Source organism: Citrobacter sp. Cf087 (genome assembly GCF_030334285.1).
Taxonomy (GTDB): domain Bacteria; phylum Pseudomonadota; class Gammaproteobacteria; order Enterobacterales; family Enterobacteriaceae; genus Citrobacter; species Citrobacter freundii.
The window spans coordinates 230,687-589,515 of the sequence record NZ_JAOWED010000030.1 but is presented as its reverse complement, the minus strand read 5'-3'; the positions used below and the strand labels follow the sequence as shown (position 1 = coordinate 589,515).

Annotated in this window: 332 protein-coding genes, 2 tRNA genes, 1 other RNA gene, 5 pseudogenes and 1 other annotated feature (1 of these 341 cut by a window edge); of the genes and pseudogenes, 192 read left to right on the top strand and 148 right to left on the bottom strand. The window is 51.5% G+C overall.

Features of this window, described 5'->3' with window-relative positions:
- Together OGV57_RS16645 and OGV57_RS16640 are read left to right on the top strand one after the other, a co-directional pair.
- On the top strand, nucleotides 1-2,383 hold a 2,383-nt coding region (locus OGV57_RS16645; protein WP_213751866.1), incomplete at its 5' end, for a toxin C-terminal domain-containing protein.
- A 3-nt stretch (nucleotides 2,384-2,386) separates the two neighbouring features.
- Nucleotides 2,387-2,833, top strand: coding sequence for a hypothetical protein (locus tag OGV57_RS16640; protein ID WP_054528086.1), 447 nt, complete (start codon nucleotides 2,387-2,389; stop codon nucleotides 2,831-2,833).
- Nucleotides 2,834-2,908: 75 nt separating this feature from the next.
- Here OGV57_RS16640 and OGV57_RS16635 read toward each other — a convergent pair whose 3' ends face one another.
- A complete protein-coding gene (locus OGV57_RS16635; protein WP_054528087.1) occupies nucleotides 2,909-3,220 on the bottom strand; it encodes a SymE family type I addiction module toxin in 312 nt (103 codons plus the stop codon).
- Between the two features lie 54 nt (nucleotides 3,221-3,274).
- Between OGV57_RS16635 and OGV57_RS16630 the strand changes: the two genes are divergently transcribed.
- Complete coding sequence (locus tag OGV57_RS16630) at nucleotides 3,275-3,925, top strand: RHS repeat domain-containing protein (RefSeq protein WP_081011293.1); 651 nt, start codon at nucleotides 3,275-3,277, stop codon at nucleotides 3,923-3,925.
- A gap of 100 nt (nucleotides 3,926-4,025) precedes the next feature.
- On the top strand, nucleotides 4,026-4,829 hold the full coding sequence (gene dkgB / locus OGV57_RS16625) for a 2,5-didehydrogluconate reductase DkgB (RefSeq protein ID WP_054528089.1): 804 nt from the start codon (nucleotides 4,026-4,028) through the stop codon (nucleotides 4,827-4,829).
- A gap of 21 nt (nucleotides 4,830-4,850) precedes the next feature.
- Here the strand turns inward: dkgB and yafC are convergent, their stop codons facing one another.
- Nucleotides 4,851-5,765, bottom strand: a complete 915-nt coding sequence (yafC, locus tag OGV57_RS16620) for a DNA-binding transcriptional regulator YafC (RefSeq protein ID WP_003843865.1) — start codon at nucleotides 5,763-5,765, stop codon at nucleotides 4,851-4,853.
- A gap of 104 nt (nucleotides 5,766-5,869) precedes the next feature.
- Between yafC and OGV57_RS16615 the strand changes: the two genes are divergently transcribed.
- From OGV57_RS16615 to OGV57_RS16605, 3 genes are all read left to right on the top strand, one after another.
- On the top strand, nucleotides 5,870-7,045 hold the full coding sequence (locus tag OGV57_RS16615) for an MFS transporter (RefSeq protein WP_054528668.1): 1,176 nt from the start codon (nucleotides 5,870-5,872) through the stop codon (nucleotides 7,043-7,045).
- A 131-nt stretch (nucleotides 7,046-7,176) separates the two neighbouring features.
- A complete protein-coding gene (locus tag OGV57_RS16610; RefSeq protein ID WP_054528090.1) occupies nucleotides 7,177-7,977 on the top strand; it encodes an endonuclease/exonuclease/phosphatase family protein in 801 nt (266 codons plus the stop codon).
- A gap of 76 nt (nucleotides 7,978-8,053) precedes the next feature.
- Nucleotides 8,054-8,824 carry a class I SAM-dependent methyltransferase gene (locus OGV57_RS16605; protein ID WP_048216822.1) on the top strand — a complete coding sequence of 257 codons (771 nt, stop codon included), beginning with the start codon at nucleotides 8,054-8,056 and terminating at the stop codon, nucleotides 8,822-8,824.
- A 49-nt stretch (nucleotides 8,825-8,873) separates the two neighbouring features.
- Here the strand turns inward: OGV57_RS16605 and mltD are convergent, their stop codons facing one another.
- Both mltD and gloB read right to left on the bottom strand, forming a co-directional pair.
- Complete coding sequence (gene mltD / locus OGV57_RS16600) at nucleotides 8,874-10,232, bottom strand: murein transglycosylase D (RefSeq protein ID WP_003031421.1); 1,359 nt, start codon at nucleotides 10,230-10,232, stop codon at nucleotides 8,874-8,876.
- A gap of 71 nt (nucleotides 10,233-10,303) precedes the next feature.
- Nucleotides 10,304-11,059, bottom strand: a complete 756-nt coding sequence (gene gloB, locus OGV57_RS16595; protein WP_286531431.1) for a hydroxyacylglutathione hydrolase — start codon at nucleotides 11,057-11,059, stop codon at nucleotides 10,304-10,306.
- A 33-nt stretch (nucleotides 11,060-11,092) separates the two neighbouring features.
- Between gloB and OGV57_RS16590 the strand changes: the two genes are divergently transcribed.
- Nucleotides 11,093-11,815: a class I SAM-dependent methyltransferase gene (locus OGV57_RS16590; RefSeq protein WP_054528092.1), complete on the top strand. Its 723-nt coding sequence runs from the start codon at nucleotides 11,093-11,095 to the stop codon at nucleotides 11,813-11,815.
- On the opposite strand, the gene rnhA is transcribed toward OGV57_RS16590, so the two are convergent.
- Nucleotides 11,812-12,279: a ribonuclease HI gene (rnhA, locus tag OGV57_RS16585; RefSeq protein ID WP_003838896.1), complete on the bottom strand. Its 468-nt coding sequence runs from the start codon at nucleotides 12,277-12,279 to the stop codon at nucleotides 11,812-11,814. The two genes, OGV57_RS16590 and rnhA, sit on opposite strands and share 4 nt — an antisense overlap.
- A gap of 64 nt (nucleotides 12,280-12,343) precedes the next feature.
- Between rnhA and dnaQ the strand changes: the two genes are divergently transcribed.
- Together dnaQ and OGV57_RS16575 are read left to right on the top strand one after the other, a co-directional pair.
- Nucleotides 12,344-13,072 (top strand): DNA polymerase III subunit epsilon, encoded by a 729-nt coding sequence (gene dnaQ, locus OGV57_RS16580; RefSeq protein WP_003031410.1) that lies wholly within the window; start codon nucleotides 12,344-12,346, stop codon nucleotides 13,070-13,072.
- A 134-nt stretch (nucleotides 13,073-13,206) separates the two neighbouring features.
- Nucleotides 13,207-13,283: transfer RNA gene (locus OGV57_RS16575), tRNA-Asp, on the top strand.
- Nucleotides 13,284-13,332: 49 nt separating this feature from the next.
- Here OGV57_RS16575 and OGV57_RS16570 read toward each other — a convergent pair.
- The 9 genes and pseudogenes from OGV57_RS16570 to fadE form a co-directional block, all read right to left on the bottom strand.
- Nucleotides 13,333-14,283, bottom strand: coding sequence for a phosphoglycerate dehydrogenase (locus OGV57_RS16570; RefSeq protein ID WP_054528093.1), 951 nt, complete (start codon nucleotides 14,281-14,283; stop codon nucleotides 13,333-13,335).
- 73 nt (nucleotides 14,284-14,356) lie between these two features.
- Complete coding sequence (locus tag OGV57_RS16565) at nucleotides 14,357-14,953, bottom strand: KpsF/GutQ family sugar-phosphate isomerase (RefSeq protein ID WP_032937066.1); 597 nt, start codon at nucleotides 14,951-14,953, stop codon at nucleotides 14,357-14,359.
- The gene (locus OGV57_RS16560; protein WP_016149588.1) at nucleotides 14,946-16,130 is read right to left on the bottom strand and encodes a MalY/PatB family protein; all 1,185 of its coding nucleotides are present in this window, start codon (nucleotides 16,128-16,130) and stop codon (nucleotides 14,946-14,948) included. Before OGV57_RS16560 ends, OGV57_RS16565 begins: the two co-directional genes overlap by 8 nt.
- On the bottom strand, nucleotides 16,130-16,444 hold the full coding sequence (locus OGV57_RS23825; RefSeq protein WP_372703404.1) for a PTS sugar transporter subunit IIB: 315 nt from the start codon (nucleotides 16,442-16,444) through the stop codon (nucleotides 16,130-16,132). Before OGV57_RS23825 ends, OGV57_RS16560 begins: the two co-directional genes overlap by 1 nt.
- A pseudogene (locus OGV57_RS16555) lies at nucleotides 16,444-17,716 on the bottom strand (PTS transporter subunit EIIC); the annotation flags it as partial. The gene OGV57_RS23825 and the pseudogene OGV57_RS16555, both read right to left, overlap by 1 nt.
- A gap of 31 nt (nucleotides 17,717-17,747) precedes the next feature.
- Nucleotides 17,748-18,572 (bottom strand): PRD domain-containing protein, encoded by an 825-nt coding sequence (locus OGV57_RS16550; protein WP_032937063.1) that lies wholly within the window; start codon nucleotides 18,570-18,572, stop codon nucleotides 17,748-17,750.
- 288 nt (nucleotides 18,573-18,860) lie between these two features.
- The gene (locus tag OGV57_RS16545; protein ID WP_003838871.1) at nucleotides 18,861-19,271 is read right to left on the bottom strand and encodes a Spy/CpxP family protein refolding chaperone; all 411 of its coding nucleotides are present in this window, start codon (nucleotides 19,269-19,271) and stop codon (nucleotides 18,861-18,863) included.
- Nucleotides 19,272-19,450: 179 nt separating this feature from the next.
- Nucleotides 19,451-20,218: an amidohydrolase gene (locus tag OGV57_RS16540; protein ID WP_054528094.1), complete on the bottom strand. Its 768-nt coding sequence runs from the start codon at nucleotides 20,216-20,218 to the stop codon at nucleotides 19,451-19,453.
- 110 nt (nucleotides 20,219-20,328) lie between these two features.
- Complete coding sequence (gene fadE / locus OGV57_RS16535) at nucleotides 20,329-22,773, bottom strand: acyl-CoA dehydrogenase FadE (protein WP_003031392.1); 2,445 nt, start codon at nucleotides 22,771-22,773, stop codon at nucleotides 20,329-20,331.
- 239 nt (nucleotides 22,774-23,012) lie between these two features.
- Here fadE and lpcA point away from each other — a divergent pair, with 239 nt between their 5' ends.
- Nucleotides 23,013-23,594 (top strand): D-sedoheptulose 7-phosphate isomerase, encoded by a 582-nt coding sequence (gene lpcA / locus OGV57_RS16530; RefSeq protein ID WP_003031390.1) that lies wholly within the window; start codon nucleotides 23,013-23,015, stop codon nucleotides 23,592-23,594.
- Between the two features lie 111 nt (nucleotides 23,595-23,705).
- Nucleotides 23,706-24,473: a class II glutamine amidotransferase gene (locus OGV57_RS16525; protein ID WP_003031388.1), complete on the top strand. Its 768-nt coding sequence runs from the start codon at nucleotides 23,706-23,708 to the stop codon at nucleotides 24,471-24,473.
- Here OGV57_RS16525 and dpaA read toward each other — a convergent pair.
- Complete coding sequence (gene dpaA / locus OGV57_RS16520) at nucleotides 24,444-25,184, bottom strand: peptidoglycan meso-diaminopimelic acid protein amidase (RefSeq protein WP_054528095.1); 741 nt, start codon at nucleotides 25,182-25,184, stop codon at nucleotides 24,444-24,446. The genes OGV57_RS16525 and dpaA overlap by 30 nt on opposite strands.
- A 349-nt stretch (nucleotides 25,185-25,533) precedes the next feature.
- Here dpaA and OGV57_RS16515 point away from each other — a divergent pair, with 349 nt between their 5' ends.
- Nucleotides 25,534-26,295, top strand: coding sequence for a C40 family peptidase (locus OGV57_RS16515; protein WP_049016133.1), 762 nt, complete (start codon nucleotides 25,534-25,536; stop codon nucleotides 26,293-26,295).
- Nucleotides 26,296-26,332: 37 nt separating this feature from the next.
- Here the strand turns inward: OGV57_RS16515 and flhA are convergent, their stop codons facing one another.
- The 7 genes and pseudogenes from flhA to OGV57_RS16480 all read right to left on the bottom strand — a co-directional run bounded on the left by flhA (nucleotide 26,333) and on the right by OGV57_RS16480 (nucleotide 32,590).
- The gene (flhA, locus tag OGV57_RS16510; RefSeq protein WP_003838865.1) at nucleotides 26,333-28,426 is read right to left on the bottom strand and encodes a flagellar biosynthesis protein FlhA; all 2,094 of its coding nucleotides are present in this window, start codon (nucleotides 28,424-28,426) and stop codon (nucleotides 26,333-26,335) included.
- Nucleotides 28,410-29,549, bottom strand: a pseudogene (gene flhB / locus OGV57_RS16505) (flagellar biosynthesis protein FlhB). Before flhB ends, flhA begins: the two are co-directional and overlap by 17 nt.
- Nucleotides 29,539-30,321, bottom strand: a complete 783-nt coding sequence (fliR, locus tag OGV57_RS16500) for a flagellar biosynthetic protein FliR (protein WP_003843839.1) — start codon at nucleotides 30,319-30,321, stop codon at nucleotides 29,539-29,541. The pseudogene flhB and the gene fliR overlap by 11 nt, the downstream one beginning before the upstream one ends.
- 1 nt (nucleotide 30,322) lies before the next feature.
- Nucleotides 30,323-30,595 (bottom strand): flagellar biosynthetic protein FliQ, encoded by a 273-nt coding sequence (locus OGV57_RS16495; protein WP_003838859.1) that lies wholly within the window; start codon nucleotides 30,593-30,595, stop codon nucleotides 30,323-30,325.
- A 12-nt stretch (nucleotides 30,596-30,607) separates the two neighbouring features.
- Nucleotides 30,608-31,366: a flagellar type III secretion system pore protein FliP gene (gene fliP, locus OGV57_RS16490; protein WP_003843837.1), complete on the bottom strand. Its 759-nt coding sequence runs from the start codon at nucleotides 31,364-31,366 to the stop codon at nucleotides 30,608-30,610.
- On the bottom strand, nucleotides 31,363-31,734 hold the full coding sequence (locus OGV57_RS16485) for a FliM/FliN family flagellar motor switch protein (RefSeq protein WP_003838856.1): 372 nt from the start codon (nucleotides 31,732-31,734) through the stop codon (nucleotides 31,363-31,365). The genes fliP and OGV57_RS16485 overlap by 4 nt, the downstream gene beginning before the upstream one ends.
- Nucleotides 31,727-32,590 (bottom strand): FliM/FliN family flagellar motor switch protein, encoded by an 864-nt coding sequence (locus OGV57_RS16480; protein WP_003838855.1) that lies wholly within the window; start codon nucleotides 32,588-32,590, stop codon nucleotides 31,727-31,729. The genes OGV57_RS16485 and OGV57_RS16480 overlap by 8 nt, the downstream gene beginning before the upstream one ends.
- A 594-nt stretch (nucleotides 32,591-33,184) precedes the next feature.
- Here OGV57_RS16480 and OGV57_RS16475 point away from each other — a divergent pair.
- Genes OGV57_RS16475 through OGV57_RS16435 form a run of 9 tightly spaced genes read left to right on the top strand, consistent with a single transcriptional unit; the run spans nucleotide 33,185 to nucleotide 40,894 of the window.
- Nucleotides 33,185-34,171: a sigma-54 interaction domain-containing protein gene (locus OGV57_RS16475; protein ID WP_003838853.1), complete on the top strand. Its 987-nt coding sequence runs from the start codon at nucleotides 33,185-33,187 to the stop codon at nucleotides 34,169-34,171.
- A gap of 47 nt (nucleotides 34,172-34,218) precedes the next feature.
- On the top strand, nucleotides 34,219-34,581 hold the full coding sequence (fliE, locus tag OGV57_RS16470) for a flagellar hook-basal body complex protein FliE (protein ID WP_032939102.1): 363 nt from the start codon (nucleotides 34,219-34,221) through the stop codon (nucleotides 34,579-34,581).
- A gap of 4 nt (nucleotides 34,582-34,585) precedes the next feature.
- Complete coding sequence (fliF, locus tag OGV57_RS16465) at nucleotides 34,586-36,265, top strand: flagellar basal-body MS-ring/collar protein FliF (RefSeq protein WP_054528097.1); 1,680 nt, start codon at nucleotides 34,586-34,588, stop codon at nucleotides 36,263-36,265.
- On the top strand, nucleotides 36,243-37,259 hold the full coding sequence (locus tag OGV57_RS16460; protein WP_003838846.1) for a flagellar motor switch protein FliG: 1,017 nt from the start codon (nucleotides 36,243-36,245) through the stop codon (nucleotides 37,257-37,259). The genes fliF and OGV57_RS16460 overlap by 23 nt, the downstream gene beginning before the upstream one ends.
- 3 nt (nucleotides 37,260-37,262) lie before the next feature.
- Nucleotides 37,263-37,973 (top strand): flagellar assembly protein FliH, encoded by a 711-nt coding sequence (fliH, locus tag OGV57_RS16455; protein ID WP_054528098.1) that lies wholly within the window; start codon nucleotides 37,263-37,265, stop codon nucleotides 37,971-37,973.
- A complete protein-coding gene (gene fliI, locus OGV57_RS16450; protein WP_054528099.1) occupies nucleotides 37,966-39,306 on the top strand; it encodes a flagellar protein export ATPase FliI in 1,341 nt (446 codons plus the stop codon). The genes fliH and fliI overlap by 8 nt, the downstream gene beginning before the upstream one ends.
- A gap of 2 nt (nucleotides 39,307-39,308) precedes the next feature.
- Nucleotides 39,309-39,743, top strand: coding sequence for a flagellar export protein FliJ (fliJ, locus tag OGV57_RS16445; protein ID WP_016149602.1), 435 nt, complete (start codon nucleotides 39,309-39,311; stop codon nucleotides 39,741-39,743).
- Nucleotides 39,744-39,780: 37 nt separating this feature from the next.
- Nucleotides 39,781-40,461, top strand: a complete 681-nt coding sequence (locus tag OGV57_RS16440) for a class I SAM-dependent methyltransferase (protein WP_016149603.1) — start codon at nucleotides 39,781-39,783, stop codon at nucleotides 40,459-40,461.
- Between the two features lie 40 nt (nucleotides 40,462-40,501).
- Entirely contained in the window at nucleotides 40,502-40,894 is a 393-nt protein-coding gene (locus OGV57_RS16435) for an FAD synthase family protein (RefSeq protein ID WP_016149604.1), read from the top strand.
- 72 nt (nucleotides 40,895-40,966) lie between these two features.
- On the opposite strand, the gene OGV57_RS16430 is transcribed toward OGV57_RS16435, so the two are convergent.
- From OGV57_RS16430 to flgA, 7 genes are all read right to left on the bottom strand, one after another.
- A complete protein-coding gene (locus OGV57_RS16430; RefSeq protein WP_016149605.1) occupies nucleotides 40,967-42,136 on the bottom strand; it encodes a polysialyltransferase family glycosyltransferase in 1,170 nt (389 codons plus the stop codon).
- 52 nt (nucleotides 42,137-42,188) lie between these two features.
- Entirely contained in the window at nucleotides 42,189-43,385 is a 1,197-nt protein-coding gene (locus tag OGV57_RS16425) for a CDP-glycerol glycerophosphotransferase family protein (protein WP_016149606.1), read from the bottom strand.
- A gap of 28 nt (nucleotides 43,386-43,413) precedes the next feature.
- The gene (locus tag OGV57_RS16420) at nucleotides 43,414-45,975 is read right to left on the bottom strand and encodes a glycosyltransferase (RefSeq protein ID WP_054528100.1); all 2,562 of its coding nucleotides are present in this window, start codon (nucleotides 45,973-45,975) and stop codon (nucleotides 43,414-43,416) included.
- Between the two features lie 56 nt (nucleotides 45,976-46,031).
- Nucleotides 46,032-46,976: a hypothetical protein gene (locus tag OGV57_RS16415; RefSeq protein WP_054528101.1), complete on the bottom strand. Its 945-nt coding sequence runs from the start codon at nucleotides 46,974-46,976 to the stop codon at nucleotides 46,032-46,034.
- Nucleotides 46,977-47,109: 133 nt separating this feature from the next.
- Nucleotides 47,110-47,538 (bottom strand): flagellar protein FlgN, encoded by a 429-nt coding sequence (gene flgN / locus OGV57_RS16410; protein WP_003838829.1) that lies wholly within the window; start codon nucleotides 47,536-47,538, stop codon nucleotides 47,110-47,112.
- A gap of 12 nt (nucleotides 47,539-47,550) precedes the next feature.
- Nucleotides 47,551-47,838, bottom strand: coding sequence for a flagellar biosynthesis anti-sigma factor FlgM (gene flgM / locus OGV57_RS16405; protein ID WP_003838827.1), 288 nt, complete (start codon nucleotides 47,836-47,838; stop codon nucleotides 47,551-47,553).
- A gap of 96 nt (nucleotides 47,839-47,934) precedes the next feature.
- Nucleotides 47,935-48,705, bottom strand: coding sequence for a flagellar basal body P-ring formation chaperone FlgA (flgA, locus tag OGV57_RS16400; protein WP_016149609.1), 771 nt, complete (start codon nucleotides 48,703-48,705; stop codon nucleotides 47,935-47,937).
- Between the two features lie 82 nt (nucleotides 48,706-48,787).
- On the opposite strand from flgA, the gene flgB reads away from it, so the two are divergent.
- The 12 genes from flgB to OGV57_RS16340 all read left to right on the top strand — a co-directional run bounded on the left by flgB (nucleotide 48,788) and on the right by OGV57_RS16340 (nucleotide 58,845).
- Nucleotides 48,788-49,135, top strand: a complete 348-nt coding sequence (gene flgB / locus OGV57_RS16395; RefSeq protein ID WP_003838822.1) for a flagellar basal body rod protein FlgB — start codon at nucleotides 48,788-48,790, stop codon at nucleotides 49,133-49,135.
- Between the two features lie 2 nt (nucleotides 49,136-49,137).
- Nucleotides 49,138-49,569: a flagellar basal body rod protein FlgC gene (gene flgC / locus OGV57_RS16390; protein WP_003843812.1), complete on the top strand. Its 432-nt coding sequence runs from the start codon at nucleotides 49,138-49,140 to the stop codon at nucleotides 49,567-49,569.
- Nucleotides 49,569-50,435, top strand: coding sequence for a flagellar hook capping FlgD N-terminal domain-containing protein (locus tag OGV57_RS16385; RefSeq protein WP_003843811.1), 867 nt, complete (start codon nucleotides 49,569-49,571; stop codon nucleotides 50,433-50,435). The genes flgC and OGV57_RS16385 overlap by 1 nt, the downstream gene beginning before the upstream one ends.
- A 26-nt stretch (nucleotides 50,436-50,461) precedes the next feature.
- Nucleotides 50,462-51,664: a flagellar hook protein FlgE gene (gene flgE, locus OGV57_RS16380; protein ID WP_003838817.1), complete on the top strand. Its 1,203-nt coding sequence runs from the start codon at nucleotides 50,462-50,464 to the stop codon at nucleotides 51,662-51,664.
- A 9-nt stretch (nucleotides 51,665-51,673) separates the two neighbouring features.
- Entirely contained in the window at nucleotides 51,674-52,411 is a 738-nt protein-coding gene (locus tag OGV57_RS16375; RefSeq protein ID WP_003838815.1) for a flagellar basal body rod protein FlgF, read from the top strand.
- Between the two features lie 30 nt (nucleotides 52,412-52,441).
- On the top strand, nucleotides 52,442-53,227 hold the full coding sequence (gene flgG / locus OGV57_RS16370) for a flagellar basal-body rod protein FlgG (protein ID WP_003838810.1): 786 nt from the start codon (nucleotides 52,442-52,444) through the stop codon (nucleotides 53,225-53,227).
- 56 nt (nucleotides 53,228-53,283) lie between these two features.
- Entirely contained in the window at nucleotides 53,284-53,949 is a 666-nt protein-coding gene (gene flgH, locus OGV57_RS16365) for a flagellar basal body L-ring protein FlgH (RefSeq protein WP_003838808.1), read from the top strand.
- A gap of 14 nt (nucleotides 53,950-53,963) precedes the next feature.
- Complete coding sequence (locus OGV57_RS16360) at nucleotides 53,964-55,085, top strand: flagellar basal body P-ring protein FlgI (RefSeq protein ID WP_044714336.1); 1,122 nt, start codon at nucleotides 53,964-53,966, stop codon at nucleotides 55,083-55,085.
- 8 nt (nucleotides 55,086-55,093) lie between these two features.
- The gene (locus OGV57_RS16355; protein WP_029139422.1) at nucleotides 55,094-55,396 is read left to right on the top strand and encodes a rod-binding protein; all 303 of its coding nucleotides are present in this window, start codon (nucleotides 55,094-55,096) and stop codon (nucleotides 55,394-55,396) included.
- 98 nt (nucleotides 55,397-55,494) lie between these two features.
- Nucleotides 55,495-56,871 carry a flagellar hook-associated protein FlgK gene (gene flgK, locus OGV57_RS16350; RefSeq protein WP_003838802.1) on the top strand — a complete coding sequence of 459 codons (1,377 nt, stop codon included), beginning with the start codon at nucleotides 55,495-55,497 and terminating at the stop codon, nucleotides 56,869-56,871.
- Between the two features lie 17 nt (nucleotides 56,872-56,888).
- Complete coding sequence (flgL, locus tag OGV57_RS16345; protein WP_054528669.1) at nucleotides 56,889-57,818, top strand: flagellar hook-associated protein FlgL; 930 nt, start codon at nucleotides 56,889-56,891, stop codon at nucleotides 57,816-57,818.
- A 25-nt stretch (nucleotides 57,819-57,843) separates the two neighbouring features.
- On the top strand, nucleotides 57,844-58,845 hold the full coding sequence (locus OGV57_RS16340; RefSeq protein WP_016149614.1) for a hypothetical protein: 1,002 nt from the start codon (nucleotides 57,844-57,846) through the stop codon (nucleotides 58,843-58,845).
- 2 nt (nucleotides 58,846-58,847) lie between these two features.
- Here OGV57_RS16340 and OGV57_RS16335 read toward each other — a convergent pair whose 3' ends face one another.
- Complete coding sequence (locus OGV57_RS16335) at nucleotides 58,848-59,327, bottom strand: hypothetical protein (protein WP_054528104.1); 480 nt, start codon at nucleotides 59,325-59,327, stop codon at nucleotides 58,848-58,850.
- On the bottom strand, nucleotides 59,305-60,255 hold the full coding sequence (locus tag OGV57_RS16330) for a transcriptional regulator (protein WP_054528105.1): 951 nt from the start codon (nucleotides 60,253-60,255) through the stop codon (nucleotides 59,305-59,307). Before OGV57_RS16330 ends, OGV57_RS16335 begins: the two co-directional genes overlap by 23 nt.
- Nucleotides 60,256-60,826: 571 nt before the next feature.
- Here OGV57_RS16330 and lafA point away from each other — a divergent pair.
- The 11 genes from lafA to dinB all read left to right on the top strand — a co-directional run bounded on the left by lafA (nucleotide 60,827) and on the right by dinB (nucleotide 70,090).
- The gene (gene lafA / locus OGV57_RS16325; protein ID WP_003838793.1) at nucleotides 60,827-61,729 is read left to right on the top strand and encodes a lateral flagellin LafA; all 903 of its coding nucleotides are present in this window, start codon (nucleotides 60,827-60,829) and stop codon (nucleotides 61,727-61,729) included.
- Between the two features lie 201 nt (nucleotides 61,730-61,930).
- The gene (fliD, locus tag OGV57_RS16320; protein ID WP_046669757.1) at nucleotides 61,931-63,244 is read left to right on the top strand and encodes a flagellar filament capping protein FliD; all 1,314 of its coding nucleotides are present in this window, start codon (nucleotides 61,931-61,933) and stop codon (nucleotides 63,242-63,244) included.
- A 33-nt stretch (nucleotides 63,245-63,277) separates the two neighbouring features.
- Complete coding sequence (fliS, locus tag OGV57_RS16315) at nucleotides 63,278-63,670, top strand: flagellar export chaperone FliS (RefSeq protein ID WP_046669758.1); 393 nt, start codon at nucleotides 63,278-63,280, stop codon at nucleotides 63,668-63,670.
- 4 nt (nucleotides 63,671-63,674) lie between these two features.
- On the top strand, nucleotides 63,675-63,992 hold the full coding sequence (locus OGV57_RS16310; RefSeq protein WP_046669759.1) for a hypothetical protein: 318 nt from the start codon (nucleotides 63,675-63,677) through the stop codon (nucleotides 63,990-63,992).
- On the top strand, nucleotides 63,989-65,161 hold the full coding sequence (locus OGV57_RS16305) for a flagellar hook-length control protein FliK (RefSeq protein WP_054528106.1): 1,173 nt from the start codon (nucleotides 63,989-63,991) through the stop codon (nucleotides 65,159-65,161). The genes OGV57_RS16310 and OGV57_RS16305 overlap by 4 nt, the downstream gene beginning before the upstream one ends.
- A 7-nt stretch (nucleotides 65,162-65,168) precedes the next feature.
- A complete protein-coding gene (locus OGV57_RS16300; protein ID WP_003843790.1) occupies nucleotides 65,169-65,639 on the top strand; it encodes a flagellar basal body-associated FliL family protein in 471 nt (156 codons plus the stop codon).
- Nucleotides 65,640-65,659: 20 nt separating this feature from the next.
- A complete protein-coding gene (locus OGV57_RS16295; RefSeq protein ID WP_016149617.1) occupies nucleotides 65,660-66,376 on the top strand; it encodes a FliA/WhiG family RNA polymerase sigma factor in 717 nt (238 codons plus the stop codon).
- Between the two features lie 29 nt (nucleotides 66,377-66,405).
- The gene (gene motA, locus OGV57_RS16290) at nucleotides 66,406-67,269 is read left to right on the top strand and encodes a flagellar motor stator protein MotA (RefSeq protein WP_003843786.1); all 864 of its coding nucleotides are present in this window, start codon (nucleotides 66,406-66,408) and stop codon (nucleotides 67,267-67,269) included.
- Nucleotides 67,270-67,271: 2 nt separating this feature from the next.
- Nucleotides 67,272-68,270: a putative lateral flagellar export/assembly protein LafU gene (gene lafU / locus OGV57_RS16285; RefSeq protein WP_049001966.1), complete on the top strand. Its 999-nt coding sequence runs from the start codon at nucleotides 67,272-67,274 to the stop codon at nucleotides 68,268-68,270.
- Between the two features lie 56 nt (nucleotides 68,271-68,326).
- On the top strand, nucleotides 68,327-68,968 hold the full coding sequence (locus OGV57_RS16280; RefSeq protein WP_003838789.1) for a hypothetical protein: 642 nt from the start codon (nucleotides 68,327-68,329) through the stop codon (nucleotides 68,966-68,968).
- Nucleotides 68,969-69,034: 66 nt separating this feature from the next.
- Nucleotides 69,035-70,090, top strand: a complete 1,056-nt coding sequence (gene dinB / locus OGV57_RS16275; protein WP_003031382.1) for a DNA polymerase IV — start codon at nucleotides 69,035-69,037, stop codon at nucleotides 70,088-70,090.
- A 100-nt stretch (nucleotides 70,091-70,190) separates the two neighbouring features.
- Here the strand turns inward: dinB and pepD are convergent, their stop codons facing one another.
- Nucleotides 70,191-71,648 (bottom strand): cytosol nonspecific dipeptidase, encoded by a 1,458-nt coding sequence (pepD, locus tag OGV57_RS16270; RefSeq protein WP_003031381.1) that lies wholly within the window; start codon nucleotides 71,646-71,648, stop codon nucleotides 70,191-70,193.
- 261 nt (nucleotides 71,649-71,909) lie between these two features.
- Between pepD and gpt the strand changes: the two genes are divergently transcribed.
- The 3 genes from gpt to crl all read left to right on the top strand — a co-directional run bounded on the left by gpt (nucleotide 71,910) and on the right by crl (nucleotide 74,172).
- Nucleotides 71,910-72,368, top strand: a complete 459-nt coding sequence (gene gpt / locus OGV57_RS16265; protein WP_003031380.1) for a xanthine phosphoribosyltransferase — start codon at nucleotides 71,910-71,912, stop codon at nucleotides 72,366-72,368.
- A gap of 100 nt (nucleotides 72,369-72,468) precedes the next feature.
- On the top strand, nucleotides 72,469-73,713 hold the full coding sequence (frsA, locus tag OGV57_RS16260) for an esterase FrsA (protein WP_003031378.1): 1,245 nt from the start codon (nucleotides 72,469-72,471) through the stop codon (nucleotides 73,711-73,713).
- Between the two features lie 57 nt (nucleotides 73,714-73,770).
- Complete coding sequence (crl, locus tag OGV57_RS16255; RefSeq protein WP_003031376.1) at nucleotides 73,771-74,172, top strand: sigma factor-binding protein Crl; 402 nt, start codon at nucleotides 73,771-73,773, stop codon at nucleotides 74,170-74,172.
- 56 nt (nucleotides 74,173-74,228) lie between these two features.
- Here the strand turns inward: crl and phoE are convergent, their stop codons facing one another.
- Nucleotides 74,229-75,284, bottom strand: a complete 1,056-nt coding sequence (gene phoE / locus OGV57_RS16250; protein ID WP_003031375.1) for a phosphoporin PhoE — start codon at nucleotides 75,282-75,284, stop codon at nucleotides 74,229-74,231.
- Between the two features lie 290 nt (nucleotides 75,285-75,574).
- On the opposite strand from phoE, the gene proB reads away from it, so the two are divergent.
- The 18 genes from proB (at nucleotide 75,575) to OGV57_RS16160 (ending at nucleotide 93,439) form a co-directional block, all read left to right on the top strand.
- Entirely contained in the window at nucleotides 75,575-76,678 is a 1,104-nt protein-coding gene (proB, locus tag OGV57_RS16245; RefSeq protein ID WP_003031373.1) for a glutamate 5-kinase, read from the top strand.
- An 11-nt stretch (nucleotides 76,679-76,689) separates the two neighbouring features.
- On the top strand, nucleotides 76,690-77,943 hold the full coding sequence (gene proA, locus OGV57_RS16240; RefSeq protein WP_003031370.1) for a glutamate-5-semialdehyde dehydrogenase: 1,254 nt from the start codon (nucleotides 76,690-76,692) through the stop codon (nucleotides 77,941-77,943).
- Nucleotides 77,944-78,213: 270 nt separating this feature from the next.
- Nucleotides 78,214-78,933 (top strand): Crp/Fnr family transcriptional regulator, encoded by a 720-nt coding sequence (locus tag OGV57_RS16235; protein ID WP_016149621.1) that lies wholly within the window; start codon nucleotides 78,214-78,216, stop codon nucleotides 78,931-78,933.
- A gap of 595 nt (nucleotides 78,934-79,528) precedes the next feature.
- On the top strand, nucleotides 79,529-80,116 hold the full coding sequence (gene ecpA / locus OGV57_RS16230) for a common pilus major fimbrillin subunit EcpA (RefSeq protein ID WP_003031365.1): 588 nt from the start codon (nucleotides 79,529-79,531) through the stop codon (nucleotides 80,114-80,116).
- Nucleotides 80,117-80,168: 52 nt separating this feature from the next.
- Complete coding sequence (locus OGV57_RS16225; protein WP_003031363.1) at nucleotides 80,169-80,846, top strand: EcpB family pilus assembly chaperone; 678 nt, start codon at nucleotides 80,169-80,171, stop codon at nucleotides 80,844-80,846.
- A gap of 58 nt (nucleotides 80,847-80,904) precedes the next feature.
- Nucleotides 80,905-83,397 (top strand): CS1-pili formation C-terminal domain-containing protein, encoded by a 2,493-nt coding sequence (locus OGV57_RS16220; RefSeq protein ID WP_054528107.1) that lies wholly within the window; start codon nucleotides 80,905-80,907, stop codon nucleotides 83,395-83,397.
- Nucleotides 83,398-83,401: 4 nt separating this feature from the next.
- On the top strand, nucleotides 83,402-85,018 hold the full coding sequence (locus OGV57_RS16215; protein WP_054528108.1) for a fimbrial adhesin EcpD family protein: 1,617 nt from the start codon (nucleotides 83,402-83,404) through the stop codon (nucleotides 85,016-85,018).
- Nucleotides 85,015-85,710 (top strand): fimbrial biogenesis chaperone, encoded by a 696-nt coding sequence (locus OGV57_RS16210; protein ID WP_003031358.1) that lies wholly within the window; start codon nucleotides 85,015-85,017, stop codon nucleotides 85,708-85,710. The genes OGV57_RS16215 and OGV57_RS16210 overlap by 4 nt, the downstream gene beginning before the upstream one ends.
- A gap of 144 nt (nucleotides 85,711-85,854) precedes the next feature.
- Nucleotides 85,855-86,586 carry a winged helix-turn-helix domain-containing protein gene (locus OGV57_RS16205; RefSeq protein WP_054528109.1) on the top strand — a complete coding sequence of 244 codons (732 nt, stop codon included), beginning with the start codon at nucleotides 85,855-85,857 and terminating at the stop codon, nucleotides 86,584-86,586.
- Nucleotides 86,561-87,034 (top strand): FidL-like protein, encoded by a 474-nt coding sequence (locus tag OGV57_RS16200; protein WP_044702484.1) that lies wholly within the window; start codon nucleotides 86,561-86,563, stop codon nucleotides 87,032-87,034. The genes OGV57_RS16205 and OGV57_RS16200 overlap by 26 nt, the downstream gene beginning before the upstream one ends.
- A 341-nt stretch (nucleotides 87,035-87,375) precedes the next feature.
- Nucleotides 87,376-88,824 (top strand): EAL domain-containing protein, encoded by a 1,449-nt coding sequence (locus OGV57_RS16195; protein WP_003838773.1) that lies wholly within the window; start codon nucleotides 87,376-87,378, stop codon nucleotides 88,822-88,824.
- A 191-nt stretch (nucleotides 88,825-89,015) separates the two neighbouring features.
- A complete protein-coding gene (locus OGV57_RS16190) occupies nucleotides 89,016-89,480 on the top strand; it encodes a methyltransferase family protein (RefSeq protein WP_048216807.1) in 465 nt (154 codons plus the stop codon).
- A 164-nt stretch (nucleotides 89,481-89,644) separates the two neighbouring features.
- Nucleotides 89,645-89,720 (top strand) — tRNA-Thr (locus OGV57_RS16185).
- Between the two features lie 162 nt (nucleotides 89,721-89,882).
- On the top strand, nucleotides 89,883-91,067 hold the full coding sequence (locus tag OGV57_RS16180) for a tyrosine-type recombinase/integrase (RefSeq protein WP_054528110.1): 1,185 nt from the start codon (nucleotides 89,883-89,885) through the stop codon (nucleotides 91,065-91,067).
- Nucleotides 91,060-92,142, top strand: a complete 1,083-nt coding sequence (locus tag OGV57_RS16175) for an RNA-directed DNA polymerase (protein ID WP_226791565.1) — start codon at nucleotides 91,060-91,062, stop codon at nucleotides 92,140-92,142. Before OGV57_RS16180 ends, OGV57_RS16175 begins: the two co-directional genes overlap by 8 nt.
- 104 nt (nucleotides 92,143-92,246) lie before the next feature.
- Nucleotides 92,247-92,702 carry a hypothetical protein gene (locus tag OGV57_RS16170; RefSeq protein WP_226791567.1) on the top strand — a complete coding sequence of 152 codons (456 nt, stop codon included), beginning with the start codon at nucleotides 92,247-92,249 and terminating at the stop codon, nucleotides 92,700-92,702.
- The gene (locus OGV57_RS16165; RefSeq protein WP_226791569.1) at nucleotides 92,699-92,956 is read left to right on the top strand and encodes a hypothetical protein; all 258 of its coding nucleotides are present in this window, start codon (nucleotides 92,699-92,701) and stop codon (nucleotides 92,954-92,956) included. Before OGV57_RS16170 ends, OGV57_RS16165 begins: the two co-directional genes overlap by 4 nt.
- Nucleotides 92,957-93,085: 129 nt before the next feature.
- Nucleotides 93,086-93,439, top strand: coding sequence for a hypothetical protein (locus tag OGV57_RS16160; RefSeq protein ID WP_226791571.1), 354 nt, complete (start codon nucleotides 93,086-93,088; stop codon nucleotides 93,437-93,439).
- Between the two features lie 109 nt (nucleotides 93,440-93,548).
- Here OGV57_RS16160 and OGV57_RS16155 read toward each other — a convergent pair whose 3' ends face one another.
- The 4 genes and pseudogenes from OGV57_RS16155 to OGV57_RS16140 form a co-directional block, all read right to left on the bottom strand.
- Nucleotides 93,549-93,713 (bottom strand): hypothetical protein, encoded by a 165-nt coding sequence (locus OGV57_RS16155; protein ID WP_157844749.1) that lies wholly within the window; start codon nucleotides 93,711-93,713, stop codon nucleotides 93,549-93,551.
- A 16-nt stretch (nucleotides 93,714-93,729) separates the two neighbouring features.
- On the bottom strand, nucleotides 93,730-93,972 hold the full coding sequence (locus tag OGV57_RS16150) for an ogr/Delta-like zinc finger family protein (RefSeq protein WP_071684521.1): 243 nt from the start codon (nucleotides 93,970-93,972) through the stop codon (nucleotides 93,730-93,732).
- Between the two features lie 220 nt (nucleotides 93,973-94,192).
- Nucleotides 94,193-94,507, bottom strand: a pseudogene (locus tag OGV57_RS16145) (LacI family DNA-binding transcriptional regulator); the annotation flags it as partial.
- A gap of 167 nt (nucleotides 94,508-94,674) precedes the next feature.
- Nucleotides 94,675-95,124 (bottom strand): GNAT family N-acetyltransferase, encoded by a 450-nt coding sequence (locus tag OGV57_RS16140; protein ID WP_003838738.1) that lies wholly within the window; start codon nucleotides 95,122-95,124, stop codon nucleotides 94,675-94,677.
- Between the two features lie 123 nt (nucleotides 95,125-95,247).
- Between OGV57_RS16140 and pdxR the strand changes: the two genes are divergently transcribed.
- Nucleotides 95,248-96,717, top strand: coding sequence for a MocR-like pyridoxine biosynthesis transcription factor PdxR (pdxR, locus tag OGV57_RS16135; protein ID WP_054528111.1), 1,470 nt, complete (start codon nucleotides 95,248-95,250; stop codon nucleotides 96,715-96,717).
- Nucleotides 96,718-96,909: 192 nt separating this feature from the next.
- Nucleotides 96,910-97,623, top strand: a complete 714-nt coding sequence (locus tag OGV57_RS16130; RefSeq protein ID WP_048219582.1) for a GNAT family N-acetyltransferase — start codon at nucleotides 96,910-96,912, stop codon at nucleotides 97,621-97,623.
- A 52-nt stretch (nucleotides 97,624-97,675) separates the two neighbouring features.
- Here OGV57_RS16130 and cbdX read toward each other — a convergent pair whose 3' ends face one another.
- The 14 genes from cbdX to puuD all read right to left on the bottom strand — a co-directional run bounded on the left by cbdX (nucleotide 97,676) and on the right by puuD (nucleotide 112,555).
- Nucleotides 97,676-97,765: a cytochrome bd-II oxidase subunit CbdX gene (cbdX, locus tag OGV57_RS16125; protein ID WP_003838732.1), complete on the bottom strand. Its 90-nt coding sequence runs from the start codon at nucleotides 97,763-97,765 to the stop codon at nucleotides 97,676-97,678.
- 13 nt (nucleotides 97,766-97,778) lie between these two features.
- On the bottom strand, nucleotides 97,779-98,915 hold the full coding sequence (gene appB, locus OGV57_RS16120) for a cytochrome d ubiquinol oxidase subunit II (protein WP_003838730.1): 1,137 nt from the start codon (nucleotides 98,913-98,915) through the stop codon (nucleotides 97,779-97,781).
- 11 nt (nucleotides 98,916-98,926) lie between these two features.
- Complete coding sequence (gene appC / locus OGV57_RS16115) at nucleotides 98,927-100,471, bottom strand: cytochrome bd-II oxidase subunit 1 (protein WP_008321019.1); 1,545 nt, start codon at nucleotides 100,469-100,471, stop codon at nucleotides 98,927-98,929.
- Nucleotides 100,472-100,559: 88 nt separating this feature from the next.
- Nucleotides 100,560-101,417: a hydrogenase expression/formation protein gene (locus OGV57_RS16110; protein ID WP_054528112.1), complete on the bottom strand. Its 858-nt coding sequence runs from the start codon at nucleotides 101,415-101,417 to the stop codon at nucleotides 100,560-100,562.
- Entirely contained in the window at nucleotides 101,414-101,818 is a 405-nt protein-coding gene (gene hyaE / locus OGV57_RS16105; RefSeq protein WP_048216796.1) for a hydrogenase-1 operon protein HyaE, read from the bottom strand. The genes OGV57_RS16110 and hyaE overlap by 4 nt, the downstream gene beginning before the upstream one ends.
- A gap of 5 nt (nucleotides 101,819-101,823) precedes the next feature.
- Entirely contained in the window at nucleotides 101,824-102,405 is a 582-nt protein-coding gene (gene hyaD / locus OGV57_RS16100) for a hydrogenase 1 maturation protease (RefSeq protein WP_032948613.1), read from the bottom strand.
- Nucleotides 102,402-103,136 (bottom strand): Ni/Fe-hydrogenase b-type cytochrome subunit, encoded by a 735-nt coding sequence (gene hyaC, locus OGV57_RS16095; protein ID WP_054528113.1) that lies wholly within the window; start codon nucleotides 103,134-103,136, stop codon nucleotides 102,402-102,404. Before hyaC ends, hyaD begins: the two co-directional genes overlap by 4 nt.
- A gap of 18 nt (nucleotides 103,137-103,154) precedes the next feature.
- Entirely contained in the window at nucleotides 103,155-104,948 is a 1,794-nt protein-coding gene (gene hyaB, locus OGV57_RS16090; RefSeq protein WP_008321012.1) for a Ni/Fe-hydrogenase large subunit, read from the bottom strand.
- Nucleotides 104,945-106,066, bottom strand: a complete 1,122-nt coding sequence (hyaA, locus tag OGV57_RS16085; RefSeq protein ID WP_054528670.1) for a hydrogenase 1 small subunit — start codon at nucleotides 106,064-106,066, stop codon at nucleotides 104,945-104,947. The genes hyaB and hyaA overlap by 4 nt, the downstream gene beginning before the upstream one ends.
- Nucleotides 106,067-106,357: 291 nt before the next feature.
- On the bottom strand, nucleotides 106,358-108,043 hold the full coding sequence (locus tag OGV57_RS16080) for a DUF262 domain-containing protein (RefSeq protein ID WP_046669775.1): 1,686 nt from the start codon (nucleotides 108,041-108,043) through the stop codon (nucleotides 106,358-106,360).
- A 255-nt stretch (nucleotides 108,044-108,298) separates the two neighbouring features.
- Nucleotides 108,299-109,579: an NAD(P)/FAD-dependent oxidoreductase gene (locus tag OGV57_RS16075; protein ID WP_048233116.1), complete on the bottom strand. Its 1,281-nt coding sequence runs from the start codon at nucleotides 109,577-109,579 to the stop codon at nucleotides 108,299-108,301.
- Nucleotides 109,580-109,581: 2 nt separating this feature from the next.
- Complete coding sequence (puuC, locus tag OGV57_RS16070; protein WP_054528114.1) at nucleotides 109,582-111,069, bottom strand: aldehyde dehydrogenase PuuC; 1,488 nt, start codon at nucleotides 111,067-111,069, stop codon at nucleotides 109,582-109,584.
- A 138-nt stretch (nucleotides 111,070-111,207) separates the two neighbouring features.
- Complete coding sequence (puuR, locus tag OGV57_RS16065) at nucleotides 111,208-111,765, bottom strand: HTH-type transcriptional regulator PuuR (RefSeq protein ID WP_003830877.1); 558 nt, start codon at nucleotides 111,763-111,765, stop codon at nucleotides 111,208-111,210.
- A 25-nt stretch (nucleotides 111,766-111,790) separates the two neighbouring features.
- Nucleotides 111,791-112,555, bottom strand: a complete 765-nt coding sequence (gene puuD / locus OGV57_RS16060; protein ID WP_032937033.1) for a gamma-glutamyl-gamma-aminobutyrate hydrolase — start codon at nucleotides 112,553-112,555, stop codon at nucleotides 111,791-111,793.
- A 212-nt stretch (nucleotides 112,556-112,767) separates the two neighbouring features.
- Here puuD and OGV57_RS16055 point away from each other — a divergent pair, with 212 nt between their 5' ends.
- Nucleotides 112,768-114,186, top strand: coding sequence for a glutamine synthetase family protein (locus tag OGV57_RS16055; protein ID WP_032937032.1), 1,419 nt, complete (start codon nucleotides 112,768-112,770; stop codon nucleotides 114,184-114,186).
- Between the two features lie 343 nt (nucleotides 114,187-114,529).
- Entirely contained in the window at nucleotides 114,530-115,918 is a 1,389-nt protein-coding gene (locus OGV57_RS16050) for an APC family permease (protein WP_003838705.1), read from the top strand.
- Between the two features lie 159 nt (nucleotides 115,919-116,077).
- Here OGV57_RS16050 and OGV57_RS16045 read toward each other — a convergent pair whose 3' ends face one another.
- The 4 genes from OGV57_RS16045 to OGV57_RS16030 form a co-directional block, all read right to left on the bottom strand.
- Complete coding sequence (locus OGV57_RS16045; protein WP_044699269.1) at nucleotides 116,078-120,406, bottom strand: AAA family ATPase; 4,329 nt, start codon at nucleotides 120,404-120,406, stop codon at nucleotides 116,078-116,080.
- A 6-nt stretch (nucleotides 120,407-120,412) separates the two neighbouring features.
- Nucleotides 120,413-121,969 (bottom strand): hypothetical protein, encoded by a 1,557-nt coding sequence (locus OGV57_RS16040; RefSeq protein ID WP_032937030.1) that lies wholly within the window; start codon nucleotides 121,967-121,969, stop codon nucleotides 120,413-120,415.
- Between the two features lie 536 nt (nucleotides 121,970-122,505).
- Nucleotides 122,506-124,728 carry an EAL domain-containing protein gene (locus OGV57_RS16035; protein WP_054528115.1) on the bottom strand — a complete coding sequence of 741 codons (2,223 nt, stop codon included), beginning with the start codon at nucleotides 124,726-124,728 and terminating at the stop codon, nucleotides 122,506-122,508.
- 503 nt (nucleotides 124,729-125,231) lie between these two features.
- The gene (locus OGV57_RS16030) at nucleotides 125,232-126,344 is read right to left on the bottom strand and encodes an agmatine deiminase family protein (RefSeq protein WP_046669780.1); all 1,113 of its coding nucleotides are present in this window, start codon (nucleotides 126,342-126,344) and stop codon (nucleotides 125,232-125,234) included.
- Nucleotides 126,345-126,747: 403 nt separating this feature from the next.
- Here OGV57_RS16030 and OGV57_RS16025 point away from each other — a divergent pair, with 403 nt between their 5' ends.
- On the top strand, nucleotides 126,748-127,311 hold the full coding sequence (locus OGV57_RS16025; RefSeq protein WP_003830885.1) for a DJ-1/PfpI family protein: 564 nt from the start codon (nucleotides 126,748-126,750) through the stop codon (nucleotides 127,309-127,311).
- A 55-nt stretch (nucleotides 127,312-127,366) separates the two neighbouring features.
- On the opposite strand, the gene OGV57_RS16020 is transcribed toward OGV57_RS16025, so the two are convergent.
- Nucleotides 127,367-128,113, bottom strand: coding sequence for an SAM-dependent methyltransferase (locus OGV57_RS16020; RefSeq protein WP_054528116.1), 747 nt, complete (start codon nucleotides 128,111-128,113; stop codon nucleotides 127,367-127,369).
- 10 nt (nucleotides 128,114-128,123) lie between these two features.
- Entirely contained in the window at nucleotides 128,124-128,381 is a 258-nt protein-coding gene (locus tag OGV57_RS16015; RefSeq protein WP_003021255.1) for a YjhX family toxin, read from the bottom strand.
- Nucleotides 128,382-129,698: 1,317 nt separating this feature from the next.
- Here OGV57_RS16015 and pepT point away from each other — a divergent pair.
- From pepT to OGV57_RS15995, 4 genes are all read left to right on the top strand, one after another.
- Nucleotides 129,699-130,955, top strand: a complete 1,257-nt coding sequence (gene pepT / locus OGV57_RS16010; RefSeq protein ID WP_003021259.1) for a peptidase T — start codon at nucleotides 129,699-129,701, stop codon at nucleotides 130,953-130,955.
- Complete coding sequence (gene dcuC, locus OGV57_RS16005) at nucleotides 130,952-132,313, top strand: C4-dicarboxylate transporter DcuC (protein ID WP_003830889.1); 1,362 nt, start codon at nucleotides 130,952-130,954, stop codon at nucleotides 132,311-132,313. Before pepT ends, dcuC begins: the two co-directional genes overlap by 4 nt.
- Nucleotides 132,314-132,635: 322 nt before the next feature.
- On the top strand, nucleotides 132,636-133,265 hold the full coding sequence (locus OGV57_RS16000) for a DUF2913 family protein (protein WP_054528117.1): 630 nt from the start codon (nucleotides 132,636-132,638) through the stop codon (nucleotides 133,263-133,265).
- A gap of 96 nt (nucleotides 133,266-133,361) precedes the next feature.
- On the top strand, nucleotides 133,362-133,598 hold the full coding sequence (locus OGV57_RS15995; RefSeq protein ID WP_054528118.1) for a hypothetical protein: 237 nt from the start codon (nucleotides 133,362-133,364) through the stop codon (nucleotides 133,596-133,598).
- A 101-nt stretch (nucleotides 133,599-133,699) separates the two neighbouring features.
- Here OGV57_RS15995 and OGV57_RS15990 read toward each other — a convergent pair whose 3' ends face one another.
- Nucleotides 133,700-134,329, bottom strand: a complete 630-nt coding sequence (locus tag OGV57_RS15990) for a LysE family translocator (protein ID WP_054528119.1) — start codon at nucleotides 134,327-134,329, stop codon at nucleotides 133,700-133,702.
- Nucleotides 134,330-134,438: 109 nt separating this feature from the next.
- Here OGV57_RS15990 and OGV57_RS15985 point away from each other — a divergent pair, with 109 nt between their 5' ends.
- The 3 genes from OGV57_RS15985 to foxA all read left to right on the top strand — a co-directional run bounded on the left by OGV57_RS15985 (nucleotide 134,439) and on the right by foxA (nucleotide 138,682).
- Nucleotides 134,439-135,344 carry a LysR substrate-binding domain-containing protein gene (locus tag OGV57_RS15985; RefSeq protein WP_054528120.1) on the top strand — a complete coding sequence of 302 codons (906 nt, stop codon included), beginning with the start codon at nucleotides 134,439-134,441 and terminating at the stop codon, nucleotides 135,342-135,344.
- 124 nt (nucleotides 135,345-135,468) lie between these two features.
- Nucleotides 135,469-136,452, top strand: coding sequence for a helix-turn-helix transcriptional regulator (locus tag OGV57_RS15980; protein ID WP_044714399.1), 984 nt, complete (start codon nucleotides 135,469-135,471; stop codon nucleotides 136,450-136,452).
- A gap of 121 nt (nucleotides 136,453-136,573) precedes the next feature.
- The gene (foxA, locus tag OGV57_RS15975; RefSeq protein ID WP_114070816.1) at nucleotides 136,574-138,682 is read left to right on the top strand and encodes a ferrioxamine B receptor FoxA; all 2,109 of its coding nucleotides are present in this window, start codon (nucleotides 136,574-136,576) and stop codon (nucleotides 138,680-138,682) included.
- A 99-nt stretch (nucleotides 138,683-138,781) separates the two neighbouring features.
- Here the strand turns inward: foxA and OGV57_RS15970 are convergent, their stop codons facing one another.
- Both OGV57_RS15970 and OGV57_RS15965 read right to left on the bottom strand, forming a co-directional pair.
- The gene (locus OGV57_RS15970; protein ID WP_003021281.1) at nucleotides 138,782-139,291 is read right to left on the bottom strand and encodes a hypothetical protein; all 510 of its coding nucleotides are present in this window, start codon (nucleotides 139,289-139,291) and stop codon (nucleotides 138,782-138,784) included.
- Nucleotides 139,292-139,468: 177 nt separating this feature from the next.
- Entirely contained in the window at nucleotides 139,469-141,631 is a 2,163-nt protein-coding gene (locus tag OGV57_RS15965; RefSeq protein ID WP_054528122.1) for a TonB-dependent siderophore receptor, read from the bottom strand.
- Between the two features lie 446 nt (nucleotides 141,632-142,077).
- On the opposite strand from OGV57_RS15965, the gene OGV57_RS15960 reads away from it, so the two are divergent.
- The 5 genes from OGV57_RS15960 to OGV57_RS15940 are packed head-to-tail and all read left to right on the top strand — an operon-like array spanning nucleotide 142,078 to nucleotide 146,823.
- Nucleotides 142,078-142,905, top strand: a complete 828-nt coding sequence (locus OGV57_RS15960; protein ID WP_046669788.1) for an ABC transporter ATP-binding protein — start codon at nucleotides 142,078-142,080, stop codon at nucleotides 142,903-142,905.
- A complete protein-coding gene (locus tag OGV57_RS15955) occupies nucleotides 142,902-143,915 on the top strand; it encodes a FecCD family ABC transporter permease (RefSeq protein WP_054528123.1) in 1,014 nt (337 codons plus the stop codon). Before OGV57_RS15960 ends, OGV57_RS15955 begins: the two co-directional genes overlap by 4 nt.
- Nucleotides 143,912-144,964, top strand: coding sequence for a FecCD family ABC transporter permease (locus tag OGV57_RS15950; RefSeq protein ID WP_054528124.1), 1,053 nt, complete (start codon nucleotides 143,912-143,914; stop codon nucleotides 144,962-144,964). Before OGV57_RS15955 ends, OGV57_RS15950 begins: the two co-directional genes overlap by 4 nt.
- A 15-nt stretch (nucleotides 144,965-144,979) precedes the next feature.
- Nucleotides 144,980-145,927 carry an ABC transporter substrate-binding protein gene (locus OGV57_RS15945; RefSeq protein ID WP_048233129.1) on the top strand — a complete coding sequence of 316 codons (948 nt, stop codon included), beginning with the start codon at nucleotides 144,980-144,982 and terminating at the stop codon, nucleotides 145,925-145,927.
- 2 nt (nucleotides 145,928-145,929) lie between these two features.
- Nucleotides 145,930-146,823 (top strand): MurR/RpiR family transcriptional regulator, encoded by an 894-nt coding sequence (locus tag OGV57_RS15940; protein WP_003021298.1) that lies wholly within the window; start codon nucleotides 145,930-145,932, stop codon nucleotides 146,821-146,823.
- Nucleotides 146,824-146,896: 73 nt separating this feature from the next.
- Here OGV57_RS15940 and OGV57_RS15935 read toward each other — a convergent pair whose 3' ends face one another.
- The 3 genes from OGV57_RS15935 to OGV57_RS15925 all read right to left on the bottom strand — a co-directional run bounded on the left by OGV57_RS15935 (nucleotide 146,897) and on the right by OGV57_RS15925 (nucleotide 150,323).
- A complete protein-coding gene (locus OGV57_RS15935; protein WP_048233130.1) occupies nucleotides 146,897-148,003 on the bottom strand; it encodes a 4Fe-4S binding protein in 1,107 nt (368 codons plus the stop codon).
- Nucleotides 148,004-148,222: 219 nt separating this feature from the next.
- The gene (locus OGV57_RS15930) at nucleotides 148,223-149,611 is read right to left on the bottom strand and encodes a diguanylate cyclase (protein WP_003847680.1); all 1,389 of its coding nucleotides are present in this window, start codon (nucleotides 149,609-149,611) and stop codon (nucleotides 148,223-148,225) included.
- Nucleotides 149,612-149,690: 79 nt separating this feature from the next.
- Nucleotides 149,691-150,323 (bottom strand): LysE family transporter, encoded by a 633-nt coding sequence (locus OGV57_RS15925; RefSeq protein ID WP_003838673.1) that lies wholly within the window; start codon nucleotides 150,321-150,323, stop codon nucleotides 149,691-149,693.
- 273 nt (nucleotides 150,324-150,596) lie between these two features.
- Here OGV57_RS15925 and yahO point away from each other — a divergent pair, with 273 nt between their 5' ends.
- Nucleotides 150,597-150,872 (top strand): DUF1471 family periplasmic protein YahO, encoded by a 276-nt coding sequence (gene yahO / locus OGV57_RS15920; protein ID WP_003021310.1) that lies wholly within the window; start codon nucleotides 150,597-150,599, stop codon nucleotides 150,870-150,872.
- Nucleotides 150,873-150,904: 32 nt separating this feature from the next.
- Here the strand turns inward: yahO and prpR are convergent, their stop codons facing one another.
- On the bottom strand, nucleotides 150,905-152,515 hold the full coding sequence (prpR, locus tag OGV57_RS15915; protein WP_048219553.1) for a propionate catabolism operon regulatory protein PrpR: 1,611 nt from the start codon (nucleotides 152,513-152,515) through the stop codon (nucleotides 150,905-150,907).
- A gap of 252 nt (nucleotides 152,516-152,767) precedes the next feature.
- Between prpR and prpB the strand changes: the two genes are divergently transcribed.
- The 4 genes from prpB to prpE all read left to right on the top strand — a co-directional run bounded on the left by prpB (nucleotide 152,768) and on the right by prpE (nucleotide 158,318).
- Nucleotides 152,768-153,649, top strand: a complete 882-nt coding sequence (prpB, locus tag OGV57_RS15910; protein ID WP_003021316.1) for a methylisocitrate lyase — start codon at nucleotides 152,768-152,770, stop codon at nucleotides 153,647-153,649.
- A gap of 80 nt (nucleotides 153,650-153,729) precedes the next feature.
- Nucleotides 153,730-154,899, top strand: a complete 1,170-nt coding sequence (prpC, locus tag OGV57_RS15905) for a bifunctional 2-methylcitrate synthase/citrate synthase (RefSeq protein ID WP_054528125.1) — start codon at nucleotides 153,730-153,732, stop codon at nucleotides 154,897-154,899.
- Between the two features lie 40 nt (nucleotides 154,900-154,939).
- Entirely contained in the window at nucleotides 154,940-156,391 is a 1,452-nt protein-coding gene (locus tag OGV57_RS15900; protein WP_016149668.1) for a bifunctional 2-methylcitrate dehydratase/aconitate hydratase, read from the top strand.
- A 40-nt stretch (nucleotides 156,392-156,431) separates the two neighbouring features.
- Nucleotides 156,432-158,318, top strand: a complete 1,887-nt coding sequence (gene prpE / locus OGV57_RS15895) for a propionate--CoA ligase (RefSeq protein ID WP_048233139.1) — start codon at nucleotides 156,432-156,434, stop codon at nucleotides 158,316-158,318.
- A gap of 44 nt (nucleotides 158,319-158,362) precedes the next feature.
- On the opposite strand, the gene OGV57_RS15890 is transcribed toward prpE, so the two are convergent.
- The 4 genes from OGV57_RS15890 to OGV57_RS15875 form a co-directional block, all read right to left on the bottom strand.
- Nucleotides 158,363-158,635: a YceK/YidQ family lipoprotein gene (locus OGV57_RS15890; RefSeq protein WP_044714406.1), complete on the bottom strand. Its 273-nt coding sequence runs from the start codon at nucleotides 158,633-158,635 to the stop codon at nucleotides 158,363-158,365.
- A 154-nt stretch (nucleotides 158,636-158,789) separates the two neighbouring features.
- Nucleotides 158,790-160,043, bottom strand: a complete 1,254-nt coding sequence (locus tag OGV57_RS15885) for an MFS transporter (protein ID WP_044714407.1) — start codon at nucleotides 160,041-160,043, stop codon at nucleotides 158,790-158,792.
- A 51-nt stretch (nucleotides 160,044-160,094) separates the two neighbouring features.
- A complete protein-coding gene (locus OGV57_RS15880) occupies nucleotides 160,095-163,178 on the bottom strand; it encodes a beta-galactosidase (protein ID WP_054528126.1) in 3,084 nt (1,027 codons plus the stop codon).
- A 121-nt stretch (nucleotides 163,179-163,299) separates the two neighbouring features.
- A complete protein-coding gene (locus OGV57_RS15875) occupies nucleotides 163,300-164,382 on the bottom strand; it encodes a LacI family DNA-binding transcriptional regulator (RefSeq protein ID WP_054528127.1) in 1,083 nt (360 codons plus the stop codon).
- Between the two features lie 110 nt (nucleotides 164,383-164,492).
- Here OGV57_RS15875 and OGV57_RS15870 point away from each other — a divergent pair, with 110 nt between their 5' ends.
- Nucleotides 164,493-165,155 carry a class I SAM-dependent DNA methyltransferase gene (locus OGV57_RS15870; protein ID WP_003847664.1) on the top strand — a complete coding sequence of 221 codons (663 nt, stop codon included), beginning with the start codon at nucleotides 164,493-164,495 and terminating at the stop codon, nucleotides 165,153-165,155.
- Here the strand turns inward: OGV57_RS15870 and OGV57_RS15865 are convergent.
- Together OGV57_RS15865 and OGV57_RS15860 are read right to left on the bottom strand one after the other, a co-directional pair.
- Nucleotides 165,152-166,102: a GlxA family transcriptional regulator gene (locus tag OGV57_RS15865; protein WP_046669795.1), complete on the bottom strand. Its 951-nt coding sequence runs from the start codon at nucleotides 166,100-166,102 to the stop codon at nucleotides 165,152-165,154. The genes OGV57_RS15870 and OGV57_RS15865 overlap by 4 nt on opposite strands.
- A gap of 18 nt (nucleotides 166,103-166,120) precedes the next feature.
- A complete protein-coding gene (locus tag OGV57_RS15860) occupies nucleotides 166,121-166,897 on the bottom strand; it encodes an MBL fold metallo-hydrolase (protein WP_046669796.1) in 777 nt (258 codons plus the stop codon).
- Nucleotides 166,898-167,274: 377 nt separating this feature from the next.
- Between OGV57_RS15860 and OGV57_RS15855 the strand changes: the two genes are divergently transcribed.
- Both OGV57_RS15855 and OGV57_RS15850 read left to right on the top strand, forming a co-directional pair.
- Nucleotides 167,275-167,520, top strand: coding sequence for a YmjA family protein (locus OGV57_RS15855; RefSeq protein WP_003021350.1), 246 nt, complete (start codon nucleotides 167,275-167,277; stop codon nucleotides 167,518-167,520).
- Between the two features lie 86 nt (nucleotides 167,521-167,606).
- A complete protein-coding gene (locus OGV57_RS15850; RefSeq protein ID WP_003838649.1) occupies nucleotides 167,607-168,083 on the top strand; it encodes a cold-shock protein in 477 nt (158 codons plus the stop codon).
- 136 nt (nucleotides 168,084-168,219) lie between these two features.
- Here OGV57_RS15850 and OGV57_RS15845 read toward each other — a convergent pair whose 3' ends face one another.
- On the bottom strand, nucleotides 168,220-168,561 hold the full coding sequence (locus OGV57_RS15845) for a hypothetical protein (protein ID WP_054528128.1): 342 nt from the start codon (nucleotides 168,559-168,561) through the stop codon (nucleotides 168,220-168,222).
- A gap of 418 nt (nucleotides 168,562-168,979) precedes the next feature.
- Here OGV57_RS15845 and OGV57_RS15840 point away from each other — a divergent pair, with 418 nt between their 5' ends.
- Together OGV57_RS15840 and OGV57_RS15835 are read left to right on the top strand one after the other, a co-directional pair.
- Nucleotides 168,980-169,702, top strand: a complete 723-nt coding sequence (locus OGV57_RS15840) for a hypothetical protein (RefSeq protein WP_032948651.1) — start codon at nucleotides 168,980-168,982, stop codon at nucleotides 169,700-169,702.
- A gap of 77 nt (nucleotides 169,703-169,779) precedes the next feature.
- The gene (locus tag OGV57_RS15835) at nucleotides 169,780-170,796 is read left to right on the top strand and encodes a hypothetical protein (RefSeq protein ID WP_071684509.1); all 1,017 of its coding nucleotides are present in this window, start codon (nucleotides 169,780-169,782) and stop codon (nucleotides 170,794-170,796) included.
- A 165-nt stretch (nucleotides 170,797-170,961) separates the two neighbouring features.
- On the opposite strand, the gene OGV57_RS15830 is transcribed toward OGV57_RS15835, so the two are convergent.
- Nucleotides 170,962-171,774, bottom strand: a complete 813-nt coding sequence (locus OGV57_RS15830) for a DNA-binding transcriptional regulator (RefSeq protein WP_054528671.1) — start codon at nucleotides 171,772-171,774, stop codon at nucleotides 170,962-170,964.
- A gap of 191 nt (nucleotides 171,775-171,965) precedes the next feature.
- On the opposite strand from OGV57_RS15830, the gene OGV57_RS15825 reads away from it, so the two are divergent.
- The 9 genes from OGV57_RS15825 to mmuM all read left to right on the top strand — a co-directional run bounded on the left by OGV57_RS15825 (nucleotide 171,966) and on the right by mmuM (nucleotide 182,130).
- Nucleotides 171,966-173,630 (top strand): bifunctional 3-(3-hydroxy-phenyl)propionate/3-hydroxycinnamic acid hydroxylase, encoded by a 1,665-nt coding sequence (locus OGV57_RS15825; protein ID WP_054528130.1) that lies wholly within the window; start codon nucleotides 171,966-171,968, stop codon nucleotides 173,628-173,630.
- A 1-nt stretch (nucleotide 173,631) separates the two neighbouring features.
- Nucleotides 173,632-174,576, top strand: coding sequence for a 2,3-dihydroxyphenylpropionate/2,3-dihydroxicinnamic acid 1,2-dioxygenase (gene mhpB, locus OGV57_RS15820; RefSeq protein ID WP_016149675.1), 945 nt, complete (start codon nucleotides 173,632-173,634; stop codon nucleotides 174,574-174,576).
- Nucleotides 174,577-174,604: 28 nt separating this feature from the next.
- Nucleotides 174,605-175,471: a 2-hydroxy-6-oxonona-2,4-dienedioate hydrolase gene (gene mhpC, locus OGV57_RS15815; RefSeq protein ID WP_016149676.1), complete on the top strand. Its 867-nt coding sequence runs from the start codon at nucleotides 174,605-174,607 to the stop codon at nucleotides 175,469-175,471.
- 9 nt (nucleotides 175,472-175,480) lie between these two features.
- Nucleotides 175,481-176,290, top strand: coding sequence for a 2-keto-4-pentenoate hydratase (gene mhpD / locus OGV57_RS15810; protein ID WP_003847652.1), 810 nt, complete (start codon nucleotides 175,481-175,483; stop codon nucleotides 176,288-176,290).
- Nucleotides 176,287-177,237, top strand: a complete 951-nt coding sequence (gene mhpF, locus OGV57_RS15805; RefSeq protein ID WP_003838629.1) for an acetaldehyde dehydrogenase — start codon at nucleotides 176,287-176,289, stop codon at nucleotides 177,235-177,237. The genes mhpD and mhpF overlap by 4 nt, the downstream gene beginning before the upstream one ends.
- Nucleotides 177,234-178,247: a 4-hydroxy-2-oxovalerate aldolase gene (gene mhpE, locus OGV57_RS15800; protein WP_003021379.1), complete on the top strand. Its 1,014-nt coding sequence runs from the start codon at nucleotides 177,234-177,236 to the stop codon at nucleotides 178,245-178,247. The genes mhpF and mhpE overlap by 4 nt, the downstream gene beginning before the upstream one ends.
- 68 nt (nucleotides 178,248-178,315) lie before the next feature.
- Complete coding sequence (mhpT, locus tag OGV57_RS15795) at nucleotides 178,316-179,530, top strand: 3-(3-hydroxy-phenyl)propionate transporter MhpT (RefSeq protein ID WP_008320943.1); 1,215 nt, start codon at nucleotides 178,316-178,318, stop codon at nucleotides 179,528-179,530.
- Between the two features lie 274 nt (nucleotides 179,531-179,804).
- A complete protein-coding gene (gene mmuP, locus OGV57_RS15790; protein WP_046669946.1) occupies nucleotides 179,805-181,208 on the top strand; it encodes an S-methylmethionine permease in 1,404 nt (467 codons plus the stop codon).
- Nucleotides 181,195-182,130 carry a homocysteine S-methyltransferase gene (gene mmuM / locus OGV57_RS15785; RefSeq protein ID WP_003838620.1) on the top strand — a complete coding sequence of 312 codons (936 nt, stop codon included), beginning with the start codon at nucleotides 181,195-181,197 and terminating at the stop codon, nucleotides 182,128-182,130. The genes mmuP and mmuM overlap by 14 nt, the downstream gene beginning before the upstream one ends.
- Before the next feature lie 108 nt (nucleotides 182,131-182,238).
- Here mmuM and fbpC read toward each other — a convergent pair whose 3' ends face one another.
- The 6 genes from fbpC to OGV57_RS15755 all read right to left on the bottom strand — a co-directional run bounded on the left by fbpC (nucleotide 182,239) and on the right by OGV57_RS15755 (nucleotide 190,033).
- Nucleotides 182,239-183,285 (bottom strand): ferric ABC transporter ATP-binding protein, encoded by a 1,047-nt coding sequence (fbpC, locus tag OGV57_RS15780; protein WP_046669801.1) that lies wholly within the window; start codon nucleotides 183,283-183,285, stop codon nucleotides 182,239-182,241.
- Nucleotides 183,286-183,296: 11 nt separating this feature from the next.
- Nucleotides 183,297-185,375, bottom strand: a complete 2,079-nt coding sequence (locus tag OGV57_RS15775; protein WP_054528131.1) for an ABC transporter permease — start codon at nucleotides 185,373-185,375, stop codon at nucleotides 183,297-183,299.
- A gap of 69 nt (nucleotides 185,376-185,444) precedes the next feature.
- Complete coding sequence (locus tag OGV57_RS15770) at nucleotides 185,445-186,476, bottom strand: ABC transporter substrate-binding protein (RefSeq protein WP_003021397.1); 1,032 nt, start codon at nucleotides 186,474-186,476, stop codon at nucleotides 185,445-185,447.
- Nucleotides 186,473-187,777 carry an MFS transporter family glucose-6-phosphate receptor UhpC gene (gene uhpC, locus OGV57_RS15765; protein WP_054528132.1) on the bottom strand — a complete coding sequence of 435 codons (1,305 nt, stop codon included), beginning with the start codon at nucleotides 187,775-187,777 and terminating at the stop codon, nucleotides 186,473-186,475. The genes OGV57_RS15770 and uhpC overlap by 4 nt, the downstream gene beginning before the upstream one ends.
- Before the next feature lie 85 nt (nucleotides 187,778-187,862).
- Complete coding sequence (locus tag OGV57_RS15760; protein WP_054528133.1) at nucleotides 187,863-189,404, bottom strand: MASE1 domain-containing sensor histidine kinase; 1,542 nt, start codon at nucleotides 189,402-189,404, stop codon at nucleotides 187,863-187,865.
- The gene (locus OGV57_RS15755; RefSeq protein ID WP_003021406.1) at nucleotides 189,404-190,033 is read right to left on the bottom strand and encodes a response regulator transcription factor; all 630 of its coding nucleotides are present in this window, start codon (nucleotides 190,031-190,033) and stop codon (nucleotides 189,404-189,406) included. The genes OGV57_RS15760 and OGV57_RS15755 overlap by 1 nt, the downstream gene beginning before the upstream one ends.
- A 303-nt stretch (nucleotides 190,034-190,336) precedes the next feature.
- On the opposite strand from OGV57_RS15755, the gene tauA reads away from it, so the two are divergent.
- From tauA to tauD, 4 genes are read left to right on the top strand one after another with little or no spacing between them, the layout of a single operon-like run.
- On the top strand, nucleotides 190,337-191,299 hold the full coding sequence (gene tauA / locus OGV57_RS15750) for a taurine ABC transporter substrate-binding protein (RefSeq protein ID WP_054528134.1): 963 nt from the start codon (nucleotides 190,337-190,339) through the stop codon (nucleotides 191,297-191,299).
- A gap of 14 nt (nucleotides 191,300-191,313) precedes the next feature.
- The gene (gene tauB / locus OGV57_RS15745; RefSeq protein ID WP_003838608.1) at nucleotides 191,314-192,081 is read left to right on the top strand and encodes a taurine ABC transporter ATP-binding subunit; all 768 of its coding nucleotides are present in this window, start codon (nucleotides 191,314-191,316) and stop codon (nucleotides 192,079-192,081) included.
- Nucleotides 192,078-192,908, top strand: coding sequence for a taurine ABC transporter permease TauC (gene tauC / locus OGV57_RS15740; protein WP_003021414.1), 831 nt, complete (start codon nucleotides 192,078-192,080; stop codon nucleotides 192,906-192,908). The genes tauB and tauC overlap by 4 nt, the downstream gene beginning before the upstream one ends.
- Nucleotides 192,905-193,753, top strand: a complete 849-nt coding sequence (gene tauD, locus OGV57_RS15735; RefSeq protein ID WP_054528135.1) for a taurine dioxygenase — start codon at nucleotides 192,905-192,907, stop codon at nucleotides 193,751-193,753. Before tauC ends, tauD begins: the two co-directional genes overlap by 4 nt.
- A 59-nt stretch (nucleotides 193,754-193,812) precedes the next feature.
- Here the strand turns inward: tauD and hemB are convergent, their stop codons facing one another.
- A complete protein-coding gene (hemB, locus tag OGV57_RS15730) occupies nucleotides 193,813-194,787 on the bottom strand; it encodes a porphobilinogen synthase (RefSeq protein WP_054528136.1) in 975 nt (324 codons plus the stop codon).
- A 508-nt stretch (nucleotides 194,788-195,295) separates the two neighbouring features.
- Here hemB and ehaB point away from each other — a divergent pair.
- A complete protein-coding gene (ehaB, locus tag OGV57_RS15725; protein ID WP_048233156.1) occupies nucleotides 195,296-198,220 on the top strand; it encodes an autotransporter adhesin EhaB in 2,925 nt (974 codons plus the stop codon).
- A gap of 89 nt (nucleotides 198,221-198,309) precedes the next feature.
- Nucleotides 198,310-198,933 (top strand): hydrogen peroxide resistance inhibitor IprA, encoded by a 624-nt coding sequence (iprA, locus tag OGV57_RS15720; RefSeq protein ID WP_003847633.1) that lies wholly within the window; start codon nucleotides 198,310-198,312, stop codon nucleotides 198,931-198,933.
- Nucleotide 198,934: 1 nt separating this feature from the next.
- On the opposite strand, the gene ampH is transcribed toward iprA, so the two are convergent.
- Nucleotides 198,935-200,092: a D-alanyl-D-alanine-carboxypeptidase/endopeptidase AmpH gene (ampH, locus tag OGV57_RS15715; protein WP_003021428.1), complete on the bottom strand. Its 1,158-nt coding sequence runs from the start codon at nucleotides 200,090-200,092 to the stop codon at nucleotides 198,935-198,937.
- 384 nt (nucleotides 200,093-200,476) lie between these two features.
- Here ampH and sbmA point away from each other — a divergent pair, with 384 nt between their 5' ends.
- The gene (sbmA, locus tag OGV57_RS15710; protein ID WP_044699333.1) at nucleotides 200,477-201,697 is read left to right on the top strand and encodes a peptide antibiotic transporter SbmA; all 1,221 of its coding nucleotides are present in this window, start codon (nucleotides 200,477-200,479) and stop codon (nucleotides 201,695-201,697) included.
- A 16-nt stretch (nucleotides 201,698-201,713) separates the two neighbouring features.
- The gene (locus OGV57_RS15705) at nucleotides 201,714-202,817 is read left to right on the top strand and encodes a DUF1615 domain-containing protein (RefSeq protein ID WP_003847631.1); all 1,104 of its coding nucleotides are present in this window, start codon (nucleotides 201,714-201,716) and stop codon (nucleotides 202,815-202,817) included.
- On the opposite strand, the gene OGV57_RS15700 is transcribed toward OGV57_RS15705, so the two are convergent.
- A complete protein-coding gene (locus tag OGV57_RS15700) occupies nucleotides 202,802-203,125 on the bottom strand; it encodes a DUF2755 family protein (protein WP_054528137.1) in 324 nt (107 codons plus the stop codon). The genes OGV57_RS15705 and OGV57_RS15700 overlap by 16 nt on opposite strands.
- Nucleotides 203,126-203,388: 263 nt before the next feature.
- Between OGV57_RS15700 and OGV57_RS15695 the strand changes: the two genes are divergently transcribed.
- Complete coding sequence (locus tag OGV57_RS15695) at nucleotides 203,389-203,607, top strand: DUF2754 domain-containing protein (RefSeq protein ID WP_003021440.1); 219 nt, start codon at nucleotides 203,389-203,391, stop codon at nucleotides 203,605-203,607.
- A gap of 23 nt (nucleotides 203,608-203,630) precedes the next feature.
- Here OGV57_RS15695 and ddlA read toward each other — a convergent pair whose 3' ends face one another.
- A complete protein-coding gene (gene ddlA / locus OGV57_RS15690) occupies nucleotides 203,631-204,725 on the bottom strand; it encodes a D-alanine--D-alanine ligase (RefSeq protein ID WP_003021442.1) in 1,095 nt (364 codons plus the stop codon).
- Nucleotides 204,726-205,026: 301 nt separating this feature from the next.
- On the opposite strand from ddlA, the gene OGV57_RS15685 reads away from it, so the two are divergent.
- The 5 genes from OGV57_RS15685 (at nucleotide 205,027) to adrA (ending at nucleotide 209,859) form a co-directional block, all read left to right on the top strand.
- Entirely contained in the window at nucleotides 205,027-206,223 is a 1,197-nt protein-coding gene (locus tag OGV57_RS15685; RefSeq protein WP_003021445.1) for a multidrug efflux MFS transporter, read from the top strand.
- Between the two features lie 248 nt (nucleotides 206,224-206,471).
- Nucleotides 206,472-206,714, top strand: a complete 243-nt coding sequence (locus OGV57_RS15680) for a sigma-S stabilization anti-adapter protein IraP (RefSeq protein WP_049015728.1) — start codon at nucleotides 206,472-206,474, stop codon at nucleotides 206,712-206,714.
- Nucleotides 206,715-206,818: 104 nt separating this feature from the next.
- Complete coding sequence (gene phoA, locus OGV57_RS15675) at nucleotides 206,819-208,234, top strand: alkaline phosphatase (RefSeq protein ID WP_054528138.1); 1,416 nt, start codon at nucleotides 206,819-206,821, stop codon at nucleotides 208,232-208,234.
- A 97-nt stretch (nucleotides 208,235-208,331) separates the two neighbouring features.
- The gene (gene psiF, locus OGV57_RS15670; protein WP_054528139.1) at nucleotides 208,332-208,652 is read left to right on the top strand and encodes a phosphate starvation-inducible protein PsiF; all 321 of its coding nucleotides are present in this window, start codon (nucleotides 208,332-208,334) and stop codon (nucleotides 208,650-208,652) included.
- Nucleotides 208,653-208,743: 91 nt separating this feature from the next.
- Nucleotides 208,744-209,859 carry a diguanylate cyclase AdrA gene (gene adrA, locus OGV57_RS15665; protein WP_085954043.1) on the top strand — a complete coding sequence of 372 codons (1,116 nt, stop codon included), beginning with the start codon at nucleotides 208,744-208,746 and terminating at the stop codon, nucleotides 209,857-209,859.
- A gap of 17 nt (nucleotides 209,860-209,876) precedes the next feature.
- Here the strand turns inward: adrA and proC are convergent, their stop codons facing one another.
- On the bottom strand, nucleotides 209,877-210,686 hold the full coding sequence (gene proC / locus OGV57_RS15660) for a pyrroline-5-carboxylate reductase (RefSeq protein ID WP_003021462.1): 810 nt from the start codon (nucleotides 210,684-210,686) through the stop codon (nucleotides 209,877-209,879).
- 189 nt (nucleotides 210,687-210,875) lie between these two features.
- On the opposite strand from proC, the gene OGV57_RS15655 reads away from it, so the two are divergent.
- The 5 genes from OGV57_RS15655 to ppnP all read left to right on the top strand — a co-directional run bounded on the left by OGV57_RS15655 (nucleotide 210,876) and on the right by ppnP (nucleotide 213,561).
- Nucleotides 210,876-211,331 carry a YaiI/YqxD family protein gene (locus OGV57_RS15655; protein WP_003021467.1) on the top strand — a complete coding sequence of 152 codons (456 nt, stop codon included), beginning with the start codon at nucleotides 210,876-210,878 and terminating at the stop codon, nucleotides 211,329-211,331.
- A 186-nt stretch (nucleotides 211,332-211,517) separates the two neighbouring features.
- Entirely contained in the window at nucleotides 211,518-212,063 is a 546-nt protein-coding gene (aroL, locus tag OGV57_RS15650) for a shikimate kinase AroL (RefSeq protein WP_003836009.1), read from the top strand.
- 26 nt (nucleotides 212,064-212,089) lie between these two features.
- Entirely contained in the window at nucleotides 212,090-212,281 is a 192-nt protein-coding gene (gene yaiA / locus OGV57_RS15645) for a protein YaiA (RefSeq protein ID WP_003021472.1), read from the top strand.
- A 246-nt stretch (nucleotides 212,282-212,527) separates the two neighbouring features.
- The gene (locus tag OGV57_RS15640) at nucleotides 212,528-213,205 is read left to right on the top strand and encodes an AroM family protein (protein ID WP_003830963.1); all 678 of its coding nucleotides are present in this window, start codon (nucleotides 212,528-212,530) and stop codon (nucleotides 213,203-213,205) included.
- A 71-nt stretch (nucleotides 213,206-213,276) separates the two neighbouring features.
- Nucleotides 213,277-213,561 (top strand): pyrimidine/purine nucleoside phosphorylase, encoded by a 285-nt coding sequence (gene ppnP / locus OGV57_RS15635; RefSeq protein ID WP_003021477.1) that lies wholly within the window; start codon nucleotides 213,277-213,279, stop codon nucleotides 213,559-213,561.
- A gap of 49 nt (nucleotides 213,562-213,610) precedes the next feature.
- Here the strand turns inward: ppnP and rdgC are convergent, their stop codons facing one another.
- Nucleotides 213,611-214,522 (bottom strand): recombination-associated protein RdgC, encoded by a 912-nt coding sequence (gene rdgC, locus OGV57_RS15630; RefSeq protein ID WP_003021479.1) that lies wholly within the window; start codon nucleotides 214,520-214,522, stop codon nucleotides 213,611-213,613.
- 91 nt (nucleotides 214,523-214,613) lie between these two features.
- Here rdgC and mak point away from each other — a divergent pair, with 91 nt between their 5' ends.
- Nucleotides 214,614-215,522 (top strand): fructokinase, encoded by a 909-nt coding sequence (gene mak, locus OGV57_RS15625; RefSeq protein ID WP_054528140.1) that lies wholly within the window; start codon nucleotides 214,614-214,616, stop codon nucleotides 215,520-215,522.
- 7 nt (nucleotides 215,523-215,529) lie between these two features.
- On the opposite strand, the gene araJ is transcribed toward mak, so the two are convergent.
- The 3 genes from araJ to sbcD all read right to left on the bottom strand — a co-directional run bounded on the left by araJ (nucleotide 215,530) and on the right by sbcD (nucleotide 221,237).
- Complete coding sequence (gene araJ, locus OGV57_RS15620; protein ID WP_054528673.1) at nucleotides 215,530-216,702, bottom strand: MFS transporter AraJ; 1,173 nt, start codon at nucleotides 216,700-216,702, stop codon at nucleotides 215,530-215,532.
- A gap of 192 nt (nucleotides 216,703-216,894) precedes the next feature.
- A complete protein-coding gene (sbcC, locus tag OGV57_RS15615; RefSeq protein ID WP_054528141.1) occupies nucleotides 216,895-220,038 on the bottom strand; it encodes an exonuclease subunit SbcC in 3,144 nt (1,047 codons plus the stop codon).
- Entirely contained in the window at nucleotides 220,035-221,237 is a 1,203-nt protein-coding gene (gene sbcD / locus OGV57_RS15610; RefSeq protein WP_016149691.1) for an exonuclease subunit SbcD, read from the bottom strand. Before sbcD ends, sbcC begins: the two co-directional genes overlap by 4 nt.
- Nucleotides 221,238-221,427: 190 nt before the next feature.
- Here sbcD and phoB point away from each other — a divergent pair, with 190 nt between their 5' ends.
- The 5 genes from phoB (at nucleotide 221,428) to malZ (ending at nucleotide 228,599) form a co-directional block, all read left to right on the top strand.
- Nucleotides 221,428-222,117: a phosphate response regulator transcription factor PhoB gene (gene phoB / locus OGV57_RS15605; RefSeq protein WP_003021496.1), complete on the top strand. Its 690-nt coding sequence runs from the start codon at nucleotides 221,428-221,430 to the stop codon at nucleotides 222,115-222,117.
- A 50-nt stretch (nucleotides 222,118-222,167) separates the two neighbouring features.
- Nucleotides 222,168-223,463 (top strand): phosphate regulon sensor histidine kinase PhoR, encoded by a 1,296-nt coding sequence (gene phoR, locus OGV57_RS15600; protein WP_003021498.1) that lies wholly within the window; start codon nucleotides 222,168-222,170, stop codon nucleotides 223,461-223,463.
- A 405-nt stretch (nucleotides 223,464-223,868) separates the two neighbouring features.
- A complete protein-coding gene (gene brnQ, locus OGV57_RS15595) occupies nucleotides 223,869-225,188 on the top strand; it encodes a branched-chain amino acid transporter carrier protein BrnQ (RefSeq protein ID WP_003021501.1) in 1,320 nt (439 codons plus the stop codon).
- Between the two features lie 81 nt (nucleotides 225,189-225,269).
- Nucleotides 225,270-226,643 (top strand): proline-specific permease ProY, encoded by a 1,374-nt coding sequence (gene proY / locus OGV57_RS15590; protein ID WP_054528142.1) that lies wholly within the window; start codon nucleotides 225,270-225,272, stop codon nucleotides 226,641-226,643.
- A 138-nt stretch (nucleotides 226,644-226,781) separates the two neighbouring features.
- Complete coding sequence (malZ, locus tag OGV57_RS15585; RefSeq protein WP_054528143.1) at nucleotides 226,782-228,599, top strand: maltodextrin glucosidase; 1,818 nt, start codon at nucleotides 226,782-226,784, stop codon at nucleotides 228,597-228,599.
- On the opposite strand, the gene OGV57_RS15580 is transcribed toward malZ, so the two are convergent.
- Entirely contained in the window at nucleotides 228,593-229,495 is a 903-nt protein-coding gene (locus OGV57_RS15580; RefSeq protein WP_049002390.1) for a LysR family transcriptional regulator, read from the bottom strand. The genes malZ and OGV57_RS15580 overlap by 7 nt on opposite strands.
- A gap of 273 nt (nucleotides 229,496-229,768) precedes the next feature.
- Here OGV57_RS15580 and OGV57_RS15575 point away from each other — a divergent pair, with 273 nt between their 5' ends.
- The 5 genes from OGV57_RS15575 to OGV57_RS15555 all read left to right on the top strand — a co-directional run bounded on the left by OGV57_RS15575 (nucleotide 229,769) and on the right by OGV57_RS15555 (nucleotide 235,438).
- Nucleotides 229,769-230,410, top strand: a complete 642-nt coding sequence (locus OGV57_RS15575) for a hydrolase (protein ID WP_054528144.1) — start codon at nucleotides 229,769-229,771, stop codon at nucleotides 230,408-230,410.
- Between the two features lie 173 nt (nucleotides 230,411-230,583).
- Complete coding sequence (locus OGV57_RS15570; RefSeq protein ID WP_003835991.1) at nucleotides 230,584-231,129, top strand: antibiotic biosynthesis monooxygenase; 546 nt, start codon at nucleotides 230,584-230,586, stop codon at nucleotides 231,127-231,129.
- A gap of 21 nt (nucleotides 231,130-231,150) precedes the next feature.
- Complete coding sequence (locus OGV57_RS15565; RefSeq protein WP_230132419.1) at nucleotides 231,151-233,019, top strand: amidohydrolase; 1,869 nt, start codon at nucleotides 231,151-231,153, stop codon at nucleotides 233,017-233,019.
- Nucleotides 233,020-233,573: 554 nt separating this feature from the next.
- Complete coding sequence (locus OGV57_RS15560) at nucleotides 233,574-234,410, top strand: hypothetical protein (RefSeq protein ID WP_044712861.1); 837 nt, start codon at nucleotides 233,574-233,576, stop codon at nucleotides 234,408-234,410.
- 53 nt (nucleotides 234,411-234,463) lie between these two features.
- On the top strand, nucleotides 234,464-235,438 hold the full coding sequence (locus tag OGV57_RS15555) for an SEL1-like repeat protein (protein WP_048233177.1): 975 nt from the start codon (nucleotides 234,464-234,466) through the stop codon (nucleotides 235,436-235,438).
- 165 nt (nucleotides 235,439-235,603) lie between these two features.
- Here the strand turns inward: OGV57_RS15555 and OGV57_RS15550 are convergent, their stop codons facing one another.
- Both OGV57_RS15550 and acpH read right to left on the bottom strand, forming a co-directional pair.
- On the bottom strand, nucleotides 235,604-236,206 hold the full coding sequence (locus OGV57_RS15550; RefSeq protein ID WP_003021524.1) for a peroxiredoxin: 603 nt from the start codon (nucleotides 236,204-236,206) through the stop codon (nucleotides 235,604-235,606).
- A 168-nt stretch (nucleotides 236,207-236,374) separates the two neighbouring features.
- The gene (acpH, locus tag OGV57_RS15545; RefSeq protein WP_054528146.1) at nucleotides 236,375-236,956 is read right to left on the bottom strand and encodes an ACP phosphodiesterase; all 582 of its coding nucleotides are present in this window, start codon (nucleotides 236,954-236,956) and stop codon (nucleotides 236,375-236,377) included.
- A gap of 90 nt (nucleotides 236,957-237,046) precedes the next feature.
- Between acpH and queA the strand changes: the two genes are divergently transcribed.
- The 7 genes from queA (at nucleotide 237,047) to OGV57_RS15510 (ending at nucleotide 243,762) form a co-directional block, all read left to right on the top strand.
- On the top strand, nucleotides 237,047-238,117 hold the full coding sequence (gene queA, locus OGV57_RS15540; protein WP_003021529.1) for a tRNA preQ1(34) S-adenosylmethionine ribosyltransferase-isomerase QueA: 1,071 nt from the start codon (nucleotides 237,047-237,049) through the stop codon (nucleotides 238,115-238,117).
- Nucleotides 238,118-238,172: 55 nt separating this feature from the next.
- The gene (tgt, locus tag OGV57_RS15535; RefSeq protein WP_003021535.1) at nucleotides 238,173-239,300 is read left to right on the top strand and encodes a tRNA guanosine(34) transglycosylase Tgt; all 1,128 of its coding nucleotides are present in this window, start codon (nucleotides 238,173-238,175) and stop codon (nucleotides 239,298-239,300) included.
- A gap of 22 nt (nucleotides 239,301-239,322) precedes the next feature.
- Nucleotides 239,323-239,655, top strand: a complete 333-nt coding sequence (yajC, locus tag OGV57_RS15530) for a preprotein translocase subunit YajC (RefSeq protein ID WP_003021544.1) — start codon at nucleotides 239,323-239,325, stop codon at nucleotides 239,653-239,655.
- A gap of 27 nt (nucleotides 239,656-239,682) precedes the next feature.
- Nucleotides 239,683-241,530, top strand: a complete 1,848-nt coding sequence (gene secD / locus OGV57_RS15525; RefSeq protein ID WP_003021547.1) for a protein translocase subunit SecD — start codon at nucleotides 239,683-239,685, stop codon at nucleotides 241,528-241,530.
- A gap of 10 nt (nucleotides 241,531-241,540) precedes the next feature.
- A complete protein-coding gene (gene secF, locus OGV57_RS15520; protein ID WP_003021550.1) occupies nucleotides 241,541-242,512 on the top strand; it encodes a protein translocase subunit SecF in 972 nt (323 codons plus the stop codon).
- Nucleotides 242,513-242,680: 168 nt separating this feature from the next.
- Nucleotides 242,681-243,046 (top strand): VOC family protein, encoded by a 366-nt coding sequence (locus OGV57_RS15515; protein WP_054528147.1) that lies wholly within the window; start codon nucleotides 242,681-242,683, stop codon nucleotides 243,044-243,046.
- Nucleotides 243,047-243,069: 23 nt separating this feature from the next.
- Nucleotides 243,070-243,762 carry a helix-turn-helix transcriptional regulator gene (locus tag OGV57_RS15510; protein WP_003835974.1) on the top strand — a complete coding sequence of 231 codons (693 nt, stop codon included), beginning with the start codon at nucleotides 243,070-243,072 and terminating at the stop codon, nucleotides 243,760-243,762.
- A gap of 45 nt (nucleotides 243,763-243,807) precedes the next feature.
- Here the strand turns inward: OGV57_RS15510 and OGV57_RS15505 are convergent, their stop codons facing one another.
- Complete coding sequence (locus OGV57_RS15505) at nucleotides 243,808-244,671, bottom strand: nucleoside-specific channel-forming protein Tsx (protein ID WP_003021561.1); 864 nt, start codon at nucleotides 244,669-244,671, stop codon at nucleotides 243,808-243,810.
- Nucleotides 244,672-244,969: 298 nt separating this feature from the next.
- Entirely contained in the window at nucleotides 244,970-245,509 is a 540-nt protein-coding gene (locus tag OGV57_RS15500; RefSeq protein ID WP_054528674.1) for a SadB/YajI family lipoprotein, read from the bottom strand.
- Between the two features lie 153 nt (nucleotides 245,510-245,662).
- Here OGV57_RS15500 and nrdR point away from each other — a divergent pair, with 153 nt between their 5' ends.
- The 6 genes from nrdR to pgpA all read left to right on the top strand — a co-directional run bounded on the left by nrdR (nucleotide 245,663) and on the right by pgpA (nucleotide 249,770).
- Nucleotides 245,663-246,112 (top strand): transcriptional regulator NrdR, encoded by a 450-nt coding sequence (gene nrdR / locus OGV57_RS15495; protein WP_003021571.1) that lies wholly within the window; start codon nucleotides 245,663-245,665, stop codon nucleotides 246,110-246,112.
- 3 nt (nucleotides 246,113-246,115) lie between these two features.
- Nucleotides 246,116-247,219, top strand: coding sequence for a bifunctional diaminohydroxyphosphoribosylaminopyrimidine deaminase/5-amino-6-(5-phosphoribosylamino)uracil reductase RibD (gene ribD, locus OGV57_RS15490; protein ID WP_054528148.1), 1,104 nt, complete (start codon nucleotides 246,116-246,118; stop codon nucleotides 247,217-247,219).
- Nucleotides 247,220-247,309: 90 nt separating this feature from the next.
- Nucleotides 247,310-247,780, top strand: coding sequence for a 6,7-dimethyl-8-ribityllumazine synthase (gene ribH / locus OGV57_RS15485; RefSeq protein WP_003021575.1), 471 nt, complete (start codon nucleotides 247,310-247,312; stop codon nucleotides 247,778-247,780).
- A 19-nt stretch (nucleotides 247,781-247,799) separates the two neighbouring features.
- Nucleotides 247,800-248,219 carry a transcription antitermination factor NusB gene (nusB, locus tag OGV57_RS15480; protein WP_000801129.1) on the top strand — a complete coding sequence of 140 codons (420 nt, stop codon included), beginning with the start codon at nucleotides 247,800-247,802 and terminating at the stop codon, nucleotides 248,217-248,219.
- Between the two features lie 77 nt (nucleotides 248,220-248,296).
- Nucleotides 248,297-249,274, top strand: a complete 978-nt coding sequence (gene thiL / locus OGV57_RS15475; protein ID WP_003835968.1) for a thiamine-phosphate kinase — start codon at nucleotides 248,297-248,299, stop codon at nucleotides 249,272-249,274.
- Nucleotides 249,252-249,770, top strand: coding sequence for a phosphatidylglycerophosphatase A (pgpA, locus tag OGV57_RS15470; protein ID WP_003021578.1), 519 nt, complete (start codon nucleotides 249,252-249,254; stop codon nucleotides 249,768-249,770). Before thiL ends, pgpA begins: the two co-directional genes overlap by 23 nt.
- 105 nt (nucleotides 249,771-249,875) lie before the next feature.
- Here pgpA and yajO read toward each other — a convergent pair whose 3' ends face one another.
- The 4 genes from yajO to xseB are packed head-to-tail and all read right to left on the bottom strand — an operon-like array spanning nucleotide 249,876 to nucleotide 253,936.
- The gene (gene yajO / locus OGV57_RS15465; protein WP_003835964.1) at nucleotides 249,876-250,850 is read right to left on the bottom strand and encodes a 1-deoxyxylulose-5-phosphate synthase YajO; all 975 of its coding nucleotides are present in this window, start codon (nucleotides 250,848-250,850) and stop codon (nucleotides 249,876-249,878) included.
- 56 nt (nucleotides 250,851-250,906) lie between these two features.
- Entirely contained in the window at nucleotides 250,907-252,769 is a 1,863-nt protein-coding gene (dxs, locus tag OGV57_RS15460) for a 1-deoxy-D-xylulose-5-phosphate synthase (protein WP_032936978.1), read from the bottom strand.
- Between the two features lie 24 nt (nucleotides 252,770-252,793).
- On the bottom strand, nucleotides 252,794-253,693 hold the full coding sequence (gene ispA / locus OGV57_RS15455) for a (2E,6E)-farnesyl diphosphate synthase (protein ID WP_003021584.1): 900 nt from the start codon (nucleotides 253,691-253,693) through the stop codon (nucleotides 252,794-252,796).
- Nucleotides 253,694-253,936: an exodeoxyribonuclease VII small subunit gene (xseB, locus tag OGV57_RS15450; protein WP_003021586.1), complete on the bottom strand. Its 243-nt coding sequence runs from the start codon at nucleotides 253,934-253,936 to the stop codon at nucleotides 253,694-253,696. It abuts the gene before it with no gap.
- 196 nt (nucleotides 253,937-254,132) lie between these two features.
- On the opposite strand from xseB, the gene thiI reads away from it, so the two are divergent.
- Complete coding sequence (thiI, locus tag OGV57_RS15445) at nucleotides 254,133-255,581, top strand: tRNA uracil 4-sulfurtransferase ThiI (RefSeq protein ID WP_003835961.1); 1,449 nt, start codon at nucleotides 254,133-254,135, stop codon at nucleotides 255,579-255,581.
- Between the two features lie 65 nt (nucleotides 255,582-255,646).
- Here the strand turns inward: thiI and OGV57_RS15440 are convergent, their stop codons facing one another.
- From OGV57_RS15440 to panE, 3 genes are read right to left on the bottom strand one after another with little or no spacing between them, the layout of a single operon-like run.
- On the bottom strand, nucleotides 255,647-256,729 hold the full coding sequence (locus OGV57_RS15440; RefSeq protein WP_032941217.1) for a hypothetical protein: 1,083 nt from the start codon (nucleotides 256,727-256,729) through the stop codon (nucleotides 255,647-255,649).
- 32 nt (nucleotides 256,730-256,761) lie between these two features.
- Entirely contained in the window at nucleotides 256,762-257,352 is a 591-nt protein-coding gene (gene yajL, locus OGV57_RS15435; protein ID WP_003847587.1) for a protein deglycase YajL, read from the bottom strand.
- Entirely contained in the window at nucleotides 257,315-258,226 is a 912-nt protein-coding gene (gene panE, locus OGV57_RS15430; RefSeq protein ID WP_003021593.1) for a 2-dehydropantoate 2-reductase, read from the bottom strand. Before panE ends, yajL begins: the two co-directional genes overlap by 38 nt.
- A 174-nt stretch (nucleotides 258,227-258,400) precedes the next feature.
- Here panE and OGV57_RS15425 point away from each other — a divergent pair, with 174 nt between their 5' ends.
- Nucleotides 258,401-258,892: a YajQ family cyclic di-GMP-binding protein gene (locus OGV57_RS15425; protein ID WP_003831002.1), complete on the top strand. Its 492-nt coding sequence runs from the start codon at nucleotides 258,401-258,403 to the stop codon at nucleotides 258,890-258,892.
- 80 nt (nucleotides 258,893-258,972) lie between these two features.
- On the opposite strand, the gene OGV57_RS15420 is transcribed toward OGV57_RS15425, so the two are convergent.
- The 8 genes from OGV57_RS15420 to OGV57_RS15385 all read right to left on the bottom strand — a co-directional run bounded on the left by OGV57_RS15420 (nucleotide 258,973) and on the right by OGV57_RS15385 (nucleotide 267,909).
- On the bottom strand, nucleotides 258,973-260,337 hold the full coding sequence (locus OGV57_RS15420) for an MFS transporter (RefSeq protein ID WP_003847585.1): 1,365 nt from the start codon (nucleotides 260,335-260,337) through the stop codon (nucleotides 258,973-258,975).
- A gap of 221 nt (nucleotides 260,338-260,558) precedes the next feature.
- A complete protein-coding gene (cyoE, locus tag OGV57_RS15415) occupies nucleotides 260,559-261,449 on the bottom strand; it encodes a heme o synthase (protein ID WP_003835956.1) in 891 nt (296 codons plus the stop codon).
- 11 nt (nucleotides 261,450-261,460) lie between these two features.
- The gene (locus tag OGV57_RS15410; protein ID WP_003021607.1) at nucleotides 261,461-261,790 is read right to left on the bottom strand and encodes a cytochrome o ubiquinol oxidase subunit IV; all 330 of its coding nucleotides are present in this window, start codon (nucleotides 261,788-261,790) and stop codon (nucleotides 261,461-261,463) included.
- Nucleotides 261,790-262,404: a cytochrome o ubiquinol oxidase subunit III gene (locus OGV57_RS15405; protein WP_003831007.1), complete on the bottom strand. Its 615-nt coding sequence runs from the start codon at nucleotides 262,402-262,404 to the stop codon at nucleotides 261,790-261,792. Before OGV57_RS15405 ends, OGV57_RS15410 begins: the two co-directional genes overlap by 1 nt.
- The gene (gene cyoB, locus OGV57_RS15400; RefSeq protein ID WP_003021610.1) at nucleotides 262,394-264,385 is read right to left on the bottom strand and encodes a cytochrome o ubiquinol oxidase subunit I; all 1,992 of its coding nucleotides are present in this window, start codon (nucleotides 264,383-264,385) and stop codon (nucleotides 262,394-262,396) included. Before cyoB ends, OGV57_RS15405 begins: the two co-directional genes overlap by 11 nt.
- Nucleotides 264,386-264,404: 19 nt before the next feature.
- A complete protein-coding gene (cyoA, locus tag OGV57_RS15395; protein ID WP_003021613.1) occupies nucleotides 264,405-265,352 on the bottom strand; it encodes a cytochrome o ubiquinol oxidase subunit II in 948 nt (315 codons plus the stop codon).
- A gap of 458 nt (nucleotides 265,353-265,810) precedes the next feature.
- A complete protein-coding gene (gene ampG / locus OGV57_RS15390) occupies nucleotides 265,811-267,286 on the bottom strand; it encodes a muropeptide MFS transporter AmpG (RefSeq protein WP_016149701.1) in 1,476 nt (491 codons plus the stop codon).
- A 44-nt stretch (nucleotides 267,287-267,330) separates the two neighbouring features.
- On the bottom strand, nucleotides 267,331-267,909 hold the full coding sequence (locus OGV57_RS15385; RefSeq protein ID WP_003021617.1) for a lipoprotein: 579 nt from the start codon (nucleotides 267,907-267,909) through the stop codon (nucleotides 267,331-267,333).
- Nucleotides 267,910-268,214: 305 nt separating this feature from the next.
- Between OGV57_RS15385 and bolA the strand changes: the two genes are divergently transcribed.
- The 9 genes from bolA (at nucleotide 268,215) to fadM (ending at nucleotide 278,630) form a co-directional block, all read left to right on the top strand.
- The gene (gene bolA, locus OGV57_RS15380) at nucleotides 268,215-268,532 is read left to right on the top strand and encodes a transcriptional regulator BolA (RefSeq protein ID WP_003021619.1); all 318 of its coding nucleotides are present in this window, start codon (nucleotides 268,215-268,217) and stop codon (nucleotides 268,530-268,532) included.
- Nucleotides 268,533-268,875: 343 nt separating this feature from the next.
- Nucleotides 268,876-270,174, top strand: coding sequence for a trigger factor (gene tig / locus OGV57_RS15375; protein WP_003021622.1), 1,299 nt, complete (start codon nucleotides 268,876-268,878; stop codon nucleotides 270,172-270,174).
- A 247-nt stretch (nucleotides 270,175-270,421) separates the two neighbouring features.
- Nucleotides 270,422-271,045 (top strand): ATP-dependent Clp endopeptidase proteolytic subunit ClpP, encoded by a 624-nt coding sequence (gene clpP, locus OGV57_RS15370; RefSeq protein ID WP_003021624.1) that lies wholly within the window; start codon nucleotides 270,422-270,424, stop codon nucleotides 271,043-271,045.
- A 126-nt stretch (nucleotides 271,046-271,171) separates the two neighbouring features.
- Nucleotides 271,172-272,446 carry an ATP-dependent protease ATP-binding subunit ClpX gene (gene clpX, locus OGV57_RS15365; RefSeq protein ID WP_003831013.1) on the top strand — a complete coding sequence of 425 codons (1,275 nt, stop codon included), beginning with the start codon at nucleotides 271,172-271,174 and terminating at the stop codon, nucleotides 272,444-272,446.
- 184 nt (nucleotides 272,447-272,630) lie between these two features.
- Complete coding sequence (gene lon, locus OGV57_RS15360) at nucleotides 272,631-274,985, top strand: endopeptidase La (RefSeq protein ID WP_003021627.1); 2,355 nt, start codon at nucleotides 272,631-272,633, stop codon at nucleotides 274,983-274,985.
- A gap of 190 nt (nucleotides 274,986-275,175) precedes the next feature.
- Entirely contained in the window at nucleotides 275,176-275,466 is a 291-nt protein-coding gene (gene hupB, locus OGV57_RS15355; RefSeq protein WP_219352570.1) for a nucleoid-associated protein HU-beta, read from the top strand.
- Between the two features lie 267 nt (nucleotides 275,467-275,733).
- A complete protein-coding gene (gene ppiD / locus OGV57_RS15350) occupies nucleotides 275,734-277,608 on the top strand; it encodes a peptidylprolyl isomerase (protein ID WP_054528150.1) in 1,875 nt (624 codons plus the stop codon).
- A gap of 146 nt (nucleotides 277,609-277,754) precedes the next feature.
- Nucleotides 277,755-278,129: a helix-hairpin-helix domain-containing protein gene (locus tag OGV57_RS15345; RefSeq protein ID WP_003835951.1), complete on the top strand. Its 375-nt coding sequence runs from the start codon at nucleotides 277,755-277,757 to the stop codon at nucleotides 278,127-278,129.
- Nucleotides 278,130-278,231: 102 nt separating this feature from the next.
- A complete protein-coding gene (gene fadM / locus OGV57_RS15340; protein ID WP_003021636.1) occupies nucleotides 278,232-278,630 on the top strand; it encodes a long-chain acyl-CoA thioesterase FadM in 399 nt (132 codons plus the stop codon).
- 117 nt (nucleotides 278,631-278,747) lie between these two features.
- Here fadM and queC read toward each other — a convergent pair whose 3' ends face one another.
- On the bottom strand, nucleotides 278,748-279,443 hold the full coding sequence (gene queC / locus OGV57_RS15335) for a 7-cyano-7-deazaguanine synthase QueC (RefSeq protein WP_003835948.1): 696 nt from the start codon (nucleotides 279,441-279,443) through the stop codon (nucleotides 278,748-278,750).
- Between the two features lie 65 nt (nucleotides 279,444-279,508).
- Nucleotides 279,509-281,209, bottom strand: coding sequence for an SgrR family transcriptional regulator (locus OGV57_RS15330; protein ID WP_054528675.1), 1,701 nt, complete (start codon nucleotides 281,207-281,209; stop codon nucleotides 279,509-279,511).
- Between the two features lie 226 nt (nucleotides 281,210-281,435).
- On the opposite strand from OGV57_RS15330, the gene cof reads away from it, so the two are divergent.
- Nucleotides 281,436-282,254, top strand: a complete 819-nt coding sequence (cof, locus tag OGV57_RS15325; RefSeq protein WP_054528151.1) for an HMP-PP phosphatase — start codon at nucleotides 281,436-281,438, stop codon at nucleotides 282,252-282,254.
- Nucleotides 282,255-282,304: 50 nt separating this feature from the next.
- Here cof and OGV57_RS15320 read toward each other — a convergent pair whose 3' ends face one another.
- Nucleotides 282,305-283,360 (bottom strand): PLP-dependent cysteine synthase family protein, encoded by a 1,056-nt coding sequence (locus tag OGV57_RS15320; protein WP_016149704.1) that lies wholly within the window; start codon nucleotides 283,358-283,360, stop codon nucleotides 282,305-282,307.
- 116 nt (nucleotides 283,361-283,476) lie between these two features.
- Here OGV57_RS15320 and OGV57_RS15315 point away from each other — a divergent pair, with 116 nt between their 5' ends.
- The 5 genes from OGV57_RS15315 (at nucleotide 283,477) to amtB (ending at nucleotide 289,436) form a co-directional block, all read left to right on the top strand.
- Nucleotides 283,477-283,935 carry an Lrp/AsnC family transcriptional regulator gene (locus OGV57_RS15315; protein ID WP_003021649.1) on the top strand — a complete coding sequence of 153 codons (459 nt, stop codon included), beginning with the start codon at nucleotides 283,477-283,479 and terminating at the stop codon, nucleotides 283,933-283,935.
- Nucleotides 283,936-283,979: 44 nt separating this feature from the next.
- The gene (locus OGV57_RS15310; protein ID WP_054528152.1) at nucleotides 283,980-285,752 is read left to right on the top strand and encodes a SmdA family multidrug ABC transporter permease/ATP-binding protein; all 1,773 of its coding nucleotides are present in this window, start codon (nucleotides 283,980-283,982) and stop codon (nucleotides 285,750-285,752) included.
- Nucleotides 285,745-287,523, top strand: coding sequence for a SmdB family multidrug efflux ABC transporter permease/ATP-binding protein (locus OGV57_RS15305; RefSeq protein ID WP_032936971.1), 1,779 nt, complete (start codon nucleotides 285,745-285,747; stop codon nucleotides 287,521-287,523). The genes OGV57_RS15310 and OGV57_RS15305 overlap by 8 nt, the downstream gene beginning before the upstream one ends.
- Before the next feature lie 256 nt (nucleotides 287,524-287,779).
- Entirely contained in the window at nucleotides 287,780-288,118 is a 339-nt protein-coding gene (glnK, locus tag OGV57_RS15300) for a P-II family nitrogen regulator (protein WP_003021657.1), read from the top strand.
- Between the two features lie 31 nt (nucleotides 288,119-288,149).
- Complete coding sequence (gene amtB / locus OGV57_RS15295) at nucleotides 288,150-289,436, top strand: ammonium transporter AmtB (RefSeq protein ID WP_003835936.1); 1,287 nt, start codon at nucleotides 288,150-288,152, stop codon at nucleotides 289,434-289,436.
- Nucleotides 289,437-289,486: 50 nt separating this feature from the next.
- Here the strand turns inward: amtB and tesB are convergent, their stop codons facing one another.
- Entirely contained in the window at nucleotides 289,487-290,347 is an 861-nt protein-coding gene (gene tesB / locus OGV57_RS15290; RefSeq protein WP_003835934.1) for an acyl-CoA thioesterase II, read from the bottom strand.
- Nucleotides 290,348-290,559: 212 nt separating this feature from the next.
- On the opposite strand from tesB, the gene OGV57_RS15285 reads away from it, so the two are divergent.
- A complete protein-coding gene (locus OGV57_RS15285; protein WP_003021666.1) occupies nucleotides 290,560-291,129 on the top strand; it encodes a YbaY family lipoprotein in 570 nt (189 codons plus the stop codon).
- Nucleotides 291,130-291,160: 31 nt separating this feature from the next.
- Here OGV57_RS15285 and OGV57_RS15280 read toward each other — a convergent pair.
- A pseudogene (locus OGV57_RS15280) lies at nucleotides 291,161-291,550 on the bottom strand (MGMT family protein).
- A gap of 84 nt (nucleotides 291,551-291,634) precedes the next feature.
- Here OGV57_RS15280 and ffs point away from each other — a divergent pair.
- The 3 genes from ffs (at nucleotide 291,635) to OGV57_RS15265 (ending at nucleotide 292,397) form a co-directional block, all read left to right on the top strand.
- Nucleotides 291,635-291,731, top strand: an RNA gene (gene ffs, locus OGV57_RS15275) — signal recognition particle sRNA small type.
- A gap of 199 nt (nucleotides 291,732-291,930) precedes the next feature.
- Entirely contained in the window at nucleotides 291,931-292,182 is a 252-nt protein-coding gene (locus OGV57_RS15270) for a hypothetical protein (protein WP_003021699.1), read from the top strand.
- Complete coding sequence (locus OGV57_RS15265) at nucleotides 292,179-292,397, top strand: hypothetical protein (RefSeq protein WP_003021701.1); 219 nt, start codon at nucleotides 292,179-292,181, stop codon at nucleotides 292,395-292,397. Before OGV57_RS15270 ends, OGV57_RS15265 begins: the two co-directional genes overlap by 4 nt.
- Before the next feature lie 59 nt (nucleotides 292,398-292,456).
- On the opposite strand, the gene yczR is transcribed toward OGV57_RS15265, so the two are convergent.
- Nucleotides 292,457-293,884 carry a MocR-like transcription factor YczR gene (gene yczR, locus OGV57_RS15260; protein ID WP_054528153.1) on the bottom strand — a complete coding sequence of 476 codons (1,428 nt, stop codon included), beginning with the start codon at nucleotides 293,882-293,884 and terminating at the stop codon, nucleotides 292,457-292,459.
- A gap of 87 nt (nucleotides 293,885-293,971) precedes the next feature.
- On the opposite strand from yczR, the gene yczE reads away from it, so the two are divergent.
- Nucleotides 293,972-294,601 (top strand): membrane protein YczE, encoded by a 630-nt coding sequence (gene yczE, locus OGV57_RS15255; protein WP_054528154.1) that lies wholly within the window; start codon nucleotides 293,972-293,974, stop codon nucleotides 294,599-294,601.
- Between the two features lie 64 nt (nucleotides 294,602-294,665).
- Entirely contained in the window at nucleotides 294,666-295,019 is a 354-nt protein-coding gene (locus OGV57_RS15250; RefSeq protein WP_003831033.1) for a DUF1428 domain-containing protein, read from the top strand.
- A gap of 51 nt (nucleotides 295,020-295,070) precedes the next feature.
- Here OGV57_RS15250 and pdeB read toward each other — a convergent pair whose 3' ends face one another.
- Nucleotides 295,071-296,624: a cyclic di-3',5'-guanosine monophosphate phosphodiesterase PdeB gene (pdeB, locus tag OGV57_RS15245; protein WP_054528155.1), complete on the bottom strand. Its 1,554-nt coding sequence runs from the start codon at nucleotides 296,622-296,624 to the stop codon at nucleotides 295,071-295,073.
- 188 nt (nucleotides 296,625-296,812) lie between these two features.
- On the opposite strand from pdeB, the gene OGV57_RS15240 reads away from it, so the two are divergent.
- Both OGV57_RS15240 and ykgO read left to right on the top strand, forming a co-directional pair.
- Nucleotides 296,813-297,073 (top strand): type B 50S ribosomal protein L31, encoded by a 261-nt coding sequence (locus OGV57_RS15240; RefSeq protein ID WP_003021719.1) that lies wholly within the window; start codon nucleotides 296,813-296,815, stop codon nucleotides 297,071-297,073.
- Nucleotide 297,074: 1 nt separating this feature from the next.
- The gene (gene ykgO, locus OGV57_RS15235) at nucleotides 297,075-297,215 is read left to right on the top strand and encodes a type B 50S ribosomal protein L36 (protein ID WP_005125190.1); all 141 of its coding nucleotides are present in this window, start codon (nucleotides 297,075-297,077) and stop codon (nucleotides 297,213-297,215) included.
- A gap of 78 nt (nucleotides 297,216-297,293) precedes the next feature.
- Here ykgO and OGV57_RS15230 read toward each other — a convergent pair whose 3' ends face one another.
- From OGV57_RS15230 to acrA, 6 genes are all read right to left on the bottom strand, one after another.
- Entirely contained in the window at nucleotides 297,294-297,764 is a 471-nt protein-coding gene (locus OGV57_RS15230) for a YlaC family protein (RefSeq protein WP_003021724.1), read from the bottom strand.
- A 116-nt stretch (nucleotides 297,765-297,880) separates the two neighbouring features.
- Nucleotides 297,881-298,432, bottom strand: a complete 552-nt coding sequence (maa, locus tag OGV57_RS15225) for a maltose O-acetyltransferase (protein ID WP_003021728.1) — start codon at nucleotides 298,430-298,432, stop codon at nucleotides 297,881-297,883.
- A 181-nt stretch (nucleotides 298,433-298,613) separates the two neighbouring features.
- Entirely contained in the window at nucleotides 298,614-298,832 is a 219-nt protein-coding gene (gene hha / locus OGV57_RS15220) for a hemolysin expression-modulating protein Hha (protein WP_002892050.1), read from the bottom strand.
- Nucleotides 298,833-298,859: 27 nt separating this feature from the next.
- Nucleotides 298,860-299,234 carry an Hha toxicity modulator TomB gene (gene tomB / locus OGV57_RS15215; RefSeq protein ID WP_003021733.1) on the bottom strand — a complete coding sequence of 125 codons (375 nt, stop codon included), beginning with the start codon at nucleotides 299,232-299,234 and terminating at the stop codon, nucleotides 298,860-298,862.
- Between the two features lie 488 nt (nucleotides 299,235-299,722).
- Complete coding sequence (gene acrB, locus OGV57_RS15210; RefSeq protein WP_003021736.1) at nucleotides 299,723-302,872, bottom strand: efflux RND transporter permease AcrB; 3,150 nt, start codon at nucleotides 302,870-302,872, stop codon at nucleotides 299,723-299,725.
- Nucleotides 302,873-302,894: 22 nt separating this feature from the next.
- Nucleotides 302,895-304,088 (bottom strand): multidrug efflux RND transporter periplasmic adaptor subunit AcrA, encoded by a 1,194-nt coding sequence (acrA, locus tag OGV57_RS15205; RefSeq protein WP_003835922.1) that lies wholly within the window; start codon nucleotides 304,086-304,088, stop codon nucleotides 302,895-302,897.
- A gap of 141 nt (nucleotides 304,089-304,229) precedes the next feature.
- Between acrA and acrR the strand changes: the two genes are divergently transcribed.
- Both acrR and mscK read left to right on the top strand, forming a co-directional pair.
- Nucleotides 304,230-304,880, top strand: a complete 651-nt coding sequence (gene acrR, locus OGV57_RS15200; RefSeq protein ID WP_003021744.1) for a multidrug efflux transporter transcriptional repressor AcrR — start codon at nucleotides 304,230-304,232, stop codon at nucleotides 304,878-304,880.
- A 126-nt stretch (nucleotides 304,881-305,006) separates the two neighbouring features.
- Complete coding sequence (mscK, locus tag OGV57_RS15195; RefSeq protein ID WP_003835917.1) at nucleotides 305,007-308,372, top strand: mechanosensitive channel MscK; 3,366 nt, start codon at nucleotides 305,007-305,009, stop codon at nucleotides 308,370-308,372.
- Nucleotides 308,373-308,447: 75 nt separating this feature from the next.
- Here the strand turns inward: mscK and rsmS are convergent, their stop codons facing one another.
- A complete protein-coding gene (gene rsmS, locus OGV57_RS15190) occupies nucleotides 308,448-308,609 on the bottom strand; it encodes a pleiotropic regulatory protein RsmS (protein WP_003021750.1) in 162 nt (53 codons plus the stop codon).
- Between the two features lie 14 nt (nucleotides 308,610-308,623).
- A complete protein-coding gene (gene priC, locus OGV57_RS15185) occupies nucleotides 308,624-309,151 on the bottom strand; it encodes a primosomal replication protein N'' (protein WP_003021753.1) in 528 nt (175 codons plus the stop codon).
- Nucleotides 309,152-309,220: 69 nt separating this feature from the next.
- Between priC and OGV57_RS15180 the strand changes: the two genes are divergently transcribed.
- From OGV57_RS15180 to hemH, 8 genes are all read left to right on the top strand, one after another.
- Nucleotides 309,221-309,598 (top strand): DUF454 family protein, encoded by a 378-nt coding sequence (locus OGV57_RS15180; RefSeq protein WP_003847534.1) that lies wholly within the window; start codon nucleotides 309,221-309,223, stop codon nucleotides 309,596-309,598.
- 193 nt (nucleotides 309,599-309,791) lie between these two features.
- A complete protein-coding gene (gene apt / locus OGV57_RS15175) occupies nucleotides 309,792-310,343 on the top strand; it encodes an adenine phosphoribosyltransferase (protein WP_003021759.1) in 552 nt (183 codons plus the stop codon).
- Between the two features lie 210 nt (nucleotides 310,344-310,553).
- On the top strand, nucleotides 310,554-312,485 hold the full coding sequence (gene dnaX, locus OGV57_RS15170; protein ID WP_003021761.1) for a DNA polymerase III subunit gamma/tau: 1,932 nt from the start codon (nucleotides 310,554-310,556) through the stop codon (nucleotides 312,483-312,485).
- Nucleotides 311,818-311,882, top strand: a sequence feature (DnaX frameshifting element). (Overlaps the previous gene by 65 nt.)
- 57 nt (nucleotides 312,486-312,542) lie before the next feature.
- Nucleotides 312,543-312,872 carry a YbaB/EbfC family nucleoid-associated protein gene (locus tag OGV57_RS15165; RefSeq protein ID WP_003021764.1) on the top strand — a complete coding sequence of 110 codons (330 nt, stop codon included), beginning with the start codon at nucleotides 312,543-312,545 and terminating at the stop codon, nucleotides 312,870-312,872.
- Nucleotides 312,872-313,477 (top strand): recombination mediator RecR, encoded by a 606-nt coding sequence (recR, locus tag OGV57_RS15160; protein ID WP_003021767.1) that lies wholly within the window; start codon nucleotides 312,872-312,874, stop codon nucleotides 313,475-313,477. The genes OGV57_RS15165 and recR overlap by 1 nt, the downstream gene beginning before the upstream one ends.
- A 110-nt stretch (nucleotides 313,478-313,587) precedes the next feature.
- Nucleotides 313,588-315,462, top strand: a complete 1,875-nt coding sequence (gene htpG, locus OGV57_RS15155; protein ID WP_003021770.1) for a molecular chaperone HtpG — start codon at nucleotides 313,588-313,590, stop codon at nucleotides 315,460-315,462.
- Nucleotides 315,463-315,694: 232 nt separating this feature from the next.
- A complete protein-coding gene (gene adk / locus OGV57_RS15150; RefSeq protein ID WP_003021773.1) occupies nucleotides 315,695-316,339 on the top strand; it encodes an adenylate kinase in 645 nt (214 codons plus the stop codon).
- A gap of 164 nt (nucleotides 316,340-316,503) precedes the next feature.
- A complete protein-coding gene (hemH, locus tag OGV57_RS15145; RefSeq protein WP_003021775.1) occupies nucleotides 316,504-317,466 on the top strand; it encodes a ferrochelatase in 963 nt (320 codons plus the stop codon).
- Here hemH and aes read toward each other — a convergent pair.
- Nucleotides 317,463-318,422: an acetyl esterase gene (gene aes, locus OGV57_RS15140; protein ID WP_003835907.1), complete on the bottom strand. Its 960-nt coding sequence runs from the start codon at nucleotides 318,420-318,422 to the stop codon at nucleotides 317,463-317,465. The genes hemH and aes overlap by 4 nt on opposite strands.
- A 152-nt stretch (nucleotides 318,423-318,574) precedes the next feature.
- On the opposite strand from aes, the gene gsk reads away from it, so the two are divergent.
- The gene (gene gsk / locus OGV57_RS15135) at nucleotides 318,575-319,879 is read left to right on the top strand and encodes an inosine/guanosine kinase (RefSeq protein WP_003021781.1); all 1,305 of its coding nucleotides are present in this window, start codon (nucleotides 318,575-318,577) and stop codon (nucleotides 319,877-319,879) included.
- A gap of 91 nt (nucleotides 319,880-319,970) precedes the next feature.
- Here the strand turns inward: gsk and ybaL are convergent, their stop codons facing one another.
- Both ybaL and fsr read right to left on the bottom strand, forming a co-directional pair.
- On the bottom strand, nucleotides 319,971-321,650 hold the full coding sequence (ybaL, locus tag OGV57_RS15130; RefSeq protein WP_003835904.1) for a YbaL family putative K(+) efflux transporter: 1,680 nt from the start codon (nucleotides 321,648-321,650) through the stop codon (nucleotides 319,971-319,973).
- 225 nt (nucleotides 321,651-321,875) lie between these two features.
- Nucleotides 321,876-323,096 carry a fosmidomycin MFS transporter gene (gene fsr, locus OGV57_RS15125; RefSeq protein ID WP_003021788.1) on the bottom strand — a complete coding sequence of 407 codons (1,221 nt, stop codon included), beginning with the start codon at nucleotides 323,094-323,096 and terminating at the stop codon, nucleotides 321,876-321,878.
- Between the two features lie 174 nt (nucleotides 323,097-323,270).
- Between fsr and ushA the strand changes: the two genes are divergently transcribed.
- A complete protein-coding gene (gene ushA, locus OGV57_RS15120; protein ID WP_016149719.1) occupies nucleotides 323,271-324,923 on the top strand; it encodes a bifunctional UDP-sugar hydrolase/5'-nucleotidase UshA in 1,653 nt (550 codons plus the stop codon).
- Between the two features lie 107 nt (nucleotides 324,924-325,030).
- Here ushA and ybaK read toward each other — a convergent pair whose 3' ends face one another.
- From ybaK to OGV57_RS15070, 10 genes and pseudogenes are all read right to left on the bottom strand, one after another.
- On the bottom strand, nucleotides 325,031-325,510 hold the full coding sequence (gene ybaK / locus OGV57_RS15115) for a Cys-tRNA(Pro)/Cys-tRNA(Cys) deacylase YbaK (protein WP_003021794.1): 480 nt from the start codon (nucleotides 325,508-325,510) through the stop codon (nucleotides 325,031-325,033).
- A 201-nt stretch (nucleotides 325,511-325,711) separates the two neighbouring features.
- Nucleotides 325,712-326,506, bottom strand: a complete 795-nt coding sequence (locus tag OGV57_RS15110) for a TraB/GumN family protein (RefSeq protein ID WP_003847525.1) — start codon at nucleotides 326,504-326,506, stop codon at nucleotides 325,712-325,714.
- Between the two features lie 100 nt (nucleotides 326,507-326,606).
- A complete protein-coding gene (gene copA, locus OGV57_RS15105; protein WP_054528156.1) occupies nucleotides 326,607-329,108 on the bottom strand; it encodes a copper-exporting P-type ATPase CopA in 2,502 nt (833 codons plus the stop codon).
- A gap of 148 nt (nucleotides 329,109-329,256) precedes the next feature.
- A pseudogene (locus tag OGV57_RS15100) lies at nucleotides 329,257-330,027 on the bottom strand (heme ABC transporter ATP-binding protein).
- Nucleotides 330,024-331,016 carry a FecCD family ABC transporter permease gene (locus OGV57_RS15095; RefSeq protein ID WP_003021806.1) on the bottom strand — a complete coding sequence of 331 codons (993 nt, stop codon included), beginning with the start codon at nucleotides 331,014-331,016 and terminating at the stop codon, nucleotides 330,024-330,026. The pseudogene OGV57_RS15100 and the gene OGV57_RS15095 overlap by 4 nt, the downstream one beginning before the upstream one ends.
- A 51-nt stretch (nucleotides 331,017-331,067) precedes the next feature.
- Entirely contained in the window at nucleotides 331,068-331,691 is a 624-nt protein-coding gene (chuY, locus tag OGV57_RS15090; protein ID WP_003021809.1) for an anaerobilin reductase, read from the bottom strand.
- Complete coding sequence (gene hutX / locus OGV57_RS15085) at nucleotides 331,691-332,185, bottom strand: heme utilization cystosolic carrier protein HutX (protein WP_003021812.1); 495 nt, start codon at nucleotides 332,183-332,185, stop codon at nucleotides 331,691-331,693. Before hutX ends, chuY begins: the two co-directional genes overlap by 1 nt.
- Before the next feature lie 12 nt (nucleotides 332,186-332,197).
- Complete coding sequence (gene hutW, locus OGV57_RS15080; RefSeq protein ID WP_032948719.1) at nucleotides 332,198-333,535, bottom strand: heme anaerobic degradation radical SAM methyltransferase ChuW/HutW; 1,338 nt, start codon at nucleotides 333,533-333,535, stop codon at nucleotides 332,198-332,200.
- 18 nt (nucleotides 333,536-333,553) lie between these two features.
- Complete coding sequence (locus OGV57_RS15075) at nucleotides 333,554-334,378, bottom strand: heme/hemin ABC transporter substrate-binding protein (protein ID WP_054528158.1); 825 nt, start codon at nucleotides 334,376-334,378, stop codon at nucleotides 333,554-333,556.
- Nucleotides 334,379-334,380: 2 nt separating this feature from the next.
- A complete protein-coding gene (locus OGV57_RS15070) occupies nucleotides 334,381-336,525 on the bottom strand; it encodes a TonB-dependent receptor plug domain-containing protein (RefSeq protein ID WP_003847512.1) in 2,145 nt (714 codons plus the stop codon).
- Nucleotides 336,526-336,814: 289 nt separating this feature from the next.
- Between OGV57_RS15070 and cueR the strand changes: the two genes are divergently transcribed.
- Nucleotides 336,815-337,225, top strand: coding sequence for a Cu(I)-responsive transcriptional regulator (cueR, locus tag OGV57_RS15065; RefSeq protein ID WP_003021822.1), 411 nt, complete (start codon nucleotides 336,815-336,817; stop codon nucleotides 337,223-337,225).
- On the opposite strand, the gene OGV57_RS15060 is transcribed toward cueR, so the two are convergent.
- The 4 genes from OGV57_RS15060 to OGV57_RS15045 are packed head-to-tail and all read right to left on the bottom strand — an operon-like array spanning nucleotide 337,222 to nucleotide 341,444.
- Nucleotides 337,222-337,938, bottom strand: coding sequence for a DUF3142 domain-containing protein (locus OGV57_RS15060; RefSeq protein ID WP_003835804.1), 717 nt, complete (start codon nucleotides 337,936-337,938; stop codon nucleotides 337,222-337,224). The genes cueR and OGV57_RS15060 overlap by 4 nt on opposite strands.
- Entirely contained in the window at nucleotides 337,908-340,052 is a 2,145-nt protein-coding gene (locus OGV57_RS15055) for a PA5441 family protein (RefSeq protein ID WP_054528159.1), read from the bottom strand. The genes OGV57_RS15060 and OGV57_RS15055 overlap by 31 nt, the downstream gene beginning before the upstream one ends.
- 19 nt (nucleotides 340,053-340,071) lie before the next feature.
- Nucleotides 340,072-340,530: an NfeD family protein gene (locus OGV57_RS15050; protein WP_048233207.1), complete on the bottom strand. Its 459-nt coding sequence runs from the start codon at nucleotides 340,528-340,530 to the stop codon at nucleotides 340,072-340,074.
- A complete protein-coding gene (locus OGV57_RS15045) occupies nucleotides 340,527-341,444 on the bottom strand; it encodes an SPFH domain-containing protein (protein WP_003021835.1) in 918 nt (305 codons plus the stop codon). Before OGV57_RS15045 ends, OGV57_RS15050 begins: the two co-directional genes overlap by 4 nt.
- Nucleotides 341,445-341,578: 134 nt before the next feature.
- Between OGV57_RS15045 and fetA the strand changes: the two genes are divergently transcribed.
- Together fetA and fetB are read left to right on the top strand one after the other, a co-directional pair.
- Complete coding sequence (fetA, locus tag OGV57_RS15040) at nucleotides 341,579-342,256, top strand: iron efflux ABC transporter ATP-binding subunit FetA (RefSeq protein ID WP_003021838.1); 678 nt, start codon at nucleotides 341,579-341,581, stop codon at nucleotides 342,254-342,256.
- Nucleotides 342,243-343,022 carry an iron efflux ABC transporter permease subunit FetB gene (fetB, locus tag OGV57_RS15035; protein WP_054528160.1) on the top strand — a complete coding sequence of 260 codons (780 nt, stop codon included), beginning with the start codon at nucleotides 342,243-342,245 and terminating at the stop codon, nucleotides 343,020-343,022. Before fetA ends, fetB begins: the two co-directional genes overlap by 14 nt.
- Before the next feature lie 78 nt (nucleotides 343,023-343,100).
- On the opposite strand, the gene OGV57_RS15030 is transcribed toward fetB, so the two are convergent.
- From OGV57_RS15030 to tesA, 3 genes are read right to left on the bottom strand one after another with little or no spacing between them, the layout of a single operon-like run.
- Nucleotides 343,101-343,955, bottom strand: a complete 855-nt coding sequence (locus OGV57_RS15030) for a co-chaperone YbbN (protein WP_054528161.1) — start codon at nucleotides 343,953-343,955, stop codon at nucleotides 343,101-343,103.
- Nucleotides 343,956-344,013: 58 nt separating this feature from the next.
- Entirely contained in the window at nucleotides 344,014-344,784 is a 771-nt protein-coding gene (locus OGV57_RS15025) for an SDR family oxidoreductase (protein WP_003021847.1), read from the bottom strand.
- Between the two features lie 28 nt (nucleotides 344,785-344,812).
- A complete protein-coding gene (tesA, locus tag OGV57_RS15020; protein WP_032932667.1) occupies nucleotides 344,813-345,436 on the bottom strand; it encodes a multifunctional acyl-CoA thioesterase I/protease I/lysophospholipase L1 in 624 nt (207 codons plus the stop codon).
- Here tesA and ybbA point away from each other — a divergent pair.
- The 6 genes from ybbA (at nucleotide 345,407) to OGV57_RS14990 (ending at nucleotide 352,664) form a co-directional block, all read left to right on the top strand.
- On the top strand, nucleotides 345,407-346,093 hold the full coding sequence (gene ybbA / locus OGV57_RS15015) for a putative ABC transporter ATP-binding protein YbbA (RefSeq protein ID WP_044699413.1): 687 nt from the start codon (nucleotides 345,407-345,409) through the stop codon (nucleotides 346,091-346,093). The genes tesA and ybbA overlap by 30 nt on opposite strands.
- Nucleotides 346,090-348,504 carry a putative ABC transporter permease subunit YbbP gene (gene ybbP, locus OGV57_RS15010; RefSeq protein ID WP_016149727.1) on the top strand — a complete coding sequence of 805 codons (2,415 nt, stop codon included), beginning with the start codon at nucleotides 346,090-346,092 and terminating at the stop codon, nucleotides 348,502-348,504. The genes ybbA and ybbP overlap by 4 nt, the downstream gene beginning before the upstream one ends.
- 188 nt (nucleotides 348,505-348,692) lie before the next feature.
- Nucleotides 348,693-349,826 (top strand): porin, encoded by a 1,134-nt coding sequence (locus OGV57_RS15005; protein WP_003021860.1) that lies wholly within the window; start codon nucleotides 348,693-348,695, stop codon nucleotides 349,824-349,826.
- A 275-nt stretch (nucleotides 349,827-350,101) separates the two neighbouring features.
- On the top strand, nucleotides 350,102-350,932 hold the full coding sequence (locus OGV57_RS15000; protein WP_003835785.1) for a MetQ/NlpA family ABC transporter substrate-binding protein: 831 nt from the start codon (nucleotides 350,102-350,104) through the stop codon (nucleotides 350,930-350,932).
- Nucleotides 350,933-350,995: 63 nt separating this feature from the next.
- Entirely contained in the window at nucleotides 350,996-352,012 is a 1,017-nt protein-coding gene (gene sfbB, locus OGV57_RS14995) for a virulence-associated ABC transporter ATP-binding protein SfbB (RefSeq protein WP_003835783.1), read from the top strand.
- Nucleotides 352,005-352,664 (top strand): methionine ABC transporter permease, encoded by a 660-nt coding sequence (locus OGV57_RS14990; protein ID WP_003021866.1) that lies wholly within the window; start codon nucleotides 352,005-352,007, stop codon nucleotides 352,662-352,664. Before sfbB ends, OGV57_RS14990 begins: the two co-directional genes overlap by 8 nt.
- Here OGV57_RS14990 and mnmH read toward each other — a convergent pair whose 3' ends face one another.
- The 5 genes from mnmH to ppiB all read right to left on the bottom strand — a co-directional run bounded on the left by mnmH (nucleotide 352,665) and on the right by ppiB (nucleotide 356,878).
- A complete protein-coding gene (gene mnmH / locus OGV57_RS14985; RefSeq protein ID WP_054528162.1) occupies nucleotides 352,665-353,750 on the bottom strand; it encodes a tRNA 2-selenouridine(34) synthase MnmH in 1,086 nt (361 codons plus the stop codon).
- Between the two features lie 96 nt (nucleotides 353,751-353,846).
- Nucleotides 353,847-354,914 carry a 5-(carboxyamino)imidazole ribonucleotide synthase gene (purK, locus tag OGV57_RS14980; protein ID WP_003835757.1) on the bottom strand — a complete coding sequence of 356 codons (1,068 nt, stop codon included), beginning with the start codon at nucleotides 354,912-354,914 and terminating at the stop codon, nucleotides 353,847-353,849.
- Nucleotides 354,911-355,420 carry a 5-(carboxyamino)imidazole ribonucleotide mutase gene (purE, locus tag OGV57_RS14975; protein WP_003021871.1) on the bottom strand — a complete coding sequence of 170 codons (510 nt, stop codon included), beginning with the start codon at nucleotides 355,418-355,420 and terminating at the stop codon, nucleotides 354,911-354,913. Before purE ends, purK begins: the two co-directional genes overlap by 4 nt.
- A 238-nt stretch (nucleotides 355,421-355,658) precedes the next feature.
- Nucleotides 355,659-356,381: a UDP-2,3-diacylglucosamine diphosphatase gene (lpxH, locus tag OGV57_RS14970; RefSeq protein WP_048216735.1), complete on the bottom strand. Its 723-nt coding sequence runs from the start codon at nucleotides 356,379-356,381 to the stop codon at nucleotides 355,659-355,661.
- Nucleotides 356,382-356,383: 2 nt separating this feature from the next.
- Nucleotides 356,384-356,878, bottom strand: a complete 495-nt coding sequence (ppiB, locus tag OGV57_RS14965) for a peptidylprolyl isomerase B (protein ID WP_003021875.1) — start codon at nucleotides 356,876-356,878, stop codon at nucleotides 356,384-356,386.
- A gap of 173 nt (nucleotides 356,879-357,051) precedes the next feature.
- On the opposite strand from ppiB, the gene cysS reads away from it, so the two are divergent.
- Complete coding sequence (gene cysS / locus OGV57_RS14960; RefSeq protein ID WP_003831109.1) at nucleotides 357,052-358,437, top strand: cysteine--tRNA ligase; 1,386 nt, start codon at nucleotides 357,052-357,054, stop codon at nucleotides 358,435-358,437.
- A 91-nt stretch (nucleotides 358,438-358,528) separates the two neighbouring features.
- On the opposite strand, the gene OGV57_RS14955 is transcribed toward cysS, so the two are convergent.
- Nucleotides 358,529-358,829: the 3' portion of a metal-dependent hydrolase gene (locus OGV57_RS14955; RefSeq protein ID WP_003021883.1), read on the bottom strand. 224 nt of this gene lie beyond the right edge of the window; the window shows 301 of its 525 coding nt (coding positions 225-525); its start codon lies off the right edge, out of view — the gene reads right to left on this strand; its stop codon occupies nucleotides 358,529-358,531.

Sequence of the window (358,829 nt, the reverse complement as noted above, 5' to 3'; positions counted from 1 at the left end):
TACCCGCTGGCACGAAGAGCGGGCGCTGCCTGCACAAGTCACCGGGCCTGACGGGAGCACGTATCAGTATTTTTATGATGAGCATTTTGGGCTATGCGCGGTGATTGATGCGCTGGGACAGTGCTGTTACTACCAGCGTGATGCCTGGGGACAGGTTACGGCGTTCACGGATGAGAAAGGCGGTGTGCAACGGTTGACTTATAATGCACGCGGGCAGGTCAGCAGTGCGCAGGACTGTTCAGGTAAAACGACGCAGTACCGCTATGATGAGGCTTACCGACTGGCGGAAGAGACGGATGCCGCGGGAGAGAGTACGCATTATGAATACAGCCCGGCCGGGCGACTGGTGAAGGTACTCCGCGCTGAAGGCCATGTAACCAGCCTGAGCTGGACGCCACAGGGGCAACCAGAAATTTACCGAGAGGGGTTCAGCAATCCGGTTCGCTGGCAGTATGACCGTTGCGGGCGTCTGAGCGTGGTAACCGATCCGCTGGGCCATACTGTCCGGCGTGAATACGATGAACGTAACTGGCTGACACGCTTGTATAACGAAAATGGCGAAATGTACCGGTTTATCCGGGGCGTGAATGATCGTCTGTACGAAGAGCAAGGGCTGGATGGTGTCATCACCCGCTACGAATACGATGAGTGTGATCGTGTTATCAGCAAAACCTGGGCAGCCGGAACACCGGATGCGCTGGTGCATTCCTGGCAGTATGATCCTGCGGGGAACGTGACGGAGAAACGGACACAGGATGGACGCACGGTATACCATTATTCGACCACGGGTAACCTGACAGAGGTACTGTTTTATCCGGCAGGTCATGATGAGTCAGGGGAAGCACAGCCCCCCCGAAAGGTGAAACTGAGTTATGACCGGCTGGGGCGACTGACGGCAGAAGAAAACAACACAGGGCGGGTAAGCTACGAACTGGATGCACTGGGCAATCGCACCGTGGTGCAGCTACCGGATGGCCGCCATCTGAAGACGTTGTACTATGGCAGCGGACATGCACTGAGTATCAGCCTGGACGACAGGCTGCTCACTGAATTCAGTCGTGATAACCTGCACCGTGAAATCAGCCGCACGCAGGGAGGGAGCCTGACGATGCGGACCCGGTATGACAGGCTGGGGCGACCGGAACGCCGGGAAATTTACCGCCAGGAAGAGTCGATGCGCCCGGCAGAAGCGTGGCACTGGCAATACGACAGCCGCCATAATCTGCTGAGTGAAACGCAAATCTGCGATTACCGCTATCAGGGTTACAGTTATGATGAGGCAGACCATATTCTGCGGCAGGACACCAGTTTCAGGGGGAGCAGTCACTGGCAGTATGACGCGGCGGGGAACCAACTGGAGACCTCGCAGTCAGGGCAGGCGCTGAAGCATAATCAGCAGCATCAGCTCCGGCAGAAAGCCTGCGTTTATGATGTTTACGGTCGTCTGATCCAGAAGCCGGGGCCGGGCGGGATATGGTATTACAGATACGACAGCGAACACCGGATGACGGAAGCGGTGATGGAAGCCCCCACGGCGACGGGAACGGGCAGTACGCGGCATGAAGTGAATTTCAGCTATGACCCGCTGGGAAGGCGTACGGAAAAGCGCAGCGTGGTGAAGGTGTATGAGAAAGGAGAGGGATGCGTAAAGGCAACGCAGCAGGAAACGCGGTTTGTGTGGGAAGGGCTGCGGCTGCTGGCGGAGGAGCGAAACGGATTGCCGCTGGTGTATGTGTATGAAGATGCAGGCAGCTATACGCCGCTGGCGAGGATATACGGGAGCGGAGAAAAGCAGCGAGTGGATTATTACCGCTGCGGGCAGAACGGAATGCCGCAGGCACTGACGGATGAAGAGGGGCAACTGCACTGGTGTCTGGAAGCGGACGTATGGGGAGAAACGCGGGCGGAATATGCCGATGAAAGCGGTCATCGGTGGAGCGGGAAATGGAGCCATTCCCCGGAAGAGAACTTGCGGTTTGCGGGACAGTATCTGGACAGGGAAACGGGGCTTCACTACAATACGTTCAGGTATTATGCGCCTGATATGGGAAGGTTTATCACACCGGACCCGATAGGGCTGGCGGGGGGACTGAATCTTTATCAGTATGCGCCCAATCCGCTGACATGGATCGATCCTTTAGGGCTGAGTTGTGGACATACTGCTAAAGCAAAAGAACTCGGTTATAAAAAAGTCAATGAACGTTCTCACGGGCAGCCTGTCTTCGTAAATAATAAGGCACCTAATAAGACCAAATATATTACTCCTGATGTTGACCAACATAATGGTGGGTTTTGGAAAGCTGCTGATAGCGTGAGAAATTTAGGAAGCAGGCGAACAAGATCAGGAACTTATGATGCTGATCTTAATCGAATAGGTGATTAATGAATGAAATATTCATATAGAATAACTAAATATACTCAAACTGATGAGTTGGGGAGAGGGTATTCATCTCCAAATGAATGGACTAGCTTTTATGATATAGGCAATAAGGTAACAGAGAGTGAATATAAAGAAGTTGAACAGAAATATATAAATTATATTTTTGAAGCATGTAATTGCCTTGGTGTAAAGTCATTAGAAATTAAGGGATTGGAACTGAATGTTGATAAATATAAGTATGCAGAAGGTAGCATTATACAGCTTGGTGAGCTTAAAGATGTAGTTCAATCAATATTAAGAGAGTATATATGGTGTAAGCTTATATCTAATGAATGTGAGTTTCATTTTGGTTATGATTTCTATATGTATTTTTTATGTAATGCTTGCTCTGAAAAATGTATAGATCAAATAAAAACGGATCTTACTGTTCAAAGATATAAATCCCCATACTAATAATAAGATAAGAGCCGGGAAACTCCCTCAAACCTTCCCGGCTTATTTTTTATTTACCTGCCGTCGTTCACCCCACTAAACAACCGCCTCTTTAATCCCCTTCACCACCTGCCGCATCTGATAAAGCTGCTCGCCCAGCTCCTGCACCTCGTCGCAGTCGGCGATCAGCACAATGCACCCCTGCGAAATCCGCACCGTCACGCCGCGCCCGGTGTCAAAATCCGCCTCAGCCAGCCAGTTGCCTTTAAGGTGGATGCCGGGGCTATGGGAGTAATGGGTGGGGACTTTGGTTTTACGGTTGGTGTGGCAGATGCCGACAGCGCCGATTTTTACCCGGCGCTGGGTTTTGGAAAGAGTCACTTCTGGCGTAGAATCGCGTTCAGCCATGATTAACTCCCTAATAGCTAGTTGTGGTGAGCGGCGTTGGTGTGCTCGTAACACATCAGCGCCGCGTTCATTTTAATCCTTCTCTTTAGCTGCGTTTTTACCCGCTGGCACGAAGAGCGGGCGCTGCCTGCACAAGTCACCGGGCCTGACGGGAGCACGTATCAGTATTTTTATGATGAGCATTTTGGGCTATGCGCGGTGATTGATGCGCTGGGACAGTGCTGTTACTACCAGCGTGATGCCTGGGGACAGGTTACGGCGTTCACGGATGAGAAAGGCGGTGTGCAACGGTTGACTTATAATGCACGCGGGCAGGTCAGCAGTGCGCAGGACTGTTCAGGTAAAACGACGCAGTACCGCTATGATGAGGCTTACCGACTGGCGGAAGAGACGGATGCCGCGGGAGAGAGTACGCATTATGAATACAGCCCGGCCGGGCGACTGGTGAAGGTACTCCGCGCTGAAGGCCATGTAACCAGCCTGAGCTGGACGCCACAGGGGCAACCAGAAAGTTACCGGGAGGGGTTCAGCAATCCGGTTCACTGGCAGTATGACGCGGCGGGGAACCAACTGGAGGCCTCGCAGTCAGGGCAGGCGCTGAAGCATAATCAGCAGCATCAGCTCCGGCAGAAAGCCTGCGTTTATGATGTTTACGGTCGTCTGATCCAAGGGCTTTTTCTTTGCCTGCAATTTTATTATTGCTGAATCCGCAAAAATTCTCTGCATTTATCACTATTTTTCTATAAAGAGCTGGAAGTCATAATCCTCTTAGTTGATGAACATAGTGATTAAAAAGAGGAATTCTATGGCTATCCCTGCATTTGGTTTGGGTACTTTCCGCCTGAAAGACGACGTGGTTATCGCTTCTGTTAAAACGGCGCTTGAGCTGGGCTACCGTGCTGTCGACACTGCGCAAATCTATGATAATGAAGCGGCTGTTGGTCAGGCGATTGCCGAAAGCGGCGTACCGCGTAACGAACTGTACATCACAACCAAGATCTGGATTGAAAATCTCAGCAAAGAAAAATTGATCCCAAGTCTGAAAGAAAGCCTGAAGAAACTGCGTACAGATTATGTTGATTTGGTGCTGATCCACTGGCCATCTCCAGGAGATGCTGTATCTGTTGAGGAATTCATGCTGGCGCTGCTCGAAGCAAAACAGCAGGGACTGACTCGTGAAATTGGTATCTCAAACTTCACCATTGCGCTGATGGAAAAAGCCATTGCCACAGTAGGCGCAGACAATATTGCGACCAACCAGATTGAGCTTTCTCCGTATCTTCAGAGCCGTAAGGTGGTTGACTGGGCGAAAGCACACGGTATCCACATCACCTCTTACATGACGCTGGCTTACGGTAACGCGCTGAAAGATGAAGTGATTGCGCACATTGCCGCTAAACATAACGCGACCCCGGCGCAGGTTATTCTGGCATGGGCAATGGGGGAAGGTTACTCCGTAATTCCTTCTTCTACCAAACGTGAAAACCTGGCAAGCAACCTGCTGGCGCTGGAACTGCATCTGGATGGCGAAGATAAAAAAATGATCGCGGCACTGGACTGCAACGATCGTCTGGTCAGCCCGGAAGGTCTGGCTCCTGCCTGGGATTAATTGCCCGATCCTGTGTATCCCTTACCCCTCTTTTACAGCTCCTTCGGGAGCTGTTCTTATATATTCACTTAAAAAGTCTATAAATGCACGAATACGTGTACTGACCGCACGATCGCTGTAATAAACGGCGCTGAAAGGCATTTTTACCGGCAGACGTTTATCGGCCAGCAGTTCCACTAGCTCTCCCTGCGCGATCTCTTTATCTATCATATAATCTGAAAGACAGGCGATGCCGTTGCCGTTCAGGCAAAGCTGTTTTAGCGTTTCCCCACTGTTGGAAGAAATTCCACACTCGACCTCATGCAGCTGTCCGTCGCTACAGGCAATTGGCCAGGTATTGAGCGAAACCGGTTCGGAAAACCCCAGACACAGATGCTGTTTTAACTCCTCGACGGTCTCTGGTCTACCAAAACGGGCAATGTACTCCGGTGAGGCAATAATCTTGCGATAGCTGGTAAATAACGGACGCGCACGTAGACTCGAGTCAGTCAGTGTACCCGCTCGTATAGCAACATCCACTTTTCGTTCAATAAGATTGATGAATGTTTCCGAGGAGACGAGAGACAACGTCATCTCGGGATACCGCTCCCGGAACGGTTTGATTAGCGGCATCAGGAAATGCAACATCACCGGTGTTGCTGCGTCGATGCGCAGCAGGCCGCGCGGAGTATTACGCGACTCCATGATTTCTGTTTCTGCTGCAGCCATCTCTTGCAGTATCTGCTGCACCCGCCTGAAGTAGCGCTCTCCTTCCTCAGTGAGACTTAGCTGTCGGGTCGTTCGATTAAGCAAACTGACGCCCAGTTTCATCTCCAGCTTTTTTACTGCCCGACTGACCGCGGAATTGGCTTGTCCAAGCTGTTCTGCCGCCCGGCTAAAGCTACCGCTTTCCACTACCGCTACAAAAATCGCAAGTTCTTCAGAGGTTGCTTTCATTTTTGCACCTGACGCAAAATTATATTGAGATTTTGAATATTTTTGTCATTAAAACATCCAGGCATACTGCGTGTCATCTGATTACTGATGTTACGGAGTTATTTATGCCTCTCGCTTTATTTGCACTAACAATTAGTGCCTTCGCTATAGGCACTACTGAGTTTGTGATTGTTGGTCTGGTGCCGACCATCGCTCAACAACTGGCGATCTCGTTACCTTCCGCCGGGATGCTGGTTTCCATCTATGCGCTGGGTGTGGCGATTGGCGCACCGGTACTGACCGCTTTGACCGGACGCCTGCCACGTAAACAGTTACTGGTTGCGCTGATGGTTCTGTTTACGGCGGGGAATTTGCTGGCATGGCAGGCTCCCGGGTATATGACACTCATTGTCGCTCGTCTGCTGACTGGGCTGGCACACGGCGTATTCTTCTCGATTGGTTCTACCATCGCGACAAGTCTGGTGCCGAAAGAGAAAGCGGCCTCCGCCATCGCTATTATGTTTGGTGGCTTAACGGTGGCGCTGGTAACCGGCGTGCCGCTGGGAACGTTTATTGGTCAACACTTTGGCTGGCGCGAGACTTTCCTTGCGGTATCAATGTTAGGCGTGATTGCACTGATCAGTAGCCAGTTGTTGATCCCCGCCAACATTCCCGGTCGTGCAGCCGCCAGCATTCGCGACCAGGTGAAAGTGCTGACTCATCCCCGTCTGTTGTTGATTTATGCCGTTACGGCACTGGGCTACGGCGGTGTATTCACGGCATTCACCTTCCTGGCACCGATGATGCAGGATCTGGCGGGATTCTCTCCGGCAGCAGTAAGCTGGATCTTACTGGGTTACGGTGTTTCAGTGGCTATCGGTAATATCTGGGGTGGTAAGCTGGCGGATAAGCATGGTGCCGTTCCTGCGCTGAAATTCATTTTCGCCGCGCTGTTTGTTCTGCTGATGGTTTTCCAACTGACGGCTTCTACGCAGTATGCCGCGCTGGCTACCATCCTGGTAATGGGGATCTTTGCCTTTGGTAACGTACCGGGGTTGCAGGTCTACGTGGTACAGAAAGCGGAACAATTTACGCCTAATGCTGTAGATGTGGCGTCAGGGTTGAACATTGCGGCGTTTAACATTGGCATTGCACTGGGTTCAGTGATTGGTGGACAAACGGTCGAGCATTATGGTCTGGCGCAGACGCCGTGGATTGGCGCACTTATTGTCCTGGTTGCTTTCCTGCTGATGGGACTCAGCGGTCGTCTTGATAAGCCCGTGCGCGTTGCTTTGGGGTAAATCATTGATGTAAGCGCCCACTTACAAAACAAACTGCAATTGTTCGTTGAAAGTGAGTGCTAAAATCCCTATAACAGAAGAACCAGTCCGGCTGCGGACTGGTTGACGTTACAGAGGTTTGAAAGTCTAAAGTGCGAAAAAACACCTATGCCATGCGTTATGTTGCCGGACAACCCGCCGAGCGGATTTTACCGCCGGGGGCGTTTGCGCATATTGGCCAGGCATTACCCGCAGGCGTTCCGTTAAGCAGTGAAGATCGCATTCGCGTGCTGGTATGGAATATTTTTAAACAGCAGCGCGCAGAATGGCAGTCGGTGCTGAAGAATTTTGGCAAAGATGCGCATCTGGTGTTATTGCAGGAAGCACAAACCACGCCAGAACTGGTGCAGTTTGCGACCGCTAACTATCTTGCTGCCGATCAGGTTCCGGCCTTTGTGCTGCCTCAGCATCCCTCTGGCGTCATGACGCTCTCTGCTGCTCATCCTGTTTACTGCTGTCCATTGCGCGAGCGTGAGCCTATTTTACGGCTGGCGAAATCGGCGCTGGTGACGGTGTACCCGTTGCCTGACACTCGGCTGTTAATGGTGGTGAATATCCACGCGGTTAACTTTAGCCTTGGCGTTGATGTCTATAGTAAGCAGTTACTTCCTATTGGCGATCAGATTGCTCATCACAGCGGTCCGGTGATCATGGCCGGCGATTTTAATGCCTGGAGCCGTCGACGGATGAATGCGCTGTACCGCTTTGCGCGTGAAATGTCGCTGCGCCAGGTTCGCTTTACTGACGATCAGCGCCGCCGTGCGTTTGGTCGCCCTCTCGATTTTGTGTTCTATCGCGGTCTGAACGTGAGTGAAGCCTCTGTGCTGGTCACCCGTGCATCCGATCACAACCCGCTACTCGTTGAATTCAGTCCCGGCAAACCTGAACAATAACGGTGTGTCAGGTCTGCCATAGGGCAGGCCTGTGATGGTTGCCCTTCATATTTCTCAACAACCGAAGGACAACACAATGACAACACGCTCTCACCATGACAACGTCGAAAAACAGTTTGGCTCTCAGGCTAATGCCTATTTAACCAGTACGGTGCACGCCTCTGGCCGTGACTTGCAACGTCTGGGGGAAAGGTTGTCGGCATTTCCACAGGCTCGCGTATTGGATATGGGATGCGGAGCAGGGCACGCCAGCTTTGTGGCCGCGCAACACGTAAAGCAGGTCGTGGCTTATGATTTATCGTCGCAGATGCTTGAAGTGGTTGCTAAGGCGGCAAAAGACCGAGGTCTGGATAATATCGCCACACGGCAGGGGTATGCTGAAAGCCTGCCATTTGAAGATAACGTATTTGATGTGGTGATTAGCCGCTATTCCGCGCATCACTGGCATGATGTCGGGCGCGCGCTGCGGGAAGTGAACCGCGTTCTGAAGCCCGGTGGTGTACTGATTGTGATGGATGTGATGTCGCCTGGCCACCCAGTACGTGATATCTGGTTGCAAACCGTGGAGGCGTTACGCGATACCTCACACGTACGCAACTATTCCAGCGGAGAGTGGTTGTTGTTAATCAATGACGCCAATCTGATTGCCGATACCTTGTTAACCGATCGTCTGGCGCTGGAATTCAGTTCGTGGGTGGCGCGGATGCGTACGCCTGCAGCGTTGAGCGACGCGATTCGTGCCTACCAACAAAGTGCTTCTGCACAAGTGAAAGACTACTTTGCGTTACAGGAAGATGGCTCGTTTACCAGCGACACGATAATGGTTGAGGCACATAAAGCGGGATAAATAAAAAAGGCACTGGGGGGAAACCAGTGCCTTCATTTCTACAATGCTATCAGGAGTCCGGCATGTCGTTGTTTTTCACAAACAACGTTAGCTGATCGCCTGGCTGTAGATTATTCGTATCGCTGTTCCAGCGCATCACATCCTTGATGTTAACCCCGTGGCGTTTGGCAATACTCGAGAGCGAGTCGCCTTTACGCACACGATAGGTGATGCTATCGCTGTTGTTCGCCAGTCGCTGTGCGCTGCTACCAGCGCCCACCGTCAGATTCTGGCCTACTTTCAGCGACGACCCGCGCAGATTATTCCACTGCTTAAGGTCATTGATGCTCACGCCAAGACGTGAAGCAACGCCAGAAAGCGTATCGCCAGAGCGAACTTTGTAGCTACGGCTGTTCAGCGGCGTGTTATCCGCGACCAGCGTTGACTGCACGGCTGCAATTTCGCCTGAAGCCAGAGACTCACGCAGCTTCTCAGCATGCTTCTTTGGCACCATCACATATTGCGGGCCGCTGGCACCCAACGTGGAACCTTTCACGCCTGCATTGAAGGTCTTCAGCTTGCTGACGGAAATACCCGCCATATCGGCAACCTGAGCCATCTCAACCGGGCTACTCAGGCGAACACGTGCCAACGCGCGGCTTTCGTCTGTTGTTGGCAGACGTACGCCATAGCGTTTGCTGTTTTTGAGTATATCGCTCAATGCCAGCATTTTGGGCACGTATAGCTTCGTTTCCTGAGGCAATGGCAACGACCAGAAGTCAGTGGGTTTACCACGAGCTTTGTTCGTTTTGATTGCCTTCATGACACGACCTTCACCGCTATTATAAGCAGCAACGGTCAGCAGCCAGTCGCCATCAAACATCTTGTTCAGACGCTGCATCATGTCCAGCGCGGCGGTGGTGGAAGCCACAACGTCGCGACGTGCATCATAACTGCGGGTCTGTTTTAAACCATAATTGCGCCCCGTGCTCGGAATGATCTGCCAAATACCTGCGGCATTGGCGCCAGACGTTGCGTGAGGATCAAAAGCGCTCTCCACTATGGGTAGTAGTACCAGTTCCATAGGCATGTTACGTTTCTTAACTTGCCCGGCTATCCAGTACATATACGGCTCTGCCCGTAAAGTTACATCGTGGAGATAGCTCTTATTGCGTAAATACTTCTGTTTCTGTTCGCGAATCCGGCTGTTTTCCGGAATTCCCATCTTTAGCTCGTCACCAATGAAAGCCCACAAATCTTGATCAGCAGCGATAGATGTTCCGTCGTCCATCCATCGCGCCTGACTTGTAAACTTTCCTGCTTCCCCTTGACCAGCTGCAGAAAGGCTCTGTGCGTGTTGTTGGACGTTACCAGTATTCTGGCACCCAACAAGCAGGACAGAGGCGAGTAATATCGCTTTTGCCTTCATGTGTGTGTCAATAGTTGCTTAAAAGACGACCGATCATAACGGCGAAGTTTTCAAAAGGCAACCCGGAATTGTCAGAACGTATCTTTCTTTGACCTTAACCAGGCAAAACGCTCTTCAGGTTGTTGCAATATTGTTTCTTTGTTAATTTCATTAATTAAATCAACATCTTCCGTTCTCAAAAAAAGATTAATTCGTCGCTCATTTTTCAGAATTACGGGTAGTGTCATTTGTTTTTTTACGCGTAACTCATTAACTTTACGATAATATTCATTTATGAACGAATCGTGCGGCAGAATGCTTAAAGCAAACTTCATATTTGCTAATGTGTATTCATGTGCGCAACAAATCAATGTGTCGTCAGGAAGTGAGTTTAGTTTTTTAACTGATTGATACATTTGGGTTGCGGTGCCTTCAAAAAGTCGACCGCAACCGCCAGAAAAGAGTGTGTCATCACAAAATAAGTAAGGATGGCTAAAGTAACAGATATGTCCTAAAGTGTGACCCGGAGTAGCAATTACCCTAAATTCATGCCCCAAAACGAGTGCAATATCGCCATCTTCGACTATGTGTGTCGTTCCCTTATCTTGCGTTTCAGCCGGTCCGTATACCACTATTTGTGGGAAATGCTGCAGAAGTTCTTTCACTCCGCCCACGTGATCCTGATGATGATGGGTTAGCAGAATGGCTTCAGGCACCCAGTTATGCTCTGCAATGGCTTTCAGAACAGGAGCCGCTTCACCCGGGTCCACAATCAGACAATGCTGGTCATTATTTGACAAGACCCAGATGTAATTGTCCTGAAATGCAGGAATACTGTTAAGATTCATATATTACCTCTAAATGCGTAACGGAAGGTTGTGATGAAACCGGCAAGGATCCCTCAAACTGTCGTAGCGCCCGTTAGCTGGGATGATCTGCCCTGGGGCGAACACTATCGTGAGGCGCTGGAGTATCAGCTTAACCCGTGGTTCGCAAAAATGTACGGTTTTCATCTGCTTAAGGTTGGTAATTTAAGCGCAGAAATCGATTCCGAAGCGTGCGCGGTTTCTCATCAGGTAAATGTTTCTTTGCAGGGTTCTCCCATGCAGGTGACGGCCGATCCTTTGCATCTTCCCTTTGCCAATAAGTCCGTGGATGTCTGTTTATTGGCCCATACGTTACCGTGGTGTTCCGATCCGCATCGCCTACTGCGTGAAGCCGATCGCGTGTTGATTGATGACGGTTGGTTGATTTTGAGCGGTTTTAACCCGGTAAGCCTGATGGGTTTGCGTAAACTGGTGCCCGTATTGCGTAAGACATCGCCCTATAACAGTCGGATGTTTACCCTCATGCGTCAATTGGACTGGCTATCATTACTGAATTTTGAAGTGCTGCACTATAGTCGTTTTCATGTTCTGCCCTGGAATAAGAAGGGCGGGAAAATGTTAAGCACCCATATCCCCGCGCTGGGCTGTTTACAGCTGGTGGTTGCGCGCAAGCGAACCATTCCGCTTACACTCAACCCGATGAAACAAAATAAAAGCAAAACGCCTATCCGTCATGCCGTTGGCGCGACCCGGCAATACCGTAAACCGGACGCTTAAGCCTCAGTCTGATACCCAATATCATCCTGAGTCGGGCTCATGGCCGCGGTGCGCGCAAGCTCATCGCAGCGTTCGTTTTCCGGATGGCCCGCATGGCCTTTAACCCATTCCCATTTGATTTGATGAGGGCCTAAAGCGGCATCGAGACGCTTCCACAGATCGACGTTCTTCACTGGTTTTTTATCTGCTGTTTTCCAGCCACGCTTCTTCCAGTTGTGGATCCACTGCGTAATGCCCTGGCGCACATACTGGCTGTCCGTGCTGAGTATCACTTCACACTGTTCTTTCAGGGCTTCCAGCGCAACGATTGCTGCCATCAGCTCCATGCGATTATTAGTTGTAAGGTTGTAGCCTTCGCTAAAGGTTTTTTCGCGCCCGCGATAGCGTAAAATCGCCCCATAACCACCCGGTCCGGGATTTCCCAGGCAAGAACCATCGGTGAAAATTTCTACCTGTTTAAGCATCTCTGGTAGACTTCCTGTTTTAGCAAATCGAAATCAAACGATAAGTCTGACATAAATGACCGTTATGAGCACTGGAATTACACGACAGATCGTCCTCGATACCGAAACCACCGGTATGAACCAGATTGGCGCCCACTATGAAGGCCACAAGATCATTGAGATCGGTGCGGTTGAAGTGGTGAACCGCCGCCTGACCGGCAATAACTTCCATGTTTACCTGAAGCCGGATCGGCTGGTGGACCCGGAAGCGTTCGGCGTACACGGAATCGCAGACGAATTCCTGCTTGATAAACCCACGTTTGCTGATGTAGCCGACGAATTTCTCGACTACATTCGTGGCGCGGAGCTGGTCATCCATAACGCATCGTTCGATATCGGTTTTATGGATTACGAATTCGCGAAGCTCAAGCGGGATATTCCGAAGACGAACGAATTCTGCAAAATAACCGATAGCCTGGCGCTGGCGAGGAAAATGTTTCCTGGCAAGCGAAACAGCCTTGATGCGTTGTGCTCGCGCTATGAGATAGACAACAGTAAACGAACCCTGCACGGCGCATTGCTTGATGCCCAGATTCTGGCCGACGTTTATCTGATGATGACCGGCGGGCAGACCACGATGGCGTTCTCAATGGAAGGCGACAGCCAGCAGAGGAATGACACGGGGATCCAGCGTATTGTGCGCCAGTCCAGCAAACTACGTGTTGTTTTCGCCACTGATGAAGAGTTAGCGGCCCATGAGTCACGCCTTGACCTGGTGCAGAAGAAAGGCGGAAGTTGCCTCTGGCGGGCATAGTTTGTACATTTACCGTATGAAAATGGCCATTCGGGTGATTTTTGCAGCAAACGATTAAAAAACGTGAGAAAAAGCGTTGACGAGGTGCGAGGCAATCCGTAATATTCGCTTCGTTCCCAAGCGGAACACAACGCGGAGTGGTAGTTCAGTTGGTTAGAATACCTGCCTGTCACGCAGGGGGTCGCGGGTTCGAGTCCCGTCCATTCCGCCACTATTCAGAAAGCCTGAATCAGAAATGATTCAGGCTTTCGTCGTTTTAATCACTGCAAAATATTATCTATCGTTTTACCATCAAAAAAATCAATAACTGACCGCGCGGTATGGATACCTGTCTGGTGGTAAGATTCAACCGTCGCAGCGGCGATGTGTGGGGTCGTGATAATATTTCTGGAATGTAGCAGAGGGCTGAATTGTGGCAAAGGTTCATGCTGAAATACGTCGAGGGCGGAAAACACATTCCTTTCATCAATCACCTGCAACAAAGCGCGTTCATCGATTAATTTCGCACGAGCCGCATTGATGAGCAGGGCACCATTTCTCATCATAGAAAGGTATTTGTGACTGATAAAATTCTCTAAGGATGATGTATAAGGGAGAAGCACGACAATGACGTTGGACTGCATGAAGATGTCGTCAACCGAAACAAACTTAACAGCCATTTTTTCAGCTATCTCATGATCCGGTTTTTTGTCGTACGCGAGAATTTCAATCTCGAAGCCGGACAACCTCTTAACCAACGTTTTGGCAATATTCCCAAAACCTAATAATCCTACCCGTTTACCATTTAATTCATTTCCCAGCGAGTATCCCCAATAGCCGTTTTGCATGTCCATATGATTACCGGGAATATTTCTCAGACCAGAAAATATAAGGCCAATGATAAATTCGGCGACAGCGTTGGCATTGATGCCTCGTGCATTATTAACCACAATGCCTGATTTTTTTGCCGCGTCAGTATCTATATTATCAACGCCAGTACCAAATCTTGAGATGATTTTCAGTTTTGGTAGAAGAGAAAACACACTGGCGTCATAGCAATCCGTTCCGGCAATGACAGCATCAATAGATGCCCTCAACTTATCTGATTCTGATGCGATAAGATGATTCACACTGTTCTTGAAAATGAGATTATATTGGTTATCGCGCAATAATTTGCAACCGGTTACACAACGAGCCGAAAAACTGGAAACGGTGATTAATACATTTTTCATATCTGTTACCTCGTACCTGAGAACGCCATCAGGTTGTGATGGCGTAGACCGGTTACAATAAAAATGACACAAGTTATGAATTTACTTTAACGCCGAGAGCACCTCCTGGATGAAATAAACCAAAATCGGTTCGGGTAAACTGCTTGAGTTCTGACAGCGTGAGGGCTACCGCATCTCCCACGACAAGAACAGCCGTAGAAGAGCAGGATGGAGCAAGACCTAAGGTGTCGGCTTCACTCTTTACGGGTATTTCAATCGATAAATCACAGCAGATAGCCAGCGACGAATTGTGGCTTCGGGTAAATGAGACCAGAAAATTTTTCATTTTTTTCAGACTTGGCAGCGTAGCTAACAGTTCTGCTGTCTCACCACTATTGGATATCAAAATAACAACATCTTCACTGGTAACCATCCCCAAATCGCCATGAACCGCTTCTGTTCCATGAATAAAAAAAGAGGGGGTACCGGTGCTGGCAAATGTCGCTGCCAATTTTTTTGCAATAATTCCTGATTTTCCTACGCCGATAAAGACAACTTTCCCGCTACAGGATTGCAGTATTTTTACAAGAGTTGCGGTTTCTGAAAGCGGTGCATTAATAATTTCCTCAACTGCTTTTTGCTCATTTCGCATAAATCCTTTAATGAGTGAGATGACCTCAGTATTATTCATGTCTGTTTTCCTGATTAATTTTATCAATAACGTAAGCCACCCGAGATAAGCCCTGGTATAGTTTTTCCCTGCTGCAAGCCAGATTTAACCGTAAATAGTTTTCCCCACCTGGTCCATATACGTTGCCTGCCATGATCCCCACTTTTCCTTCATGAATTAACATGGCGTAGAATTTTTCGAATGAACAACTGATGTGTGAACAGTCTATCCATGCAAAATAGCAACCTTCAGATTCTCTGAGTTTCAGAGGTGAAAGATTTTCTTGAACATAATGAACAGCAAAATCAATGTTTGACTGAAGGTGTGACTTCAACTGTTGTAACCATACATCACACTCATTGTAGGCAACGATAGTGGCAATGATATTCAATACCGAAGGTGAATTCACAAAATCCCGATAACGAGTTATCACCCTGAATTTTTCATTAAAGATAATGTCAGGTGCGATAAGATACGAGCCCGTTAGAGCAGGGACATTAAATGTTTTTGAGATAGAGTTAAAAACAACCGTTTTATCGTAGTGCAATTTAAGTGCAGACGTAAATTTATGGCTAAAAGCGAAATCACTGTGGATCTCATCGGATAACAGCCAACAGTTATTTTTTATACATATCTCTGAAATTTTAATTAACTCATGCTCAGACCATACTTTTCCTGTTGGATTATGTGGATTGCACAATAAAATTACCTTTGCATGTTTTGCTCTGGCATTGAAGTCGTTCCAGTCTATGCCATACCGGCCATCATCATTTTTAATCAATGTTGAAGTGAGTAATTTTCTTCCACTATTTTTGATAACATCAAAGAATGCATTATATGCTGGAGTGAAAGTCAGAATGCTATCTTCAGGTACAGTTAATAATTCTAGCGCTTTGGCGATTGAGTACATCACACTCGGACTATAAGTAATCCAGTTAGCATCAATGACCGTATCATATTTCTGACCATACCAATGGCATATCGCGTTGAGATATTCGCTATGTTGCCAGCGACTATACCCGAGGACAGGATGTTCCAGTCTTTTCTGTAGCGCTTTGGTAATTGCTTGTGGTATGGGTAGATCCATATCAGATATGGAAAAAGGAATAATATCGTGTACACCAAATCTGTCTTCGCAGAAGTCCCACTGCGTGCAGTAAGTTCCTTTTCGCGAAATAGGCGTGTTAAAAATATCCATCAACATAACCCCATACATTTATCCATATCTTTACGCAAGGCGATGACTTTTGTACCAATAATGACCTGTAAGGTATTTTTATCGAGTTTGACAATTGCGATCCCTCCCTGCTTTTTAATGGCAGCTTCATCAATTGCTTCTATATCTTTGATTGTTAGCCGTAAACGTGTAACACAGTTATCCAGAGAGATAATGTTTTCTTTTCCTCCGAGAGCCGTAATCATATTCTCAGCGGTGCTGGCGTCTGTATTTCTATTTGCCACTGGTTGGACAGTCGGTGTTATCACATCAGCTGTTGTTGCAGATGGAACCATGTCACTGTCTTCTCTGCCAACAGTCATTAAGTTGTATTTTAGAATGGCCCATTTAAATACCATGTAATAAATGAAAAAGTAGGCGATTTCTACACAAACAGCCACTGGCCATCCAGTTCTTGCACCCCGTAATACGCCAAAGCTTATAAACTGAATCAAATCGCCGGTGAATCCCATTTTCACGCCGAGATACGGTAAAAACATATTTGCGAAGCCATTCATAAAGGCATGGAATACAAATAAGACAGGACTGACAAACAGGAATAAAAATTCAATCGGTTCGCTAACACCGCCAATAATCACAGTCAGCACCGCAGAGATTAATAATGCTTTAATAGCCTTGCGATTTTGTACATGAGCAGTCTGATACATAGCAAGAGCCGCACCTGCTAAACCATACTGGATCATGAGCTTACCTTGTTCCATTTTTCCGGCAAGGTCTAAGGGAATGACGGCGTTTTCTTTGACGTAGGCCATAAACATATTGAGAGTGCCGTAGTACTCCTCGCCGTTGATGATTGCTGATCCGCCAATCGGCGTAAATCTGAATACAGATGTGACTAAATGATTTAGCCCGAAGGGAATCGTTACGCGCTCTGCAACGGCATAGAAGAAATAACCTACCGGACCAGAGGTGGATATCCAATGGCCGATTAACATAAACATGTTAAAGAAAGGAGGCCAGACAAAAGGGATTATGATGCCGAAAACACTCATGACAACTAACGTAATGATAGGAACAAGGCGTGGGCCACTATAGAATCCCAACGACTCTGGGATACGCAGATTGACGATCCGTTTGTACATGGCGAATACCATCAACCCTGCAACGATTCCCCCCAATACGCTGGTATTGTATGACTGAATTCCCAGAATAATAGTTTGTCCATGTGTGGACATCTGATCTGTGGGGACGAGCAGACCGTGACTTTTAAGATAAAAATTTGTTCCCAAATGCATTGCCATAAACCCGACCAGACCGGAAAATGCGCCATATGCTTTATCTTCTTTTTCTTTCAACAGACCCAGTGGGATGGCGATTGCAAATAATACCGGTAAATTAACAAAAGCGAATAAACCCAGGCTAACAATAAAATCTAAAAATGATTTAACAACAGGGTATCCTAATACAGGAATTAATTTGGCCATTTCCTCGCTGGCTAATCCACTACCCAGGCCTAACATCATGCCGCATACGCTTAGCAGAGCGATTGGATACATAAATGCCTTACCCAGGCTCTGAAAAAAACTCCAGGCTTTTTTCTGTTTCATATTAACTGTCTCGTGATAAGGTGAAATATAATCAGTCCATCAATACCTTAATGCGAATTGAAAGATACAACTTTTCTTCCATCGCCAGTTCATAGTTAAACTCTGATTTTAAATACTCTTCTATTTTTATAATAGAATGTTGCAAGATTAAATCTTTCTCCAGAAAATGTTCATAGATATCACCGATATCTTTATTCTTTATCTTTTCGTTGCATAGCACCCGACAGGAGAAATATTTTAAATGGGTCATGAAACGTGAGTAGTTGAATGCGTTGCGATCTACTCTTTTCTCGTAAACCTTTTCAATAATATCTGTGATTTTTTGTGAGAACTCTATAGTCCTGAGAGATTCATAATTGGAGGTGTTTTCATAGTTATTCAAAATATGCAGGGCGATGAAACCAATCTCATCATCCGGAAGTCGGATGTTAAAATACTCATTGACGATGGATAAAGCATCCCGACTAATAGCATACTCTGACTTGTATAATGCTTTTATCTCATCAAGGAATATATTATTGATTTGGATGCCAGCAGCGCATCGAGAGACTGCATTCGAAATGTGATCGGCAAGAATGAGTAAAAGCGATGGGTTCAACTTTTTGTCAAGATTTATCTCCGCATAACGGACTATTTTTTCAGATACAAAAATATAATCAATATCTACTCTCTCTATCAGTTTGTATAATTTTCCTTTTTCTTCATTTCTGACATAAAAAAATCGATTAGCAGGATGTGGTGGAACAGACATGCCATTTTTTCTGTTGTAACCTACGCCAGGGCCAGAAATGATGACTTCCTGACCATTCATCGATGCCAGCACACAATTATTGTTCATGACTTTTTCGATGATCATTTCATGGCTCCAAAAAAAAAGGCAAGACAAGTAAGAAGTAATAATCACTTCAAACGTTGTCTTGCCTGATTTAACAGTTACAAGATTACTCACTGATGTGTATACCCTACACAGGATTATCTTAAATAAATGAGATGCATGTCCTGTTTTGGGATTAGCATGACAAATTTAAGATGCCAGCCACACATACAACACACTAATAATTCATGTGGTGAATTCATGGGTGGGATATATAATATTTTCCTATGTATAGTGTTGTTCGTCCTTCCTTCAGCAGTGTGTAGGCAATTACTCGCTTAGCGTCTGTGCGATGTCTTTTTGCACCTGCTGGCGCTGTTCTGGAGTCAGCACTTTGTTCAGGTCAAAATAGTATTTCACGCGATAATAACGCGCCTGCTGTTCGATGTTGCTGAATGCCGAAAGCTGTTTTTTGACGGCTGTTTCATCCCACTTCCCGGACTTGATGACGTCAATCAACGCGCCGTCTTTAACATCCTTCACCGAAATCTGGCTTACGTTGGTTTCAAGCTGCTGGTGCAGTTTTTTAATCTGCGCAATCTGGTCAGTGCTCAACTTAAGATGTTGTACTATCGGATCCTGGGCTGGAGCCGGAACATTAGATGTGGTTGCTGCAAGCGTGCTAAAAGAAGCGCCAGCCACGGTAACTGCCAGCAAAGTCATGCGTAAGAAGTTCTTCATGTCGAGATCCTGATAAGGGAATTATTAACATTGTCAGTCACTCGCTGGTTACGAGTGATTATCTTTTGCAGGATACGATGCCCACCGCATGTCGCCACGCGAATTTGTTTTGCGGTTGGTTACGGAGTGAAACAATCCCGCCACGGAAAAACGTTATGCAGCGGGAGTGAAGGCGATAGTTATAGCGTGAACGGGTCGGCATCCTGCCAGGCGGGAAATTTCTCGCGATATTCACGCAGCGCTGAGAGAGACAGTTCTGCGTCAATGCGTGTGGCCTGATGCGGCTCGGCGGTGGCAATAATCTCACCCTGCGGATTAATCACCCGGCTGTCACCGCGATAATGATGCCCGTTACCGTCAGTGCCCACGCGGTTACATCCTGCTACATAAGCCTGGTTCTCAATCGCCCGTGCGGCAAGCAGAACCTGCCAGTGCAGAGAACGCGGCGCAGGCCAATTGGCAACATACAACGCAAGGTCGTAATCGTTGCGATTGCGCGACCATACCGGAAAACGCAGGTCATAACAGACCAACGGCAGAATGCGCCAGCCGCGCCATTCAACAATAACGCGCGCGTCACCCGCCTGGTAATGCTGGTGCTCATCCGCCATGCGGAACAGATGGCGCTTGTCGTAGAAATGCACATTACCTTCGGGTTCAACCAGCAAAAAACGATTCACCGGCCCCCGTTCAGACTGTATCGCCGCGCTACCTGCTATCAGGGCATTTGTCTGCTGCGCTTTGCTACGCATCCAGCTTACAACTTCTTCTTGCGACAACGATTTATTTGCCGCTTCCATGGCAAATCCGCTGGTAAACATCTCAGGCAATACAATGACATCACGTCCGGCGACGGTTTCCAGTTGTCGGTCAAAATGGCGCAGGTTGGCCGGGCCATCCATCCAGATCAATGGTTGTTGCAGCAGAGTAATTTTCAAACCAGGCACGATCGAGGCTCCTCGTTGAACAACATTTTGACACTGTAGCATGAGCATTAATGAAAATGTGGCAATAAAAAGCCCCGCATTAAGCGGGGCTAAACGTCGTGCGAGTGTCGTTATGCGGCTTCGACTTTACGCACTTTCTCTGGCAGCTTTACCGGCTGAGTCGCCAGCTCCTCGGGTTCAAAGTCATCCACGTTGATACTGCGCAGGCGGCTCGCTTCGGCTTTCACCAGAATCGCGGCTTCATCTTTATCAATCAGCCCTTTCGCCAGCGCATTGTGCGCCAGTTCGTCGAGACGGGTAAATGGCAGGTTTTTACCCAACTCTTTACAGATCCGCTGGTGGATTGGGTCGGCTGCAATCACGTCCAGCAGCGCCTCTTCCAGCAAACCAACCGGGTTATGCTCGCTTGGCGTCAGATATTGACCGCGACCAATACGAGAACGAGTAGCGCTCGGAACCTGCAAAATCTTCGCGACTTTATGATCCAATTTGTCAGACGGTGCATGGTAGTGGCGACCGGTAGGGAAGATAACCACATTCAGCAAGCCCGCGACCAGACGGTTCGGGAAGTTCTTCAGCAGATCGTCCATCGCCTGTTCCGCTTTGTACAACGCATCCTGAACGCCCCAGTGAACCAACGGCAGGTCCGCTTCATGACGGCCTTCGTCGTCATAACGCTTCAGCACCGCGGAGGCCAGATACAGCTGACTTAACACATCGCCCAGACGTGCGGAGATACGTTCACGACGCTTCAGACTACCGCCCAGTACAGCCATCGACACATCTGAAAGCAGGGCCAGGTTGGCGCTCAGACGGTTCAGGTGCTGGTAGTAACGTTTGGTCGCATCGCCAGTTGGCGTGCTGCTGGTTAAACCACGCGTCAGGCCAAGCCAGAAGCTACGCACTTTGTTACTGCCGACGTGACCGATGTGTTTGAACAGCAGCTTGTCGAACGCATTCACATCGTTACTCTGTGCCGCAGCCATCTCTTCCAGAACATACGGATGGCAGCGAATCGCACCCTGACCGAAGATCATCATGCTACGGGTCAGAATGTTGGCACCTTCAACGGTAATAGCGATTGGCGCACCTTGATAAGCACGGGCGAGGAAGTTGCTTTCGCCAAGCATAATGCCTTTACCGCCAGTGATATCCATCGCATCGATGATTGACTGCTGCCCGCGGTGGGTACAGTGATATTTCACGATGGCCGACAACACCGCCGGTTTTTCACCCAGCATAATGCCGTAGGTAATCAGTGATGCCGCAGCGTCCATCACGTAGGCGTTACCGGCAATACGTGCCAACGGCTCTTCAATACCTTCCATCTTGCCGATAGAGATTTTGAACTGGCGACGAATGTGCGCATACGCGCCGGTGGCCATCGCGACCGATTTCACGCCGCCCGTCGAGTTAGATGGCAGGGTAATACCACGTCCCACAGACAGGCATTCCACCAGCATGCGCCAGCCCTGACCGGCCATTTTCGGACCACCGATGATGTAATCAATTGGTACAAACACATCTTTGCCCAGTGTCGGACCGTTCTGGAACGGCACGTTCAGCGGGAAGTGACGACGCCCAATTTGTACACCTGGCGTTGAGGTTGGGATCAGCGCACAGGTAATGCCAAGATCTTCTTCGCCACCCAGCAGTTTTTCCGGGTCGGAGAGTTTAAATGCCAGACCCAGCACGGTAGCGATAGGCGCCAGCGTGATATAGCGTTTGTTCCAGGTCAGGCGCATACCCAGCACCTGCTGGCCCTGCCAGTCGCCCATACAAACTACGCCGGTATCAGGGATCGCGCCTGCGTCGGAGCCGGCTTCCGGGCTGGTCAGAGCAAAGCATGGGATCTCCTGACCGCGAGCCAGACGCGGCAGGTAATGATTTTTCTGCTCTTCGGTGCCGTAATGTTGCAGCAGTTCGCCTGGGCCTAATGAGTTAGGCACGCCAACGGTGATCGCCAGGATCCCAGAAACGCCGGAGAGTTTCTGTAGAACGCGAGCCTGAGCATATGCTGAGAATTCCAGCCCGCCGTACTCTTTCTTAATGATCATCGCGAAGAAGCGGTGTTCTTTCAGATATGCCCACAGTTCCGGCGGCAGATCCGCGAGTTCGTGAGTGATCTGGAAGTCGTTCGCCATGCGGCACGCTTCTTCCACGGGACCATCAATAAACGCTTGCTCTTCAGCAGTCAGATGCGGCTGAGGATAGTTATGCAGTTTTTTCCAGTCAGGCTTGCCCTGGAACAGATCTCCTTCCCACCAGGTCGTACCGGCATCAATCGCTTCTTTCTCAGTACGCGACATCGGCGGCATGACTTTACGGAAACCGCGGAACACCGGTGCAGAGATCATAGATTTGCGCATCGGCGTAAAGTTAAACGGTACGAGAATAATGGCCAGAGGAACCAGCAGCCAGACTGACCACAGGCCAGCCACGCCAAGCGCGGCCGTCCAGGCGAGCAAAATTAAGCTGCTGAGGAATAAGCTCACGCGGTGATAAAACAGAACGCTGAGCAGAACAACCGTAGCGATAATACTCAAAATCATCATAACGAAAAGCTCCCTTGCTTGTAGGAGGTCTGACCACTTGTGATGATATGGTTGTAGTGGATGTAAATTCTTTTAGCAATGTGTTTACAAAATAATTACAACAAAGCTCACATTGTTGCTGTTTTAACCGGCACAAAAAATCAAAAGCCGTAGCCATTCCTGTGGCTTGTACTTCTCGCTGGTAGCGCTATCCGGTACACTGCACCTTGTCATTTACATTCATGCTGAAGGATATCCTCATGTACCAGGATCTTATTCGTAACGAACTGAGCGAAGCGGCGGAAACGCTGGCTAATTTTCTTAAAGATGACGCCAATATTCACGCCATTCAGCGCGCGGCGGTCCTGTTGGCAGACAGCTTTAAAGCCGGCGGTAAGGTACTTTCTTGCGGTAACGGCGGTTCCCATTGCGACGCGATGCACTTTGCCGAAGAGCTGACCGGACGCTATCGTGAAAACCGTCCTGGTTACCCTGCTATCGCTATCTCTGACGTCAGCCATATCTCCTGCGTCAGCAACGATTTCGGTTACGATTATGTGTTCTCTCGCTACGTAGAAGCCGTGGGTCGTGAGGGAGATGTCCTGTTAGGCATCTCGACTTCGGGTAATTCCGGTAACGTAATTAAAGCGATTGCCGCAGCGCGTGAGAAAGGGATGAAAGTTATCACCCTGACCGGTAAAGATGGCGGCAAAATGGCGGGCAGCGCGGATATCGAAATTCGCGTGCCGCACTTTGGCTACGCTGATCGTATTCAGGAAATTCATATCAAAGTGATCCATATCCTGATCCAGTTGATCGAAAAAGAGATGGTTAAACCATAAGAAGACGATTGCCGGATGGTGGCTGAAGCCTTATCCGGCCTACATGAGCGCCATGTAGGCCTGATAAGCGCAGCGCCATCAGGCAGTTCACGGTTTTAAGGTAGGTGATGTATGTGCGAACTGCTCGGGATGAGCGCCAATGTGCCAACCGATATCTGCTTTAGCTTCACCGGGCTGGTCCAGCGCGGCGGAGGTACCGGGCCGCACAAAGACGGCTGGGGTATTACGTTTTATGAAGGTAAGGGCTGCCGTACGTTTAAAGATCCGCAACCCAGCTTTAATTCGCCTATCGCCAAACTGGTGCAAGACTATCCCATCAAATCCTGTTCCGTGATTGCCCATATTCGTCAGGCGAATCGTGGAGAAGTTGCGCTGGAAAATACCCATCCATTTACCCGTGAACTATGGGGACGTAACTGGACGTATGCCCATAACGGGCAACTCAGCGGTTATAAATCACTGGAGACCGGTAATTTCCGCCCGGTCGGTGAAACCGACAGCGAAAAAGCCTTCTGCTGGCTGCTCCACAAGCTGACGGAGCGTTATCCGCGCACGCCTGGCAATATGACGGCGGTGTTTAAATATATCGCGATGCTGGCAGGAGAACTGCGGGAGAAGGGCGTCTTCAACATGCTGTTGTCTGACGGACGTTATGTGATGGCCTTCTGCTCGACCAATTTGTTTTGGATCACGCGTCGTGCGCCGTTTGGCGTGGCGACATTGCTGGATCAGGATGTGGAGATTGATTTTAGCTCAGAGACCACACCCAATGATGTGGTCACCGTGATTGCCACTCAACCGTTAACCGGCAATGAAACCTGGCAAAAGATTATGCCAGGCGAGTGGGCATTATTTTGTCTCGGGGAGCGCGTAGTTTGATGCCAGTTGCGGCTGAACGACTTCGTGACTCAACGGCTTGCTGACGACGTAACGGCCATCGACGACGGAAACGGTCGGTGGCTTACGCGTTTGTTCAAAGTAATCGTATCCTGGCTTTAACTGGGCCCAGAAATCTTTGTAATACGAAAACTTATGGCGCTGCATGTTGGCATCGGTCATGCGGAACGGGTAAATGCTCACCTGTACGCTGGATTGTCCGAACACCAGAGCGCCGGTCACAAACTGGAAAATCTCATCAATGCCGTTGTCGGTCATTGCGTAGCAGCCGACGGAAACACAGGCGCCGTGGATCATCAGGTATTTACCTTCATAACCGTGTGCGCGATCGTAGGCATTAGGGAAACCAATGTTAATCGCTTTATAGAAGCGGCTATCCGGTTTCAGCTGTCCACGCTGAACGCTGTAAAATCCTTCCGGACTTTTGAAATCACCCTGACGCTGTTTCGGCCCTAAGCCACCGGAATAATTACAGATCTTATAACTGTCGAGCAATTGATACTGTTCGCCCATCTTGACGTACAGATCCAACGTTCGCTCTTCTTTGAAGATCTGGATATAAACGGGGGAGCCCATTAATTGCTGCTTATATTCTTTGCTGACAGGCGTAGTCGGGCTGCTGCTGCTCAGCAAACCGGCAAATGAAACGCACGGCAATAAAAGCATCGCAAGAAAAAATGCGATTTTACGCATACTGCTTATTCCTTGATAAAACGATTACACACGCCAGGACGGCAAAAAGAGTCCCCAAATCGGATAAATCTGGATCTGGAGCGCTCACATTAGCACCAAGAGAGTTTTTCGCAAGTCTCTCGTGCGGCGTTTACACTTTAGTTTTCCTTTATACGGAAAATTGTGCTTAAAGGCAGTCAGACACTGGCTTGTTTTGCTGGTTAGCACACTGCATTTCGTCTTATTAGTGAAGAATGTCTATTCTATTGAATTTAAAAAATTAATTATTTAATAATCGAATATTAAAAAGGAATGATGGGCAATAGCGGTAGACTGCGGCGAACGTGTTTGACCAGGTATTCTTCTTTTCATGTTTTTTGTCTCTGCACCCCGACGCTTTTTGCCGGGTCTGCTGTCTTTGTGTGTTGTATTGTCCTCACCGTCTGTCGCCAAAGTTCAGCCCCTCTTATCTGACGCCCATGTAAGCTATGCGGCGCAAATTCGCATGCGTAATCGTGCCCGGCTGCTGAAGCAGTATCACGCACAGGTAAAAAAGCAGGCAAGCTACGTGGTGGAAGGCAACGCAGAAAGTAAAAGCGCGCTGCGCCAGCAGAACCGGGCGCTGATTAAACAGCACCCGGAGTGGTTCCCTGGCCCACTAAAAGCCAGCGACCATCGCTGGCAGGAACTGGCTGAGAATGATCATTTTCTCAGTAGCGATCATCTACACAATATCACTGAAGTGGCCATCCACCGACTTGAGCAACAGCTCGGTAAACCCTATTTGTGGGGCGGTACCGATCCGGACGAAGGGTTTGACTGTAGCGGGCTGATTTTTTATGCCTACAACAAAATCCTGGCGGCAAAATTGCCCCGGACAGCGAATGAAATGTATCACTATCGACGGGCTACTATTGTCGCTAACCGCGATCTTCGCCGTGGTGATTTAGTGTTCTTTCATATTCACAGCCGGGATATTGCCGATCATATGGGCGTCTATTTGGGGCAGGGACAATTTATTGAATCACCACGGACAGGAGAAACAATTCGGGTGAGCAATTTATCCGATGACTTCTGGCAGGATCATTATCTAGGCGCTCGTCGTATTCTTACGGAAAATACGATTCTGTAATCAAAAAGGCGGTGTAATGACACCGCCTCGGCAGGCGTTAACTTAACGCCCCCATGATCTTTAATTCCAGTTCATCCGGAACTTCGTTATAAGACAACACCTGTAGGCCCGGGGCAAACAGGCGCGCATAGCGCGCGAGCAAAGGACGTAACTGCGGTGCGACCAGCAGCACAGGCTCTTTCCCCGCCGCTTTCATCTGTTCTTTTATCTGCGGCATATTGGTCTGAAACTGATTCAGCATATTGGGATCGACCGGCACGCTATCCAGCACCACTTTTCCACTTTGCTGAGCCTGATTCACCACATTCGCCAGCAGATTCTCCAGTTCACTGTTCAGCGTATATACGGCCAGCTCATCTTTGCGCACAAACGGGTGGGTAATGCTGCGACGTAGCGCCAGACGCACATCTGCCGTTAACAAAATATGATCTTTGGTCACGGTGCTACTGGCGACAAGTACGGTGGCTATGGTGACGATATCGCGCAATGACACACCTTCGATAAGCAGCGCCCGGTACACTTTCAAGAGCTGGCTGTAATTCAGCGCTGCGCTCAAATCTTCCGCCAGACGTGGCGCCATAGAAGAGAGGCGGTTATGCAACTGCGTAATATCATCGTAATTAAACAGCTCTGGAATATAGTTACGAATGATCTTATTCACATGCGTCGCAATGACGCTGGCACTATCAATAACCTGGTACCCCATATTTAACGCTTTAGCTTTTTGCGCCGGAACAATCCAGGTGACCGGCATACCATAGGCTGGATCGTGGCCTAAAACACCGTCGATCTCGCCATAGGTTTCACTGGAGGGCAGCGCCATCAGCTTATCTGCGGGAATATCGGCTTCATCGGCCTTGATCCCATTGATAAAAATGGCGTACTGGGTTGGTTTAAGGCGGAAGTTTTCGCGGATGCGAATTTCCGGCAGCAGTACGCCGTTCGTGTCTGAGATCACCTGTCGCACACCGCGAATGCGTTGAGTGAGCGGATTCCCTTTGGATTTATCGACCAACGACACCAGCTTATATCCCAGGCTTAGGCTGATAGGTTCTATTAAGGGGATGGTTTCCCAACTGACCTGCTGCTCGGTGGTTTCAGCGATGGTTTTGGTCAGCGTTTCGAGATTTTTCTCGTCGGTCTCAGCCACCTTCGGTCGCTTGCTCATGCGCCAGGCGGTGAATCCCAGCAGGGCGCTGAAAATCAGGAAGGGGAAATGCGGCATCCCCGGCACCACTGCCAGCACAAACATAATGCTGGTGGCGGTATACAGCACGGAGGGGCTGGCCAGCAGTTGGCTACGTACGTCCGTGGCAATATCGCCGCTGTCGCTTACGCGGGTGACGATGATCGCTGCTGCTGTCGACAACAGCAGAGAAGGGATCTGGGCGACCAGGCCGTCACCGATGGTCATCAGTACGTATTGCTGGAAGGCGGCTTCGGCGCTTAAATCGTATTTAAAGATCCCGATACAGACGCCGCCGATCAGGTTGATAGCCAGGATCATCATCCCGGCGATGGCATCGCCGCGCACGAACTTTGACGCACCATCCATCGCGCCATAGAAATCCGCTTCGCCCGCTACGTCTTTACGTCGCGCTTGCGCCTGCGCCTGATTAATCAGTCCTGCGTTCAGATCGGCGTCGATCGCCATCTGCTTACCGGGCATGGCGTCCAGCGTAAAGCGGGCAGAAACTTCGGAGATACGCTCCGCACCTTTGGTCACCACGATAAAGTTAATGATCATCAGAATGATGAACACCACAAAACCGACGACAAAGTTACCGCCGATCACCACCTGACCGAAAGACTCAATCACCTTACCGGCAGCGCCTGCGCCCATATGCCCATGCAGTAACACCACGCGTGTTGACGCCACGTTCAGGGTCAAGCGCATTAAGGTGGTGATCAGCAAAATGGTCGGGAACAAGCTGAATTCGAGCGGGCGTTTTGCGGAAACGGCCACCAGCAGCACCATCACCGCCAGCACGATGTTAAAGGTGAACAGAATATCCAGCAGGGCCGGTGGTAACGGCAGGATCACCATCGCCAGGATACACAGTATGACCAGCGGAATGCCGATGTTACCGTTACGCAGCAGCGCGAGGAATTGTTTAGTTGTTTTCGGCATCCAGTTTAAGAACCTCTTTTGGAATGGAAATATGTCTGTTCAGAGAAGGGCGGGTTTGGGAACCATCACGTCAGTGTTTCATTTGCAGTACATAGGTCAGGACGTGTGCAATCGCCCGATACAGTTGAAATGGGATCTGTTGATTCACCTGGGTGGTGTAATAAACGGAGCGTGCCAGCTTAGGAAACTCAACGATTTCAATATTGCTTTCTGCCGCTACCTGCCTGATATACAGCGCGATTTCATCGGTGCCTTTGGCAACCACGAAAGGCGCTGCGGCGCGTGACTGGTCGTACTGTAGCGCCACGGCATAGTGGGTTGGGTTGGTGATCACCACATCGGCTTTTGGCACAACTTTGCGAATTTGCCCCATCGCCATTTGCCGTTGCAGGCGACGGATCCTGGCCTTAACCTCGGGTTTACCTTCTTGATTTTTATACTCTTCTTTCACTTCCTGTTTCGTCATCTTCAGCCCTTTGGTGAACATTTTTTTCGCCAGAGGGACATCGATCACCGCAAAGAAAACAAACAGGATGACAAAGTTGCGCATGATGCTGCTGTACAGCGCCAGACCATCGCTGATGGACTGTTTGAAATGAAGCTCTTGTAAGCCGAGAAACGCGGCAACGTTATTGCGTACGCTGATCCATAGCATCACCAGCAGCACTATCGCTTTGAGCGTCATCTTGCCGGTATCCACCAGATGATCGGTGGAAAACAGGCGACCAATCCCTTTTATCGGGCTTAATTTGCTAAAGTCCGGCAAAATTTTCTTCGGCAGGAATAGCCAGCCTCCCGGAACCAGTGAGGCAAACAGCGCGGCAACCGGCATGGGTAACAGCGTCAGGATGAATTTCCCCAGAATCAGCAGATGGTGTTCAAGGAACTGACCGATGATGTCCGGGTCATTAATGTTCTGCGCGTACTGATGCACGCTGATAAAGCTTTCACGCACGAAATCTTCGTACCAGGGAAAGCTGCTGGAGATCACCATAAACGCGGCAAACAGACTGGCGGCAAGCCCCATATCTTTTGAACGCGGTATTTGTCCCTCTTGTCTGGCCTTGCGAAGTTTTTGCGCCGAGGGTTTTTCTGTTTTTTCTTCGCTACTGTTATCCGCCATAGTGCCCCTTCAGCGCGTCAAGCTGCTGTAAGACGAAATTCGCCAGGTGCAAATAGTGGTCGGGCAGGTTGTAAAGCAGAGTCGCAAAGCAGATCAGGCCCGCCAGCATGTTAATGGGAAAACCTAATGAGTACAGATTGAGCGGCGGCGCAATACGGTTTAGCAGACCAAAGCAGCCCTGAACAATCAGCATGATAAAGGTTGTCGGCAGCGCCAGCAGCGTGGCGGCAGCGAATACCCAGCCCAGCGCCAGAGAAATCGTGCGCAGAGATTGCGGATGCAACGCATTGCCAATCGGCCAGTAAGTAAAGCCTTTGAATAAAATGCTCACCAGCAGCAGATGCCCGTCCATGGCAAAAAACAGTATCACCGCGTAGATGTTGATCATTTCCGCCAGTACCGTCGTTGACGCGCCGCTGCTGGGGTCGTTCATCACCGCCATGCTCATCCCCATATTAAAAGAGAGGATTTGGCCCGCCAGTTGTAGCGCTAAAAATAAAAACTGCAGCATCAGGCCGAAAAGCATTCCCCACAGAAACTGCTCCGTGGTCAAAATAATACTGTTCATCGACAGCAGGCTGGTGGGCACCGGGTGGGGGATAAGCGGCGTAATGATAAAGGCCAACGCCAGTGACAAAATAATGCGTATACGTATGGTCAGCGCGGCATTATCCAGTACTGGTGCGTAGTGAATAAACGCCATAATGCGTACGAAGGGAAACCACATTCCCAGTATCAGATTACTTAACTGTGTAATATCGGTTTCGCGCATGTTAGTGCACCAGAATGGCGGCCTGAGTGAACAGATGCACGCAGAGATCGCTCAACTGGACGATCATCCATTTTCCGCAAATACCCAATACCGCGAGGGTGACGATTAGCCTGGGTAAAAAACTAAGCGTTTGTTCGTTAATCTGCGTCACAGCCTGAAAAATGCTGACCAACATACCGACCAGCAGGCTGGGAACGACCAACACACAGACTAAAATGATCACAACTTTTATACCGCTGGCAACGATGTCTGCGGCTACATCAATGGTTAGCATGTCTGATCTCCGTTAGCCCAGTCCCAGACCGCGAATGCTGGAGGTCAGCGTCCCAACGGTCAGCGCCCAGCCATCAATAAGCACAAACAGCATCAGCTTAAAGGGCAGCGAAACGATCAGCGGTGACAGCATCATCATCCCCATCGCCATCAGTACGCTGGCGACGATCAGGTCGATCACCAGGAACGGAATGTAAATCATAAAACCTATCTGGAAGGCGGTTTTGAGTTCGCTTAGCACATAGGCGGGAACGATAATGGAGAGATCCTGATCGACTGCATTCCCTTTCGCGTTGGCGATCTCCATGATCTGCGCAATCGCTTTTTTATTGGTCTGCGCCAGCATAAAGCGCTTCAATGGCGAGGCGGCCGTGCTTAGCGCGTCGGGGAGCGTGATTTGATCGTTTTCAAAAGGGACAACGGCATGATCGTAAATGTTGATCCAAATTGGGCGCATCACCAGCATGGTTAACGACAGCGCAATGCCAATCAATATGCGGTTCGGCGGCGTTTGTTGCAGCCCTAACGCCTGACGCAGCAGGGAAAGAACAATAATAAAACGGGTAAAACAGGTCATCATCAGCACCAGGGTAGGCAGAATGCCCACCAGGGTCATCAGGATCAGGACCTGGATTTTTACGCTGTACTCCTGGCTATTTCCGTGCGAAATCACATTCAGCAACGGGATATCTCCCCCTTGCGCGCAGGCAAAGGGAGAAAGGATGAGTAACGAGATACCCAGTAAGAGCGTGAGTGTTGGCGCGCGTTTCATGGTGCAAGGTCGTTGATTTCATGCGTGTTGAATTCAAGGACGCGCAGGCCATATTTTTCGTTAACCACAACCACTTCAGCCTTACCTAGCAGGATATTATTGACCTTGATATCCAGCGGTTCACCGGCGAGTTTATCCATCTCAATGACGGTGTCGTCATCAATGTTCAGCAGGTCGGCCAGCATCACCTCCACGGACGAAACTTCCAGCGTTAGCGTGACCGGAATACGTTTGAGTAATGACATCGACTCGGAAAAACGGTCTTCTAAACGCGCCACCAGCTTTTCTGTAACAGACGGCGCGGGTGGCGTAGTCGCTTCGGGGGCTAACTCGAAACCTTGCTCTAAAATATCTTCTGGCTTACTCATAGGATTTCTCCGTCTTGCTCGTTAATTCGGACAAAAACAGTTTGTCTTTATCCTCTACGATCAGGGCATTAAATAATTCGGATTTCCCGATATACACAGGGAAAGTATCAGGCATCGCAATCGGTAAAATATCGCCGGGTTTAATCGTCGTCAGGTCGGCAACATTCAGCGGAATTTCTGCAATCTTCACGTTCATGGTTAGCGGCAGCGTATGGATAATTTCTTTGATCAGCGTTTTTTTACGCGTCTCAGCGCTGGCTTTATCAATCTGCTTTTTTTTCTCGCCGTGCTCGCTATGGCGGATTAAATTCAGAATGTAATCGGTATGCGAGTCGTCCAGTAAGATGCGGAAACTGCAATTCTCATCATCACCTAATACAAATGTAAGCTGATAAGCCCAGTGGGTTTGTATGGTGCTGCTGTCGGGTTTGAGTGTCAGTGGAATACCGGATATATTTTTATTAAAAATGGTATTACAAATATCCAGCGCCAGTCTGCTTCGCAACCGGATTTCTGTTTTGGTTGGTAAATCATCCTGTGACTTCTCGTCGGCGAGAGATGATGCCAATCCATAAAAGTTACCTAATAACATTAATAATAATGCGCGGTCGATATCAAAGGCCAGATGTCCAACCTGAGAAACTAATAATTCCGCACTTTTATTGATAACATCCATCTCACAGTGTATTTTTTTAAGTGTTATATTTGTGCGATGTTTTTTCAGGAAGTAGTTTCCAAGATGTGATTCAATTGTATCAAAACTTCCCGTAAACATAGTCGGCAGACGATGATATGGACGTCCAAGCCGGTTTCCTTCAAGTTTAAAGATTCCGGGCGTTTGACTATATTTCAGCATGGTACGCTTTCTCAGCTGTAATTTCTGGGGCGGTTGAATTGATATCAAATCCCGCGGTTATCAAAAGAAATACAAATTCGTTTAATTTATTGTTCATCCTTGACGCTATTCTCATAGTGTTGAAGTCCATTAGATACGAAATACCGTACCCACTCACGTCTATGGAGTAGGGCTGGATATTAGATATTTTACCCCTCTCCTCTGCAAGTTATTAATGGCGTTAGGTTGTAATTAAAAAATAATTAATTACATATACGTGATGTTTCTCGCTTACTGCTTGTCCCAGATTAGGCTTCCCCCTCATGTCTATTTTTTATGCTATATTTAAATCAAGTCATTGTTTTTAAATGAATAATATTTTTATTATCTTTTAATTTGAGATTGTTAATGGTACTGGTGTTAGTATTTTTTTAGGAAAAACCCTATTTGAAAATAGTCTTCGATAGGGCTGCCCTTTGATGGGGTGGTAAAACATGAGCAAGGATGGGATTAAGACATGGCACGGGCGATATCTATTATTCGATGATTGTGCTTTGGAATGATTTGTATATTTCTCGTAACGGATGTTAACTTTACTTCTAAGTGTAAATGATCATGTTTGAACTTATTGCCGAAGCAGCCTCAAGCATTAATGTTTTTTCAATGGCAAGGCGTATTGCTGCTTTTAATGTTCCTGTACTTATCCATGGCGAAACCGGTACGGGTAAAGAATGTATCGCCAAATTTATCCACTCGATTGCATTTGCGCAGGAGGCTTCAGCGCCTTATATCGGCGTGAACTGCGCCGCTATTCCTGAAAATATGCTTGAAGCAACGCTCTTTGGTTATGATAAAGGGGCGTTTACCGGGGCGGTGGCCACCGTACCGGGAAAGATGGAATTAGCCAATAATGGTACATTATTGCTGGATGAGATCGGTGACATGCCTTTGGCGCTACAGGCCAAAATACTGCGTGTATTACAGGAACAACAGGTTGAGCGTTTAGGCAGTAACCGTCTAATCAAATTAAATTTTCGTTTAATCGCCTGCACCAATAAGAATCTTGAAGAAGAGGTGGCCGCAGGACGCTTCAGAGAAGATCTCTATTATCGCATGTCAGTGATTCCGTTGACCATGCCGCCTTTGCGCGAGCGTATGGAAGACATTATTCCGCTGGCGGAATCCTTTATTAAAAAATACTCCACGGTGCTGGTAAAAAATATCAAGCTTTCTGAATCGTCACGCCGGGCGTTACTGAGCTATGCGTGGCCGGGTAATGTGCGCCAACTGGAGAACGCCATTCAACGAGGAATGATCCTTAATCGTGATGGCGTCATTTATCCCGATACGTTAGGCCTGCCATCCATTGAGTCCGATTCCTGGAGCGAGCCGCAATGGCAGCCAAAACCCACTGCGCAAATCACCACCAGCGACAATCTGGGCCAGCATGGTCGCAGCGCGCAATATCAATATATCGCTGACCTGATGCGCAAATATCAGGGTAATAAAACCAAAATCGCTGATTTATTAGGAATTACCCCACGTGCGCTTCGTTATCGTCTGGCATCAATGCGAAAACAGGGAATAGAAATCTTTTCCTGAATCAGTCTGTGGTACCGAGAACGCTTTTCTAATTTTAAGAGTAAGTCATGAGCATAAATACGATAGCCCCAGCCAGTACGATGCAGACGCAAATGATGCAGGACATGCAGCAGATGAAAGCGGTCGCACAAGCCCCTGTCCTTTCGCCGATGCAGATTAACGCCGTGGGTGCGCAGTCTGCATCATCTCCGGTTTCGTTTGACCGTGTTATGCAGGGCGCGCTCAACCATGTTGATCAATTTCAGCAGAGTGCAGAGCAAAAACAAACGGCCATCGAGATGGGGAAAAGCGATGACCTGGCGGGGGCGATGATCGCCAGTCAGCAGGCATCGTTATCGTTTTCCGCGCTGGTGCAGGTACGTAATAAAGTCGCTTCCGGATTCAACGACCTGATGAGCATGTCAGTCTAACGCTATGAATGAACTAATAAAAAAAGTAACTCAGTTTTTACCCTCGTTCTCTTTCAGGCTGGATGGTAATAAACGCCTGGCATTACTGGCGGCAGCGGCTATTGCGGCCACCACCATTATTGTCAGCGTGTTGTGGAATGGCAGCCACGGCTATGTTTCGCTTTACGGTAGCCAGGAGAATATCCCGGTTTCGCAGATAGTCACCGTGCTGGATGGTGAAAAACTGGAATACCGCATCGATCCGCAAAGCGGACAAATTCTGGTTCCGGAAGAGACTCTGTCTAAAACGCGAATGACGCTGGCGGCGAAAGGCGTGCAGGCCATGCTGCCCAGCGGCTATGAGCTGATGGACAAAGACGAAGTGCTGGGCGCCAGCCAGTTTGTGCAAAACGTCCGCTACAAGCGGAGCCTGGAAGGCGAACTGGCGCAAAGCATTATGACGCTGGATACCGTAGAGAGCGCCCGTGTGCATCTGGCGCTCAATGAAGAGAGTTCCTTTGTCGTCAGCGACGAGCCGCAAAACAGCGCCTCGGTGGTGGTGCGTCTGCATTATGGCAGCAAGCTGGATCTCGACCAGGTGAATGCCATCGTGCACCTGGTATCCGGCAGCGTGCCTGATTTGAAAGCTGCGCAGGTCAGCGTTGTCGACCAGGCGGGGAATTTATTGTCCGATGGTATTGGCGCGGGTGAAGCGGTTTCTGCGGCGACGCGTAAGCGCGACCAGATCCTCAAAGATATTCAGGATAAGACCCGCGCCAGTCTCGCAAATGTTCTCGACTCGCTGGTCGGAACCGGTAACTACCGGGTAAGCGTGATGCCGGATCTCGATCTGAGCAATATCGACGAAACCCAGGAGCATTACGGTGACACACCGAAGGTGAACCGTGAAGAAACGGTGCTGGATAGCGATACCAACCAGATCGCTATGGGGATCCCTGGCTCGCTGAGTAACCGTCCTCCGTTGGCGGCAAATCAGGTGGCGAATGGCACCAATGGAACCGCGCCAGAGGAGTCTCACCAGCCAGCCGCACTGTCAAAGCACAGTGAGAACAAGCGCGACTACTCGTGGGATCGTAGCGTTGAGCATATCCAGCATCCTGGTTTCGACATTAAACGTTTAAATGTGGCCGTGGTACTTAACCAGAGCGCGCCTGCGTTGAAGAACTGGAAACCGGAACAAACCACGCAATTGACGGCACTGTTAAATAACGCCGCCGGGATTGATGCCAGGCGTGGCGACAATCTGTCCTTATCGCTGCTTAATTTTGTGCCGCAGTCGATTCCCGTCGAGCCGGTGGTCCCCTTATGGAAGGATGACAACATTCTGGCCTGGGTGCGTCTGATTGGTTGCGGCCTGCTGGCTCTGCTGTTGCTGCTGTTTGTTGTTCGTCCGGTCATGAAACGGTTGACCGCCGAACGTCGCCGGACGTCGACGCCAGAGCTGGCGCTGGACGCCGCACCGATCGCGATTCCTGCGGACAAACCCCATTTTGCGGCCGCTGAAGATGAGCGCAAAAATATCGAACTGCCTTCTTTCCCTGGTGACGACAGCCTGCCTTCGCAGAGCTCCGGTCTGGAAGTGAAGCTGGAGTTCCTGCAAAAACTGGCGATGAGCGACACCGATCGCGTAGCTGAAGTTCTCAGACAATGGATTACCAGCAATGAGCGAATTGACAATAAATAACGGCAGCAACAACAGCTACCTGGAACAGGCCGCAATTTTATTGCTGTGTCTGGGCGAGGAGGCGGCAGCTACGGTGATGCAAAAACTCAGCCGCGAAGAGGTGGTTCGCCTGAGTGAAAACATGGCGCGTCTGTCTGGGGTAAAAACCAGCATGGCCAAAAAAGTGATCAATAACTTTTTTGATGAATTCCGTGAGCAGAGTGGTATCAACGGCGCATCGCGTTCCATGCTGCAAGGGATCCTTAATAAAGCGCTGGGCACAGAAATCGCCAGTAGCGTGATCAACGGCATTTATGGCGATGAGATCCGTTCGCGGATGGCGCGTTTACAGTGGGTGGAACCGCGCCAACTGGCGATACTGATCTCAGAAGAGCATTTGCAGTTACAGGCCGTATTCCTTGCCTTCCTGACGCCAGAGATCTCGGCTACGGTACTGTCTTACATGAATGAGTCAGTACAAAACGAGATCCTCTACCGGGTTGCCAAACTCAACGATGTAAACCGCGACGTGGTGGATGAGTTGGATCGTTTGATCGAGCGTGGGCTGTCGGTGCTCTCCGAACATGGTTCGAAAGTGAAAGGGATCAAGCAGGCCGCGGATATCGTTAACCGCTTCCAGGGGAACCAACAGGTGATCCTCGATCAACTGCGCGAACGCGATGAAGATGTTCTCGAACAGTTGCAGGACGAAATGTACGACTTCTTTATTCTGAGCCGCCAAAGTGACGAAGTGCGCCGTCGTCTGCTCGACGAAGTGCCGATGGAAGACTGGGCGGTGGCGCTGAAAGGTACCGAAGCGTTGTTGCGTCGTTCGATTTATGCCGTGATGCCTAAGCGTCAGGTACAACAGCTGGAGGCGATAACGTCGCGTCTGGGGCCGGTTCCGGTGAGTCGTATTGAACAGATACGCCGTGAAATCATGGGAATTGCCCGCGAGCTTGAGGAAGCGGGTGAAATTCAGCTACAGCTGTTTGCTGAACAGACGGCGGAGTAACACATGGCAATTGAAACCATTCGTGGTCGTTACCGGCTGCACCGCTTTCCTCCTCGCCAGCGCCATCTGCAGACTGAACAGCTTACGCCGGGGATCACACCGGCGGATTATCAGCGCCAACTGATGGACGGCTTCCAGGAAGGGCTGCAAAAAGGTTTTGAACAAGGGATGACAGAAGGCCAGGAGCAGGGCTTTCAGGAAGGTCATCAGAAGGGACACGATGAAGGCCGTCGTCAGGGATACACTGAAGGCAGCCTGGCCGGGCAGCAGGAAGGGCGCAAGCAGTTTGAACGAGCCGCCCAGCCGCTGGAGGCTATCTCCGGCAAAGTGAATGACTATCTGGCGCACGTTCAGCGCAAACAGCGGGAAGACCTGTTGCAGCTGGTTGAAAAGGTTACCCGCCAGGTGATTCGTTGTGAGCTGGCGCTGCAACCGACACAGCTATTATCGCTGGTCGAAGAGGCTATTTCGGCCTTTCCGGCGATGCCTGAGTCGCTACAGGTGCTGCTGAGTAACGAAGAATTTAACCGCATTAAAGATGCCGCTCCTGAGAAGGTCGCTGCATGGGGACTGACGCCATCTCCCGATCTGCAGGCGGGCGAATGCCGGGTGATTACCGATAAATCCGAGCTGGATATTGGCTGCGAGCATCGACTCGAGCAATGTATGTCGGCACTCAAAGAGTCGCTGCTGCCGGAGCCGACGGGTGAGTGATCTTTCCAGCTTCGACAACGCGCTGCGTTCCATTGAGTCGATCCCTTTAGCCCGGGTTGCCGGACGACTGGTGCGCGTGAACGGCATTTTGCTGGAGAGCGTGGGCTGTCCGCTGGTGACAGGCCAGTTGTGCCGCGTTGAAAGCGCCAACCATACGCTGATCGACGCGCAGGCGGTGGGATTTAATCGTGATATCACCTACCTGATGCCCTTCAAACACCCCGTCGGACTGATGGCGGGCGCACGCGTATTCCCCGAAGAAAAAGCTCAGGAGATCCTGATTAGCGAAAGCTGGTTGGGGCGGGTGGTCAATGGCCTGGGCGAACCGCTGGATGCCAAAGGCCGTCTGACCGGCAATGATGTGCTGCCGCCGCAGGCACCGTCTATCAATCCCCTCACGCGTCGGTCGGTGAACCAACCGCTGGATGTAGGTGTAAAAGCAATCAACGGGTTGTTAACTATCGGCAAAGGCCAGCGCGTGGGCTTGATGGCCGGCAGCGGCGTGGGAAAAAGCGTGTTGTTGGGGATGATCACCCGCCAGACCAAGGCCGACATCGTGGTGGTGGGGTTAATTGGTGAGCGTGGCCGCGAGGTGAAAGAGTTTATCGATCATTCACTGGGCGCGGAAGGGTTGGCAAAATCTATCGTCGTCGCGGCTCCGGCGGATGAGTCGCCGTTGATGCGTTTGAAAGCCACCGAGCTGTGCCACTCTATCGCGGCCTGGTTTCGCGATCGCGGACATCACGTTTTACTGCTGGTGGATTCGTTAACCCGTTATGCCATGGCGCAGCGCGAGATTGCGCTGTCGCTGGGGGAACCTCCGGCAACGAAAGGCTATCCACCGTCGGCGTTTGGCATGATCCCCAAGCTTGTGGAAAGCGCCGGCAACAGCGAAAGCGAAGGCTCAATGACCGCCATTTACACGGTGCTGGCGGAAGGAGACGATCAGCAGGATCCGATCGTTGACTGCGCGCGCGCGGTGTTGGATGGACATATCGTTCTTACCCGTAAGCTGGCGGAAGCCGGGCATTATCCAGCTATCGATATTGGGCAGTCGATCAGTCGATGCATGACGCAGGTTACGCCCAACGAACACCAACAGTCGGCTCGTCTGCTAAAACAAAACTACGCCGCCTATATGGAAATTAAGCCGCTGATTCCGTTGGGGGGCTATGTTGCCGGAGCCGATCCCGGCGTTGATAAAGCTGTCAAAGCGTTCCCCGCTATCGAGCGTTTTCTGCGTCAGGAGGTGAGTGAACCCGCCTCACTTGAGCTGGTGCAAGGTCGCTTACAGGCCCTTTTCCCCCAGGCAAAGAAAACGGAGGGTAAATAATCATGCGACAAATTATCGATACCCTGGCGCAATTGCAGCGCCTGCGGGATAAATCAGTCAAAGACATGACGGTCCAGCTGGCTAAACAGCAGCAGGTCTGTACCGGCTTTGACAATAACATCAAAGCACTGGGCTACCTGATTCAAAAAACCGGCACTGGCGTAGAGGTCCCTTCCGTTGAATCTCTCAAAAACGTGACCGGATATAAAGGCACGTTACGCACGGTTATTGCCTGGCAAGAGCAGGAGAAAACGCTGGCTAAAATCAAAGAGCAGCGTATTCAAAAAAATCTGGTTGCCGCGGCCTGCGAAGAGAAAATTGTCGCCATGACGCTCGATGATAAACGCGATGAACTGAACAACGAGGCGTTGGTAAAAGAGCAAAAAGCCGTGGATGAGATAGCCGCGCAGTGCTGGTTAAGACAAAAATGTAATTAATCTTATTTATTTTGCCATTCATATATCAGGAAAATTAATGCTTAATGAGAACTGGATTGTTGAGCTAAGCAAGAAACTTACTCCAACAATAAAAGTAAATTATATTGAAAACATGTATCGACATGAAATTGTCAATGGCGCTGATGATCTTTCATGCGTTGGTATTGAGTTGGGGGTTGCTAAAGGTATCTTTTCTAAGAGAATGATAGATAGCGGTAAATTCTCATCATACTATGGTGTTGATTTATATGGTGATATCCATGACATCAACGAATATAAAGAAACGTTAAAATACGTCGGGCTTAGCAATAATTACAAATTGCTTCGCATGTCCTTTGATGATGCTCTTGATATATTTGATGATGAGTTTTTTGATTTCATTTATATAGATGGTTTTGCTCACACTGGTGAAGAAGGCGGGAAATCAATTGCCGACTGGTTTTGCAAATTGAAAATTGGTGGGGTTCTTGCTGGCGATGATTACCATGCTGATTGGCCATTAGTCGTGTGGGCCGTAAATGATTTTGTTAAAAAAACAGGGTTGCAACTAACGGTTACCAGAAGTGTTGAATCTCAAAAATATTGCCAGTATCCGACCTGGTTTGTCGTTAAGGAACAGAATATAAAAATTGAACCGGATGAAACATTAATGAAAGTAGCAATGTTAGAGAAAGAAAGAGTTCATAATAACCGAATGAAAAGACTTGGTAGTATTTAGTCACTTATTATCGCGTTTAACGTGTGATAGAGGTTAGTCAATGAACGTAATTATAACCTTCGGCACATTTGATGTTTTTCATATTGGGCATTTACGTATTCTTCAGCGTGCCAGGCAGTTAGGTGAGCGATTGATCGTGGGTATTTCCTCTGATGCTTTAAATATACAGAAAAAAGGGCGTAAGCCTGTTTATAATCAAAATGAACGGATGGATATTGTTGCCGGGCTGAAATGTGTCGATAGTGTATTTCTTGAAGAGTCATTGGAAAAAAAAGCAGATTACATTCGGCAGTATAGTGCAGATACGTTGGTAATGGGAGATGACTGGGCTGGGCGCTTTGATAGTCTCTCTTATCTTTGCGAAGTAGTGTATTTCCCCAGAACACCGTCAATATCGACAACTTCGATTATTGAGGTGGTAAAGAAATATTAATCGTTAGACAGAAAATGCCTTAGTGCATGGCTAAGATAAAATGATTAGCAATCTGTTGTTATAATTTGATTGCTAATCAAGCCAACCACTAACAAGATTTCTCTTAATAATATTCGCTCTAATTAGTTTGTCAATAATCGGATTCTTTAATGATTCAGACGTCGTGTCAGCATCTCCTATAATATGCCGAAATGTGTCTGGTGTCATCGTGAATAGTAGCGTGCTGAAAGTACAGATGATTGCAGATGGCGCTAAACCAATCACCGGTAAAATTTCAAACGGAATATGGTTAGGCAAGGTGTAGATATTATCGCTGGCAAATGCGGAAACTATTTTTGCTCTATTCTCAGGAGAGTTAATTGGATGGGCTTTGAAAATAATATTATCATCAGGTTTGATGATCCCTGCTGCTCTCATCTTTTGAATCTTGATGATTTGTTTTTCTGTAATCGCATCATCTTTCTGGCGGTTAAAATATCCAGCCCCCATGTACAATAAGCTATTTTCTTGTTTGATTTCTTTCTTTATTTCGTTGATGGTGGTGTTTGTTAAATTCAACAGTGAGAGGCAAAATGCAAGCTGTTTGGGGTTGAGCGTTTTGATATCTGCAGTTGCTAATGCTGTCGTGTTTTTTTGTATCGATCTCTGGAAAGGTGAAGGTGAATTCCATCTTTGTTGGTACTGATCCATTAGATGATAGGTGACATCAAAAAAATTATGCCATAGGTAATTCATCAATAATGGCCAGGATTCTCTTAGATAGCCAGAGAAGGCATTGGTTTCATTTTGCAGGATAGCCTGTAAATATTTAATATGAACGGCACTCACTTCTGGAAAAACATTGCTGCTCATTTCACTAAGTTGTAGCCTCTCACCGATACTGCGTATGCCGTCATCGTATAGGTGTATCTTTATTTGTTCTTTTTTTAGTAACTTAGATATGGAGGCAATAATGGGATATAGCTCAACATTGGTAAATACAATGTTTGAGTGAATCTCAACCATTTTAGGCTGAGTTTTTTGAATGGCATTGATTATTTTAGATATAAAGTCTGGTGTGATCGCATACGCCTGTTTTATGTAATAAGCATTTGTTCCTTTTAACTGAAATGGCGTCACTTCATTGCGGTACCAGCATATGATTTTAAGCGTTTTAGGATCATATGCGCACTCCGCAAAGTTCAACATTTGCGGGATGACGGGCACGGAACCAGATGAAAGATATATTTTTAAAATATCCATGTTGTTAATCTTCAATCATAGTTGATAGTGGTTGTATTGTCTATTTGACATTTTAATTTGCGATGTCTTTAAGTATGTCTATAATTAAGGATTCCAGTTTCTGGCAGGCATTAACATTATCAGACGGGTATAAACTGGCTACGGCTTGCTCCCTGTCTACTGCTTGCTCATCCTTAAATAGGGCTTGATGCAACATACTGATAATGTTATCCCGAGTAAATTTATAACGAAAATTACTGCTTATTGGCAATAATGTATAATTAGGTTCGAAATTGGCGTGTTCACCAGGTGCAATATCCAGTGTTAACACTGGTTTTTTAGTTAACAGGAAATCAAACATGATAGATGAATAATCTGTTATCAACGCATCAAATTTATTAAGAAATGGGTAGACATCCGTCTCGGCATCAATAAAATAAAAATTGTTAATCTTTAGTGCGTTACTGTCAAAATTCACTGCCCGGTATGGGTGCGTCTTTATAAAAACGTCTATATTGTTTTTACTGGTATATTGAAGGATTTGCGTAAGCATCTCTCGACTTAAGAGATCGGTACTGTCGAATCGTTGCCAGGTTGGAGCAATAAAAATCTTCTTCCTTTTGCTGGCAAGACCTTTCATTGTTCTGGCATCAAGTTTTGCGCCGAGTAACTCTAATGGTGTGATCTTGCGCAGTAATACCTCATTCCGTGGGTAGGATGCGTTGATAATATTATCGCAACCAAATACTTCTCGCCAATAAGGATTTAAAATCTCTGCGGTACTTAATACGTAATCAGCACGGGAGGCCCAGGCTAAAGATGTACCAAAATCAGGAATGGTCATGCTAAAATGGGGCGTTAATTGTAATAACAAGTTTTTAACCGAAATACCATGCCATAACTGAATATGTTTTGCCCCCTCCAGACATGCAAAGTATGACCAGTTTTTATGTAGACTATGATGCGGATTAACGCAGAAAATAGCTATCTGGGCTTCTAATAATAAATTAATGGTTTCATCATTGTTTTTACCTAACAGATGCACTGGTAGATGATGCTTTTGCAACATGTCATAAACTGCTTCATTCCATGTACACCATATGCATTCTAGCTGCGGATTTTTCACCATATGCAGATATAAGTATTTAGTATTATCAGCAAAGGCATCGCGATCAAAGAACAGAATTCTTTTTTTATTTTTGGTCTTTTTTCGCGAAGTCTGTGCCAATACCTGGTAGAGACGATGATCTACAGCGGGAGAATTATTCATATACCCTTTGATACCTTTTAATTGATGATCAACTAAACAGCTTTTTCTGCAAACTGTGCAGCAACGTATTAGTTATTAGCGGCTGCGGCGCTTTTACCAGACTATCAATCTCCTGAGCCGCCCGTTTGCCCGCCTGACCATCCATAAACGCATCACAATAATGGTGGCGAATTTCGGCTAACGGTGCTTCAAGCGCAGTCCAGTCAAATGCATCAGACAGCGCACTGCGCAACGCCTGTATATCCTGGGCTACCGGGAGAACGTCGCGGATACGTTGATCGGCGCTGTCTGGGGTCGAGAAACTTTGTTGGCCATCCAGCAGCGAGGTCATCTCTGGCCAGCTCAGTAAAATGACGCGTTTATTCATATGAATGGCATCAAAAATAAAGCCGCTGCTGTCCGTCAGGACGTAATCTGCCTGCGCCATAAGCGCCAGCAGGTGCTGCGGATCGTCAATTCGGTTTTTTAAGTAGCGCTGCGCCAGCACCAGCGAGGCACTTTCTTCCGGCCTGTGCAGAGTGCCATGGTGCAGTTTGGTGACGACGTTGTATTCATGGCTTAATCGACTTAGCTGTTGTGCCCAATGGGGGAGCGAGCTTAGCGCGCCATAGGTTGGCGCATACAGGATGGTCTGCTTTTTCGCATTTAGCTTCACGCTTTTTGGCAGTGCGGTATCGTAAGTATGGTTATGCCATTCATCGAAACGGGGATTACCCACCACTTTGGCGCTGCCGCCAATATCAACCGCGTGCTGGCTATAGTGGCTGTAGCAGAGAATTCGATGATAAAAGGCATTCCACCAGGCATGATTCCATGCTTCTTTCGCCAGTCCATACATCGTCCGTACATGGGTATCCGCCAGCCCGTTCAGTAACGGGGTGTAATAAGGGCTGACAAGACATTTGAAGCGTTGACGTTTCTCAATCACCACAGAAAGACGCGTTCCGCCCAACAGGGGATCGTTAATGGTTTTAATTGTTGCGGTCATTTCATCCAGAAACGACGCGTGTATTTTGTCGCTGACCAATAGAGAGCAGGTGTGCCCCATCGCCTGTAGCGCGGTTATGATCGGGCGATAGACCGCGTAGTGCAGCGACGTTTCCATATAGAAACCAATAGCATCTGTTCGGGGGGCAGTAGAAGGGAGCGGGGCATCAGTCAGTGCGTTGACGGCATCGGTTTTCTTATTGATTTTATTGAAGTAGTAGCCAATATTATCGGTTTCTTTTTTCTCGATATCGCTATAACCTGGGCGCTGATAGCAGCTACTCGGATAGCAGGAAAGCCATTTTCCGTCACGTAGCAGCGGCTGCCACTGTCCTTCGAGGGTCTCTGAAAGGTCATATTCCATTTGCTGAGCCAGAACCGGGTAATAGCTGTTGTTAACCAGATAGGCGCACACCTTATTGCAATCGCGGGCATGAATCATCCCAGTCAGGCTTTTTAATATGCTTCCGCGTTTAATTTCGCCGCCGAGAAGAATGACCTCCCACGGAAATTTAGGCAGGGCATTAAGCAGCGAGCTAAGTACCCGAATATGTTTTTCTTGTTTCAGAATAACGGCGTCATCTTCAAGCAGCAGGTAATTTTTCCATCCCATTTGTTGTGCCAACTTGAGTGCCCGAAGATGGGATTGGCGGCGACCAATCTGGCCGTTAGTGGCAACTGACGCGGCAATGCGGGTGATCTTTTCCTTTGGGAAATTGAGAAACCCCAGCTCTTGTTGGATGTGCGCTAAACGATCCGGGCGTGAGTCCAGGTTTACGATCACCACCTGATCGATATAATCCCACTGGATCGGTTGATGATGAGTGGCGTTATGCAGGCTTTGATACCAGTTTTTCAGCATCGGGTCGGTAATCGCCTGCGCCAGCGGGGTTTCCAGTGGTTCGCTGCTTCCCAACACAAAGTCTTTGTCGAACGTATTTTGGCTGTGTGAGATACAAATAATGGTACGTTCACCCGGCAATTGCAGCGGGTTCGCGGTGAACTGGTTAGTGAATCCCTTTTCTTCACCTAAATTACACTCATCATCATAGCGGTGGTTCTTCAGGTAATTACGATGGTAACAGAAAGTGCCGTTGAGAATATTTTGTGGGCCAAAGCTGCGTGTTTTGAATATCCGGTTGATGTGGCTGTACCAGATGGGGATTTGATCGGAACCTGAAATCAACGCCCGGTGGCGCTGCATCATGTCGATGGTGTAAGAGATTTTATCCGCTGGATAATAGTCATCATCATCCATACAGAGAATATATTCACCTACCGCCAGCGCATTGAGCATATTGCGCTTTTTACCCAGATCGAGCTTTTCCGGGTGGTAGATATAGCGAATATTATATTTCTCTGGGTGGTTCTGCGTTAGCCGGTCAATGATCGACTGATGGCTTTGCGGAGAATCATCCAGGATCACCAGTTCCCGCCGGTCAGCAGGGTAGTCCTGATAACGGAACATATACAGCAAATAGGGTAAGAAAACGCCGCGGTTCCATGTTGGCGTGATAACGCTGACAAACGGTTTTTCGCGGCCAGTGTCGAGCGTTTTAACGATGCCAGTCAGGGCGGAACGTGCTTTAGAGGATTCAGACATGGTGATGTGTATTCGCGGTTCGAAAAAGGACCGGGCATTCGCCCGGCCAACAGGCACTAACGTGTTATCAGGGAGAACGCCGAGAGCAGTGGATCTCCCGGCAGCATGTCCAGAATATGCTGACGTAACGAGTGGGCGCTCTCGCTGTTGCGCCACGCTTCAAACAACGCGAAAAGGGCGTAAATTTCGTCATGGTTTAGCGCAGAATCATCCATCGTCCACAGGCAAAACAGAGTGCGAATCATAAAGACGTCAGCCGCCAGCCAGAAGAAACGCTGCAGTGTGCTTTCACTCTCATGCTGCGGGAAGGTGTCGTGGTACAAGCGATAAATCAGATAGTTGCTGAAAATCCATGCTTCTTGAGCGAAATGGCGCTCCCAGGTCTGCAGCCACTGATCCTGTAACTGCTGCTGAAGCATGGCTTCACTGTTCGCATCCTGCAGCATCAGCAGGCTGACCTGCAGAGGTAATGTGAGTTTACGCGTACTTTCCGGCAGCAGATCCCAATTGAATTCACAACTGCCCATACGGGTAATTAATTCACGCTGTAGCTGTGGCAGGCTGGGCAGTTGCGCAAATTGCTCCTGCAGTTTTCCTTCCTGTACATGGCCTGCGAGGATCTGTGGCAACGATGCCAGCTTTTCCAGCACCGCTTCACTATCGCCTGGGCATTTTTCGGAAAAAGAGAGCATGATCCCCAGCGCATACAGGCGCAGCTCCGGCGATAAACCTGGAAGCGTGATGGTATGCAGAGCGGATTGATTCAATACCTGATCGCGTGGGGATAGCGCCGGGCTGTCCGGGTTGGCCGCACATTTTGAATGATGCAAGACAAAGGTATTGGGATCGCCTAATGCAGCCTGACAGCTGGCCGGATCGGTTAAGACCAGACTCTGACGCACTTCCGTTTTCCAGCACAGGTTAACCCGTAAAGCGGAATCCGGATGGCGGGATAAAAACAACCGGACAAAGTCAGGTTCATAACAATCAATCATACTCATAATCTGTTCTCAGCAATCCCAATATTCAAAATCTGTTTATGACGTTGCAATATCCATGCCTGAATTTTAATTCATTTATATCAATTAGTTAGGTGAAGCGCGGAAAGCAGGTTTCCGCGTCAGGGAAGGGCGTTTAGCGCTGGTAAATAAAATCCGGCTCGGTACCTAAAAAAGCCTGAATAAATTCATACTGGCGGATCAGCAGATCGCCGTTTTTTTCGTTGTACGCCTTGCAGCGTTTCGCTTTTAGCTCAAGGCTTTGCCACCAGCCCTCTGCGGCACTTTTCTGCACGCCCGGCAACCAACTAAAGACCTGCTCTATTCCTGCACGATTGACGCTTACGCCCAGCAGTTGCAGGATCGAACGGCGCTGTTGGCTGCTGTTTTGCAACTGCTCATAATGCTGTTGAATAAGTTCATTGATGGCCAGCAGCTTGTCGCTGTCGCGACGGATCATACACAGACGTTGTTGTTCCAACTGGTGTCTGAGCACGTCATACCGCGTTCCGTCTTCACGAATGCCCTGAAGCAGAGTTTTCACCTGCTGTAGCCTGGTGCTCACTGTTGTAGCCTCTTATTTCTGGAAAAAGCTGAGCATGTCCCCAGCCAGTTGATCGGTATCAACCTGCAAATCGCCTGAGGCCAGCATGGCCTGCATTTGCGCCACTTTGTCGTAATCAACGTCACTTTGCGTATCACTGTTCAGCGTTTGCTGCGCCGTTTGCAATCCCGCCTGAGTAATATCATCGGCGGAAAGCGATGCGGAACTGGACGTGCTCGTCTGCACGCTGCTCTTGTCTGCACGTGCCTGTTCGGTTGTCGATGCAGGGCGATTGCCAGGCAGACTCGGGGTAATTTTCATAGCAACCTCGTACATATTCCGTTGGGTTGGTTATCTGTTATTGACTAAAAGCGGCGGCAATAGAGGAAAACTTTAATCCCATCACAAAAAATCCCTTCACTGCTCAGCCGTTAACGTGGTGACCACGCCGGTATCGTCCACCACACCGCTGATGATCCGCTGGCTGCTGCTATTACGAATTTTTATCACATCCCCTTTACGACCATTCTTCAACGCCACGCCCGGCATTGAGGCGGTAATGCCAGCCATATGGGAGACGATCATCACTGGCTGGTCGCGTTTAACCAATACGGGCTGAACCAGCTCGCTACGGGTAATTGGTTTACCCGGTTGCAGGGCACGCTTGCTGGTGAGGCCAATTGCTTCATCCATATTTGTTATCAACCCTTCCCGCTGGTTGCTGATATTGAATTTTTTAAGCTGCAGGTCGTCGGCTGTAATCACCGCATCTCGGGCAATCAACGACTTTGGCATCACTACCGGCACCGACACGTCGGGGCGCACTGCAACGTTATATTTCCAGCCCGCATTGCCTGGGCAGGTCACCATAAAGTTCATTCGTGACAAGGCCATTTCTGGGGAGGCACTGGAGGTGATCTGTGGCGCCGACGCGCATAGCGCGCTGGTACTCACGGCTGAGGGGATATAGATATTGAACGTGTAGCGATAGTCCTGCCACTGCTGTTTGTGCGCCAGTGTGTCGATTTCATGACCGGCGGCAGTCAGAACCAGTGCGTTGATCTGTTCCCGGGCGCTGTGCTGAATGGGATGGACGGCGGCATGTACGGGTAAGACGCAGCATAAAGCCAGCATTATCTCCGCGGCAAAGGGGAAAGAAGGCTTCCTTACGTAGGAGGGTAGTTTCATAAAGTCATTTCTCATCAATCACTTAAAAGTTGGCATAGTTATTGCTAGTAATGGCGATATCTACGCAGGAGTGATGCAAGAAATGGGAATCAGTTTTCAGCAGGCATTGGGTGTACATCCGCAGGCAGTGAAGTTACGTCTTGAGAGGACCGAGCTACTGACTGCGAATCTGGCAAACGTCGATACACCAAATTTCAAAGCCAAAGATATTGATTTTGCCGCTGAGATGCAACGGGCAAGTCACACAAATGTTCTGCCCGAGGCTGACGTGAAATACCGGGTGCCGATGCAGCCCTCAGAGGATGGCAATACCGTAGAACTGAATACCGAGCAGGCCCGGTTTTCACAAAATAGTATGGATTATCAAAGCAGTCTGACTTTTTTGAATCTGCAACTTAGCGGAATCAAAGAAGCCATCGAAGGAAAATAACCATGTCGTTTACTGATATTTACCAGATTTCTGGCTCGGCGATGACGGCGCAAACCATCCGTCTGAATACCGTCGCCAGCAACATGGCGAATGCGGAATCTCCTGCCAGCAGCGAGGCGCAGGCCTATAAAGCGCGCAGCCCGGTTTTTGCTGCGGTTTACAACAATAGCCTGATTGGCGCAAACAACCGTCACGGCATTGATGGCGCCAGCGTGCAAGTGCAGGACGTGATGCAAAGTGGCGGGGCGGTGAAACGTTATGAGCCGCATCACCCAATGGCGGATCAGAACGGTTTTGTCTGGTACCCGGACGTCAACGTGGTCGAGCAAATGGCCGACATGATGTCCGCATCACGTGATTTTGAAACTGATGTTGATGTGCTGAATAACGTCAAAAGTATGCAGCAAAGCTTACTCAAACTGGGAGAAGTGTAATGAATACCCTGGCTCTGTATGCCCAATCTCAGGCGCTGGCTTCTTCTCAGGAGAAGACGACGGTGGCTGAAAATACTGGGAGCGCCACGGCGCAAAGCAACAACCTGGGGGATAGCAGCTCTTCCTCTACCTCGTCAACCACCGATACCAGTGGAACCAGCGGCACACCGACGACGACAACGTCCACGGAAACGTCCGCGGTCGACACGTTTCTGACGCTGTTCGTAGCCGAAATTGAAAACCAGGATCCTACCGATCCGACCGACCCAACGGCCTATATCGACCAGCTTTCTTCCATGGCGCAGGTAGCGATGATGGAAGAGATGAGCGTTCAGGCCAATACCAACGCCGTGCTGATGAGCAACATTCAGGTGATGGCGCTGGGGAATATGGTCGGCGACGACATTATGGTGCAAACCACCTCGCTGGATATCGAAGATAACAGCAAGGAGATCCAGGGACGCGTCACGCTGGATGACAGCTGTACCGATGTGGATTTGCACTTTACCGATGAAGCGGGTGATGACTACACCGTGTCGCTGATTCCGGAAGGTGAAACCTCCGTCGGACCCGGCCAGGTGGATTTCGACATCAATCCTGCGGATTACGGCATCCCGCCGGGTGACTACAGCGTGTCCGTGGTGACCAATACCGGGGAAGAAGAAGTGCCGATTGAGGTGACGGGCAAAGTGGAAGATGTGCGTATTCCGCTCGATGGCAGCACGCCGGTGCTCAACGTTGACGGCGTTGGCGAAGTGCCATTCACCATGATCACCCAGTTTGGCGTACCGGACAGCACCGATGACACCACGCCGCCTGACACTGACGACGGCAGCGATAACGCCGACAGCAATACAGTGCTCTGATTTAGTTTACATTACAGGAAGAAACAATGAGTTATGAAATTGCAGCGACGGGGCTAAACGCCGTCAACGAACAACTGGACGGAATCAGTAACAACATCGCGAACTCCGGGACGGTCGGTTATAAATCAATGACTACCCAGTTCTCCGCGATGTACGCTGGGACGCAGGCGATGGGCGTGAGCGTGGCGGGTTCCGCGCAAAGCATCTCCACCGGTGGCTCGATGGTCTCTACCGGCAATGCGCTGGATCTGGCGATCAACGACGATGGTTTTTTTGTCATGTGCGACAGCGCAGGGAACATCTCCTATACCCGGGCCGGCTCCTTTGTGACTGACAAAAACGGCTATATCGTCAATGCGTCCGGTGATTATCTGCAAGGCTATCCGGTTGATGACAGCGGCACGCTGCAAACTGGTACCGTGACCGATATCCAGATTAAAACCGGCAATATCCCGGCGCAGGCCACGGACAGCATGACCTTTACGGCCAACTTTGACGCCAGTGATGAAACGATCGATCGCTCAAGCGTGCAGTTTGATGCCAACAACAGCGATACCTATACCGACAGCTACACCACCACCGTGTATGACTCTCTGGGTAACGAGCACTCGGTCAGCCAGTATTTTACCAAAACCGCGGATAACACCTGGGAAGTGCAGTACACCTTTGATGGTGAAGCGCAGACTGGTGTACCGCCAACCACGCTAACCTTCGATCCGAATACCGGCAAGCTGACCTCTCCGACCACGCCGCAAACCATCACCTTTACCACCGATGAAGCCGCGCCGATCTCGATGACCGTCGACTACTCCGACTGTACTCAGTACGGCTCTGATTTCTCGGTGACCACCAACTCCGCGACCGGTTATGCCTCCGCAACGCAAAACGGCGTGCAGGTGGATGACGACGGCAAAGTGTACGCCACCTACAGCAACGGTGAACGTATGCTGCAGGGCCAGGTTGTACTCGCCACCTTCCCGGACGAAAACGGGCTGGAAGCGGTAAGCGGTACCGCGTGGGTGCAGACCGGTGAATCCGGTACGCCGCTGATTGGCACGCCTGGCTCCGGCTCTTGTGGCACGCTCTCCTCCGGCATGCTCGAAAGCTCCAACGTGGATATCACCAACGAACTGGTCAACCTGATGACCGCCCAGCGTAACTATCAGGCGAACACCAAGGTGATTTCGACCAGTACGCAGTTGGACCAGGCACTCTTCCAGGCGATGTAAGGCTAAGAAATGGATCGGTTGATTTATACCGCACTAAGCGGCGCCACCCAGACGCTGCTGGAGCAGCAAATTAGCGCCAACAACCTCGCCAACGTCAACACCAATGGTTTTCGTGCGGATATGGCGATGGCGAGTAATGACAAAGTCAAAGGCGGTGGCTTCGACACGCGTTTTATGGCGAAAGAGAGTCCCAGCGGCGTCAATGACAGCACCGGCGTGGCGGAAAAAACCGAGCGTCCGCTCGATGTCGCCATTCAGGGAACCGGCTATATCGCCGTGCAGGATAAAGCAGGAAACGAAGTTTATACCCGCAACGGCAATATCCAGCAGGACGATCAGGGTCAACTGACCATCGACGGCAACATTGTTCTCGGGGATAACGGCCCGATTATTTTACCGCCGAATGCGATTGCCTCTTTCGGTAGCGACGGCACGCTCTCCGTCACACCTGACGATGGCGATGTCACTGCCACGATGGATATCGATCGCCTGAAGCTGGTGGATATTCCGGTCGCCAATCTGGCGAAAAATAGCGAGGGGATGCTGGTGACGGCGGACGGCGTACCGGCACAACGCGATGAGAACATCAAAGTGAGCGGCGGCTTTCTGGAAGGCAGTAACGTGTCTGCGGTGAGCGAAATGATGTCGTCCATTGCGATGAACCGTCAGTTCGAAGCGCAAATCAAGATGATGAAAACGGCTGAAGATCTCAGCGACTCAGGCAACAGGCTGCTACGCGGCTCCTGAGCCGTAGTCTTTAATCAGGGATAAAGTGTTATGAACGCAGCGTTATGGATCAGTAAAACCGGCCTGTCGGCGCAGGATGCTGAGATGAGTGCGATTGCCAACAACATCGCTAACGTCAATACCACGGGCTTTAAGCGCGACCGCGTGATGTTCCAGGATCTGTTTTATCAGACTCAGGAAGCGCCGGGCGCCATGCTCGATCAAAACAACATCATGCCGACCGGAATGCAGTTCGGTAGCGGTGTACGCATTGTCGGTACGCAGAAAACCTTCACCGAAGGGAATGTGGAAACCACCGACAATACGATGAACGTGGCCATCATGGGGCAGGGATTTTGGCAGGTGCAAAAGGCGAACGGGGATATTGCGTATACCCGTGACGGCAACATGCAGGTTAACGCTGACGGCGTGTTAACTAACTCTGAAGGCTTACCTCTGCAACCGGAAATCGATGTTCCGTCCGGCGCGACTAATGTGGCTTTTGGCGAAGACGGCACCGTGACGGCAATCCTGCCCGGCGACAGTGACCCTACCGAACTGGGGCAACTAACGCTGGTGAACTTCGCTAACCCGGCCGGGCTTTCAGCGGAAGGCGACAACCTGTATCTGGAAACCGCAGCCAGTGGTCAACCGACGGAAGGTATTCCCGGGGAAGATGGTCTGGGGACTTTGCAGGACAGCGCTCTGGAAGGCTCAAACGTGGATATCGTCAACGAAATGGTGGCGATGATCAACGTGCAGCGCGCCTATGAGATGAACGCCAAAATGGTCTCTGCGGCAGACGATATGCTGCAGTTTATTAGTCAGACGCTGTAACTCAAGAATGTGAAATGCCGGATGGTACAGCTCCATCCGGCAGAAATAGGCAGAACGTGAAAAATTATCTCTGGCTGATGGTACTGCTTCCCCTGTTAAGCGGGTGCGAATCGCAGGCTCTCCTGGTCAAAAAAAATGACGAATTCTTTGCTCCGCCCAAAACCGAGGCACCGCCAACGGCGGATGGCCGCGCGGGAGGGGTGTTCGAAACGGGTTACAAGTGGTCGCTGACAGCGGATCGCCGCGCCTATCGGGTGGGGGATATCCTGACCGTGATGCTGGAAGAATCCACCCAGTCGAGCAAACAGGCGAAAACCAATTTCGGTAAGAACAATACCGTGGATATTGGCGCGCCGACCCTCTTTGGGCATACCAAAGATAACCTTTCCGCGTCCGTGGACGCCAATCGTGACTTCAACGGGACGGCGACCTCGCAGCAGCAAAACAGTTTACGTGGCGAAATTACGGTGTCGGTACACTCGGTACAGTCGAACGGTATCCTGGAAATTCGCGGTGAAAAATGGCTCACCCTCAACCAGGGCGATGAGTACATTCGCCTGAGCGGCCTGGTGCGCGCCGATGACATTCAGAACGACAACTCCGTCTCATCGCAGCGTATTGCCGATGCGCGTATCTCCTATGCGGGTCGTGGCGCATTGAGCGATGCCAATGCGGCGGGCTGGCTGACGCGTCTGTTTAACCATCCTCTCTTCCCGATCTAATGCAGGATTTTACTATGCAACACTTAAGCGGGCGCTGGATGAAGGCGTTAAACGGCATCGTTATTGCCCTGAGTCTGGCGCTGCCTGGCGCGGCGCAGGCGCGATCTCTGGAGTCGCTGGTCAACGTCCAGGGCGTCAGGGAAAACCAACTTGTCGGCTACAGTCTGGTGGTCGGTCTGGATGGAACCGGGGATAAAAACCAGGTCAAATTCACCAACCAGACAATTACTAACATGCTGCGCCAGTTCGGCGTACAGCTGCCGAGTAAAATCGATCCGAAGGTGAAGAACGTTGCGGCGGTGGCGGTCAGCGCGACGTTGCCGCCCATGTACTCGCGTGGGCAAACCATTGACGTCACAGTCTCGTCGATCGGCGATGCCAAAAGCCTGCGCGGCGGTACATTACTGCTCACCCAATTACACGGTGCTGACGGAGAGGTTTACGCCCTTGCACAAGGGAGCGTGGTGGTCGGCGGGATGAACGCCACCGGGGCCAGCGGCTCCAGCGTCACTGTGAATACCCCCACCGCCGGGTTGATACCGAATGGGGCATCCGTGGAGCGGGAAATTCCCAGTGATTTCCAGATGGGCGATACCATCACGCTTAATCTGAAACGTCCTTCTTTCAAAGATGCCAACAATATTGCGGCGGCGATCAACGCGTCGTTTGGCGGCATTGCGACGGCGCAAAGCTCGACCAACGTCAGCGTCCGCGCGCCAACCAGTCCAGGGGCGCGCGTCGCCTTTATGTCTCAGTTGGATGACGTCCAGGTGCAGGCGGAAAAAGTGCGTGCCCGCGTGGTATTTAACTCGCGTACCGGCACAGTGGTGATGGGGGATGGCATTGCCCTGCACGCGGCGGCGGTGTCGCATGGCAGCCTGACGGTGTCCATCAATGAAAGCAGCAACGTCAGCCAGCCGAATGCGTTTGCTGGTGGTCGTACGGCGGTAACGCCGCAGAGTAATATTTCGGTGAATCATGCCCGCCCGGGAATGATCAGTCTGCCAGAGTCCAGCAGTCTGAAAACGTTGGTTAACGCCCTTAACAGCCTAGGCGCCACGCCGGACGACATTATGTCGATTTTGCAGGCCCTGCATGAAGCCGGAGCGCTGGACGCCGATCTGGAGGTGATTTAATGGCCGACATCAAAGTGAATCATAGCGGGGGCATTGACGGCAGCGATGCGTTAATGGGCCCGAAAATTAAAGATAACGATTTACAGAAAGCCGCTCAGCAGTTTGAAGCCATTTTCTTACGCAACATGCTGAAAGAGATGCGTAAAACCAATGAGATCTTCGACTCAAAAGACAACCCGTTTAACAGCGACTCGGTACGCATGATGCAGGGATTTTATGACGATCAGCTGTGCAACAGTCTTGCCCAACAACACGGCATTGGCATTGCGGCGATGATCGTCAAACAACTCTCCCCTCATCACAAAGGATAAAGGTTGCGCGGCGGCTTAAGAACTGTGGTTTTTTCGCCGCTCTTAATCGGCAAGGTTGTTAACGACAGACCGGGTGACTGACCGGCGAGGACTCTTTGATGGACATGATTAATATTGGCTACAGCGGCGCATCGACGGCGCAGGTGGAGCTTAATGTAACCGCGCAAAACACGGCTAACGCCATGACCGACGGTTATACCCGGCAGGTTGCCATCACCAGTACCATTGGCGCCAGCTCCGGTTCAGCCAACAGTGCGGGTAACGGTGTGCAGGTGGACAGTATTCGCCGCGTTTCTAACCAGTATCAGGTGAACCAGGTGTGGTATGCCGCCAGTGATTACGGCTATTACAACACCCAGCAGGAGTATTTAACGCAACTGGAAACCGTTCTCAGCGACGATAACAGTAGCCTGAGCGGCGGTTTTGACAACTTTTTTGCCGCGCTAAACGAAGCCACCACCAGCCCGGATGATTCCGCCCTGCGTGAACAGGTGATCAGCGAGTCCGGTGCGCTGGCGCTGCGTGTGGATAACACGCTGGACTACATCGACTCGCAAAGCAGTGAGATCGTCAGCCAGGAACAGGCGATGGTGGCGCAGGTGAACACCCTGACTACCGGGATTGCCAGTTATAACCAGCAAATTGCGGAAGCTGAAGCCAACGGCGATAACGCCTCGGCGCTGTACGATGCTCGCGATCAGATGGTGGAGCAACTGAGCGGCATCATGGACGTGCAGGTCAATATTGATGATGAAGGTAACTACAACGTTACGCTGCAAAACGGTCAGCCGTTGGTCAGCGGGCAGGAGAGTTCCACCATTGAACTGGAGACTAACGCCGACGGTACGCAGAGCATGTCTCTGACCTTTGCCGGGACCACATCGTCCATGGATACCGATACCGGAGGCTCGCTGGGGGCGCTGTTTGATTATCAAAATCAGGTACTGACGCCGCTGACGGGAACGATTAACAGCATGGCGGAGCAGTTTGCCGATGCAGTTAACACCCAGCTTGCGCAGGGCTATGACCTGAACGGAAATCCCGGCGAACCGCTGTTTATTTATGATGAAAATTCATCTGATGGCCCGCTGGAAGTGAATCCCGATATCACCGCCGACGAGCTGGCGTTTTCCAGTTCGCCGGATGAAAGCGGTAACAGCGATAACCTGCAGGCGCTGATCAATATTTCTACCGAACCGTTGGATATAGAGGGGCTTGGTAGCGTAACCGTGGGTGAAGCCTGTTCGTCGATCATCAGTAATATTGGTATCTACAGCCAGCAGAACCAGACCGAAGCGGAAGCGGCGGCCAACGTCTACTCCGAAGCGCAGAACCAGCAGAGCAGCGTCAGCGGCGTCAGCATGGATGAAGAAGCGGTGAACCTCATTACCTACCAGCAAATTTACGAGGCCAACCTCAAAGTTATCTCAACGGGCGCAGATATTTTCGATTCTGTGCTGGAAATGTGTAGCTAACCTGGAGAGGAATGAATATGCGTGTATCTACTCAGCAATCTTATGTGTCCATGACGCAGAGTTTTAACGATCTCTCCAGCGATCTGTCCCATGTCGTTGAGCAAATGGCGACTGGGAAAAGTATTCTGCTGCCGTCTGACGATCCGATCGCGGCGACCCGTATTACGCAACTTAACCGCCAGCAATCGGCCCTCGACCAGTATCAGAGCAATATTGACTCCGCGACGGCGGGCATGAGTCAGCAGGAGTCGATCCTTGATGGCGTGAATAACGATCTGTTGGCGATTCGCGACGATCTGCTGGAAGCGGCGAACGGCACCAATACCGCCGATTCGTTAGCCAGCCTGGGGCAAGATATTCAGTCGATGACCGAAGCGATGGTCTCGGCATTAAATTACCAAGATGAAGACGGGCACTATGTGTTTGGCGGCACGGTCAACGATCGGCCGCCGATTGTCGCCGTGGACAACGACGGTGATGGCGTGACTGATAGCTATACCTACCAGGGTAACGGCGATCATCGCCAGACCACGGTTTCCAATGGCGTGGAAGTTGATACCAACGTGGCGGTCAGTGATTTCTTCGGCGATAGCCTGGACGTGCTGAACACCCTGACGTCGCTGTCGAAAGAGCTACAGGATCCGTCGGTTGACCCAGCCGACCCGCAGGTGCAAAGCGATATTGAAAATGCCATCAATACGGTGGATGACGCTTCCGACTCGCTCAATGCTTCTATTGCCACCATCGGTGAAACGCAAAATACGATGAGTATGCTGAGCGGCGCGCAAACGGATATCGCCACCTCTAACGATCAGCTGATTGGTCAACTGAGCGATCTGGATTACGGCCCGGCTTCCATAACCTTTACCGGTCTGGAAATGGCGATGGAAGCCACTTTAAAAACCTACTCCAAAGTGAGTGAGTTGAACCTTTTCAGTGTTATTTAACAGCGAGCAGTAGCCCAGGAATAGTATGCAGGTCGGTTTAAATACAACATCACTCTCCGGTAGCGGAGCGCTTAATCCTTCTGTACAACAGCATAGCGTTGCGCAGAATGTCCCTGTCCGTCAAAAGTTACCCGCAACGGCGAGTGATTACCCGGCCTCACCGCTTATTACCACCCGGCCTCAGCGCTACAGTGTGCAGCTCAACGATCAGCTCACCACGCTGCAGCAGGCCGATCACTACCTGGGGCAACTGGAACAGCATTTGCTGGATTATCGCCATGCCTCGCGCCGTGGCGGGCAGACGCAGCAGCAAAAGGGAGCTGAGCTTACCCAGTGGCTGGATAAACGAACGGCATTATCCGGCGGCGCGGTTGACCGGCAGCTGCGTCCGGTATTGCAAGGCGAAGCGCGGGTGACCTTTCACTCGCCTGAACTGGCGCAGATGCTGCAAAAAAATGCCATAAGCTCGCGCATGTTTAGTGTCTCTGACGGACGGCAAACGCAGCACTCTGCGGTGGTGGTCGGTGAAGATCTGGATCCCGGTCAGTACAAAATGATGATGAGCAACGCGCTGCGTCGTGTCGGTGTGCAGGTGCATGACCAACAGGGCGCACTGACCTTCTCCACCACGGAAAAGGAGTGGCCGCAGATTGAACAAACCCTGAGCGTACGTGATATGGACGCAAAGTCTTCTGCGTATACGCAGCTGACGACTTTTGCCGATCCTTGCCGTACGGACGAATTACTGCAGAGCGTATTGCAGGGCAGTTCCCGCACTCAGGATGGGTTACAACAGGCGCTGGATGCTATTGGCGATCAGCGCGCGCAGATGGCCGCGCAGCAGGAGAAGGCCCGGCAACTGATTGACGGTATGGCGCGTTTTCCGCAGGCAGAAAGTGCGGTAAAAGCCTCAGAGTCACTCGGTGGGGTATTAGATCATGCTAATCACAATTATCAGGTATTAGCACAAGCGGTTAATGGACAGGCCCGGCTTTCCAGTCAGACCGTCCGTAGTCTATTACGCTAGCTCTAGTTTGGCTGGCATGCTGTTGTTGAGAATATAAATGCAGAGGGGTCTGTGACTAACAGGCCTCCAACATCCTGAGTAAAAAGCAAATTTTGCTGTGGGTTTAAATGAATCCACCAGGCATGCAGATTGTGTTCAACAATAAAGGTACTGAAATCTGATAAGCGAAAGTCATTTTTATCGGCTTTCGCATCGCTAAAATGAAACTCACCCTGTTTAGACAATCCCGCGTAACGATTAATACATGCTGAGATCTTAAATGTTGACGGCGCTTTGTTATTTTGGTCCAGAGGGACGAGCGTCAGAGCAGTGTTTTTGTCCTGTGGGCTCATAATGAGTGCGTAATGCGCATTCTTGCCGCTATTAAGATCGTAATTAGCAATGACCGTGTTCTCAATGCGTGCATGAGCCATGAAGGTAAAAAATAAAGTTACAGTAGCCAGAAGATAGAGGAAGTAACTATTTGCACTTTGGCATTTCATTTAACATTTTCTCCACTTCTTTAATTAAAACACTATTCATTTCATTATCTTTATTGAGCCAGCTACTAAAATTCAATGCTAACTGCCAACTGTCATTGCATTGATTGCTCAGTACAATATCAAGTGCGAATTTGTTCAGCGACACTCTGTAATACAAATCCATTGAGACATTGTGCGTCACCAACAGTTGATTGATTTGTTGCACTCCAGGGAGAATATGTTGCGAGAAAAGAGACGGCGATGTTTTTTTTTCATCTGGGTCGTAAAGATGGTAAACCGTAACATGACTGGCACTCTCAAGATTTTCTTTTACTAACTGTGGGGTTTCTTCCGTTTTCGTGACGGATGATGTTTTAAAATCAGACATCAGAACAAACAACAAAAGCGCGATAATAATGACGGGCAGGGTGATAAGAACGGCTCTGTAAGGATGACTTTTAGCATCCGCGGGTTTCTCTAATTCATTGTTTAATAAAGGTGTGGGTGGTTTTTTCGGCACTCCCTGATTTGTGCTCGCGCTTTCTTCAGGCACGCTGTTTGCAGATAAAACAGCACTCTCTTTGGTTTCATCACTGGCGATGCCATCAACCACATTAATATTGTGGTCAATATCTTCGGACAGGTAGTTTTTATTAAACAAATACCCTTTTTTAGGGATCGTTTTTATAATTTCCTGTTGTTTTCCATCATCATCGATCGCGACGCGCAAGGCATGAACGGCTGTGGGCAGGCTATTTCCACCGACGATGCGATTCTTCCAGACTGCGGTCATTAAAAACGAACGCGATAAGACGACATCGGCATTTTTAGCTAATGTCTCTAACAGAATAAAATGGTATTCGCCGAGCCGACGCGTTTCGCCAGTCTCACAATGGATTAACGCATTAAGCGAAGAATCCATTCGCCAGTTATTGACTACAATACTCATGATTTTGTCTACCCGTGCAAGATTTTTTAAATCCTTGATGTCACACCGTTAAAAATCAGTGCATTAAAATTCTGAAGGAATTGAGATATCTTTTTCTGGCTGCCAGGATGAGACGTGGCAGCCTGATCGGTGTTGAGTGTTTTTTGTTCTGTCCGAAAAAGGACTGAAAATGTAACGAAAGTGTCCTGGACTCACAATATAAAAGTACGTTGTATTTGCAACTAAATGTAAATATAGACGTGAGTGATGTAGGTTAAACTATTTTTGATTAGGTATAATCTTATTAATTTCATGGCGTTAACGTTCGATGTTTGACGGCGATCATTTCATTATTAGATATTTCTAATAATCTTTTAATTAAAAATTGATTGAGCTAATTCTTATGTTGTGAGGTGTGGTGAAAAATAGCACGGGATGCTAATAAAGGCAGCGCTTAGCGTTTGTTTATATCCCCTGAACTGATTTTTTAAACGAGTGAAAAAATTTTTTCTCCGTGCTTTAAGTTTTCCGAACGGGTGGTCGTTTTTACAGGGTATCGAAACGAAAACGATTATTCCCAAGGAGCAGTACCATGTTATCGATTAATACTAATACCGCCTCAATGGCAGCTGTAAACGCTATCAACAAAAGCAGCGCATCCCTGTCTACTTCGATGGAACGTCTGGCGACAGGTAACCGCATTAACTCTTCTGCTGACGATGCTGCAGGCAAACAGATTGCCAGCCGCCTGAGCGCACAATCCGACGGTATGGGCGTTGCACTGAGCAACATTCAGGACGCAACCGCAATGCTGCAGACCGCAGATAGCATGTTTGACGAAATGACCGACGTGCTGGGTCGCATGAAAGACCTGTCCACGCAGGCAGCGAACGGAACCTACAACAGCGACGACCTGCAGGCGATGCAGGATGAATACGACGAACTGGGCCAGCAGATGTCTGACATGCTGCAGAACACCACCTACGGTGGTACTAACCTGTTCGGTACGGCATCTGGCAGTAATACCGGTGTTTCTGGTCTGTTCCAGAGCGCAGTCACCTTCCAGGTGGGTGCTGAGTCTTCTGACACCATGACCGTGGACATCTCCAGCCAGCTGGGTGATCTGGTGACAGATCTGACAGCTGTCAGTGATGCTTTCTCTTCTGATCAGGCTGGTACTGGTGTTTCTGGTGGTACTGAGCTGACCGCTTCTGGTTCTGCTAACGGTATGATCAGCACTATCCAGACCGCAATGGACGATGTGTCCAAGATCCAGTCCAAACTGGGCGCGTCTATCAACCGTCTGAACGACACCGCAAACAACCTGACCAGCATGCAGGACAACACTAACGTAGCGATCGGTAACATTATGGATACCGACTACGCGACGGAAGCCTCCAACATGACGCAACAGCAGGTGCTGATGCAAACCGGCATCACCATGCTGAAACAGTCCAACAGCATGTCCAGCATGGTGTCCAGCCTGCTGCAGTAATTCTGTTCAGTGGTGAAATTGCGCCATTCACAACACCGCCGACTGGCGGTGTTGTGCTTTCAGCGGTCGAGACTATTTCAGGAAAACTTCCTGAATAAGGGAAAATTCATTTCCTCTCATAATTTAACTTGCTGAATTTAAAATATAAAAATATTGGCATGTATTTTGCTATCACATCGATAACGTCGCACGGAGTTATTCATGATCAACCCAAGAACTATGGCGAAAGCCGCAGCTTATGCCGATATCGCCACGCAGAGCGCCAACCTGCAACAACAGCAGGCAGAGTTAGATGCTGAGAGTAGCGGGCTGGATTCGCTGAGCACGGCATTAACCGATTTCCAGTCGGCTATTGATGCCTTGAACAGTGATACAGACGGTCCACTGACCTTTTCGGCGACATCGAATAACGACTCTACGACGGTTTCTGCCAACTCGGAAGCGCAGGCGGGAACGTACTCGTTTTATGTCAGCTCGCTGGCACAGGGACAGCAGTCTACGTTCCAGATGACAGACAATACTTACTATGCAACCGGTACGCTTGATCTGACCATGGCAGATGGCAGCAACATGGAGATCGAGCTTTCTACGGCCGATAGCGATGGTGATGGCTATATCGATGCCACCGGGCTGGTAGATGCTATCAATAGTAGTGACGACAACCCGGGCGTTTCGGCTGCGCTGGTGAAAACAGATGGTCAGACAACCATTATGCTGACGTCAGATACTACCGGCGCGCAAAGTGGTTTTACGGTGACCGTGAATAACACTGGCACTAGCACAGTCATAACCACTCCGGATACCGCGGAGACTAGACCAACAGATGCTGTAATTAATCTGGGAGGTAAGGATGGGCCGGCCATCACCAGCAGCAGTAATACCTTCGATGATGTGATTCCCGGTGTGACCATGACTTTTACGGAGGTCAGCGATCCAGACGATGCCAGCGATGTCACGACGATTACCGTGGCAGAAGATTCCAGCGCCTCACAGGCAAAAGTACAGACCTTTGTTGATGCCTATAACACCCTTGTCGACACCGTAGACTCATTAACCAGTAATGGCGGTGATGGTTCTAATCCTGGTGTTTTTGCGGGTGACGCCGGGCTCAATTCATTAACCAACCAACTTGACGATATCGCCCACTCTTACTACGACGGCGTATCGATTGTTGATTATGGCATCTCGCTCGATTCCGACGGTCATTTAGAAATTGACTCCGATAAGTTTAACGAAGCGATGGAAGCGAACCCGGATGGCCTGACGTCTATCTTTGTCGGTGATGACAGCATGGTCGCGCAGATGGATGACCTGATGGACAGCTATCTGGACTCCAGTACCGGCATCATCACTATGCGTGAAGACAACATTGAGGATCAGCAGAGCAAAATCCAGGACGAAAGCGATCAGCTTACTGAAACCTATAACACCAACTACGAACGCTACCTGGAAGAGTACACCAATACGCTGATTGAAACGTACACCATGAAAGTGAGTATGGCCGCGTTTATGTAAGCGACCGGTTTAGTAAAAGAATAGAGAGTCAATATGTACGACACGCAGGATGGTTATTCGCAATACAAAGAGATGGATCTTGCTGCCCGTACGGCAGCTGCATCGCCTTTAGAGCTGGTGCTGGTGCTGTTTTCCGGTTTGATGGATGAACTGGAACGAGCCAAAAGCCACATTGAGAACAAACGCTATGAGCGTAAAGCGCAGAGCATTAATAAATGCATCGATATTCTCAACGCCTTAACCAGCTCGCTGGAGTTTGAAACCGGCGGTGAGCTGGTGGTGAATCTCTCCCGACTTTATGACCACTGCGTTTATCGCCTGTATGAGGCCAGCAGTGAAATGTCATTAGAAAAGATCGATGAAGTGATCCTGATCCTGACGAATCTGCGCACAGGTTGGGAAGGTCTGTCGGCAAAACTGGGGTAAGGCGATGGAAAGAGAGCGTCAGCAACAACAGCTTTATGCCCTGGTAAAAGAGATGAATGACGCCCTCGATCAAAAGCGTTGGCGGCGGCTACCCAGCCTGCATCAGCAGGTAATGCGTGTTTTTCATGAATATGAAGCCTGGGAAACGGATGTCAGCGCGTTGCGCAAAGTTAAAGACAACATGCTTTCGGCATTTGAAGCGCTGATTGCGCGACGAACTCAGCGTGCGGAAGAACTTAAAGCGCGAATGGATAAACATCAGCAAAACCAGGAAGGAATGTTGGCGTATTCAATGATTAATTTAATGTCGGAGAAGGCATGAATCCTGTATTACTGGCCTCGACCAGCGCGATGGCAGAGACCACGCCAGAACGAGTGGCTATTTCGACCTCAACGACCCCTGCGAAAGGCGGCGCGTTTGCTTTACCGCAGGCTGGATTAAATGCAATGGCTGAACGCCTGATCGGCGCAAAAGTAAATCAACAGCAGGCATCGACGACTGAGCACAACCACGATGACGCAGATCCGGCAGCCATGCAGGCATTGCTGGCGATGCTATTGGCGCAACCGACTCAGGCAGCCCCGGCCGATTTACAAAAGCAGCCTGATGGCGACATGTTGAGAATGCTGGCGCAGGTGCAAACCACCCATTCTGGGTCATCACTGTTGCGCCAACTGGCGAGCGCCATGGCCCAGCCGGAAAAAACGTCCACGCCATCTGCTGAGCAGCATACAACTGACTTATCGTCACTGCCGCCTAAGCTGCAAACGTTATTGGCGTCACTCAGCGAGGATTTGCCGCCAGCAACTCCGGATCAACAGGCTAAGCTGGCGACGTTTTCCGCCCAGGATCTGCGTGCGATTGCGCCGGAGCCTGCGTCACTCTCGACCACCCAACAAATTTCTGCTCGGGTGAAAGCAACCCAGAACGCCAGTCCTCGCCCGGTGGTGGAGAGAAAAAACGCTGGAGTGACGGTTAACCCGGCGCTCTCTACGCAAAGTTTGCTCAATACCGCGGCGCAGGGAAATCAGCCGGTGAATCCGCTGACTGACCATAACATCGTGTCGACGCAAGCGTCCTCGCCAGTGACGATGTCAACGGAGGAGCTCGGGGAGAAGCTCACCGCGCTGCTTAAAGACAGAATTCAGTTCCAGATTGGTCAGCAACAGCAGGTGTCGACCATTCGTCTTGATCCCCCTTCGCTGGGCAAACTTGAAATTGCTGTGCAACTGGATGCAGGCAAGCTGATGGTTCACATCGGCGCAAATCAGAGCGATGTCTGCCGCTCATTGCAACAATTTAGCGAGAACCTACGCCAGCACCTGACGGCGCAGAACTTCATGGAAGTCAATGTTCAGGTCTCTTCCGAGGGGCAATCGCAGCAGCAAAAACAGCAGTCAGGTCATCAACAGGATGAGGTGACGTCGGCATTAGTGCTCAATGATGAACCTCAATTTCAACGGAATGAATCCGTTCTGATCAAAGTGTAAAAGTAAAATGAAGAAAATTGTTATCGCGTGTGTGATCAGCTCCGTTGTGGCTCTGGGTATTGCGGGGGGCGCAGGATGGGGCATTTATCATTCTATGAATAAGCGAACTACGGCTGCAGCAGAGGTTCCTGCCCATGAAGCGGAAGACAGCCAGGATGAATCCAGCAGTATTTTTGTCTCCCTGCCGGAAACGGTGGTTACGCTGCATGATGATGAAGGGAGCGATCGCTATATGGTCGCTGAGCTGGTAATGGTCGTTGATTCAGAGAAAGATGCTGAAAAAATTAAGAAGGACGAACCGCTCTATCAAAGTATTACCGTAGATGAGCTTTCGAATATGAAATATGAAGATATTCGGGCGCTGAAGATCTCCGATATCAGAAAGAAAGTATTTGAGAATCTGAAAGTCGAATTAGCGAAACGCAAAATGGCGACACCTTATAAGGACATATTGGTGAAAAAAGTCGTGTTCCAATAAGCGACAAGCCAGGAAATAACATGATACAGGATGCTTACGAGTCAGAAGACTTTAATGCGACGCCCGTGCTCACGCCAAAGCAAGAGAGCCATTATTTACAGGCTTATCTACCTTTGGTGCGCAAAGTGGTGCGTCAACTTGCGCCGCAATGTACCTGCGTTATGGACAGGCAGGATATGGAACAAACGGCGCTGATGGGATTGCTGAACGCGATTCGCCGCTACGGTCAGCCAGACGAAGGTTTTGCTGGTTATGCTGTTCACCGCATACGTGGCGCAATTCTGGATGAGCTGCGCAGTCTCGACTGGCGGCCTCGCCAGTTACGGCAAAAATACCATCAGATTAAAGATTTGATTCGTGATGCGCGCACACAGCTTGGGCATGAACCCTCATGGGAGGAGTTGTCCCGGCTGGGATTATCGTCTGAGGATTATCAGGAATATCAACAGTTGGAAGGCGCCGAAACGCTGGCCAGTCTGGATGAATTGCTGAATGGCGATATGCCGATTGCACCGCTCGAAGGGCGGGGGCTTGAGGAGCAATTCGTCACCCAGGAAATGTTGAGTTACGCCCTGAGCCAACTCAGCGAAAAAGAGAGCCTCGTGCTCTCAATGTATTACCAACACGATATGAATTTAAAAGAGATCGCGCTGGTATTAGGGCTGACCGAAGCCCGAATTTGTCAAATGAATAAAAAAATCACGCACAAGATTCGTGATTGTTTATATCCAGATTAACAATTCCGAATCAACATGCGGAGGACGTAATGCAAAAGATTTTTGGTTTATTAGTGGTTTTGGGCTGCGTATTTGGCGGCTACTTTGAGGCTGGTGGGCAGTTAATTGCTATTTGGCAGCCAGCAGAAATTATTATTATTGTCGGTGCTGGTCTGGGGGCGATGATTATTGGTAACCCGGTACATGTACTGAAAGAGATCGTCCACCAGATCAAAGGGGTAATCAGTAAAAAGAAAATGGGGCCGGAGTTTCAGCGTCAGCTACTGATGTGCCTGTATGAGCTGCTGGAAATGGTGCAAAACGGCGGTCTGCGTATGCTGGATCAGCATATCGAGCAGCCGGAAGAAAGCACCATTTTCCAGAAATACCCGCTGGTGCTGACTCAGAAGCGACTGGTGACATTTATCGCCGATAACTTCCGCCTAATGGCGATGGGTAAAATCGATGCCCATGAACTGGAAGGGATCCTCGATCAGGAACTGGATACCGCGGAAGAATCTTTGTTAACCCCTTCGCGCTCCTTGCAGCGTACCGCAGAAGCGATGCCTGGATTCGGCATTTGTGCTGCGGTATTGGGCATTATCATCACCATGCAGTCCATCGATGGCTCCATTGCGCTTATCGGTTTGAAAGTGGCGGCGGCGTTGGTGGGGACATTCTTAGGGGTATTTATCTGTTATTGTCTGATGGACCCGCTGGCAAACGCCATGGAACAGCAGGCGCGGGCAGAGCATTCGCTGCTCGAATGCGTACGTACCGTGCTGGTGGCGCAAGCGGGCGGTAAACCGACGTTACTGGCGGTCGATGCTGGCCGTAAGCTTCTCCATCTGGCCTCTAAACCCACTTTCGCCAATCTGGATGCATGGGTTAATGCGATGCTGGAGCAGGAATAAGCATGAGGAAGGGGCCAAATCGTCGCGATCGCGGCGCGAAAACCACCATTATCCGCCGACAAATTAAAAAGCATCATGCAGGTCATCATGGCGGGGCGTGGAAGGTCGCCTTTGCTGACTTTACGCTGGCGATGATGGCGCTGTTTATGACGCTGTGGATTGTGAACAGCGTCAGCAAGGCTGACCGAGAAAATATTGTGGCGGCGCTGCACGGCCAGTCAATCTTTAACGGTGGCGGTATGGCGCCTTTAAACAAGCTGGGCAAGCAGCCGATAGCGCCGGGTGCGCAGAAGAAAAACGTCACGCGCAACAAGCTGGATAAAACGGTTACCCCGCAAGAGACGGCGAAGATCACAGAAGATAACGCCAAAAAAGCGCTGGATGTAAATGAAAAAGCGGTGTTGCTGAAGCAAAAATCAGCGCGTGAATTGGGTGAGCTGGCGACCGATATTAACGTCATTGCCCGCAACGCACATATGGAAACCAACCTCGAGATGGAGATTGTTCCTCAGGGGTTGCGCGTACTGATTAAAGATGACCAGAACCGGAATATGTTTGAGCGCGGCAGCGCCAAAATTATGCCGTTCTTTAAATCGCTGCTGGTTGAGCTGGCCCCCGTGTTTGACTCGCTGGACAACAAGCTCATCATTACCGGACATACGGATGCGATGAGCTATAAGAGCAACATTTACAACAACTGGAATCTCTCCGGCGACCGTGCTTTGTCAGCACGACGCGTGCTGGAAGATGCCGGCATGCCGCAGGATAAAGTCATGCAGGTTAGCGCCATGGCGGACCAAATGCTGCTGGATGCGAAAAACCCGGAAAGCGCAGGCAACCGCCGTATTGAGATCATGGTGTTAACGCAAAGTGCTTCCGATACGCTGTATCAATATTTTGGTCAGCACGGCGAGAAAGTGGTTCAGCCACTGGTTGATAAGCTGGACAAACAAAAGCAGGTGACTTCTTTACGTCAGCCCTCTGTTCCCGTCACTCATTAATTCTGTTTTCCGCCCCCCACGCAACGTGGGGGCAAATTATCCCTCAGGAAGGTAATGTGATAGATGTAACCCATATTATTCCATTGGATATTCATACTGATAATGTCACTGATGGGGCTTGTCAGGGCGCGCATTTCGACCCGGTTTCAGGTATCTGGTACACCGAACCTCATGTGTTAAATGAGGGGCTTCGTGACTATGTCTACAACACCGACAGTTTTAACATCGTTGCGCCGTACTATCTGGTGATTACCTCGAAGATGCACTGCTGGAGCTGCCACCAGCTCACCCATATTCACGGGGTGATGTTTACCCGCTTTATCAGAAAAGATCAGGATGGCAAAGGCTGGCAATCTATTCGGCGGAATACCTTTCTGTTCCACATTAATTCTCTGCCTGAAGAGATACAAAAGAACATCAAAGCCAGCAATTACTATCTGGATAAAAGTAAAACTACCGGGCTACGTTACTGGATGAATCATTGTGAAATTTGTGGAGAACGTCTGGGCGACTATGAGCTTTTCTGCGTGGAAAATGATGCATTTCGCCTGATGACGATCGAAAAACTGCTGCGGGCAAAGATTCGCAAAGTGAATAAACTTTTTGTCAGTACGGCGGGCAATCCAGCAGAACATAAGATCACGGACATCGTGCGTTACCTGTGCGATGCACGCTTCGTCATGAATGGTCCGGCGTAAGGCATAAACAGACTTCTCACAACATAAAAATACTGTATACTTAAACAGTGTTGTGGGAGGCGAGCGATGCGCAAAATCATACATGTCGATATGGACTGCTTTTTCGCGGCGGTGGAAATGCGCGACAACCCCGCCTTGCGTGATATTCCCATTGCTATTGGCGGCAGTCGTGAACGTCGGGGAGTCATCAGCACGGCCAATTACCCGGCGCGCAAATTTGGTGTGCGTAGCGCAATGCCGACAGGAATGGCGTTAAAACTGTGCCCCCATCTCACGTTATTACCTGGTCGTTACGAGGCCTATAAAGAAGCCTCCCGCCAGATTCAGGCTATTTTCTCCCGTTATACCTCGCTGATAGAACCGCTTTCGCTGGATGAAGCCTATCTGGATGTGACTGACAGCACTCACTGCCATGGCTCAGCTACGCTGATCGCTCAGGAGATCCGCCAGACAATTTTTACCGAGCTACAGTTAACCGCCTCTGCCGGAATTGCGCCGGTCAAATTTCTGGCAAAAATAGCTTCCGATCTCAACAAACCCAATGGGCAATATGTGATTACCCCTGCCGATGTTCCTGAATTTCTCAGAACATTACCGTTAGGCAAAATTCCCGGCGTTGGCAAAGTCTCTGCCGCTAAGCTGGAAGCGATGGGGTTGCGAACCTGCGAGGATGTTCAGAAATACGACCTGGCCATGTTGCTCAAACGTTTTGGTAAGTTTGGTCGCGTGTTGTGGGAACGCAGCCAGGGCATTGATGAACGCGACGTCAACAATGATAGACTGCGCAAATCAGTCGGCGTCGAGCGTACTTTGGCAGAAGATATTCATGAGTGGGCTGAATGTGAGGAGATTATTGAGCGGCTATATCCCGAACTGGAACGACGTCTGGCCAAGGTAAAACCGGATCTGTTGATCGCCCGGCAGGGAGTAAAACTCAAGTTTAATGATTTTCAGCAAACCACGCAGGAGCACGTCTGGCCGCGCTTAAGTAAAGATGACTTAATTGCGACGGCGCGCAAAACCTGGAATGAACGCCGGGGAGGCCGGGGCGTAAGGCTGGTGGGATTACACGTCACGCTGCTGGATCCACAGCTGGAAAGGCAACTACTGTTGGGACTGTGATGTTGATGTATTGCCGGATGGCTGCGTAAAAACTATATCCGGCCTACAAATCAGCATGTAGGCCGGATAAGCACAGCGCCATCCGGCGTTTAGCGCAGACTTACTTCGCCGGAATAGACTTCAGCAGTTCAGTCAGCAGCGTCCAGTAATGGCCGACGCTTTCGATATGAACCTGTTCATCCGGGGAGTGTGGACCGGTGATGGTTGGCCCGATGGAAACCATGTCCATATCTGGATACGGTTTCTTGAACAGACCACATTCCAGACCGGCGTGGATGATTTGGATGTTAGGCGTTTTGTTGAACAGACGCTGATAGGTTTCACGAACCAGGTGCATAACCGGAGAGTTGGCATCCGGCTGCCAGCCTGGATATCCGCCTTTTGCCTGGGTTTTCGCGCCAGCCAGTTTACCCAGTGAATCCAGCATGCTCACCACGTAGTCTTTACCGCTGTCGATCAGAGAACGGATGAGGCAGTGAATTTCAACGTTGTCGTCAGTCATGGTTACAACGCCGACGTTCAGGGAGGTTTCTACCACGCCTTTTGCTACGTCGGAATTGCGGATAACACCGTTCGGGGTGGCGTTCAGCAGACGCACAAAGCTGTCGCGAGACTCAGCGGTCAGCGCGGCTTTGTCTTGAGTAACGGCATCCAGCAGCAGAGCCAGGTTCTTCTCTTTGGCTTCCAGTTCGTTTTTCAGGATTTCCTGATAGGTGTTGACCAGCGCTTTTAACGCATCAACTTTATCTGCAGCCACGGCCAGGGTGGCAAAGGCTTCACGCGGAATTGCGTTACGCAGCGTACCGCCGTTGAAATCAACCAGACGCAGATCCAGCTCTTCAGCGTGGCCCGCCAGGAAGCGGACCAGCAGCTTGTTCGCGTTACCGAGACCCACGTGGATTTCGCCGCCGGAGTGGCCGCCTTTCAGGCCTTTTAACGTCAGCTTAAAGCTCTGGAAGCCAGCAGGGATTGCTTCACGGGACAGCGGCAGGTTAGAGGTAAAGTCGATACCGCCTGCGCAACCCATGTAGATCTCACCTTCTTCTTCTGAGTCGGTGTTGATCAGGATATCTGCCTGCAGCCAGTTAGCCTGCAGACCAAACGCGCCATCCATACCTGCTTCTTCGGTCATGGTCAGCAGCACTTCCAGAGGACCATGTACCACGCTGTCATCAGCCAGAACGGCCAGCGCGGACGCCATACCGATACCGTTATCTGCACCCAGCGTGGTGCCACGGGCTTTTACCCATTCGCCATCAATATAAGGTTGGATAGGATCTTTGGTGAAGTCGTGCACGGTGTCGTTGTTTTTCTGCGGGACCATATCCAGGTGCGCCTGCAGAACGACCGGTTTGCGGTTTTCCATGCCTGCGGTAGCGGGTTTGCGAATCAGGATATTACCGACTTGATCGCGCTCGACGTGGAAACCTTTTTCCTGGGCCCAGCTCAGAATGTGTTCAGCGAGCTGCTCTTCATGATAGGACGGATGAGGAATAGAACAGATTTTGGCAAAAATATCCCATAGCGGTTGCGGGGATAATTGAGACAGTTCAGACACGTTGAGTCTCCTTGGCGATGTCCTACAAAACTTGCTTGCAGGCCACGGGGTTAGCAGAATTAAAAACACCACAAGTCAGGCTTGCGCGATGCGATTGAGAATACCACTTTCTCCGCTGACGGCTAGCATAAAGCATGCAAAAAGAGGCGCGGATTCCGCGAAACACTGGTTTTTAGTGCGTCAGATCTCTATAATCTCGCGCAACCTATTTCCCCCTCGAACACTTTTTAAGCCGTAGATAAACAGGCTGGGACACTTCACATGAGCGAAAAATACGTCGTCACCTGGGACATGTTGCAGATCCATGCACGTAAACTGGCAAGCCGCCTGATGCCTTCTGAACAATGGAAAGGCATTATTGCCGTTAGCCGTGGTGGTCTGGTACCGGGCGCATTGCTGGCGCGTGAATTGGGTATTCGTCATGTCGATACCGTATGCATCTCCAGCTACGATCACGACAACCAGCGCGAACTGAAAGTGCTGAAACGTGCCGAAGGCGACGGTGAAGGTTTCATCGTAATCGATGACCTGGTTGACACCGGTGGTACCGCCGTTGCGATCCGCGAAATGTATCCTAAAGCGCATTTCGTTACTATCTTCGCTAAGCCGGCAGGTCGCCCGCTGGTGAATGATTATGTTGTTGATATCCCTCAGGATACCTGGATTGAACAGCCGTGGGATATGGGCGTGGTGTTCGTCCCGCCGATCTCTGGTCGCTAATCTAAAAAGTTTTCAACGCCTGGCAACTGCCGGGCGTTGTTCTTTTTGTGCAGTGTCAGGTTACACTATGCCTTAGTGAGTACTCATGGAGGCTGCAATCATGTCACAGGCTAACCTCAGCGAAGTCCTGTTTAAACCCCGCTTCAAACACCCTGAAACGTCAACGCTGGTTCGTCGTTTTAATCACGGCGCGCAGCCGTCCGTACAATCTGCCCTGGATGGTAAAACCATTCCCCACTGGTATCGCATGGTGAATCGTCTGATGTGGATCTGGCGTGGCGTCGACCCGCGTGAAATCCTTGAGGTGCAGGCACGTATCGTGATGAGCGAAGCCGAACGTACGGATAAAGAACTCTACGATACGGTTATCGGCTATCGCGGCGGGAACTGGATCTATGAGTGGGCGAAGCAGGCGATGGACTGGCAACAGAAAGCGTCTATGGAAGAGGATCCGCAGGTGAGCGGACGCCACTGGCTACATGCGTCTACGTTGTACAACATTGCCGCTTACCCACACCTGAAAGGCGATGAGCTGGCAGAACAGGCACAGGCTTTGGCCAATCGCGCCTATGAAGAGGCCGCGCAGCGACTGCCGGGGACATTGCGCGAGATGGAATTTGCCGTTACCGGCGGCGCGCCAATCACTGGATTCTTGCATATGCCAAAAGGCGACGGTCCGTTCCCGACGGTGCTGATGTGCGGTGGCCTCGATTCCATGCAAACGGATTATTACAGTCTGTATGAGCGCTACTTTGCTCCACGTGGCATTGCTATGCTGACGCTGGATATGCCGTCGGTTGGGTTCTCATCAAAATGGAAACTGACTCAGGATTCCAGCCTGCTGCATCAGCACGTATTAAAAGCGCTGCCTAATGTTCCCTGGGTGGATCACACTCGCGTGGCGGCCTTCGGTTTCCGCTTTGGCGCTAACGTAGCGGTACGTCTGGCATATCTGGAATCATCACGTCTGAAGGCGGTGGCCTGTCTGGGACCAGTGGTTCATGCGCTGCTTAGTGACCCGCAGCGTCAGGCGAGCGTCCCGGAAATGTATCTTGATGTACTGGCTAGCCGCCTGGGGATGCATGACGCCTCCGATGAAGCGCTGCGCGTTGAGCTTAATCGCTATTCATTAAAAGTGCAGGGCCTGCTGGGGCGACGCTGCCCGACGCCAATGCTTTCGGGGTTCTGGAAGAACGACCCATTTAGCCCGGAAGAAGAGTCACGTTTAATCACATCTTCATCTTCAGACGGTAAGCTACTGGAGATCCCCTTCAATCCGGTGTATCGCAATTTTGACAAAGGGTTGCAGGAAATAACCAGTTGGATCAATCAGAGATTGTGTTAAAAGTTTGCTAAATTTTATCGATTTGGTAAAACAGGTGCTTCACCTAAGGAGATCGTAATGACGTTACCGAGTGGGCATCCGAAAAGTAGATTGATCAAGAAATTCACCGCGCTTGGCCCGTACATCCGGGAAGGGCAGTGCGAAGATAATCGATTTTTTTTCGATTGTCTGGCTGTTTGCGTCAACGTGAAACCGGCCCCTGAGAAACGCGAGTTCTGGGGCTGGTGGATGGAACTGGAGGCGCAGGAAAAACGCTTCACGTATAGTTATCAGTTTGGTTTGTTTGATAAAGACGGTAACTGGACTGCGGTGCCGGTGAAAGAGACTGAAGTGGTAGAGCGACTGGAATACACCTTACGTGAATTCCATGAAAAATTACTTGGCTTGTTAACGACGCTGAATCTGGCGCTGGAACCTGCTGACGACTTTAAGGATGAACCGGTTAAGTTAACGGCATAATGAACAGTGAAAAGCCGGATGGCGGCGCAACCCCATCCGGCTTTTTTTATGCTATATCAAAACTGGTAGACCATACCGACGGCAACGATATTATCATCGTTGATGCCCAGCTTATTATCGCTATCGAGCTGGTTGATTTTATAATCGACAAACGCGGACATATTTTTGTTGAAATAGTACGTTGCGCCGAGATCAATATAATTCACCAGATCTTCATTGCCGACGCCTTCAATATCTTTCCCTTTAGACAGCACATAACCCAGTGACGGACGCAGACCAAAGTCAAACTGGTACTGAACGACCGCTTCGAAGTTCTGTGTTTTATTAGCAAAGCCACCGGAAATTGGCGTCATATTGCGCGTTTCAGAATAGAACGTTGCAATATAAATATCGTTAGCATCATATTTTAAGCCAGTTGCCCAGGCTTCTGCTTTATCGCCTGTACCGCGAGTTTGCAGATTCTGCTGGTTAGTACGATCGGAGTTGGTATAAGCGCCGCTCACCGCAAAATCGCTGCCGCCAAAGTCATAGGTAACAGAAGTACCAAAACCGTCGCCATTCTGCTTTTTCACATCGCGGTCCTGGTTTTTACCCTGATATTGCAGGGTCAGATCCAGGCCATCCACGACCCCGAAGAAGTCAGTGTTACGGTAAGTTGCCAGGCCGCTGGCACGTTTGGTCATAAAGTTATCGGTTTGTGCGGAGGAGTCGCCGCCGAATTCCGGGAACATATCGGTCCATGCTTCCACGTCATACAGCGCACCCAGGTTACGACCATAATCAAACGAGCCAAAATCTTTTAATTTCACACCGGCGAAGGCCAGACGTGTTTTTTGTTGGTTAGAATCGCTTTCAGCTTTATTGCCGGCGAATTCAGCCTCCCAACGACCATAACCGGTCAGTTGATCGTTAATTTGCGTTTCGCCTTTAAAACCTAAACGGATATAGCTTTGGTCACCATCTTTGCTGTCATAATCCGTCATGTAATGCATGGCTTTTACTTTGCCGTATAAGTCCAGCTTATTACCGTTCTTGTTATACACTTCCGCTGCCTGTACGGATGCCGACGCAACAATTCCCATCACTACTAATGCCAGAGTGCTCTTTTTCATTTTCATTCCTGATTAAAAGTACGCGCTAATATTCACTGGGTGTGATCCCCCGTTAAAAGACAGGAGGTTTTTTAACGTCTGGCAATGAACGTTTTATGACAAAGTAAGAATATTTTTAAAAAAGGATGTTTTTTTGTTTCTGTAATAAATGCGTCAAAATCTGCCGCTACGCTTGCTGATCCTGCGCAATAAAATTTCATGCTTTGTGCGCTGGTTGTTGGCAACCGGGGCCAGTCCTGCTAAAACGTTCGTTTGATATCATTTTCCCCAATTTTGAATGGCAGAGAATCATGAGTGACAGCCAGACGCTGGTGGTAAAACTTGGCACCAGTGTGTTAACAGGCGGATCCCGCCGCCTGAACCGCGCCCACATCGTAGAACTGGTTCGCCAGTGCGCGCAGCTCCATGCCGCAGGGCATCGTATTGTTATTGTTACCTCAGGCGCGATTGCCGCCGGACGTGAGCATCTTGGTTACCCTGAACTCCCGGCAACGATAGCCTCGAAACAGCTGTTGGCAGCGGTAGGGCAGAGCCGACTGATTCAACTATGGGAACAGCTTTTCTCGATTTACGGTATTCATATCGGGCAGATGCTGCTGACGCGTGCGGATATGGAAGACAGAGAGCGCTTCCTCAATGCCCGTGATACCCTGCGCGCGCTGCTGGATAACAACATCGTTCCTGTCATTAATGAGAATGACGCCGTAGCGACCGCCGAGATTAAAGTCGGTGATAACGACAACCTCTCAGCGCTGGCGGCAATTCTGGCTGGAGCCGATAAGCTGCTGCTGTTGACCGATCAGCAGGGCCTGTTCACCGCCGATCCGCGCACCAATCCGCAGGCGGAGCTGATCAAAGACGTGCACGGTATTGATGATGCGCTGCGCGCCATTGCCGGAGACAGCGTCTCGGGTCTGGGAACCGGCGGGATGGGAACAAAACTGCAGGCCGCCGATGTCGCGTGCCGCGCCGGGATCGACACCATAATTGCCGCAGGCAGCAAACCGGGCGTCATTGGCGACGTGATGGAAGGCGTTTCCGTTGGGACGCGTTTTCATGCTCAGGCATCTCCACTGGAGAACCGTAAACGCTGGATCTTCGGCGCGCCGCCTGCCGGAGAAATTACTGTTGATGAGGGCGCTACCGCAGCGATTCTGGAACGCGGCAGCTCATTATTGCCAAAAGGCATTAAAAGCGTGACAGGCAACTTCTCTCGTGGTGAAGTGATCCGCATCTGCAATCTCGAAGGGCGCGATATTGCCCACGGCGTCACCCGCTATAACAGCGATGCGCTGCGCCGTATTGCCGGACATCACTCACAACAGATCGACACCATTCTGGGCTACGAATACGGCCCGGTCGCTGTCCATCGTGACGACATGATCACCCGTTAAGGAACAGGCATATGCTGGAAAAAATGGGCATTGCTGCCAAAGCCGCGTCATATAAGCTGGCGCTGCTCTCCAGTCGCGAAAAAAATCGCGTACTGGAAACCATTGCTGATGAGCTGGAAGCGCAAACCGAAAGCATCCTCAGCGCGAACGTACAAGATGTTGAGCAGGCGCGAGCCAATGGCCTGAGCGATGCGATGCTCGACCGCCTGGCCCTGACGCCAGCGCGTCTGAAAGCGATTGCTGACGATGTACGCCAGGTGTGTAATCTCGCCGACCCGGTCGGGCAGGTGATTGACGGTGGGCTGCTGGACAGCGGTCTGCGTCTGGAGCGTCGTCGCGTCCCGCTGGGCGTGATTGGCGTAATTTATGAAGCGCGCCCAAACGTCACCGTTGACGTTGCCTCCCTGTGCCTGAAAACCGGCAATGCCGCGATCCTGCGCGGTGGGAAAGAGACCTACCGGACGAACGCCGCCACCGTGGCGGTTATCCAAAAGGCGCTGGAAGCCTGCGGTTTACCCGCGGCTGCCGTACAGTCGATTGATAACCCGGACCGCGCACTGGTCGCTGAGATGCTACGGATGGATAAGTACATCGATATGCTGATCCCTCGTGGTGGCGCGGGCCTGCACAAGCTGTGTCGTGAGCAGTCGACTATCCCGGTCATCACCGGCGGCATTGGCGTATGTCATATCTATGTTGATGATACCGCGGAGATCGCCCCGGCCCTGAAGATTATCGTCAATGCCAAAACCCAGCGTCCGAGCACCTGCAACACCGTAGAAACTCTGCTGGTGCATCAGGATATCGCCGCGCGTTTTCTGCCAGCATTGAGCCAGCAGATGGCACAAAGCGGCGTAACTCTGCACGGAGACGAAATGGCGCTGGCTACATTGAAGGCAGGACCTGCTAATGTGGTTGCGGTGAAAGCTGAAGAGTATGACGACGAGTTTCTGTCGCTGGATTTGAACGTGAAAATCGTCACCAGTCTGGATGATGCCATCGCCCACATCCGCGAGCATGGCACCCAGCATTCCGATGCGATCCTGACGCGTACGCTACGCAACGCCGATCGTTTTGTGAATGAAGTCGATTCTTCAGCTGTGTACGTTAACGCCTCTACTCGTTTTACCGATGGCGGCCAGTTTGGACTGGGCGCGGAAGTGGCGGTAAGTACGCAAAAACTGCACGCGCGTGGCCCAATGGGGCTGGAAGCACTGACTACATACAAATGGGTTGGCTTCGGCGACGACACGATCCGTGCGTAATTGAAAACGGGCGATTCCATAATAGCACTCTGATTTTCAAGGCTATTAAGGCATCGCCCTGTTAATTCTAACCTTCACTCCACTGCCACATTTTTCTATCCTGCGTTTTAACATCATCAGTCTGGTTTTGACCCATGCGTCCCTGTGCCAGAAAGGCGATGTATCACAGAATTTTCCCTGCCAGCATGAATTTTCCTGGTCTTCAGTTCACGTATTGTTCCCATGGCCCGATCTATTAGAATCAGTCTCATTTTTATGAGGAGTTGTTGCGTGAAATCGGATATTCACAAACATCGCATTCCTGTAGTGCCGCTCGGCAACCCGTTTCCCCCCCGCCATTGTTCGCTGTGTCCAAAGGGAGCGGCAATTGATCGTGATAATCAACACCGATTAATAGACAAAAGAAGAAGGTTTAAAGCAGGGGAGATACTCGCCCGGCAGGATGAAGCCGCAAACATGCTTTTTGTTATTCACGAGGGATACTGCAAGTCCAGCGTGGAATGCGGTGATAACGATTTTATCAGTCGCTTTTATGTTCCGGGAGATATCATGGCGCTGGATGCTGTCGAAGGGGGGAAGTACCTGACAACGATTAAGGCGGCAACGGCTGCGGAGGTATGTCATATCGATATTGCGCGGTTGTTCAAAGTAGCAGAAAAGGATCCGTCGGTTGCTGCCGCAGTCATCAAGTTTCTCTGCAGGGACAATGGATTCATTGTTGAAAAACTGCGGCGCTATGCGAATAAACATGCTGAGGCCAGGATCGCTGCTTTTCTGGTGGAGTTTTACGAGATGCATTTACGTATTGGCAGGCCAGAAACGACGCTTCACTTGCCATTCTCCCGGGAGGAAATTGCCAGTTATCTCGACCTTAAAATTGAAACCGTTAGCCGGTCATTTAAATCCCTCGAACAACAAAATTTGATTACCCTACATCGGGTGCGAACGGTAACACTTAATAGTTATTTGGGATTAAAAGGTTTCAGCTAAATCTCTCCTGTTGAGCGTTATATAACTCTTGATATTCCAGGAATATTCTTTTTATATGGAAAATTCCTGGTTTTATTTATATGAAATAATTATCAATTCGAATACTAATCCTCCAGCTTGGCGATTATTTTATAAGAATATTCCCCCTCATATGAATATTTCATGAGAATTTTCTTGTGAAGTTAAAAAATTAGCATAATTGCAACAAATAATAAGCATTATAGAGAAAATATGGAGGCGTTAATTATCTTTATGTTTTGTAAGGGTTTTGCTTAGGTGGTATTTGTATGATCTTTTTGATATTTATCAAAAACATAAAAAAGATGAATTGTTTGGTATTGCTTGTTTGTGTGGGTGATAATTCTGAAACAAGGCACATTTCAAGTAATTCTGTCTTAGGATACTTCTTAGATAAATTTTTTTGTGGGAAAATTCTTAGTTTTTTGTAATTTTTGCGTTTCAGGGTTTGTTGAGATGTTACTTAATTCAAATGATAATTTTTTGGCGCGGCAATTCTGGCTCGCAATTAATGGAACCGCTGGAGTGACTTAAAAATAAGACTCGGTGGTGAGTTTGTTCTTAGGAGAAGATAAAAATGAAAAAATTATTATTAGTAACCTCTCTGGCTTCTGTATTTGTTGCAGCAAATGCAATGGCAGACGTTACTGCTTCTGCAACTGCCTCGTGGGACGCGACGGCAACAAAAGATACCACCAGTATGTTGGTTGTCACCCCGCTGAACTCTTTGACTTTCCAGTATGCTGAAGGACTGAAAGCCTTCAACTCTCAGGACGGTGCTTTTGATGTGACTATTCAGGGTCAGGAAACGGCAACTGATTTTGAGCTGACTGCTCAGATCATTAGTAACACGCTGACCAACGCCAGTGGCGATGCGTCTACCCTGAACGTAGGGGTGGCATGGAATGGCACCGCGCTGACTAACTCATCAGATACTGTCCTGGTTAACTCCAGCTCGACTTCTGGTCTTGAAAGCCTGATGGCTGATGGCGCTTATAACGGTGCTGCTCGTGTCAGCGATCAATCCAACTTCAAATTCACCATCGCGTCAGCGACTTCTGATGGTAGCCAGGCAGTAACGGATTACTCTGCTCTGCCAGACGGCTATTGGACTGGCGATGTAAAAGTACAGTTTAATGCAACCTGGACGACTCCGTCTGCCTAAGTAATAAAAATTCGGGAGAATTTTTTCTCCCGAATTTATCAGGAATGGCGTCATGAAAAAATATTTACCGGCAGTGATGTTGGTAGGGTTAGTAGCATCTTTTCCCGGATGGGCAATTAATGTGGGTGAAATCACATCGATAATGACTTCTGCTGAGAGTTCATTATCGAAAGAAATTACTAATACAACTGATGCGGCGCGTTATGTCAGTGTTTCGGTAAAACAATTGTCATCACCTTTGGCGGGGGGAGTCGAAATAAAGCCTGTCAATTCCGGAGAGTTACTTTCTACACCTGCCAATCTTATTCTTCCTGGTCAAGCAAAGGATGTTTTCCGCTTCTTTTATAAAGGACCAGCAGATGATCTCGAACGTTATTATCGTCTGCAATGGATAGATGAGCCGGTCACCGAGAGCGCGGAAACCCGGGCGAATAAAATGGCGGTAGCAACAGCGTCGGCAGAAATTGGCACTATTCTGGTGGTCGCGCCGCGAAAAGAACGTTTTGAATATAGCCGAAATGGCGATGTTATTACCAATACTGGCAATGTTTCGTTTCGTGTGATCGCCTATGGCGCCTGTAAGGATAAGGCTCGCGATCAGGGACGAGGTTGTCGCGAACGCTATTACATTATGCCAGGTACAAAAATAAAACTGCAGTTCACCGACATTAGTAATAGCCGCTCACGCATTGGTATCTGGCACGGTAAGCAGTTTATTACAGTGAAGTGATGGTCAATAGCAGCCATCTGTACGGGATAAATAAAAATACCGGATTGTAAGGATGCATATGACAACAAAATATATTGTCGGCGGTAGCATTTGTCTTTTTCTTGCGCTGACACCAGGAACTTCACATGCAGCCCCAGTAAAAGTGGGTAATTACGTTATTCCCAGCGCTTTCGCCCGTTCACTGGAGCAGGGAATGACGGTGCCGGTATATATTCGTTACAACGAGACTGACGAGAAAAGTCAGCAAAAAATTGCCGATGCGATGATTTCGCTTGTTGATGGCAATATTACAGTTAAAGCCCTGACTCTTGCTGAATTGCCTAATAATGCCGTGTTATCTGGAAAAATTCGTGCGTTGGTAGAAAAAATTCGTGATGTGAAATTTCACGATAACACCAATATCGAGCTATCGGACAATGCACGCCTGCAACTCAACGTCTCTTCATTTCACCTGGAGATGATAGTCAGCAAAGATGCGTTAACTGAAGCGATTGTCGCACGCAGTAGCCTGCTTGGACCTTCCAGCGTGGAGTCTCTCTCTAACGTCCTGAATTATAACTTTGGTACCTACTACAACGATTATCATAATGGCAGCAGTACCCGCAGCTATCTGACGGTGGACAATACAACATCGCTGCGTGAGCACCATATCAATATTAACGGTTCGTTTTACGGCATCGGCGACAGCAACGGCACCAGTAAACTCTATCGTGCGATGTATGAGCGTGATTATGACGGGTATCGACTGGCGCTCGGGATGCTCGACACCTGGAACGTGCAGTCTATTGCTAGTTTGAATGCGTTGAATGGTGGGAAAATTTACGGTGTGAGCTACGGAAACAAAGGAAGTACGGTTGTTGAGAATACCGCGCTTTCACTCACGCCGATTACCGTATTTTTGCCAGCCGCTGGCGAGGTTCATGTCTTCCGTGATGGGCGTTTGCTCAGCGTGCAGAACTTTAATATGGGCAGCTATGAAATTGATACCAGTCGCTTTCCGTATGGTGTGTATGACGTCACGGTAGATATCGTGGTCAATGGCCGGACAATTAATAGTCGTATCAGCAGGGTTAATAAAATCTTTGCCCGCCAACAAGCCGCCGGGATTGATCAGCTTTCGTGGCAACTGTTTGGTGGCTCACTGGATTATGACCGTGTGAGTTACAAGCGAAATCATTATCAAGATTTGGGCAACGAGCAGACCTGGATTGCCGGGGGGGCCGCATCGGTGACGCTGGCGATATTATCGGGGCTGGGCCTGAAATCCACGCTCTACGGTTTTGACAACAATGCGGTTAATGAAACGGATGTCACGCTCAATGTGAATGAATACGTAAGCATTGGCAATCAGACGCTAGTGGCGAACGATTCGTCATGGCGAAATATCAGTAACATCAACCTTAATGTCCCTGAAGGATACGGTTCCCTATGGGCATCTCGTGAAGACAGTAAAATTGGCGATCGTCTGCCTATACAGGAGCGTGATAATTATTCCATTGGCGGGACTCTTAACCTCGGAAAGTTTATTCCTCATGGCGGCTCGCTCACCGTGAGTCAGACGGAGAATCGCTACTCGGGAAATAAATATCGTAATCTGGACTACAGCACGACCCTTTATTCAGGCAGGTATGCCACGGTTGGGTTGCGTGCAGGTATTCAGCGTTATTACTACAACAATCGGAATGACGATGGGCGACAGGAACGTTATGTCAGTCTGGATTTATCATTGCCGTTGGCGACCTGGTTGAGCATGGGCGTCTCCCGGGATCGTTATGGCAGTACTCAGGGTAATCTCAGCGCGCGTAAGCAGTATGCTGAGGGCCCGATTAAATCGGTCGGATTGTCGGCATCAACGCGTCTGAGTGGCGAACAGTATTACGACAATAATTATTCGGTAAACGGCAATTTGAGTTATGACACGAAATATAACGCCGGCACCGTATCGGTAACGCGTTCTGCTGACAACTCCACCAATATGAACTTCTCTTCCCAGGGTTCTCTGGCGTGGGCAGGTAAAGATTTCGGCCTGAGTAAAGAGCGGCAGCGGTCCGGCATCATTGTGAAAACAGATTTGACCGGTGAAGGGAAACTGGCTGCGAAGATTAATAACCGCAATTATCTTCTCAGCGGTAAATCAAATTTCATTGCACTGCCGCCCTATGCTCAGTACAAGCTGGAAATCCTCAATGATAAAAACTCTGAGGACAGCTTCGATATTGTTTCAGGACGCAAACAGGAGCTGACGCTATATCCGGGTAACGTGGGTGTTATCAATCCTGAAGTGAAAAGCATGGTCACTGTATTCGGGCGCATTCGTTATCCCGATGGACAATTGGCTGCAAATACCGATATCCATAACCACATCGGTAAAACGCGTACGGATGAAAAGGGTGAGTTTGCTATCGATATCGATAAAAAGTATCCGGTCATCACGTTAATTTCAGCCAATGGCAGCATATGCGAAGCCGATCTTGATTTGGAAAAAGCACGCGGCGCAGCGTGGGTTGGCGATGTGAAATGTGCAACGCAAACCACGATGGCGCAGAGGTAATAAAATGAAAGTATTAATTAAATTAGCTACTGTAATCTGTGCCGTAGGGAGTTTTTCACCTGTGCCTGCTTTGGCGTTGAATGCAATCTCTTCCGGCTCAGTTAGCAATAACTATTTGTTTATCGAAAATGCCATTGATAGTGAATACTTTATTACCCCATCGGCACTTGATCCGCGTTTCAGCGGGTCAAACACGTGGATAAAATACGGTACCTCTCAGGTGAGTCTCGGGTATTTAGGTTTTGTCGGCTGGACTGCGCCTGGAAATTATTATCAGGACATGTGGATTGATAACTCCCCGATTAACGGGCCTTTCCGGGGAATCCGTTGTTATAGTGGCACCCAATGCCCATCAACCGGGTTTATTGCCGGATTGGGCACTGACAAAAACGGTTTTTATCATGCGCAGGTCGGCTCTGTCGCAGGCGTTATTGGTGGCGCCTACGGATTCGCTTCCCTGACCGATACTGCTTATGAGTACTTTCGCAATGTGCCTACCGGTAGCAGCGAAACCTACGTGTTCAACCGCTGTTATACTTCTGTAAATTATGATTATTCTTCCGGGCAACGGTGCAAAGACCAATCGACAGGATCATGGAATTACGTCAATTACACGTTAACTAAACGCGGTCATCTGTCACTTGTCTCGACTAACGCATTTCAGGAGCTTTGGGTTGCCAGCGACGGTACGCCGAGCATCACCAAAGACTCTGGTTATTGCGAACTTGGCGTGGTAGGCGGTACTGACGGTGTGATTTGCAAAATGGTGAGTTATAACCTGCAACAAACGGCCAATCTGACCGCCTCCTTGACGTTTCGCGCTTTTGTCGATACGGCGATGCTTGGTTTTACGCCCGGAGCGGCCACCGTGAGATACTCCGGGAATGGTTCAAACTGGTATAACTATGGTACTTCAACTGCTTATTACAACGTTTTTACGACCTCTGGAGAATACATTTATATTTTTCTGTCAAAAGCATTTTTGAAGAATCTTGTCGATTCAGGGATCAGCATTACTAACAGTCAGCCCTTTACCTTCGGTTTTTATAATGGCTTAACACCAGAGTCAGGACACTACCAGTTTACTCCTTCGCTACAGCTTAATATTGTGCCGAAGGAGTATGGGATCAGTATCGTCTCTTCGGACAACACAGCTTCTGCGAGCGGTAGTGGCACGATTGGCGATGCCGCTCCTATAGAAATGGAGTACACCGTAACCGTCTCAGGCCCCCGTCAGGCAGACAGTATCACCGCGCAAGTTATTGGGGAAAGTACGACGATAAACAGTGTCCCTTACTGTCTGTTTACGTCTGCGCATGGCGGGCTGTCCGTCCCCATTCCCGCTTTTCTGCAGTACAACAGTCAGTCGGGGGGCGTGGTGCAAAAACGAAATAGCTGCAGTGAAGCGGCAGTCAGTATGAGAGATGCGCAGTGGCAACAGACGCCCTGGGACGCAAATAACAATGACGATGGAAGCTATTATGCTACTGATTTGAAATTGCTTTTCCCAATGAATGATTCGCGTTCGATGTTAACCGTTTCCGGCGCTGACTGGGAAGGTGTCGTCAGCGCCAGTGGAGAGATAAAAGTCACGGCGAATTGGGTGGGAGTGACGCCATGAACCGCCGTCGTCTGGCGCTTAGATGGGTATTTATTCTACTTTCCGGTCTGACAGCATTCTCTACACAGGCAGTCTACCTGGAGTCGACCATTTATGAGATGCCATCGGATAAAGCATTTATCAGTAAACGAATCTATAACGATAGCCAGAAACAGAATTTATACAGTATCGGCGCAGTAAAAATTGATAAGCCGGGACCGGGAGGTGAAAACAGAAGTGCTATTGCTGAAGGCGAACTTCTGTTTACTCCGCTGAATTTTTCACTGGCTCCGCAGGCGAGTGAGTTTTTTAAGATTTTCTACCGCGGGCCGCAGGATGATAAAGAACGCTATTACCGAATTCTGTTTCGTGAAATGCCGATCACGCTGTTTACCGAACGTAATCAAGGGAAAGGCGGGCAGGCTCTCCCGGTGATCGCTATGGACACCATATTGGTTGTTCGCCCGAGAAACATAAATCTGGCCTACACCATTGATGAGGCTAACGGAACACTGAAAAACACTGGGAATACTTTTTTTAAAATCATCGTACACCAAGGGTGCAATTCAACCGATGATGAAGCCACCATGCGTTATGTGTTGCCGGGTGAAACCTGGCGTAGTAGTGAGCTCAAAACAAAAAACCGAAAGTTTATCGTAGCGTTGCAGAAATACATCCCAGTAGGTCAGGGGTGCTTCAAACTCAATCAATAGTAAGCATTGAGTCTGATCCGATATGTCATGGTTAGATATCGAACCTATACTGTAACTATCTTTATACAATGCAGTATTCAGCTCAGCACAGATGAAACTTTGGTCATTTGTACTCCATGTCACGGTATTCAAGAGTCAGGTAGTATGAAAAGTATAATTAATGATCAGGTTGAGTACGATTCCACCAGAAAAAGCCTGAAACATCGCGATACTACAATAATCCTTTCGGCATCTACAGCGAGACTACTTGAGCTATTCATTGCCCATAAAAATCAACAACTCCATCGTGAGTTTATCATTGAAGAAGTATGGAAAAAGCATGGCATGGCCCCATCGGGTCATAGCCTTAATAAAAGTATCAGTATATTGCGAAAAGCATTTAGTGAGTTGGGGGCCGATAATCCCATTGAAACATTGCCCCGGCAGGGATTTTTGTTCCATGCTTCGGTCAATGATGAACAGTCATCTTTCAGTGGAGATGTACCTGTTCGTTCGGTAACAGAAACGGTGAACTCACCCGCAACACCGAAACGCAAAAATATTGTTCTGTTCATTTTATTGTTTACCTTTCTTGGGTGCTCTGTTTTGATATTGCCAGCTCTTAATTCTGGTGCCACGAATTTTATCTATATCAGGGCAATAGGTGATTGTGAACTTTATACTGCCGATGACAATAATGCTGATAAAACGAAAGCGTTTTTATCTTCCGATATGTGGCGAAAAATAAATGCGACTTGTCATGATGGCAAGAAAACAATTGTTTTTTATGATGATAATAATTTATCGGCAGGTAATGATCTTAAAGAGAATTTTTTGGGGGTCTGTACGCTGGATAAAGGAGGGGCTGCCCGTGAATGCGAAAATTATCTTTATTAGCGGGGCGATCTTTCTTGCGGTGATAACAGCATACTTTTTTTATCGCCATCAAGAACCTGAGACGCTGACCTGCTCTGCCAAGAATTACCTGCATCTGGAGGCGCAAACTCAGGGCGTAAAAATTGAAGGTGAAGTTCTGTTGGTTTTTCGTATTTCTTCCGCTACCGAAGGGCGGGTATCCCAGATAGGGAGCCTTAATATTCAGGGTAAGCACTATGCTGTAGATCGTAATGTTGTCCTGAATTTTATTGGCAAAGACCGCGACGGATATCTGCAGACTCGTCGCTTGGCTATTGTCAAAAATAAAAATGACAATGTTCCCGATGAAATTACCGAACTGCTTATGTCTCAACAGGATATTTTCTATTATAAGGTCATCCGTATCGCAGGAAATGTCTATGCGATAAGAGATCTGCGACGTACGCTCATGGTTTGTCGGGCAGCATAAATCAAGGTAATGTGTTAGCATTTTGATTTTTGTGGTTGTATATTTTGTCGTTGCTTGCATTTGTGGTTTTTTGTTTTGCCTTGTAGTGAAAATGAGTAAAAGGATTTGTACTGATGAAAATTAGGCATTTTCCTTTTTCGATATTTGAAATGGATTTACTATTTAATGGGAATACGCATATGGATAATTGTGATTATAAACTCTGAAATTACGTGATATGGCTTATGGATAAAGTTAATTCACGAACCGCCTTATAATTGCTGGAGGCTGAAGGTGTTGTATATTCTCTCGTGTATATAACGAGGGACCTGCTATGCCATAAATTTAAGTTGGTGGTAACTATGAATACGAAAAAGGTTTTTCTGCTCAGTTATGATATTTTTCTTTTCTCAGGGATAAAAGCGTGGCTGCCAAATCTGGTACTGGTTGATGCGCGATCATTTATTTCTGGTACACAGTCAGTTATTCCACGATACCCGTCCTGTTTGCTGGTGATCGATAACCGGTTACCATTGCTACTGGTCAGGAAATGGTTTCAGAGAAATAGCACGCAGTTTATCAACATCAACTGTATTGTTCTTCGGATGAATGAAACTCGTTCTGTTAATCGAGGATACGAGGAGTATGCTTTCATTAATGGACGAGAATTATCTGATCAATTGATTTCTCAGCTAAGAGCCAATTTAATGGCACCCAATGAGGTTGTGGAGGTCACTAAAGGTTCGACGATTTTTAATTTTCATTTGACTGAATTTGAAGAGGAAATGTTGTATTCATCATTCACAAAAGAAAAATTGCACGACTTTTGTATTGCTAACTCACTAACAACTAAGTCAGTTTATCGATATCGGGAGCGGATAACCGCTCGTCTGGGATTTTCTCATTTTAATGAAACTATCATTTTTTTAACCAGGAATAATTTATTGCATGAAGGCTACCCGACAAACAGTCATTCTGGTGAGAATGTAATTTATGGCGATGCATATGATGTTTCAGATTCTGGCCGACTGAGTATGGCAATAAGGAATGAAGAAATCATTCCTTATTTTCAGCCCATCGTAAATATCAATGGGGACGTCTGTGGTGTTGAGGTTTTGGCTCGGTGGCCACAGGGCCATAATTATGCGATTTCTCAGCGTGAGTTTATACCTCTGGCTGAAAAAAGTGGCTTAATGAATGAGTTAACGAGCTATTTAATGACCACCGTCGCGCGTAATCTGGTCGACGGAAGCGAGGATATTAATAAAACGCTATTCGTCTCCTTTAATGTCAGTCCATCAGGTTTAAGTAATCCTGTTTTTTATTGGGAATGCCTTAACTTTATGGAGATAACGCAAAGACTACCGATAAAATTAATGATTGAAATAACCGAAAATCAGACTCTAACTATCACTCCAGCTCTCAAAGAGCTGATACGATCGTTGCGAAACAGAGGGGTGCTGTTTGCTTTAGATGATTTTGGCACGGGATACGCTAATCTCTGCTATCTCAATGAGTTAGACCTGGATGTAATCAAAATTGATAAAACGTTCATCAAGGCTATTAAAGAAGTTGAGCAACATATCCCTATGCTCGAGTCAATCATTCATCTTTCCGGGCTCCTGGGATTACGCATGGTGGCGGAAGGCGTTGAATATGGCTATCAGCAGCAATGGTTGCGGAAAAATAATGTGGATTACCTGCAGGGTTATCAATTTTTACCGCCAGTGATGTTTGATGATTTTATGCGTTTTTACAAGCAGTCTGTAGGGCTGTTTGAATCAGCGTCGGATTCAACTTTTTCAGCGTAAACCTGTCGTGAACATCAGGGGCGGATGCCTCTGATGCCGGTTTTTTGCCGAGGTTAGTACTACAGATCCTGCCTGTCTGGTGAAGACGATAGCCAGTTCTGAGTGAAACATTGTTTGTTTATGTGTCTTTTACAGGGTATTTATAGCGGTATCAGCGTTAATCAAACCGCTTCCGAGGTTAGTCTATAGCCATGTGTCATTTCCTGACAAAATTAAGAGTCTGGCTTCCACCACCACTTATCTTAATATTATTCCTCATCGCGGATGCGTTGACGGCGATCCCGCGTTTCACATTTGGCGCGGCGACTATCGTAATAAGTGCATTGTTGGCTAGCGCCAGTTTGGCGATGATACTGCATACCGCGTGGCAGATGCGGAAGAAACGTACGACGCTAAACCCACTGCATGCAGAGAAATCGACCACGCTTGTTACTGGCGGATGTTATGCCTGGAGCCGCAATCCAATCTATCTTGGAATGAGTGGACTCCAGTTAGCTTTTGCTCTCTACGTCGGTAGCCTGATTGGAATATTGGCTGCACCACTGTTTATGCTGGCGGTTGCCAGATTGCACATTGATTTTGAAGAGGAACAACTGCGAAAACATTTCGGGCTGGAATGGAAACACTATGAGCAGCGTGTTCGCCGCTGGTTATAGCGTTCCCTTGCCGCGTACAGGATGCCTGTGACGACACGATTCGTGCGTAATTGAATCCGGATGATGCAAAAATAGGCGTTTGATTCGCAAGGCCATTGACGCGTCGCCCGGTTAGTTTTAACCTTCTACCCCGTGCTCACATTCGTGGACATGTCCTTTTCAGGGCCGATATAGCTCAGTTGGTAGAGCAGCGCATTCGTAATGCGAAGGTCGTAGGTTCGACTCCTATTATCGGCACCATCTCAACTTCCTCAAACGTCCGTATTAGTCCGTAAATCGTCTAATTTATAACGTTTTTTCTTATTTTGAGTCCATAGTAGTCCGTAACCATCCAGTAGAATCCGGTACTGAATGTGTATAGGATTGTGTATATGTTCCTGTTCGGTCTGGATTCCTATACACATGCCTTTAAACGATATGCAGATTCGCCGCGCTAAGCCTGAAGCTAAAGCCTATACACTTGGAGATGGGCAAGGGCTGTCTTTGCTTATAGAACCTAATGGAAGCAAGAGCTGGCGGTTCCGCTATCGTTTTGCCGGTAAACCAAAAATGATCTCGCTGGGTGTGTACCCGACGATCACACTTGCCGATGCGCGTTCTCGTCGCGACGATGCCCGAAAACTGGTAGCCGAAGGAAAGAATCCGAGTGAGGTTAGAAAAGAGCAGAAGATTGCTTTGCAAACGGAATCCGAAAGCGCGTTTGAAAAGATAGCCACTGAGTGGCACCAGATGAAATCTGCCAAATGGTCGGCAGGTTATGCGTCAGACATCATGGAAGCGTTTCAGTACGATATTTTTCCTTATGTGGGTACGAGACCTGTCGGCGAAATTAAACCGCTAGAACTGCTTAATGTGCTGCGTAAAATCGAAAAGCGCGGTGCATTAGAAAAAATGCGCAAAGTTCGGCAGCGATGCTCAGAAGTTTTCCGCTATGCTATTGCTACAGGAAGGGCTGAATTTAATCCTGCAGCGGATCTTTCAAGCGCCCTCGAAGTACATCAATCCAATCATTTCCCGTTCTTAAAGGCTGATGAGATACCTGATTTTCTGTGTGCTTTAGACAGTTACACAGGTAGTCGGCTTGTCCAGATTGCTACGAAGTTACTGATGATTACGGGAGTAAGAACCATCGAATTACGGGCTGCATTATGGTCGGAATTTGATCTGGATAACGCTATTTGGGAAATTCCAGCAGAAAGGATGAAAATGCGTAGAGCACACCTTGTGCCACTGTCGTCTCAAGCGTTAGATTTACTTAATGAACTCAAAATGATGACAGGGAATTATCGTTATGCATTTCCGGGGCGGAACGATCCGAACAAGCCGATGAGTGAAGCAAGCATAAATCAGGTAATCAAACGCATTGGTTATGGCGGTAAAGTCACTGGTCATGGATTTCGACATTCCTTATCTACTATCCTCCATGAAAAAGGATATGATTCAGCTTGGATAGAAATACAACTTGCGCATATAGATAAGAATAATATTAGAGGTACGTATAATCATGCTCAATATATTGATAAGCGCCGAGATATGATGCAGTGGTATTCAAGTTATATTTTAAATAAGGAGATTGTGAATGAGTAACGAGTTTGATAGTAACAAATTAGAAAATTGTTTTGAGCTTGCGTTGGAAAATATCATTAAACACGGCGATACAGATATTTTCCCTTATCCATTCGAAAGTCGATTGTTTGAAGATGATAAGGAGAAAGTAAAAACTGCATTAATGCAAACATTTGATGACTTTGAAAATAAACGGATCGAGATTCCACCAAACATAATTAATAGTTTTTCGAGTATCGGTTATTATGGTTACAGGTGGGCAAGTCAAATAGACCCATTTTGGAATGCTTTCTTTCTTGGTTTGGTTTTAAAAATCGCTGATGATATAGAAAGGAATAGATCTACCAGAACTCAGGTTTATTCATATCGCTTTAAACCAAACCTTGCAGATGGTTCTCTTTTTGATAAGGATATTTCATGGAGAAAATATCAAGAAGACAGTATCACTGAATGTTCTAATGATGAAATAAAATATGTGCTTACATGCGATATAGCAGATTTCTATCCGCGTATTTATCATCACCGTTTAGAAAATGCGTTAGACAGAATAGATCCCAACAAAGATTACGCTGGCAAAATTAAGAAATTATTGCAGACATTTAGTGAAACAAAATCATATGGAGTACCAGTTGGATGCCCTGCATCTAGAATATTAGCAGAACTAGCGCTAGATTCTATTGATAAATTATTGTCTATGAATGGAATTAACTACAAACGTTATGTCGACGATTTTGTTATCTTTTGTCACTCTAGGGAGGATGCTCATAAGGTTTTAACTTTGCTTAGTAAAAAATTGATGGAAAATGAAGGGCTGACTTTACAGAAACAAAAAACCAATATTGTTACTAAAGAAGAGTTTCTTTCAGTTACTAAAGCTAAATTGCATGGTAATGATGAAGATGAAGAATCTCCTATGAAGGCTAAATTTATGAGTCTGCCTATAAGGTTTGATCCTTATTCAGCGAACGCGATAGAAGAATATGAAGAGATAAAGGAATCCTTAAAAGATTTTGACTTGTTAGCTATGTTGAGTAGCGAATTACAAAAATCAAAAATCAAAAATCAAAAATCAATCAATCTTTTAGCAAGCATTTGATAAAGGCATTCTCAGCAACATCAGATGAAATAATAAGCAGTGCTTTCAAAGTAATGTTCAATAACTTGCATGAGTTGTATCCAATATTTACAACAATAATTCAAGTGGCTAATTCCAACTGGCAAAAGTTAAGCACAGAAACCAAAGATTTAATTCTTGATAAGATAACTGCACTAATTAAAGAAGATTCATATATTTTGAGTACTGAACTTAACTTAGCCTATGTAGCCCGAATGCTCTCAAAAGAAAATTCAGAAAAATCCACTCTAATTCTTAGTGATATATACAATAAGAATCCAGAAAGCATCTTAGTCAAAAACATAGTTACTCAGTCAATGGCAAAGATTAATTCTTATGCATGGCTTTCTGACATCAAAAAAAACTTTTCTGCAATGCATCCGTTACAGAGAAGACTATTGATTGTTTCAAGTTATATCTTGGGTGATGAAGGAAGGCACTGGAGAGAGCATAATAAAAAATCATTCAACTTTATAGAGATGATTTATAGGGATTGGGCAAGTCAAAGACATACCGCAAGAAATCTTGAGGATGCGCTATGATTTCTGAATTAACATTTTCTAGAAAATTCACTTCATTTTGGAATCAATTACTTCCAAATGCTAATAACTTCATACGCATTATTAACGGCAGTCTCATAGAGGACGTTTATCCTCCTCTGGATGATAGTGCTAACAGGTCAAATAACGTCTTTGTCAATGAATGTGCATTTAATTTATATACAGCAATACAGAATGATTTATTAGACAGGGATATTCTTTTAGCGCAAGATATATTCCATCGCGCTGATTTTTAAGATATTTTTGAAAAAACAAAAGAATATCTACAGCGATTCTCTTATGGTTCTAACTTCAAACTACCTTTAAGTATGATCGAATATAATACCATCAGGGAAATTGCAAGAAATATTTTCTCTCGATATGGAATGGAAAACCAAGTTGAAGTATCTCCACAGTTCGATGGATGCGGAGTAATTAATAACTCATATGGCGATATTTACTATTCAAATGTTCTTGTTGAAATAAAATCAGGAGACAGGAAGTTTAGTGTTTACGATCTTAGACAGGTGCTTATATATTTCACCTTAAACTTTTACTCAAAGAATAAAAGACCTATCAAGAGGTTTGAACTTTTCAATCCTCGAATGGGTATCACTTATAGTGATTCCATTGTCAGCCTTTGCAAAGAGCTAGCATTTATTCAACCTGAAGAATTGTACTTTGAAATAATGAATTCTATTACAGAGGAAAATTTCATAGTAACTGAAATGCAACGCTAGATATCCCGCAAGACCACTGCAATTCATTGTAGTGGTCTTTTTCTAAACGTTCCTTCTGACGAATAAAGCCTGAAAACCAAAAAAATTATAGGAAATTAAATTATCAGCCTCAGCGCGCAATGCTCTCCCCGCCACGCCTGCCCGCTTCCTGGGGCGCTTTTAATGCAGGTGCGTGAAGGGACTCAGGCCGCGCCAGTGCTGACTTGCTGCTCATCCAGTCCGATTTATTCTTCTGACAGGTTTCAAAGGCCTGTTCCAGTAGTGCTCGTGCCATTGTCTTTTCTCCTGAATCAGTGGCGCAGCGATGAGCGGGTGCACTCCAGAATTCGGGGCGGTGTTTCTGGCACTGTTTGTGGTGGCTCGGGCTTTTCTTCTGCCGGTGGCCGTATCACCTCGTCGATAGACTCGGTGGTGCGAAAGGTTGCAGAGCAAAAGACATTCACGCACTGGAGATAGCTCTGTTTGACGTTATCCGACAGGTAACGGCTGGTACGGACATGGGCAGCCTGTTTGCAGTACGGACAGCGCATCATGGCTTAACCCCCCGCGATTTTTTCTTCTGTGCCAGCTCTTTAGCCCGCGCCATTCTGAGAACAGTGCTTTTAAAGAGCTTCATGTCCACGCCGGTGAGTTCCGGACGGTGAAGCCCAATTTTTGAAATTACCGGCTCCTGCGCCATGTTGAATGTGTAGTATCTGCTTTGCGCCAGTACATTCTCACCCAGTTCCTGAATGAGAACGTTGTGAGGGTGTTCTTCTCCATTCCTTCATCGTGGCCGCCGCTGCATACCATCAGCCGAAATTGCTGCTGGCGTGATACTTCTTCCACGCCTCGTGCAAGCCTGGCAAAAAAGGGATCGGCAAGATTGCCGGTCAATAACCCGAGCATGTCACCGCTGCGTTTCGCTAATGCAATAGCGGCGGCATTGCGATGATAGTTCAGTTCGCGCATGGCTTTTTCAACACGCTCACGCGTCACGGGTTCAACCCATGCGGTTTGATTAATAACACGTGAAACTGTTGCGGTGGACACTCCCGCTAACTCTGCAACATCTTTTATCGTTGCCATGCTGGCTCTTTACCTTTTTAATTCTTAAGAATTTGCTTATCGCTGGTTTTTTTCCTTATCTTATTCAGGTTGGGGGGATTTGTCACCGATACATCCTCTGAGTAGATATACTCAGAGGCTTATTTTTAGTGTTTAATTATTCAATACTATCCTGAGTATTATTACACTTACATGCGATATTCGATCATTCCGCTCTTTTTGGCCACCCAGTCATACAGACGTTGCCCACGGAGGTTGGTTTCATGCGTATGCCAGTATAATCTTGACGCGTGATGTTTTTTGGCTTGTTGTTGGACATATTCGATAAGTTGTTTACCGATGTGTTGGCCGCGTACATCTTCGCTAACAAATAAATCTTCGAGATAGCAATAGTTTGATTCTGCCCAGGTTGAGCGGTGAAAGAGATAATGAACCAGTCCCACTATTTTTCCATCATATTTTGCAACAGCACAATAAACAGGTTCGCTCGGGGTAAAGAAACGCTCCCACGTTAATTTTGTTACTTCATCTGAAATTATAGTGCGGTAAAATGTTTGATAGTTTATCCATAAAGGAAGCCAGCTGGCGTAGTCTTTTTGTTCTGCACTTTCAATAGTAACGGCATTCATGTTAATCATATATATCCTGATATTTTATACGAGTAATGTGTTAGTATGATGATACTAAGAATTTTATAAACTCTCGTAAAGAGACACTTTCGATATATTGATAGGATCCACTTTAGTATAAAGGTTAATACAATGAAGAAAAACAATGCGCCTTTATTTCAAGGATTTGTTTTAGGAAAAGGTGCGGTTAAGGAGCAGGTTTACCAAATCCTCCGCGATCACATCCTCGAAGGGCGATTGCCGCCAGGAACAAAAATGCCGTCAACCAGGGCGTTGTCCGAAATGATGTCAATTTCACGAAACTCAGCGATCGCCGGTTATGACCGGCTATTAGATGAAGGGTATATCCTGACTCGTAAAGGGTCTGGAACGTATGTCTCACATAATATTCCGGATCGGAGTATCAGCAATAGCTATCCAGAGATGGCGTTGGGGGACGTCGTATCACCTGATGATCAGGTTCACAGCCGAAATAATCCTGCTCGCGATTTATGGTCAAATGAGTATGAAGGGCGCTGCATGAACCGTCTATTTGCGGTTGGTGTCGGGTGTACGGATCTCTTCCCGCATGCGTTATGGGGAAAGCTACTGCAACGAGTCTGGAGACAATCCCGGCATCAACTGGGAGCTCACACTCATCCTTGCGGGTACCTTCCTTTGAGAAAAGCGGTTTGCCGCTACATTAAAACAACGCGTGGAGTGAACTGTAACGAAGATCAAATAATCATCGTAAATGGTATTCAGCAGGCATTGAACATTACTGCACGAGCATTGCTGTCGGCAGGAAATGACGTTTGGCTGGACGACCCGGGTTACAAAGGCGCCCGCGGAACCTTCATGTCTGTTGGTGCTATGGTGAGGCCGGTACCGGTAGATAGCGAAGGAATGAACGTCCGCTATGGTATTGATCATTTTCCTGACGCTAAGCTGGCCTATGTCGTCCCGTCGGATCAATATCCATTAAGTGGAACGTTGAGTTTATCCCGGCGTTTTGAGTTGCTGGAATGGGCGAAGTCGAATCAGGCATGGATATTTGAAGATGATTATAATAGTGAGTTCCGTTATGCCGACCGTTCTTTACAAGCTCTGCAAGGATTAGATCAGAATCAACGCGTAATCTATGCCAGAACATTTTCTAAAATGATGTACCCGGAATTCCGTTTAGGTTTTTTAGTTGTTCCGCCGGGTTTACAAGAACAGATTATGGTGACCAAATATTATTCCGATCTCGGCACCAGCTATCTTGAACAAGCAGTGATGGCAAATTTTATTGAGGAGGGGCACTATGCCAGTCATGTGCGTCGAATTCGCAAAGCATGCTATGAAAGAAGAACAGCGTTGGTCAATGCTATTCAATACTATCTTGCTGATAAAATGATTATTCAACCTTCAGACTCAGGCGTTCATATCGTATGTTGGTTGCAAAATGGGATGACTGGGAGTGAAGTTGAAGAGAAAGCCAGATTACTAGGGATGGGAATACTATCACTAAGTCGTTATTACCAGAGCGATGTCTCACGACAGGGGATTTTGATTGGTTTTGCAAATCATCCGGTAGAGGCAATTGTTGATGGGATTCGCCGTCTGGCTCAGGTTATTTAACTTATAATTTATTCAGCTCTTAGCATTAATGCAGTAAATACGTTTCTTTTGCTACGTGTAAAAATGTTGCGCCTGTTTTTTGTACAATTAAATAGTGTGGATCTGTTAAAAACACGCATTGTGGTTCTTTTGGACTGCCCAGTTTGATCATACTCTGCGCTGGTTTAGCCCTGTTTTGTAAGAGGTATGGATATGTCGGGCATCTTTAATCAATTTCATCAACCCGTTGGTATGACTTTGTCTGACTGGAAAGGCGCCCCCTTTCCACAGGCTCAGCAAATTACAGGTCGCTATTGTAAGCTTGAACGTATTAACGCCGAACGCCATGCAAAAGAGTTGTATGAAGCGTACTGTGAAGCAAACGATTGTCGTGACTGGACATATCTGGCGGTCGGGCCTTTTGAGACCTTCGATACCTTCCTGGATTATGTAAAAAAGATGGAAGAACAGACCGATCCGATGCATTTTGCGGTGATCGATTTAACCAGTATGAAACCTGTTGGTACGTTTGCACTGATGCGGATTGATACCTCAAATGGCGTGATCGAGGTTGGCCATGTTTCCTACTCCGTACGCATGAAACGTTCGCGAATCTCAACAGAAGTCATCTCATTGCTTTTAAAGTACGTTTTTGAGGATCTGGGCTATCGCCGTTTTGAATGGAAATGCGATGCTCTCAATGCTCCTTCCCGTGGGGCGGCGGAGCGATTTGGCTTCAGTTTTGAAGGCATATTTCGTCAGGCTGTCGTCACGCGGGGGCGTAATCGAGATACCGCATGGTACTCAATCATTGACGGTGAGTATCCGTCACTTCGACCGGCCTACGATATGTGGCTCGATGAGCGTAATTTCGATAATCAGGGACGGCAGATTAGGCGTCTTGGCGAGCTGATGGAAAGGGGATAAAAAAGCTCCCCGAATAAACCGGGGAGCCAGAAAGCGTAGCGCCCGTGTAGAATTATCTCTGCCGCGACTCAAGCCAGACCAGCGCCAGCGTGGAGAGTCCGCACATCAGCAGAATGCCGACAAACCAAAACAGATACCACATCGTACAGTCCTCCTTAATAAAGTTCGTGGTTGTGGCGGCGGATCGTTTCTACATTGATGCGCCCGAGCATTTTGTAATAACTCCATACGGTATAAAGCAGAACGATCGGTAGAAAAATCAGCACAATAACCAGCATGATACTGAGAGTCATCTGGCTGGAGGTGCTGTCCCACACCGTCAGGCTGGAGAGCGGATACGCGCTTGAAGGCATCACAAACGGAAACAGGGTGATTCCAGCGGTGAAGATCACGCAGGCCTGGCCCAGTGAAGCAAACAAAAATCCCCATACGGCCCGACGCTGTCCGCAGGCATAGATCGCGAGCATCGGGAAAATCATGCCAAGCAGCGGAATAATTAACAGCAGTGGTGACTGATAAAAGTGCGCCATCCACGCGCCCGGCGAGGTAGTTACTGCTTTTAATAGCGGGTTGGAAGGACCATTAGGATCCTGGCTTAGCAACACATAGCCATCGATCCCCGTCCATAGCCAGTAACCGGCTAACAGAAAGCAGAGCACGACCAGCATCGCGCTGCGGCGGGTAGCAGACAGCGCACGTTGGTGAAGAATGCCGTCGGTCTTCAACTGGAGCCACACGCCTCCTTGCAGAATAACCAGCATCAGGCTTAATGCGCCGCACAGCAGGGCAAAGGGTGAGAGTAACTGCCAGAAGGTGCCCAGGTATTGCACATGAAGCTGTGGTGTGAAGATAAAAGGCACGCCCAAAAACAAGTTACCGAATGCAACGCCGAAGATAACTGGAGGGACCAGACTGCCAATCACCAACCCGGTATCCCACATGGCGCGCCAGCGTGCATTGGCTATTTTTCCACGATAATCAAAGGCCAACGGGCGAAAGAAAAGGGCGCACAGCACCAGAATCATCGCCACATAAAACCCTGAAAATGCCGCGGCATAGACCCGCGGCCAGGCCGCGAATAATGCACCGCCCGCCAGAATGAGCCACACCTGGTTACCTTCCCAGTGCGCTCCGACGCTATTGATTAGTACCCGACGCTCATCATCGTTACGCGCGATCAGCGGCAACAGGCAGCCAACCCCCATATCAAACCCGTCGGTGACCATAAATGCCACCAGGATGATGCCAATCAGCAGCCACCAGATGAGCCGCAACGTTTCATAATCCAACATGATTATCTCCTTTATCCCTGTTGTTGCGCTGGTTGTTGGTTATGCATTGCATCCGGGCCAAGGCGCGCGTATTTCTGCATCAGGTAGACTTCGGCAATTAAAAACAAGGTGTAAAGCGTGAGAATTAGCCCCATGGAGAAGGCCAGTTGGCCTGCGCTTAACGCGGAGTGGGCGTACCAGGTCGGCAAAATATCCTGAATCGCCCACGGCTGGCGGCCAAACTCCGTCATAAACCAGCCGGCTTCAATGGCAATCCACGGTAGCGGCAGGCTCCACAGCGTCATGTGCAGTACCCAGCGATGCTGGTCGATACGCCAGCGTAAGGTCTGTATCAGGGCAATCGCCATCACCAGCAGCAGAAGTGAACCGCATGCAATCATGATGCGAAAACTCCAGAATACCGGTGCTACTTGCGGGATCGCACCGCGTTGTGCGGCCTGATATTGCTCCGGAGTGACATGGTTCATATCAGGCGCGTAGTTCGCCAGCAGGATGCCGTAACCCAGATCTTTCTCCACAGCGTGAAAAGCGTTCAGTACCTGAGGCGTGCGGTTACCTTTGGCGATTTCCTGCATCAGCAGCCACGCTTCCCGACCTCGTTGCAGGCGGGGGAGAGCATCCTCCATCAGATTTTTCAGCCCCGGAACCGGCGTGTCTAAAGAGTGCGTGGCCAGGATGCCCAGCAGAGCCGGTATCTTCACAGCAAAGGCGTTACGTTCTTGCTCCTGCTGCGGCCAGGCGATGACATGAAAGGGCGCGGGTGCCGGTTCGGTTTGCCATTCGCCTTCCATTGCCGCCAGTTTTACCGGCTGGCGTTGGGCAACCTCATAGGCTGAGCTGTCACCCAGTTGTAGAGTGCCGAGGATAGCCAGCGTGCCAAAAACGGAACCCACCGCGAAGGAACGCCGGGCGAACTCGCGATTGCGACCGCGCAGCAAATACCAGGCGCTGATGGACATCACAAACATGGCGCCGGTGACATAACCGGACATCACGGTATGCACAAATTTCACCTGGCTGATGGGGTTAAAGACCAGCTCGCTAAAGCTGCTCATCTCCATACGCAAGGTATCAATATTAAAGTGAGCGCCGGTTGGATATTGCATCCAGCCGTTGGCGTTGAGGATCCACAGGGCCGAGATATTGGAACCAAACGCGACCAGCCAGGTGACCATCAGGTGTTGGTATTTGGTTAAGCGTTGCCAGCCGAAGAAGAACAGACCAACGAACGTGGATTCGAGGAAGAAGGCCAGCAGGGCTTCCATTGCCAGAGGCGCGCCAAAAATATCGCCCACATAGTTAGAATAGAGCGACCAGTTAGTACCGAACTGAAACTCCATGGTCAGGCCGGTTGCCACGCCGAGCGCAAAGTTAATCCCGAATAACTTGCCCCAGAAACGCGTCATGTCGCGGTAGACTGTTTTGCCGGTCACCACATAAATGGTTTCCATGATGGCCAGCATAAAAATTAGCCCCAGCGTCAGGGGAACAAACAGAAAATGGTACAGCGCGGTCAGCGCAAACTGCCAACGCGATAAGTCAATGACGTCCCACATGCGAACTCCATCAGGCATTAGAGAGTGAATAGATAAGGAAGAAAACGCCAGACCCGCAGCATAAAAGCATGCGGGCCGGGAGAGAGGGTCAGGCCGGTGGACCAGATGTCAGCCAGCCGCAGACTTCATCCAGACGCTGGAGCGAGTCGCGAAGATCTTCCGGCGCAGCCTGCACCAGTTCCGGTAATGGACAGATCTCATAACTTTCGAGCAGAAGCCCTTTCAGGGTATCCAGACAGCGCACATGCCAGACATGGCGCAGCGCCGTGGCGTCGATTTGGCTCTCGCCGTAGCCGATAGTGCGGATCTGGATGTGTCCTTCGCCACATAACTGAGCAAGAAACAGGCGATCCGCATCGCTAATTGGCAGTTGTGTGAGGTTAATGCTATGGGGTTGCAAGGCCGGATCGCGCACGTGCGCCAGCAGTTCCTGAGCCAGCGTCAGGCCATTCATTAGCCCGTCCACCGGCGGGGGCAACAGGCTGTCGTCCGGCAGTGTATTGAACGTTGCCGCCAGCCACAACGCCCGCGGCGCGCTGCCTGCTTCCAGATGCTCCTCCCACTGCCCGTTGTCATTCTGACAACGCACCCGCCAGATACCGCAGAAAATCGACTCCTGGATCTCGCACGCTCTGCCGTCAGCATGCTGGATGCGCACTGAAACTTCGCCTTCGCCGAGCAGTGTATTCAAAAACGTGAGATCGTCTGCGTTGAGCGCGGATAAATCCCATCCCAGCACGTCCTGTTTGGCTGGAATGCGCCTCCTGAGCTGCTGGCGCACATCGGCTAACAATGCCATCACCGCCGGGCTGTGCGGACAGTTTTCCAGTGATGCCATGCTGGGGTCGCTGTTGACCTGGCAGGTGAGGGGTAAGGGATTCATGCTGAAGCTGTCATCGTCCGGCTGCGTTCCCGGCCCCAGCAGATGAAAAAAAGTGTCGCTCATCGTTCAGACTCCGGCGGCGTGCGTGGTTCAACTAAGGGGCGCATCAGGTTGAGCAGATCGGCCCACGGGTGGATGCCGCTGAGAATGCCGCTCAGTTCGCCGTGGATAAACACCAGTGTGGCCGGGAAGCGGAATACGCTAAAACGATCGCCAATCGCCTCGCTATGCTCGAGATCCGCCATGGCGATGTGCCAGTCAAACTGGGGAAACTCGCGGAGCAACTCGGCAATCATCACCGGGTTATCGCTGACTTCCGGTGTCCGGCGGGGATCGCTACTGAGTAACACCACACCGTCGCGAACCTGGGTTACCCAGTCATCCAGTTCGGGTGCGGTTAGCGGCTGCCAGCCTCGTGCCAGCATACGTTGCCATAGAGCAGGAAAAGGGTTGTTATTCAACATGTTGCTTATCTCTCCAGCGTTACGCGATACTGGCGAATACGTACACCTTCATAGTTTTCCATCGACAGGCATTCATAGTTCAGGCAACGCGTTTCATCGTTGGTCTGTGGCACAATCCCCCATGCAGCCAGTTGTGTAAGTGCGGCCTGCTCCGCCGCCGGAAGCTGAGCGCGCGCGATGTCGGTCAGGCTGCCGCCATAGTCATCCAGCTGTACCGGCTGTAGTCCCACCAGAGCGATGTGTGCGGGCAGATGGCCGCGAATATCCGCCAGCGCCAGTACTTCGGAGAAGCTGTTCTGGTGCAGACTCATTTTTTTGGCGCTGAGGTAACTGGGGACTTTTTCACCGGCGTAGGTTTGCAGGGTGCCCGGCGCGAGACCGTAGTCGATGGCGTCCAGTAGCAGCAGATGACTGGCCTGCTCAACGTAACCCAGCAGATTCAGACCCTGCGTGCCGCCGTCGACGATCTCAACGTATTCCGGCCAGTGATAATGGGCGTACAGGCGTTCGGCGACGCGAATGCCAAAGCCTTCGTCTGCCCACAGCAGGTTGCCTAGACCCATCACGATGACGTGTGGTTCGCTCATGACGCCTCCTTGTCGTGCTGACGTCGGGTAAATTTGTGGCTACGGTAGCCATTGACCATGGTGGAGATGACGGTATCGTCAGACATGATGTCCTCACGAATCGCCATATACACATGGCCTACGATGAAGGCGGCGATGAACCACATCCCCAACCGATGCCAGCTGTGGATATCGAGAGAGTTCCCACCGGTCCAGTAGAAAAACTCCGTCACATAGCGGAAAGGGGTAAAAATGGCGTACTGGCTATGTTCGCTGTATAAGGCAAAACCGGTGAGGATCATAAAAACGGAGAGCAGGAAATAACCGCACATCGCCGCCTGCGCGATGGGGTTATGACCGATATCATCTCCCGGTTTTTTTTCCAGAAACAGATACCAGCGCACCACCGAAAACGCGCCTCGCCACCAGCTGCGCCGCCAGACCGGCACGATAAACAACTCGCGTGAATAGCGGTTACCGACAAAGGCCCAGTAAATGCGCATCAGCAGGATCACCGTGAATACCATGGCGGCGGAGAAATGTATCAGCCGGATGTCGCCCATATAGAACAGATAAGTGGCCTCACCGCTGACCGACGGCAGCGGTCGACCAATGAAGTATCCGGTCACCATCAACACCAACATGCAGCCCACCGTCAGCCAGTGCCACAAGCGTACAGGCGCTTCAAACACATAGTGGCTGATAGCGGTATCACGCGACTCCCCGACGCGTGGGGATGTTTTTCCAGTCATCGTTCCGTTCCTTAACGCTTAGCGAACCTGGACGGCGATAAGTTCGCTGCCGTCGTCGCCGAGTACGTGGGTTGAACATGCCAGGCAGGGATCGAAGCTGTGCAAGGTGCGCAGGATCTCCAGCGGTTGATCCGGTATCGCCATTTGGGTGCCCATCAGCGCCGCCTCGTAAGCGCCAATTTGTCCCTTCGGATCGCGCGGGCTGGCATTCCAGGTGGTCGGCACCACACACTGATAGAGATCGATTTTCCCGTCGCGAATCGATGCCCAGTGACCTAACGCGCCGCGCGGTGCTTCGGTAAAACCGATCCCGCGGCACTGCTGCGGCCAGCTTTCAGGCTCCCATTTTTCTGTGTTTGCGGTCGCCAGATTGCCGTTTTTCAGGTTGGTCATTAGCTTGTCGAAGAAATATTGCAGTTTGCTCACGGCCCACTGGGCTTCGTGCGCGCGGCACAGAATACGCCCCAGCGTCGACTGCATACCCGAAAGCGGCAGCTTGAGGGCAGACATCATGCGATCGACGGATTCAATCGTGGCGGCATCCCCTTTGTGATAGGCAATCAGCGTGCGCGCCAGTGGTCCAACTTCCATGGCGTGTCCGCGCCAGCGCGGGGCTTTAATCCACGAATAGCGTTCCTGTTCGTTGAGCTGTTTGATATCAATATCGCTGCCTTTGACATCGCCCGGGTTATACCAGGGTTCAGTAATCCCTTCGAACGGGTGACGACCTAATTGATCGTCCGGATAACGGTACCAGGCATGATCGACAAACTCCTGAATTTGTTGCTGATCGGCCAGATCCACTGGCAGCACGTTTTTAAAATCACCGTTAATCACCGCGCCGCCTGGCATCAACAGGCTCTTCGCGCTGAAGTCATTGGCGATATCCGGGAACGCGCCGTAGCTCAAGACGCACTTATCAGAAAGCCCGGTGCCAATCTGGCTCCAGGACTTATTGAACTGACCGATAGCCAGCGCGTCAGGCACCATGACGTTGTTGATGAAATCAGCGGTGCGGGTGATGATCGACTGCACCAGGTTCAGGCGTTCCATATCGACTGCCCCAACCGCGCCGCGCTGATCGATATTAATCGCGCACGGCATACCGCCGACAATCCAGTTAGGATGCGGGTTCTTACCGCCAAACACCGTATGGATTTTGATGATCTCGCGCTGAAAATCGAGTGCTTCCAGATAATGGGCAAAGCCCATCAGGTTAGCCTCAGGCGACAGTTTGTACTGCGGGTGACCCCAATAACCGTTGCGGAAAATCCCCAGTTGACCGCCGTCGACAAATTTCTTCAGGCGATTTTGGACGTCAAAAAAGTAGCCAGGGGAGGACTTCGGCCAGGCAGAAAGGCTTTGCGCCAGCTGTGATGTGGCGCGCGGGTCTGCTTTCAGGGCATTCAGCACGTCAATCCAATCCATTCCGGCTAACTGGTAAAAGTGCACCAGGTGGTCGTGGCACCAGAGTGTGGCCAGCATAATATTGCGAATGATGTTGGCGTTGTCGGGCACCTTGATACCAATGGCATCTTCAATGGCATACACCGATGCCAGGGCATGTACGCCGGTGCATACTCCGCAAATCCGTTCAACAAACGCCCAGGCATCGCGCGGGTCACGCCCCTGTAGAATGATCTCCAGCCCGCGGAACATGGTGCCGCAGGAAACCGCGTTGGTGATGATGTTCTGCTCATCAATGTTCACTTCACAACGCATATGGCCTTCAATGCGGGTTATGGGGTCCACAACCAGGCGGCGACCCGCATTGTTTAACGTATATCCCTGGGTTTGATACGAGTTGCTCATGCCTGGTTATCCTCTTTGTCCGGCCGCGGTTGTTCGGCTTCTGTTAACTGCTGTTTGTGGCGGTTATGTTGATTGACGGCGCTGGCGACTGCGTGGACGCCGACACCAGCTGCCACTACGCCGAGCGCGGTGAGGCCCACGGTGTCAGCGGTAGAATGCGTTCCCATCTGTGGAATATCGACCACACGGCTGTAGAACGAACCGCGATCCCAGAAGCCGTTCTCCGAACATCCCAGACAACCGTGGCCGGACTGGATGGGGAAGGAAACGCCGCCATTCCAGCGGGTGGTGGAACAGGCGTTATAGGTGGTTGGCCCCTTGCAGCCCATTTTGTACAGGCAATAGCCTTTGCGGGCAGCGTCATCGTCCCAACTTTCAACGAACTCCCCGGCGTCAAAGTGGGCGCGGCGGTAGCATTTGTCATGAATACGCTGACCATAAAACATCAGCGGACGCCCCAGACGATCGAGTTCCGGCAGCCTGTCAAAAGTCACCATGTAGGTAATGATGGCGCTCATGACGTCTGGAATCGGCGGGCAACCGGGCACTTTCACGATCGGCTTATCGGTAATCACTTTATCGATCGGTGTTGCCTGAGTTGGGTTAGGCCGGGCAGCCTGCACGCAGCCCCAGGATGCGCAGGTGCCCCAGGCGATAATCGCGCTGGCACCGGCGGCGGCTCTTTTAAGCTTTTCAATAAACGGTCGCCCGCCGCTAATGCAAAACATCCCTTGTTCTCCCAGCGGAGGATTACCTTCGACGGCCAGAATGTATCGGCCGTGGTAGCGGCTTAGAATGTCTTCAAAGACCTCTTCGGCCTGTGTTCCGGCGGCGGCCATCAGAGTGTCGTCGTAATCAAGGGAAATCAGAGAGAGGATGACGTCTTTGGCGAGTGGGTGAGAGGAGCGGATAAATGATTCGGTACAGCAGGTGCATTCCAGACCGTGGATCCAGACGACCGGGATCCGGGGTTTGTTTTCCAGCGCCCAGGCGATTCTGGGCGTCATTCCGGCTCCCAACCCTAGCGATGTTGCCGCGAGGCTACAATATTTAAGAAAACTGCGTCTGCTCACGCCCTTACGGCGCATCGCCTGATAAAAGGTCTCCTCGTTATTCATATTCATAACACGCGTTTCTTCCCCCGTTGAGTTCTGGCGCACGCCGCCAGCGATAATCTAAAAAAGCCTATCCGATTAGCGGGGAGAAACAATGAAAAGTGTGTGGTTATGTCCTATTGCGATATTTTCGTGCCTGTTATCTGTTTTTCGCTTTTCGGCAATAAAAAACGCACAGGGGGGACCGCCCTGTGCGTCGGGTTTATCGCGGAAGAACTTAAACCCCAAGGAATTTGCCTGAGCTGTATTTTAGGCATTACAGTGGCGGTCTAGCGCGACCGCATCATCTGATGATTACTCTTCGCTTTCCAATAATCCCATTTGCTCAATACGCTGCTGGATCAACTTTTTACGCTTCTCAATAAAGCGCGGGTAGTTTTCCACTTTCCATAAGGTTCTAGGAGTACTGGGAATACAGTGCAGATCTAAAAATTCATCAGATTGGTTTTGCAGCCATTTGTCTAATGGTTGTGCCCCTTTATCACCTGTTCCGTTTTGGTGTGCGGGTAGTAGCATACAGTTTGCTAACTGGTCTATTTCCCAGTTTTCATAAATACGCACCTGTCTACCAGTCTCTTCGTTAATTTTTTTCTGATCTTTCAGTAAGCTACGAGCAAAAATATGATCAACTTGTGGCTCGTGTTGATAGCCTGAAGCTTTATATTCCCCGCCATACCATAGGTTGAACAACAGGTGAATATGGCCGCTACCGTATCCACACCAATAAAATAAGCGCTCTTCGGTCAAATACATATTGCGGTTTGAGGTAATGATTGCATCGCGGATCTTTTTCAGATCAAAACCTTGTCGATCTTCAATGATTTTTACTAGTTTATCGATAATGCCATCGGGCTGGCCGGAAAAGACACCATTGAGTAGGGCAGGCAATAGATATTGTTTTAACGCTTTAGATTTTGCCAGCTTATCAGGGTAATGGTATTCAAGATAAACTAGCGGAATCAGTGCATTATAAGAAGTAAGTGCTTTGTCGGAGCGGATGTAGGTTTTACTAACGATTTCATCTTTTACAAAGAGTAAAGCTTTGGCGATTGCTGGCCAATTTTTGCTGATTTTCATGCGAACTTTGTCATCACGCAATTTGTCCACGTCATATTTGGCTCCGAAGCCCAGAAGTGTGGTACTTAACTTGATTAGAAAATCGCGCGAGAAGTTGAAGCGACCATTATCGTTAATTTTTTCCAGAAAATCTTCAAAGATCACATCAGCGTCAGACCACTCAGTTGAGAGTAAGGTAAACATAAGATCTGATTTGCTCAGCCTTGTACCTCCTGAGTTGGCTCGAATAAAGACCTCTACAACATCATCAAAATTGAGATTGCTGTCCTCATCACTGCTGTCGATCACATGATAAAGTAGCGCTCCCTCATTACAGAATTCATGGTGTGCGCGACTAAGGTTGATTGTTGCCTGCGAGCGATCTTCTTGGCTTAATTCCAGTGCTTCTTTCTGTACTCGCAGACTGAGGATCTCTTCAGGTAATTTCTTCGGAGAAAGAATTTCAGACATTGCCATCCACGGCCAACTGGTCTCAGACTCTTTTTTAAACTCAAAGCGGTAGCGAATATCTTCGTTGCTTTTGGGGGTTCCACTTAGCAGATCAAAATGTAGTACCTTACCGTCGATACTCCCTTTCAATGCCAAATAAAAGCTTTGCAAACGCTGTTGACCGTCTAAAACCAGCCATTTTGTCTTCTTCTTGCTGTGTTGATAGTGGGCTTTTAAATCAACTTTACCGTCATTAAAATTCTCAATAAATTTGCGGTGTTTTATCTCTTCACGTGTTTTCCATAATAACATGGAGGAAAGAGGATACTGTCGCATCACTGAGTCAAACAATCGGGCAATTTGCTCAGTGTCCCAGACAAACTGCCGCTGAATATTGGGTAGCCACAACCCACCGCCATCAGCATCTTCGTTATTAATTTCCTGAACCATCGCTTTGATTGATTTACTTGGCATTACGTTCTTCCTTGTCATTGCATGCGCTGATCGGCGCTAAATTTTACTAAAATTTAAAAAGAAGATTATCGGCAGCCAACTGACAATATTTAAAGAATGTTTGAAGGAAGCGTGATCTGTTAGCGAGATTTCAGTCAGTTGCAAATTGGCTTCTGTTTGCCACGATAACATCGATATGAGTATTTACAGACCAAAATAGAATAAAAAAACGCACAGGGGGGACCGCCCTGTGCGTCGGGTTTATCGCGGAAGAACTTAAACCCCAAGGCGATCGCGTAAGCTGTAATAGGCCGCGCCCATGGCGGTAAACGGAATGCGCAGGCTGCGGCCTCCCGGGAACGGGTAATGCGGCAGTTTGGCGAACGCGTCAAAACGCTCGGCATCCCCGCGCAGCAGTTCCGAAATCAGCCGTCCTGCCAGGTGGGTACAAGTCACGCCGTGGCCGCTGTAGCCCTGCATATAGTAAATGTTGGTATCAAGACGGCCGAATTGCGGCATGCGTGACAGCGTTAACAGGAAATTACCGGTCCAGCGGTAATCAATTTTTACCCCCTGCAATTGCGGGAAGGTCTTCAGCAGTTTCGGCATCACCAGACGCTCAATATCGTCCGGATCGCGAGCGCCGTAGACTACACCGCCGCCGTACAGCAGGCGGTTATCGCCGGTCAGACGGTAGTAATCCAGCAGGTAGTTACAATCTTCAACGCAGTAGTTTTTCGGGATCAGCGAGCGCGCCATCTCCGCCGACAGCGGTTCGGTGGTTAACACCTGCGTGCCACACGGCATGCTGCTTTTTGCCAGCGCAGGTTCCAGTTTGTCGCCGAGGTAGGCGTTGCCCGCGACAATCACAAAACGTGCCGTAACCTGACCTTTTTCGGTGCTGACCACTGCCGGGCTGGTGTGCTGAATACGGGTGACTGGTGACTGTTCGAACACGCGCCCGCCGTTCAGACGAATGGCGTTAGCCTCGCCAATCGCCAGGTTTAGCGGATGAATATGACCACCGCTGTGGTCGAGTAGCGCGCCGACATAACGATCGCTGCTGACTTCGCGGCGAATTTCGCTGCTATCCAACAGTTCAAGCTGCGTATTGCCGTAGCGTTCCCAGTTCGATTTCTGCTCCTCCAGCGTTTCCATCTGTTTGTGGTTCAGGGCCACAAACAGCCCGCCAGGACGATAGTCGCAGTCGATCTGATAACGTTTGATACGTTCGCGAATGATATTGCCGCCTTCAAACATCATACTGCCAAGCATTTTAGCGGCGTCCGGGCCGTAGGTGCGTTCAATGACGTCGATATCGCGACTGTAGGAGTTCACCAACTGGCCACCGTTGCGCCCGCTGGCTCCGAAGCCAATTCGTGCGGATTCCAGTAGCACCACGTCGTAACCCATTTCTGATAAATGCAGGGCGGAGGAGAGTCCGGTATAACCACCGCCCACGACGCAAATATCACAGCTTACCGATTCGCTAAGGGTCGGGAACGGTTCGTATTGATTGGCGCTTGCGGCGTAATAACTGCTGGTATGTTCAGTCATGATTAAGACTCCAGGGAGATCCAGATGGTTTTTAATTCGCTAAATTTTTCCAGCGCATGCAGGGATTTATCGCGTCCGTTACCACTTTGCTTATAGCCGCCGAATGGCACGGTCATATCACCGTCGTTGTAGTTATTCACGAAGACCGAACCGGCCTTCAGGCGGCGACTCATGCGGTGCGCGCGCGACAAATCGCGGGTCCAGACCGCGGCGCCCAGACCGTAGTCGCTGTCGTTGGCCAGCGCCAGAGCTTCGGCTTCACTGCTAAAACGGGTGATGACCAGTACCGGCCCGAAAATCTCATCGCGGCTGACGTGGGCTTGCGGCGCGGTGTCGACAAAAATAGTCGGGCCGATGGCCGCCGGGTGTACGTGGCTGCGGCCATCCAGCGCCAGCGTGCCTTGCGCTTCACCGTCGCGAATAAAACTGTGTACGGTGTCGGCATGCGTGTTGTCGATAAGCGTGCCCATCGTGGTTTCCGGATCCAGCGGGTTGCCCGGCTGCCAGTTTTTCGCCTGCTCTTTTAAAAGCGCGATAAACTCGTCGGCAATACTTTCTTCCAGCAGCAGACGCGTACCGGCGATACAAACCTGGCCCTGGTTATAGAAAATACCTGCCGCTGCATTAGCGGCGGCTTTCGGCAGATCCGGGCAGTCGGCAAATACGATGTTGGCACTTTTACCGCCGGCCTCCAGCCAGACGCGTTTCATGTTGCTGTCGCCAGCATCTTTGAGCAGTTGCTTGCCGGTGCGGGTCGAGCCGGTAAAGGTGATCACATCAACATCCGGATGCAGCGACAGTGCCTGGCCCGCCTCGTGACCGTACCCGCTCACAACGCTGAGCACGCCATCGGGCAAACCTGCTTTTTTAGCCAGTGCGGCCAGGCGAATCGCGGTCAGCGGTGATTTTTCGGAAGGCTTGAGGATCACGCTGTTACCCGCAGCCAGAGCCGGGCCGAGTTTCCAGCAGGCCAGCAGCAGGGGAAAATTCCACGGCACGATGGCCGCAATCACGCCCACCGGTTCGCGGACAATCAGCGCTAAATCGTTCACCGAGGTAGTGGCAACTTCACCATAGACTTTATCTATCGCCTCGGCGTACCAACGGATGGCGCGTGCCGCGCCGGGAATATCATCACGCAGGCTATGGCGAATCGGTTTACCGGTGTCGAGCGTTTCCAGTAGCGCCAGCTCCTCGTGATGCTGCTCCATTAAATCGGCGAGTTTGTGCAGCACCGCTTTGCGCTCTGCGGGTGATGCCTGCGACCAGTCCCCGCGTTCAAACACGGTGCGGGCTGCGGTGACCGCGCGGTCAACATCAGCTTTTTTGCCGCGGGCGACTTTGGCGAGCGGGCGTTGTCCTGCCGGATCCTGGGTAATAAAGGTTTCGTTATCGGCGGCGGCACAATAATCGCCGTTAATAAATAAACGGGTTTCCGGTGAATAATGGCTGGCTTTCTCACGCCAATATTTAAGATTCTGAAAGTTCATAGCTACTCCTTTTATATCAATAAGATAAAGTTCGTTGCTGATCTTTTTCAGGCAAAATCAGGCTGCACGATACCCCAGGGATGTACCCTGTTAATGCGCGTTATTTAAGAAGGCCTGAGAAATTCAGGCCGTTACTGATTAGAACGTGGTGGGAGTGTGGGCACTGATGATGCGGCAGATCCCCGCCGAGGTGTTGCTGAAGCTGTGTGGTATGCCGGTGTTAATGGCATAGCTTTGCCCTGCAACAAGAGGATACGTTTGACCGTTGATGGTCAGTATCACTTCACCTTCCAGTATTGTGCCAATCTCTTCACCCTGATGTTTAATTCTCTCCCCGGTTGTCGTGCCTGGCTGATAGGTTTCAAACATCATTGCCAGCGTACGATTCGGATTTCCGTTGTGTACCAGCTTCATGGATACTCCCTGACTCCCGATCTCAATCAAATCATCCTGATTGATAACCACCTGCGGTTCGTCAGGCTTTTCCGGTTCCGCGAAGAACTCGGAGAGCGACAGCCCATATACTTTCAATAGCTTTTGCAGCGTACTGATGGCAGGACTGACTTTATCCTGCTCTATGGTGCTGATGGCGCTATGCGTTAACCCAGACAGTTCGGCGGCACGACGCTGCGAAAGACCCAATTGCTGGCGGATCTCTGACAAACGTTTACCCGGCGCCAGGCCGTCATCGCTCATAATTGCATTTCCTTAACTGTAGTGGTCAGAGTCGCTGTTTTTCAGCGAGGTGGTTCTGACAAGCGGTGATAAAACCTTCAAGTAACAAACGCGACAGGGCGTATTCGCTACTGTTCCATTCCGGGTGCCACTGCACGCCGAGCGCGAAAGGATGGTCATGGACGCTGGCCGCTTCCACTAATCCATCCTGCGAGCGTGCTTCCACGCGCAGCTGCGGGCCAAGAGTTTTTGCGCCCTGACCATGCAAGGAGTTAACCCAAAACGTGCTGCAACCTGGTATTAACTGAGATAGCAATCCTCCCTGTTGAACCTGGACTTCATGAGATGGCGCATATTGCTGCTCCACCGGGAGTTCCGCATCTTCACGATGTTCCAGGAACTGTGAGTGATCGCACAGGCGACGATACAGAGTCCCGCCAGTGGCGACAACTATTTCCTGTAAGCCCCGGCAGATGGCGAAAATGGGAATGCGCCTTTCGAGCCCGGCGGTAATTAGCGCCATGCTCAGAAGATCACGCCCGGGATCGGCGTCAGACTCATCGCCATTTTCACCATAGAGGTGCGGCTGCACATTGCTTGGGCTTCCTGGCAGGAAGATACCATCCAGTTTCGGTAACAGCGCGTTCAGCAATTCGGGTTCCGCGAGCGCATGGGGCAGCGCTATCGGTAATCCACCGGCATTTAATACCGCATTCAGGTACTTTTCTTGCAGAGTCTGGGTCTCATGACCCTTAAGCCTGTTCCTACACATCACTACACCAATAACTGGCTTGTCAAATATATTGCCCATGATCGACCTCACGTTTTGGAATAAATTATTGCCAAACGGTTCCTTGTTGTGCAATTCCGTTCATTATTTTCTCAATCTAGCAGCGGAATAACCTTCTAGCAAACTTAATTTAACATTTGACAAACAATTTGTTTGCATCCAGAGTCGAATGGTGGACATTATATTTAACAGTCAAATCACAGAGCAGCTTACCAGGCCAACGGCGGTGAATCATGGAAACCAATATCGTAGAAGTTGAGAATTTTGTTCAGCATTCTGAAGAGAGACGAAGTAGCGCGTTTGCGCGCGAAGTTAAGCAGTATCTGGAACGCTATCCTAATACGCAGTATGTGGATGTGCTGTTAACCGACCTTAATGGTTGTTTTCGCGGTAAGCGCCTCCCGGTTGCTGGATTGCATAAGTTAGAGAAAGGCTGCTATTTCCCGGCATCTGTTTTCGCGATGGATATTCTTGGCAATGTGGTCGAAGAGGCGGGATTAGGCCAGGAGCTTGGCGAACCGGATCGGACTTGTGTACCGGTGGCAGGCACGTTAACCCCTTCGGCCGCCGATCCTGAATTTATTGCACAGATGATGCTGACGATGCTGGATGAAGATGGCGCTCCCTTTGACGTTGAGCCGCGGAACGTACTGAACCGACTCTGGCAGAAACTTCGCCAGCGCGGTCTGTTCCCCGTCGTAGCGGTAGAGCTGGAGTTCTATTTACTCGATCGTAAGCGCGATCCCGAAGGTTATCTGCAGCCGCCGTGCGCGCCGGGTACGGACGATCGCAATACCCAAAGTCAGGTTTACTCGGTTGATAACCTGAACCATTTTGCTGATGTGTTAAACGATATCGATGAACTGGCCCGTTTACAGCTGATCCCGGCTGACGGCGCAGTGGCTGAAGCCTCCCCTGGGCAGTTTGAAATCAACCTCTACCATACCGATAACGTGCTCGACGCCTGCGATGACGCGCTGGCGTTGAAACGTCTGGTACGGCTGGTGGCGGAGAAACATAAGATGCATGCCACGTTTATGGCAAAGCCTTATGAGGAGCATGCCGGTAGCGGGATGCATATCCACATCAGCGTCATGAATAACAAAGGCGAGAACGTGCTGGCCGATGCGAATGGCGATGATTCCATGTTACTTAAGCGTGCGCTTGCCGGGATGATTGATCTGATGCCCGCATCAATGGCGCTGCTGGCGCCGAATGTGAACTCCTATCGCCGCTTCCAGCCGGGTATGTATGTGCCGACTCAGGCTTCCTGGGGGCATAACAACCGTACGGTGGCGCTGCGTATTCCCTGCGGCGATCGTGATAACCATCGGGTTGAATATCGCGTGGCAGGGGCGGATGCCAACCCGTATCTGGTGATGTCGACCATCCTGGCGGGGATCCTTCACGGTCTGGATAACGATCTGCCGCTGCAGGAAGAGGTGGAAGGCAACGGACTGGAGCAGGAAGGGCTACCGTTTCCTATCCGCCAGAGCGATGCGCTGTGGGAGTTTATGCAAAACGACAGTCTGCGTGAATTATTGGGTGAGCGTTTTAGCCACGTGTATCACGCCTGTAAAAACGATGAATTAATCCAGTTTGAACGTCTTATCACCGACACTGAAATTGAGTGGATGTTGAAAAACGCCTGACAGTCGTACAGGTCATTTAAAAAGAAGTCGCATCATGCGGGCTGAGCGGAGCCAGCCCGTCAAAATTGCAGGAATACCTGCCATTTCCCGGATGTCGCGTAATGGAGCGCGGGCGACAACGGGTCTTCAGATAACCGACAGAGTTTGTGACGAGGAAATGTGATGATGCCAATGTTTAAAAACCAGCCCCGCGTGAGCATCCATGGCTCCCGCAGTAAGTACGGACCGCATCTGTGCCGTGCAACATTGACGCCTTTCTTATGGCTTTCTACCCCGATACGACCCAGGTCTGCTGTTCCCACATTTCGAACGCAGATCTGGGCTCGTCGCGGGGAGGAAAGCTATGTCGACTAATTCTTCTGTGGATCTTGCAGCCCAGCCGGGCAAAGCACAGCTGCGTAAATCTCTCAAGCTGTGGCAGGTAGTGGTGATGGGGCTGGCCTATCTCACGCCGATGACAGTGTTTGACACCTTTGGCATTGTTTCGGGTATCAGCAATGGCCATGTTCCAGCCTCCTACCTGCTGGCCCTGGCGGGCGTACTGTTTACCGCCATCAGTTACGGAAAGCTGGTGCGCCAGTTTCCGCAGGCCGGTTCGGCCTATACCTATGCGCAAAAAGCGATTAATCCGCATGTGGGGTTTATGGTCGGCTGGTCGTCACTGCTTGACTACCTTTTCCTGCCGATGATTAACGTACTATTGGCGAAAATTTACCTTTCCGCGTTATTCCCGGGGGTTGCGCCATGGATTTGGGTGGTGCTGTTCGTGGCGATCCTTACCGCGGCCAATTTGAAAAGCGTTAACCTGGTGGCGAACTTCAATGCCCTGTTTGTCCTGGTGCAGGTGGCGATCATCGTGGTGTTTATTTTCCTCGTGGTGCAGGGGCTGCACAAAGGCGAAGGGGTCGGGACCGTCTGGTCGTTGCAACCGTTTATTAGTCAGAATGCGCATTTGATTCCGATTATCACCGGGGCGACCATTGTCTGCTTCTCGTTTCTCGGGTTTGACGCGGTAACGACTCTCTCTGAAGAGACGCCAGATGCTGCGCGCACCATTCCAAAAGCCATTTTTCTTACCGCGCTGTACGGTGGACTGATCTTCATTGCCGCTTCGTTCTTTATGCAACTGTTCTTCCCGGACATTAGCCGATTCAAAGACCCGGATGCGGCGCTGCCGGAGATTGCGCTGTACGTCGGCGGCAAGTTGTTCCAGTCTATTTTTCTGTGCACCACCTTTGTGAATACGCTGGCGTCAGGTCTGGCGTCGCATGCCAGCGTTTCTCGCCTGCTGTATGTGATGGGCCGCGATAACGTCTTCCCGGAGAAGTACTTTGGTTATGTCCATCCCAAATGGCGTACTCCCGCGTTGAACGTCATCATGGTCGGGATTGTGGCGCTGTCGGCCCTGTTTTTTGATCTGGTGACCGCTACGGCGCTGATTAACTTTGGCGCGTTGGTGGCCTTTACCTTCGTTAATCTGTCCGTGTTTAACCACTTCTGGCGTCGTGAAGGACGTAAGCATACCTGGCAGGAAAAGTTGCACTATCTGGTATTGCCAATGGTCGGTGCCGCCACGGTAGCCGTACTATGGGTGAATCTGGAAGTGACATCGCTGACGCTGGGACTGGTATGGGCCGGCGTTGGGCTGGTGTATCTCGCGTACCTGACCGGACGCTTTCGTAAACCGCCGCCGCAGTTTGACGCCGCGAAATCTGAGCGCGCATGGGAGTGATGGAAACGGAATCGGCAGAGATCTGGTAATGACGATTAATATTTAGCAGTGGCCAGATTTACACCATCGGATGTGAAAGTCGGCCGTAGCTTTCGGCTAGTCAAATGAAAACGGTATGCCACGGTGGAAAGTCGTGGCATACCTGCTTAGCGGTGTTGTTTACTGAACCGCAAGTCGATTTTTTTCCCTGATGCGATTGATCAATTCCATTTGCTCGTGGGTTGCCCTTACCAACAAACCGTCCAGAACGGCATCGTTATATTGTTCACTTGAATAGGTTAATTCAAATAACCCCATCTTAATGATAATATCGCGAACCGCTTCATTTGGATCGTTAGCAAGTCTCAGTCGGATTTTCTGGCTGCTTCGTGGAGCAAGGAGCCCACTAAACAGGCACCGAGCCAAATCGCTTCGAATCGTGACATCAGGATCATTTGCCAGTTGCTCTTGCACCAGAAGAGAGAGCGGATTCATGCGATCTGATTCTTCAATCAACTTTCTTTTAACGCTGTTATCTATATCCTTTGCTAACAATATCTGGACCTCTGGCGTTAACCTTTTATTTTTCGCCAATGCGAGCCTTATTCTGAGATCGTTATCTTTTATCAACCGATGCTGCACTTCTTCACTCAGTGGCGAATTGAAGAGTCCTTCCGAACCTCTAGCCAGTGCTTCCCTAACACAGATGGCATCATCTTCTACCAGTATGAGTTGTGCCGACGGATGCAGTTTAGGATAAGAGGCCATTTTCTGGCGAATTGACAGATCGCTATCTCTGGCAAGAAGGGTTTGTGTTAGAGGATTCAGTGTAAAGAGATAGTTTTCCTCCTCTGGTATCAGGTGGGCACGTACTCTTTGGTCTCTATCGTTTGCCAATTTCACCTGAACTGCTTTTCCTGGGCTTTGTGAGGCCGCAACTGCGCAGCGTACTTTGACCGATTTATCGTTCGCCAGTTGCCATTCGATCTCGCGATCTGTCCACCAATCACGTAACAGGGCGATGCGAACCTTGTCTTCATCATCAAGGAGCAGCTCGTGGAGAATCTTAGTATTCGTATTTTGGTTGGCCGCCAGTTTCTGACGCACATTGGCCTCTTTGTGCGTAACCAACTCTTCTTGCCCATCCCTACTCAACGCCGGGTTACTGGCTAACGCTTCGAGTATCTCTACGCTGCAGTTCTCCAGATTCAGGATTTTATTCTGTAGGGCTTCCGATAGCGCGGAATTACCAGCCAGCGCTAGCGCGATTTTTGTCACACTCTTCGTTGATGGTAAACCTGAGTTTGCCCTCATGCTGGCTAAAATCGACTGTACGCTTTCCATCGCCGTGGCCAGATTGTTTACCGCCAATTCTGTTTTATAGATGCGTTCCATTAACGGTTCGCCGATTTGTGGGTTGCCCGCTAGATTCTCGCGTATCGCAGCTGAGCCCGAGTCGTAAAGCTGCGTATAGTACTCTTCATTGAGATGCTGATTTAGTGCAAGCGCCAGTTGTACTTCCTCTTCATCCTTTATTAATTTACCAATGATTGGAGCGGTAAGGGCATTGTTCCTGGCCAGTTGAACACGGATTTCGCTATCATGCATTTCAGCGAGCTGCGCCATGATTGGACCCGTCAGGTTGCGATTACCTGCTAACGCGTAATGCACTTCCTGGTTACCGTTATCCAGTAATTGCTGTTGAGTTAATGCACTTATAGTGGCGTTACTTGCCAGCTCTTTTTGAACATCGTAGATATCATTGGCTAGTCGCTGCTGTACTTCACTCGGTAGATTTTCAGTGTAAGCCAACGATTTTCGAACCTGATGGTTTTGATCCATCGCGAGATGATGTATAGCTTTCTCTGGCAGCGAATTGCGCCAGTGTACCAGGCGTGCACGAACATCATCATCGCTATCATCCATTAAGGTACAGATCGTGTCGTCCGCAATGTTAGCATTGCCAGCTAATGTCTCACGTACTTCTGTGCAGCTGTCTTTGGTCAGTTGTTCCTGAACCTCAGGGTGAAGAGCGTAATTGCTGGCAAGGGCAATACGAATTTTTTCTGACGGATGCTGGCTCAAATTGTTTTGCAACAGGGCGCTATCAAAGTGTTTGCTACCGGCGAGTTCTCTAAGAACTTCATCTGTGTCCTTGAGCAAAGAGTTTAATGCGGGATTGGACAGATTAGGGTGTTCGGCAAGCTTGCGACGAACCGAGACACGCGTATCCTGAGTCAGCCGTATCTGTGCGGTTGCAGTCAGGTTGGGGTTAGACGCTAATGACTCCCTAACTTCCGTACATTCATCTTTTGCTAACTCTAGTTGTACAGCTTCCGCGAGTAATCCTTCACGGCGGCGTTTAGCCAGTGTTTCACGCACGTCCTGATCGCTGTCCAGCGTCAGGATCTGTTGTACCTTTTCGCTAAGCCCATCAAGATCTGCTAGATCTTCACGCACGGTAAAATCGTGGTCCCTTGCCAGTATTTCCTGCGCCTCAGGGTGAAGATTGCTATTGCGCGCCAAACGTCGGCGAATAGAGACCCTGGAATCCTTCGCAAGTTGTAATTGCATTAATTTACTGAGATTTTTATTGGTAATCAGCATCTCGCAAACGTCTAATTCTGGATCACGCATTAAATGTTGAAGCAATGTACTATCTGTGCTGTTGCTGGCGAGCTGGAGTCGATGTTGAATAGTGAGCTGAAGCCGTTCGAATTGTGTTGCCATCAGATCATGCGGTGCATTTGCATGTATACAGGCCAGATGTAAAAGATCGATGTCAAACTCAGGCTGGTCATTAACAATGTTAATACGTTGGGTGAGTACCTGCTCAGGACAGTTCGGGTTACGATATACTGCTTTGCGTACGTTCAGGTCTGCATCTGCCGCCAGTTTTTCCAGTAAATCATCCGGACAATCTTCGCTATTAGCGACCTCTGCGCGGCGCAACGAGTTTGCACTATCCGCCATCTGAATCATCTGCGCTACGCTAAGACCATCGCTGGTGGAAGCTGGTTTGAGCTTGAGTTTCTCAAACAACTCTTCGTATTGGGCAACCTGTTCACGCAGGGTCTCACGTAACGGAACTGTAAGCTGGATAGCAGCTTCCAGATCTTTCAGCTCCAACTGGCGGTTTTCAAGGAATGCTATTTCTCGAGCTTCGTTGATAGCATTCTGAATATCTGCACCTGCATAATCACGGCACTGTGTTACCAGCTTATTGCGTTCATTCTGGGTCAGTTCAAGCGACTCACCTTTCAGATGGATGTCCAGAATAGCTGCTCGCTCTACGCCGTTGGGGAATCCGACGTAAAACACCTCATCGAACCGTCCTTTACGCAGCAACTCTGGAGGGAGCACGGTAATATTGTTAGCAGTGGCAATGACAAATACCGCACCGGTTTTTTCTTGCATCCAGGTCAAAAAATAGCCGAAAAGTCGTGAGGAAACCTCCGAACCACTGCCACTGTTCATGCCGACAAAGGCTTTTTCCAGTTCGTCGATCCACAAAATACAGGGGCTAATTGATTCTGCCATTGTTAGCGCCCGACGCATATTATGTTCACTTTCTCCGACGTACTTACCCAATAATGAGCCGATATCAAGACGTAGGAGTGGCAACTGGAATAAACCGGACGCTGCTTTGGCTGCAAGAGACTTCCCACAACCGGGCATACCGGCGATAAGTACACCTTTAGGCGCCTGTACGCGTGAATCGCGAGCTTCACTCAGGCGGCGGAAAATCTGGGCGCGGCGAGTGAGCCAGGTTTTAAGGTTCTCAAGACCGCCGATGTCAGTTGCATTTTCGATTACGTGCAGCATCTCAAGCACGCCACTTTTTGCGATAATCTGCTCTTTCCCATGCTGGATAAGAGCCAACGCCTCGTCATTAATTTGTTCATGCTGTTGACGAACTAGTGCTAATACTGATCGGATCTCTTCCTGGTTCAGTCCGCAACACGCAGTATGCAGACGCTGATGCATATTTTCCGGGACAAACAGATCAAGCATCTGGCAAAAACTGCTGAGCTGCTGGTTAATTTCCTCACCCTGGGGCAGTGACAGGGGGAGCAAGGTGATTTGCGACTCGATTTGTACTGGGATGTGCAAAGTTTCTGAAACAAGTACTACAGCCGTTTTGCTCCGGTGGTGGCGCTGAATGCGGTTGAGCAATTGCTTTAACCGTGCAACGGCGAGTGGCTGGTTTTCCAGTGCACTGCGGGCATCTTTAATGATGAGGAGTTTTCCGTCCAAATCGTCATCGAGCAGCGAAGGTAAACTTTCTGCTAGTTCGGTGGCCTGACTCTGCGTGTTCCGAGGCTGCTTGTTATGGAAATCAACCCAGCCATATCCAAGGTTCCACTCTTTGGGAGACAGTGTCAGTTCTGTACTTATTTCCTGCAATAGCGTATCGACTCGGCTTTCTTCGCCGGAGTGGATGTAAAGCCCTGGATATCCAGCGAGGATATGGGATTTTATCTTGGTCTTAAGTTCGAGCAGATTCATCAGTATTTACCAGAATGAGAAAAGGTTTGAGGCAAAGTTACTGATACCCCGGCTAAAGGACTTAATGACATGACTCGTATTTTCAGTAACACTGGCAATGACTTTGGCAGCTGTTTTGGCAACAACCTTGCCCGCGTTATAGACGATTTCACCAATTTGCCCACCCGCTATACCACCTGCGACACCGCCAACAAACCCTCCAACGGCTGTACCGACTGGACCAAATACGGTACCAATCGCTGCGCCCAACGTGGCCCCCTCCGTTGCACCAGCAATAGCCATTGTCGTGGTTATAGTGGTGTTACCGATGGCATCGAGCGCTTCCTCTCCAGTCAGTTCACCTTTGCCCAGTTTATAAAGTACCTTTGCATTCTGTATGCCCACGCAGACGATATTGGTAATTAGGCCCGCAGGTGTACTGCGTAAGGCTGCGCCAAGAAAGCCGTTCTTGACAGCGACTACGACCGCTCCGGAAACAGCAACCTGTATAGCTGTTTGCGTACCGGTACGCAGCGAGCTTTCGAAAAAATCGTTGAGGTCTTCACTAGTGGATGGATTTTCACGACCGTTCAGGCGATTCCAGGCACGCCTTGCAAGGATTCTGGTTCCCTGCATACCCACCGCAATACAGGCACCGAGCACAGCCTGTTTACCAATTTGCTTGGCAATATCAATACGATTAGTGTCATTCCAGTCGTACTGACGTGCTTCGGCATCTTGTTGAGCTTTTTTCTGTAATTCTTTTGCTTTCTCTTTAGAAAGTGGCTGAGAAGACACTCCGTCAGCTTCAATAACCTCTGTGCTGTTGACCACATCTGCGCCTTGCCCCTCGGGAACTAGCGCTTGTTGATCGTTATAGTCGCCCCGATTGAGCTGTGTATTTGTGGCGTTTGAGTCAGCACCATATTTCGACTGATATTTGCAGACCACATTGCCGTTGCCGTCAACAATCTCAATATCAACGGAGTTTAGCTCCTGTGAACCAACAACCCGTGCACGATACGGACTGCCTTTGGTGGTTGCATCGATATTAAATGTATCGACGTGATGCTGTTCCGCAACAAGACCATCTAGATTGGGGTTTTGGTTGATATTCCCGGCCAGCGTGGTGATTGTTTTGCGCGCATTTTCGTTAGCGTCTACCAAGGCGCTATCGATAAGGCTGGCGTATTGGCCTACGTGTACCGAACCGGAAACTGCTGCATTTTTTTCTATCTCGCCAGCCAACCAGGAGGCACGGCTACGACCTTTATCCATATGCTGCTGTAATGAGTCGCGAGACTGATTAAAGGCTTCCGTAGACCGTATTATCTGCCGACGAGTGTTTAGTAACTCTTCTTCGTTTTTCCAGATCTGTGGATATTTACGAAATTCATCATCCAACCATTGCCCCAATGGCTGATCGCCGCGAGCCTGGCAGGAGGTTACGAAAGAGCTAATAATGGATGCGGTCTGCTCGGGAGCATTAATCTCCTCTACAACTTGCAATTCTACCTGTGTGATGGAGGAAAATTCATCATCGTTAATATTCTGAGCGAGATTATTATTTTGTTGTGTCATCATTTTTACCGTTAAATCTGCTGTGTGATATATCATCAAATGACTATGATAATTGACGCAAATGATATTAGCCGTAATGCTAAATGCAGACTAGCGCAGCGATCACTAATATTGATTATGAACTCTATGACTGAGGTAGCCAAAATCTTCAGGTTGCCACCCGATTTAAAGCTTCTTGGTCAGTTTCTCATTAGGGATTAATTTCGGGGAAATGCCATGTTTTTAAGGCTAAACCAGCCTATCATGCAGGAAAATCCTTCTCGCCGTTTTTTTTGCACAATACAAAACCTCCATATGGAGGAGCGTTAATCTCCATATAAATTTCAAGATTCTCTAAAAAAACCCTTATTTTTAGGAGGGGGGAGGCTCTACAACTCATGGCTGTATGGCAATATCTGTAGACTGATAGGTAGCAACAACACGATGTTATGACGTTAAGTTGTATGGTGTTTTGCTTAATTAATATGCAGTTTTAGTTAAGGGAATAAAAAACCGGCACGGGAGCCGGTAAGTGGAACAATGTAGGAATATAATTATTATTATAATTCAGCCAACTCAATAGGAACGGGTTTCCCTATATGGTATCCCTGTAACCAACCAATACCCATCGTAATTAGCATCTTTTCAATTTCCTCATTTTCAACAAACTCAGCTACTACTTCCATGTTTTTGAGTTTTGCTACTTCGCAGAAGGATCTGACGGCGCATCGACTAAATTCATCGGTCAGTATATTACGGATGAAGGAGCCATCAATTTTCAGAATATCTGCGTCTAATGTTCTGAGTCGTGAATAGCTTGACGCCCCTGTGCCAAAATCATCAATAGCAATTTTAGAACCGGCTTTACGTAATGCTCTCAGAACATCAGTGACATTAGCGTTGTCAATGATATCTGATTCAATGATTTCAAAAATTATACGTTTAGGTGTGATGGAATATTTTCTAAACAATGTGAAAACATTATCAAGAAAATCAATTTTATTAAGCGAGTCAGGTGTCAGATTAATGGAGAAATGACTGTTCGGGTCAGATTTCTGCCGTGACTGTATAAAACGAAATGTTTGCTCTATAACAGTGATATCCAGTGCAGGAAGTAATCCTGCCTCACGAGCAACGGGTAGGATGGTATCTGGAAAGATTAACTTACCATCAACCATTTTTATCCGAATAAGTATCTCGTGATAACGTGTCAGTCCCGTAGTTGAAACGATAGGCTGAACAACCAGCATCGTTGATACGATGGGTTGAGCCATAAGCTCAAACGATTTTCTGTCAATTGCTTTTTGCAACATATGACGAATGACTGCCTGACTGACAATTTTATCGCCTGGCACCTGCGGGCTGAGTAACAACGGTTGCCCCTGCATTAACGAGATGTAGCTTTGGGTATTAAGATGTTTAATTGCTTGTGATAAATTTTTAATCAGGTTTTTCTCGGTGGTATATGCCACACCACAAGATAGTCCCAATTGGTAATCCTTCCAGATAAAACGAAAAGAGTTTAGGTCTTTGTAAAGAGTAGGAATGTCAGGGACAGTATTAAGGCGAAGAATTATTCCATGACCTGGTGCGTAATAAATGTTACCTGTATCCTTAATCAATTTACGTACATATGCGCTTAGCGCTTTTACAAATTCAAAACGGAATTCTATTCCATGAGTTTGCTCCAGCGTATTCAACTCTGTACAACGGATGTAACACAAGCACTCTGTTGCGTGTTTACGGATGTCCATTTGCAGGGCCTGAAAGTTAGGCAGTCCGGTATTAGGCTCTGATCTAAAAAGTTGTTTGAGGCGGCGGAGATATTTTCGGTTACGGACCACAAGTACACCGGTAACAACAATCGTAAGAGAAAAGACAAACACTATCGTGGAGGAAATCACGAGACTATGTAAATAATTATTATAGTTATCCGGCGAAATATAACTGTTTATATAATATCCCAACAGGATGAGCATTGTTACCCATACAGGGGATATAAAAGCATGGCCAATGCAGATCACTCCCCACAGCATTACTGGAAGTAACCACAGTAATGAATAGTCTGTAAATATAAGAATATCTTCTCTGATGACGATCAAAGCGGACATAATGCAGAGTAACAGCACCAGCCATAATACTTGATACAGAATAGGAGGGCCGGATTTTATCAGCGTCTTCACTTGTCTGATGTATAAAATGCACCATGCAGGGTTTTGAACGCTTCTAAGCAACAGATAACAAAAAGGGATGCCAGTCAGGCAAGAGTTCATCAACCACTGTAAGTTAATTAGTGTTTGTAGTGTAAAAAGGTTTGTGATCGGTGCTGAGGCAGTGTTCGACTGGAGCCAGTAATCAATCGAGATGAATAGTAAGGCGTTGCAACACACGAGCCAGACAATACGCAGGGTTGTAAGCTGGCTACGACCAAAGCTAACCGCGCCTCGTTTACCTGTCGAGAAAAAGTAGAGTGTCTGGCTAATGAGAGCAGCCAGCAGTTGAGCCGTTAGCGTGAACACCGAAGATAAAGAGTAAGAATAAAGGGCATACAAGAAAAAGGCACCCAAAATTGGCAGCGCCTTTTGCCGGTATAAAACCAGCAGTGCAGAAATAAGAGGTAAAGTGAGATTGTAAAAATGCAGTGTTATACCCGCAACATCCTCTTGCTTACTGAGATGACCAGCGACCAGCTGTAATGCAAAAAACGCGATGCCTACACAAAAATAGCCTCTAAATGTATTAATGAAATTTATATTTTCAGTTTTTCTTAGCAATATCATCATTCGCAATTCTCAGTGAGTTATCACCGTTCTCGATTTAAGTCATCTACTTAAAACAGGTTAGACTGGAGGTTTGAAATGTGTATTTTTGGATGTTTTCGCTAATTGAAAACTATTCTAAAATATGTTATGTAAATTTTTTAAAGGTAACCTCGATAATTTCCGTGTGTTTCACAACGCAGGGAAGAACAATCTTTGTGACTGTACTGATAATAAAAATTCCGTCAGTAGCCATTATTTAAGACAGAATAGACGATCGATAAAAGCGATCAATATAAATCTTTTGATAGATTTTATCGATAGGTTTGGCAGATCATAAATACCACGAAAGATCGATAAAAGCTATTAAAATGTTATTTTTTAAAGGTATTTATTTCATAAATGTTAATTGAGCACTTTGTTTATTAAAAATTAACCTATGCAGGCATCCTTCTAAAGGAATTATTATGATATTGGCAGGAAAGTGAGTTTCCCCACCTTCCCACAATACACTCAATTGTTAATCATTAACGAGGTTGCTGCTGTGTCGCGCAGTGAATGCCGCCGCCGCCAGCTGCAATGCCATCAATATTCAGTTGTATAATTTCACGATCGATAAACTGCTCCTGTAAAATAGCATGGGTATTACGATCGGTGCGCTTATCGCCAAATTGTGGTGCAATGACGGCATCATTACACAGATAAAAATTGATATACCCTGCGGCAAAATCATCACTCGCATAAGTCTGGCGGATGGTAGAAGGTCCTTCCAGCGTGACTACCTTCAACCGTCGGCCTTTGGCATCCGTGGCGGCTCGTAATATGTCCAGATGACGTCGGGTGATCGCGTAATCAAAGGACGACGGATCCTGCTCAAGACCTGTCACCACCGTACCCGGATGCGTGAACCTGGCATAAAAATCTGTATGGCCGTCGGTAATATCCTTGCCGGCAATACCCGGCAACCAGATGATTTTCTCCAGACCTAGCAGTCGCTTAAGTTCTTCTTCGCATTCGGCTTTGCTGACGCCGGGATTACGGTTGGAGTTAAGCACGCAGCTCTCGGTAATAATCGCCGTGCCTTCGCCGTCTACCTCAATACCGCCACCTTCCAGAATCAGCGCCGAGCGGATGAACTCGGCATGAACGTAATCAGTAACGAATTCAGCCACATCGGCATCACGTTCGTGCTCTTGCTTATTGCCCCAGCCGTTGAAATTAAATCCCACACCGCCGAGCGCACCGCTGGCGCTTATCACAAACACCGGCCCGGTGTCGCGGATCCACAAATCGTCTATCGGGTGAACCAGAAGATTGACCGACGGTCCGCACAGACGCGCGGCGAGCTCGCTGTCTTCTTCGCGTACCAACATATTTACGGGTTCAAATGCGGCGATGGTTTTAGCAACTAGCGCCAGGTTTTCCTGCACCACCGGTAGCAGATGAGGCTCCCAGATCTCGGCACTGGCACCAAACGCCATCCAGGTTGCCGCATGCGGTGCGCCTTCATCCGGCATTTGCCAGCGGCGGTCCTCTGTTGCGCGGGCAAATTGGCTAAAACTGATGCCTGTCATACCGGCGAGTAGCATACTCGTTGAAGTCACCAGACCTTGCCAGACGAACGAACGTCTTGTCATCATAGGATTAACCTTTGCGTATATTTATCTGATATTGGATGAATAAAATAATAATAGATAATTAATGTTCTGCGTATTTTAAATATTGAATAATAAATAAATTGATTGCGGGTAAGTTTCATGCGGAATATAGCACAGGAGATATTCGTTGCAATCTCTTCTTTTTATATTATGAGTGAGGCTGACTACTATTAAAAATTATCAACTATATATTTATATATAATTTATATTTATCAGCATGAACATGTGTCACGTCGTAGGCTCTGAAGCCTCGTCTGACGGGCCTTGCCGCGGATTGTGATCTGGCCGATTGTTCTGTTGTATTTATTAATGCCATGAACTGTGTGGACTATAGTAAAGATGGCCGTTATTTCTCATCATTAATAACCGTGAGTGGGGGATGTGAATGAAGAAGATACTGATGCTGGTCGGAGATTATGTCGAAGATTATGAAACGATGGTGCCTTTTCAGGCTTTGCAAATGCTTGGGCATCGTGTGGATGCCGTCTGTCCGGATAAAAGCCAGGGTGACTACGTTCAAACCGCCATTCACGATTTTGATGGGGCGCAGACATACAGTGAAAAGCCGGGACATCGCTTTACGTTGAATGCGAATTTTGCCGAGGCGCGGGCCGCCGATTACGACGCACTGTTGATCCCCGGCGGGCGTGCTCCGGAATATCTTCGACTGAATCCAGATGTCATTAAGCTGGTGCAAGATTTCAACACTGCCGGTAAGCCTATCGCTGCGGTTTGTCATGGGCCCCAACTATTAGCGGCGGCGGGAGTGTTAGAAAACCGGACCTGTAGCGCTTATCCGGCCTGTGCGCCTGAGGTTCGTCTGAGCGGTGGACATTATGCCGATATTGGCATTGATCAGGCCCACGTTGATGGCAATCTGGTGACGGCACCAGCATGGCCCGCGCATCCGCAATGGTTAGCTAAATTTGTCGAAGTATTAATGAAGTAAGCGACGATGAGATGAAAAGTCGGTATAACCAGCCTGGCTATACCGACAGGAGATATTACCTCCGCATGAGTGCGAACACGCCCCACCCGATATATTCCCGGGTGAAGGTAACGTGGCGTTCTGGTGAACTTCTCAGTTGCTCTCTGACTTCGACGGCAAACTCATCGTCCGGATTTGCCTCCAGCCACCGGCGCATCGTCAACCATTTTGCCGCCTCGTATCTGTCCCAACCCTCCTGGTCCGCCAGTACCATTTCAACCACGTCATAACCGAGCTGGTCGAAAGACGAAACGCGTTCTGGCAGAGAGAGAAAATCAGTCACTGAGGTCGCGCCGCAAGACTTAGCGATCTCCTCCGTTGCGGGTATCTGGCGCCAGTACGGTTCGCCGATGAGCAGGATCCCGCCTGATTTGAGACTTTGTTCCAGCTGTTTGACCGTTCCGGCAACGCTGCCGGCAATCCAGGTTGCACCAATGCAGGCGGCAATATCGAATTTTTCTTCGGCGATATAACCTGTTGCATCGGCATGAATAAAACGCACGTGCTCAGTGACGCCCAATTCACTTGCCCGCAGGGTGGCTTGCTCGCTGAATAACTGGCTCATATCGATACCAACGCCGGAAATTCCATGATCGCGTGCCCAGGTGCACAACATCTCGCCAGAGCCACTGCCGAGATCCAGGATGCGGGTTCCTGGGGCCATCCGTAAAACCTGACCTAACGTTGCATATTTCTGCGCGGTGAACGGATTATGAATGCGATGTGCGCTTTCGCTGATTGTAAAAATCTTCGGGATATCCATCTCTCTCTCCTTAGCGATTATCCAGTTGGGCGCGAACGTTGTTCAGCCCAGTGGTATTGATGCGGTAGGGCTGACCATTGACGGATTTGATCAGTTTTTTCGTTCTGAGCTTTTTGAATACATCGAGCGTGCAGTCGCAGAGCAGTAACCCTTCGCGGCTATAGCATTCGACGGAAGTGACACGGCCTGATGCATCACGGACGTGAGCAATACGGCCACCTTTGGCGAGTACGTGTAAGGTACGTTGTTCCTGACGGGATAAATTCATACTGGAAAACCTGTTTAATCATCATGTGCAAAACGTGCAAACACACAGCGGTGTCCGCATTCGATTTCGGCGCATTGATAACCAGTCCGGCCTGAAAAGGTCGGTAAGCTGATTATCTGATGATTACATTCTCCAGCATCAAAGCCTCGGGTTGAGTTGATAGATATTTACCTGCTGAATCATACCAGCCTGGACGAGTAGGGGAATCGTCCTGTCGGGAAAATGTGATCTATGACGAAAAATTGCGTTTAGCTTATTTTATAATTTTTTAACTCTCAGCTAGCTGAGCGGTGTATGAATGTATTAAATTTATTGAATTTTCAGACATTGTCAGTAGCGGTATTGGTCGTAATGATGTGTAGTTGGTCTCACTTGCGTCACACTATAGATTAGTGATATTTAATCTTTTCTTATCTTAATTTTGTTTTATTTGATAAACAGGTCTTTATTATAAAAAGAATTTTTAATGGTGTTTGTGTTTAATTCTATTTAGGAATTTTCTTAACGTCATGAAGTGTGTATACTCAATCCTGCAAGAAGCTCTTCTGTTATCATCAAAACTATAAAAATGTCCTTAACACCCGTATTACCTCTGCCCTGTATCTCTTCTCAGGGGAGAGGTTTTTTTTCTGTATATTATTTTGGTAGTCGTCATAAATAGATAATTTAATATTATTGTTCTTGTTGCTTTACATTAGTGATGACGACAGATTTTTTTCTGTGAACCATACGGTACTATTGAAATAGTATCGCTATGAATCTATTTTATAGTGAATAGTATAATTTTGTATTTATTTATAATGGTATTATATAGTTTTTCTTATAACTGCCTGTTTTTCAGCGTTATGTTAATTCTCGCTTTTGAAATAATTGTGATTTTGTTCACGGATTTTAGTGCGTTAAGTGGCTATTTGTAGAGAGGTGCAAACGGTTGCATTTTGCTGTTACAGCATTCGTTCATTAAAAAATATAGCGATGGTATATCTTGTGTCGGTATTGGGTGCAAGAATCTAAATGATTTTTATTATCTCTTAGATATACGAATACCGTTTATGACTTCTGTTAGCTTAACACCATGGAAAATGCAGTAAAAACAGACAGGGAATATGATTTTATCAATCAGAACGGAGCTTTTAATCACTGGCATAATTACTGGCTTTTTATCTTCCTTTTTATAAATCGTTGTCGTAATGCCCATAAAGTCAGCATTCTGGGATGAGTGCTGATTTTATTTTGTTCTCAGATTATTCAACCCACGCTGTATGCAGGTCTTCTCTTGCAGTACCTCGTAAATGATACATTAAAGGATCTCCTGGAATGGATATTGTTGAACGCTTTATTAACTACACGAAAATCAATACCACGACCTCAAGGGAAAATGGTGCTAATGGGATAATGCCTTCTTCACCTGGTCAAATGGAACTGGCAAAACTGCTGGCAGTAGAACTTGAAGCATTAGGAATGGAAAACATTGAGGTCAGGGATACCGCTATTGTGACAGCGACATTACCTGCAAATACGGACGACGCGATCCCTGTCGTTTCCTTTTTTGGTCATCTCGATACCAGTGCGGAACAGACTGCGGACACAAAAGCACAACGTCTTCACTACAGCGGTGGGGATTTGTGTCTGAACCAGGAGCTAAAAATTTATCTGCGCGAAAGTGAATTTCCAGAACTGAAAAATTATATCGGTGATGACCTGCTGGTGACGGATGGTACCAGTCTGTTGGGGGCAGATGATAAAGCCGCCATCGCCGCGATTATGAATGCCCTGGAGTACCTTGTCGCACATCCGGAGATTAAGCATGGGCCGGTGAAGGTCGGTTTTGTTCCTGATGAAGAGCAGGGATTACGAGGTGCAAAAGCATTTGATGTTGCGGCGTTTGGGGCTGATTTTGGCTATACCCTGGATTGCTGCGGCATTGGAGAATTTGTCTATGAGAACTGGAACGCGGGTGATGCGGAAATCATCTTTACCGGCCAGTCCGCACACCCTATGTCGGCCAAAGGTAAGCTGAAGAACTCTCTGCTGATGGCGCATAAGTTTATTGCGATGCTGCCCGGAGGAGAGGCGCCTGAGTATACGGAAGGACGCGAAGGGTATTACTGGGTAAAACAACTTCAGGGTAACAGCGCCCGTACGGTACTTAAGCTGGATATCCGGGATTTTACCGAAGAGGGGTATAAGGCGCGTATGGCATATATCCGCCAGCTGGCCGTCAGCACCTGCGCGCTGTGGGGAGAAAACAGCGTGGTCTGCCATTTAACCGATCGCTATGCCAATGTGTTCAATAGCTTGCAGGGCGATGCTCACTACCCGATTGATATTGCGTTACGCGCGTATCAGAAGTGTGGCATTACCCCGCAACCTGTCGCCATGCGTGGTGGATATGATGGCGCAGTGTTATCGCAGAAAGGACTACCTTGCCCGAATATTTTTACCGGTGCCCATAACTTTCATTCGATTTATGAATACCTGCCGGTGCGTTCACTGCGGGCCGCCAGCGATGTCGTGGTAGCGGTCATTGAGGAAACCTTTGCTGAGTTCGCGCAGGGGAGAGCTCAGTCATGATTCAGGTGTTAATTGCCCTACTGGTTATCGTAGTGGTCGCGCGTCTTATCCTGAAAGGTTATCGCGCTGAACCCGTGTTGTTCATTGCTGGCCTGGTGTTGATGATTTGTACGGCGTTAACCGGATGGGGTTCTGTATTACCGAAGGGTGTTGCCAGTACGGGGATTTCATTTCTCGATCCTTTCGAGGTGATGCGCGATCTCTTTAGTACGCGTGCCGCCGATCTCGGCCTGATGATCATGGCGCTCATGGGATTTGCGCATTACATGGATCATATCGGGGCAAATGAAGCGGTTGTGCGGGTTGTGACGAAACCTTTGCGTGCGCTGCGTTCGCCCTATGTGCTTCTATTTTTCTCCTATCTGCTCGCCAGCCTCCTGCAGTTGGCCATTCCATCCGCCACCGGGCTAGCCGTGTTGCTGATGGGGACGATGTTCCCCATTATGCTGGGGTTAGGGCTTTCTGCGGCCTCAGCCGCTGGGGTTATTGCCACCTCGCTTGGTGTGGCATATACCCCGACGGCCATCGATGCTATCAGGGGATCTAAAGCGGTCAATATGGATGTGGTGGAATACGTTGTTTACCACCAGGGACCCGCAGCGCTGGCAACCGTGCTGGTCGTCGGCGTCTGCCATTTCTTCTGGCAGCGGCATTGCGACCGTAAAGCGGGGACACTTCCACGAGAAATCGGTAGCGCTGAGGTGACTGACTCAGGAAAAGCCCCGGCTTTTTATGCGCTGCTCCCGATGCTTCCGATACTGATGGCGGTGGGATCATCGGAAATGTTTGTCAGTGGTATTAACCTGAATATTATCACCATTGTGCTCATTTCGATGGCTGTCTGTATGTTGATTGAATGGCTGCGGGTGCGTGATTTAAAGTCAGTATGCGAAGGATTCAGCCATTTCCTTAAAGGCATGGGCACTGCCTTTACCGGGGTAGTTGGGCTGCTGGTTGCGGCAGGTGTTTTTGCTCACGGGATTAAAGTTATTGGTGCCATTGATCAATTAATCCTGATGGCGGAGCACGTGGGATTACCCCCATTTGCTATGGCGGTGGTGTTTGCGCTGGTGACGCTGGCGGCAGCAATTATTATGGGATCGGGTAATGCGCCATTCCTTGCTTTCGTTGAGCTGATCCCGCAAATCGCGGCAAGTATGGGCGCTAACGCTGTTGCCATGATCCTGCCGATGCAGCAGGCATCACATATGGGGCGGGCAATTTCACCGGTTTCCGGCGTGGTGATTGCCGTTTCCAGTGGGGCGAAAATAACGCCATTTGATGTGGTTAAACGTACCGCCGTACCGCTGATTGTGGGCTTTGTAACTCATACCCTGATCATCGGTATTTTCTATTAACTTCGTTTGTAACAAGCAAACTTCCGGCTTGCTAAATGTCCGGTAGTTTGCTTTTTCTGATTACAGCTCTCATCACCGCAGATGATATTGATTACTGGTGATTATTATTAACTTTTATCTTTATCGCATTATTCTTATTGGACATTGTTGAGTTATTCTGGATTAATGATTAATAAGTATGATGTATTGTATTTGCACGTTTATTACATAGGGATAAGTTAACCTGGATCATATTTTGGCGATTTTAGTTGTAGTAATTTTTTAATAGAGTAATACAAGAATAACGTGGAATAACAATGACGATTTATTTGGGCAGGTTTAAGTGGTAAGGGATTCTGGAAGAGTCAGTACGTTACGACATCATTATCAGGATGATCTGGAAACATTTACCTGGAGTGCGTTAGTTGCAATTGGTATCGCAATAAAGGATCATAAGATCTACTCCAAAATGTCAGAGCATCTATTCATTATGCATTGGCTGGCTATTGCAAAAAAAAGAAAAATATTTTCGAAGAGCATTGTCAGTGAGCTTCAGTGGCTAATTGATGAGGGGAAGAAAAAAAGCATCAATGCACAACTTAAATTTAAAATAGAATATTTGTACGCCACGTCGAGTGGTGACGTGGCAATGCAAAACGACTATTTTAAATTTACTCATACGATTGAAGTGTTGAGAAATAATGGATGGGAGAGCTTTCTGCTCACTCCAGAGAAGTGGCAAGGACTTCATGAAAGTATTAAGGTCAGAAAAGGTGACTTTATCTTTATGGATGATGCCCGGCTTCAGGAGTGCTTTGGCGTGCAGGGCGAGATTGTCAAACCTTTCTGTATTCGAGTGTACGGCGATGTTGAGTTTGCAAAGTTAACGTTCATCAAACATAACCTGCCGGTTGAATTTGTGAAACACATTTCGAATGAGTTTCATTATTTCAATTTCCTTTCTGTTAAGTAATGCTTAACTGATATAGAGGAAAAATTTCTGTTTGTTCAAAGAGTAGTGATCTACTTGTGAAAGTATCGGATATATACCACGCGCAAAGGATAGCGAATGTTTACTCGAAAGTTAGTGATTACAACCGAATGGATAACGTTGTCGGATACGTCGGACAATATGTCCATTTCTTTTCGGGGCGTTCTTGAGATCGGTGAAAGCACGGTTGTGCCAGATGACAATACACCTCTACTTCGTTTAGAAAATGACATGGCACCTATCGCCGTTGATGCGTTATCATGGGTGAGGGTGCCAGTTGAACGCCATGAAAATGTTATCGTCTATATTTTCTGAATCCGGGTTTATTAATCCATTAATAATATTAATGTCGATTTGTTCTTATTTTATCCTTCCCGGTGCAAGATGAGATGTCTGGCTGAACAATTTGTTGAGGATCACAGCGCGGGTGAGAGCATTTGTAGTGCGTGTACATTATAAATAATGCCAAACACCGCCACCGCGAGCAGAAAAAGAGAGGAGATAAAACCGCTGCATCTGGCAAAGCGCGCTGGTATCCAGCGTTTGAAAACCACGATGTAAAAAGACAGCACCGTCAGATCAAAAATAACCCACACCAGCGTTAGCGTCAGAATGCTGGTGGTGAAATCTTGCGTAATGGCAATAAACTGGGGGAAAAACGCTACGAAAAACAAAATGTCTTTTGGGTTGGCGACCCCGGTCAGAAATCCGTGGATAAGCCCGCTGTTATCGCGCTTTCGCGCACCCAGTCCGGGGTTTGAGGCCCTGGTCTGCAGGCCGTTAATCGCCATCACTCCGATATACAACGATCCCACAAGACCCAGTACGCCAAGCCATATCGCAGAGATTGAAACCACGCCAGCTAGCATCAGTGCAGCCAGAGCAATCAGTACTAAAGAAGCGCCGTTAGTGCCAATCAGCGTGAGAAAAGCCCGGCGATAGCCGTGCTGCGCCGCGGTGGTGGTAATCAGCGCCACGACAGGACCCGGTGTTAACAGCAGGGTTACTACGCTGAGGCTATAGGCAGCCAGTAAAGTGAAATTCATACCTGATTATCCTGATGATATTTTCCACCAGTATTCCGTTTACGTAGCGCATTGAAAAACGAATAAAACTGCGCTCTACTGTGAGTAAAACTCAACATAGAAACTCACGATGACGCTACCTCCGTTGTATGCCCTGAGGGCTTTTGAAGCCGCAGCCCGTCTGGGAACGTTCAGCAAAGCCGCTATTCAACTTAACGTGACGGCGGGCGCGGTAAGCCGTCATATTCGCACGCTGGAGGCATGGTTTGGCTGTGAGCTATTTATCCGCAGCGGCCCGCGTATCGAGATAACACCTTCTGGCCAAGGGTTAGCGCAGCAGTTGACGGCTGGGTTTCAGAGTCTGGAACACGCGTGTCATGCCTTTCGCAGCAGCAGTCATGAGCTGCGGCTGAAAGCGCCGTCTACGTTGACAATGCGCTGGCTTCTGGATGTGCTGCGTCTTTTCCGTGAAGCGCATCCGACCCCGGTGATCGAAATTTCCAGCGTCTGGATGGATACCGATTCGGTATCCTTCAGTCGTGAACCGTATGACTGTGCGATCCTGTTAGGGAATGGCCATTTTGGTGACGATACCGACAGCCGGTTGCTGTTTCAGGAGTGGCTTATCCCGGTGTGTTCACCCGCACTGCTGGTGCAGGCGCAGCGCGATCTTTCTGCCTGTGAACTGATTCATCCCTCAGCGGATCGCCGCGACTGGCGTCGGTGGCTGCAACGCACTGGGAAGTTTCCGGCGTTGAATCTTGCGCGAGGCAAAGTGTTCGACACCCTGGAGCAGGGTAGTCTTGCCGCGATGAGTGGTCATGGCGTGTCTGTTGCCGACCTGCTGTTAAGCCTGGCGGCCATTCAGGCAGGGATGTTGGCGTTACCGTTTAAAGATGCAGTGGCGACTGGCGAGGGGTATTACCTTGTCTGGCCAAAGGCTTCAACACGGCTCAGAAATATTGAGCTGCTGTATCGCTGGTTAAAAGAGGCTGCGCCGTCTGCTTCCTCGGTAGATCTAAACTGGCTGGATTAAGCTGTTTATTTTGCTAATTACCTATATTGATAATGGTTCTCATTATTATTGTCGTATTGTGCAGGTAATGGTAATGTTGCTTCAGTTATAAACCGTTAATCCCATTTCCTGTGCAGAAGACAGCATGAACAACACCACCGCCCTGAATGCCTCCGGACGCGTCGCTCGCACTTTCTCCGTAAGCGAGTTTATGGATTTTGGTGAGCGCTACGGGATCGATTACCGCTTTCCCCTGTTGGCACAAAGACCGGATTTGCCGTCTGGCAGCCCTGTTCTGCAAGGTGAAATTGAGGAGATGACTCTCCCCTGCGGGATGTGCGTGACGCACTCCGACGTACAGGTATTGCAACCCTACGAAACCACCTCTCGCCACGACAGTCCTCTGTATATGCTGGTGGTTCTGGAAGGCTGCGTGATCCTGACGCTTAACGGACAGGAGCATGTGGTGCGCTCCGGCATGGCGTTTAGCTCACGTCTGAGTGAGCACCAGACGATGCGTGCCCGTCATCATGCTGATTGTAAACTCCGGACATTATCGCTCGGTTTATATCCCGACGGCGCGTATCGCACGGGGTTGCTCGAATCGTTGATGCGCGAGTGGGAAAGGTGCCAGACGCCGACGCTTATCTGGCAGGTACCGGGGTTTTTACTCAGCGGACTGCAGTACGCGCAGCAGAGTACGATTAGCCATGTTTCTCGTCAGCTGATGCTGGAAGGGCTGATATTACAACTGTTCGGTCATGGCCTCAGCATGTGTCAGGTCGAGAGCGGTAAACGTCTTGCGGCGAGCGGTGAGCAGCAGCGGCTGGAGGTCGTTCGCCGACTGCTGGAGGAGAGTCCCGAAAATGACTACACCCTTAATGAACTGGCCCAACGCGCGGCGATGAGCCCAAGCAGCCTGCGCAGTAAGTTCCGTGCAGCCTATGGCTGTTCGGTATTCGACTACCTGCGCGATTGCCGTCTGGAACATGCGCGCGGCTATCTACTGGAAGGATATAGCGTACAGCAGGCGGCCTGGATGTCGGGTTATCAGCACGCCACCAACTTTTCTACCGCTTTTCGTCGCCGTTACGGCTTTTCGCCCGGCGATTTACTCAAACCTTGCTAATCCATATTTGCGTTTTACGCACGTGATTTCCTGACAATTTGGCACTGCGCATAGGCAACCTGGCATCCGGCATAGCTATCTCCGTCAGCAAAAAGGTAATAATTCTCACTTACAATTAGACATGCCTTTGGAGATATTCATGTTCGCGAAGACTCGCTTGGCGCTGCTGGTGGGATGGGTGACCGGCAGCGTGGCTTTTCCTCTGCTGGCGCAGGAAACAACAAAAAACGATACGGTGGTTGTCACCTCGCAGATGCAGAGCGGGGCCACGAAGCTTGCCACGCCGGATATTGAAACGCCGCAGTCGGTATCGATCGTTACCCGTGAACAGTTTGAAGAGCAAGGCGCAACCAGCGTGCGCCAGGCTGTCAGCTATACGCCGGGGGTGTACAGCAATCAGATTGGCGCCTCCAACCGCTTTGACTACATCGTGCTGCGTGGCTTTTCTGACGGTAGCCTGGATAACGTCTATCTCGATGGTCTGAAGATGATGGGCGACACCAACTCACACAGCTCGCTGGTGGTTGATCCGTGGTTCCTCGAAGATATCGAAGTCGTACGTGGCCCGGCTTCCGTACTGTATGGCCGTTCCTCCCCGGGCGGTATTGTGGCGCTGACCTCACGTAAGCCGTCGTTTGATGCGGGCGGTGAAGTGAAGCTGTTTGCCGGCAACAATAACCAGCGCGGCGCGGCGTTTGACGTCACCGGGGCGCTGGATGATAACGATCGAGTGGCGGCGCGATTGAGCGGGATGACGCGTTACGCGGACTCGCAGTTTGGTCCATTGAAGGAAGAACGTTACGCGCTGATGCCCAGCCTGACCTGGCGTATCACCGACCAGACGCGTCTGGATCTGATGGCCTATCTGCACCGTGACCCGGAAGGCGGAAGCCACTCCGGTCTGCCGTATGACGGCACCGTGGTTCCGCATTACGGGCAAAAGATCTCCAATACCTTTTACGAAGGCGAGGATGATTATGACAAATACGATCGCCGTGAGAACATGGTGGGCTACAACATTGAGCATATGTTTGATAGCGGTTGGTCGGTGCGGCAAAAGCTGCGCTATCTGCATACCGACGTTGAGCTGAACCAGGTGTATGCGGCGGGCTGGTTGAATGAAACCGAGCTTAATCGCGGCTACTCCGGCTCCGATGAAAAAATGTCGGCGATTACGCTGGATAACCAGCTCGACGGCAGCTTTGATACCTGGCAGGTAAACCACCGTTTGCTGGTGGGGATCGACTATCAGGATCGTAGCAACAATACTACCGGTTACTACGGCGCTTTCCCGCCGATTGACGCCTTTAATCCGGTGTACGGCGCGAAGCCTGATTACATCGACATGTATGCGCGTGAGAAACACAAGCTGCGACAGACGGGTTACTATTTGCAGGATCAGATGTCATGGGATCGCTGGCGTATTACGCTCGGTGGTCGCTACGATCAGGTCAGCGTTTCTAACATTGATAAGATCAAGGATACTCGCAGCGATCTGGATAAAAACAACTTCAGCACCCGCGCCGCGTTGCTCTATTTGTTCGATAACGGCTTTGCGCCGTACGTGAGTTACTCCACTGCCTTTACGCCCACCAGTTTTGCCGATGAGAACGGTAATCTGCTGGACCCGATGAAAGGCAAGCAGTGGGAAGCCGGGCTGAAATATGAGCCGGAAGGATTTAACAGTCAGTTCAGCGCGTCGGTGTTCCGTATCAATCAGACGAATATAGCCACTAAAGAAGAGCCGACCGATCCATACCGCTCGATTGGGGAAATTGAATCTGAAGGGGTGGAGCTGGAGGCAATTAGCCAACTGACGGATAGCTTCCGTTTGCAGGCGGCGTATACCTATACCGACATTCGCTATAAGAAAAGCAGCCCGGAAGAGCAGGGCAAGCGCGCAGTGTACGCCCCGCGTAACCAGGCCAGTGCCTGGCTGAGCTACGATGTAAAAAGTGGTCCGCTGGACGGTCTGACGTTGGGTTCAGGCGTGCGCTACGTTAACGGTATTACCAGCGATCGCTTGAATACTCACACCCTGCCGTCATACACACTGGTGGATATGGTGATTGGTTACGACTTAACGAATATCGGTATTAATGGGTTGAGCGCGCAGCTGAACGTTAACAACCTGACCGACAAGCGCTACGTTGCGGCCTGTAACTCGCTCTCATACTGCTACTTCGGCGCCGAGCGCAGCATTGTCGGCAGTGTGTCCTGGAAATTCTGATGTTTTAGTCGGATGCAGCGCTGGTGCCTTATCCGGCCTGGTGCAGCGTGCAAATTGTATGCCTGATGAGCGTAGCGCATCAGGCATAGTGGATTGCGGTTATTGTGTAAAACCGTTTTGCATACAAATCTGCGCGCTGGTTCTCAGAGTAAAGGCGACTTTGTCTGGGTACTGACTGTAATAGTTATGCTCTTCTTCCAGCCCTTTTGCCTGCGCCAGACGTACCGTTTCCAGCGAGCAGGTACGGTAGATCAGGTCTTTATTCATATTGGTCTGCTTCTCGCGCTGTTTATCTGCGGAAAGCGCCAGCCAGTTTTCGGACAGTGAGTAATCGTAGACCACCCGATTTCCTTTCGCCTGTACGTTCTCAATGGTAATAAATTCGTCGATTTTCAGTCTTGGCTGCCCACGCATTTTTTTCTTATCTTCTGCGGCGGCATATTGGGCCAGCGCATGAATATCCATACTGGCTATTTTCTGTTTATAAGCATCTACATAGGCGGTAGGTTGCTGATAATGCTGAGCGTAAGCGTTTCTTAATTCCCCGTCACTCATCGTACAACCTGCCAGAAACAGAGGTAATAGCAGTGCCAGTTTTATTTTAGTCATGATGTTATCCCGTTCATTATTTTGATCCCAGTCGCCCATAACAAAATAGAAAAATTATTACGGATGATATTTAAGGTTGTATAAACGAGAGCACGATGGCACAAGTTCAATTGTCTTAAAATGGCAGGACAGACGGGAAACCCTGCCAGAATTGGCAGGGTTAATGGATGAAGAGGATCAGAATTCCATTTTCACCGTGAACTGCACTTCTCGTGGGTCGCCAATCTGATTACCCAGATTATTGGTGGCAATGGATGAAGTGTAATAGGTCTTATCAAACAGGTTTTTCACATTGAGCTGCAATGTGACCGGATACTGCAGCTTCATTTTATAAGCGGCAAAGGCATCGGCGACAAAATAGCCCGGCAGATAATAGTCTGCGCCATTGGTTGCGGAACGGCGGCTCACCCCATGACCCCCACCGCCAATCGTCAGGGTATTGCCCATAAAGGCATTCTGAATATCGTAGGTGAGGAATAATGAGCCGGTATGCTTCGGTACATTAGGCAGCGGCTTACCTTTGTAATCAGGATCTTCCGTCACTTTCGCGGCGGTATAACCGTAGCTGGCGATGATATTGGTGTTGGTGGTCAACGAACCGGCGACATCCACTTCCACACCTTGTGAACGCACGCGACCCGCAGTTTTCGCCACAGTTTCGCCATTGATCATTTCGTTGTACAGCACATTGCGTTTATCAATATCAAACAGGGCAATATTGGCGGTGATACCGTCAAAGATATCGAATTTTGCCCCCACTTCATAAGCCGTTGAAGTTTCAGGTGGCAATTCGCCAATATAACTGGCGATAGAATATTGCGGCATGAAGGATCGCGACACGTTACCGAACAGCGATACCGACGGCGTCAGTTTGTACACCATACCGAATTTGGGCACCCACTGTTGGTCGGTACTGTCGGTGTTGACGTTGAACGGACGGCCTTTGCCAGCGTATTCGGTGTAGTACTGATAACGCATCCCGGCGACGGCGATCCATTTATCGGTCAGGTACAGCGCGTCCTGCACATACGCAGAATAGCTCTCTTGTTGAATAGTCTGATCGCTATCAGCGGCAGAAACGTTAGTACATTTATCCAACGTACCGTAGACAGGATTATAAATATTGAACCCTTTTACGTTCTTGCAGCGGATCATGTCGGTGCGTAGCAGATCGTAGTTCTCATAAGAGATGCCGGTGAGGATCTCGTTATAAAAGCCAGCGATATCGACGTTGCCCTGTAAATCGGCACGTGTGGCGTGCATGCGCTGGGTGGAGCCTTGAGTGGCATCAACACGGCGGGTAAGATTTCCGCTTGCAGAATCATAAGCCATCACGCGAGTCTGATTATCGCTGTATTTATCCTGACTAAAGCTGTAGTCGAATTTCGCTGTCCATTCGCTGTTGAAACGGTATTCGGCATTCAGCTGCGCCAGATCCGATTCGCCATCGGTGATATTAAACGGCTCATCAAAACGGGTTTTGCGATCCACATTCACCGCGTGTTTGGTGTTGAGATCGAAAATGGTGCCGCGATCGAACGGGGCTTTATAGTCGCGATGTGAATAGAGCACGTTGACGGTGGCCTTGTCGCCAAACCAGGTAAGGGACGGGGAGATGAAGCTGCTCTGATTGGTGCCGAAGTTACGCCAGTAATCCTCATGCTGATATTCGCCAATCAGGCGATAGGCTAACTGCGTGCCTTCAATCGGCCCGGTCACGTCAAACTGCCCTGTGCCGCCGCCAAAGCTGCTGGAGGTTGCTGAAATCGACCCGCCAAACTGCGTTTCCGGACGTTTGGTGACGACATTAATCAGGCCGCCGGGATCGAGAATCCCATACAGGGTTGAGGCCGGGCCTTTCAGCACTTCCACGCGTGAGGTGGCGGCGTTAAAGCTGCGCGGCAACACGGTTTTCAGACCATTGGTCATCACCGAGCCATCACGGTTTGCGCCGAAGCCACGGCGGACAAACGCATCCTGTGTGCCACCTAATGTGTTGGTTTGCACGACGTTACTAACGTTATACAGCGCTTCGTCCAGCGTCGTGACATGCTGATCTTCCAGAACTTTATCGCTGACAGTGTTCACCACTTGTGGGATATCCAACAATGGCATGGATGTCAGCGTCGCGGTGGACGAACTCAGCGGTTGATAACCCGATGTTACGGCCTGATCGGCAGACGATGCATCTGCCCGAACGGTGATGGTATCTTCCCCTTTAGGCGGAGTCGTCTCTTTCTCCGCTGCAAATACCGCAGGTGTTGTTGTCATGCCCAGAAAGAGAGCAGAGCACAATGCCCGTCCTTTCATCCCCGAAAAGTAAGTCGTTAACTCAGCCATTATTTTATTTATTCCGCAAAAGACCCTGCCAAAAATGGGCAGGGAAACAAGTTGATTCAATTCATTGCCCGGCTTGCCAGCCCTGCATTTATCCATCTGTAAGCCAGCGTTACTGGCGTCAGATATGTAATTGAGAATCATTCAATCATGAGTGTTTGTAGTAGTAAACGTAAAATTGAAAAAGAAACTACAAGCGATTTGACGCAATTTAACCGTCGTTTTTTTAAGGGTATTTAATTTTCAATATATTGAAAAAGAATGATTTTTATTGATTTTTCAGCGTTTTTTATTTGTGCTTTAGTTGTTGGCAACAGGTGATGTAACTACAGGGTGTAATTGCTTGACTACTACAGTGCAAGCCAGCAAGATCACAAAGAGAATGAGTTTTATTTTTATTTAGAGAATTACGCATGCAGGCTTTGCCATGCGGCGGCGCAGGAGTGAACATGCCACAGCATGTGGAAAATATCGCCCACAGAACGGGCATTGAACTACAACAGCTTTCTGCGGGTTATCGCCATAACACCATTGTCCACGATATCTGTCTCACTATTCCGCAAGGCAAAATGACGGTACTGGTGGGGGCGAACGGCTCGGGTAAATCAACGTTGTTAAGCACTATCGCCCGTATGTTGAAACCGCACGGCGGCAGCGTATTGCTGGATGGAAAAGCCATTTATCAACAGCCTACCAAAGCGGTTTCACGCCAGCTCGGCATCCTGCCGCAATCCCCATTGGTGCCCGAAGGACTTACCGTTTTCGAACTGGTATCGCGTGGGCGTTTTCCCTGGCAGAACATGCTTTCGCAATGGACGGACGATGACGAACGCGCCGTGGAGCAGGCACTCCAGTTAACCGGAACTGCTGATTTTGCGCATTTTCCGGTAGAGAGCCTTTCCGGTGGGCAACGTCAGCGCTGCTGGATTGCGATGGCGCTGGCACAGCAAACGCCGGTCATCTTGTTGGATGAGCCGACTACGTTTCTCGATCTGCGCTATCAGGTGGAGATCCTCGAACTGTTGCATTCACTGACTCGTCATCATGGCCGTACTGTGGTTGTGGTCCTGCATGACCTGAATTTTGCCGTGAATTACGGGGACATGCTGGTGTTCCTCAAACAGGGGACGTTGCAGGGCGTCGTGCATGATGGCGAAAACTGCACGCCCGAGTTGATTAAGCACGTGTTTGACGTCGACGTGCAGATGTCGGTGAATCCTCTCACCGGCAAACCGTTCTTTATGCCGTTCCGCGCGCTGGGCGGGCAAGAGCAATGACGGTCATGGCAAGCACACTGGCTCGTCGCCGTGGCCGGATTATGCTGGCGTTCCCCGTGTTAACGCTGCTGTTGTTTGTTCTGGCAGTGGTGCATCTGGGTGTGGGCGCACGCACTATCAGCCCGCAGACCGTCGTGCAGGCGCTGTTCCACTTTGACGCGAAAAATTTCGACCACCGGATTATTGTCTCCTTACGTCTGCTGCGTATGACGGCGGCGATGCTGGTCGGCGCGGCGTTAGGTGTTGCGGGGGTTCTGTTGCAGGCGTTGATTCGTAATCCGCTGGGAGAACCGCATATTCTGGGGCTGAATGCCGGTGCGGCGTTTGTCGTTGTGTTGTGCACCGCGCTTGGCGTGACGGGGGTAAGCCAGCCATTGCTGGCGGCAGGCGGTGCTGCGGCACTCTTTTCGTTGGTGATGGCGCTTGCATCTGCCGGGCGCGGTGGCTTAACGCCGCTGAAGGTCACGCTGTGCGGCGTGGCGCTGTCGGCCATGGTGTCATCGCTTACTGCGGCCATCCTGATTCTGGATGAACAAACCCTGTTGGCAATGCGCACCTGGCTGGTGGGTGATCTCGCGGGTCTGCGTTGGGAAAGTGTCAAAAGTGCCGTTCCCCCGTCGCTTGCCGGTATGGTGCTGGCGATCGCTATCGCGCCGGGCCTGAATATTCTGGCTCTCGGCGACCGTATGGCCTGTGGGTTAGGGGTGAACATTCTGCGCATACGCTTGCTGGCGATGATCGCCATTGCGCTGTTGTGCGGTGCGGCAGTTTCTGTCGTGGGGCCGCTGGGATTTATCGGCCTGTTAGTGCCTAACGTTACCCGCCGTCTGGTAACAAAAGATATTCGTCAGATGCTACCGACGTCGGCATTGCTGGGCGCGGCGCTGCTGCTGCTGGCGGATATTGCCGCCCGCACGGTGCTGGCTCCGCAGGAGCTGGCTACAGGGATCATGACCGCCCTGGTGGGCGCACCGGCGTTTATTTTCATTGCGTCGAGGTTTTTGAAATGAACGATATGCTGCAACGTGCAGGGCTTCGTGCATGGCGGGTGGGTGGATTTTCTCGTGTCATTCGTCCCAAAACCGTGCTGTACAGCCTCAGCCTGACGGTGCTGGCAATCGCATTACTGCTGTTTGGCGTGATGCAGGGGTCGCTCCCGGTTCCGGCTTCCGCTATCGGACGGGCGGTGTTTGACCCTCAGGCGTTGACGGCTCAGCAACAGTATGTCGTTTGGGATGTACGACTGCCTCGACTGCTGATGGCGCTTCTGTGCGGGGCGATGCTCGGATTGGCAGGGGCGGCGATGCAATCTATCACCCGCAACGGGTTGGCCGATCCTGGGCTCATCGGTGTCAAAGAAGGGAGTTGCGTGGTGGTACTGGCCCTGGTGCTGCTTTTCCCGTCAGCAAGTCTGGTTTGGCGGCCCCTGACGGGAATGGCCGGCGGCGCACTGGTCGCCACACTGGTGATGCTGCTGGCCCGTGATTTCTCCCGGCCTCGCTTTGTGTTGATAGGCATTGGCGTGTCGTGGTTCTTTGCCGCGGGAATGGGCGTATTTATGACCACCGCCGATGTCCGTGACGTACAGACTGCACTGGTCTGGCTGGCGGGGAGCCTTCATGCCGCCACCTGGCCACTGCTGCTGGTGGCACTGGTCTGGACGTTGCCTGCGGCCATCATCTTATTTGCCACGGCGCGCGCTTCGGATGTGGCGCTACTTGGCAATGCGACGGCAACGGGGCTAGGAGTCCATTTACCCCGACTGGCGTTGTTGCGTTTTCTCGCGCCGGTTGTACTCACCGCCGCCAGTGTTGCCTGCGTGGGCAGCCTCGGTTTTGTCGGGTTGATGGCGCCACACATGGCACGATTCTGGCTGCGTGGCGGACAAACAGCGCTGCTGTGGGGAAGTGCGTTGATCGGTGCGTTGCTGGTGCTGGTCACCGATACCGTGGGTCGTCTGGCGTTTGCACCACTGCAAATCCCCGCCGGGATCGTCATTGCCCTGGTCGGTGGACCGTTCTTTTTGCTGTTGCTCTGGCGTCGCCGGGATCGTTTGTAATTGTTAAGAGGGTATATGCGTTTAATCTTTTCATTGCTGCTGCTGGTCGGCTGCACCGTCCAGGCGGCAGTGCCTGTTCAGTCATTTACTGACGATCTCGGGCGAGTGGTGAACGTGCCGCTGCATCCGCAGCGTATTGTGTCATTGCACGATCTCGACATCACTATTCCGCTGATCGAACTTGGCGTGCCTCCGGTGGCCAGTCATGGCCGAACGCGCCCGGATGGCAGCCATTTTTTACGCTCCGGCGTGCTGCTGACCGGCGTGGATTTTGATAATTCGAACATGACGTATATCGGTACGGCAGACATTGATATTGAAGCCATTGTGGCGGCAAAACCGGATTTAATTATCACCGAACCCAGCCGTAACACGCCGATTGAGCAACTGGAAAAAATAGCGCCGACGGTCAGCATCGATCATCTTGATGGCGGTGCGCCGGAAATCTACCGCAAGCTGGCGCAGCTTACCGGTACGCAGAACCGGCTGGCATTGCTGGAACGGCGCTACCGTGAAGAAATAGCCCAGCTCAAGCGGACGGTCGATACGCAGCACATCTCTGTGGCGGTAATACAGGCCAATCAGGGCAAAATCAATGCGTTGCACACCTATCATTCCCTGGGGCGAGTTTTACGCGATGCTGGTTTCACTTTCCCGAAGATTATCGACAGTATTCCGCCGGGTGGGCGCATTGATGTCAGTGCGGAACGTCTGCCTGAACTGGATGCCGATTTTGTCTTCGCGACCTGGCGTGGCGATACCGGCGGTAAACCGCAGGATGAAATCGCGGCGATGGATGCGGTGATGCCTGGCTGGTGTGAGTTCCTGACCGCCTGCCAGCGCGGACATTACGTTTTACTCTCCCGTGAAGAGGCGATATCTAATTCCTATGCCTCGCTCAGTCTGATGGTGGCGCAGGTGCAAACGCACATCGCCGGACGATGGCTACCGGAGGCTAAATAACCATGCTGACGGCGAAAAAAGCCAAAAACCGTATTGATGTCTATGGTGACCGTTTTCGCGCCCGGGCGCATTTACTCTCGCCACGTATGCAGGCCGTGGCGCGTTATATCAACGAAAACCGCGAAGTGGTGCTGGAGTTTACAGCGATAGAAATCGCTGCCGCCACGCAAACATCTGACGCGACGGTGGTCAGGGCAATTCAGGCGCTGGGGTTTGCCGGGTTGCGCGATTTAAAGCAGACCATTGAACACTGGTTTGGCCCTGGCGTGACCTCAGAAGAGAAGATGACCACCACGGTGAATACGCTCTCTTGCGATGTTAATTCCAGTATTGATTTTGTCTTGCAGGGGCATCAGCGTACCTGCGAAGCGCTTTCTACACCGCAAAACCGCTATGCAATTGCCCAGGCGGTGGCATTACTGGTAGAAGCCCGTCAGGTGGGAATTTTTGGTATCGGCGCATCCGGCGTATTGGCGGATTATACCGTTCGTCTGCTCAGCCGTATTGGCCTGCCTGCGGTAGCATTTAATCGCACTGGGATTAACCTCGCGGAGCAACTGATCGCATTGCAGCGTGGAGATGTGCTGATCATGATGGCGCAGAAATCTCCGCATCGTGAAGGGCTGACGACCATTCGCGAGGCCAGGCGGTTGGGTGTCCCGGTTATTTTACTGACGAACGCGCTGGACTCCCGTTTTAGTAAAGAAGCGGATGTGGTGATTAACGTGCCGCGCGGCGGCGAGAATGGGAAAATGCCGCTCCACGGTACGGTGTTGGTGTGTCTGGAAATGATTGTGCTGTCTGTCGCTTCCACTGCGCCGCAGCGATCAATTAAATCCGTGAAGCGGATTAACGAACTGTATCGGGGCATTGGTAAATCCGGGGCGAAGAAATAAACCGGTGATATCCGCTTTGTAGGCTGGGTAGGGTGTCGTCGCCACCCGGCATAAATGCAGACAGTTCAAACCATTAATGGCCGATCATTCTGGCCTTCGGGATCAGCTGGAAATACATATGATCCGGCACCGGCGTCTGCCAGACGTTGGCGTACACCGCATAACCTACGGCGGCAAACAGAATACCGAGCAGCAGTAGCGTCATTGTCCACCCTGATAACCTACCTTGTCGCCACCATGGTGTCGGCGCTGCGCTATGCCCTGATTGTGCTCCAGGCGGAGTCTGCAGTGAAAAGCTCAGCGTTGAGGCTACCGGGCAGGATTCAACGCAGGTCATGCAGCCAGTGCATTCCACGGTACGCACCTGAATCAGTCTGTCGACAGGGATATTCGACGGGCAGTTTTTCGCGCATTTTCCGCAGTCGATGCAACTGTCTGCGTTACGGCGGATTTTAAACGGCGAGAATAGCGAGAACAGGCCGAGCAGCGCGCCATAAGGGCACAGATAACGGCACCAGGCATTGCGAATAAACAGGCTCAGGACGCTGATAACGACAACAAAGATGAGCGTAGCGGGGCCAATATGGCGAAAGAAATCGAGCATCTTCACGTCGATAATCATGCCATAGGCCGACATTAGAAAATACTGAATCCCCTGTGCAGGCATCGACAGGGCGATATACAAAAAGAAACTCAGCAACAGATACTTCAGACTGAGCAGCGGGATATCCAGCCAGCGCGGCAGCGTGAAGTTGCGACCAAAGACTTTTTTCCCCAGATTGCCGAGCAGTTCGGACAGTGTGCCCACTGGACATAACCACGAACAGAAGGCTTTTTTTAACAACAGACTAATCAGGATAAACGCAACTAACAGCAGCATGGAGGCGGCATGGATAGGAGGAAGAAAACCAGTCTCCAGCGTATAGCGGATATTCATCAAGCCCGCGATCGGTAGCCATCCCTCAATACCACCAGGCCTTGGAATATAGACGCTGGTGCCGGCGGTTTCGAAATAGCGGACCCAGTAATAGAACGTTACGCCAATATAAATATTAATAGCCAGCAGGAGAAACTGGGTGGCTTTTCGCCAACTGCTGGCATTTCGCCAGTCATTCCACGGCAGTTTGCCTCCGATCGTGCCAGGACGGCGCTGCCAGCGCGTTCTCTTCTTCCCATTCATGATTTTATACTATCCCTCATATTTCCCCTTCTGCATTCAGAAGGCGTTATCACCGGGATATGCTAGCGCTATTTAGATTTGGTGTATTTGATTTGCATCTTATTACGTGGCTGTTATTTTCATCATGCAAATATGCCTGAATCAAAATAACAGCTCGATATTTATCGCAAGCCAGATAAATACCCTGAACGGGGTATTTATTTCTCTGCAGGGCAATGGTTATTCCTGATAAACCTCAACGCGGTCGCGACCATTACTTTTTGCCAGATAAAGTGCGCGATCGGCTTTATCAACCAGCTGTTTGTAGTCGGGATGATAATCATATTCGGCAATACCGATACTGACGGTAATAGAAAACGTTTCTGTCGCAGAGGCTGCCATGCGCATCTCAGCAATTTTCATGCGCAGCGTTTCCAGAATAATACTGGCCTGCGATTCATCTGACTCGACGAGCAGAATCATAAATTCTTCACCACCGTAGCGGAACACGTAATCGCTGCTACGGATATGTTCATAAATGACCGCTGCGACATTTTTGAGCGTCAGATCGCCGATATTATGCCCGAAGTTATCGTTAATTTGCTTGAAGTAGTCGATATCCAGCATCGCCAGGCTAAAAGGCTTACGCGCATGTAACGCCAGCGAGATTTCACGTCGCATGATGGTCGGAATAAAGCGGCGATTAAGCAACTGGGTCAGCGAATCTTTACCATTTTCCTGCTTAACCAGCGCCTCAAACATTGAAGCGAGCAGGAAATGGATTTTTGCCGACAGCTGGCGAACATCCTGTAATAAGCTCATCCGCTCGGGTTCTGTGGGCTGATGCTGAGGTGACAGGGTTGTCGTCAGACGGGTGTCGATCTCTGCAATCAGTGATTCCATTTCTTTGAGCAAATTGCTGTTGCCAAGAATATGTTTTCCCTTATGCGAGAACCACATACCAAAATCAGAGTTCGCCAGAAACACCATTTCACCGAAAGGCATTCCGGTGGCAATGTTATAGATAAACTGGTTTTCCCAGTCGGTAAACGAACGGATTTGCCGTTCGCGCTCGACGTTAACGTCATCGTAAATAGTCTGCAGACGATACTGCTCTTGTGTATGCAGGGAGTTTTGGTAGCTTGGGGAATAGGAGACGGTCATGGCCTCCAGCGCAGTATCCATTGCCAGACTGCTGAAACAGATAGCATTGCTCAGCAGGGAAGACGAGTCGTCAGCTTTGGTTTTCAACACCCGATACAGCTCATCTTTGAGCTTACGCGCGCCGCGGTTCACCAGATCGATGGGCAGACCGATACGGGCATGCACTACGCCAATTTTGCGTTGTTTGGCCAGCAGCTGTGAGAGATCTTCGTGCGCGCTGCCGAGCACGCTGCGTAACCAGTCAAACATACTGCCGCTGAGGCGGGTACTGACCTGTTCTGTATTGAGGAACAATGCACTCTGGGCATGTGAGAGCATATAGTCATAAAAAACGGTCACTAAATGGTGGATCTCTTCATCGCTTAACGATGTGAGGAGCGTGTGAACGTCAGGCGATGTTTGTCGTATCAGCGCCTGCCATTCTGTAAGGAGTAATGTGTCGTTTACCGGTTCAATCTGTTCCATCTCGCTGCCACTCAACATGCGATTAAAAATTCAGGCAGTATTACGGACAATTACCTCACGATGGTCAAGTTAAACTCTTTTATCGATGGCTAATACCCTCATAAATAAGCCTGAGCGCGAAGACACCTATTATTGCGCCAATGATTCGGCTGGCAACGCATTGGATGCGACCATACGCCCGTCGCACTGCAGGCAAAGAAAATGCCTGGCTGAGAAAAATACGCCAGATAACGGAAGACAACACAATACCTGCCCAGGCCATCAGTCTGGCCCACGTAGGTGTGTCTGCGCTTAAGGTGACCGAGAAGATACTAATAAAAAACAGTACGGTTTGCGGGTTCGATAAATCCGTTAGTAATCCTCGGCGGAAAAATACATACCAGGGGGCGGAAATCGGCTGCTGTAGCGTGGGCATTTGCGGTGTGGCCTGATGGCGGATGCTGTTCCAGGCAAACCACAGCAGATAGACGCCGCCGACAATCTTAATCAATGAAAATATCTCTTCACACTGGGTGATTAGCGTTGCCATACCAAAAAGCCCAAGGCCGGAGTAAAACGCATCACCTAAGGCGACCCCCAGACCGGTCATCACACCTGCGCGTCGTCCGGATGCCAGGCTAGTTTGTACCACTACGAACAGATTTGCGCCGGGGTTAAAAAAGGTTAAAACAAACAGGCTGACGGTGAGCATGACGGCGTGTAGCGGTTCCATAGACAACCATTCCTCAAATATTCATAAAGTTAACACTATAATTTCAGCGAGCTGGCTGTTCTGAGGATCAACTCACACTGGCTATTGAAACTTTGATCTGGTTGATGTGCTGATACTCGACGGCCGGTTTTTTCTGCGCTGCAAAATTCCTATATATTTCTGCTGAGTGTGGATTTTTTATCCAGGCTGGACTAGTTATTAATCATCCTTGAATCGCGTTATCTCATGTTCAGGGATCGATGATGGCGTCATAACAAAACCTGGAGCTGGTCTATGAAAACTGGAATTAAAGTACTTATTGGTGCGTTAGCTTTTGTCGTGACCAACGCATATGCCGCGGAGTTTATGACAAAGCTTGAGTTTGAAAAGGTTGAGTCGCAGTACACAAAAATCGGTGATATCTCAACGAGCAATGAAGTTTCTGTCGCAGATGCCAAAGAAGAACTGCTGAAGAAAGCCGAAGAGAAAGGTGCCGATGTTGTGGTATTAACTTCCGGTCAAACGGATAATAAAATCCATGGCACAGCCAATATCTACAAGAAAAAATAATACGCTGCTGTAAAAATCACGATTCCCGTCGGTCATTGTACCGGCGGGTTTTCTTTTAATCTGCGCCAGAACGTGGTTCTGCTAATTCCGAGATAGCGTGCCGCCGCGGTTTTATCACCATTGAATTGTGCCAACACCTGCTGCGGCGTCAGCAATGACGATGATTGTGGTGAGTTTGCAACAATGGCCAGTTCTGGTAATAGCTGTTGTAAAAAATCCACATTCAGCTCCGGCTGCGGCTCGACGCTTAAAAATAGCGCCAGGCGCTCCATCATATTACGCAGTTCGCGGATATTCCCCGGCCAGCCATAATTCAGTAACGTCGGCTGACTTAAACTCAGCCCCTTGCGTACTGGCTCAGAAAACGGCACATCCAGTTCTGCCAGCGACTGTTTTAAAAAACCTTCCGCCAGCGGCAGGATATCGGGCAACCGCTCGCGTAGCGGCGGCAGCTTGAGGCGTAAAATGCTCAGGCGATAAAACAGATCGGTACGAAACTCCCCCTGTTTCATCTCCTGCTCCAGATTACAGTGTGTGGCGCTAATCACCCGGACATCGACCGGAATAGGCTGATGCCCACCGACTCGGGTGACCTCTTTTTCTTCCAGTACGCGCAGCAGCCGGGTTTGTAACGGCAGCGGCATCTCGCCTATCTCATCAAGAAAAAGGGTTCCGCCATGAGCAATTTCAAACAGGCCCGCGCGTCCTCCCCGACGAGAGCCGGTAAAGGCGCCATCTTCATAGCCGAACAGCTCCGCTTCCAGCAATGATTCGGTGATTGCTCCGCAGTTGACGGCAACAAACGGCGGCGAGGGTTTACCGCGCCGATTCTCCTGACGAGTGAAAAACTCACGGTGAATGGCCTGTGCCGCCAGCTCTTTGCCCGTACCGGTTTCACCCTGAATTAGCACCGGTGCACGCGAGCGGGCGTAGAGCATAATGGTGTGTCGCACCTGTTCCATCTGCGCAGAGTGACCGCGCATATCACCGAGCGCGTAGCGGGTGCGTAACGTATCGCCAGAAGCGTACTGACCGTTTCTACGCAGCGTCAGGCGGGTCATATCAAGCGCATCGACAAAGGCCTGGCGCACGGTGGCCGCCGAATAGATAAAGATGCCGGTCATACCTGCTTCTTCTGCCAGATCGGTAATCAATCCCGCACCAACTACCGCCTGCGTGCCGCCAGCCTTCAGCTCGTTGATTTGCCCGCGGGCATCTTCCTCGGTGATATAGCTGCGCTGTTCAAGCTGCAAATTAAAGGTTTTTTGAAAGGCGAGAAGCGCAGGAATGGTTTCCTGATAGGTAATGACGCCAATCGACGAGGTGAGCTTTCCTGCTTTTGCCAGCGCCTGTAGCACGTCAAATCCGCTGGGTTTAATCAGGATCACCGGGATCGATAAACGGCTTTTCAGATACGCCCCGTTGGAGCCCGCCGCAATAATGGCATCACAACGCTCGGTAGCCAGTTTTTTGCGGATATACGCCACCGCTTTTTCGAAACCAAGCTGAATGGGGGTGATGGTCGCCAGGTGGTCGAACTCCAGGCTGATGTCGCGAAACAGTTCGAACAGACGCGTGACCGAAACCGTCCAGATAACCGGTTTGTCGTCGTTCACCCGCGGTGGAAGATGCGTATCAGCCATAACCAACCCAAAAAGTAAGGAACTGAGTATTAGGGTTTAGTTGTGTTTCATAAATGTTGCAATGAAACGTGAAGGAACGTTTCATGAAACGATAGCTGACACGCTTTTGTGCATCAAAGATACAGTAATTTATATTAAAGTATTGTTTTTTAAGGGAGATCTATAAATTAATTAAAAATTAAGGTCTTTGGCATACCCCTTGCTTTAAGTAAATCAACGAATGCTAACAAGTTGATAACAAGAGGACGGGATATGTCTCTACACTCCCCAGGGCTGGCGTTTCGCGCCGCGCTCAGCAAAGAAAATCCATTACAAATCGTGGGCACCATCAACGCCAATCACGCTCTGCTGGCCCAACGTGCCGGGTATCAGGCGATTTATCTCTCCGGCGGCGGCGTCGCTGCGGGGTCACTGGGGCTGCCGGATCTCGGTATTTCTACCCTTGATGATGTGCTGACTGATATTCGTCGCATTACGGATGTTTGCCCGCTGCCCTTGCTGGTGGATGCGGATATCGGGTTTGGATCGTCAGCCTTCAACGTGGCGCGTACCGTGAAGTCGATTTCCAAAGCGGGTGCTGCAGCGCTGCATATTGAAGATCAGATCGGCGCTAAGCGCTGCGGCCATCGCCCGAACAAAGCGATCGTCTCTAAAGAAGAGATGGTCGACAGGATCCGCGCCGCGGTGGATGCACGTACCGATCCCAACTTTGTCATCATGGCGCGGACCGATGCGCTGGCGGTGGAAGGGTTAGAGGCAGCCATCGATCGTGCCCAGGCGTACGTCGAAGCAGGCGCGGACATGCTGTTTCCGGAAGCCATCACCGAGCTTGCGATGTACCGCCAGTTTGCCGACGCGGTGCAGGTGCCGATCCTCGCCAACATTACCGAATTTGGCGCTACGCCGCTGTTCACCACCGATGAACTGCGCAGCGCAAACGTCGCGATGGCGCTGTATCCGCTGTCGGCTTTCCGCGCTATGAACCGCGCTGCGGAAAAGGTTTACAACGTGCTGCGTCAGGAAGGAACGCAAAAGAGCGTGATCGACATTATGCAGACGCGTAACGAGCTGTACGAAAGCATCAATTATTACCAGTTCGAAGAGAAACTCGACGCGCTGTATAGCAAAAAGTAACCGTCGTAGGCCGGATAAGGCACAGCCGCCATCCGGCAATAAATTTGTACCCTACATATTATAAAAATGACGAGGACAACATGAGCGACACAACGATCCTGCAAAATAGTACCCATGTCATTAAACCTAAAAAATCGGTTGCGCTGTCAGGCGTTGCCGCCGGAAATACCGCGCTGTGTACCGTAGGCAAAAGCGGTAACGACCTGCACTATCGTGGCTACGATATTCTCGACCTGGCGCAGCAGTGCGAATTTGAAGAAGTCGCGCATCTGCTGATCCACGGGAAATTACCCACCCGCGATGAACTCACCGCCTATAAAAGCAAACTCAAAGCGCTGCGCGGACTGCCTGCTAACGTACGCACCATGCTGGAAGCGCTGCCTGCTGCCTCGCATCCGATGGATGTGATGCGCACCGGCGTCTCCGCGCTGGGCTGTACGCTGCCGGAAAAAGAAGGTCATACCGTCTCCGGCGCGCGCGATATTGCCGACAAGCTACTGGCATCGCTCAGTTCAATCCTTTTGTACTGGTATCACTACAGCCATAACGGCGAGCGTATTCAGCCGGAAACTGACGATGATTCCATTGGCGGTCACTTCCTGCACCTGCTGCATGGCGAAAAGCCTTCGCGAAGCTGGGAAAAAGCGATGCATATTTCGCTGGTGCTGTACGCCGAGCACGAATTTAACGCCTCCACCTTTACCAGCCGCGTGATTGCCGGGACCGGCTCCGATATGTATTCCGCGATTATCGGCGCGATTGGCGCACTGCGTGGACCGAAACACGGCGGGGCGAATGAAGTGTCGCTGGAGATCCAACAGCGCTACGAAACGCCGGACGAAGCCGAAGCGGATATCCGTAAACGCGTGGAAAACAAAGAAGTGGTGATTGGCTTTGGTCATCCGGTTTACACCATCGCCGACCCGCGCCATCAGGTGATCAAGCGCGTGGCGAAACAGCTTTCTCAGGAAGGTGGTTCGCTGAAAATGTACAACATCGCTGACCGTCTGGAAGACGTAATGTGGGAAACAAAAAAGATGTTCCCCAACCTCGACTGGTTCTCGGCGGTCTCTTACAACATGATGGGCGTTCCCACCGAAATGTTCACCCCGCTGTTTGTTATCGCCCGCGTCACCGGCTGGGCGGCGCACATCATCGAACAGCGCCAGGACAATAAAATTATCCGTCCTTCCGCCAACTATACCGGCCCGGAAGATCGCGAATTTGTCCCGATTGAAAAACGTTGCTAATTCAAAAACCTCTAAAGATAAAAAACAGGAAATGTACCCTATGTCCGCACATATTTCGAACGTCCGCCCCGAATTTGACCGTGAAATCGTTGATATCGTTGATTACGTCATGAACTACGAGATCACCTCGAAGGTGGCGTATGACACTGCGCATTATTGCCTGCTTGATACCTTAGGCTGCGGCCTGGAAGCGCTGGAATATCCGGCCTGTAAAAAACTGCTGGGGCCGGTCGTCCCAGGTACAGTGGTACCGAACGGCGTGCGCGTACCTGGCACCCAGTTCCAGCTCGACCCGGTGCAGGCGGCGTTTAACATCGGTGCGATGATCCGCTGGCTGGACTTCAACGATACCTGGCTTGCCGCTGAGTGGGGTCATCCTTCTGATAACCTCGGCGGTATTTTGGCCACGGCTGACTGGCTGTCGCGTAATGCGGTGGCGGTGGGGAAAGCGCCGTTGACCATGAAAACGGTGCTGACCGGGATGATCAAAGCTCATGAGATTCAGGGCTGTATCGCACTGGAAAACTCGTTTAACCGTGTTGGTCTCGATCACGTCCTGCTGGTAAAAGTGGCTTCCACGGCGGTGGTCGCTGAGATGCTTGGCCTGAACCGGGATGAAATTCTCAACGCCGTGTCGCTGGCGTGGGTCGACGGCCAGTCGCTGCGTACTTATCGCCATGCGCCAAATACCGGCACGCGTAAATCCTGGGCCGCAGGCGATGCGACCTCGCGCGCGGTACGTCTGGCATTGATGGCTAAAACCGGTGAGATGGGGTATCCGTCTGCGCTGACGGCGAAAACCTGGGGCTTCTATGACGTTTCTTTCAAAGGCGAATCTTTCCGCTTCCAGCGCCCGTACGGCTCTTATGTGATGGAAAACGTGCTGTTTAAAATCTCCTTCCCGGCCGAGTTCCACTCGCAGACCGCGGTAGAAGCGGCCATGACGCTGTACGAGCAGCTACAGGCCGCAGGTAAGACCGCTGCCGATATCGAAAAAGTGACCATTCGTACGCACGAAGCCTGTATCCGCATCATCGATAAAAAAGGCCCGCTGAATAACCCGGCGGACAGGGATCACTGTATCCAGTATATGGTGGCCATTCCGCTGCTGTTCGGGCGCTTAACGGCGGCAGATTACGAAGACGGCGTGGCGCAGGACAAACGCATTGATGCACTGCGCGAGAAGATCAACTGCTTCGAAGATCCGGCCTTTACCGCCGATTACCACGACCCTGAAAAACGCGCCATCGCCAACGCCATCACTCTGGAATTCACCGACGGCTCACGCTTTGAAGAAGTGGTAGTGGAATACCCAATCGGCCATGCGCGTCGTCGTACTGACGGCATGCCGAAGCTGGTCGAGAAGTTCAAAATCAACCTGGCGCGTCAGTTCCCGACCCGTCAGCAGCAGCGCATCCTGGATGTCTCCCTGGACAGAACTCGCCTGGAGCAGATGCCGGTCAATGAGTATATGGATCTCTTCATTATTTAAACCAGCGTGCAGCAAGGCGTAAGTTCAACAGGAGAGCATTATGTCTTATAGCGAGTTTTATCAACGTTCCATAACGCAACCGGAGTCGTTCTGGGCCGAGCAGGCCCAGCGTATTGACTGGCAGCAGCCGTATACGAAGGCACTGGACCACAGCAACCCGCCGTTTGCCCGCTGGTTTTGCGGCGGCACGACCAATCTGTGCCATAACGCCATCGACCGCTGGCTGGAGAAACAGCCTGACGCGCTGGCGCTGATTGCTGTGTCATCAGAAACTGAAGAAGAACGCACTTTTACCTTTCGTCAGCTGTATGACGAAGTGAACGTCGCGGCGGCGATGCTATTGTCGCTGGGCGTACAGCGTGGCGATCGGGTGCTGGTGTATATGCCGATGATCGCCGAGGCGCACATTACGCTGCTGGCCTGCGCACGCATTGGGGCAATTCATTCGGTGGTGTTCGGTGGTTTCGCCTCGCACAGCGTGGCGGCGCGCATCGACGACGCCAGACCGGTGGTTATCGTCTCGGCGGATGCCGGGGCGCGCGGGGGCAAGATCCTGCCGTATAAAAAGCTGCTCGATGATGCGATCGAACAGGCGCAGCACCGACCGCGTCATGTGGTGCTGGTCGATCGCGGTCTGGCGAAAATGGCGCGGGTCGAGGGACGTGACCTCGACTTTGCCGCCCTGCGCCAACAGCATCTCGGCACGAGGGTACCAGTTGTCTGGCTGGAATCAAACGAAACGTCCTGCATTCTCTACACCTCCGGGACAACCGGTAAACCGAAAGGCGTCCAGCGCGACGTTGGCGGCTATGCGGTCGCGCTGGCGACCTCGATGGACACCATTTTCGGCGGTAAAGCGGGCGGCGTGTTCTTCTGCGCGTCGGATATCGGCTGGGTAGTTGGGCATTCGTATATCGTGTATGCCCCGCTGCTGGCGGGGATGGCGACGGTGGTTTACGAAGGTCTGCCAACGTATCCGGACTGTGGTGTATGGTGGAAAATTGTTGAGAAGTATCAGGTCTGCCGGATGTTCTCCGCCCCGACCGCCATCCGCGTGCTGAAGAAATTCCCGACCGCGCAAATCCGTAATCACGATCTCTCCTCGCTGGAGGTGTTGTATCTGGCGGGGGAACCGCTGGACGAACCAACCGCCAGTTGGGTAACGGAAACGCTGGGCGTCCCGGTTATCGATAACTACTGGCAGACCGAATCCGGTTGGCCGATTATGGCAATTGCCCGCGGGCTGGACGACAGGCCGTCGCGTCTGGGCAGTCCCGGCGTGCCGATGTACGGCTACAACGTACAACTGCTCAATGAGGTGACCGGTGAACCTTGTGCGGCGAATGAGAAGGGCATGCTGGTGATTGAAGGGCCGCTGCCGCCGGGCTGTATCCAGACTATCTGGGGGGATGACGCGCGGTTTGTGAATACCTACTGGTCGCTGTTTTCTCGCCAGGTGTACGCCACCTTTGACTGGGGCATTCGTGACGCTGACGGCTATTACTTCATTCTGGGGCGTACGGATGACGTGATAAACGTGGCAGGGCACCGGTTGGGGACGCGCGAGATCGAGGAGAGTATTTCCAGCTATCCGAACGTTGCGGAAGTGGCGGTAGTCGGCGTGAAGGACGCGCTGAAGGGGCAGGTAGCGGTCGCGTTTGTTATTCCGAAACAGAGCGACAGCCTTGAAGATCGCGACATCGCACATTCGGAAGAGAAGGCGATTATGGCGCTGGTGGACAGCCAGATTGGCAACTTTGGCCGTCCGGCACACGTCTGGTTTGTGTCGCAGTTGCCGAAAACACGTTCCGGTAAAATGCTCAGACGGACGATCCAGGCGATCTGCGAAGGCCGCGATCCCGGCGATCTGACGACCATTGACGATCCCGCGTCGCTGCAGCAAATCCGTCAGGCGATCGAGGAGTAACATCGTGTGATGCCCGGTGGCGCGATGCTTACCGGGCCTACGTTCTAATCCACTTTCTTATACGGCCCGTGATAGTAATCAAACGGCGCATAAACCGTATCGGCCACGAACGATAACGGCACATCAACAAACAACAGCGCTAAATCGAAATAGTTATAATCGTAAGCGCCTGGGTTTTTTAGTTTATCAATATCATGATGCATACCCACGTAATAGGTATCTGAATTCTCGCCTGCCGTGCGTGCATCAATGCTGCCACATCCTGAAAGTAGTGCGCTGATCAAGAGCGCCGTTACCGCAATTGTCTTTCTGCTCATGCTATGACCTGGCTTCTCGCCCCGTTTTACCATAACGGTAAAAAAGCGGTTTGTTGCCCGCAGAACTTAAACCTCCAGGTCAGGATGGTCGTGTGAAGATGACGCGTTGTAGGCCGGATAAACCACGTGAGTGGTGCATCCGGCAAAGATGCTTTTACAGCACGACGCTTTCGCGACGACGCAGCAGGGAAAACGGCCCCGGCCCACTTAGGGTAAATACGGAAATCAGCGTGAAGCTCAGCGCAATGATCCCCAGCACCAGATAAGCTCCCTGGAAACCAATACTTTCATACATTTTTCCGGCCAGAACTGACATGAAAATCATTGCTAACTGTTTGAAGAAGCAGAAACACACCAGATAAATCGTCGCCGAGAAACGCACTTCAAACTGACTTGTGATGTATTTGAAGCAACCGACGATCAGGAACGGTATCTCAAACATATGCAACGTTTTGAGAATAACGACTTCCAGCGCAGTGGTGGCGAATGAGGAGCCAATAATCCTTACCGACATGATCGTACCTGCCAGCAGCAGGGCGTTCTTGCCGCCGATGCGATTCACAATCAGCGGCGCAAAGAACATGATTGAGGCGTTGAGTAATTCTCCCATCGTCGTGACGTAGCCAAACACGCGGGTACCCTGTTCGCCGGTGGCAAAGAACGAGGTAAAGAAGTTGGCGAACTGCTGGTCAAACACATCGTAAGTACAGGAAACGCCAACTACGTACAGGGAAAGGAACCAAAGTTTTGGTTGTTTAAATAACTCCAGCGCCAGCTTCAGGCTGAATGCCGAGTTATTGGCGCCTACCGCATCCGCGACTTTTGCAGAAGAGGGGGCATCTGTTTTTGAAAATAACAGCAGCAATGCCAAAATGACCGCGCATCCGGAGCCTAACCAAAAGACAAATTGGTTATTGATGGTGAACATAATGCCGGCAATCGAGGCGCACAGCGCCCAGCCTACGCAACCAAACATGCGCGCGCGACCAAATTCAAAGTTGCTTCGGCGGCTGGCTTTTTCAATATAGGCTTCAATCGCCGGAGCGCCGGCATTGTAAATAAAGCCAAGGTAAATCCCACCGACAATTGAACCCAGTAAAATATTAACTTGTAATAACGGACCAAAAACGTAAATAAAGAACGGGGCAAACATTACCAGCATGCCGGTAATTACCCACAGTAGATGTTTACGCAGGCCAAGCTTGTCGGATAGTAGTCCGAAAATTGGCTGGAATAACAAAGAAAACAGTGAGATACAGGCGAAGATGATGCCGGTATCGCCTTTGCTTATATGGTTTACCTCGTGTAACCAGATGGGGAAGAAGGGGAAATACGCGCCCATAATAAAAAAGTAAAAGAAGAAGAAAAAGCCGAACATCCAAAAGTTAGTGTTTTTTAAATAATACATAACAGACTTCCTATAAATGCGGGCAGGTTTGGGCCTGCCCAACTTATATTATTATTTTTGGCCCCAGACGAACTGGAAGTGGTAGCGTCCGGCGCTCAGCAGAAATTCCGGCGACACGGAAGGGCTCCACGAATCATCGCCGCCAACGCCCATATGGAAGCCATCAATATTGAGCCAGGTGCCCGCCTCAGGTTGCAGCAAATGGCGGTGGCTGGTTGCCATCAGTTGCTGCTGGCTAAAGCGGCTGATGTTGAACAGGAAGTCCCCACGCCACTGGTGCGCGCCGTAGTGCAGTTCGCGCGTGCCGCAGCGCAGACCGTTTTCACTTGGGAAAACATACGGGGTGTACATCTCATCAAGCGACAGATCCCAGCGATCAAAACAGGCGGCGCCCAGACGGTCCGGGTAGTTCTCATGTGGACCGAGACCTAACCAGTTCACTCGCTCTGCGATCTGCACTAACTGGCAGCTCAGGCCGATGCGGGCCGGATGCGGCGTACCACTGGCAACGTCGACATCCACCGTTATCTGCATTTCACCCTTGCCGTCAATGCGGTAGCTTTTTCGGCTGATGAACAGCGTTTCGCCCTGATACTGCCACGCATGTTCAGTGGTGATCAGTACCGCATCGTTCAGCGTGTCGGCAGCACAGTGTAGTAACGTTGCTTCAGCCTGATAGTGACCGGCGGCCTTCCAGCGTTCGACCCAGGCGTTCGGGTCGATGCGGGTTGACTCGCTCACACCGATGTCGTTGTCCAGCGGGGCGCGGGTGAACTGGTCAGTAAGCGGAGTTAACAGTTGGGCTGAATCGCCAATCCAGTACTGTGTCAGCAGGCCAGACTGACGGTCGAATTGCCAGCGCTTGTTGTCGTTCTCAACGGTAAAGACGTTTTCGCTCACATTGAGCTGTGGCGCGGTGCGGGCAGACGGCAGTTGCGTCAGGCTGAGCTTCTCTTGAAGCTTCCATTGCTGCCAGGCGCTGATGTGCCCGGCGTCTGACCACGCGGTTGCCTGAGGTTGTTCTACGCGTACCGTCAGCCACAGCTGACCTGCGGTTTCCGGCATCGGGACATCTGGCAGGGTAATCACCTGGCGACCCTGTGGAGCGATATCCAGAACGATTTCTCCGGCGGCCAGCGGGTTGCCGTCCTGGGCAATAGACCAGTGCAGAACTTCGTTATCGCTGCGGCGGAACAGATATTCGCTGGTCACTTCAATCTGGCGTTCAGCGCCCGGCAGTAACGTGAACTGGAAAAACTGCTGTTCATGTTTGGCCTCGTATAACGCCGGGTGTGGGGTGCGATCGGCGAACACCAGCCCGTTCATGCAAAACTGACGATCGTTAGGTGTGTCGCCAAAATCGCCACCGTAGGCTGACCATGCTTTGCCGTTCTCATCATATTTGGTCAGCGACTGATCCACCCAGTCCCAGACAAATCCGCCCTGCAGGCGCGGATACTGACGGAACGCTTGCCAGTATTTGGCAAAGCCACCGAAACTGTTGCCCATGGCGTGGGCGTATTCGCAAAGGATCAGCGGACGCTGCTCGCCGGGCATCGACAGCCACTTTTTAATCGACCATTTGGGGACGGCGGGGAAGGGCTGATCCTGATCGACGCGGGCGTACATCGGGCAAATAATATCGGTCGCTGCGGTATTTGCGCCGCCGCCTTCATATTGTACCGGGCGTGACGGGTCTTCTGATTTTATCCAGCGGTAGAGCGCGTCGTGATTGACGCCATGGCCGGATTCATTGCCCAGAGACCAGATGATAATGCTCGGATGGTTGCGATCGCGCTGCACCATGCGCGTGACGCGCTGGCTCATGGCAGGCAACCATGCGGGATCGTCGGTGAGGCGATTCATCGGCACCATGCCGTGGGTTTCAATATTGGCTTCGTCGACGACATACAGGCCGTAACGATCGCACAGGGTGTACCACAGCGAGTGATTTGGGTAATGGGAGCAGCGCACGGCATTGAAATTATTCTGCTTCATCAGGATGATGTCTTGCACCATCGTCGCCTCATCCATCACCTGACCGTTGATCGGATGGTGCTCATGGCGGTTGGTACCGCGAATCAACAGCGGCTTACCATTGAGTAACAGCAGTCCGTTTTCAATGCAAACCTGACGAAAGCCGACGTCACAGGCCTCCGCTTCTATCAGCGCTCCGTCCGCGGTGCGCAGCTGCACAACGGCGCGGTACAGATTGGGCGTTTCGGCACTCCACAGAGCCGGTTTTTCGACGTTCAGACACAGAGTCACCCGGTCATGATAAGCACCGCGTTCATCAATAATCTCACTGCCGAGTGGGGAATTCGTTTCGGCTGTGAGCGTTTCTCCCTCCCACAATTGCAGGGCTACGCGTAAATCTTCGCTCTCGTTGCCCGCTACTCTGACTTCCACTGCCAGCATGGCGCGGCTGAAGTCGTCGTTAAACCGGGTATTAATGCGCAGGTCGCGAATTTGCGTTGTGGGCTTATGCAGCAAAGATACGTCGCGAAAAATACCGCTCATGCGCCACATATCCTGGTCTTCCAGATAGCTGCCATCGCTCCAGCGCAGCACCATCACCGCCAGACGGTTTTCGCCGTGCTGCAGATAATCGCTAAGATCGAATTCAGATGGCAGGCGGCTGTCCTGTCCGTAGCCGACCCAGCGGCCGTTGCACCACAAATGAAATGCGGAGTTCACGCCGTCAAAAATAATGCGCGTCTGACCCTCATCTAACCAGGCATCGTCAATATGAAATGTGAGCGAGTAACATCCCGTCGGGTTCTGTGCCGGAACGTACGGAGGGTTAACCGGGATTGGGTAGGTGACGTTGGTATAAATTGGCGCATCGTAACCGTCCATCTGCCAGTTCGAGGGGACGTTGACAGTATCAGCTTGTGGCAGATCGCTTGTCAGCCAGCTTTCCGGCACAGCCTCCGGCGCGGCAAACCAGGCAAATTGCCACCGGCCATTCAGCGAGCGTAACTGACTCGAACGCTTATTAGTACGTGCGTCATCTGCTGAACGCCAGCTACAAAACGGTGGATGCGCCTCCAGGCGGTTGAGCTGCGTGACGCCGGGATTTTCCCAGTCACGGCGGGCCAGAACAGCGGAGAGTGAATCTGTGTTCAGGTTCATAACGGTATCCTGTTTGAATTTGTTATTCGCTCACAATTTCAATCAAAATACGGATAAGCGATCCCAACTGTAAAGGCTGGGGCGTTCAATGAGTGAACTCACTCACACAATTGTTGTGCGTTCACAATTTGGGGGCGAGCTGAGAAGCTTGCCGCGCGAGCTGGATCAATGAATCGGCCAGCGCCTGGGGAGAGATAGTTTGCGTATTGGGTGGCAGAACCGTTTTGCGCTTAACCAGGGTGACGGGCAGCAGTTGGTTGCCCACGGTTGATTCGCCACGGGGAAGTTGCAGCAGCCTGTCGACGCTGGTTTCACCCAATAACGGAAAATCCTGCCTGATGGTGGTCAGCGGTGGAATGTAGCAGGCGCTGTCTTCGGTATCATCGTAGCCAATCACCGAGATATCTACCGCCACCCGCAGACCGAACTCGCTGATTGCGCGCATCGCGCCCAGCGCCATTTGATCGTTAGCGACCAGCATGGCGGTAGGGAGGTTACCGTTATTCAGCATATGCATCGTTTGCTGAAAACCAGACATCGCACTCCAGTCGCCTTCCAGCTCCACAACGGGTTGTAGCTGGTAATGTTCCAAATACTTGTGCCAGCCCGCACGGCGAAGCCTTGCCGAAACGGAAGTGTGCGGCCCGCTCAGCAGGGCGATACGCTGATGTCCGTACTGCACCAGATGTTCAACGCCGAGGCGCGCGCCGTCGTCATGCGAGAAAATCACGCTGTTAATTGGCGTCAGGTCAGAGACATCGAGAAACAGCACCGGCACCGTACCGCAGGCGGTGGCCACGGCAATGGCGTCTTCTTCATCCAGTGGATAGTTGATGATAAGCCCGGTTACGCGCTGAGAAAGCAGGTTGTGGACCGCGGCTTTACATGCCTCAACGCCGCTGCGCTCGACCATGGCGATCACCACGCTGGCACCGGACTGGTCGGCACGGGATTTTATGGCGGCAACGATTTGTGAGGGGGCATGCAGGGCAAGGTTCGCCGTCACAACGCCAATCAGCGGCGTCTGTTTGCCAGCCAGCTGCTGTGCGACGCGGTTAGGGATGTAATTGAGTTCCGCCATCGCGGCCTCAACTTTTTGTCGGGTTTTTGCGGAAACGTGGCTGGCCTGATTAACGACGCGCGAGACGGTCTGGTAAGAGACACCTGCATGGTCTGCCACATCGTATAGCGTTACCGGTTTCACGTTTATCACCCCTGTCATGACGTTATCTGCGCGCTATGATGCCACAGCGGGACGGTTTTGGGGGATTTACGCATAGGTTCTGCGAGGCGCATTCCAGGGTTGCGGATCGTGTGCTGGAGGATTTATCGTCGTTCTTCTTAACAGAAGAAAAAAGTGAGGACATTGTGAGCGACTCTGCGGCAAATAATATTCTGTCCATCTACCGACGTCATGCGGATGCCTTTGCCAGCCAGCGCTCGCGCACCTTGTTCGAGAAAAGCTGGCTCGATAAATTCATTTCCGTGATGGGCGGGCAGGGCAGCATTGTGGATATTGGCTGCGGCAACGGTCAGCCGATTGCCGGTTATTTTATCCAGCAAGGTTTTCAGCTTACCGGCGTTGATGGTTCCCCGGCGATGCTGGCGCGGGCCCGAAACACTTTTCCCGTACAGCGCTGGCTGGAGCAGGATATGCGCGAACTGGCACTCAATGAGACTTTCGATGGTCTGATCGCCTGGGACAGTTTTTTCCATTTAACTCAGCAGGACCAGCAAAAGATGTTCCCGATTTTTGACCGCCTCAGCCATCCCGGCAGCGCGCTGATGTTTACCAGCGGTACGGACAATGGCATCGCGATGGGGCAATTTGAGGGTGAGCCGCTGTTTCACGCCAGCCTCGCGCCGGACGAATACCGCGCATTGCTGTCAGCGCATGGCTTTGCGGTGGTCGAGATGGTGATGGAAGATCCGCACTGCGCTGGGCACACTGTCTGGCTGGCGCAAAAAAGAGGCTAATCGCCGCGAAAGGTTTTACGCCATTCAGCCGGGCTAACACCAAAGTGGGATTTAAAATGCTGACGCCAGGTGACAGGCGACTGAAAACCAACCTGTTCTGCAATGCGTTCAACGGGTAACTGGCTGGACTCCAGCAACGTCTGGCTACGGCGCAGGCGCTCGGCAATCAACCATTCGGCTACGCTTGACCCGGTGGCCTTCATAAAATGACGAGTGAGGGTACGACGGCTCATCATCACTCGCTGCGCCAGCTCGTCGAGATTATGCGGTTCGTGGAGATGCTGGCGCAAATAGTCGAGCAGGGCGTTGATGCGCTGATCCTGGGTATTTTTCGCTACCGGTTGTTCGATAAACTGTGCCTGGCCGCCCTCGCGATGTGGCGGCACAATCATCCGTCGGGCAATCTGATTCGCCACCGTGCTGCCAAAACGCTGGCGGATGACGTACAGGCAGCAATCCAGCGCGGCGGCGGTCCCTGCCGAGGTAATAATACCGTCGTCATCCACGTATAGCGCGTTGATATCCAGACGGGCCGCCGGAAAGCGCGCCTGAAAATCCTGCTCGAACTCCCAGTGCGTAGCTGCCCGTTTGCCATCCAGCAGACCGGCATAGCCGAGAACAAACGCGCCCAGACATAACCCAACAATTTGCGCGCCGTTTTGTCGTGCGCAGTTGAGCGCATCAAGCAGTCTTTGTGGTGGTCGATGTGCCGTGGTGCCCCACCAGGGGATCACTACAATGTCGGCGGCCTCAACTGCTTCATAGCCGTAGGCTGCGGTAATGGCGAAGCCATCCTGCGAGGAAACGATGCCCGGCTGTTCGGCGCACAGTTGCACCTCAAAGCGCTTTTTCGCCGCCACTTTGTCACTGAAAATAATGCACGGCACTGAGAAGTGAAACGGGCTGAAATCTTCCACGGCGACAATGGCGACGTTAAGCGGTTGCATACGATTCCTCTGTGGAGTTTAAAACGTCAGGGTTTCGCCATCTTCCGGCACGTTAACGAATTGCGCAATCTGGTTGTCGCGGGTGTACTCTTTCAAGGCCGCGCGGGTCAGCAGACAGTGGTTAATCGCCTCCATGTGGGTCGCCACAATTTGTGCCTCAGGTAGTACGAAGTGGGTTTTTAGCACATCTTCCGCGCCCATGATAATTGGGCCAAACCCGATAACGTGGGCAAAGCCTGCGTTCAGAATGACCACGCCTGGTTGAAAAGTCTGCATGTTGGTTTCCACCTCGTCGCGCCAGATGGTGTCCCCGACCAGATACAGCGTTTTTTCCGCCGGATGCTGGAAGATAACCCCGCAGGCATCACCCAGACGCTCAGCCATTTGCGGGATGGCGTAAGCGCGATCCGAACCGTGCTGGCCGCCGGTTTTACGCAGGGTGATATCACCAAGCGCGGTGTTTTGCGTCAGTACGGTCAGTTGCGTGAAACCTTGTTCCCGCAGTACCTGCGCATCGCGATCGTTTTGCACATAAATCGGTTTGTCTTTCGGCACGACACGAGCCGCTGCTTCATCCCAGTGGTCTTCATGCAGATGGGTCACGATCAGCGCATCAACGTTGAGCAGCCTGTCGATATCGACAGGCAGATCAACGGTCGGGTTGCGGATCTCGGCGCGAGCCGTTCCGGCAAAGCCCGGATAAGTACCTTTATCCGCCAGCATCGGATCAATCAGAAAAGTTTTACCGCCAAAGGTGATGTGCTGCGTGGCGTTACGGATTTGTGTGATGTTCATGATGTTTGCTCCACGTGTTGGATCAGTGGTGTCATCGTAGAGTGTTGTCCAGAAGATGAATGTGGGCAAATGGGCGACTAGCGATGGGATTGGGCCAATAGCAGATTACATATATCAATTATGTAATTAAAGTAATTTAATATTTCCTTTGTGACTCGTTATTTAATTTGCTGCCATTATATCGAAATGAATAAGAGTGCTGTTACTTAAATACGGAAAAATTTATTAAATACGAAGCGGTGCCAGAAAACATTATTGATATATGTAATGCATAGTGACCAATAAAACAGATCGCGAACCATGAAATAAGAATGCTATCATTCACATCAGACGCGGCAGGCAACTGCTGGCACACGCATATCCCCCCGGAGCAACTGATGAACAACGACATTCCGCTTAAATATTATGATATCGCCGACGAGTACGCGACCGAGGCCGCAAAGCCGGTGAGCGACACAGAACGTGACGCGCTGGCGCACTACTTCCAGCAGTTGATTACCCGTTTGATGAACAACGAAGAGATCAGCGAAGAAGCGCAGCAGGAGATGGCAACCGTGGCCGGTGTCGACGCTCAGCGTATCGATGATATCGCGGAGTTCCTCAATCGTTGGGGTAACGAGTAGCCAAAGGTATGGCCTGTGTTTTACACTGCGCGCAAATTGAGTAGGTATACTCTACGAGTAATAGGTTTAATCAGGCGGAAACAGCAATGAACGGAACAATCACAACGTGGTTTAAAGATAAAGGCTTTGGATTTATCAAAGATGAAAACGGCGACAATCGCTATTTTCATGTGATTAAGGTTGCTAATCCTGAGCTGATCAAGAAAGACGCGGCGGTGACTTTTGAGCCCACCACCAATAACAAAGGCTTGTCTGCCTACGCGGTAAAAGTCATACCAGACAGCAAGTACATCTATATCGCAGGCGAGCGTCTGAAGCTCACCTCGATCAAGTCATTTCTGGTCTACAGCGAAGAAGTCCCTGCCGAGACCCGTATCGACAAAGAAAATGCAGTGCTGTCTGTCGGCGTGCTGATGAACAGCATCCGACCAAAATCAGACGTCAAGCCTGGCGAGATGCGCACGCTGAAAAAGCTGGCCATCACCACCTTCCAGGGTACGACGCTGATCTTCTCGGAAGATGAAATCGACATCGACGAGACGGTGAAACTGCTTAAGGTCTGAAGCCCTTCAGACTGAATAAAAACCGGAACGCTGCTCTTTTCAGGAGCGGGGTTTCGGTTTTTTTATATTCAGTATGTGATTGCTGTGAGTCTGGAGTAGATATGCGGCGGGTCTGGGCTTCTTTGTTAAACTGTCATTAGCCCGAGGATAAAGGATCGTATTCCCACTGTGATTCGTCATTGTAAATTGTACCATCATCATCCATTACCTGGGCGTTGAGGCTTTTTGCAATCCCCAACATCTTTCTGTAAAGATATGTGTCTGGCCATTTTGTATAAATATTACCTGCGCTCCAGTCAAGCCATGGCTCTGCGTATAACGAGGGGCCTGACCACAAGGCGTGATAATCGCCATTTATAATATATCTGCTTAATTCATTATCGCTATTAATGTAGTGAAGCCATTCATCAGATGTTATCTGCGCATCATCATTATCTGCCCAAAATTCAGCTCTTGTTATATGAAACTCAACACCCATGACATCTCCTTTAATGATAAAATAATCTATATAAACTAATATAGCGCCTTATGACAACCCACTGCTAAACATCAGCGCTCCTGAAAGAGGCATTGAAATCCGGCTACTTTAACTTCCCTCTTAACCCTCTATAGACATCCAGCACCTAAGGATTTAGATAATCTGGCAAGAGTGAAAGAATGCATTGCGACATATGTAAGAAAATTTCTTCAGCATCTTAAAAATTCTTAATAATTCCAAATATCAACTAAATTTGGTAGTTACTTATAGCCGCTTTGACCCTACAAGCTATTGTAAAAAAATACTAGTAAAGTAACATAGGAAGCAATCTACGTGGATGGTTATATTTAGCTTGAAACAGAATTCATATTACAACTATTCATCTATCAAGTTCAGAATATTAGGGTGATAATTACAAATGGCAAGGAATAACAAACAAAGACCTCCTCGTTCCAACACATCCAAAAAGAATTCTAAGGATAAGACTGTTCGTATACCATTTCACAAAAAAATTAATGGTTTTATTTTATGGCTTGCAGCTACTGGTTTGCTTGCATTCCTTGGCAACTATATTTTCGATTTTTTGACAGGGGATGTACAAGTTAAATATGTTAAATCCTCGGGTAGGAATTATGAATTTAACTTAACGAATAAAAGTTCGACCGATCAGGTTATAGAACAGTTCAGAATAGTCCCTGATCTGACACAAAAAGTAATATATCGGATTACTAAAGACGTCACGGGAGTGTTCACTAAAAATGGTGTTTCAATACCCGGCGGAAATACATCCTCTATGCCTGCATATGAGTATAAGGAAATGAATGGCTACATATTGGATGCCAGGTCTGAAGTGAATTTTCTTGTTCCTCCATTGGTAGCGAGAGATTATGCAGAACCTGAATATGCTGTGGTATTTGCAGAATATAAAACCAAATCAAATAATAAATATATGGAAAAGCTTGAATCTGTATTAATAAAGTTAAATGTTAGAGATGGAGTTAAACGTCAAAAATATCTAATTGTTAATAATTTCTGGACTCCCATCAGTAATGATAATCTTGTCGATGCTATTAGAATAGCTTGTCGAGATGATGATTTGTTTGCAAGATCTGATGAATGCAGAAATTATATAAATAATTAAATTTATTGTAAAAACTTGACATGAATATAGGCTTGATTATCTATATAACCAGAGCTGATTATATACTTAGGGATATTATGGGAAACTTAATATTTATTGTGGATGAAGATCTTCAGGATGAACCTTCGACTGAGGAAATAATAACGACGTTAATTTCCGAAGGGGAAGAAATACCGCTTGAAAATACAGTGAAGAAGGGTAAGTCATTTTCGTCTTCTAAGAGTGGAGGTGAACCAGAAAATAGTGACCGTAAAATGATAAATCCCCTGGTGGCAAATATTGCTCTTGAGATGGCTGCAAGATTACTGCCTTTGCCTGTGGCAGTTCTTGTTAATGCAGCCCCTGCCGCCTATTCTTTATATCAATTATTTTCGAAAAAAGATGAAGAAGATGTTTCCGTTGCCAGCTTGAGACAGTCTGCGAGTTCATTTGATAAATATTTAAAACGTATAAGTATGTCCATAGAAACGGCCATCGGGGCAAATTATCGTTTTCAACCTGGCCATCCGCAGATAAACCAGGCTTACATCAGACACCCTCTGTCAGAGGATAATGAGTCTAAAAAGGATCTCTATATTCTCAGCGATAGCTTAGATGATATCCTACTTCAGGAACGAGAAGCTGAGATGATCAGGGTCTTTGTAAATCTGGGGGCGACGAAAATAGAGTTTCGCAAGGAAAATAAGTCGAATTTATTAAGTGCTGCGAAAGCAGAAATAGACGCGGAACTTCCTGTTAGTTCAGTTGAGGCTAACATAAGTTTAAAATCAGCTACGACGAATATCGGTAGTGATAAACGAGTAATTACTTTAGCGGGGCGCGAATGGGTAAAAGGTATGACTCTGGAACGAAAAGAATTCAGTTGGTTACCGTATGAACCATCATGGGAAAGCATTGTATTTGCCAGAGAAATAGGTGGCTGCTTAAGTGCGGAACTGGAACTGAAAAAGAAGAGTGTATTTTCCTCAAACAAAGAGAGTCGTTTAGGATTTGGCATGAATGGGTTTAAAGGCTCAGCTGGCGCGAGTGTGGATCTCAATCGAGAGCAAGATGAAAACTATACGGTTTATGTCGAATTTAATCAGCCTGTGTAATGTATCGTTGTGATTTTAATCCCAATGGCAATCCTCGAATGTTTCAACGATGATTGCCGTTTATGTACCAATTGCAGCGTAAACGAACCAGAAATGACCTCAAGCTGATCTTCGTACCAACCCATATCCTGCGCGGATTCTCACCGCCAACAACTGTGATCCACTTCACCTCCCGGCCACCAAAATCTCCTGCGACTCGATGCCGTCCTCTATCTGTTTCGCCACCTTTTGTAAGGCCGGAAGATGCTTTTCCGCGGCCTGTTCGATGGTCATGGCGCTGGCCATATACACCAGATTCAGGCAGCCGATCACCCGCTGTTCGCTACGGATGGGGACAGCGATAGAAGCGATTTTCTCCTCCTGATCCCAGCCGCGAAAGTTCTGGCCAAAACCGTCTTTTCGCGCGCGGGTTAAAATGGCATTGAGCTTCAGCGGTTCGCGCGCAAGCTGGAACTCTTCTCCTGGTCGGGAGGCCAGCATTTCAATCAGTTCCTGACGTTCATTCTCCGGACAGAATGCCAGCCAGGTCAGGCCGGATGCGGTTTTCAGCAATGGCAAACGACGCCCGACCATCGCCCGGTGAAACGACAGGCGGCTGAAGCGGTGGGTTGTTTCACGTACCACCATCTCGTCCACATCCAGCGTGGAAACGTCGGTCGGCCAGATGACCTCGCGCAGCAAATCCCCCAGCAGCGGGGCGGCTAGTGCGGAAATCCACTGCTCGTCACGAAATCCCTCGCTGAGCTGGCGGACTTTAATGGTTAAGCGAAAGCTGTCATCGGACAGGCTGCGCCGAACGTAACCCTCATCTTGCAGGGTTTCCAGCAGCCGTCTGACCGTGGTGCGATGCAGGCCGCTTAACTCAGCAAGTAAGCCAACACTGGCCCCACCATCGAGCCGGTTTAACATATTTAATAACATTAATCCGCGCGTTAATCCGCGTACGGTTTTGTACTCAGTGCTCTCGTCATTTTTCATATTCATTGACAAATCTACAGGTAAAACAACGTTGTGCACTTAGTGCACATCCAGGCATGTTTTGATTGTAGCGCAAAAACTCACTCCTATACTGACCGCACAACAAAAAATTATTCACATATTTTTAACAAAACAAATTGCGCCTCACCAGGGTCCGCAATTGCGTTTTGTCCGAGTCGTGAGGTTCTGAAATGACAACAAAAAACCCGGATATCCAACCCGCTGTGCAGCACACCGTTCAGGTCGCGATTGCTGGTGCCGGCCCGGTGGGGCTAATGATGGCCAACTATCTTGGCCAGATGGGCATTGACGTGCTGGTGGTGGAGAAGCTCGACACGCTGATCGACTATCCCCGAGCCATCGGCATTGACGATGAAGCGTTGCGCACCATGCAGTCTGTGGGGCTGGTCGAGCGCGTTTTGCCGCACACCACGCCGTGGCACGCGATGCGCTTTCTCACGCCGAAAGGCCGCTGCTTTGCTGATATCCAGCCGATGACCGACGAATTTGGCTGGTCGCGCCGCAATGCGTTTATTCAACCACAGGTGGATGCGGTGATGTTGGAAGGGCTGTCGCGTTTTCCCAACGTGCGCTGCCTGTTCTCCCGCGAACTGGAAGCCTTTAGCCAACAGAACGGTGAAGTAACGCTGAATCTGAAAGCTCCGGACGGCCAGCGCGAAACGGTGAAGGCCCAGTGGCTGGTGGCATGCGACGGCGGCGGCAGCAACGTCAGACGCTCGCTGAATGTGCCGTTTGAAGGCAAAACCGCGCCGAATCAGTGGATTGTGGTGGATATTGCCAACGATCCGCTCAGCACACCGCATGTGTATCTGTGCTGCGATCCGGTGCGCCCGTATGTCTCCGCTGCGCTGCCGCATGCAGTGCGCCGTTTCGAATTTATGGTGATGCCGGGGGAAACCGAAGCGCAGCTCAGTGAACCGCAGAATATGCGTCAGCTCTTGAGCAAAGTGCTGCCGAACCCGGACAACGTCGAGCTGATCCGCCAGCGCGTGTATACCCATAACGCCCGTCTGGCCGAACGTTTTCGCATTGACCGCGTGCTGCTGGCGGGCGATGCGGCGCACATTATGCCGGTCTGGCAGGGGCAGGGTTACAACAGCGGCATGCGCGATGCTTTCAATCTGGCGTGGAAACTGGCGCTGGTCATTAAGGGCAAAGCCGGTGATGAGCTGCTGGATACCTACCAGCAGGAACGCCGCGACCACGCCAAAGCGATGATCGATCTCTCCGTGACCGCTGGCAACGTGCTGGCGCCGCCAAAACGCTGGCACGGCGCGGTGCGCGACGGGGTTTCCTGGCTGCTGAATTATATTCCGCCGGTCAAACGCTACTTCCTCGAAATGCGCTTTAAGCCGATGCCGCAATACCATGTTGGAGCACTGGTGCGTGAGGGTGACGCGAGAACGTCTCCGGTCGGCAAGATGTTTATCCAGCCGAAGGTGACGCTGGAATCGGGCGAAGTGACGCTGCTCGACAACGTTATTGGACCGAATTTCGCGGTGATTGGCTGGGGCTGTAACCCGCTATGGGGCATGAGCGAGTCGCAGATCCAACAGTGGCAGGCGCTGGGGACGCGTTTTATCCAGGTCGTGCCGGATACGCAGATACATACCGATCAGGATAACCACGACGGCGTTACCCGCATTGGTGATACGCAAAACCGCCTGCGCGCGTGGTTTGCCCAGCACAACGCCGCGCTGGTGGTAATGCGCCCGGACCGCTTCGTGGCCGCCATCGCCATTCCGCAAAACCTGGGCAGCACCCTGAATAAACTGGCGTCGGTGATGACACTTACCCGCGCTACTGCCGATATTCCTGTTGAAAAGGTTGCCTGATATGCACGCTTATCTTCACTGTCTTTCCCACTCGCCGCTGGTGGGCTATGTCGACCCGGCTCAGGCTGTGCTTGACGAGGTTAACGGCGTGATCGCCAGCGCCCGGGCGCGTATTGCGGCGTTCGACCCGGAACTTGTAGTTCTGTTTGCCCCCGATCACTACAACGGTTTTTTTTACGATGTGATGCCGCCGTTCTGTTTAGGCGTGGGAGCCACGGCGATCGGCGATTTCGGCAGCGCGGCGGGGGAACTGCCGGTGCCGACAGATCTCGCTGAAGCCTGCGCCCACGCGGTGATGAAAAGCGGCATCGATCTTGCCGTGTCCTACAACATGCAGGTCGATCACGGCTTCGCGCAGCCGCTGGAGTTTTTGCTCGGCGGTCTGGATAAGGTGCCGGTGCTGCCGGTGTTTATTAACGGCGTCGCCACGCCGCTGCCGGGCTTTCAGCGTACCCGCTTGCTCGGGGAAGCGATTGGCCGTTTCGCCAGCTCGCTGAATAAGCGCGTGCTTTTTTTAGGCTCCGGTGGTCTATCGCATCAACCGCCGGTCCCGGAGCTGGCGAAGGCTGATGCCCATATGCGTGACCGCCTGCTCGGCAGCGGCAAACAGTTACCTGAAAACGAACGCGAGCTGCGCCAGCAGCGGGTGATCAGCGCCGCCGAGAAGTTCGTGGCCGATCAAAACACGCTGCATCCGCTGAACCCTGTCTGGGATAACCGCTTTATGAGCCTGCTTGAGCAGGGGCGTTTGCAGGAGTTGGACGCGGTCAGTAACGAAGAGCTGTCCGTGATGGCGGGCAAATCAACGCACGAAGTTAAAACCTGGGTTGCCGCCTTTGCCGCCATTTCTGCCTTTGGTAGCTGGCGCAGCGAAGGCCGTTATTACCGCCCGATCCCGGAGTGGATCGCCGGATTCGGCTCCCTGAGCGCTACCACACAGAACTGAAACAGAACTGAATATGCAGGAGAACATCATGACTTACCAACCGCAAACCGAAGCCGCTACCAGTCGTTTTCTGGAGGTGCAGGAAGCAGGCGAAACACTACGCGTGCATTTCAATGACTGTGGACAGGGCGAAGAGACCGTCGTGCTGCTGCACGGCTCCGGTCCTGGCGCGACGGGCTGGGCAAACTTCAGCCGCAATATTGATCCGCTGGTACAGGCCGGATACCGGGTGATCCTGCTGGATTGTCCAGGCTGGGGCAAAAGCGATGGGATCGTTAACCGCGGTTCGCGATCTGATCTCAACGCTCGCATCCTGAAAAGCGTTGTCGATCAATTGGATATTCAAACAGTCCACTTGCTGGGTAACTCGATGGGCGGTCACAGTGCTGTGGCGTTTACCCTGAGCTGGCCGGAGCGCGTGGGCAAACTGGTGCTAATGGGCGGCGGAACGGGCGGCATGAGCCTGTTTACCCCGATGCCGACCGAAGGTATCAAGCGCCTGAATCAGCTATACCGCGAGCCGACCATCGAGAACCTGAAGCTGATGATGGAGATCTTTGTCTTCGACACCAGCGACCTGACCGAGGCGTTGTTTGAGGCACGCCTGAATAACATGCTGTCGCGTCGCGATCACCTGGAAAACTTTGTCCAGAGTCTGGAGGCCAACCCGAAACAGTTCCCGGATTTCAGCCCGCGTCTGGGTGAAATCAAAGCCCAGACCCTGATTGTCTGGGGACGCAATGACCGCTTTGTGCCGATGGATGCCGGTCTGCGCCTGCTCTCCGGAATTGCCGGTTCTGAGCTGCATATCTACCGCGACTGCGGACACTGGGCGCAGTGGGAGCATGCGGATGCCTTTAACCAGCTGGTGCTGAACTTCCTCGCACGCCCTTAAGGAACGGACATGACGAATCATAATCTTGAGCAGCTGGCTGCCGATTTACGTCAGGCTGAAGAAAAAGGGGAAGCTATCGCCCCACTGCGTGAATTGATTGGTGTGGACAACGGCGAAGCGGCCTACGCCATTCAACGCATCAACGTGCAGTATGAAGTGGCGCGCGGGCGTCGCGTGGTCGGGCGCAAAGTAGGGCTGACACACCCGAAAGTGCAGCAGCAGCTTGGCGTCGATCAGCCGGACTTCGGTACGCTGTTTGCCGACATGTGCTACGGCGATAACGACACCATTGCGTTTGAGCGCGTGCTGCAACCGCGTATTGAAGCGGAAATCGCGCTGGTGCTGAACCGCGATCTGCCCAATGCCGACACTACCTTTGACGAGCTGTATAACGCCATCGAGTGGGTGCTGCCCGCGCTGGAAGTGGTCGGCAGCCGTATCCGTGACTGGTCAATCAAGTTTGTTGATACCGTGGCGGATAACGCCTCCTGCGGGGTGTATGTGGTCGGCGGCCCGGCACAGCGTCCGGCAGGATTAGATCTGAAAAACTGCGCGATGAAAATGACGCGCAACAACGAAGAGGTTTCCAGCGGACGCGGCAGCGAATGCCTGGGACATCCGATCAACGCCGCCGTCTGGCTGGCGCGCAAAATGGCCAGCCTCGGCGAGCCGCTACGTGCCGGAGATATCATTCTCACCGGTGCGTTAGGCCCGATGGTGGCGGTGAATGCGGGCGATCGTTTCGAGGCCCATATCGACGGTATTGGTTCAGTTGCCGCCACTTTTTCAGCGGCGGTTACAAGAGGAAGTCAGTCATGAGTAAGCGTAAAGTCGCCATTATCGGCTCCGGCAACATCGGTACCGATTTGATGATAAAAATTCTGCGTCACGGGAAGCATCTGGAAATGGCGGTGATGGTCGGTATCGATCCAGATTCTGATGGTCTGGCGCGTGCCCGACGCATGGGCGTTGCCACCACCCATGAAGGGGTGACAGGGCTTATCGCCATGCCGGAATTCGCCGACATCGACATTGTTTTTGATGCCACCAGCGCAGGCGCGCATGTGAAGAACGACGCCGCGCTGCGCGCCGTTAAACCAGCGATCCGCCTGATCGACCTGACGCCCGCGGCAATCGGCCCGTACTGCGTGCCTGTGGTGAATCTGGAGGCCAACGTTGATCAGCAGAACGTTAATATGGTGACCTGCGGCGGGCAGGCGACTATCCCGATGGTGGCGGCAGTTTCTCGCGTGGCAAAAGTCCATTACGCCGAAATTATCGCCTCGATAGCCAGTAAATCTGCGGGTCCAGGCACGCGCGCTAATATCGATGAGTTTACCGAAACCACCTCGAAGGCGATTGAAGTGGTTGGCGGCGCGGCAAAAGGTAAAGCGATTATCGTCCTTAATCCAGCCGAGCCGCCGCTGATGATGCGCGACACGGTGTATGTGCTGAGCGAAGCGGCCTCTGAGGTTGAAGTTGAAGCATCGATTAATGAGATGGCGGCGGCGGTGCAGGCGTACGTGCCGGGCTATCGTCTGAAACAGCGTGTCCAGTTTGAAGTCATCCCGCAGGATAAACCGGTCAATCTGCCGGGCATCGGCCAGTTCTCCGGGCTGAAAACCGCGGTGTATCTGGAAGTGGAAGGCGCGGCGCACTATTTACCTGCCTATGCGGGCAACCTCGACATTATGACCTCCAGCGCGCTGGCGACCGCTGAGAAAATGGCGCAGTCACTCACTCGTCAGGCAGGAGAAGCAGCATGAACGGTAAAAAACTCTATATCTCTGACGTGACCCTGCGCGACGGCATGCACGCCATTCGTCATCAATATTCGCTGGAAAACGTGCGCCAGATTGCCAAAGCGCTGGACGACGCGAGGGTGGATTCCATTGAGGTGGCGCACGGCGACGGTCTGCAGGGTTCCAGTTTTAACTATGGCTTTGGCGCGCACAGCGACCTGGAGTGGATTGAAGCGGCGGCGGACGTGGTCAAGCACGCCAAGATCGCCACGCTGCTGTTGCCGGGCATCGGCACGATTCATGACCTGAAAAATGCGTATCAGGCTGGGGCGCGCGTTGTGCGTGTGGCGACCCACTGTACCGAAGCGGACGTGTCGGCCCAGCATATTCAGTATGCGCGTGAACTGGGCATGGACACCGTCGGCTTTCTGATGATGAGTCATATGACCACGCCGGAAAACCTCGCACAGCAGGCGAAACTGATGGAAAACTACGGTGCGACCTGTATCTATGTGGTCGATTCAGGCGGGGCGATGAACATGTCTGATATCCGTGACCGCTTCCGCGCCCTGAAAGCGGTGCTGAAGCCGGAAACAGAAACCGGGATGCACGCCCACCACAACCTGAGCCTTGGCGTGGCGAACTCGATTGCTGCGGTAGAAGAGGGTTGTGATCGTATCGATGCCAGCCTGGCCGGTATGGGCGCAGGCGCAGGCAACGCGCCGCTGGAGGTGTTTATCGCCGCGGCGGATAAGCTTGGCTGGCAGCACGGCACCGATCTGTATGCGCTGATGGACGCCGCCGACGATCTAGTCCGTCCGTTACAGGACCGTCCGGTGCGGGTGGACCGCGAAACGCTGGCGCTGGGCTATGCCGGAGTGTACTCCAGCTTCCTGCGCCACTGCGAAGTGGCCGCGGCGCGTTATGGCCTGAGCGCGGTAGATATTCTGGTTGAACTGGGCAAACGCCGGATGGTGGGCGGCCAGGAAGATATGATCGTCGACGTGGCGCTGGATCTGCGCAACAGAAAATAAAAATGATTACGCGGCTGGCAACGTATCAGCCGCGATTCACCTGCATCGTGACCTCAGAGGTACATCTTATGACTACCCGTACCCCCGCATCCTCATCCCGCCTGACGCTGACCGTCGGGCTGTGTTTTTTAGTCGCCCTGATGGAAGGGCTGGATTTACAGGCCGCCGGGATCGCTGCCGTCGGTATCGCCCATGCGTTTGCATTAGATAAAATGCAGATGGGCTGGATCTTCAGCGCGGGCATTCTCGGACTGCTGCCCGGCGCGCTGGTGGGCGGCATGCTGGCCGATCGCTATGGCCGCAAACGCATTCTTATTGCCTCCGTGGCGCTGTTCGGTCTGTTCTCGCTGGCAACAGCGATATCCTGGGATTTCTCATCGCTGGTGTTTGCCCGCCTGATGACCGGTGTTGGGTTGGGTGCGGCGTTGCCGAATCTGATCGCGCTGACTTCTGAGGCGGCGGGCCCGCGTTTTCGTGGGACGGCGGTGAGCCTGATGTACTGCGGTGTGCCGATTGGCGCGGCGCTGGCGGCAGCGCTCGGGTTTAGCGGTCTGGCCTCTGCCTGGCAAACCGTGTTCTGGGTCGGCGGGGTGATCCCGCTGCTGCTGGTTCCGCTGTTAATGCGCTGGCTGCCGGAATCACAGGTTTATACCCAACAAACGCAGGTGGCTGCCGCGCCGCTGCGCGCTCTGTTTGCGCCAACCACCGCGACAGCCACGCTGCTGCTGTGGCTGTGCTATTTCTTCACCCTGCTGGTGGTGTATATGCTGATCAACTGGCTGCCGATGCTGCTGGTCGAGCAGGGCTTTCAGCCCTCGCAGGCAGCAGGAGTGATGTTTGCTCTGCAAATCGGCGCGGCCAGCGGGACGTTAATTCTCGGGGCGTTGATGGACAAACTGCGTCCGGTGGTGATGTCACTTTTGATCTACACCGGGATGCTGGCATCACTGCTGGCGCTGGGCACGGTATCGTCATTGAGCGGCATGCTGATGGCGGGATTTGTGGCGGGGATGTTTGCCACCGGTGGGCAAAGCGTGTTGTATGCGCTGGCACCGTTGTTTTACAGCACGCAGATCCGCGCCACCGGCGTGGGAACCGCCGTCGCCGTCGGTCGTCTGGGCGCGATGAGTGGTCCGTTGCTGGCAGGAAAAATGTTAGCGCTCGGCACCGGAACGGTAGGGGTGATGGCGGCTTCTGCGCCGGGGATATTGCTGGCAGGGCTGGCGGTATTTATTCTGATGAGTCGCAAATCGCAGATGCCGATCCCTGCCAGCGGTGCTTAAGCGCTCATTCGGTAGTATGAGCAGGGAGATACGGTTCCCACTTCCGGGTGAACGCCAGTCGATGAGGACGTTGCCAGAGTTTACATAAAGCCTGGCAACGGAGGCGTTATGAGCTGGCGGCCCTTTTTGTATTTGATTATTAATCCCCACCCGATATTAAGCGCCCGGCGCGGGCATTTGCGCCTGGTGCAGGGTTGACTTTGCATTCTGTTAACAAACACGGTATAACAAACCTTCTTTGGATGTTTAGATGTCCATACGTTTAGAAGGTTATATGCAAACAACACAACAAAATGCGCCACTGAAGCGCACAATGAAAACGCGTCACCTGATAATGCTCTCCTTAGGCGGCGTGATTGGCACAGGGTTATTCTTCAATACCGGGTACATCATCTCCACTACCGGGGCGGCGGGAACGCTGCTGGCTTATCTGATTGGCGCGCTGGTGGTCTGGTTGGTTATGCAGTGTCTGGGCGAGCTTTCGGTCGCGATGCCGGAGACTGGGGCGTTTCACGTCTATGCTGCGCGTTATCTCGGCCCCGCAACGGGATATACCGTAGCCTGGCTCTACTGGCTGACCTGGACTGTGGCGCTGGGGTCGAGCTTTACCGCCGCCGGATTCTGTATGCAGTACTGGTTTCCACAGGTGCCGGTTTGGGTCTGGTGTGTGGTGTTCTGCGCGATTATTTTTGGTCTGAACGTCATCTCCACGCGCTTTTTTGCCGAAGGGGAGTTCTGGTTCTCGCTGGTAAAAGTGGTCACTATCATCGCCTTTATCATCCTCGGCGGGGCGGCGATTTTTGGTTTTATCCCGATGCAGGATGGCTCACCCGCGCCTGGACTGAGTAATATCACGGCGGAAGGCTGGTTCCCACACGGTGGCTTACCGATCCTGATGACGATGGTGGCGGTGAATTTTGCTTTTTCGGGAACCGAGCTTATCGGCATTGCCGCCGGAGAAACAGAAAACCCGCGCAAGGTCATTCCGGTAGCGATTCGTACCACTATCGCGCGACTGATTATTTTCTTTATCGGCACCGTGTTTGTGCTGGCGGCGCTGATCCCGATGCAGCAGGCGGGCGTGGAGAAAAGCCCGTTTGTGCTGGTGTTTGAGAAGGTGGGTATTCCTTACGCCGCCGATATTTTTAACTTCGTGATCCTGACGGCTATTCTATCCGCGGCGAACTCCGGGCTGTATGCCTCCGGGCGCATGCTGTGGTCGCTGTCGAATGAACGTACGCTACCGGCCTGTTTTGCGCGAGTAACGAAAAACGGCGTGCCGCTGACGGCGCTGTCGGTCAGTATGCTCGGTGGTGTACTGGCGCTGTTTTCCAGCGTGGTGGCCCCGGATACGGTATTTGTCGCGCTGTCGGCAATCTCCGGGTTTGCGGTGGTGGCGGTGTGGCTGAGCATTTGCGCTTCACACTTCGTCTTTCGCCGCCGTCATCTGCAGCAGGGTAAGGCATTGAGTGAATTGCATTATCGCGCGCCGTGGTATCCGCTGGTGCCGGTACTGGGATTTGTGCTGTGCCTGGTGGCTTGTGTCGGGCTGGCATTCGATCCAGCGCAGAGAATTGCGCTGTGGTGCGGGTTACCGTTTGTGGCAGTGTGTTATGGTGCTTATTTCCTTACTCAACCGCGTAAAACCAAACAGGAGCCCGAACATGTCGCAGAATAATCCGTTAAGCGCCATCCTCGATAAACAGGATTTCCTGCTGCTCGATGGTGCGATGGCGACGGAGCTGGAAGCGCGTGGCTGTAACTTAGCCGATAGTCTGTGGTCAGCCAAAGTGCTGGTCGAAAATCCGGAGCTTATCCGCGAAGTCCATCTCGATTACTACCGGGCGGGGGCGCAGTGCGCGATCACCGCCAGCTATCAGGCGACGCCGGCGGGCTTTGCCGCGCGAGATCTGGATGAAGCGCAGTCGAAAGCGCTGATTGGCAAAAGCGTGGAGCTGGCGCGTAAAGCCCGTGAAGCGTATCTGGCCGAGAACCCGCAGGCGGGTACGCTGCTGGTAGCAGGATCGGTCGGGCCTTACGGTGCGTATCTGGCGGATGGTTCTGAATACCGTGGTGATTACCAACGTAGCGCTGAAGAGTTTCAGGCGTTTCACCGCCCGCGCGTGGAAGCCCTGCTGGATGCCGGGGCCGATCTTCTGGCCTGTGAAACCCTGCCAAATTTTGCCGAAATTAGCGCGCTGGCTGAGTTATTGACTGCATATCCGCGTGCGCGGGCGTGGTTCTCATTTACCCTGCGCGACAGCGAGCACCTGAGCGACGGTACGCCGCTGCGTGACGTGGTTGCGTTGCTGGCGGCGGGTTATCCGCAGGTGGTGGCGCTAGGTATTAACTGCATTGCGCTGGAAAACACCACCGCTGCGTTGCAGCATTTACACGGTTTAACGGCGCTGCCGCTGGTGGTGTATCCGAACTCGGGCGAGCAGTATGATGCCGTGAGCAAAACCTGGCATCATCACGGTGAGCATTGTGCGCATCTGGCGGATTATCTGCCGCAGTGGCAGGCCGCTGGCGCACGGTTGATTGGCGGGTGCTGTCGCACCACGCCGAAAGATATTGCCGCGCTAAAAGCGCGAAGCTGAGAGTTTATCGGGCCTACATCGTTCACTGTAGGCCTGATAAGCGCAGCGCATCAGGCATTGCCGGATGGTGGCATAAGCGCCTTATCCGGCCTACAAAGCCACAAAACGTTATGCCGCATCCGCCAGAACAAACATGCCGTACGGATGGATTTCGAGATAATACTGCTCGCCGACGTCCGGCTGTAAACGCGTAGCGTTGACCTGCAATAAGATCTCCTGCCCGTGCCATTCCACCGTGACTTCATACTGGGGGCCCATATAGGCCACGTGGCGGATCACGCAGCGCTGACTCTCTTCGCCGCGATCGCTAAGCGTGATCGCTTCCGGGCGCACGCCGACCATGCCTTCGCCTTGCGTATCAAAGTGCAGCGGGCGCGGCAGGTGGTAGCCGTAGATATCAACGTATTGGTCACCGAAGGTGGCCGGGAACAGGTTGGCGTCACCCATAAAACTTGCCATAAAGCGCGAGGCGGGCTGGCGGTAAAGATTCTGCGGTGAACCGATCTGCATGATGTGCCCCTTGTTCATCACCAGCACGGTATCGGAAACCGCAAAGGCTTCGCTCTGATCGTGGGTGACGTATAGCGAGGTGATATCAAACTGCTTTTGCAGTTCGCGGATCTTGTCGCGCATGCTGCGACGCAGGTTGGCGTCGAGGTTACTCAACGGCTCATCAAACAGCAGCACTTTCGGCTTGAGGATCAACGCGCGGGCCAGCGCTACGCGCTGCTGCTGACCGCCGGAGATCTGATCAACATAGCGCTCTTCGAATCCTTCCAGATCGACCATCGCCAGTGCCTCTTTGACACGGGTTTTCACCTCAGCGCGGGACACGCCGAGCATCTTCAGGCCGTAACCAACGTTCTCTCCCAGCGACATATGCGGGAACAGGGCATAGGACTGAAACACCATACAGATATCACGCTGCTGAATTGAGCGATGGGTGACGTCTTCGCCATCAATGAAAATCTGCCCTTCGCTCGGTTTTTCCAGCCCGGCGACCAGGCGCAAAATGGTGGTTTTGCCACAACCGGACGGGCCGAGCAGCGTCACCATTTGCCCCTGCGGGATGGTGAGGTTGATATTGTCGATTACCGTATTACTGCCAAATCGTTTGGTGACGTTGCGCAGTTCAACGAAATTTTTCTGAGTCATAGTGCGCTCCATTACGCCTGGTTTTTGGCTTTTGAACGGGAGGTACGTGATTCACCGATCAGCCAGTCAAAGATGAAAATAATCGCCAGCATCACCACGATCAGAATGGAACCGTAGGCAATCGCCACACCGTATTCGCCGTCTTCCACGCGGTTAAGGATGTAGGCCGTCGCTACGCGGGTATCCGGCGTGACGAGGAACACAATGGCGCTGACGGTGGTAATGGCGCGCACAAAGCTGTAAATCAGCGCCGAAAGGATCGCCGGGCGTAGCAGCGGCAGCAGGATATGCGTAATGGTACGCAGCGAACCGGCGCGCAGGCTGAGCGAGGCTTCATCCAGTGATTTATCGATCTGGCCTAAGCCCGCGATACCCGCCCGAATACCGACCGGGACGTTACGCATTACCATCGAGATAATGACAATCGCCGCCGTACCAGTGAGGTAAACCGGGGCGCTGTTAAAGGCCAGAATGTACGATACGCCCGCGACGGTGCCTGGAACGGCAAAGCACAGCATGGTGGTGAACTCGATGGTCTTTTTGCCCTTAAACTGCTGGCGCACGACTACCCAGGCGATCAGCAGGCCGAAGATGGCGGTGATCGGCGCGGCAATACCGGCGTAGAGCAGGGTGTCGAGCAGTGAAGGCCATGCGCCGTCGCTCATCCCCTGACCGAACAGTTTGGTAAAGTTCGCTAACGTCAGGGTGTAGTCCACGCCCCAGTTAACGGTGAAACTGCCGTAGAAAATGCTGCCGTACAGCAGGGCGTTAAAGGCAATCCACACCGCCAGCAGCGCGACCACGCTCCATACCAGCGTCACAGGTAACGGCTGCACGTCGCCCCGGTAGGATTTACCGGAAACGGTGACGTATGAGCGTTTACCAATCCACATATATTGCACGCAGAACACCAGCAGCGAGAACAGCAGCAGGAAGGCACCCAGCGTACTGGCGGCCTGGTAGTCGAGCTGCGAACCAGTGATGTAGAAGTAGATTTGCGTTGCCAGCACGTCGAAGTTTCCGCCGAGCACCAGCGGGTTACTAAAGTCAGCCAGCGACTGCACAACCACAATCAAAAAGGCGTTGGCCAGTGCTGGTTTCAGTAGCGGGACAAACACGCCGTTAAAGGTCTGCCAGCGGCTGGCACGCAGGGTATATGACGCTTCTTCCAGCGACGGATGAATGGTTTTAATTGCTCCGTCGAGGATCATAAACGCCATCGGAGTGAAGGCCAGCACCTGCGCCAGCCAGATGCCGGTAAAACCGTACAGCCAGTTGGTGTTGGTTAAGCCAAACCATTCGACCATAAATTCGGTGATGTAGCCGGAGCGTCCCATCATCAGCGTGACGCCTAAACCCACGACAAACGGCGGGGTGACGATCGGCAAAATCGAGAAGATACGTCCGATTATGGCGCTGCGTCTGGCGATCCGGGTGGTATAGATAGCCAGTACCAGACCAAAGAAGGTACAGCCGATGCCGACGGCAATCGACAGCATAATCGAGTTGAGGATCACCTGAATGATATGTGCCTGCGACAGCACATTCATAAACGCCAGCGGGGCAAATTCCCCGGCGTCGTTGGTGATCATCGGAATAAAAATAGCGATACTCGGCCAGACGATAAAAATACCGATTAGCGCGACAATCGCGGTGAGCGAACCGATGACGAAACGGTCGCCGCCCAGCCATTCCAGACGGGTGAGCGCCAGGGTCATGATCGCGCCAAGTGCCACAAACAACACAATGGTGGCATAGCCTAAGCCACGCCCCTCAAGAGTCGCGCTGGCGACGATAAACGCCATACAGAAAAAAGCCCAGCCCGCATCAAGATAATGGCGGCCGCGCTGTTCGCGCCTGGCCTCATGGAACGGACGCACCAGTAGCAGGCTCGGCAGCAGATACCATAACCAACTGATATTGAACTGTGACCAGCCGTAGGCGGCGAGTATTTCCTCGCCTGTCGATTCCAGCAGACCGTAGTCCAGGCTCCAGCTTGGCAACAGGGCAAACGCCAGCCAGCCAAGCAAAACCCAAAGAAATATCGCATCCCGTTTTTTCACGGGATGGAGTGCAAGTGTGTGTGACATAGCGGTTCCGGTATTCCAGGCCGGATGCGGTATTAACGCCGCACCCGGCAAATGATCGCCGATGTAGGCTTATTTACCCATCTTCACTTCGCTGACCCACTTATTGATCAACGCTTTACGCACGTCGGTCGAGCCGTACTTATCCATGTCGTAATTGATAAGTTTCAGGTCGTCGAGCTTCAGCGAGTTAGGAGACGTCTCGGCGGTGGTGTTGGTCAGGATCTGATAGGACTTACCTTTCTTCCACGCCAGTTCCTGGGCATCTTTTGACAGTACCCAGTCAACGAACAGTTTGGCGTTATCGAGGTTGCGCGCGCCTTTCAGAATGCTAACGCCGCCGATCTCATAGCCAGTACCTTCGCACGGTGAAATTAGCTCCAGCGGTGCGCCCTGTTCTTTTTCCAGCGAGTAGTCGTGCAGGAAGCCAATGCCAATCGCCGTTTCGCCACGGGCGGCGTTACGCGCTGGGGCAATGCCTGATTTAGTGTATTGAGAGACGTTGGCGTTGAGCTGTTTCAGGTAGTCAAAGGCCTGATCTTCACCCCACAGCTGGGCAAAAGTCGCCAGCGCGGTATAGGCGGTACCGGAGCTTTGCGGGTCAGCAATCTGGATTTCACCTTTGTATTCCGGTTTGGTCAGATCCTTCCAGCATTTTGGCACCGGCAGGTTTTTCTCTTTCAGGCGCTGGGTATTGACGCCAAAGCCCAGAATACCGACGTAAACCGCCGAGGAGAGATTGCCTTTCACCTTCGCGGGATCGCGGAATTTCTCCATGATCTGTTCGAGATTGGGTGATTTATACGGCTGCAGCAGGCCCATTTCCCCGGCCTGGGACTGCGGATCCAGCGTACCGCCGTACCAGACATCCGCCTGCGGATTTTTCTTCTCGGCATCCACTTTCGCCAGCGTACTACCCGAGCCGTTGCGAATGAATGAGGTTTTCACATCATATTTTTCACCGAAGGCTTTGGTTTCGGTTTCGCACATCTCGTTAGTGGCGCTGCAATACACCACCAGACGGCCCTGCGCCTGAGCTGCGTTGCTGAAGGCTGCCAGCGTCAGAGCAGAGGCAATTAGTGTAGAGGTAAGCGTCAGTTTCATTGTTTTATCCTTTGACTGAGAGAAGGGGTAATGCCTGCAATGAGCAGTGGCATCAGCAATAAACCCATAAAGACAGCGGCGACCGAGAGCAAACTGAACATTCCCGACCAGCCGTAGTGTTCTATGACCAGCGACAGCGGCCAACCCGCCAGCGCGGCCCCCAGATAGGCGAACAGCCCGAGAAAACCGGTAATTGAACCTGCTGCCGCTTTGTGTCCGCACTCCACTGCCGCGAGGCCAATCAGCATCTGTGGGCCAAACACAAAAAAGCCCACCGTAAAGAAACACATTGCCAGTAGCGCGTAGTGGTGCACCGGCGCCAGCCACAGCGCGGCGACGGAGACCATCAGCCCCAGCGTGAACAGCAAAATCATCGGCGCACGCTGACCGCTGAACAGCAGATCCGATCCCCATCCGGCAAACAGCGCCCCCAGCAAACCGCCAACTTCAAACAGCATCACCGTGGCATTGGCGCTGAGCAGATTCACGCCGTGGCTTTCCGTCAGCCAGATGTTGCCCCAGTCGTTGAGCGCAATGCGGATCAAATAGACCAATACATACGACACGCCGAGCAGCCAGATCATCGGGTTTTTCAGCATGGTGGTACGTAACATTTGCCACAGCCCCATCGGCGGACTTTGCTGTTCCTGACGCAGCTCCAGCGGGTCATGCCGCCATTCCCCAACCGTCGGTAATCCCTCTTCCCGGGGCGTGCCTTTCAGTTGCAGAGTGAGCCAAATGCCTAACGCCATGCTGATAATCCCCGGTGCCAGCATCGCTGCCTGCCAGCCCCACCAGTGGGCGGCAAAGGCGCTAATCAGCGGGATAACTGCCCCACCAATGTTGATCGACATATTCCAGCAGCCCCACCAGAATCCGCGTTCGTTGCGCGAGTACCAGTGGGTCAGTAGTCGGGCGCAGGGCGGCCAGCCCCACCCCTGGAAAAAACCGTTCAGCGTCCAGACCACCAGCAGCAGCGTCAGCGATTCACCAAAGGCGAACAGCACATTCAAAACACCGGTGGCGAAAAGGCCAATGCCCATAAATGCGCGTTGTCCGTGGCTGTCGTGCCACAGTCCGGCGGTAAATTTCGACAGGCCATAGGTCAGGTAAAACAGCGACCCCAGCAGGCCGATATCGCCTTTATCCAGACCGAGGTCCGTTTGTAGCGCCGGGAGGACGTAGTTAACGCTTTTGCGCGTCAGATAAAACGCGGCATAGCCAATGACCATACACATCAGCAGTCGGGGGCGTAGCGCCCGGTATTGTTGATCTATTTCGCTGGCTGAGCGTGTATGCATGGCAGTCTCCGTTTGTGCTGACTATAGGAAAGTGAAAGCAAAAGAGGATGAGAGAAAGTCCAGAGTGGCTAAGACTTTTTCCTGGTTAGCGGCTGATTTGTTGCAAATTTGTGGGCAGGTTAACAATTACCCGTGTGCCGTTGTTTGATTCGAGCGTCAGTTCACCGCCAAGGGCGCTGACCCGCTCACGCATTCCCTGGATACCGAAACCGGGAATTTTTTCTGGCAGAATACCCACGCCATTGTCAGCGACGTCCAGAAACAAGCTATGTTCCTGCTGGCGCAGCGTAATCGACACATCGCTGGCATCGGCATGTTTACAGACGTTATTGAGTAACTCCTGCAACAGGCGATACAGCGTGAAGCGCACCGTTTCGTTTTCTGGCGTATTCTCTAGCTGATAATCAAAGCGACAGCGAATGCCCCGTTCAGCAAAAGCAAATTCATTCACCAGATGATGTAGTGCATCTTTAAAAGACAGTTCATCGAGCGCGGGTGGACGCAGCTGGCGCAGCAGCTGGCGGGTGGAGTGGTGAATACGCCGGGCCAGGTCGTTGATCTGATTTGCCGCTTCAAGCGTTTGCTCGCGACCCGGTGCGCGTTTGACCAGTTGTGATTGAATTTGAATGGCGGTGATGTTCTGACCAATTTCGTCGTGCAGTTCCCGCGCCAGGCTTTTGCGCGTGTTTTCTTCGGTGCGGATCAGCTGTTCGGTCAGCGCGCGACGCGCCGCCAGTTCAGTTTCCAGACGCTGGCGATAATGGTGCAGGTTTTGCGCCAGATGCTGCTGGCGGCTGATGGCGATCCCCAGCCCTATGCCGAGCAGCGCCTGGGTGGCGAGGAAAATCTCCAGCTCCAGTAAATTACTGAACCCGACGCCGATTTGCCGGGCGATGGTGATCATCATACTGCCGAGCAATCCGGACAACACGCCGCCCTGCCAGCCAAATTTCCACGCCATCACCACGTTCGGTAAAAACACCACGATCAGCAACAGGCGCTCGATCTCCGGCGACAACACCATCTGGGTGCCGATACCAATAATAAAAAACAGGCTGCACCAGATGATAAGCGAGGTGCGCAGCTGGGGATTGGTGGTATCCAGCCCGAGCAAATGATAGCGGTGCTGCTGGCGCAAAAATTCATAGATCAGATAGACAAACGGCGTCAGCAGCACGCCGCCGGTAAACGACGCCAGGCCAATTAACGTTGCCGGACTTTGGATAAACGGTGAAAGCAGGGCGGTATTGAGCAATGAGGTGAGCGTCACCGCGGCCAGCAGCAGCGTTAAGCGCTGCCAGTAAAGGGGGAAACGGTGCCAGTATGACTGGCCGATGCTCGCCGGAATCAGGCTAATTAACGGCGCAGCCAGCAGGATATAGCTATTCAATAATTGCTCACTGTGCAGCCAGAACAACATCAGCACCGGCGGCAGTACCAGCGCGGGCCAGTAACGGCGAGAAAGCAGGATGAGCAGCGCGAGATAGACGCCGTGCGGCAGGAACAGCGCCGCCTGCTGGCCGTTGTGGGTCAGGTAAAACCCCAGCGTCCACAGCATCAACCAGCCTGATCCCCAGGCCAGCAGAATAAACAGAGAAATAACCCAATGCCGAAGGCTACGCGACATTAATGCCCCGTTAATAGCTGGTGGTCGAGGGCAAAATGCACCAGATCGATGGTGCTGTGGCATTGCAGTTTGCCCAGCACGTTCGCCCGATGAACGTGTACCGTCTTGTGGCTGAGGTCGAGCTTGAAGGCGATCTCTTTTACGCTGTCGCCTTTGACCAACAGCTCAAACACTTCGCGCTCGCGTGGGGTCAGTACTTCCAGTACCTGCGCGGGCTGTTCGCCGCCGCGTAGCGCCCGCAGCGCATCGGCGCACAGGTAATGCCCGCCCATACCGACCGATCGTACCGCCTGCACCAGCTCCTCTGGTCCGCAGCGTTTGGTCAGGTAGCCACTGGCGCCGGCATCCAGCGCACTTTGCACAAACGTGGGTGAGTCATAGATGCTGAGAATGATGGCGCGAAAACCGGGCTTCTGTGCCCGCAGTCGTTTTAACAGGCTCAGACCATTTTCATCCGGCATGGCGATATCCATCACCGCAACGTTGACGTCATCATGCAGAAGTGCAGGCCAGGCCTCCGCTGCGCTGCTGTACTGACCGGTAACGTTGAGATCGTCTTCGAGACTGAGTAATTGCGCAAAGCCGGAACGCACCACCACATGGTCATCCACCAGCACAACATGAATCATGATTTTATTCTCTTGCCTGATAATGGCGTCTATGATGCCGGTCAGCGCCGCGCTGGCAATCATCCAAGTGTAGTTATGTAACGAATGTAACAAAATCGCAATAATTTGCCGGGTGTTGTAGGCCTGATGGCGGCGCAAGCGCCTTATCAGGCCTACGAATTCCATCTGTAATGAGCAAAATCGCTAACTATTGCCGCTTTTTTTCTAAAAACGCTTTGTTCTTAGCCAGAATTTTTAATTCCTTTATCAAATTGTGCCGCAACGAAATACTGCCTCCATAACAAGACAGGGGAGCAGACAATCATGGCTATTTCATCGCGTAACGCACTTCTCGGTGTACTGGCATTCATCGCATTTCAGGCGCAGGCGGTGAACGTCACCGTCGCTTATCAGACCTCCGCCGAACCCGCCAAAGTGGCGCAGGCGGATAATACTTTTGCCAAAGAGAGCGGCGCTACCGTTGACTGGCGCAAATTCGACAGCGGCGCGAGCATCGTCCGGGCGCTAGCCTCCGGCGACGTGCAGATCGGTAATCTTGGCTCCAGCCCGCTGGCGGTCGCCGCCAGTCAGCAAGTACCCATTGAAGTTTTTCTGCTGGCGTCAAAGCTTGGTAACTCCGAGGCACTAGTGGTGAAGAAAAACATCAGTAAACCGGAAGATTTGATTGGCAAACGCATTGCGGTGCCGTTTATCTCCACCACCCATTACAGCCTGCTGGCGGCGTTGAAACACTGGGGGATTAAACCCGGTCAGGTGGAGATTGTGAACTTGCAACCACCTGCGATTATTGCCGCATGGCAGCGCGGGGATATTGACGGCGCGTACGTCTGGGCTCCTGCGGTCAATGCGCTGGAAAAAGACGGCAAGGTGTTAACCGACTCATCGCAGGTTGGTGAGTGGGGCGCACCGACGCTGGACGTGTGGGTGGTACGCAAAGATTTTGCCGAGAAGCATCCTGAGGTGGTGAAAGCCTTTGCCAAAAGCGCTATCGATGCGCAGCAACCTTATATCGCTAATCCCGATGAGTGGCTGAAGCAGCCTGAGAATATCAGCAAATTGTCGCGTTTAAGCGGCGTGCCGGAAGCGGATGTGCCGGGACTGGTGAAAGGTAACACTTACCTGACGCCGCAACAGCAGACTGCCGAACTGACCGGACCGGTGAACAAAGCCATTATCGACACCGCGCAGTTCCTCAAAGAGCAGGGCAAAGTCCCCGCTGTCGCGACGGATTACAGCCAGTACGTGACCGATCGCTTCGTGCAATAAATAAGGAGGCGCTGATGCTGCAAATCTCTCATCTTGCCGCCAGCTACGGTGGAAAACCGGCGCTGGAGGATATCAACCTGACGCTCGATAGCGGTGAGCTGCTGGTGGTACTCGGACCTTCCGGTTGCGGGAAAACCACATTGTTAAATCTGATTGCCGGATTTGTGCCGTATCAGCATGGCAGCATCACGCTGGCGGGTAACAGGGTTGACGGTCCGGGGGCAGATCGCGGGGTCGTATTCCAGAATGAAGGTCTGCTGCCCTGGCGTAACGTGCAGGACAACGTGGCTTTTGGTCTGCAGCTGGCGGGGGTGGATAAACCACAGCGTCAGCGTATTGCCCTGGAGATGTTGCAGAAAGTCGGGCTGGAGGACGCGGGCAAACGCTTTATCTGGCAGCTTTCCGGTGGACAGCGGCAGCGCGTCGGCATTGCGCGGGCGCTGGCGGCCAATCCACAGTTGTTGTTGCTGGATGAACCTTTTGGCGCGCTCGACGCCTTTACTCGTGAGCAGATGCAAACCCTGCTGCTGAAGCTGTGGCATGAGACTGGCAAACAGGTGCTGTTGATTACGCACGATATTGAAGAAGCGGTGTTTATGGCGACAGAGCTGGTATTGCTGTCGCCAGGCCCTGGCCGGGTACTGGAGCGTCTGCCGCTGAATTTCGCCCGTCGCTTTGTGGCTGGAGAGTCGAGTCGCAGCATTAAGTCCGATCCGCAGTTTATCGCCATGCGCGAGTACGTGTTAGGTCGAGTCTTTGAACAACGGGAGGCATTTTCATGAGCGTGGTGATTAATGATAAACCCCGTCGCCAGCGCGCGCTCAACTGGCGCTGGCCGTTCTCGCGGCAGATTACCTTAAGCCTTGGTACGTTGGCCGTCATTTTGGCGTTGTGGTGGACGGTGGCGGCGCTGCAGTTAGTCAGTCCGCTGTTTTTACCGCCACCGGGACAGGTTTTACAAAAGCTGATCGTTATTGCCGGTCCGCAGGGATTTATGGACGCCACGCTGTGGCAGCATCTGGCGGCGAGTCTGACACGTATTGTTATCGCGCTGCTGGCGGCGGTGCTGCTGGGCGTTCCGGTTGGAATCGCTATGGGGCTGAGTCCGACGATGCGCGGCATTCTCGATCCGATCATTGAGCTGTATCGTCCGGTTCCGCCCCTGGCCTATCTACCGCTGATGGTCATTTGGTTTGGCATCGGTGAAACCTCCAAGATCTTGCTTATCTATCTGGCGATTTTTGCCCCTGTAGCGATGTCGGCGCTGGCGGGAGTGAAAAGTGCGCAGCAGGTGAGAGTGCGCGCCGCGCAGTCGCTGGGAGCCAGCCGTGCGCAGGTGCTGTGGTTTGTTATTTTGCCGGGGGCATTACCTGAGATCCTCACCGGATTACGTATCGGACTTGGGGTGGGCTGGTCGACGCTGGTGGCCGCAGAGCTGATTGCCGCCACGCGAGGCTTAGGATTTATGGTCCAGTCTGCCGGTGAGTTTCTGGCAACGGATGTGGTGCTGGCGGGGATCGCGGTGATTGCCGTTATCGCGTTTATTTTAGAACTGGGTCTGCGTGCGCTTCAGCGCCGTCTGACGCCCTGGCATGGAGAAGTACAATGAGTGAACGTCTGAACATAACCCCGCTGGGGCCGTATATTGGCGCACAAATTTCTGGTGCGGATTTGGCGCGTCCGCTGAGCGATAATCAGTTTGAACAGCTTTATCACGCGGTATTGCGCCACCAGGTGGTGTTTCTGCGCGAGCAGGTGATTACGCCGCAACAACAGCGGGCGCTGGCGCTGCGTTTTGGCGATCTGCATATTCACCCGGTCTATCCGCATGCCGAAGGAGTAGAAGAAATTATCGTGCTGGATACCCATAACGATAATCCGCCGGATAACGACAACTGGCACACCGATGTCACCTTTATCGACACGCCGCCTGCCGGGGCGATTTTAGCGGCGAAAGAGCTGCCATCAACCGGGGGCGACACCCTGTGGACCAGTGGGATTGCCGCTTATGAAGCCTTGTCTGAGCCGTTCCGTCAGTTGCTGAGTGGCCTGCGGGCAGAGCATGATTTCCGTAAATCATTTCAGGAATATAAATATCGCAAGACCCCAGAGGAGCACCTGCGCTGGCTGGAGGCCGTCGCTAAACATCCACCGTTGCTGCATCCGGTGGTGCGCACGCATCCGGTGAGCGGGAAGCAGGCGCTGTTCGTGAATGAAGGATTTACCACGCGAATTGTTGATGTCACGGAAAAAGAGAGCGAGGCGTTACTGAGCTTTTTGTTCGCGCATATCACCAAACCGGAGTTTCAGGTGCGCTGGCGCTGGCAGCCCAACGATGTGGCGATTTGGGATAATCGCGTGACGCAGCATTATGCGAATGCGGATTATCTGCCGCAGCGGCGCATTATGCATCGGGCAACGATTCTGGGAGATAAGCCGTTTTATCGGGCGTGATGATTACCGGAGACGCTTCACTTGCCGGGCCTACGACCTGTAGGCCCGGTTAGGCGTTATTAACGCAGAATTTTTTTCTCAGCCAGATCCAGTGCGAAGTAGCTGAAGATCAGATCCGCGCCAGCGCGTTTGATCGACCCTAAGCTTTCCAGCACCACTTTCTCTTCATCTATAGCCCCCGCCAGCGCCGCGAATTTGATCATCGCGTATTCACCGCTGACCTGATAAGCGCCAATCGGCAGCTCGGTGCGCTCGCGGATATCACGCAGAATATCGAGGTATGCGCCAGCCGGTTTGACCATCAGGCAGTCTGCGCCCTGGGCTTCATCCAGCAGCGATTCGCGAATCGCTTCCCGACGGTTCATCGGGTTCATCTGATAGGTTTTACGATCGCCTTTCAGCGCGGTGCCCGCGGCTTCACGGAATGGGCCGTAAAAAGATGAGGCAAACTTAGTGGAGTAGGACATGATAGCGGTATCGGTGAAGCCCGCGGCGTCCAGCGCCTGGCGAATCGCCTGTACCTGACCATCCATTGCGGCGGAAGGTGCGATGAAGTCCGCACCCGCTGCGGCGGCAACCACCGCCTGCTTGCCGAGGTTGGTAAGGGTTAAATCGTTATCCACGCCGTGATCGCATAACACGCCGCAGTGGCCGTGTGAGGTGTATTCGCAGAAGCAGGTGTCGGACATGACGATCATTTCCGGCACGGTCTGTTTGCAGATACGCGACATGCGCGCCACCAGGCCGTCTTCTTTCCAGGCATCGCTACCGGTGTCATCCGTATGGTGGGAAATGCCGAAAGTCATCACCGAGCGGATGCCAGCATTAGCAATGTGTTCAATTTCGCGCGCCAGGTGCTTCTCTGGAATACGCATCACGCCTGGCATGGCGTCGATAGCTTTGTAATCGTCGAGTTCTTCTTCAACAAAGATCGGCAACACCAGGTCATTTAAGCTGAGTGTTGTCTCTTCAAACATAGCGCGCAGCGCGGGAGATTTGCGCAGGCGGCGAGGGCGTTGGATTAGGTCTGTCATGGTATGCCTGATGTTTGTGGAATCGAAGGCCGTAGTATACCCGAACCTGAGGGCGTGTGGTTTACGAAAGTTGGCGTTATATCTGGATTTCCTGTAACGAAGGGATGAATCATTAGCACAATTTATTCACAAGCATAGCAATTTATTTATATTCATTATTTTGTTTATTATTTTTTTATTATTTTAAATATCTATGTGTTTGCTTTTATAGCGTGGTGTATAGATTTTGTTTATTTATTAGCTATATATTTGTTTGCGTTCTGATTCATTAGTGAATTGTATGATTTGAATGTTGGTTAGCTTTTAATTGATTGAAAGTGTTGGTTTTTATATTTCTTAAATGGCGTAACTTGGATTTATTACGTTGTCCGTTTTCGGACAACGGGCAAAGAATAATTGAACCTTTCCTTAATGAAACCGCATAATCGTCCCTGCGAAACATAAAATGTTTTCTTTGCATTGATAATTGATGGATCAACTATATTACGTCCCTGAGGAGGGATGACAAATGCACACTTGGAAAAAGAAACTCGTAGTCTCACAATTAGCATTAGCCTGCACTTTGGCAATCACTTCTCAGGCGAATGCTTCTACTGATATCTCTGGGACCGCCTACACAACGTTTACCCATTATAATGATGCATCTTATGCTGATGGCGTCTATTACGATGGATATGTCGGGTGGAACAATTACGACACCGATAGTATTTATAACGGTGATATTTATCCGGTAATCAATAACGCTACTGTCAACGGCGTTATTTCTACTTATTATCTGGATGATGGGCTGTCTACTAACACCAATAACAACAGCCTGACGATTAAAAACAGTACCATTCATGGTATGGTGACATCCGAATGTATGACCACGGATTGTACTAACCGTACAGGTACCGACTACTACTACGATCGCCTGGCGATGAACGTTATCAACTCAACGATTGATGACAACTACGAACATTATACCTACAACGGTACGTATAATGACGCGGCTGACACGCACGTTGTCGACGTTTATAACCTGGGGACGGCTATCACGCTGGATCAAGAAGTTGATCTGTCTATCTCCAACAACTCTCACGTTGCGGGTATTACGCTGACTCAGGGTTATGAGTGGGAAGATATTGACGATAATACCGTCAGCACTGGCGTAAATAGCGGCGAAGTGTTTAACAACACCATTGTTGTTACCGATTCTACCTTGACCTCTGGCTCATGGTCTGATGAAGGTACCTCCGGTTGGTTTGGCAACACCAGCAATGCGAGCGACTACAACGGTAACGGCTGGAACGCTAATGATGTAGCATTAGCGGTTATTGCTCATCCGAATGCTGATAACGCGATGCAGACCAGCGCCACGTTTAATAATTCCACGCTGATGGGCGATGTGCTGTTCTCCAGCAACTTTGACGAGAACTTCTTCCCGAACGGTGCTGATACTTATCGTGATACCGATGCCGATCTGGATACCAACGGATGGGATGGTACTGACCGTCTGGATCTGACTCTGAACAACGGCAGCAAGTGGGTTGGCGCGGCCATGTCCGTACATCAGGTTGATGTTGATGGTGACGGTGTTTATGACAGCTACGCTGCGGGTACTGAAGCCACCGCTACGCTGATCGACATCACCGCTAACAGCCTGTGGCCAGATTCAACCTACGGTATTGATAGCGACACGACCTCTTATGACGAAAATGGTCATGTGGTTGGCAACGCTGTTTACCAGAGCGGTCTGTTCAACGTCACGCTGAACGGCGCTTCACAGTGGGATACCACCAAAACGTCTCTGATTGATACCCTGAGCATCAACAGCGGTTCCGTCGTCAACGTGGGTGATTCTACCCTGATCTCCGACACTATTGGCCTGACCGGTGGTTCTGCACTGAACATCAACGAAGATGGTCATGTTGCGACCGATACCCTGTCTATTGACAACAGTACCGTGACAATTGCTGATGATGTTGCTGCTGGCTGGAGTGTAGGAAGTGCTGCACTGTATGCCAACACCATCAACGTTACCAACAACGGTGTTCTGGATGTGGGTAACAGCACAGGTGATGCACTGCAGGTTGATACGCTGAATCTGACCAGCTACACCGACGCTTACAACCATGTTAATGCGGGTGTTTTCGACATCAACAGCACTAACTATGTACTGAATGCTGACCTGACCAACGATCGTACCAACGATACGACCCAGGCTAACTACGGTTATGGCGTGATCGCGATGAACTCTGATGGTCATCTGACTATCAACGGTAACGGCGATTCCGACACCTCAGGCGATCAGTCTGAAGTTGATAACTACGGTGACCATGTCGCGGCAGCAACCGGTAACTATAAAGTGCGTATCGACAACGCGACCGGCGCAGGCTCTGTTGCTGATTACAAAGGTAACGAGCTGATCTACGTTAACGACACGAACAGCAACGCGACCTTCTCTGCAGCCAACAAAGCTGACCTCGGTGCTTACACCTATCAGGCACAGCAGCAGGGTAACACCGTTGTTCTGCAGCAGATGGAACTGACAGACTACGCGAACATGGCGCTGAGCATCCCGTCTGCTAACACCAATATCTGGAACCTGGAACAAGACACCGTTGGTACTCGTCTGACTAACGCACGTCATGGTCTGGTTGATAACGGTGGTGCATGGGTAAGCTACTTCGGTGGTAGCTTCGATGCAGATAACGGCACCATTAACTACGATCAGGATGTTAACGGCATCATGGTTGGTGTTGATTCCAAAATTGATGGTAACAACGCTAAGTGGATTGTCGGTGCTGCAGCAGGCTTCGCGAAAGGTGATATGAGCGACCGTACCGGTCAGGTGGATCAGGATAGCCAGACTGCCTACATCTACTCTTCTGCTCGCTTTGACAACAACATCTTTGTTGACGGTAACTTAAGCTACTCCCACTTCAACAACGATCTGTCTGCTAACATGAGCAACGGTCAGTATGTTGATGGCAGCACCTCTTCTGATGCCTGGGGCTTTGGCTTGAAACTGGGTTATGACCTGAAGCTGGGTGACGCAGGCTACGTAACGCCATACGGCAGCGTATCCGGTCTGTTCCAGTCTGGTGATGATTATAAGCTGAGCAACGACATGAAAGTTGACGGTCAGTCTTATGACAGCATGCGCTATGAACTCGGTGTAGATGCAGGTTATACCTTCGCCTATAGCGAAGATCAGGCGCTGACTCCGTACTTCAAATTGGCCTACGTTTACGACGACTCTAACAACGATTCTGACGTAAACGGCGATTCTATCGACAACGGTGTAGAAGGTTCTGCGGTACGTGTTGGACTGGGTACTCAGTTCAGCTTTACCAAAAACTTCAGCGCCTACACCGATGCTAACTACCTCGGTGGTGGTGATGTAGATCAAGACTGGTCTGCAAATGTTGGCGTTAAATATACCTGGTAAGACATCTCTCGTTGTTAAAGAAAAGATAATCTAACTCAGAAAAATGCCCGTCACGGATTTGACGGGCATTTATTGCAAGGAATGCTCAGATGTTGTCTGCAAATAAACCGCTTGTGGAATTTGGTAAGCTTGATAAATGTTTGTCGAAATATGGCAAACACTTTGAGTGTGATAACGATAAAGAAATAATTTATTCCAGTGATATAAACAGTGACGATACCTTTATCATTTTAAATGGTGTAATTTCCCTGAGGCGAGGGGAGAATGTGCTGGTCGGTATTGCGCAGGCGCCATTTATTATGGGGCTTTCAGATGGCGTGATGAAAACAGATATACAATACAGATTAATCACGGAAAGCGATTGTACGGGATACCATCTACCTGCCTCACAAACAATTAATATAATTGAAGAGTGCCAGCTTTGGCGTGAAGCTTTTTGTTGGTTGGCATGGCAAAATTCCATGCTTGAATTGCGAGATCTGCAGTTGATCGGCAATAACTCCTACGATCAGATTCGCGCGACGCTGATATCCATGATGAAATGGGACGACGTACTGCGTTCGCGTATCGGCGTCATGAACTATATTCACCAACGCACGCGAATTTCCCGCTCGGTTGTCGCTGAGGTTCTCGCGGCTTTGCGTAAAGGTGGTTACATTGAAATGAATAAAGGCAAACTGGTGAGCATTAACCGTTTGCCTTTTGAGTATTAACTCAGGATGCGGGAATAACCTGCGGTTTGTTCCCGCTCAACTCTGCAACCAGATCGTTGATACCGTCACTCATATTGGTAAAACGGGTTAGCGGAGAACGGGTCACCACGATAAACGCCCCGACGTTTTGTTGTGGGATCATCGCCATATAGGTGATGAAACCACCACCGCCGCCGGTTTTTTGAATAATTCCCGGTCGGCCATTCTTCGGCGCCATGTAGACCCAGCCCAAACCAAGCGCATCGGCTCTGCCTGGAACATCCATTCCCACCACTTTAGTTAACTGCGTACGCTGATAAATCAGCGTCTGCATCCGGTCGGCCTGCTGGCTACGATGATAAAAGTCAGAAGAGAGATACTGCTGCATCCAGCGCATCATATCGCCGGGCGTAGAATAGACACCGCCGCTGCCCATTGCCGCCAGCGTATTGTTACAGGGGCTGGCGCCTTTTTCCGCGACCATCAGGCGTCGGCATTGATCGGGGGACGGGGTAAAGGTGGTGTCTTTCATCCCCAGCGGACGGGTGATTTTTTCTTCAAACAGCTGCGGATAAGGCTTACCAGAGGCCGCTCCCAGCGCATCGGCCAGCAGGTCAAACGCCAGGTTGGAATAAGATGCCTGTGAACCCGGTGCGGCTTTCAACGTGGCAGTAGAGAGATAGCTCCAGCGCTGCTCGCGGGTTGGCCAGACAAACACCGGGCGCTTTGCCGCGCCGCCAGGCTGCTCGCGCGGCAGCGCGCTGGTATGCGTCGCCAGATTCACAAGCGTAATCGGCGTGCCCTGATAAGTCGGCACGCGTGCACCTGGAGGTGCATATTTACTCAATGGATCGTTGAGTTTGACCGTGCCCTGATCGAGCAATTTCACCAGCATTTCGCTGGTCATTAATTTAGTGATTGAGGCAATTCGAATCACGGAATCAAGCTGTGGATGGACGTTGTTACCGGGACGCGTTTCGCCAAAGCTGCGAAATACGCGCTGATTACCATCAATCACCACGAGCGCCATCCCCGTAGCACCACTGCCGTAAAATATATGGTCGGCATAACGATCGACGATATCGGAGGCGAAAACCGGATCGGTTATAGGCTGTGCCGCCTGGACTGATGTCAATGACGCCGCACACAGCGCGGCAGAAAAAAGCAGACTACGTTTCAACGGTGGTGTCCATGAGTTAGAGAAAGTGAAAAAGGATGTCGTGCGTATGCGTATTTATACTACTCATCGGCGTATTGCAAAGCGCTTATCAACCAATGATAGTGGGAAAAACGTAACGATGAGTAAACGTAGGAGTTTCCTGGATTGCGGATGTTCGCTTTTGTGATCTCACGCTGTGATAATCTGCACATACTGGAACGTTGTCGAGTGTGAAAACCACAGAAACAATTCTTCATAACCGAGGTGCGAACTAAGTGCCTCGGTTTTGGTCACAATTGTCGGTTTCAGCTTGTGTTTTTGGGCGTAAGCCGTCTGGCCTCCGCACTCCACGGTGGCAAATGCACAGCAGTCGTCATAACGATAAGAAGTTAGCAGGAGAGCACTATGTTTAAGTCTTTTTTCCCAAAGCCGGGGCCGTTCTTTATTTCGGCATTTATTTGGGCATTTGTCGCTGTTGTATTCTGGCAAGCAGGTGGGGGAGCCTGGGTTGCACATATTACCGGCGCGTCGGGAGACGTACCTATTAGCGCAGCGCGTTTCTGGTCGTTGGATTATCTGATTTTTTATGCGTACTACATTCTTTGTGTCGGAGTGTTCGCGCTGTTCTGGTTTCTCTACAGCCCACACCGCTGGCAGTACTGGTCTATTCTGGGCACATCGCTGATTATTTTTGTGACCTGGTTTCTGGTTGAAGTCGGCGTCGCTGTCAACGCCTGGTACGCGCCATTTTATGACCTAATTCAAACTGCGCTCAGCACACCACACAAGGTGAAGATTGAGCAGTTCTATCATGAAGTTGGCATTTTTCTCGGCATTGCGCTGATAGCCGTGGTCATTGGCGTGATGAACAACTTCTTCGTCAGCCACTACGTGTTCCGCTGGCGTACCGCGATGAACGAACACTATATGGCGCACTGGCAGCATTTGCGTCACATCGAAGGCGCAGCGCAGCGTGTGCAGGAAGACACCATGCGTTTTGCTTCTACGCTGGAAGATATGGGCGTCAGCTTTATCAACGCGATTATGACGCTGATTGCCTTCCTGCCTGTACTGGTTACGCTCTCTGCCCATGTTCCTGACCTGCCGATTGTTGGACATGTGCCTTATGGCCTGGTGATTGCCGCGATTGTCTGGTCGCTGATGGGAACCGGTTTGCTGGCCGTGGTCGGGATAAAACTTCCAGGGCTGGAGTTTAAAAACCAGCGCGTGGAAGCGGCCTATCGTAAAGAACTGGTCTATGGCGAAGATGATGGCAACCGTGCGACGCCACCGACGGTGCGTGAACTGTTTCATGCGGTACGCCAAAATTACTTCCGTCTCTATTTTCACTATATGTACTTCAATATCGCCCGAATTCTTTATCTGCAGGTTGATAACGTTTTCGGCTTGTTCCTGCTGTTTCCATCGATTGTTGCCGGTACGATTACGCTCGGCCTGATGACGCAAATCACCAACGTGTTTGGCCAGGTGCGCGGCTCGTTCCAGTATCTGATTAACTCCTGGACAACGTTAGTGGAACTGATGTCTATTTATAAGCGTCTGCGCAGCTTTGAACGAGAGCTTGATGGTCAGGATATTCAGGAAGTTACCCATACACTGAGTTAAATAATAAGGAGATGTTATGTCGACGGTTTCCCGTCTTTACCCCTTGTCTGGTCTGGCAGCACTGGTGCTGGTGGGATGTAGTAGCCAACCCGCGCAGCCGCTAAAAAAGGGGGAGAAAGCCGTCGATGTGGCGAGCGTGGTGCGCCAGAAAATGCCCGCCAGCGTGAAAGACCGGGACGCATGGGCGCAGGATTTGGCAAAGACTTTTGAAAGCCAGAAGCTGGCGCCGACGGTTGAAAATATCTGTTCGGTGCTGGCGGTCGCGCAACAGGAGTCAAATTACCAGGCGGATCCAGCCGTGCCGAACTTAAGTAAAATCGCCTGGAAAGAGATCGATCGTCGTGCCGAGCGTATGCACATCCCGCTATTTGTGGTGCATACCGCGCTGAAGATTAACTCGCCAACGGGGAAAAGCTACAGCGAGCGCCTGGATACGGTGAAAACCGAAAAACAGCTTAGCGCGATCTTTGATGATTTTATCAACATGGTACCGATGGGGCAGACGTTATTTGGTTCGCTTAATCCGGTGCATACCGGTGGGCCGATGCAGGTTAGCATCGCCTTTGCTGAGCAGCATGCCAGCGGCTACCCGTGGAAAATGGCGGGAACCGTGCGCCAGGAAGTATTTAGCCGCCGCGGTGGGCTGTGGTTCGGTACGTATCATCTGCTTAACTACCCGGCGAATTACAGTGCGCCAATTTTCCGCTTCGCCGATTTCAATGCCGGGTGGTATGCCAGCCGCAATGCAGCTTTCCAGAATGCGGTCAGTAAAGCCAGCGGCGTGAAGCTGGCGATGGACGGTGATTTAATTCTCTATGGCAGCAGCGAGCCGGGCAAAACGGAGCTGGCGGTACGTAAACTGGCCGGGAAGCTGGACATGAGCGAGAGTGAGATCCGCCGTCAGCTGCAAAAAGGCGACAGTCTGGCCTTTGAAGAGACCGCGCTGTACGAGAAAGTCTATAAGCTGGCGGAAGCGAAGGCCGGGAAAACGCTTCCCCGTGAGATGCTGCCTGGCATTCAACTGGAAAGCCCGAAGATCACACGTAATCTGACTACCGCGTGGTTTGCTAAACGCGTGGACGATCGTCGGGCGAAATGTATGGGTCAGTCATCGTTATGATGACGGCGGCGCCAGCGCGCGAATGCCGCGATGGCGCAAAGAATCAGGCTTCCGGCGAGAAAAGGGACCAGTCCAAAAAGGGTTCCGACGCCCAGGCCGATTTCAACTCGCGGGCGCCCTGTCTCTTGCATTTGCAACTGCATCAACTGCTCATAGATGCCGGGAGCGTGGGCCAACAGATTTAAAATCTGCGCGCCTGCCCAGAAGCAAAACAGCACAAATACGGCATACGCAATGTTGCCGGGCAGGGAGGAGGGGTCCCGATGCTTGCCCTTAAACAGGGATTTTGAGAGCGTAAAATCAGCCATAAAGACCTCCGGAAATAACCTGCTTTTTTGACGTAATGCCTGTAACTGAAAGTGAGTCTGACAGGTGATCGGCAATGTCAATATCAGAATGATGGTAATTTCAGGTAGAGATTATTCCTGGATTTCGGTTTTTTGCTTAGCGTCACAATTACGCAACTTTAAGTGAAATTAATTTACATTTCAGAAATTCCGCACAGGCCACAGACGTGTATGAGGAAATGTGCGAGGATGCGTTTTCATGTTGTATATCCACCGGAGCCGTTATGAACCTGCCTGTTAAAATCCGCCGAGACTGGCACTATTATGCCTTCGCTATTGGGCTTATCTTTATTCTCAACGGCGTGGTGGGCTTACTCGGTTTTGAAGCGCAGGGGTGGCAAACCTATGCGGTGGGGCTGGTGACCTGGGTGATTAGCTTTTGGCTGGCCGGATTAATCATCCGTCGCCGCGTTGAAGATGATGAAGTAAAGGATGCCCAATAGCTATATCAGGCATCCTGGCGGGTTTACATACTGGTTTTCAGCGCGCTATCCGCAGCATGGCGTTCCAGCGCCAGTTCGATCAGGCGAGTGATCAAATCGGTATAGCCTAAACCGCTCGCCTGCCACAGCTTCGGATACATACTGATATTGGTAAAGCCTGGCAGCGTGTTGATCTCATTGATCACAACGTTGTTTTCAGCAGTTAAGAAAACGTCCACGCGCGCCATGCCGGCACAGCCCAGTGTCTGGTAGGCCTGAATGGCGATTTCGCGGATCTTGTCGTTAATCTCTGGTGCAATTGCTGCCGGAACGACAACTGTGGCACCGTTATCGTCAATGTATTTAGTGTCGTAAGCGTAAAAATCGCTGTTCAGCACAATCTCTCCACAAGTACTGGCCTGCGGATGATCGTTGCCCAGTACAGCACATTCGATCTCGCGGCCTTTGATCCCTTGCTCCACCACGACTTTATGATCGAATTCAAATGCCAGCGCGACGGCCTGATCGTATTGGGCTTCGCTGGTTACTTTGCTGACGCCAACGGACGATCCCTGGTTGGCCGGTTTTACAAACAACGGCAGACCCAGGCGGGATTCCACTTCGCTAAAGCTGATGCTGTTGCGATTGGCGCGAGTGAGCGTGATAAATGGCGCGATGTTTAATCCGGCATCACGCAGCAGACGTTTGGTCACGTCTTTATCCATACAGGCCGCAGAACCCAGCACATCAGAACCTACGAACGGTAGGTTTGCCACGCGCAGCATACCCTGCAGAGAGCCATCTTCACCCAGAGTGCCATGTACGATCGGGAAAATAACATCGACCGTCGGCAGCGGTTGACCGTTTTGTGCATCGATCAACTGGTGCGCTTGTTTACCCGGTACCTGCGCCAGGCTGGTCTCAGAAGGTCGCAATGCAATATGCGCCGGGTCGTCTGAATTGAGCAGATAATTACTGGCATCGCTGACGTGCCATTGCCCTTGTTTATCAATACCTAACAGCACAACGTCAAAGCGAGTCTTGTCGATGGCATCGACAATATTTTTTGCCGATTGCAATGACACTTCATGTTCCGCTGATTTACCACCAAATACGATTCCTACCCGCAACTTTGCCATCTTAAAAACCCATTCCATGAATGCAAAGCACATACATTACCACGACAAAACGCAGGTTTCCTCGGCTTCTGGCAGATTGTTTTGGCTGACGACAGGGGAATAGAACACAACAAAGAAGCGGCTCGCACGCGAAGCATAATCCCCTGCTTATATTATGGGTTTGATGTGAGCTGTATCACAAATATGATGAGCGGGAAGATAAAATACTAAACTGTGATTTATCGCACCTGTGGACCCTTATTCAGCTAAGTAATTTGTTAAGCTGCTCGCAGTTTTCAGCTACTTATCGTTATGAGTCCTTATGGAATCCTGGAGAGTTAACCTTATTTCCGTTTGGTTCGGGTGCTTTTTTACCGGACTGGCGATTAGCCAAATCTTGCCTTTTTTACCACTCTATATCTCCCAACTGGGCGTGACCTCGCATGAAGCGCTCTCAATGTGGTCCGGATTAACGTTCAGCGTCACCTTCCTGATTTCAGCTATTGTCTCTCCAATGTGGGGCAGTTTAGCCGACCGCAAAGGACGCAAGCTAATGCTGCTGCGGGCCTCACTGGGTATGGCCATTGCGATTTTGCTACAGGCATTTGCTACTAACGTCTGGCAGCTTTTTCTGCTGCGCGGGGTGATGGGGTTAACCTCCGGTTATATTCCTAATGCGATGGCGCTGGTCGCGTCACAGGTTCCGCGTGAACGCAGCGGCTGGGCGCTGAGTACGCTGTCGACGGCGCAAATTAGCGGTGTCATTGGTGGACCGTTAATGGGGGGCTTTATTGCCGATCACGTTGGCTTACGGGCGGTATTCTGTATTACCGCCGCTTTGCTGGTGGTGAGTTTTCTGGTCACACTGTTTTTGATCAAAGAGGGCGTTCGTCCTACGATTAAAAAAAGCGAACGTCTGAGTGGGAAGGCCGTATTTGCCTCGCTTTCACATCCGGCGCTGGTGATCAGCCTGTTTTTTACCACCATGGTGATTCAACTTTGTAACGGTTCAATTGGGCCAATTCTGGCGCTGTTTATTAAATCAATGGTCCCAGATAGTTCGAATATTGCCTTTCTCAGCGGGCTGATAGCCTCAGTACCGGGCATTTCTGCTCTGATTTCCGCGCCTCGACTTGGTAAATTAGGCGACCGTATTGGTACTGAGCGGATTTTAATGGCGACGTTAATCTTCGCGGTGGTGCTGTTTTTCGCTATGTCGTGGGTCACCACGCCGTTGCAGTTGGGAGTTCTCCGTTTTCTGCTTGGCTTTGCCGACGGTGCGATGTTGCCGGCGGTGCAGACGCTGTTAGTGAAATACTCCAGCGACCAGATAACCGGGCGCATCTTTGGTTATAACCAGTCATTTATGTATCTCGGCAACGTCGCCGGGCCATTAATGGGGGCGACGGTTTCGGCAATGGCGGGGTTCCGTTGGGTGTTCATTGCTACAGCAAGCATTGTGCTTATCAATATCTGGCAATTGGCTATTGCGTTGCGACGTCGGCGCGGGGGGCGTTGAGCTCCTGATTAACAACGCTGCCTGTCAGCGTTGTTAATCCATAATTGTGTATTATATATTTGTGTGATTATTAATTTTCTTACCTTTTTATATTGAATCATTCTGCGTCAAGACGCATTTACCCTTATTTTGTGTTGTGATTGTTTTCGCAAATCGTTTTATTACTTATAAAAATACAACTTTCATCCTCTAGGCAGTCGTGAGCCTTAATGATAACGTGACCCATATTTTGTTAAGGGAATAGGCAAATGAAAAACCTCGTCACTGAGTTGTTACTTAAACTCGCGCAAAAAGAAGAAGAGTCGCAAGAACTGGCGGTACAGGTCGAAACGTTAGAGCGGGTAATCATCGAAATGCTGCGCAATATGGCGTGGAACGATCGGCAAATATTTATTCGTCAAATTGAGGGGGCGCTGGCTGATGTAAACCGCATGCCCGCGTTTCTCACGAACATACATAACGCTTGCGAGATCGTACCAAAAGCGTTTTGAACCATCTGTGGCGGGGCACCCACAAATTATCATAAAAGTGTCACATCAAATACTTATAGTCGCTTTGTTTTAATTTTACCGTATTTATACATGGAGAATATAAAGTGAAACAAAGCGCACTCGCTATTGCCCTGTTACCTTTGCTGTTTACCCCGGGTATTAATGCAGAAACATCTACTGTAGCGGTTTTGGATAATCGTGCCGCTCAAGGTGATATCTCCACGCCGGGTGGCGCTCGCCGATTGTCTGCCGACCAAACCGCGGCTCTGCGCGAATCCCTGAACGACAAACCGGCCAAAAATATTATTTTACTGATTGGCGATGGGATGGGTGATTCCGAAATAACGGCAGCGCGAAATTATGCTGAAGGCGCGGGCGGCTTTTTTAAAGGTATTGATGCTTTACCGTTGACCGGACAATACACACATTATGCGTTAGATAAGAAAACCGGCAAGCCCGATTATGTGACAGATTCTGCAGCATCGGCGACGGCGTGGACGACCGGTGTTAAAACTTACAATGGTGCTCTGGGCGTTGATATTCATGAGAAAGATCACGCTACTATTCTGGAAATGGCCAAAGCGGCGGGTCTGGCGACAGGCAACGTTTCCACGGCTGAATTGCAGGATGCCACGCCTGCCGCACTGGTTGCCCATGTCACTTCGCGTAAATGCTATGGCCCGAGCGTGACGGCTGAAAAATGTCCGACGAACGCGCTGGAAAAAGGCGGTAAAGGGTCGATTACCGAACAATTATTGAATGCCCGTGCGGATGTTACGTTAGGTGGCGGGGCAAAAACTTTTACTGAAACAGCTACGGCAGGTGAGTGGCAGGGTAAAACGCTGCGTGAACAAGCACAGGCCCGTGGTTACCAGATGGTGAGTGATACCGCGACGCTGGCGGCGATTACCGAAGCGAATCAGGATAAACCGCTGTTGGGTCTGTTCTCTGACGGTAATATGCCAGTGCGTTGGGAAGGCCCGAAAGCGTCTTATCACGGAAATCTGGATAAGCCGGTAGTGACCTGCACGCCAAATCCAAAACGTAACGACAGCGTGCCGACTCTGGCACAGATGACGGATAAAGCGATTGAGCTGTTAAGCAAAAATGAGAAAGGCTTCTTCCTGCAAGTGGAAGGCGCGTCAATCGACAAACAAGATCACGCCGCTAACCCGTGTGGACAAATTGGTGAAACTGTCGATCTGGATGAAGCGGTGCAGCGTGCGCTTGCTTTTGCGAAGAAAGATGGCAACACCCTGGTCGTGGTAACCGCTGACCACGCGCATGCCAGCCAGATAGTCGCACCGGATACTAAAGCACCCGGTTTAACGCAAGCGCTGAACACCAAAGATGGTGCGGTGATGGTCATTAGCTATGGCAACTCTGAAGAAGAGTCCCAGGAGCACACCGGCAGCCAACTGCGTATTGCAGCCTATGGCCCTCATGCGGCGAATGTGGTTGGCCTGACCGATCAAACCGACCTGTTCTACACCATGAAAGCGGCGTTAGGACTGAAATAACCCGACGCCCGGCGGCAATACTTTTGCCGTCGGGTGGTTTTTTTATCGTTAGCAGCCAAACTTACCTGTGTGTCGTCGTTCAGAAAAGGATGGTGCTATGAAAATTACATTATTAATGACGTTGCTTTTTGGTCTTATTTTTTTAACTACCGTCGGTGCTGCCGAGAAGGCATTAACCCCGCAACAACAACGTATGACCACCTGCAATCAGCAGGCAACGGCGCAAACCTTAAAAGGGGATGCGCGTAAGACGTATATGAGTGATTGCCTGAAAAACAGTAAATCTGGGCCTGAGGAAAAGAGTCTGACGCCGCAGCAGCAGAAAATGCGTGAATGCAACGTCAAGGCGACGGAGCAGTCTCTGAAAGGCGATGATCGTAATAAGTTTATGAGTGCTTGCCTGAAAAAATCTGCTTAGCACTTCCGGGTGAGCAGATAAAATCGCTCACCCGAAATATCATACTTCCGCCGCCAGACCCCTTCCTATAATTTGGGAAATTTGTTTCAGAATATTCCCAAATACGATGAATGATGAAAATTTTTATCAAAAGAAGGTCGTCTCAAATGAAGCATTTATATTGCTTCATCAAAATGACCACCAACGTTCCGGTCTGCGATTTGCCCGACGAATCAGGCTGCCGCGAGCAGTGGGATTGGGGGGAATGTTTTTCCCTATCGCGTCGGTATTAGTTTCTCAGCCAATAACCGGAGGCTGGTGGCTTTTGCTGGTGGGATGGGCATTTGTCTGGCCACATCTGGCATGGCAATTGGCAAGTAAAGCTGTCGATCCACTGCATAGCGAATATACCAACTTAAAAGCCGATGCCATCCTCGCCGGGATGTGGATGGGGATTATGGGGATAAACTTGCTGCCATCCACGGCGCTGTTGATGATTATCTGTATCAACCTGATGGGCGCAGGAGGTATGCGAGTCTTCATCGCAGGCGCCGTGTTGATGGTGGTTTCCTGCCTGGTGACGTTACAGTTAACGGATATCCCCATGGCTTTTAGCAGTACGCAGCTGAGCGTGCTGCTGTCACTGCCAGTGTTAGTGGTTTACCCGTTGCTGTTTGCCTGGGTGAGTTATAAGACGCTCATCCGGCTGGCAGAACATAAACGTCGCTTACAGGTTATGAGTACGCGAGATGGGATGACCGGGGTGTATAACCGACGTCATTGGGAACTGTTGCTGCGTAATGAATTTGATAATTGCCGCCGCCATCAGCGTGATGCCACGCTTCTTATCATCGATATCGACCATTTTAAGAGTATCAATGATACCTGGGGCCATGACGTAGGGGATCAGGCCATTGTTGCACTGACCCGCCAGTTACAGATGACCTTACGCGGTAGCGATGTGATTGGGCGTTTTGGCGGTGATGAGTTTGCGGTAATCATGTGTGGCACGTCGGCGAGCAGCGCGATTGCAGCGATGTCTCGTGTTCACGAACGGCTTACCCAACTGCGTTTATCTTGCGCGCCGCAGGTTGACCTGCGCATTAGCGTGGGCGTTGCGCCGCTGACATCTGAAACTGAACACTATAGAGAATGGTTAAAATCAGCAGATATGGCGCTCTATAAAGCAAAGAATTCCGGACGTAACCGCACTGAAGCGGCGGCATGACGTCCGGCGGTGTTAACTCAGGAGCGGCTGAGTTTTTCCGATTGCTCCATGCACTTAATCATCGCTTCAATTACTGATGAACGGAAACCGCGTTCTTCCAGGACGCGTACCGCCTCAATGGTGGTTCCACCTGGCGAGCACACCATATCCTTTAATTCGCCAGGATGTTTACCCGTTTCCAGCACCATCTTCGCCGAACCCATTACCGCTTGTGCCGCAAATTTATAAGCCTGCGCGCGGGGCATTCCCCCCTGAACGGCGGCATCTGCCATTGCTTCGATAAACATAAATACATAGGCCGGTGCTGAACCGCTGACACCAACGACCGGATGAATCATTGCCTCCGCAATGACTTCAGCTTCGCCAAAGCAGCGGAAGATATTCAGCACGTCAGCCGTATCTTCCGGCGTGACTAAGGCGTTTGGCGTGACGGAGGTCATTCCGGCGTTCACCAGCGACGGCGTGTTTGGCATCGCGCGAATGATTTTACGGTCGTGACCCAGCGCGCGGGCAAGCTGATCGAGGGTGACGCCTGCGGCAATTGAGACGACCAGGGAGTCTTTGTTCAGGCTGGAGGTAATTTCGCTCAGCACCTTAATCATAATGCCTGGCTTTACAGCCCCAAAAACAATATCAGCGATCTGCGCGACTTCTTGTGCAGACTGCGCCGCATTAATGCCGTACTGGTCGTGTAGCGCGGCGACCTTATCGGGGGAAGGGGTATAGACCCAGATTTGTCCGGGGAGAACCTGACCGCTGGCGATCATGCCGCCAAGAATGGCTTTGCCCATATTACCGCAGCCGATAAAACCAATTTTCTTGTCCATCTTGTCACTCCCTATGGATGATATTCATTGTTTTATACCCTAATTACTTCAAGTAACTTGAAGTATTTGGGGTAAATCTGGGAAAGCTAAGCTTAGCGCGGAATGAATATGTTCAGAAGGAGAAACAGCACTTTGCCTGAAAGTAAAAGCACGCGACAATGTGCGGCAGCACAACAGTGGGGAGAAGTTATGACAATATGGGTGGATGCCGATGCGTGTCCGAATGTGATTAAAGACATTTTGTACCGCGCTTCTGAGCGCATGCAAATGCCGCTTGTTTTGGTGGCCAACCAAAGCCTGCGCGTCCCGCCTTCGCGTTTCATCAGCACATTACGTGTGCCTGCGGGCTTTGACGTGGCTGATAACGAGATTGTGCGTCAGTGCAGTGCTGGTGATTTAGTGATAACGGCAGATATTCCGCTGGCGGCTGAAGTGATTGAAAAAGGTGCGGCGGCGCTTAACCCGCGTGGCGAACGTTATACCGAAGCCACGATCCGCGAGCGTCTGATGATGCGTGATTTTATGGATACGCTACGCGCTAGCGGTATTCAGACCGGGGGGCCGGACAGCCTTTCGTCCCGCGACAGACAGCATTTTGCAGCTGAACTGGATAAGTGGTGGCTGGAAGTTCAGCGTAGAAAATAGTGTGTGTAATTTATTATTTACACTTTATTCGTTGTGAATTCTTGTTATAGTAGGGGTTAACTCATCTCGCCATTCTTTATGTAATTTTTTCTTTACGGTTTTGGCTGTGTACTAGTTTGATGATATGATTATATTTTTAACCGCATCAGATCCCGCTTGTTGGCGGCTCTCTGGGGAAATTCTGTGATGACGCAACCTCTTTTTCTTGTTGGCCCCCGGGGGTGTGGTAAGACGACAACCGGTATGGCGCTGGCAAAGGCTATTGATTTCCAGTTCGTTGATACCGATCGCTGGTTGCAATCGCACGTGCAAATGACCGTGGCGGAAATCGTCGAAAGAGAAGGGTGGGAAGGGTTTCGTGCCCAGGAAACGACCGCTCTGCAGGCTGTCACAGCACCAGCAACGGTTGTTGCGACCGGCGGCGGTATTATTCTTACCGAATTTAACCGTCACTACATGCGCAGCCACGGCGTGGTTATCTATTTAAGCGCACCGGTATCGGTACTGGTTGATCGTCTGGAGGCGACGCCTGAAGAAGGATTACGACCGACCTTAACCGGCAAGCCGTTGACTGAAGAAGTGCAGGAAGTGCTCGCCCAGCGAGATGTTTTGTATCGCGAAGCCGCGCACTATATCGTTGATGCCACTAATGCGCCTGCGCAGGTGGTGGAAGACATTCTTGGGATACTGGCGCAGGCAGCGCCACGGTTGCAGGGCGGTGTCTATACTTAATGTTCATCCAGTGAAAAGGAAGAACTATGCCGACACAACCACCTTACCCACGTCAAGCGACCATTGTTACGGTTGAAAAAGGGACGCCAGGCCAGACGGTAACCTGGTATCAACTTCGAGCCGATCACCCTAAACCGAATTCGTTGATCAGTGAGCATCCTTCGGCTCAGGAAGCGATGGATGCTAAAAAACGCTACGAAGACCCCGATAAAACCTGATACGAAGACCGCCCTGGCACGAGTCTTAAAAGTGCCAGTCCGGGCGTGCATCACATTTTTTTAAATTTCGCTGTATACAGTAAAAATTGAAAATTAAACAATAACAATCCAGTACTGGAATGATCTGGAATCTTTACACAATACACCGCCGATCTACTGCTACGCTTTTGAGCATTTGTAGCACAGGTCAGCGCCCGGCACTTATCCGGGATTTCACAGCAAAGTAAGAAGACGGTGGAGCAACAAATGAGTACGTCGTTGGCTATCCTCACGATTGGCGTTGTGCCGATGTGTGAGATGTTACCGCTCCTGACGGAATATATTGATGAACAGCACATTACTCACCACAGTCTGCTGGGGCAGATGCAGCGAGAAGATGTGATGGCCGAGTACGGGGCTTCACCCGGTGACGAGCTGTTATTAACACTGCTTAGCGACCACCAACTTGCTCATGTCTCACGTCAGAAAGTGGAACGCTCGCTGCAAAGCATTGTGGAGGTTCTCGATAATCAGGGATTTGATGTGATCCTGCTGATGAGTACCGCCTCAATCACCCGTCTGACCGCCCGCAATAGCATCTTGTTGGAACCCATACGCATTATTCCCCCGTTAGTGGCTTCGATTGTCGAAGGGCATCAGGTTGGGGTCATAGTACCTGTTGCTGAATTGCTCAAAGCCCAGACACAAAAGTGGCAGGTGTTACAAACGCCACCAGTGTATGCCGTAGCTAATCCAGTAGAAGGTTCTGAACAACAGCTGATTGATGCCGGGAAATATCTCCTTGAGCAAGGCGCTGATGTTCTCATGCTGGACTGCCTGGGTTTTCATCAACGCCATCGTGATTTACTGCAAAAGTCGCTGGATGTCCCGGTTCTGCTGTCCAATGTGTTGATTGCCCGGCTAGCTTCGGAATTGCTGGCGTAATTTTGCGTGACAGGTGGAACGTCAGCCCCCTATATTGGTTCCTAACTTAATCACGAGATAGGGCCAGTTGTATGCTTCAAAGTAATGAATACTTTTCCGGCAAAGTAAAATCGATCGGTTTTACCAGCAGCAGTACTGGCCGCGCCAGTGTAGGCGTGATGGCTGAAGGTGAATATACCTTTGGTACTGCGGCGCCTGAAGAGATGACGGTGGTTAGTGGCGCACTGAACGTGCTGCTGCCAGGGGAAACCGAGTGGAAAGTCTATGCCGCAGGAGACGTGTTTAACGTACCGGGCAACAGTGAGTTTCATCTGCAAGTAGCAGAGCCAACATCCTATCTTTGCCGCTATTTGTAAGCGTAAAAATGACGAATGGCGATATTGTGTCGCCATTCGCTAAACAGGGCTAACGTTGCGCTTCGCCGCCTAATCCTTCCACCAGACTTTTAATCAGCGCCGCCAGTTCACCTGTCATCAGGATGAAATCGGCATCAAAACGCTGAGCATAATCTTCACGGTCGATATCTTCGTTCTGATCGCGCAGCTCATCGCTGAACTTCAGACGCTTAATGGAGCCGTCGTCACACATAACGAACTGAATACGCTGCTGCCAGTCGAGGGCCAACTTGGTGACCAGTTTGCCCGCCTCGATATGCACGGCGATTTCGTCGCAGACCAGATCCTGTTTTTTCGCGCGGATCACACCGCCGTCTTCAAGGATCGCTTTCAGTTCAGCTTCATCCAGTAACTGGAATCCTTGTGCTGTTGTGCCGGAGCGAACCCATTCGGTCAGCGTCAGCTCAATAGGGTTTTCCATCGTCAGCGGAACGACCGGCAGCGAACCGAGGCTTTTACGCAGCAGCGCCAGCGTATCTTCCGCTTTTTTCGCGCTTGCACAGTCGACCATGATCAGATCGTTGACGGTGTCGATCCACATCATTGTCTGGCTGAAGCGGCTAAAGGCGCGCGGCAGCAATGAGTGCAGAACTTCATCTTTCAGTGAGTCTTTTTCGGTCTTCTTGAGTTTGCGACCTTGCTCAGCTTCCAGTTTGAATATTTTGGCTTCCAGCGCCTGTTTGATAACCGGCGACGGCAGAATTTTTTCTTCTTTGCGGGCGCAGATAATAATTTGGCCATTGGCGGTATGCGTTAATGCATCGCTGTGCGATCCCATCGGCGGAACCCAGCCCATTTTTGCCATATCCTGGCTACCGCAAGGGGTGAACGTCATTGATGCCAGCTGTTTTTCCATCTCTTCGGCACGCAAAGAAACATCGCGGCTAAGACGGTAAACCATTAAATTTTTGAACCACAGCATGATAATTTCCACGGCCTTGTCGTTAAATCCAGCGGGCATGATAGCGAATTGTCGCTATGCTTGCATTGTTAATCGGGAAGAGGAGCAAACAGTGCGTATAGGTATCGATTTGGGCGGTACGAAAACGGAAGTTATTGCGCTTGGCGATGCGGGCGAACAGCTTTTTCGCCATCGCCTGCCCACGCCGCGTGATGATTATCGGCAAACGATAGAAACCATCGCCATGCTGGTGGAGATGGCGGAAAACGCCACCGGGCAGACGGGAACCGTGGGAATGGGCATTCCCGGTTCAATCTCGCCCTACACCGGGGTGGTAAAGAATGCCAACTCGACCTGGCTTAACGGGCAACCTTTTGACAAAGACCTGAGTTCGCGTCTGAATCGCGAAGTGCGGTTGGCAAATGATGCCAACTGTCTGGCGGTTTCTGAAGCGGTGGATGGGGCAGCGGCGGGGGCGCAAACCGTGTTTGCGGTGATTATCGGCACCGGATGTGGCGCAGGCGTGGCGCTGAATGGTCGGGCACACACGGGCGGTAACGGTACCGCAGGGGAGTGGGGGCATAATCCGCTGCCGTGGATGGACGAAGATGAGCTGCGTTATCGGCAGGAAGTCCCCTGTTATTGCGGCAAACAAGGCTGCATTGAAACCTTCATTTCCGGGACCGGTTTTGCCACCGACTACCAGCGCCTGAGCGGTAAGCCGCTCAAAGGCAGTGAAATTATCAGCCTTGTTAATGCGCAGGATACTCTTGCGGAGCAAGCGTTGAGCCGCTATGAGCTTCGTCTGGCGAAATCACTGGCACATGTGGTGAATATTCTCGATCCGGACGTCATTGTGCTGGGTGGCGGAATGAGCAATGTCGATCGACTGTATCAAAACGTTCCGACGTTGATGAAGCAATTTGTTTTTGGCGGCGAGTGTGAAACGCCTCTACGCCAGGCGTTGCACGGTGACTCCAGCGGCGTGCGCGGCGCGGCCTGGCTGTGGCCGCACGTATAAACGGTTGTTATGTCGCGGGTGCAACCTGTTGTTGCACGCCGCGCTTCAGGCGACCATAGAGCAGCAGCGAGGACATCGCAGAAAACGACAGCAGCGCAGCCGGCAGCGTCACGTAGTTGTAGGCAAATCCCAGCGTCAGCATCATGCCACCGCAGTACGCGCCAATCGCGCTGCCGAGATTGAAGGCAATTTGCCCGCCAGCCGCGCCCAGTAGTTCTCCCCCTTTAGCATTTTGCAGCAGCAAAATTTGCAACGGCGCCGACAGAGCAAACAGACCCGCGCAGCAAATGAAAGCGAAGGTCAGCGACGCGGCTTTGATGCCGCCAAAGGCAAAGAGCAGCAGCAGAGCCAGCACAATCACGAAGTCGGTTATTACCGCAATTCGCAGCGGCGTATAACGGCCTGACAGCCTACCGCTTAGCAGATTTCCTAACACCATTCCCAATCCCACCAGCATCATGATGAAGGTCATTAGCGCCTCGGAGAAGCCGGAGATATACATCATGTACGGTTTGACGTAGCTGAACCAGGCGAAAACCCCGGCGTTCCCAAACATGGTGGCGGAAAAAATGAACCATGGGGCGGGGCTTTTCAAAAAGTGAAATTGTTCGCGCAGTTTCCCTTTTACCTCATCGCTAATGTTGGGGACCCAAAAAGCGACCGAGACCATTACGGCGATATTAAAGACGGCTATCAGCAGAAACGTGTAGCGCCAGCTAAATTCCTGGCTCAGCCAGGTGCCGACGGGAATGCCAACCAGATTGGCAACGGTCATCCCCGAAATCATGCCCGCGACGGCGGCGGTGACTTTTCCTGGACGGGCTAGCTTCGACAGGATAATCGCGCCCACGCCGAAAAATGCGCCATGAGGGAAGCCGGAAACCAGCCTGCCCACCGCCAGCATAAAATACGAGGAAGAGAGGGTGAAGATGGCGTTGCCAATCACGCACAGGGTGACCAGAAACAGCAAAATATGTTTGAGCGAAAAGCGATTGGAAAAGAGCGCAATAATGGGCGCGCCAAGCACTACGCCAAAGGCGTAAAACGAAATCATATGGCCAGCGGCAGGAATGGAAATTCCCACGTCCCGCGCCAGCTCAGTGAGGACACCCATGATGCCAAACTCGGCCATGCCCAGCCCAAATGTTCCGAGCGCTAAAGAGAAAATGACTTTTTTCATACCACCTGCCAACAAGAAAGACGCAGGATATGCGTCATAGCGACGAACGTTCGCCGCCAATAGCGATAGCTTGCGGATAAGCGAAGTGGAATGCCATTTCATATCCGTCCCTGAGTATGCAATATTGTGCTACATAGCGTGCCGGATAGCGTTAGCGCTTATCCGGCCTGTGACACCACATTCGCTGGCCGATTACTCCACCGCAAACATTTTGTCGAGTTTGCTGTAGCCCAGACCGTTGATTTTTTTCACCTTGATCTGCACCGGAATGCGTTCTTTCATTGCTTCGACGTGGCTGATCACGCCAATGGTTTTACCGGTAGCGTTGAGCGCATCAAGCGCGTCCAGGGCGGTATCCAGCGTTTCACTGTCCAGCGTGCCGAAACCTTCGTCGAGGAACAGGGAGTCAATTCGGGTTTTGTGGCTGACCAGATCGGACAACGCCAGCGCCAGCGCCAGACTCACGAGGAAGCTCTCGCCGCCGGAAAGCGTACGCGTATCACGTACGGCATCGGCCTGCCAGGTATCAACCACTTCCAGCTCTAACGCTTCGCTGGCCTTGCGCTGCAACAAATAGCGACCGTGCAGACGGGTTAACTGGTTGTTGGCAAGCCAGACGAGGTTATCCAGCGTCAGCCCCTGGGCAAATTTGCGGAACTTATCTCCCTCTTTCGAGCCGATCAGTGCATTCAAATACCCCCAGTCTTCGACCTGCTGCGCGACTTTTTCAATCTCCTGCATCAGCGCCTGCTGCTGCTGGCGGTTTTCAGCATCTTGTTTGAGCTGCTGGCGAATTTCGCCCTGACGAGTAGTGTTATCGCGTAGCAGTTGGGTGAGCTGCGCCAGCGCGTCGTGCAGATGCTGCGCCGTCAGCGTGAGATCCACTTCTGTTGGTTGCTGCTGTTGATGAGCCGCCAGTGCCTGCTGGGCCTGATTAACCAGCGTTTGCGCCTGCTGTCGCTGGCCTTCCAGTGATTGCTTCAACTGCTCCAGGCGATTAAAGGTCTCTTCGTCCAGCAGGGCGGCAATAAAGGCGTCGCGATCGGCAAAGATGCTGGCCTGCAATGCGGCATCAAACTGCGCCTGGATTTCCGCGGCGCGCTGAACGTCCTGCGCCTCCTGCTGTTGCAAGGTTTGCCACTGTCCCTGTAAAGAGAGGCAATCGTCGTGCACCTGCCGCCAGTTTTCCAGCGACAAATCCTCAATGTTTTCAGAAAGCGCCTCGGTTTCAGGCAACGTTTCCAGCAGCGGCGCAAGCTGGGCAATCCGTGCCTGTAACTCGGTCAGTTCATTCTGACGCTGTTGCCACATTTGTGCTTCGTTCGCCCGTTCGCTTAGCCATGAGGCGACGTCATCCTCGGGTGGAAGGGCCAGACCATAGCGGGAAAGCTCGGCGGTTAGCGTCGCCTGGCGCTGGTCAATATGCAGCTGGAGCTGGGTAATCTGCTCGGTATGCGCGGTGATTTGCGCCTGCAGGGTATGACGCAGGCTCAACTGGTGAAGCTGTTGTTCGTGCTCTTCCTGAGCGGCCAGCCACGGGGCAATGTCATCCTGCGGTTGTAGCGTGACGTTGAGGCTGGCGGTGACGGTCAGCCACTCTTGAGTAAGTGCTTGCTCCTCCTGAGAAAGCGTCTGTGCTTCGCGTTCATCCCGCTGAAGTTGCTGGGTTATCGCCTCAAGCTGGCCGCGTAGCGTTGAACCCTCATCGGCCAGCGTTTTGACCTCTTTTTCCAGTGCCTCACGCCGCGTCTGATTCACGCTCAGTTCGAGCGTTTGATAGCGTTCAATCGCCGGATGTGCGGTGGAGCCGCATAGCGGGCAAGGCATGCCGGATTGCAACAATGCCCGTTGGCTTTCCAGATCTTTGATGCGGGCTTCTTGCTCGCAAATGACTCTCACATCAGTAAGTTGCTGATTTTTATCTTTATAGCGCTGACGTTTTTCGGCAAGCACCGCGTTGCGCTGGGTCAACTCTTGTTGATGCTGTACAAGCGTGGCGCGTAACTGTGCCAGTTGTTTTTGCTTCGGGGTGATTTGCCCGTGTAAATTGCTCAGCCGCTGGCGTAACGGACGAAGCTGCACATGTTGCGCCAGCGCATCCGTTACCTCCTGCGGCGAAAGGGTCAGCGCGGGAAGCGTTAGTGCATTGAGCTTACGCGTGTCGTTTTCTCGCAGCTGCTGCCATTGGCGTAGCTGGGTGCTGGCGTCGGACTGTTGGGCCAGCAGCGCTTTCCATCCTGCCAGTTCGCTACTCCATAAGCGGAAGCGATCATGCTCATTAAGCCAGTCGGTTAACGTCTGTTGTTCGGCTAGCATCAAGGTCGACTGCATTTTCGCCTGCTGACGAATACGCCCGCGCAGCGTTAAGCTGCTTTGTAAGCGAGCATTCACTTCCTGAATCTTCTGGCGCGTACGCTCGATGGTAGCCGTTTGTTCCTGAATTCGCTCCCAGTGCGGGCGTAACGCCCTGGCCGGCAGTGCCAGACTCAGTGCCGCCAACTGCGGCTGCGCGTCTTCTTGCGCCTGAAGCGCTGCCTGTAATGCCTGCTGGTGGCGGTTTATATCCGTTTGTAGCTCATTTTGCCGAATGAGCCAGTTGAGGTGCTGTTGCTGGGTTTGTTGGCTGGTAAGGTATTGTTTTTCTTCGTCAGTAAGTACCTGCAAACTTTCTGTCAGAGATTGCACCTGCTCTGGCGCTAACAGCGCCACGCCGCTGGCCTGGGCCTGCAGTTTTTCCAGCTCCGTACGCGCTGATTTGTGCTTTTCAAACACCATGGCGGAGATTTGACCGTAGATCTCAGTACCGGTTAACTCTTCGAGCAGCTCGGCGCGCTCTTTTGGTTTGGCATTGAGAAATGCGGCAAACTGGCCCTGAGAGAGCAGCATGGAACGGGTAAAACGGCCGTAATCCAGCCCGGTAAGCTCGGCGGTCATCTCCAGCTTGTCTTTGACTTTATCAGCGAGGATTTTACCGTCGGCGCAGCGGGCCAGCTCAACGCGCGGAACCTGCAGGTTGCCCTCTGGCTGATTACGCGCCCGGTTCTGGCTCCAGAATGCGCGGTAGGCTTCGCCCCGCACTTCAAATTCCACCTCGGCCAGACACTCCGCTGTGTCGCGGGTCATCAGGTCGTTTTGCGACTGTGACACAGTATTCAGGCGCGGCGTTTCGTGGTACAGCGCAAGGCAAATTGCGTCCAGCAGGGTGGTTTTCCCCGCGCCTGTGGGCCCGGTGATAGCGAACAGCCCGTTGCTGGCAAAAGGTTCTGCCGTGAAATCGACTTTCCATTCTCCCTTCAGGGAGTTGAGATTTTTCAGGCGCAGGCTGAGAATTTTCATGCTTCAGCCTCCCCGGCAAGCGTCTGTACGGTTGCGCTAAACAGCTGATTAAGCCGCTCGCGCTGCGGTTCTTCGAGTTCTTCCAGCGCCAGGCGGCGGTCAAAAACCTCCGCCACGCTCAGCTCGCTTAATGTTTCACGACGTTCATTGGCCATAATGCGTTCGCGCTGTTCGCGACTGCGGCGCACCAATAACACCTCTACCGGTAAATCTTCGGTCAAGGCCTGGATTTTACGCTGCATATCATGCAGATAGTCATCGGTGGTAATTTCAATATCCAGCCACACAGGCGGCTCTTGCTGTACGTTGCGCCACTGCTCAAGCTGGGCGGTAATGGCGGCGAGATCGCCTTTCAGTACCGCAAGCGGCTGGGTGACCGGTACGGTGAGATTCTCGACGGCGTTGAGTTTCCCTGCTTCAAAGCTCACCAGATGCACGCATTTGTTTTTGCCGCACTCGTCAAAACTGAGAGCGATCGGCGAGCCGCAGTAGCGAATATGCTCCGTGCCACCGATAACCTGCGCCCGGTGAATATGGCCCAGCGCGATGTAGTCCGCCGGAGGGAAGTTTTGTGCTGGGAAGGCGTCCAGCGTACCGATATAAATGTCACGGACGGCGTCACTTTTACTGGCGCCGACGGTGGTCAAATGCCCGGTCGCGATGATGGGCAGATTCTGATCACCACGCAGCGTGCAGGCATCCTGATACTGCTGCTGGTAATAGTCGGTGATGGCTGACAGCAAATGTTGCTGTTTTTCTTGCCCGGTTAGCCCGGCCTGGCTGGTAATAATGTCGCGTGGACGTAAAAAAGGAACCGGGCACAGAATTGCCCCCGGCGTGCCGTCACGTTGCGACAGTACCTGCGGCGCATGGCCGGCGCTGGCAACGACCGTGGTGTTGAGAAACGCCAGTATATCGCGGGATTCATTGAGTGTGGCGACGGAGTCGTGGTTGCCTGCCAGCACCACCAGATGACACCCGGTTTGCTGTAAATTAACGACAAAACGGTTATACAGCTCACGGGCGTAGCTTGGCGGTGAGCCGGTATCGAAAATATCACCCGCCACAATAATGGCATCCACCTGATGGGATTGTGCCGTTTCCAGCAGCCAGTCGAGAAAGGCCTGATGTTCAGCGGCGCGGCTCTTGCTGTAGAAATTTTGGCCCAGATGCCAGTCAGACGTGTGAAGGATGCGCATAAGAGTTCCATGACGATAAAACAGTGGTGGGGATTATAACCTTTCAAGGACGGTAATATCTTGTCTCCGGGCTGTCATAATTCGCCGGGCTGCGTTAAACCTGGGCTATCTTTTCATAAATCTGTCATAAAACTGACGCATAATGGCACCGTATTGATGGCAAACGATTTAATTATAAACAGGGCAAATCATGGCGAGACGTATTCTGGTCGTAGAAGATGAAGCTCCAATTCGTGAAATGGTCTGCTTCGTGCTCGAGCAAAACGGTTTTCAACCCGTAGAAGCCGAAGACTATGACAGTGCTGTGAACCAACTCAATGAACCCTGGCCGGATCTCGTCCTGCTTGACTGGATGCTTCCCGGCGGCTCGGGTCTGCAATTTATTAAACATCTCAAGCGCGAAGCCATGACGCGGGATATCCCCGTGATGATGCTGACGGCGAGAGGTGAAGAGGAAGACCGCGTCCGGGGGCTGGAAACCGGTGCGGATGATTATATTACCAAGCCGTTTTCTCCCAAGGAGCTGGTGGCGCGTATTAAAGCGGTTCTGCGTCGTATTTCACCGATGGCGGTGGAAGAGGTTATTGAGATGCAGGGGCTAAGCCTTGATCCGACCTCGCATCGCGTGATGACCGGCGAGGATCCGCTGGATATGGGGCCGACCGAATTCAAACTGTTGCACTTCTTTATGACCCACCCTGAGCGCGTCTACAGCCGTGAACAACTCCTCAATCATGTCTGGGGAACCAATGTCTACGTGGAAGACCGGACAGTGGATGTGCATATCCGCCGCTTACGTAAAGCGCTGGAGCACAGCGGACACGATCGAATGGTGCAGACAGTTCGCGGGACGGGATATCGTTTTTCGACCCGCTTCTGACTGACAAGAATCAGGGCCTGATGGATTAGGCCGTTTATGGAGTAAGACGTTTGCTAGAACGATTGTCATGGAAAAGGTTGGTACTGGAGCTGATCCTGTGCTGCATACCGGCATTTATCCTTAGCGCTTTTTTCGGTTACCTGCCCTGGTTTTTACTGGCGTCGGTAACGGGCCTGCTTATCTGGCATTTCTGGAATCTATTACGTTTGTCCTGGTGGCTATGGGTCGACAGAAGCATGACGCCGCCGCCGGGGCGAGGCAGTTGGGAGCCGTTGTTATATGGGCTGCATCAAATGCAGCTGCGCAACAAAAAACGCCGTCGAGAACTGGGTAACCTGATCAAACGTTTTCGCAGCGGGGCGGAATCACTACCCGACGCGGTGGTATTGACCACCGAAGAAGGCGGTATCTTCTGGTGTAACGGACTGGCTCAGCAGGTTCTGGGACTGCGCTGGCCGGACGATAGCGGGCAAAATATTCTTAACCTGCTGCGATACCCGGAATTCACACAATATCTGAAAACGCGCGACTTTAGCCGGCCTATCAATCTGGTGCTCAATACCGGACGGCATCTGGAAATTCGCGTGATGCCCTACACGGATAAGCAACTGCTGATGGTGGCGCGCGACGTTACCCAGATGCACCAACTGGAAGGTTCACGGCGAAACTTTTTCGCCAACGCCAGCCATGAGCTGCGCACACCGCTGACGGTGCTGCAAGGTTATCTGGAAATGATGCAGGAGCATCCGCTGGAAGGGACAACGCGCGAAAAAGCGCTGCATACCATGCGCGAACAAACGTACCGTATGGAAGGCCTGGTGAAGCAGCTGCTGACGCTGTCAAAAATTGAAGCTGCTCCGACGTTGCAACTGAATGAGAAAGTCGATGTGCCCATGATGCTGCGCGTGATCGAGCACGAAGCGCAAACCCTGAGCCAGCATAAACATACGTTTACCTTTGATGTCGATAACAGCCTGAACGTGCGGGGCAACGAGGAGCAGTTGCGTAGCGCTATCTCGAATCTCGTGTACAACGCGGTGAACCACACACCAGCGGGAACGCACATTACCGTACGCTGGCAGCATGTGGTCTCGGGGGCGGAATTTTGTGTGGAAGACAACGGTCCAGGCATTGCCGCCGAGCATATTCCACGTTTGACCGAGCGTTTTTATCGGGTAGATAAGGCGCGATCGCGGCAAACGGGCGGTAGCGGGTTGGGCCTTGCCATCGTGAAACATGCGCTGCATCATCACGACAGCCGTTTGAATATCGAAAGCGAACCAGGCAAAGGGACGCGATTTAGTTTCGTGATCCCGGAACGTTTGATTGCCAAAAGTAACGGTTAAAGCACATTCGTAAGATTATCTTTCCAAAAGCCAGCACAAGCTGGCTTTTTCTATGCGGTCAATATATGACTCCTGAATTTTACGACGTTTGATTGTTTTTTGTTCGAACTATTACCCATACCTTTTTCCATGAAATGGTGTTTTGTGCTAACCCCATTTTTCATATCGCTATATTGTTCTGGTTTTTGGATCCCACCTTGCTTTAAAACGTTATAAGCGTTTAAATTGCGCTCCAGATGCTGTCATACCGACTGCATTTACGCGGTAAATCGAAAAACTATTCTTCGCCGCGCCAGGTCGGGAGTGTTTCCCGCTGGAATTGAGCAAAAATGCCGCTGTATTGTCCCCCAGGGAAAGGCAAAAATTTACTATTTTCAACACCACATCCACAGGCAGTAAGACTTTATGACCCATCAGTTAAAATCGCGCGATATTATCGCTTTGGGATTTATGACATTTGCACTGTTCGTTGGTGCAGGAAACATCATCTTCCCCCCAATGGTTGGTTTGCAGGCAGGTGAACACGTCTGGACTGCGGCTTTTGGCTTTTTGATTACCGCCGTTGGCCTGCCGGTACTTACCGTTGTCGCGCTGGCGAAAGTCGGTGGTGGTGTGGACCGACTGAGCACACCTATCGGTAAAGTTGCTGGTCTGCTACTGGCGACTGTTTGCTATCTGGCCGTTGGGCCGTTATTTGCTACCCCGCGTACCGCGACGGTCTCTTTCGAAGTCGGGATTGCACCGCTGACCGGAGACTCTGCGCTGCCGCTGTTTATCTATAGCGTTATCTATTTCGCGATTGTGATTCTGGTTTCGCTGTATCCGGGCAAACTGCTGGATACGGTGGGTAATTTCCTGGCGCCGCTGAAAATCCTGGCGCTGGTTGTTCTGTCTGTCGCCGCAATCGTCTGGCCAGCAGGCCCGATCAGTAATGCGATGGAAGCCTACCAAACTGCGGCATTTTCTAATGGCTTCGTGAACGGGTATCTGACCATGGATACGCTGGGCGCGATGGTGTTTGGTATTGTTATCGTTAACGCCGCTCGCTCGCGTGGTGTTACTGAAGCACGTCTGCTGACCCGTTACACCGTTTGGGCGGGTTTAATGGCGGGTGTGGGCTTAACGCTGCTGTATCTCGCGCTGTTCCGTCTGGGTTCAGATAGCGCGATTCTGGTCGATCAGTCTGCTAACGGCGCGGCGATTCTGCATGCGTATGTTCAGCACACCTTTGGCGGTGCAGGAAGCTTCCTGCTGGCGGCGCTGATTTTCATCGCCTGTCTGGTCACCGCGGTTGGCTTGACCTGTGCGTGCGCAGAGTTCTTTGCCCAGTACGTTCCACTGTCTTATCGTACGCTGGTATTTATCCTCGGCGGCTTCTCGATGGTGGTTTCTAACCTGGGTCTGAGCCATCTGATTCAGATCTCTATTCCGGTGCTGACGGCTATCTATCCGCCATGTATCGCACTGGTTGTATTAAGCTTTACCCGCTCATGGTGGCATAATTCTTCCCGCGTCATTGCACCTGCGATGTTTATCAGCCTGATTTTTGGTATCCTTGATGGCATTAAAGCTTCTGCAATTGGCGACGTGTTACCGGCCTGGACCCAGCGTTTACCGCTGGCGGAGCAGGGGCTGGCGTGGTTGATGCCAACAGTCGTGATGGTGGTCCTGGCAGTTATCTGGGATCGCGCCGCGGGTCGACAAGTGACCTCCAGCGCACACTAATATCACTGACAATAAGTTTTAACCACGGGGCTATTAACATGGCCCCGTGGTTTTTTTATTGTGTTAACAGGTTAGGAATCGATGGAAAGTAATAACAAGCTAAAGCGTGGGCTGAGCACCCGGCACATCCGCTTTATGGCATTAGGTTCAGCAATTGGTACCGGGCTGTTCTATGGCTCGGCCGATGCCATCAAAATGGCGGGGCCAAGCGTGTTGCTGGCCTATATTATCGGCGGCGTAGCGGCGTATATTATTATGCGCGCGCTGGGCGAAATGTCTGTTCATAACCCTGCAGCCAGCTCCTTCTCGCGCTATGCGCAGGAAAACCTCGGACCGCTGGCAGGCTATATCACCGGCTGGACCTATTGTTTTGAAATCCTGATTGTCGCCATTGCCGATGTGACTGCCTTTGGTATTTACATGGGCGTCTGGTTCCCGGCCGTACCGCACTGGATTTGGGTACTCAGCGTAGTGCTGATTATCTGCGCCATCAACCTGATGAGCGTGAAGGTGTTTGGCGAGCTGGAGTTCTGGTTCTCGTTCTTCAAAGTCGCCACCATTATCATCATGATTGTCGCTGGTTTCGGTATCATCATTTGGGGGATTGGCAACGGCGGGCAACCGACCGGTATCCATAACTTATGGAGCAACGGTGGCTTCTTCAGCAACGGCTGGCTCGGCATGGTGATGTCGCTGCAAATGGTGATGTTCGCTTACGGCGGGATTGAGATTATCGGGATTACCGCAGGCGAAGCCAAAGACCCGGAAAAATCTATTCCGCGCGCTATCAATTCCGTACCAATGCGTATCCTGGTGTTTTATGTGGGGACGTTGTTCGTCATTATGTCTATCTACCCGTGGAACCAGGTGGGTACCGACGGTAGCCCGTTCGTTATGACGTTCCAGCATATGGGCATTACCTTTGCTGCCGGGATCCTCAACTTTGTGGTTCTGACTGCGTCGCTGTCGGCAATTAACTCTGACGTCTTCGGTGTGGGACGTATGCTACACGGCATGGCGGAGCAGGGCAGTGCCCCAAAAATGTTTGCCAAGACGTCGCGTCGTGGCGTGCCGTGGGTTACGGTGATGGTGATGACCATCGCGCTGCTGTTTGCGGTTTATCTTAACTACATCATGCCGGAAAACGTCTTCCTGGTGATCGCCTCTTTGGCAACGTTCGCCACGGTTTGGGTGTGGATTATGATCCTGCTGTCGCAGATTGCTTTCCGTCGTCGTCTGCCGCCAGAAGAGGTCAAAGCGCTGAAATTTAAAGTACCGGGTGGGGTAACGACGACCATTGTTGGCCTGATTTTCCTGGTCTTTATCATCGCGCTTATCGGCTATCATCCGGATACCCGCATTTCGCTGTATGTCGGCTTTGCGTGGATTGTCCTGCTGCTGCTCGGCTGGGGATTCAAGCGCCGTCGCGAGCGCCAACTGGCTGAAGCACAGTAATATTTTTGCCGGGTAGCTTTGCGTTACCCGGCAATTTTCTCCTCCCCCGAACTCCTCCCCCAATAAACGTTAAGATGATGAGTGATCCTGCACTTCGCTATGGCAAGGTGACGTCATTATCATCAAAGGGGATACGTGATGTTGAACGCCTGGCACCTTCCGGTTGCCCCATTTGTTAAGCAAAACAAAGATCAACTGACGATTACATTATGGCTGGCGGGGGAAAATCCACCCCAGCGGGTGACGCTACGCGCAGAAAACGATAACGAAGAGATTTCGCTGGCTATGCACAAGCAGCGCAGCCAGCCGCAGCCGGGTGTGACCGCGTGGCGAGCGGCGATTGATCTCTCCAGCGGGCAGCCTCGTCGACGCTATAGCTTTAAATTACTTTGGCTCGATCGTCAGTTGTGGTTCACCCCACAGGGATTCAGCCGTTTTCCGCCTGCGCGTCTGGAGCAGTTTGCCGTCGATGTGCCGGATAACGGTCCGCAGTGGGTCGCTGACCAGGTCTTTTACCAAATTTTCCCGGACCGTTTTGCCCGCAGCCAGTCGCGTGAAGCGGGCCAGGATAACGTCTATTATCACCACGCGGCCGGGCACGACATCGTGCGGCGCGAATGGGACGAACCGCTTACGGCTCAGGCCGGTGGCTCCACGTTCTATGGCGGCGATATGGACGGCATCAGCGAAAAGCTACCGTACCTGAAAACGTTAGGGGTCACGGCGCTGTACCTGAATCCTGTGTTTACCGCGCCGAGCGTGCATAAATACGATACCGAAGATTACCGTCATGTTGATCCGCAATTTGGCGGCGACACGGCGCTGCTACGCCTGCGGCACAACACCCAACAGCAGGGCATGCGCTTGATTCTGGACGGTGTTTTTAACCATAGCGGCGATTCGCACGCCTGGTTTGACCGGCATAGTAGGGGAACGGATGGGGCGTGCCATAACCCAGAATCCCCCTGGCGCGACTGGTATCATTTCTCAGCCGACGGCGTTGCGCTCGACTGGCTGGGGTATTCCAGCTTGCCCAAGCTGGACTTTTCTTCGGAAAGCCTAGTAAATGAAATTTATCGCGGCGAAGACAGTATCGTCCGTCACTGGCTGAAAGCGCCGTGGAGTATGGACGGCTGGCGTCTTGATGTGGTGCACATGCTGGGAGAAGCAGGAGGCGCACGTAACAACCTACAACACGTGGCCGGCATTACGCAGGCGGCAAAAGAAACCCAGCCAGAGGCGTATGTGGTGGGTGAACATTTTGGCGATGCTCGCCAGTGGTTGCAGGCCGACGCGGAAGATGCCGCCATGAACTATCGCGGCTTTACTTTCCCTCTCTGGGGATTCCTCGCCAATACCGATATTTCATACGACCCACAATCTATTGACGCTCAGACCTGTATGGCGTGGATGGATAACTACCGCGCGGGGTTGTCGCATCAACAGCAATTGCGCATGTTTAACCAGCTCGACAGCCACGATACCGCTCGCTTTAAGTCTCTGCTCGGTAAAGACGTCGCACGTTTACCGCTGGCGGTGGTGTGGCTATTTACCTGGCCTGGCGTGCCCTGTATTTACTACGGCGACGAAGTGGGGCTGGATGGCAACAACGATCCGTTTTGCCGCAAACCTTTCCCATGGCAGCCTGAAAAACAGGACGCTAACCTGCTGGCGTTGTACCAGCGGCTGGCAAAATTACGCCACCAGAGCCAGGCGCTACGCCACGGTGGTTGTCAGGTGATTTACGCCGAGGATAACGTGGTGGTGTTTGTACGGGTGCTAAACCGCCAGCGCGTGTTAGTGGCGATTAACCGTGGCCAGGCTTGTGAAGTGGTCCTGCCAGCCTCGCCATTACTGAGCGTGAGTCATTGGCAGCACAAAGAGGGCACAGGTGTGCTTGCCGACGATATCCTGACGTTGCCGGCGATTTCCGCCTCTGTATGGTCAGGTCATTGATATAAGTGCGCAATCGCCGGGCTTGCCAGCAGCGCGTCTCGCCACCAGCGCTGCGCCAGCCCATCACGGTTATTACGCCATGCCATATAGGCCACGTCTTTTTGGCGAAATGAGATAACTGTTTTTTCCACCAGCTCGCCCGTAGCAAGCCACGGGCTGGCAATATGGCGGGGGAGAAATCCGCAGCCCATGCCGGCTCGCAGTAGCATCACTTTACTGTGGAAGTCATCGACACGGATCTGCGCCTGCTCCTCCAGCAGATTGGTTTGTAACGGATGGCAGAAGCGGGCGCTGTCGCTGATAACAATCGCCCGATGCAGGCACAACTGCTCGTTGGTCAGGCCATCAGGTGCTGCGGCCAGCGGATGCTCAGGTGCCACGACAAATACATTGTCCAATGTACCGAGCATTTTGTAGGACCAGGCCGCTGACGTTGGTGGTTCATTAATCGCCCCCAGAATAATATCTGCTCCATTATGGGTCAGCTCCTCCCAGGAACCCGCCAGCGTATGATGGGTAAAACTGAGGCGGGTTTGCTTATTCAGCGCGTGAAATTCATCGATAATGGGTAACAGCGAGGCGAAAGGAAAGGAGTCGTCCAGCGCAATCGCCAGCTCTTTTTCCCAGCCTGAACTCAGCTGTACCGCCTGTTTTTCGAGATCTTTTGCCGCACTTAGCAATAAACGTCCCTTTTCCAGCATCATCTGTCCGGTGTCGGTAAATTTAGCCCGGTGTCCGGAACGGTCAAGCAACTCGATATTCAGGTCGCTTTCCAGCTTTTGAATCATATAGCTGAGTGCCGCAGGCGTTTTAAACAGCGATTCGGCCGCCGCGGCAAATGAACCCTGTTTGTCGAGTGCGTCGAGAATAAGCAAAACATCCAGATTAATGCGCATAGGCAGAAAAGATCCTGAAAATTAAACCCTTCTGTTGTACCGAATGAAGAAAAACAATGCCAGTGAATAAATTAGATGAATCATGCGCATTTTTTTGATGTTGTTTAGGATATATCGCAACACAGAATTAATAGTTTCACAGGATGGTAAGTTTTCTTTAATAACTCGTTAGAAATTTCCCGCTATACTCAACAAGCTTTCTGATTCAGGATCCTGCTGCTGACGGCAGATACAGACCGTTGCCTTTTAACTTATTGATTAAGAAGGTGTGATATGTCTATTCGGGAACTGATTGACCCTCAAAACTCTACGCTTATTTTTATTGATCATCAGCCGCAAATGTCATTTGGTGTAGCGAATATCGATCGCCAGACTTTAAAAAATAATACCGTGGCATTAGCGAAAGCCGGGAAAATATTCAATGTTCCGGTGATTTATACTTCTGTAGAAACGAAAAGTTTTAGCGGATATATCTGGCCAGAACTGTTAGCGGTTCATCCTGATGTAAAACTCATTGAACGCACCTCAATGAACTCCTGGGAAGATGCGGCGTTTGTGAAGGCCGTGGAAGCGACTGGGCGCAAAAAACTGATTATCTCCGCGCTGTGGACCGAAGTCTGCCTGACTTTCCCGGCACTGATGGCGCTGGAAGCGGGTTATGAAGTATATGTGGTGACCGACACTTCCGGCGGCACGTCCGTGGATGCCCATGAGCGTTCTATCGATCGCATGGTACAGGCTGGTGCCGTACCCGTAACCTGGCAACAGGTTCTTCTTGAGTACCAGCGCGACTGGTCTCGCAAAGAAACCTACGACGCCGTCATGGATCTGGTACGCGAGCACAGCGGTGCCTACGGTATGGGCGTGGATTATGCCTATACCATGGTGCATGGCGCGCCAGAACGTAAAGCCTAAATACACGTCATTCTTCATGTTGCATCTTTGTTGGCTTCGCTTGCGTACCCCAGTCACTGACTTATGTAAGCTCCCGGGGATCCACAACCTTGCCGCCTCGATGCACCATGAATGATTTTGTGTATTGCTTTCCTGGCCTAAGCGGCCTGTTTCCTCTCAACAAGGAATCCTTCATGGCGCAGAACAAACATGTGACGTTGGTGATTACCCACACCCTGCTGCCTGAGCAGGCGCAGCGGTATGAGCAATGGCTGGGGAAAATTATGCCGGTGGCGGCCGAGTTTCCCGGTCATCTCGGGGCGAACGTGATTCGCCCTGCGGATGGCGACAACCTGTGGAATATCATTATTCGCTTCGACACGCTTGAGCATCTGTATAACTGGACCCAGTCCGATACGCGCCGTGTGCTGGTGGAAGAGATTGCCCCACTGCTGGCGGAAGGTGATAAAACCGAAATTCGTACCGAAGCGGCATTCTGGTTTACGCCACCAGCGCCCCATGTACGCCAGCCCAAACGCTGGAAACAGTTTCTGATAACCCTGCTGGTGATATTTCCTAGCACCAATCTGGTGCCGTGGTTGACCGGCATTGTGCTGCCTGCAATGAAGGGCTCGTTACTCCTGCATCTCATCAATGATGCCTGTGTGGTTGCGCTGGTGGTCTGGTTCTGGATGCCCATCGTAACCCGTCTGTTTGCCGGATGGCTGAAAAAAGCCTGACCGGTATCTCAGGAGATTGTTATGTCGCAAACTGCCACACTGATTCTGACTCACGGAAAAATTCATACTCTCGATAGGCAACGCCCGCAGGTCGAGGCGGTGGCGATTGCCAACGGAAAGATCCTGGCGACTGGTAGCCACGAGCAGGTAATGAGCTTTGCTGCCGAAGGGACGCAGGTTGTCGATCTGCAAGGACATACGGTGATCCCGGGCCTGAACGATTCGCACCTGCACCTTATTCGTGGTGGACTGAATTACAACCTGGAATTACGTTGGGAAGGCGTGCCGTCGCTGGCGGACGCCCTACGTATGCTCAAAGACCAGGCGGACAGAACGCCGTCGCCGCAATGGGTACGCGTGGTGGGCGGCTGGAGCGAATTCCAGTTTGCCGAACGTCGCATGCCAACCCTGGAAGAACTGAATGAAGCTGCTCCGGATACCCCGGTTTTTGTTCTGCATCTCTACGACCGGGCTTTGCTGAACCGCGCTGCGCTGAAAGCCGTTGGCTACACCAAAGCGACGCCGGATCCGGCGGGCGGTGAGATTGTGCGTGATAGCAACGGCAACCCGACCGGGATGTTGATCGCTAAACCAAACGCCATGATCCTTTATTCGACGCTGGCAAAAGGACCCAAACTGCCGCTGGAAATGCAGGTTAACTCGACCCGCCAGTTTATGCGTGAACTGAACCGCCTGGGGCTGACCAGCGCCATCGATGCGGGCGGCGGCTTCCAGAACTATCCGGAAGATTACGAGATCATTGAGCAGTTACACGCCAACAAGCAGATGACGGTGCGTATTGCCTACAACCTGTTTACCCAGCGTCCAAAACAGGAACTGGAAGACTTTGAACGTTGGACCGATATGCTCAAACCGGGGCAGGGGACCGACTTCTACCGCGCCAATGGGGCCGGGGAAATGCTGGTTTTTTCGGCAGCGGATTTTGAAGATTTTCTCCAGCCGCGCCCGGACTTGCCGGAGGGTATGGAAGATGAGCTGGAGCGCGTGGTGCGACACCTGGTGGAGCACCGCTGGCCGTTCCGCCTGCACGCCACCTACGATGAATCTATCAGCCGCATGTTGGACGTGTTTGAGAAGGTGAATCGTGATATCCCGTTCAATGGCCTGCACTGGTTCTTCGATCATGCCGAAACCATTACTGAACGGAATATCGAGCGCGTTAAAGCGCTGGGCGGCGGGATTGCTGTTCAGCACCGAATGGCGTTCCAGGGCGAATATTTTGTCGATCGTTATGGCAAAGATGCGGTCAAACACACGCCGCCGGTGGCGAAAATGCTGGCGGCTGAAGTTCCGGTAGGGCTGGGGACTGACGCCACCCGTGTGGCTAGCTACAACCCGTGGACCGCGCTCTACTGGCTGGTTTCGGGCCGCACCGTTGGCGGTATGGCGATGTACGATGATAACAACCGCTTGCCGCGCGACGTGGCGCTGGAACTGTGGACCGCTGGCAGCGCCTGGTTCTCCAGTGAGCAGGGTAAGAAAGGGCGAATCGAGAAAGATCAACTGGCCGACCTGGTGGTGCTGTCTAAAGATTACTTCAACGTGGCGGAAGAAGAGATCAAAGGCATTGAGTCAGTGATGACCATTGTCGATGGCAAAGTCGTGTATGCGGCAGGGCATTTCACCCCGCTGGCACCACCAGCCATCCCGGTTGTGCCGGACTGGTCGCCGGTGGTGAAGGTGCCGGGGCACTATCGCTCAGCGCCGCCTGCTGCGGCTAAAATTGGCGCAATGGTGCAGATGCATCAGTGCTGTGGTAGCTGTGGCGTACACGGTCATCAGCATGATATTGCGCGTCAATCAGGCATTCCGGTGTCAGATGACCGGGCTTTCTGGGGGGCGCTTGGCTGTTCCTGTTTCGCGTTCTGACTGTAACGTTTTTAATGCCGGATGGTGACGCTTTGCGTCTTATCCGGCCAACAAAGAATCGCAACTTCGATAAGTTAGATAATCCTTGTAAGCCTGCTATGCTGAGTGCCATCAGGCAATGGGGTTCATACATCTGCATTTCGCTTTGCTACAGCCAATTGTCTACGGTTGCCACAAAACCATCTTCCTAAAGGTCGCTATGCCATTCTTACTACGGCGTAAAGCCGGGGCCGTGTAATCTTCTCTATCCGCACCAACATAGTTATATTTTCAATGTAAGAATGTAGTTCTTATGATTATTTGTATTGTTTGTAAAGTGTAAATTTTATTTTTTATTATTGGCTATCAAAGCTTGATTGCATAATTAAATCAATCAAAATATGAAGGTAGCTCACACAATATTACTAACCATAAGTTAAAATAATGCGTGATTAATTACAATAATGAGTTGTTATTAATTAAATGAATATTATTGGTGACGCGTTTAGTTGGGTAGTAAAGCATTTGTAATTGTAATTGTAATTGTAATTGTAATTGTAATTGTAGGAGCTGAAATGCCAGTAAATGATATATCTTTAGGAAAAACCAGAAGATCAAATGACAATGGTGAACCCAATGTTGTTCATGTTGCAATTTCACGACCTATTCGATATGACGTGATGATAGCCTATGGTGGACACGGTGGTGCCGAGATGTTGAAAGCGGCGGAATTCAAGAAAAAGCGGCTTGAATCTAAGTATCCCAAAGGTGAAGTAAAAGGACCGATGATCTTCAAGAGTTTGGCCGACTTCGAAAAAATTTGGACCGCGATATTCTATGATATTTGCAAGCTAAATAAATCAGGTCAACCTAAATATGATTTGTGTGAAATTCATATTTTTGCTCACAGCAATCCAGATAGGATATCAATTAAGAAGGGGGAGCATATTACGGCTGAGGTGGTTGAATCTCTTGAAAATTTAATCTGGAATCCTGAAAAGGGTTATTTGGTATTACATAGTTGCCGATCTGGTCGATATGAAAGTGATGATTTAGATCAGCGTAGTGGTGGGGAGTGTATTGCTCGCGCATTTTCCAGACATGAATCATCAGCATATGTTATTGGCCAAATGGTTTATGCGTCATTTAACTATGGCCCCGGATTGGAAGACTGCAAATATAGAAAAACAGTGAATGATTATGTAGCAATAGATTTGTTTGGAAAGCAAGAGCTATTATTATGGGGCTATAAATCCGGAAGTAAAGTGAAGAAACGATTTTCAAATGATAGAGAGTATGAAAGCTTAGTTGATGGTCAGATCTGGCCATGCAGAAAATATCGAAATGGTGAGAAGTTAGATAGGACCGTTACCAGTGATGTGTTTAACTATGATGATTTGAATTTTGTTTGAATGTTCTGGATGTTGATAAATTATATCATTCATAGCGACTAAAGGAAATTTATATGGATTATGTCATCGCGGCCGCATTACTTCCGCAAGATAAGTTATGGACAGTTGAGTATTCATGGAAAATGGTAGAGGCTATAACACCAGAAATACCACAAATTGAGGATGAAACAGAACTTATTGAATTGATTCGTCATGCCTGGTTGTGGGATAAAAATGCTATGATTCAGTATGCCAGAATTCAGAAAGAAGTTGGTGACGATGATGTTTTAGATGATTTCATCAGGAGCAATGCTCACAGATTAGTGAGTTATGATGGTTTGTCTCTTCGACGGCCTGATGTATTTAATATGAATTATAGTGAATTTATCACCCGACTAGCTGATTTACAGTATCCCTTGGCGAGCAGGCTTGCTGCTAATGGCCTTTTATGGAGTGCGGGTGAGACAAATTCGACCTTCAACCCGTTAGCACAAGATGTACGAAAAAGGTTGATTCGTTATACTCGTTACGCCATAAAGGGAGGCTATCATATCCATTCTTATCTGGCTGATTGCATTTTATTTCCTTCCGGTTTTTCGTATAAAGATAGTAATAATAAGCAGCTAAATTCTCTGGAAAACAGAATAGATAATTTAACAAGAGAAGAGCTTGAAGATAGTTTTTCTGCTTATAAGGTGAGTGGAATTCACGGTTCTCAGTATGCACAAATAAGATTGAGTGAGTTTTATTTTTATGGTGTTAGCGTTAAACGAGATATTGAAATGGCATATGCATGGTCTATGATTGCTAACGATTCCTTTATCTATTTTAATAAAGAAGGTTACAAAAGACATGCTTCGGAAAGATATAAAGAAAATATTCTGAATGAATATAACAACGTTAACTTAAAAAATCTGATTCCGCTACAAATGACGAAAATAGAGATAGAGAGAAGTGTCGCGCTGGCGTCAAAAATCAAAGAAACGTTGGTTGAGGATGACTACTATTCCTGGGAGGTTCAAATGGATGCGGTTCCGCCGGCGCCTTGATGTTCAACGTTTGGTTTGTACCTGTATGCGATTATTCATCGGCCGTATAATGAGACAACAAGTGTCTGCTCGCGTAGGGCCAATACGCGCAGCGCCATCGGGCATTCCGAGTTCTGACATCAGAAAAAGGCCCGCACTAGCGGGCCTTTTGTCGATTCATGCCAATTACAGGCTGGAAACGTTCTCGGTCAGGTATTTTGCTACGCCGTCCGGAGACGCGTTCATACCTTCTTTACCTTTTTCCCACTGTGCCGGGCATACGTCGCCGTGCTCTTCGTGGAACTGCAGCGCGTCAACCATGCGCAGCATTTCGTCGATGTTGCGGCCCAGCGGCAGATCGTTAACCACCTGGTGGCGAACAACGCCGTTAGCGTCGATCAGGAAAGAACCGCGCAGAGCAACGCCAGCTTCCGGGTGCTCGATGCCGTAGGCTTTCTGGATTTCGCGTTTGATGTCAGCAACCATTGCGTATTTCACTGCACCGATGCCGCCTTTGTCGACAGGGGTGTTACGCCATGCGTTGTGGACAAATTCAGAGTCGAAGGAAACGCCAACAACTTCAACGCCGCGCTTCTGGAATTCTTCGTAACGTTTGTCGAATGCGATCAGTTCAGACGGGCAAACGAAGGTGAAGTCCATCGGCCAGAAGAACAGAACGGTAGTTTTACCGTTGGTATGCTGTTTGAAGTTGAAGTTTTCAACGATCTCACCGCTACCCAGTACCGCAGCTGCTGTGAAATCCGGAGCCTGACGAGTTACCAGTACCATATAATTCTCCTGCAATGTTAAGGGGTTTTTGGAACGCAACGCGGGCCAGTATAGAGAGTGTTCGTGAATAAGACAAAGAGGCGCTGGCAATCAATGAGACAGGTTTTGTCTATCAATCTTTTGCCGGATGACGGCTACGGCTTATCCGGCGGGGAATGCGGGTTGCAATCAAAGGGTTTTACGCCGCGCCTGGTCCATCATTTGCGGATAAAACTGCCAGAATCGTTCTTCTAACGCATCGTAATGCGTATTGAGGTCATACCATGAGTCGCGTAGGGCATCGAGCCGTGGACGGCGGCTGGCCATGCCGTTCAGGACGTTCTGGATAAAATCCATGTCCCGGTAGCGCTCAAGCCATTTCTCTGACCATATATAGTTATTCAGATTGATAAAGCGTGGCGGCGATTCCGGCAAAATAGTGGTTACCTGGGCACGGGCATAGCGCACAAAGTCCGTCAGCGGGAAGTCAGGGGAGATCTCCGACCAGTGGCGCGACAGAAAATGATCCCACATGACATCCAGCGTAATCGGCGCGACGCGGCGCGTTTCGCTACGAAACCATTCTTTGGCTTCACGCACCTGCGGCAGGTTATCTGTCATCACGTCGATACGACGATGCATGAAGATGCCTTCTACCACATCAGGCGAGTAGTGCGTTTCCGGATTACCCCGGACAAAATCGGCCAGCAGATTGCCGGAAAGCGAACTGTCGGCAAGGTGAGCGAGATGCAAATGTGCAAGAAAATTCATAGTTAAATGTTTATCCAGAGGGGTAAAGGTTGCAGGGAGAACGCCCCGGCACTAGACTACCCGCCTCTTATTTTAGTCTGAGTCAGTGTCATGCGCGTTACCGATTTCACCTTTGAACTACCCGAATCCCTGATTGCCCACTATCCGCAAGCTGAGCGCAGTAGCTGTCGCTTGCTGTCTTTGGACGGGCCGACGGGCGCGCTGACGCACGGTACTTTCACCGATTTGCTCGATAAGCTCAACCCTGGCGATTTGCTGGTCTTTAACAACACCCGCGTCATTCCTGCGCGTCTGTTTGGTCGTAAAGCCAGCGGCGGTAAAATTGAAGTGCTGGTCGAGCGTATGCTGGATGACAAACGTATTCTGGCGCATATTCGTGCCTCGAAAGCGCCGAAACCGGGCGCCGAGCTGCTGCTGGGCGATGACGAAAGCATTAAAGCAACGATGGTGGCGCGCCATGACGCGCTGTTTGAAGTTGAGTTTAACGACGAACGCAGCGTGCTGGATATCCTCAACGCGATTGGCCATATGCCGTTGCCGCCGTATATCGACCGTCCGGATGAAGACGCCGACCGCGAGCTGTACCAGACCGTGTACAGCGAAAAACCGGGTGCCGTCGCTGCGCCGACCGCGGGTCTGCATTTTGACGATCCGCTGCTGGCTAAACTGCGCGATAAAGGCATTGAAATGGCGTTCGTCACCCTGCACGTTGGAGCGGGTACTTTCCAGCCGGTGCGCGTAGACACTATTGAAGACCACATTATGCACTCCGAATATGCGGAAGTGCCGCAGGATGTGGTGGACGCGGTGCTGGCGGCGAAAGCGCGCGGTAACCGTGTGATTGCGGTGGGCACCACCTCCGTGCGTTCACTGGAAAGTGCGGCGCAGGCGGCCAAAAACGATCTAATCGAGCCGTTCTTCGGCGATACACAAATCTTTATTTATCCAGGCTATAAATATCAGGTGATTGATGCTCTGGTCACCAACTTCCACCTGCCGGAATCGACACTGATTATGCTGGTTTCCGCATTTGCTGGTTATAAAAACACCATGCACGCCTATCATGAAGCGGTAAAAGCGGAATATCGCTTTTTTAGTTACGGGGATGCGATGTTTATCACGTACAATCCGCAGGCTATTTCTGAGCGTGTCGGGGAATAAGTTTCCGGCATGAGTGTTTAAAACGTCGGACTGTTTTTCTGACGCAGGAGTGAAGATGAAATTTGAACTGGATACCACAGACGGTCGCGCTCGCCGCGGCCGCCTGGTTTTTGATCGTGGCGTAGTAGAAACGCCTGCTTTTATGCCGGTCGGTACTTACGGCACAGTAAAAGGCATGACGCCGGAAGAAGTTGAAGCGACCGGCGCACAGATCATCCTCGGCAACACTTTCCACCTGTGGCTGCGCCCGGGGCAGGAAATCATGAAACTGCACGGCGATCTGCACGATTTTATGCAGTGGAAAGGGCCGATCCTCACCGATTCTGGCGGCTTCCAGGTGTTCAGCCTGGGCGATATCCGGAAGATAACCGAACAAGGCGTGCATTTCCGTAACCCGATCAACGGCGATCCGATTTTCCTCGATCCCGAGAAGTCGATGGAGATTCAATACGATCTCGGTTCCGATATCGTGATGATCTTCGACGAATGTACACCGTATCCGGCCGACTGGGACTATGCTAAACGCTCGATGGAGATGTCTCTGCGTTGGGCGAAGCGCAGCCGTGACCGTTTTGATAGCCTCGGCAACAAAAATGCGCTTTTTGGCATCATTCAGGGCAGTGTTTACGAAGATTTACGTGATATCTCCGTCAAAGGTCTGGTAGATATCGGCTTTGATGGCTACGCTGTCGGCGGTTTGGCTGTCGGTGAGCCGAAGGAAGATATGCACCGCATTCTGGAACATGTTTGCCCGCAGATTCCGGCAGATAAACCGCGTTACCTGATGGGCGTCGGTAAACCAGAAGATCTGGTTGAAGGCGTGCGTCGCGGTATCGATATGTTTGACTGTGTGATGCCAACGCGAAATGCCCGTAATGGTCATTTGTTTGTGACTGACGGCGTGGTAAAAATTCGTAACGCGAAACATAAAAGCGACACCAGTCCGCTCGATGCTGAGTGTGATTGCTACACCTGTCGCAATTATTCGCGCGCTTACTTGCATCATCTCGACCGTTGCAACGAAATATTGGGCGCGCGTCTCAACACGATTCATAACCTTCGCTACTACCAGCGTTTGATGGCGGGTTTACGCAAGGCTATTGAAGAGGGTAAATTAGAGAGCTTCGTGACCGATTTTTACCAACGTCAGGGTAGACCAGTTCCACCTGTGAACGTTGATTAATTTTAATAATGAGGGAATTTGAATGAGCTTTTTTATTTCTGATGCGGTAGCGGCAACAGGTGCTCCGGCGCAGGGCAGCCCGATGTCTCTGATTCTGATGCTGGTGGTGTTTGGTCTGATTTTCTACTTCATGATCCTGCGCCCGCAGCAAAAGCGTACCAAAGAACACAAAAATCTGATGAACTCCATTGCGAAAGGCGATGAAGTGCTGACTAACGGTGGTCTGGTGGGTCGCGTGACCAAAGTAGCAGAATCTGGCTACATCGCTATCGCGCTGAACGACACCACTGAAGTGGTTATTAAACGTGATTTCGTAGCTGCCGTTCTGCCGAAAGGCACCATGAAGGCGCTGTAATTTATTGTTTTCCCAAAGGGAACTGCCGTGTTAAACCGTTATCCTTTGTGGAAGTATGTCATGCTGATCGTCGTTATTGTCGTCGGTCTGCTCTATGCGCTTCCCAACCTGTATGGTGAGGATCCGGCTGTTCAAATCACTGGCGTGCGCGGTGCCGCCGCCAGTGAGCAAACGCTGATCCAGGTCCAGAAAACGTTACAAGAAGATAAAATCACACCTAAGTCTGTGGCTCTGGAAGAGGGTGCTATTCTCGCGCGCTTCGACTCCACTGATACCCAACTGCGTGCGCGTGAAGTATTAATGGGCGTACTGGGCGATCAGTACGTCGTGGCGCTTAACCTTGCTCCGGCAACCCCGCGCTGGCTGGCTGCCATTCATGCAGAACCGATGAAACTCGGTCTTGACCTGCGTGGCGGCGTTCACTTCCTGATGGAAGTGGATATGGATACCGCGCTGAGTAAGTTGCAGGAACAAAATATCGATAGCCTGCGCAGCGATCTGCGTGAAAAAGGCATTCCTTATACTACCGTTCGCAAAGAAGATAACTACGGTCTGAGCATCACTTTCCGTGATAGCAGCGCCCGTGATGAAGCTATCTCTTACTTGAGCAAACGTCACCAGGATCTGGTTATTTCCAGCCAGGGCAGCAATGCACTGCGCGCTGTAATGACCGATGCGCGCCTGAGTGAAGCCCGTGAGTACGCGGTACAGCAGAACATCAACATTCTGCGTAATCGAGTTAACCAACTGGGTGTTGCTGAGCCGGTGGTACAACGTCAAGGTGCTGACCGCATCGTGGTCGAACTGCCGGGTATTCAGGATACCGCGCGTGCGAAAGAAATTCTGGGCGCAACCGCGACGCTGGAGTTCCGTCTGGTAAACACCAACGTTGACCAGTCCGCTGCAGCATCGGGTCGTGTTCCGGGTGATTCGGAAGTGAAACAGTCTCGTGAAGGTCAGCCTGTTGTGCTGTACAAGCGCGTGATCCTGACCGGTGACCATATCACCGACTCCACTTCCAGCCAGGACGAATACAATCAGCCGCAGGTTAACATCTCGCTGGATAGCGCGGGTGGTAACATCATGTCCAACTTCACCAAGGACAACATCGGTAAGCCGATGGCGACCCTGTTCGTGGAGTACAAAGACAGCGGTAAGAAAGATGCTAACGGTCGTGCAGTACTGGTGAAACAGGAAGAGGTGATTAACATTGCCAATATCCAGTCTCGCCTGGGTAACAGCTTCCGTATCACCGGTATCAACAACCCGAACGAAGCGCGTCAGCTTTCTCTGCTGTTACGTGCCGGTGCGTTGATTGCGCCGATTCAGATTGTGGAAGAACGTACCATCGGCCCAACCCTGGGTATGCAGAACATTAAACAGGGTCTGGAAGCGTGTCTGGCCGGTCTGGTGGTGTCTATCCTGTTCATGATCTTCTTCTATAAGAAGTTCGGTCTGATTGCGACCAGTGCGCTGATTGCTAACCTGGTATTGATTGTCGGTATTATGTCGTTGCTGCCGGGCGCTACGCTAAGTATGCCGGGGATTGCGGGGATTGTCTTAACCCTTGCCGTCGCGGTCGATGCGAACGTACTGATCAACGAACGTATCAAAGAAGAGTTGAGTAACGGGCGTTCGGTGCAGCAGGCCATCAACGAAGGTTATGCGGGCGCATTTAGCTCCATCTTTGATGCGAACATTACGACGCTGATCAAGGTCATCATCCTGTACGCAGTTGGCACCGGGGCAATTAAAGGGTTCGCGATTACTACCGGTATTGGTGTGGCGACGTCGATGTTTACCGCGATTGTCGGTACACGTGCCATCGTAAACCTGTTGTATGGCGGCAAGCGCGTCAAAAAGCTGTCAATCTGAGGAGTGCGAAGTGGCACAGGAATATACTGTTGAACAATTAAACCACGGTCGTAAAGTCTGGGACTTTATGCGCTGGGACTACTGGGCTTTCGGCATTTCAGGTTTCCTGCTGATTGCGGCCATCGTGGTGATGGGCGTACGCGGGTTTAACTGGGGTCTCGATTTCACCGGTGGTACGGTTATTGAAATCACGCTGGAAAAACCGGCCGATATGGACGTGATGCGCGATGCACTGGAGAAAGCGGGCTTCGTTGATCCGCTTCTGCAGAACTTCGGCAGCAGCCACGACATTATGGTACGTATGCCGCCAACTGAAGGTGCAGACGGCGGTCAGGTGCTGGGCAGCAAAGTGTTGAGTGTGATTAACGAATCCACCAACCAAAACGCCGCGGTGAAGCGAATTGAATTCGTGGGTCCGAGCGTGGGGGCTGATCTGGCGCAAACCGGTGCGATGGCGCTGATGGCGGCGCTGATCTCCATCCTGGTGTACGTCGGTTTCCGCTTTGAGTGGCGACTGGCGGCGGGGGTGGTTATCGCTCTGGCGCACGACGTGATTATCACACTTGGGATCCTGTCGTTGTTCCATATCGAGATTGACCTGACTATCGTCGCATCACTGATGTCGGTAATCGGTTACTCGCTGAACGATAGTATCGTTGTATCTGACCGTATTCGTGAAAACTTCCGCAAAATTCGTCGCGGTACGCCTTACGAAATCTTTAACGTGTCACTGACTCAAACGCTGCACCGTACGTTGATTACGTCCGGTACAACGTTGATGGTTATTCTGATGCTGTTCCTGTTCGGTGGTCCGGTACTGGAAGGCTTCTCGCTGACGATGCTGATCGGTGTTTCCATCGGTACCGCATCCTCTATCTACGTGGCATCGGCGCTGGCGCTGAAGCTGGGTATGAAGCGTGAGCACATGCTGCAGCAGAAGGTCGAGAAAGAAGGGGCGGATCAACCGTCGATTCTTCCTTAACCATTAAGAGTGAAGATACTGGAATCCCGATCGTAAGGTCGGGATTTTTTTTGCCTGTGAATTAGCGACAGGCAATTATCTTTTCCTGTCGCCATACTACTGACAGTATGCTGTCAGTAGTCCTGTCTTATAGTCCTTCTGAGATTACCCACACAGGCAGGAGGAAGTATGAGCAACGTAATTAATTGGTTTGAAATCCCTGTAGCACAAATGGATCGCGCCATCGCTTTTTATGAACCAGTGATGCAGGTTTCTTTGCGTCGGGAAAATATGGACTGCGCTGAGCTGGCCGTATTTCCGCATCAGGATCCCGCTCCCGGCGGGGCGCTGGCTAAATTTGAAGGTATTACTCCTTCAGCGCAGGGCGCTATTATTTATCTGCATACGGACGATTTGACTGCAACGCTTGAACGCGTCGCCACTGCTGGCGGTCAGTGTGTGTTTGGCCCACTCGAACTGGGGCAGGACATTGGTACGATTGCGCTATTTACTGACAGCGAAGGCAATCGTGTTGGTTTACATCAACCCGCGTAATATTTTCAGCACTGAGGATTAAAATGAGCAGACGCGCCGACCGCTTGTTTCAGATTGTACAAATCCTGCGTGGCAGGCGAGTGACAACGGCGGCGCTGCTGGCAGAACGTCTTGAAGTTTCTGAACGGACGATTTATCGCGATATCCGCGATCTCTCTTTATCCGGCGTGCCCATTGAAGGCGAAGTGGGCAGTGGATACCGCTTAATGGCGGGGTTTGATCTGCCGCCGTTGATGTTAACTCAGCACGAATCAGAAGCGTTGATGGTAGCGATTCGGTTGCTGAAAACATGGGGCGGGGATTCACTCTCACAGGCGCTGGAATCAGCACAGGAAAAAGTGTTGGCGATATTGCCGCCAGAGAGTCGGCGCAGAGCCGAGCAAACGCGGATTTTCGCGCCAGATTTTGGTAATCAGCCGCATTCACGCAGTGCGTTCGATCTCATACATCGCGCGGTTTCTGCTCAGCAGGTGCTGGCGCTGCATTATCGCGATGAGTCCGGGAACCTCTCGTGGCGCGACGTTCAGCCGCTGGGATTATTTTTCTGGGGCGAGCACTGGCTGCTGGTTGGCTGGTGCGAGAAGCGTGATGATTATCGTTGCTTTCGCGTTGATCGATGTCTGAAGATCACGCCACTCGACAGGCACTTTCGCGAATCTGCGGAGCGTTCGCTAAGTGACTTTTTACGTAAAGTACGCTGTGAAGACCAGCCATAAAAAAGCCAGCGGTTAAGCTGGCTTGTTTGCGATAAATTGTCTGGATTAGAAGTTGTAACCTACGACCAGGTAACCACCCCAACCGGTAGATTTCGCGCTGAAATCGCCTTCGCCCCAGTTCAGAGTATCCCCACCTTTCCACTGACCGCCGTTATGGAAGTAACGCGCTACGACAGAGTAGTGCCAGTGATCGTAGTTCAGCGCCAGGACGTGGCTGGAAGCGATAGAGTTGCTGGTGCGGTTCGGGTCATCACCCAAATCTGAGCCCCAGTCGAAGTTGGTGAAGCCGATGTAGGTCAGTTGGCCGCCCCAAACCTGGGTGATCGGCACAAAGTATTTCACTTTGAAACGGTAGCCATCCCACTCGTTTTCGTTGGATGCGCCATAGTTCTGCCACTGGTATTTAGCATAGACGTTCAGGGACAGACCCATCGGCAGACCGGTATCGATATCGGTACCCAGACCCATATACCAGGTGCTCTGGCGGCTGGCTTTGTTATCACCCATGTCGTAGATGTAGTTGTTGGCGAAATACCATTCTTTGAACGGACCAAAGCTCAGGTCAGCGCCGGTCAGTTTGTCGATGGAGAAACGCGGTTCGATTTCCATAAACAACGGGGAACCGTCAGACCAGATACCTTTATCGTTGCCGTTACCCCAGTCGAAGGTTTTCGGAATATCGATGTAGCCATAGAAATCAAACCAGTCTTTTTTGGCAAATGCTTCGTATTCCAGATACACGTCGTTGTTCAGTTTCGGAGAGAAACGGGTGTGATAGCTACCCACCACGTTAACGCTCTGGTGCCACCAGTCGGACAGATATTGCGGTTTGTCATTTTCTGCTGCGTTGGCAGTAAAAGACGAGGAGAGCGCCAGCACTGCACCGGCTGCAAGTAATGTTTTTTTCATATGTATGCCACTGTTTGAAATCCCTTTCGGGAGTGAAAAATGCGCAATTTGCGTTTCTAAATATTTCGTAATTCTTCGGAGCCTATTATAAAAATCATTGTTCACAAAAATATGTCTTGTTTCACAGTTCTATCATTTACGTAATCGATTGCGTTCACGTTTGCGTACTTTAGGCGGCGAATTGTACTGGCTCTCATGAATGTTGCCAAGTTTTACCAGAAATATCGGTTATGTCAGGGGAGTAACAAAATGGAGCGGAGTGATGTTGCGGAACGCACAAAACGTTCCGCAAAAAAGTTTATTGGCTAACAGGCTGGATGTCGTGGATGCGAACAAATCCTAACTGATCTGGAGTGAGGCCATTTATCTGCAACGGAATGTCTACGTCGCTGGGAGCAAGAATACTCGCCGGAGCGTTGACCAACTGGTTGTGAACGTTCACTTCCTGATAGTTGTCCGTGGTGCCCTGAATTTGCCCGTACTCGACGGTGGCGCTAAAGGCGGGTAAAGGCGTGTTGGATTCACCCTGAATCCGTAGCGTCAGGCGCATACCATCCGCGTTCGGTGCAATGTTTACCAGCGACATGCGTAAAGTGCCAATCTGGCTGTCCAGTCGTGCCGGGGTTTTGGAACCCGGTAGCAGATAGACGCCGCTGGTTGATTTTGCATTCAACATATTTTGTTGCGTAATTTTTACTGTTTCCTGATTAAGCTGCGCCATCTCTTTATTCAATGTGCTAACGCTTTGATGCATCTGGCGTACTTCGCTTTGCTGTGCGCAGGCACTAAGACTAAAGAGACTTCCCACCAGGAGAATTCTTAGGTAACGTCTTGTCATTGTGATTACTTCCTTCATTGTCGCGATAGCATAATGGTAGTGTGGACTGAGCACGAAGGCATCGATCCTTTGTCTCAAAAGCGCAGTGCCTTTGTTGTCACGGCAGTTCAGGGTAAAATAGATTCTGTTAACCACTGAGGTACAGGACGCCGTATGCATTGCCCATTCTGTTTCGCCGTAGACACTAAGGTAATTGACTCTCGTCTTGTAGGCGAGGGCTCCTCGGTACGCCGCCGTCGGCAGTGTCTGGTCTGTAACGAACGTTTCACCACTTTTGAAGTGGCTGAACTTGTCATGCCGCGCGTTGTGAAAAGCAACGACGTGCGTGAACCCTTTAATGAAGAAAAGCTGCGTAGCGGCATGCTCAGAGCGCTTGAGAAACGGCCTGTGAGCGCGGATGACGTCGAAATGGCGTTAAACCATATCAAATCACAGCTGCGTGCGACTGGTGAGCGTGAGGTGCCGAGCAAGATGATTGGCAACCTGGTGATGGAGCAGTTGAAAAAGCTCGATAAAGTCGCCTACATCCGCTTTGCCTCTGTCTACCGGAGTTTCGAAGATATCAAAGAATTTGGCGAAGAGATTGCTCGCCTACAGGACTAAGCCATGCAGGATGAATTGTACATGGCGCGTGCGCTGAAGCTTGCTGCGCGCGGACGTTTTACCACTCACCCCAACCCCAACGTAGGCTGCGTGATTGTGAAGGATGGGGAGATCGTCGGTGAAGGATATCATCACCGTGCGGGCGAACCGCATGCCGAAGTTCATGCTCTGCGGATGGCTGGAGAAAAAGCGCAAGGGGCAACGGCCTATGTGACGCTTGAACCCTGTAGTCATCATGGTCGCACGCCGCCGTGTTGCGATGCGCTGATTGCGGCGGGGGTATCGCGAGTGGTTGCGGCGATGCAGGATCCCAATCCGCAGGTCGCAGGACGTGGGCTCTACCGTTTGCAGCAGGCGGGCATCGACGTCAGCCACGGGCTGATGATGAGCGAAGTTGAGCAACTGAATAAAGGCTTTCTCAAGCGCATGCGTACGGGATTCCCGTATCTGCAGCTTAAGCTTGGCTCGTCGCTTGATGGCCGTACGGCGATGGCCAGCGGTGAAAGCCAGTGGATTACCTCACCACAGGCGCGCCGCGATGTGCAACGCTTGCGCGCGCAAAGCCATGCCATTTTAACCAGCAGTGCTACGGTGCTGGCAGACGACCCTCAGCTTACCGTGCGTTGGTCGGAGCTTGGGGAGTCAACTCAGGCGAGTTACCCGCAGGAAGAGCTGCGCCAGCCAATCCGCATTGTTCTGGATAGCCAGAATCAGGTCACGCCGGAGCATCGTATTGTGCAACAGCCTGGAGAAACCTGGATTGTCCGGACTGAAGACGACCCTCGTAGCTGGCCGGAGACGGTTCGTAGCCTGAAGGTGCCGGAACATAACGGGCATCTGGATCTGGTGGTGCTGATGATGCAACTGGGCAAACAGCAAATTAACAGTATTTGGGTTGAAGCAGGCCCAACGCTCGCGGGGGCATTATTACAGGCCGGTTTGGTCGATGAGCTAATCGTGTATGTTGCGCCTAAACTGTTAGGCAGCGATGCGCGAGGATTATGTGTGCTTCCAGGCCTTGAGAAACTGGCTGACGCACCCCATTTTAAATTCAATGAGATACGCCAGGTGGGCCCGGACGTTTGCCTGCATTTAACGACTGCGTGAGGCTTTCTGATTTAGAGGAAGCAGCGCACAGAATATTATGATAAAATCCGCCCCCCTTACGGGGCCATAAATCGAACCCGAAGGAAGAATATGAACATTATTGAAGCTAACGTTGCTACCCCGGACGCTCGCGTCGCCATCACCATTGCGCGTTTCAACAACTTTATCAATGACAGCCTGCTGGAAGGGGCTATCGACGCCCTGAAACGTATTGGCCAGGTTAAAGATGAAAACATTACCGTTGTTTGGGTTCCAGGTGCATATGAGCTGCCGCTGGCCGCTGACGCACTGGCAAAAACCGGTAAATACGACGCTGTAATTGCGCTTGGTACGGTGATCCGTGGCGGTACCGCGCACTTCGAATATGTGGCTGGCGGTGCAAGCAATGGCCTGGCGCATGTCGCTCAGGACAGTGGCATTCCGGTAGCCTTCGGTGTTCTGACCACCGAAAGTATTGAACAAGCCATCGAACGTGCTGGCACTAAAGCCGGCAACAAAGGCGCAGAAGCTGCACTGACTGCGCTTGAAATGATTAATGTATTGAAAGCCATTAAGGCCTGATTTTTGTAAGGGGAAATCCGTGAAACCTGCTGCTCGTCGCCGCGCCCGTGAGTGTGCCGTCCAGGCGCTCTACTCCTGGCAGTTGTCCCAGAACGACATCGCTGATGTTGAATACCAGTTCCTGGCGGAACAGGACGTTAAAGATGTCGACGTTCTGTATTTCCGTGAACTGCTGTCCGGGGTGGCGACTAACAGCGCGTACCTGGATGGATTAATGAAGCCTTACCTGTCTCGTCTGTTAGAAGAGCTGGGTCAGGTAGAAAAAGCCGTACTGCGTATTGCGCTGTTTGAACTGTCTAAACGTAGTGATGTGCCGTACAAAGTGGCCATCAACGAAGCGATTGAACTGGCGAAAACCTTCGGCGCTGAAGATAGCCATAAATTCGTGAACGGCGTACTGGATAAAGCAGCACCTGTGATTCGCCCCAACAAAAAGTAATCCCGAGGCCGGCTGGATGGTGGAACCTGTTTCCGCTGTCCCCGGCTTTTTCTTTTTTTTCTGCTGAGGCATAACGTATGGCATGCGGCGAGTTTTCCCTGATTGCCCGTTATTTTGACCGCGTAAGAACGTCTCGTCTTGATGTCGAAACCGGTATTGGTGACGACTGCGCACTCCTGAATATCCCTGAAAAACAGACGCTGGCGATCAGTACCGATACGCTGGTGGCAGGCAATCACTTCCTCCCCGACATTGATCCCACCGATCTCGCCTGGAAAGCACTGGCGGTGAATTTGAGCGATCTGGCGGCGATGGGGGCCGATCCTGCGTGGTTGACGCTGGCACTCACGTTACCTGACGTTGATGAAGCCTGGCTTGAAGCCTTCAGCGATGGCCTGTTTGAACTGCTTAATTACTATGATATGCAGCTGATTGGCGGTGACACCACGCGTGGGCCACTGTCGATGACGTTGGGTATCCATGGCTACGTTCCTGTAGGACGGGCCTTAAAACGCTCTGGTGCGAAGCCGGGGGACTGGATTTATGTTACCGGTACGCCGGGAGACAGCGCGGCGGGGCTGGCGATTTTACAGAATCGGTTGCAGGTTGGAGATGCAAAAGACGCAGACTATCTGCTTAAACGCCATCTGCGTCCCACGCCGCGTATTTTGCAGGGACAAGCCCTGCGCGATCTGGCCAGTGCGGCTATCGATATTTCCGATGGCCTGATTTCCGATCTGGGGCATATCGTTAATGCCAGCGGCTGTGGCGCGCGGGTTAACGTCGATGCGCTGCCTTACTCCACGGCATTCGCCCGGCACGTTGAGCCGGAACAGGCCCTACGCTGGGCGCTCTCGGGCGGTGAAGATTATGAGTTATGCTTTACCGTACCGGAAATTAACCGTGGTGCGCTGGACGTAGCGCTGGGAAATCTCGGCGCAGCGTTTACCTGCATTGGGCAGATGAGCGCAGACGTGGAAGGCATTCACTTTACGCGCGATGGAAAATCCGTCACGTTTGACTGGAAAGGATATGACCATTTTGCCGCGCCTTAAAAAAGATGTCGCCAAAAGCCGCCTGAGTATGCGCAATCCGTGGCACCTGCTAGCCACCGGTTTTGGCAGCGGGTTGAGCCCAATTGTTCCTGGCACGATGGGATCGCTGGCGGCGATCCCTTTTTGGTATTTAATGACCTTTCTACCGTGGCAGCTGTATTCACTGGTGGTGATGTTATCTATCTGTATCGGCGTTTATCTGTGCCATCAAACGGCGAAAGATATGGGTGTGCACGATCACGGTAGTATTGTCTGGGACGAGTTTGTCGGGATGTGGATTACCCTGATGGCGCTGCCGACCAATGACTGGCAGTGGGTTGCCGCCGGATTTGTGATTTTCCGTATTCTGGATATGTGGAAGCCGTGGCCGATTCGTTGGTTCGATCGCAACGTGCATGGCGGGACGGGGATCATGATCGACGATATTGTGGCCGGAATACTCTCTGCCGGAATTTTGTATTTTATCGGTCATCACTGGCCGGTAGGTATCATTTAACCCTTTTGGGGGGGGCTGTTGTAGGCCCGATAAGCGTCGCGCCATCGGGCAATCAGTGCCGGATGCGCTATGCTTATCGGGCCTACAATTAGTCATCGCTAATACTTATTTAAATCCCACCACCGGATGCTGTTTGTACGGCGTTTCCAGCTCGGCAATCTGCTCCGGCTTCAGCGTTAAATCCACCGCATTGAGCAACTCATCCAGCTGTTCCTCGCGCGATGTGCCGATAATCGGCGCTGCCACACCCGGTTTGCTCAGCAGCCAGGCCAGCGCAACCTGCGCGCGCGTTACGCCCAGTTCCTCACTGACGCCGGTCAGCCGTGCGGCAATTTGCGCGTCGTTTTCATCGCTCTCGTTGTACAAATTTTTACCGACTTCATCGGAAACCAGACGTGCTGTCGTTTCTCCCCATGGGCGCGTCAGGCGTCCACGTGCCAGTGGACTCCAGGGGATCACTGCCACGCCTTCCTCGTAGCACAGTGGCAGCATTTCGCGTTCTTCTTCGCGGTAGATCAGATTGTAGTGATCCTGCATGCTAACGAACTGCGCCCAGCCGTGTTGCTTCTGTAAGGCCAGCGCCTGAGCAAATTGCGAAGCGTGCATGGAGGAGGCGCCGATATAGCGCGCTTTACCGGCTTTCACGACGTCGTTTAGAGCCTCAAGGGTTTCTTCAATAGGTGTGTTGTAATCCCAGCGGTGAATTTGCAGGATGTCGACATAGTCCATACCCAGACGTCGGAGGCTATCGTCGATTGAGCGCAGGATTTGTGCGCGAGATAATCCTTCTGCTAAATCATCAACCTGGTGAAAAACCTTGGTAGCGACCACGACATCTTCGCGGCGGGCGAAATCACGCAGCGCGCGACCGACAATCTCTTCGCTACTGCCAGCGGAGTAGCTGTTGGCGGTATCGAAAAAGTTAATGCCGCCCTCAAGGGCGTGTTTGATTATCGGGCGGCTGCTTTCTTCAGGTAGCGTCCAGGCGTGATTGCCGCGATTAGGCTCGCCAAACGTCATGCAGCCCAGGCAAAGGCGGGAGACCCGTAGGTCGGTTTTTCCTAAGATGTTGTATTTCATCAATCCACTCCTGCTTAGCTCGTGATGAATTAAGCATAGCAGGAGCGGGGAGGGGTTTATGCCAGCCAGGCCTTGATTTTGGCCTCAATTCCGACGGCATTCAGACCCAGATCGGCGCGAGCTTCATCCTGAGTTCCCTGCGGGATGAAGAAGTCTGGCAGGCCAATGTTCAGCACCGGGACGGGCTTACGATGGGCCATCAGCACTTCGTTTACACCGCTACCAGCACCACCCATAATGGCGTTCTCTTCAATGGTAACCAGCACCTCGTGTTGGGCAGCCATTTCAAGGATCAACGTTTCATCCAGGGGTTTCACAAAACGCATATCGACCAGTGTGGCGTTCATCGACTCTGCGACCTGAGCGGCTTCCGGCATCAGGGTACCGAAGTTGAGAATTGCCACTTTCTCCCCGTGACGTTTCACTATACCTTTCCCGATAGGCAGTTGTTCCAGCGGCGTCAACTCTACGCCCACCGCGTTACCGCGCGGGTAGCGCACGACCGTTGGACCGTCGTTGTAGTGATAGCCGGTGAACAGCATCTGGCGGCATTCGTTTTCATCACTCGGGGTCATAATGACCATTTCCGGGATGCAGCGCAGGAAGGAAAGATCGAACGCCCCTTGATGGGTTTGGCCATCTGCGCCAACAATTCCTGCCCGGTCAACGGCGAACAGAACTGGCAGTTTCTGGATGGCGACATCATGCAGCACCTGATCGTAGGCGCGCTGCAGGAAGGTCGAGTAAATAGCCACGACCGGCTTATAGCCGCCAATCGCCAGACCGGCAGCAAACGTCACCGCGTGCTGTTCGGCGATCGCCACATCGAAGTAGCGGTCCGGAAACTTACGTGAAAATTCCACCATACCGGAGCCTTCGCGCATCGCCGGGGTGATTGCCATCAGCTTATTGTCTTTCGCCGCGGTTTCGCACAGCCAGTCACCGAAGATTTTTGAATAGCTCGGCAGGCCGCCGCTGCTTTTCGGCAGGCATCCGCTGGATGGATCGAATTTTGGTACCGCGTGGAAGGTGATTGGATCTTTTTCTGCCGGCTCGTAACCACGACCTTTTTTGGTCATGATGTGCAGGAACTGCGGGCCTTTCAGATCGCGCATGTTCTTCAGTGTGGTAATAAGCCCCAGCACGTCGTGACCGTCCACCGGACCGATATAGTTAAATCCCAGTTCTTCAAACAGCGTACCCGGCACAACCATGCCTTTGATGTGTTCTTCGGTACGTTTGAGCAGCTCTTTAATCGGCGGTACGCCGGAGAAGACTTTTTTCCCTCCTTCGCGTAGCGAGGAGTAGAGTTTGCCAGAGAGTAGTTGCGCCAGATGATTGTTCAGCGCGCCAACGTTCTCTGAAATCGACATTTCATTGTCGTTGAGTATAACCAGCATGTCGGGCTTAATATCGCCTGCGTGGTTCATCGCTTCAAACGCCATCCCGGCGGTGATAGCGCCGTCGCCAATCACACATACGGTACGACGTTCTTTGCCTTCTTTCTCAGCGGCAACCGCAATACCGATACCTGCGCTGATGGAGGTTGAAGAGTGCCCAACGCTCAGTACGTCATACTCGCTCTCACCGCGCCACGGGAACGGATGCAAACCGCCTTTCTGACGAATGGTGCCGATTTTATCACGGCGGCCGGTCAGTATTTTGTGCGGGTAAGCCTGATGTCCTACATCCCAGATTAACTGGTCAAACGGGGTATTGTAGACATAGTGCAGCGCGACGGTGAGTTCCACCGTGCCCAGACCAGAGGCGAAGTGCCCGCTGGAACGGCTTACGCTGTCGAGCAAATAGCGGCGCAGTTCGTCGCAAAGCTTTGGCAGGCTCTCTTTTGGCAGCAGACGTAACTCCTGGGTGGAGTCGACCAGCGCCAGGGTCGGGTATTTGGCTATATCAAAACTCATCGCAAGCTCATGGGATATGTTGGTTTATTTATCACGCTGGATTATGTAGTCCGCTAGCGCTTCCAGTGCCGAGGTATCGAGTGACTGTGCGGCCAGCAAACTTAGCGACTGGCGGGCATCCTCGATTAAATCCCGGGCTTTATTCTGGGCTTGCTCAAGACCCAGAAGTGCAGGATAGGTACTTTTGCCAAGCTGCTGGTCAGCACCCTGACGTTTACCCAATGTTGCAGTATCGCCTACCACATCCAGGATGTCATCCTGAACCTGGAAGGCCAGACCGATGCTTTCTGCGTATTTGTCGAGTATTGCCAGGCATTCTCGCCCTTTATCGCCTGCGCTTAATGCTCCCAGACGTACGGCGGCGCGAATCAATGCCCCGGTTTTATGGCGGTGAATACGCTCCAGCGCATCCAGCTCAACCTGATGACCTTCAGCTTCCAGATCCAGCGCCTGACCGCCGCACATACCGGCGATACCGCTGGCCTGAGCCAGTTCAGAGATCATCGCGATGCGGTCACGGTCAGATACTTCCGGCATTGGAGCGTCGCTGATAATGGAGAATGCCAGCGTTTGCAGCGCATCTCCGGCCAGGATCGCGTTTGCCTCACCAAATTTTACGTGGCAAGTCGGCAGACCGCGGCGCAGGTCGTCGTCGTCCATCGCGGGTAAATCATCGTGCATCAGCGAATAGGCGTGAATGCATTCGACGGCGGCAGCGGGAGCATCAAGCGTACTCAGGCTGACACCAAACATCTGACCGGTCGCATACACCAGAAACGGGCGCAGGCGTTTACCGCCTAATAATGCGCCATATTGCATGGTTTCGACCACGGGAGTGTTCTGAAAGGGCAGTGGCGCGATAAAACGGCTCAGTGCCTGGTTGGCCTGCTCAACGCAAGCCTGTAACTGCTGCGTAAAATCCATTTACTCATTATCCGGTGTAAAAGGCGTAAGGGCCGCGTCTTCAGTATCTGACAGCAGGATTTGTACGCGCTGTTCAGCCTGTTGCAATTTGACCTGTCCCTGACGCGCCAACTGTACGCCACGTTCGAATTCGTTCAACGCTTCTTCTAACGGCAGGTCGCCGCCTTCCAGACGGGTAACAATTTGTTCCAGCTCGCTCAGCGCGGTTTCAAAACTGGCGGGCGCTTCATTTTTCTTCGGCATAATGAATGTCTGACTCTCTGTATTGGCAGCACAAGACTATGGTAACGGACTCGCACTGATAAGCAAATAACGCGCAATGTGCACAGTAGCCGCGTGATGGTGGTATACTTGCGCGCCTGGATGCAGTCGCGGGTATGGGCTGCTGTATTTTTTTCCATTACAAGTCATTCAGACTTGCCTAAGAACCATTGCCGCCATGAAGTTTATCATTAAATTGTTCCCAGAAATCACCATCAAAAGCCAATCTGTGCGTTTGCGCTTTATAAAAATTCTGACAGGGAACATTCGTAACGTTTTAAAGCACTATGATGAAGACCTTGCCGTTGTCCGTCACTGGGATCACGTTGAGGTTCGCGCTAAAGATGAAAGCCAGCGCCTGGACATTCGCGACGCGCTGACCCGTATTCCGGGGATCCACCACATTCTCGAAGTAGAAGACGTGCCGTTTACCGATATGCACGATATTTTCGAGAAAGCACTGGTGCAGTATCGCGACCAACTGGAAGGTAAAACCTTCTGCGTACGCGTTAAGCGTCGTGGTAAGCATGAGTTTAGCTCCATTGAGGTGGAACGTTATGTTGGCGGTGGACTGAACCAGCATATTGAATCCGCGCGCGTGAAGCTGACGAAGCCGGACGTGACGGTTAATCTTGAAATCGAAAACGACCGTCTGTTGCTGGTTAAAGGCCGCTATGAAGGTATTGGCGGTTTCCCAATTGGTACGCAGGAAGACGTACTGTCGCTGATCTCCGGTGGTTTCGACTCCGGCGTGTCCAGCTACATGCTGATGCGTCGCGGCTGCCGCGTGCACTACTGCTTCTTCAACCTTGGCGGGGCAGCGCATGAAATCGGTGTTCGCCAGGTGGCGCATTACCTGTGGAATCGCTTCGGTAGTTCGCATCGCGTGCGTTTTGTTGCTATCAACTTTGAACCGGTGGTCGGTGAGATCCTGGAGAAAGTTGATGACGGCCAGATGGGCGTGGTTCTCAAGCGTATGATGGTTCGCGCGGCGTCGAAAGTCGCTGAGCGCTACGGCGTACAGGCGCTGGTAACCGGTGAAGCACTGGGCCAGGTGTCCAGTCAGACGCTGACCAACCTGCGTTTGATCGATAACGTATCAGACACCCTGATCCTGCGCCCACTTATCTCCCATGATAAAGAGCACATCATCAATCTGGCGCGTGAAATTGGCACCGAGGATTTTGCTCGTACCATGCCGGAATACTGCGGTGTAATTTCAAAAAGCCCGACGGTGAAAGCGATCAAATCGAAGATTGAGGCCGAAGAAGAAAACTTCGATTTCTCTATCCTCGATAAAGTGGTTGAAGAAGCGAATAATATTGATATTCGCGATATCGCCCAGCAGACGCAGCAAACCGTGGTAGAAGTGGAAACCGTGAGCGGTTTCGGCCCGAACGATGTGATCCTGGATATCCGTTCTGTGGATGAACAGGATGATAAACCGCTGAAGGTTGACGGCGTGGACGTCGTTTCTCTGCCGTTCTACAAGCTGAGCACCAAATTCGGCGATCTGGACCAGAGCAAAACCTGGCTGCTGTGGTGTGAACGCGGGGTGATGAGCCGCCTGCAGGCGCTTTATCTGCGCGAGCAGGGCTTTGAGAACGTGAAGGTGTATCGCCCGTAATTGAGTAAACACCGTGTTGTAGGCCGGATAAGGCGGTTACGCCGCCATCCGGCAATGCAACGATATTATTCAAAACGCACAGGAAGCGTCTTCCCGTTCGACTCCCAGACGCCTTGATAGACACCGTCTTTTAACTCCAGCGTTATCTTCTCTTGCGCTTGTTCAGCAGCAGATGTCTTCAGTTCATAATGTTGATTGTCGGCTGTATCGCATTTGCCGGTTAATTCAATCGGTGCGCCAAATTTCTGGTAAAAGTAAGCCCCTTCAAAAAAATCACCGTATTTGCAGTCCACCTTCAACACAATACGCATGCTTTTTCCCAGCGTGCCGTACATGACTTTGCCGTCAATGCCGGGCGCTGGGGAAACCTGTGTTGTACTCTTTGCGCCAGTCAGATACTGGCCGTACGGCGTGAGCCGATTTTGCAGTTCCGCGGTTGGGATTTTCGTGGTGAAATCACCCAACTCGTCGAGTGCGCGGCTGGCGTGGTTGCTACAGCGTCCGTTCAGGAAGGCCAGATGGTCTTTTTGCAGGGAGAATTTGTCGATGTAGTACAAACCGTCGGTGTAGGTTGCGCACGATGCGTAGAATTCGGCGTAGTTAAAAACTTCACCTTTCTCTTCTTTTATTTGTTCTGGTGTTTGCGATTTATGCGCATCAACAAATGTGTCGATTTGGCCACGGATATCTTTTCTGATGCGAGTATTTAATTCGGCCATCGTAGAACGGGAAAAGAGGTCGTTGAGGGTAATTGCCGCGCCGTTGGCTAAATCGAAGCTGAGCGGTACATTGTACGATTCGCAATACGCTCCGCAGCCTTCGACAAACATATTCATGGTCAGGATTTTTTCGTCGCGAAATTCAACCGTGTAGTTAAGGTTTGCGGTGGGATTCATGGCTGATTTCGCAAACTGGTTTACTGTGGCCTGCGGAGTATTACCCGGTAGCTGATTGATAAAGGTTGCGAAAATATAATCGTTAATACGTTTCGCAACCTTGGGGTTATCCGTCGAGGAAAACCATGGCACGCGATATTGCATTTCAGTGCTTCCGGGATAGCGATACTCAATACTCTTTATGTCGAGTTGCGTCGCTGTGGCATAACCGGAAAGGAGCAATAAAGCCACTCCACTCAGATATCCTTTCATTATGATTCCTTATAAGGGAGTGGCCTGAAGATTTACTCGTAGTAGTTATAGATTCCCGCTGCCATCACCAGTTGTGATGCAACTTCGTAAGCCTTTTCACGACTGACCAGAAGATCAATGATTTTCAAACCGAAATCGATTGAGGTTCCCGGTCCCTGGCTGGTTAACAGGTTGACGCGCGGATCCCATACGACGCGCTTGTCCTGCCATTGATCAGCGGGGATTTGGTCTTTCAGCGCCGGAAAACCGGTCATGTTACCGATGGGGAAAATATCGTGCGGGACGAGGACGGTGGCAGCCGCGGCACAGATTGCCGCGACAATGCGTCCGGAGCGATGAAACTGCTTCACGGTTTCGACCAGCAGAGGGCTGTCGCGAAAACACTCGGCGCCTTTAATACCGCCCGGCAGTACGATAATGTCGAAATCGCCGTCAGCTACTTCGACTAATGGCGCATCCGCCAGCAGTTTCACACCGCGCGAGCACACGATCGTCAGGTTGCCATCGCTGGCGACGCTGGCGGTTGTGACCTTAATTCCGCCGCGAACCAGTAGATCGATAGTAGTAACCGCTTCGGTTTCTTCACTACCAGGGGCGAGACATACCAGTGCTTGAGCGCTCATACTCACTTTCCTTTCTTTTAACCATTTCAAACAGGCGGGCATTTTCCGGAACGGCGATGCCGTGCGCGCGTGCACGTTTTAACAAATAACCGGTAATGTAGTCGATCTCGGTATGACGCATGGCGCGAATGTCCTGCAGCATAGATGAGATATTTTCCGCCGTACTGTCAATCACTTGCTCGACATAATAGCGTAAATCATCCGCTGATGTGTGGTGGCCTTCGCGTTCGATCACCGCTGCCACTTCCTCACAGATGAGCGCTATTTTTTCGGGATGATGGCGTAGCTCACCGTTTGGGCAATCCCATAATGCGGTCAGCGGGTTAATGACGCAGTTGACGGCCAGCTTGCGCCACAGCTCGGCGCGAATGGTGTTGTGCCAGGCGACGTCCGGCAGCACCTCTTGCAGGGTTTCAGCCAGATAGCTGAAATCGCCGTCTTGCTCACGCGCCGGCCCAATACGCGTTGTTCCCTGAGCGACATGAATGATGACGTTCCCGTCACGGCGTGCTGCGTGGGTGGTGGTTCCCATCAGCAAGGGTTGCTTAATGTTATGTAACTCTTCAATCGTCCCCATGCCGTTGTGAATAAGCAGAATGGGCGTGGTTTCAGGCAGAATTGCAGACAGGCCTTTTACCGCATCAGAAACTTGCCAGGCCTTCAGAGTGACCAGCAGCAGGTCGCTTTTTGCCAAAAAGTCGGGGTCGTTTGCCGTCAGGGATTCATTAAAAACTGAGCCATCCGTGTCGATCAGGTTTACGCTGCAGTAGGGTTGCGGTACGCGCAGCCACCCTTGCACCTCATGTCCATGTTTGCACAGCGCTGTAAGCCATAGCTGTCCTAACGCTCCACATCCCAGTACGGTAATTTTCATTCTTCCTCCTCACCTGCAACAGCACCAGGTGTTAATCCATATCGACCGCACCCTATTATTGTTCGCAGATGTCGCTACCACGTACAATGAAAGGATACAGCCTAGTATAGCGCTGTCTGTTGAGTAACTTTGCAGGTATTATGCTTCGCATCAAAAATGAAGGGAGAGGAAAAGATGCCATCTTTCGATATTGTCTCTGAAGTTGATCTTCAGGAAGCCCGTAACGCGGTGGATAACGCCAGCCGTGAAGTCGAGTCACGCTTTGATTTTCGTGGCGTTGAAGCCACTTTTGAGCTGAATGAGTCAAATAAGACGATTAAGGTGCTGAGCGAGTCTGATTTTCAGGTTAATCAGCTGCTGGATATTTTGCGTGCCAAGCTGCTGAAACGCGGTATTGAAGGCACCTCGCTGGACGTACCAGAAACTTTCGTGCACAGCGGTAAAACCTGGTTTGTTGAAGCTAAGCTGAAGCAGGGCATTGAAAGCGCGGTGCAAAAGAAAATCGTTAAGCTGATCAAAGACAGCAAGCTGAAGGTGCAGGCGCAGATTCAGGGCGAAGAAATTCGTGTGACCGGTAAGGCGCGTGACGATCTGCAATCCGTCATGGCGCTGGTTCGCGGTGGCGATCTCGGCCAGCCATTCCAGTTTAAAAACTTCCGCGATTAAGTCGTAATGCCTGATCCGGCCTACAGGTCGCACACGCTATTTGTAGGCCGGACGAGACGTTAGTTACCATCCGGTAATCATCACGTCTGGCTGATGGCCTGCTCAACCTCAAATCGATTGGTGACTTTGCTGTCGATTTTCACGTAGGCCGAATGCTCTTTCGCCACAATTAACACTTCGCTTATTCCTTCTTTTGCCAGCAGGCGCTGCTTTAACGTGTCATCTGCGGCAATTTCTGGTGGAATTTCCACACGCAGGCTGCTGACATACGGCGGCTCTTTCATTGTGCTTGCCACAATCAACCAAACTGCCGCCAGCAGCGCACCGGCCAGAAATACGGCCTGACCATCAAACATTTCAACCACCCAACCGCCGAGCGAACCGCCAATCGCCACGCCAAGAAACTGGCTGGTGGAGTAAACACCCATTGCCGTGCCTTTGTAACCCGCAGGCGATTCTTTGCTGATAAGCGAGGGGAGGAGGGCTTCCATCAGGTTGAAGGCGAGGAAGAAAATCTGCACGCCCGCAATCAGACCCCAGAAACGAATGTTAGCGCTCCACAATACAATCTCTGCAATAAGGATTAGTAACACGCAGGCGAGGAACACGCGTTTCATCTTGCGCTTCACTTCGGCGTAAATGATGAACGGCACCACGGAAACAAAGGATAGCAGCATCGTCACCAGATAAATTTTCCAGTGTTCTGCGGCGGGGAAACCGGCTTTCGCCAGTTGTCCTGGTAACGCGACGAAAGTGGACATCAGCAAAATGTGCAGGCACATAATGCCGAAATTGAGCTTCAGCAGTTTGGGCTCCGCCAGCACTTTGCTGAAGCTATCTTTTACCATGCCCGATTCACGGTTTAGTACGTGGCTGGTGCTATTGGGAACGACCCAAATGGTCAGCACGATACCCGTGGTAGCAAGGGCGGCAATCATCCAGAACAGCGCGTGGAGCCCCAGCGCATGGGTAACGATTGGCCCCAGCACCATCGCAATGGCAAAGGTGATACCAAAGCTGACGCCGATAAACGCCATCGCTTTGGTGCGGTTTTGCTCGCGGGTTAAGTCGGAAAGCAGCGCCATCACGGCCGCGGCAATTGCTCCGGAACCTTGCAATGCGCGACCAAGAATAATGCCCCAGATTGAATCGGAGAGGGCAGCAATCACGCTGCCGAGAACGAATACCGCCAGTCCGCCGACAATAAGCGGCTTACGACCAATGCGGTCAGAGAGCAGACCAAAGGGGATCTGGAAGACGGCTTGCGCCAGGCCGTAAATGCCGATGGCAAGGCCAATCAACGCTTCGCTGGCGCCCTGTAGCGCCATACCGTACGTGGTCAGAACCGGTAGAACCATAAACATGCCAAGCATGCGCAACGAGAATACGGTCCCTAAACCCCAGGTGGCGCGCAACTCACCGGGCGTCATTTTGTAATCGTTCATTCCCACCTCTGTATTAATTTCGCGCCTAGTGTAAAGCGCTAAGCAGGCTGGGTAAATATGCGCTTTATTAACAAATGTTGGGGTTGTGAGGGGAGTCGACTGGAAACGAAAATGCCGGATGACGATACTCACGTATCTTATCCGGCCTACAAGCAATGTGCTTTTTTGTAGGCCGGATAAGGCGTCAGCCGCCATCCGGCATAGAAGATGTGACGATTAACTTACCAGACGTAAGTCAGCAGGTTCTGCGAGTTTGGCACCATAAAGTCGACGGACATCATCACGGAAAGCGCGGTAATGGCGATGATGGAGAAACCGAACAGCTTGCGCGCCCAGACTTTGTCATCTTCCACTTTATAACCGCGCAGCGCCATGCCCAACCACCAGACGCTCACCGCCGCAGCAACAATCAGGTATTTATAACCTGCATAGCCGCCCAGGGTTAGCATCAGCGTGGCGATAGCAAATGCGATGATATACAGCGTGATATGGTTTTTCGCGACTGAAATGCCTTTCACCACCGGCAGTACTGGGATGTTGGCAGCCTGATAATCCTTAAAGCGGAAAATCGCAATCGCGTAAGAGTGCGGCATCTGCCACAGGCTGAAAATAGCCAGCAGAATCAGCGCACCGCTATCGAACTCACCGGTTACGGCGCAGTAGCCAATCACCGGCGGCGCAGCGCCGGAGAGTGAGCCAATCAGCGTGCCATAAACGGAATGGCGCTTCATGTACAGGCTATAGACGCCCACATAGACCACGAAGCCCATTACCCCCAGCCAGCAGGCCAGAGGGTTCGCGCCAAACCACAGCAGCATAAAGCCAGCAATACCCAGCAGGGTGGCGTATACCAGTGAGACCGCAGGGGAAATCAGACCTTTAACCAGCACGCGGTTTTTGGTCCTCTCCATCTTCCTGTCGATATCCCTGTCGATGTAGTTGTTAAATACACAACCCGACGCCACAACCAGTGACACCCCAACCAGCGTGTAGATAAACAGGGGATAATCAATGCTGCCTTTCGAGGCCAGCAGGAACCCCCCAATCACCGAGATCAGGTTGCCAAAGATGATGCCTGGTTTCGTTACTTGCAGGTATTGCTTAAACATCATAATCGCCGCTCTTAGTGCATCATCATGTTGTAGTTAAGGTTCCACATAATCCAGATGGAGCCCACAACCAGGATGGCGATGATTAGCACAGTAAAGACAAAGGCAGTCATGTTCCAACCTTCATCAGATTTGCTATTCATGTGCAGGAAGCACACCAGGTGCACCAGAATCTGTACCACTGCCATTGCCAGAATAGTTCCCAGAATGACGGCCGGAGAGGCAGAACCTGTCATCACCATCCAGAACGGAATAACCGTCAGGATGATCGACAGGATAAAACCTGTCATGTAGGTTTTTACGCTGCCATGGGATGCGCCGCCGCTCTCGTTAGCATGACTCATTACATCGCCCCCATCAGATAAACAACAGTGAACACACAGATCCATACCACATCCAGGAAGTGCCAGAACAGGCTCAGGCACATGATGCGGGTACGGTTAGTACTGGTCAGGCCGCGACGAGCGACTTGCACCATCAGAACCGCCATCCAGATAAGACCGGAGGTGACGTGCAGACCGTGCGTGCCGACCAGCGCGAAGAACGCAGACAGGAAACCGCTACGATCCGGGCCCATGCCGTTAACAATCAGGTGATGGAATTCATAGAGTTCCATCCCGATGAATCCGGCACCGAACAAGAAGGTCAACGCCAGCCAGGAGATAACCTGGCTCTTGTTGTTCTTGTACATGGCAATCGCTGCCATACCGTAAGTAATGGAGCTGAATAACAGCAGGAATGTTTCAACCAGAACGAACGGCAGTTCAAAAATGTCTTTACCTGTTGGGCCACCTGCGGTGCCGTTCACCAGAACGGCATAGGTTGCAAACAGAATAGAGAACAGAATGCAGTCGCTCATCAGGTAGACCCAGAATCCGAAGATCTTGGTCTGGCCTGCATCGTGGTGCCCGTGTTCGTGCGCGTGGGCAGTCGCGTGCGTTAAAGTATCAGTTGCCATTTTTCAGCCCTGCCTTAGTAATCTCATCGAAATGCTGGTTTTCCAGTTTTTCGACTTCCGGGACCGGCACGTAGTAATCCACGTCTTCATCAAAGCTTTTCACAATCCAGCTGATGATCATGCCTGCGAAGCTTGCAATCGCCAGCCACCAGATATGCCAGATCATGGCGAAACCAAACAGTGTTGCGAAGGCGGTAATGACGATACCGGCACCGCTGTTCTTCGGCATATGAATTTCTTCATAGTGCGCAGGCTGCTTGTACGCTTCACCTTTTTCTTTCATTTCCCAGAAGGCATCACGCTCGTGAACGTGCGGCACAACGGCAAAGTTATAGAACGGAGGCGGGGAAGAGGTTGCCCACTCCAGCGTACGACCACCCCATGGGTCACCGGTCAGGTCACGATTCTGCTCGCGGTCGCGAATAGAAACGTAGATCTGAATCAGCTGGCACAGGATACCCAGTGCAATCAGCGCGGCACCGCAGGCGGCAACGACCAGCATCGGATGGAACTGCGGGTCAATCTGCTGGCTGAGGCGACGGGTCATACCCATGAAGCCCAGCACGTACAGCGGCATAAATGCCACGAAGAAGCCGATGATCCAGAACCAGAATGCGCGTTTACCCCAGGTTTCGTTCAGCGTGAAGCCAAACGCTTTTGGCCACCAGTAGGTCATACCTGCGAAGCAGCCAAATACGACGCCGCCGATGATAACGTTATGGAAGTGCGCAATCAGGAACAGACTGTTGTGCAGTACGAAGTCTGCACCCGGAACCGCCAGCAGTACGCCGGTCATGCCGCCGACTGAGAAGGTCACGATAAAGCCAATCGTCCACAGCATCGCTGAGTGGAATACGATACGGCCCTGATACATGGTGAACAGCCAGTTGAAGATCTTCACCCCGGTCGGGATGGCGATAATCATGGTGGTAATACCGAAGAAGGCGTTTACGTTAGCGCCTGCACCCATGGTGAAGAAGTGGTGCAGCCAAACAACGAACGACAGAACGGTGATACACACGGTTGCCCACACCAGCGAGGTGTAACCAAACAGACGTTTACGTGAGAAGGTTGCCGCGATTTCGGAGAACACCCCGAAGACCGGCAGAACCAGGATGTACACTTCCGGATGGCCCCAGGCCCAAATCAGGTTGATGTACATCATCATGTTGCCGCCCATATCGTTGGTAAAGAAATGGGTGCCCAGATAGCGATCCAGGGTCAGCAACGCGACGGTAACCGTCAGGATTGGGAAAGAGGCGATAATCAGGATGTTCGCGCACAGAGACGCCCAGCTAAATACCGGCATCTTGAACATGGTCATTCCTGGTGCACGCATCTTAATGATGGTCACAAAGAAGTTGATACCGGTCAGGGTTGTACCAATACCGGACAACTGGACTGCCCATATCCAATAATCGACCCCGACGCTTGGACTGTACTCTATTCCCGAGAGCGGCGGATACGCCAGCCAACCGGTCTGTGCGAATTCACCTACGCCCAGAGACAGGTTAACCAGGATTACGCCGACAACGGTGAACCAGAAGCTCAGGTTGTTCAGGAACGGGAATGCAACGTCACGTGCACCGATCTGCAGTGGAACCACCAGGTTCATCAGACCGATAACAAATGGCATTGCCACGAAGAAGATCATAATCACGCCGTGAGCCGTGAAGATCTGGTCGTAGTGGTGAGGTGGCAAGAAGCCTGCTTCACCTGCAGAAGCCAGCGCTTGCTGACTACGCATCATGATGGCGTCGGCAAAGCCACGAATCAACATGACGATTGCAACAATGACATACATGATGCCAAGGCGTTTGTGGTCAACCGAAGTCAGCCACTCTTTCCACAGGTAGGTCCACTTACCGAAGTAAGTGATTAGGCCCAGTAAGGCCGCACCACCGATGATAATGGCAGCGATCGTAACCATGACAATGGGTTCATGGAACGGCACTGCATCCAGCGTCAATTTTCCGAACATCGTATTCTTCCTCGGCCCCTTAGTGAGCGGATTCCGCGTGGCTCATGTCCATGCCTTCCATGCCTTCGTGTGCGTTGTGCTCACCTTCGGGTTGGGTCATGTCCATGCTCTTACCGTGAGCCATAAATTTGTTAATAACATCTTTAAACAAATCGGGTTTCACGTTGGAGAAGTATTCCACCTGGTTGTATTCGCTTGGCACAGCCACTTTCTCGAACGCAGCCATGTCGCTCATGGTGTTCGTGGACTGTTTAGCTTTAGCAACCCATTGGTCGAATTCGGCGCGGTCCTTTGTTGCGATAGCCTTGAACTTCATACCGGAGAAGCCTGGTCCGCTATAGCTTGCGGAGATACCATCATAAGTACCGACTTCGTTGGCGATCAGATGCAGTCGAGTCTGCATACCGGCCATGGCATAAATCTGGCTACCCAGACGCGGGATAAAGAAGGAGTTCATCACGGAGTTGGATGTCACTTTGAACTCAACCGGAGTATTCGCCGGGAAGGCGATTTCATTCACGGTAGCGATACCCTGTTCCGGATAGATGAAGAACCATTTCCAGTCCATGGAAACCACTTCGATGGTAATGGGCTTCTCGTCATGCGCCAGCGGTTTGCTTGGCTCAAGAGCGTGAGTGGTTTTCCAGGTCAGAACGGCAAGGAAAATGATGATTAAGATCGGCACCGTCCAGACCACAGCTTCCACTTTATTGGAGTGTGACCAGTTCGGGCTGTACTTCGCATCTTTATTGCTTGCACGATACTTCCAGGCAAAACCAACAGCCATCAAGATGGCAGGAATAACGACAATCAACATCAGGCCAAATGCCGTCAGTATCAGTGAACGTTGTTCCAGTCCAATCTGTCCTTTAGGGTCAAGCAGCGCAGAATTACAGCCACTGAGTAACGCAGTGCCTGCAATTAATGACAACCATCCCAAACTTTTATTGTATTTCCTGAGTCTCATTTAACGACCTCAATTCCACGGGACCGGGTGGCGTTTAAAGTGTGAGGGCATTTTACGGGAAGGTTACATTACTGTAAACATCCTTGGATCTGTGTTACTGGGTTCTGCCGTGCATGTCACATATGTTGCAATATATGTCGCTTTGACTTTAAGAACCTGTTGCAACATCACGTTATAACGAAAGCAGGCAGGTGGGGGACAGGCTGAGGGCAATTGGTATAACCAATACGAAAATAAAACAATTGTTTAACAATTGATTATCAATAAAAAGACAAATTAGGAACAAAAAATAAATCTGTAGTGGCTGAATCGAGTAAGGAAAATAAAATATATAAAAGGCGTCAATAATTTCCAAATTCTTTGGCGCACAAAATAACAAATATTATTTTTATCAATTGTTGTTTATTTAGCCGTTATAATTACGCAAGGTGATTACAACGGCTTATTAATACGGTTTTTTACGCCAGACGGTTTTTGCGCAGAGCCAGATAATCCAGCAATCCGCCAAAAATCACCCCGCAGACCGCGACCGCCACCGAGACTTCAAGCAGTTCCGGCAGGAAGGAGAAGTTGGTGTAATCCAGCGCATTCATGGTTAACAGCAGCAGCCAAGCCAGCAGCAGGCAGCAGCCTACTACCAACGTCATTAATGCCAGACTGTACGCTCCACGAAATTCCGTACGCGGAATAAAGCTTTCATTTTGCCAGCTATGTTCCAGGGTCTGGCGACATACCAGCAGCAGTATGAGGCCGGGGATCGCGGCAAACACGGAGAACAGATAAAACGTCGGCCAGCCGTGTGCTTCGACAAACCAACCTGCTACCGGGCCAACATAAACGCGACCAACGGCTGAAAGCGCGGAGAGCAGGGCGAACTGGGTCGCTGAGAAGGACTTATTGCACAGCGTCATTAATAAAGCGACAAACGCCGCAGTGCCCATTCCGCCACACAGGTTTTCAAAGAAGACGGCGGCCGCCATACTGAACATGTGTTTGTCAGTGATGGACAATAGCCAGTAGCCTGCATTTGACGCCCCTTGCAGAATGCCAAATATCAGCAATGCGCGGAACAGCGAAAGGCGCTGCATCAGGATCCCGCCGTACAATGCACCAACGATGGTTGCCAGAAGCCCGAGCGTTTTATTCACCACACCAACCTCACCCGCATCAAATCCAACGCCGCGGATCAAAAAGGTGGTGGTCAGGCTCATGGCGAAGGCATCCCCGAGCTTATACAGCACAATAAGCAGCAGGATAAGCCAGGCGTTGTTACGACCAAAGAAGTCGCGCAGCGGAGCCGCAACCGCCTGTTCCAGCGTTTTAGGTACCGGAATGGTATCAGTCGGTTCAGGTGCTAACAGGGTGGCGATGATACAAGGAATCAACAGCGCTGCCATCAGCCAGTACATCCCTTGCCAGCCCAGCCAGCGATCGGCCATCCACAGGGCCAGTCCGCCTGAAACCAGCATCCCTAATCGATAGCCCAGCACGCTGATAGCCGCGCCGGTGCCGCGCTCTTCTGCGGGCAACACGTCGGTTTTCCAGGCATCAAAGACGATATCCTGCGAGGCCGAGCAAAAAGCGATCACCACTGCGAGTGCGGCCATCCAGCGTAACTGTGTGCCAGGCTCCAGAAAGCCCATCGCGGCGATAGAAATTAACAACAGCACCTGGGTCGCCAGCAGCCAGCCGCGACGTCGACCTAAAAACGGTGGCGTGTAACGGTCCATCAACGGGGACCAGAGAAACTTAAATACGTAGGCCTGACCTACCAGGGAAAAGAAACCGATGGTTTTAAGATCGATATTCTCGACCGTCATCCACGCCTGAAGCGTACCGGAGGTGAGTGCGAGCGGTAAACCGGAGGCGAACCCCAGAATAAGCAGGATAGCTGAGCGTGGTTGCTGAAAAATACGTAAGTAATGACTGGACATGGGCTTCTATAGGCCCGACGAACGCCGGGCCATATGGGCAGAAATTAACGAGCGTTCTGCTTGATGAAATCGTGAACGCTGGTGTCCTGAGACATATCAGCGATGGTGTCGGTCAGCACGCTGTTAACGGCGTCAGCGATATTTTTGTTAGAGGCTTGCAGTGCGCCTTCAACAGAATAGCTTGCGCGGTAGTTTTTGGTCATCTTGTTGCCGTTAGCAGCGGTCGCAATGATGGCGATATCTGCTTTGGTGGCAATGTTATAGCGCACGCTACCCTGAGACACGTCAGCGTACAGCTGGCTAACAATGATTTGCAGGTTTACAGCGCCGTTTGGTCCAATCATATAACCGCGTGCGGTCATCTGTTTTTCCAGTACTTCTTGCAGCAGGAAGCGCAGATCGCGGGACGCAGTCAGCGTAACCAACTGGTTGTCGCGGGTGACTTTTGCCAGCGCTTGATCCTGACGCTGGTCGGCACCGTTGATGCTAACGGTCACGCCCATCAGGCTTGGGTCCTGCTGTGGCAGGGTAATTTTCGGGGAGACTTCAATAGTGGTCGGCGGCGTTGCGCATCCAGCTAACATGAACATCGCGACTAACGGGAAGAGGATTTTTTTAAACATGCCAGGGCTCTCAGCGAATCTAAATTGTATGGTTGGAGAAAATTCCCGCCATCATAACATCGCCAACGATGAGGGGAAGTGGGTAACGCATGTAAATTCATTGTGTTGTCCGTTTTATGACTTTGTGGAGACCATAAACGGACTTTTTGCAATAAATCGAAGTGAGGATTCAGTGAACTTCATCCGTTTGGCTGAGAAAATCAGACAAGCGCTAATTTTTTGTTGCTAAGGTGTAATGAAAACGGTAAAAGCGGCTAGTATTTAAAGGGATGGGTGACATCTCAGCGTTGTCGGAGGAAAATTTCATGATGATTCGTGAGCAAATAGAAGAAAAATTAAGGGCAGCGTTCGAACCCGTGTTCCTCGAAGTTGTGGATGAAAGCTATCGTCACAATGTCCCGGCTGGTTCTGAAAGCCACTTTAAGGTTGTGCTGGTTAGCGATCGCTTTACAGGTGAACGTTTTCTTAATCGTCATCGGATGATTTACAGCACGTTAACGGCGGAGCTTTCCACAACCGTTCATGCTCTTGCCCTGCATACCTACACCATTAAGGAGTGGGAAGCGTTGCAGGATACGATTTTTGCATCGCCTCCGTGTCGTGGGGCGGGAAGCATCGCGTAAAACGGATTTGCAACAACCGACGCTTTTCCAGTATGTTGCTACAGATTATGTGAAAACGGCCTGCGGGCCGTTTTGTTTTGTCTGAATTCTGGGGCAGTCGTACAGTATTCAGACAAAAATTAGCCGGGAATTGTGAAAAAAGCCGCAGCAACGCGCGATAACCGTTCTCGACTCATAAAAGTGATGCCGCTATAATGCGCGTCTTATTTTTCGGAATGTCTTCGGGATGATTCTGACGACAGGGAATGTGATTGCTTATGAGAACATCCCAGTTCCGCGAAGCCAACAACCTGTGCTTGCGGAGAAGAGTTGACCGAGCACTGTGATTTTTTGAGGTAACAAGATGCAAGTTTCAGTTGAAACCACTCAAGGCCTTGGCCGCCGTGTAACGATTACTATCGCTGCTGACAGCATCGAGACCGCTGTGAAAAGCGAGCTGGTCAACGTAGCGAAGAAAGTGCGTATTGACGGTTTCCGCAAAGGAAAAGTACCGATGAATGTTGTTGCTCAGCGTTATGGCGCATCTGTTCGCCAGGACGTTCTGGGCGACCTGATGAGCCGCAACTTCGTTGACGCGATCATCAAAGAAAAAATCAATCCGGCTGGCGCACCGAACTACGTTCCGGGCGAATACAAACTGGGTGAAGATTTTACTTACGCGGTAGAGTTCGAAGTTTACCCGGAAGTTGAGCTGACTGGTCTGGAAGCAATCGAAGTTGAAAAACCGGTTGTTGAAGTCACCGACGCTGACGTTGACGTGATGCTGGATACCCTGCGTAAGCAGCAGGCTACCTGGAAAGACAAAGACGGCGCTGCTGATGCAGAAGACCGTGTAACCATCGACTTCACCGGTTCTGTAGACGGCGAAGAGTTCGAAGGCGGCAAAGCGTCTGACTTCGTACTGGCGATGGGCCAGGGTCGTATGATCCCAGGCTTTGAAGAAGGCGTTAAAGGCCACAAAGCTGGCGAAGAGTTCACTATCGACGTGACTTTCCCGGAAGAGTACCACGCTGAAAACCTGAAAGGTAAAGCAGCTAAGTTCGTTATCAACCTGAAGAAAGTTGAAGAACGCGAACTGCCGGAACTGACTGAAGAATTCATCAAACGTTTCGGCGTTGAAGATGGTTCCGTAGCAGGTCTGCGCGCTGAAGTACGCAAAAACATGGAACGCGAGCTGAAAGGCGCTGTGCGTAACCGCGTTAAGTCTCAGGCGATCGAAGGTCTGGTAAAAGCTAACGACATCGACGTTCCGGCTGCGCTGATCGACAGCGAAATCGACGTTCTGCGTCGTCAGGCTGCACAGCGTTTCGGCGGCAACGAGAAACAAGCTCTGGAACTGCCGCGTGAACTGTTCGAAGAACAGGCTAAGCGTCGCGTAGTTGTTGGTCTGCTGCTGGGCGAAGTGATTCGCACCAACGAACTGAAAGCTGACGAAGATCGCGTTAAAGGCCTGATCGAAGAGATGGCTTCTGCTTACGAAGATCCGAAAGAAGTGGTTGAGTTCTACAGCAAAAATAAAGAGCTGATGGACAACATGCGTAACGTCGCTCTGGAAGAGCAGGCTGTTGAAGCCGTTCTGGCGAAAGCGAAAGTGACTGAAAAAGCCACTTCCTTCAACGAGCTGATGAACCAGCAGGCGTAATTCGTCGCTTTTTTAGCACGAATTTCGTACGCAAGCCCGTCACCTTTTGGTGGCGGGTTTTTTTTTGTCACGCATTTTGCATGGGAAGAGTGCGAAAACAGCGTTTCAGTGTTAGCGTTACAACAAAAGATTGTTATGCTTGAATTATGGCGATGTCGTACCCATTACTGAGGGACTAGCTGATAATCCGTCCATAAGGTTACAATCAGCACAGCAGGTTTTTTCAAATTTTATCCAGGAGACGGAAATGTCATACAGCGGCGAACGAGATAACTTTGCACCCCATATGGCGCTGGTGCCGATGGTCATTGAACAGACCTCACGTGGTGAGCGCTCTTTTGATATCTATTCTCGTCTACTTAAGGAACGCGTCATTTTTCTGACCGGCCAGGTCGAAGACCATATGGCTAACCTGATCGTGGCGCAGATGCTGTTCCTGGAAGCAGAAAACCCAGAAAAAGATATCTACCTGTACATCAACTCCCCTGGTGGAGTGATCACTGCCGGGATGTCTATCTATGACACCATGCAGTTTATTAAGCCGGACGTCAGCACCATTTGTATGGGCCAGGCGGCCTCAATGGGGGCGTTCCTGCTGACCGCCGGGGCGAAAGGCAAACGTTTTTGCCTGCCTAACTCTCGCGTCATGATCCACCAGCCTCTGGGCGGTTACCAGGGCCAGGCAACGGATATTGAAATTCATGCCCGTGAAATCCTGAAGGTAAAAGGGCGCATGAACGAACTTATGGCGCATCATACGGGTCAATCTCTTGAGCAGATTGAACGTGATACCGAGCGCGATCGCTTCCTCTCCGCTTCTGAAGCGGTAGAGTACGGTCTGGTCGACTCGATTTTGACCCATCGTAATTAATGCCCAGTGCGCAGGTGTGCCGCTATAATTACCTGGAGCGGCACAACGCTGACTAGCGTCTTGCGCCTGAGAATGGCATTTGCGTCGTCGTGTGCGGCACAAAGAACAAAGAAGAGGTTTTGACCCATGACAGATAAACGCAAAGATGGCTCGGGCAAATTGTTGTACTGCTCTTTTTGCGGCAAAAGCCAGCATGAAGTGCGTAAGCTGATTGCCGGTCCATCCGTGTATATCTGCGACGAATGTGTTGATTTATGCAACGACATCATTCGCGAAGAGATTAAGGAAGTAGCACCGCACCGTGAACGCAGTGCGCTGCCGACGCCACATGAAATTCGCAACCACCTGGACGATTACGTTATCGGTCAGGAGCAGGCGAAGAAAGTGCTGGCGGTCGCGGTATACAACCATTACAAACGTCTGCGCAACGGCGACACCAGCAATGGGGTTGAGTTGGGCAAAAGTAACATCCTGCTGATTGGCCCGACGGGTTCCGGTAAAACGCTTCTGGCTGAAACGCTGGCGCGCCTGCTGGACGTTCCGTTCACTATGGCCGACGCCACCACGCTGACCGAAGCCGGTTATGTGGGTGAAGATGTTGAAAATATTATTCAGAAACTGTTGCAGAAGTGCGATTACGACGTGCAGAAAGCACAGCGTGGGATCGTCTATATCGATGAAATCGACAAGATTTCTCGTAAGTCTGATAACCCGTCCATTACCCGTGACGTTTCTGGCGAAGGCGTACAGCAGGCGCTGTTGAAACTGATCGAAGGTACGGTTGCTGCCGTTCCGCCGCAGGGTGGTCGTAAACATCCTCAGCAGGAATTCCTGCAGGTTGATACCTCCAAGATCCTGTTTATCTGCGGTGGTGCCTTTGCCGGTCTGGATAAAGTGATTGCTAACCGTGTTGAAACTGGCTCCGGCATTGGTTTTGGCGCAACGGTAAAAGCACAGTCTGATAAAGCCAGCGAAGGTGAACTGCTGTCGCAGGTCGAACCGGAAGATCTGATCAAATTTGGTCTGATCCCTGAGTTCATCGGTCGTCTGCCGGTTGTGGCAACCCTGAGCGAACTGAGTGAAGAAGCGCTGATTCAGATCCTCAAAGAGCCGAAAAATGCCCTGACCAAGCAGTATCAGGCGTTGTTCAATCTTGAAGGTGTTGATCTGGAGTTCCGTGAGGAAGCGCTGGATGCGATCGCCAAGAAAGCGATGGCGCGTAAAACCGGTGCCCGTGGTCTGCGTTCTATCGTCGAAGCCGCGCTGCTCGACACCATGTACGATCTGCCTTCGATGGAAGACGTCGAAAAAGTGGTGATCGACGAGTCGGTGATTGGCGGCCAGAGCAAGCCATTGCTGATTTACGGTAAGCCGGAAGCACAGCAGGCATCTGGCGAATAATTCATCAATTCATACAGACATTTAATTAAAAAGGGGGGATTTTATCTCCCCTTTTATTTTTCCGTAAACATGGCGTTGAATGTGTGGGAAACATCCCCATATACTGACATACATGTTAAAGGTGGTGTGAAGCACAGTCGTACCACCTGATTACCTGGCGGAAACTAAACTAAGAGAGAGCTCTATGAATCCTGAGCGTTCTGAACGCATTGAAATCCCCGTATTGCCGTTGCGCGATGTGGTGGTTTATCCGCACATGGTCATACCCTTATTTGTAGGGCGGGAAAAATCTATCCGTTGTCTGGAAGCGGCTATGGACCATGATAAAAAAATCATGCTGGTCGCACAGAAAGAAGCGTCAACGGATGAGCCGGGTGTAAACGATCTTTTCACCGTCGGGACCGTGGCCTCTATTTTGCAGATGCTGAAACTGCCTGACGGCACCGTAAAAGTGCTGGTCGAGGGGTTACAGCGCGCGCGTATTTCAGCGCTGTCTGACAACGGCGAGCACTTCTCTGCGAAAGCAGAGTACCTTGACTCGCCTGCTATTGATGAGCGCGAACAGGAAGTGCTGGTGCGTACTGCTATCAGCCAGTTTGAAGGCTACATCAAGCTGAACAAGAAAATCCCACCAGAAGTGCTGACGTCGCTGAACAGCATCGACGATCCTGCACGTCTGGCGGACACCATCGCAGCGCACATGCCGCTGAAGCTGGCTGACAAACAGTCCGTGCTGGAGATGTCCGACGTTAACGAACGTCTGGAATATCTGATGGCGATGATGGAGTCTGAAATCGATCTGCTGCAGGTTGAGAAACGCATTCGCAACCGCGTGAAAAAGCAGATGGAAAAATCCCAGCGTGAGTACTATCTGAACGAGCAGATGAAAGCTATTCAGAAAGAGCTCGGCGAGATGGACGATGCGCCGGACGAAAACGAAGCGCTGAAGCGTAAGATCGACGCGGCGAAAATGCCGAAAGAGGCAAAAGAGAAAGCGGAAGCGGAACTGCAGAAGCTGAAAATGATGTCTCCGATGTCGGCGGAAGCGACCGTAGTGCGTGGCTACATCGACTGGATGGTTCAGGTACCGTGGAATGCGCGTAGCAAGGTCAAAAAAGACCTGCGTCAGGCGCAGGAAATCCTCGATACCGACCATTACGGTCTGGAACGCGTCAAAGATCGTATCCTTGAGTATCTCGCGGTCCAAAGCCGTGTGAACAAAATCAAGGGGCCGATCCTGTGTCTGGTTGGGCCGCCGGGGGTAGGTAAAACTTCTCTGGGGCAGTCCATCGCCAAGGCGACCGGGCGTAAATACATCCGTATGGCGCTGGGCGGCGTGCGTGATGAGGCTGAAATTCGCGGTCACCGCCGGACCTATATCGGTTCTATGCCGGGTAAACTGATCCAGAAAATGGCTAAAGTGGGCGTTAAAAACCCGCTGTTCCTGCTTGATGAGATCGACAAAATGTCTTCCGACATGCGTGGCGATCCGGCTTCCGCACTGCTTGAGGTGCTGGATCCAGAGCAGAACGTGGCGTTCAGCGATCACTACCTGGAAGTGGACTACGATCTCAGCGACGTGATGTTCGTTGCGACCTCTAACTCCATGAATATTCCGGCGCCGTTGCTGGATCGTATGGAAGTGATCCGTCTGTCCGGTTATACCGAAGACGAGAAGCTGAATATTGCAAAACGTCACCTGTTGCCGAAACAGATTGAGCGTAACGCGCTGAAAAAAGGTGAGCTGACGGTCGACGATAGCGCCATTGTAGGCATTATTCGTTACTACACCCGTGAAGCGGGCGTGCGTAGTCTGGAGCGCGAAATCTCCAAACTGTGCCGCAAAGCGGTGAAACAGCTGCTGCTTGATAAGTCACTGAAACATATTGAGATCAACGGTGATAACCTGCACGACTATCTGGGCGTACAGCGCTTTGATTATGGCCGTGCGGACAACGAAAACCGCGTTGGTCAGGTGACCGGCCTGGCGTGGACGGAAGTGGGCGGCGATCTGCTGACCATCGAAACCGCCTGCGTACCGGGTAAAGGTAAGCTGACCTACACCGGTTCTCTGGGTGAAGTCATGCAGGAATCCATTCAGGCTGCACTGACCGTTGTGCGTGCGCGTGCGGAAAAACTGGGTATTAATCCGGACTTTTACGAAAAACGCGACATTCACGTTCACGTACCTGAAGGAGCGACGCCGAAAGATGGCCCAAGTGCGGGTATTGCCATGTGTACCGCGCTGGTTTCTTGTCTTACCGGTAACCCGGTTCGCGCCGACGTGGCGATGACCGGCGAGATCACCCTGCGTGGTCAGGTTCTGCCAATCGGTGGTTTGAAAGAAAAACTGCTGGCGGCACACCGTGGCGGTATTAAAACGGTCTTAATTCCTGATGAGAACAAACGTGACCTGGAAGAGATTCCGGATAACGTAATTGCCGATCTGGACATCCATCCGGTGAAACGCATTGAGGAAGTTCTGGCTCTTGCGTTGCAAAATGAACCCTCTGGAATGCAGGTTGTGACGGCAAAATAGTGACCTCGCGCAAAGAGCATTAATAAAAACAGGGCTGGCAGGCCATTTCGGGCTTGCCAGCCTTTTTTTGTATAGCTAATTTAGATGACGGATTAGGCTTGCCATCATTAACGGGTGTTGTAAGGGCATGGCAGGCCTGATATAACTGCTGCGCGGTCGCACTTTGAAGGATTCAGGTGCGATATAAATTATAAAGAGGAAGAGAAGAGTGAATAAATCTCAACTGATCGACAAAATTGCTGCAGGGGCTGATATCTCTAAAGCTGCGGCTGGACGTGCGTTAGATGCAATTATTGCTTCTGTTACCGAATCTCTGAAAGAAGGTGATGACGTAGCGCTGGTAGGTTTTGGTACTTTTGCCGTTAAAGAGCGTGCTGCCCGTACTGGTCGCAACCCGCAAACAGGTAAAGAGATCACCATTGCCGCGGCTAAAGTACCGGGCTTCCGTGCAGGTAAAGCACTGAAAGACGCGGTAAACTAAGTGATTTCCCCTTTGGGGATGTGACGAAGTACAAGGGCGCATCGACTGATGTGCCTTTTTTATTTGTAATTCCGGTACTTTCTACGTGTTGTGGGCTGACAATTACCCCTGTTTCTTGTCACAATAGGCTTTTGTGCGCAGCGTTCAGGAAACGCTATGCTGCGTGAAGCATATATACTCAAAATCCTTGCCGCCGTTGTTGTGTCAACGCGCAGGCGGCTTTAGAGATAACGCGTATAGTCATCTACAGCGGAGTGTGGTTACACCATGATGGACAGCTTACGCACGGCTGCTAACAGTCTCGTGCTCAAGATTATTTTCGGTATCATTATCGTGTCGTTCATTTTGACCGGCGTGAGTGGTTACCTGATTGGCGGGGGCAATAACTTCGCCGCCAAAGTGAATGGCCAGGAGATCAGCCGCGGGCAGTTCGAGAATGCGTTCAACAGCGAACGTAACCGTATGCAGCAACAGCTGGGCGATCAATACTCCGAGCTGGCCGCGAACGAAGGTTACATGAAAACGCTGCGTCAGCAGGTGCTGAATCGTCTTGTTGACGAAGCGCTGCTGGATCAGTATTCCCGCGAGCTTAAGCTCAACATCAGCGACGATCAGATTAAACAGGCTATTTTTGCCACGCCTGCTTTCCAGGTCGACGGTAAATTTGATAACAACCGCTATAACGCAATTGTTAATCAGATGGGCATGACCGCAGACCAGTACGCTCAGGCATTACGTAATCAGCTTACTACCCAGCAGCTGATTAACGGTGTTGCCGGTACGGACTTTATGCTGAAAGGCGAAACGGACGAACTGGCGGCGCTGGTCGCACAGCAGCGGATCGTGCGCGAGGCGACGATTGACGTTAACGCACTGGCCGCGAAGCAGACTGTTACCGAGCAGGAAGTTGCCAGCTACTACGAGCAGAATAAAAACAACTTTATGACGCCGGAACAGTTCCGCGTGAGCTACATCAAGCTGGATGCTGCTGCTATGCAGGAGACGGCCAGCGATGCTGATATTCAGTCTTACTATGACCAGCATCAGGATCAGTTCACTCAGCCGCAGCGTAACCGCTATAGCATCATTCAGACCAAAACTGAAGATGAAGCCAAAGCGGTACTGGACGAGCTGAATAAAGGCGGTGACTTTGCTGCGCTGGCGAAAGAAAAATCTGCCGATATCATCTCTGCCCGTAAAGGCGGCGATATGGGATGGCTGGAAGATTCAACCACCCCGGATGAGCTGAAAAATGCCGGTCTGAAAGAAAAAGGCCAACTGTCTGGCGTAATTAAGTCTTCCGTTGGTTTCCTCGTTGCGCGTCTTGACGACGTACAGCCTGCACAGGTTAAACCGCTGAGCGAAGCCCGTGACGACATTGCGGCAAAAGTGAAGCAGGAAAAAGCGCTGGATGCCTACTATGCGCTGCAACAGAAAGTCAGCGATGCGGCAAGCAACGATAACGAATCTCTGGCGGGTGCAGAGCAGGCAGCAGGTATGAAAGCGGTTGAAACGGGCTGGTTTAGCCGTGACAGCCTGCCGGAAGAACTGAATTTCAAACCAGTCGCTGACATCATTTTCAATGGTGGTCTGGTTGGCGAGAACGGTACACCTGGCAGTAACTCCGATATCATCACCGTGGATGGCGATCGCGCGTTCGTGCTGCGTATTGCAGAGCACAAAGCTGAAGCCGTGAAGCCACTGGCTGAAGTGAAAGAGCAGGTAACTGCGCTCGTTAAGCACAATAAAGCAGAGCAGCAGGCGAAGCTTGATGCCGATAAACTGCTGGCGGATCTGAAAGCCGGTAAAGGCGATGAAGCGATGAAAGCTGCGGGTCTGAGCTTTGGCGAGGCAAAAACGCTGAGCCGTACGGGTCAGGATCCGTTGAGCCAGGCTGCCTTTGGTCTGAGCCTGCCGGCGAAAGACAAGCCGAGTTACGGCGTAGCGAACGACATGCAGGGTAACGTTGTTCTGTTGGCGCTGGACGAGGTGAAAGCCGGTTCTATGCCTGAAGCGCAGAAGAAAGCGATGGTTCAGGGGATCACTCAGAACAACGCGCAGATTGTCTTCGAAGCGCTGATGAGCAACCTGCGTAAAGCCGCAAAAATTAAAATCGGTGATGCGCTGGAACAGCAGCAATAACCGAGGCAGTTCGCAAAAAATTGCAAAAAGTTGTATCTACCAAAGGCCGCTTTCGCGGCCTTTTCCATTTCTGATATTTGCCATTTGTCTGCCGTTCTGCACCTCGCTATCGTGATTCCACTGTTAACAAACAAGGAGAAAACAGTATGAAACATGGAATCAAAGCCCTGCTTATCACTCTTTCATTGACCTGCGCTGGTATGGCCCAAACTGCATTGGCGGCTGAGCCTGTCGCCAAAAGCCAGGCGACTCAAACCAAAGCGGAAAACTCAGGGGCGGCACAAAGCAAAGCCACACTGCCCGCTAAAGCAAGCGACGATGAAGGCACCAGGGTAAGCATCAACAGCGCTTCTGCGGAGGATTTAGCGCGAGTCATGAATGGCGTAGGTCTGAAGAAAGCGCAGGCGATTGTGAGCTATCGTGAGGAGTACGGACCGTTTAAAACGGTGGAGGACTTAAAGCAGGTGCCGGGTATGGGCAGTTCGCTGGTGGAGCGTAATTTGGCATTTTTAACACTTTAATAACTTGCACAGCGCTGAAAATTTGCCAGACTAGAGAGGTCATACCAGTTATGACCTCACTACCCTGAATATATTCTTATAAAAACGTAAGGTTCCTGCGCTATGCAAACACAAATCAAAGTCCGTGGTTTTCATCTTGATGTCTATCAGCACGTCAACAACGCCCGCTATCTCGAGTTTTTGGAAGAAGCCCGCTGGGATGGTCTGGAAAACAGCGACAGCTTTCAATGGATGACTGCACACAACATCGCTTTTGTGGTCGTGAATATAAATATTAACTACCGTCGTCCAGCGGTGCTAAGCGACCTGCTGACCATCACTAGTCAGGTGCAACAGCTAAATGGCAAAAGCGGGGTGTTAAACCAGACAATTACCCTGGAGCCGGAAGGGCAGGTAGTGGCCGACGCGTTGATTACCTTCGTCTGTATTGATTTGAAAACGCAAAAAGCGCTGCCGCTGGAAGGGGAGTTACGCGAAAAACTGGAGCAGATGGTGCAGTAGCTCAACGTTGCCTGATGGCGCTTCGCTTATCAGGCCTACGGGCGATATTGTGTACGATGAATGCTGTCGGTAGGCCGGATAAGGCGTTTACGCCGCCATCCGGCACTATTCGCTCAATTATTTCAGGCCGGTTTTCTGCTTCATTGCCGCCATCACTCCCGGTTTATCCGCCAGATAATGGTTCAGGCCGTTGGCACGCAGATTACACGCCGCACAGTGACCGCAACCGTCACCTTTGATGCCGTTATAGCAAGTTAGTGTTTCTTCGCGTACCAGGTCCAGCTTGCCCCAGTAATCAGCCAACGCCCAGGTTTCGGCTTTATCGATCCACATCAGTGGGGTTTCAAAGCGAATATCTTTCGCCATCCCCAGGCTTACGGCATGGTTCAGGGCTTTGACGAACTCATCGCGACAGTCCGGGTATCCAGAGAAATCCGTTTCACAAACGCCGGTAATGACAGCCTCTGCCTGTACCTGGTACGCGTAAATTGCTGCTAGCGTTAAGAACAGAATATTGCGTCCTGGCACAAAGGTATTGGGAATGCCGTTCGCATCCGGTTCGTAATCGGGTACCGGAATATTATCGCGGGTCAGGCTGCTGACAGCCAGTTCACTGAGCAGCGTGACATCAAGCACTTTGTGCGCGCGTGCGCCAAGTTTTAAGGCCAGGTCACGTGCGACATCAATCTCAGCGCGATGGCGCTGACCATAATCAAAGGTCACGCAGTGCACTTCATCATACTGATGCAGCGCTTGCGCCAGACAAGTCGTGGAGTCCTGACCTCCACTGAATACAACAACGGCACGTTTCATGGCTTTTCCTGACAAAATAACGAAGCCCTTATGGTAGCGCCTGGGCGTGTCGCCGACCAGCTTCTTCACGCTGAAGGAGGTGGCAACCAGGCTTCGGTAAATTCGAACCAGCCACGAGGATTCAGGCGTACGCCGTTCACCCCTGGTGGCGCGCTGATGCGATAGTGATAATTGAAGAGTGGCGTCAGGGTAGCGTCATGCATTAGCGTGGCGAAAACTTGTTGTAAAGCCGCGTGGCGATCGTCCTCATCGGCCTGGATTTGTAGGGCATCCAGGGTCGTTTGCAGATGTGTGTATGCTGGCGCACTCAATACATGTGACCAGAGCTGATCGCAGCGCAACCACTGTTCGAGAGTATATTCAGGTGCTTCACCAATCAGCCTGTCGCCCATCATCAGGTCGGCCTGGGCTAGGGGATGATTGCCATCCCAGTTTTTAGCATTATGAAAAATAAGCGTTAATTCACAGCCGAGCAGAGCCAACGCATGGCAAAGCTGTTCAGCCATAGCGTGAAGTTCTACCGGCAGATGATAAGCCAGCGTCAGCTTTTCCGGTAATGCTACCTCGTCGAGTTCATCCCAGTGCGGGATACTCCATCCGGGCAGCAGTGCATTGCTTGGCGTGATCAGATTTTCATCCACTTCAAGCGTTTGTAGCAGGGAAGAACGGTGGATAATATCGACCAGTCGACGAGCCTGCTGCGTATTCAGGCGCGCGCTTTTTCTGAGTGTGAGATAGCAAAAACCAAGGCTGATGCCGCTGCTTACCTGGCTTAGCATAGGTAACTCTTCGGGTTTACCAATCGCAATTTGCACCGGATGGCGGCAGCTGGTGCCCAAATCCTGGGAGAAGAGCTGCGGGGTTATCCAGTATTCAATGGCTTTTAGCAGCGGATGACTCAGATGGTAGTGATCGTGACTCTCGATACGCACCAGCTCAGGAGTAAACAGTGTCAACCGGAACGGGCCGGTCCCCACAAACGGGTGCTCAGGATGCGCCAGGTGACTGCTGTAGCTCGCCAGACGGTGCGCCAGCCAGAAGTCGGGACGATGCAGAATAAAGGTCAGACACTGGGGATGCGTAACCTCAATGCGCTTTACGCTGATAAATAGCTTATTCAGCGCAGGTAACTCTAACAGCTTCAGCAACTGTTGATGTAGCTGCGTGCTGCTTACCGTATCGCCGTTATGCCAATGCAGGGTGGAACGAATATAGAAATCCCAGCGCAGGCCGTCAGCGGAGATATTCCAGTGGTGGGCTAAGTCTCCACAGGGACGTTGCGTAGTGCTGTCAAATCGGGTCAGGCCAGAGAAAACTTGTCCAGCGAGGTGTTGCTCCGCGCGACCGGGGAGAAATCCAGGGTGCAAAGGGTCAAGCGGGCGGTAATAGGGGATACGCAGGGTTGGCGTGTCATTTTGCCATTGGCCGCCCATAAACGGTTGTAGCAACGTTCTTAATTCTCCCGGTGCTAACTGAGCGAGTTCCAGCACGCTAAGCTGTTCTCCCTTTTGCAGCGCCTGTTCCATCATGGTGTTGCGTAGGGAATCCGGCGTCACCAAAAAGCGTAATTGCCCGCGTTTCCCACGCCCAGACTGGGCGTGCCACTCCAGCCAGCCAGCATACTGCGCTTGCTTCAGCAGGGTACGCACGTGGCGCTCACTGCAAAAACAGCGTTCGGCCAGTTCCCCGACGGTCACCGACTGCGGTTCGCCGTTCGAAGGCTGCCACAGGCGTTGGTATTGGTTCAGGCGATTCAACAATCTCATATACACTTCATCCTTCAAGCTGCCTCTTTGTTGGCTGCGTTTATTCACCCCAGTCACATACTGAAATGTATGCTCCTGGGCGTTCATTCACTTGCCGCCTTGATGCAACTTGAATGATTTTCTGTAATAAACCCGGAACAATTCATTTTATATATTCACTATTACTTCCGTATATCTCAGGTGATACTGAATCACAAGTTAACCGCGTCACAGTGTGGAGAAAGAAATGGCTCGTCTGGCTGCATTTGATATGGATGGCACCCTTTTGATGCCGAATCACCATTTAGGTGACGAAACGCTTTCAACGCTGGCGCGCTTGCGTGAACGCGATATCACTCTGACATTTGCCACTGGCCGCCATGTGCTGGAAATGCGCCACATTTTGGGTTCTATCTCACTGGACGCCTTTTTGATCACCGGTAACGGCACGCGCATTCACTCTCTTGAGGGCGATGTGTTGCACCGTCAGGATCTGGATCCGAATGTTGCGGATATCGTGTTACATCAGAAATGGGATACCACCGCCAGCATGCATGTCTTTAATGACAACGGTTGGTTTACCGGACAAGAGATCCCCTCGCTGCTACAGGCGCATGTGTATAGCGGATTTCGCTACCAGATCGTCGATGTGAAACGTATTCCGGCTCATCAGGTAACGAAGGTCTGTTTCTGCGGCGATCATGAGTCTCTGATCCAGTTGCGCATTCAACTGAATGAAGCGCTGGGAGAACAGGCGAATCTCTGTTTCTCCGCAGTTGATTGCCTTGAGGTACTACCACTGGGCTGTAACAAAGGATCCGCGCTGGCGGTGTTGAGTGACTACTTAGGATATTCAATGTCCGAGTGTATGGCGTTTGGCGATGCTATGAACGATCGCGAAATGTTAGGCAGCGTTGGGCGCGGCCTGATTATGGGTAACGCAATGCCGCAACTGATGGCTGAACTGCCTCATTTATCGGTGATTGGACATTGCCGTAATCAGGCGGTGTCACACTTTTTGACGCATTGGCTGGACAATCCGCATCTACCTTATTCCCCCGAATGAGAGATCCCTTCCAGCAAGCCAGACTTCGCGTCTGGCTTTTTTTTGTCTGCTTAGTGTGTATTCAGCAACTGGGCAAGTTCCGCTTTCCACGGCGTTAAATCACCGATGTGCGCGTCAACCCATTGCGGGTTGTAGTAGGTTTCCAGATAGCGTTCACCGCTGTCGCAGAGCAGCGTCACCAGTGAACCGGTTTCTCCGGCGTTGCGCATGCGCGCGGCAAGTTGCAGCGTTCCCCACATGTTGGTGCCGGTTGAGGCACCGACTTTACGACCCAACTGCGTTTCCAGCCAGTGCGCGGTAGCCACGCTGGCGGCATCCGGCACGCGCAGCATTTCATCGACCACATCAGGAATGAAAGAGGGTTCTACGCGTGGACGCCCGATACCTTCAATTTTGCTTCCTACCGGGCTGCGCAATGTCGCATCGCGATCCTGCCAGAAGGGCAGAAATACCGAATTCTCCGGATCTACTACCATCAGGCGAGTATCGTAGCCCTGACAGCGGATATAGCGGCCAATGGTTGCTGAGGTGCCGCCGGTGCCGGCGCTCATCACGATATGGCGGGGAACGGGATTGGGCTCGCACTGCATCTGACGAAAAATGCTGTCGGCAATATTATTATTGCCACGCCAGTCGGTGGCGCGCTCAGCATAAGTGAACTGGTCCATGTAATGACCGTTCAGTTCACGCGCCAATTGTTCAGAGGCCGCGTAGATTTCGCAGGCGCTTTGCACGAAATGACAGCGACCGCCGTAAAATTCAATCTGTTCAACTTTACGTTTCGCTGTACAGGAAGGCATGACGGCAATAAACGGCAGCCCTAACAGTCGAGCGAAATAAGCCTCAGATACCGCCGTTGAACCGGACGATGATTCAATGATGGTAGTACCTTCTTTGATCCAGCCATTGCACAATCCGTACAGAAACAGTGAGCGCGCCAGACGATGCTTCAGGCTCCCGGTCGGATGCGTGCTCTCATCTTTTAAATAGATCTGAATGCCCGGAAACGCCGGTAGCGACAGACGAATGAGATGCGTATCTGCAGAACGCTGATAATCTGCGTTGATTTCATTGATGGCGTTTTTAACCCAGGAGCTATTCATCATTAATAGATATCCGTTTGTCATTTTGTGCCCAGAATAGCGAAAAGCACGGAAAAAATTGTTGCCATTTAGCCTTTAAAATAGAATGTAAGTAGAAAATTCTTCTCTGTGGAGTGGATATGCTAGACAAAATTGACCGTAAGCTGCTTGGCTTACTGCAACAGGACTGCACCCTTTCTTTGCAGGCGTTAGCAGATGCCGTTAATCTGACTACCACTCCCTGTTGGAAACGCCTCAAACGGCTCGAGGATGACGGTGTTCTGCTGGGTAGAGTCGCCTTGCTGGATCCGGAAAAACTGGGGCTGGGCTTAACAGCGTTTGTGCTGATCAAAACTCAGCATCACAGCAGCGAATGGTATTGCCGCTTTGTCACTGAAGTGACCGGAATGCCCGAGGTTCTGGGGTTCTGGCGTATGGCAGGGGAGTATGATTACCTGATGCGAGTGCAGGTCGCTGATATGAAAAGCTACGATGAATTTTATAAGCGCCTGGTGAACAGCGTACCGGGCCTGTCTGACGTCACCTCCAGCTTTGCCATGGAACAGATTAAATACACAACTGCTCTCCCTATTGAATAATTCTCCCGGCGCTTATTGCCGGAAATTTTGTCAGGACATAACGCGTGCGATTATTTGCTCAATTAAGCTGGTACTTCCGCCGGGAGTGGCGTCGCTACCTCGGAGCGGTGGCCCTGCTTATCATCATCGCTATCCTTCAGCTTATTCCGCCGAAAGTGGTAGGGATCATTGTGGATGGCGTAACGACACAACGCTTCACCACCGAGCGGTTGCTGATGTGGGTGGGAACCATTGCTCTGATCGCCGTGGTGGTTTATTTACTGCGCTATGTCTGGCGCGTGCTGCTGTTTGGCGCATCCTACCAACTGGCGGTTGAGCTGCGGGAAGATTATTACCGTCAGTTGAGTCGTCAGCATCCAGAGTTTTATCTGCGTCACCGCACGGGCGATCTGATGGCGCGTGCAACTAACGATGTTGACCGCGTGGTATTCGCCGCCGGGGAAGGCGTACTGACGCTGGTAGATTCGCTGGTCATGGGATGTGCGGTGCTGATCGTGATGTCAACGCAGATAAGCTGGCAACTTACGTTGATTGCGCTGCTGCCGATGCCGGTGATGGCGATAATGATCAAACGTTACGGTGATCGACTCCATAACCGCTTTAAGCTGGCGCAGGCGGCGTTTTCCAGCCTCAACGATCGTACTCAGGAAAGCCTGACCAGTATTCGTATGATCAAGGCCTTTGGTCTGGAGGATCGGCAGTCGGCATTATTTGCCGCTGATGCTGAAGATACAGGTAAGAAAAACCTGCGCGTGGCGCGCATTGACGCCCGCTTTGATCCCACGATTTATATCGCCATTGGGATGGCTAACCTGCTGGCGATTGCCGGGGGAAGCTGGATGGTGGTTCACGGTTCGCTGACGCTCGGCCAGCTCACCAGCTTTATGATGTATCTCGGTCTGATGATTTGGCCGATGCTGGCGCTGGCATGGATGTTTAACATCGTCGAGCGCGGCAGCGCCGCGTATAGCCGAATTCGCGCCATGCTGGCAGAAGCGCCGGTAGTGGATGACGGTACTGAACTGGTGCCGGAAGGACGCGGCGAGCTGGCGGTAGCGATTCGCGAATTTTGTTACCCGCAAACCACCCACCCGGCGCTGGAAAATGTGAATTTTCAGCTTAAACCAGGGCAGATGCTGGGCATCTGTGGCCCAACCGGCGCGGGGAAAAGTACGGTGCTGTCGCTGATCCAACGTCATTTTGATATCACCGAGGGCGATGTGCGCTTTCATGATATCCCGTTAACGCGCTTGCAGCTGGATAGCTGGCGTAGCCGTCTGGCAGTGGTCAGCCAGACACCTTTCTTGTTCTCGGATACGGTCGGCAATAACATCGCCTTAGGACGCCCGCAGGCCACCCAGGCAGAGATCGAGCATGTGGCGCGCCTTGCCAGCGTTCATGAAGATATTCTACGTCTTCCTCAGGGCTATGACACCGAAGTGGGCGAACGTGGGGTGATGCTGTCTGGTGGACAAAAACAGCGTATTTCTATCGCCCGAGCGCTACTGCTGAATGCTGAAATCCTGATTCTGGATGATGCGTTATCGGCGGTAGATGGTCGTACCGAGCATCAGATCCTGCATAACCTGCGTCAGTGGGGCGAAGGCAGAACCGTGATTATCAGCGCCCACCGTTTATCGGCTCTGACGGAAGCCAACGAGATTATCGTGATGCAGCATGGGCATATTGCCCAGCGCGGTGAGCATGAATCTTTAGTGCAACAGCCCGGCTGGTATCGCGATATGTACCGCTATCAGCAACTGGAAGCGGCACTGTCTGATGCGCCAGAAATAAACGAGGAGGCGGCTAATGCGTAGTTTTGGGCAACTATGGCCGACCCTGAAAAGATTGCTGGCGTATGGTTCACCATGGCGAAAACAGTTGGTGATTGCGGTAGTTATGCTGTGGGTGGCGGCTGCGGCGGAAGTCAGCGGTCCGCTGTTGATTAGCTATTTTATCGATAACATGGTGGCGAAGAACAATCTGCCGTTGGCGATGGTTGTCGGGCTGGTTGCGGCCTATGTCGGTCTGCAACTGCTGGCGGCAGGCCTGCATTACGCGCAGTCGTTGTTGTTTAACCAGGCGGCGGTTGGCGTCGTACAACAGTTACGCACTGACGTAATGGACGCTGCGCTGCGCCAGCCGCTCAGCGCCTTTGATACTCAGCCCGTCGGGCAGCTTATCTCACGTGTGACCAATGACACCGAAGTTATTCGCGACCTGTACGTGACGGTGGTCGCAACGGTTCTGCGCAGCGCGGCCTTAATCGGTGCCATGCTGGTGGCGATGTTCAGCCTCGAGTGGCGTATGGCGCTGGTGGCGATGGCCATTTTCCCGGCGGTGATGGTGGTGATGGTGATTTATCAACGCTACAGCACCCCGATTGTGCGTCGGGTGCGCGCTTATCTGGCGGATATTAACGATGGCTTTAACGAAGTCATCAACGGCATGAGCGTTATCCAGCAGTTCCGCCAGCAGGCGCGATTTGGCGAGAGAATGGGGGAGGCCAGCCGCTCGCACTATATGGCGCGTATGCAAACCCTGCGACTGGATGGCTTTTTGCTGCGCCCGCTGCTGAGCCTTTTCTCGGCGCTGATCCTCTGCGGTTTGCTGATGTTGTTCAGCTTTACCTCTGGCAGCTCCATTGAGGTTGGCGTGCTGTACGCGTTTATCAGCTACCTCGGCCGTTTGAACGAACCGCTGATCGAGCTGACCACCCAGCAATCCATGCTGCAGCAGGCGGTTGTCGCCGGTGAGCGAGTGTTCGAACTGATGGACGGGCCTCGTCAGCGCTATGGTGAAGACGATCGCCCGCTCAAAAGCGGGGACATTGAGGTGGATAACGTTTCATTTGCCTATCGTGACGACAATCTGGTGCTGCAAAACATCAGTCTGTCCGTGCCTTCGCGCAGCTTTGTAGCCTTGGTCGGACACACCGGTAGCGGCAAAAGTACGCTGGCCAGTCTGCTGATGGGTTACTACCCGTTGACGCAGGGCGAAATCCGCCTTGACGGACGTCCGCTGTCTTCTCTGAGCCACAGTGCGTTACGTCAGGGCATCGCGATGGTGCAGCAGGATCCGGTGGTGATGGCGGATACCTTCCTGGCCAACGTCACGCTGGGTCGTGATATCTCAGAAGAGCGGGTCTGGCAGGCTCTGGAGACTGTGCAACTGGCAGCACTGGCGCGGGGGCTGAGCGAGGGGATCCATACCCGGCTGGGCGAGCAGGGCAATAATCTCTCCGTTGGGCAGAAACAGCTGCTGGCGCTGGCGCGGGTATTGGTGGAAACGCCGCAGGTACTGATCCTCGATGAAGCCACGGCCAGTATTGATTCCGGTACTGAACAGGCCATTCAGCACGCGCTGGCGGCGGTACGTGAACACACCACGTTGGTAGTGATTGCACATCGGTTATCGACGATTGTCGATGCGGATACCATTCTGGTGCTGCATCGCGGGCAGGCGGTTGAGCGTGGTACGCACCAGCAACTACTGGCGGCGCAAGGCCGTTACTGGCAGATGTATCAGCTGCAACTGGCGGGTGAAGAGCTGGCGGCCAGCGCACATGAGGATTCGGTTATCGCCTGATGGCGCTGCGCTTATCAGGCCTACGGTCAACGCGGTTTTGTAGACCGGATAAGGCGTTTACGCCGCCATCCGGCAATCAACAATCTGGTGCAAAAATGTAACGCACTATGCACCGTCATAGTGCGTTTTTTCTTTTTCTCCCCCGGCAATACCCTGCAAGCCTGAATTATTCCGCGTTTTTCATTCCTGGCACACCCCTTGCAATATTCCTCTCGTGTATCTGCAGCCACTACTGAATTCTGACTGGAGGGGATCTATGAAGCTGGTTACCGTGGTAATCAAACCGTTCAAACTGGAAGACGTCCGTGAAGCACTGTCGTCTATTGGTATTCAGGGGCTGACCGTCACCGAAGTGAAGGGCTTTGGCCGACAGAAAGGTCATGCTGAGCTGTACCGTGGGGCTGAATATAGCGTCAATTTTCTGCCAAAGGTGAAGATTGATGTGGCGATTGCCGACGACCAACTGGATGGCGTGATTGATGTCATCAGTAAAGCGGCATACACCGGAAAAATTGGCGACGGCAAAATCTTCGTCGCCGAGCTGCAACGTGTGATTCGTATTCGTACCGGCGAAGCCGACGAAGCCGCACTGTAACTTCTGGCACACAGTGATAGGAAACCAAAAAATGAAGATAGCAACGATGAAAACAGGTATTGCTTCACTGGCGCTACTGCCGGGACTGGCAATGGCGGCACCGGCGGTTGCGGATAAAGCAGATAACGCTTTTATGATGATCTGTACCGCGCTGGTGCTGTTTATGACTATCCCTGGCATTGCGTTGTTCTACGGCGGTTTGATTCGCGGTAAGAACGTGCTGTCGATGCTGACTCAGGTGACGGTGACATTCGCTCTGGTTTGTATTCTATGGGTGGTTTATGGCTACTCACTGGCCTTTGGCGAAGGGAATAATTTCTTCGGCAACTTCAACTGGGTATTACTGAAGAACATCGCGCTGACGGCGGTCACGGGGAGCTTCTACCAGTACATTCACGTTGCTTTTCAGGGTTCTTTCGCCTGCATCACCGTTGGGCTGATTGTCGGGGCGCTGGCTGAACGTATTCGCTTCTCTGCGGTGCTGATTTTTGTAGTGGTATGGTTAACGTTGTCGTACATCCCCATTGCCCATATGGTCTGGGGCGGCGGCTTGCTGGCTTCCCACGGTGCGTTGGATTTTGCCGGCGGAACAGTCGTGCATATCAACGCGGCGATTGCCGGTCTGGTTGGTGCGTATCTGATTGGCAAACGCGTCGGTTTTGGCAAAGAAGCCTTTAAACCGCATAACCTGCCGATGGTCTTTACCGGTACCGCTATTCTCTATATTGGTTGGTTTGGCTTTAACGCCGGTTCAGCGGGAACGGCGAATGAGATTGCCGCACTGGCCTTCGTCAATACCGTGGTCGCCACCGCCGCAGCCATCCTCGGATGGATCTTCGGTGAATGGGCGCTGCGTGGCAAACCGTCCCTGCTGGGCGCGTGTTCTGGTGCTATTGCGGGTCTGGTGGGAGTAACACCGGCATGTGGCTATATTGGTGTCGGCGGCGCGCTGATTATTGGTGTCGTTGCGGGACTGGCTGGCCTGTGGGGTGTGACCATCCTGAAGCGTATTCTGCGCGTGGACGATCCGTGTGATGTGTTTGGCGTGCACGGCGTGTGCGGCATTGTTGGCTGCATCCTGACCGGGGTGTTCGCTGCCAGCTCTCTGGGCGGCGTGGGCTTTGCCGAGGGCGTGACCATGGGGCATCAGCTGCTGGTGCAACTGGAAAGCGTGGCGATTACCATCGTCTGGTCCGGTGTGGTGGCTTTCATTGGCTATAAGCTGGCGGATATGACGGTGGGTCTGCGTGTACCGGAAGAGCAGGAACGCGAAGGTCTGGATGTGAACAGCCACGGCGAGAACGCTTACAACGCTTGATGTTTCAATCTGCCGGATGGCAACGCTTTTGCGCCGCCATCCGGTAATTCTCAATTACGATTACGCATTACCCCTTCCTGCACGGTAGAGGCGACCAGCACGCCGTCCTGCGTATAAAACTCCCCGCGTACAAAACCCCGGGCACCGGAGGCCGAAGTACTCTCGACGTTATACAACAACCACTCATTGATATTGAACGGACGATGGAACCACATGGAGTGGTCAATGGTGGCGATCTGAATCCCTTTTTCCAGGAAACCAATTCCGTACGGCTGCAGCGCAACAGGCAGGAAGTTCAGGTCTGAAGCATAACCCAGCAGATATTGATGGACGCGCAGATCGTCCTGCAGCTCGCCGTTTGCGCGGATCCAAACCTGGCGCGCCGGAGGTGCGACGTGACCTTTTAAGGGGTTATGAAATTCAACCGGACGCACTTCCAATGGACGATCGTTGATAAATTTTTCTTTCAACAGCGGCGGCAGCAAATGCGCCACTGAGCGGGCAATTTCTGTTTCTGATTTAAGCTCATCGGGACTCGGCGCATCCGGCATGGTTTTCTGATGTTCAAATCCGTCTTCCGGCGCCTGGAAAGAGGCTGTCATGTAAAAAATAGGTTTACCATTCTGGATTGCGGCAACGCGGCGTGCGCTGAAGCTGTTACCATCACGCAGGACTTCTACATCATAGATGATGGGCTTTTGGCTATCGCCGGGGCGTAAAAAGTAGCTGTGAAAGGAGTGGACCAGACGCTCTTCTGGTACGGTTTCCTTTGCGGCATACAGCGCCTGACCGACAACCTGTCCCCCAAAAACCTGACGTAACCCTAAGTCTTCACTTTGGCCCCGAAAGAGTCCTTCTTCAATTTTTTCCAGATTTAACAATGTCAGCAAATTTTTCAGCGCCAGACTCATACGTGCTCTCCAGGTTATATCGTTCTCGCAGCGAGGTAGGCAGAGTATAACGCAATTTTGAAAGTGGTCCGATGGGTGCAATTGTCTGAATTAAAGGCCTATTACAGGCAAAAACAGCTATCTTGTGCCACACTTAGTCACGTTATGTTTTTGTTAACCACTCTTCTGGCGAGGAAAGTTCTCGCTGGTGCATAGATGAAAAGGAGAATTTAATGAAACTCGTGCACATGGTAAGTGGTTTAGCGGTTGCGGTCGCTCTGGCAGCTTGCGCCGATAAAAGCGCGGATATTCAGACACCTGCGCCAAGCCCTAATACGTCAATTGCTGACACACAGTCTAAAATTCAGCAGCCTAATGTCTCCGGTACAGTATGGATCCGCCAGAAAGTGGCCTTGCCACCTGATGCGGTGCTGACCGTAACGCTGTCAGATGCTTCACTGGCCGATGCGCCGTCAAAAGTGCTGTCGCAAAAAGCGGTCCGTACTGAAGGTAAACAAGCGCCATTCAGCTTTGTATTACCGTTTAACCCGGCTGATATTCAACCTAACGCCCGTATTCTGCTAAGTGCGGCAATTACGGTTAATGACAAACTGGTCTTCATTACTGATACCGTGCAGACGGTCATCAATCAGGGGGGGACAAAAGCTGACCTGACGCTGGTCCCTGTACAGCAAACGGCAGTACCGGTTCAGGCGAGCGGTGGGGCTGCCACCACGGTGCCGTCAACGTCACCAACCCAGGTGAATCCGTCTTCTGCCGTCCCTGCTCCCACACAGTACTAAGGCAGTCGTAACCCTCTCCGCCCAGAGAGGGTTAGTACACCCAGCGATAGCGCTGTAAATCGATCTGTCCGCTTCCTGAAACCACTACTCCTTCAGCCAGCAACGCCTGGCGCTGCCGTTGCAGGTCGGGGCCTGTCAGCGAAATGGCACCATGACGATTAACCACCCGATGCCAGGGCAAAGTGCTGCCTTCGGGGAGACGCTTAAGCACGCCGCCTACCTGGCGCGCAGCACGCGGCGAACCGGCAAGCCTGGCAACATCGCCATAGGTGGTGACGAAACCTTCGGGGATTGACGCGACGATTTGCCAGACGCGTTGGGGGAAAGTGTCTTGTATATCCATCATTTATTCCTGCGCTAATCCTCCAGCATAATGCTGAACGGCGAAGGAGTGAAGCCGCATTGCACAAGAAAACAGCATCCGATGCTGGATGGGTTGCAATTACAGGGTGCAGCAGTGATAATGCGCCTGCGCGTTGGTTAACAACGCTCTCAATGGGGGCTCTGTTGGTTCTCCCGCAACACTACTCTGTTTACCAGGTCAGGTCCGGAAGGAAGCAGCCAAGGCAGATGACGTGTGTGCCGGGATGTAGCTGGCAGGGCCCCCACCCAATTCTGCCGTCCGGCAATTTTCCTTCTGCTTATCTTCTTTTCTTTGTCATCGTATTGTCATTTTAATGTCATCAAATGCTGTCAATGTGTTTCGGGGATGTTATTTGATGCTTTTGCCGCCGCCATCGCACTGTAACGACAGGGGTCTTACATTCGGTGTGTTTTGGCTGACCACAAGGATTTTCTACGATGTCGACCGCTGTATTGAATGTCAAAATTGATGAGGCGCTAAAAGAAAAGCTTCGCCATTACGCTGAAGTGCATAGTGAAAATTTAAGTATCGCGACGGAAAAACTACTGCTGATCGCGTTTTCCGCCGTTGAAGAGGCGGGAGTCTCCGCTGAGGATATCGATAGCCAGCATACGGAAGAATCCGTGGTTGAAGCACTGACTCCTAAAGAAATCAAAGCATTGCGAAGACTACTGAAGAAGAAAAAATGAAACAACAACCGCTCTCAACCGCCTGTAATTATGGCGAAGCCTGTGAAATGCTGCGTTCCGGTTATGTGAAACATGTTCGTCTGAGCTGGAATGTCGGCAGCGATGAGTTCTTCCGTATTGCCTCCGACTGGTGTGATGCCGGGGCAAAAATTAAGAAAGACGGTGAGAATTTCGTGATTTCTCTGAAGGGGTTTCCGGTTCCTCCTCAGCGTTAATATTGCCGGGACATCCTCGTCCATCACGGCATTCAAGGACGAGTCCTTTGACTCGTCGTTTAGATTATTTTACGTATTTTCCCGCTGCTGGCCTGCAAACGCAGGTTATCCCAAATGGGTTGCAACACCCGGAAGGCGGCACGCGTTGTGTCATCCGGTAATGTGAAGGGCATACGCAAAAAGCGGTCAAATGCACCATCAAGACCGAAACGCGTACCGGTTCCCAACTGAATGCCTGCGATTTCGGCGCGCGTAGCGAATAGCGTTGCCAGCGTATCGGGCAGTTCAACCCAAAAAGAGAGTCCTCCCTGTGGCTGGGTAAACTGCCACTCCGGGAAATGTGCGTTCATCAGGTCCGAGCACAGATCTCGCTGCGATGTGAGTAGCCGTCTTCTGTCAGGAAGAAAGTCGGCGGCATTATCCAGCAGCCAACTGGTGGCGAGTTGTTCAAGCACCGGGGAGCCTAAATCGAAGGTGTCGCGAGTTTGTACCAGCGCCGCGATGGTTCGCGCCGACGCCCGAATCCAGCCCAGACGCAATCCTCCCCAAAAGCTTTTCCCGGCAGATCCCAGCAGGATGATCGGTGCATTGCGGTTGAATGCGGCAAGCGGCGGTGGTGGCGGGGTGTCATACCACAGGTTCACCATGGTCTCATCAATCACCAACGTGGTGCGGGTCCTTTCAGCAATATCTGCCACGACCTGGCGAGTTGCAGCGTCCATGCAACGCCCGGTCGGATTGTGAAAGTCCGGCATCAGATAGGCCATTCTCGGTGCGGTTTGCGCGATGGTGGCGACCAGACCTGCCGTATCCCAACCGTGTTCGGGCAGCGACACACCGACGGGACGACATGATGCACCTTGAATCGCGGCAATCGCCAGCGGATACGTGGGATGATCGACCACCACGCGATCGCCAGGGCCGGTGAGTAAACGCAGGATCAGCGCCAGGCCACTGACCGCGCCGTTCACGACCATAATCTCATCGGGCTGCGTCGGGAGTCCGCGTTCGCAATAATGTCGGGCGATGGATTCACGCAAAACCGCCAGTCCCTGCGGTAGATACCCGGAGCTCAGCAAATGCTGCGGCATCGCAAACAGCGCTTGTTGGTAAGCATGGTGAATTTCGGGACCGGCACTCAGCGCCGCCGTGGACAAATCCAGCGCTGTACCGGTACTGGTTCGTGTAGGCACATGACGAATGTGTTCCGGCAGGATCACCCGTGAGCCGCTCCCATGACGGCTTTCCAGATATCCCTCTTCACGCAGTTGCGCCATGGCGCTGGCGACGGTGGTTCGGCTCACTTGCAGAACGGCAGCGAGCTCGCGTTCGCCGGGTAAGCGACTATCCAGCGCCAGTCGACCATCAAGGATCAGCAAACGTAACGCTTCTGCCAGCTGTCGCCAGATGGGCGTTCGTGAGGGGGTTTCCTGCCAGTGTCCGAGCAGGCGCTGCAAAGACTGGCTTCCGTAACGGCGTGATGACATAGCAGTCCACTTTTTGAAAACTGGACATTAATCATAGTGCCAATTGCGGTGATGATGAAAGTTATCTGAGAGTGAGAGGGGAAAAGCATGCTGCGTCGTTTACTTCAGCTGTTCATCGGGCTGACGCTGTACGGTGTGTCGACGGCGATGTTTGTCCGTGCCGATTTAGGAGCCGATCCGTGGAACGTGTTTCACCTGGGCGTGGCCAATTTATTGTCGATGAATATTGGCGTGGTGATTATTGCCGTGGGTGTGTTGGTACTGCTGGCGTGGATACCGCTGCGCCAGCGTCCAGGGTTTGGCACGTTGAGCAACGTGATTATGATCGGGCTGGCGGCAGATGCCGCGCTGCTGGTGATTCCGGGATTTGAATCCCTGCTGGCGCGCAGCGGGCTGTTGGTGTCAGCGGTGATCCTGAATGCGTTAGCAACCAGCCTGTACATTGGTGCCGGTTTTGGCGCCGGTCCGCGTGATGGTCTGATGACCGGTATCCACGCACGTACCGGCTGGCCAGTACGACGAATTCGAACCGCAATTGAAGTGTCGGTGCTGCTTATCGGTTGGTTGCTGGGAGGAACCGTGGGGGTTGGTACGGTGCTGTATGCCTTGGCTATCGGACCACTCATTCAGCTTTGCCTGCCGTGGTTTCGCCATCAGCCGCAGGCACGTATTCGCATCAGGAATACGCCTAGGGCACGATCGCCTGCTGGCGACTAAACTTAACCTCGACTGACGCGGCCGGAATCGGCTTGCCGCGCAGTACACTTCGGAGGTTTTTCTCATGAAGTATGTTGATGGCTTTGTGGTTGCCGTACCCGCTGAAAACAAGGAGGCGTACATTGCGATGGCGGCAAAAGCAGCTCCGCTTTTCAAGGAGTTCGGTGCATTGCGCGTGGTGGAGTGCTGGGCAGATGATGTCCCCGACGGCAAATTGACCGATTTTCGCATGGCTGTGAAAGCGCAGGATCATGAAGAAGTGGTATTCAGCTGGATTGAATACCCTTCCAAAGAGGTCCGCGACGCGGCGAATCAGAAGATGATGTCCGATCCCCGTATGAAGGAATTCGGTGAATCTATGCCATTTGATGGCAAGCGAATGATCTACGGTGGATTTGCGCCCATTATGGAAGAGTGATGTGACTGGCTGTGCGGCGTGCCGCCAGCCATCTCAACATCAACAGCCATGTTAAAGTCGTTTTTCTGCCCACAGTATAAATTCCGTTTTCGGCAGCGCTTTGCTGTAAAGCCAGCCTTGACCGTACTGCACTCCGTGCTTGCGTAGCCAGGTTTCCTGATTCTTGGTTTCGATACCTTCCGCCACCATCTCAAGTTTCAACGCTTTTGCTATCTCGATGATATGTGGTGTGACGTTGTTGTACTCCAGTGCATCGACGAACGATTTGTCTATCTTCAGAATGTCTACATCCAGATCCTGCAAATAACTCAGGCTGGAATAGCCGGTACCAAAGTCATCAATATAGATTGAATGACCCGCCTGACGGTATTTGGCAATAAACGGCGCGCTGTTTTTTGGGTCAGCAAATTCGCGTTCAGTTAGCTCCAGCGCGATTTGCGCAGGCTTAAGTTGCCAGTGATTCACCTTCTGGCTTAACAGGGCCGGAAGCGTTTCGGAGGACAGATCGGCTGACTCAAGGTTGATGGATATATGCTGCTCAGGATGCTGACGCAGCCATTTGCCTAAATCTTCAAATACGCTTTCAATAATCAACCGGGTGAGGGACTCTGTCAGCCCGGTTTCATGCGCCAGCGCGACGAAAATTTCAGGTGACAGATAACTCCCATCGGCCTGCTGCCAGCGAGCCAGCGCCTCTGCCCCAACCACTTTCCCCGTTTTGAGCGAGATAATTGGTTGATAGTGGACTTTGATGTCCCGATGCTGGATAGCGTCCTGCAACTGGTGATGGGGCGACTGTAAGCGGCGCAAAATACGCAAAACAAAGGCGGCGGTGAGCAAACCGATAAGAATACCTGCCGGGAGCCAGATCAGTGCCTGCCGGTGCCAGGTTTTTTGCAATGGCAGGGTAGACGCCCAGGTTACGATCGTGATGCCCAACTCAGGAAAGGGGCGGGCGTTATAAATGCTGCCATCTTTGTTAAAATGAGTAATCGATCGTTCTTGCTGTATATGCTGCAAAACGTCCGATGGCAGATCGGCGCTACTGGCAACCACGACGTTGCGCATGGTGCCAATGATAGTCACTTCAATCGGCCATGAGCCAAACGGGATGACGTCAATGAAAGAACCCGGATCGACCATCACAATATAATGTTCGCTCCCTAATGCTGCCATAAAGCGCTTGATGCCCAAATCATTTTGCGTGGTAAGCCATGCGCGATATCCATCAGGAGTGACTTTCATTGCGGGTGGAAATGCGTCTGCCTGGCTTCTTTTTTCCAGGGATGAGCATTGCGGAACGTTATCTTTGAGGTACAGCACTTCCTGAATATAGCGATAGCTATATGACAAACGACGCATTTCCAGCAGATGCTCATCACTACAAGGCACCCCCTGAAATGCTTCAATATGGCGTAATGCTTTTTTCGCCTGCTCGCCTACGCGTTCCGTACGTAATGCGACTCGTGTTGAGAACATGTCGAGTTCATCGATAAATTTCGTTTCGACCTGACGATGTGCCAGCCACAGGCTTAAACCTACAGGCGCGAGGATGGAAAGGAACAGTACCCCAGTCACCAGGCTTATCAGATGTCGTGTTGTCACAGTGATATCCTTATTTACACAGCGTAGGGAAAGTATATCTGAAACCCCGAAAAGCTATTCGATTGACATCATATATTTACGGCCACTTATCATCCCGTTTAACTCCCTGTAGCGTAAATCAGGTTGTGGTTTGTACAAGAGTGGTGTATTTTGTCAGTTATGTTATAACGTAACAAATCGAGGTTACCATGAAACCGGATATCCATCCTTTTTACCGTACCGTGGTGTTTCACGATACCAGTGCCAATGAATTCTTTAAGGTCGGTTCGACCATTAAGACTGAGCGTGAAATTGAGTTTGAGGGGGAAATGTACCCGTACGTGACCCTCGATATCTCTTCTAAATCGCATCCGTATTATACCGGGAAACAAAAAACCTTTGATAATGAAGGTAGTGCAGCACGTTTCCAAAAACGTTTTGGTCATTTTATTGGCGTTAAGCGGGGTTAAAATGCAGGTACTCAATTCACTTCGCAGTGCAAAACAGCGCCATCCTGACTGCCAGATAGTAAAACGCAAAGGGCGTTTGTACGTTATCTGCAAAACGAATCCGCGCTTTAAAGCAGTACAGGGGCGTAAAAAGAGACGTTAGTTTCTTTGCCAGCATTTCAGGGATTAAAGTGCGTTGCCTGGGCTGGAACGCACTTTTTTTATCTGCGCTGAGATGCCGTTACTGGGTGGTCTGGGCGCGGGTAAGCGTAAAGACATCGTAAAACGAGAGTTCGCCTTTGCGCGATATCATCTTTTGCAGCTGTGCTTTATGTTCGCTATCCACGGACGGTGAGTGCAGGATAGTATCGATGAGCGAGGAGGGGACAAAGCGCGTGTTGTACCATTCTCCGTTATAGCAAACTCTAAAATCCAGAACGTCGATATCTTCAAAGCGGTACCGTGGCGCAACGTCGAAAAAGAAAAAGCCGTTGAGTACAACGAACAGTACCACCAGCAGCCATACTGAATCGACTAACGTTTCTGACTGTAGCATCACCGCCAGCGTGGCAAACCAGGCAACATACATGCCGATAAACAGCCCTGGGTGTTTGCGAATGAAGCTGATGCTAAAGCGCGGTTTGTTGTCGCGCTTCTCGCGAATATTTAAGTCGTCGATTGTTTCAGTAAGCAGGCGCTGTATTTCTGTCATCTCTTGCCTTCATGATATCTGCAAAATTCAGGAGGGATCGCCCTATTTTAAAAGGGGATACCCTTTTAAGAAAGTAACAGATTAACCGCAATTTAGCATAACAGTTACATTTAAGATCACAGCGTTTTGATGATCCTTGCGGGATTGCCCCCAACCACGGTGTTTGCTGGAACGCTTTTAGTGACTACTGCGCCTGATGCCACAACCACGTTATCGCCCAGCGTGACGCCAGGATTGATCACTGCACGGCCACCTATCCAGACATTATTGCCGATAGTCACGGGCTTTCCGAACTCCAGGCCACTGTTGCGCTCGGTAGCATCCAGCGGATGGGTCGCGGTATAGATATGAACGCCAGGTGCCAGCATGCAGTTGTCACCAATATGAATTGGACAGACGTCGAGCATAACGCAGTCGAAATTAGCGTAAAAGTCTTTACCAAGATAGATGTTATAACCGTAATCACACCGGAAAGAGGGTTCAATATAGGCACCCTCACTCTGACCTAACAGATCATGCAGGATTGCCTGACGCTCATTTTTTTCATCGGGAGCGGTGAGATTGTAACGATAGATCAATTGACGAGCGCGTAGTCGGTCACTGCGCAGTGTTTCATCTGCCGGGCGATAGTATTCGCCGGCGATCATTTTTTGCTTTTCATTACGCATTACGATTTCCCTGTGTACTGAAGGTTATTTCAGCACAGTAAAACGTAATGCAAGCAAGGGGAACGTTCCCGCTTCTTTGCTGTGATCATAGTCACGTGATTTGAATTAAATAACCATTGTAAATACGAAAATGGTTAGCCAGACAACTGTGCCGCTATACCTGACTTAACCTTGAGTGCAATTAGCGAATGAATTTCCAAACAGAAGTTGGAATCTTGTCGTAAAGCTTATTCATGGTCAATTCAGCAAGGCGATGATCTGCTGCTGAGTAAAATACAGCCAGTTCGTTGTCGGACAATTCATATTTATTTTTTTCAATAACGCGCTCTAGCGTATCAATTGTCTGGCAACGTCGCAGGCGCATCAAATAATCTGTTTTAGTTAATGGTTTATCGGACATAACTCTTACCTATGATTGTAATAATTTTTAACAAGACAAACTAACAGGATTAGCCCTGGTGGCATTGACAAAACAGCGAAACAGTCGATTACCTGACTTCCGCCATTTCTGCAGATCCTGCGTATTAATACCATAACTGCTGAACAACATAAAAGTGTCATCCAGGTATTCATCTATCTGCGCGATCAGCTTATTGTCCTCATTGTACTTAATTTTATAATTAAGTGCGAAGGTTGCAATATGCTCTATCAGTTCATTGAGCTGCAAGCTGGTTGCAGAGGTAGGGTCATTAACCCAGCCATGGTTACTTTGTTCAAGGTTTGCAAGACAGTCATGATACAGAGTTTCGCAGAGAAATTTAAGCTGCGCGATATCATGTCTTTTGGGTGAGTATTCATCCATAACGCATCCCCTTCTTAGTGGCTTAAACTAACCGAACACCTTTCGGGATGGATACAACAACTACCTGGAACTTGCCCGCGACTCCTGATGATTTAACTATAATCTACTCTAAAAAAGATTTCATCGTCATATCACGAAAAATTACAATTATGTAAAATTATGATGCTACGTCATTTTTACATTTTAACAGATAAATGCCGCAATTCGAAATGGGACAGTTTCTTTATTCTTCGGGCAATCATCGGGTTATCTTGTTTAGGTTTAGCAACGAAAGGCAACAACCGACAATGAAAACCAGTGGATAGGATTAATCTTAATATTTATTAAAGTAAATAAGAACTCTCGCTGTTTTTTTAAGAATAGCCTTTAAGGCTGCAAGGATTATATCGCTTATTTACTCGATAGAAAATAAACGGAATGGCAATAAGTGATTTTTATGATTTTTCCAGAAAAAAGGCCGCTTGCGCGGCCTTATCTTTAGAGATGTATCAATGATGCTCTACTGAGTGGCTATGCTCAATATCTTCATTTTTGCGGCTAAAGCGGCGGCGTACCACCACAAAGAACACCGGAACAAAGAAGATCGCCAACACGGTTGCCGTCACCATCCCACCCATTACGCCAGTACCAACGGCGTTCTGCGCACCGGAGCCTGCGCCGGAGCTGATGACCAGCGGCATTACGCCCAGAATAAAGGCCAGTGACGTCATCAGGATTGGACGTAAACGCATGCGTACTGCGTCCAGCGTCGCCTCTATCAGACCTTTACCCTCTTTATCCATCAAGTCTTTGGCGAATTCGACGATAAGTATCGCGTTCTTCGCCGACAACCCAATGGTTGTAAGCAGGCCTACCTGGAAGTAAACGTCGTTGGTCAGGCCGCGGAACGTTGCTGCCAGCAATGCACCGATAACACCCAGCGGTACAACCAGCATTACGGAGAACGGAATTGACCAGCTCTCGTACAACGCTGCCAGACACAAGAATACGACGATCAGTGAAATGGCATACAAGGCAGGAGCCTGGTTGCCGGACAGTCGTTCCTGGTAGGACATACCGGTCCAGTCATAACCGATACCGGATGGCAGTTTGCTGGCCAGTTGCTCCATCATCGCCATGGCTTCACCGGTACTTTTACCCGGAGCGGCCTGGCCTAAGATTTCCATGGAAGGCAAACCGTTATAGCGTTCCAGACGCGGCGAACCGTATTCCCAACGTGAGGTTGAGAAGGCGGAGAACGGTACCATCTGTCCATCGCTACCGCGGACATACCAGTTTCCAATATCTTCCGGCAACATACGGTATTTCGCTTCAGACATGACGTAAACTTTCTTCACACGACCACGGTCGATGAAGTCATTCACGTAGCTTCCGCCCCATGCTGCACCCAGCGTTGTATTAATATCACTAATGGAAACGCCCAGAGCCTGCGCTTTTTCCTGATCGATATCGATCTTGAACTGCGGCGTATCTTCCAGACCGTTAGGACGAACACCGACCAACAGATCAGGATGCTTCGCGACTTCACCAAACAGTTGGTTACGCGCCTGAGTCAGCTTCTCATGGCCCAGACCCGCCTGGTCAATCAACTGGAAGTCAAAACCGGTTGCGGTCCCTAACTCCACAATCGCTGGCAGGTTAAAGGCAAAGACCATCGCGTCTTTAATCTGCGAGAATGCGCCCATTGCACGCTGAGTAATCGCTTCAACCTTGTTCTCTTCGCCAGGACGTTCACTCCAGTCTTTCAGAGAAACGAACGCGATGCCGGTGTTCTGACCACGACCAGCAAAACCGAAACCGTTAACGGCAAACACCGATTCAACGTTCGCTTTTTCCTTGGTCAGGTAGTAATCCGTCATTTCGTCCAGTACCTTCTGGGTACGCTCTTGCGTCGCACCCGCTGGCAGCTGAGCCATAGACAGGAATACCCCCTGGTCTTCATCTGGCAGGAACGAACTTGGCAGACGAACGAACAGATAGGCCATGCCCACAACGATAATCAGATACAGCGCCAGATAACGACCGGTGCTGCGCAGAATACCGCCCACGCTATCGGTATAATGATGCGTGCTCTTATCGAACATGCGGTTAAACCAGCCGAAGAAGCCTTTTTTGCCTTCTCCGTGATCGCCTTTAGCAATCGGTTTGAGCATGGTCGCACACAGGGCAGGGGTCAGAATCAATGCCACCAGTACAGACAGCGCCATCGCGGAAACAATGGTGATGGAGAACTGACGGTAAATTGCACCGGTCGACCCCCCGAAGAACGCCATTGGGATAAATACCGCTGACAGCACCATCGCGATACCCACCAATGCGCCCTGAATCTGGCCCATCGATTTTCGCGTTGCTTCCTTCGGCGGTAGTCCTTCCTCAGCCATTACACGTTCAACGTTCTCGACCACAACGATGGCGTCATCCACCAGCAGGCCGATGGCGAGCACCATCCCGAACATCGTCAGGGTATTTATTGAGAAGCCGAAAATCGCCAGGACGGCAAACGTACCCAAGAGTACCACCGGCACGGCGATAGTCGGAATCAGCGTCGCGCGGAAGTTCTGCAGGAACAGATACATTACCAGGAACACGAGGATGATTGCTTCTGCCAGCGTTTTCACTACTTCGTGAATAGAAATTTTCACGAACGGCGTGGTGTCATACGGGTAAACGATCTTCAGACCTGACGGGAAGAACGGCTCCATCTTCTTCAGTTCTTCGCGGATAGCGTTTGCGGTGTCCAGGGCGTTAGCACCTGTTGCCAGCTTGATACCCAGACCGGATGCCGGTTTACCGTTGAACTTCGCAATGATGTCGTAGTTCTCACCGCCCAGTTCCACTTTCGCTACGTCACGCAGACGAACCTGGGAACCATCCTGATTCACTTTCAGCAGGATTTTGCCGAACTCATCAGCGGAGGTCAGACGGGTTTGCGCAATGATCGATGCGTTAAGCTGCTGACCTTTCACCGGCGGCGTACCACCTAACTGACCGGCTGCAACCTGGGCGTTCTGCGCTTTGATGGCGCTGATTACATCAACCGGTGTCAGCTGGAAGTTGTTCAGTTTGTTCGGATCCATCCAGATACGCATCGCGTACTGAGAACCAAACAGCTGAACGTCGCCCACGCCTGAAGTACGGCTAATGGCATCCTTCATGTTGGCGCCAACGTAGTCGGAAATATCCTCCTGCGTCATGGTGCCGTTGGTGTTGATAACACCGACAACCATCAGGAAGCTGCTGGATGACTTCTCAACGCTAACCCCTTGCTGCTGTACTTCCTGAGGCAGCAACGGCATGGCCAGCTGCAGTTTGTTCTGCACCTGTACCTGTGCGATATCCGCATCAGTACCAGACTGGAAGGTCAGGGTGATCTGCACGGTACCCGTGGAGTCACTGTTTGAGGACATGTACATCAGGTTATCGATACCGTTCATATTCTGTTCGATAACCTGCGTAACAGTATCCTGTACTGTTTTGGCATCAGCGCCAGGATAGGTCGCGGAGATCGTCACTGCTGGCGGTGCAATAGTCGGATATTGCGCTACCGGCAATTTGAGGATCGCGAGCCCCCCTGCCAACATGATAATAATGGCGATCACCCACGCAAATATTGGGCGATCGATAAAGAAATTAGGCATGTCTTAACGGCTCCTGTTTAAGTTAAGACTTGGACTGTTCAGGCTGGCTACCGCTTTGGCCTTGCTGGTTGTTATCAGCGGTGATTTCCTGCGCTTTTACCTGCGCGCCAGGACGTACTTTCTGCAGCCCAGTAACAATCACGCGGTCGCCCGGCTTAAGTCCATCAGTGACTAACCATTTGTCGCCAATCGCTTGTGCGGCGACAATTTGACGAGTTTCAACTTTGTTGTCTGCACCGATAACCAATGCACTGGCATCGCCACGCGGTGTGCGGGTAACGCCTTGCTGTGGAACCAGTAATGCTGTTGGGTTAATCCCTTCTTCCAGACGTGCGCGGACGAACATACCCGGCAGTAAGGTATGATCCGGGTTCGGGAAAATTGCGCGTAACGTAATCGACCCAGTGGTTTGATCTACCGTCACATCAGAAAATTCCAGCGTACCGGACTGCGGGTATTTAATGCCGTCATTGGTCACCAGTTCGACTTTCGCTTTACCGTTTTCTTGCTTCAGCGTGCCGTTGGCCAGCTCCTGTTTCAGGCGCAGGAAGTCGTTGCTTGACTGCGTCACGTCTACATAGATGGGATCCAACTGCTGAACGGTCGCCAGTGCGGTCGCCTGACCGTTTTGCACCAGAGCGCCTTCCGTAACGGATGATTTACCAATGCGACCGCTGATCGGTGACGTCACTTTGGTGTAAGCCAGATTGATGCGTGCAGTTTCTACCGCGGCTTTCGCGGCAACAACGGCGGCGTTTGCCTGCTGTGCGTCAGCCAACGCGCTATCGTAGTCCTGTTGGCTGATGTACTTAGTACCCAACAGTTTCTGATAACGTTTCACCGTCAGTTGAGCAATGTTTGCTGCGGCTTGTGCTTTAGCCAGATCGCCTTTTGCACTTTCATAAGCGGCCTGGTAAGTAGCAGGATCAATCTGATAGAGAGATACACCCGCTTCGATGTCACCACCTTCCGTGAAATTACGTTTCAGGATAATCCCGCTAACCTGAGGACGAACTTCAGCAATACGAAACGCACTGGTGCGACCCGGAAGTTCGGTTGTGATCTGTAGAGGTTCAGTTTTGAGCGTAACAACTCCAACCTCTGGCATTTGCTGGCCCCCTTGTTGGGCCTGTTTGTCGTCACATCCTGTTAGCGCTAAGCTGCCTGAGAGCATCAGAACGACTGCCAGAGGCGTTAACCCTCTGTTTTTGTTCATATGTAAACCTCGAGTGTCCGATTTCAAATTGATCAATGGCTTAAAGCCCATAAACCCATTGCTGCGTTTATATTATCGTCGTGCTATGGTACATACATTCACAAATGTATGTAAATCTAACGCCTGTAAATTCACTGACCTATGGCACGAAAAACCAAACAACAAGCACAGGAAACACGACAACACATTCTTGATGTCGCTCTGCGTATGTTTTCGCAACAAGGGGTCTCATCCACCTCGCTGGCTGAGATCGCAAAAGCCGCTGGTGTGACGCGCGGTGCAATCTATTGGCATTTCAAAAACAAATCGGATTTATTCAGTGAAATCTGGGAGCTAGCAAAACCTAACATTGATGAGTTAGAGACTGAGTATCAGGCAAAATTCCCTGACGATCCACTATCAGTATTAAGAGAAATTTTAATTTACGTTCTTGAAACTACCGTGACAGAAGAACGCCGACGTTTATTGATGGAGATTATATTCCACAAATGCGAATTTGTCGGGGAAATAGCATCAGTTCAGTTAGTCGAACGTAGCCTGTGTCTGGAAAACTATGACCGTATAGAAAAAACGTTACGCCACTGTATGGATGTCAACATGTTGCCGGAAAACCTGAACACACGTCGTGTAGCGGTGTTAATGCGTAGCTATATTTCCGGGATCATGGAGAACTGGTTATTTGCTCCCGAATCGTTTGATCTGAAGAATGAGGCTCGTCAGTACGTGGCGGTGCTGCTGGAAATGTGTCTGCTTTGCCCAAGCTTGCGCCTGCAGGCAGGAGAGACAAGCTAGTTTGCCATTCTGCACCAGGAATTCTCCTGGTCGTTTTGCCTGCTGCTATTCTGCCGGTCACAGCCGTGATATTCTTGCCGCTTGACTATTTCCGGTCACTTTCCCGGTTCAGAAACATTCATTCTCATGACTATGTTGCAGCTCTATAAACGTTCACAGCATGTAATTGCTATTAGCATACTTTTCTTCATTCTATTGTTATCCTGCCAGTCATCTGCATTTGCGCGGGCGCAACAGAGTGGTGAACTGCCGACGAAAGCAGATATTCAGAGCCAACTGGACGCACTGAGTAAACAAAAAGATCTCTCCGCGCAGGATAAGCTGGTCCAACAGGATCTCATCGATACTATCGCCACGCTGGATAAAATCGATCGCGTGAAAGATGAGACCGTACAGCTTCGCCAGAAAGTGGCCCAGGCGCCGGAGAAAATGCGCCAGGCGACGGATGCGCTAAATTCGCTCAGCGATGTCGACAATGACGACGAAACGCGAAAAACGCTGAGCACGCTTTCCTTACGACAGCTTGAGTCACGCGTCGCGCAGGTGCTCGATGACCTGCAAAGCTCGCAAAACGATCTGGCCACGTATAACAGCCAGCTGGTGTCGCTCCAGACTCAGCCAGAGCGCGTACAAAATGCGATGTACACCGCGTCGCAGCAGATGCAGCAAATCCGCAACCGACTTGATGGTACTAATGTAGGCGAAGGTGCTTTACGCCCCAGCCAGCAGGTGCTGTTACAGGCGCAGCAGGCGCTGCTGAATGCGCAGATCGACCAACAGCGTAAGAGCCTTGAAGGTAATACGATTTTGCAAGATACCTTGCAAAAACAACGTGATTACGTGACGGCGAACAGTAACCGCCTTGAGCATCAGCTCCAGCTCCTGCAGGAAGCGGTGAACAGCAAGCGACTGACGTTAACCGAAAAAACGGCGCAGGAAGCAGTCACGCCGGATGAAGCCGAGCGTATTCAGTCCAATCCGTTAGTGAAGCAGGAGCTTGATGTTAACCATCAGCTCAGCCAGCGTCTGATTGCCGCGACCGAAAACGGCAACAGCCTGATGCAGCAAAATATCAAAGTCAAAAACTGGCTTGACCGCGCGCTGCAATCCGAACGCAACATTAAAGAACAGATCGCCGTTCTGAAAGGCAGTCTGCTGCTGTCGCGTATTCTGTATCAGCAACAACAAACGCTGCCGTCGGCGGATGAACTTGCCGATATGACCAACCGGATCGCCGACTTGCGTCTGGAGCAGTTCGAGGTCAACCAGCAGCGCGACGCGCTGTTCCAGAATGATGCGTTTGTCGCCAAACTGGAAGAAGGGCACAGCAACGAAGTTAACGGCGAAGTCCATGATGCCTTACTGCAGGTTGTGGATATGCGTCGTGAACTGTTGGATCAGCTCAATAAGCAACTGGGCAACCAGCTGATGATGGCGATTAATCTGCAAATTAACCAGCAGCAGTTAATGAGCGTGTCGAAAAACCTGAAAGGGATCCTCACGCAGCAGATTTTCTGGGTTAACAGTAACCGCCCGATGGACTGGGACTGGATCAAAGCTTTCCCGCAAACACTTAAAGACCAGTTTAAGTCGATGAAAATCACGGTGAACTGGGAAAAAGCGTGGCCTGCAGTATTTATTGCGTTCCTGGCGGGATTGCCGTTGCTGCTCATTGCCGGGTTAATCCGCTGGCGTCTGAAATGGTTGAAAGAGTATCAGGCGAAATTAGCCGCTGCGGTGGGTAACCTGCGTAATGACAGTCAGCTCAATACGCCAAAAGCGATTCTGATCGATCTCATCAGAGCCTTGCCGGCGTGCCTGATTATCCTCGCGGTAGGTCTGATTCTGCTTACCATGCAGTTGAATATCAGCGACCTGCTGTGGGCGTTCAGTAAGAAGATGACCGTCTTCTGGCTGGTGTTTGGTCTGTGCTGGAAGGTGCTGGAAAAAGATGGCGTGGCAATTCGTCATTTTGGTATGCCAGCAAAACAAACTAGCCATTGGCGCCGCCAAATCGTGCGTATTAGCCTGGCGCTGTTGCCGCTTAATTTTTGGTCGGTCATTGCTGAACTGTCACCGCTCAATCTGATGGACGATGTGCTGGGTCAGGTGGTGATTTTCCTCAACCTGCTGCTGATCGCCTTCCTGGTATGGCCAATGTGCCGCGAAAGCTGGCGTGATAAAGAGTCGCATGGTCTGCGTCTGGTGACGATTACCGTGCTGTCTATTATCCCGATAGCATTAATGGTGCTGACGGCGACCGGCTATTTCTACACCACGCTGCGCCTGGCGGGACGCTGGATTGAAACGGTTTATCTGGTCATTCTCTGGAACCTGCTGTACCAGACCGTGCTGCGTGGGTTGAGCGTCGCGGCACGCCGTATCGCCTGGCGTCGCGCGCTGGCACGTCGTCAGAACCTGGTGAAAGAAGGAGCGGAAGGTGCCGAACCGCAGGAAGAACCGACCATCGCGCTTGAGCAGGTTAACCAGCAAACGCTGCGTATAACTATGCTGGTGATGGTTGCCCTGTTTGGTGTCTTGTTCTGGGCCATTTGGTCTGATTTGATCACCGTGTTCAGCTATCTCGACAGCATTACGCTCTGGCATTACAACGGTACCGAAGCGGGTGCGGCAGTGGTGAAAGACGTCACCATGGGTAGCCTGCTGTTTGCGATTATTGCCTCAATGGTCGCGTGGGCGCTGATCCGTAACTTACCCGGCCTGTTGGAAGTGCTGGTGCTCTCGCGACTGAAGATGCGTCAGGGCGCTTCGTATGCGATCACCACGATCCTTAACTACGCGATCATCGCCATCGGCGCGATGACGGTCTTCGGATCGCTCGGTGTTTCGTGGGATAAGCTACAGTGGCTGGCAGCAGCCCTGTCGGTTGGTCTTGGTTTTGGTTTGCAGGAAATCTTCGGTAACTTTGTTTCGGGTCTGATTATTCTGTTTGAACGCCCGGTCCGCATCGGCGATACCGTGACTATCGGTACGTTCTCAGGAACGGTCAGCAAGATCCGTATCCGTGCCACCACCATTACCGACTTCGATCGCAAAGAGGTGATCATCCCGAACAAAGCCTTTGTGACGGAGCGTTTGATCAACTGGTCGCTTTCCGATACCACCACGCGTCTGGTGATCCGCATCGGCGTGGCCTACGGTTCGGATCTGGACAAAGTGAAGAAAGTGCTGCTGCAGGCGGCGATGGAACACCCGAAAGTGATGCACGATCCGGAGCCTGCTGTGTTCTTTACCGCCTTCGGCGCCAGCACGCTGGATCATGAACTGCGTTTATACGTGCGTGAACTGCGCGATCGTAGTCACACGGTTGATGAACTGAACCGTGCGGTCGATCGTTTGTGCCGTGAAAACGACATTGATATCGCCTTTAACCAGCTTGAAGTGCACCTGCACAACGCGAAGGGCGACACCGTGACCGAGGTTAAGCGTGACATCATTAAAGGTGATGATCCGACGCCTTCGGTAGGTTAATAGAAAAACTCATCAGGCCTGCGAGCTTCGATTCATTCGTAGGCCTGGTAAGTGCAACGCTATCAGGCATTTCAGCTATAGCGCGTTTTTTGAAGAAGAGAGCTGTTTCTTTTCGTAATCCCGTTTAACAATCTCCAGCGCCTTCAGTACGGTTTCAGGTGCAACCTGATTTTCCTCAAGTAAAACAATCAAATCGACGGCCAGTTTGACCTCGTCCGGGGCGTTCTCTAATGACATAAATTCTCCGGGGATTAACGGGTTAAACGCGCCAACACGTTTTCTATTCTTGCCAGAGCATGACGGCAGCGCGCCAGTCGCGCCTCGAATGCTTCTACTTCACGATGCAGTTTTTGCTGTTCTGCAAAGCCGGTAGCCTGAGCCAGACGCTCTTTGCGTTCACGCGTCATTTCAACCAGACGGCGTTCAAACTCCTGATGTTGGACCCGCTTGCGCTGCCAGCGCGCCAGACCTGGAGATGCGCTGTCCCACTCGCGTAGCGACCAACTGGCAGTTTCACGTGAAATCGCCTCTAACTGTGAGGCAAGGTGTTCCGCAAGCCAGGTGATTTGTGGTAGTTGTTGCTGCTCAACGGCGCGACGTAGGGCAGTAAGATTATCGTCAGCTTCATCCAGGCAGGCCTGCAGCAATGTGCTGCGCGTGTGAAACAGATGCCTGTCAAAGCGGGCGCTAAGCGTTGTGTGGTGCGCCAGCGGAGCACAACGCTGTCGCAGGCGGTTAAGCTGGTTTTCGAGCGTCTGTAACAGCATGGCGGTTTTCACAACAACACTCCGATGAAAATGAGAACTGTTATGCTAAAGTAGCGATTCTCTGTGTTAAGTACTGATATTATGCAACGCATTATTCTAATCATCATTGGCTGGATAGCGGTAGTGCTAGGTACGCTGGGCGTAGTATTGCCTCTGTTACCGACGACGCCGTTTATACTGCTGGCCGCCTGGTGTTTTGCCCGCTCATCGCCGCGTTTTCACGACTGGTTGCTTTACCGTTCGTGGTTCGGCGGGTATCTGCGTCACTGGCAAAAACATCGCGCGATGCCGCCGGGAGCAAAACCGCGCGCTATTTTGTTGATCCTGGTGACGTTTGCTATTTCCCTCTGGCTGGTCAATATGATGTGGGTACGCGGCCTGCTGCTGGTTATTCTCGCCTGTTTACTGATTTTTATGTGGCGGATCCCGGTGATTGATGAAAAACAACAAAAGCAGTAAAGCGCAATAATCGCTGTTGCAATTGTCTCTCACAGCCAGTAAATTCGACCGTTTTCGAGCACAGGCGCAGATGGTCAAAGGTTAACCAAGTGTAACCTTGGCCCTAATATAGACACAAAATCATTCAAGATACGTCGAGGATGAAGTGTATAGTGCGCCGTGAAGTAATACTGTATTAATCAGGCACAAACTTATGACCGCGACTGCACAGCAGCTTGAGTTTCTCAAAAATAGCATCAAAAGCATCCACGACTATCCAAAACCGGGCATTCTTTTTCGTGATGTCACCAGTTTACTGGAAGATCCGAAAGCCTACGCCCTCAGCATTGAATTGCTGGTTGAGCGCTACAAAAATGCGGGGATCACTAAAGTGGTTGGCACCGAAGCGCGTGGCTTCCTGTTTGGCGCGCCGGTAGCGTTGGGGCTGGGCGTCGGCTTTGTTCCGGTACGCAAACCGCGTAAGCTTCCGCGTGAAGTTATTGCTGAGACCTATGAGCTGGAGTACGGCACCGATCAGCTGGAAATCCACGTTGATGCCATCAAACCGGGTGATAAAGTCCTGGTTGTGGACGATCTTCTGGCAACTGGCGGCACGATTGAAGCGACCGTGAAGCTGATCCGCCGTCTGGGTGGCGAAGTGACCGATGCTGCCTTTATCATTAACTTGTTTGATCTGGGCGGCGAGCAGCGTCTGGAAAAGCAGGGGCTGACCTGTTATAGCCTGGTTCCATTCCCGGGCCACTAATTTAGGGCTATCTTTTTTGCCATTTTGGCCCCGGTCAGTGCTCGAAATCCTCACGTACTGCGTGTACGCTCCGGTTTCTGTGCGCTGCCCGAAACCAAACTGACTGCAACGATAACGCCCGAATATAACGTGTCAACCTCGCCGTTGCTGCGAGGTTGTGTTAGCATTACCCTCCTGTGAATCCACCCTCCAGCCTTTCAGAGCCTGCCAATGAGTTATCAGGTCTTAGCCCGAAAATGGCGCCCACAAACCTTTGCTGACGTCGTCGGCCAGGAACATGTGCTGACGGCACTGGCGAACGGCTTGTCGTTAGGGCGTATTCATCATGCTTATTTGTTTTCCGGGACCCGTGGCGTCGGAAAAACCTCTATCGCCCGCTTGCTGGCGAAGGGATTAAACTGTGAAACTGGCATCACCGCTACGCCGTGCGGCGTGTGCGATAACTGCCGGGAAATTGAGCAGGGGCGTTTTGTCGATTTGATTGAAATCGATGCCGCCTCACGCACTAAAGTTGAAGATACTCGCGATCTGCTGGATAACGTTCAGTATGCGCCCGCGCGCGGTCGCTTTAAGGTCTATTTGATCGACGAAGTGCACATGCTGTCGCGCCACAGTTTTAACGCCTTGCTGAAAACGCTCGAAGAGCCGCCCGCGCACGTCAAATTCCTGCTGGCGACCACCGATCCGCAGAAGCTGCCGGTGACCATCCTGTCGCGCTGTCTGCAATTCCATCTTAAAGCGCTGGATGTCGAACAGATTCGCCATCAGCTTGAGCATATTCTCAAAGAAGAGCATATCGCCCATGAACCGCGTGCGCTGCAACTGCTGGCTCGTGCCGCGGACGGCAGCCTGCGCGATGCGCTAAGCCTGACCGATCAGGCGATTGCCAGCGGCGATGGTCAGGTCTCGACCGACGCGGTCAGCACCATGCTCGGCACGCTGGACGACGACCAGGCGCTCTCGCTTGTTGAAGCGGTTGTGGCTGCGGACGGCGAACGCGTGATGACGCTGGTGAACGACGCCGCCGCGCGTGGTATCGAATGGGAAGCGCTGCTGGTTGAGATGTCGGCTTTGCTGCATCGTATTGCCATGGTTCAGCTTTCACCTGCTGCGCTCGGTAGCGATATGGCCGCCATTGAACAGCGTATGCGTGAACTGGCGCGAATTGTACCGCCTACCGATGTGCAGCTTTACTACCAGACCCTGTTAATCGGGCGCAAAGAACTGCCGTATGCGCCGGACAGGCGAATGGGCGTCGAAATGACGCTGCTGCGTGCGCTGGCTTTTCATCCGCGCATGCCGCTCCCGGAACCTGAAGTCCCGCGCCAGTCGTTTGCCCCGGTCGCACCCACAGCGGTGATGACCCCGACGCAGGTGCCACAGCAGCAACCTGCGCCAGCGCAACAGCAACAGAATGTGCCGCTTTCCGATGCCACCAGTCAGGTGCTGGCGGCGCGCAGTCAACTGCAACGTGCTCAGGGAGCAACCAAAGCAAAAAAGAGTGAACCGGCAGCCGCTTCCCGCGCGCGGCCGGTGAATAATGCTGCGCTGGAAAGACTGGCTTCGGTGTCGGAACGTGTTCAGGCGCGTCCGGCAGTCTCTGCGCTGGAAAAAGCACCGGCGAAGAAAGAAGCGTATCGCTGGAAAGCGACCAATCCTGTTGCAGAAGTCAAAGAAGTCGTCGCCACGCCGAAAGCGCTGAAAAAAGCGCTCGAGCATGAAAAAACGCCGGAACTGGCGGCAAAGCTTGCGGCTGAAGCCATTGAACGCGACCCGTGGGCCGCCCAGGTGAGCCAGCTCTCGCTGCCTAAACTGGTTGAGCAGGTGGCGCTTAATGCCTGGAAAGAAGAGAATGGCAACGTGGTTTGCCTGCACCTGCGTTCCACGCAGCGACACCTTAATTCCAGTGGCGCGCAGCAAAAACTGGCCGAAGCACTGAGTTCCTTAACGGGGTCAACGGTTGAATTGACCATCGTTGAAGATGATAATCCTGCGGTGCGTACGCCGCTGGAGTGGCGTCAGGCCATTTATGAAGAGAAGCTCGCGCAGGCGCGTGAGTCGATTATTGCGGATAATAACATCCAGACGCTGCGTCGTTTTTTCGATGCGGAGCTGGACGAAGAGAGTATTCGCCCCATTTGATCGTCAGCCTAATGGTTTGACGGTCGTCATCCCTTAACGTGATTGAGAGAGAAGCCTATGTTTGGTAAAGGCGGTCTGGGTAACCTGATGAAACAGGCCCAGCAGATGCAAGAAAAAATGCAGCAGATGCAGGAAGAAGTCGCCAAGCTGGAAGTGACCGGCGAATCTGGCGCGGGTCTGGTAAAAGTGACCATCAACGGCGCGCATAACTGCCGTCGCGTGGAGATCGATCCAAGCCTGCTGGAAGACGACAAAGAGATGCTGGAAGACCTGGTTGCTGCGGCATTCAACGACGCGGCGCGTCGCATTGAAGAGACGCAGAAAGAGAAGATGGCCTCTGTTTCTTCCGGAATGCAGCTGCCGCCTGGCTTTAAGATGCCGTTCTGATGCAAACCAGCCCGCTGTTAACTCAGCTTATGGAAGCACTGCGCTGTCTGCCGGGCGTTGGCCCGAAGTCGGCGCAGCGCATGGCGTTCACGCTGCTTCAGCGCGATCGCAGCGGCGGGATGCGTCTGGCGCAGGCGTTAACGAAGGCGATGTCGGAAATCGGCCACTGTGCCGATTGCCGCACCTTCACAGAGCAGGACGTCTGCAACATCTGTTCGAACCCGCGTCGCCAGGAAAACGGTCAGATTTGCGTGGTGGAGAGTCCGGCGGACATCTACGCCATTGAGCAAACCGGGCAATTTTCCGGACGTTACTTCGTGCTGATGGGACACCTGTCGCCGCTGGACGGTATCGGGCCTGATGATATCGGGCTGGATCGTCTTGAACAGCGACTGGCGTCTGAGCAAATCAACGAACTGATCCTGGCGACCAATCCCACGGTCGAAGGAGAGGCGACCGCCAACTATATTGCTGAGCTTTGCATGCAATATGGCGTTGAAGCCAGCCGTATCGCCCATGGCGTTCCGGTAGGCGGCGAGCTGGAAATGGTCGATGGCACCACGCTGTCGCACTCTCTGGCAGGACGACACAAGATTAAATTCTGAACAAACGGAGGCCGCGACGGCGGCTTCCGCTTGAAATCCTTCCCGCTTGTCCCCATTTCACCCTCAACGTGTTTTTACCATTGAATATGGCATTGTTGAGGTAGATCTACATGAAAGGACAAGAAACTCGTGGTTTTCAGTCAGAAGTAAAACAGCTTCTGCACCTGATGATCCATTCTCTGTATTCCAATAAAGAAATCTTCCTGCGTGAGCTTATCTCTAACGCCTCGGATGCGGCAGACAAGCTGCGTTTCCGCGCACTGTCTAACCCGGACCTGTATGAAGGTGACGGTGAGCTGCGTGTGCGTGTTTCCTTCGATAAAGATAAGCGTACGTTGACCATTGCCGATAACGGCGTGGGGATGAATCGTGATGACGTTATCGATCATCTGGGGACCATTGCGAAATCCGGCACCAAATCTTTCCTCGAATCCATGGGCTCCGATCAGGCGAAAGACAGCCAGTTGATTGGTCAGTTCGGGGTTGGTTTCTACTCTGCCTTCATCGTGGCGGACAAAGTCACCGTGCGTACCCGTGCTGCGGGTGATAAGCCGGAAAACGGCGTGTTCTGGGAGTCCGCGGGCGAGGGTGAGTACACCGTTGCTGATATTACCAAAGAAGACCGTGGTACCGAAATTACTCTGCATCTGCGTGAAGGCGAAGACGAGTTCCTCGATGACTGGCGCGTACGTTCCATCATCAGCAAATATTCCGACCATATTGCGCTGCCGGTAGAGATCGAAAAATCCGAAGAGAAAGACGGCGAGACCGTGGTTTCCTGGGAAAAAATCAACAAGGCACAGGCGCTGTGGACGCGTAACAAGTCGGAAATCAAAGACGACGAGTACAACGAATTCTACAAGCACATCGCCCACGACTTCACTGACCCGCTGACCTGGAGCCACAACCGTGTGGAAGGTAAGCAGGAGTACACCAGCCTGCTGTATATCCCGTCGCAGGCGCCGTGGGATATGTGGAACCGCGATCACAAGCATGGTCTGAAACTGTACGTCCAGCGTGTCTTCATCATGGACGATGCCGAGCAGTTCATGCCGAACTACCTGCGCTTTGTCCGTGGTCTGATAGATTCTAACGATCTACCGCTGAACGTTTCTCGCGAGATCCTGCAGGACAGCACCGTCACCCGTAACCTGCGCAGCGCGCTGACCAAACGCGTACTGCAGATGCTGGAAAAACTGGCGAAAGACGACGCGGAAAAATACCAGACCTTCTGGAAGCAGTTCGGCCTGGTGCTGAAAGAAGGCCCGGCGGAAGACCACGCCAACCAGGAAACGATCGCTAAACTGATGCGCTTCGCGTCTACGCACACTGACTCCTCCGCGCAAACCGTGTCGCTGGAAGATTACGTGTCGCGAATGAAAGAAGGGCAGGAGAAAATCTACTACATCACTGCAGACAGCTATGCGGCGGCGAAGAGCAGCCCGCACCTGGAACTGCTGCGTAAGAAAGGCATCGAAGTGCTGCTGCTTTCTGACCGCATCGATGAGTGGATGATGAACTACCTGACCGAGTTCGACGGTAAGGCATTCCAGTCCGTTGCTAAAGCTGACGAGTCCATCGACAAGCTTGCGGATGAAGTTGACGAATCGGCAAAAGAAGCGGAAAAAGCGCTGACGCCGTTCGTTGAGCGTGTGAAAACCCTGCTGGGTGACCGCGTGAAAGAAGTGCGTCTGACTCACCGTCTGACCGACACGCCAGCCATCGTTACCACCGATGCGGATGAAATGAGCACCCAGATGGCGAAACTCTTTGCCGCTGCGGGCCAGGCCGTACCGGAAGTGAAATATATCTTTGAACTGAACCCGGACCACGTGCTGGTAAAACGCACGGCGGATACTCAGGACGAAGCACAGTTCAAAGAGTGGGTTGAGCTGCTGCTGGATCAGGCGCTGTTTGCCGAGCGCGGCACGCTGGAAGACCCGAACCAGTTCATCCGTCGTATGAACCAGTTGCTGGTATCCTGATACCTGTAATGTAATGCCGGATGGCGCTAACGCTTATCCGGCCTACAACATCTTTTTGATCGTAGGCCGGATAAGGTGTTTACACCGCCATCCGGCAATTTCTTTCCTTATTTTCAATTTTCCCGCCATTAACCGTTTCAGCGCAGACTACCTTCCTTGAGCCAATTGCGTGATGGTGGTATCGTTTAGCGCTTTTTAAAAAATATCGACAACCTTTAAGGGGATTTTCGTAATGCGTATCATTCTGCTTGGCGCTCCGGGCGCGGGTAAAGGAACTCAGGCTCAGTTCATCATGGAGAAGTATGGTATTCCGCAAATCTCCACCGGTGATATGCTGCGTGCCGCCGTGAAATCTGGCTCCGAGCTGGGCAAACAAGCGAAAGACATCATGGACGCCGGTAAGCTGGTGACTGATGAGCTGGTGATCGCGCTGGTAAAAGAGCGTATTGCTCAGGAAGACTGCCGTAATGGTTTCCTGCTTGATGGCTTCCCGCGTACTATTCCGCAGGCAGACGCCATGAAAGAAGCGGGCATCAACGTGGACTACGTTCTGGAGTTTGACGTACCTGACGAACTGATCGTTGACCGTATCGTCGGTCGCCGCGTACACGCTGCTTCTGGCCGCGTTTACCACATCAAATTCAACCCGCCTAAGGTTGAAGGCAAAGACGACGTGACCGGCGAAGAGCTGACCACCCGTAAAGACGATCAGGAAGAGACCGTACGTAAGCGCCTGGTGGAATACCATCAGATGACCGCACCGCTGATTGGCTACTACTCTAAAGAAGCGCAGGCGGGTAACACCAAATACGCGAAAGTTGACGGCACTCAGGCCGTGGCTGACGTGCGCGCAGCGCTGGAAAAAATCCTCGGCTAATTTTTTCGCGTAATTAAACCTCTTATCAGGTCTGCCAATATCTCGTAGGCCTGATAAGCGCAGCGCCATCAGGCAAATTCTCGTCTTACCTTTCACAGCAATTAGTTCTTCTTTACCGCTTTTCCGCTACAATTATCAACAATTTGAATCGATAAGAGGCGGTAATGCGTCAGACGAAAACCGGTATCCTGCTGGCAAACCTCGGCACTCCCGATGCCCCAACTCCCGAAGCCGTTAAGCGCTACCTGCGCCAGTTTTTAAGCGATCCACGCGTAGTTGATACGTCCCCTGCACTGTGGTGGCCGCTGCTGCGCGGTGTGATTTTGCCGCTGCGAGCGCCGCGTGTGGCAAAGCTGTACCAGTCAATCTGGATGGAAGACGGTTCCCCGCTGATGGTCTACAGCAAGGCGCAACAGCAGGCGCTGGCACAACGTCTGCCTGATACCCCTGTCGCGCTGGGGATGAGCTACGGTTCGCCATCGCTCGAAAGCGCGGTCGATGAACTGTTGGCAAGCGGAGTGGAACACATGGTGGTGTTACCGCTGTACCCGCAATATTCCTGTTCGACGGTTGCAGCAGTCTGGGACGAGCTGGCGCGCATCTTAGCGCGTAAACGCGGTATTCCCGGCGTCTCTTTTATTCGTGATTACGCCGATGACAGCAGCTACATTGATGCGCTGGCCAAGAGTGCCCGGGATTCATTCGCTCAACATGGCGAACCTGATTTACTGCTGCTCTCCTACCACGGCATTCCGCAGCGCTACGCCGATGAAGGCGATGACTACCCGCAGCGCTGTCGCGATACGACGCGTGAGCTGGTTTCAGCGCTTGGTCTGCCGCCGGAAAAAGTCATGATGACCTTCCAGTCTCGCTTTGGCCGCGAACCCTGGCTGACGCCGTATACCGACGAAACGTTAAAAATGCTGGCGGAGAAAGGAACCCGACATATCCAGGTTATGTGTCCGGGCTTCGCGGCTGATTGCCTCGAAACGCTGGAAGAGATAGCGGTGCAAAACCGGGAGATTTTCCTTGAGGCTGGCGGTAAGCAATATGAGTATATTCCGGCGTTGAATGCCACACCGGAACATATCGAAATGATGGTTAAACTGACCGCCGCCTACCGCTAAAGCTGTTGCTTAAAGAAACGCGCGCCGTCCTGCAGAGCTTCATCGGCGGTTTTCATCACCTGCGAATAGTGCAGGAAGGCGTGCAGCGTACCGGGATACATTTTGTACTGGCAGGGCTGCTGATGCGCCTGTAACGTCTGGAATAATAAGCGGCTATCGTCAATCAGTGGATCGAACTCCGCGCCGGCGATAAAACACGGCGGCACGTCACGCGTCAGGTCGTTATTAAACAGGCAATAGTACGGTGACTCGCGATCGTCAGCGCTACGTAGGTACGCGTTTTCATACATCTGCAAGTCCTCGCGGGTTAACCCATCCCACGCTCCGCCCATCAGCCGTCGGCTCAGTGAATCCTGTAGCCCGTAAAGCCCATACCACAACAGCACGCCAGCCACCTTGCCGCAGGCAATGCGTTTATCCCGCAGCCACAGCGCGCTGGCAAGCGCCAGCATGGCTCCGGCGGAATCGCCCGCAAAACCAATCGTATTGATATTGAGGGAATAGTCGCCAGCATGTTGATGATAGTACTGGCAGACGGCGACGATCTCTTCGATGGCTTGTGGGTAGCGGGCCTCCGGCGCCAGCGAATAGTCGATGCCGATCACCGTGCACTGGGTGTAATGCGCAAGTAAACGCATAATACGGTCATGGGTATCCAGATTACCGAGAATAAAACCGCCGCCGTGCAGGTAATACAGCGTGGCCTGGCTTTGGGGCTGCGGAGCGTAGATGCGTGTGGCAACGGGGCCGCACGCGGTAGAAATCACGCATTCTCGGGTATGCATCTGCGGGGCATCGGCATTCCACAGTCGCCGCTCATGAATGTAGTGTTGGCGCTGGGCCACGAAGTCATCGGCAGCGGGCCACGGCGGCAAATCGTCGCGATGAAAATTCACCACGCTTTTCATTTCATCCGAAATTTTGTCGAGTACGGGGATTTTGTTTTCCGGCTTCATAAAACGCTCCTTGTGAAGGTGAGTTATTGTAGAAATTAATCCCGGATAAACTGCGATCTCACCGTCCGATATTGAAACTCAGCGTCGCATCGCATGCGCAGCAGGGAATGTGCTACCATGCATCGCTCAGTTAACCACCCGTAAAATCGACCATGAAATTTCCCGGTAAACGTAAATCCAAACACTATTTTCCCGTCAGCGCGCGCGATCCGTTGTTGCAACAAATTCAGCCAGAAAATGAAACCAGCGCAGCCTGGGTGGTGGGTATCGACCAGACGTTGGTGGATATTGAAGCCAAAGTGGATGATGACTTTGTAAAACGTTATGGATTAAGCGCCGGGCATTCTCTGGTGATTGCCGATGATGTCGCAGAAGCGCTCTATCAGGAACTGGTGCGTGAAAATTTGATCACCCATCAGTTTGCGGGCGGTACGATCGGTAACACGATGCACAACTACTCCGTGCTGGCGGATGACCGCTCGGTGCTGCTGGGCGTGATGTGCAGCAATATCGAGATTGGCAGCTATGCGTACCGCTATTTATGCAATACCTCCAGCCGTACCGATCTGAACTACCTGCAAGGCGTTAATGGACCGATTGGTCGTTGCTTTACGCTGATTGGTGAATCCGGAGAGCGTACCTTCGCAATCAGCCCTGGGCATATGAATAAGCTACGGGCGGATAGCATCCCTGAATCGGTAATTGCCGGAGCGTCCGCGTTGGTGCTGACGTCCTATCTGGTGCGCTGCGAGCCGGGCGAGCCGATGCCGGAAGCGACCATGAAGGCGATTGAATACGCTAAAAAACACAATGTGCCGGTGGTACTGACGCTGGGCACCAAATTCGTCATTGCCGATAACCCGCAGTGGTGGCAGGCATTCCTCAAAGAGCATGTCTCTATTCTGGCGATGAATGAAGAAGAGGCTGAAGCGCTGACCGGCGAGAACGATCCGCTGCTGGCGTCTGACAAGGCGCTGGACTGGGTGGATCTGGTGCTGTGCACTGCGGGTCCGGCGGGTCTGTATATGGCGGGCTTTACGGAAGAAGAAGTCAAACGTAAAACCCAGCATCCGCTGCTGCCTGGAGCGATTGCCGAATTCAATCAGTACGAATTCAGCCGCGCCATGCGCCATAAAGACTGTACCAATCCGCTGCGTGTGTATTCGCACATTGCACCGTATATGGGCGGGCCAGAAAAGATAATGAATACCAACGGTGCTGGCGACGGCGCGCTGGCGGCATTGCTGCATGATATTACTGCCAACAGCTATCACCGCAGTAACGTGCCTAACTCCAGCAAGCACAAGTTCACCTGGCTGACCTATTCGTCTCTAGCCCAGGTGTGTAAATATGCTAACCGCGTGAGTTACCAGGTGCTGAACCAGCATTCACCGCGCCTGACGCGCGGTTTGCCGGAACGTGAAGACAGTCTCGAAGAGTCGTACTGGGATCGCTGAGTTCTTGCCCGATGGCGCTACGCTTATCGGGCCTACGCGTAGCAATAGCAGGCCGGATAAGGCGTTTTACGCCGCCATCCGGCACGTAACATTAACTGGCGGTAGCAACTTCACCGGCAGGCGGCGTTTCAATTAGCTCCAGCATGGTACGGGCGATTTCACGCTCGCCCATGACGACCTGATTGGCTCCGCGCTCGGTAATATATTCCACCTCATCGTCATAATGTGCGCGGGCGATAATCTCAATCGACGGGCACTTCTCACGAGCGGAAGCGACAATTTCACCCGCTTCATAGCCATTCGGAATGGTTAGCAACAGCCAGCGTGCGCAATCCAGATGCGCCAGATTCATAATCTCTTCGTTAGCGGCATTTCCCAGCACCGCGCGGATCCCACGCTCGCGCAGTTCATCCACCCGGGTACGTGAGGTTTCGATAACCACCAGCGGGATCCCGGCAGCCATCAATTTCTCACCCAGCAGGCTGCCGACGCGACCAAAGCCAACCAGCAGGGCGTGATTGCAGATATCCACCGGAATTTGCTTCTCTTCTTCGATAGCCTCTTCCAGAGTCTGCTCTTCCAGCGTTTCTGTTTTGGCGAGATATTTTTCTAACACCGCGAACAGCACCGGGTTGAGCATTATGGACAGGATTGCCCCTGCCAGCACCAGATTCTGTCCGGCCTGCGGCAGCAGGTTTAACGCCATTCCCAGACCCGCCAGGATAAAGGCAAATTCACCAATTTGCGCCAGACTGGTGGCAATGGTGAGCGCCGTGCGTTGAGAGTGACCAAACATGCGCACCAGGAAATAGGCGGCAAGGGATTTACCAAAGATGATAATCGCCAGCGTGCCCAGTACTGCCAACGGCTGCTGGATCAGGACTAACGGATCGAACAGCATTCCGACGGAAACGAAGAACAGCACGGCGAACGCATCGCGCAGCGGCAGGGTGTCATGCGCCGCACGGTGGCTCAGCTCAGATTCATTCAGCACCATACCGGCGAAGAACGCGCCCAGTGCAAAGGAGACATCGAACAGCTCTACTGCGCCGAAGGCGATACCTAAGGCGAGGGCGAGGACTGAGAGGGTAAACAGTTCGCGTGAACCGGTTGCGGCGCTGCGGGCCATAATCCACGGTACCAGGCGACGACCCACCAGCATCATAATCGCGATAAACGCCACCACCTTACCGATGGTAATGCCCATATCGACAGCCAGAGAAGCGAAGCCGACATCTTCTTTTTCCAACATTCCGGCGACGGCTGGCAGGAGAACCAGCGTCAGTACCATCATCAGATCTTCGACAATCAGCCAGCCAATGGCAATTTGCCCGCGCTGGCTGTCAATGAGCTGTCGTTCTTCAAGCGCACGCAGTAGCACCACGGTGCTGGCGGTTGAAAGACACAGACCAAACACGATCCCCACCATCAGCGACCAGCCTAATACAGCTGAAAGCGCCATACCCAGCAGCGTTGCCACTGCTATCTGGGCAATCGCGCCGGGAATGGCGATTGACTTTACCGCCATCAAATCCTTCAGGGAAAAGTGCAGCCCGACGCCGAACATCAGCAGAATAACGCCAAGCTCGGCCAGTTCAGGCGCGAGCTTAGTATCAGCAACAAAACCAGGTGTAAATGGACCGGCCAGAACGCCCGCTAACAGATATCCCACCAGAGGAGAAATACGTAGTTTATTGGCAATCATGCCTAATATAAAAGCGAGTACAAGGCCGCCGACAATGGTGGTGATAAGCGGGGTGGCGTGATGCATTCCGTCTCCTTTGGTTGCTGTGATGATCCTAAAAACCCAAACTGCGAGTAATAGTTTATGACAATTTTAATGTTTATGTTTATGAATAATTATTGAATTTTGAAGAAAACAGGATTTTAAAGGAAAAAAAGCACGGATCGGAAAACTACGAGGGGATGTTTGAGGCAAACGCTGATGGTCACTGTAAGTGATGACGACCAAAGTTTACCTTTGGCCGTCAGAAAATCAGGCTTTATGTCGGTTATCAGGTAAGAATATGGTCAGTATCCCCAGAAGTGGCAGGAAAGCACATATTTTGTAGACCAAATCGATACTGGTATGGTCGGCAATCAGCCCTAACACCGCGGCTCCCAAGCCACCCATGCCGAAGGCAAAACCGAAAAATAACCCAGAAACCATGCCGATACGCCCAGGAAGCAACTCCTGTGCGTAAACCAGAATGGCAGAAAACGCCGATGCGAGGATAAAACCAATGATCACGGTTAAAATCCCGGTCCATTCCAGCGTTGCGTAGGGTAAAACGAGGGTAAATGGCGCAACGCCGAGGATAGACCCCCAAATAACATATTTTCTGCCAATTTTATCGCCTAATGGTCCGCCAATCACCGTCCCGGCCGCGACGGCAAACAGGAAGGCAAACAGGTGAAACTGGGCGTTTTGTACCGATAATCCGAATTTTTGCATCAGATAAAAGGTGTAATAGCTGCTGATGCTTGCCATATAGAAGTATTTGGAGAAAATCAGTACCAGCAGGATGCTTACAGCCAGCACCACTTTATTACGCGGCAACGGATTAACGATAGCGACCTTCGGCTTTCCTTTACTCATCCGATGCTGCGCGGCATACCAACGGCTGATTTGCGCCAGGACGACAATCGCTAATAGCGCGGCCAGCACAAACCAGGCCACATTACCCTTACCATATGGCGCAATGATGACAGCCGCCAGCAACGGTCCCAGTGAGCTGCCGAAGTTGCCGCCAACCTGGAAAATCGACTGTGCAAGGCCGTGGCGACCACCGGAGGCCATACGCGCCACACGGGACGATTCCGGGTGAAATACCGAAGAGCCGGTGCCAACCAGCGCCGCGGCGAGCAGCACCATATGAAAGCTGCCGGCCATGGCCAGCAAAACAAGCCCGCTCAGCGTGAAGCACATTCCTATGGGCAGCGACCACGGCATCGGGTATTTGTCCGTCCAGTAACCCACCACCGGTTGCAGCAGCGAAGAAGCTAACTGGAAGGTTAGGGTGATCATCCCGATCTGCATAAACGTCAGCGAGAACTCTGACTGCAATAGCGGATAAATCGCCAGGATCAGCGACTGAATCATATCGTTTAGCAAATGGGAGAGGCTGATCGCTCCTAAAATGCCAAATGAGGTGCGTGCTTTAGCAACCGACGCTGACGCGCCAGCCACAGGCTGGGTTGGTTCACTTATTGCCATAGAAAGTCACTTCTGTTTGGGTTGCGATTATGAGGGTAATCTAATTTGTTATTATTACCTGACTAACATACCTGCGGAAGGTGTTTGAAGGAAGTCTCATTTCTGAAAACATTTTCGACTATTATTTCATATCATTGTAATTTCAGTCGTTGATTTTGGCTCAGGGAGAGAAATATGAAGTTTTTAAAACGGGGCGTGGCGCTGGCGTTATTAGCCGCATTTACGCTGGCAGGTCAGCCAGCTCAGGCGTACGAAAAAGATAAAACCTACAAAATTACCATTCTGCATACCAACGATCATCACGGTCACTTCTGGCGTAGCGAATATGGGGAATACGGACTGGCGGCGCAAAAAACGCTGGTGGACGGTATTCGTAAAGAGGTGGCTGAGGAAGGGGGCAGCGTACTGTTGCTTTCTGGTGGTGATATTAATACCGGCGTACCGGAGTCCGATCTGCAGGATGCGGAACCTGATTTTCGCGGTATGAACCTGATTGGCTATGACGCGATGGCAGTCGGAAACCACGAGTTTGATAATCCGCTTAGCGTATTGCGCCAGCAGGAAAAATGGTCCAAATTTCCGTTTCTCTCGGCCAACATTTATCAGAAAAGCTCCGGCGAGCGTTTATTTAAGCCGTGGGCCATCTTTAAGCGCCAGGATTTAAAAATTGCCGTACTTGGTTTAACCACTGACGATACGGCGAAAATTGGCAACCCTGAGTTCTTTACCGATATCGAATTCCGTAAACCTGCTGATGAAGCCAAACTGGTTATTCAGGAACTGAATATGGGTGAAAAGCCAGACATCATTATCGCGACCACCCATATGGGACATTATGACAACGGCAACCACGGCTCGAACGCCCCTGGCGATGTCGAAATGGCGCGCAGCTTGCCAGCAGGTTCGCTGGCGATGATTGTCGGTGGCCACTCGCAGGATCCGGTGTGTATGGCTGCGGAAAATAAGAAGCAGGTTGATTACGTACCGGGTACGCCGTGTGCGCCAGATAAGCAAAATGGGATCTGGATTGTACAGGCACACGAGTGGGGCAAATACGTGGGCCGGGCGGACTTTGAGTTCCGTAACGGCGAAATGAAAATGGTTAACTACCAGCTCATTCCCGTTAATCTGAAGAAAAAAGTGACCTGGGACAACGGTAAAAGTGAGCGCGTACTCTACACCCCGGAGATTGTTGAAAATCAGCAAATGCTTTCGCTGCTGACGCCGTTCCAGAATAAAGGTAAAGCGCAGCTCGACGTGAAAATCGGTAGCGTCAATGCGCGCCTCGAAGGCGACCGTAGCAAAGTCCGTTTCGTGCAAACCAATATGGGGCACTTGCTGCTGGCTGCGCAAATGGCGCGAACCAGCGCTGATTTTGGCGTGATGAGCGGCGGCGGTATCCGTGACTCCATCGAAGGTGGCGATATCACCTATAAGAGCGTGCTGAAGGTACAGCCGTTTGGCAACATCGTGGTGTATGCCGATATGAGCGGGAAAGAAGTGATTGATTATCTGACCGCGGTGGCGCAAATGAAGCCGGACTCCGGAGCCTACCCGCAGTTTGCCAACGTCAGCTTTGTAGCGAAAGACGGCAAACTTAACGATTTGAAAATCAAAGGCGAACCTGTTGACCCAGCCAAAACCTATCGTATGGCAACGCTGAGCTTCAACGCCACCGGCGGTGATGGCTATCCGCGCATTGATAACAAACCAGGCTATGTGAATACCGGGTTTATTGATGCGGAAGTGCTGAAAGAGTACGTACAGAAGAACTCACCGCTGGATGCCAGTGCGTATGAGCCGAAGGGTGAGGTGAGCTGGCAGTAACAGGGCGGAGTGCCGGATGGCGGTGCTGGCACCTTATCCGGCCTACAGGTCAGTGCGATTTGTAGGCCTTAAAGCTGCGCGCCATCAGGCATTCATTCTATAACCGCTTAATCCCGGCGGGCGATATCGGCGAATTTCGCATCCAGAATTTTCGCCAGATCGCTCGCTGCCAGTTCGATATCCAGCCCGCGTTTGCCGCCGGAAACATAAATGGTGTCAAACGTTTGGGCAGGCGCATCGATAAGCGTCGGCAATCTTTTTTTCTGCCCCAGCGGGCTAATACCGCCTACCAGATAGCCGGTAGTGCGTTGCGCGACCATGGGATCGGCCATATCGACCTTTTTGGCACCCAATGCTTTGGCAACCTTTTTGAGATCCAGTTGACCTGCTACCGGTGTGACGGCGACCGCCAGATGCTTCATGTCGCCATTCACGGCAACCAGCAGCGTTTTGTAAACCTGGTCCGCGTTCAGACCTAACTTTCGCACCACTTCATCACCAAAGTTCGTCTCGGACGGATCGTGATCGTAGGTGTGGATCTGGAAAGAAATTTTGTTTTTTTCGAGTAATTTAACGGCGGGTGTCATAGCAATTTTCCTGGCCCAGACAAAATACGACTCAAGCATACGCCTGATGTCTGTCTAAAAAATAGTACCATCTTGCGCAATAGTATTGGCAGGATGATGACTTTGAGCGACAATCGAACTACACCGACGCTTTAAGCGCCGGGATCATAATAATGATGAAATTCCTCTTTGACGGGCCAATAGAGATATTGGCCATTTTTTTTACCGTAACATCTCCGGCAAATTTCCTTCTCCGTATAAATGCAGCGCGCCAACGGCCACGACGTAGTGACCAGCAGGCATCGCTCTGAGCCGATCGCGCCAGGCTGTGTTGCGTTGATGCATCAATACGTCATACAACGACTGGCTAAAGGTATTGGGAAGCGTCAGTTCGCTATTGTGCGGTGGCGTTTCAAGCCACCAGCCCATCATCTGCTGGAGCAGTCTGGCATTGGTATGCCAATGCGTCAGAGTATCGTCCAGCAGGGCCAGTCCGTTATCAGGCAACTGACATAACAGCTCGATTTGACTGGATGCGCCTTCCAGTTCGATTATCGGTTTATGCGCCTGTTTAGCCGCATTCAACAGTTGATAATCAATCCCGTATTCCGCTCGCAGCCCTAGCTGCTGTGCCTGCGTTGCCTGTAATACCATGGCAATTTGCCACAACGGCTGAGTAGATAACAGGGATGGGGAAATGCCCAGTTCGTTGGTGACTTTACGCAGGTTTTCTAACTGCTCCGGGCTGAGACGTTCTTCGAGTGCAGCAAAGGTCGGAAGGTTGGCAAACGGCGCGTCGTCACCGGAAACATCCGCTTCGACAATCAGCGCATCGGCATGCTTGAGCTTTTTGAGTAATTTGGCAGGCAGAGGCGCCATATCGCGGCTGCCCATGTGAATGCTGCCAATCAGATGAAAATGGCGGTTGCCGGGCAAAGAGATGTCGATGGCAGGCCAGGTATAGTGGTTGCCGCGCAGTGCAGACCATAATGCTTTTACCCGGTATAACAAATCCATACGACCTCCCTAAGTGGAGAACCATGCTAGCGCGTGGCCGGAAAAGTCGCAATGTGTGAATTGCCGGATGGCGCAGTTGATAGCGCCATCCGGTAAAGGGTTACTCTTTAGGTTTGAAGCGCAGCAGTCGGTTCGCGTTGCTTACCACGGTGATGGAAGAAAGCGCCATCGCCGCCCCGGCGACTACCGGGTTGAGCAGCGTGCCGGTGAACGGCCACAGAATCCCAGCGGCAACCGGGATGCCGATGCTGTTGTAGATAAACGCGCCGAGCAGGTTCTGTTTCATATTGCGTAGCGTTGCCCGGGAGATAGACAGCGCATCCGCAACGCCCATCAGGCTATGACGCATCAGCGTAATCGCGGCTGTTTCAATCGCCACATCGCTGCCGCCACCCATGGCGATCCCTACATCGGCCTGAGCCAGCGCAGGTGCATCGTTGATACCGTCACCGACCATGGCGACCTGACGCCCCTGGCTCTGCAGACGCTTGATCGCCTCGGCCTTACCGTCCGGCAGAACGCCCGCAATCACCTCGTCAATACCCGCCTCTTTGGCGATGGCGTTGGCGGTCGTTGGGTTGTCGCCGGTCAGCATCACCAGACGATACCCGGCGCGGTGCAGGCGCTGGAGCGCTGCCACGCTGTCGCTACGCAGTGGATCACGAACCGCTAACAGCGCCGCCGCTTTACCATCAATCGCCAACAGGACCGGAGTTGAACCCTGGGAAGCCTGAGCGGTGATTTCAGCTTCCATTTCAGTGGTATCAACCTGCTGTTCATTGAGCAGAGCCTGATTTCCCAGCAGCAACGTATGACCTTCGGTCTCTCCGCTGACGCCTAACCCGCGCAGCGTACGGAAACCGTTGACCTGCGGCAGCGAGACATCGCCTGCTTTGTCCAGAATCGCCCTGGCCAGCGGGTGGCTGGAACCCTGTTCAAGGGCGGCAGCCAGACGAATTGCCCGCGCTTCATCGGTGTTGCCAAACGTTTTGATGGCGACAACCTGCGGTTTGCCTTCAGTCAGCGTCCCGGTCTTATCAAAGACGAGAGTATCGAGCGTGCTGGCGCGCTGCAGCGCATCGGCATCGCGTACCAGTACCCCAAACTCAGCGGCACGCCCCACGCCGGAAATAATCGACATCGGCGTTGCCAGACCCAGCGCACAAGGGCAGGCGATAATCAGAACGGTGGTGGCAATGACCAGCGTATAGACAATCTGCGGTGCTGGTCCAAAGAAATACCAGATAGCCGCACTGACCAGCGCAATGGCGACCACGACCGGAACGAACACCGAGGAGATACGGTCGGCCAGTTTGCCAATTTCCGGTTTGCTGCTTTGCGCTTGACGCACCATACGAATAATGCGTGACAGCGTGGTGTGGCTGCCAACGGCGCTGGCGCGGAACAGCACGCTGCCGTCCTGTACGACCGTACCGGCGTGGACGCTATCGCCTTCACCTTTTTGCTGCGGAATAGGCTCACCGGTCAGCATCGCTTCATCCAGCCAGGCTTCGCCCTGCGTAATTTCTCCATCGACCGGCACGCGGTCGCCGGTGGTCAGGCGCAACAACATTCCCGCCTGAACGTCTGCCAGCGGCACGTTCTTTTCACCTTCGTCAGTAACGATGCGTGCGGTCGGTGGCGTCAGATCAAGCAGTTTTTCCAGCGCTTTGGACGAGCGCTGGCGAGCCCGCGCTTCCAGCATGTGTCCGAGGTTAATCAGACCAATAATCATGGCGCTGGCTTCATAATAGAGGTGTCGCGCTTCCATCGGGAACCATTGCGGCCAGAGGTTGACGCTCATGGAATAGAGCCATGCCACCCCTGTACCCAGCGCGACCAACGTATCCATAGTCGCGGTGCCGTTCATCAGGCTTTTCCACGCATTGCGGTAAAAGTGACCGCCCGCGAAAACCATCACCGCAAGCGTTGCCAGACCAATCGCCAGCCACAGGCTGCGGTTGTCATCACTCACCATCATGTTGTCGCCAATCATTCCCCATACCATGACAGGGATACCCAGCAGCAGCGCGACGGCTGCCTGCCAGCGAAAACGTTTCATGGTTGCCACGGCGGTTTCTTGCTGACGCTCGCGGCGCTTAGCATCATCTTCAATGGCTTCTGCGCCGTAGCCTGCTTTTTCCACCGCCTGCACTAAATCTGCGGCGGAGGCACTGCCCATTACCAGCGCAGTGCGTTCCGCCAGGTTTACCCGTGCCTGGGTGACACCCGGTACGCTTTGCAATGCATTTTGTACACGGGTCACACAACTGGCGCAGCTCATGCCGTTTAACAGCAACTGTTGGCTGTCATCATCAGCCGTAGCTGCCGGAAGCTCGGAAGGGACCGCTGCCAGTGCTTCCGACGGGATTGATGACTCCGTCAGCGGTTTAGCCTTTGGGTGGCTTAACTCCGCGCCGTAACCGGCTTGTTTGATGGTTTCAATCAGCGCTTCTGCGCTGGCGCTCCCGGTAACATGCGCCTCTGTCACGGAGACATCCGCTTGCTCAACATCCGGACGTTGTTCCAGACTTTCTTTAACGCGTTTTACGCAGTGACCACAGGACAGGCCGTCCAGGGTTAGATCGATTGTTTGAGACATAACCAACTCCTTCATTGCAGGTTTAACTGACTGTGATAAAGGTTAAACCTTCCAGCAAGGGGAAGGTCAAGGGTGTTTTTAGAAAAGATGAAAAAAGGGGCGAAGGGGGAAAAAAACGGGAACGTCACCTCAGAGCGTTCCCGGTCTGTTATTGATTGAGAACGATAAGCGGCGTTCGATGCTCCGGTTCATTTATGACCGTGAGATCGGCACCGTACAGCGCGTTCAGCGCCCGTTGCTTCAGGACATCCTGCGGATACCCGTTATCAACAATCCTGCCGCGTTCCATCAATACCACGCGGTCGGCATAACGCGCTGCGAGGTTGAGATCGTGCAGGACGCAGCAGACGCTAAACTGCCGTTCACGCACCAGGCGACGCAGCAGACGAAAAAGGTGCTGCTGGTGGTGAATATCCAGGGCGGAGGTAGGTTCATCGAGAAATAACCATTTGGGCCGAGGCTCGGGCTCCCAAAGCTGAACCAGCAGACGTGCCAGCTATACCCGCTGTTGTTCTCCTCCCGACAGATGCCGGTAATCGCGCGCGGCCAGCGCCTGGCAGTCGCACAACGTCATGATGTGTTCCGTTTCATCGCCCGTATTGCGCGTGCGATACGGATGCCTGCCCATGCGGATAACCTCCTGCACGCTAAACGGGAAGGCCATATGACTATTCTGGCGCATCACCGCACGGGTTTTTGCCAGCTCGGTGATTGACCACTCGTTCAGCGGCTTGCCGAATAAGCTACAGCGCCCACTGTGAGGTTGCTGATAACCCGTGAGCTGGCGTAGCAGCGTTGATTTCCCGGCGCCATTCGGGCCAAGAATCGCGATAATCTCTCCTTCAGGTAGCGTCAGGGAAACATCGTCGGTCAATCGTCTGCCCTGAATGTGGTAAACCAGATTTTCAGCAACGATCATGACACCCTCCGGCTACGCAGTATTAACCACAGAAAATACGGTCCTCCGATCAGGCTGGTTAACAGACCAACGGGCATTTCGGCAGGCTGCACCAGAGTGCGGGCCAGCGTATCGGCAATCAGGAGTAGACAGGCGCCCGCCAGCGTCGAGCAGGGAATCAACCAGCGATGATCGGCGCCGGTAGTCATTCTGATCAGATGTGGGATCACCAGGCCAATAAAACCAATTACGCCGCTGACGGAAACGGCAGCACCAACCAGTAGCGAGCTGAGCAACAGTAACTGCTGGCGCTTACGTTTGACGTTCACGCCGAGGTAATGCGCCTCTTCATCACCCAATTGCAGCAAATTAAGCGTGCCCGCCATACAGACGGTGACAGCAATGGCTGGAAGAACAAAGGTACTGGCAACCAGCAGCGTTGGCCACTGGGCCTGGCCGAGATTGCCCATCATCCACAGCGTAAGTTGACGTAGCTGTTGCTCATCGCCCACATAGCTCAGTACGCCAATAGCCGAACCGCACAAAGCATTGATAGCGATACCGGCTAACAGCAGTTGCATCATTCCGCCGTGGCTATGACGCTGGCTTATCAGGAAAATAATCGTGCAGACCACCATGCTGCCCGCGACGGCAAAAATCATCTGCTCATACAGCACCAGCACCACGGGAAACGAAAAGGGGATAACTATCGCGATACCGACCATCAGCGCGGAGCCGCTACTGACACCAAGCAGGCCAGGATCGGCCATCGGATTGCGAAAAAGTCCCTGCATAATGACCCCTGCCGTTGCCAGCGCAGCGCCTACCAGAACGGCCAGCAACACACGGGGCAAGCGGATGTTCAACCAGATGTCACGGTATTCGTCGTTGAACAGCGCGCTGAAGCTAATGTTCAGCGCCCCCTGGCTGGCTCCGAAGAGCATCAGAGCGACCAACAACAGAGAAAGACCCGTCAGAATGCTGACGGAAGAAAGCGAGTCCTTAAGCACGCAACGCTCCATAACGTCTTTGCGGCGCGAAGTTCCCGCGCCGCGAGGGGTTTACGCGGGTTTCAGTCCTGGCTCAACCAAACTGTAAATCTGGTTATTGAGTGACGGGGCTGTAGCCAGTTCGTGAATGTGCCTTGCAACATCTGCACGCATCACAAAACCATGGCACTCCTCGGCCTGTATCCGTTGCGCCTGACCTGTGGCTGCACCGTTCAGCAAACCGCCGGGGCGGAGAATGGCGTAGTCCAGTTGACTGGTTTGTAGCCAGCTTTCAGCCAACGATTTTTCGCGTACCGCCTGACCAAATGCGGCCCTGGCGCGTGGGGACAAAAAGGGCCAACTGTCGCCACAGCCAAGCGAAGTCACCAGAATCATGCGTTTGATCTCCGCTTTTTCTGCTTCATCAATGACGGTTCTGTGCGCCAGATAATCCTGGGCACCGCCCATGGAGGAGATCACCGTGGCATGTTGACCCGCTGCGCGACAGGCACAGGCGGTGACCTGGCTGTCGCAGGCGTCGCCAATGAAGACCTGCACACCTTTTTCCTGCAACCCGGCAGCGACCTGCGCGTTGCGAACGACGGCAATCACCGGACGTTGTTCCGCCAGTGCGAGTGCCAGTGTTTTCGCGCCGACGCCGCTACCACCTGCACCAAAAATGAGCCATGGAGCCATCAGGCATGTTCCTTTAAGGATGAAGACAGCGCGTGAAAGGCGCTGACCTGGTCGGCCAGTAGCTGACGATGCTCATCCCGACCGAGGAAAATTTTGAACATAGCGCTACCCGCCTGGTTAAAGAAGAGAATGGACGCGGTGTCCATGCCCATAAATTTGCGTTCAATCAGGGCGATATGTGTGCAGTTTTCTGCCTTGATATGACCGGTCATGCCTTTTTTGCCGCGCAGGTTGAAGTAACCGTGGCGGTGGAATCCGGAAGGTAATTCACCGGTGAATTCCAGAATGACATCAGCAGTATGGACCAGGGTGGTGACTTTGCCCCATTCGCTGACGGTTTCCCAGACGGTATCAAATTGATCGCCGGAAACCAGCGTCGGGGAGGGGAGGTTTTTCACCACCTCCAGCAGCGTGGTGTTGTACTGGGCTGCGATAGCTTCCAGCGTACCGTCCGGCTCAGTTTTCAAAAAATCCTGTAAAGAGACATGGCTCATACTTCACTCCTTTTATGGTTGCTCTACCGCAATACGCGGCGTGTTAAGTGTTTGAATCAGTTCATCAAGAGACTGCAAAATATTGCTCGCCCAAAAACGCCCTTCATTGGTCAGGCGTACACAGGTGCTGGCATCTCGCGTCAGTCCTGCGTGATGCCACTGGGTCAGTAGCGGGGTCAGTTTTTGTGCATGAGGTGTCAGTTCATCCAGCGGGACGCGGGCCGTTTCAATACCGGCCTGGAGGGTGTGTCGCCACTGGAAACCACGCTCGGCGGTGCGCATCATCATCATGAGCGGTTTTTTTCCGGCGGCGATGGATTCATGCCATGTGGTCAGATTGCGCTCGACCATCCAGGAATAGCCATTGACTGACCCTCCTGCGCCAGAGCCGAATGCCAGACAGTCTGCGCCCTGTTTAATCAGCAGGTTGTACAGATTGCGTTCCCGTGTGGTGCGCGCCCAGTGGCTGTTGCTGATGCAGCGCCAGCCCGCGCTGTCCATAAAATCGCAGCCCTGAAGATAGAGGTCGCGACGTTCGGCAGGAGAGGGAACCGTTGTGCGCCCGGTTTCAACCGCTTTGCCAAGCGGTGTATTAGGGAGCAGGTTCAGCGCATAAAGATCTACGCCGTCGAGGCCGATGTCGCGGGCAATCGCCAGATCCTCGCTCCACACCTTTGCGTCTTGTCCTGGCAGACCAAACAGCAGATCGCAGACCACGGCGGCTCGATCCCGTTTTACCAACCCCTGCATAAAGGCCATCGCGGTCGGGCCGTCCGAAGTGCGCGCCATTTTCTTGCGGATCCGGCTGTTAAATGACTGAATGCCGATCGAAAATCGATTGGCGCCAGCGTCAAGGCAGGCATCTATTCGCGCATCGTCAAAATTGAGTACCCGCCCCTCAATGGTGATTTCGCAGTCCGGCGCCAGCGGTAGCTTGTCACGTAGTGCGGTGATGATTCTGGCCAGATCCCGTGCCGACAGCGCAGACGGTGTACCGCCGCCAAAATAGACGGCGTGAATCGGGGCCGACTGATGCAATGCGCTATCGGCTTCCATCTCTATTTCGCGTAATAGCGCGTTGGTGTAGCGGGCGCAGTGATCCTCTTCAAAGCGGTTTTGATAAAAACCGCAGAAAGTACAATGTGTTGCGCAGAAAGGGATATGCAAGTACACCAACCGTTTCCGCGGTGGGGTTGGCTGGCTGATGACCTCCTGCCAGGTTTGTGACAATAGCTCTTTGGCAACCGGGATCGCCCCACGCCAGGGCATCGTGGCGCGGCGATCCTTAAATGGCTGACTTCCCTCGAGCGCAAAATGCGCGGTGAGATCCAGCGAGTGTTCAGTTTTCATTGTTCTTTATAAATCCAGTTAGTGAGGCCAGAATTGCTGGTGCAGGGCTTCAACCGCATCGGCGACGCGCGGCCCCATACCCAGAATCAGCGCCTGGTCAATCGCCACAATGCGCTGGTTTTTCCAGGCCGCAGTGTGGGTAATCCCGGCAATCGCGCTCAGACGAGCCAGACCGCCATCCACCATTTGCGACGTCACCACGATCACCTCTGGGTTGGCGGCGATCAGCGATTCCGCGCTGTAGCTTTTATACTGCGCATGGGTGGCGACATTTTGTGCGCCTGCGAGGGTCATAATGGCATCGGCAACGCTGCCTTTTCCGGCGACCTGTGGCGCGCTGCCGCCAGCGGAGAGAATGAACATGGCTTTGACCGGCGCGTTTTTCGCTGCCACGCTGTGCTGAACGCGATCCAGACGTTGACGTATGCGATCGATCAACGTCTCACCTTGTTCGGGAATGCGCAGGGTTTGAGCCAGTTCCCGAATGTTGGCGTACATCTGTTCGACGGTGGCCGGTACGCGTGGCAACGTCACGACGTTAACTTTTTGCGCCCGCAACTGATCCAACACGATTTGAGGGCCAGCATCCTGCCAGGTGATAAAGCTGTCCGGATGCAGCGATAAAATGCCCTCGCTGCTTAACTGCTTCCAGTAGCCGATATGCGGGAGTGCGGCAGTTTCGGGTGGATACGAGGTGGTTTCATCAACGCCGACCACCCGGTTGCCGATGCCCATGGCGTATATCAGTTCGCTAAGAGAGCCGCCCGCCACCACCAGGCGGTCGGCGGACTGGGCACTGAAAACGCAGGCGAGGCTCAGTAAGCCAATCAAGAGTTTTTTCATCGTCAGAAATTCCACGCAAATCCAACGGCGGCATTGAAACCAGCGTCTGGAATAGATTCATGCGCGGTTCTGTAACGCTTGTCGGTCAGGTTGTTGAGCGCGAGGTTGACCTGATACTGATCCTGCGGACCGAACTCGGTGTTGAATGCAAGGTTAAGCGTGGCCCAGCCTGGGTAGTTGATTTCCTTGGTGCCGGTATTATCTTTGGCGCTGGACGCCGCGCGGATAAAGACATCGGACGTCAGGTTAGCGGCGTTCATCAACCAGGTATGTTTCAGGCCGACGCGCCCGGTCAGAGTGGGTTCGCCGGTATCCCAGGTTTTAAGGGTATTGCCTTCGTACTGACGGCGAATGAGATTACCGCTCAGGTAAGGTGAAACTGCCCAGCCGTTGTATTCTGCGGTGAGTTCCATGCCCCAGGTTTTGGCCCGATCGATGTTGTCGTAGTAGTAATAGCCGCCCCGTGAAGAGGTGGTATTACCGCTGCATACGGGTTGACCTGAACAGGCCAGGCTGGCGATATAGTCTTTGGCTTCGGAGTAATAAATGGCGCCGTCAATCAGCCACATATTCCCTTTATACCGTGCACCCAGCTCATAGTTATTCGAGTGTTCCGCCTTCAGGTTTGGATTGCCGTAGGTTACGCTGCCGCCTGCGGACGTCTGCATAAACAGCTGAGTCAGCGTGGGGAAGACATAGCCTTGGGCATATGCAGCCCGAAGTTCAAGATCTTTAAAACCGGAATAGCGTAGGCTGGTTGAGGTCACCAGTTCATCATCGTGAACGGAATTTCCTCCGGTGGATTGCCAGGTGCTGCCGCTGCTTTGCAGGGTTTGCGTATCGTTGCGCTTGAGCTTCGAAGACAGCCAGTACTGGCGTGCGCCTACGGTCCACGTCCAGTCATCGGCAAAGCGCCAGTCGTTTTGCGCGAACAATGAGGTGTTGCTTTGCTCCGCTTCGTTGTATGACAGGGTACGTGTTTGCGTATCGAAGAAGCCGGTAGCTGCGGTCTGGCGCGTACTGCCGTCCGTGTCCTGTTTTATTTTGTCATGCTGATATTGAGTGCCAATCACCAGCTCGTTGTTAGCAGGCAGGGAGAAGTTGCTCTGTAGCGTTACCCCTTGGGTATACTGTTTGTCGTTGGTATTGGTCTGATTGCTGACCGTCAGCGCTTTAATCATCGGGCTGGGGATAACCTGGGTCGTTTTGACCCGGTTTTCAAATTTGCGCTCTATTGTCTGGCTGTATGCGTCAACATGGATGTTCTTCAGGTAATCCCCATCGGCCGCGTAGTCGTAGAAAAGACCGATTTTCTCGCGTTCGAGCTTAGGTATTTTGACGCTAAAGTCGTCGAACTGGCCCTCTGGATCGTCAAACCAGGTTTGAGTAGACAGTTTGTAACGATCGAGGGAGAGCCCAATTTTGTGGCGATCGAAGTTGTAACCCAGCCATACGCCCTGGCCATTATTACGGAAGTTGGTGTTGGGCAATCTTCCGTCAGGCGTATCGCGGTCCCCCTGGTCGGAATAGCTGCCATTGATGCGGTAGTCAAAGTTTCCGATGCTGCCCCAGGCCGCTGCCGACTCTTCCCATCCTGCCGTTGCGGAGTTATAAACAGCCTTAACGCTGCCGCCGAGAGGCTTATCACCGCCTTTTTTGGTAATAAAGTTTACGACACCGCCAATCGCCTGCGAACCGTAGAGGACAGAATAAGGGCCTTTGACCACTTCAATCCGTTCCAGCGCGGATTCGTCAATCAGCAAACCGGCTCCGTAGTTTTGTCCGGCACGTTGGTAACTGACGACCTGGCCGTCGATCAAAATCAGCACCCGCGAAGACGCTTCGCCACGGATACGAATTTGTTTCCGCCCTGCGAGGGCGTTATCGGTGACTTCGACGCCGGGAATATCTTGTAAATCATCAGCAATAGAAACGCTGGTGGAGTTTTGCAGCGTCTGGCGATCGATAACCTGGATGGTTGCTGGGCTATCCCAAAGGCTACTTTCTGTGCGGTTAGCCGTGACGATAACCGTGTCTTCGTCAGACGTAGAAGCGTGTGTTGGAGAGGTAGCTGCAAAAGCGGCGCCGGACATGCATAATGTCAGGGCTGAAAGAATAAATGGCCTTTGGTTATTCCGTGGCAACATAAGAGAACCTTTATTGAATGTAAATGATCATCATTATCATTCGCGTTTATATATAAAATTGTTTCCCTTTGTTCAAGATGAAAGATGTAGAACCAATATATCTTTTGATTTGAGTCAATTTCGTGCAGTCATTAAATGCATAAATGTGATCTGAATCGGATATAACAATGTGAATTAAAAGGATTTGTGCATTGCGGTGAGGGTGGAAAATGTGCAGGGTTCTCGGGTCAATCATTAGGACAATCTGGGCTATAATGGGCTCAGTACCAACAAGATCCGCGGGGGAAATGTGAATATTAGCGATGTTGCGAAAAGAACCGGTTTGACCAGCAAAGCGATACGCTTTTATGAAGAAAAAGGCTTAGTGACGCCGCCGCTGCGTAGCGAAAATGGCTATCGCACATACAACCAACAGCATCTGAATGAACTTACGCTGCTGCGCCAGGCACGCCAGGTGGGTTTTAATCTCGAAGAGTGCGGCGAACTGGTGAATCTGTTTAACGATCCGGCGCGTCATAGCGCAGATGTGAAAAAGCGTACCTTAGAAAAGGTCGCGGACATTGAGCGGCATATCAGCGAGCTGCAGGCCATGCGCTTGCATTTGCTGGCACTGGCGGAGAGTTGCCCTGGCGATGACAGCGCCGAATGCCCGATCATTGATAACCTCTCCGGCTGCTGCCACCATAAAGCGAAGGCTTAACGGCGAGGGGGATTAAGCATAAATACCACCGTGCCGCGGTACCACGGGGATTTCTCAAGCTGCGCTTCAGCCTGCGGGTCCCGGCTACCGTTTTGCACCAGCCCCAGCTTAAACGGAATGCGCAGACGACTGAGTGCGGGCAGATACGCCTGATAATTCGTTACCGTATGACGGCCCTGATAGCTCTGGACCACCAGTTCATCGACCGCCAGCGCATTCAGCGTGGCGACGTCGCCCGTTTTTGCCCAATCCAGCAGTCCAGTCACGCCAAGTGCAAACTCGGCCGGTAACTGTTGGCGTAATTGCTGCAGAAAGCGGGCGTAATCGGCAAGCTGATGGGTCGCCGCGTCAAAATCAACCTGCAGGCCGAGCACATGATTCCCGGCGGTCTGCCAGCGTTGCATCAATCTTATGATGCGAGCCGGGATCGCCTCCGGTACGTCGAGCGTGGTAAAGCGCACGGTCAGCCAGATCGAGGGAAAAGACAGGCGGCTGACCGGCAGCCCGAGACGCTGGAAAACCACGTTACCCGAACGAACCAGCACCTCACCCTGATGCAGATAGACCGTTTGCGCGTCTTTCAGTTCGTCACTGGCCTTCACGCCGGACCACAGCCAGAAGGCCGGATGCTCACGGGCGGCGACGATATCCGCCGCCTGCGGCTGGCCTGTCAGCAGCGCGGTTACCAGTAGTATTTGAGTTTTTGCGCCCACGGACTTCCCGGATACTGCGTTTTCAGTTGGGTGAACCAGCCTTTACGCTGCAGTTTATCCACTTCCTCACCGCCGCACTCGTTAGAGCCTGACGGCGCATAGCACATGATGGCGCGATACAGCGCGAAGCTCTTGTCTTCAACCTCTGCTTTCGGCGAAGTGATCACCTGCTGATAGTAGCGTTGCCTGTCGAACTGACCGAACGGCTCCTTGCGCGATATTGCTGATTCAAGAACGTCGTTGCCAGCACTGTTTTTCCACAAATCGACGTGGGTTTGCGTGGTGCGGAAGAATTCGCCTAAGCAGTTCAGCGCGTGGGCATCATCCGCTTTTTTGCTCAATACCGTTACCGTTTCATTGAGGCTGCGACAGGTGTAACCGCGCTCGGCAGCGTCGCCGTTCCAGTCGAAAATACTCAGATTAACGTCATCAAACGCGTCGCCAATAACCGGCGGAGTAATGGCGCTGGCCAGTTTTCTGTCATTCAACCAGTCGCCAAAGCGGTTTTCGGTAAGATCGCGTACCAGCAGCGTATGCAGGGCGATGGTACGCTCTTCATTGTTAGGTCCATGGACGGCCTGCTGGCGCAGCAGTTCAGGCGAGGCCTTTGTTTTCAGTATCTGCGAGCGAAAACGCAGGTTGGTTACTGCGCTTTCTGGGGCAAATACCGCCGCTACGTCGCCGCTATAAACCAGCGTTGCGGCGAGCTTAGCCTGTACATACTGCTGCTGTTCGTTGTCCTGGCTGAGTTTTAGCAACTGCAGCCAGAAATCACGCGCCGCGCTCCAGTTCTTCTGGCCCATCAGCGCTTCGCCGTACAGCACTTGTTCGCTGAAGGCGAGGGTATCGTGAATGGCGAGTTTCTGCGCTGGCGTAACTGCCTGAATAATCGCCGCGTAGCTCTCCGTCGCCAGCCACAGATTCAGTTGCAGATCGCGCCATAGCGGTAGTTTTTGGCTCTGCTCAAACACCGGTTTGCTGGCATCGAGCTGCGCCTGGGTCAGCGTGGGTTTACTGTTGTTATCCAGACGCAGCGCGCGCAGTAGTTCGATATAGCTGACAAGCGGCGCATCGGGGAATGCTTCCACCACGGACTGTTCGTAGAACGCCATACCGTAGACATTATCGTATTCGATGACAATTTCACGCAGTTGCCGAGCGTCAGCCGACTGCTGGAGCGTCTGCTCATACAACCCGGCCAGCTGCGGCCACGCCTGTAAATACCAGTTTATGCGACGCAGCATACCGCGCGCGGAGTCGGCATACAGGCCTTGCGGGAAGCGTTGCAGGTAGGCTTGTGCCTGCGTCTGAGCCTGAGTCGCGTCCTCGCGGTTAATTTTTGCAATATCAAAATCGCCGTACTCGCCTACGCTGTTCTGGCTGCTCTTGTTCAACGCCGCACGCATCAGCATGTATTGCGCGGTCTCTGCCAGCCACGGGCGCTCACTTTTGGCAAGCTGAGTGAAATCCCGTTCGGCGCTGGCATAATCACCGGCATAGAAACTGGCAGCTGCGGCCAGATAATTTTTATAGGACTGAGCCGGTGAATCAGCCGGGAGGGTGGCAAGTGAAGACTCAATTTGCTCGCGGGTTGCCCCGGATAGCAGCCCCGTACGCGCCTGGGCTAAGGCCTGGCGCTGTTCCGCTGTTAACGTCGAGTCGGCCAGCAGTGCGGCAAAAAATGCGCTGACGCTCTCGGTGTTATTCGAAACATGACGGTTCTCAAGCTCAGCGTCGTTGACGTTTATTTCGTCTGCGCTAATGTTCAGTTCGGCCATCTGTCGGGAGAGTGGGCTGTCTGCGGCGGATGCCGGAGCAGCGGCTGGCTGTGAGGTTGCCTCATCCCATTGCGGGTGATAGGCAAAATAGAAATCCCGGGAGCGGGTGATATCCGCTGGCATTGATTGCACCGGCAGAGCAAATGATTTTTCCTGGCTCAGCAGCCGCAGCAGGTTGTCGCGGCTGTCGTTTTCAGGGTTAAAGGTTGGCGTGCCTTTCAGCAGGCAGCTGTCGTCGCTCCATTTGCAGTCTTCCATATCGAAAGAGGCGAATGCCTGCGGGGCGGCGGTCAGTAATGTGCAAAGGGCAAAGGCAAGGGGTGTCTTCCTGACCATAGTCTTATTTCCTGTCTTTTTAATGTGATACCGCTTTAATAATCAGGGTTATCCCTTCAACGGCAATGACTTCAACCTGCGTACCGGCGCTCAAATCGTCGCTGGCGCTAACGGGCCAGGAACTGTCGCCGACGCGCATGTGTCCGCGACCATTGACCAGGGCGGTTTCCAGAATAAATCGTCGGCCAACCAGCTGCTGTCCGCGCTGGTTAAGATGGCTGTCGGCGGGTTTCTGCTCCTGAACGCGCCTTGCCAGCCATTTCCACCACAGCCACGCCGCCAGCAGGGTGAGGGCGGCGAACATCGCCCCCTGCCACGGCCAGTCTAGCGGAACGAGCCAGACGACCAGACCGGTAATCACCGCTGCAACGCCGCTCCACAGCAGATAGCCGTTGCCGCCCAGCATCTCGGCGGCGAGTAGCAAACCGCCGAGGCTGAGCCAGAAGATGTGCGGGTGCACCAGAATCATCGCTATCATGATTTTTTCCGCTCGCTGGCGCTGTCCTTAACCAGTTCGGCGATCCCGGCAATAGAGCCCATCAGGCTGCTGGCATCCAGCGGCATCATCACCACTTTGCTGTTATTCGAGGAGCCGATATGCTGCAGCGCTTCGGTGTATTTCTGTGCCACGAAGTAGTTCACTGCCTGAATATCCCCAGCAGCAATGGCCTCAGACACCATCTGCGTTGCGCGAGCTTCGGCTTCTGCTGAACGTTCACGCGCTTCAGCCTGTAAAAACGCGGACTGGCGTTCACCTTCCGCTTTAAGGATCTTCGACTGTTTCTCACCTTCGGCCTTGACGATTTCTGCCTGACGGATCCCTTCGGCCTCAAGAATGTAGGCGCGCTTGGTACGTTCGGCTTTCATCTGCGCGTTCATCGCGTCGATAAGTTCTGCCGGAGGACGCACGTCGCGGATCTCGATACGGGTGATTTTGATGCCCCAGGGATTCGTGGCTTCATCAACAATATGCAGCAGGCGCGTGTTGATGTTGTCGCGTTGGGAAAGCATTTCATCGAGTTCCATCGAACCGAGAACGGTACGAATGTTGGTCATGGTCAGGTTGATAATCGCCAGTTCCAGGTTGCTGACTTCATAGGCCGCTTTCGGCGCGTCGATCACCTGAATAAAGCACACGGCATCAATTGCGACGTTGGCGTTATCTTTGGAGATGACTTCCTGAGAAGGGATATCAAGCACCTGTTCCATCATGTTGATCTTACGACCAATGCGGTCCATGAACGGCACAACAAGGCTTAAACCCGGTTGCAGGGTTTTGGTGTAACGGCCAAAACGCTCTACCGTCCACTGATATCCCTGCGGGACGATTTTGACGCCAGCGCCGACGATCACCAGCGCGACAAAAATAAGAATAGGAATAAAAATGAGCATTGATGAAACCTCCTGTTGTGCTGTCCTTTACTGCCTCATTAATCAAATTATACCCGATTTATCAAGGTGGGCTCCCTTATAATAAATTACAGGGATAGACTGTCTGCACGAAAGATGTAAAAAAGGAATGGGTAATGGAAGAAAGCAGTATTTTGCTTCAGTTAAAAAATGTCGCATGGCAGGCAGGGGAGACGCAGGTTCTCAATAACATCAGTTTTGATCTCCGCGCCGGAGAATTTAAGCTGATTACCGGCCAGTCCGGCTGTGGGAAAAGTACGTTACTCAAGATTGTGGCGTCATTAATGAGTCCGACTGCCGGTGAAATTCTCTTTGAAGGCAAGGAGATCAATACCCTCAAGCCGGAAACGTATCGCCAGCAGGTCTCCTATTGTGCGCAAACGCCTGCTTTATTTGGTGACACCGTTTACGACAACCTCATTTTCCCCTGGCAAATCCGTAACAAACGTCCGGAGCCGGATGCGTTTCTGAGCGATCTGGCCCATTTTGATCTCCCCGAGACGATCCTCAAAAAAAGCATCAATGAGCTGTCCGGTGGCGAGAAGCAGCGCGTCTCGCTAATTCGTAATTTGCAGTTTCTGCCCAAAATTCTGCTGCTTGATGAAATCACCAGCGCGCTGGATGAGGCTAATAAACGTAATGTGAACGAATTAATTCACCACTATGTTCGCGATAAGAATATTGCGGTGCTGTGGGTGACGCACGACAAAGATGAAATTACGCATGCGGATAATGTCATAACCCTTCAACCGCACGCCGGAGAAATGCAGGAAGCACGCAATGAACGAGCATAATATTACCAATGAGTCCCTGGCATTAGCGATGATGCTGGTGGTGGTGGCGATCCTGATTAGCCACAAAGAAAAACTGGCGCTGGAGAAAGATATTCTCTGGAGCGTTTGCCGGGCAGTGGTTCAGCTGATTATCGTCGGCTATGTGCTGAAATATATTTTTGGCGTTAACCACAGTATTCTGACCTTACTGATGGTGCTGTTTATCTGCTTTAACGCGGCTTATAACGCACAAAAGCGCAGTAAATATATTGATAAAGCTTTCCTCTCGTCGTTTATCGCTATCACGGTGGGGGCGGGGCTAACGCTTTCGGTGCTGGTTTTGTCTGGCTCTATCGAGTTCACGCCGATGCAGGTCATCCCGATCTCCGGCATGATTGCAGGCAATGCGATGGTGGCAGTGGGGCTGTGTTACAACAATCTGGGACAGCGGTTTAACAGCGAACAGCAGCAAATTCAGGAAAAACTTAGCCTCGGCGCGACGCCGAAAGTGGCCTCTGCGCCGCTGATTCGCGACAGCATTCGCGCCTCGCTGATCCCAACGATCGACTCTGCAAAAACGGTAGGGCTGGTGAGTTTACCGGGGATGATGTCCGGGTTGATCTTCGCGGGTATTGATCCAGTAAAAGCGATTAAGTATCAGATTATGGTGACGTTTATGCTGCTTTCTACCGCCAGCCTGTCGACCATTATTGCCTGCTACCTGACCTATCGGAAGTTCTATAATTCGCGCCACCAATTAGTCGTAACGAATTTGAAGAAGACGTGATGTGATGCCGTAGGGATCGGTATTGGTAGAATTTGTATGCCCGATAAGCGCAAGCGCCATCGGGCAAAATCAAACGGATTAGTACAACAGTGCGTACAGTTGGCGGCGGTATTTTGAGGCCAGCGCATCGCCGGTTCCGAGTGCGGCAAGGATCTCCTGGAAGGTCTTACGTGCCTGACCGTCGGCAGCAGTGAGATCTTTCTTCAGGTGGCTGAACAGCAGTTCCAGTGATTCCTCGTTACGTCCGACCTGATGTAACTGGATGGCTAGTTGAGTTGCCAGCACCGCATCCTGCGGATTGCTGGCGACTTGCTGCTGCAGTTGTTGGATTTCCGGCGTATCCGCCGCCTGCTTCAGCAGTTCTATCTGCGCCACCAGTCCCTGATAGCGGGTGTCCTGATCCTGCAACGGAATGGTTTTCAGCACCGCTTCGGCATCGTCAGAACGATTGAGGGCGATTTGCGTTTCCGCCAGCAGCAGGCCAATTTCGCTGCTTTGGTTGGAGATCTGCCAGGCTTCTTTCAGCAGCGGCAGTGCATCCGCGTGATTACCGGCTTCGATGAATTCGATAGCCTGACGCGCTTTCAGCTCTTCTTCGCTCGGCAACACTTTTTCCAGCAGCGCGCGGATAACCTCTTCCGGCTGCGGGCCCTGGAATCCGTCTACTGGCTGACCGTTCTGGAACAGATAAACCGTAGGGATGGCGCGCAGGCCAAACTGAGAAGCGATCATCTGCTCGGCGTCGCAGTCGAGCTTGGCGAGAATAAACTGACCGTTGTACTGGGCGGCAAGGCTCTCCAGTACCGGCGTCAATTGCAGGCAGTGCTGGCTGCGCTCAGACCAAAAATAGAACAGGACCGGCGTGGTCATCGACTGTTCAAGGGTCTTCTGCAGGTTCGATTCGTTAATGTTAACAATATTCTGTGTGGACATGGAGTTACTCTCTTTTGTCGATTTCTTGTTACATGGGGGCTGACGCGCGTGCTTCAACTCAACCCTGTAAAATTTTGTCCATTATGCGGCCTGGCAAGAGGCGTTTAAGTAGCATCACTGCCCAGGTCACCAGCGTAACCGGATAACGTAGCTTTGGTTTATCGCTCTCAAATGCATGACGTACTTTGGCGACAACCGCTTCTGGTCCCAGCGTAAAACGCGCGGCAATGCCGGGGTTCTCGACGGGCTTATCGCTCTGGGTCTGGTTGACGTTTTCGGTAAAGCGGGTACGGATGGGGCCGGGCTCAATCAGGCTGACCTTAATGCCGCTGTGGCGCAGTTCCATACGCAGCGCGTCGGACCAGGCTTCCAGCGCATATTTACTGGCGGCATAGGCGCCGCGTCCCGGCGTTGAGATCAATCCCATCACCGATGAAGTCATCACGATACGCCCTTCGCCGTGAGGGAGCATAGCGGGCAACAGGCGCATGGTAAGCTGATGTGCGCCAAAGAAGTTGGCGGAAAATTGCTGTTCCATCTGTTCACGGCTGATGGTGGGCAGGGGACCATAGACACCGTATCCGGCGTTGTTAAAGATCCCATATAAACGATTATCGGTCAGGGCGATCACTTCATCGGCGGCACGATCCACGCTTTCGGGTGAATCCAGATCCAGCAATACGCCAGTGAATCCCATACTGTTCATACGCGCGACATCGTCAGGTTTGCGACAGCCTGCCAGAATTTGAAAACCCTGACGCTTTAGTTCAAGCGCGCTTTCCAGACCGATTCCGCTGGAACATCCTGTTATTAAGACCGATTTTTGCATAACTTTACCTGTCAGGATCTCCGTTGTTTTATGAGTCGTGATTTACTAGAGGAGTGAGATGTTGCGCCATCCAGTCGGCAATAAACGGCTGAGCGTCACGGTTAGGATGAATACCATCATCCTGCATCCACTGGGGTTTCAGATAAACCTCTTCCATAAAAAATGGCAGCAGAGGAATATCAAACTCTTTGGCGAGTTTTGGATAAATCGCGCTAAAGGTTTCATTATAACGGCGACCATAATTTGCTGGCAGACGAATTTGCATCAGCAGCGGTTCGGCATTTGCCGCTTTCACATCCTGCAGAATCGTGCGCAGGGTTTGTTCGGTTTGCGCAGGCGCAAATCCGCGCAGGCCATCGTTACCGCCAAGTTCGACCAGCACCCAGCGCGGCTGGTGCTGCTTGAGTAATGCAGGCAGACGGGCCAGACCTTGCTGCGAGGTGTCGCCGCTAATGCTGGCATTCACGACTGGCGTTTTGGTTTGCCATTTATCATTAAGTAGCGCAGGCCACGCGGCGCTGGCGGACATACGGTATCCGGCGCTCAGGCTGTCACCCAGAATTAATAACGTGTCCGCAGCGGCGGCGCGGAAAGTTAACAGGACCAGGAACAGGAAAGGCCAATGCCAGCGGAAAACATTGTTGAAGTTCATCATCTTAAGAAATCCGTCGGTCAGGGTGATCAAGAGCTATCCATCCTTACCGGAGTTGAACTGGTTGTCAAACGCGCCGAGACCATTGCGTTGATTGGCGAGTCGGGATCGGGGAAATCCACGCTGCTGGCGATCCTCGCCGGGCTGGACGATGGCTCCAGCGGTGAAGTCAGCCTGGTGGGGCAGGCGCTGCACGCCATGGACGAAGAAGCCCGGGCGCAGCTGCGGGCGCGACACGTCGGTTTTGTCTTCCAGTCATTCATGTTAATTCCAACCCTCAACGCGCTGGAAAACGTCGAACTGCCCGCGCTGCTACGCGGCGAAAATAGCGGAAAAAGTCGTGACGGGGCAAAAACGCTGCTGGAGCAACTGGGGTTGGGAAAACGCCTTGATCATCTTCCGGCCCAGCTTTCCGGCGGGGAGCAGCAACGCGTAGCGCTGGCACGGGCGTTTAACGGACGGCCTGATGTGCTGTTTGCCGATGAACCAACGGGCAATCTGGACCGCCAGACCGGAGACAAAATCGCCGACCTGCTGTTTTCTCTGAACCGGGAACACGGTACCACCCTGATTCTGGTGACCCATGACCCGCAGTTGGCGGCGCGTTGCGATAGGCGTTTACGCCTGGTGAACGGACAGTTGCAGGAGGAGGCATGATTGCACGCTGGTTCTGGCGCGAATGGCGCTCGCCTTCATTACTGATTGTCTGGCTGGCGTTAAGCCTGGCGGTGGCCTGTGTACTGGCGCTTGGCAATATCAGCGATCGCATGGAAAAAGGGTTGAGCCAGCAAAGTCGTGAGTTTATGGCGGGCGATCGGTCGCTGCAAAGTTCGCGCGCCGTACCGAAAGCGTGGATTGACGAGGCGCGACAGCGTGGTCTGAAGGTGGGTGAACAGCTCACCTTTGCCACCATGACCTTTGCCCGGGATACGCCGCAACTGGCGAACGTCAAAGCAGTGGATGATGTGTATCCGATGTACGGCACGCTGCAAACCAATCCGCCGGGGCTGAAACCGCAGCCGGGCTCAGTGCTGTTAGCCCCGCGTCTGATGGCGCTACTCAACTTAAAAATCGGTGATTCCATCGACGTTGGCGATGCCACCCTGCGCATCGCCGGAGAAGTGGTGCAGGAACCGGATTCCGGTTTTAATCCCTTCCAGATAGCGCCGCGCCTGATGATGAACATGGCGGATGTCGAAAAAACGGCGGCGGTCCAGCCGGGAAGCCGTGTGACCTGGCGCTATAAATTTGGTGGTACGCCACAGCAACTGGAAGCCTATGAAAAATGGCTGCTTCCGCAGTTAAAGCCAGAACAGCGTTGGTATGGGCTGGAGCAGGATGAAGGGGCGTTGGGGAAATCACTGGAGCGTTCGCAACAGTTCCTGCTGCTGTCGGCACTGTTAACGCTACTGCTGGCGGTTGCTGCCGTTGCCGTGGCGATGAATCATTACTGTCGCAGTCGTTACGATTTGGTGGCGATATTAAAAACGCTCGGCGCGGGCAGGGCGCAGCTGCGCAAGCTGATTATCGGCCAGTGGCTGATGGTGCTGACGCTTTCTGGCATGACCGGCGGGCTGTTCGGGCTGTTATTTGAGCGGGTGCTGGTGGTATTACTGAAGCCAGTTCTGCCCGGTGAGCTGCCGCCCGCCAGCCTGTGGCCGTGGCTGTGGGCACTCGGTACGATGACCGTCATTTCTCTGCTGGTGGGGCTACGCCCTTATCGCTTGCTGCTGGCGACGCAGCCGCTGCGGGTACTGCGTCGCGACGTGGTGGCAAACGTCTGGCCGCTTAAGGTCTATCTGCCCGTAGCAACGATAGTTGTGGTTGCGCTGCTGGCCGGATTGATGGGCGGAAGTATGCTGCTGTGGGCGGTACTGGCCGGGGCTGTGGTGCTGGCGCTGCTGTGCGGTGTGTTGGGCTGGATGTTGCTTAACCTGCTGCGTGGTCTGACGCTGACCTCGCTGCCGCTGCGTTTGGCGGTCAGCCGGCTGTTGCGCCAGCCGTGGTCAACGCTGAGTCAACTGTCGGCATTTTCGCTGTCCTTTATGCTGCTGGCGCTGTTGCTGGTGCTGCGCGGCGATCTCCTCGACCGCTGGCAGCAGCAAATGCCGCCGGAAAGTCCAAACTATTTTCTGATCAACATTGCCACTGAGCAGGTGGCTCCGCTGAAGGCTTTCCTTGCTGAGCATCAGGTGATCCCGGAGTCGTTCTACCCGATAGTGCGGGCCCGTCTGACGGCGATCAATGAGAAATCGACCGAAGGCAATCAGGATGAAGCGCTGAACCGCGAGCTTAATCTGACCTGGCAGGATACCCGCCCGGATCATAACCCGATCGTTGCCGGGAGCTGGCCGCCAAAAGCGGGCGAAGTGTCGATGGAAGAGGGGCTGGCGAAACGACTGAGCGTTAAGCTTGGCGATCGGGTGACCTTTATGGGGGATACCCAGGATTTCAGCGCTACGGTCAGCAGTCTGCGCAAAGTGGACTGGGAAAGCCTGCGACCAAACTTTTTCTTTATCTTCCCTTCCGGCGCGCTGGATGCTCAGCCACAAAGCTGGTTAACCAGCTTTCGCTGGGAGAACGGCAACGGCATGCTGACGCAGCTTAACCGCGAATTCCCGACTATCAGCCTGCTGGATATTGGTGCCATTCTCAAACAGGTGAGTCAGGTGCTGGAGCAGGTGAGCCGCGCGCTGGAGGTGATGGTAGTGCTGGTCACCGCTTGCGGTATGTTGCTGCTATTGGCGCAGGTGCAGGTCGGGATGCGTCAGCGTCATCAGGAACTGGTGGTCTGGCGCACGCTGGGAGCGGGTAAGAAGTTGCTGCGTACCACGCTGTGGTGCGAGTTCGCGATGCTCGGGATGGTCGCCGGACTGGTGGCGGCCATCGGGGCGGAAACTGCGCTGGCGGTGCTGCAAACCCGCGTGTTTGATTTCCCCTGGGAGCCAGACTGGCGGCTGTGGGTTGTGTTGCCGCTTTGTGGGGCATTGCTGCTCTCTCTCTGCGGCGGATGGCTCGGTTCACGTCTTCTTAAAGGCAAAGCGCTGTTCCGTCAGTTCAGCAGTTAATTCATATTCGTGATGATTACGCACCGGTTTTTTTAAATCGGTGCGTTTTTTTATCTATGTAGCACAAAATGATAACTCATTGATATTTAACAGCACAGAACAATAAAAACCCGACAACACGAGTGTATTAATAAACGTTAATATTTGTATGCTGAATAATTGGCAGGCTATCTATCAAGGTACAAATAATGACTATAAAAAAAACGGCGCTGGCGGTATCGATCGGCGCAGCAGTGGCATTAACGACTTTCGCCTCCCAGGCGGAAATCACGGTCCTGAAACAAGATCCGCAGGCGGGCAACCCGCTGAGCCGTCTTAACTTCACCGTCGGCGGGAGTATTCGTCCGCAGTTCCAGAATATGGCCGGTGACGATGGTAAGAATGGCTACAAACGTAATGGCTTCGACGGTGGAACGCGTTTCCGCTTCGCTGCTGACTACTATCTGTTTGATGACATCAGTTGGGTGAGCTATTACGAGCTGGGCGTTAACTTCCCGGCGATGTTCAACTGGGACAATCACTATGCTAACGGCGCCAACGATACTACGCGTCGTATGCTGTACACCGGTCTGAAGAGCGCGACCTGGGGTACGCTGACCTTCGGTCAACAGAACAGCATTTACTATGATGTGGTGGGTGCGAAAACGGATATCTGGGACTACGACATGATTGGCCAGGCGCCAGGTAACGGTATCAATGGCGACTACGACGGTTCCTATCGTACACGTAAGTCACTGAAGTATAAAAATACGGTAGGCGATGTTGATCTTTACGCGTCTTATCTGTTCAGCGATGACTACAACCCGAACAACGGTTTGCGCTACAAACGTAAAGGCGGCGGCTCCCTGGGTGTGGATTATCACATCACCGATGACCTGACCTGGGGTACGGCGTGGAACTACACCCGCGCGGAAATGCGTGGCAACACCAGCAAAACCTACGATCAAAACATCGTCGGTACTGCGCTGAGCTGGAAACCGGACAACTGGACCTTCTCGCTGGGCGGCGGTTGGTATCAAAACTTCATGACCACCAAAAAAGTCTCTGTTAATGACTATTTTGCCGGTGACGCCTGGGGTCTGGAATACTTTGCGGGATATACCTTCCCGGTTGGCCAGTATGCGCTGAAATCCGTGCAGCCATACTTTATGGGCGATCGTATTGAATACGTGAATGGCCGTAACTACCTGCGTACCGACAACGGTGTGGGTATCAGCTTCCAGCTGGATTACGGTTTCCGTGTGGATTACGAACACGTCTTCACCTCCAGCACCGACAATCTGGGCGACATGAACCTGGTGCGTCTGCGTTACGACTTCTAATCGAACGCCTGCCGCCCGATGCGCTTGCGCTTATCGGGCCTACGAGAGCAGGGGGATCGCGTTATTTGTAGGCCGGATAAGGCACTTGTGCCGACATCCGGCTTTTTCATGCCTTCTCACATTTAAAAACACACTCTGCAACATCATGAAATAATTTCAAGGACAGCAGGTTGTGATCTGTGTCATGTTAACAATCAGCCTGTTAACAGGCCAACAAGAACAACGCCGCAAGAACGGCGTGAGACATGACACCACAACGTTAAAATGGAGAGATTATGGGATTGCGTCAGAGTTTACGCGTCGCGACCGGGGCGCTGTTACTGGCCTGTGGATTACAATTTGCTCATGCGAACAGTGATCCGCACACCATCGTATTTGGCGTCGCACCTGGGCCGTACGGCGATATGGTAAAACAAGCCATTGCCCCTACGCTGAAAGAGAAAGGCTATAAGGTAGTAGTGCGCGAATTCAGCGACTACGTGCAGCCTAACATGGCGCTCTCCAATGGCAGCATCGATGCTAACCTGTTCCAGCATTCACTCTACTTTGACAAATTCACCGCCGATAAAGGCCTGAAACTGAGCAAGCTGATTGTGGTCCCGACGGCCGGGATGGGTTTTTACTCACATAAAATCAAAAGCCTGGATGAATTGAAAAAAGGGGATGTGATCACGCTTTCCAACGATCCCACCAACCTGGCTCGCGGTCTGCGTTTCCTGCAGTCTATTGGCCTTATCACCATCAAAGATAACATCGATCCAACTAAAGCCTCCGAGCGCGATATTGCCAGCAACCCGAAAGGGCTGGTGTTTAAACCGCTGGAAGCGGCACAGCTGCCGCGTACGCTGGACGGTGTGACCGGTGCGCTGGTCAACGGCAACTTTGCCGTAGCGGCAAAACTGGATCTCGCCAGCGCCATCAAGCAGGAACACCTGGACGAAAATCTGAAAAATATCATCGCGGTACGCAGTGAAGATGCGGATAAACCATTTGCGAAAGATATTGTCGAGGCGGTGAAATCTCCGGCGTATCGTGCGGTGATCGACGATCCGCAAAATATCTACAGCGCCTTCCAGAAACCGGAATGGATGTCGGTAGCCCAATAATCGCTGCGCACAAGGGTTAACAGGGGCAGCGACGACTGCCCTTTTCGCATTTCTGAGGTAGCTATGATTGAGATTGAGAAAGTTTGCGTGGATTTTAGCGCAGGCCGTGGAGCATCAACCCGGGCGGTTGATGACGTTAGCTTGCGCATTGGCGCAGGTGAGATATTTGGTATTGTTGGGACCAGTGGTGCGGGGAAAAGTACGCTGCTGCGCACCCTGAACGCCTTAACGCGTCCGAGCCAGGGAAGCGTTAAGGTGAACGGCGTAGAAATTTCCGCACTGGAAGGCGCGCATCTACGTAAAGCCCGTCAGCGTATCGGGATGATTTTTCAACATTTTAATCTGATGCATACCCGTACCGTGGCACAAAACGTCGCCTTTAGCCTGAAGGCTGCCGGATGGGAACGCAGTAAAATTGGCCCGCGCGTGAGCGAAATCCTGTCGCTGGTGGGGCTGTCAGACAAGGCGAACCGCTTTCCGGTTCAGCTCAGCGGTGGGCAAAAGCAGCGTGTGGGTATTGCCCGCGCAATTGCCAATCACCCGGATGTGCTGCTGTGTGATGAACCCACTTCCGCGTTAGATCTCGAAACCTCGGCCACGATTCTGGCGTTGCTTAAGCAGATCAACCAACAGTTGGGGATCACGATCGTGCTGATCACCCATGAGATGAACGTAATCAAATCGATTTGCGATCGCGTGGCGGTGATGTCCGGTGGCAAGGTGGTGGAGTCTGGTGAGGTGTTTGATGTTTTTGCTCACCCGCAGCACGCTTTCACTCAGCAACTGGTGTCGCATACCCTCAATCTGACGCTACCTGAGCGTCTGCGCCAGCATCTGCCCGGCCAGTTGCTGAAAATTCTTTTTATCGGCGATTCGGCAGAACAGCCGGTGTTGTCAGAAGTGGCGGTTAAATTTGGCGTGGCGGTGAACATTCTGCACGGCAAAATTGAATATATCGGCGAACGTGCGCTGGGGATTCTGGTGGTGCAACTGACCGCGCCGCATAACCCTTCTGCGGTGGATGTCGCCGTGGAACATATTCGTCAACGTACTGCACAGGTGGAGGTGATTCGTGGATGATTTATTGCCTGATTTGACGCTGGCGTTTAATGAAACCTTCCAGATGCTGAGCATCTCTACGCTGTTGGCGATTATTGGTGGTCTGCCGCTCGGTTTTCTTATTTTCGTTACCGACCGGCATTTATTCTGGCAGAACCGTTTTGTGTATCTGCTCAGCTCCGTGCTGGTGAATATTATCCGCTCGGTGCCGTTTGTGATCCTGCTGGTTCTGTTGTTGCCGCTAACCCAGTTTTTGCTCGGCAATACCATTGGACCCATCGCGGCATCGGTCCCACTTTCGGTAGCAGCAATTGCTTTCTATGCCCGTCTGGTTGATAGCGCGCTACGTGAAGTCGATAAAGGCATTATCGAGGCGGCGGAAGCGTTTGGCGCCAGCCCGATGCGCATCATCTGCACCGTTCTGTTACCGGAGGCGAGCGCGGGTCTGCTGCGTGGGCTGACGATAACGCTGGTGAGTCTGATCGGTTACTCCGCAATGGCCGGTATCGTTGGCGGCGGTGGAGTCGGCGACCTGGCGATTCGCTTTGGTTATTACCGCTACGAAACCCAGGTCATGATCGTCACCGTGGTGGCGCTGATTATTCTGGTGCAGGTCGTTCAGGTGCTGGGCGACTGGTTGGCGAAACGCGCAGACAAGCGCGACAGACATTGATTACTGTACGCTAAGCCAGTCAGCCACCTCCTGCCATGAGCCGCGAAAGACGATTTTCGCGGCTTTCTTTTCCAGCTGATAGCGATACATCGGGTCGTAATACTCGTTGAGCAACGGCACCAGCCAGCCCATATGCGCGTCGGTGCTGCCCGTTGCCTGCTGTTCGTGCAGAGCCACGTCGAGCAGGGTGGTCAGCTCGGCAAAACGTTGCAAACCCAGACGACGGCGGATAGCAAACAGACCGTGGTGCAGATACTCGCTGTACTCCTGCCAGCCCTGACTCTCGCCATAAGCGTGAGTGAAATCGTGGTGCATGCGCACAAAATACTCTTCGCGCAGTCGCTCCAGCCGTAGCTCAAAAGGATCGTCCACCACCGCAATAGCGGCCTGGCTCATGCGTTCGCGCAAACATTCGGGCAGATGATTAGCGCCGATCATGCGGCCTTCGTCTTCAAGTACCCACAGACGCAGATCCTGACGGCTGTCGGTTTTCAGCATTTCGACCGCCAGCAGGTTTTCAAAGCTTGCCTGGCTCAGCTGCGGTTCGACGGTGCGTCCAAATGAGGAACCGCGATGGTGCGCCAGACCTTCGAGATCCACACCGTTTGGCTGCTGTTGCACCAGCTGCGTTTTACCGTTCCCGGTACAGCCGCCAATTAAGACGATCGGTTTTTGCACCAACTCTTCAGTCAGTTGAATCACCGCCTGACGCAATGCTTTATAACCGCCTTGTATTAGCGGGTAGTCAGTACCGGACTCGTGCAGCCATTGCTGCACAATGTGCGAACGCTGGCCGCCGCGCGCGCAGCATAAGTAGCCCGCAGGATTTTGACGACAGGCATTCAGCCAGGCCTTCATGCGTTGCTGGCGAGTCTCGCCACAGACCAGTTGATGGCCGAGCGCGAGGGCGGCCTCAGGCCCCTGACGTTTGTAACAGGTACCCACGGCAGCACGTTCGTCATCGTTCATTAAGGGAAGGTTTATTGCGCCCGGCATGGCGCCCTGCTGAAATTCGACGGGGGCGCGTACATCGATTAAAGGCGTACCAGCGAGCAGAATTGCGCGATAGTCCGTTCCATCGTTCATGTTTGATCCTGAAAATACAAAACAGCAATGGAGGGGATTTTACGCGCCAGGGGAGGGGCCGGGGAAGGATAAAATCCATTCCCCGGCATTAATGGCTTATTTCAGCTTTGACTGCGCCCAGATAATACCGCTGGCATATTCCGGCGGCAGCAGGGGGATAAGCGCTTCCAGTGTCGCGCTAAGGCGCGCGGTATCGCTGTCGCTCAGGTTCAGGTGACCCACCTTACGCCCTTCACGCACTTCTTTGTCATACCAGTGCAGGTGTACCAGCGGTAGCTTCAGCCAGTCGTAGTTCAGGTCGCTACCAATCAGGTTTACCATCACCGAAGGATTATTCACCACCGGCGTCGGTAACGGCAGGTTGGTAATGGCGCGCAGGTGCAGCTCAAACTGGCTAATGCTGGCGCCGTTTTGCGTCCAGTGTCCGCTGTTGTGCACGCGCGGAGCCAGTTCGTTGATCAGCAGACCTTCTGGGGTGATGAAACACTCCATCGCCATCACGCCGACATAGCCCAGCTCCTGCATGATGGCGGAGAGCATCGCTTCAGCCTGTGCCTGCTGTCTGGCGTTAGCCTGCGGGAACACCACGCTGGTGCGCAGAATGCCGTCCTGATGCAGATTGTGGGTCAGCGGATAGAAAACGGTGCTGCCGTCATGCGCCCGAGCGCCAACCAGTGAGACTTCGCCAGAGAAGTTGATTCCCCGCTCGACGATGCACTCGCCATAGCAATCATCCGGCAGTTGTGCGGTTTCATTTGCGCGCAAACGCCACTGCCCACGACCGTCGTAGCCGCCGACGCGACGTTTGACGATCGCCAGCTCGCCGAGTTTGTCGAATACCGCAGACCATTCGCTTTTATCTGCCAGCAGTTGCCACGGCGCAGTCGCCAGACCGAGCTTGTCAAAAAGCTGCTTTTGCGTCAGACGGTCGGCAATAATCGGGAAGACGTCGCGGTTAACAAATGCCGGGTGGCGCGCCAGTTCGCGGGTGAGTGCCGTTTCCGGCCAGCGCTCAATCTCAGCGGTGATCACGCTTTGCTGAAAAGGGACAGCAGCCGGTTCAGCGTCCAGCCCGACGGGCCAGACCGCAATGCCCAGCGGCTCGCCGGCCTGACGCAGCATGCGTCCTAGCTGACCGTTACCGAGTACGCAGACCTGCTTCATGCCGCACCTCGCGGGTCCGGATTCTCCAGTACCTCATCGGTTTGTGCTTTGCGCCAGTCGTCCAGACGCTGGTGTAATGCGTTGTCGTGTGTAGCCAGAATTTGCGCTGCCAGTAGGGCCGCATTGGCCGCACCCGCTTTGCCGATCGCCAGTGTTCCAACGGGAATACCGCGAGGCATTTGAACAATGGAGTAGAGGCTATCTACGCCGCTCAACGCTGCGCTTTGCACCGGAACGCCGAGAACTGGCACCAGCGTTTTCGCCGCAATCATGCCTGGCAAATGCGCTGCGCCACCGGCTCCGGCAATAATCACCTGAAAACCGTTCTCTTCAGCGCTTTCGGCGAAGCTGAACAATTTGTCTGGGGTGCGGTGGGCGGAGACGACTTCAACATGATGCGGAACGTCCAGGATTTCGAAGATTTCGGCGGCGAACTGCATGGTAGCCCAGTCGCTTTTGGACCCCATCACGATGGCGACACGCGCCGGATTATTGCGGGAAGACATGCGTCTGAAAACTCCTGTGGTGCACTACACTCGACTTTTGAGGCCACAGAGAATAGCATAATTAACCTTCAAGGAAAACGATTGCGCGCTTTACACTTCACTCTTCAAGCTGCCTCTTTGTTGGCTGCATCTGCTCACCCCAGTCACTTACTTTTGTAAGCTCCCGGGGACTCACAGATTTGCCGCCTCGATGCAACTCGAATAGTTTTGTGTAAAGAGGAACTGGATATCTGCAGAATTAAAACGGAAACGCGATTAGCTCAACGTCGCTGGGCGTGACTTTCACCATTGAGCCTTCGGTATGCCATGCGCCTAATACCACGCGGAAAGCGGGTTGCTCATTGGCCGTGAGTTCGTGGACAGCCGGACGGTGTGTATGTCCGTGAATTAACCACTGGACCTGATGTTTTTCCATCTCGTTAATCACGGCCTGCGGATTCACATCCATGATTTCCAGCGATTTACTGCTGTTGGCGGCTTTACTGTTGGCGCGCATTTTTGCGGCAATGCGCTGGCGAACAAACAGGGGCAGGGCGAGAAACAGCTTCTGTAGCCAGGGTTGATGTACTTTGGCGCGAAACGCCTGATAGCCTGCGTCGTCGGTGCATAAGGTGTCGCCATGCATGATCAGAACCTTGCGGCCATACAAGTCGAGCACTTTTTCTTCGGGAAGCAAGGTCATGCCGCTCGCACGGGCAAAACGTTTACCGAGCAGAAAATCACGGTTGCCGTGAATAAAAAAGCAGGGAACGCCGGAATCAGCCAGTGATTTTATCGCTGCGGCCATTTCATGATGCAGTGGATTCGGGTCGTCGTCGCCAATCCAGGCTTCAAACAGGTCGCCGAGAATGTATAGCGCATCGGCATTGCGTGCATCGCCGGCTAAAAAACGCAGAAAACCGGCGGTGATCGCCGGTTCTTCTGTGCAGAGGTGAAGATCTGCAATAAACAGTGTCGCCACGATTACTCGCTGACGGTCACGTTTTCAATGATGACGTCTTCTTTTGGCACATCCTGGTGCATACCGCTGCGACCGGTGGAAACGCCTTTGATTTTATCAACCACGTCCATGCCTTCAACAACTTCAGCGAACACGCAGTAACCCCAACCCTGCATGCTTTCACCGGAGAAGTTCAGGAAGTCGTTGTCAGCAACGTTGATGAAGAACTGTGCGGTTGCGGAGTGCGGAGCCTGAGTACGCGCCATTGCCAGCGTACCACGGGTGTTTTTCAGACCGTTGTTCGCTTCGTTTTTGATCGCTTCTTTCGTGGCTTTTTGCTTCATGCCTGGCTCGAAACCGCCGCCCTGGATCATGAAACCGTTAATAACACGGTGGAAAATGGTGTTGTTGTAAAAACCTTCGCGGCAGTAGTCCAGGAAGTTTTTAACTGTTTCAGGCGCTTTATCATCAAACGTTTTGATTACGATATCGCCGTGATTAGTGTGGAAAGTAACCATTTTTGCATCCTGTTCCGATAGATTGGTGCTTCGACCCCGTCAAGGGTCAGAGTTAGGGGTGTGTTATAGCATAACCGCAAGCTGTGATCACCTCGCAAAGTGTGCTGCTTCCGGTCTAAATTATGGGTATTATACAGACTTTACTATCCACACACGTCTACACGGAATCTTCGATGTTAAAAATCTTTAATACACTGACGCGCCAAAAAGAGGAATTCAAACCTATTCATGCCGGGGAAGTCGGCATGTACGTGTGTGGTATTACCGTTTACGATCTCTGTCATATTGGCCACGGACGTACCTTTGTTTCTTTCGACGTCGTCGCGCGCTACCTGCGCTTCCTCGGCTATAAGCTGAAGTATGTACGCAACATTACCGATATTGATGACAAAATCATCAAGCGCGCGAATGAAAACGGTGAAAGCTTTGTCGCGTTGGTCGACAGAATGATCGCGGAAATGCATAGCGATTTCGATGCGCTGAATATTCTGCGCCCGGATCTGGAGCCGCGCGCTACGCACCATATCGCTGAAATTATCGAAATCACTGAGCAGCTGATTGCCAAAGGTCACGCTTACGTTGCTGATAACGGCGACGTGATGTTCGACGTGCCGACTGACCCGAACTACGGTCAGCTGTCACGCCAGGATCTGGATCAGCTGCAGGCGGGTGCTCGCGTTGACGTGGTTGATGTGAAGCGTAACCCGATGGACTTCGTGCTGTGGAAAATGTCCAAAGAAGGCGAGCCGAGCTGGCCGTCTCCATGGGGCGCAGGTCGTCCGGGCTGGCACATCGAATGTTCGGCGATGAACTGCAAACAACTGGGTAACCATTTCGATATTCACGGCGGCGGTTCGGACCTGATGTTCCCGCATCATGAAAACGAAATCGCGCAGTCCACCTGTGCGCATGACGGTGAGTACGTTAATTACTGGATGCACTCCGGGATGGTGATGGTTGACCGCGAGAAAATGTCTAAATCGCTGGGCAACTTCTTTACCGTGCGCGATGTGCTGAAATACTACGACGCCGAAACCATTCGCTACTTCCTGATGTCGGGTCACTATCGTAGCCAGCTCAACTACAGCGAAGAGAACCTGAAACAGGCGCGTTCTGCGCTGGAGCGTCTGTACACTGCACTGCGCGGTACCGACAAATCCGTTGCCCCTGCGGGTGGCGAGGCCTTTGAAGCACGTTTCATTGAAGCGATGGACGATGACTTCAACACGCCGGAAGCTTACTCCGTGCTGTTTGATATGGCGCGTGAAGTTAACCGCCTGAAGGGTGAAGATATGGCGGCGGCTAACGGTATGGCTGCGCATCTGCGCAAGCTCTCCAGCGTGCTGGGACTGCTGGAACAGGATCCGGAAGCGTTCCTGCAAAGCGGGGCGCAGGCGGATGACGGTGAAGTTGCTGAAATTGAAGCGTTAATCCAACAGCGCTTAGATGCGCGTAAAGCGAAAGACTGGGCGGCGGCTGATGCCGCGCGTGACCGTCTCAATGAGATGGGCATCGTGCTGGAAGACGGCCCGCAGGGTACCACCTGGCGTCGTAAGTAACGCTCTATATTGCCGGATGGCGGCTTACGTCTTATCCGGCCTACGATGGAATGATCGGTAGGCCTGATAAGCGTAGCGCCATCAGGCGCTATTAATGACGTTTGTACCACCACAGCACACCCATCATCATAACGCCCGGCAGCCATACCCACATCAACTCCGAAGTTATTACCTGATGCCCATACGGTGTGGCGTAGCGTGATAGCGCAAACGGGGCGACTTTAATCACCTGCCACGGTGCAAAGAAGCGTTCATCCGACCACGGCCACAGCCAGCCGACGCCTTTGCCGCCTGTCGTAACGGAATCCAGCAGACTGTGTGACAGCAGTGAAACCGTCAGGAATAGCCAGCAGCGAATCAATCCCGCCTTAAACCATCGTCGGCCAATCAAC

Excerpts from the sequence above, each read along its gene's own strand:
- hemB (WP_054528136.1), bottom strand. The coding sequence starts at position 194,787 with ATGACAGACCTAATCCAACGCCCTCGCCGCCTGCGCAAATCTCCCGCG.
- araJ (WP_054528673.1), bottom strand. The coding sequence starts at position 216,702 with ATGAAAAAAGTCATTTTCTCTTTAGCGCTCGGAACATTTGGGCTGGGC.
- OGV57_RS15945 (WP_048233129.1), top strand. The coding sequence starts at position 144,980 with ATGCGTTTAATCTTTTCATTGCTGCTGCTGGTCGGCTGCACCGTCCAG.
- flgG (WP_003838810.1), top strand. The coding sequence starts at position 52,442 with ATGAACGCAGCGTTATGGATCAGTAAAACCGGCCTGTCGGCGCAGGAT.
- mmuP (WP_046669946.1), top strand. The coding sequence starts at position 179,805 with ATGCAAACAACACAACAAAATGCGCCACTGAAGCGCACAATGAAAACG.
- dnaQ (WP_003031410.1), top strand. The coding sequence starts at position 12,344 with ATGAGCACTGGAATTACACGACAGATCGTCCTCGATACCGAAACCACC.
- OGV57_RS15410 (WP_003021607.1), bottom strand. The coding sequence starts at position 261,790 with ATGAGTCATGCTAACGAGAGCGGCGGCGCATCCCATGGCAGCGTAAAA.
- proA (WP_003031370.1), top strand. The coding sequence starts at position 76,690 with ATGCTGGAAAAAATGGGCATTGCTGCCAAAGCCGCGTCATATAAGCTG.
- cof (WP_054528151.1), top strand. The coding sequence starts at position 281,436 with ATGGCTCGTCTGGCTGCATTTGATATGGATGGCACCCTTTTGATGCCG.
- OGV57_RS16385 (WP_003843811.1), top strand. The coding sequence starts at position 49,569 with ATGAATACCCTGGCTCTGTATGCCCAATCTCAGGCGCTGGCTTCTTCT.
- fliD (WP_046669757.1), top strand. The coding sequence starts at position 61,931 with ATGATCAACCCAAGAACTATGGCGAAAGCCGCAGCTTATGCCGATATC.
- ushA (WP_016149719.1), top strand. The coding sequence starts at position 323,271 with ATGAAGTTTTTAAAACGGGGCGTGGCGCTGGCGTTATTAGCCGCATTT.
- acpH (WP_054528146.1), bottom strand. The coding sequence starts at position 236,956 with ATGAATTTTCTTGCACATTTGCATCTCGCTCACCTTGCCGACAGTTCG.
- OGV57_RS15860 (WP_046669796.1), bottom strand. The coding sequence starts at position 166,897 with ATGAACATCACACAAATCCGTAACGCCACGCAGCACATCACCTTTGGC.
- OGV57_RS16375 (WP_003838815.1), top strand. The coding sequence starts at position 51,674 with ATGGATCGGTTGATTTATACCGCACTAAGCGGCGCCACCCAGACGCTG.
- proC (WP_003021462.1), bottom strand. The coding sequence starts at position 210,686 with ATGGACAAGAAAATTGGTTTTATCGGCTGCGGTAATATGGGCAAAGCC.
- proB (WP_003031373.1), top strand. The coding sequence starts at position 75,575 with ATGAGTGACAGCCAGACGCTGGTGGTAAAACTTGGCACCAGTGTGTTA.
- OGV57_RS15850 (WP_003838649.1), top strand. The coding sequence starts at position 167,607 with ATGAACGGAACAATCACAACGTGGTTTAAAGATAAAGGCTTTGGATTT.
- motA (WP_003843786.1), top strand. The coding sequence starts at position 66,406 with ATGCAAAAGATTTTTGGTTTATTAGTGGTTTTGGGCTGCGTATTTGGC.
- OGV57_RS16055 (WP_032937032.1), top strand. The coding sequence starts at position 112,768 with ATGGAAACCAATATCGTAGAAGTTGAGAATTTTGTTCAGCATTCTGAA.
- OGV57_RS15985 (WP_054528120.1), top strand. The coding sequence starts at position 134,439 with ATGACGCTACCTCCGTTGTATGCCCTGAGGGCTTTTGAAGCCGCAGCC.
- mltD (WP_003031421.1), bottom strand. The coding sequence starts at position 10,232 with ATGAAGGCAAAAGCGATATTACTCGCCTCTGTCCTGCTTGTTGGGTGC.
- OGV57_RS15775 (WP_054528131.1), bottom strand. The coding sequence starts at position 185,375 with ATGTCACACACACTTGCACTCCATCCCGTGAAAAAACGGGATGCGATA.
- fliJ (WP_016149602.1), top strand. The coding sequence starts at position 39,309 with ATGCGACAAATTATCGATACCCTGGCGCAATTGCAGCGCCTGCGGGAT.
- fliP (WP_003843837.1), bottom strand. The coding sequence starts at position 31,366 with ATGAAACGCGCGCCAACACTCACGCTCTTACTGGGTATCTCGTTACTC.
- OGV57_RS15050 (WP_048233207.1), bottom strand. The coding sequence starts at position 340,530 with ATGATAGCGATGATTCTGGTGCACCCGCACATCTTCTGGCTCAGCCTC.
- OGV57_RS15070 (WP_003847512.1), bottom strand. The coding sequence starts at position 336,525 with ATGTTGCCACGGAATAACCAAAGGCCATTTATTCTTTCAGCCCTGACA.
- prpE (WP_048233139.1), top strand. The coding sequence starts at position 156,432 with ATGTCTTATAGCGAGTTTTATCAACGTTCCATAACGCAACCGGAGTCG.
- puuR (WP_003830877.1), bottom strand. The coding sequence starts at position 111,765 with ATGAGCGATGACGGCCTGGCGCCGGGTAAACGTTTGTCAGAGATCCGC.
- OGV57_RS15960 (WP_046669788.1), top strand. The coding sequence starts at position 142,078 with ATGCCACAGCATGTGGAAAATATCGCCCACAGAACGGGCATTGAACTA.
- OGV57_RS15835 (WP_071684509.1), top strand. The coding sequence starts at position 169,780 with ATGGGAAACTTAATATTTATTGTGGATGAAGATCTTCAGGATGAACCT.
- ampG (WP_016149701.1), bottom strand. The coding sequence starts at position 267,286 with ATGTCCAGTCATTACTTACGTATTTTTCAGCAACCACGCTCAGCTATC.
- OGV57_RS16640 (WP_054528086.1), top strand. The coding sequence starts at position 2,387 with ATGAAATATTCATATAGAATAACTAAATATACTCAAACTGATGAGTTG.
- cysS (WP_003831109.1), top strand. The coding sequence starts at position 357,052 with ATGTTAAAAATCTTTAATACACTGACGCGCCAAAAAGAGGAATTCAAA.
- chuY (WP_003021809.1), bottom strand. The coding sequence starts at position 331,691 with ATGGCTCCATGGCTCATTTTTGGTGCAGGTGGTAGCGGCGTCGGCGCG.
- sbmA (WP_044699333.1), top strand. The coding sequence starts at position 200,477 with ATGTTTAAGTCTTTTTTCCCAAAGCCGGGGCCGTTCTTTATTTCGGCA.
- tomB (WP_003021733.1), bottom strand. The coding sequence starts at position 299,234 with ATGGATGAATACTCACCCAAAAGACATGATATCGCGCAGCTTAAATTT.
- mmuM (WP_003838620.1), top strand. The coding sequence starts at position 181,195 with ATGTCGCAGAATAATCCGTTAAGCGCCATCCTCGATAAACAGGATTTC.
- hyaB (WP_008321012.1), bottom strand. The coding sequence starts at position 104,948 with ATGAGCAACTCGTATCAAACCCAGGGATATACGTTAAACAATGCGGGT.
- OGV57_RS15230 (WP_003021724.1), bottom strand. The coding sequence starts at position 297,764 with ATGACAGAAATACAGCGCCTGCTTACTGAAACAATCGACGACTTAAAT.
- ehaB (WP_048233156.1), top strand. The coding sequence starts at position 195,296 with ATGCACACTTGGAAAAAGAAACTCGTAGTCTCACAATTAGCATTAGCC.
- yafC (WP_003843865.1), bottom strand. The coding sequence starts at position 5,765 with ATGAAAGCAACCTCTGAAGAACTTGCGATTTTTGTAGCGGTAGTGGAA.
- flgM (WP_003838827.1), bottom strand. The coding sequence starts at position 47,838 with ATGAAAATTACCCCGAGTCTGCCTGGCAATCGCCCTGCATCGACAACC.
- flhA (WP_003838865.1), bottom strand. The coding sequence starts at position 28,426 with ATGCCGAAAACAACTAAACAATTCCTCGCGCTGCTGCGTAACGGTAAC.
- acrR (WP_003021744.1), top strand. The coding sequence starts at position 304,230 with ATGGCACGAAAAACCAAACAACAAGCACAGGAAACACGACAACACATT.
- yahO (WP_003021310.1), top strand. The coding sequence starts at position 150,597 with ATGAAAACTGGAATTAAAGTACTTATTGGTGCGTTAGCTTTTGTCGTG.
- OGV57_RS16560 (WP_016149588.1), bottom strand. The coding sequence starts at position 16,130 with ATGGATATTTTTAACACGCCTATTTCGCGAAAAGGAACTTACTGCACG.
- mhpD (WP_003847652.1), top strand. The coding sequence starts at position 175,481 with ATGACGAATCATAATCTTGAGCAGCTGGCTGCCGATTTACGTCAGGCT.
- apt (WP_003021759.1), top strand. The coding sequence starts at position 309,792 with ATGACCGCGACTGCACAGCAGCTTGAGTTTCTCAAAAATAGCATCAAA.
- acrA (WP_003835922.1), bottom strand. The coding sequence starts at position 304,088 with ATGAACAAAAACAGAGGGTTAACGCCTCTGGCAGTCGTTCTGATGCTC.
- yczE (WP_054528154.1), top strand. The coding sequence starts at position 293,972 with ATGCTGCGTCGTTTACTTCAGCTGTTCATCGGGCTGACGCTGTACGGT.
- OGV57_RS15045 (WP_003021835.1), bottom strand. The coding sequence starts at position 341,444 with ATGCTCATTTTTATTCCTATTCTTATTTTTGTCGCGCTGGTGATCGTC.
- OGV57_RS15880 (WP_054528126.1), bottom strand. The coding sequence starts at position 163,178 with ATGAACCTGAACACAGATTCACTCTCCGCTGTTCTGGCCCGCCGTGAC.
- OGV57_RS16020 (WP_054528116.1), bottom strand. The coding sequence starts at position 128,113 with ATGGATATCCCGAAGATTTTTACAATCAGCGAAAGCGCACATCGCATT.
- pepT (WP_003021259.1), top strand. The coding sequence starts at position 129,699 with ATGGATATTGTTGAACGCTTTATTAACTACACGAAAATCAATACCACG.
- OGV57_RS16570 (WP_054528093.1), bottom strand. The coding sequence starts at position 14,283 with ATGAAAAATGTATTAATCACCGTTTCCAGTTTTTCGGCTCGTTGTGTA.
- yajL (WP_003847587.1), bottom strand. The coding sequence starts at position 257,352 with ATGAGCGCTCAAGCACTGGTATGTCTCGCCCCTGGTAGTGAAGAAACC.
- OGV57_RS15570 (WP_003835991.1), top strand. The coding sequence starts at position 230,584 with ATGGCGCAGAACAAACATGTGACGTTGGTGATTACCCACACCCTGCTG.
- OGV57_RS16220 (WP_054528107.1), top strand. The coding sequence starts at position 80,905 with ATGACAACAAAATATATTGTCGGCGGTAGCATTTGTCTTTTTCTTGCG.
- OGV57_RS15655 (WP_003021467.1), top strand. The coding sequence starts at position 210,876 with ATGACAATATGGGTGGATGCCGATGCGTGTCCGAATGTGATTAAAGAC.
- OGV57_RS16050 (WP_003838705.1), top strand. The coding sequence starts at position 114,530 with ATGTCGACTAATTCTTCTGTGGATCTTGCAGCCCAGCCGGGCAAAGCA.
- OGV57_RS16335 (WP_054528104.1), bottom strand. The coding sequence starts at position 59,327 with ATGAAATGCCAAAGTGCAAATAGTTACTTCCTCTATCTTCTGGCTACT.
- OGV57_RS16430 (WP_016149605.1), bottom strand. The coding sequence starts at position 42,136 with ATGGATATTTTAAAAATATATCTTTCATCTGGTTCCGTGCCCGTCATC.
- OGV57_RS15865 (WP_046669795.1), bottom strand. The coding sequence starts at position 166,102 with ATGCAACCGCTTAACGTCGCCATTGTCGCCGTGGAAGATTTCAGCCCG.
- OGV57_RS16015 (WP_003021255.1), bottom strand. The coding sequence starts at position 128,381 with ATGAATTTATCCCGTCAGGAACAACGTACCTTACACGTACTCGCCAAA.
- OGV57_RS15935 (WP_048233130.1), bottom strand. The coding sequence starts at position 148,003 with ATGAATGGGAAGAAGAGAACGCGCTGGCAGCGCCGTCCTGGCACGATC.
- OGV57_RS15890 (WP_044714406.1), bottom strand. The coding sequence starts at position 158,635 with ATGAGCAGAAAGACAATTGCGGTAACGGCGCTCTTGATCAGCGCACTA.
- OGV57_RS16045 (WP_044699269.1), bottom strand. The coding sequence starts at position 120,406 with ATGAATCTGCTCGAACTTAAGACCAAGATAAAATCCCATATCCTCGCT.
- cbdX (WP_003838732.1), bottom strand. The coding sequence starts at position 97,765 with ATGTGGTATCTGTTTTGGTTTGTCGGCATTCTGCTGATGTGCGGACTC.
- OGV57_RS15995 (WP_054528118.1), top strand. The coding sequence starts at position 133,362 with ATGTTTACTCGAAAGTTAGTGATTACAACCGAATGGATAACGTTGTCG.
- hyaC (WP_054528113.1), bottom strand. The coding sequence starts at position 103,136 with ATGACTGGAAAAACATCCCCACGCGTCGGGGAGTCGCGTGATACCGCT.
- OGV57_RS16565 (WP_032937066.1), bottom strand. The coding sequence starts at position 14,953 with ATGAATAATACTGAGGTCATCTCACTCATTAAAGGATTTATGCGAAAT.
- OGV57_RS15885 (WP_044714407.1), bottom strand. The coding sequence starts at position 160,043 with ATGTATTATTTAAAAAACACTAACTTTTGGATGTTCGGCTTTTTCTTC.
- OGV57_RS16025 (WP_003830885.1), top strand. The coding sequence starts at position 126,748 with ATGAAGAAGATACTGATGCTGGTCGGAGATTATGTCGAAGATTATGAA.
- crl (WP_003031376.1), top strand. The coding sequence starts at position 73,771 with ATGACGTTACCGAGTGGGCATCCGAAAAGTAGATTGATCAAGAAATTC.
- OGV57_RS16300 (WP_003843790.1), top strand. The coding sequence starts at position 65,169 with ATGAAGAAAATTGTTATCGCGTGTGTGATCAGCTCCGTTGTGGCTCTG.
- OGV57_RS15075 (WP_054528158.1), bottom strand. The coding sequence starts at position 334,378 with ATGAAAAAACTCTTGATTGGCTTACTGAGCCTCGCCTGCGTTTTCAGT.
- OGV57_RS16180 (WP_054528110.1), top strand. The coding sequence starts at position 89,883 with ATGCCTTTAAACGATATGCAGATTCGCCGCGCTAAGCCTGAAGCTAAA.
- dcuC (WP_003830889.1), top strand. The coding sequence starts at position 130,952 with ATGATTCAGGTGTTAATTGCCCTACTGGTTATCGTAGTGGTCGCGCGT.
- OGV57_RS16495 (WP_003838859.1), bottom strand. The coding sequence starts at position 30,595 with ATGCTAACCATTGATGTAGCCGCAGACATCGTTGCCAGCGGTATAAAA.
- OGV57_RS15320 (WP_016149704.1), bottom strand. The coding sequence starts at position 283,360 with ATGATGAATAGCTCCTGGGTTAAAAACGCCATCAATGAAATCAACGCA.
- OGV57_RS15110 (WP_003847525.1), bottom strand. The coding sequence starts at position 326,506 with ATGGATTTGTTATACCGGGTAAAAGCATTATGGTCTGCACTGCGCGGC.
- frsA (WP_003031378.1), top strand. The coding sequence starts at position 72,469 with ATGTCACAGGCTAACCTCAGCGAAGTCCTGTTTAAACCCCGCTTCAAA.
- ybbP (WP_016149727.1), top strand. The coding sequence starts at position 346,090 with ATGATTGCACGCTGGTTCTGGCGCGAATGGCGCTCGCCTTCATTACTG.
- OGV57_RS15685 (WP_003021445.1), top strand. The coding sequence starts at position 205,027 with ATGGAATCCTGGAGAGTTAACCTTATTTCCGTTTGGTTCGGGTGCTTT.
- puuD (WP_032937033.1), bottom strand. The coding sequence starts at position 112,555 with ATGGGCAATATATTTGACAAGCCAGTTATTGGTGTAGTGATGTGTAGG.
- tauA (WP_054528134.1), top strand. The coding sequence starts at position 190,337 with ATGGCTATTTCATCGCGTAACGCACTTCTCGGTGTACTGGCATTCATC.
- OGV57_RS16415 (WP_054528101.1), bottom strand. The coding sequence starts at position 46,976 with ATGAGTATGATTGATTGTTATGAACCTGACTTTGTCCGGTTGTTTTTA.
- OGV57_RS16515 (WP_049016133.1), top strand. The coding sequence starts at position 25,534 with ATGTTTTTTGTCTCTGCACCCCGACGCTTTTTGCCGGGTCTGCTGTCT.
- OGV57_RS15505 (WP_003021561.1), bottom strand. The coding sequence starts at position 244,671 with ATGAAAAAAACATTACTTGCAGCCGGTGCAGTGCTGGCGCTCTCCTCG.
- OGV57_RS16175 (WP_226791565.1), top strand. The coding sequence starts at position 91,060 with ATGAGTAACGAGTTTGATAGTAACAAATTAGAAAATTGTTTTGAGCTT.
- OGV57_RS16165 (WP_226791569.1), top strand. The coding sequence starts at position 92,699 with ATGATTTCTGAATTAACATTTTCTAGAAAATTCACTTCATTTTGGAAT.
- OGV57_RS15345 (WP_003835951.1), top strand. The coding sequence starts at position 277,755 with ATGAAACATGGAATCAAAGCCCTGCTTATCACTCTTTCATTGACCTGC.
- OGV57_RS15575 (WP_054528144.1), top strand. The coding sequence starts at position 229,769 with ATGTCTATTCGGGAACTGATTGACCCTCAAAACTCTACGCTTATTTTT.
- OGV57_RS15940 (WP_003021298.1), top strand. The coding sequence starts at position 145,930 with ATGCTGACGGCGAAAAAAGCCAAAAACCGTATTGATGTCTATGGTGAC.
- OGV57_RS15165 (WP_003021764.1), top strand. The coding sequence starts at position 312,543 with ATGTTTGGTAAAGGCGGTCTGGGTAACCTGATGAAACAGGCCCAGCAG.
- fsr (WP_003021788.1), bottom strand. The coding sequence starts at position 323,096 with ATGGCAATAAGTGAACCAACCCAGCCTGTGGCTGGCGCGTCAGCGTCG.
- prpC (WP_054528125.1), top strand. The coding sequence starts at position 153,730 with ATGAGCGACACAACGATCCTGCAAAATAGTACCCATGTCATTAAACCT.
- OGV57_RS15825 (WP_054528130.1), top strand. The coding sequence starts at position 171,966 with ATGACAACAAAAAACCCGGATATCCAACCCGCTGTGCAGCACACCGTT.
- uhpC (WP_054528132.1), bottom strand. The coding sequence starts at position 187,777 with ATGCATACACGCTCAGCCAGCGAAATAGATCAACAATACCGGGCGCTA.
- OGV57_RS16305 (WP_054528106.1), top strand. The coding sequence starts at position 63,989 with ATGAATCCTGTATTACTGGCCTCGACCAGCGCGATGGCAGAGACCACG.
- OGV57_RS16150 (WP_071684521.1), bottom strand. The coding sequence starts at position 93,972 with ATGATGCGCTGTCCGTACTGCAAACAGGCTGCCCATGTCCGTACCAGC.
- OGV57_RS15705 (WP_003847631.1), top strand. The coding sequence starts at position 201,714 with ATGTCGACGGTTTCCCGTCTTTACCCCTTGTCTGGTCTGGCAGCACTG.
- ribH (WP_003021575.1), top strand. The coding sequence starts at position 247,310 with ATGAACATTATTGAAGCTAACGTTGCTACCCCGGACGCTCGCGTCGCC.
- OGV57_RS16030 (WP_046669780.1), bottom strand. The coding sequence starts at position 126,344 with ATGATGACAAGACGTTCGTTCGTCTGGCAAGGTCTGGTGACTTCAACG.
- fliE (WP_032939102.1), top strand. The coding sequence starts at position 34,219 with ATGAGCATAAATACGATAGCCCCAGCCAGTACGATGCAGACGCAAATG.
- yczR (WP_054528153.1), bottom strand. The coding sequence starts at position 293,884 with ATGTCATCACGCCGTTACGGAAGCCAGTCTTTGCAGCGCCTGCTCGGA.
- fliS (WP_046669758.1), top strand. The coding sequence starts at position 63,278 with ATGTACGACACGCAGGATGGTTATTCGCAATACAAAGAGATGGATCTT.
- rsmS (WP_003021750.1), bottom strand. The coding sequence starts at position 308,609 with ATGTCATTAGAGAACGCCCCGGACGAGGTCAAACTGGCCGTCGATTTG.
- OGV57_RS16075 (WP_048233116.1), bottom strand. The coding sequence starts at position 109,579 with ATGACTGAACATACCAGCAGTTATTACGCCGCAAGCGCCAATCAATAC.
- OGV57_RS15840 (WP_032948651.1), top strand. The coding sequence starts at position 168,980 with ATGGCAAGGAATAACAAACAAAGACCTCCTCGTTCCAACACATCCAAA.
- prpB (WP_003021316.1), top strand. The coding sequence starts at position 152,768 with ATGTCTCTACACTCCCCAGGGCTGGCGTTTCGCGCCGCGCTCAGCAAA.
- OGV57_RS16080 (WP_046669775.1), bottom strand. The coding sequence starts at position 108,043 with ATGCCAAGTAAATCAATCAAAGCGATGGTTCAGGAAATTAATAACGAA.
- queA (WP_003021529.1), top strand. The coding sequence starts at position 237,047 with ATGCGCGTTACCGATTTCACCTTTGAACTACCCGAATCCCTGATTGCC.
- flgC (WP_003843812.1), top strand. The coding sequence starts at position 49,138 with ATGTCGTTTACTGATATTTACCAGATTTCTGGCTCGGCGATGACGGCG.
- tauD (WP_054528135.1), top strand. The coding sequence starts at position 192,905 with ATGAGTGAACGTCTGAACATAACCCCGCTGGGGCCGTATATTGGCGCA.
- pdxR (WP_054528111.1), top strand. The coding sequence starts at position 95,248 with ATGAAGAAAAACAATGCGCCTTTATTTCAAGGATTTGTTTTAGGAAAA.
- brnQ (WP_003021501.1), top strand. The coding sequence starts at position 223,869 with ATGACCCATCAGTTAAAATCGCGCGATATTATCGCTTTGGGATTTATG.
- adk (WP_003021773.1), top strand. The coding sequence starts at position 315,695 with ATGCGTATCATTCTGCTTGGCGCTCCGGGCGCGGGTAAAGGAACTCAG.
- OGV57_RS15855 (WP_003021350.1), top strand. The coding sequence starts at position 167,275 with ATGAACAACGACATTCCGCTTAAATATTATGATATCGCCGACGAGTAC.
- OGV57_RS16040 (WP_032937030.1), bottom strand. The coding sequence starts at position 121,969 with ATGATGACACAACAAAATAATAATCTCGCTCAGAATATTAACGATGAT.
- OGV57_RS15500 (WP_054528674.1), bottom strand. The coding sequence starts at position 245,509 with ATGACAAGACGTTACCTAAGAATTCTCCTGGTGGGAAGTCTCTTTAGT.
- recR (WP_003021767.1), top strand. The coding sequence starts at position 312,872 with ATGCAAACCAGCCCGCTGTTAACTCAGCTTATGGAAGCACTGCGCTGT.
- OGV57_RS16480 (WP_003838855.1), bottom strand. The coding sequence starts at position 32,590 with ATGCTGAAATATAGTCAAACGCCCGGAATCTTTAAACTTGAAGGAAAC.
- bolA (WP_003021619.1), top strand. The coding sequence starts at position 268,215 with ATGATGATTCGTGAGCAAATAGAAGAAAAATTAAGGGCAGCGTTCGAA.
- OGV57_RS15900 (WP_016149668.1), top strand. The coding sequence starts at position 154,940 with ATGTCCGCACATATTTCGAACGTCCGCCCCGAATTTGACCGTGAAATC.
- OGV57_RS16210 (WP_003031358.1), top strand. The coding sequence starts at position 85,015 with ATGAACCGCCGTCGTCTGGCGCTTAGATGGGTATTTATTCTACTTTCC.
- OGV57_RS15565 (WP_230132419.1), top strand. The coding sequence starts at position 231,151 with ATGTCGCAAACTGCCACACTGATTCTGACTCACGGAAAAATTCATACT.
- OGV57_RS15640 (WP_003830963.1), top strand. The coding sequence starts at position 212,528 with ATGAGTACGTCGTTGGCTATCCTCACGATTGGCGTTGTGCCGATGTGT.
- puuC (WP_054528114.1), bottom strand. The coding sequence starts at position 111,069 with ATGAACTTTCAGAATCTTAAATATTGGCGTGAGAAAGCCAGCCATTAT.
- OGV57_RS15980 (WP_044714399.1), top strand. The coding sequence starts at position 135,469 with ATGAACAACACCACCGCCCTGAATGCCTCCGGACGCGTCGCTCGCACT.
- ppiD (WP_054528150.1), top strand. The coding sequence starts at position 275,734 with ATGATGGACAGCTTACGCACGGCTGCTAACAGTCTCGTGCTCAAGATT.
- OGV57_RS16425 (WP_016149606.1), bottom strand. The coding sequence starts at position 43,385 with ATGAATAATTCTCCCGCTGTAGATCATCGTCTCTACCAGGTATTGGCA.
- OGV57_RS15680 (WP_049015728.1), top strand. The coding sequence starts at position 206,472 with ATGAAAAACCTCGTCACTGAGTTGTTACTTAAACTCGCGCAAAAAGAA.
- OGV57_RS15550 (WP_003021524.1), bottom strand. The coding sequence starts at position 236,206 with ATGGTACTGGTAACTCGTCAGGCTCCGGATTTCACAGCAGCTGCGGTA.
- yajC (WP_003021544.1), top strand. The coding sequence starts at position 239,323 with ATGAGCTTTTTTATTTCTGATGCGGTAGCGGCAACAGGTGCTCCGGCG.
- sbcC (WP_054528141.1), bottom strand. The coding sequence starts at position 220,038 with ATGAAAATTCTCAGCCTGCGCCTGAAAAATCTCAACTCCCTGAAGGGA.
- OGV57_RS16550 (WP_032937063.1), bottom strand. The coding sequence starts at position 18,572 with ATGATCATCGAAAAAGTCATGAACAATAATTGTGTGCTGGCATCGATG.
- OGV57_RS15830 (WP_054528671.1), bottom strand. The coding sequence starts at position 171,774 with ATGAAAAATGACGAGAGCACTGAGTACAAAACCGTACGCGGATTAACG.
- lon (WP_003021627.1), top strand. The coding sequence starts at position 272,631 with ATGAATCCTGAGCGTTCTGAACGCATTGAAATCCCCGTATTGCCGTTG.
- ppiB (WP_003021875.1), bottom strand. The coding sequence starts at position 356,878 with ATGGTTACTTTCCACACTAATCACGGCGATATCGTAATCAAAACGTTT.
- OGV57_RS15385 (WP_003021617.1), bottom strand. The coding sequence starts at position 267,909 with ATGTTTAAAAAAATCCTCTTCCCGTTAGTCGCGATGTTCATGTTAGCT.
- flgB (WP_003838822.1), top strand. The coding sequence starts at position 48,788 with ATGGGAATCAGTTTTCAGCAGGCATTGGGTGTACATCCGCAGGCAGTG.
- OGV57_RS15695 (WP_003021440.1), top strand. The coding sequence starts at position 203,389 with ATGAACCTGCCTGTTAAAATCCGCCGAGACTGGCACTATTATGCCTTC.
- OGV57_RS15330 (WP_054528675.1), bottom strand. The coding sequence starts at position 281,209 with ATGAGATTGTTGAATCGCCTGAACCAATACCAACGCCTGTGGCAGCCT.
- OGV57_RS15560 (WP_044712861.1), top strand. The coding sequence starts at position 233,574 with ATGCCAGTAAATGATATATCTTTAGGAAAAACCAGAAGATCAAATGAC.
- hemH (WP_003021775.1), top strand. The coding sequence starts at position 316,504 with ATGCGTCAGACGAAAACCGGTATCCTGCTGGCAAACCTCGGCACTCCC.
- OGV57_RS16215 (WP_054528108.1), top strand. The coding sequence starts at position 83,402 with ATGAAAGTATTAATTAAATTAGCTACTGTAATCTGTGCCGTAGGGAGT.
- OGV57_RS16485 (WP_003838856.1), bottom strand. The coding sequence starts at position 31,734 with ATGAGTAAGCCAGAAGATATTTTAGAGCAAGGTTTCGAGTTAGCCCCC.
- acrB (WP_003021736.1), bottom strand. The coding sequence starts at position 302,872 with ATGCCTAATTTCTTTATCGATCGCCCAATATTTGCGTGGGTGATCGCC.
- OGV57_RS16615 (WP_054528668.1), top strand. The coding sequence starts at position 5,870 with ATGCCTCTCGCTTTATTTGCACTAACAATTAGTGCCTTCGCTATAGGC.
- OGV57_RS15555 (WP_048233177.1), top strand. The coding sequence starts at position 234,464 with ATGGATTATGTCATCGCGGCCGCATTACTTCCGCAAGATAAGTTATGG.
- hha (WP_002892050.1), bottom strand. The coding sequence starts at position 298,832 with ATGTCCGATAAACCATTAACTAAAACAGATTATTTGATGCGCCTGCGA.
- proY (WP_054528142.1), top strand. The coding sequence starts at position 225,270 with ATGGAAAGTAATAACAAGCTAAAGCGTGGGCTGAGCACCCGGCACATC.
- OGV57_RS15515 (WP_054528147.1), top strand. The coding sequence starts at position 242,681 with ATGAGCAACGTAATTAATTGGTTTGAAATCCCTGTAGCACAAATGGAT.
- OGV57_RS16590 (WP_054528092.1), top strand. The coding sequence starts at position 11,093 with ATGAAACCGGCAAGGATCCCTCAAACTGTCGTAGCGCCCGTTAGCTGG.
- phoE (WP_003031375.1), bottom strand. The coding sequence starts at position 75,284 with ATGAAAAAGAGCACTCTGGCATTAGTAGTGATGGGAATTGTTGCGTCG.
- OGV57_RS16525 (WP_003031388.1), top strand. The coding sequence starts at position 23,706 with ATGTGCGAACTGCTCGGGATGAGCGCCAATGTGCCAACCGATATCTGC.
- flgL (WP_054528669.1), top strand. The coding sequence starts at position 56,889 with ATGCGTGTATCTACTCAGCAATCTTATGTGTCCATGACGCAGAGTTTT.
- OGV57_RS15970 (WP_003021281.1), bottom strand. The coding sequence starts at position 139,291 with ATGACTAAAATAAAACTGGCACTGCTATTACCTCTGTTTCTGGCAGGT.
- OGV57_RS15270 (WP_003021699.1), top strand. The coding sequence starts at position 291,931 with ATGTCGACCGCTGTATTGAATGTCAAAATTGATGAGGCGCTAAAAGAA.
- hyaA (WP_054528670.1), bottom strand. The coding sequence starts at position 106,066 with ATGAATAACGAGGAGACCTTTTATCAGGCGATGCGCCGTAAGGGCGTG.
- ybbA (WP_044699413.1), top strand. The coding sequence starts at position 345,407 with ATGCCAGCGGAAAACATTGTTGAAGTTCATCATCTTAAGAAATCCGTC.
- nrdR (WP_003021571.1), top strand. The coding sequence starts at position 245,663 with ATGCATTGCCCATTCTGTTTCGCCGTAGACACTAAGGTAATTGACTCT.
- OGV57_RS16440 (WP_016149603.1), top strand. The coding sequence starts at position 39,781 with ATGCTTAATGAGAACTGGATTGTTGAGCTAAGCAAGAAACTTACTCCA.
- OGV57_RS23825 (WP_372703404.1), bottom strand. The coding sequence starts at position 16,444 with ATGGTTCCATCTGCAACAACAGCTGATGTGATAACACCGACTGTCCAA.
- OGV57_RS16160 (WP_226791571.1), top strand. The coding sequence starts at position 93,086 with ATGGAAAACCAAGTTGAAGTATCTCCACAGTTCGATGGATGCGGAGTA.
- appB (WP_003838730.1), bottom strand. The coding sequence starts at position 98,915 with ATGTTGGATTATGAAACGTTGCGGCTCATCTGGTGGCTGCTGATTGGC.
- cyoE (WP_003835956.1), bottom strand. The coding sequence starts at position 261,449 with ATGATGTTTAAGCAATACCTGCAAGTAACGAAACCAGGCATCATCTTT.
- glnK (WP_003021657.1), top strand. The coding sequence starts at position 287,780 with ATGAAGCTGGTTACCGTGGTAATCAAACCGTTCAAACTGGAAGACGTC.
- thiI (WP_003835961.1), top strand. The coding sequence starts at position 254,133 with ATGAAGTTTATCATTAAATTGTTCCCAGAAATCACCATCAAAAGCCAA.
- cyoA (WP_003021613.1), bottom strand. The coding sequence starts at position 265,352 with ATGAGACTCAGGAAATACAATAAAAGTTTGGGATGGTTGTCATTAATT.
- mhpF (WP_003838629.1), top strand. The coding sequence starts at position 176,287 with ATGAGTAAGCGTAAAGTCGCCATTATCGGCTCCGGCAACATCGGTACC.
- OGV57_RS15055 (WP_054528159.1), bottom strand. The coding sequence starts at position 340,052 with ATGGTCAGGAAGACACCCCTTGCCTTTGCCCTTTGCACATTACTGACC.
- OGV57_RS15510 (WP_003835974.1), top strand. The coding sequence starts at position 243,070 with ATGAGCAGACGCGCCGACCGCTTGTTTCAGATTGTACAAATCCTGCGT.
- rnhA (WP_003838896.1), bottom strand. The coding sequence starts at position 12,279 with ATGCTTAAACAGGTAGAAATTTTCACCGATGGTTCTTGCCTGGGAAAT.
- OGV57_RS15315 (WP_003021649.1), top strand. The coding sequence starts at position 283,477 with ATGCTAGACAAAATTGACCGTAAGCTGCTTGGCTTACTGCAACAGGAC.
- psiF (WP_054528139.1), top strand. The coding sequence starts at position 208,332 with ATGAAAATTACATTATTAATGACGTTGCTTTTTGGTCTTATTTTTTTA.
- amtB (WP_003835936.1), top strand. The coding sequence starts at position 288,150 with ATGAAGATAGCAACGATGAAAACAGGTATTGCTTCACTGGCGCTACTG.
- OGV57_RS15250 (WP_003831033.1), top strand. The coding sequence starts at position 294,666 with ATGAAGTATGTTGATGGCTTTGTGGTTGCCGTACCCGCTGAAAACAAG.
- gpt (WP_003031380.1), top strand. The coding sequence starts at position 71,910 with ATGAGCGAAAAATACGTCGTCACCTGGGACATGTTGCAGATCCATGCA.
- OGV57_RS15420 (WP_003847585.1), bottom strand. The coding sequence starts at position 260,337 with ATGAACGATTACAAAATGACGCCCGGTGAGTTGCGCGCCACCTGGGGT.
- aes (WP_003835907.1), bottom strand. The coding sequence starts at position 318,422 with ATGAAGCCGGAAAACAAAATCCCCGTACTCGACAAAATTTCGGATGAA.
- fadM (WP_003021636.1), top strand. The coding sequence starts at position 278,232 with ATGCAAACACAAATCAAAGTCCGTGGTTTTCATCTTGATGTCTATCAG.
- dxs (WP_032936978.1), bottom strand. The coding sequence starts at position 252,769 with ATGAGTTTTGATATAGCCAAATACCCGACCCTGGCGCTGGTCGACTCC.
- ddlA (WP_003021442.1), bottom strand. The coding sequence starts at position 204,725 with ATGGCAAAGTTGCGGGTAGGAATCGTATTTGGTGGTAAATCAGCGGAA.
- hutW (WP_032948719.1), bottom strand. The coding sequence starts at position 333,535 with ATGAAAACTGAACACTCGCTGGATCTCACCGCGCATTTTGCGCTCGAG.
- fliH (WP_054528098.1), top strand. The coding sequence starts at position 37,263 with ATGGCAATTGAAACCATTCGTGGTCGTTACCGGCTGCACCGCTTTCCT.
- OGV57_RS16140 (WP_003838738.1), bottom strand. The coding sequence starts at position 95,124 with ATGATTAACATGAATGCCGTTACTATTGAAAGTGCAGAACAAAAAGAC.
- ybaK (WP_003021794.1), bottom strand. The coding sequence starts at position 325,510 with ATGACACCCGCCGTTAAATTACTCGAAAAAAACAAAATTTCTTTCCAG.
- OGV57_RS16110 (WP_054528112.1), bottom strand. The coding sequence starts at position 101,417 with ATGAGCGACACTTTTTTTCATCTGCTGGGGCCGGGAACGCAGCCGGAC.
- flgA (WP_016149609.1), bottom strand. The coding sequence starts at position 48,705 with ATGAAACTACCCTCCTACGTAAGGAAGCCTTCTTTCCCCTTTGCCGCG.
- OGV57_RS15440 (WP_032941217.1), bottom strand. The coding sequence starts at position 256,729 with ATGAAAGGATATCTGAGTGGAGTGGCTTTATTGCTCCTTTCCGGTTAT.
- fliF (WP_054528097.1), top strand. The coding sequence starts at position 34,586 with ATGAATGAACTAATAAAAAAAGTAACTCAGTTTTTACCCTCGTTCTCT.
- OGV57_RS16360 (WP_044714336.1), top strand. The coding sequence starts at position 53,964 with ATGCAACACTTAAGCGGGCGCTGGATGAAGGCGTTAAACGGCATCGTT.
- OGV57_RS15240 (WP_003021719.1), top strand. The coding sequence starts at position 296,813 with ATGAAACCGGATATCCATCCTTTTTACCGTACCGTGGTGTTTCACGAT.
- ppnP (WP_003021477.1), top strand. The coding sequence starts at position 213,277 with ATGCTTCAAAGTAATGAATACTTTTCCGGCAAAGTAAAATCGATCGGT.
- OGV57_RS16545 (WP_003838871.1), bottom strand. The coding sequence starts at position 19,271 with ATGAAGAACTTCTTACGCATGACTTTGCTGGCAGTTACCGTGGCTGGC.
- lafA (WP_003838793.1), top strand. The coding sequence starts at position 60,827 with ATGTTATCGATTAATACTAATACCGCCTCAATGGCAGCTGTAAACGCT.
- OGV57_RS16605 (WP_048216822.1), top strand. The coding sequence starts at position 8,054 with ATGACAACACGCTCTCACCATGACAACGTCGAAAAACAGTTTGGCTCT.
- queC (WP_003835948.1), bottom strand. The coding sequence starts at position 279,443 with ATGAAACGTGCCGTTGTTGTATTCAGTGGAGGTCAGGACTCCACGACT.
- clpP (WP_003021624.1), top strand. The coding sequence starts at position 270,422 with ATGTCATACAGCGGCGAACGAGATAACTTTGCACCCCATATGGCGCTG.
- appC (WP_008321019.1), bottom strand. The coding sequence starts at position 100,471 with ATGTGGGACGTCATTGACTTATCGCGTTGGCAGTTTGCGCTGACCGCG.
- OGV57_RS15990 (WP_054528119.1), bottom strand. The coding sequence starts at position 134,329 with ATGAATTTCACTTTACTGGCTGCCTATAGCCTCAGCGTAGTAACCCTG.
- hyaE (WP_048216796.1), bottom strand. The coding sequence starts at position 101,818 with ATGTTGAATAACAACCCTTTTCCTGCTCTATGGCAACGTATGCTGGCA.
- OGV57_RS16310 (WP_046669759.1), top strand. The coding sequence starts at position 63,675 with ATGGAAAGAGAGCGTCAGCAACAACAGCTTTATGCCCTGGTAAAAGAG.
- fliR (WP_003843839.1), bottom strand. The coding sequence starts at position 30,321 with ATGCGCGAAACCGATATTACACAGTTAAGTAATCTGATACTGGGAATG.
- fadE (WP_003031392.1), bottom strand. The coding sequence starts at position 22,773 with ATGATGATTTTGAGTATTATCGCTACGGTTGTTCTGCTCAGCGTTCTG.
- OGV57_RS16225 (WP_003031363.1), top strand. The coding sequence starts at position 80,169 with ATGAAAAAATATTTACCGGCAGTGATGTTGGTAGGGTTAGTAGCATCT.
- dpaA (WP_054528095.1), bottom strand. The coding sequence starts at position 25,184 with ATGCGTAAAATCGCATTTTTTCTTGCGATGCTTTTATTGCCGTGCGTT.
- OGV57_RS15025 (WP_003021847.1), bottom strand. The coding sequence starts at position 344,784 with ATGCAAAAATCGGTCTTAATAACAGGATGTTCCAGCGGAATCGGTCTG.
- tig (WP_003021622.1), top strand. The coding sequence starts at position 268,876 with ATGCAAGTTTCAGTTGAAACCACTCAAGGCCTTGGCCGCCGTGTAACG.
- rdgC (WP_003021479.1), bottom strand. The coding sequence starts at position 214,522 with ATGCTGTGGTTCAAAAATTTAATGGTTTACCGTCTTAGCCGCGATGTT.
- fetA (WP_003021838.1), top strand. The coding sequence starts at position 341,579 with ATGGAAGAAAGCAGTATTTTGCTTCAGTTAAAAAATGTCGCATGGCAG.
- malZ (WP_054528143.1), top strand. The coding sequence starts at position 226,782 with ATGTTGAACGCCTGGCACCTTCCGGTTGCCCCATTTGTTAAGCAAAAC.
- fbpC (WP_046669801.1), bottom strand. The coding sequence starts at position 183,285 with ATGACTCAGAAAAATTTCGTTGAACTGCGCAACGTCACCAAACGATTT.
- phoB (WP_003021496.1), top strand. The coding sequence starts at position 221,428 with ATGGCGAGACGTATTCTGGTCGTAGAAGATGAAGCTCCAATTCGTGAA.
- OGV57_RS16130 (WP_048219582.1), top strand. The coding sequence starts at position 96,910 with ATGTCGGGCATCTTTAATCAATTTCATCAACCCGTTGGTATGACTTTG.
- OGV57_RS15405 (WP_003831007.1), bottom strand. The coding sequence starts at position 262,404 with ATGGCAACTGATACTTTAACGCACGCGACTGCCCACGCGCACGAACAC.
- tauB (WP_003838608.1), top strand. The coding sequence starts at position 191,314 with ATGCTGCAAATCTCTCATCTTGCCGCCAGCTACGGTGGAAAACCGGCG.
- OGV57_RS15305 (WP_032936971.1), top strand. The coding sequence starts at position 285,745 with ATGCGTAGTTTTGGGCAACTATGGCCGACCCTGAAAAGATTGCTGGCG.
- OGV57_RS16475 (WP_003838853.1), top strand. The coding sequence starts at position 33,185 with ATGTTTGAACTTATTGCCGAAGCAGCCTCAAGCATTAATGTTTTTTCA.
- OGV57_RS16195 (WP_003838773.1), top strand. The coding sequence starts at position 87,376 with ATGAATACGAAAAAGGTTTTTCTGCTCAGTTATGATATTTTTCTTTTC.
- OGV57_RS15265 (WP_003021701.1), top strand. The coding sequence starts at position 292,179 with ATGAAACAACAACCGCTCTCAACCGCCTGTAATTATGGCGAAGCCTGT.
- OGV57_RS16205 (WP_054528109.1), top strand. The coding sequence starts at position 85,855 with ATGAAAAGTATAATTAATGATCAGGTTGAGTACGATTCCACCAGAAAA.
- OGV57_RS15425 (WP_003831002.1), top strand. The coding sequence starts at position 258,401 with ATGCCATCTTTCGATATTGTCTCTGAAGTTGATCTTCAGGAAGCCCGT.
- OGV57_RS15005 (WP_003021860.1), top strand. The coding sequence starts at position 348,693 with ATGACTATAAAAAAAACGGCGCTGGCGGTATCGATCGGCGCAGCAGTG.
- dkgB (WP_054528089.1), top strand. The coding sequence starts at position 4,026 with ATGGCTATCCCTGCATTTGGTTTGGGTACTTTCCGCCTGAAAGACGAC.
- OGV57_RS15965 (WP_054528122.1), bottom strand. The coding sequence starts at position 141,631 with ATGGCTGAGTTAACGACTTACTTTTCGGGGATGAAAGGACGGGCATTG.
- mhpE (WP_003021379.1), top strand. The coding sequence starts at position 177,234 with ATGAACGGTAAAAAACTCTATATCTCTGACGTGACCCTGCGCGACGGC.
- OGV57_RS16295 (WP_016149617.1), top strand. The coding sequence starts at position 65,660 with ATGATACAGGATGCTTACGAGTCAGAAGACTTTAATGCGACGCCCGTG.
- panE (WP_003021593.1), bottom strand. The coding sequence starts at position 258,226 with ATGAAAATTACCGTACTGGGATGTGGAGCGTTAGGACAGCTATGGCTT.
- htpG (WP_003021770.1), top strand. The coding sequence starts at position 313,588 with ATGAAAGGACAAGAAACTCGTGGTTTTCAGTCAGAAGTAAAACAGCTT.
- dnaX (WP_003021761.1), top strand. The coding sequence starts at position 310,554 with ATGAGTTATCAGGTCTTAGCCCGAAAATGGCGCCCACAAACCTTTGCT.
- OGV57_RS15925 (WP_003838673.1), bottom strand. The coding sequence starts at position 150,323 with ATGGAACCGCTACACGCCGTCATGCTCACCGTCAGCCTGTTTGTTTTA.
- OGV57_RS15580 (WP_049002390.1), bottom strand. The coding sequence starts at position 229,495 with ATGCGCATTAATCTGGATGTTTTGCTTATTCTCGACGCACTCGACAAA.
- OGV57_RS16435 (WP_016149604.1), top strand. The coding sequence starts at position 40,502 with ATGAACGTAATTATAACCTTCGGCACATTTGATGTTTTTCATATTGGG.
- copA (WP_054528156.1), bottom strand. The coding sequence starts at position 329,108 with ATGTCTCAAACAATCGATCTAACCCTGGACGGCCTGTCCTGTGGTCAC.
- OGV57_RS16035 (WP_054528115.1), bottom strand. The coding sequence starts at position 124,728 with ATGATGATATTGCTAAGAAAAACTGAAAATATAAATTTCATTAATACA.
- mscK (WP_003835917.1), top strand. The coding sequence starts at position 305,007 with ATGACTATGTTGCAGCTCTATAAACGTTCACAGCATGTAATTGCTATT.
- OGV57_RS15930 (WP_003847680.1), bottom strand. The coding sequence starts at position 149,611 with ATGGAACAGATTGAACCGGTAAACGACACATTACTCCTTACAGAATGG.
- gsk (WP_003021781.1), top strand. The coding sequence starts at position 318,575 with ATGAAATTTCCCGGTAAACGTAAATCCAAACACTATTTTCCCGTCAGC.
- cyoB (WP_003021610.1), bottom strand. The coding sequence starts at position 264,385 with ATGTTCGGAAAATTGACGCTGGATGCAGTGCCGTTCCATGAACCCATT.
- OGV57_RS15285 (WP_003021666.1), top strand. The coding sequence starts at position 290,560 with ATGAAACTCGTGCACATGGTAAGTGGTTTAGCGGTTGCGGTCGCTCTG.
- mhpC (WP_016149676.1), top strand. The coding sequence starts at position 174,605 with ATGACTTACCAACCGCAAACCGAAGCCGCTACCAGTCGTTTTCTGGAG.
- OGV57_RS15845 (WP_054528128.1), bottom strand. The coding sequence starts at position 168,561 with ATGGGTGTTGAGTTTCATATAACAAGAGCTGAATTTTGGGCAGATAAT.
- mnmH (WP_054528162.1), bottom strand. The coding sequence starts at position 353,750 with ATGAACGATGGAACGGACTATCGCGCAATTCTGCTCGCTGGTACGCCT.
- OGV57_RS15770 (WP_003021397.1), bottom strand. The coding sequence starts at position 186,476 with ATGAAACTGACGCTTACCTCTACACTAATTGCCTCTGCTCTGACGCTG.
- OGV57_RS16635 (WP_054528087.1), bottom strand. The coding sequence starts at position 3,220 with ATGGCTGAACGCGATTCTACGCCAGAAGTGACTCTTTCCAAAACCCAG.
- yajO (WP_003835964.1), bottom strand. The coding sequence starts at position 250,850 with ATGAAATACAACATCTTAGGAAAAACCGACCTACGGGTCTCCCGCCTT.
- lpcA (WP_003031390.1), top strand. The coding sequence starts at position 23,013 with ATGTACCAGGATCTTATTCGTAACGAACTGAGCGAAGCGGCGGAAACG.
- mhpT (WP_008320943.1), top strand. The coding sequence starts at position 178,316 with ATGACTACCCGTACCCCCGCATCCTCATCCCGCCTGACGCTGACCGTC.
- OGV57_RS15000 (WP_003835785.1), top strand. The coding sequence starts at position 350,102 with ATGGGATTGCGTCAGAGTTTACGCGTCGCGACCGGGGCGCTGTTACTG.
- ispA (WP_003021584.1), bottom strand. The coding sequence starts at position 253,693 with ATGGATTTTACGCAGCAGTTACAGGCTTGCGTTGAGCAGGCCAACCAG.
- clpX (WP_003831013.1), top strand. The coding sequence starts at position 271,172 with ATGACAGATAAACGCAAAGATGGCTCGGGCAAATTGTTGTACTGCTCT.
- pgpA (WP_003021578.1), top strand. The coding sequence starts at position 249,252 with ATGACCATTTTGCCGCGCCTTAAAAAAGATGTCGCCAAAAGCCGCCTG.
- foxA (WP_114070816.1), top strand. The coding sequence starts at position 136,574 with ATGCCTTTGGAGATATTCATGTTCGCGAAGACTCGCTTGGCGCTGCTG.
- OGV57_RS16155 (WP_157844749.1), bottom strand. The coding sequence starts at position 93,713 with ATGGCACGAGCACTACTGGAACAGGCCTTTGAAACCTGTCAGAAGAAT.
- fetB (WP_054528160.1), top strand. The coding sequence starts at position 342,243 with ATGAACGAGCATAATATTACCAATGAGTCCCTGGCATTAGCGATGATG.
- ecpA (WP_003031365.1), top strand. The coding sequence starts at position 79,529 with ATGAAAAAATTATTATTAGTAACCTCTCTGGCTTCTGTATTTGTTGCA.
- OGV57_RS15950 (WP_054528124.1), top strand. The coding sequence starts at position 143,912 with ATGAACGATATGCTGCAACGTGCAGGGCTTCGTGCATGGCGGGTGGGT.
- thiL (WP_003835968.1), top strand. The coding sequence starts at position 248,297 with ATGGCATGCGGCGAGTTTTCCCTGATTGCCCGTTATTTTGACCGCGTA.
- OGV57_RS16330 (WP_054528105.1), bottom strand. The coding sequence starts at position 60,255 with ATGAGTATTGTAGTCAATAACTGGCGAATGGATTCTTCGCTTAATGCG.
- yaiA (WP_003021472.1), top strand. The coding sequence starts at position 212,090 with ATGCCGACACAACCACCTTACCCACGTCAAGCGACCATTGTTACGGTT.
- xseB (WP_003021586.1), bottom strand. The coding sequence starts at position 253,936 with ATGCCGAAGAAAAATGAAGCGCCCGCCAGTTTTGAAACCGCGCTGAGC.
- sbcD (WP_016149691.1), bottom strand. The coding sequence starts at position 221,237 with ATGCGCATCCTTCACACGTCTGACTGGCATCTGGGCCAAAATTTCTAC.
- ybaL (WP_003835904.1), bottom strand. The coding sequence starts at position 321,650 with ATGCATCACGCCACCCCGCTTATCACCACCATTGTCGGCGGCCTTGTA.
- ribD (WP_054528148.1), top strand. The coding sequence starts at position 246,116 with ATGCAGGATGAATTGTACATGGCGCGTGCGCTGAAGCTTGCTGCGCGC.
- dinB (WP_003031382.1), top strand. The coding sequence starts at position 69,035 with ATGCGCAAAATCATACATGTCGATATGGACTGCTTTTTCGCGGCGGTG.
- OGV57_RS16340 (WP_016149614.1), top strand. The coding sequence starts at position 57,844 with ATGCAGGTCGGTTTAAATACAACATCACTCTCCGGTAGCGGAGCGCTT.
- tesA (WP_032932667.1), bottom strand. The coding sequence starts at position 345,436 with ATGAACTTCAACAATGTTTTCCGCTGGCATTGGCCTTTCCTGTTCCTG.
- prpR (WP_048219553.1), bottom strand. The coding sequence starts at position 152,515 with ATGGCTGATACGCATCTTCCACCGCGGGTGAACGACGACAAACCGGTT.
- OGV57_RS15760 (WP_054528133.1), bottom strand. The coding sequence starts at position 189,404 with ATGTCGCGTAGCCTTCGGCATTGGGTTATTTCTCTGTTTATTCTGCTG.
- tauC (WP_003021414.1), top strand. The coding sequence starts at position 192,078 with ATGAGCGTGGTGATTAATGATAAACCCCGTCGCCAGCGCGCGCTCAAC.
- gloB (WP_286531431.1), bottom strand. The coding sequence starts at position 11,059 with ATGAATCTTAACAGTATTCCTGCATTTCAGGACAATTACATCTGGGTC.
- OGV57_RS15030 (WP_054528161.1), bottom strand. The coding sequence starts at position 343,955 with ATGTCCACACAGAATATTGTTAACATTAACGAATCGAACCTGCAGAAG.
- flgK (WP_003838802.1), top strand. The coding sequence starts at position 55,495 with ATGGACATGATTAATATTGGCTACAGCGGCGCATCGACGGCGCAGGTG.
- OGV57_RS15955 (WP_054528123.1), top strand. The coding sequence starts at position 142,902 with ATGACGGTCATGGCAAGCACACTGGCTCGTCGCCGTGGCCGGATTATG.
- OGV57_RS15755 (WP_003021406.1), bottom strand. The coding sequence starts at position 190,033 with ATGATTCATGTTGTGCTGGTGGATGACCATGTGGTGGTGCGTTCCGGC.
- mhpB (WP_016149675.1), top strand. The coding sequence starts at position 173,632 with ATGCACGCTTATCTTCACTGTCTTTCCCACTCGCCGCTGGTGGGCTAT.
- hutX (WP_003021812.1), bottom strand. The coding sequence starts at position 332,185 with ATGAGCCATGTCTCTTTACAGGATTTTTTGAAAACTGAGCCGGACGGT.
- sfbB (WP_003835783.1), top strand. The coding sequence starts at position 350,996 with ATGATTGAGATTGAGAAAGTTTGCGTGGATTTTAGCGCAGGCCGTGGA.
- flgE (WP_003838817.1), top strand. The coding sequence starts at position 50,462 with ATGAGTTATGAAATTGCAGCGACGGGGCTAAACGCCGTCAACGAACAA.
- tesB (WP_003835934.1), bottom strand. The coding sequence starts at position 290,347 with ATGAGTCTGGCGCTGAAAAATTTGCTGACATTGTTAAATCTGGAAAAA.
- aroL (WP_003836009.1), top strand. The coding sequence starts at position 211,518 with ATGACGCAACCTCTTTTTCTTGTTGGCCCCCGGGGGTGTGGTAAGACG.
- purK (WP_003835757.1), bottom strand. The coding sequence starts at position 354,914 with ATGAAGCAGGTCTGCGTACTCGGTAACGGTCAGCTAGGACGCATGCTG.
- ykgO (WP_005125190.1), top strand. The coding sequence starts at position 297,075 with ATGCAGGTACTCAATTCACTTCGCAGTGCAAAACAGCGCCATCCTGAC.
- lafU (WP_049001966.1), top strand. The coding sequence starts at position 67,272 with ATGAGGAAGGGGCCAAATCGTCGCGATCGCGGCGCGAAAACCACCATT.
- OGV57_RS15700 (WP_054528137.1), bottom strand. The coding sequence starts at position 203,125 with ATGGCTGATTTTACGCTCTCAAAATCCCTGTTTAAGGGCAAGCATCGG.
- OGV57_RS16190 (WP_048216807.1), top strand. The coding sequence starts at position 89,016 with ATGTGTCATTTCCTGACAAAATTAAGAGTCTGGCTTCCACCACCACTT.
- iprA (WP_003847633.1), top strand. The coding sequence starts at position 198,310 with ATGTTGTCTGCAAATAAACCGCTTGTGGAATTTGGTAAGCTTGATAAA.
- tgt (WP_003021535.1), top strand. The coding sequence starts at position 238,173 with ATGAAATTTGAACTGGATACCACAGACGGTCGCGCTCGCCGCGGCCGC.
- OGV57_RS15180 (WP_003847534.1), top strand. The coding sequence starts at position 309,221 with ATGCAACGCATTATTCTAATCATCATTGGCTGGATAGCGGTAGTGCTA.
- OGV57_RS16460 (WP_003838846.1), top strand. The coding sequence starts at position 36,243 with ATGAGCGAATTGACAATAAATAACGGCAGCAACAACAGCTACCTGGAA.
- purE (WP_003021871.1), bottom strand. The coding sequence starts at position 355,420 with ATGTCTTCCCGCAATAATCCGGCGCGTGTCGCCATCGTGATGGGGTCC.
- OGV57_RS16420 (WP_054528100.1), bottom strand. The coding sequence starts at position 45,975 with ATGTCTGAATCCTCTAAAGCACGTTCCGCCCTGACTGGCATCGTTAAA.
- hyaD (WP_032948613.1), bottom strand. The coding sequence starts at position 102,405 with ATGAGCGAACCACACGTCATCGTGATGGGTCTAGGCAACCTGCTGTGG.
- maa (WP_003021728.1), bottom strand. The coding sequence starts at position 298,432 with ATGCGTAATGAAAAGCAAAAAATGATCGCCGGCGAATACTATCGCCCG.